Source organism: Streptomyces venezuelae, from assembly GCF_008642375.1.
In the GTDB taxonomy this organism is placed as follows: Bacteria; Actinomycetota; Actinomycetes; order Streptomycetales; family Streptomycetaceae; genus Streptomyces; species Streptomyces venezuelae_G.
This window is the reverse complement of record NZ_CP029194.1, coordinates 2,386,761-2,848,133: the sequence shown is the minus strand read 5'-3', so window position 1 is coordinate 2,848,133 and position 461,373 is coordinate 2,386,761. Positions and strand designations below refer to the sequence as shown.

The window sequence follows — 461,373 nt, the reverse complement described above, 5'->3', positions numbered from 1 at the left end:
GGCGTCTCCGTCGCCGCCCCCGACGGCGGCCGCGCGATCGACTGGGTCGGCAGGCTCGACGGCTACGCGCAGTCCGTCGACCAGCGCGTGAAGATGGCCGGCTGGATGGAGACCTTCGCCCAGCGCGGCGGCCAGCTCGTCATCCACGGCGCGGCCGTGAGCGACCTCGACTACTTCTCCCGCAACTACGACCTGGTGCTCGTCGCGGCGGGCAAGGGCGAGCTGGTCTCCATGTTCGGCCGGGACGCGTCCCGCTCGCCGTACGCGGAGCCGCAGCGGGCGCTCGCCGTGGCGTACGTCCACGGCCTCGGCCCGCGCCCCGAGCACCCGGACTTCGACGCGGTCCGCTGCAACCTGGTCCCGGGCGTCGGCGAGCTCTTCGTCATGCCGACCCTGACGACCGGCGGCCGCGCCGACATCCTCTTCTGGGAAGGCGTCCCCGGCGGCCCGGTCGACGTCTTCCAGGGCATCAAGGACCCCTCCGAGCACCTCGCGCTGACGCTGGAGCTGATGGAGAAGTTCACGCCGTGGGAGTACGCGCGTGCCACCAGGGTCGAGCTGACCGACGCGGGCGGCACCCTCGCCGGCCGGTACGCGCCGACCGTCCGCCACCCCATCGGCAGGCTGCCCGGCGGCGGACTCGTCCTCGGTGTCGCCGACGTCGTCGTCGCCAACGACCCGATCACGGGCCAGGGTTCGAACTCGGCGTCCAAGTGCGCCGCCGCGTACCTCGCGGCCATCGTCGAGCACGGCGACAAGCCCTTCGACGAGGCCTGGATGCAGGCCACCTTCGACCGCTACTGGGAGACCGCACAGCACGTCACGAAGTGGACGAACGCGATGCTGGGCGTCCCGCCGGAGCACGTCCTGAACCTGATCGGCGCGGCAGGCGAACTCCAGCCGGTCGCCGACCGCTTCGCGAACGGCTTCAACGACCCGGCCGACTTCGAGAACTTCTTCTTCGACCCGGAGAAGACGTCCGCGTACCTGGCCTCGGTCTCCGGAAGCTGACAGGCCGCTGACCTGCGTTGGAGCGGTTGCCGTTGGTGGTTGTCGGTGACCATCGGCACCCCTCCGACGGCCCACAGACGGCCCGGCTTCGGCCGCCGGCCGCGCGTCAGGACGAAGAGCAAGAAGGACCGCCCTGCCGGGCGGACGACTTTCCAGCCGCCCACGGTCCGGGGCGGCGCGGGTGCGTTGGCGGCGGGGTGGTCTCTTCTCGCCCGGACGGCGGCATGCCGCCGAACAGCAAGAGGAGCACGCGGGGCCGGGTGCTCCTCTTGCTTTCAGGCTCCGAGCGGGCCCACGGCAGTCGAGCGCGCTCCGGCTGTGTGGGGCCGCACCACGGCTTTTCAAAGGGGCGGGGACGGCCGCGAGTACCTCCGGTCCGCCCGCTCTTGAAAAGCCTCTCTTCCTTCTCTTACTAGAGAGTTGAGAGAGAACAGCGTCCGCAGCGTCCGCGAGCCCTCCTGCGCACCCTCTGACCTGCGCCTTCAGCGCGGACGCTAAACATTTTGTTTAGCGTCCGCTAGCGTCCGCAGCGTCCGCAAGTCCCGCCCCCTCTCTAAGAGTGTTGTTGCAGGTCAGAGCGCTCTTAGTAGGGGAGGGGCTTGTGGACGCTATGGACGCTGAACCCTCGACGGCCGGGCGCCTGGGATGAAGAAGCCACTCCCCGCGCGGCCCGGGTCGTCTCTTCATCAGGACGCCGTACCGCGTCAGGCGTTCCGTGTTGCTCGCCGCTTCGCTTGCCGCTTGTCGCTTGTCTTGTCGCTTGTCGCCCCGCAGGTCAGAGGGCCGCTTCAGTCAGTCAGGCCGGTGTAGGTCACCCTGTGGGCAGACGACACGACAAGCGACAAGGCGAGGAGCGCGTATCGGTCCGACCCAGAGGGCGGTCACCGCAGCGCGAGTGAAGCGAGCTGCCAAAGGTCGTGTGCCCACGGGGCACTCCTTCTATCGCCCTCACGAAGAGCCGAGCACCCCGCTCTGACGCCTTCCCTGACGCCTGACACCGTCAGAGCCCCTGACACCCAAACCCTTAGGCGAACGGGGGTGTCACGCGCCCTGACACCCCGGCCTGACGTCGCCTGACACCCGCGCCTGGCACCCCGCCCACGTGCTCGTGACACTGCTAGACCTAGCACCCGTCACTGCTAGACCTAGCAGGGCCGCTAGCGGCATTCCGCACCCCTGACCTGCGCTCTAGCGTCTAGCGCCGGACGCACGAGAGCCCCGGTTCACGGGGGAATCCGGGGCTCAACGGCTGGCCGAGCGCGCTAGAACTTCTCCTACTGAGGCAGGAATCCAGGCTTCTCGCGCCCGAGTGCCTGAAGGTGTGCCAGATAGTCCTGTGCAGCCGGTTCACTGCTGTATCGCCGCTTCATCTCGGCGGCAAGTTCGCGGCTCGTCATGATGAGCGAGGGGACCGACTGCCTGTCGCCCTGGAGCGCTCGCTCGCCCATGATGAGCGCCTGCTCTAGGTCTCCCTCACGGGCTGCCGTCACGCCGAGCGTCACCCGCGCCTCGGCGTTGCGCATCGGCGAGCGCTCGGTTCCGTCGAAGTCTGTCCCCGCACGCAGGACTTCCTCGGCGAGATTCCGCGCCAGCTTGTCCTCGCGCACCAGGCGATAGCAGTCCATCGAGTAGAAGTCGAACTTCGCCGGGTCGACCACGAAGTGGTTATCCAGGTTCTCCGGGTGCGGCATGCCTTCGAGCAGGCGCCGTCCCCGGTCAAGGGCAACCTCCACCTGCCGGCGGTCACCGAGCCGCGCCCATGCCTTCGCTTCCTGCCCCGCGAGCTGTACGGCAACGCCATGGTTGGCGGCAATCTCCGTCCCGGCCTGAGCCGCAGCGATGACTCCCCGGTAGTCGCCAGTTGTGAGCGCGAACCAGGCCCGCATCTCGTGTGCCCACCCCGCGACTTCGGGGACATCGGCTTCTGTGGCGATCGAGAGGGCGGCCCGGCGTGTCGACTCGGCCGCATGGCGGTCGCCGGAGTCGTACTCCACGCAGCCCACAAGGAGGGCCAGCCAGCCGGAGAGGGCCAGCACTTCGCGGTGCTGAGCGAGCGTGAGGCTCTTTGAGTGCAGCTCCACGACCCTGCGGAGCCACTGCCGCCCTTCGATCAGGAGCTGGCCGCTCGGCATGAACGGGTACTCGGAGCACAGGCGATCCGTCGTGATCCGCAGGGCGTCGAGGGTCGCGTTGTCGACGTCGGATCGATTGAGTCGGCTGACGATCTCTAGCGTCTCCATGCCGCTCGCCGCCAGGATCTCCTTGTCTCCGTCCCGCCGCGACGGTGCCGGGAACAGCGCGTTCGTCACGGTGCCGAAGACGGCCGCGATGATGGGGCGGTAGAAGTCGTTCGGGAGAGCGCCGGACTCCCAGCGCTTCCACTGCCGGATCATGCTGTCGTCGGACGGAAGCTCCGTAGGTGCGTGGGCTCGGAGAGCCCGAACCGCATCCCGTTGTGACCAGTCGCGCGCCGCTCGTTCCGCAGCGATGCGCCGTGCCCATGCAGGCCTGTCGTCGCCCATGTGCCCTCTCTTCCGAGTGCTTACTGCGAGTCTGGTCGATCGCCCGGGGGGACACGCAAGGGACAGACCGGGGACACCGGTGCCGTCCCCTCGCCTGCCGCGATGCCCCCCACGTGTCACTTACTGCACACGCTCCGTTTCCCGCATGGTGGGCACAGATCAAGCACGGCCCGAATCGGAGCGCCCTTCCAGCGCTGCGACCCGTTCAGTCAACGCCTGAATCTGGGAGCGGATTTCCTTGAGCTCGTCGTCCTTATCGACCGCCTCGCCACCACTCACGAAGTTGCCCATGTTCCCCGCTGAGACGATCGCCCCCTCGGTGCGCAGGATCGCTAGTCCGTTCTGGATGGTCTGGCCGGCGAACCCGAACCGGTCGACCAACTCCCTCTGCGTGGGCAGCCGTTCACCCGGCTTCATCTTCTTGACTTCCTCGCGGAGTGCATCGGCCACCTGAGCGGCCTTCGACTTCGGAACCCCAGTGACGGTCATGCTCTGAGGGTACCCACTAGAGCGAACTAGTGCACGCTATCGCACAAGGCTTGACGACTAGTCTGCACTAGTGCACGCTAGTTAATAGATGGAGTCCGGCAAGGCAGGGCTCGATCAGTAGGAAACCCCTGGTCAACGGCCAGGGGTTAGCAGGGAGCGGCGCTCGCGGCCAAGCAAAGTCACCGCTCCCCGACCCACGAAGGGGTACCTCCATGATGCCTGGAATCGAGACGAGTGCGGTATTACGGCAGGGCAACGGTCCGTGTGGGCGCCGGCTGAAGCAGGGGGAGGACATCCCGCTGACGGCGGCGCAGTCCGCGCGGTTGGCGGAGCTGTACGAGGCGCACTCCGGGAGTGTGCTGCGGTTCGCTCTGTCCCGGCTGCGGTCGGACGGGCGGGTTGTGGGTCGGCTCGCGAGTGGTGACCGGTCGATGGCGGAGGACATCGCCCAGAACGTCTGGCTCAGCATGGCCCGGTCCGGGGCGAGCGGGTATCTCGACTCGGAGAGCGACGACATCGACGCGGCCCGTGGCCTGCTGTTCTACCGGGTGAAGAACGAGGTCGCCGCCTACCTCAACGTTTCCCGGAACACCGAACGGGTCGTCGACTGGTCCGACCAGGCCACCTGCAACGTCTACTGCCAACTGGCAGTGGAGCAGTGTGCGCTGGTGGAGCTGCCCGGCTACCTGGCTGACATGGTGGCGGGGCTGCCCGAGGCGGAGCGTGCGGCGCTGCTGCTGAAGCTGGACGGACTGCACCCGTCACTGATGGCGGAGCACCTGGAGTGCAGCGACGCGACCGCCGCCCGCCTGGTCGACGCCGCCGTGCTGCTGCTCAAGCTCGACAACCCCAACCTGTGCGGCCCGGCCGCCCTGGAAGGGGACTTGGCGCAGTGGGAGCGCGAGGCCCTGGCCGAACTGGGCGACGTCAAGCGCGAGGCGCTGCTGCGGCTCGACCCGGAGTCGCGGCGGATCCTGCTGCTCAAGGCGCAGGGCTTGACCGTTCACGAGATCGCCAAGCGTCTGGGCGTGACATGGGACAAGGCGGCGGGAGCGGCGCGGTGCGTGAGCGTGCTGCGGCCCTCCAGCGGCAAGAAGCCGACCGCCCCTCGCAAGACCGGGGTGCGCCGCAAGGCGTCGAAGGCGTCGCGGTTGGCCGAGACGCTGCGACACGAGGTCGCCCGGATGCAGCCCGGGGAACGTCTGCCCCGGAGGATCGAGCTGAAGGCTCGCTATGAGGTCTCCACGTCGACCGTGGACGACGCTTGGGCCATCCTGCGGCGCGAGGGGCTGATCGAGTCCAACGGCGTCCAGGGCTACCGCGTCACGATGGACGTTTCCCGCCTGGCGGTGGCCGCGTGAGCCTGCACGCTCGCCCGCACCTCAGCGCCGCCCGTCGCCGGAGCCGCAAGGCGCAGCTTGCGGCCCGCGACGGCTGGCGGTGCGCTTACTGCCGGCACCGCTTCCGCGACCTGCGGGAGGCGACGATGGACCACGTCGTGCCGATCTCGCTCTACCGGACCTGGTCCGCGAACGCGCTCGTCCTCGCCTGCCAGCCCTGCAACCAGGCCAAGGCCGATCGACTGTTCCTCTCGATCGCCCTGCTGCTGGTCTGGTCGACCGACCCCACGTTCACGGACATTCGGTCTACCCCTGGCCTGCCCGTCCCCGTGTTCACGGACGGCGACCGATCGACCCGGCCCGAGTCGATCGAACTGGGCCCGGAGCAGGTCGACTGGCTCATGCTCGCCCGGATCGTTCAGGCCCGTTCGAAGGACACGCATTTGGGATCCGACCAGGGCGAACGCGGCCGACTGGTCGAGCGTCACGTGCGGGTCGGTCGACTCGACCACCGCCGCCGATCGACCCGGATGAACACCTGTGAGCAGTCGACCGATCGAGGGGTGAGCGCGTGAACAGCACTGCCACGCCGGTGAACGGCCAGACCCGACCGATCGACCCCGACCAGTCGACCGACACGGCGCCCGTGAACACCGGACGGCCCGCCGTGAACACCCGACGCCCGGCCGTGAACAAGCCCCCGGCCGACGACGGCGGTAAGAAGCCGTCGGCCGCCGTGCGGCTGGTCGCGTTGGCGCGGGAGCGGTACCGATTCGTCATGTCGACCGACGGTCGGCCGTACGCGGTCGCGATCGACGGCCCGAACATCGCCCTCCCTCTCCGTGGCCGGTCGGGCGTGCGGCAGCGACTGGCCCGCCTGTACGCGGAGACGTTCGAGGGCGACGTGGCGTCGCAGTCGGCGCTGGCGGACGCGATGACGGTGCTGGAGGGGATCGCGGAGTCGGACGATCCGGTGCCGGTGCACCTTCGGGTCGGGCACGACGATGCCGGAATGATCGCGGTCGACCTCGGCACCGCCGACGGCCGCGCGGTCACTGTGACGGCCGGCGGCTGGCAGGTCGTGGAGCGCTCGCCGGTCCTCTTCCGTCGGTCTGGGGCCATGGCGACCATGCCCGCGCCGACGCTCGTCGGGGACGGGCTGACGATGCTTCACAGCCTGCTGAACATGGACCAGTCCTCGTTCCGGCGGCTCGTGGTGTGGCTGGTCGCCGCGTGGATGCCGACCATTCCCCACCCGGTGCTCACGTTCAAGGGCGAGCAGGGCACGGGGAAGTCGGCAGCCGCGCAGATGATGGTGAACCTGGTCGATCCCTCGCCCGCGGCTAAGCGCTCTCAGCCCAGGGACATCAAGGTGTGGGCCACGCAGGCGTTCAGCTCCTGGGCGCTGTGCCTGGACAACATCTCCGCCATCCCTCCGTGGCTGTCGGACACCCTGTGCAAGGCCGTCACCGGGGACGCGATCGTGGACCGGGCCCTCTACACCGACGACGACGTCGTAGTCCTCACCTTTCGCCGGGTGCTGGCCATGACGACGATCGACGCAGGAGCACTCGCCGGGGACCTGGCCGAGCGGCTGCTCATGCTCGACCTCCAGTTGATCGAGCCCGAGCAGCGCCGCACGGAGGAGGACCTGGCCACCGCGTTCGAGACGATCCGGCCGGCCGTCCTCGGCTCGCTCTTCGACCTCCTCGCGGCAGTGCTCGCCGTCCTGCCGCACGTGAAGCTGGATTCCCTGCCCCGCATGGCCGACTTCGCCCGCGTCCTCGCGGCCGTCGACCAGGTCATGGAGTGGAACACCCTGGACGACTACCTGGCCGCGTCCGCGAACATCGCCGGAGACGCCCTGGAAGGCGACCCGTTCGGCTCCACCCTCGCGGCCCTGATCGAACGCTGCGGGACCTGGTCCGGCACCGCCGCGCAGCTCCTGGAGCAGGTTCTGCCACCGGGCGGCATCCGGCCGCCCTCCTGGCCCAAGGACGCCACCCGGACCAGCGGGAAGGTCAAACGCCTCGCCCCGCTCCTACGGTCGATTGGCATCACGGTGGACGACACGCAACGTAGCCAGGACCGACACCGCAGCAGGCTCCTCGTCCTCACCCGGACCGACCTCACCGAGGAGGAAGAGTCCCCAGCGTCCGCACCCCCTCAGGGCGCCCTCTGGCCCGACACCGCCCCCATCGGACAGGGCCATAGGCCCCCTGAACTGCACTGACATCGCCGGACCGGGCCGCACACCAGCGGCCCGGACACGGCACGGAGCTGCGGACGCTACAGCCGTCCAGCGTCCACAGTGTCCGCACTAGCGTCCGTACCTCTCACCACCTCTGACCTGCGGGAACGAGAGGCTGCGGACGCTAGGGGGCTGCGGACGCTGCGATACACCCAATCTCTAGGACGGCCACCGGCACCACTCCCACCCCGCCGCACGACGGACACGAGGAGTCACCCAACCCCATGGCCAGCAAGCCGATCGAGACCCTGCGTGCCGGACTCCCGGACCGCTACCTCACCCCCGAGGACATCGCCGCGATGTTCTCCGTCCCCATCGACACCGTCTACCACTGGCGCAAGCAGCGCACCGGACCGCCCGGCTTCCGCGTCGGCCGCCACGTCCGCTACGACCCCGCCGCAGTCCGCACCTGGGTCCAGAACCAGGAAGCCACCGACACCGCCGCCTGAGACCGCCGGCCGAGCGGGAGGTAGAGCCCCCTCCCGCTACCCGTCACGGCGTCACACCCCCGTCACACCCCACCGTCACACCCCTACCGGGGCCGCTCAGGTAGAGGGAGCCCTTTACCCCGGTAGAGGGGGCGGTAAGGGCCGCCGACCTGGGAGGTAAGGCCGGTAAAGGGGGTGTGACGCGGCCCGTCACACCCCGGCGTCACGGCCGTCACGGCACCCGGTCGGCCACCCGGTACCCACCCGGTCGACGTCCTGAATGCCCCGGTTTGCCGCCCGGTCGCACGAGATCCCGAACCGGTCGCTCGACCACCCGAGCAAGATCTACGACCACCCGTCAAACCGGGGCCAACCGGACGCCGACCGGGGCTCGACCACCCGGGGAGGCACCGGGGAGGCGGGGAGAACTCCCCAACCCGCTCCCCGGGTCAACTCCCCCGCACCGGCCAGCGAAAACACCCCGTCGGGGAGGCGGGGAGGCACGTGCCAAGCCACCCCGAAACCCCGTCCACAGCCGCTTTCCGAGACCCCCTCACTGCCTCCCCCGAGCAAGGGAGGCGCCAGGGAGGCAGGGAGAACTCCCTGACCGCCTCCCTACTCCCCCTCCCTGCCAGTGACCTGCACAAACCCCCATCCAGGGAGGCAGGGAGGCGCCCCTTCCAAGCCGCTCGAAACCCCTCCACAGCCGTCTCCACGGCACCCCCATGCCTCCCTCCCTGACGAGGACGGCAGACCGCCAACCGAGAGGACGCAGCCCACATGGCTGGCCACATCCAGGACCGCTGGTACAAGACCGGGACCGCCACCGACGGGAAGGTCAGCCAGGTCAAGACTGACCGCTTCGGACTCGGGCTCCGCTACCGGGCCCGCTACGTCGGCCCCGACGGCACCGAGAAGTCCAAGAGCTTCCCCGACAAGCAGAAGCGCCTCGCGGCACAGTGGCTCGCCAACATCGAGGCGGACATGACGCGGGGCCAGTACGTCGACCCGAGGTCGGCCAAGACGACTTTCCAGCAGTTCACCGAGAAGTGGCTCAAGTCCCACAGCGTGGACCCGAGGACGCTCGAATCCATGACGTCGCAGCTCAAACTCCACGCGTTCCCTCACATCGGCTCGCGGCCCCTTGGGTCGTTCCAGCCGAGCCACATCCGGGAGTGGGTTGCAGTGCTCGAATCGACCGTGGCGGGGTCGTATGGGCGGGCCATCTACGCGAACGTGCGTGCCGCGTTCAGCGCGGCCGTGGACGACGGCCACCTGAGCCGGAATCCCTTCTCCGCAGGCTCCGTCCGGCCGCCGGCGCTCGACGCCAAGCGCGTCGTTCCCTGGACGGCTGAGAGGGTCTTCGTCGTGAGGCAGGCCATGCCCGAGCGGTACCGCGCCATGGTCGACCTGGGGGCCGGGTGCGGCATGCGTCAGGGTGAGATCCTGGGCGTGCCGGTGGACGCGATCGACTTCGATGCTGAGACGCTCCACGTCGGGCAGCAGCTCAAGCTCAGCCGGAGCAAGCCGGTGTTCGCCCTCCCCAAGGGCGGGAAGGTCCGTGACGTGCCGCTGCCCGGCCCCGTCGCCGATGTCCTGCGGGCGCACATGAAGCGGCACCCGCCGGTGGAGATCGCCCTTCCTTGGAGGACGGCCGACGGGCCGAAGGTGACCAAGCGCCTCATCTTCCTTGCTCCGGGCGGCAACCACGTCTGGCGCACGTCGCTGAACGAGGAGGCGTGGAAGCCCGCTCTCGTCGTGGCCGGCGTCATCGCCCCGCCGGAGACCAAGGAGGACCGGCATGCCGCCGCCCGCGAGCACGGGATGCACGCGCTGAGGCACTTCTACGCTTCCGCCCTCCTGGACGCGGGAGAGAGCATCAAGGCCGTCAGTGAGTACCTTGGGCACAGCAATGCGGCCCTGACGCTCCGGATCTACGCCCACCTCATGCCGAGCAGCCAAGAGCGCACCCGAAGCGCCATCGCGAGCGTCTACGAAGCGGCCCGGTTCGAGGCCTGACGGCCCACAGACGGCCCACGGCCCCGCTCAGGCACTCCAGTTGAGGGAAACCTGCTGGTAGAGCCGGTGCGGGGCCGTTCGGTGTTTTCTCCGACCCGGAGAAGACGTCCGCGTACCTGGCCGAGGTCGCCGGCGCCTGACGGCGAAATCCGGCCGTCGAAAACCGGTCGATCCATCGCGCCGGGGTGTTCGACAATGGGGCATGCCCGTCTCGAACACCCTGGCCCGCGTGGACGCGGACCTGGCCGCCGGCCGCGTGCCGATCGCGCGCCAGCGCCTGCGTGGCCTCGTCTCGTCCTTCCCGTACGACCTGACCCTCCGCCGCCGCCTCGCCGAGGTGTACCGCCTCTACGGCGACGCCGCCGAGGCGGGGCGCTGGATGTACCTCGAAGAGGACCGGGACGCGGACGAGACGGCGGCCTTCGAGGAGCGGTACGGGTCTCACGGGTGGCGCATGAAAGCCCTCGCGTGGCGCGGGCCGGAGGCGCTGGCCGGCACGGCGGTCGCCGAGGAGCGGCTCGTCGCGGTGCGGACCGCCCGCGCCGAGGAGCTCGGACGGCCGGTCGACTGGGACGACCCGGCCTCCTACGACGAGGACGCGGACGAGGAGTACGAGGCTCCGGACGGGGGCGGCCGGTTCGCCGCCGTCATCGTGGCGATCGGTGCCTTCCTCGGCGTCTCCGTGATGGTCGGGATCTGGATCCGCGGGGTCATCGCCCTGTTCGAATGAGGGCCGGGCGGATGGTGGTCACGGGCGCGGGCGCGGCCTCGGGAACCCGGTTCGCCTCCGCCCCGCGGACCGCGAGCGGGGTCAGGAGCCCGGCGACCGCGAAGAGGGCTCCGGCGACGAACCAGCCGGGGCGCCCCCAGGTGATGCAGAGGGCGATCAGGAGCCCGGGGCCGATGGCCTCCGAGAAGCCCGCGCCGAGGCCGAAGACGCCCAGGTACTGGCCGGTGGCGTGGCGCGGGGCGAGGGCGAAGGACACCTCGAAGCCGCCCGCCGAGTGCCAGAGTTCGCCGATCGTGTGGACCACCACGGCGGTCAGGAGCAGCGCGACGGCGGCCCACGCCGGGACGCCCGCGGAGAGCGAGACCAGGCCGCAGGAGGCGAGGAAGGCCGCTCCGGCGCGCCGGTAGGCGCGGCCGCCGGCCCGGGGCGAGTCGATGCCCCTGCTCGCCCGGACCTGGAGTCCGACGACGATGACGGTGTTGGCGAGCATCGCGCCCGAGACCAGCCAGTGCGGGGCGGCCGTGGATCCGACGAGCCACAGCGGAACGGCCACGGTGAGCACCTTGAACTGGATGGCCATGACGCCGTCGAGCGCGGTGAGCACGAGATACGGCCGGTCCCGCAGGGCGATCCAGCGGGGCCCTCCGGCGGCTGGCGGGGGCGCGACGGGCGGCAGGAGGACGAGGACGGCGGCGGCCGCGAACGCGAGGGCGTTGCCGACGGCCAGGATCCGGTACGCGTCCAGGGTGCCGACACGGACGGCCCAGCCCGCGAGCAGCGCCCCGAGGGAGATGCCGACATTGGTCACGGCCCGCAGACAGGAACGGAACTCCTGCGGCCGCTCTCCTCCGTAGTGCCGGATCAGCGGCGCGCGGGCGGCGAGCCCGGCGGCCTTGGCCCCGGTGGCCGTCGAGACGGCGACGACGAAGGGCCAGAAACCGTCCGCGAGGACGAAGCCCGCCGTGGCGGCCGCCTGGACGACCAGGGTCGCGGCGTGGACGCCGCGTGCTCCGTACCGGTCCGCGAGATGGCCGACGGCGATGCCCAAGGCCAGCGAGAGGAGCCCGGCGATGCCGAGCCCGAGCCCGACGGTGGCGGCCGGGAGGTGCACGGCCTGGGTGAAGTACAGGACGCCGGCGGTCAGGAAGAGGCCGCTGCCGACCGTGTAGACGAAGTTCGAGGCGGCGAGCGTGCGCTGTGGACCGGTGTCCGGCAGCAGCTTGGGCATGGCGGGGCGCCCAGTCCGGGGCAGGCAACTGTAAGGATCCCTATAGCTTGGTGATTATTACGTGTGAGGGCAAGGGGCCTGCAGAGAGGGGGAGTTCAGGAGGAGCGGTCGTACCCCTCGTCACCGCCGTCCGTGGCCCCCGCCGGAAGCTCCGGCGGCGCGTACGTCTCCAGGGCCTCCCCGCCCGGATCGGGCCGGACCGCCCCGAGGAGCGGGTTCGCCGCGACGGGGGAGACCTTGACCTTCCCGCCGGGCCGCGGCGCCTGCACCACCAGGCCTTCGCCGAGATAGAGCGCCACATGGGTGGCGCCGGGGAAGTAGACCACCAGGTCGCCCGGCCGGAGCTCGGACAGCGGTACCCGGGGCAGCGTCGCCCACTGCTCCTGGCTGGTCCGAGGAAGCTCGCGCCCCGCCGCCGCCCACGCCTGCTGGGTCAGCCCCGAGCAGTCGTACGACTCCGGGCCCTCGGCCCCCCACGCGTACGGCTTGCCGATCTGGCCGATCGCGAAGCGCAGGGCGGCCGCGCCCGCCCGGGACGGGGTGCGGGGGCCGTCCAGGACGCCGGAGTCGAGGAGTTCACGCTGGGCACCCGCGGTCTGGACGCGCTCCAGCTCGGTGAGCCGGGCGAGCTGATCGGGGGAGAGCGACGCGAGCAGCTTCTCGACCTCGCGCAGCTTCGCCGTCACGTCGTCGCGCCGGACGCGCTGCGCGGCGGCGAGGGACTGCTGCCGGTCGAGGGCCTTGCGCGACGCGCTCGCCAGCGCGTCGGCGCGGCGCTCGGCTCCTTCCAGCCGCGAGACGGTGCCGGCCCGCTCGCGGGCCGCGCGGGCGAGCAGACGCCCCTGGTCCAGGGCCGACTGGGGATCCTCGGCGAAGAGTGCCCGGAGGTAGGAGGGGAACGAGGAGGACACGGCCCTGCCCTGGTACTGCTCCCTGGCGAGCCGCCCGGCCAAGGCCCGCCCCCGGGCGAGCTCGGTCCGGGCGGTGGTGAGCCGGGCCGTGACCTTCTTGGTGTCGGCGGCCTGGAGCTTGAGGGCCTCGTCGGCGGCGTTGTACCGCTCGGTGGCCTCCTCGGCGCGCTGGTAGAGCGTCCGCAGACGGGTGAGGAGCGCGGTGACGGAGTCGCCGCCGGGTGGGGGGAGAGCGGCGGCGTCGTCGTCGAGGGGGTCGGCGGGATCGGCGGGGTCGACAGGACCGGCGGGGTCGACGGGATCGCCTTGCGTCTCGAATGGCTCCGGAGTCACCCCGGCAGTGGGGCGTACGGGATCCACTGCGGCGGCAAGGTCGGCAGCGTCGGCCGGGCCGGTCGCGTCCGCCGGGTCGGCCGGATCCACGGAATCGGCTCCGGCCTCCGGGTCCACCGGGCCGACCGGTTCCGCCGCCGGGTCCGCCCAGGCGATCGGGGCCTCCGCCGAGGGATCCGCGGGTGGCGGCGGGTCCGTCGGCCCCGCTCCCGCCGCCGGGACCACCCCTGCGAGGGCCGTCGCCGCGGCCAGTGCCCCCGCGCAGACCGTACGCAGCAGCCTTCGCGACACGTCATCACCTCCACGGGGATGATGACGCGTCACTTCATCCGATTACCGTACGAATGGGAAGTCGTTCGGCGTGCTCACTCGTTCGGCGCAGTACCTGTCTGCTCTGTACCTGTCGGCTCTGTGCCTGTCGGCCCGGCGCCTGTGGGCCGCGCCCCGCCGCCCGGCTTGGACCACGGCCACTTCAGCTCGCGCCGCTCGCGGCCCTCGGGGACGTACTCGTAGACCCAGCCGCGCTGGATGCCGAGCCGTTTCGTGTGACCGGCGGCCTCGCGTCGGTACGCGTGCAGCATCGGCGGGCGTCCGTCATGGGCCGGGACCGGCACCTCGTACCACTTCGGCGGGTGCCCGGTCGGACCGAGCAGGATCGGCAGGACCCGGCCGTCGAGGGGGCCTCCGCGGAAGGGCGTGTTCTCGCTTCTCACCCCTCCAGTCTCTCCCGCCGCCCCGGTTCACAGCAGGTGGGCCGCCTCGCCCACGACGGGGGCCACCTTGCGGGCGAGCGCCGCGACCGGCCCCTCGGGTGTCTCCTGTGCGAGGAGCCGCCCGACGACCGCCGCCGTCTCCTCGTCGCTCGCGGTGGTCGCGGCGAGGAGGGCGACGAGATGGTCGACCAGCCACTCCCGGAGTTCACGCGCCGGGGGCTGCTTCTCCTCGTCGAGCCAGATGAGGGAGGCGGCCTCCACGGCCGCGATCCACGTCCGCACCAGCATGGAGAGCCGGCGGCCCGGCCGCTCGGCCCCGAGGTGGACGAGGATCTGCTCGGCGGCGGCCCGCCGGACCTCGTCCACGATCGCGCTGGTCCGGGAGGTCTCGGCGACGCTGCCGCCCCGCAGCAGGGCGCTGAACCCGGCGTCGTGCTCGTCGACGAAGGTCAGGTACCGGTCGAGGACCCGGCCGAGCCGCTCCGTCGGCGCCCCGACGGGCGGCTCGCTGAAGCAGCGGTTCAGGGCGTCGGCCGAGGAGCGCAGGGCGGCCTCGTACAGCTGCTGCTTGCCGCCGGGGAAGTAGCGGTAGACGAGGGGCCGCGAGACGCCGGCCGCCTCGGCGACGTCGTCGAGCGAGACGTCCTCGGGCGTCCGGTGGGCGAAGAGCCCCAGGGCGGCGTCGAGCAGCTGCCCGCGCCGCTCCTCGACACTGAGCCTGCGGTACGCGGGGGTGGCGGCGCCTGTCATGCCCGCAGCGTATCCGCGGAACGGGCCGGTCAGGCGGCCGGTCCGGAACCGGCAGCGTCCGGAGCCGGCGGCCGCCCGAACCGGCGGTGGCCGGAGCCGGCGGCCGCCCGAACCGGCGGCGGACAGGAGGGCGCCCCCGCCCCGTCAGGCGAGGAGCCCCGAGGACCGCCACAGGCGGCGCCCCGCCCCCCGCAGCACCCCGATGTCGTCGAGGAAGTCCGTCAGCCGCTTCGCCCCGGACTGCATGACCTCCCTCCGGTGCCCGCTCGCCCTCACCTGCGCCACGGCCTCGCGCCGGTCCAGACCCACGGCCTCGTACACCGCGGGGTTGACGAAGCAGGTGGAGAAGACGCGGGCCGCCTCCCCGCAGCTCAGCCGGGTGAACTCCTGCTCCCAGCGAGGCGCGGTCACCATCTGGCGGCGCAGCTCCTCGCGGGCGTACCGGACGTGCCGGGCCTCCTCCACCACATGGATCCGGGTCACCCCGCGGACGAGGGTCTGCACCCGCTCGTCCGGGAAGGTCAGCCGCTGCATCCAGTCGAGGATCTCCTCGCCGAGGAGGGTCGAGGCGAACGAGCCGGGCGTCGTGGAGACGGTCTTCAGGAGGCGCGCGAGGTTGTGGTAGAGCCTCGGCACCGGGTACGCGGGGGTGCCGCCCTGCTGGATCAGCCGGGCGAACATCATCGAATGCCGGCACTCGTCGGCGATCTCGGTGAGCGCGTAGCGGACGTGATGGCTGGTCAGGGACTTGTCGTAGATGTGCCGGACGAGCAGCTGCATCAGGATGATCTCGAACCAGATGCCGAGCGAGGCGAGCGAGGCCGCCTCGTGGCGGGAGAGCGCGATCCGCTGCTCCTCGGACATCCGGCGCCACAGCGGGGTGTCGTAGAGGGAGACGAGCTCGGGCGGCCAGAACCACTTGCCGTCCTCGAAGGGCGCGTCCCAGTCGAGTTCGGTGTCCGGGTCGTACGCGTGCTTGCGGGAGGACTCCAGGAGCCGCTCGGCGACCTGCTCACGGTCGCGCAGCGGCCCCAGGGCGTCCCGGAGGAGGCTGAAGTCGGGCCCTGGGGACTCGCGGAAGGGGGTCATGCGGACGCACCTCGCTGTGTTCGCCGTGGCGTTACGTTACCGGGGGTCACCAGCTATCAGACTGCTCGTCAGCAGGCCCGTCAATCCCTCGCGCGCGACTTGTTGACGATCCGTCTACCACCGTGTGAGCCTGACCGGAGAACGCGTACGAAGGGCTCGCACGAGGAACCGCACGGAGGACTCGTGCGAAGGACCTGCACGAAGGACTCGCACCACGGGAACGGCCATCCGACCCCCAAGGAGGCGTCAGTGTCGACGCGCGACCTCTACACCACGGCCCCGTCCACCCCGACCTGGCAGGTGCCCGCGGCCGGCGCCGCCCGGTTCTCCTGGGAGTACGAGGACGGCCGCGAGCGCCTCCTCGCCCTCTACCAGAAGGGCAAGGACAAGCAGTGGGACGGCGCCACCCGCATCGACTGGGACCTCGACGTCGACCCGTACGACCCGCTCGGCACCCCCGACGAGGTCCTCAACCTCTACGGCACCCGCCACTGGGCGAAGATGACCGAGAAGGACAAGGGCGACCTGCGCCGGCACTACTCCTCCTGGCAGTTCAGCCAGTTCCTCCACGGCGAGCAGGGCGCCATGATCTGCGCCGCCCGGATCGTCGAGTCCGTCCCCGACCTGGACGCCAAGTTCTACTCGGCCACCCAGACCATGGACGAGGCCCGGCACGCCGAGATCTACGGCCGCTTCCTCCACGAGAAGATCGGGATGCTCTACCCGATCAACGACAACCTCAAGGGCCTTCTCGACGACACCCTGCGCGACTCCCGCTGGGACATGCCCTACCTCGGCATGCAGGTCCTCATCGAGGGCCTCGCCCTCGCCGCCTTCGGCATGATCCGCGACACCACCGACAAGCCGCTCCCCAAGCAGATCCTCGCGTACGTGATGCAGGACGAGGCCCGGCACGTGGCCTTCGGCCGGATGGCCCTGCGCGACTACTACCGGCAGCTGTCGGACACGGAGCTCCGGGAGCGCGAGGAGTTCGTGATCGAGGGCTGTTACCTGATGCGCGACCGGCTGCGCGGCGTCGAGGTCCTGGAGAACTTCGGCATCCCGAAGCGGGAGGCGGAGGAGCTCAGCGAGCAGAGCGAGTTCCTGCACCTCTTCCGCAAGCTGCTCTTCAGCAGGATCGTCCCCTGCGTGAAGGACATCGGCCTCTGGGGCGAGCGGCTCCAGAAGGCCTACCTCGACATGGGCGTCTTCGACCTCGGCGACTCCAACCTGGATCTGCTGATGACCCAGGACGAGGAGATCGCGGAGCGGCTCGACGCGGAGCGCTTCGCGGCGGAGGAGCGGGCGCGGGTGACGGAGGTGGCGGACGCGATCGCGGAGGGGGCGGCGGGGGAGTAGCAAAGGGCCGGCCCCCCGCACCCCCAGGGGCCGCACCCCCACAGGCCGCACATCCGGAGCCCCTACCCCTACCCCCGCGCCTCCGCCTCCAGCCGCAGCGCCTCCTCCATCACCCTCCGGGCGATCGGCGCCGCGCTGCCGCCCCCGCTGATGTCCGTACGGGACGCCTCGGCGTCCTCGACGACGACCGCCACCGCGACCGCCGGCTGGGCCGTGCCCTCCGCCTGCGCCCAGGCGATGAACCAGGCGTACGGGGTGCCCGTGTTGCCGAAGCCGTGCTGCGCGGTGCCGGTCTTGCCGCCCACCCGGGCCCCCGGGATCGCCGCGTTCGTCCCCGTGCCCTCCTCGACCGCCTTCACCATCAGCCGCTGGAGCTGGACCGCCGTCGAGGGGGTCATCGCCTGCCGGTAGGTGCGCCGGCCCGTGCGGTCCACCGTCGTTCCGCCGGAGGTCGTGGTGCGGTCGACGAGGTACGGCCGGGCGATCTCCCCGTGGTTGGCCACGGCCGACGCGACCATCGCCATCTGGAGCGGGGTCGCCGTCGTGTCGAACTGCCCGATCGACGACTGCGCCAGCTGGTCCGGGCTCATCGCCCGGTCGAAGTTGGACTTCGCGACCCAGGACGGCACCCGCAGCCCCGTGTCGTTGAAGCCGAACCGCTCCACCGCGTCGACCATCCCCGCCAGGCCGACCTCCACCCCGAGCCCGGCCATCACCGTGTTGCACGACCACTGGATCGCGTACGCGAGGGAGGCGTCCCCGCAGCCCTTCGCCTCGTTCGGCAGCACCTGCCGGGTGCCCGGGAGGACGAAGGGGTCCGGGGTGTCGGTCGGCGCGTCCACGTCCCGCACCACCCCCGCGTCCAGGGCCGCCGCGGCCGTCACGATCTTGAAGGTGGAGCCCGGCGGGTACGTCGAGCGCAGCGCCCGGTTCAGCATCGGCTGGTTCGGCGAGGAGTTGAGCCGCTTCCAGGAGTCCTTGACCTTCCTGCCCGTCCCGGAGAGGACCCCGGGGTCGTACGAGGGCGAGCTGACCAGCGCCAGGATCCGGCCGCTGGACGGCTCGATCGCGACGACGGCGCCCCGCTTCCCGTCGAGCCCCCGGTAGGCCGCCTCCTGCATCGGGGCGCGGACCGTCGTCAGGACGTCGCCGCCGGGCTGCCGGCCCCGGGTGAGGTCGTTCCAGAGGGGGAGGGGCGCGAGCATCGGGTCGGTCCCGCCGAGGACGGAGTCCTCGGCGTGCTCGACGAGCGTCGTGCCGTACGTCTGGGAGGCGTAGCCGGTCACCGGCGCGTACAACGGACCCTGCCGGTAGGTCCGTTCCCAGCGGAGCTGCTGTCCGCTGTCCCGGGAACCGGTCACCGGCTTCCCGTCGACGACGATCTCGCCGCGCGGCTCCGCGTACCGGTCGATGGCGATGCGCCGGTTGGCCGGGTTGTCGTCGAGCTCCTCGGCCTCGAAGACCATCACGCGGGCCGCGTTGACGAGGAGGGCGGCGAGGAGGACGAGGCAGAGAGCGGCGGCCCGCCGGATGTACCGGATCACGATGCGCCCTCCCGGAAGGGCGTGTCCTCCCTGACCGGGGCGAGGGTCCCGGTGTCGGCGGAGTCCGGCTGCGGCGCGCGGGCCGAGTCGCTGACCCGGATGAGGAGCGCCACGATCACCCAGTTGGTGACTACCGAGGAACCTCCCTGGGCCAGGAACGGCATCGCCATGCCGGTCAGCGGGATGAGCCCCATCACCCCGCCCGCGATCACGAAGACCTGGAGCGCCACGATCGAGGCGAGCCCGATCGCGAGCAGCCGCCCGAAGGGGTCGCGCAGCGAGAGGCCGGCACGGTAGCCGCGGGCGACGAGGAGCGCGTACAGCAGGAAGAGGGCGGTGAGGCCGACGAGCCCGAGCTCCTCGCCCGCCGTCGCCAGGATGAAGTCCGACTTCACGGCGAAGCCGATGAGGACGGAATGGCCGAGACCGAGCCCCGTGCCGAGCATCCCGCCGGCGGCGAAGGCGAACAGCGACTGCGCGAGCTGCCCCGGTCCCTCGCCCGCCCGGATCGAGGCGAAGGGGTCGAGCCAGTCCTCCACCCTGCTGTGCACGTGCGGTTCGAGCGAGCCGACGAGGAAGGCCCCGGCGGAGGCCAGGACGAGCCCGACCGCGATCCAGCCGGTCCGGCCGGTCGCCACGTACAGCATGATCACGAAGAGCCCGAAGAAGAGCAGCGAGGTGCCGAGGTCGCGCTCCAGGACGAGGACGCCGACGCTCAGCAGCCAGATCGCCACGATCGGCCCGAGCACCCGGCCCGTGGGGAACTGGAACTTCCAGATCCGGCGGCCGGTGTACGCGAGGGCGTTGCGGTTGGCGGCGAGGTACGCGGCGAAGAAGACGGCGAGCAGGATCTTCGCGAACTCGCCGGGCTGGAAGGAGAGCCCGCCGATCCTGATCCAGATCTTGGCTCCGTTCACGGCGGGGAAGAAGATCGGCAGGATCATCAGGGCGAGCGCGGCGGCCACGGAGACGTACGCGTACCCCTGGAGCGTGCGGTGGTCGCGCAGCAGCAGGACGACCACGATGAAGAGCGCGACCCCGAGCGTCGACCAGACGAGCTGCGTCGCCGCGGCCTGGTCGTTCGGCGTCTCCAGGTCGAGGCGGTAGATCAGCACCAGGCCGAGGCCGTTGAGCAGGACCGCGATCGGCAGCAGCAGCGGATCGGCGTACGGGGCGCGGAAGCGGACCGCGAGATGGGCGACGAGCGCGAGCAGCCCGAGCCCGGCGCCGTAGCGGGCGGCGTCCGGCGGTACGGCGCCGCTGCGGGCGAGGCCGACGGCGGCGTAGCCGGAGACGGAGATGAGGACGGCGCAGACGAGGAGGGAGAGTTCCACGCCGCGGCGCTTCGGGATGCGTACCCCGGGCGGGGGAGCGTCCGTGCGCGGAGTGGTCATGGTCCGCAACGTAGCAAGCGGTATGCCCTATGTCCCTTTTGTGTGACGGTGTGCCGTGTGGTGCTGTTCAGTCCTCAGGTACGGGGTCGGGGTCGGGGTCGGCGAGGCGCACGTACTCCGGCAGCCGCAGCCGGGCGACGGCACCGCCACTCACGTCGTTCGCGAAGACGAGCTCCGCGCCGATCACCTCCGCCTGCCCCACGGCGATCGTCAGCCCGAGCCCGTGTCCCTTGCCCCCGCTCTCGGTACGGAACCGCTGCGGCCCCGACGCCAGCAGGTAGGCGGGATAGCCGGGGCCGTGGTCCCGCACGGTCACCGTCGGCCCGTCGACCGTCACCACCACCGGAGGGGCCCCGTGCTTGTGCGCGTTGGCGATCAGATTGCCGAGGACCCGCTCAAGGCGTCGCCGGTCCGTCTCCACCGTGACATCCCGGACGAGCCGCACCTCCGTCGGCGTGCCCGAGGCGCGGACCACCCGCGCGGCGAGCGGGCCGAGCTCGTGCACCGCGAGGTCCACGGCCTCGTTGCCGGCGTCGAGCCGCGAGATCTCCAGGAGGTCCTCGGTGAGGTCGCGCATGGCCTTCACCCGGTCCTGGACGAGCTCCGACGGCCGCCCGTCCGGCAGCAGTTCGGCGGCGGCCGAGAGCCCGGTCAGCGGGGTCCGCAGCTCGTGCGCCACATCGGCGGTGAACCGCTGCTCGCTCTGCAGCTTCCGCTGGAGCGAGGAGGCCATCGTGTCGAGCGCCCCGGAGACCGTCGCCACCTCGTCCTGGGGCCGCGAAGGGTCCTCGGTGCGGGGGTCGTTGACGCGCGCGTCCAGGTCCCCTGCGCTGATCCGGCGGGCCACCTGGGCGGTGAGGTGCAGCCGGCGCGTGACCCGGGTGACGGCGAAGGCGCCGACGAGCAGCGTCGCGCCGATCGCCAGGACGGAGGAGCCGAGGATCGACCGGTCGAGCGCGTCGATCGTCTCGGCGCTCTGCGTGTAGTCGACGCGGACGGCGAGTGCGCGGCCGTCCGCGGGGCCCGCCGCCCACATCGTCGGCCGGCCCTCGTGGTCCGCGACCATCGTGCCGTGCTCGCCCCGCGCGGCGAGCGCCCGCAGCGAGGCCGGGAGCCCCTCCGGGTCGATGCCGGAGAACCGGGGGAGCGGCTCGCCCGCCTCGTAGAGGCGGCTGACCTCGGTGAGCCGGGTGAGGGCCTTCTCGCGGGCGTCGTGCACGGTCTGGCCGGTCACCGAGACGTGGACGAGGACGCCGAGGAGCGCGGCGAGGGCGCAGCACATCACCGCGATGAAGACGGCGGCCTTCCAGGTGAGGGTCGCGGTCCAGGCGGGCAGCCGGAGCCGGGGCGCTTTCACGGTCCGGGCTCCAGGGAGAGGGGGGCGGGGCTGGGTACGGGTACGGGGCCCGGCGGCACGGCGCCGGACGTGGACGCGGGCGTGGGCGTCGGGCTCACGAGGCGGGGTGCGGGCGGCACGGGAGACGCCGCCCCGGTGCCGGGCGGCTTCACCCGGATGATCTCGTCCCGGGTGGGCAGCATGCTGTGCTGCTGCTCGTCCCAGGACCAGGCGGTGCGGTACTCGTACCCGGGAATGCCGGCCGAGCTCACCCGCATGATCAGGTCGCGGCCGGCCAGCTCCACACTGATGACCTGGTCGACGGTGGACATGATCCGGGTGAGGCCGCCGTTCTCGGCGAGGTAGACGCGCACCCCGACCTGCTGGTCGGGCATCCGGATCCCGACGATCAGCTCGTCCCGGCCGTTGCCGGTGAGGTCGTGGTAGTACGGCCGCAGGACGGGGCATCCGGCGGGCTTCGTGCCGCAGGCCTCGATCGCCCGGGCGGTCTGCTCGTACAGGCCGTCGGCACCGGAGTACGTGTCGGGGTGCGCGCGCACCTCGGCGAGGACGACGGCGGCGGGGGCGACGGTGTGGACGTCGTTGTCCGGCACCTTCACGCCCGGGACCCGCTGGGTGTCCGACTCGCCGTAGTCGATCGGCGGATCGGTGGCGGGCGGCAGGTCGGGCCAGAGCCGTACGGGTCCGACGGCGGTGGGCGTGGGCCCTGCGCTCTTGAGCCCGCCCTCGCCGCTGCCGCAGCCGGTGAGCAGGAGGGCGCACAGCAGGCCGAGGGCGGCGACGAGCTGCACGCGGTGCGGTCTCACACGGCTCCTCGGGGCGGACGGCGGTACGGCGGGGCTGACCGGTCTGACGGGGCTGACCGGTCTGACACGTCTGACACGTCTGACGGGTCTGACGGGTCTCCCCACAGACCTTATTCAACGGGACGCCCGTTTTGTTCACCCGCTGAGTCGCCTCAGCCCGCCCTGGTCCGCAGCACCCCGGGAAGTCCTGGGAAGTCCCGGGAATCATGGGAATCATGGGGAGCGCTGGGGAGCCCTGGAAAGTCACTGGCCGTTCCAGAAGTCTTGGACGCTCCGGAGGCCCCGGCCGTTCCGGCCGTTCCGACTGTTCCGGAAAGTCCGGAAGACGTTCTAGAACACGCCCCGCTCCATCCGCGCCAGGGCCGCCCTGCACAAGGTCAGGAGCTTCTCGTCCTGGTGGATGTCATGGCTCCCGGAGCCGCCCTCGCGGGCATTGTGGCGGCGCCTGCGGGTGAGCTCGGTGAGGATCGTGAGCTGGGCCTCCGACGCCGCCGGGCCCATCTCCGCCAGGCACTCCGCGATGTCCACGCGCGCGTGCCGGTTCTCCTCCCAGGCCGCGAGCAGCACCGGGAGCGCCTGGTCGGCGCGGCCGGAGACCCGCCACAGGGCCGAGGCGCTGCGGACCCGTACCCACAGGTCCCGCGAGGCGAGACCGGGCCGGAGGGCAGCCGCCGAACCCGCCGCGGCAGGCCCGATCGCCCCCAGGGCCAGCGCCGCGCAACACCACTCCGGGGCCGAGGAGCCCGGCCGCAGCCACCGCTCCAGGGCCGGCAGGACGTCCCCCCGGTCGCCCTCGGCGGCCCACAGCGCCCGCGCCGCGGCCGAGGACACCGCTGCCGAGTCGGCGGTCAGCAGCCCGCGCATGTCCGGTACGGCCTTCCGGGCGGCCGGGCCGAAGGCCGCCAGGGTCCGCAGGGCCGCCTCCCGCACCCAGTCGCGCCGGTGCTCCGGCGCACCGCGCAGCACCCGCAGCACCTCGGGGACGGCCTGCCCGCCGCGTACGGCCGCGAGGGCGTACAGCAGGGGCGCCGCACGGTCGAAGAGCCCCTCGTCGAGCTCGACCTCGGCGAGCCGGCGCCGCAGCAGCGGGGCGAGGCCCGCCGCGGCCGGCCCGAGGCCGTCCACGGCGTACAGCAGCTCGCGCCGCACGTCGGGCTCTTCCAGGGCGCGCGCGAGCAGCGGAACCGCGCGGGTGTCCCCGGCACGGGCCAGCGCGAGGAGCGCCCCGTCCCGCCCGGAGTGCCCGACGAGCCCGCAGGAGCCGTCCCGCGAGAAGCCCGGCAGCCCGGGGTCGCCCGCCAGCCGGGCTGCGAGCGAGTCGGCGGCGGGCCCGCCCAGCTCGAAGAGCCGCTCCAGGAACGAGGTGGCGGCCTCCCGGAGGCGCGGCTCCGGATCGTGGAGCTGCGCGCCGACGAGCCGGACGATCTCCTCGTACCGCCCGCGCCACACCCGGATCAGACCGCCGCACAGCCAGATCGCGTCGGACCGCTGCCACCGGTCGGGGCTGCGCAGCTGGGCGAGGATCAGTGCGATCCGGTCGTCGACGCGGTCGTCGAGGGCGGCGTGCAGGGTCCGGAGCAGCTCCTCGGTCCAGGGGGCGGGCCGTCCGGCCACGTGCTCCTCCAGGATCTCGCGGACCTGCCCGGCGAGCGTGGGCACACCGGGCCACCCGCCGTCGGCCCCGGCGCAGCCACCGCCCGCGACTCCGCTCCCGTCCCCGACCTCGTCCCGACCGACGGCCCCACTCCCGCTTCCGCTCCCACTTCCGCCTCCGTTCCCGCTCCCGTTCCCATCCCTGAGCGCGACGGTCCGGATCTCCTCCAGGAGCTCCGTCACCCACCGCACGATGTCGTCCGGGATCTCGCTCGGCGCGCAGCGCGCGAGCTGGGCGAGGGACGCGAGCCGGAGCCCGGGGTCCTGCGCGGCGCGGGCGAGCCAGTCGAGCCACTCGACGGTCTCGGCGCGCAGCGAGGCGTGCCGCAGGGCGATCCGCCCGACGGAGGACACGAGGGCGAGCCGCACCTCGGTGTCCCGCTCGACGGTGAGCCGCTCGCGCAGCAGGGTCAGGACGTGCGCGGGCTCGGGGTGCAGCGAGGCGAGCGCGCAGGGCGCGGCGAGCCGCACCTCGGGGTCGGGGTCCCCGACGAGCCCGAGGAACACGTCGGCCCCGGCGGCGATGGCGGCCGCGGCCATCGCGTAGTTGGCGGCAGGTATGAACTCCTCGTCGTCCGGGTCGAATTCGTCCAGTTCCTCGTCGTCGTCCAGCTCGATCCCGCCGATGCTGGTGAGCAGCTCGACGATGCCGCCCCGGTCCTGGACGGCGGGGTCGGCGACGAGCTCGATGAGGAAGGGGATGCAGGCGAGCGTGGAGTCGTAGACGTCACCCTGGTGGTGCACGGCGCCGTACATGCCGTCGAGGGCGGTCTCGCGCTCGGAGGGATCGGCGGAGGCGAGTCCGCGCAGCAGTGCCGGCACGTCGTCCGCGGGGCCGTAGGCGTGCCCCAGCGAGGCCCAGTCGACCTCCTCGATCCCCGTCAGCATTGCCAGGCCACCTTCCCCCGTGAGCGCTGTACCAGTGAGCAAGTGTGCACCACAAGAAGGGGAAGAATGCCGTGCCGACGCCACCAGCCGCGCGCGGAGGCCTGGTTGCGGCCTCTTTCCGCCATGTACGGGGCGGAGCAGGGTGGTTGCTCTCGGTGGCGACCCGGATGCCCCTCGCTTCCCACCCGTCACCCCTCCGACCGGACGCGGACGAAGGCCACGTTCTCGTGCCGTCCCGCGAGCCGGCGGAGCTCGACGGGAAGGGGCGGGTCCACCCACCGCACCGGCCCGTGCTCCGGGTCCTCGGCGAGGGCGCCGGCGCGGTCGGCGACCAGCGCGCCGACCTGTCGGGACTGGGCGGGGGTCAGCCGGGGCGAGGTCGTCACGGTACGGCCGTCGGGGAGCCGTACGAGCAGGTCACGGGGCCGCTCGGGCGGGCCGGTCACACCGAGGAGCACACCGTCGCTCGTGTCGGCGTGCCGGATCTTGCGCCAGGCCCAGGTGCCGCCGGCCCGGTAGGCCGAGCCGAGCGACTTCGCCACGATGCCCTCGACGCCGGCGGCCCGCAGGTCGCGGAACCAGCCCCGGGCGGTCTCCTCGTCCAGGGTGGCGAGGACGCGCTGAAGTGGAGGTTCCGCCTCCTGCAGGGCTGCTCCGAGCAGCTCCCACCGGTCGCGGAGGGGCAGCGCGCGCACGTCCCGCCCCGGCACGGCGAGGAGGTCGAAGGCGATGTACGAGACGGGCACCCCGGCCCGTACCCGGTCGCCGTGCGAGCGGAGCAGGTCGGTGAAGCTGAGCCGCCCGTCCCGGTAGGCGCACAGCTCGCCGTCGAGCACGATCCCGGGCGGCAGCTGATCGCGCAGGTGAGCGGCGATCTCGGGGAACTCGGGAGCGAGGTCGCGGCGCGAGCGGGACTGGAGGACGACCTTCCCTTCGGCGAGGACGAAGGCGAGGGCGCGGAAGCCGTCCAGCTTGAGGGAGTACTGGAGCTCCCGCGGCGGCTCCGCCTGCCCGGGGATCTCGTCGGCGGCCCGGGGGCGCATGACGTCGACGGGCGGCAGCAGCACCACCTCCGTCGCCCCCGCACCCCCGTTCACGGCAGGCCTCCGGCGCGCTCGGGCGCGAAAAGAGGCGCGAGGAGCTCTCCGTACCGCTCCAGACGTGGCGTGATGTCGTCCATGAGGAAGACGAGCTTCTCCGGGTCGGACGCGGGGGCGGCGCAGTCCGCGACCTCCTCCCAGGTGACGGGCGCCGAGACGGCGGGCAGGGCCCGGGCCCGCAGGGTGTAGGGGGTGGCGGTGGTCTTGGCGGCGGCGTTCTGGCTGTGGTCGACGAAGACCTTGCCGGGGCGCAGGGCGCGGGCCATCCGGTGCACGACGAGCCGGGGCAGCTCCGCCTCGGCCTCGACGGCGAGCTGTCTCGCGTACGCGGAGACCTGCCCGGAGGGTGTCGGGACGACCGGGACCAGCAGGTGGAGCCCCTTGGAGCCGGAGGTCTTGGCGAAGGCCTCCAGACCGTCGGCGGCGAGCCGCTCGCGCAGGTGCAGGGCGACCCGGCAGCAGTCGACGACCGTGGCGGGCGGCCCGGGGTCGAGGTCGAACACGAGCCGGTCGGCGACGGCGGGGGAGGAGGTCCGCCACTGGGGAGTGTGGAACTCGACCACGAGGTTCGCGGCCCACATCAGGGAGGCCAGGTCCTGGACCACGACCTGCCGCGCCCGCGGGTCCTCGGAGCGGGGGACGGGGGCGGTGCTCACCCAGGAGGGTGTGCCGGGCGGGGGATTCTTGGTGAAGAAGAGCTGCCCGTCCGGCCCGTCGGGATAGCGCAGAAAAGACACGGGCCGATCGCGCAGATGCGGCAGGATCGCGGCCCCGACGGTGGCGTAGTAGTGCAGCACCTCGCCCTTGGTCGTCCCGGTGAGCGGGTGGAGCACCTTGTCCAGGTTGCTGAGCGCCAGGCGCCGCCCCTCCACCTCTGTGATGGGCGTCATACGATGAGAATCCCACGTTTCCCTGACATTCCTCCGCGAAAGAGGAGAACCGTGCGATCCATCTGGAACGGCGCCATTTCCTTCGGGCTGGTCAGCATCCCGATCAAGCTGGTGAACGCCACCGAGAGCCGGTCCGTCTCGTTCCGGCAGATCCACACCGAGGACGGCGGCCGGGTCCGCTACAAGAAGGTGTGCGAGCTCGACGGCGAGGAGGTCGCCGCGGCGGACATCGGCAAGGCGTACGAGGAGGCCGACGGGACCATGATCCCGATCACCGACGAGGACCTGGCCGCGCTGCCGCTCCCGACGGCGAAGACGATCGAGATCGTGGCCTTCGTGCCGGCGGGGGAGATCGACCCGCTCCAGATGGAGGCGGCGTACTACCTCTCGGCGAACGGCGTAGCCGCCGCGAAGCCCTACACCCTGCTCCGTGAAGCCCTCAAGCGCAGCGACAAGGTGGCGGTGGCGAAGTTCGCGCTGCGGGGCCGGGAGCGGCTCGGGATGCTCCGGGTCGTGGACGAGGTGATCGCGATGCACGGCCTGCTCTGGCCGGACGAGATCAGGGCACCGGAGGGTGTGGCCCCGGAGACGCCGGTGACGGTACGGGAGGCGGAACTGGACCTGGCGGACGCCCTGATGGCAACCCTCGGCGAGGTCGACCTGAGCACCCTCCACGACGACTACCGCACGGCGGTGGAGGAGATGATCGCGGCCAAGGCCGAGGGCGGCGAGGCGGTGGCACCCCCGGCCCCGGGCGAGGAGGGCGGAGGCGGCCAGGTCATCGACCTGATGGCGGCCCTGGAGAACAGCGTGCGGGCGGCGAGGGAGGCGCGGGGGGAGGACGCGGAGGTGACGGAGCTGAAGCCGAGGGCGAAGAAGGCGACGGCGAAGAAGGCAACGGCGAAGAAGGCGGCCGCGAAAAAGACGACGGCGACAAAGAAGACGACACAGGCCAAGAAGACGACACGCAAACGCCCGGCCTGAATAGCCACCCCACTCCCAGCCCACACCACCCCACCCCACCCCCCACCACCCCCACCCTCCACGCCAAGAAGCCCCCGGACGACAAACCGGGGGCTTCTTGGCGTGCGAAGCACCGATACGCCCTGCGGACCAACTCCCCGCACACCGGACAGGAGTGACCGACCTTCGGACAACAAATGGTCAAATCCTTGTCGTAGACCTGCCAAAGATCCTTCTTCGCTGGCACGCTCACAGCCGCGCCACCCCCCCACGACCCCCACGTGCTTCAGCGAAGGAGCCCGCGTGACCCGCCAGCAGTCCTCGCACCGCCGCACAGCCCTTTCGACCGCCCTCATCGCCTCGGCGGCCATGATCGCCGTCGGAGTCCAGACCGGATCCGCCAACGCGGACGCCCAGCGGGAGGCGGGCGCCACCGCGCTCGTCCTCACCGGCCCGCAGCGCGCGGCTGCCGTCCAGGAGGCGCAGGCGGGAGCCGCCGCGACCGCCAAGGCGATCGGCCTCTCCGGCCAGGAGAAGCTGCTCGTCAGGGACGTCGTCAAGGACGCCGACGGCACCGTGCACACGCGCTACGAGCGCACCTACGAAGGCCTGCCGGTCCTCGGCGGCGACCTGGTCGTGCACCAGAAGAAGAACGGCACCCGCGCGACGACGAAGGCGACCGGCGCCCGGATATCGGTCCCGACGACGGAGGCCGAGGCCCCGGCGGCGAAGGCGAGGAGCACGGCCCGCAAGGTGATCTGGGCGGCGACGGGCAAGCCGACGCTGGCCTGGGAGACGGTGGTGACCGGCGTGCAGAGCGACGGCACGCCGAGCGAGCGCCACGTGATCACCGACGCGAGCACGGGCAAGGAGCTCTACGCGTACGAGGCGATCGAGACCGGCACGGGCAACACCCAGTACAGCGGTCAGGTCACGCTCGGCACGGCGCCCTCGTACACGCTCACGGACGCGGCGCGGGGCGGCCACAAGACGTACGACCTGAACGGCGGCACGAACGGCACCGGCTCGCTCTTCACCAACAGCACGGACACCTGGGGCAACGGCCTGGCGACGAACCGCGAGACCGCCGCCGCGGACGCCCACTACGGCGCCGCCGTCACCTGGGACTTCTACAAGAACGAACTCGGCCGCAACGGCATCCGCGGCGACGGCGTCGCGGCCTACTCGCGCGTCCACTACGGCAACGCGTACGTCAACGCCTTCTGGTCGGACTCCTGCTTCTGCATGACGTACGGCGACGGCGCGGGCAACGCGAAGCCGCTCACGTCCCTCGACGTCGCGGGCCACGAGATGACCCACGGCCTGACGGCCGCGACCGCGGGCCTGCGCTACAGCAAGGAGTCGGGCGGCCTCAACGAAGCCACCTCGGACATCCTGGGCACGTCGGTCGAGTTCCACGCGGCGAACGCCGCCGACGCGGGCGACTACCTCATCGGCGAGAAGATCGACATCCGCGGCAACGGCACCCCGCTCCGCTACATGGACACGCCCAGCAAGGACGGCAACTCCGCCGACTACTGGTCCACCAGGGTCGCCCGCCTCGACGTCCACTACTCCTCGGGCCCGGCGAACCACTTCTTCTACCTCCTCGCCGAAGGCAGCGGCACGAAGACGATCAACGGCGTGGTCCACTCCTCCGCGACCTACGACGGCTCCACCCTCACCGGCATCGGCCGCCAGAAGGCCTACAAGATCTGGTACAAGGCCCTCTCCACCTACATGACCTCCTCCACGAACTACGCCGGCGCCCGCACGGCCACCCTCTCCGCGGCCACCGACCTCTACGGCGCGAACAGCCCGGAGTACACGGCGGTGGCCAACGCCTGGACGGCGATCAACGTGAAGTAACCCCGCACGCCCACCAGCAGAAGACCCCGCCCCGGGCCACCACCACGGGCGGGGTCTTCCGCTGCGTCCATGCCCTCTTGCATGCCTCACCCCGCACCCGCACCGTGGTGGGGTGCAGCTCGGCGTTCCGGCAGCGCAGGGGGAGGGCAACGCATGGTGACTTCCGTGACGTCTTGGGCCAGGGAAACGTTCGGACCCGTCGCGGGCCGACTGGCCGAGACGATCCCGGCTTGCCTCGTGGAAGCGCACTCAAGGGCGCGTCAGGCCCATGAACAGGTGGGTACGCAAACGAGGGAGGCTTACGGCCACGGGCTCCACGCGGCACAGTACGAGACCCTCGCCGCCGGACTGGCACCGCTTCCCGGGGCAACACCTCGACGGCTGCAGGGCCGGACGGTGATGGTCGTCGGCAGACACGTCGTCTTCCCGCTCCTCTACGCGAAGAGGGATGTTCCCGTCACTGCCGCGCGACTGCGCACCGCCTATGGCCTCCGGGCCGACCTGATCCGCCGTCACGGCCCGGAACCGATGCAACTGGAACTCGACCTGGACCTCGACCTGCACGAAGCCGACCAGCCGGACCCGCATCCGGACGTGGCCCTCCTCCCACCGGAACTCCGCCTCGTCATCGTGGCCTACGCCTGCTCGATGGAGCAGGGAGTGATACGGGTCGAGTGGGGCTCGGCGGAGTTGCACCCCGAAGACCGCTCCCTGCTCTGGCACCACCACGAGCCCCTCCTCCCACAGGCCGCCCCTCGCACGACCTGACCGGCTTGCCGAGCCGAGCCGAGCCAAGCGAAGCTGCGTCACAGCCCGGCCGGCACGGAGCTTGCGGTAAGCGGCTGTTCACCCCACAGACACTGCCGACAGACGCAAGAAGACCCCGTCCTCAGCGTTTCCACTGTGAACGGGGTCTTCGGGCACTTCCTGCGAAGTGCCCCCGGCAGGATTCGAACCTGCGCACACGGCTCCGGAGGCCGTTGCTCTATCCCCTGAGCTACGGGGGCGTCCGCCGCGTTCGGCGGCGACGGGTAGAACCCTACCAGCTCGTGGGGCGTGCCTGTGAACAGGTATTTCCGTGGTGTCACCAGGGGCTGGTTCCCCCGCACGGGTCGGAAGTGGGCAAAACCCGGACGCAGCTCAACGGGGCGTCCTACTCTCATTCGTGTGTCAGGCATGTCCGGTCGGGTGCTCGTTGTCGACGACAACAAGGTGATCCGGCAGTTGATCAGGGTCAATCTCGAACTCGAGGGGTTCGAGGTCGTGACCGCGGCCGATGGTGCCGAGTGTCTGGATGTCGTTCATCAGGTCTGTCCTGATGTCGTCACCCTCGACGTCGTCATGCCCCGCTTGGACGGGATCAAGACGGCCGAGCGGCTGCGGGCCGACCCGCGGACCAGACATCTGCCGGTGGCGATCATCAGTGCCTGCGGTGAGCACGAGGCGGCCGGCGGGGTCGGTTCCGGTGTCGACGCGTTTCTCGCCAAGCCCTTCGAGCCCTCCGAGCTCGTCCGTGTCGTGCGTCAGTTGATGCACCACGAGCGCCGTGCGCGTCGGAAGGCCGCCGGGCAGGAGGGGGGAGAGGAGCCGCCCGCAGCCGACGGGCGGCAGGACAGTCGGCAGGACAGTCGGGAAGAAGCCCGGCGGGACGACCGAGATCGGGACCGGGATCGGGACCGGGATCGGGACCGGGATCGGGATGTCGCTCGGGAGGAGTTCCGACAGGACACCCCGAAGGACACCTCGCAGGACACGCCCCGCGACGCCTCGCGGGAGATCCGGGACCAGTCCCGGCGTGCCGGGAGTGCGCCCGGCGCTCATTGAGGGCCTCGCGGATCGGGGCCGGGTGCCCGCATGGCGAAACCGGTTCGCGTTCTGACCCCCCTCCTCCCCTAGGCTTGTCCCGTGACCCCCGCGGACCTCTCCCTCACCGTGCTGCACGCCGTGCGCCGTGCGGTCGACGACGGTGCGCTGCGGGTCGAGGTGCCCCCGCGGATCAAGGTCGAGCGGGCCCGGCCCGGCGGTTCCGGGGAGTACGCCAGTAACGTCGCCCTCACCCTCGCCAGGTCCGCCGGCCGCAGCGCCCGCGAGGTCGCCGGGATCATCGAGGAGCGGCTCCGCGACGCACCCGGGCTCCGCGGTGTCGAGATCACCGGACCCGGGTTCCTGAACTTCACCCTTCGCGGCGACGCGGGGAGCGAGGTCGTGCGTGCGATCCGCGCCGCAGGGTCGTCGTACGGGCACGGCACCGCACTCGCCGGCACCACCGTCCGCTTCGCCGAGGTGACAGAGTCGCGGGCCGCGCTCGTGACCGAGGTCGTCGAGCGGCTGCTCCGTTCGCAGGGCGCCGACGTCAGTACACGCGCAGCCGGTGGCGGTGAGCGGGTGTACGTGCATCCTGGCGCTTACGAGGCCGAGAGGTTCGGGAGCGACGCCGCCCGGTGGGCCCTCCTGCGTGCCGCGCCGCACGACCGGCCCCTCGACGGCGGGCCCCTCCTCGCCCAGCACGAGCGCAACTCCCTCTTCCGGGTGCGGTACGCGTACTCCCGGGTCCGGCGGCTGCTCGTCAACGGTGACCAGCTCGGCACGGCCCCCGCGTACGAGACATCCGTCCACGCACCCGCACTCCTCGGCGCCCTCGGCGACCACCCCGCCGTCCTCCTCGCCGCCGCCCGCCACCGCGCCCCCGACCGGCTCGCCCGGCACCTGGAGGCCCTCGCCGACGCGCTGCTCGCGTTCCAGCACACCGTCCTTCCGCTCGGCGACGAGAAACCCTCGGCCGCCCATCGCTCCCGGCTGGCGCTCGCCGAAGCCGCCGGGACGGTGCTCGCCGGTGGCCTCTCCGTGCTCGGCATCAGCGCACCCGACCGGATCTGAAAGAGCAGAAGACCAGACATGAGCCGTTCCGCCCACCCCGCAGGCCCCCGCCACGCAGACGTCCTCACCGAGGGCCACTACACCGCGCCGCCCGCCGACCTCAACGTCCTCGACCCCAAGGTGTGGGCCCGGACCGTCACGAGGGACGAGCGGGGGGTCGTCACCGTCGGGGGGCTGGGCGTCGACGCGCTCGCCGAGGAGTTCGGCACCCCCGCCTACTTCCTCGACGAGACCGACTTCCGCGCCCGCTGCCGCGCCTGGGCCGAGGCCTTCGGCAAGGACGCCGACGTCTTCTACGCCGGCAAGGCCTTCCTCTCCCGGGCCATCGTGCGGTGGCTCAAGGAGGAGGGGCTGAACCTGGACGTGTGTTCCGGGGGAGAGCTCACCACCGCGCTGTCGGCCGGGATGCCCGCCGAGCGGATCGCCTTCCACGGGAACAACAAGAGCGAGGAGGAGATCCGGACGGCCGTCGAGGCCGGTGTCGGGCGCATCGTGCTCGACTCCTTCCAGGAGATCGTCCGCGTCGCCCACATCGCCCAGTCGCTCGGGAAGCGCCAGCGCGTGCAGATCCGGGTGACCGTCGGCGTCGAGGCCCACACGCACGAGTTCATCGCCACCGCGCACGAGGACCAGAAGTTCGGCATCGCGCTCGCCGGCGGGCAGGCCGCCGAGGCCGTGCGCAGGGCGCTGAAGCTGGACGGCCTCGAGCTCATCGGCATCCACTCGCACATCGGCTCGCAGATCTTCGACATGGCCGGCTTCGAGGTCTCCGCCCGCCGCGTCGTGCAGCTGCTCGCCGAGGTGCGGGACGAGCACGGCGTCGAGCTGCCCGAGATCGACCTCGGCGGCGGCCTCGGCATCGCGTACACCTCCGAGGACGACCCGCGCGAGCCGCACGAGATCGCCAAGGCGCTCAGCGAGATCGTCACGCGGGAGTGCGAGTCCGCGGGGCTGCGGACGCCGCGGATCTCCGTCGAGCCGGGGCGGGCCATCGTGGGCCCCACCGCCTTCACGCTCTACCGGGTCGGCACCGTCAAGCCCCTCGAAGGGCTGCGCACGTACGTGAGCGTCGACGGCGGCATGTCGGACAACATCCGCACCGCCCTGTACGACGCCGAGTACAGCGTCAGCCTCGTCTCGCGGACCAGCGAGGCCGAGCCGATGCTCTCCCGGGTCGTCGGCAAGCACTGCGAGAGCGGTGACATCGTCGTACGGGACGCCTTCCTCCCCGCCGACCTGGCCCCCGGCGACCTCATCGCGGTGCCCGCGACCGGCGCGTACTGCCGCTCGATGGCCAGCAACTACAACCACGCACTCCGGCCGCCCGTCGTCGCCGTCCGCGACGGCGAGGCCCGGGTGATCGTCCGGCGCGAGACGGAGGAAGATCTTCTGCGCCTCGACGTCGGCTGATGAAATAGTTCGAGTAATTGCCGAGTGATGAAATAGATGTCTCAGGATCCGGACAGGGGCCGGAAACCCCCGTCCGGTGAGTGAGACTGGTTCCACCGTAGAAAACCGTAGAGATACGACGACGAAGTAGTACGAGAAACGAGGTCGGATGATGCGTACGCGTCCGCTGAAGGTGGCGCTGCTGGGCTGTGGAGTGGTCGGCTCAGAGGTGGCGCGCATCATGACGACGCACGCCGACGACCTCGCCGCGCGCATCGGCGCCCCGGTCGAGCTCGCCGGCGTGGCCGTCCGCCGCCCGGACAAGGTCCGCGGGGGCATCCCGGCCGAGCTCATCACCACCGACGCGACCGCCCTCGTCAAACGGGGCGACATCGACGTCGTCGTCGAGGTCATCGGCGGGATCGAGCCGGCCCGCTCCCTCATCACCACCGCCTTCGAGCACGGGGCGTCCGTGGTCTCCGCGAACAAGGCGCTCCTCGCCCAGGACGGCGCGACGCTCTACGCCGCCGCCGAGCATCACGGCCAGGACCTGTACTACGAAGCCGCCGTCGCGGGGGCCATCCCCCTCATCCGGCCGCTGCGCGAGTCGCTCGCCGGCGACAAGATCAACCGCGTGATGGGCATCGTCAACGGCACGACGAACTTCATCCTGGACAAGATGGACAATTCCGGCGCCGGATACTCGGAGGCGCTGGACGAGGCCACCGCCCTCGGTTACGCCGAGGCCGACCCGACCGCCGACGTCGAGGGCTTCGACGCCGCCGCCAAGGCCGCCATCCTCGCCGGGATCGCCTTCCACACCCGCGTGCGTCTCGACGACGTCTACCGCGAGGGCATGACCGAGGTCACCGCCGCCGACTTCGCCTCGGCGAAGCAGATGGGCTGCACCATCAAGCTGCTCGCGATCTGCGAGCGGGCCGCCGACGGCGAGTCCGTCACCGCGCGCGTGCACCCGGCGATGATCCCGCTGAGCCACCCGCTGGCCTCCGTCCGCGAGGCGTACAACGCCGTCTTCGTCGAGGCCGACGCCGCCGGGCAGCTCATGTTCTACGGCCCCGGCGCCGGCGGCGCCCCGACCGCCTCGGCCGTGCTCGGCGACCTCGTCGCCGTGTGCCGCAACAAGCTCAACGAGGCCACCGGCCCCGGCGAGTCCGCGTACACCCAGCTGCCCGTGAGCCCCATGGGCGACGTGGTGACGCGGTACCACATCAGCCTCGACGTGGCCGACAAGCCGGGCGTCCTCGCCCAGGTCGCGACGGTCTTCGCCGAGCACGGCGTATCCATCGATACGGTGCGCCAGCAGGGCAAGGACGGCGAGGCCTCTCTCGTCGTCGTCACCCACCGCGCGCCCGACGCCGCCCTCTCCGGGACCGTCGAGGCGCTGCGCAAGCTCGACACCGTGCGCGGTGTCGCCAGCATCATGCGTGTTGAAGGGGAGTAAAGGACCCATGACCAGCAAGGGCACCCATCAGTGGCGCGGCATCATCGAGGAGTACCGGGACCGCCTTCCGGTCACGGACACGACGCCGGTCGTCACGCTCCGTGAGGGCGGCACGCCGCTCGTCCCCGCTCAGGTCCTGTCCGAGCGCACGGGCTGCGAGGTGCACCTCAAGGTCGAGGGCGCCAACCCCACCGGCTCCTTCAAGGACCGGGGCATGACCATGGCCATCTCCAAGGCCAAGGAGGAGGGTGCGAAGGCCGTCATCTGCGCGTCCACCGGCAACACCTCGGCGTCCGCCGCGGCCTACGCGGTGCGCGCCGGGATGGTCTCCGCCGTCCTCGTGCCCCAGGGCAAGATCGCGCTCGGCAAGATGGGCCAGGCCCTCGTGCACGGCGCGAAGATCCTCCAGGTCGACGGCAACTTCGACGACTGCCTGACCCTGGCCCGCAGCCTCTCCGAGAACTACCCGGTGGCGCTGGTCAATTCGGTCAATCCGGTCCGTATCGAGGGCCAGAAGACCGCCGCGTTCGAGATCGTGGACATGCTGGGCGACGCCCCCGACATCCACGTCCTGCCCGTGGGCAACGCCGGCAACATCACGGCGTACTGGAAGGGGTACACCGAGTACGCCGCCGACGCCATGTCCACGCACCGGCCGCGCATGTGGGGCTTCCAGGCCTCCGGTTCCGCGCCGCTCGTGCGCGGTGAGGTCGTCAAGGACCCGTCGACGATCGCCACCGCGATCCGCATCGGCAACCCGGCCTCGTGGGACTACGCGATCGCCGCGCGCGACGAGTCGGGCGGCTTCATCGACGAGGTGACGGACCGTGAGATCCTGCGCGCCTACCGTCTGTTGGCCGCGCAGGAGGGCGTCTTCGTCGAGCCCGCCTCGGCCGCCTCGGTCGCCGGTCTGCTGAAGGCCGCCGAGCAGGGCAAGGTCGACCCGGGGCAGCGGATCGTCTGCACGGTCACGGGCAACGGCCTGAAGGACCCCGACTGGGCCGTGGCCGGCGCGCCGCAGCCGGTGACCGTTCCGGTCGACGCCGCAGCCGCCGCCGAGCGTCTCGGTCTGGCCTGATCCCACCGCTTCACCCCGCCCTCGCGCGGGGTGAAGCACTGATCGAAACCCGATCAGGAACGTACATAGGCGCACAGGTTGGCTCGCGACACGCATCGTGCGCCTCCTGTGCGCCCTATGTCGCCACAGAACCTTCCTTCGATAGGCTGTATCGAACCCGCCCCGACGCATATGCGCGGTGTTGTTGCCGTTGTCGCCTCCAAGGCCGAAACGGACCCCGGGTCCCCGAGCACCTGTCGTGAGCATCCGCTGTCCGAAACACCTGCAGTAACCCCAGCAGTCCGCAACACCCGCTGTCCGAAACACCTGCAGTCCGCAACACCCGCTGTCTGAAACACCGTTGTCGCAATCAAGGAGAGTCATCGAGCGATGGCCGGTCCAGCGTTCCGCGCCGCCGCCGTACGGGTGCGCGTCCCCGCCACCAGCGCCAATCTCGGCCCGGGCTTCGATGCCTTCGGCCTGTCGCTGGGCCTCTACGACGACGTCGTCGTCCGTGTCGCCGACGCCGGGCTGCACGTCGACATCGCCGGAGAAGGCGCGGAGACCCTCCCGCGCGACGAGAGCCACCTGCTCGTACGTTCCCTGCGTACGGCCTTCGACCTGCTCGGCGGGCAGCCGCGCGGCCTCGAGGTCGTCTGCGCCAACCGCATCCCGCACGGCCGCGGCCTCGGCTCCTCCTCCGCCGCCATCTGCGCCGGCATCGTCGCCGCCCGCGCCGTCACCATAGGGGGGGACGCCAAGCTCGACGAGGCGGCCCTGCTCGAACTGGCCACCGAGATCGAGGGCCACCCCGACAACGTCGCCGCCTGTCTGCTCGGCGGCTTCACGCTCGCCTGGACCGAGGCCGGCGCCGCGCGGGCGATCAGGATGGATCCCTCGGATTCCATCGTTCCGGTGGTTTTCGTTCCCGGAAAGCCCGTACTGACCGAGACCGCCCGCGGACTTCTGCCGCGCACCGTCCCGCATGTGGACGCCGCGGCCAACGCCGGGCGCGCGGCTCTCCTCGTCGAGGCCCTGACCCGTCGCCCCGAGCTGCTGCTCGCGGCCACCGAGGACCGGCTGCACCAGGAGTACCGGGCCCCCGCGATGCCGGAGAGCATCGCCCTTGTGAACCGACTGCGCGCGGACGGCGTCCCCGCGGTCATCTCCGGTGCGGGCCCCACGGTGCTCGCGCTGGCCGAACACGGGACGGCCGACAAGGTCGCCCTGCTGGCGGGCGAGGGCTGGGCCGCGAACCGGCTCGACCTCGACGCGTCCGGAGCGAGCGTGCTGCCGCTGGCGCCCTAGGCGCCGCGGCGGGGGCGCCGGGCAGCGTCCCCCGCGATGCTCCGGGCAACGCAGTGCTCCGGTGACGCGGTGCTGCGGATGACAGCCGGACAAGAGATTGCCGGTGAGGGAGAGGGGGAATGTTTGTTGGAGCCGGTAGTGTTAACCTCAAGTCTGCACCCGACCTCTTTGTGGAGCGGTGCGGAGTGTCCCCATCAGGGACCACCATTCTTCCGGGAGCCTCCTCAACTGCCTGAGCAGCCTGCCTGAGCAGTTTTGAGCACGCTCCGGAACCGGCGCGACACCCCTCGCTTTTTCCGGTGAGGGCCGAGCAGGGGGCCTCGGGCCGGACCCACAGCACGTTTCTCTCCGCCGTACCCGGCGGGACCACCGCCCCGGACACGGTCCACAAGCCAGGACCCTGTCCGGACAGCACAACCGGTCGCCGAGCCAGATGGCCGACGTCCGCTCCAGGGAAGGACCCTTCGTGAGCGACACCACCGATCTGATGGGCGTGACTGCCGACAGCAGTGTCGACGCCGCCGCGCCCGCCGCAGGTGCTGCCACCGGCGGCACCGCACGGCGCCGCCGCTCCGGCACCGGCCTCGAGGGCATGGTCCTGGCCGAGCTGCAGCAGGTCGCGTCCGGCCTCGGCATCAGGGGCACCGCGCGCATGCGCAAGAGCCAGCTGATCGAGGTCATCAAGGAGGCGCAGGCCGGCGGGGGATCCGCCGCGCCCGCCAAGGCCGCGAAGCCCGCGGCCGGCACAGAGGCCGTCGAGACCAAGCCGAAGCGCCGCGCCACCTCCAAGACCCGTACGGGCGAGACCGCGGCCGAGGCCGCCGCGCCCCAGGCGGAGAAGGCCGAGAAGGCCGTCGCCCAGCAGCAGATCGACATCCCGGGCCAGCCGGCCTCCGAGGACCAGCCGGCCGGTGAGCGCCGTCGTCGTCGGGCCACCGCCCCCGCCGGTTCGCCGGAGGGCGAGGCCAAGGCCGAGGCCACCCAGGTCGTCAAGGCCGAGGCGCGCACCGAGGCCCGCACCGACGTCAAGGCCGACACGCAGGCCGAGGCCGCAGTCGACGGCGCCGAGGGCCGTGGCCGCCGTGACCGCGGCGAGCGCGGGGAGCGCGGCGAACGCCGTGACCGCCGTGACCGTCAGCGCGAGCGCGGCAAGGGTGACGAGCAGCAGGGCGGTGGCCAGGGCGGCCAGCGCCAGCGTCAGGGCGGCCAGGGCCAGGGCCAGCAGGGCCAGGGCCAGGGCCAGAGCCAGGGTCAGCAGGGTGGCCAGCAGGCCGGCCCGCAGGACGACTACGACGACGAGGCGGGCGGCCGTCGCGGCCGTCGCGGTCGCTACCGCGACCGTCGTGGCCGTCGTGGCCGTGACGACTTCCAGGCCGGCGAGCCGCAGGTCTCCGACGACGACGTCCTGATCCCCGTCGCGGGCATCCTCGACATCCTCGACAACTACGCGTTCATCCGGACCTCCGGCTACCTGCCCGGCCCGAACGACGTGTACGTCTCCCTCGCCCAGGTCCGCAAGAACGGCCTGCGCAAGGGTGACCACGTCACCGGTGCCGTGCGTCAGCCGAAGGACGGCGAGCGCCGCGAGAAGTTCAACGCGCTGGTCCGCCTGGACTCCGCGAACGGCATGGCGGCCGACTCCGGCCGCGGCCGCCCGGAGTTCAACAAGCTGACCCCGCTCTACCCGCAGGACCGGCTCCGCCTGGAGACCGACCCGGGCGTGCTGACCACGCGGATCATCGACCTCGTGTCGCCGATCGGCAAGGGCCAGCGCGGTCTGATCGTGGCCCCGCCGAAGACCGGCAAGACCATGATCATGCAGGCCATCGCCAACGCGATCACGCACAACAACCCCGAGTGCCACCTGATGGTCGTCCTGGTCGACGAGCGTCCGGAAGAGGTCACCGACATGCAGCGGTCGGTCAAGGGCGAGGTCATCTCCTCGACCTTCGACCGTCCGGCCGAGGACCACACCACGGTCGCCGAGCTGGCCATCGAGCGCGCCAAGCGCCTCGTGGAGCTGGGTCACGACGTGGTCGTCCTGCTCGACTCGATCACCCGCCTGGGCCGCGCGTACAACCTCGCGGCGCCGGCCTCCGGCCGCATCCTTTCCGGTGGTGTCGACTCGACCGCGCTCTACCCGCCGAAGCGCTTCTTCGGTGCGGCCCGGAACATCGAGGACGGCGGCTCGCTGACCATCCTCGCCACCGCCCTGGTGGACACCGGTTCGCGCATGGACGAGGTGATCTTCGAGGAGTTCAAGGGCACCGGCAACATGGAGCTCAAGCTCGACCGGAAGCTCGCCGACAAGCGCATCTTCCCGGCCGTCGACGTCGATGCCTCGGGTACGCGCAAGGAAGAGATCCTGCTCGGCGCCGACGAGCTCGCCGTCACCTGGAAGCTGCGCCGTGTGCTGCACGCGCTCGACCAGCAGCAGGCGATCGAGCTGCTTCTCGACAAGATGAAGCAGACGAAGTCGAACGGCGAGTTCCTGCTCCAGATCCAGAAGACGACGCCTGGCGGCAAGAACGACGACTGACGCGTGACCTGCATCACGTGACGGTCACGCGACCGGAACGAGGCCTCGGTCTCGTAACCCTGTCGTGACCTGCTTGAACACCGCGCCCACCGTGCCCCGCACGGTGGGCGCGGTGCGTTGCTCATCGAAACCTCACAGGTCCGTATGCAACCCTTTTGGGTGCTTCGCCGTCACACATGGTGAACCGAGGGCCCGAGGGGAGACGATGACCGAGAAGAACAGCGGCCGAATAGGCGGCGCGGGCAGCGGCCGCCGCCGCAAGCCGCCCGCCAAGAGCCGGCGCCGCCTGACGATCCTCCTGTCGGGGGCCGCCGCGGTCCTCGTCCTGGGCGGGGCCGGTCTGGGGTACGTGTACGTCAAGCTCGACGGCAACATCAAGGGCGTCGACATCAACGCCCAGCTCGGCACCGAGCGCCCCGACGACATCGACAACGGCTCCATGGACATCCTCGTCCTCGGCTCCGACTCCCGCGCCGGCGACAACGCCGCCTACGGCGAGGACGAGGGCGGCGCCCGCTCCGACACCGCGATGGTCGTCCACGTCTACGAGGGCCACAAGAAGGCCAGCGTCGTCTCCATCCCCCGCGACACCCTCGTCGACCGGCCGCGGTGCGCCGACGGCAAGGGCACGCCCGTCCCCGGCGAGCAGCGCGCGATGTTCAACACCGCGTACGAGGTCGGCGGCCCGGCCTGCGCCGTCAAGACCGTCGAGGCGATGTCCGGCATCCGCATGGACCACTACATCGAGGTCGACTTCACGGGCTTCAAGAAGCTCATCGACGAACTCGGCGGCGTGGAGATCACCACCACCCAGCCGATCAAGGACTCCAAGAGCCACCTCGACCTCGGCCCGGGCACCCACACTCTCGACGGCGAGCAGTCCCTCGGCCTCGTCCGCACCCGCAAGAGCGTCGGCGACGGCAGCGACCTCGGCCGCATCCAGCTCCAGCAGGCCTTCATGAAGGCCTTCATCGACCAGGTCAAGGACGTCGGCGTCTTCACCAGCCCGGCCAAGCTCCTCGACCTCGCCGACGCAGCGACCAAGGCCATCACCCCGGACTCCGAGCTCGACTCGGTCCAGGAGTTGATGGGCTTCGCCAAGGGCCTCTCCGGCATCGGCCCCGAGAACGTCCACATGATCACGCTGCCGGTCGAGTACGACCCCGTCGACCCCAACCGCGTCATCCCGCTGGAGGCCCAGTCCCGGCAGGTCTGGACGGCCCTGAAGACCGACCGGCCGATCCCCGCGTCGGCGACGAAGGACGCCGCCACGGGCAAGGCCGACGGCGTCGTGAAGTAACCCCCCGGACAGCCGAGGAATACTTTCGGCCGGACCCCGGTTTGGGGAGATGCGGCCGGTCCTGGCAGACTGGTACGTCGGCCCCGGTTCACGCTGTCCGCAACACCGCGGCGGCGACCCGGAGCCCTCCCGAAACTAGGAGACACCTTGAAGCGCGAGATTCACCCCGAGTACGTCGAGACCCAGGTCAGCTGCACCTGCGGCGCGTCGTTCACCACTCGTAGCACGCTGACCGAGGGCACCATCCGTGCCGAGGTCTGCTCCGAGTGCCACCCGTTCTACACGGGCAAGCAGAAGATCCTCGACACCGGCGGCCGCGTGGCCCGCTTCGAGGCCCGCTTCGGCAAGGCCGGCTCCGCCAAGTAGCGAGCCCCTGCGCCGGTCCACGGTCGCCCCGCGCGGGTGGCCGGGACCGGCGCTTTGCCGTCCCCGTAGCAACTGACGAAAAACCCAGGAGCCCCCGATGTTCGAGGCGGTCGAGGAACTGGTCGGCGAGCACGCCGACCTGGAGACGAAGCTCGCAGACCCTTCGGTCCACGCCGACCAGGCGAACGCGCGCAAGCTGAACAAGCGCTACGCCGAGCTGACCCCGATCGTCGCCACCTACCGGGCCTGGAAGCAGACCGGTGACGACATCGAGACCGCCCGCGAGCTGGCACACGACGACCCGGAATTCGCCGCCGAGGTCAAGCAGCTGGAGAAGGACCGGGAGGGGCTCACCGAGAAGCTCCGCCTGCTCCTCGTCCCGCGCGACCCGAGCGACGACAAGGACGTCATCCTGGAGATCAAGGCGGGCGCGGGCGGCGACGAGTCCGCCCTCTTCGCCGGCGACCTGCTCCGCATGTACCTCCGGTACGCCGAGCGCGTCGGCTGGAAGACCGAGATCATCGACGCCACCGAGTCCGAGCTGGGCGGCTACAAGGACGTCCAGGTCGCCGTGAAGACCAAGGGCGGCAACGGCGCCACCGAGCCCGGCCAGGGCGTCTGGGCCCGCCTCAAGTACGAGGGCGGCGTCCACCGCGTGCAGCGCGTGCCCGCCACCGAGTCGCAGGGCCGCATCCACACCTCCGCCGCCGGCGTGCTCGTCACGCCCGAGGCCGAGGAGGTCGAGGTCGAGATCGTCGCCAACGACCTGCGCATCGACGTCTACCGCTCGTCGGGCCCCGGCGGCCAGTCGGTCAACACCACCGACTCCGCCGTCCGCATCACCCACCTGCCGACCGGCATCGTCGCCTCCTGCCAGAACGAGAAGAGCCAGCTCCAGAACAAGGAGCAGGCCATGCGCATCCTGCGCTCCCGGCTGCTCGCCGCCGCGCAGGAGGAGGCCGAGTCCAAGGCCGCCGACGCCCGCCGCAGCCAGGTGCGCACCGTCGACCGCTCCGAGAAGATCCGGACGTACAACTTCCCGGAGAACCGCATCTCGGACCACCGCGTCGGCTTCAAGGCGTACAACCTCGACCAGGTGCTCGACGGCGACCTGGACGCGATGATCCAGGCGTGCGTCGACGCCGACTCGGCCGCCAAGCTCGCCGCGGCCTGAGTGGCGTAAGTTCCGTAAGCCCCACCCCGCACCACGGAGGACCAGCGTGAACCTGCTGCTTGCCGAGGTGGCCCAGGCCACCCAGCGGCTGGCCGACGCCGGCGTTCCCTCACCGCGTTTCGACGCGGAGGAGCTCGCCGCGTTCGTGCACGGCGTCAAGCGGGGGGAGCTGCACAACGTCAAGGACGCGGACTTCGACGCCCGCTACTGGGAGACGATCGCCCGCCGCGAGGCCCGGGAACCGCTCCAGCACATCACCGGCCGGGCGTTCTTCCGCTACCTGGAGCTCCAGGTGGGGCCCGGCGTCTTCGTGCCCCGCCCCGAGACCGAGTCGGTCGTCGGCTGGGCCATAGACGCCGTGCGCGCGATGGACGTCGTCGAACCGCTCATCGTCGACCTCTGCACCGGCTCCGGGGCCATCGCCCTCGCCATGGCGCAGGAGGTCCCGCGCTCGCGCGTGCACGCGGTGGAGCTCTCCGACGACGCCCTCGTCTGGACCCGGAAGAACGCCGAGGGCTCCCGCGTCACCGTCCACCAGGGCGACGCGCTGACCGCCCTCCCGGAGCTGGACGGCCAGGTCGACCTGGTCATCTCCAACCCGCCGTACATCCCGCTCACCGAGTGGGAGTACGTCGCACCCGAGGCCCGCGACCACGACCCGGAGATGGCCCTCTTCTCCGGCGAGGACGGCCTCGACACCATCCGCGGCATCGAGCGCACCGCCCACCGGCTGCTGCGCCCCGGTGGCCTCGTCGTCATCGAGCACGCGGACACCCAGGGCGGACAGGTTCCGTGGATCTTCAACGAAGAGGCCGGCTGGGCCGACGCCGCCGACCACCCGGACCTGAACAACCGGCCGCGCTTCGCGACCGCCCGCAAGGCAATGCCATGACCAAGCACCATGCGAACGAGGAGGCCGGGAACTGATGGCACGGCGATACGACTGCAACGAGGCCACCGATCGTGTGACCGGTCTGCGTGAGGCCGCGTCCGCCGTCCGCCGGGGCGAGCTGGTCGTGCTGCCCACCGACACCGTGTACGGGATCGGGGCGGACGCCTTCAGCAGCGAGGCCGTCGCGGACCTGCTGGCCGCCAAGGGCCGGGGCCGCAACATGCCCACGCCCGTGCTCATCGGCTCCCCGAACACCCTCCACGGCCTGGTCACGGACTTCTCCGAGCACGCCTGGGAGCTCGTCGACGCCTTCTGGCCCGGTGCGCTGACCCTCGTCGCCAAGCACCAGCCCTCCCTCCAGTGGGACCTCGGCGACACCCGGGGCACCGTCGCCATCCGGATGCCGCTGCACCCGGTCGCGATCGAGCTGCTCACCGAGGTCGGCCCGATGGCCGTCTCCTCGGCCAACCTCACCGGCCACCCGTCGCCCGAGGACTGCGACGCGGCCCAGCAGATGCTCGGCGACTCCGTCTCCGTCTACCTCGACGGCGGCCCGACCCCCGGCATCGTCCCGTCCTCCATCGTCGACGTCACGGGCAAGGTGCCGGTGCTGCTGCGCGAGGGCGCGCTGTCCCCGGAGGAGCTCCGGAAGGTCGTACCCGACCTCGAGGTGGCACATTGACCGCCCCTGAGGGGCGTGGCATAGCGGGGTTCGACGACAGCAGCACCTTCCGCATCCTCCACGTCAGCACCGGCAACGTCTGCCGCTCGCCGATCACCGAGCGGCTGACCCGCCATGCCCTGTGCGACCGCCTCGGCGATCCGCTCGGCGGCGGCCTGATCGTGGAGAGCGCCGGCACCTGGGGCCACGAGGGCGCCCCCATGGAGGCCAACGCCGAACTGGTCCTCGCGGACTTCGGCGCGGACTACAGCGGTTTCGTGGGCCGCGAGCTCCTCGACGAGCACGTCATCCGCGCGGACCTCGTCCTCACGGCGACCCGCGACCACCGGGCGCAGGTCATCTCGATGGGCCACTCGGCGGGCCTGCGCACCTTCACCCTGAAGGAGTTCACCCGCCTGGTCCGCGCGATCGACCCCGCGACGCTCCCGGACCCGCGCGACGAAGGCATGGTCGAACGCGCCCGAGCCCTGGTCCGCGCTGCCGCGGCTCTACGCGGGTGGCTCCTCGCCCCCTCGGTGGACGCGGACGAGGTCAACGACCCGTACGGCGCCCCGATCACCTTCTTCCGCTCGATCGGCGACGAGATCAACCAGGCGCTGGATCCGGTGGTGACGGCCCTGACGGGCGTTGCGGCGCGCGACTGACGCCCGTACGGCAGGCGCGTCGGGAGCTCGGCGCGCGCCGTTCGGGGTGCGTGCCTACATTGGTGGCATGCCGGTCACCGCGCCCCCCGATGAGGATCTCGACGTCCTGCGCCGGCAGGACCCGGAGATCGCCGACGTGCTGCTCGGCGAGGTGCGGCGGCAGAGCGACAGTCTGCAGCTGATCGCGGCAGAGAACTTCGCCTCGCCCGCCGTCCTCGCCGCCCTCGGTTCCCCGCTCGCCAACAAGTACGCCGAGGGCTACCCCGGCGCCCGGCACCACGGCGGCTGCGAGTACGCCGACGCCGCCGAGCGGATCGCCGTGGAGCGGGCCACCGCGCTCTTCGGAGCCGACCACGCGAACGTCCAGGCGCACTCCGGCTCCTCGGCCGTCCTGGCGGCGTACGCGGCGCTTCTCAGGCCCGGTGACACGGTCCTGGCCATGGGCCTGGAGCACGGCGGGCACCTCACGCACGGATCGCCCGCCAACTTCTCCGGCCGCTGGTTCGACTTCGTCCCGTACGGGGTCGACGCCGAGACTGGTCTCGTCGACTACGAGCAGGTCGCCGCCCTCGCCCGGCACCACCGCCCCAAGGCGATCGTCTGCGGCTCCATCTCCTACCCCCGCCACCTCGACTACCGGATCTTCCGCGAGATCGCCGACGAGGTCGGCGCGTACCTGATCGCCGACGCGGCCCACCCCATCGGCCTCGTCGCCGGGGGAGCGGCCCCCAGCCCCGTCCCGTACGCCGATGTCGTCTGTGCCACCACCCACAAGGTCCTGCGCGGACCGCGCGGTGGCATGATCCTTTGCGGTGCCGACCTCGCGGGCCGGATCGACCGGGCGGTGTTCCCGTTCACCCAGGGCGGCGCCCAGATGCACACGATCGCGGCCAAGGCGGTGGCCTTCGGCGAGGCGTCCACTCCGGCGTTCGCCACGTACGCCCATCAGGTGGTGGAACACGCACGGGTGCTCGCCGCCGCGCTCGCCGCCGAGGGCTTCGCGCTCACGACCGGCGGCACCGACACCCACCTCATCACCGCGGACCCCGCGCCCCTCGGCGTCGACGGCCGCACGGCCCGGGCCCGGCTGGCCGCCGCCGGCGTGGTGCTCGACATCTGCGCCCTCCCGTACGGGGAGGGGCGCGGCATCCGGCTCGGCACGGCCGCCGTCACGACCCAGGGCATGGGCTCCCCGGAGATGGCGAGAATTGCCGCACTGTTCACCGCGGCGCTACGTGATGATCCCGCCGAGACCGCCCGCGTCAGGGCGGAAGTACGTGCTCTGACCGGCCGATTTCCCCCGTATGGACGCTGAGGAAGACCCGAGCGCAACCGTTCGGGTGGCCCGCGTGTCTCCAAGCACATGGACGGCACGGCTAGGGTGTGGGGCTGAGATGGCCAGCGATTCCTGTGGGGCAGCCCGTGCGTGATTACCTGCTGACGCTCTGTGTCACGGCCGCGGTGACCTATCTGCTCACCGGTCCGGTGCGGAAGTTCGCCATCGCGACCGGGGCGATGCCGGAGATCCGCGCCCGCGACGTACACCGAGAACCGACTCCGCGGCTCGGTGGCATCGCCATGTTCTTCGGGCTGTGCACAGGTCTGCTCGTCGCCGACCACCTGCAGAACCTGAGCAGTGTCTTCGAGCTGTCCAACGAGCCGCGCGCGCTGCTCTCCGGCGCCGCGCTGATCTGGCTGATCGGCGTCCTCGACGACAAGTTCGAGCTGGACGCGCTCATCAAGCTGGGCGCGCAGATGATCTCGGCGGGCGTGATGGTCGCGCAGGGTCTGACGATCCTGTGGCTGCCGATCCCCGGCGTCGGCGTGGTCTCCCTGACCCCGGGCCAGGGCACGCTCCTGACGGTCGCCCTGGTCGTCGTCACCATCAACGCCGTCAACTTCGTCGACGGTCTCGACGGCCTCGCCGCCGGCATGGTCTGCATCGCCGCCGCGGCCTTCTTCCTGTACGCCTACCGGCTCTGGTACGGCTACACGATCGAGGCCGCCGCCCCCGCGACGCTCTTCACCGCCATCCTCATGGGCATGTGCCTGGGCTTCCTGCCGCACAACATGCACCCGGCGCGGATCTTCATGGGCGACTCGGGCTCGATGCTGATCGGTCTGATCCTGGCCGCCTCGGCCATCTCGATCACCGGCCAGGTCGACCCGGACGCGCTGAAGATCTTCGAGGGCTCGACCCGCGAGGCCACCCACGCCGCCCTGCCCGTCTTCATCCCGCTGGTGCTGCCGCTCACGATCATCGCGATCCCGATGGCGGACCTGGTCCTCGCGATCGTGCGCCGTACGTGGAAGGGCCAGTCGCCCTTCGCGGCCGACCGCGGCCACCTGCACCACCGGCTCCTGGAGATCGGGCACTCGCACAGCCGCGCGGTGCTGATCATGTACTTCTGGTCGGCGCTGATCGCCTTCGGGACACTCGCGTACTCGGTCCACTCGGCGTCGATGTGGATCGTCCTCGGCATCACCGTGCTCAGCGCCATCGGTCTCGTCCTGCTCCTGCTGCCGCGCTTCACGCCGCGTGCGCCCCGCTGGGCGCAGGCCGTCGTCCCGCCGCGCTACCGCCGCCGCAAGCCGGCCCCCGTGGCCGAGGGTGTGGGCGCCGACCTGACAGAAGAGCGGGTTCCGGTGCCCGCGGGGCTCCACGGAGCCACCGCCATCGGCAACAGGGAGCGTTTCACCGATCGACGGAAGGCCGGAACGCCGAGTTGACGAAAGCCGCTTCGGTGGCCATTAGCAGACAACTCGCCCTCGTGTCATGCACACACGCGCGGACTAACTCTCATGTGTGACAGTTGGCACACCGTACGGGTAAAGAACTACTCAAATAGTTTGTGATACCGTTCACGAGACCCGGCGACAGTGCCGAAAGACCGTAGTGCGACGGTCTGTTGGCCCCGAGACCCACCTCGGACCGGGCTTACGCTCGTCCTTGACGACACCATCGCCCCCTTCAGCAAGCGGAGACACCGCCATGCCGTCCAACGACGCACGCATCCTTCTGCACACCGTCATCCCCACCGCTGCCGTCGGCGCGATCGCCACGGTCATCAGCGCTGTGGTCGCCGGTGGCAAGGGCGCGCTCGGCGCCGTCGTCGGCACCCTGGTCGTGCTCCTCTTCATGGGGATCGGGCAGGTCGTTCTGCAGCGGACGGCGAAGTCGTTCCCGCATCTGTTCCAGGCCATGGGGCTCATGCTCTACACGGCCCAGTTGCTGCTGCTCTTCATCTTCCTGGCTTTGCTCAAGGACACCGCGCTGTTCAACTTCAAAGCCTTCGCTTTCACGCTGCTCGCGGCGACCGTGGTGTGGGTTGCCGCACAGGCCCGTGCGTACATGAAGGCCAAGATCAACTACATCGACCCCGGAAACACGGGGTCGAAGTCGTGAAGGGTAGGGCCGGGATAAAGCCGCGTTCGGCTTCCTGCTATCGTCCGGTGCCAACTGCGGCACTGCGGGCGCGGGCATCCGAGACGCCTGTCCCAGCGCGAGGCTCGATGCCGAACCGCCGCCCCCTTATCCGTAAGACCAGTCCAGTGCCGACCCGCGGCTGCGTGCCGCGCCGACACAACGAGGTTGCCGTACCTATGCGCCACGCTGAAGGAGCCCGCGGTGAGTGCTGACCAGACGCTTGCCTTCGACCCGGATTGCCACATCTTCAGTGGATGTGGCTTCCCGGCGCCGGGCCTGCACACGTTCATGTACGAGCCCATCGCCACGGTGGGGGGCATCGAGTTCACCAAGCCGATGCTGCTCGCCATTCTCGGCTCCATCGTGGTCGTCGGGTTCTTCTGGGCCGCCTTCGCCAAGCCCAAGCTGATCCCCGGCAAGATGCAGATGGTCGGCGAGGCCGGTTACGACTTCGTGCGCCGCGGCATCGTCTACGAGATCATCGGCAAGAAGGACGGCGAGAAGTACGTCCCCTTCATGGTGTCGCTGTTCTTCTTCGTCTGGATCATGAACCTCTGGTCGATCATTCCGCTCGCCCAGTTCCCGGTCACCTCGCTGATCGCCTTCCCGGCCGGTCTCGCGCTGATCGTCTACGTCATGTGGATCTCGCTGACGTTCAAGAAGCACGGCTTCGTCGGCGGCTGGAAGAACATCGTCGGCTACGACAAGTCGCTCGGCGCGATCCTTCCGATGGTCGTCGTCCTCGAGTTCTTCTCGAACCTGCTGATCCGTCCCTTCACGCACGCGGTGCGACTGTTCGCGAACATGTTCGCCGGTCACCTGCTGATCGTGATGTTCTCGCTGGCCACCTGGTACCTCATGAACGGCCTGGGCTTCGTCTACGCCGGCGCCTCGTTCGTGATGGTCCTCGTGATGACCGCCTTCGAGCTCTTCATCCAGGCCGTCCAGGCGTACGTCTTCGTCCTCCTGGCCTGCAGCTACATCCAGGGCGCGCTCTCCGAGCACCACTGAGCCGATCCGTCCCGGATCGTAGCTTCACCCCCAATCCAACAGTCGTCCGGTGGCCAACCCCCACCGGGTCATTGAAAGAGAAGGAAGTAACGGCATGTCCGCTGCTCTCGAACTGGTCAACCTCGCCGCCCCCGGCGACTCCGCCAAGACCACCCTCGTCGGCAACGTCGCGTCCATCGGCTACGGCCTCGCCGCGATCGGCCCCGGCGTCGGCGTCGGCATCATCTTCGGTAACGGTACGCAGGCTCTCGCCCGCCAGCCCGAGGCTGCCGGCCTGATCCGCACCAACCAGATCATGGGCTTCGCCTTCTGTGAGGCGCTCGCCCTCATCGGCATCGTCATGGGCTTCGTCTACCAGTAAGCCGGACCGACAGCCCGATTCTTTTACGGAAGGCACTGATGTGAACGCGCTGCTTCTTGCGCAGGCGGAGGAGCCCCAGCCTCCTCTGATCCCGCATCTTGACGAGCTCGTCATCGGCCTGATCGCCTTCGTCATCGTCTTCGGCTTCCTCGCCAAGAAGCTCCTCCCGAACATCAACAAGGTTCTGGACGAGCGTCGCGAGGCCATCGAGGGCGGCATCGAGAAGGCCGAGTCGGCCCAGATCGAGGCTCAGAGTGTGCTGGAGCAGTACAAGGCCCAGCTCGCCGAGGCCCGCCACGAGGCCGCGCGTCTTCGCCAGGAGGCGACGGAGCAGGGCACCGCGATCATCCAGGAGATGAAGGCGGAAGGCCAGCGCCAGCGCGAGGAGATCATCGCGGCCGGCCACTCGCAGATCGAGGCCGACCGCAAGGCCGCGTCCGCGTCGCTGCGTCAGGACGTGGGCAAGCTCGCCACCGACCTGGCCGGCAAGCTGGTCGGCGAGTCCCTCGAGGACGTCGCCCGCCAGAGCCGGACGATCGACCGCTTCCTCGACGAGCTCGAGGAGAAGGCGGAGGCCGTCCGATGAACGGAGCGAGCCGCGAGGCACTGTCCGCCGCCCGTGAGTCCCTCGACGCGCTGACCGACAACACGTCGGTCGACGCGAAGAAGCTCTCGGACGAGCTGGCCGCCGTCACCGCGCTCCTCGACCGCGAGGTGTCGCTGCGCCGTGTCCTGACCGACCCCGCGCAGTCGGGCGAGGCCAAGGCCGAGCTCGCGCAGCGACTCCTGAGCGGTCAGGTGGGCGGCGAGACCGTCGACCTGGTCTCGGGCATGGTGCGCAACCGCTGGTCGTCTTCGCGCGACCTGGTCGACGCGGCCGAGGAGCTGGCGAACACCGCCGACCTCACCGCGGCGCAGAAGGCGGGCGCGCTCGACAGCGTCGAGGACGAGCTGTTCCGGTTCGGCCGGATCGTGTCCTCCAGCCACGAGCTCCGCTCGGCGCTGACGGACAAGGCCGCCACGGCCACCGCCAAGGGCGAGCTGCTCCGCAGCCTGCTCGGCGGCAAGGCCAACGCGACCACCGAGCGTCTGGTCGTCCGTCTGGTGACCCAGCCCCGGGGACGTAGCCTGGAAGCGGGACTCGAGTCCCTCTCCAAGCTCGCCGCGGCGCGCCGGAACCGGATGGTCGCCGTCGTCACCTCGGCGGTGCCGCTGTCCGACCAGCAGAAGCAGCGACTCGGTGCCGTACTGGCCAAGCTGTACGGCCGGGAGATGCACCTGAACCTGGACGTGGACCCGACGGTCCTCGGCGGGATCACCGTGCAGGTCGGCGACGAGGTCATCAACGGGACCATCGCGGAGCGCCTCGGCGAGGCGACCCGGCGACTGGCCGGCTGACGGCTGCAGCCACCACAGCAAAAAAGCATCACAGCATCACCAGCGGCCCGGTTGGGCCGTGCAGAGATTGCAGAAGATTCCTGGGGGTCGGCCCCCAGACCCCTTAAGAAACTTCGGGCCCAACAAGGAGAGCAGGGAACCCAGATGGCGGAGCTCACGATCCGGCCGGAGGAGATCCGGGACGCACTGGAGAACTTTGTCCAGTCGTACCAGCCGGACGCGGCCTCGCGCGAGGAGGTCGGCACGGTCAGCCTGGCCGGCGACGGCATCGCGAAGGTCGAGGGTCTTCCCTCGGCCATGGCGAACGAGCTGCTGAAGTTCGAGGACGGCACCCTCGGCCTCGCGCTGAACCTCGAAGAGCGCGAGATCGGTGCGATCGTCCTCGGCGAGTTCAGCGGCATCGAGGAGGGACAGTCGGTGCAGCGCACCGGCGAGGTCCTCTCCGTCGGTGTCGGTGAGGGCTACCTCGGCCGCGTTGTCGACCCGCTCGGCAACCCGATCGACGGTCTCGGCGAGATCGCGACCGAGGGCCGCCGCGCCCTCGAGCTGCAGGCCCCGGGCGTTATGGCCCGTAAGTCGGTGCACGAGCCGATGGAGACCGGCTACAAGGCCGTCGACGCCATGACGCCGGTCGGCCGTGGTCAGCGTCAGCTGATCATCGGTGACCGTCAGACCGGCAAGACCGCGCTGTGTGTCGACACGATCATCAACCAGCGCGACAACTGGCGCTCGGGCGACGTGAACAAGCAGGTTCGCTGCATCTACGTCGCCGTCGGCCAGAAGGGCTCGACCATCGCGTCCGTTCGCGGCGCCCTGGAAGAGGCCGGCGCGCTCGAGTACACGACGATCGTCGCCGCCCCGGCGTCCGACCCGGCCGGCTTCAAGTACCTGGCGCCGTACACCGGCTCCGCCATCGGTCAGCACTGGATGTACCAGGGCAAGCACGTCCTGATCGTCTTCGATGACCTGTCGAAGCAGGCCGACGCCTACCGCGCCGTGTCGCTGCTGCTGCGCCGCCCGCCGGGCCGTGAGGCCTACCCGGGTGACGTCTTCTACCTGCACTCGCGTCTGCTCGAGCGCTGCGCGAAGCTCTCGGACGAGCTCGGTGCCGGTTCGATGACGGGTCTCCCGATCGTCGAGACCAAGGCGAACGACGTGTCGGCGTTCATCCCGACCAACGTCATCTCCATCACCGACGGCCAGTGCTTCCTGGAGTCCGACCTGTTCAACGCCGGCCAGCGTCCGGCCCTGAACGTCGGTATCTCGGTCTCGCGTGTCGGTGGCTCCGCCCAGCACAAGGCGATGAAGCAGATCTCCGGCCGCCTCCGCGTGGACCTGGCCCAGTTCCGTGAGCTGGAGGCGTTCGCCGCCTTCGGTTCGGACCTGGACGCCGCCTCGAAGGCGCAGCTGGAGCGTGGACAGCGCATGGTCGAGCTGCTCAAGCAGGCTCAGTACCAGCCGATGCCCACCGAGAACCAGGTCGTCTCCGTCTGGGCCGGCACCACCGGCAAGATGGACGACGTCCCGGTCGTCGACATCCGTCGCTTCGAGGCCGAGCTCCTGGCGTACCTCCGCCAGAACCACTCGGGCCTCATGACCTCCATCCGTGAGGGCGGCAAGATGTCGGACGACACGCTGCAGTCCGTCGCCGACGCCATTGCGGAGTTCAAGAAGCAGTTCGAGACCTCTGACGGCAAGCTGCTGGGCGAGGACGCTCCGGCCGCCGTCAACGTCTCGAAGTGACGACGGAAGGGACCTGACTCATGGGAGCGCAGCTCCGGGTCTACAAGCGTCGCATCAAATCCGTCACCGCGACGAAGAAGATCACCAAGGCGATGGAGATGATCGCCGCCTCGCGTGTCGTCAAGGCGCAGCGCAAGGTGCAGGCGTCGACTCCGTACGCGACCGAGCTGACGCGCGCGGTCACGGCGGTGGCCACGGGTGCGAACGACAAGCACCCGCTGACCACCGAGGCGGAGAACCCCGTCCGCGCCGCGGTTCTGCTCCTCTCGAGCGACCGCGGTCTGGCCGGCGCGTTCAACTCCAACGCCATCAAGGCGGCGGAGAAGCTGACGGCGAAGCTGGAGAGCGAGGGCCGCGAGGTCACGATCTACGTCGTCGGCCGTCGTGGTATCGCGCACTACAACTTCCGTGAGCGGAAGCTGGCCGGCTCGTGGACCGGGTTCACGGACCAGCCGTCGTACGGCGACGCCAAGACGATCGCGGCACCGCTGATCGAGGCGATCGAGAAGGACACGGCCGAGGGTGGTGTGGACGAGCTCCACATCGTCTACACCGAGTTCGTCTCGATGATGACCCAGACGGCGGTCGAGGCCCGGCTGCTGCCCCTCAGCCTCGACGAGGTGGCGAAGGAGGCCGGCGACTCGGACACGCTCCGGCCGCTGTACGACTTCGAGCCGTCGGCGGAGGACGTCCTCGACGCCCTGCTGCCCCGGTACGTCGAGAGCCGTATCTACAACGCGCTGCTCCAGTCGGCTGCCTCCAAGCACGCCGCCACGCGCCGCGCGATGAAGTCGGCGACCGACAACGCGGGAGACTTGATCAACAACCTCTCCCGACTTGCCAACGCGGCCCGCCAGGCCGAAATCACCCAGGAAATCAGCGAGATCGTCGGTGGCACCGCAGCCCTGGCCGACGCGACCGCGGGGAGTGACAAGTAATGACGACCACTGTTGAGACGGCCGCCGCCACGGGCCGCGTCGCCCGGGTCATCGGCCCGGTCGTCGACGTGGAGTTCCCCGTCGACGCGATGCCGGAGATCTACAACGCGCTGAACGTCCAGGTTCCGGACCCGGCTGTCGAGGGTGCGACCAAGACGCTGACCCTCGAGGTCGCCCAGCACCTCGGTGACGGCGTCGTCCGCACCATCTCGATGCAGCCCACCGACGGTCTGGTCCGCCAGGCCCCGGTGACCGACACGGGCGCGGGCATCACCGTCCCGGTCGGTGACGTCACCAAGGGCCGTGTGTTCAACACGCTCGGTGAGGTGCTGAACGCCGACGCCTCCACCGTGGCCGACGCGCCGCGCTGGACGATCCACCGCAAGGCCCCGGCCTTCGACCAGCTCGAGTCCAAGACCGAGATGTTCGAGACCGGCCTGAAGGTCGTCGACCTTCTCACCCCGTACGTCAAGGGTGGAAAGATCGGTCTGTTCGGTGGTGCCGGTGTCGGCAAGACCGTTCTGATCCAGGAAATGATCGTCCGTGTGGCCAAGCTGCACGACGGTGTTTCGGTCTTCGCGGGCGTCGGCGAGCGCACCCGTGAGGGCAACGACCTCATGGTCGAGATGGAAGAAGCCGGCGTTCTGGACAAGACCGCGCTTGTCTTCGGCCAGATGGACGAGCCGCCGGGCACGCGTCTGCGCGTGGCCCTCGCCGGTCTGACCATGGCGGAGTACTTCCGCGATGTGCAGAAGCAGGATGTTCTCTTCTTCATCGACAACATCTTCCGCTTCACCCAGGCCGGTTCCGAGGTCTCCACGCTGCTCGGCCGTATGCCCTCCGCGGTGGGTTACCAGCCGAACCTGGCCGACGAGATGGGTCTCCTCCAGGAGCGCATCACGTCGACCCGTGGTCACTCGATCACCTCGATGCAGGCGATCTACGTCCCCGCGGACGACCTGACCGACCCGGCTCCGGCCACCACCTTCGCCCACCTCGACGCGACGACGGTTCTCTCCCGTCCGATCTCCGAGAAGGGCATCTACCCGGCCGTGGACCCGCTGGACTCCACGTCCCGGATCCTGGACCCGCGTTACATCGCGCAGGACCACTACGACGCCGCCACGCGCGTCAAGGGAATCCTGCAGAAGTACAAGGACCTCCAGGACATCATCGCGATTCTCGGTATCGACGAGCTGAGCGAGGAGGACAAGCTCGTTGTCCACCGCGCCCGCCGTGTCGAGCGCTTCCTGTCCCAGAACACCCACGCGGCGAAGCAGTTCACCGGTGTGGACGGTTCGGACGTTCCGCTCGACGAGTCGATCGCCGCGTTCAACGCGATCTGCGACGGTGAGTACGACCACTTCCCCGAGCAGGCCTTCTTCATGTGTGGTGGCATCGAGGACCTCAAGAAGAACGCCAAGGAGCTTGGCGTCTCCTGAGCCCCGTGCTCCCGAGGGGGGCGGGATCCTGTCCCGCCCCCCTCACCACGCCCATTAGAATTGACCCCAACACCCGGCACGACCGCCGGGTGGTGACCCGAGGAGCCACCCTTGGCTGCTGAGCTGCACGTCGAGCTGGTCGCCGCGGACCGGAGTGTCTGGTCCGGCGAGGCCACCCTGGTCATCGCGCGTACCACCTCCGGCGACATCGGCGTCATGCCCGGCCACCAGCCGCTGCTCGGTGTGCTGGAGTCGGGCCCGGTGACCATCCGTACGAGCGAGGGCGCGACTGTCGTCGCCGCCGTCCACGGCGGATTCATCTCCTTCGCCGACGACAAGCTGTCTCTGCTCGCGGAGATCTGCGAGCTGGCGGACGAGATCGACGCCCAGCGCGCCGAGCGCGCGCTGGAGCGTGCGAAGTCGGACTCCGACGCCGCCGCCGAGCGGCGCGCCGATGTCCGACTGCGCGCGGTAGCGGTCCGCTGACGGTCCGCGCCGAGTAGAAGTGCCCTCAGCCGCGGCACGGCTGGAATTGTCCAGACCGTGCCGCGGCTGAGGCGATGCAGATGCAGGTGTATTTCGGTTCGGTCGGCCCCGCCGGCTACGGGACGCAGCGAGGAGGTCGGTGAAGATGTTCCTCGCTCTGCTCGTGTGCGGCCTGGTCGTCGCACTGGTGGTGATCGGGCTCTTCGTCTTCGGCTTGCGCAGGAGGCTGATCCAGCGTGCCGGCGGCACCTTCGACTGCTCCCTGCACTGGAACGTCCCGGACGAGCCGGATCCGAGCGGCAAGGGCTGGGTGTACGGCGTCGCCCGCTACAGCGGTGACGAGATCGCCTGGTTCCGTGTCTTCTCGTACGCTCCCCGCCCGCGCCGGATCCTGGAGCGTTCGTCCATCGTGGCCCTGGAGCGGCGGATGCCCGAGGGCGAGGAGGAGCTCGCGCTCCTTTCCGACATGGTCATCCAGCCCTGTATGTACGAGGGCGTCCGCCTGGAGCTCGCGATGAGCGAGGACGCCCGCACCGGTTTCATGGCCTGGCTGGAGGCGGCGCCTCCCGGCCAGAGGGTGAACGTGGCGTAAGACGTGAAGAAGCGGGGGTCGGCGTGCTGCGCCGGCCCCCGCTTCGTCGTCCCCGGTCGTCGTGGTCAGTTCAGACCGGTGTTGATGGCGCCGACGAGCTCGCCGTTGGTCGTGTCACCGCTGAACTCCCAGAAGAACGCTCCGCCGAGGCCCTGGTTCTTGGCCCAGCTCATCTTCGAGTTCACGGTGGCGGGGGTGTCGTAGCTCCACCAGTTGGTGCCGCAGTGGGCGTACGCCGTGCCCGCGACGGTGCCGTTGGCCGGGCAGGAGGCCTTGAGGACCTTGTAGTCCTCGATGCCCTGCTCGTACGTGCCCTGCGCGGGGCCGGTCGCCGTGCCGCCGGGGGCGGACTGGGTGACGCCGGTCCAGCCGCGGCCGTAGAAGCCGATGCCGAGGAGGAGCTTGTTGGCGGGGATGCCCTTCGCCTTGAACTTGGCGATCGCCTCGGCGGAGTTGAAGCCCGCCTGCGGGATGCCGGCGTAGGAGGTGAGCGGGGAGTGCGGGGCCGTCGGGCCCTTCGCCGCCCAGGCGCCGAAGAAGTCGTACGTCATGACGTTGAACCAGTTCATGTACTGCGCGGCGCCCGCGTAGTCGGCGGCGTCGATCTTGCCGCCGGCGGAGGCGTCGGCCGTGACGGCCGCGGTGACCAGGTTGTTGGCACCGAACTTGGCGCGCATGGCCTGCATCATGTTCTTGAAGGAGGCCGCACCGCTGGTGTCGCAGGAGAGGCCGCAGGCGTTCGGGTACTCCCAGTCCAGGTCGATGCCGTCGAAGACGTCGGCCCAGCGCGGGTCCTCGACCAGGTCGTAGCAGGACTGGGCGAAGGCGGCCGGGTTCTGGACGGCCTGGCCGAAGCCGCCGGACCAGGTCCAGCCGCCGAAGGACCAGAGGATCTTGATGTTCGGGTAGGCCTTCTTCAGCTTGCGCAGCTGGTTGAAGTTGCCGCGCAGCGGCTGGTCCCAGGTGTCGGCGACGCCGTCCACGGACTGGTCGGCGGTGTAGGCCTTGTCGTAGTCGGCGTAGGCGTCACCGATGGTGCACTTGCCGCCCGTGACGTTGCCGAACGCGTAGTTGATGTGGGTGATCTTGGACGCGGAGCCCGAGGTCACGATGTTCTTCACGTGGTAATTGCGGCCGTAGACGCCCCAGTTCGTGAAGTAGCCCATCTTCACCACGTTCGGGGGCGGGGTGCCGTCCCCGCCGGTGGTGCGGACGGGGACCGGGCCGGCGGCCGGGCCGGTCTGGTCGATGGTGTCGCGGGCGACGACCGTGTAGCTGTAGTCGGTGCCGGCGGTCAGGCCCTGGTCGGTGTGGGTGAGGCCGGTGACCGTGGCGACCTTCGTGCCGTCGCGCAGGACGTCGTAGTTCTTGATGCCCTTGTCGTCGTTCGCGGCGGTCCAGGTCAGCTTCACCGAGGTGTCGGTGATGTTGGAGGCGACCGGGGTGCCGGGGGCGGAGGGGGCGTTGTCGCCCGGCTGGGAGGTGCCGTCGCAGGCGGCGCCGTTGATCTTGCAGCCGGTGGGAGCGCCGGGGCCGGATCCGTTGTAGCCGAAGGAGACGGAGGCGCCGGGTGCGAGGGTCCCGTTCCAGCCGACGTTCTTGGCGGTCCAGTGGGTGCCGGAGCTGGTGACGGTGGCGTCCCAGGCGGAGGTGACGGCGGTGCCGGCGGGGTAGTCCCACTCGACGGTCCAGGAGGTGATGGTGGTGGTGCCGGTGTTCTTGACGGTCCAGTTGGCGCCGAAGCCGGTGCCCCAGTCGGACGTCTTGGTGTAGGTCGCCGTGGCCGAGGTGGCCGCTTCGGCGGGGCTCGCGAGGCCGACCATGGCGGCCAGCGGCAGGATCAGGGCGGTCAGGCCGGCGGCGGCCCGATGTCTGAACCCTGTTCTGCGCGTCGGTGCTTGAGTGCTCAACGGTGCTCCTCAAGTTGCGGACGGACAAGGTGGGGGTGGTCCGTGAAGATGCGCGCGCCCCGCGAGCGTAGGAAGGTCTGGACCAATCGTCAAGAGGTCCAGACCAACGTCGCCGAGTTCGTCTAGACGCCCAACTCCTGTGCCAGGACCGCCGCTTGGACCCTGCTGCGCAGCGCCAGCTTGCTCAGCACCTTGCTGACGTGCGTCTTCACCGTCGCCTCCGCCATGTCGAGGCGTACCGCGATCTCGGCGTTCGACAGCCCGCCGCCCAGCGCCGACAGCACCTCCCGCTCCCGGGGCGTCAGGGCGTCGAGCACCGCCGGGTCCGCCTTGGCCGACGGCCGCGCCGGGCGGCCCGTCGTGGCGAACTCGGCGATCAGCCGCCGGGTCACCGCCGGGGCGATGAGTCCCTCGCCGCGCGCCACCGTCCGCACCGCCTCGATCAGCTCCCGCGCCTCCGCGCTCTTCAGCAGGAAGCCCGAGGCGCCCGCGCGCAGCGCGCCGAACACGTACTCGTCGAGATCGAAGGTGGTCAGGACGAGGACGTCCGCGAGCCCCTCCGAGACGACGATCCCGGTCGCCGTCACCCCGTCCATCCGCGGCATCTGCACATCCATCAGGACCAGGTCCGGGCGCAGCTCGCGGGCCAGCTCCACCGCCCGCTCCCCGTCCGCGGCCTCCCCGATCACCTCGATGTCCGGGGCGCTGCCCAGGATCAGGACGAGTCCCGCCCGTACCGCGCTCTGGTCCTCGGCGACCAGCACCCGCACCGTCATGTCCGCTCCCCGCCCGTCCGTACCGTCATGTCCGCTCCTCGTCGCTCGCGCCCACGGGCAGTTCCGCCCGGACCCGCCAGGTCTTCCGTCCGCCGTCGTCCGATACCGGGCCCGCCTCGATGACGCCGTCGAGCAGGGCCACCCGCTCCCGCATCCCCACCAGGCCCGCCCCCGAACCGGGCGCGGTCGGTCCGGAGCGCTCGCCGTACGGGCTCGTCACCTCGATCCACAGCGCGCCCGGATCCTGGCCCAGGGTCACCCGCACCTTTCCGGGCGCCGCGTGCTTGAGCGCGTTCGTCAGGGACTCCTGCACGATCCGGTACGCGGCCAGCTCCACCGGCGCAGGGAGGGCCGTCGGGCTCTGCCGCGTGTCGTCGAGGACGAGGGCGAGGCCGCTCGGCTCGGCGTTGGCCGCGGACTGGGCCACCAGCGCGTCCAGACCGGCGAGCGTGGGCGCGGCGGCGGGCTCCGTGTCCCCGCCGCTGTCCCGCAGCAGGCCGATGAGCCGCCGCATCTCGGCCAGACCCGCGACGCTGTTCTCCCGGATCACGGTCAGCGCCTGCCGGGTCGTGGCCGGCTCGTCGAGCGAGAGCGCGGCCGTGGAGTGGATCGCGATGGCGGAGAGGTGGTTCGCCACCATGTCGTGCAGCTCGCGTGCCATCCGGGACCGCTCGGCCACCACGGCCTGCGTCCGGTCCATCTCGGCGAGCAGCGCGGTCTGCTCGGCGCGCAGCCGGGCCGCCTCCGCGGCCTCCCGGTGGTTGCGCACGATGGAGCCCGTCACCGCGGGCATGAAGGAGATCATGCCCGTGATGACCCCGATGAGCAGGGCGACCGCGTTCTGCCACCAGACGAGGAAGCCGACCGTCACGGCGACCGTGATCAGCCCGGTGCTGTACGGGACGCGGCGGGCGACGGCGGGCGAGCCGTACACGACGGCCGCGTAGACGATGTCCGTGAACATCAGGACCGTCACCAGGTTCCCGTTGGTGAACTGGTCCGCGACCAGCGCGAGGGTCCCGACGATCAGTGCCGTCTGCGGCAGGGTCCGCCGCAGCGCCTCCATCGAGGCCATCACCGTGAGCGGCACCAGTGCCGCCCACCGCTGGTCGAGGATGCGGTCGCCCGTCGTGTACAGCCCGAAGGACCAGAGGAGCACGCCGCAGGCGAACCCCGAGAGGGCGATGAACAGGTCGAGGCGGTGCGGGCGGGGGAGTGTCACGTACTCATCCAACACGCCCCTGCCGGCCCCGGCCTCCTCGTCCGGGCCGATCCGTCCCTCCGTCGAAGGATGTAGGCGTACTTCGTCACCGACGACGACGAACGCGGCCGGATCCCACGGGACGCTGAAGGGGAACGGAAAGGGGAACCGTCGTGATCGTCACGCTGATCGTCGTCTGCGAGGTCGGGTTCTGGGTCCTGCTCGCCGCCGGACTCGGTGCCCGCTATGTGCTGCGGATGCCCAGACTGGGCATGGCCCTGCTGCTGTGCGAGCCGCTCCTGGAGATCCTGCTTCTCGTCGTCACCGCGATGGACCTCAAGAACGGCGCGGAACCGGCCTGGCGGCACAGCCTCGCCGCCCTCTACATCGGCTACACCGTGGGCCACGGCCACCGCACGGTGAAGTGGCTCGACGGCCACGCCGCCCACCGGTTCGGCGGCGGCCCGCCCCCCGTGAAGGCGCCGAAGTACGGCATGGCGCGCGCCCACCACGAGGGGCGGATCTGGCTCGGCTCGGTGGTGATGGCCTCCGTGGCGACCGGCCTCCTGCTCGCCGCGATCTGGTACGTCGGCGGCGACGGCGACACCTCGAAGCTGGAGGCCTCGGTCGGCGGCATCTGGCGGCTGGTCGGCATCCACGGCCTGATCGCGCTCACCTACGCGATCTGGCCGAGGAAGGCACCGGAGGGCGAGGCTCCCGCCGAGGGCGGCGAACCGGCCCGCAAGGACGGATCGGCGGCCCGCAAGGACGGACCGGCGGGCCGGAAGGACGGATCAGCGGTCGCCGCCCGGGACCCAGAGCACGTCCCCGACCTCCTTGTTCGCCGTCCGGGCCAGGATGAAGAGCAGATCCGATAGCCGGTTGAGGTACGTGGCGGTCAGGGCGTTCATCGTCTCGCCGTGCACCTCCAGGGCCGCCCACGTGGAGCGCTCCGCCCGACGGACCACCGTGCACGCCTGGTGCAGCAGAGCCGCACCGGGCGTGCCGCCCGGCAGGATGAAGGAGCGCAGCTTCTCCAGTTCCTCCAGAAAGCGGTCGCAGTCGGCCTCCAGCTTGTCGACGTACGCCTGCTCGACGCGCAGCGGCGGGTACTTCGGGTCCTCGACCACGGGCGTGCAGAGGTCGGCGCCCACGTCGAACAGGTCGTTCTGGATGCGGACGAGGACCTTCACGACCTCCTCGTCCAGCTGCCCGAGCGCGATGGCCGTGCCGATGGCGGCGTTGGCCTCGTTGGCGTCGGCGTAGGCCGAGATCCGCAGATCCGTCTTGGCGGTCCGGCTCATGTCACCGAGGGCCGTGGTGCCCTGGTCGCCGGTACGGGTGTAGATGCGCGTCAGATTGACCATGGGCCCAGCCTAGTTAGGCACCGGCGCTTCGGAACGTCCGTGTGCCGACCGTCACGGCGAGCGCCGTCAGTCCGAGGGCGACGAGCACCCCGTACAGCATGGCCGGTGTCGTGTAGTGGCCGATGTACGCCTCCCGGACCGCGTCCACCAGATAGCGGAACGGCGTGAGGCGCGAGAGCACGTCCAGCCAGCCGGGGGCGAGGGCCATCGGCAGCATCAGGCCCGACAGCAGCATCGCCGGCATCGCGAGCGTGTTGATCGCGGGGCCGAACTCCTGCGGGCTCGGCAGCTTCAGCGCCAGCGCGTACGAGAGCGAGGCGAGCGCCGCCGAGAGCAGGGCGACGAAGCCGAAGCCGGCCAGGATCCCGGCGAGCGGGGCCCGCAGTCCCATCGGGACGGCCACGACGACGAGCAGCACCGCCTGGAAGACGAAGAGCGCGGCGTCGCGCAGGACCCGTCCGAGCAGCAGGGCCAGCCGGCTCACGGGCGTGACCCGCATCCGGTCGAACACGCCCCAGCTCTTCTCCATGATGATCGAGAATCCGGCGAACGAGGCTCCGAAGAGGCCGAGTTGGAGCAGCAGGCCGGGAACGAGGATCTGCCAGGAGTCGCCCTCCCGGCCCAGCGGGAGACCGGTCAGCAGGGGGCCGAAGAAGAAGAGGTAGAGCAGCGGCATCAGGGCGCCGAAGAAGATCTGGAACGGGGAGCGCAGGGTCTGGCGGGCGTAACGCCCGAAGAGCAGCGCGGTGTCGTGGAGAAGCATCAGGGGTCCTAGACGGCTACGGGGGTGGTGTCGACGGGGGCGGGGCCGCGCCCGGTGATGGCGAGGAAGGCGTCCTGGAGGGTGGCGGCGCCGTGGGCGGCCTTGAGGGCGGCGGGGCTTCCCTCGGCGACGACCGTGCCCTTGTCCACGATCACGATGCGGTCGGCGAGGGCGTCGGCCTCGTCCAGGTAGTGGGTGGTGAGGACGACGGTCGTGCCGTGCTCGTCGCGCAGCCGCCGCACCAGGGCCCACAGGTCCGTGCGGCTGGCGGGGTCGAGGCCGGTCGTCGGTTCGTCGAGGAAGAGGATCTCCGGCCGGTGGGTGAGACCCATCGCGAGGTCGAGGCGGCGGCGCTGGCCGCCGGAGAGCGCCGGGGTCGGCCGATCGAGGAGTTCGGTGAGGTCGAGGTCGACCGCGAGCTCCTCGGCGCGCGCGGACGCGCGGGTCCGGTCGAGGCCGTAGAGCCTGCCCTGGAGGACGAGCTCGGAGCGGGCCGTCTCCTGGGGGTCGAGGCCGCCGGACTGAGCGACGTACCCGATGCGGCGGCGTACGGCCGCGGGGTCCTTGACGAGGTCGTGGCCGGCGACGGTGGCGACGCCGGCGGTGGGCGGGAGCAGGGTCGTGAGCATGCGCAGGGTGGTCGTCTTGCCGGCGCCGTTGGGTCCGAGGAGTCCGAGGATCTCGCCTGGCCTGACGGTCAGGTCGATCCCGCGGACGGCCTCCACGGGCCCGTGCTTGCCGGTGAAGGTCCGGGCGAGCCCGGCCGTGCTGATGATGGGCATGACGACCACAAAAACAGAGTCACTGAAATTTTGCAATGCCACCAAGTTTTCGCATGGTCCAAAATTTCAGGGAGCCTAGGATGTGGGCATGGCCGAGGGACTCAGGGAACGCAAGAAGCGCGAGACGAAGCAGCGGATCTCGGACATCGCGACCGGGCTCTTCCTGGAGCACGGCTTCGTGACCGTGACCGTCGCCGACGTCGCCGAGGCGGCGGACGTCTCCGTCAACACCGTCTACAACTACTTCCCGGCCAAGGAGGACCTCTTCCTCGACCGGATGGACGGCGTCACCCAGCGCCTCGCCCGGATGATCCGCGGCCGCGACCGGGGCGAGTCCGCCGCCGCGGCGGTCCTGCGCGCGCTGCGCCAGGACATCGGCGCCGTCTCGCCCGCGTACGGACTCATGGACGGCTTCGACGCCTTCATGAACGTCATCGAGCACGCCCCCACCCTCAAGGCCCGGCTCTTCCACGTGCAGCAGCAGGTCCACGACGCCGTCGTCGCCACCCTGCGCGAGGAGACCGGGGCCGCGGACGACGACCCGCTGCCGCTGCTCGTCGGCGGCCAGCTCGCCTGGATCGAGAGCACGGTCGTCGCCTACATCACCCGCGAGATGACCGCGGGGCGCAAGGCGACGACCGTCTCCCGTGAGGCCCTCGTCCTCCTCGACGAGATCGAGGAACTGCTCGGCGAGAAGGTCCTGACGTACGCGGTGCGCGAGGGCTGAGCGAGACGTCCAGGGGCCCGGCCCGCCGGAACGGGCCCCTGGGAGCCGCCTTTCCGGTCAGGCCGGACTCACGGCGGTCAGGCGACCCGGACCGCCCGGCTCGACACGCCGGCCGCCAGCGCGTGGGCCGCGCGGACGACGTCCTCCTCGGTGGTGAAGCGGCCGAGGGCCACCCGGATGCTGCCCCGGATCCGCTCCGGCGACAGACCGGTCGCCGTGAGGACGTGCGAGGGCTCCTGCGCCGCACTGTTGCAGGCCGAGCCCGTCGACACGGCGATGTCCGTGACCTCCAGGAGCAGTTGCTGGGCGTCCGCGCCCTCGAAGGACAGGTTCACCGCGTGCGGCAGGAACCCCGGGCCCGTGCCGCTGTTCAGCTCGTACGGGACCAGCTCGGCGAGCGTGGACAGGAACCGCTCCCGCAGGCCGGCCAGCCGGGCGGACTCCTCCTCGCGGCACGCCGTGAGCACACCGACGGCCGCGCCGAGACCGATGACGGCGGTCGTGTTGACGGTGCCCGCGCGCAGCCCGCGCTCCTGGCCGCCCCCGTGCAGGAGAGGCGCCAACGGGGCGCGGTCCGACAGGTCGTTGGAGACGTACAGCGCGCCCACGCCCTTAGGCCCGTAGATCTTGTGCCCCGAGAAGGTGAGGAGGTCGACCCCGAGCGCCCGGACGTCGACGGGCAGCGAGCCCACGCCCTGCGTCGCGTCGCAGTGCAGGGGCACACCGGCGGCCCGCGTGACCGCGCCGATCTCCGCCACCGGCTGGACGGTGGAGATCTCGTTGTTCGCCAGCATCACGGAGACCAGCGCGGTGTCCGGCCGGAGCGCCGCCGCCACCTGGCGCGCGGAGACCCGGCCCTCGGCGTCGACGGGCAGCACGGTCACCTCGTGCCCCGCGGTTCTCAGGGAACGGCAGCTGTCGAGGACGGACTTGTGCTCCACCGCCGTGGTCACCACATGGCGCCGCCCGCCGGGCGTGACGACCCCCTTGATCGCGAGGTTGTTGCCCTCCGTCGCGCCCGACGTGAAGCAGATCTCGCTGCGGGCGGCCCCGATGAGCCGGGCGACGGCCCCGCGCACCCGCTCGATCTCGCGGAAGGCGCGGATCCCGGCGGCGTGCGGGCTGGCCGGATTGGCGTAGCAGTGGGTGGCGGCGAAGGTCATCGCCTCGACGACCGCCGGGTCGGGCGGAGTCGTGGCCTGGTGGTCGAGATAGATCGTGGCCATGCCAGTACTCCCTGTCAGAAGTCGTACGCGGTGTAGGGCAGGGCGATCGGATCGGCGCAGGCCGCGTCGGCGAAGACGAGCACGATCTCCTCGTCGGGGCCCGCCTGCGTACGGAGGTAGATCTCGGCGCCCTTCGTCACCTTGTCCCGGTCGGCGAGCGAGTTGATGTCGATCACATGGCGGTGGGCGCAGTCGGGGAAGGCGGCCCGCAGACGGGCGAAGTAGCGAGCGAAGTACTCGGCGACGATCAGCGGACAGCGCGGGACGACGTGGTCGTCCTTGACGACCCCGGCGAGCACCTTCTCGTACTGGCGGGAACGGAAGAGGATCTCGTCCCCGTCGCGGACGAACAGCGGGTGCTCCGCCGGTTCGCGCAGCCTGCGCTTCATGGCGCGTGCGGCGCGATTGCGCAGGGTGCGCTCGCGGGTGACGGTGAGGGAGGTCCCCGCGGCGGTGGCCATGGCGGTGAGCGGGGTGACGTCGGTCGTGGCGGGTCCGGCGGCCGGCAGCGTACAGACGTCGTCGGAACAGGACATGCCGAGGTCGTTGACGATCACGTCGTACAGGACCTTGTTGCCCCGGTGCAGACGGCGGGCGGCGGCTCCGGTCTCCAGCGCCAGGGTCAGGGAGCTCAGCGAGAACTCCCCGATGCCGGCGGTCGATTCGAAGTAGCCGCCCGCGACGAGTAACGCCGAGCGGGTCGAGGTACTGACGGTTTCCAGGAGGGGCGCGACCCGTGGCGGGACGGCGGGCTTCCGTGAGGTGGTGAGGGTGGTCATCTGTGCATTCCGTTCTTCCGTGAACGTGAAGGGGTTCGATCGGTTGGTGCGGGGGTGTCCTCGGGTGAGGTCGCCGCGGGTGCGGTCGACCGGCGGGCCGTGCCGAAGGCGGCGGCCACCACGCAGAGCACGGCGGCCCATTGGGCGGGGGAGAGCCGCTCGCCGAGGAGGGCGAGGCCCACGAGGGCCGCGATGACCGGCTCCACCGTGGCCAGCACGGCGAAGACCCGGGGCGGCATCCGCTGCAGCGCGGCGAACTCCAGCGAGAAGGGGACGACGGTCGTCAGGACCGCCACCGCCAGCGCGGCCCCGAGCACCTCCGGTTCGAGCAGGACGCCCGGTGAGGGCAGCCCGAGCACGGGGGCGGTGGGCAGCGCGAGGACGGCGGCCACGGTCATGCCGAGCGCCAGACCGGAGCCGCCGGGCACGGCGCGGCCCACCCGGGCGCCGAGCAGGATGTAGCCGGTCAGCGCCGCGCCGGTGAGCAGGCTCGCGGCGAGGCCGACCGGATCGTCCATGCCCCGCGTCCCGCCGAGGACGAGCAGCCCGACGGCCGCGACGACCACCCAGAACCGGTCGCGCGCGCGCCGCGCGGTGAGTGCGGCGAGCAGCAACGGCCCGCTGAACTCGAGCGTCACGACCACGCCGAGCGGCAGCCGGGAGGTCGCCTCGTAGAAGGCGAACTGCATCACGGTGAAGACGGTGCCGTAGGGGAGCAGCAGCCGCCAGTGGGCCTTGAGCAGCCGCGGTGCGGGCCGGGACAGCAGGCAGAGCAGGGCGGCCGCGATGAGCAGGCGCAACAAGGTCGCGCCGGCCGGGCCGATTGCCTCGAAAAGGCGTTTCGCGAAGGCGGACCCGAACTGCAGACTGACCATGCCGGTCAGGAGCAGCAGGGGTGCGGGGACGGTTCCGGGAGCGTACGGACGGATGACGGCACCTCCTCTCCAGGCCTCGGCTCCGGGCCTCGGCTCCGGGCCTCGGTTCCGGGCCTCGGTTCCGGGCCTCGGTTCCGGGTCTTTGATCGCCGGGGACGTCGAAGACGTTATACCCCCGGGGGGTATTGCGCGACCGGATTGGCGCGGGGAAGAGGTGTCGCGAGTGTGACGTCCGTCAAAGAGGGCGTGACGCGCGTTACTTAGCGGTCACATGGCGCCCCGGGCCCGCTAATCTCCGCCGGAGAGTCAGAAGTGAACAGGCGTTAAGGGGTGGAACATCGTGGCCAGGAAGCTCGCCGTCATCGGGGCCGGACTCATGGGATCCGGCATCGCGCAGGTCTCGGCACAGGCGGGCTGGGACGTCGTCCTGCGTGACGTCACCGACGCCGCGCTCACCCGCGGCACCGACGGCATCAAGGCGTCGTACGACCGCTTCGTCGCCAAGGGCAGGCTGGACGCGGCCGACGCCGAGGCCGCCCTCGGCCGGATCACCGCCACCACCGAGCTCGAGGCCGTCGCCGACGCCGACATCGTCGTCGAGGCCGTCTTCGAGAACCTCGACGTGAAGCACGAGATCTTCCGCTCGCTCGACAAGGTCGTCAAGGACGGCGCGGTCCTCGCCTCCAACACCTCCGCGATCCCGATCACCAAGATCGCCGCGGTGACCGAGCGCCCCGAGTCCGTCGTCGGCGTCCACTTCTTCTCGCCGGTCCCGATGATGCAGCTCGTCGAGCTCGTCCGCGGTTACAAGACCAGCGACGAGACCCTCGCCGCCGCACGGGAGTTCGCCGAGTCCGTCGGCAAGACCTGCATCGTCGTCAACCGCGACGTGGCCGGCTTCGTCACCACGCGCCTCATCTCGGCCCTCGTCGTCGAGGCCGCCAAGCTCCACGAGTCCGGCGTCGCCACCGCCGAGGACATCGACATCGCCTGCAAGCTCGGCTTCGGCCACGCCATGGGCCCGCTCGCCACCGCCGACCTCACCGGCATCGACATCCTGGTGAACGCGGCCAACAACATCTACACGGAGTCGCAGGACGAGAAGTTCGCGGTGCCCGAAGCGATGCGCCGGATGGTGGACGCGGGTGACATCGGCCGCAAGAGCGGGCAGGGCTTCTACAAGTACTGAGCCGTACCCGCCACCCCGCCTCACCCCGTGGGGTGAATTTCGGTATCGGTTCGCTGACAAGGCGCAACGTATCTGCCAGTGCGGCAGTCAGTTGTTGCGAAGACGGAGCACTCTCGGGGAGCGCATATGCACATCAGGGGCGACCATGTCGAGCTGGTCGTCGGGGGCCGCCTCGACGTCCGGAGCGCGGCGGACGCCCGTACGGTCCTGCACTCGGCCGTCGACGACGGAGTCGGCGATCTCGTACTCGACCTGACCGGCCTCGACTCCTGGGACGCCACCGGACTCGGCGTGATCATGGGCGCTCACCGGAGGGCCGGCCGCTGCGGCCGGCGCCTCGTCCTGCGCGGGGTACCGCCCCAGATGCAGCGACTGCTCGTGGCCACCCGGCTCCACCGCATCCTCGCCATCGAGGGCGGCCTCGCCGCGGAGTCGCTGCCCCGGGTGTGACACCCGGGTGCGATCCCCCGGGCGGGCCGCTGTGCGTGCTCCCCGGGGGCGTCACCGTCTGTGAAGCAGCTGTGTGATCCAGGCGTCACGCTCAATCCTCACAAGACCGTGACGTCTTGGTCTCCGTGGCACCCCGCCTGTTCCCGAGCGCCTGACCACGGTCTAGGGTTCGGTCGCCTGCACATTGACGGACCCATCCGGCGGGCACCGGACACCGCTTCTTGGGGGCTTGCACCATGGACCCGATCAACCCTGGGTCGGAGCAGTACGGGCACGACACCGAGGGTGACGAGGCCCGCCAGGGCAGGGGTGTGCCCGCACCCGCACCCGCGGCCCCCGCGCGCGCCCGCGTCGTCAAGCTGGTCTCCGGCGACCTGCTCCTCACCGTCAACCCCGTCGACGGCAGCGAGATAGAACCCTGCCCGCCGGGACAGGAGCCCGCGGCCCCCCGCCGCCGCACCGCCGAGGAGCGCGCCGAGGCCGCCCGCGCCGTCGCCCCGCCCGTGCCGCCCGGGCCCGCCGCACCCGCGCTGCCCCTCCTCGAACGCCAGGAGCAGCGCGATCGGCTCGCCGAGGTCCTCGGCCGCGGCCGCTCCGCCCGCCTGACCGGACCCGCCGGATCCGGCCGGACCACTCTTCTCGACGCGGTCGCCGTCGACTGCGCGGAGCTCGCCCCCGACGGCGTCGTCCGCCTCTCCGGCCACCACCGCACCCCCACCGAACTCCTCCACGAACTCTTCACCGCCGTCCGGTACGCCCCGAACCACCGGCCCGACCGGACCGAGCTCCTCGACCGGCTCCGTGACATCGGCGCCGTCGTCGTCGTCGACGACCTGGAATTCGGCGGCGCCGCCCTCGACGAGCTCCTCGCCGCCGCCCCCGAGTGCGCCTTCCTCCTCGCCGCCGCCCCCGACGCGCCCGCCCCCACGGCCGGCGCCCACGTCGAGGAGGTCGCCCTGGAGGGCCTCGGCCGCGGCGCGTCCCTCAAGCTCCTGGAGAGCGCCGTCGGCCGCACCCTCACCGACGAGGAGGCCAACTGGGCCGGCGACCTGTGGTTCGAGTCCGAAGGGCTGCCCCTCCGCTTCGTCCAGGCCGGGGCGCTGCTGCGGCAGCGCGACCGGCTGCGCGTCACCCCGGCCGAGTTCGACGCCTTCGGCGCCCTCGAAGAGGCCTTCGGCCCGACGGACCCCGCGGCTGCCGCCGCCGCCGCGGCCGCCGCCTTCGACGGCGTCGAGGACGCCGACGTCGAACTCCGCGAGATACCCCTGCCCACCCTCGGCGAGGGCGCCGCCCCCGCCGCCCTCCTCGCCTCACGGCTCAGCCGCTCCGCCCAGGCCGCCCTGCGCTTCACCGTGGCCCTCGGCGGAGAGGTCCCGCACCAGGCCCACCTGCCGGCCCTGGTCGGCGACACCCACGCCGACGCCGCCCTCGGCGAGCTCGTGGCCTGCGGGCTGCTCTCCCCGGTCGGCACCCGCTACCGGCTCGCCGCCGGAGTCCTGACCCAGCTCCTCGCCCACGGCTACGAGCACGACGCCGCCGACCGCGTCCACACCGCCGCCCAGCACTACGCCTGGTGGGCCGGACACCCCTCCGTCACGCCCGAGCGCGCCGCCGCCGAATCCGACGCCCTCCTCGCCGCCCTGGCCGCGCTCGTCCCCGGCACCGAGACCGGCACCGACGGAGAGCGCCGGGCCACCGCCGTCCTCCTCGCCCGCGCCGCCGCGCCCGCCTTCGCCGCCGGTCTGCACTGGGGCGCCTGGGAGCGGGCCCTGCGCGCCGGACAGGAGGCCGCCAGGCTCGCCGGAGACGTCGCCGAGGAGGCGTACTTCCACCACGAGCTGGGCGTCCTCGCGATCTGCGCCGGAAACCTGGAGCGGGCCCGCGCCGAGCTCGAGGCCTCCATCGGGATGCGCGGGGTGCTCGCCGACAAGCGCGGCACCGTCGCCGGCCGCAGGGCGCTCGCGCTCGTCGCCGACCTCTCCGGAGAGCACCCCACCCCGGTCGCGGCCCGCGCCGAGGAGCCCGTCTCGCCGCCCCGCGGCACCCCGGCCCTGCGGCGTACGCCCGCCCGGCCCGCGCTCGCGGCCCCGGAGCCGCCCACGGCCCCGCTGCCCGGCGGCCCCGTGCGGAGCCCTGCGGGCCCCGCGGTCCCTCCGGTTCCCGCGTTCCCGGACTTCGCCGACGAGGGCCCGACGCTCATCACGCGCCCCGGCACCGGCACCGGCCCCGGCGGCCGCCGCCCGGGCTTCGCGGGAGGCATCCTCACCGGCGCCCGCCGCAACCTCGCCGCCGTCGGCGCGGGCGCGCTCCTCGTGGCGGTCCTCGGCACCGTCGTCACCCTCGGCGCGACCTCCGGTGACGGCGAGGACCCCGCCACGAACCGCGTCACCTCCGACAGCACGGCGACCGACGGCACCCTCGACGACGGCATCGACGGCGACGAGCCGCCCGCCGAGGGCGAGGAGGGGGAGGGCGGCGAGCCGGGCGACCCCGGCACGACGGGCGACCCCACGCACTCCGGCTCCCCGAGCCCCTCCGGCTCCGACGGCACCTCCCCGTCGAACGCGCCGACGAGCCCCGGCGACACCGGCTCGCCCGGTTCCTCCTCGGCCCCGCCGTCCTCGTCCTCCTCGTCGTCCGCCACCCCGCCGTCGCCCACGGGCAGCCCGACGGGCACCACCCCGCCGTCCACGACCCGGCCGCCGTCGAGCCCCTCGGCCACCACCGGCGGACCGCGTCCGACGACGTCGAGCCCGACGACCACTCCGCCGACGACCACGACTCCGCCGACCACGGCCCCGCCGACGACCACGCCCCCGCCGACGACGGCCCCGCCGACGACCACCGCTCCGCCGGCCGAGGAGAACTCGCCGAGCAACTCCGCGTCGGCGACCCTCGGCGGCGGTCCCTCCGCCTCGGACAGCCCCGCCACCTCGGAGACGGCGATCGTCTGACCCTGCTCACGGCAGACGGGGACGGCCCCGGGCGCGCTCACCGCACCCGGGGCCGTCCCCGTACTCGTACCGCTTCGTCCTCTCCGTCAGAAGAGGCGGAGCTTGTCGTCCTCGATGCCGCGCAGGGCGTCGTAGTCGAGGACCACGCAGCCGATCCCGCGGTCCGTCGCGAGCACCTTCGCCTGCGGCTTGATCTCCTGCGCCGCGAAGACGCCCTTCACGGGGGCCAGGTGCGGATCGCGGTTGAGCAGCTCCAGGTAGCGGGTTAGCTGCTCGACGCCGTCGATCTCGCCGCGCCGCTTGATCTCCACCGCGACCGTCCCGCCGTCCGCGTCGCGGCACAGGATGTCCACCGGGCCGATCGCCGTCGGGTACTCGCGGCGGATCAGCGTGTATCCCTCGCCGAGCGTCTCGATGCGGTCGGCGAGCAGCTCCTGGAGATGGGCCTCCACGCCGTCCTTGATCAGACCGGGGTCCACACCGAGCTCGTGCGAGGAATCGTGGAGGATCTCCTCCATCGTGATGATCAGTTTCTCGCCCGCTTTGTTGATCACGGTCCAGATGCCCGCCTCACCGTCGGCGCCCTCCTTCAGGGTGCACGGCGGCGACATCCAGTTGAGCGGTTTGTACGCCCGGTCGTCCGCGTGGATCGAGACGCTCCCATCGGCCTTGATCAGGATCAGACGGGGCGCGGAGGGCAGGTGGGCCGTGAGCCGACCCGCGTAGTCCACGGAGCAACGGGCAATGACGAGACGCATGGTCCGCAACGCTACAAGACGGGCGCTCTTCCGCGCGATTCGGGCATCATCCTTAGCCGAACACCCGTCGGTTATCAGCCTGTTGTGTTCCCAATCTTCTGGTGCGACCAGGTCTGCGCGCTTACCGTGGAAGCTGGAGGTCGTCGTCCGTGCACGCTGCGTGGCGCACGGCCCGGCCTTCGTCCCTGCCCGCAAGACCCCGTCCGCGGGGTCGCGAGAGGAGAACCCATGTCGCTCGACGTCTCACCGGCACTGTTGGAACAGGCCGAGCGAGGCGAGGTCGACGAAGCCGACTTCGTCGACTGCGTCCGGACCTCCCTGCCCTACGCATGGGAGATGATCAGTTCCCTGGTGGCCCAGCTGAAGGTCGACGGCGGAGAGTTCGCCGACAACCAGACGCCGCCGCCGAACGAGCAGGCACGCGGTCAGCTGCTGCGCGCGCTCGCGAGCGATGCCATTCGTGGCGCCCTGCAGCGGCATTTCGGGGTGCGTCTCGCCTTCCAGAACTGCCACCGCGTGGCCGTGTTCCCGCTGGACCCGGCGGTGGACGAGCGGCTCGCCCGTTTCACGTCCGTACGGGGGCAGCTGCTCAATCAGTCGCCGGAACTGCGCGACTGCTGAGACATGGTGCTGCCGCTCCGCATCGCGGGAGACGTGGTCGACGCGTGCCGACACGCGTCGACCACGAAGAGATGCCGGAGCGGCGGCACACTCTCTCCGCCGGGCCTCAGCCCAGCTGGGGGAGCACCTCGGAGCCGAGCCGACGGACGTTCTCCTCGGTCGCCGCGAGATCGCCCGAGCCCTCTGCGAGCAGAGCGAACCGCGTGATGCCCGTACGCTCCGCCGTCGCCGCGAGCCGGTCCGCCGCCCGCCGCGGCGTGCCCACCGGGTGCAGCCCGCACAGCAGCTCCGTGTACGCCACGGGGTCCCGCATCGCCCGGTGCCGGCCGTCGACCGTCACATGCGCGTCGAGCCCCTGCTTCAGCCATCCCGGCATCGCCTTCACCAGCGACTCGGCCGCGTCCGCCCCCCGGTCCGCGAGCTGCACGACCCCCGCCGAGACGTGCCCGGCGCCGATCCGCGCGATCTCGTCCGGGTCTCGCCCGGCCTCCCGGGCACAGCGCGCCCAGGCCGCGACCATCTCGGCCTTGTCCTCGTCGCCGCAGTGCATCCCGAGCAGCATCGGAAGCCCGCGCTCCGCGGCGAGCCGCACGCTCTTCGGCGAGGTGCAGGCCACCACGACCTCGGGCCCCGACTCACCCCCGATCAGCTCGTCGGCACGGGGCACCACCGCCACCTCGCGGAAAGCGAATCGTTCCCCCTCGGCGCCGACCCGGGACTCGCGCAGCCATCGCAGCAGCAGATCGAGCGATTCGGGGAAGCCCTCCTCGTACGCCGCCAGACCCGCGCCGAACACCTCCAGGTCGACCCACGGCCCGCCCCGGCCCACCCCGAGGGTGAACCTGCCGCCCGAGGTCAGGTGCAGCAGCGCCGCCTGCTCTCCCAGGGCGACCGGGTGGACCGTCGGCAGCACACTCACCGCCGTGCCCACCCGCAGCCGCCGCGTGCGCCCGAGGAGCAGCGCGGCGAGCGTCACGGCCGAGGGGCAGACCCCGTACGGCACGAAGTGGTGCTCGGCGAGCCAGACGGAGTCGAGCCCCGCCTCCTCGGCCACCTCGGCGGTCCGCACCGCCCGGTGCAGAGCCTCCCCTTGTCCCTGGCCCGGGAACTGTGCGGCCAGAACAAACGTACCCACGCGCATCGCCTTCTGCCTCCTTGCGGCCGACGCGTATCTCCCCTCGCACTGGCAACAACGTCTGACACGTGCCAAAGGCAACGGCCGTTCATGAAGTTCTTGCGATTTTCGGCTAAGCCGTCACGGGCGGGGCCCGGGGCACCGCGTCGCGGCCCGTAGGCTGGACAGAACGGTCCGTGTTCCCAGACCCCGTGAGGTGTGCAAGTGTCCCCGCGCCACAACCGCTCCCGAGGCGGCGAGAAGCCCGAGCAGCAGCAGGGCGAACCCGGCGACCGGTACGGCGGCGCGCAGCGCAGCGAGACGTGGCAGGGCGAGGAGTGGTACGTCCGCCTCGTCGCCGGAGCAAGCTCGCCGGGCAAGCGCTACCGCTGCCCCGGCTGCGACCAGGAGATCCCCTCCGGCGCCCCGCACGTCGTCGCCTGGCCCGAGTACGGGGGCGTGGACGACCGGCGCCACTGGCACAAGGCCTGCTGGAACGCGAAGGACCGCCGCACCAGCAGGGTGCAGCGGTCCCGTAACGCGCCGAGGTACTGAGGCAGGCCCTTCGGGGCCCTTTGCCCTCCCGGTCCCTTTACACGTCCCGGCTGTTCAGCAGGGCGTAGGCGCCGGCCAGGGCCGCGGCCGTGACACCCGCCATGATCAGCAGGGGCTCCCAGCCCGACGGGCCGCTGTCGCCGAACGGCGGGCGCTCGGTGTACAGCGCGATCATCTGCGAGGGGATCGCGTAGGTGAAGAGCGCCTCCTGCACGGACCGGAGCGCCTCCGAGAACATGAACAGCGCCGCCACCAGCGGGAGCAACAGCAGACCGATCATGACGGTGATCGCGCCGGCCGAGTGCCGGATGAGCGTCCCGAGCGCCAGCGACAGCAGACCGAGCATGGCCAGGTACGCGCCCGCCCCGACCGTCGCCCGCAGCCACTCGGCGCCCGTCGGCTCCGACGCGGTGTCGACCATGGCGACCTGCGCCACCGCCACCAGCGCCGCGAAGACGGTGGTGACCGTGAAGACCAGCAGGAAGAAGACGATCGCCTTCGCCGTCAGCACCCGCGCGCGGCTCGGGCAGGCGGTCAGGGTCGTACGGATCATGCCCGTGCCGTACTCGGACGCGATCGTCAGGACCCCGAGCGTGATCACGCAGATCGACGCCGGAAGCATGCCGAAGAAGCCGAAGCCGAGCGCGGACTCGTCGCCCATCGGTGCCTCGGAGGCCGAGGCGATGGCCGCCACACCCAGGCCGATGCCCAGCATCAGCAGGATCATGACGCCGAGCGTCCACATCGTCGACCGCACCGAGCGGATCTTCGTCCACTCGGAGGCGAGGGCGTCACCGAGGTGCGCCCGGCGGACCGGGATGGGGGAGACGTAGGCGTGCGGCGCCGGTGCGTGCTGGTGGGTGGGGGCGGTCATCGGGCGTCCTTGGTGGTGTCGCTCGGCTGCGGGGTGGCGTGCGGGCTCTGCGCGGGCGGCTGGGGAGCCCCGGCGTACGGGCTCTGCGCGGGCGCCTGCGGAGCCCCGGCGTACGGGTTCTGTCCGGGCGGCGGCGGGGCGTACCAGCCCTGCTGCGACACCTCGGGCGCCACCGGCTGCTGCTGCGGCATCCCGTACCCCGGCTGGCCGGGCTGGAGCGGCGCCTGGAGGTGGGCGAGCCGGTCGTCGGTGGAGCGGTAGTCCACGGCGGCCTGCGTCATCCGCATGTACGCCTCCTCCAGGGAGGCCTGGTGCGGGGAGAGCTCCCAGAGGCGTACGCCCGCGTCGAACGCGAGGTCGCTGATCCTCGGCAGGGGCAGGCCCGTCACGCGCAGCGCGCCGTCCGGCTCCGGCATCACCTGGCCACCGGCCTCCGTGAGCGTCGTCGTCAGCTTCTCGCGCTGCGCCGGCTCGGTCTGCGGCGTTCGCACCCGGGCGAAGTCGGCGGAGTTCGCCGAGATGAAGTCGGTGACGCTCATGTCCGCGAGCAGCTGCCCCCGGCCGATCACGATCAGGTGGTCCGCCGTCAGCGCCATCTCGCTCATGAGGTGGCTGGAGACGAAGACGGTCCGGCCCTCGGAGGCCAGCTTCTTCATCAGGTTCCTGACCCAGAGGATGCCCTCCGGGTCCAGGCCGTTGACCGGCTCGTCGAAGAGCAGCACCTGCGGGTCGCCGAGGAGCGCCGCCGCGATGCCGAGCCGCTGGCCCATGCCGAGCGAGAAGCCCTTGGAGCGGCGCTTGGCCACGTCCTGGAGGCCGACCACGCCGAGGACCTCGTCGACCCGCTGCGCCGGGATGCCGGCCAGCTGGGCGAGCGACAGCAGGTGGCTGCGCGCGCTCCGGCCGCCGTGCACGGCCTTCGCGTCGAGCAGCGCGCCGACCTGCCGGGGCGCGTTCGGCAGCTGCCGGAAGGGGTGGCCGCCGATGGTCACGTGCCCGGAGGTGGGCCGGTCGAGCCCGAGGATCATGCGCATCGTCGTCGACTTGCCCGACCCGTTGGGCCCCAGGAAGCCGGTGACGACACCGGGCCTCACCTGGAAGGAAAGGTTGTACACGGCCGTCTTGGCGCCGTAGCGCTTCGTCAGGCCGACTGCCTCGATCATTCTCCAGCCCCATCGACAGGTCGGTCGCATCCATGTCGGGGCGTGGCGGCCGTCGGCCGGAGCCCCCCGTATGAATGAGGAGCTTATCCAGCCGTTGACGGTTCCCGCGAAGTGGAAGAGATGCGGAAGGGAACGTGGGGGAGATTTCCAGGTCGTCCCCTACGGGTCGGGCCCCAGGGCCAGGCCCCGGGGCCCGACCCGGAGTCCGGCCCCGGGGTCAGGCGTCGCGCTTCTTCAGCACCAGGTACCCGCCCAGGAGCGCGGCCCCCACCCAGAGCAGCATGATCCCGAGCCCGCCCCAGGGCCCGTACGGGGCCTTCTCCGTGTCCAGGGCGTCCGGGACGACCTGCATGATCTTCGAGCCGGCCTGGTCGGGGAAGTACTTGGCGACCTCCTTGACCTTCGGCACGGCCGCCAGGATCTGCGAGACCAGGAAGAAGAACGGCATCAGGATGCCGAGCGACAGCATCGAGGAGCGCAGCATCGCCGCCACGCCCATCGAGAAGATCGCGATCAGCCCCATGTAGATCCCGCCGCCGAACACCGCCCGCAGCACGTTCTCGTCGCCGATCGACGCCCGGTGCTCGCCGAGCAGCGCCTGCCCCAGGAAGAAGGAGAGGAAGCTCGTCACGACGCCGACGAGCAGCGCGAGACCGCCGGCCACCGCGATCTTCGAGAAGAGGAAGGTCGCGCGCTGCGGCACGGCGGCGAGCGAGGTGCGGATCATGCCGGAGGAGTACTCGGTGCCGACCACCAGGACGCCGAAGACGACCATCGCCAGCTGCCCCAGGGTCATCCCGAAGAAGCTGACCAGGGTCGGGTCGAAGGTGAGCTTCTCGGCCGTGCTGAGGTCGTCGAAGGTGGAGTTGAACACGGCGGACAGCGCCGCGCCGACCCCCACGGTGACGATCAGGGCGCTCGCCAGCGTCCAGACGGTCGACGACACCGTCCGGATCTTCGTCCACTCGGACTGGAGGACCGCGGATACCGCTGCCATCGTGTCAGTCTCCCTCGGAGGTCGAGCCCCAGCGGGGGCCGGGCGCCGACACGGCGCCGTGTACGTCGGTGCCGTGCGCGTGGTACTCCACCGCACCGGCCGTCATCTGCATGAACGCTTCTTCCAGCGAGGCGCGCTGGGAGCTCAGTTCGTGCAGGACGAGCTGGTTCGCGCCCGCCAACTCGCCCAGCTTCTCGGTGGTCGCCCCGTCCACCTCAAGGGTGCCGTTGCCCGCCTCGACCGCGATAAATCCGTTGGCGTGGAGAACGTCCCGCAGGCGTTCCTGCTCCGGCGAACGCAGCCGCACATAACTTCGTGAATTCTGGTGGATGAAATCCGCCATCGACGTGTCGGCCAGCAGCTTTCCCTGCCCGATGACGATCAGATGATCGGCCGTCAGCGCCATTTCACTCATCAGATGGCTGGAGACGAAGATCGTCCGGCCCTCACCGGCCAGCGCCTTCATCAGATTGCGGATCCAGTGAATTCCCTCGGGGTCCAGACCATTGACGGGTTCGTCGAACATCAGGATCTCGGGATCGCCGAGCAGTGCCGAGGCGATACCGAGCCGCTGCCCCATGCCCAGGGAGAAACCCTTCGACTTCTTCCGCGCGACCGGCGTCAGACCCACGAGGTCGAGCACCTCGCCCACCCGGCTCTCCGGGATCCGGTTCGACTGCGCGAGACACAGCAGGTTGTTGTACGCGGAACGCCCGCCGTGCATCGCCTTGGCGTCGAGCAGCGCGCCGATGTACTTCAGCGGCTCCTGGAGCTCCCGGTAGTGCTTGCCGTCGATCCGGACCGTACCGCTGGTCGGGTTGTCCAGGTCGAGCATCATCCGCATCGTCGTCGACTTGCCCGCCCCGTTCGGCCCGAGGAAGCCGGTGACGACGCCCGGCCGGACCTGGAAGGAGAGATGGTCGACCGCTGTCTTCGTCCCGTAGCGCTTGGTCAGGCCCTCAAGCTCGATCATGCGTACCAACCTAAGGGCGCGAAAAACCCCCCGCCACCGGAATGACGGAGGGTTTTGCGCGGTGTTGCTCAGGCGTTACCGCGACTGCTGGGCCGGGACGCCGGCGGCGCGCTCGTCGTCGATCGGGGAGCCGGCCGCCGCGACCGCGGCACCCGTCAGGGTCGCCAGCATCTCGCGGACGTTGGTCAGCTGGGCGTTGATCGAGTCGCGGCGGTTCGTCAGCGCAGCGAGCTCGCGCTCCGACTCGCTGCGGATCCGGTCGGCCTTCGCGTTCGCGTCGGCCACGATGTCCTCGGCCTGGCGCTGCGCGGTCTCCACCGTCTGACGGGCCCGGCGCTCCGCGTCCGTGCGCAGCTTCTCGGCCTCCAGGCGGAGCTGCTCGGCGCGGTGCTCGATCTCGGCGAGACGCTTCTCGGCCTTCGCCTGACGCGAGGCCAGGTCCCGCTCCGACTGCTCGCGGCGCTTCGCCAGGTTGGTCTCGAAGTCCGCGGCGGCCTGGGCGGCCTTGGCGCGGGTCTCCTCGAAGAGGGCGTCCGCCTCCTCGCGCTTCGACTGCGCGTCCTTCTGCGCCTCGGCACGCAGCGAGTTGGCCTCGCCCTGCGCCTTCTCGACGATCCGGACGCCCTCGTCCTCGGCCTTCGACTTCCGCTCGGCCGCGAAGGACTCCGCGTCGTTGCGCACCTGCTGGGCGGCCGACTCGGCCAGCTCGCGGTGCTGCTCGGCGGCGCGACGGGCCTCCTCGCGCAGGTCCTTCGCCTCCTCCTCGGCGAGCCGGAGGATCTTCTCGACACGGGCGCCGAGGCCGGCGTACGACGGCTCGGCGTCGGTGACCTGCGCCTGTGCGTTCTGCGTTTCGAGGTGGAGTTCCTCGATGCGCTTCTCCAGGGAAGTGATCCGGGAGAGAGCACTGTCACGGTCGGCGACGAGCTTGGTAATGCGGTCGTCCACCTGACCGCGGTCGTAACCACGCCGCACGAGCTCGAAGCCGAAGGGGGAGGAAGTGTCGCTCATGGGGTTCCTGTCGAATGAGACCGGTGAGGTGTTAGAGGGAATCCTAGGGGCCGAAGCGGCGTGTCATCGAGCGTATGCCCGTTTGATCTGGAGAATGTCCAGCCTTTCGAGTGGCTAGCCGTCCTGGGACTTGCCACCCGAACGGGTGATCCCCGACGACGCACCGGCCTTGACCCCGTCCTTTGAGCCCGACGGAGTCTCGAAAGACTCCAACGCCTCCAGCACGTCCTGGACACGGGAGATCTCGGCATTGATGTCCTCGCGCCTGCGCACGAGCACGCCCAGCTCCCGCTTCCCCTCCTCGACCGTCTTGTCGGCCTCCGCCTGCGCCTCGGCGCGGATCCGCTCCGCCTCCGCCTTGATGCCCTCGGCCTCCGCGACGAGCGACGCCTTCTTCTGCTCGGCCTCCTTGAGGAGCGCCTCCGCCTTCCGGACGGCCGCGATGCGGACCTTGCTCGCCTCGGAACTCGCCTCGGAGACCAGCTCCTTCGCCTTCTCCTCCGCCTCGGTGCGCTGCTCCGTGGCCGCCTTGACCAGTTTGTCGACGCGCTCGCCGGCCGTCTTCATCTGCTCGGCGGTCTCGCGTCGCGCCCGGTCGTGCAGTTCCTCGATCTCGCCCTCGACGCGGCTCCGCAGCTCCTCGGACCGGTCCCTTATGGCCGTCGCGTCGCTGCGCGCCCCGACCAGCAGCTCGTCCGCGTCCGTACGGGCCTTCTCCACCAGCGAGTTGCCCTCGACGGTCGCCTCCGCGACGATCCGCTCGGCCTCCTTGCGGGCCGCGCCGACCATGGTGTCCGCCTGCGTCTCGGCCTCGGTGGTGGCGCGCAGCGCCTCCTCCTGGGCCTTGGCGATGAGCTGGTCCGCCTGCTCGGCCGCGTCCGAACGCTTCCGCGCGCCCGCGTCCCGGGCCTCGTCGAGCGTCCGGTCCGCCTCCTCGCGGGCCTCCGAGCGCATCTGCTCGGCCGCCGCCGCGGCGTCCGCCTTCAGCTGCTCCGACTCCGCGCGGATCCGCTCGGCGTCCTGCTGGGCGGCCTCGACCGCCGCGGTCGCCTCCGCCTCCGCCTCGGCCTTGTGGCGCTCGGCCTCCGCGACGGTCCGGGCCGCCTGCTCGGTGGCCTCCGCCGCGATCCGCTCGGCCTCGGCCCGGGCGTCGGCCGTGACCGCGTCGGACAGCTCGCCCGCCTCGCGGGTGAGCCGCTCGGCCTCGGCGGTCGCCTCGGCGATGAGCGCGTCGGCCTGCTCGGCGGCGTCGCTGCGGCGCTTGTCGGCGGCCTTGCGGGCCTCGTCGAGGACCTGCTCGCCGTCCGCGAGGGCGGCCGTCCGCAGCGCCTGGGCGTGCGCCTCCCCGTCGATCTTGACCTGCTCGGCCTCGGCACGGAGCCGCAGCGCGTCCTGCTCGGTCGTCTCCATGAGCTCGACCGCCTCGGCGGTGAGCCGCTCGGCCTCGGCGGTCGCCTCGGCCATGAGCGCGTCGGCCTGCTCGGCGGCGTCGCTGCGGCGCTTGTCGGCGGCCTTACGGGCCTCGTCGAGGACCTGCTCGGCCTCGGCACCGATCCGCTCCGCCTCCGCACGCGCCTCGCCGACCACCGTCTCGGCGCGCTCGGCGGCCTCCGAACGGATCCGGTTCGCGTCGTCCCGGGCGTCCGCCCGCGTACGGGCCGCGTCCTGCTCCGCCGAGGCGAGCGAGTCCGTCACCTCGGTGCGTACCCGCTGCGCGTACTCCGCGGTGTCCGCCCGCAGCTTCTCCGACTCGGCGATCGCGTCCCCGACGGTCCGCTCGGCCAGCGCCTTCGCGGCCTCCGACTCCTCCTGGGCGCGCGCCCGGGTGCGGGAGGCGTCCTCGGACGCCCGCTCCCGCTCCTCGTAGGCGTCGGCCCGGACCCGGTCCGCCTCCTCCTGCGCCTCGGTGCGGGTCCGCTCGGCCGCGTGCTCGGCGGCGCTGCGCAGCCCGGCGATCTCCTCCTCGGCCTGCTCGCGCAGACCGGCCACCGAGTCCCGTACCTCCTGGGCGGCTCGCGAGGCGGCGGTGACCATCTCGGTCGCCCGCGCGTCCGCCTCCTCGACCAGGCGCTGCGCCTCGGTCTGGGCGTCCTCGACGCGCTTGCGGGCGGCGGCGAGAAGCTCCTCGGACTGCTCGCGGGCGTGCTCGCGCTCGCGGCCGGCCTCGGAGCGGGCCGAGTCCAGCGTCTCCTCGGCCTCCCGGCGGCGCCGGTTGGCCTCCTCCTGCGCGGCGGCCAGGGCCTCGGCGGCCTCGGCGGCCACCCGCTCGGCGGCGGCCGCGGCCTCGGCCCGCACCCGGTCGGCGGTCTCCTGCGCCTCGGACCTCAGGCGCTCGGCCTCGTCCGAGGCCTCCGTGCGGAGCCGTACGGCCGCGGTCTCGGCCTCGCTCCGTGTCGTGGAGGCGTCCGAAGCGGCCTCGGCGCGCAGCCGCTCGGCCTCCTGCTCGGCCTGCTCCTGGAGCGTACGGACGCGCTCGGCGGCCTCCGTGCGCAGCCGCTCCGTCTCCTCGGCGGTCTCGCGCCGGATGCGCTCGCTCTCGGCGCGGGCGTCGGTCAGCTCCTGTCCGGCCGCCGCCACCTTCGTCTCGGCGTCGGTGTGCAGCCGGGCCAGCTCGTCGGCGGCCTCGGCGCGGCGGGCCTCGGCGGCCCGCTCGGCGTCCGCGCGCAGCCCGGCGGCGGTCTCCTCGGCGGCGTCCTTGACGGACTCCGCCTGCTCCTCGGCCTCGGCGCGCAGCCGCTCGGCCTCGGCGCGGGTGCGCTCCAGGGTCTCCTCGGCCTGCGCGCGGAGCGTCTGGGCGCGCTCGACGGCCTCCGACTTGACCCGCTCGCTCTCGGCACCGGCCTTGGTGCGGAGCTCCTCGGCGTCCGTACGGGCCTTGGTCAGCAGCTCCTCGGCGGTGCCGGCCGCCTCCTCGATCTGCTGGAGGGCCTCGCGGCGGGCCTCGCCGCGGATCCGCTCGCCCTCCGCGATGGCCTCGGCGCGCAGCTGCTCGGCCTCGCCGCGCAGCCGGCGGGCCTCCTCCTGGAGCTCGACCGTCTTGGCGCGGTACTCCTTGGTGTCGTCCTTCGCCGAGCCGAGCAGTTCGTCGGCCTGCTCCTCGGCCCTGGTCCGCAGCCGGTCCATCTCGGTCTCGGCCTCGCGGCGGATCCGCTCGGCCTCCTCGGAGGCCTTGCGGGTGGTCTCGCGGGCGTCCTCGGACGCCTTGGTGAGGATCTCCTCGGCGCTGCGGGCGGCCTTGGCGAGCGCGGCGGCGGAGTCCTCGGCCACGGCCGTACGGGCCTTCTCCGAGGCCTCCGAGACCAGCTTCTCGGCCTGGGCGGTCGCCTCGCGGAGCTTCTCCTCGGCCTCGGACCTGAGGGCCTCGGCCTCCTTGGTGGCCTCGCCGACGAGCCGGGCGATCTCCGTCTTGGCGGTGCGGGTGCGCTGCTCGTTGACCGATTCCGCGGAGGCGAGCTGCTTGGCGGCGGCCTCCTTGGCCTCCGTGAGGGCCTTCTCGGCCTCGGAGCCGGCCAGCCGGAGCTTCTCCTCGGCCTCCTGCAGGCGCTGCTCGGCGGCGCGGGAGAGTTCGGTGGCCTGGCGGCGGGCCTGGTCCGTCTCGGCGGTGGTCGTCGAGCGGAGCTGCTCGGCGTGGGCCGTGGCCTCCTGGGCCTGGCTGGAGGCGGCGCCCAGGAGCCGCTCGGCGTCCTTGCGGGCGCGCAGCAGGATCGCCTCGGCCTCGGCGCGGGCGGACTCGGCCTCGGCGCCGACGCGACGGCTGGTCTCCTCGGCGAGCCGGGTGGCCTCGGCGCGGGCGGTGGCGAGCGACTGCTCGGCCTCCGCGCGGGACTCCTCCATCAGGCGGCGGGCCTGGGACTCCGTACGGGCGCGCAGCTGCTCGGCCCAGGCGACGTTCTCGTTGACGTGCGCCTCGACGGTCTGGCGGCGCTCGTTGAGCTCCTGGTCCAGCTGCTGACGGCGCTGGACCGCCTCGTTGTGCAGCTCGGCCTGGAGCCGGGACTGGTGCTCGGCGTGCTCCTGGAGGATGCGCTGTGTCTGGGCGCGGGCCTCGCGCAGCTCGCGCTCGGCGTCCTGGCGGAGCTGCTCGGCCTGCGCCTGCGCGTTGCGCAGCAGCTGCTCGGCCTGGTAGCCGATGTCCGCGCTGTCGTACGCGGGCCTGGACGCGATCGTGCGGCGCGCCTCATGGAGCTTGGCACGCAAGACCTCGACCTGGTAACCGAGATCCTCGGCGTGCTGGACGGCCTTCTCACGCTCGGTCTTCAGCCGGTCCATCTCGGCTTCGAACCGGGCGAGATGGTCGTCTTCAGCTCGGTGGCTCTCCTGGCGTTCGTAGCCCCGCACTGCGCGGTCCATCCTTCCCCGAGCTCTCCGAGCAGGGGAGACCCCAACCCTGTCCGCAACTCCAACGAGCACCGTCCTCACCGACGAGGACGGACCCCCGGGGAATCGTGGCAGATCGGACGACCCCGACATCCCGACTTCGGTGCCACGTGGAGCAGCCCCGACCGGCCCCGGCCCGGAGTCGCCCACTCTACCGGGCCAGGAATCCGGAGGTCAGTGCTCCGCTGAGGAGTGGTCAGCGGACGGCTTCGCCGAGGTGACCAGTTCCGTGAGGACGCCGTGGCAGTCCTTGGGGTGGAGGAAGGTGATGCGGGAGCCCATCGAACCGATGCGCGGCTCGTCGTAGAGGACGCGGACGCCCTTGGAGCGGATGTCCGCGGCGTCGCCGTCGACGTCCGCGGTGCCGAAGGCGATGTGGTGGACGCCCTCGCCGTTCTTGGCGAGCCACTTGCCCACCGCCGAGTCCTCGCGGGTCGGCTCCAGGAGCTGGAGGTAGGAGGCCCCGCCGTCGTCGGTCTCGTTGATCTTGAGCATGGCCTCGCGGACACCCTGCTCTTCGTTGACCTCGGTGTGGAACACCTCGAATCCGTACGTCGCACGGTAGAACTCGACAGTCTTGTCGAGGTCGAAACAGGCGATCCCGATGTGGTCGATACGCGTCAGCATGCCCCCTAGTCCAGCGCCAGAAGGGCGGTTACGCAACGTGCGCGCGATCACACCGGCTGCCCGGTGACCGTATGCGCCGCCCCTCAGTACATTGGCGGTAAACCCTCGTTCACTCCTCATCCCTAGGGGCCGTGCCTCATGTCTGGAACGACCGGTACCACCTCAGTGATCGTCGCGGGCGCCCGCACGCCCATGGGTCGCCTCCTCGGCTCGCTCAAGTCCTTCTCGGGCGCGGACCTCGGCGGGTTCGCGATCAAGGCCGCCCTCGACCGTGCGGGCATCGGCGGCGACCAGGTGCAGTACGTGATCATGGGCCAGGTGCTCCAGGCGGGCGCCGGCCAGATCCCCGCCCGCCAGGCCGCCGTCAAGGCCGGCATCCCGATGAACGTCCCGGCCCTCACCATCAACAAGGTGTGTCTGTCCGGTCTCGACGCCATCGCGCTCGCCGACCAGCTGATCCGCGCGGGTGAGTTCGACGTGGTCGTCGCCGGCGGCCAGGAGTCGATGACCAACGCCCCGCACCTGCTCCCGAAGTCCCGCGAGGGCTACAAGTACGGCGCGATCGAGATGCTCGACGCCATGGCGTACGACGGCCTCACCGACGCCTTCGAGAACATCGCCATGGGCGAGTCCACCGAGAAGCACAACACGCGCCTGGGCATCCCGCGCGACGTGCAGGACGAGATCGCCGCCCTCTCGCACCAGCGCGCCGCCGCCGCCCAGAAGAACGGCATCTTCGAGGCCGAGATCACCCCGGTCGAGATCCCGCAGCGCAAGGGCGACCCGGTGATCTTCGCCAAGGACGAGGGCATCCGCGCCGAGACCACCGCCGAGTCCCTCGGCAAGCTCCGTCCGGCCTTCGCCAAGGACGGCACCATCACCGCCGGCACCTCCTCGCAGATCTCCGACGGCGCCGCCGCCGTCGTCGTGATGAGCAAGGCCAAGGCCGAGGAGCTGGGCCTGGAGTGGATCGCCGAGATCGGCGCCCACGGCAACGTCGCGGGCCCGGACAACTCGCTCCAGTCGCAGCCCTCCAACGCCATCCTGCACGCGCTCAAGAAGGACGGCCTGGCCGTCGAGGACCTCGACCTGATCGAGATCAACGAGGCGTTCGCCGCCGTCGCGCACCAGTCAATGAAGGACCTCGGCGTCACCCCCGAGAAGGTGAACGTCAACGGTGGCGCCATTGCCCTGGGTCACCCGATCGGCATGTCCGGCGCCCGTGTGGTGCTGCACCTCGCCCTGGAGCTCAAGCGGCGCGGCGGCGGCATCGGCGCGGCGGCCCTGTGCGGCGGTGGCGGCCAGGGTGACGCGCTGATCGTCCGTGTCCCCGGAAACGGCAAGTAGTTCCGTACTGAAGGAGCAGCGCAGATGGTGGACGTCCCCGAACTCGTCGCCCAGGCACGTGAGGGCAGGCCGCGGGCAGTGGCCCGGCTGATCTCGCTCGTGGAGGGGGCGTCCCCGCAGCTGCGCGAGGTGATGGCGGCGCTCGCGCCGCTCACCGGCGGTGCGTACGTGGTGGGCCTGACCGGCTCGCCCGGCGTCGGCAAGTCGACGTCGACCTCCGCGCTCGTCTCCGCCTACCGGCGGGCGGGCAAGCGGGTCGGCGTCCTGGCCGTCGACCCGTCCTCCCCGTTCAGCGGGGGAGCGCTGCTCGGCGACCGGGTCCGGATGTCGGAGCACGCCTCCGACCCGGGCGTCTACATCCGCTCCATGGCCACCCGCGGGCACCTGGGCGGCCTCGCCTGGTCCGCCCCGCAGGCCATCCGCGTCCTGGACGCGGCCGGCTGCGAGGTGATCCTCGTGGAGACGGTCGGCGTCGGCCAGTCCGAGGTGGAGATCGCCTCGCAGGCCGACACCTCGGTCGTCCTCCTCGCGCCGGGCATGGGCGACGGGATCCAGGCCGCGAAGGCGGGCATCCTGGAGATCGGCGACCTGTACGTGGTGAACAAGGCCGACCGGGACGGCGCGGACGCCACCGCCCGCGAGCTCAACCACATGCTGGGCCTGGGCGAGGCGCGGACCGCCGGCGACTGGCGGCCGCCGATCGTCAAGACGGTCGCGGCGCGCGGCGAGGGCATCGACGAGGTCGTGGAAGCCCTGGAGAAGCACCGCGCGTGGATGGAGGAGCACGGGGTGCTCGCGGACCGCCGCCGGTCCCGTGCCGCGCGCGAGGTGGAGACCATCGCGGTCACCGCCCTGCGCGAGCGCATCGGCGACCTGCACGGCGACCGGCGCCTCGACGCGCTGGCCGAGCGGATCGTCGCGGGCGAGCTCGACCCGTACGCGGCCTCCGACGAGCTGGTCGCGAGCCTGACGGGCAACTGACCCCGTACGGCCCCGGTCCGTACGGGAAAACGGGAAGGGCCTCTCCGGTCGTCCGGAGAGGCCCTTCCCGTTCTTTGTCAGGTCACGGCTTGCCGCGCCGTCCGCGGAGCTGCTCCGCGATCGGCTTCAGGGACTCGTGGAGGTCTCCGAGGGCCTCGGGGCCGATCTGGTCGATGAAGTGCCTGCGCACCGATTCGACGTGGTGCGGGGCGACCTTGCGCATGGTCTCCATGCCCTCGTCCGTGAGGACGGCGTACAGCCCGCGCCGGTCCGACTCGCAGTTCTCGCGCCGGACGAGGCCGGCGTTCTCCATCCGGGTGATCTGGTGGGAGAGCCGGCTCTTCGACTGGAGGGTGGCCATGGCGAGGTCGCTCATGCGCAGCCGCCGCTCCGCCGACTCCGAGAGGTTCACCAGGATCTCGTAGTCGTTCATCGTCAGTCCGAAGGGCTGGAGGTCCTTCTCCAGCTGGTGCGTCAGCATCCTCTGGACGTCCAGGAAGGTGCGCCAGGCGCACTGCTCGCCGTCGCTGAGCCAGGGGGTGGCGGTCTCGGTCTCCATGTATGGATTCTACCTAAGAAGTTGAATACTTGACGAAGTCTGGGAGCGTGCGTTCGAAGACGTCACACTCCGCAGACTACCGCTCACAGACCGAAGCGCCGCTGGAGGTCACCGAGCTGGCCGGGAAGGCGCGGTACCGAGCCCGGCACGCTCTGGCCGGAACCGTGCCCACCGTGGCCGCCCGGGACACCCGCCTGCGCGGGCGGCCCGCCGATCGCCCGGTCCGGCATGAGCAGCTCCGTCGACTGGAGCAGCACCGTGCCCGCGCCCACGAACTCGAACTGGTGCTCCTCGCCCGAGGTGCCGCCGATGCCCGTCAGGGCCCGTACGCCGCCCATGACGCCCGTCATGTAGCCGTGGTCGTAATGATGACAGGGGGAGGGGCAGTCGGCCCAGCCGACCAGGGCCTGCGGGTCCACCCGCATCGGCGGCTCCATGAAGACCACCGGACCGTTCGACGCGGCCACGAACTTGCCCGTGCCGATCAGCGTCACGAAACCCGGCACGATCGACTGCTTCAGCGCGAGCGTCGGCTCGTAGGCGAGCAGGTTGCCCGAGCGGATCGTCAGGTTGCCCTGATCCAGGTCGAAGGAGTTCACGTCGAAGGCCCGGTCCGCGAGCAGCATCTTGCCGCTGCCCTCCGCGACCACCCAGTCGCTCGCGTGCAGCGGCGAGTGGAAGGACGTGCGGACCAGCCGGTCGAGCCGCCCGTGCCCGATGCCGTTGAACTCGATCCGCCCGTAGTAGGCGATCATCTTGCCCTTCTGCAGAAACCACTGGGAGCCCTTGAGCTCCACGCAGAAGGTGTACGGGTTGACGTTGTCGTCCGACGGAAGCGTCGTCGGGTCGTGGATCACCGGGGTGCTCACAGCTTCTCCTCCGAGGCCTGGACGTACACCGCGCCGCTGCCGCTCAGCTCCAGCTGGAACGCCTCGCCCGAGCCGCGCCCCACCATGTCGCGCCAGCCCAGCGCGGTGGAGAGCTTGTTCCGTACGTCGCCGTGGTGGGCCACGTACGCCTGCGGGTCGACATGGACCGGGCGGCCCGGGGCGATGGGCAGCTCGACGACCCCGCCGTGCGCCATGACGGCCACCGAGCCGTGCCCCTTGAGGGTGGTGGTGAAGAGGCCCTGGCCGGTCACCTGGCCGCGGACCATGCCCATGACCCCGCCCTGCGAGCCCATGAACATCGTGCCCTGCTCCAGGCTGCCGTCGAAGGCGAGGAGCCGGTCGGCCTCCACGTACAGAGTGTCGCCGGTCAGTCCGATCACCTGGATGTGGTGGCCGCCGTGCCCGAACATCACCGTGCCGTTGCCCTCGACCGTCATCAGCGGCGTCGCCTCGCCGGCCACCCTGCGGCCGATCATCGACATCACGCCGCCCTGGCCGCCGGCCATGTTCGGCGTGAAAGTGACGTCGCCGCGGTACGCGAGCATCGCGCCGCGCTGGCTGAACATGCGCTGCCCGGGGACGACGGTCGCCTCGACCATCTTCGAGTTGATCTCGCGGAACGGCATCAGACGTCGCCCCCGATCGTGTTCCGCTCGCTCGGCTGGACGTACACGAGGCCGTCCCCCTCGAAGCGGATCTGGAAGGCCTCGCCGCCGCCCTCGCCCATGAGGGTGCGGAAGGTCACACCCGACTGGAAGTGCTGCTGGAGGTTGCCCTGGTGGGCGATGTACGCGCCGGGGTCGACCTGGAGCGGGTACTGCGGGGTCACGCGCAGCACGACCGCCGGGCCGTCGGACATGATCGCCGCCTGGCCGGTGCCCTCGACGGTCGTCGTGAAGAGGCCGTTGCCGGTGGCGCCGCCGCGCATGCCCGTGAAGGTGGTGCCGGTGCGCAGCCCCGCGTCGGTGCAGAGCAGATTGCTCGCCTCGACCCAGAGCTTCTCGCCGTGCAGGGACACGAGGTTGATCTCGGAGGCCCGGTCGGCGAACCAGCAGGTCCCCTGGCCGCGTACCTCCATCACCTCCATCTGCTCACCGGTGAGCCGGCGGGTCACCATGCCACGCAGACCCTCACCACCACCGCTCATCTTCTTGAACGCCATCTGGCCGTCGTAGGCGACCATCGAGCCGTTCTTCGCCTTGACGGCGTCGCCCGTCATGGAGACGGCGAGCACCTTGCTGCCTTGGAGTCGGAACGTTGCCACCCAAGGAAGGTACTGGGGACCCGGATAAAGAGACAGCAAAGTCGGCGTGCACAATGGACGGGCCCTTGTGCATCCGTTCACAAGATCGAACGAAGGTGACCCCCTCCGTGGACATCAAGACCGCTTCCTCCCTCCACCGGCTCCGGCTCGTCTCCGCGCCGGAGGCCGTCTCGTTCCTGCTTCTGCTCGTCTGCTCGGTGCTCAAGCGGACGACGGACTTCAACGCGGTGCCGGTCATGGGCGCGATCCACGGCGTGCTCTTCATCCTGTACGTCCTCTTCTGGCTGGACGCCTGGAACCGCACCAAGTGGAGCTTCGGCACCGCCGCGCTGTACTTCGCTCTCTCGGTGCTGCCTTTCGGCGGCTTCTACGCCGAGCGGAAGCTGAAGAGCGAGGCCGCCGAGGCGGTCAGCGCCTCCCGCGCCCGCGCCGAGGCGGCCGAGGGTGCGGTGAAGGCGTGATCCTCGCGTTCTCGGTGACGCCGCTGGGCGTGGGGGAGGAGGTCGGCGAGTACGTCGCCGACGCCGTCCGGGTCGTGCGCGAGTCCGGGCTCCCGAACCGTACCGACGCCATGTTCACGAGCATCGAAGGCGAGTGGGACGAGGTGATGGACGTCGTGAAGCGCGCCGTCGCCGCCGTCGAGGCCCGCGCGCCGCGCGTCTCCGTCGTCATGAAGGCCGACATCCGGCCCGGCGTGACGGACGGCCTGACCTCCAAGGTCGAGACGGTGGAGCGCCACCTCGGCGCCTGACACCGCACGGCGCAGCCGCCGGGACCCCCGGCCCTGATCCAGGGGCCGGGGGTCTCTTTCCGTCCGCTGGTTGAGCGAGTGCTCAAAGTCGGCTACCTTCACTCGCGGGCAGTTTTGAGCAGTCGCTCAAGATACCGGACGACCTGGGGGAACGCCGATGGGCCTCTACATCGAGACGCGGGTGCGCGCGGACCTGGAGACGCTCTGGGAGCGCACGCAGGAACCCGACCGCCACCAGCGGTGGGACCTGCGGTTCACCGAGATCGCCTACCTCCCGCGCGCCGAGGGCGAGCCCCAGCACTTCCGCTACGCGACCCGCGTCCTGCCCTTCCTGGTCGTCGCCGGCACCGGTGTCTCCGCGGGGGAGCGCCACCGGGCCGGCGGCGACCGGGTCTCCGCCCTCCGCTTCGCCTCGCCCCACCCGCTCTCGCTCCTCGCCGAGGGCAGCGGCTACTGGCGCTACGTCCCCACGCCCGACGGCGTCCGCTTCCTCACCGGCTACGACTACCGGCCCCGCTGGGGCCGCCTCGGCCGCGCCGCCGACCGGCTCGTCCTCCGGCCCCTCATGGGCTGGGCCACGGCCTGGTCCTTCGACCGGCTGCGGCTCTGGTGCGAGCGGGGGATCACCCCGGAGCGCTCACGGAACCGCTGGCTGCTCGAACTCGCCGCCCGGGTGCTGGCCGTGGCCGTGCCGTTCGCCGCCACCTCGCTGCCGCTGGGGTCCGTGTCGCTCGCCGCCGTGCCGCTCACCGTCCTCGGGCTCGCCGCCGCCGTCCTCGTACCCCCCTCGTCGCGTACCCCCGCGGCCCGCCGCTGTCTGCGCACCGCGCCCGCCCGCAGCCGGGAGCCCCGGCTCCTCGCCACCCTGGAGCAGCCGTGACCGCGAGTCCCGCCTCGATCTTCCGCACCGCCATGGGGGACGCCGAATTCGAGCGGCTCCACCCCGAGCTCCGGCGCCGCTTCTCGGTCGGGCTCGCGAGCGGGGAGCTGTGCGTCGGACGGGGCGTCATGGACCGCGTCTGGCACGGCCGGGCCTTCGTGAAGCCGTTCCTCGCGGCCGGCGGGCTGCGGAACATCCTGCTGCCCCGCACCGGCCGGAACGTCCCCTTCATCATCGAGAACGTGCCGTACACCGACTCGTACGGCCGCGAGACCGTCACCTTCGTCCGCACCTTCGACCTGCCCGGCGGCCCCCGGCGCTTCGACGCCACCATGGTCCACAGCCCCGAGCGCGACTGCGTCCTCGACTACCTCGGCACCCACCAGCACCTCGCCAGCGACCTCCACCTCGCCGCCGAACCCGACGGCTCGCTCCTCATCACCTCCGGTGAACACCGCTTCCGCGAAGGCCCGTTGGACGTGCGCGTCCCCGAACTGGTCGGCGGCCGGGCCGAGGTCCGCGAGTCCTTCGACGAGCGCACCGGCCGCTTCCGCATCGCCGTCCGGGTGGTGAACCGGTACGTCGGGCCGCTCTTCGGCTACGAGGGCTCCTTCACCGCCGAGTACGCCGACGTACGCTCCCGGGGGGTGCGCGCGGGGCTGCGCCCGGTGCGCGAGGAGGTACGGGCATGAGCGGGAAGACCGCCGGAAGCGTGAAGGCGCAGGACGCCCGGAGCCAGGAGACCCGGGACAAGCTCCTCGAAGGCGCCCTGCGCACCCTCGTCGAGCAGGGCATCGCCAAGGCCTCCGCGCGGGCGATCGCGACCACCGCCGGCGTCAACCAGGCCCTGGTCTTCTACCACTTCGGCTCCGTCGACGAGCTGCTCGCCGCCGCCTGCCGGCACGGAGCCGAGCAGCGGGTCGCCCGCCACCGCGAGCGGCTCCGCTCCGTCGGCAGCCTCTCCGAGCTGCTCGCCTTCGGACGCGAGATGCACGCCGAGGAGCGGGACGCCGGGCACGTCGCCGTCCTCGGCCAGCTGCTCGCCGGGGCCCAGACCCACCCCCGGCTCGCCCCGGCCACCGCCGCCGGGCTCGACCTGTGGATCGCCGAGATCGAGCAGGTCCTCGTCCGGGTCCTCGCCGGGACCCCGCTCGCGGAGTTCACCGACCCCGCCGGGCTCGCCCGCGCGGTCGCCGCCTCCTTCGTCGGCCTCGAACTGTACGAGGGCGTCGACCCGGCCGGCGCGGAGGCGGCGCTCACCGCGCTGGAGCAGCTCGGCGCCCTGATGGCCGCGGTCGAGGAGCTCAATCCGGTCGCGCGGAAGGCCGTTGCGTACACCCTGCGGCGGCAGGGCGGTCGCGGCCGGTAAAGACGCCCACTCGGACTACTCCAGTCGACACGCCGAACGATGTCCCCTTTTGTTGGGGTATCGACCCGTTCGACGACAGCTGGAGGCACCGTGCGGCCGGGAGGCTACGACTACGACACCTACAGCCGACTCGCAGGTCCCCTCACGGACCCGGACCCGGCGGCCTACACGGTGCAGTACCGAAGTCTGCTCTCCAAGGAGCCGCACCGAATACGAGCCGTCCTGCTCATGTGCCTCGCGCCGCTCCTGTCGGCGCTGCTCCTCGCCTATCTCGTCTGGCCGAGCCACTGGACCGTCCGCGAGGGCGGCGACCGCTGGCTCGTCCACCTCGACACCGTGATGCTCGTGTCGATCGGCCTCATCTGCTTCTTCATGCTGGTGAACGTCACGTCGATCGCCCACGCCACGATGGTCGCCCGCGACCCGATACCCGTCCACGCCGAGCCCGGCACCCGCGTCGCCTTCCTCACCACGTACGTCCCGGGCAAGGAGCCGCTCTCCATGGTCCGCGGCACCCTCGAAGGCGCCGTCCGGCTGCGGCACGACGGACCGATGGACGTCTGGCTCCTCGACGAGGGCGACTCCCCCGAGGCCAAGGCGCTCTGCGCCGAGCTCGGCGTACGCCACTTCACCCGCGCCGGCGTCCCCGAGTGGAACCGTAGGAAGGGCGTCCACAAAGCGAAGACCAAGCACGGCAACTACAACGCCTGGCTCGCCATGCACGGGGACGACTACGACTTCTTCGCCTCCGTCGACACCGACCACGTCCCGCTCCCCAACTTCCTGGAGCGGATGCTCGGCTACTTCCGCGACCCCGACATCGCCTTCGTCGTCGGACCGCAGGTGTACGGCAACTACACCAACATCGTCACCAAGGCCGCCGAGTCGCAGCAGTTCCTCTTCCACGCCCTCATCCAGCGGGCCGGGAACCGCTACCGCGCGCCCATGTTCGTCGGCACGAACAACATCGTCCGGATCTCCGCCCTCAAGCAGATCGGCGGCCTGTACGACTCCATCACCGAGGACATGGCCACCGGCTTCGAACTGCACCGCAGGAAGAACCCGCGCACCGGCCACTTCTGGCGCTCCGTCTACACCCCCGACGTGCTCGCGGTCGGCGAGGGCCCGGCCTCCTGGACCGACTTCTTCACCCAGCAGCTGCGCTGGTCCCGGGGCACGTACGAGACGATCATCAAGCAGTTCTGGAAGGCACCCTTCCGCACCCCGCCGGGCCGCTTCCTCAACTACACCCTGATGCTCGTCTACTACCCGATGACGGCCGTCAACTGGTTCGTGGGCATCCTCAGCTGCGTCCTCTACCTCTGGCTCGGCGCCTCCGGCACCCAGGTCTCCACCTCGGTGTGGCTGATGATCTACAGCGACGCCGTCGCCCTCCAGATCGGGCTCTACCTCTGGAACCGGCGCCACAACGTCTCGCCCCACGAACCCGAGGGCTCCGGCGGCCTCGCCGGCATGGCGATGTCCGCGCTCTCCGCGCCCATCTACCTCAAGTCCCTCGGCTCGGCGGTCCTGCGCACCCGCGGCCGCTTCGTCGTCACCCCCAAGGGCGGCGAGGCCAGCCCCGACCGCCTGCTCACCTTCCGCATCCACCTCTACTGGGCGGCGATCCTCATCGCCTCGCTCGTGGCCTCCGTCCACTTCGACCACACCCACGCGGCCATGCGCACCTGGGCGTCCCTCGCCCTCGTCGTCGCCCTGGCCCCGGTCACCCTCTGGGCGTTCACGAACATGCGGGACCGGCGCGCCCGGACCGTCAGGGAGCGCGCCCGCGCCCGGGCCCGCGCGCGTGGTCTCGCCGACGCCCGCGAGGGGGTCGAGGTCATCACGGCGGCCACGCCGCACCCGACCGCCCCCGTCACGCCCGCCCCGACGACGACCGGAGGGAACTGAGCCATGGCCTACCGGCCGTCGAAGAAGTTCAAGAAGACCCTGCTCGGCAGCGGGGCCGTCGTGGTCCTCGCCGCGCTCAACGCCCCCGCCGCCGTCTCCTTCGCCGAGGAGAAGTACCACGCGTACAAGATCGCCCAGCCCGGCTACAAGAAGCAGTTCGGCTCCTGGGCGGAGGTCGACGTCCCCGCCGAGTACCGCATCAACGCCATCCACGCGGCCCTCCTCCGCACGGGGAAGGTGCTGCTGATCGCCGGCTCGGGCAACGACCAGAAGAACTTCGACGCCGGGACCTTCGAGACCATCCTCTGGGACCCCGCGAAGAACACCTTCAAGAAGATCCCCACCCCCGTGGACTTCTTCTGCTCCGGCCACACCCAGCTCCCCGACGGGCGCCTGCTCGTCGCCGGCGGCACCGCTCGGTACGAGGTCCTCGAGGGCGGCGTCGAGAAGGCCGGCGGCGGCATGCGGGTCAAGAACGAGAGCCCCGACAAGGCGGTCACCCTCAAGAAGGGCACCGTCTTCCGCTCCCCGTCCGGGGTCGAGTACGTCTCCAAGTTCGACGTCACCGTCCCCAAGGCCAAGCGCGAGTTCGAGATCTCGTACTTCAAGAGCGGCCAGATGAAGCCCTGGAAGACCAAGGTCACCGCCGCCGAGGCGCGGGTCTTCGTCGAGGCCAGGAAGGCGGGCCCGCAGGCCCTCACCACCGAGGCCGCGCAGTACGAGGTCGTCGGCCTCAAGGGCGAGGAGGCCGACAACGTCTACGGGCTCGCGCAGAAGCTCACCACCGAGAAGCAGGACTTCCAGGGCATCAAGGGCGCCTACGAGTTCGACCCCCGGGCCGAGAGGTACATCCCCGTGGCCCCCATGAAGGACGCCCGTTGGTACCCCACCCTCGTCACCCTCCAGGACGGCAAGGTCCTCGCCGTCTCCGGGCTCAACGACGTCGGCGACGTCGTCCCCGGCGACAACGAGATCTACGACCCCCGGACCAAGAAGTGGACCAAGGGCCCCTTCCGCTACTTCCCCACCTACCCCTCCCTCTTCCTCACCAAGGGCGGCAAGCTCCTCTACACCGGCTCCAACGCCGGCTACGGCCCCGCCGAGAAGGGTCGCGAACCCGGTCTGTGGGACCTGAAGAAGAACTCCTTCACGAAGCTCGGCGGGCTCACCGACCCCGACCAGCTGGAGACCTCCGCCTCCCTGATGCTGCCGCCCGCCCAGAACCAGAAGGTCATGGTCCTCGGCGGCGGCGGGGTCGGCGAGTCCCCGAAGTCCACTGCCCGCACCTCGATCGTCGACCTGTCCGCGGACAGCCCCGTCTTCACCGACGGACCCGCCCTCCCGCAGGGCACCCGCTACCTCAGCAGCGTGCTGCTCCCCGACGACACCGTCTTCACCAGCGGCGGGTCCGAGCAGTACCGGGGCCGCAGCGGCAGCGACATCCTCAAGGCCCAGTTCTACGACCCGAAGAGCAACGCCTTCACCGAGGCCGCGGAACCCACCGTCGGCCGCAACTACCACTCCGAGGCGCTGCTGCTCCCCGACGGCCGGGTCGCCACCTTCGGCTCCGACCCGCTCTTCGACGACAAGGACAACACCAAGCTCGGTACGTTCGAGCAGCGCATCGAGGTCTTCACCCCGCCCTACCTCCACCAGGCGGGCACCGACCGGCCCGCACTGGGGGAAGGCCCGCAGGAGCTCGACCAGAACGGCCGCGCCACCTTCAGGACCGACGACGCCGGACGGATCGTCAAGGCCCGGCTGATGCGGCCCAGCGCCGTCACCCACACGACAGACGTCGAACAGCGCTCGGTGGAGCTCGGCCTGACGAAGGGGCAGGACGGGAAGTCGGTCACCGTCGACGTACCGCAGGACCGCACGCTCGTGCCGCCCGGCTGGTACATGCTCTTCGTGACGGACGCGAACGGCATCCCGAGCGAGGCGAAGTGGATCCAGGTGGAGTGAGAGCGCTCAGGCCTTCGCCCTGCGGGCCAGGCCCAGGGCGTACTCCGGCCACCACGTCCCGGCGGCCGGGCCGCCCCGGCACTGACCGTCCGAGTCGCCGGGGCGCTTGATCCACAGATACGCGTCGACCAGCTCGTCCCCGGTCCGGTCCGTCGGCGGTACGCCGAGGGCCCGGCCCGGCGGATTGCACCAGGCCTCCGCCCGGTCACCCGGGAGGGGGCCGTCGCCGTTTCGGCTGGTGTCCACCGTGAAGTGGATGCCGCCGAGCAGCCCCGACAAGGTCGAGCCGAAGCCCTTCACCGTGTCGTTCGTCTGGAAGTTGGAGACGTTCAGCGAGAAGCCGTCCGCGCGGGCGACACCCGCCCGGCGCAGCGGCTCCACCAGCTTGCCCGGGTCGTCGATCCACGCCGGATTGCCCGCGTCCAGATAGACCCGGGTGCGCGGCTGCCGCTTGAGCCGCTCGATCGCTCCGGCGAGCAGCTCGTAGCGCTCGTCGTGGTACTGCGCGGGGGTGCAGCCGTCCACGATGTGCGGCACCGCGTCCGGCTCCAGGACGACGATGGCGGGGGAGTCGCCGATCGCCGAGGCGAAGGAGTCGACCCAGCTCCGGTAGGCCTGGGCGTCGTGCGAGCCGCCCGCCGAGTACATCCCGCAGTCGCGGTGGGGGATGTTGTACGCGACGAAGACAGGGGTCCGGCCCTCGGCCGCCGCGCCCCGCACCGCACGCGTGACCTCGGGGACGGGGTCGTCCCCGGCCGGCCAGTCCGCGACCGGCCGCTCCGCGATCCGCTTCAGGATCGCCGCGTCCTCGGTCCTGCCCTCCGCCTCGTACTTCCTGACCTGCTTCGCCGCGTCGCTCTCCGGGTCGACCCAGAAGGGCGAGCCGGCCGAGGGGGCCGGCGTCTCGCCGCGCGCGGACGGCGGGCCGACCGGGGTCTTCGGGGGCTCGTCCACGGAGCATCCGGTCAGGAGCAGCGCGGAGACGAGGGTCAGTGCGGCGGCGGTGACGGTGCGGCGGGACATCCGGCCCCCAAGGTCGGGTACGTCGGTGCGGCGGGGCGTACGGGTGCGGGGTTCAGGACATGCGTTCAGGACATGCGTTCAGGACATGGGTGCAGGGCCTGGGTCAGGGCCTGAGCGCAGGGCGTGGGTGCAGATTCAGGACAATCGGCGTCATCGTGACATGTCGGTCAGTCGGTTCCGGGCTGCGACACCGCGATCCCCAGCGGCGTCCGCTCGTACAGCACCTGGTGGCCGTACCGCCGGGAGGCCAGCAGCCCCGCGTCCCGCAGCACCGACAGATGCGAGGAGACGGAGGAGGGCGCGAGGCCCAGCCGGTGCGCGAGCGCCGTCGTCCCCGTCGGCTCGTCCAGGGCGCACAGGACGTCCGCCCGCGCGCGGCCGAGCAGCCGGGCGAGCGCCTCGGGCGTACGGTCCCGGGGCTCGGCCCACAGCCCGCCGATCCCGCGCGCCGGGTAGACCACCGTCGGCTGCCACGGCGGATCGAAGCCGCTCACGACGTCGGGCCAGGTGAAGACCGAGGGCATGAGGACGAGCCCCTGCCCGTCCAGCGGGCGGTCGTGCTCCCCGGCGTAGGCGACCTGGAGGGTGGCGGTCTCGGCGGCCCAGGCGAAGGCCGGGTGCAGCTCGCTCAGGAGCCGTTCGAGCCCGCCCTCGGCCAGCCGGCGCGAGTGGTACGCCACGTCCGCCTCCAGGAGCGCCCGCAGCCGGGGCCACTCGGGGGCGACGAGCGCCTCCCAGGCGGCCTCCAGGAGAACGCTCAGGCGCCGCAGCCCGTCGGCCGGATCGGCAAGGAGACGCCGACCCTCCTCGGTGCCGGCCGCCCCCGGCGTCTCGGCGAGCGCCCGCTCGAAGTCGTCGAGCGCGAGGGCCGGGTCGGTCTCCCGTACGGCGGCGATCTCCTCCTCGAAGGTGGCGGCGGGCCCGAGCGGCGGCGGGTAGAGGAAGTCGGGGCTGTGCCCGCGGAGCGGCATGAGGAGCTGGAGCGGACCGAGGTCGAGCCCCCGCGCGGCGCCCGCGATCCGCCGCAGCCACGGCAGGTGGTAGTTCTGCTTCCCGGGCCGGGCGAGGACCCGGACGGCGGAGTGCGTCTCCCAGAGCGGCGAGACCGCGAACCGGATCCGCAGCGGGTCGGCCTCGCCGAAGCGCAGGTGGTACGGCACGGGGCCCTCCCCGGGGAAGCGGAAGCGACGGAACATTCGTGTGGGGCCGAAAGTCTAGGGCTGGGCCCCCTCGCGGCGGCACGCTGCCGCCATGCCGAAGCACGACTCCCCGCACCCACCCCTGCCCACCGCGCCGACGCCTCCCGCCGACCCCGCTCCCGTTCCGGTTCCCGGCCCGACCCTGACCTCCGCCGGGGCCGGCCGCCCCGGCTACCGGGCCGTGTTCCGGGTGCGGGAGTTCCGGTTCGTCTTCGTGGCGCACCTCTTCTCGCTCCTCGGGGTCGTCGTCAGCGAGCTCGCGCTCACCGTGCTCGTCTACGACCTCACCAGCTCCCCGCTCCTCTCCTCCCTCACCTTCGCCCTCGGCTTCCTCCCCTACCTCCTCGGCGGCACCCTGCTCGCCGGGCTCACCGACCGGCTCCCGCCCCGCCGGATCCTCGTCGTCTGCGACCTGGTCTGCGCCGCCTGCGTCGCCGCGATGGTCGTCCCCGCGACCCCCGTCGCCGTCCTGCTGGCCCTGCGCTGCGCCATCGCCGTCGTCTCGCCGGTCTTCAACGGCACCCGCATGGCGACCCTCGCCGACGTCCTCGGCGAGGGCGAGCTCTTCGTCCTCGGCCGTTCCCTCCTGCGGATCGTCTCGCAGAGCGCCCTCCTGGCCGGCTTCGCCGTCGGCGGCGTCCTCCTCACCGTCGTCCCACCGCGCGGCGCCCTCGCCGTCACCGCCGGCACCTTCATCGCCTCGGCGCTGCTGCTGCGCCTCGGCACCGCCCGCCGGCCCGCCCGCGCCGCCGGGAAGGCCGCCGCGAGCGGGCTCTCCGGGACCTGGGCCGTGCTGCGGAACCGGCGGGTGCGCGCCCTGATGCTGATGTTCTGGGTGCCGCCGCTCTTCGCCGTCGTACCGGAGGCGCTCGCCGCGCCCTACGCCGACGAGGCAGGTGTCTCGACCGCCGCCCTCGGCCTCCTGATGTGCGCGCTGCCCGTCGGCACCATCGCGGGCGAGCTCTTCGCCGGGTCCTTCATCGGAGCGGCGACCCGGTCCCGGATCGTGCTCCCGCTCGCGGTGACCGGCGTCCTCCCCTATCTCCTCTACGCCGCCGAGCCCGGCGTCGCCCTCGCGGTCGTCGCGCTCCTCCTGGCGGGCACCACCGGCGCGTACACCCTCGGTCTCGACGCCTGGTTCGTCGCCGCCGTCCCGGAGGAGCAGCGGGGGAGGGCCATGACCCTGATGACGGCGGGCATGATGACCGTCCAGGGCGTCGGCATGGCGGGCGCCGGGATCGCGGCCGAGTTCGCGCCCGTGCACACGGTCGTCGCGGGCACGGGCGTCGTCGGGACGCTCTGTCTGCTCGCCGCCGCGGCGGAGCTGAAGGCCTCCGGGAGGACCAACGGGGAAACCTCGGGCGGGACCTCGGGCGGGACCTCGGGCGGGACCTCGGGCGGGACCTCGGGCGGGACCGAGAAATGAGACGGGGCTGACCGTCAAGTTCCCCATGGGTAAGGTCGACGCGTGCCGAAGCCGCTCAGTCTCCCCTTCGATCCCATCGCCCGTGCCGACGAACTGTGGCAGAAGCGCTGGGGCCCGGTCCCGTCGATGGCCGCGATCACCTCGATCATGCGCGCCCACCAGATCCTCCTCGCGGAGGTCGACGCCGTCGTCAAGCCGTACGGGCTGACCTTCGCGCGCTACGAGGCCCTGGTGCTGCTCACCTTCTCCAAGGCCGGCGAGCTGCCGATGTCCAAGATCGGCGAGCGGCTGATGGTGCACCCCACCTCGGTGACGAACACGGTCGACCGGCTCGTGAAGTCGGGTCTGGTCGCCAAGCGCCCGAACCCCAACGACGGCCGCGGCACCCTCGCGACCATCACCGAGAAGGGGCGCGAGGTGGTCGAGGCAGCGACCCGCGACCTGATGGAGATGGATTTCGGCCTCTCCACGTACGACGCCGAGGAGTGCGGCGAGATCTTCGCGATGCTGCGCCCGCTGCGGGTCAGCGCGCACGATTTCGACGAGAGCTGACCCGCGCGAAGATCGCCCGGAACGTGCCGTTACGCTCGACGGCATGAAATCCAGCGTGCTGACCCGCTACCGCGTCATGTCCTACGTGACCGCCGTCATGCTGCTCGTGCTCTGCACCTGCATGATCTTCAAGTACGGGTTCGACAAGGGCGAGGACGTGACCTTCATGGTCTCCCAGGCCCACGGCATCCTCTACATCATCTACCTCGTCTTCGCCTTCGATCTGGGCTCGAAGGCGAAGTGGCCCTTCGGCAAGCTCCTGTGGGTGCTGCTCTCCGGGACGATTCCCTTCGCCGCGTTCTTCGTGGAGCGCAAGGTCGTCCGCGAGACGTTGCCGCTGGTCAGCGGCGTGCAGCCGGAGCCGGTCAAGGCCTGACCCCCACCTCCGCACGTATGTGCGGAGGTTTGCCATCGACATTTACTAGGACGTCCTAGTAAATTCGAGTCATGGACGCTGACGCCATCGAGGAAGGCCGCCGTCGCTGGCAGGCCCGTTACGACAAGGCCCGCAAGCGGGACGCCGACTTCACCACGCTCTCCGGCGACGCCGTGGAGCCCGTCTACGGGCCCCGGCCGGGCGACGCCTACGAGGGGTTCGAGCGCATCGGCTGGCCCGGTGAGTACCCCTTCACCCGGGGACTCCACGCGACCGGCTACCGGGGCCGGACCTGGACCATCCGCCAGTTCGCGGGCTTCGGCAACGCCGAGCAGACCAACGAGCGGTACAAGATGATCCTGGAGGCCGGCGGCGGCGGCCTCTCCGTCGCCTTCGACATGCCGACCCTCATGGGCCGCGACTCCGACGACCCGAAGGCGCTCGGCGAGGTCGGCCACTGCGGCGTCGCCATCGACTCCGCCGCCGACATGGAGGTCCTCTTCAAGGACATCCCGCTCGGCGACGTCACCACCTCGATGACGATCTCCGGGCCGGCCGTGCCCGCCTTCTGCATGTACCTGGTCGCCGCCGAGCGTCAGGGCGTCGACCCGGCCGTGCTCAACGGCACGCTCCAGACCGACATCTTCAAGGAGTACATCGCGCAGAAGGAGTGGCTCTTCGAGCCCGAGCCCCATCTGCGTCTCATCGGCGACCTGATGGAGCACTGCGCGCAGGGCATCCCCGCGTACAAGCCGCTCTCCGTCTCCGGCTACCACATCCGCGAGGCCGGGGCGACGGCCGCGCAGGAGCTCGCGTACACCCTCGCCGACGGCTTCGGCTACGTGGAGCTGGGACTCAGCCGCGGCCTCGACGTCGACGTCTTCGCCCCCGGCCTGTCCTTCTTCTTCGACGCGCACCTCGACTTCTTCGAGGAGATCGCCAAGTTCCGCGCGGCCCGCCGGATCTGGGCGCGCTGGATGAAGGAGGTGTACGGCGCCAAGACCGACAAGGCCCAGTGGCTCCGCTTCCACACCCAGACCGCCGGGGTCTCCCTCACCGCCCAGCAGCCGTACAACAACGTCGTCCGCACGGCGGTCGAGGCCCTCTCCGCCGTCCTCGGCGGCACCAACTCCCTCCACACCAACGCCCTCGACGAGACCCTCGCGCTGCCCAGCGCACAGGCCGCCGAGATCGCGCTGCGCACGCAGCAGGTGCTGATGGAGGAGACGGGCGTGGCCAACGTGGCCGACCCGCTGGGCGGCTCCTGGTACGTCGAGCAGCTCACCGACCGCATCGAGGCCGACGCCGAGAAGATCTTCGACCAGATCAAGGAGCGCGGCCGCCGCGCCCACCCGGACGGGCAGCACCCGATCGGGCCGATCACCTCGGGCATCCTGCGGGGCATCGAGGACGGCTGGTTCACCGGCGAGATCGCCGAGTCCGCCTTCCAGTACCAGCAGTCCCTGGAGAAGGGCGACAAGCGGGTCGTCGGCGTCAACTGCCACCACGGCTCCGTCACCGGCGACCTGGAGATCCTGCGGGTCAGTCACGAGGTCGAGTGGGAGCAGGTCCGCGTCCTCGGCGAGCGCAAGGCGCGCCGCGACGACGCCAAGGTCCGCGCCTCGATCGACGCGATGCTGGTGGCGGCCCGGGACGGGTCGAACATGATCGCCCCGATGCTGGAGGCCGTACGCGCCGAGGCCACGCTCGGCGAGATCTGCAACGCCCTGCGCGACGAGTGGGGCGTCTACACGGAGCCGCCGGGCTTCTAGGGCGCGGGACAAGCGGCAGGGGCGGTACGGGAGTTCCCGTACCGCCCCTGCTGTCTTGCTGTCTTGCTGTCGTGCCGTCGTGCCGAGGTGACGGACTTCGGGCCCGCCCGGACTCACTCGCCGAGCGCCGCCACCGCGCCCAGGCCGCCCACCAGGAGGGCGGAGAGGCGGGTCACCCACTCACCGTCGACCGGTTCGGCGCTCACCAGGGCGCGGTGGACGACCGCCCCCGCGATGACGTCGAAGATCAGGTCGTCCGTGGCGTCCACGGCGACCGGATCGCGGTCCGAGGGGAGCTCGCCGCGCTGCTGCGCGCGCCGGCGGCCGTCCAGGACGAGACGCTTCTGGCGGTCGACTATCGAGGCGCGGATGCGCTCGCGCAGCGGGGCGTCGCGGGTCGACTCGGCCACCACCGCCATCAGGGCCGTCTTGGTCTCCGGGCGTTCGAGGAGCGCCGCGAACTGGAGGACGACATGCTCGATGTCGGCCTGGAGGGAACCAAGGTCGGGCAGTTCGAGTTCATCGAAGAGGACGGCAACGGCGTCCACCACGAGCTCGTTCTTGTTGGCCCAGCGGCGGTAGAGCGTCGTCTTCGCAACCCCGGCGCGGCCGGCGACGTCCCCCATCGTGAGCTTGGACCAGCCGAGATCGACCAGGGCGGCGCGGGTCGCCTCCAGGATGGCGGTGTCGGCCTCGGTGGAGCGGGGGCGTCCGGTACGGCTGTTGCGGGGGGTACTGCTGCACATGGACGACGACCATACCCGTCGGTAGGTACGGCGCCAGGGGTGCGTGATGTGAGGCAGTTCACCGATCGGATCGCTCCCGCGCCCTCCCCGCCGATCCCCCCGGAGAGTTACGCTACGACCTGTAGCGAAAGGCTTTGAGCGGCCCGAGCGACAACCAAGTGCCGGGTGGGGACCCGGCGCGCACCGGGTGGGGATCCGGTGCGGAACGAAGACGAAGAACCGTGTTGCCCGGGACGTCTCGCACACCGGCGGGAGGCGTACGGGCGGCACGGTTCCGCCATGACTTACCGGTTACGCGCGCGGAAGGGGGAGGATGTACGCATGCAGCCCCGAAACATGTCCATGAGCGGCGTCGTCGACCTTGCCGCGGTGAAGGCGGCCGGAGAGGCCAAGGCCAAGGCGGAGCAGGTCCGGGCCGAGGCCGCCCGGACGGGTGGCCCCGCCGCGGTGCCCCCGTCAGCCCTGGTGATCGACGTCGACGAGGCCGGCTTTGAGCGCGATGTCATCCAGCGCTCCGCCGAGGTCCCGGTCGTCCTCGACTTCTGGGCCGAGTGGTGCGAGCCCTGCAAGCAGCTCGGCCCCCTCCTGGAGCGCCTGGCCGTCGAGTACCACGGCCGCTTCCTGCTCGCGAAGATCGACGTCGATGCCAACCAGATGCTGATGCAGCAGTTCGGCATCCAGGGAATTCCGGCCGTTTTCGCGGTGGTCGCCGGCCAGGCGCTGCCGCTCTTCCAGGGTGCGGTGCCCGAGGCGCAGATCCGCGAGACCCTCGACCAGCTGATCATGGTCGGCGAGGAGCGTTTCGGCCTCACGGGCATCGCCGTGGACGCCGGCGCGGACGCCGAAGGACCGGCCGCCGCCGCACGCCCCGTCGGCCCGTACGACGCCCTCCTCGAAGCGGCCATGTCCGCGCTCGACGCAGGTGACCTGGCGGGTGCGGTCCAGGCGTACAAGAACGTGCTCGCCGACGACCCTGCGCATCCGGAGGCCAAGCTGGGCCTCGCCCAGGCCGAGCTCCTCGCCCGGGTCCAGGACCTCGACCCCGCCGTCGTACGCAAGAACGCGGCGGACGACCAGTCGGACGTCGCCGCGCAGATCGCCGCCGCCGACCTCGACCTGGTGGGCGGTCATGTGGAGGACGCCTTCGGGCGCCTCGTGGAGACCGTGCGCCGCACGGCCGGCGAGGACAGGGACGCGGCGCGGCTGCGGCTTCTGGAGCTCTTCGAGGTGATCGGCGCCGACGACCCGCGAGTGACGTCGGCCCGCCAGGCTCTCGCCCGGGTCCTTTTCTAGAACGCTCCCGAGTTCCCCGCAGTGCGCCGAATCCGCCGACGATTTGGCGACACGGCGACAAACGGCGGCCGCGCTTTACCAAAACTTGGTAATCGCGGCCGCTGTTACTTGCAGTAAGTCGAACCGAGGATTCTGTCCGCCTTCATCCGGCTATCTGATGATATTCGTCGGCACTCGACCGCACCCTGCGTGCCCGCTCGGCCCCGCCCCGCCATGCCCCGGTTATCCACCCGTTACTAGCCGGTAACGAACCCCCTTGTGCGAGCGCCCGGAATGGACAACGATCGGCGACGCTCGGTCCGAACCGCACACCCCGGCAACCACCCGGGTAAGAGGGGAGGGTCCCCACCGGGCGGGCCGGTGCCCCAAGCGCCGGCCGTGGACAGGGGGGTTCCCGCTCTCACCGAACGGGGCCTGTCCAATCCGGTCACGCGCAAAGCGTGGCTCATGGTTGTCGCTCGGGGGTGATCGCCGGTGATTCGGACGCGCAGCGCGCCGCCTGATGCCTCGGTGCTTCCCTTCCCGAGGACGTAGCTCTTCTCCCATCCCGGGACGGGCCCCGGCCCTTCCCGGAGATGTACGTCCGAGAAGGAGGAATTCTCATGAAGTCCCAGGTTCGTGGCGGAACCAGATGGAAGCGGTTCGCCGTCGTCATGGTCCCGAGCGTGGCCGCGACGGCCGCGATCGGCGTCGGCCTGGCCCAGGGCGCGCTGGCCGCGTCCTTCTCGATCTCCGGCCAGGAATTCAAGGTTAAGGCGAAGAGCCTCGTCGGCGAGGACTTCGTCCAGTACGGCAGCGTCAACGGCGCCAAGGACCTGGACGGCAACAACTTCGCCGCTCCGGTCGCCGTCTCGGGCTTCTCGAAGGCCTGGATCACCGACATGTGCCAGTCGGTCGTGACGCCGAAGGTGCCGTTCATCGGTGACGTCACGCTCCGGCTCACGGCCGGTGACGGCAAGGACAAGGTCTACGCCGAGGACATCTACCTCGATGTCTCCAAGCTCAAGACCAACGCCGAGTTCAAGCAGATCGACATCGGTGTCGCGGCCGGCGCGCTCAACACGGGGCCTGACGGCAAGCCGATCGAGGGCAAGCCGGGCATCCAGCCCAACACCAAGGCGAACCCGTACGGCTTCGGCCAGCGCGCCAAGGAGGCCGTGCTGAACGACGTCGAGCAGAAGGCGTGGGCGACCACCGCCGCCACCTTCAAGCTCCCGAACCTGAACCTGTCGCTGCACAGGGGCACGTCGCAGGAGTGCTTCAAGGACTGACCCGGTCCGGAGGGTGTGGGCCGTCCCGTACGGCCCCACCCGTTCCGGCCCGTCAGCACCACCTTCTTCACCTTTCTCAGCAACACCGCTTCCAGGGAGCTGTTTCCATGAGCGCCGAGATCCCCGCCTCCCGCGAAGTCCCCAAGGAGAACCGGTTCAAGGTCTGGCGGCAGACCCGGCCCTTCTGGGCGGGACTGTTCACCATCATCGGCGGCGTACCGATCGCCTATCTCCCGTACGGGGACTTTCGGCTCGGCAACGCCACGCTCGCCATGCAGACGACCGCCGGAGCCGGCGCGCTGATCATCGGCGTCCTGCTCATCACCCTCGGCCTCACGATGTGGTTCCAGCCGATCGTGCGGGTCTTCGCGGGCGTCGCGTCGATCATCCTGGCGCTGGTCTCCATCCCGGTGTCGAACTTCGGCGGTCTGGTCATCGGGTTCCTGTTCTCCCTGATCGGAGGTGGCATGTCCGCCGCCTGGGCGCCGGCGCCCCCGGTCGAGGAGACCGACGACGACGCACAGCACGACGGTCAGCTTGAGGCCTCCGAGGAGGCCGGCGCCGAGCTCGAGACCGAGGTCGTGGTGGCGGCCGGCGTCCCGGAGCAGCGCGAGACGTACGAGTCGGCGGCCGAAACGACGACCGACGCCAATGGCGGGAGGAACAGTGCGGGGTGACGAGACTCAGTCGGCGCTCGCGAAGGAGGGCCCGCGGCACGCGGCCCCGCGCAAGTCGCTGCTGAACAGGATCCAGGGCCCCGCGGGCAAGGCGATGGCGCTGGCCGCCATGCCGACCGCGGTGTTCGTGGGCATGGGCCTCACGCCCAAGCTCGCCCTTGCCGACGAGAAGGACATCCCCTTCGCGCCGGGCCCCTGCGTGACCCGCTCGGACGAGCCCACTCCGGAAGCCACGGAGACGGCGACGGCGAAGCCCACGGAGAGCGCGAAGCCGACGGCCACCCCCTCGGCGACCGCTTCCGCGACCGCGACCCCGAGCGCCACGGCCACGACCGGCCCGACGGCCACGGCCTCGGCGACCGCTTCGGCGACGGGGACCACTGCCCCGACCGCCACCGCGACCCCGGCGCCGACCGCGACGGAGACCGCTCAGGCGGCCGCGCAGCAGGCGCAGGAGCCCGCGCCGACCGCGACCCCCTCGGCGGCGAAGTCGACGAACCCGCTCGACCCGCTGGGCTGGGGCGACGCGCTCAAGGACCTCCTCGACGGCCCCGAGCCGAAGCCGACGGCCACGACGGCGGCACCGACCACGGCACCCACCACGGCCGCCCCGGTCCAGAAGACCGTGACGGACGACGAGCCGACCGCACCGGCTTCGCCGACCGCGACCGCTTCGGCCACGACCCCGGCCACCGCGCCCGCCAAGCCGAAGACGACCGAGGCCCCGGCCACCGACCCGGCCGCCGAGGCGACCAGGAAGGCGATCGAGAAGGCGGCCGACAAGGCCGGCGTCACCGTCAAGGAGCTCCCGGAGAGCTCCAAGGGTCTCGACCCCAAGAAGGACGAGTCCATACCCGACGGGGCCAAGCCCCGCTTCCCGTGCCCCGAGCTCGACGCCGAGGCACTCGCGGCGGCCGAACTGGAGCCGGGCATCCCGCTGCTCCCGGACGAGCCGTGGCGGCTGGAGAGCACGCTCCTCACCCTCAAGGGCCTGAAGTACCACGGCATCGTCGAGGTGAAGACGGGCAGTGGCAAGATCAAGAAGGTCCTGAAGTTCACCGCGACGGGCATCGACATCAAGGACCTCCACCAGCTGACGGTCCACTCGCCCGGTTTCACGGGCCACGTCCGCTCCGACAGGGGCTCGACGTCGACCATCACCGACGGCACGGTGACGATGTACACGGAGGAGCTGAAGGGCAACCTCTTCGGCCTCATCCCGATCACCTTCGGCCCGGAGTCCCCGCCCCCGCTGGACGTCCCCTTCGCCTTCTTCACCAACGTGAAGCTCAAGCAGGCGGGCCAGTTCGGCGGCACCCTCAAGGTCCCGGGCCTCCGCAACACGGTCGAGCCCGGCTGACAGCCGGCACAGACCTGTGGGCCGCACCCCTTCTCCAAGGGGTGCGGCCCACAGGCGTTACGCGTCAGGCGGGGCGTCAGGCGTGGTCGCCGCCGCCCAGGTGGTGGACGCGGACCATGTTCGTGGTGCCGGGGACGCCGGGGGGCGAGCCGGCCGTGATGACCATGGTGTCGCCCGCGTTGTAGCGCTGGAGCTTCAGGAGCTCGGCGTCCACGAGGTCGACCATCGCGTCCGTGGTCTCCACGAACGGGACGAGGAAGGACTCCACGCCCCAGCTCAGGGTGAGCTGGTTGCGGGTGTTCTCGTCCGTCGTGAAGGCGAGGATCGGCTGCTGCACCCGGTAGCGGGAGAGGCGGCGGGCCGTGTCGCCGGACTGGGTGAAGGCGATCAGGGCCTTGCCGCCGAGGAAGTCGGCGATCTCGCAGGCCGCGCGGGCGACGGAGCCGCCCTGCGTACGCGGCTTCTTGCCCGGGACCAGGGGCTGGAGGCCCTTGGAGAGCAGCTCCTCCTCGGCCGCGGCGACGATCTTCGACATCGTCTTCACGGTCTCGATCGGGTACGCGCCGACCGAGGACTCGGCCGACAGCATGACCGCGTCCGCGCCGTCCAGGATCGCGTTGGCGACGTCGCTCGCCTCGGCGCGGGTCGGCCGCGAGTTGGTGATCATCGACTCCATCATCTGGGTCGCGACGATGACCGGCTTGGCGTTGCGGCGACACATCTCGACGAGGCGCTTCTGCACCATCGGGACCCGCTCGAGCGGGTACTCGACGGCGAGGTCGCCACGGGCCACCATGACCGCGTCGAAGGCCGCGACGACGGCCTCCATGTTCTCGACGGCCTGCGGCTTCTCGACCTTGGCGATGACGGGGACGCGGCGGCCCTCCTCGTCCATCACCTTGTGGACGTCCTTGACGTCGTTGGCGTCGCGGACGAAGGAGAGGGCGACCATGTCGCAGCCCATGCGGAGCGCGAAGCGGAGGTCGTCGACGTCCTTCTCCGACAGGGCCGGGACGTTGACGGCCGCGCCGGGCAGGTTGATGCCCTTGTGGTCGGAGATGACCCCGCCCTCGACGACGATCGTCTTGACCCGGGGACCGTCGACCTCGACGACCCGCAGCTCGACGTTGCCGTCGTTGATGAGGACCTGGTCGCCCTTGGAGACGTCGCCGGGCAGACCCTTGTAGGTGGTGCCGCAGATGGACTTGTCGCCGGGGACGTCGTCGGTGGTGATGGTGAACTCGTCACCGCGCACCAGCTCGACCGGGCCCTCGGCGAAGGTCTCGAGGCGGATCTTGGGACCCTGGAGGTCGGCGAGGACGCCGACGGCGTGCCCGGTGTCCGCGGAGACCTGCCGGATGCGGTCGTACCGCTCCTGGTGCTCTGCCTGGGATCCGTGGCTGAAGTTGAATCGGGCCACGTTCATGCCGGCCTCGATGAGAGCCTTCAGCTGCTCATACGAGTCGACGGCGGGGCCCAGCGTGCAGACGATTTTGGAACGGCGCATGAGGCGGATCCTATCGGTTTGTTTCACTGCGGAATATTCCGACTGGCGGAAAGTACAAATGGGCGCGGGCCCGCTCAAGCGTTCACTCGTTCGAGCTCACCGAGCTCTGAACGAGCGCGAAACTCTGCCGCGCGATCTCCAGCTCCTCGTCCGTCGGCACCACGGCGACCGCCACCCGCGCGTAGTCCGGGGAGATGATCCGCGCCTCGTCGGAACGTACGGCGTTGAGGTCCGCGTCCACGGCGAGACCCAGCTCCTCCAGGCCCGCGACGGCAGCCTCCCGCACCGGGGCCGCGTTCTCGCCGACCCCCGCCGTGAACACGACCGCGTCCACCCGGCCGAGCACCGCGTAGTAGGCGCCGATGTACTTCTTCAGCCGGTGGATGTAGATGTCGAAGGCCAGAGCCGCCGCCGGATCGCCCTCGTCCACCCGGCGGCGGATCTCCCGCATGTCGTTGTCGCCGCAGAGCCCGACCAGCCCGGACCTCTTGTTGAGCAGTTCGTCGATCTCGTCGGCCGACATGCCCGCCACCCGCTTCAGGTGGAAGGTGACCGCCGGGTCGATGTCGCCCGAGCGGGTGCCCATGACCAGCCCCTCCAGCGGCGTCAGGCCCATCGAGGTGTCCACGCACCGGCCGCCCGCCACCGCCGAGGCGGAGGCGCCGTTGCCCAGGTGCAGCACGATCACGTTCACCTCCTCGGGCGTCCTGCCGAGCAGCTTCGCCGTCTCCCGCGACACGTACGCGTGCGAGGTGCCGTGGAAGCCGTACCGCCGGATCCGGTGCTCGTCCGCCGTCGCCACGTCGATCGCGTACCGCGCCGCCGCCTCCGGCATCGTCGTGTGGAAGGCCGTGTCGAAGACCGCCACCTGCGGCAGGTCGGGGCGCAGGGACATCGCCGTACGGATGCCGGTGAGGTTCGCCGGGTTGTGCAGCGGGGCCACCGGCACCAGGCGCTCGATCTCCGCGAGCACCTCGTCGTCGACGACCGTCGGGGCGGTGAAGCGCAGCCCGCCGTGCACCACCCGGTGGCCGATCGCGGCCAGTTCGGGGGAGTCCAGGCCGAGGCCGTCCGCCGCCAGCTCCTCGGCGACCGCCTTCAGCGCCGAGGCGTGGTCGGGGATCGGACCGTTCTGCTCGCGCTTCTCCCCGCCGCCGCCCTGGAGCGGGGTGTGGACCAGACGGGACGTCTCCTCGCCGATCCGCTCCACCAGGCCGACCGCGAGCCGGCTGCCGTCCGCCATGTCGAGCAGCTGGTACTTGACCGACGACGAGCCGGAGTTGAGGACGAGGACACGGGTGGGGGTGCCGGTCATGCGGGGAGCTCCTGACCCTGGGAGGGAACCTGCGACGGAGGGGAGGGCAGCTGGGACTGGATCGCCGTGATGGCGACCGTGTTGACGATGTCGCTGACGAGCGCGCCGCGCGAGAGGTCGTTCACGGGCTTGCGCAGACCCTGGAGCACCGGGCCGACGGCCACGGCGCCGGCCGAACGCTGCACGGCCTTGTAGGTGTTGTTGCCGGTGTTGAGGTCCGGGAAGATCAGCACGGTCGCCTGGCCCGCCACCTCCGAGTCCGGCAGCTTCGTGGCGGCGACGGAGGGCTCCACCGCCGCGTCGTACTGGATCGGACCCTCGATCCGCAGCTCCGGGTGCGCCTCGCGGACCAGCTTCGTCGCCTCGCGCACCTTGTCGACGTCGGCGCCGGAGCCCGAGGTGCCGGTGGAGTACGAGAGCATCGCGATCCGCGGATCGACACCGAAGCGGGCCGCGGTGGCCGCCGACTGGGCGGCGATGTCCGCGAGCTGCTCGGCGTTCGGGTCGGGGTTGACCGCGCAGTCGCCGTACACGAGCACCTTGTCGGCGAGGCACATGAAGAAGACCGACGAGACGATCGAGGCCTCGGGCTTTGTCTTGATGATCTCGAAGGCCGGGCGGATCGTCGCGGCCGTCGAGTGCACCGCACCGGAGACCATGCCGTCGGCGAGACCCTCCTGCACCATCAGGGTGCCGAAGTAGTTGACGTCCGAGACGACGTCGTACGCGAGCTCGACGGTGACGCCCTTGTGGGCCCGGAGCGCCGCGTACTTCTCCGCGAACGAGTCGCGCAGCTCCGAGGTCTGCGGGTCGATCAGCTGCGTCTCGCGCAGGTCCACGCTCAGGTCGGCGGCCTTCTTGCGGATGGTCTCCACGTCGCCGAGGAGCGTCAGGTCGCACACGTCACGACGGATCAGGACGTCGGCGGCGCGCAGCACCCGCTCCTCGGTGCCCTCGGGGAGCACCACGCGGCGCCGGTCGGCTCGGGCCTGTTCGAGCAGTTCGTGCTCGAACATCATCGGCGTGACGCGTCCGCTGCGGGCGACCGAGATCCGCTTGAGAAGGTCGGCGGTGTCCACGTGCCGCTCGAAGAGGCCTAGTGCCGTCTCGGCCTTGCGCGGGGTGGCGGCGTTCATCTTGCCTTCGAGAGAGAAGAGTTCGGCCGCGGTCGGGAAGCTGTTGCCGGGAACCGAGATGACCGGGGTGCCGGGGGCGAGCCGGGCCGCCAGGGTCAGGATCTCCGGGCTGGGCCGCTCGTTGAGCGTGAGCAGCACGCCCGCGATCGGCGGGGTGCCGGCCGAGTGCGCGGCGAGCGCGCCGACGACCAGGTCGGCCCGGTCCCCGGGGGTGACGACGAGACAGCCGGGCGTCAGCGCGTTCAGGAAGTTCGGCAGCATCGCGCCGCCGAAGACGAAGTCCAGGGCGTCGCGCGCGAGACCCGCGTCGTCGCCGAGGACGACGGAGGCGCCGAGCGCGTGGGTGATCTGGGCGACGGTGGGCGCGGCGAGCGCCGGCTCGTCGGGCAGCACGTAGCAGGGCACGGGGACGCGGGTCGCGAGCCGCTCCAGCGCCGAGAGGTCCTCGGCGGCCACCCGGTTGACGACCATCGCGAGCACGTCGCAGCCCAGCCCGTCGTACGCCCGGAAGGCGTTGCGCGCCTCGGCCCGTACCGACTCGGCCGTCTGACCCTTGCCGCCGACCACCGGTATGACGGAGGCGCCGAACTCGTTGGCCAGCCGGGCGTTGAGCGCGAGCTCGTCGGGGAGCTGCGTGGCGGCGAAGTCGGTGCCGAGGACCAGGACGACCTCGTACTCGCGGGCCACGGCGTGGAAGCGGTCGACCAGCTGGGAGACCAGCTCGTCGGTGCCCCGCTCGGCCTGGATGCCCGAGGCCTCGTGATAGTCCATGCCGTAGACCGTCGAGGGGTCCTGCGAGAGCCGGTAGCGGGCCCGCAGCAGGTCGAAGAGGCGGTCGGGGCCGTCGTGCACCAGCGGACGGAACACCCCCACCCGGTCCACCTGACGGGTGAGGAGCTCCATGACTCCCAGCTCGACGACCTGGCGGCCGTCACCGCGGTCGATCCCGGTCACGTACACGCTGCGCGTCACGCCGTGGTCTCCTGTCCAGTCCTGCGGAAAGGGGCTCACCCGGGGAGCGGACGGGCGATGCCGCAGGGCACCGGTGGGCCCGTGCAGCTGCGCCGACCTTCGCGTCGGCGTCAATCCGCTGTCCTCGGGAAGCCCCTAAAGGGCGGCATTACCCCCTTGACAATACCCCCGCCACTGGTTAGGTCGCCCGCCGGACGAAGGGCCTGGAACCCCGGGACGAAAGCCCTCCGCGAGGGCTCCGGCAGGGACGCGCGGAGCGGCGACGAGCGATCCCGTCAGGCCGGGCGTGTGAGAATTGCCGTGGCTCATCTGGACCGCGACCGAGCAGGAGACACAGCACGATGCGCATCGGAGTTCTCACCGCAGGCGGCGACTGCCCCGGCCTGAACGCAGTGATCCGGTCGGTCGTGCACCGGGCGCTGACCGGCCACGACGACGAAGTCATCGGCTTCGAGGACGGGTTCAAGGGCCTCCTCGACGGCCACTACCGCCCCCTCGACCTCAACGCCGTGAGCGGCATCCTCGCCCGCGGCGGCACGATCCTCGGCTCCGCGCGTCTCGAGCGCAACCGGCTCCGCGAGGCCGCCGAGTCCGCCCCCGACCTCGCCAGGCAGTACGGCATCGACGTCCTCATCCCGATCGGCGGCGAGGGCACCCTGACCGCAGCCCGGATGCTCTCCGACGCGGGCATGCCCGTCGTCGGCGTCCCGAAGACGATCGACAACGACATCTCCTCCACGGACCGCACCTTCGGCTTCGACACCGCCGTCGGCGTCGCCACCGAGGCCATGGACCGGCTGAAGACCACCGCCGAGTCCCACCAGCGCGTGATGGTCGTCGAGGTGATGGGCCGCCACGCCGGCTGGATCGCGCTGGAGTCCGGCATGGCCGGCGGTGCGCACGGCATCTGCCTCCCGGAGCGCCCCTTCGAGGTCGACGACCTCGTCAAGATGGTCGAGGAGCGCTTCGCGCGCGGCAAGAAGTTCGCCGTCATCTGCGTCGCCGAGGGCGCGCACCCGGCCGAGGGTTCGATGGACTACGAGAAGGGCGAGATCGACCAGTTCGGTCACGAGCGCTTCCAGGGCATCGGCAACCAGCTCGCCGTCGAGCTGGAGCGGCGCCTCGGCAAGGAGGCCCGTCCGGTCATCCTCGGCCACGTCCAGCGCGGCGGCACGCCGACCGCGTACGACCGGGTGCTCGCCACCCGCTTCGGCTGGCACGCGGTGGAGGCGGCGCACCGCGGCGAGTTCGGCCGGATGACGGCGCTGCGCGGCACGAACGTCGAGATGGTGCCGCTGGCCGAGGCCGTGACCCAGCTGAAGACCGTTCCCGAGGACCGCATCCGCGAGGCCGAATCCGTCTTCTGACCGGTACGCCGGTACGCCGGTACGCCGACGCGCCGGCACGCCCGTCGAACGTCCTTCCGGCCGGGGCCTGCGTCCCGACCTGTCCCGGAACCGCTCCGGGACCCGGACCCAGCCGAGTGGCCCCGACCCTCCCCCCGTGGAGGGTCGGGGCCACTCGTCCGTGACCGGCGTCACCACCGGAATTGCCGGGTTCCACTCTTTCGCCGGAGCACGAGATCAACAAGGCTTGAGGCTTGTCCCGGACATGTCCCAACCCTGTCCGGCGGAAGGGGGAGAGGCGGATGATGCCGGCGGAACGGGCACCCGACCCGCGGGAGGTACGGAACGCCACGGAGTTCGTCGCGTGCCTCCAGGCGCTCAAGGACTGGTCCGGCCTGACCTACCGCGAGCTCACGGCCCGGGCCGAGGCGAACGGCGAGATCCTGCCCCGGTCCACCGTCGCCAACATGCTGGCCCGCGCCACCGTCCCCCGAGAGGAGCTCCTCGTCTCCTTCGTCCGCGCCTGCGGGGTGGGACCGGGCGGCCTTGAGGAGTGGCAGGCGGTACGGAAGGAGCTCGCGGTACGGGGGGTGTACGAGCGCACTGAGCCCGTGGAGAGCGCCGAGCCCGTGGAGAGCGCCGCGCCGGTGGGGAGCGCCGAGCCCGGGGAAGCCCTCGCCCCCTCGGACGTCGTCTGGCCCGGGGACCCGGCGGCGGCGGAGTCACCGGACGGCGCCCCCCGGCCCGGACCCCGGTCCCGGATACGGCGCGCCCTCGTCGCGACGGTCGCCCTGGCGGGGCTCGTGCTCGCCGGCGTCAGCGTCGTCGCCGTCGTGCGGGACGGGCACGGCGCGCACCCGCCCCGTACCCTCACCGCGCCCGCCGCCGGGGACGTACGCATCCGGGTGATCGGCCGGGACATGTGCCTCGGCGAGCGGCGGGGCTCCCGCAGCGGGCAGATCCACCAGGTGCCGTGCGCCGACGCGAAGGTGCCGCTCTACTCGCTGAAGGAGCTGGGCGGCGGCCGGTGGAGGATCGTTTCGGACCACCCGGACTACGGTCCCGGCTGCTCCGGCATACCCTCCGGCGGCCGGATACCCGACGCCGCGTACGAGGACTCCGAGTGCGGCGACCCGAGCCGGGTGGAGCAGTTCACCCTGGAGCCGTACGGCACTCCCGTCGAGGGCTATCGGATCGCTCCGGCGGACTCCGCGACGCCCGGCAGCTGCGTCACCGTCGTCGGCGACCGCTCGGCGGCCTGGGCGCGACTGGCCCAGGCCCCCTGCGCGCCGGACGCGGCGGGCCAGCTCTTCAGCTTCGACCGCAGGAACTAGGCGACCGGGACCTCCCTCGCGGCGGGCTCCACCAGCCGGTCCCTGAGCGCCGTCACCACCGCCGGGTCGAGCCCGACGTGGCCGGTGACGTACCCGTACACCGAGCCGTACCGCTCGCGCAGGTCCGCGAGGAACAGCCGGAGGATCTCGGCCGGCGCCCGGCCGTACCCCGGCCAGCGGAGCTCGCGGCCCGGGTGCGACGCCCGCCAGTCGGCGATCAGCCGCTCCGTGGCCAGCTCCGTGAGCGCGAAGTCCGCGAGGATCTCCTCGTCGGGGACGTCCAGGAGCGCGAGGACGAGGGCGGCGACGAGCCCCGTCCGGTCCTTGCCGGAGGCGCAGTGGAAGACGAGCGGGCCGTCGGCCGCGGCGATGACCTCGAGGGTGGTGCGGATCTCCTCCGTGCCGTCCTCGGCGACCTCGGCGAACCGGTCGGCCAGGTAGCGCCAGGGGTCGAGGTCCGGGTCGATCTCCGCCTGGTCGTACGGCCGGTGCTCGATGGACAGGTTGTGCCAGGCGACGTCCTCGGTCTCCGGCAGCCGGCCCTTGGCGTCGATCTCCCACGGGTAGCGCAGGTCGATCACGGAGGCCACACCCAGCGCGCGGAAGCGGGCGAGGTCGTCGGGTCCGGCTCCCGCGAGCTTGGCCAGGGAGTCGGAGCGGTAGAGGGTCTCCCACCGCACGGTCCCGCCGTCGGCGGTCCGATAGCCGCCCAGGTCACGGAAGTTGTGGAGTCGTTCGAAGGGTACGTGTCGTCTCACGGTGGCCAATCTACGGCCCGACGCCACCGGCCGGCCGCTACTGGCCCACGGCCGCCCAGAAGTGCCCGGTGATCTCGTCCAGGTACACGCGCCCCTCGTCGCCCGTCGCCCCCGAGGCACCCCAGCTGCTGGTCGCCGCCATCCGCGCGTGGTACTCCGCGTGCAGGCGCTGGAGCGCCGACTCCACGGTCTTCTTGGGCAGCGGCACCATCTTCACGGCCGGTTTCACATAGGCCTGCCAGCGCGTGGTGGCGGCGTCGCGCAGCAGCTCGGCGAGGCTGTCGTCACCGCCGGTCGCCGTGATCAGCGCGCGCGGGCCGAGGCCGAGGACCTCCGCGAGGGTGGCCGTCTGGCGTTCGGTGCCGCGCCAGCGGCCCTCGTCCTCCATCCGCTGGTACGCGTGGGCCGCCACGCCGACCCGCCGGGCCAGCTCCTCCGCCGAGAGCGCGCGGGCCAGGCGGTGCTCGCGCAGGGTCGTGGCGGCGGCGATGAGCTCGGCCGGGGCGCACCACAGGACGCCCGCGAGGGCGGTGAGCTCCTGCTCGCTCGGACGGAGGCGGCCGCGTTCCCAGGCGACGACGGTCTCGGGGTCGACGAACATGCCGTACTGGGCACGGAGGCCGTACGCGACGTGTCCCGGGGCCATGCCGAGGCCTTCGCGCAGACGGCGGGCAGCCAGGCCGTTGAAAGGGGGAGAGGGTTGGTGCACCCGCGTCACGGTAGGTGCGGAGGGTGACGGCTGGCTACGGTTCGTTCGCCCAACGTGAAACGTCGTAGGAACGTGGGAACCGATCAGTAACCGCGGGCCCGGCCGTCGAGCCAGCGGTACTGGAGCTCGGGCCGCCCGATCTGCCCGTACTGAGGGGCGCGCACGGCCCGGCCCTCGGTCACGAGGTGCTCCAGATAGCGGCGGGCGGTGATCCGGGAGATCCCGACCGCCGTGCCCGCCTCGGCGGCGGTGACCCCGGCCGGGGTGTCCCGGAGGGTGCGGGTGACCGCCTCCAGGGTCGGGGCGCTGAGCCCCTTCGGCAGCGTGGCGGGCTGCGGGGCCCGGAGCGTGGCGAGCGCCCGGTCCACCTCGTCCTGCCCGGAGGCCTCCCCGGCGGACGCCCGGAACTCCGCGTACCGGGTGAGCCGGTCCCGGAGGGTGGCGAAGGCGAAGGGCTTCAGGACGTACTGCACGACACCGAGGGACACGCCCTCCCGGACGACCGCCAGATCGCGGGCGGAGGTCACGGCGATCACGTCGGCGGAGTGCCCGGCGGCGCGGAGCGCGCGCAGCAGGTGGAGGCCGTGGCCGTCGGGCAGGTAGAGGTCGAGCAGGATGAGGTCGACCGGCGTCCGGTCGAGGATCCGCACGGCGGCGGCCCGGGAGTGGGCGACGCCGACGACGGTGAAGCCCTCGACCCGCCCGGCGTAGAGCGCGTGGGCGTCGGCGGCGACGGGGTCGTCCTCGACGACGAGGACACGGAGGGGACGCGTACTCACGGGGTCACCTCCACCCGGGCCGCGGCGGCGGTCATGGCGGCCTTGCCCGCACCGCCCTCCCTCGGCAGTGGCAGTCGTACGGTGAACTCCGCGCCGCCCTCCGTCGCGTCCGTCAGCTCCAGGGTGCCCGAGGCGCGCGAGACCGCCTGGCCCACCAGCGCGAGGCCGAGACCGCGGCCCGGGCCGCGGGTCGTCCAGCCCCGGCTCAGGACCGCGTCCCGGTCGGCCGGACGGACACCGGGGCCGTTGTCCCCGACCCGCAGCAGCAGCTCGCCGTCGCCCGCGCGGGCAGCGACCGTGACCCGCACGCGCGCGTGCGGGGTCCCGCCCACCGCCTCCACGGCGTTGTCGATGAGGTTGCCCAGGATCGTGACCAGGTCGCGGGAGGGCACGGCCGCCGGCACCCGGCCGTCGTCGATCCGGCTGTCCTCGGTCAGCACCAGCTCCACGCCCCGCTCGTTGGCCTGCGCCGCCTTGCCGAGCAGCAGCGCCGCGAGCACCGGCTCACCGACCGCGTCGACGACCCGGTCGGTGAGCGCCTGCGCGAGCTCCAGCTCCGCCGTGGCGAACTCCACCGCCTCCGCCACCCGGCCCAGCTCGATGAGCGAGACGACGGTGTGCAGCCGGTTCGCCGCCTCGTGCGCCTGGGAGCGGAGCGCCTGCGTGAACCCCCGCTCGGAGTCCAACTCCCCGGACAGCGCCTGGAGTTCCGTGCGATCGCGGAGCGTGACGACCGTGCCGCGCCGCTCCCCGCCCACCACCGGACGGGTGCTGACCACGAGCACCCGGTCGGCCGTCAGATGGGTCTCGTCGACCCGTGGCTCGGAGGAGAGCAGCGCGCCCGTCAGCGGCGCGGGCAGGCCGAGTTCGGCGGCCGGGCGGCCGATGACGCCCTCGTCCAGACCGAGCAACTCCCGTGCCCCGTCGTTGATGAGGGCGATCCGCCGCCGCCCGTCGAGCATCACGAGACCTTCCCGCACGGCGTGCAGCGCGGCCTCGTGGTAGTCGTGCATCCGGCTCAGCTCGGCCGCGTTCATGCCGTGCGTGTGGCGGCGCAGCCGGGCGTTGACGACGTACGTCCCCGCGCCGCCCAGCGCGAGCGCCGCGCCCGCCATGCCGAAGAGGGCGGTGACCTGCTCCCGTACCTGCTCGCTGATCCGCTCGATCGTGATGCCCGCGCTGACGAGCGCGACGACCCGGCCGTCCTCGTCGTGGACGGGGGCCACCGTCCGCACGGACGGGCCGAGCACCCCCAGGTGCGTCTCGGAGAAGGTCCGTCCCCGCACCGCCTCCTCGATGTGACCGAGGTACGTACGCCCGATCTGGTCCGGCTCCGGATGCGTCCAGCGCGTCCCGTCCGGCGCCATGATCACCACGAAGGCGACGTCCGCGTGCCGGCGCAGCGACTCCGTGTACGGCTGGAGCACCGCCGACGGGTCGGCCGAGCGGGCCGCGGCCACCACGGAGGGGGAGTGGGCGACGGCCGCGGCGGTCGCGGTGGACTGGCGCCGCGCCGTCTCCTCGGCCTGGGCCAGGTCCGTGACGTACGCGAAGACCGCGCAGCCCGCCACGACGAGGGCCACGAGCACGACCTGCATCGCGAAGAGCTGGCCGGCCAGGCTGCGGGGGCGGGGACGGGGGAGGCGCATGCGGGTAAGTGTGCACGGCGGAATTTGCGCCGGGTCATTGCGTTCCCGAATCGTTCTCTTCCCGGGGGCGCTCCAGGCAGCGCTCCCGGCGGCGCTCCCGACCGCCTCCCCGGGCGGACGTGATGTTCCGGTCGTGAACGAAACGAACGTAACCGTGACCCCGGTCACAGGCTGATGGATAGTCGCGGAGTCCACCGGGACGTGGACACCCATCAGCGCGAGGAGGACCCCGTGGCCGCACGACGGGACCGTACCCACTATCTGTATCTGGCCGTCATCGGCGCCGTCCTGCTCGGCATCGCCGTCGGCTTCCTGGCGCCGGGCGTCGCCGTCGAGCTGAAGCCGCTGGGCACCGGCTTCGTCAATCTGATCAAGATGATGATCTCGCCGATCATCTTCTGCACGATCGTCCTCGGCGTCGGATCGGTCCGGAAGGCCGCGAAGGTCGGCGCGGTGGGCGGCCTCGCCCTCGGCTACTTCCTCGTGATGTCGACCGTCGCACTCGCGATCGGTCTGCTCGTCGGCAACCTCCTGGAGCCCGGCTCGGGCCTCCACCTCACCAAGGAGATCGCCGAGGCCGGCGCGAAGCAGGCCGAGGGCGGCGGCGAGTCCACACCGGACTTCCTGCTCGGGATCATCCCGACCACCTTCGTCTCCGCCTTCACCGAGGGCGAGGTCCTGCAGACGCTCCTCGTCGCGCTGCTCGCGGGCTTCGCGCTCCAGGCGATGGGCGCCGCCGGCGAGCCGGTGCTGCGCGGGATCGGCCACATCCAGCGGCTCGTCTTCCGCATCCTCGGCATGATCATGTGGGTCGCCCCGGTCGGCGCGTTCGGTGCGATCGCCGCCGTCGTCGGCGCGACCGGCGCCGCCGCGCTCAAGTCGCTCGCCGTCATCATGATCGGCTTCTACCTGACCTGCGGGCTCTTCGTCTTCGTCGTGCTGGGCGCGATCCTGCGTCTGGTCGCCGGGATCAACATCTGGACCCTGCTGAGGTACCTGGGCCGCGAGTTCCTGCTGATCCTCTCCACCTCCTCCTCGGAGTCCGCGCTGCCGCGGCTCATCGCGAAGATGGAGCACCTGGGCGTCAGCAAGCCGGTCGTCGGCATCACCGTCCCGACCGGCTACTCCTTCAACCTCGACGGCACCGCGATCTACCTCACGATGGCCTCGCTCTTCGTCGCCGAGGCGATGGGCGACCCGCTCTCGGTCGCCGAGCAGATCTCGCTCCTCGTCTTCATGATCATCGCCTCGAAGGGCGCGGCGGGCGTCACCGGCGCGGGCCTCGCGACCCTCGCGGGCGGCCTCCAGTCCCACCGGCCCGAACTGGTCGACGGGGTGGGCCTGATCGTCGGCATCGACCGCTTCATGAGCGAGGCCCGCGCCCTCACCAACTTCGCGGGCAACGCCGTCGCCACGGTCCTCGTCGGCACCTGGACCAAGGAGATCGACAAAGCGAGGGTCGCGGAGGTCCTCGCCGGGCACATCCCCTTCGACGAGAAGACCCTCGTCGACGACCACGCCCCCGCGCCGGTCCCGGACCAGCGGGTCGAGGACGGCGAGGAGAAGGCCCGAGCGGGCGTCTGACCCGGACGCCCCCATGTACCCCGACGGGGGGTCGCGTCCTTCCGGATCCCGGGCCTTGAGCCGGATCCGGGCCCCGGGAGGACGCGGCCGTACGGAGCGTGCGGCCGTACGGAGCGTGCGGCTGTACGGAACACACGGCCGGTGGGGCCGGCGCTCAGGCGCCGCCGGGACGGCCGTCCAGCAGCGCCAGCTCCTCCGCCCCCAGGTCGAGACCGGCCGCCGCGGCCGAGTCCCGTACCGTCTCCGGCCGGCTCGCGCCCGGGATCGGCAGCACCGTCTCCGACCGGGCGAGCAGCCAGGCCAGAGCCACCCGCTGCGGACTGACCCCCCGCTCCCGCGCCACCCGGTGGAAGCCCCCGAACTCCGGGTCCGCCTCCTGGGCGGACGCCCCGTCGAGCGAGCTGCGCGAGATCCCGCCCAGCGGACTCCACGGCATGAAGGCGAGACCGAGCTCCGCGCAGAGCCGCAGCTCCGCCTCGCTCTCCCGGACCGCCGGCGAGTAGCGGTTCTGCACGGAGACCAGCCGGTCGCCCAGGATCTCGCGGGCCAGCAGGATCCGCTCCGAGTCCACATTGGAGATCCCGGCCAGCCTGACCGTGCCGGCGTCGAGCAACTCCCGTACCGCGCCCAGTGATTCGGCGTAGGGGACGGCCGGGTCCGGCTTGTGCAGCTGGTACAGGCCGATCGGCGTACCGCCGAGCCGCCGGGCCGAGGCCTCCGCCGCCCGCCGCAGATGCGCGGGCCGCCCGTCCACGGTCCAGCCGCCGTCCGCCGTCCGGCCCCGCCCGCCCTTCGTCGCCACGAGGACGTCGTCCGTGCGGCCCCCGTACGAGGCCAGGGCCCGCGACACGAGCAGCTCGCCCTCGCCGGGCGCGCCGTCCGGCGGGTGGTAGGAGTCGGCGGTGTCGAGGAGGGTCACGCCCGCGTCCAGGGCCGCGTGCACGGTCGCCACCGCCCGGGCCTCGTCCGGCCGGCCCTCGATGGAGAGCGGCATCGTGCCGAGGCCGACCGCCCCGACCCGTACGTCCCCCAGCGTCCTGAGCCGCATCAGTTCACCGCCCCGCGGTCCGTCGCCTCGAAGCGCATCGCCCCGACCGTCTCGGACACCGCGCGCGGAAGCCACTCGGCGCTGTGCCGGAAGGAATAGCCGAGCGCCGTGGCACGGGAGTTGTCCATCCCGTACGAGCGCGCGAAGGAGAAGGGCGAGACCCGGCCGACCTCCACCTCGTGGAAGACCGTCCGGCCGCCCGTCAGCTTCTCGATCTCCGCGCAGATGTCGGCGGTGGAGAGCAGGCCGTGGGAATGGGCGTTCACCGGCCCGGTGAATTCCGCCTCGACCGCCCAGGCGAGAAACGCGGCGATCTCCTCCACGTACACATAGGTCGCCGGATGGTTGACCGCCGGCACGGCGATCGGCTCGCCCGCCCGGATCCGGCGCGCGTAGTGGTCGATCCGGCCCGTGAAGTCGTCCTCGCCGCCCAGCACATGGGTGACCCGCACCGAGGTCCAGGCGAAGGGCGAGCCGGCCGCCGCGAACACCGCCTCGGCCTGCCGCTTCCCCTCCCCGTAGTGCTCCTCGCGGAACTCCGGGTCCTCCCAGGCCAGACCCGTGTCCACGGTGACCGAAGCCAGGTCGAGGGCGGACTCGGCGACCGGCACGGCCGTGTCCTCGTACCCGTACACCTCCACCGTCGACGTCATCACATAGCGCCGGGCACGCGTCCCGAACACCCGCCGGGCGATCTCCGCCTGGCGCGGGGTGTAGCAGACCTGGTCCACGACGACGTCGAAGGAACGGCCCGCCAGAACCGATTCCAGCGCGGCCTCGTCGTCCCGGTCGGCCACGAGGTGTTCGATTCCCCCGGGGGCACCGGAAGAACCCCGATTGAGCACCGCGACCCGGTGCCCGAATTTCCGCAACAGCGCGATGAGCCGCTTTCCGAAATAGCGGTTCCCGCCGATGACCAGAATGTCCAACGCTCTCAACTCCCTTGATCCGCAGGACAAGTGTTACGTTGTGCGCTCGCTGCCTGAAGGGGGAATCATGGGAGTCCTGGCCGCCGCACCGAAGGAACCACGGTCCGCGCGCCCGGCCGCCGACAATTTCACGGCGGCCGCTTTCGACACCGTCGACCGGCAGATCCTGGACCTCCTGCAGACCGACGGCCGGATCAAGCTCAGCGAGCTCGGCCGCCGCGTCCGGCTCAGCCCCGCGGCCGTCACCGAGCGGGTCCGCCGGCTGGAGGCGAGCGGGGCGGTCACGGGCTACGGCGCCCATGTCTCCCCGGCCCGGCTCGGCTACGGCATCCAGGCCTTCATCCGCGTGAACCCGCACGGCGGCTACACCCTGAAGCACCCGCGCACCCTGGAGCTCACCGCGCGCCCCGAGGTCCTGGAGGTCCACCACGTGGTGGGCGAGGACTGCTGGATCCTCAAGGTCGCCGTCACCGACACCGTCCACCTCGAAGAGGTCCTGGAGCAGACCTCGGCGCTCGGCCGGACCACGACCTCGGTCGTGCTGTCGTCGCCGGTGGAGCGGAAGCCCCTGCTTCCCCGCTGAGGCCCCTCTCCTTCCCTCTTGCCTTGACGTCGGCGTCAAGGCTTACGTTCGAGGACATGCGCATCGGAGAACTGGCCGAACGGGCGGGAACCACCACGCGGACTCTGCGGTACTACGAGTCCCGCGGCCTCCTGACCGCACGGCGCACGGAGCAGGGGTACCGCACGTACGACGAGGACGACCTGCGGCTCCTCCAGCAGATCAGGACCCTTCAGGACTTCGGGTTCGAGCTGGAGGAGACGCGGCCGTTCGTCGACTGCCTGCGCGCGGGGCACCCGGCGGGTGACGCCTGCCCCGCCTCGATCGCCGTCTACCGGCGGAAGGTCGCCGAACTGGACGGCCTGATCGAGCGGCTCCAGGCGGTACGCGCCCAGGTGGGCGCCCAGTTGCTGCGCGCCGAGGCGGAACTGCCGCACGGCCCGGAGCCCCGGTGCGAACTGGACACGGTGACGGACACGGAGGGGTGACGGGGATGACGACGTACGACGAGGGCGTGGGCGAGGTCACGGACGCGGACTTCGGCGCGGAGGTGCTGGGGGCCGGACTGCCGGTCCTGGTGAAGTTCACCGCGGAGTGGTGCGGGCCGTGCCGGCAGCTGAAGCCGGTGCTCGCCGCGATCGCCGCCGAGGAGGCGGAGCGGCTGCGGATCGTCGAGATCGACGTCGACCGCAATCCGGAGACCACGGTGAAGTACGGGGTGCTCGGGACCCCGACCCTCATGGTCTTCCGCGCGGGCGAGCCGGTGAAGTCCCTGGTCGGGGCCCGCCCGAAGCGCCGCCTCCTGGCGGAGCTGGAGGACGTGATCTGAAGCCTGTCTTTCGGATCATGCCGGGCTCGCGCGGCCTGTCGCCGGCCGTCAGCGCAGGGCGATCCGCACCCGTCGCGTGACCAGGTTGACCGCGGTGACCTCGAAGGTCAGCTCGTCGCCCTCCCGGGGCGTCCGGGCGTCGAGGTCGTCGCGGTGGACGACCGCCTCCACCCCGTCGGCGACCAGCACGAGCGCGCCGAAGGGGACGAGCCGGGTGACCCGGCCGGTCCGGACGCCGCCGAAGCCGGAGCGGGCGAAGGCAGCCATCGGGTCGGGCTCCAGGGCCTTGAGGGAGAGGAAGACGCGGTCCCGGCTCTCGTCGACGCCCAGCACCTGGAAGACGAGCTCCTGCCCTTCGGCGATCACGTCGCCCGGGAGGTCGAACGGCCGCCAGGAGACCTCAGGTATGTTCATCATCCCCTCGACCCCGCCCAGGTCCACGAAGGTCACGTGGAAGTCCGCGATCTTCGAGACGACGCCCACACGCAGGTCTCCCGGCTCCAGACCGCGCAGGAACGCCTCCCGCTCCTCGCCCCGCAGCGTCAGCACCTCGCGGGCGGCCTCGGCGGCCGCTTCGCCGAGCAGGGGGCTCCAGCGGGTGAAGAGGCGCGACAGCGCGCCGCCGTACCGCGTCCGGAGCTCTTCGTTCTCCTGGAGCACGTCCAGTTCGTTGGCCGCCGTGAGTTCCGCGAGATCGGCGCGCCGCCGTCCCGTCGGGACGAAGACCGCTCCCGTGAAACGGTCCCGGAACGGGCCGTCGGATTCCGGCAGGCCCGGGTAGGAGAATTCCCTGTCGCAGCTCGCGTAGAAGTACACGAGCTCCTCGGCCTCCGGGCCGATCGCCGCGGCGAGTTCGTCGCGCCGGGACAGGGGGAGCAGACTTTTCGCGAAACCGTCCGTACCGTAGAAGGCGTGGCAGAGGCCCGCGAGTCGCAGTTCTTCCCGGGCGCCCCACGCCGCCAGGCGGGATGCGACCCGCTCCAGGTGGGCGAGAAGGGTGCCGCCGGGGTGGGGGAGGATGTCCGCGCCGCAGGCGCGCAGCAGGGACCGTGCCGCGTCGAAGGCATTCATGGGGCACAAAAATACCCCGGCTCGGAATTGACAGCCGGGGGAATGCGAGGCGTATATTGATGAGTTCCTGTGCCTGCACGCCAAAAGGGCATCGAAAGGCTCAGGAGAAGTTCACTAAACGCACTGTATCGCGCCGGGAGTCGAATTGTCAACCGAGGAATTTCGGAACGAGCAGCAATTCATCACCGATCTCTATGCTCGACTCGACGAACTCAGGGACGAGGCCGAGGCCGCCGTCGGGAAGGCCCTGCGCACCCCCGGGGTCGGCAGCAACCAGGGCCGGCTCGAACGGGACGTGATCGTCGCCGAGCAGTCCGGGCTGCTCGCCGCCTTCGACGCGGGCGAGAGCGGACTCTGCTTCGGCCGGCTCGTCTTCCGCGACGGCCGCGACCACCACATCGGCCGGATCGGCATCCGCAAGGACGACCCGCACCGCACACCCCTCGTCGTCGACTGGCGCGCCGAGATCGCCAGGCCCTTCTACCTCGCCACCGGCTACGAGCCCATGGGCCTCTCCCGCCGCCGGCACATCAGCACCCGGGGCCGCGAGGTCACCGCCCTCCACGACGAGGTCCTCGACCTCGCCGACGCCACCCGCACCGGACACGAGAGCCACGACGCCGACGAGGTGCTGCTCGCCGCGCTCGACGCCGCCCGCACCGGCCGCATGCACGACATCGTGCAGACCATCCAGGCCGAGCAGGACGCCATCATCCGCTCCCCGCACCAGGGCGTCCTCGTCGTCGAGGGCGGCCCCGGCACCGGCAAGACCGCCGTCGCGCTGCACCGGGCCGCGTACCTCCTCTACGCCCACCGCGAGCAGCTCGCCAAGCGGGCCGTCCACATCGTCGGCCCCAACCCCGCCTTCCTCGGCTACATCGGGAACGTCCTGCCCTCCCTCGGCGAGACCGGAGTCCTGCTCGCCACCCCCGCCGAGCTCTTCCCCGGCGTCCGCGCCACCGGCACCGACACCCCCCGCGCCGCCGCCGTCAAGGGCTCCGCCGCCATGGCCGGAGCGCTCGCCGCCGCCGTACGCGACCGCCAGCAGGTCCCCGAGCGCGGCGCGCCCCTCCTCGTCCCGCACGAGGACGGCGACCTGGTCATCGACTGGGACATGGCCCTGGAGGCCCGCCACAAGGCCCGCGAGACCGTCCTCCCGCACAACCTCGCCCGCCCCTACTTCGTCTTCCGGATCCTGGACGCCCTCGCGGAGCAGCTCGCCGACCGCATCGGCGCCGACCCGTACGGCGGCCCCAACTTCCTCGGCCCCGACGACCGGGCGCTCCTCGCCAAGGGCATCGCCGGCAACCCCGACGTGCACGCCGCCGTCGACACCCTCTGGCCGGAGCTCACGCCCCAGGAGTTCCTGGCCGGCTACCTCGCCGAGCCCACCCACCTCGACGAGGCCGACGCCGCGGCGATCCGGCGCGCCACCGGCGAGTGGACCCCGGCCGACGTGCCGCTCCTCGACGAGGCGGCCGAGCTGCTCGGCGAGGACGACTCGGCCGCCCGCGCGGCCCAGGAGGCCGAGCGGCAGCGCCGGATCCAGTACGCGCAGGGCGTCCTCGACGTCAGTTACGCCTCGCGGACCTACGAGTTCGAGGACAAGGAGGAGCTCGACGAGGACGCCTCCGAGGTCCTCTCCGCCCACGACATCATCGACGCCGAGCGGTTCGCCGACCGGCACGAGGAGGCCGACCACCGGACCGCCGCCGAGCGCGCCGCCGCGGACCGCACCTGGGCCTTCGGCCACATCATCGTCGACGAGGCCCAGGAGCTCTCCGCGATGGCCTGGCGGCTCCTCATGCGTCGCAGCCCGACCCGCTCCATGACGCTGGTCGGCGACCCCGCCCAGACCGGCGACCCGGCCGGCGTCGGCACCTGGGAAGGGATCCTCGACCCGTACGTGCAGGACCGCTGGGAGCACGTACGCCTCGGGGTCAACTACCGCACGCCCGCCGAGATCATGGAGGTCGCCGCCGAGGTGCGGCGGACCGCCGACCCGGCCTTCGAGCCGCCCCGGTCCGTCCGCTCCACCGGCGTCGCGCCCTGGGACCGCACGGTCGACGACCCGGTGAAGGAGGCCGCCGACGCCGTCGCCGCCGAGCTCCGCACCGAGGGCCGGCTCGCGGTGATCGCCCCGCCGGAGCTGCTCCCCGGCCTGGTCGCCGCCCTGCCGGACGCCGCCCACGGAGCCGCCCCCGACCTCACCCGGCCGGTGGTCCTGCTGGACCCCCGGCAGGCGAAGGGCCTGGAGTTCGACACGGTCCTCGTCGTCGACCCGGACGGCATCGTGGCCGGCGCCCCGCACGGGGTCAACGACCTGTACGTGGCGCTGACCCGGGCGACTCAGCGGCTGGGCGTCATCAGGCCGGCCTGAGCCAGACCGTCGCCAGCGGCGGCAGCGTCATCCGCAGGCTCGCCGCACGGCCGTGCCACGGCACCGACTCGGTCTTCACCGGGTCGGTGCCCACCACGTGCCCGCCGCCGTACCGGGCGTCGTCCGTGTTGAGCACCTCCGACCAGGCGGCGAAGGTGTCCGGCACGCCCAGCCGGTAGTCGTGCCGCACGACCGGCGAGAAGTTGGAGACCGCGAGCAGCGGGGAGCCGAAGCCGTCGAAGCGCAGGAACGCGAAGACGTTGTCCTCGGCGGCGTCCCCGACCACCCACTGGAAGCCGTCCGGGGCGGTGTCCCGCTCCCAGAGCGAGGGACTCGCGGAGTACACCGTGTTCAGGTCCCGCACCAGGTCCCGTACGCCCCGGTGGTCGGGCTCCGCGCCGTACGCCGGGTCGAGCAGCCACCAGTCGGGCCCGTGCTCCGCCGACCACTCCCCGCCCTGCGCGAACTCCTGCCCCATGAAGAGCAGTTGCTTGCCGGGGTGTGCCCACATGAAGCCCAGGTAGGCCCGGTGGTTCGCCCGCTGCTGCCACCAGTCGCCCGGCATCTTCGACACCAGCGACCGCTTGCCGTGCACGACCTCGTCGTGGGAGATCGGCAGGATGTAGTTCTCGCTGTACGCGTAGACCATCGAGAAGGTCATCTCGTGGTGGTGGTACTTGCGGTGCACCGGCTCCTTCGCCACGTAGCCGAGCGAGTCGTGCATCCAGCCCATGTTCCACTTCATGCCGAAGCCGAGGCCGCCGAAGCCGCCGGGGCCCACCTGGTCCGTCGCCCGCGTCACCCCGTCCCAGGCCGTGGACTCCTCGGCGAAGGTGACGATCCCCGGGCAGCGGCGGTAGACCGTGGCGTTCATCTCCTGGAGGAAGGCCACCGCGTCCAGGTTCTCCCGGCCGCCGAACTCGTTCGGCAGCCACTCGCCGTGCTCGCGCGAGTAGTCCAGGTAGAGCATCGAGGCCACCGCGTCCACCCGCAACCCGTCGAGGTGGAACTCCTGGCACCAGTAGACGGCGTTGGCGACGAGGAAGTTCCGCACCTCCTTGCGCCCGTAGTCGAACTCCAGGGTCCCCCAGTCGGGATGGTGCGAACGGCGCGGGTCCTCGTGCTCGTACAGCGGGCGGCCGTCGAACTCGGCGAGCGCCCAGTCGTCCTTCGGGAAGTGCGCCGGGACCCAGTCCATCAGGACCCCGATCCCGGCCCGGTGCAGGGCGTCCACCAGGTACTTGAAGTCGTCGGGGGTGCCCATCCGGGCCGTCGGCGCGTAGAAGCCGGTGACCTGGTAGCCCCAGGAGCCGCTGAACGGATGCTCGGCGACGGCCATGAACTCCACGTGCGTGAAGCCGAGGTCGCGCACGTAGTCCGGCAGCTGCTCCGCGAGCTGCCGGTACGTCAGGCCAGGCCGCCAGGACGGCAGATGGAGCTCGTAGACGGAGAGCGGCGCCTCGTGGTGCGGGCGGGAGCCGCGCCGCGCCAGCCACTCGGCGTCGTCCCACTCGTGGTGCGAGGCGGTGACGACCGACGCGGTGTTCGGCGGGCACTCGGTGCGGCGGGCCATCGGGTCCGCGCGCACGGTGTGCGACCCGTCCGGCCGGGCGATGTCGAACTTGTAGACCGCCCCCTCACCGATGCCCGGCACGAACAGCTCCCACACGCCCGTCGAACCCAGCGAGCGCATCGGCAGCGCCGTGCCGTCCCAGTGGGTGAAGTCGCCGGTGACGCGGACGCCCCGGGCGTTCGGCGCCCAGACCGCGAACCGGGTGCCGGAGACGCCCTCGTGGGTCAGGACGTGGGCGCCGAGCGCCGTCCACAGCTCCTCGTGCCGCCCCTCGCCGATGAGATGCAGGTCCAGCTCGCCGAGGGAGGGCAGGAAGCGGTACGGGTCGACGACGGCGAGCTCCTCGCCGCCGTCCTCGTACCGCACGCGCAGCTCGTACGCGGGCACCTTCCGCAGCAGCGGCAGCAGGCCCGAGAAGAGGCCGTCGCCCTCGTCGTGGAGGGTGACGCGACGGCCCTTCGCCAGGACCGTCACCTCCTTGGCCCACGGGCGGAGCACACGCACGACGACGCCGCCCTTGACCGGATGCGCGCCCAGCACGCTGTGCGGGTCGTGGTGCTCGCCCGCGAGCAGCCGGGCCCGGTCACCCGGACCGATGGGTGGCGCCTTCCGTACGGCGGTCCGGTCCGGTGCGGGCGTCTTCCGGGCGCGGGACGTCTTGCCTGCGGATCGGGCGGTCACGGGGGTGCCTCCTGGAGGGCGGGAACGAGGGGTACGGGTGTACGGGTCTACGGTGTAGGAAACGGCGTCCCGCGCGCGCGGGACACTCGGCCGAACGGGGCGCGTGCGGGTCGCCGCAGGCGGGAGCGGCGCGAGCGCCCCCGGCGACTGGGCCGAACGGGTCCGGCGCCCCGCCCGTCGGGGCGGGGCGGCCGGCCGTGTGGGCGGGTCGGATCACCGGGGTGCGGCGAGACGTTCGATCGCGGACATGGGCACCGGGAGCCAGTCCGGACGGTGCCGGGCCTCGTACACGACCTCGTAGACCGCCTTGTCGGTCTCGTAGGCGCGCAGGAGCGCCGGGTCGGCGCGCGGGTCGACGCCCGCCGCCTCGGCGTAGCCCGTGCAGTACGCGGCCCGGCAGCGCGCCGCCCAGTCCGCGTTCCACGGCCGGTGGGTGCGGGCCGCGTAGTCGAAGGAGCGGAGCATGCCCGCGACGTCCCGGACCGTGGGCTGCGGACTCCGCCGCTCGTCCAGCGGCTTCGCCGGCTCGCCCTCGAAGTCGATGACGGCCCAGCCGCCGTCCGATCCCCGCAGGGTCTGCCCCAGGTGCAGGTCGCCGTGGATGCGCTGGAGCGCCCCCGCGCCGGGCGCCTCGCCCGCCGCCGCGAAGACGGCCCGCAGCCCCGGCACGTACGGCAGGAGCGCCGGCACCGCCTGCGCCGCGGCGTGCAGCCGCCGGTCCATCGCCGCGGCGAGGTGCTCGGTCTCGGACCGCGGCAGCCGCAGGGTCGGCAGTGCGCCGGCGAGCGCGAGGTGCACCTCGGCCGTGGCCCGGCCGAGCGCCCGCGCCTCGGTGGTGAACTCCCGGCCGTCGGCGAGCGCGTCGAGCGCGAGCCGCCAGCCGTCCCGGGAGTCCCGGAGGTACGGCTGGAGGACGCCGAGGGTCGCGGCCCCCGACTCGAACCAGGCGACGGGGGCCGGTACGCGCGCGCATCCGGCCCGGCTCAGGGCGAGAGGCAGTTCGAGGTCCGGGTTGGCCCCTGGGCTGACCCTCCGGAAGATCTTCAGGATGAAGGAATCCCCGTACACCAGGGACGAGTTGGACTGCTCCGCGTCGAGCATGCGAGGGGCGAGCGCGGGCGGGAGCGCGGTGGTGGCGTGGAAGCGCAGGGGGCCGGTCCGGCCCGGGGAGCGCAGCCGCTCGTAGAGGAGTCCCGCGAGCCGCGGGTCGCGCAGCCCCTCGTAGACCGCGCGTCCGGCGAGCGGGCCCTGCCGGATCCGCCCGATCAGGGCGGGGGCGAGGCGGGGCGGCAGCTGGGTCCGTACGCCCAGGAGCAGTTGGTAGCAGTCGGCGGGCGTGCCGGCCGGGCGGCCGGGCTGGTCGACCCGTACGAGCAGATGGAGGAGACCGGGTCCCGCGCCGTCCAGGGGGAGCAGCTCGGTGGCCGCGTCCAGCGTGAATCCGATGACCCGGCGGCCCTTGCCCGCGAACCAGCGCTGCCGAGGCAGCCATTCGTGGAGCAGGGGAGCGAGGGACGGAAGGAGGGCGTCCGGGGCCCGGGTGGTGGATGCGGTCTCCGGCATGGCATCGCGTCCTTTCCCCGGGGCGCGCAGTTGGCTGTTGTATGCGTTCAAATGCGCAGAGTGTCCCGGATGGCGGCTTGGACTGTCCGGAAGTGCGGGACGTGTCGGAAGGGGAAGATCCGTATGGGCCCGGCAAGAAGGCCCGTATGGACCTGAATCGTGACGTGGAACGTGTGTGGGACACAGTGCCCAGAGGGGGACGGGGGAAACCGTCCCACCCCGGACGAAATCCGAACTGACCGGCGGTCAGCCCTTCTTGAGACGGAACCAGTAGAAGCCGTGTCCCGCAAGGGTCAGGAGGTAGGGCAGCTCGCCGATGGCCGGGAACGTCACCCCGCCGATCAGCTCCACCGGCTGGCTGCCGGCGAAGCGCCGCAGGTCGAGCTCGGTCGGCTGCGCGAACCGCGAGAAGTTGTTCACGCAGAGGACGAGGTCGGCATCCATTCCCTCTTCGGGGGTGGTCTCGCGGAGGAAGGCGAGCACCGCCGGGTTGGACGCGGGGAGTTCGGTGTACGTCCCCGTGCCGAACGCCCGGTTCTGCTTACGGATCTCGATCATCCGCTTCGTCCAGTGCAGCAGCGAGGACGGCGAGGCCATGCCCGCCTCGACATTGGTCACCTGGTAGCCGTGGACCGGGTCCATGATGGCCGGCAGGTAGAGCCGCCCCGGGTCGCAGGAGGAGAAGCCGGCGTTCCGGTCGGGCGTCCACTGCATCGGGGTGCGGACCCCGTCCCGGTCGCCCAGCCAGATGTTGTCGCCCATGCCGATCTCGTCGCCGTAGTACAGCACCGGCGAGCCCGGCAGCGAGAAGAGCAGCGCGGTGAACAGCTCCATCTGCTTGCGGTCGTTGTCCAGGAGCGGGGCGAGACGGCGCCGGATGCCGATGTTGGCCCGCATCCGCGGGTCCTTGGCGTACTCGGCGTACATGTAGTCGCGCTCTTCGTCCGTGACCATCTCGAGCGTGAGCTCGTCGTGGTTGCGCAGGAAGATGCCCCACTGGCAGCCGGAGGGGATCTCCGGGGTCTTCGCCAGGATCTCCGAGACCGGGTACCGAGACTCGCGCCGCACGGCCATGAAGATCCGTGGCATGACCGGGAAATGGAAGGCCATGTGGCACTCGTCGCCGCCCGAGCGGAAGTCCCCGAAGTAGTCGACGACGTCCTCCGGCCACTGGTTCGCCTCGGCGAGCAGCACCGTGTCCGGGTAGTGGTCGTCGATCTCCTTGCGGACCCGCTTGAGGAAGCCGTGGGTGGCCGGGAGGTTCTCGCAGTTGGTGCCCTCCTGCTGGTACAGGTACGGCACCGCGTCGAGCCGGAAGCCGTCGATCCCCAGGTCCAGCCAGAACTTCAGCGCGGACAGGATCTCCTCCTGCACCGCCGGGTTCTCGTAGTTGAGGTCCGGCTGGTGCGAGAAGAACCGGTGCCAGTAGTACTGCTTGCGCACCGGGTCGAAGGTCCAGTTGGAGGTCTCCGTGTCGACGAAGATGATCCGGGCGTCCGCGTACTGCTTGTCGTCGTCCGCCCAGACGTAGTAGTCGCCGTACGGCCCCTCCGGGTCGCGCCGGGACTCCTGGAACCACTCGTGCTGGTCGCTCGTGTGGTTCATGACGAAGTCGATGACCACCCGCATCCCGCGCTGGTGGGCCGCGTCGACGAACTCCACGAAGTCGGCCAGGTCCCCGAACTCGGGCAGCACGGAGGTGTAGTCCGCGACGTCGTAACCTCCGTCCCGCAGAGGGGACTTGAAGAACGGCGGCAGCCAGAGGCAGTCCACGCCCAGCCACTGGAGGTAGTCCAGCTTGGCCGTGATGCCCTTCAGGTCGCCGACGCCGTCGCCGTTGCTGTCCTGGAAGGAGCGGACCAGGACCTCGTAGAAGACGGCCCGCTTGAACCAGTCGGGATCGCGGTCCTTGACGGGGGTGTCCTCGAAGGTGTCGGGGACGGGCTCGTTGACAGTCATGATGTGGGTGACCCTCCGGTCTGCGGGGACGGTCGCAGGACGAGGACGTGCGCGGGTGTGACACCCGGTTCCAGGCGCACGTAACTGGCCCTGCCCCAGTGATAGGTCTCGCCGGTGAGCTCGTCGCGCACCGGCACGGTCTCGTGCCAGTCGAGGCCGAGTTCCGGCATGTTCAACGAGAGTGAAGCCTCCTGGGTGTGGTGCGGGTCGAGGTTGACGACCACCAGAACGATGTTCGAACCCGAGCGCTTCGAGTACGCGATCACCTGCGCGTTGTCGGTCTCGTGGAAGGTGATGTTCCGCAGCCTGCGGAGGGCCGGGTGGCGGCGCCTGATCCGGTTCAGGGCGGTGATGAGCGGCGTGATCGTCGCCCCCGCCCGCTCCGCCGACTCCCAGTCGCGGGGCCTGAGTTCGTACTTCTCCGAGTCCAGGTACTCCTCACTCCCGGCCCGCAGCGGGGTGCCCTCGCACAGCTCGTACCCGGCGTACATGCCCCAGGAGGGCGAGAGGGTCGCCGCGAGCACCGCCCGCGCCTCGAACGCGGGCCGGCCGCCCTCCTGGAGGTAGGCGTGCAGGATGTCGGGGGTGTTCACGAAGAAGTTCGGACGCATCTGCGCCGCCGTCTCGCCGGACAGCTCGGTGACGTACTCCGTCAGCTCCTCCTTGGTGTTGCGCCAGGTGAAGTACGTGTACGACTGCTGGAAACCGATCGCCCCGAGCGTCCGCATCATCGCCGGCCGCGTGAACGCCTCCGCCAGGAAGATCACGTCCGGATCGGCCCGGTTGATCTCGCCGATCACCCGCTCCCAGAACACCACCGGCTTGGTGTGCGGGTTGTCCACGCGGAAGATCCGCACCCCGTGGTCCATCCAGAACCGCAGCACCCGCACGGTCTCCGCGACGATCCCGTCCATGTTGTCGGCGGCACCGTCGAAATCGATCGGATAGATGTCCTGGTACTTCTTCGGCGGGTTCTCCGCGTACGCGATCGAACCGTCCGGCCGGTGGCGGAACCACTCCGGGTGCTTCTCCACCCACGGATGGTCCGGCGAACACTGGAGCGCGAAGTCCAGCGCGATCTCCAGACGCAGCTCCCGGGCCCGCGCCACGAAGGCGTCGAAGTCCTCGAAGGTGCCGAGGTCCGGGTGGAGCGCGTCGTGCCCGCCCTCCGGGGAGCCGATCGCCCACGGCACGCCCACGTCGTTCGGGGACGCCGAGAGGGAGTTGTTCGGGCCCTTGCGGTGGGTCTCGCCGATCGGGTGGACCGGCGGCAGGTACACCACGTCGAAGCCCATCGCCGCGACCGCCGGCAGCCGTTCGGACGCGGTGCGGAAGTTCCCCGGCACCGTACGGCCCTTGACCTTCCGCGCGCCCTCCGAGCGCGGGAAGAACTCGTACCAGGAGCCGAACAGCGCCCGCTCCCGCTCCACCTGCAGCGGCAACGCGGGGGAGGAGGAAAGGAGTTCGCGCAGCGGGTGGCGGTCGAGCGACTCGACGACGCGCGGCGCGAGCGCCGCCGCGAGCCGGACCGCCGCCGGGCGGGAGACATCGCGCAGCGCGTCCGCGGCGGCCAGCACGGCCTCCCGGCCGCCGCCCTTCTTCGGGACGCCCTTCGCGGCCCGCTCGTGCAGCTCGGCGCCCTCTGCGAGGACGAGTTCGGAGTCGATCCCGGCCGGGATCTTGATCTTCGCGGTGTGCCGCCAGGTGGCCACCGGATCGCTCCACGCCTCGACGGTGTACGTCCACGAGCCCTCGGCGTCCGGGGTGACCTCGGCGCCCCACCGGTCGGTACCGGGGGCCAGTTCGCGCATCGGGGTCCACGGGCCGGGGCGGCCGGACGGGCCGCGCAATACGACATTGGCGGCGACCGCGTCGTGCCCCTCGCGGAAGACGGTCGCCGTCACCTCGAAGGTCTCTCCTGCCACCGCTTTCGCGGGGCGCCGGCCACAGTCGACCAGCGGGCGTACGTCCAGTACGGGAATGCGTCCCATGAGCGGATTCACAGCATCACCTGACGGGTTACGGGGGTGCGGGTGGTGGTGCGCTCTTTCTAGCTCCGTCGGCGGCCGGCGGGTTGCGGGCATGACGGCTCCTGTCCGCGTTCACTCGAATGGCGGGTCCACAGGGAGTACGGGTTTCAGGGGGTCCGGGGGTCTGGGTACCGGAGGAGCCTTCCCACAGTTCTCGGGTGGGCAATCCGGCGCTTTGTTAACTACTAGGACGTAGCCGTACCGGCAAGCGAACGGACGACCGAAAAAGCCCCGCCTCGGCGGAGGCGGGGCTCTTCACGAGCGGGCCGGAGACACGGACCGGCGGTGGGACGGCGGGCGGGACGACGGGTGGGTCAGCGGCGCGGGGAGGCGTCCGGTTCCTCCGCGTCCGTCGACCAGACCTGCCACGGCTGGCGGGCCACCCACTCCTCCACCGGGGCCTGTTCGAGCGCCAGCGCCTCCGCCGACACCCCGTCGTCGTCCGCCATGAGCAGCGGATCCGCGCCGCTCGCCATGTAGTGGTAGATCCCCGCCACCCCGGCCGCCGCCGCCGGACCGAGGAGCCCGGCGAGCCCGTGCTCGAAGTCGACCGGATCCAGCTCCTGATAGCGCACGGCCCGGCCGAGGCCCCGGCCGAAGGCCGCCGCGAGCTCCCCGCCCGTCAGCGCCGCCGCACCGCCGATGTCGAACGTCCGCCCCTCCAGGCCCTCCCGGGTCAGCGCCGCCAGCGCCGCCTCCGCCAGACCCCGGTGCGAGAGCCACGCCGTCCGCGCCGACTCCGGCAGCGGATAGGCGAGCACGCCCTCGTCGACGAGCGCGGGACCGTTCCACGGCGAGAAGAGGTTGTCGAGGTAGACCGGCGGCCTGACCACCACGAGCGGCACCCCGCTGTCCCGCAGCACCCGCTCCGCGAGGCGCCGCGTCTCGAACGCCGGGAACCCCGTCGGGGCGTGCGGGACACGGGTGTTGGTGTTCAGGACCAGCCGGACCGTGCCCGCGCGCAGGGCCGCGTCCGCGATGTTCCGCGCGTACGCCTCCACCCGCTCCGGGTCGTACACCAGCGGCATCGTGACGAACGCGTGCGTCGTCCCCTCGAAGAGCCGCCGCACGTCGCCCGGCCGCCCCAGGTCGCCGGCGAGGAAGAAGGCCCCCGGCAGCGGCGGCCGGTCGGCCTCCGGGCGCCGCGTCAGGGCGCGGACCCGGTGGTGCCGCTCGGCCAGCAGACGGGCCACCGCACCGCCCTGGAATCCGGTCGCGCCCACGACCGCCACCCGCATCGGAATCTCACTGGACATGTCTTTCTGAGGCCCTTCGATAGGCTGTCGCTGCTGTCGTGCCGGCTGCCTTCCAGGCTCGTCGCGGCGGCTTCGGCTGTTCAATTAACAAACCGGGGCGGAAGTTGAAGGATCGTCCATGGATACCGTGGGAACCGACCGTCACGACCGGCGCGAGCACGATGCTCAGCCCGGTGCCGAGCACGAGGACCTGCTGACCGAGCTCCTGAAACCCCTCCGGCTCACCGGCGTCTTCGACAGTCGCTGGCACGTCCGGGCCCCCTGGGCCATCGAAGGCGACGCCGAACGCAGCTGCGCCGTCCTCCACTACGTCGTCGAGGGCGACTGCTGGATCACCACCGACGGAGAGGCCTCCGTCGAGCTGCACGCCGGCGACCTCGTCGTCTTCCCCACCGGCACCGCGCACCGCCTCGCCGACCGCCCCGAGCGCCAGGGCGTCCCCCTCAAGGCCGTCCTGCCCGAACGGCAGCCCGGCACCTCCGGCGAGATCGTCATCGAGGGCACGGGCCCCGAGGCCCGGCTGCTCTGCGCCGGACTCCACTACGACGCCGGCGCCGCCACCGGCCTCTACACCTCCCTGCCCTGGGCCCTCGTCCTCGACCGCGCCCAGGTCGACCGCGAGCCGCTGCTCCGTGACACCCTCAGGCTGCTCGCCTCCCCCGACCGGCCCGTCGGACCCGGCGACCGGCTCATCACCCTGCGCGCCTTCGAGATGGCGCTCGTCCTCGCGCTCCGCCCGCTGCTGCGTGAACTCGCGGGCAGCCCGGCCTCGTTGCCCATGCTGCGGCACCCCGGCATCAGCCGGGCGGTGGTGATGATCACGACCCGCTTCGCCGAGCCATGGCGGATCGACTCCCTCGCCCGGGAGGTCGGCATGTCCCGCTCCGCCTTCACCGCCGCCTTCCGCGAGCTCGTCGGCGAGTCCCCGGCCCGCTACCTCGCCGCCCGCCGCATGCAGGAGGCCGTACGGCTCCTCACCGAGACGTCGCTCCCGCAGTCCGCCCTGCCCGCCCGTATCGGCTACCAGAGCGCCGTCGGCTTCCACCTCGCCTTCCGCAAGTGGTTCGGGGTGACGCCGGGCGAGTACCGCGCGGGGGGCGCAAGGGCCGCCTGAACCGGCCGGGCGCCGCCGCCGCGGGTCCCCGCGGGTGCCCCGCGGCGGGTGTCCAGGCGGCGCGCCGGGCCTGGACGGTTCTTAAGGACCCCTGGACGGACGTTCATTGCCCGGACGCTCCTCGCCGGACAGGCTCGGGACGGCAGAGCCGTGACACCCGAGGAGAGGCGAGCGACCGGTGACGAGGTCCGGGCAGGAGTATCTGGAGGCGCTGCGCGACGGGCGCGAGATCTGGCTCGACGGGGAGCGCGTCAAGGACGTCACCGCCCACCCCGCCTTCCGGGCCTCGGCGGCCTCCTTCGCCGGCCTGTACGACCTCGCCGACGACCCCGCGCACCACCCCGTCCTGGTCCAGGGCGGGGTGCGGCGCGCCTACGCGGTGCCCCGCTCCTACGAGGACCTGGTGGCCCGGCGCCGGGCCTTCCGGACGACGGCCGAGGCGAGTTACGGCTTCCTCGGCCGCACCCCCGACTACATGGCCGCCGGCGCGGCCGGCTTCGCCGCCGCGCCCGCCGTCTTCACCGGCGACGCCTTCGACGGTGCCGAGCACGCCCTCGGCTTCCACCGCCGGCTCGCCGAAGGCGACCTGCACGCCGCCTTCACCCTCACCAACCCGGCCTCGGGCCCCGGCGAGGACGACCTCACGCTCCGGATCGTCGCAGAGCGCGACGGCGGGATCGTGGTCCGCGGCGCCAAGACCATCGGCACCGGGGCCGTCTTCGCCGACGAGCTCCTCGTCGGCACCATCGAACCGCTGGCCGACGACGACCTCGACCACGCCGTGACGTTCTCCTTACGCCTCGACACCCCCGGTCTCAAGCTGATCTCCCGCACCTCGTACGAGGGGCGGTCCCGGTCCGTCTTCGACCACCCGCTCTCCTCCCGGTACGACGAGAACGACGCGATGCTCGTCTGCGAGGACGTGTTCGTGCCCTGGGAACGGGTCCTCACCTACCGGGACCCCGCCACCACCGGCGCGATCTGGTGGCGCACCCCCGCCTACCTCAACTTCGTCCACCAGTCCGCCACCCGCTTCTGGACGAAGCTGGAGTTCCTCACCGGCCTCGCGATCCTCGTCGCCCGCTCGCACGGCACCGACAAGCTGCCGCCCGTCACCCAGGCCCTCGGCCGGCTCCTCGGCATGGTCGCCCAGGCCAAGGCCTTCGTCCTCGGCTCCGAGGCCTCGTACGAGGAGGTCGACGGGGGCCGCGGCGGTGTCCGGCCGGGCCAGGAGATCTCCTTCGCCCAGCGGATCATGGCCGGCGAGCTCTACCCGCGGGCCGTCCAGGACATCAAGCTCCTCGCGGGCGGCGCCCTCGTCCAGCTCCCCGCGAGCGGCCGGGACCTCCTCCACCCCGAACTCGGCCCGCTCGTCCGGCAGTACTTCCGCACCCCGGGCCACCCCGCCGAGGACCGCCTCAAACTCCTCAAGCTCGCCTGGGACGCGCTCGGTTCCGAGTTCGCCGGCCGCCACGAGCAGTACGAGCGCTTCTACCACGGAGCCCCCCACGTCTACCTGACCATGCAGACCTGGGCCGGGTCCGCCGACACGTGCGAGCGGCTCGCCCGGACCTGTCTCGACGGCTACGGCCTGGGGACGACCCGGTGACGACACCCCGACCGGGGCCGCGGCGCGGGGCGCTCGCGCTGCTCGCCTCCACACAGCTGCTCCTGATCACGGACACCGCGATCGTCAACGTCGCCCTGCCCTCCGTCGGCGCGGACCTCGGGTCCGGCTCGGCCGGCCTCTCCTGGGTCGCCAACGCCTACCTGATCACCTTCGGCGGGCTGCTCCTCCTCGGCGGACGCGTCGCCGACCTCCTCGGCCACCGCCGGGTCTTCCTCGCCGGCCTCGCCCTCCTCGCCGCGGCCTCCGCCGCCGGCGCCCTCGCCCCCGGCGCGCCCGCGCTCGTCGCCGCCCGCGCCGCGCAGGGCGTCGGCGCGGCCCTCGCCGCGGCCGCCGCCTTCGCCCTGCTGCTCCTGCTCTTCCCCGACGGTCCCGCCCGGCACAAGGCGCTCGGCGTCTTCGCCGCGATGGGCGGTCTCGGCGGCGTCCTCGGCACGGTCCTCGGCGGCGCCCTCACCGGCCTCCTCGGCTGGCGCTCCACGTTCTGGCTGAACGTCCTCCTCGCGGCCGTCCTCGCCGCCCTCGCGCTCCGGCTCCTCGACCACCGGGCGGGCCGGCTCCGGACCGGCGGCGGCTTCGACCTCGCCGGGGCGCTCACCGCGACCGGCGGACTCGGACTGACCGCCTACGCGCTCGTCGGCGGGACCGAGGCCGGCTGGACCTCCGCCCGCACCCTCGGCGCCGGGGGAGCGGGCCTCGCGCTGCTGCTCGCCTTCGCCGCCGTCGAGACGCGCGCCGCCGCGCCGCTCGTCCCGCCCCCGGTCCTCCGCCGCCCGGTGCTCCGCCTCTCCAACGCCCTGGCCGCACTAGCCCAGATCACCCTCTTCCCGATGTTCTTCCTGGTCAGCCTCTACCTCCAGAGCGTCATCGGGTACGCGCCCCTCGGCGGCGGCCTCGGCCTGCTGCCGCTCTCGCTCGTCGTCGTCGCGGTCGCCCCGCAGGCCGGCCGGATCATCTTCCTGATCGGCCTGCACCGGGCCATGACCCTCGGCTTCGTCCTGCTCTGCGCCGGGACCCTCTGGCTGGCCCTCGCGCTCACCCCCGACGGCACCTTCGCGAGCACGGTCCTCGCGCCCAGCCTGCTCATCGGCGCCGCCCTGCCGCTCGTCATGGTCACCACCAACGTGGCCGCGACGGCCGAGGCGGCACCCGAGGAGACCGGACTCGCCTCCGGACTCGTCAACACCAGTCAGCAGTTCGGCTCCGTCCTCGGCCTCGCCGTCCTGGTGGCCGTCGCCACCTCCCGTACCGAAGCCGCTTCCGGGCCCGGTGCCGGGGCCGTGGCCGCCGCCCGCGCCGCCGCCGAGACCGCGGGCTTCCGTGCCGCGCTGCTCACCGGCGCGGCCTTCGCCGCCCTGGCCGCCCTGCTCTCCGTACGCCTCCACGTCCCCGAGCCGGCCCCTGTCCCCGACGACCCCGGGGTGTTGGACCTCCGGTGACCGGAACCACTCCTTGACCGATGCCCACGACCACCCGGCGAGTGACCCGAAGGGGCGCGCGGCCGTCGACAGCCGCTGAAGCGCCCCGGAGGTGAACGAGCCCCAGAAGAAGAGGAGCGCCCATTGTTCGGCGATCCACGTCATCGCACCGAGGACATACGTGCCGCCGACCCGCTGGGCGCCGACGCCCTGCTCGCCGCGGTGCCCGCGATGAACGCCCGGCGCGACACCGCCGCCCTCACCGTCGCCCTGCGCGCCCTCGTCCCCGATCAGGAACTGGCCGCGCAGTGGAGCGTGGCGGGCGCGCTGGCCGCGATGCGGGACCTCGGCATCCTGCTCGGCTCGCTGAAACGCCACGGCGTGCAGCCCCTCGCCGCCGTCCCCGAGGCACTGCCGGTCCTCGAACTCCTCGGCCGCCGGACGGACATGGTGCCCCGGGACACCGTCCACCACTACACGACCTGGAACCCGCCCGGGCGGCGGCGCCGCTCGTACACCGGCCATCCGACCGAGGCCCTGCTCCAGGAGGCGGTCCGCATGGTCTTCCCCGGCCTCGTCGCCGCGATCGAGGACTGCTCCCGCGTCGCCCGCCTCGAACCGTACGACCCCGGATTCGCCTCCGCCCTGGACCGGGTCGCCCGCCACGTGCAGGCGATGGTCGACTCGATCGACCTCACGGCCGCGCAGGTCCCGCCCGAGTACTTCGCGGTGACCCTGCGGCCGTACTTCGAGGAGGTCGAGGTGGCGGGCCGCGACTACCTGGGTCCGGCCGCCGCGCAGGTCCCCCTCTGGCTCGTCGACCTGACGCTGTGGCAGTGCGACCGCTCGGACGCCGCCTACGACGCCTTCCTGGCCGAGTCCCTGCCGTACGCGCTGCCGGGCTGGCGGGAGTTCCACGCCCGGCACCGGGGCGGAGTGTCGGCGGTGAGCAAGCTGTCCGCGGCGGTCAGCTGGGAGCCCATGGACCGGCTGCCGCCCGAGCTCGTCGACTCGGCGGCCGCGCTCGGCAGGGTGCTGCGGATCCTCAAGACCTTCCGGGCCCGGCACCTCGGCGTCGCCCGCAAGGCGTACAGCGACGACCTGCGCCTGTACGAGGAGGGCAGCGGCGGCGCCCCCGTCGCGCTGCTCCGCTCGATCCTGGACCTGACCAGGGAGAACGAGACCATGGTGCGCCGCACGGCCGTGCGGCACCGTCCCGCCGGGGCCCCTGTCGGGCCCGCTGCCGCGTAACGGCGCGAAGGAGCAGTCGATGTCCCCGCACACTTCCTCCCCTGCCCACTCCCCGGCCCGCTCCCCCTACGGACGGAGCCCGCACGTCGTGATCGCCGGCGGCGGCATCGCCGGGCTCACCACCGCCCTGTCCCTGCACGCCGCCGGATTCGAGCGCGTCACGGTCGTCGAGGCGGCCGCCGCGATCCGCCCGGTCGGTGCGGGGCTCAACCTGATGCCGAACGCCGTCCGCGAACTGGACGCCCTCGGCCTGCTCGACGCGCTCGAGGCAGGCGCCCTGCGCACCCGCGAGCTGCGCTACTACCACCGCTCGGGCGGCCTGATATCCCGCGAGCCGCGCGGTCTCGGCGCGGGCTACCGCTGGCCGCAGCTCTCGGTGCACCGCGCCCACCTCCAGCAGGTCCTCGCGGGCGCGGTCCGGGCCAGGCTCGGCGCGGCGGCGCTCGTGACGGGGGTCCGGGTGAGCGGCGTGGAACCGCTGCCGGACGGCCGGCCGCGGCTGCGCCTTGAGCACCGCTCGGGCGCCGTCCGGGGCCGGGCCTCGCTCGAACCGGACGTGCTGGTCGGCGCGGACGGCATCCGCTCCGCCGTCCGGGCGGCGCTGCACCCGGGCGAGAGCGGGCCCCCGTGGAACGGGATGCTGGTGTGGCGGGGGGTGTCCCGGATGCCGGCGCGGGCCGTCGGCTCGTTCATGCTCATCGCGGGCGACGACCGGCAGAAGGCCGTGGTCTACCCGATGAGCCGCCCGACGGGACCGGGCCGGGAGGTCCTGGTGAACTGGGCACTGGCCCGCCCCGCGGACTCCGGATGCGCCGCGGCGGAGGAACGGCTCCGCGGCGACTGGGACCGTTCCGTACCCGTGGAGACCTTCCTTCCCTTCTACGAGGGCTGGGAGTTCGACGGCGTCCGCGTCCCCGACATCCTGCGGGCCGCCGACTCCGCGCACGAGTACCCGATGGTCGACCGCGAACCCCTCGACCGCTGGACCCACGGCCGGACCACCCTCCTCGGCGACGCCGCCCACGCCATGTACCCGACCGGCTCCAACGGCGCCACCCAGTCGATCGTCGACGCCCGGGCCCTCGCCCACGCCCTGGCCCGGCACGACGACCCGGCCGAGGGCCTCGCCGCCTACGAGGCCGAACGCCGCCCCGCCATGACCGCCCTCCAGCGCGCCAACCGGCGGCTCGGCCCCGAGGTCGTCATCAACCTCGCCCACGAGCGCGCCCCGCACGGCTTCACCGACATCCACGACGTCGTCCCGGCCGCGGAACTCGCCGCCGTCGCCGGGCGGTACGCCACCGCGGGGGCCTTCGACGCGGAGACCGTCAACCAGGGCTCCCCGTACGAGGTGCCGCTGCCCGCCATCGGCTGAAAGACGCCCTGCCGACACGCCACGTGCGCCGACGCGCCGTGGCCCGGCCGGGCGACATGTCCTAACGTCGGAGCGGAACGACGGACGCACAGCGTGGTGCGTCCACTCCGCTCCGTACTCGCCTGCGAAGGTGGAACACGTGAAGGCAATCCGTCGATTCACCGTGCGTCCCGTCCTCCCCGACACCCTTCGACCCCTCGCCGACCTCGCGCACAACCTGCGCTGGTCCTGGCACGAACCCACCCGCGCGCTCTTCGACTCCCTCGCCCCGGAGAGCCGGACCGGCGCCGACCCCGTCCGGGTCCTCGGCGCCCTCGAGGGCCCCCGGCTCGCCGAGCTCGCCGCCGACCGGGACTTCCTGGCCCGGCTGACCGCCGCCGCCGAGGACCTCGACACCTATCTGTGCGCCCCCCGCTGGTACCAGGGCCGGCCGGGCCGGCCGCCCGTGGCCGTCGCGTACTTCTCGCCGGAGTTCGGCGTCGCCGCGGCCCTGCCCCAGTACTCCGGCGGCCTCGGCATCCTCGCCGGGGACCACCTCAAGTCCGCCAGCGACCTCGGCGTCCCCCTCGTCGGCGTCGGCCTGCTCTACCGCCACGGCTACTTCCGTCAGTCCCTCGGCCGCGACGGCTGGCAGCAGGAGCAGTACCCCGTCCTCGACCCCGGCGAGCTGCCGGTCACCCTGCTTCGCGAGGCCGACGGCACCCCTGCCCGGGTCACCCTCGCCCTGCCCGGCGGGCGCAGCCTGCACGCCCACATCTGGATCGCCCAGGTCGGCCGCGTCCCGCTGCTCATGCTCGACTCCGACGTCGAGGAGAACGCCCCCGGCGAACGGAGCGTCACCGACCGGCTGTACGGCGGCGGCAGCGAGCACCGGCTCCTCCAGGAGATGCTCCTCGGCATCGGCGGAGTCCGCGCCGTCCGCACGTACACCCGGCTCACCGGCACCCCCGACCCCGAGGTCTTCCACACCAACGAGGGCCACGCCGGGCTCCTCGGCCTCGAACGCATCCGCGAACTCCAGGGAGAGGGACTCGACTTCGACAGCGCCCTGGAGACCGTCAGGGCCGGGACCGTCTTCACCACCCACACCCCCGTCCCGGCCGGCATCGACCGCTTCGACCGCGGCCTGGTCGCCCGCCACCTCGGCGAGGACGGCGCCCTCCCCGGCGTGGACACCGGACGCGTCCTCGCGCTCGGCGACGAGACCCCGCTCGGCGGCGAACCCGGCGTCTTCAACATGGCCGCCATGGGGCTGCGACTCGCCCAGCGCGCCAACGGCGTCTCCACCCTCCACGGCGCCGTCAGCCGCGCCATGTTCGCCGGGCTCTGGCCGGGCTTCGACGCCGAGGAGGTGCCCATCACCTCCATCACCAACGGCGTCCACGCCCCCACCTGGGTCGCCCCCGAGGTCGGCCGGCTCGGCCCCGACGCCACCGACGGCGAGCTGTGGGAACTGCGCCGCACCCTGCGCGAACGGCTCGTGACCGACGTACGGGAACGGCTCCGGGCGTCCTGGCGCCAGCGCGGGGCGGCCGCCGCCGAACTCGGCTGGACCGACTCCGTCCTCGACCCCGACGTCCTCACCATCGGCTTCGCCCGCCGCGTCCCCTCGTACAAGCGGCTCACGCTCATGCTCCGGGACAAGGACCGGCTGCGCGCCCTGCTGCTCCACCCCGAGCGGCCCGTACAGCTCGTCGTCGCCGGCAAGGCCCACCCGGCCGACGACGGCGGGAAGCGGCTCGTGCAGGAGCTGGTCCGCTTCGCCGACGACCCCCGGATCCGGCACCGGATCGTCTTCCTCCCCGACTACGGCATGGAGATGGCCCGCGGCCTCTACCCCGGCTGCGACGTCTGGCTCAACAACCCGCTGCGCCCCCTGGAGGCCTGCGGCACCAGCGGCATGAAGGCCGCCCTCAACGGCTGCCTCAACCTCTCCGTCCTCGACGGCTGGTGGGACGAGTGGTTCGAGCCCGACTTCGGCTGGGCCATCCCCACCGCCGACGGGGCCGCAGCCGCCGACGAGGACCGCCGGGACGACCTGGAGGCCGCCGCCCTCTACGAGCTGATCGAGCGTCGGGTCGCCCCCCGCTTCTACGACCGGGGCCCCGACGGCGTCCCGGCCGGCTGGACGGCGATGGTCCGGCGCACCCTCGCCGACCTCGGCCCGAAGGTCCTCGCCGACCGGATGGTCCGCGAGTACGTCGAGCGGTTGTACGTCCCCGCCGCCGACGCCCGCCGGGCGCTCACCCCGGACCGGGCGCGGGAGCTCGCGGCCTGGAAGGCACGGGTCAGGGAGGCCTGGCCCAAGGTGACCGTCGACCACGTCGAGGTCGGCGACGGGCTCGCGGACGACCTGGAGGACGCGGAGCTCGGCTCGACCCCGGTCGTCCGGGTCAAGGTCTTCCTCGACGGGCTGCGGACCGACGACGTCGAGGTGCAGGCCGTCACCGGCCGGGTCGACGCCGACGACACCCTCGCCGACACCCGTACGGTCCCGCTGAAGCCGGCGGGCCGCCCGGACCTGGAGGGCCGGCAGCCGTACGCGGGCACCCTGGAACTCGACCGCACCGGCTCCTTCGGCTGCACGGTCCGCGTCCTGCCCGCCCACCCGCTCCTCGCCCACCAGGCCGAACCGGGGCTCGTGGCGCTGCCGGAGGAGACGGCGGGGGAGGGCGCGGGCTGCCTGCTGCGGTAGGCGGGCTGCACGGGGCGGCCTCAGCGCACCTCGGCCTTGTCGGCGAGGTGCCCTGCGGTGAAGCAGAGCCGGTACACCGGGACCGCGGCGAGCAGCGTGGAGCGGTAGTACCGGCACTCGTCCATGCCGGGCGGCTCGGCCGGGACGCCCTTCGGCGGGCCGTCCAGCGGATGGTCGGGCAGGTCCTCGGCCTCCGTGATCGCGGTGAGCGTCTGGCCGATCCGCATCCGCTCGTAGTCGTCCGGCTCCAGGTACGACTGGTGCTGGGTCCACAGCGCGACCCCGGCCATGAGCAGGCCGAGCGCGGCGAGCAGCGCGAGCGGGATCCAGATGGCCTGGGCGAGGCCCTTGCGGACCTCGCGGCGGACCCGGTCCAGCTCCCGGGCCGAGGTGGGCGCGGCCGGCGCGGGCGTGGCGGCCGGGCCGCCGGGGGGCGTCCGGCGCGGCAGGGCCGCGCGGACCGCGAAGCCCCCCTCGGGCGTGGGGCCGTGGGTCAGGACCCCGCCCGCGAGCCGGACGCGCTCGTCGAGGCCGACGAGTCCGGTGCCGCCCGAGGCGAGCGGCGACCCCGCCGTGCCGGGACCGCTCACGACGTCCACGGCGACGCGCTCCGGGGCGGCGTCGACGCGGACGTCCACGCTGCCTCCCGGCGCGTGCTTGGCCGCGTTGGTGAGCGCCTCCCGGACGACGCGGTGCAGCGCCCAGCCGGCCATCCCGTCCGGCTCGTGACCCTCCCCGGTCACCGTCAGGGTGACCGCGAGGCCCGAGGCGCGGGCACGGGAGACGAGCTCCTCGACGGGTTCGCCGCCCGGGGCCGTGGGCGCCGGGTCCTCGTCGGGCTGGCGCAGGACGCCGATGACGTCCCGGAGGCGGGCGGTCGCGTCGGCCGCTGCGCGGCGCAGTTCGCCGGCCGCGTGCTGCTGGTCGGGACCGAGCGCCGGATCGACCTCCAGGGCGCCCGCCCGGACGGCGATCAGGGCCAGGTCGTGGCCGAGGGAGTCGTGCATGTCCCCCGCGATCCGGGAGCGTTCCCGCAGCCGCTCCCGGTCGGCGACGGCCGCCTGCTCCGCCTCCATCCGGACGGCGAGCTCCCAGCCGCTGTGCACGAGGCGGTCGTACTGGCGGACGTAACGGCCGATCAGCCACGGCGCGACGATCGCCAGGGCCAGCGCGAGCAGCAGCGTGAACCACTGGCCGAGCGAGGTGGCGGTGATCCGGGTCAGGAGCAGCCCCACCGCCGCCACCGCGCCGAACAGCCACAGCGCGCCCCGGGTGTGCTCCTGGCGGCGCCCCGCGAGATAGCCGAAGGCGACGAGGCCCAGGCTGTACGAGGGCGTGAACAGCTCCAGGGTGGCGGGCAGGCTCAGCGCGACCGTCACCGCGATCGGCACCAGCGGCCACCTCCGGCTGACCGCGACGCAGCCGCCGAGCACCACGACGCCGACGGCGACCTGCGACCAGCTCCCGCCGTCGTTGGGGTCCGACCTCAGCAGCACCGGGACGCACAGCAGCAGCCACAGCCCCAGGTCGAAGAGGCGCTCACGCATCCGGGTCCCCGGTGACGCCGCCCGGCACCATGCCCGCCTCGTACGCGAGGACCGCGAGCTGGACGCGGTTGCGCAGCCCCAGGCGTCCGAGGACCGCGCTCACATGCGCTTTGACGGTGCCCTCGACGACGTACATGCGGTCCGCGATCTCCTGGTTGGAGAGCCCGGCGCCGAGGAGGCCGACGACCTCCCGCTCGCGGCCCGTGAGCGGTTCCAGGCGGGCCCGGGCCTCGGCGGCCCGGCCGAGGCGCTCGCCGCCGAGGGTGTCGATGACCCGGCGGGCGACGGCGGGGGAGAGGGCGGCGCCGCCGGCCGCCACGGCCCGGACGCCGGCGATGAGTTCGCGCGGGTCCCCGGACTTGAGCAGGAAGCCGCTGACGCCGAGGGCGAGCGCCCGGGCGATGTAGGCGTCCTCGGAGAAGGTGGTGAGCATGACGGCGGCCGTGTCGGGGAGGGTCCCGCGCAGCTCGGCGGCGGCGCCGAGACCGTCGAGCCGCGGCATCCGGATGTCGAGCAGGGCGACGTCGGGCCGGTGGAGCCGGGCGAGTTCGACGGCCTCGTGGCCGTCGCCGGCCTCGGCGACCACCTCGATCCCGGGGTCGGTGGTGAGGATGGCCCGGACCCCGGCCCTGATCATCGTCTCGTCGTCCGCCAGCAGCACCCTGATCATGTGCTCCAGGGTATGCAGACAGGGGTGCGCAGACGCGCGGAAGCCCGGAGGGAACGTTCCCTCCGGGCTTCCGTGGGTGGTGCGCCGGCCTTACGGGAAGGTCAGCTTGAAGTTGTTGATGTAACCGGTGTCGATCGAGGCCTTGTCCTGGACGCGGAGCTTCCAGGCGCCGTTGGCGACCTCCGAGGAGGCGTTCACGGTGTAGGTCTGGACGATGTTGTCGGCGCTGCCGCCGGACCGGTTGCTCAGGCTGTAGGCCGAGCCGTCGGGGGCGACGAGGTCGACCACGAGGTCACCGCGGTAGGTGTGGACGATGTCCACGTCCACCTTGAGGGTGGAGGGGGCGTTGCCGGTGATGCCGGTGACGTTGACCGTCGAGGTGACCGCGGCGCCGTTGTCCGGGATGGACACGTCGGCCGCGTTCTCGAAGACCTTGCCGGGCTGCGGCTCGCCGCCACCCGGGCGGGTACCGACGTTGACGCCGGCCCAGGCGTGCTGGACGGCGAGGACCTCGGGGCTGTTGGCGCCGTACAGCTCCGTGGCCACCGCGACGGTGCCCGTGCGGGCGCCGGCGTAGTTGGTGGAGGAGTTGAACTTGGTGGTGAGCGCCTTGAACCAGATCAGCGAGGCCTTGTCCCGGCCGATGCCGGTGACGGGCAGGCCGTCGGAGGTCGGCGAGTCGTAGTTCACGCCGTTGACGGTCTTGGCGCCGCTGCCCTCGGAGAGCAGGTAGTACCAGTGGTTCGCCGGACCCGAGGAGTAGTGGACGTCGACGCTGCCGATGCCCGAGTACCAGTAGTCCTTGGACGAGCCGTCCTTGCTCGGCTTGTCCATGTAGCGCAGCGGCGTGCCGTTGCCCCGGATGTCGATCTTCTCGCCGACGAGGTAGTCACCCTTGTCCTGGGCGTTGTTGCCGTAGAACTCGACGGCCGCGGCGAAGATGTCCGAGGTGGCCTCGTTGAGGCCGCCGGACTCGCCGCTGTAGACCAGGCCGGCGGTGACGGACGTGAGGCCGTGCGTCATCTCGTGCGCGGCCACGTCGATGGAGGTGAGCGGCTTGGCGTTGGCCGCGCCGTCGCCGTACGTCATGCAGAAGCAGGAGTCCTGCCAGAAGGCGTTGACGTAGGCGTTGCCGTAGTGGACCCGGGAGTACGCGCCGACGCCGTCACCGCGGATGCCGGAGCGGCCGTGCACGTTCTTGTAGTAGTCCCAGGTGAGCGCGGCGCCGTAGTGCGCGTCGGCGCCCGCGGTCTCCAGGTTCTGCGGAGTGCCGTCGCCCCAGACGTCGTCGGAGCCGGAGAAGAGCGTCCCGGTGCCGGACGTACCCCGGTTGAGGTTGTACGTCTTGTGGTTGCCGCGGGTCGTGTCGGTCAGCGTGTACGAGGGCGCCGTGCCGAGCGTGACCTGGCCGCTGTACTGGGTGTTGCCCGTGCCGGTGTGCACGGCCTGCCACTCGTACAGCTTCGCGCCGGACTTGGCGTCCGTCACGACGTGCAGCTCGTTCGGGGTGCCGTCGTGCTGGAGGCCGCCGACGACGGTCTCGTACGCGAGGACGGGGGCGCCCTTGGCCATCCAGACGACCTTGCGCGGGGCGCGCTCGGCGTCCGTCTCCTTCGAGCCGTCCGCCGCGGCGAGGCCGACGGCCTGCTTCTCGGCGGCGGCCGGGGCGACGGTGGCCGTGAGGTCGACGTTCTTCAGCTCCGCGCGGGAGGACTTGGTGACCGAGGCGGTCGTGCCGCCCTTGGTCTCGGCGACGATCAGGTCACCGCCGAGGACCGGCAGGCCGGCGTAGGTGCGCTCGTAGCGCGTGTGGGTCGTGCCGTCGCGGTCCTGCACGACGTCACGGACGACCAGCTTCTCCTGGGCGCCGAGGCCGAGCGCCTTGGCCGTGGCGGCCTTGTCGGCGTCGGCGGCCTTGATGAGCGCGGCGCGCTCGGCGGGGGTGAGGTCGGCCGGGAGCTTGCCGGGGTTCGCCGCGGTGCCCTGCAGGGCCTTGGGAGCGATGGACGCCCCGTTGACCGCGGCATCGGCCGCGGTGGCGGAGCCGGTCTGGACGCTCACGGCGAGCATGGCGGCGGCAGCGATCAGAGCGCCGGTCGCGGTGGCGCGACGGCTGGGCGTGGATCTCACGCAGACTCCTTTTGCGAGGGGGGTACCGGCGGACTGGGTGAGGTCCGTCCGGGCGGAGCAAGGAGAGCTGTGGAGCACGTTCGGAGCTGTGCAGCACGTTCGGGTGAAGCGGCGAACAGTGATGCGAAGAACCGGGGAGAGAGTGACAGGACTGACGGGTACCTGTCATGAGTGCGTCGACAAGTTGGCCGGAACTCGTCCGCTGCCCGTACGTCCGTGTTCGTTAACCGGACGTTTCGTCGATCATGGACGCGATGCCGTCCAGCGTTCGCTGAAGCCCGAATTCGAAGAGCGCGTCGAGGTCGAGACCGAACCCTCCGTCGCTGGTGACCGAGTTCAGCTCGGGGTAGGAACCGCCCGCCTGGATCGCGTCGAAGCGTGGCTCATTCTGTTCCATCCACTCGCCGTCGGAGATCCCCGTGTCCTGGCGCGCCTGCTCCTCCAGATCGTCCGCCATCGACAGCCCCTGCACATAGGCGAAGATCAGCAGATGCGCGTGGAGCTTCTCCGTGTGCGTCAGCGGAGTGCCCCGCAGCGACCGCAACACCCACTCCGTGTACGCCATCGCGTTCGGCGTCGCGACCGGCCGCGTGAACGAGGCCATCGCGTGCGCCATCCACCGGTGCCGCGCGTACACCCCGCGCAGCCACCGCGCCCCCCGCTCCAGACCCACCCGCCACTCCGGCGGCACCGGCCCCAGAGGCACCTCGCCGCACGCCGCGTCCGCCATCAGCCGCACCAGCTCCGCCTTGCCCGGCACGTGGCGGTAGAGCGCCATCGTCGAGACGCCCATGACCGTCGCCACCCGCCGCATCGTCAGCGCGTTCAGCCCCTCGGCGTCGGCCAGTTCGAGCGCCGCCGCCACCAGTCGCTCCCGCGAGAGCGGCTCCGGCTCCGGGCCCGCGCCTGATCCCGAGCCTGATCCCGCGCCCGGTCCCGTCCGTGCGACGACGACCGTGCCCACCCCAGGCTCCGGCCGGACCAGGCCCTCCTGGCGCAGCACCGCGAGCGCCTTCGTCGCGGTCGCCATCGCCACGCCCCACTCGCGCGTGATGGCCCGCGTGGACGGCACCCGGTCGCCCGGGGACAGCTCGCCGGCCCGGACGCGGCGGCGGAGCTCGGCGGCGATGGCGAGGTAGGGCGGCTCGGTCGTCACGGGCGGAGTGTACTAGTGCGACCAGGACGATGTACGCACTGCTGAGCTGTGGGTTTGTGACGTCGCTTCAGCGCGCACTAGGGCGGTGGTGGCGGTGTACGCCGACTGCTGCTTCCTTGCCCGTATGACACTCACCGCACACCCCGGACACCCGGCACCGCCCGTCCGCGCCGGGCGGCGCGAATGGGCCGCGCTCGGCGTCCTCATGCTGCCGCTGCTCCTCGTCTCCATGGACGTCTCCGTCCTCTACTTCGCCATCCCGTCCGTCAGCGCCGACCTGGCCCCCGGAGCCACCGAACAGCTCTGGATCCTCGACACCTACGGCTTCGTCCTCGCCGGTCTCCTCGTCACCATGGGCGCCCTCGGCGACCGCGTCGGACGCCGCCGGCTCCTCCTCGGCGGCGCCGCCCTCTTCGGCGCCGCCTCGGTGGCCGCCGCCTACGCCCACACTCCCGGCGCCCTGATCGCCGCCCGCGGCCTCCTCGGTGTCGCCGGGGCCTGCCTCATGCCCGCGACCCTCGCCCTCATCCGCAACCTCTTCCAGGAGCCCGCCCAGCGCGCCAAGGCCGTCACCGCGTGGACCTCCGTCATGGCGAGCGGCATCTCCCTCGGGCCCGTCGTCAGCGGCGCGCTCGTCGAGCACTTCTGGTGGGGGTCCGTCTTCCTGATCAACCTCCCCGCGATGGCGCTCCTCCTCGTCCTCGGGCCCCTGCTGCTGCCCGAGTCCAAGGGGGCGGCCGCCGGTCGTGGGCCGTTCGACCTGGTGAGTGCGGGGCTTTCCCTGGCCGCCCTGCTGCCGCTCGTCCACGGCATCAAGGAGCTCGCCAAGGACGGGTGGGCGCCCGTGCCCGCTCTGGCCGTGAGCGGTGGGCTGTTGCTCTGCCTGGTGTTCGTCCGGCGTCAGGCCCGGCTCACCCACCCCATGGTCGACCTCGCGCTGATCCGCACCCGGGCCTACGGCGGCTCCGTCCTCGTCAACCTGCTCGCCATGGTCGCGACCGTCGGCTTCGCCGTCTTCCTCACCCAGTACCTGCAGTCCGTCCTCGGCCAGAGCCCCTTCGAAGCGGCCCTGTGGAGCCTCGTCCCCGCCCTCGGAGTCCTCACCGCCGCCCCGGTGGCCGCGGTGCTCGCCCGGCGGGTCGACCGGGCGTACGTCATGGGCGGCGGCTTCCTCGTCTCCGCCGGAGGCTTCGCCTGGCTCGCCGCGATCGACCGCACCACGCCCTTCTGGGCGGTCCTCGTGGCCAGTGCCGTCTACGCCGCCGGGCTCGTCTCCGCCATGACCCTCGCCAACGAACTCGCCCTCGGCGCCGCCCCGCCAGAGCGTGCGGGGTCGGCCGCCGCCGTCCTCGAATCGGGGCAGGAGCTGGGCGGGGCGCTCGGCATGGCGATCCTCGGGTCGATCGGGGCGGCCGTCTACACCGCGGCCATGCCCCTGTCGGCTCCGGCCGCCGCCCGGGAGACGTTGGGGGGTGCGCTGGAGGGACCCGCGGATGTTCTTGACGCCGCCCGTGCTGCCTTCGTCGAGGCCATGGGGGGTGCCGCCTTGGGGGCTGCCGTGTTGATGGCTCTTGCTGCCGTGGTGTCCGTGGTGTTGCTGCGGGGGCGCTCCTGAGGGGTGGTGCGTGGGGGACGCTCCGGGGGTCGCGTTCGGGACTGCATGATTTGCGGCGCCCTCGGGTGCCGGATGGCTTGAAGCTCCGCTGCGCCACACATCACGCTTCACGTCCCGAACACGACCCCCTCCGCGTCCCCCGATCCCGTCGGTGGAGCGGTGGCCGTCAGTGGGTTCGTTCTCATCCCACCAGGCTGTCCCGCCATGCCTTGTGCAGGCCCGCGTAGTGGCCTTCACCCGACACGAGGGTCCCGGGCGTGCCGTCCTCGACGATCCTGCCCGACTCCATGACGAGGACCCGGTCCGCCACCTCCACCGTCGACAGGCGGTGGGCGATGACCACCGCCGTGCGGCCCGCCAGGACCGTGTCCATCGCCCGCTGCACCGCCCGCTCGCCCGGCACGTCCAGCGAGCTCGTCGCCTCGTCCAGGATGAGGACCGCCGGGTCCGCGAGAAGTGCCCTCGCGAACGCCACCAGCTGGCGCTGGCCGGCCGAGATCCGGCCGCCGCGCTTGCGTACGTCCGTGTCGTAGCCGTCCGGGAGGGTGGTGATGAAGTCGTGTGCGCCGATGGCCTTGGCCGCTTCCTCGATCTCCTCGCGGGTCGCGTCCGGGCGGCCGATCGCGATGTTCTCCGCCACCGTTCCGGAGAAGAGGAACGCCTCCTGGGTCACCATGACGACCCCGCGGCGGAGGGCGGGTGTGGTCAGGTCCCTGAGGTCGACGCCGTCGAGGAGGACCCGGCCGTCCGTCGGGTCGTAGAAGCGGGCCAGGAGCTTGGCGAGTGTCGACTTGCCGGCGCCCGTCGCGCCCACCACCGCCACCGTCTGGCCCGCCGGGATCCTCAGGTCGAACGCGGGCAGGACCTCGCCGCCCGTCCGGTAGGCGAAGCGGACCTTCTCGAAGACCACCTCGCGGCCGGGGTTGCCCTCGCGGTCCGGCAGTTCCTTCGGGGCGGTCGTCTCCGGGACTCCCGGCTCCTGCGCCAGGAGGCCCGCGATCTTGGTGAGGCTGGCCGCCGCCGACTCGTACGAGTTGAGGAACATGCCCAGGCGGTCGATCGGGTCGTACAGGCGCCGCATGTACAGCACCGTCGCCGCCAGGACACCCAGCTCCAGGGTGCCGCCCGCGACCCGGTACGCGCCCCACAGGACCATCCCGGCCACCGCCGTGTTCGCCACGAGCCGCGAACCGACCACGTAGCGGGCCATCTCCAGGAGCGCGTCGCCGTTGCTGCGCTCGTGGCGGTGGTTCAGCACCGCGAACTCGGCGTCGTTCTGCTGCTCGCGGCGGAAGGCTCTGACCGGGCGGATTCCGTTCATCGTCTCCGCGAACTTCACGATCACGCCCGCGATCGCCGTGGACCGCTCCGCGTAGACCGCGCCCGCGCGGCGGCGGTAGAGCCGTACCAGGAGGTACAGCGGGACGAAGGACGCCACGGCCACCGCTCCGATGCCCAGGTCCAGCCAGAGGAGGATCACGGCGATGGAGACGAAGGACAGGACCACCCCGATCAGTTCCTGGAGCCCCTCCGAGAGCAGCTCGCGCAGCGACTCGACGTCCGTCGTGGAGCGGGAGATCAGCCGGCCCGAGGTGTAGCGCTCGTGGAAGTCCACGCTCAGGACCTGGGCGTGGCGGAAGATCCGGCCCCGGAGGTCCAGGAGGACGTCCTGGTTGACGCGGGCCGCCACGCGTACGAAGGCGTACTGCAGGAGTCCCGAGAGCGCGGCGCACAGGAGGTAGCCGAGCGCGACCGCCACCACCGGGCCGTGGTCGCCCGCGCGGAAGGCCGGGACGCCCCGGTCGATGGCGTACGCGACGAGCAGCGGGCCCGCCTGGACCGCCGCCTCCTTGAGGAGGAGGACGAGCGCGGCGGCCGTGACCCGCAGCTTGTGGGTGGCGAGGAGGGAACGCAGCAGCCCGCCCGTCGCGCCCTGGGGCGCCGGCAGGTCGTCGCGGTCGAAGGGGTCCGTGGGCGGTGTCTCGGGGAGCGACGCCGGGGGTTTGTTCTTCGTCGCGACGGTCGTGTCCGTCATCGGTTCTCGTTCCCCTCGTCCTCGCCCGACATCAGCCAGGCGTACTCCTCGCTGCTCCGCAGCAGTTCCTGATGGGTGCCCACGGCCGTGATGCGGCCCTGGGAGAGCAGCGCCACCCGGTCGGCCAGCATCACCGTCGACGGGCGGTGTGCCACGACCAGTGCCGTCGTCTCGCGGAGCACCTCCCGCAGAGCTGCCTCCACCCGTGCCTCCGTGTGCACGTCGAGCGCCGACAGCGGGTCGTCGAGGACCAGGAAGCGGGGCTTGCCGACCACCGCGCGCGCCAGCGCCAGGCGTTGGCGCTGACCGCCGGAGAGGCTCAGACCCTGTTCGCCCACCTGCGTCGCCGCACCCTCCGGCAGCCGGTCCACGAAGCCGTCCGCCTGGGCCACGCCGAGGGCGCGCCGCAGCTCCGGCTCGCCGGCCCCGGCCCCGGCGCCCATCAGGACGTTCTCCCCGACGCTCGCCGAGAACAGCGTCGGCTCCTCGAAGGCCACCGACACCAGGGTCCGCAGCCGCTCCTGCTCCATCAGGGCGATGTCCTCGCCGTCCAGCAGGATCCGCCCGCCGGTCGCCTCGTGCAGGCGCGGCACGAGCGCGGTGAGCGTCGTCTTGCCGGAACCGGTGCCGCCGACCAGTGCCAGGGTCTCGCCGGGGCGGATGTGCAGGTCGATGCCGTCCAGGACGGGCGGAGTCCCTTCCGGGGCGTCCGGGTAGCGGAAGGACACCCCCTCGAACCGGACCCCGTCAGGGCCGTCCGCCGCCGAGGGGGCGGAGGTGTCCGGCTCCTCGGTCGCGTCCATCACCTCGAAGTACCGTTCCGTCGCGGTCGCCGCCTCCTGGCTCATCGCGAGCAGGAAGCCGATCGACTCGACGGGCCAGCGCAGCGCGAGCGCCGTCGACAGGAACGCGACGAGCGTGCCCGCCGACAGGTCCCCGTCCGCGACCTGCACGGTGCCGAGGACCAGCGCCGCCCCGATGGCCAGCTCGGGTACGACGGTGATGACCGCCCAGATCATGGCGAGCAGCCGGGCCTTGACCAGTTCCGTGCCGCGGAGCTGTCCGGCGAGGTCGCGGAAGGCCCTCGCCTGGCTGCGGTGCCGGCCGAAGCCCTTGACGATCCGGATGCCGAGGACGCTCTCCTCGACGACCGTCGTCAGATCGCCGACCTGGTCCTGGGCCCGCCGCGCCACGGCCCCGTACCGGCCCTCGAAGAGCGAGCAGACGATCACCAGCGGTACCACGGGCGTCAGCAGCACCAGGCCGAGCGACCAGTCCTGGGCGAGCAGCAGGACGTAACCGGCGAGGATCGTCACGCCGTTGACCAGCAGGAAGGTCAGCGGGAAGGCCAGGAACATCCGGACCAGCATGAGGTCGGTCGTGCCGCGCGAGAGCAGCTGCCCCGAGGCCCACCGGTCGTGGAAGGCGATCGGCAGCCGCTGGAGCCTGCGGTACAGATCGGACCGCATCCGCGCCTCGACCCCGGAGAGCGGCCGCGCCACCAGCCAGCGCCGGTAACCGAAGAGGACGGCCTCGGCCATGCCGAGGAGGAGCAGGTAGAGCGCCCCCAGCCAGACGCCGCCCGGATCGCGGTCGGTGATGGGTCCGTCGACCATCCACTTCAGGACGAGCGGGATGACGAGCGACAGACAGGAGGCGACGATCGCGACGACCGCCGCGGTGAACAGCCGCACCCGGACGGGCCGGACGTACGGCCACAGCCGGAGCAGTACGCGTATCGCCGAGCGGCCGGGGGCGGTCTCTGGGGGCATGGGTTTCTCGGGCATCAGGTCCGACCATACGGTTCACCACTGACACGTCTCATCCGGTTTTCGGCCGTCCCCCCACGCCCCGGAAGTCGTACCGCCATCAGCCGATCGGTTGATGCCGCTTCGAGCGCGATGGCCGATACCGGCGATCCGCCCGGATCGACAGCCTTGGGGCATGACAGCGATCGAGGTGCGCGGACTGCACAAGACGTACGGCGACCGGAAGGTCGTCTCAGGGGTCTCCTTCGACGTCGGCGAGGGCGAGATCTTCGGGATCCTCGGGCCCAACGGCGCCGGCAAGACCACCACCGTGGAGTGCGTCGGAGGACTGCGGACCCCCGACGAGGGGCAGGTGCGCGTCTGCGGGTACGACCCCGTCACACAGCGCGCCGAGCTCACCAAGGTCCTCGGCGTACAGCTCCAGGAGAGCGAACTGCAGGCGAAGCTGACCGTCCGCGAGGCGCTCGACCTGTACGCCTCCTTCTACGAGCGGCCCGCCGACCGGCACGAGCTCGCGGAGCGGCTCGGACTGCTGCCGCATCTGAGAACCCGGTTCGGGAAGCTGTCCGGTGGCCAGAAGCAGCGGGTCTTCATCGCCCTCGCGCTCCTCGGCGACCCCCGGGTCGTGGTCCTCGACGAGCTCACCACCGGCCTCGACCCGCGGGCCCGCCGCGAGGCCTGGGAGCTCGTCGAATCGGTCAGGGACAGCGGGGTGACCGTCGTGCTCGTCACCCATTTCATGGAGGAGGCACAGCGCCTCTGCGACCGGATCGCCGTCCTCGACCGGGGACGGATCGCCGCGCTCGACACCCCGGAAGGGCTGATCGGGCGGTCCGCCGCCGCCAAGGAGATCTCCTTCGCCGCCGACACCCCGCTCGACCCGGCGGAGCTGCGGGCGCTGCCCGGGGCCGCCGGCGTCACGACGAAGGACCACCGGACGGTCGTCAGCGGCACGGAGGAGACCGTCGCCGCCTTCGTCTCCCTCCTCGCCCGCCGGGGCGTCACCGCCGGGCAGCTCCGGGTCACCGACGCCACCCTCGACGACGCCTATCTCGACCTGACGGGAGCCGAACTCCGATGAGTACCACCAGCCCTGCCGCGGCCGTCCTGCGGACCGAGGTCCGCCTCTTCACCCGCGAACCCGCCGCCTTGTTCTGGGTGATGGCCTCACCGACCGTGCTCATCGTGATCCTCGGTCTGATCCCTTCCTTCCGGGAGGTCGAGGAGGACCTCGGCGGTCGCCGCGTCATCGACCTCTACGTCCCCGTCTCCGTCCTCTTCGCCCTCATCATGGCCGCGGTCCAGTCCATGCCCGCGGTCCTCTCCGGCTACCGCGAACGCGGCATCCTGCGCCGCATGTCCACCACCCCGGTCCGGCCCGCGACGCTGCTCGCCGCCCAGATCGCGCTGTACGCGGCGGCCACCCTGGTCTCCGCGGCGCTGGCGATCACGGTGGGGCGGTTCGCCTTCGGTGTCGCCCTGCCGGGGAACATCGCGGGATACGCCCTCGCCCTGCTCCTGACCGTGGCGTGCGGTCTGGCCCTCGGCGCCACCGTGTGCGCGGTCTCCCGGACCCAGGGCATCGCCTACGCCGTCGGTTCGGCCGTCGCCTTCCCCGCGATGTTCACGGCCGGCGTCTGGGTGCCGGTCCAGGCCATGCCGGATACGCTGCAACGGATCGTCGGACTCAGCCCGTTCGGCGCTGCCTCGCAGGCCCTCGACGCGGCTGTCTCGGGCGGCTGGCCCGGCTGGACGGAGCTCGGCGTGCTGGCGCTGTGGACGGCCGTGCTGACGGGCGCCTCGGTGCGCTGGTTCCGCTGGGAATGAGAGGGGGCGGCGGGGTGCCCACCACCGTCGAGGAGCGCTGGCGCCAGTTCTTCCGCTGGGGGCCGTACGGCCTGCTCGGCGTCGCCTCGGCGATCGCCGCGGCCTCGGCGAACGTGTTCATGGACCGTACGGAGCAGGTGGCGGCCGGTGTCCTGACGGCGGCGGTGCTCCTCCTCCACGTGGTGTGGGACCAGCGCTGCCGGCGGGTGGTCGCGGCCGACGGGTGGGGGCCCGAGCAGCCCGACGGCGGACCCGTTCTCGTGCCGGGCGCGCCGGGGCCCGCCTCCGTCGGCCACTTCGTCCTCCGTACCGCCCTCGCCTTCGCGTTGACCTGGCTCAACCCGTTCTTCGCGATCTACGCGTGCGTCGGCTACTTCGACGCCGTCCACCTGCTGCCCCGCCGTCTCGCCCAGGCCGGACTCCTCGTCACCGCCGTCACCATGGCCGGCTCGCAGTCCGGCGGCCTGCCGCCCGCCTCGCTCACGCAGTGGCTCGCCTTCGGCGGCCTGTTCGCCCTGAACGCCTGCCTCGCCATGGGCTTCTCGCACCTCGCCACGAAGGACGCGGAGAAGGCCGCCGAGCGCGCCGCCACCATCGCCGAACTCGGCCGCGCCAACAGCCGCCTCGAACAGGCCCTCGCGGAGAACGCCACCCTCCAGGCCCAGCTCCTCCTCCAGGCCCGCGAGGCCGGGATCGCCGACGAGCGGCGGCGGCTCGCCGCGGAGATCCACGACACCATCGCGCAGGGCCTCACCGGAGTCATCACCCAGCTCCAGGCCGCGAACGCCACCCGCGACCGGGAGCGCGCCGAGGCGCATCTCCGGCGGGCCGCCGACCTCGCCCGGCAGAGCCTGGGCGAGGCCCGCCGCTCCGTGCGGAACCTGAGCCCGGCCGCCCTGGAACACGACGCCCTCCCGGAGGCGCTGCGCAAGACGGTCGCCGAGTGGGCCGAACGCACCGGTATCGAGACCCGGTTCACCGTGACCGGGGCCGAGGAACCGCTCCACGACGAGGTCGCCGCCACGCTGCTGCGGATCGCCCAGGAGGCCCTGTCCAACGCGGCCCGCCACTCCGGGGCCGGCCGGGCCGGCGTCACCCTCTCCTACATGGGCGACGAGATCACCCTGGACGTACGGGACGACGGCCGGGGCTTTGACCCGCTCGCCCGGCCCGAACGCGGGGGCGACGGCGGAGGGTTCGGCCTCGACGGCATGCGCGCCCGCGCCGAACGCCTCGCCGGCTCCGTCGCCGTGGAGACCGCTCCGGGCGAGGGCACGGCGATCTCCGCTCGCGTACCGTTGGGCGCGCCATGACTGACATCACGCTCCTGATCGTCGACGACCATCCCGTCGTACGGGACGGCCTGCGCGGCATGTTCGCCGCCGAGGGCTCCGGCTTCCGCGTCCTCGGCGAGGCCCCCGACGGCGTGCGAGGAGTCGAGCTCGCCCGGGAGCTCGACCCCGACGTCGTCCTCATGGACCTGCGCATGCCCGGGGGCGACGGCGTCGACGCCATCGCCGAGCTCACCCGCCTCGGCGCCCGCTCCCGGGTCCTCGTCCTCACCACGTACGACACGGACACCGACACCCTCCCGGCGATCGAGGCGGGCGCCACCGGCTATCTCCTCAAGGACGCCCCGCGCGAGGAGCTGTTCGCGGCCGTCCGGTCCGCCGCCGAGGGCCGCACCGTCCTCTCCCCGGCCGTCGCCACCCGCCTCGTCACCGCCGTCCGCAGCCCCGCATCCGTCGCCGACACCACCCTCTCCGCCCGGGAGAGCGAGATCCTCGGCCTCGTCGCTAAGGGCACCGCCAACCGCGCGATCGCCGCCGAGCTCTTCATCAGCGAGGCCACCGTCAAGACCCATCTGACCCACATCTACGGCAAGCTGGGGGTCAAGGACCGGGCGGCCGCCGTCGCCGCGGGCTACGACCGGGGCATCCTGGGCCGCAGCTGACCACCCCCGTCCCCCCTCATGCCTTCACCCGCAGCAGCACCGTCGAGCGCGCGCCCACGGTGATCGTCCCGCCGCCCCGGTGCACCGTGCCCGGCGCCCGCGACTGGTCCTCCCGGGTGGTGTCGACGAGGAGTTCGTACGACTCCGCCCAGGGCGGGCCCGGCAGCCGGAACTCCAGCGGCGTGTGGCCGGCGTGCAGGACGGCGAGGAAGCTGTCGTCGGTGATCTGCTCCCCTCGCTCGTCCCGGCCGGGGATGTCCCGGCCCGACAGGTAGAGGCCGAGCGTCGCCGTCGGCGCGTACCAGTCCCGCTCCGTCATCTCACCGCCGTCCGCGCCGAACCAGGCCAGGTCCCGCAGCCCGTCCGCGCCCTGCGCCCGCCCCGAGAAGAAGGCCCGGCGGCGCAGCACCGGGTGGCGGTGGCGCAGGGCGAGCAGCCGGCGGGTCAGGGCGAGGAGCTGGGCCCGCCCCGGGTCCTCCGGCAGCGACCAGTCGAGCCAGCCGATCTCGTTGTCCTGGCAGTACGCGTTGTTGTTGCCGCCCTGGGTGCGGCCCATCTCGTCGCCGGCGACGAGCATCGGCACCCCGGTCGACAGAAGGAGGGTGGTGAGGAGGTTGCGGAGCTGGCGGCGGCGCAGCGCCTGGATGGCCGGGTCGTCCGTCTCGCCCTCGGTCCCGCAGTTCCAGGATCGGTTGTCGTGGGTGCCGTCCCGGTTCCCCTCGCCGTTGGCCTCGTTGTGCTTCCGCTCGTAGGTGACGAGGTCCCGGAGGGTGAAGCCGTCGTGCGCGGTGACGAAGTTGACCGAGGCGTACGGCCGTCGCCCGCCCCAGGCGTACAGGTCGCTGGAGCCGGAGAGCCGGTAGCCGAGGTCCCGCACGTCGGGCAGCGCGCCCCGCCAGAAGTCCCGTACGGCGTCCCTGTAGCGGTCGTTCCACTCCGTCCACAGGGGCGGGAAGGCACCCACCTGGTAGCCGCCGTTGCCCACGTCCCAGGGCTCGGCGATGAGCTTGACCCGGCGGAGCACCGGGTCCTGGGCGATGACCGCGAGGAAGGGGGAGAGCATGTCGACGTCGTGCATCGAGCGGGCCAGGGCCGCCGCCAGGTCGAAGCGGAAGCCGTCGACACCCATCTCCGTGACCCAGTAGCGGAGGCTGTCGGTGATGAGGCGCAGCACCTGCGGCTGCACCACGTGCAGCGTGTTGCCGCAGCCCGTGTAGTCGGCGTACCGGCGGGCGTCGGACTGGAGGCGGTAGTAGCCGCGGTTGTCGATGCCCTTGAGGGAGAGGGTGGGACCGAGCTCGCCCGCCTCCGCCGTGTGGTTGTAGACGACGTCGAGGATGACCTCGATCCCGGCCGCGTGCAGCGCCCGCACCATCCGCTTGAACTCGCCGACCTGCTGCCCGGTCGTCCCGGAGGAGGAGTAGGCGGCGTGCGGGGCGAAGTAGCCGAGGGAGTTGTACCCCCAGTAGTTGCTCAGCCCGCGCCGCAGCAGATGGTCCTCGTGCGCGAACTGGTGGACGGGCAGCAGCTCGACCGCCGTCACCCCGAGCCGTACGAGGTGCTCGATCGCCGCGGGGTGCGCGAGCCCCGCGTACGTGCCGCGGAGCCGCTCGGGGATGCCGGGGTGCTGTTGCGTGAAGCCCTTCACGTGCAGCTCGTAGATGACCGAGTCCTGCCAGGGCGTCTTCGGTCTGCGGTCGTCCGACCAGTCGTCGTCGTCCTGGACGACGACTCCCTTGGGGACGTACGGGGCGGAGTCCCGGTCGTCGCGGACGGTGTCGGCGACATGCTGCTGCGGCCAGTCCCGCACGTGCCCGTACACCTCGGGCGGCAGCGAGAAGTCCCCCTCGACCGCACGCGCGTACGGGTCGAGGAGCAGCTTCGCCGGGTTCCAGCGGGCACCCGTCCACGGGTCCCAGCGGCCGTGCACCCGGTAGCCGTACCGTTGCCCGGCACCGATACCGGGCACGAAGCCGTGCCAGATCTCGTGGGTCAGCTCGGTCAGCGGCAGCCGCCGCTCCGTGCCGTCCGCGTCGAAGAGGCACAGCTCCACGGCCTCCGCGCCCCCCGCCCACAGGGCGAAGTTGGTGCCCGTCACCCCGCCAGGACCGACCCGGCACCGGGCGCCGAGCGGCGTCGGCGCCCCCGGCCACACCGGCGGTCGGGCCCGCTCCAGGGCATGTTCCTGTACCGCCTCCTGCTCGGCTGCGCTCGACACCGTCCCGGCCTCCCGCGGCTCGTGGGGCTCGTGGGGCCCGCACCCGGGGGAGCGGCGGCGTCCCGGCCGCCGCTCCCGCGCGTCGTTCTTTCCCGTCGTCCTCCCTGTTCTGCCCGCACGGCCGTGCTCCCAACATGGCCCGCACGCACGTTTCCCCTGGAGGGGGGCTGTCGTTGGGCCGAGCGTGAATCGTGTATGGAAGCGGGCGAGGTACGCCCTCGCGGTGGCGGGACTGATGGCGGGCCTCGTGGGCTGCACAGGAACGGGCGGCGAGGGGGGCGTCGACATCTCCCTGCCGGGCAAGGCGCGGGCCCCCGGGGACGTCATCCGGGTGAGTCCGGAGGACGGCAGCCGGGGGGTGTCGGCCGAGGGCCCCGTCGAGGTACGGGTGGACAGCGGGCGGCTCGAACGGGTGACGGTCGTCCAGGTCGAGGACGCCCAGCGGACCCGGGTGCCCGGCGAGATCTCGGCGGACGGGCTGAGCTGGCGGCCCCGGGCCGACGCCCGGCTCGCGCTGGCCGCCAAGTACAGCGTGGACGCCGTCGCGCTCGACGCCCACGGCCGCCGCTCGGCCCGGCACACCACCTTCACGACCGTGGTGCCGGAGAGCCGGTTCATCGGCTACTTCAAGCCGGAGAACCGTTCCACTGTCGGCACCGGCATGATCGTCTCCTTCTCCTTCAACCGGCCCATCGAGAACCGCGACGACGTCGAGCGCGCCGTGCGCATCACCTCGGACCCGCCGGTCGAGGTCGTCGGCCACTGGTTCGGCAAGGAGCGGCTCGACTTCCGCCCCGCCGCGTACTGGCAGCCGGGCACGAAGGTCACCGTCGACCTCGCGCTCCGCGACGTCGAGGGGGCGCCCGGCGTGTACGGCATCCAGCGCAAGAAGGTCGGCTTCACGGTCGGCCGCTCCCAGGTCTCCGTCGTCGACGCCGCCGCGCACACGATGGAGGTCCGCAGGGACGGGAAGGTCCTGGCCACGGTACCGATCACCGCGGGCGCGCCGAAGACCACCACGTACAACGGCAAAATGGTCGTCACGGAGCTGTACGACGTGACGCGGATGGACGGGCGGACGGTCGGCTTCGGAGGCGAGTACGACATCAAGGACGTCCCGCACGCGATGCGGCTCACCGAGTCGGGGACCTTCCTGCACGGCAACTACTGGGCCTCGCCCTCCACGTTCGGCTCGGCCAACGTCAGCCACGGCTGTGTGGGGCTCCGGGACGAGAAGGGCGGCAGCGCGGACTCCCCGGCGGGCTGGTTCTTCGACCGGACGCTCATCGGCGACGTGGTGGAGGTGGTCAACTCGCGTGACCGGAAGGTCGCTCCCGACAACGGGCTCGGCGGCTGGAACATGGACTGGGTCCACTGGAAGGCCGGTTCGGCGCTGAGGTGAGGGGTCCCCGTCGTCCCTCTTGCGCCCCTTTCGCCACCAGGTCATCACCTTCTCGCCCTAGCACGCCGATCGGGACGGAACGGTGACATTCGCGAGGATCTTTCGTGTCCTGCGGTGTGATTATCTAGCGCCGTGTGCGCGAGCGGATGCGCACGGGGGTGGGGCCGTGGCAGTGCCAGGCCGTGCGAGGGGAGACGACCACAGTGAACGGGCAGCCGATATCGGGGGCATCGGTAGGAGCTACGGGCCGGCGCGGCCGACGACGCGGGGGCGTCCGTCTGCAGGCGCTGGCCGCGGGGGCTCTGCTCCTCGTCCTCACCGCCTGCGGCGGCGGCGAGACCGGCGGCGCCAAGGGGGGCCAGGACCCGGCATCGCAAGGGAGCGGCAAGCCGGAGAACGCCGCCTCCCAGGCGGTCGTGACGATCCTTCCGAAGGACGGTGCCGACTCGGTCGCCACCAGCGGGGCCCTCAAGGTCACCGCCGCGCAGGGCAAGCTGGCCACGGTCACGGTCGCCGACTCCAAGGGCATCGCGGTCGAGGGCAAGATCGCGGCGGACGGTGCCAGCTGGGCGCCCACCGCCCACCTGTCCGCGGGGACCCAGTACAAGGTCCACGCGGTCGCGAAGGACGCCGAGGGCCGCGAGTCGGCGAAGGACACCACCTTCACCACCCTGGTCCCGAAGAACACCTTCATCGGCCACTACACGCCGGAGGACGGTTCGACCGTCGGCGTCGGCATGCCGGTCTCCATCAACTTCACCCGGGGCATCACCGACCCGGACGCCGTCGAGAAGGCCATCAAGGTGACGGCCGAGCCGGCCGTGGAGATCGAGGGGCACTGGTTCGGCAACGACCGCCTCGACTTCCGCCCGGAGGAGTACTGGGCCGCGGGCACCAAGGTCACGGTCGACCTCAACCTGGACGGCGTCGAGGGCCGCCCGGGCGTCTACGGCAAGCAGAAGAAGACGATCAGCTTCACCATCGGCCGCCGTCAGGTCTCCACCGTCGACGCCAGCGCCAAGACGATGAAGATCGAGCGGGACGGCTCGATCATCAAGACGCTGCCGATCACCGCGGGCGCCCCGTCGACGACCACGTACAACGGCCAGATGGTCATCAGCGAGAAGTACAAGGTGACCCGCATGAACGGGGCCACGGTCGGCTTCGGCGGCGAGTACGACATCAAGGACGTCCCGCACGCGATGCGGCTCTCCACCTCGGGCACCTTCGTGCACGGCAACTACTGGGCCCCGAAGAGCACCTTCGGCTCCTCCAACGTCAGCCACGGCTGCGTCGGCCTGTCGGACACGCGCGGCGCGGGCGACAGCTCGACCCCGGCCGCCTGGTTCTACGACCGCTCGATCATCGGTGACGTGATCGTCGTCAAGAACTCCAAGGACAAGCAGATCCAGCCGGAGAACGGCCTCAACGGCTGGAACATGCCGTGGTCGGAGTGGACCAAGTAAGTCGTCGAGCAAGTCGTTCGTGAGGGACCCGGTGCTGTGAGCAACAGCACCGGGTCTCTTCACGTTAACGCCGACTAACCTTCCCTCCATGACTGTGAACCTCGAAGTCGCCGACGGCGTCGGCACGATCCGCCTCGACCGCCCCCCGATGAACGCGCTCGACATCGCCACCCAGGACCGGCTGCGCGAGCTGGCCCAGGAGGCGACCGACCGCGACGACGTGCGGGCCGTGATCCTCTACGGCGGCGAGAAGGTGTTCGCGGCCGGCGCGGACATCAAGGAGATGCAGGTCATGGACCACGTGGCCATGGTCAAGCGCTCGCGCGCCCTCCAGGACTCCTTCACGGCGATCGCCCGCATCCCGAAGCCCGTCGTCGCCGCCGTCACCGGCTACGCCCTCGGGGGCGGCTGCGAGCTCGCGCTCTGCGCCGACTACCGGATCGCCGCCGACAACGCGAAGCTGGGTCAGCCGGAGATCCTGCTCGGCCTCATCCCCGGTGCGGGCGGCACCCAGCGGCTCTCCCGGCTGGTCGGCCCCTCCCGCGCCAAGGACCTCATCTTCACCGGCCGCATGGTGAAGGCGGACGAGGCCCTCACGCTCGGCCTGGTCGACCGGGTCGTCCCGGCCGCCGAGGTGTACGAGCAGGCGCACGCCTGGGCCGCGAAGCTGGCACAGGGTCCGGCCGTCGCCCTGCGGGCCGCGAAGGAGGCCGTCGACCAGGGTCTGGAGACCGACATCGACACCGGTCTCGCGATCGAACGCACCTGGTTCGCCGGGCTGTTCGCGACCGCGGACCGGGAGGCCGGGATGCGCAGCTTCGTCGAGGAGGGCCCGGGCAAGGCGAAGTTCGCCTGAGGCGCGCTCGAGGACGGGACCGCGGGGGCCGATTCCGCCGGAACGGCCCCCGCGGGCGGCTCCGTGCGGCCATGATGGGGGCATGGCGGGCCTGGAGGGTAGGGAACAACCGTGGCAGCGCGGCAGCGCCGCCGCCCCACGGTGGTCACCGACCGTGGATGAGGAACAGGTCCCCGACGTACTGGAGTTGTACGGCAATCCGGCGGAGGAGGACGTGCGGCTGCCGTCCCGCCCCGAGTCGGCCTGGGTGGCCCGCCGGCTCACCCAGGGCGTGGTCCAGCGCCAGTGGGGGCTCGGCCCGCAGATCGCCGAGCACGCGGTGCTGCTGGTCTCGGAGCTCGTCGGCAACGCCGTCCGGCACACCGGAGCCCGGTCCTTCGCGCTGCGGCTGCACCGGCGGCGCGGCTCGATCCGGATCGAGGTCCGTGACCCCTCGCGCGGGCTGCCCTGTCTGATGCCCGTGGGCGAGCTCGACATCAGCGGCCGGGGGCTCATGCTCGTCGACAAGCTCTCCGACCGCTGGGGTGTGGACCTCGGGCCGCGCGGCAAGACGACCTGGTTCGAGATGAGGGTCGCCGACCGCACCTGAGGACGGCCCAGGACGCACGAAAGCCCCCGTCCGCCGTAGTGGGGCGCCTGGGGGCTCTCGTCTGCTGCGCCGTGGACGGGGGGGTGTATCCACGGCGCCTATGTCGACCTGTGCCCGGGTCAATGGGGGTCGTGTCTCCGACTATGACAGACGGGCGGCCTCGTCGCCAAAAGTCCCTACCGGGATGAATTCGGTCAAATAGGGATTGATCGTCTATGAATCATTGGTGACCTGCGGCACTCGCCTTGCAAACATTGAATGGCTATGCGGTTCATCGATTGTTTCCCCGGCTCGTCCGCATGCTGGACGCCCCGGTGTGGCCCGCAAACGTCCTGAATCGGCCTAATCATCACGATTCGGTCGAGATCCTTCTTTACTGGTCGCGTGAAGCCGACCGACCGCCGCGGTGCCCTCCGGGTGGGCGCGGCCGCCGCCCTCGCGGGAGCCCTCGCCACCGGCTGCGGTACGGAGCCCCGCCCCGCCCCGCCTCCCGCCGCCCCGGAGCCGCGCCGGGCACGGCGCCCGCCGCCGCCCCGGCCGCCGCCCCCGCCCCGCGCCGCTTCCCCGGCCGGCCCGCCGAGATCGGCCACGGGCCCCGCGACCGGCCCCGCGTCGCCCTCACCTTCCACGGCCAGGGCGACCCCGCCCTCGCCCGCACCCTCCTCGGCCAGGCGGAGAAGGCCGGCGCCCGCGTCACGGTCCTCGCCGTCGGCACCTGGCTCGACGAACACCCCGGCATGGCCCGCCGCATCCTCGACGGCGGCCACGACCTCGGCAACCACACCCAGCACCACACCGACATCAACACCATGACCGAGGCGGAGGCCCACGCGGAGATCGAGGCCTGCGCCACCCGCCTGCGCCGCCTCACCGGCTCCGTCGGCACCTGGTTCCGGCCCTCCAGGACCCAGCACGCCTCCCGGGCCGTCCTGCGCGCCGCCCACCGCGCCGGATACCCGCACACCCTCTCGTACGACGTCGACTCCCTCGACTTCACCTCACCCGGCGCCGCCGCGATCGTCCGCAACGTCACCGGCCCCCTCCGGCCCGGATCGGTCGTCAGCCTGCACTTCGGCTACCCGGAGACCGCCGCCGCGCTGCCCCTCCTCCTCGCCGACCTCGACCGCCGCGGACTGCGCGCGGTCACCACCACGGAGCTGCTGACCTGATGGCACACCTCACCGCGCGCAGCGGGGCCCTCCTCGCCACGGCCCTGCTCGTCACTCTCGCGGGCTGCGGCGGCGCGAACCAGGCCGGGGACGGCGCCACCGGGGTCAAGAAGGCCGCCGCCCCCGCCGTACCGAAGCCCGCCGCGGCCCCCGCCGGGCTCCCCGGCATGCCGCCGCTCCTCGACCCCAACGACGTCTACGCCGCGGACCGGCCGAACAAGCTCTCCCCGGTCGTCAGGAACTTCCCCTCCCGGGTCTACGTCCCCAACACCAACTCCAACACCGTCTCCGTCATCGACCCGACGACCTACCAGGTCGTCGAGACGATCCCCGTCGGCATCCAGCCCCAGCACGTCGTGCCCTCCTGGGACATGAAGACCCTCTGGGTCAACAACAACCGGGGCCACACCCTCACCCCCATCGACCCCGCCACCGGCGTCGCGGGCAAGCCGGTCGAGGTCCACGACCCGTACAACCTCTACTTCACGCCCAACGGCAAGTACGCGATCGTCATGGCCTCCCTCGACCGCGAACTCGTCTTCCGCGACCCGCACACCATGGAGCGGAGGAAGACCGTCCCGGTGAGCTGCTACGGCGTCAACCACGCCGACTTCTCCGCCGACGGACGCTACTTCGTCGTCTCCTGTGAGTTCTCCGGCGAGCTGCTCAAGGTCGACACGGAGAAGATGGAGGTGATCGGCCAGCAGAAGCTGCCCTTCGAGGGCGCCATGCCCCAGGACGTCAAGATCTCCCCGGACGGCAAGACGTTCTACGTCGCCGACATGATGGCCCACGGCATGTGGGTGCTCGACGGCGAGAAGTTCACCACCCCCACCCTGCTGCCCACCGGCAAGGGCTGCCACGGCCTCTACATCAGCCGGGACTCCCGCGAGATGTACGTCCCCAACCGCGGCGAGGGCTCGGTCTCCGTCTTCGACTTCGGGAAGAACAAGCTCACCAAGAAGTGGTGGCTCCCGGACGGCGGCTCACCCGACATGGGCGGCGTCTCCGCCGACGGCAAGGTCCTGTGGCTGTCCGGGCGATACGACTCCGAGGTGTACGCCATCGACACGACCAGCGGCGAGCAGCTCGCCCGCATCCCCGTCGGCGGCGGCCCCCACGGCCTCGCCGTCTACCCGCAGCCCGGCCGCTACTCCCTCGGCCACACCGGCATCTTCCGGTAGGGGCGTCCGGGTCGCCCGACGTGGCCGCCGGCTCCACCCGTGCCCACTCCGGATCGACGTCCGTGAACACCACCGAATGGGCGGTGAAGGCGAGCACGCCCGCGTCCTGCCGGTTCGGCTGCGGCACGACCGTCGTGGAACCGTCCGGGGGAGGGAACTCCCCGAGGCGCGGGCCCGCTAATCTGACCACCGTCAGTGAAGCACCAAGAAGGGGCGGAAGCAGTGGCGGACATCGACGCGGCACGCACGGCATTCAACAAGTTCGACGCCGACGGGGACGGTTTCATCACCGCCGCGGAGTACAAGAGCCTCATGGCGCAGCACGGCGACTTCAACGTCACCGAGTCGGTCGCCGAGGTCCTCATCAAGCAGCGCGACGACAACGGTGACGGCGTGCTGTCCTGGGACGAGTTCTGGGCGCACTACAGCAAGGCCTGATCCGCCCGCCCGGACGGGCGGCGCCAGCTTGAGTTGCCGCCCGTCCGGGGCTCGGTGACGATCGTCCGGTGACGCTTCCCGGACCCTTCGGTACCCCGAGCCGTCTGACCGCGGCGGTCCTCGCCGCGGTCGCCGCCCTCGCCGTCATAGGCCTCGCCCTGCTGGGCGCCGGCCTCGCCCAGACGGGCACCGGCGAGCTCCGGATACCCGCCGCCGGCACCACCGCGCTCCTGCGCTTCCTCGTCCTCACGGGCCTCGCCGTCCACGTCGGCGAACTCGCCGGACGCCGTCTCGCCGGGGAAGGACCCCGGCCCCGCGCCCTGTCCGTGCCCGCCGCCCTGCTCGCCTCGGCCGCCTCCGCCGGACTCCTGCTGCTCCTCGCCGCCGTCAGCGGGCTGAGCCTGCCCGTCGTGTACGGGCTGCGCGAGGGCCGCCTCCTGCTCGTCACGGCCAACGCCTTCGCCCTCGCCGCACTGTGCGCCGCCTCCCGGCGCCCCGTCCTCGCCGTGGTGCCTTTGGCCGTCGCGGTCGTCGCCGAGGCGCTGCGCGCCCACACGGAGACGTACACCCCGGCCGTGGGCATCGGGCTCACCGTCGTCCACCTCACGGGAGCCTCGCTCTGGCTCGGCACGCTCCTGTACGTGCTGCGCACCATGAAACTGCGGCGCGGCGGCCGAGACGTGCTCCTCCGCTACGCCCGGATGGCCGCCGTCGTCTACGCGGCCCTGGCGGTCACCGGCACGGCCTCCACCCTGCGCAGACTGCCGCTGGACGCCGTCCTGACCACGGCCTACGGCCGGATCCTGCTGGTCAAGCTGCTGATCTTCGGCGGGGTGAGCCTGCTGGCCCTGGCGGCCAGGAGCCGCATGCTGTCGGGCGGCGCCGCCGAGGCCCCGGCCCGGATCGAGGCGGCCGCGCTGATGGTGGTCATGGTCGTCTCGGCACTCCTCACGGTGGTCCCCGACCCGCACTGGATCGCGCCCTAGGGGGTGCCTTGCCCCCTAGGGGGTGTCCGGAAAGTCCCGCCTGGCCCGCGACACCCCCTAGCCCCGCAGGGCCACGTGGAACGACGAGCCCCACAGCACGGCGGCCGCGCCCAGACCCACCACCGCACGGGTCGTCTCCGCCGAGGCCCCGGTCGCGAGGACGGCGAGACCGGCCAGGGCGAGCGCCGTCAGGAGGATGGCGGTCCACCGGTACTGCGGCTGGTCGAAGAGGCGCGCCAGCGGGAAGAAGTGCAGACCGACGACCAGGCAGATCCCGACCGGGATGAACTCCGGGTGGCCCGACGCGTTCGACGCGGCGATCACCGCGAAGATCGCCAGCAGCTCGGCACCGTTGACCAGGCCGACCCCGCGGTTCCACTTCTCCGGCAGCCGCACCAGGCGGGTGACGGGGCCTTGGGTGCCCCGGAAGGCGACCACGACGGCGCCGGCCGTCACGGCCGCCGCGACGACACCGAGCGCGATCGACACCGGGGCCGCCGCCACCCCCGAACCGCCCGCGAGGGCCCAGACGAGGCCGAAGCCGGCGAGGACGATCGCACCGCGGCGGCGCAGACCGCGTGTGAGGGCGAGGCACTCCGCGTCGGTCGTCTCTGTCGGTGTGGTCATGACGCGGACACTACAGGCGGCTCCGGGGCGGCGAACCGCTTTTCGACCGACAGGGACCGGCCGCCAGGGACCTTGAGGGACAGGCGCTACCGGGCGGTGACGGGGGCCTCGATCCGGCCGGTGAAAACGCCCCGGGTGTCCGCCCCGAGCTCCTGCGCGTAGCGGAGCTGCCGGCCCTCGTGCGGGACGGCGAAGCCGAAGGAGGAACGGTAGGACCTCATCCGGTGCGTCTTCGCGTCCAGGACGAGGCTCTCCTCCAGCCCGGTCAGGACGATCTTCTTCTCGCCCGCCGTGACCCCGGCCTTCCGCAGCTTCCTCAGAGTCGGCAGGAACTCCCGGGCGGCCCGCGCGACCGCCGGCCGTTCCTCGCGCTCGGCCAGGGTCGCGGAGGGCACCCGCAGCCGGAGCCGGATCTCGCCGCCGGACCTGACGACCTCGATCCGCTCGCCCCGTTCGGCGTAGTCGGCGAAGGAGGCCAGGGCGTCCAGCGGGTCCTCCACCTTGGCGGCGATCTCCGGGTCGGTCAGGGGTCCCTTGGTCCAGGGAGCGCCGGGTGCGCCTTCCCGCACGTACCCGGTGCCGCCCGCGGAGACGACCTCTTCGGCCTTGCTTCCGTTCTTGCCGGTGACCGTGCCGGTCTGGTGCAGGGCCTCCGGGCCGGCCGTCCGGTCCACCCTGGCGGAGTACGAGGCCCTGCTGCCCTGCCCCTCCGGGGCGCCGGACTGCGTCAGCGACTCCTTGCCCGTCACCGTGAAGGTCCAGCCGGCCTCGGCGCCCATGGCCGCCTCCGCCCGCGCCAGCAGCTCCGTCGCGCCCGCCGGAGCGCGGGAGGCGGACGGGGGAGCCGTCACGGACCGGGGAGCCGTCACGGACGGGGGAGCCGTCGTGGTCCCGGCCGCCGGGCCCGAGGTCTGTGGCGCCCCGCAGCCGCTCGCGGCGGCGATCCCGGCCAGGCCGGCCGCCACCCACAGGAGTTTCCGCATCGCTTCTCCGCCTCGTCCGGTGCTCGTGATCATCAGCGGTCGCGGATTGTAGGCCGCGCGCCGCCCGCGATCACCTCACCGGACAAAGCGGGACGAGTCAGGGGCAGGCCTCAGCACTCGATGATGTTCACCGCGAGACCGCCACGCGCGGTCTCCTTGTACTTGACGCTCATGTCCGCGCCCGTCTCCTTCATGGTCTTGATGACCTTGTCGAGGGAGACCAGGTGGCTGCCGTCGCCGCGCATGGCCATCTTCGCGGCCGTGACCGCCTTGACCGCCGCCATGCCGTTCCGCTCGATGCACGGGATCTGCACGAGGCCGCCGACCGGGTCGCAGGTCAGGCCCAGGTTGTGCTCCATGCCGATCTCGGCGGCGTTCTCCACCTGCTCCGGGGTGCCGCCGAGGACCTCGGCGAGCGCGCCCGCCGCCATCGAGCAGGCCGAGCCGACCTCGCCCTGGCAGCCGACCTCGGCGCCCGAGATGGAGGCGTTCTCCTTGAAGAGCATGCCGACCGCGCCGGCCGCGAGCATGAAGCGGACGATGCCGTCCTCGTCGGCGCCGGGCACGAAGTTCGTGTAGTAGTGCAGGACCGCCGGGATGATGCCGGCCGCGCCGTTCGTCGGGGCGGTGACCACCCGGCCGCCCGCCGCGTTCTCCTCGTTCACGGCCATCGCGTAGAGGGTGATCCACTCCATCGCCAGCGCCGCCGGGTCGCCCTCGGAGCGCAGCTTGCGGGCCGTGTTCGCGGCGCGCCGGCGCACCTTCAGACCGCCCGGCAGGATGCCCTCGCGGGACATGCCGCGCGAGACGCAGGCCTGCATGACCCGCCAGATCTCCAGGAGGCCGGCGCGGATCTCGTCCTCGGTGCGCCAGGCCTTCTCGTTCTCCAGCATCATCGAGGAGATCGAGAGGCCGGTCTCCTTGGCGAGGCGCAGCAGCTCGTCGCCGGTGCGGAAGGGGTACTTCAGGACGGTGTCGTCCGGGACGATCGGGTTCTCGCCGGCGACCGCGTCCTCGTCGACGACGAAGCCGCCGCCGACCGAGTAGTACGTCTTCTCCAGGACGAGCGCGCCCTCGGCGTCGTACGCGAAGATCGTCATCCCGTTGGCGTGGTACGGGAGCGCCTTGCGGCGGTGCAGGATCAGGTCGGCGTCGAAGTCGAAGGGGATCTCGTGCGCGCCGAGGAGGTTGATCCGGCCGCTCGACTTGATGCGCTCGACCTCGTCGTCCGCGGTCTCGACGTCCACCGTGCGCGGCGAGCTGCCCTCCAGGCCGAGGAGCACCGCCTTGGGGGTGCCGTGGCCGTGGCCGGTCGCGCCCAGGGAGCCGTACAGCTCCGCCCGTATGGCCGCGGTGTGGGCGAGCAGGCCCTCGTTCTTCAGGCGGCGGGCGAACATCCGGGCCGCGCGCATCGGGCCCACCGTGTGGGAGCTGGACGGGCCGATGCCGATCGAGAACAGGTCGAAGACCGAGATGGCCACGGGGGACTCCTTGTGGGGGCTAGACGCCGTTGTCTGCCGGGGTGGTGCAGAAACGTTGATCATGGGGCGGGGCACCGCGCTCACTGTCCAGTGTGCGCGGTGCCCCAGAGGTTTCGTACGAACGGCCGCGGACGGGCCGCAGAACAAAAGGGTACGAAATTACTTCAGGCCGGGGTACAGCGGGTGCTTGTCGGCCAGCGCGGTGACCCGGGCCTTGAGGGCCTCGGCCTTGTCGCCGTCGAAGCCCGGCTTCAGGGTCTCCGCGATGATGTCGGCGACCTCGGTGAAGTCCTCGGTGCCGAAGCCGCGGGTCGCGAGCGCCGGCGTGCCGATGCGCAGACCCGAGGTGACCATCGGCGGACGCGGGTCGTTCGGAACGGCGTTCCGGTTGACCGTGATGCCGACCTCGTGGAGACGGTCCTCGGCCTGCTGGCCGTCGAGCTCCGAGTTGCGCAGGTCGACGAGGACCAGGTGCACGTCCGTGCCGCCGGACAGGACCGAGACACCGTGCGCGGTGACGTCGTCCTGGACCAGGCGCTCGGCGAGGATGCGGGCGCCGTCCAGGGTGCGCTGCTGGCGCTCCTTGAAGTCCTCCGAGGCCGCGACCTTGAAGGAGACGGCCTTGGCCGCGATCACGTGCTCCAGCGGGCCGCCCTGGAAACCGGGGAAGACCGAGGAGTTCAGCTTCTTCGCGAACTCCTTCTTCGCGAGGATGATGCCGCCGCGGGGGCCGCCGAGCGTCTTGTGCGTGGTGGAGGTCACCACGTCCGCGTACTCGACCGGGTTCGGGTGCAGACCGGCCGCGACCAGACCCGCGAAGTGGGCCATGTCGACCCACAGGTACGCCTCGACCTCGTCGGCGATCCGGCGGAACTCCGCGAAGTCCAGCTGGCGCGGGTAGGCGGACCAGCCCGCGATGATGACCTTCGGGCGGTGCTCCTTGGCGAGGCGCTCGACCTCGGCCATGTCCACCAGACCGGCCTCGTCCACGTGGTACGCGACCACGTTGAACTGCTTGCCGGAGAAGTTCAGGCGCATGCCGTGGGTGAGGTGGCCGCCGTGCGCCAGGTCCAGACCCAGGATCGTGTCGCCCGGCTGGGCGATCGCGAAGAGGGCGGCCTGGTTCGCGGAGGCGCCGGAGTGCGGCTGGACGTTGGCGTACTCGGCGCCGAACAGGTCCTTGACCCGGTCGATCGCGATCTGCTCGGCCACGTCGACGTGCTCGCAGCCGCCGTAGTAGCGGCGGCCCGGGTAGCCCTCGGCGTACTTGTTGGTGAGGACGGAGCCCTGGGCCTCCATGACCGCGACCGGAGCGAAGTTCTCCGAGGCGATCATCTCGAGGGTGGACTGCTGACGAAGGAGCTCGGCGTCGACGGCGGCGGCGACGTCGGGGTCCAGCTCGTGGAGGGGAGTGTTCAGAAGCGACATGAATCGATCCCTAGGGGTCTCGGGCCCGGTCTCAGCCGGCGGAGAACGCGGTGTACTCGTCGGCGGAGAGCAGCTCGTCCGGCTCGCCCGCGACACGTACCTTGAACAGCCAGCCACCCTCGAACGGAGCCGTGTTCACCAGCGACGGGTCGTCCACCACGTCCTGGTTGGCGGCGACGACCTCACCCGTGACGGGGGAGTACAGGTCGCTCACGGACTTCGTCGACTCCAGCTCGCCACAGGTCTCGCCCGCGGTGACGGTCGAGCCGACCTCGGGGAGCTGGGCGTAGACGACGTCACCGAGCGCGTTGGCCGCGAACTCCGTGATGCCGACCGTCGCGACGCCGTCCTCGGCGGCCGACAGCCACTCGTGCTCCTTGGTGTAGCGCAGCTGCTGGGGGTTGCTCATGACCTGATTCTCCTGGATCGGGGGGGTACTGATGAACGCGGGTCTCGCGGGGTGAGACCCGGGGTGAGACGACTGCGTCACTTCTGGCGCTTGTAGAACGGCAGCGCCACGACCTCGTAGGGCTCGTGGGTGCCGCGGATGTCCACACCTACACCCTCGGTGCCCGGCGCGGCGTGCGCCGCGTCCACGTACGCGATCGCGATCGGCTTACCGAGCGTCGGGGACGGGGCGCCCGAGGTCACCTCGCCGATCACGACACCGTCCTTGACGACGGAGAAACCGGCGCGCGGGACCCGGCGGCCCTCGGCGACCAGGCCGACGAGCTTGCGCGGCGGGGCGGTCTCGGCTCGCTCGGCGGCCTTCTCGAGCGCCTCGCGGCCGACGAAGCGGCCGTCGTTGGTCGTCTTCTCGAACTTGACGACCCGGCCGAGACCGGCGTCGAAGGGGGTGAGGGCGGTCGTCAGCTCGTGGCCGTACAGCGGCATGCCCGCCTCCAGGCGGAGCGTGTCGCGGCAGGACAGGCCGCAGGGGATCAGACCGACCGGGGCGCCCGCCTCGGTCAGCGCCTTCCAGACGCCCTCGGCGTGCTCGGGCTTCAGGAAGAGCTCGAAGCCGTCCTCGCCGGTGTAGCCGGTACGGGCGATGAGGGCCGGGACGCCCGCGACGGTGCCGGGGAGGCCGGCGTAGTACTTCAGGCCGTCCAGGTCGGCGTCGGTGAGCTGCTTCAGGATGCCGGGGGACTCCGGGCCCTGTACCGCGATCAGGGCGTACGCGTCACGGTCGTCGCGGACCTCGGCGTCGAAGCCCTCGGAGCGGGCCACGAGCGCGTCCAGGACGATCTGCGCGTTGGAGGCGTTGGCGACGACCATGTACTCCGTCTCGCCGAGGCGGTAGACGATCAGGTCGTCGAGGATGCCGCCGTCCTCCTGGCAGATCATCGTGTAGCGGGCGCGGCCCACGCCCACCGTGGAGATGTTGCCGACGAGGGCGTGGTCGAGGAGCTCCACGGCCTGCGGACCGGTGACGGTGATCTCGCCCATGTGGGAGAGGTCGAAGAGGCCCGCCTTGGTCCGGACGGCGACGTGCTCGTCCCGCTCGCTGGCGTAGCGCAGCGGCATGTCCCAGCCCGCGAAGTCGGTCATGGTCGCGCCCAGCGAACGATGCAGCGCATCGAGGGCGGTCAGACGGGGGGCAGTGCTCATGGGGTGGCTCCCGGATCCCAAGGGCGGTTCGGTGACGAAACACATGACGGGCGAGGACGTCCTCCCCATCTGTCATGGAACCTGAGAGGTTCACCGAGAGCATCTCGTCGACGAGAGATCGGCTTGCACCTTGGGTGGGGACACGGAAGGGTGTCCCGCTTTTCAGATCTGCCTCATCCACGCGGTACGGGGCCTGAGAGATTCAAGGGAGGGTCTTGCTCCTTCGGCGTCCGGACGCCTGGGGCGGTCCGGAACTCTCCCGCGCGGATTCGAGCGGCCGGTATGAGGTTGTGTGGCGACTGTGCGCGCCTGGCGCGCACATCATTGCACGCGTCCTCCGCGTGGCACATCACTTGTATCTCATTACCGCTTCTTTACACTTTGTGGGCAAGGGTCTCCTGAGGCCCGGCAGGGGGAGCAGCGATGAGGATCCAGCACACCGGCGCATACGCGACGAGTACCGGCATACCGCCCCAGCGCGCCCGGGCCCGCACCAGGGCGGGGAGCGGGACGCGCCGCCGCCGTGGCCGGATCCTGCGGGACCTGCGCGAGCGCGGCGGCCGGGGGCCCCGGGGCCTCACCTTCGCGGTCGGCGACCTCGTCGTCGTCTCCGGGCTGCCCGGCAGCGGCAAGTCCACCCTCATGAAGCGCGCCGCCGACGGCCGGGGCATCGACTCCCAGGACGCCCGCGAGCGCTGGGAGGCCCGCATGCCGCGCCTCCTGCCGTACGCGGTCTACCGCCCCCTGGTCCGGATCGCGCACTACGCCGGGCTGCGCCGCGCCCTGCGCTCCGGCGCGAGCGTGATCGTGCACGACTGCGGCACCCAGTCCTGGGTGCGCGGATGGCTCGCCCGCGAGGCGCGGCGCCGCGGCGCGGCCCTGCACCTGATCCTGCTCGACGTCACCCCGGACACCGCACGGGACGGCCAGCGCGCCCGGGGCCGCGGAGTCTCCGCGTACGCCTTCGCCCGGCACCGGCGGGCCGTCGGCCGGATGCTGAAGGCCGCCGAGTCGGGCAGCCTGCCGCACGGCTGCGCCTCGGCGACCCTCCTCGACCGGGACTCCGCGGACGCCCTGCGGAAGATTGGCTTCCGCAACGCGGCCGCCTGAGGACCGCCATCGGTGCGGTCCGAGGGGCGTCCCCGGGCGCCGTGTGTGGGCCGTCCCTCACTCGTACCCCCTGCTTTTGGCCACGGCGGTGTCAGGGCGGCGTTAGGGTGCTGCGGGGCGGCGCGGGAGGGCGCGCAACCCGCGAGACATGGGGAAGAGGGACCGTGGACGTGACGTGGCCGGGCAACGAGCTCGAAGAGGTGCTGGCCGCCTCGCTCGGCAACCCCGCGGCAGGGGGCCGACTGGTCGAGGTGCTGGGCCGCAGCCCGGTCTGGGTGCCCCTGCCCAACGGCGGCAGCACCGAGAGCTCCGACCTGGACCTCGCCACCATGGAGATCGACGGCGCGGCCTTCGTCCCCGTCTTCAGCTCCGAGCAGCAGTTCCTCGCCTGTGTCGGCACCCACATGTCCTACACCGTCGCCCCCGCCCGCGACTTCGCCCGCGGCCTGCCCCCGCAGCTCGGCATCGCCGTGAACCCCGGCGGCACCGTCGGCGTCCCGCTGCCCCCGCCCGCCGTCGCGGAACTCTGCCGCGTCGGCCGCACCCCGCTCGACGGCCCCGCCAGCGGCGGCCGCGTCCGGCTCTTCGAGCCCGACTGGCAGGACGACCCCGTCGACTTCCTCGCCGCCGCCTCCACCGAGTTCGAGGCCACCGGAGTCGTCGCCACCGCCCGCCGCGCCCTCGCGAGCGTCGAGGGCACCGAACCCGCCCTCTTCATCGGCGTCCAGCTCGTCGCCTGGGACGGCGTCGACCGCAACGCACCCCTGGACGCCCTCGGCCGCGCCCTCGGCCGTGTCGAGGCCGCCTGGCCGGTCAACCTCATCCTGCTCGACATGGCGCAGGATCCGGTCGGCGACTGGATGCTGGAGCGGGTACGCCCCTTCTACCAGCGCGCCGCCGGGTGAGCGGCACCCTGTTTAAGCTGAACTGAACTGGACCGAGCGCGGCCGAACCGAATCAGCGGCCGGCCGGACGTGGTGAACGGAAGAGGGGCGGGACCCAGGGTGAGCGCGTCGAGCACCGCTGCGACCGGAGGGGTCGAGCACATGCTGCGCCAGGTGGCACCCGGACGCTACGACGCGTACGAGAGGCTGCTGCACGCCCTGGCCGACGGCGAGGTCTGGATGCTGCTCTGGCAGGGCTCGCCCGGCTCTCCCGACGCCCAGTACGGGAACATGGAGGTCGACGGCTTCGGCTACGCGCCCTGCGTCACCTCCGCCCAGGAGCTCGCCGCCTCCGGCTGGAACCGCGCCCACGAGCTCGTCACCGGCCGCGAGATGGCCCGCGCCCTCTACCCCGACCGCTGGGGCATCTGGCTCAATCCGCACGCTCCCGGCGGCGGCGTCGGCATCCCCTGGGCCGACCTGCGCCGCATCGCCACCGGGCTCGACCGGATGCCCGCCGGGCCGCTGCGCGTCAGCGAGCCCGCGCTGGAGATCCCGCAGTTCTACGCCCTGCTCACGCAGAACGCGCACCGCACCCCGGCCGTCCGCTCGCTGCGCCGCGGCTGGGTGCAGCCCGCGCTCGGCTCCCCGTACCTCGCCGTCGGACTCGACCTGTACGACACCTCCGCGGCCGCCGTCGACTCCGTCCGCGCGATGATGCGCCAGTCGATCTCCGCCGTCCCCGACGGGCTGCCCGTCTCGACGGTCGCGCTCTCCGACGCGTACGACCCGGTGGCCCTCTGGCTGAGCGCCCACGCGCGCCCCTTCTACGACCGCGAGGCGCACGCGGGCCGCGGATCCGCCCCCGCGCCGGGCTACGGCTACCCGCCTCCGGCCCCGTCCGGATACTGAGACGCCACCCTTCTCGCCTCACACCTCGACGGCCTCCGGAGTCCTCTCCGGAGGCCGTTGTTCGCCCCAATACCGCACCTCGAACGCCTAGTTGTGCGACATGTCCGATTGGGGGGAAGAGCGCCCGAGATGGTCCGCTCAGGTGATCACGACGTCCGGATAACGGAAGTCGCAGCACCGCATCACGTTTGAGCAAACATTCCCCGTCAGGGCTGGCGGGTGATCGCAAACGCATTGAAGACTCCCCGGAACACAGGGCGTTCGGCTCCTTTCGAGCCGGTGCCCAGCAGGTTGTTCCACCGAGCCGCTACCCGCGGCGGGCAAGGGCCGGCTACCGGCGGCCGAGAGGGGTCCTCACCACGATGACGGCACCACTGCACGAGACGAGTGCGGGCGAGTCGACCGCCACCGTCGTCGGCGCGCCCGACGCTCCCGGCACACCGGACAACTCCGGCACCTCCGCCAAGGCCATCCAGGGCCGCTCGCCCTGGCAGATCGCCTGGACCCGCCTCAAGCGCGACAAACTCGCCCTCGCGGGCGCCTTCGTCGTCGTCTTCCTCATCCTGGTCGCGATCTTCGCCCCGGCCATCGTCGGTCTCCTCGGCCACCCGCCGAACGAGTTCCACGAGGACCAGATCGACCCGCTCTTCGGTACGCCGATCGGGTCGTGGGGCGGCATCAGCTCCGAATACCTGCTGGGCGTCGAGCCGGTCAACGGCCGCGACGTCTTCAGCCGGATCGTCTACGGCGCCCGGATCTCGCTGCTCGTCGCCTTCCTCGCGGCGGTCTTCGCGGTCGTCCTCGGCACCGTCCTCGGCATCATCGCGGGCTACTTCGGCGGCTGGATCGACGCCGCCCTCAGCCGCGTCATGGACGTCATGCTCGCCTTCCCGCAGCTGCTCTTCACGATCGCCCTGGTCTCGGTGCTGCCCAACGAGCTCCTCGGCCTCGACGGTTCGGGCGTGCGCATCGCCGCCCTGGTGCTCGTGATCGGCTTCTTCGGCTGGCCGTACGTCGGCCGCATCGTCCGCGGCCAGACCCTCTCGCTGCGCAACCGCGAGTACATCGAGGCCGCCCAGAGCCTGGGTGCCGGCCGTCTCTACATCCTGCGTCGCGAGCTGCTGCCCAACCTGATCGCCCCGATCATGGTCTACGCGACGCTCATGATCCCCACCAACATCCTCACCGAAGCGGCGCTCAGCTTCCTCGGTGCGGGTGTGAAGCCGCCCACGGCTTCCTGGGGCCAGATGCTGTCGACGGCCATCACCACCTACGAGGCGGACCCCGTGTTCATGGTGATCCCCGGCCTCGCGATCTTCATCACCGTCCTGGCGTTCAACCTCTTCGGCGACGGCGTGCGTGACGCGCTCGACCCGAAGGGCTCCCGCTGACCGCTCACCGACGACACCCAAGACCCGCCCCTGCCGCTGGCGACAGGAGGCTCATCCCCCAACGGCGGACCGACATGACGGCCGTCACTACTCCGGAGGTTGCGAGACCCATGACTCTGATGAGCTCTCAGAGGCGCAGAATCGCCGCGGGCGCACTGCTGGCGGCGGCCACGATGGTCGTCACCACGGCGTGCGGCGGTGACGGTGGCAGCAAGACGGGCGACAAGGGCCCGAAGGGCACGGCCGGCTTCAACGCCGCCGTCAACAAGGTCGCGAACCCCTCGGACAAGAAGGGCGGCGAGCTGAAGTTCATCGGCTCGCAGGAGGCCGACTCGTGGGACCCGCAGCGCGGTTACTACGGCTTCGTGTGGGACTTCGCCCGCTACTACACCCGCCAGCTGGTCACCTTCAAGGCCGAGCCGGGCGCCGCCTCCACCGAGCTCGTCCCGGACCTCGCGACCGACGCCGGCAAGGTCTCGGCCGACGGCCTCACCTACACCTTCACGCTGAAGGACGGGGTGACCTGGGAGGACGGCAAGCCGATCACCTCCAAGGACATCAAGTACGGCATCGAGCGCATCTGGGCCCAGGACGTCATCTCCGGCGGCCCGATCTACCTCCAGCAGGTCCTCGACCCCAAGAACGAGTACAAGGGCCCGTACAAGGACACCACCCCGGACAAGCTCGGCCTGAAGGCGATCGAGACCCCGGACGACAAGACCATCATCTTCAAGCTGCCGGTCGCCAACGGTGACTTCCTGCAGATGCTGGCCATGCCCGCCGCGTCCCCGGTCCGCCAGGACAAGGACACCAAGGCGAAGTACCAGCTGAAGCCCTTCTCCTCCGGTCCGTACAAGTGGGAGTCGTACACCCCGAACAAGTCCATCAAGCTTGTCCGCAACGACAAGTGGGACGCCAAGACGGACACCGTCCGCAAGGCCCTGCCGGACAAGATCAGCGTCACGTTCACCACGAACGCCGACGACATGGACAACCGCCTCGTCGAGGGCGAGTACGACCTCGACATCAACGCGACGGGCGTCGGCGCCGCCGCGCGCCAGAAGGTGCTCCAGCAGCACAAGGGCAACGTCGACAACCCGCAGACGGGCTTCATCCGCTACGCGGTCTTCCCGCAGACGGTGATCCCCAACGTCGAGTGCCGCAAGGCCATCATCTACGCGGCCGACTCCAAGTCGCTGCAGACCGCCCGTGGTGGCCCGCAGGGCGGTGGCGACATCGCCACCAACATGCTGCCGCCGGCGCTCAAGGGCGCCGACGCGAAGGCCGACCCGTACGGCAAGCTCAGCGGCGCGCCGGACCTCGCCAAGGCGAAGGACGCCCTGAAGAAGTGCGGCAAGCCGAACGGCTTCAAGACCACGATCGCGGTCCGCAACAACAAGAAGGTCGAGATCGCGACCGCCGAGTCCCTCCAGCAGTCGCTGCTGAAGGTCGGCATCGACGCCCAGATCGACCTGTTCGACGGCGCCCAGACGTCCGGCATCATCGGTTCGCCGAAGGTCGTCAAGGACAAGGGCTACGGCATCATCATCATGGGCTGGGGCGCCGACTTCCCGACCGGCCAGGGCTTCCTCCAGCCGCTGGTCGACGGCCGCTTCATCCTCAAGAGCGGTAACAACAACTTCTCCGAGCTGAACGACAAGGCCATCAACGGCCTCTTCGACCAGGCGCTGAAGGAGACCGACCCCGACAAGGCCGGCGAGCTCTACAAGCAGATCAACACGAAGGTCTCGGAGGCCGCGGTCTACCTGCCCTTCACCCACGAGAAGAACATCATCTGGCGCAGCTCCCGGCTGACCAACGTCTACACGGCGGACGCCTACAACGGCCGCTACGACTACGCGTCGCTCGGCGTCGTCAAGTAATCCGACCCGCTCCACCGGCGCACCACCCGCCGCCAGGTCCGAAGGGCAGGTGATGGCCGAAGGCGGCGGCCGGGGGACCCGATCGGGTCCCCCGGCCGCCGACCGGCCGACCGCATGCTTGCATACATAGTCCGACGACTCTTCGCAGTCGTCGTGATGCTGCTCGTCGTCACGCTCGTGACGCTCAGCATCTTCTTCCTCATCCCCAAGATGACCGGCAGCGACCCTGCCGCGATGTTCGTCGGCAAGCAGGCGGATCCGGCTTCCATTGAGGGCATCCGTCAGAAGCTGGGCCTGGACGAGCCGATCCTGGTTCAGTTCTGGCACTTCGTCTCCGGCATCTTCGTCGGCCGGGACTACACGGGCGGTGGCGACACCATCCACTGCGCGATGCCCTGTCTCGGCTACTCGTTCCGCACCGAGCAAGAGGTGTGGACGATGGTGGTCGACGCCTTCCCCGTCACCCTCTCCATGGTCATCGGCGCCGCGGTGCTGTGGCTTGTCCTGGGTGTCTCCACCGGTGTGATCTCCGCGCTCAAGCGCGGCACGATCATCGACCGGGCGGCGATGATCACCGCGCTCGCGGGCGTCTCGCTCCCCATCTTCTTCACCGCCATGCTGGCGATGCTCGTCTTCCGCACCCAGCTCCAGTGGGTCGACGCCTCGTACACGCCGATCACGGAGTCCTTCACCGGCTGGTTCGGCGGCCTGCTGCTGCCCTGGGTGACCCTCGCCTTCCTGTACGCGGCGATGTACGCGCGGCTCACCCGCGCCACCATGCTGGAGGTCCTCGGCGAGGACTACATCCGTACCGCACGGGCCAAGGGTCTGCCGGAGCCCGTCGTGCTCGGCAAGCACGCGATGCGCTCCACCATGACCCCCATCCTGACCATCTTCGGCATGGACCTCGGCGCCCTCGTCGGCGGCGCGATCCTGACCGAGACCGCGTTCAGCCTCCACGGCCTCGGCGGCCTGGCCATCAAGGGCGTGAGCGAGCGTGACCTGCCGCTGATCCTGGCCGTCACCCTCATCACCGCCGCCTGTGTGGTCGTCGCCAACCTCGTCGTGGACCTCCTGTACGCGGTGATCGACCCCCGAGTGAGGCTCGCATGACCGACAAGCTGACGAAGACGGGCGCGGCGCCCGGAGAGCCGGTCGTGTCCTCGGGCGCCCCGTCCGACGCCTTCCTCGACGTACGCGACCTGAAGATCCACTTCCCGACCGACGACGGTCTGGTCAAGTCGGTCGACGGCCTCAGCTTCCAGCTGGAGAAGGGCAAGACCCTCGGCATCGTGGGCGAGTCCGGCTCCGGCAAGTCGGTGACCTCGCTCGGCATCATGGGTCTGCACACCGTCGGCCAGTACGGCCGCCAGAAGGCGCGGATCTCCGGCGAGATCTGGCTGAACGGCCGCGAGCTGCTCTCCGCCGACCCCGACGAGGTCCGCCGGATGCGCGGCCGCGAGATGGCGATGATCTTCCAGGATCCGCTGTCCGCGATGCACCCGTACTACACGGTCGGCCACCAGATCGTGGAGGCGTACCGGGTCCACCACCCCGTCGACAAGAAGACCGCGAAGCGGCGGGCCGTCGAACTCCTCGACCGGGTCGGCATCCCCGAGCCGGCCAAGCGGTTCGACAACTACCCGCACGAGTTCTCCGGCGGCATGCGCCAGCGCGCGATGATCGCCATGGCGCTCGTCAACAACCCCGAACTGCTCATCGCGGACGAGCCGACCACCGCGCTCGACGTGACGGTGCAGGCGCAGATCCTCGACCTGATGCGGGACCTCCAGAAGGAGTTCGGCTCGGCGGTCGTCATCATCACCCACGACCTCGGCGTCGTCGCCGAGCTCGCCGACGACATCCTCGTGATGTACGGCGGGCGCTGCGTCGAGCGCGGGCCGGCCGAGCAGGTCTTCTACGAGCCGCAGCACCCCTACACCTGGGGTCTGCTCGGCTCGATGCCGAGGATCGACCGCGAGCAGACCGAGCGGCTCATCCCGGTCAAGGGCAACCCGCCCAGCCTGATCAACATCCCGAGCGGCTGCGCCTTCAACCCCCGCTGCCCGTACGCGGACGTCCCCAAGGGCGGCATCACGCGCACCCAGCGGCCCGAGCTGGCCCTCGCCGGCGACCGCCACTTCTCGGCCTGTCACATGCCGCAGGAGGAGCGCACCCGGATCTGGACCGAAGAGATTGCGCCGAAACTGTGAGCGAGACCATGGAACCCCTCCTCAAGGTCACCGGCCTGAAGAAGCACTTCCCCATCAAGAAGGGGCTTCTCCAGCGTCAGGCCGGTGCGGTCAAGGCGGTCGACGGGATCGACTTCGAGGTCCTGCCCGGTGAGACGCTCGGCGTCGTCGGCGAGTCCGGCTGCGGCAAGTCCACGATGGGCCGGCTCATCACGCGGCTGCTCGAACCGACCGGCGGCACGGTCGAGTTCCAGGGCAAGGACATCTCCCACCTGGGAGTCGGCGGGATGCGCCCGTTCCGCCGCGACATCCAGATGATCTTCCAGGACCCGTACGGCTCGCTGAACCCGCGCCACACGGTCGGCACGATCGTCTCCGCCCCGTTCAAGCTCCAGGGCGTCGAGCCCGAGGGCGGCGTGCGCAAGGAGGTCCAGCGCCTCCTGGGTCTGGTGGGCCTCAACCCCGAGCACTACAACCGCTACCCGCACGAGTTCTCGGGTGGTCAGCGCCAGCGCATCGGCATCGCCCGCGCCCTGGCCCTGAAGCCGAAGCTGGTCGTGGCGGACGAGCCGGTGTCGGCTCTGGACGTCTCCATCCAGGCCCAGGTGGTCAACCTGCTGGACGACCTCCAGCAGGAGCTCGGCCTCACGTACGTGATCATCGCGCACGACCTCTCGGTCATCCGGCACGTCTCGGACCGCATCGCGGTGATGTACCTCGGCAAGATCGTCGAGCTCGCGGACCGCAAGTCCCTGTACGAGAACCCGATGCACCCGTACACCCGGGCCCTGATGTCCGCGGTCCCGATCCCGGACCCGCGCCGCCGGGGCGCCAAGAGCGAGCGCATCCTGCTCACCGGCGACGTCCCGTCCCCGATCGCCCCGCCGCCGGGCTGCCGCTTCAACACCCGCTGCTGGAAGGCGACGGAGGTCTGCAGGACCCAGGAGCCCCCGCTCGTGGAACTCCGCCCGGGCCAGCGAGTGGCCTGCCACCACCCGGAGAACGCGGACTCGCTGACGATCCCGGTGGCCCGGGAGTCGGTCGAGATCGCGAAGCCGAAGCCGAAGGCTGCGGCCGAGTCCGAGTCCGAGTCCGAGTCCGAGTCCGAGGTCGAGGTCGAGTCCGAGGCCGAGACGGCCGAGCCGTCGACCGAGGGCGACGAGTCGCCGAAGGCGTGACACCAGGAGGCCCCTGCCGCACACCCGCGGCAGGGGCCTCCGGCGTGCCGCCCGCCGGCCCGGCTCGCGCACGCCTTGCCCACCGCCGTGCGGCCGTGCCGCCCGGCGCGGCCCGCCCATGCGACGGCAACCGGCACAATTGGGCGGTGCTCCACGATCTGTTCAGCCCCGATGTCCAGCACGCCCTGGACCTCGTCGGCATCTTCGTCTTCGCCATCTCCGGCGCCCTCCTCGCCGTCCGCAAGAACTTCGACGTCTTCGGCATCGCCGTCCTCGCCGAGGTCACCGCCCTCGGCGGCGGTCTCCTCCGCGACCTGATCATCGGCGCCGTACCCCCCGCCGCCTTCACCGACCTCGGCTACTTCGTCATGCCGCTGGTCGCGACCGTCCTCGTCTTCTTCCTCCACCCGGAGGTCGAGCGGACCCAGACCGCCGTCAACGTCTTCGACGCCGCGGGCCTCGGCCTCTTCTGCGTGACCGGCACGACGAAGGCGTACGACTACGGCCTCGGCCTCACCTCCTCCGCCGCGCTCGGGCTCGCGACAGCCGTCGGCGGCGGCGTCCTGCGCGACGTGCTCGCCAACGAGGTGCCGTCCCTGCTCCGCTGGGACCGCGACCTGTACGCCGTCCCCGCGATCGTCGGAGCCACGATGGTCGTCCTCTGCATCCGCTTCGACATGCTCAACGCCTTCACCAGCAGCGCCGCCGTCCTCACGGCCTTCGTCCTCCGGCTCCTCGCGATGCGCTACCACTGGCGCGCGCCCCGCGCCTGGAACCGCCGCTCGTCCGCGCGCGAGGAGCCCGAAAAAGCTACCGCTCAGTAATGAGCTGCGGTACCGTCGGAAGCATGAGCACGAGCACCGAGACGACCGCCGCCGCGACGACCGCCGTCGCCGCCGCGAGCGAGTTCGACCGCGACACCGCCGTCACCCTCCGGACTCCCGGTGTCTACGACGCCGACCTCTCCGCCGGCTGGACGATCATCCAGGCCGTCAACGGCGGCTACCTCCTCGCCCTGCTCGGCCGCGCCCTCGGTGACCACCTCCCGCACTCCGACCCGTTCACGATCTCGGCGCACTACCTCACGCCGTCCGTGCCAGGCCCCGCGGTGATCCGGACGGAGACCGTCCGTACCGGCCGGACCCTCTCCACCGGGCAGGCCTCGCTCTTCCAGTACGCCGAGGACGGCACCGAGGTCGAGCGCATCCGCGTCCTCGCCTCGTACGGAGACCTCGACGCCCTCCCCGACGACGTCCGCACCACCGCGACGCCGCCCGCGATGGCCGCGATCGAGAACTGCTTCAGCGCCGCCGACAACCCGGCCCCGAGGATCCCCGGCTCCTCCGCCATCGCCGACCGCCTGGACCTCCGCCTCGACCCGGCCTGCGTGGGCTGGGCCGTCGGCGCCCCGTCCGGCAAGGGCGAGATGCGGGCCTGGTTCGGCCTCGCCGACGGCCGCGCGCCGGACGCGCTCTCCCTGCTGCTCACGGTCGACGCGCTGCCGCCGACCTCCTTCGAGCTCGGCCTCAAGGGCTGGACCCCGACCGTGGAGCTCACCACCCACATCCGCTGCCGCCCGGCCCCCGGCCCCCTGCGCGTCTCGATCACCACCCGCAACCTCGCCGGGGGCTTCCTGGAGGAGGACGCCGAGGTCTGGGACAGCGCCGACCGGCTGGTGGCCCAGTCCCGCCAACTGGCCCGCGCCCCCCGCGGCTGACCACCGGCCCGCACCCCGCGCGACCGAGGGTTCTTGCCGTTCAGGCCGGATCCGAGGACGGAAGTCCCCGGCCCCCGGCCTGAACGAGGGCGTAAACCGGCCAGGCGCCGGGGCCGCCGCGGTGGACTCGTAGAATCGACCCACCATGGCTTACCTCGACCACGCCGCGACCACGCCGATGCTGCCCGAGGCGATCGAGGCGATGACCGCCCACCTCGCCGTCACGGGCAATGCCTCCTCCCTCCACGCCCCCGGACGGCGCGCCCGGCGGACCGTCGAGGAGGGGCGCGAGACGCTCGCCGCCGCGCTCGGCGCGCGGCCCAGCGAGGTCGTCCTCACCTCCGGCGGCACCGAGGCCGACAACCTCGCCGTGAAGGGCCTCTACTGGTCCCGCCGCGACGCCGACCCGCGCCGCACCCGCGTCCTCGCCAGCCCGGTCGAGCACCACGCCGTGCTCGACGCCGTCGACTGGCTCGCCACGCACGAGGGCGCCGACGTCGAGTACCTCCCCGTCGACCGCTACGGCCGCGTCCACCCCGAGGCCCTGCGCGAGGCCATCGCCCGCGACCCCGGGTCCGTCGCCCTCGCCACCGTCATGTGGGCGAACAACGAGATCGGCACGGTCATGCCGGTCCGCGGACTCGCCGACGCCGCCGCCGAGTTCGGCGTCCCCCTGCACGCCGACGCCGTCCAGGCCGTCGGCCAGGTCCCCGTCGACTTCGCCGCCTCCGGTCTCGCCGCGATGACCGTCTCCAGCCACAAGATCGGCGGCCCGTACGGGATCGGCGCCCTGCTCCTCGGCCGCGAGTACACGCCCGTACCCGTCCTGCACGGCGGCGGCCAGGAGCGGCACGTCCGCTCCGGCACCCTCGACGTGCCCGCCGTCGCCTCCTTCGCCGTCGCCGCCCGGCTCGCCACCGAGCGCCGCGAGGAGTTCGCCCGCGAGGTCGGCGCCCTGCGCGACGAGCTCGTCACCGCCGTCCGCACGGTCGTCCCCGACGCGATCCTCGGCGGCGACCCCGACGAGCGGCTCCCCGCCAACGCCCACTTCACCTTCCCGGGCTGCGAGGGCGACTCCCTTCTCCTGCTGCTCGACGCCGCCGGCATCGCCTGCTCCACCGGCTCCGCCTGCACCGCCGGCATCGCCCAGCCCAGCCACGTCCTGCTCGCCACCGGCACCGACCCGGACCTCGCCCGGGGCACCCTGCGCTTCTCCCTGGGCCACACCTCCACCGAGGAGGACGTGACGGCGGTCGCCGAGGCCATCGGCCCGGCCGTGGAGCGGGCGAGGACCGCGGGCCTCAGCTAGGGCCTGTCCGACGGATCACGGCCGGGGCCGACCGTCACACCGGCTTCTTCGGCGCCTCGCGCACGAGGCGCAGATAGCGGTCCCAGTCCCAGTGCGGACCGGGGTCGGTGTGGTCGGTGCCCTCGACCTCCACGTGCCCGATGATGTGCTCCCGGTCCACCGGTATCCCGTACCGCGCGCAGATGTCGGCCGTCAGCCGCGCCGACCCCGCGTACATCGCCGCCGTGAAGTCCTGCGGCCGGTCGACGAAGCCCTCGTGCTCGATGCCGATGCTCCGCTCGTTCATGTCGCGGTTCCCCGCGTGGAACCCGACGTCGAGCTCGCGGATCATCTGCGCCACATGGCCGTCCTTGCGGACCACGTAGTGCGCGGCCGCCCCGTGCCCCGGGTTCTTGAAGACCTTCAGCGCGGTCGCGTAGCTGCCCTGCACGACATGGATCACGACCCGGTCTATGCCGTAGTCGTCCGGCCGGTCGGCCCGCCGCCAGTTCGCCCGCGCCGCCGACGTCCACTCGGCGCCCTTGTGGTCGAGCTCGCCCTCGACCCGCTTCTTCTCCATCCCCGGCAGCCGCCACCACGCGCGCGCCAACTCGTCCCTGGCCAGCGCCGCCGTGCCCAGCACGGCGACCCCGCCGCCGAGCAGCACGGCCCGCCGCCCCACCCGCCTGTCCGAACCGCTTCCCCTGCTCCCCATGCACCAGAGAACGCTTACTCCCGCGACCTTGGTTCCCGGGCCCCGTACCCTGGTAGGGCTATGACTGAGACTTCGCCCCCGCGCCCCCGCACCCAGCCCCTCCGGGTACTTGCCGCAATGTCCGGCGGTGTGGACTCCGCCGTCGCCGCCGCCCGGGCCGCCGAGGCGGGCCACGACGTCACCGGCGTGCACCTCGCGCTCTCCGCGAACCCGCAGTCGTTCCGTACCGGAGCGCGCGGCTGCTGCACGATCGAGGACTCGCGCGACGCGCGCCGGGCCGCCGACGTCATCGGCATCCCGTTCTACGTGTGGGACCTGGCCGAGCGGTTCCGCGAGGACGTCGTCGACGACTTCGTCGCCGAGTACGAGGCGGGCCGCACGCCCAACCCCTGCCTCCGCTGCAACGAGAAGATCAAGTTCGCGGCGCTGCTCGACAAGGCCCTCGCCCTCGGCTTCGACGCCGTCTGCACCGGCCACTACGCGACGGTCGTCCTGAACGAGGACGGCACGCGTGAGCTCCACCGGGCCTCCGACATGGCGAAGGACCAGTCGTACGTCCTCGGGGTGCTCGACGAGAAGCAGCTCGCGCACGCCATGTTCCCGCTCGGCGACACCCTCACCACCAAGGACGAGATCCGGGCGGAGGCCGAGCGGCGCGGGCTCGCGGTCGCGAAGAAGCCCGACAGCCACGACATCTGCTTCATCGCCGACGGCGACACCCAGGGCTTCCTCGCCTCCCGCCTGGGCAAGGCGGAGGGCGACATCGTCGACGAGGCCGGCACCAAGGTAGGCACCCACGAGGGTGCCTACGGCTTCACGATCGGCCAGCGCAAGGGCCTGCGGATCGGCCACCCGGCCGCCGACGGCAAGCCCCGCTACGTCCTCGACATCTCGCCCGTGAACAACACGGTGACGGTCGGCCCCGTCGAGGCCCTGGACGTCACCGCCCTCACCGCGATCAAGCCCCGCTGGTGCGGCACGGCCCCCGAGGGCCCCGGCCGCTACACGGCCCAGCTGCGTGCCCACGGCGGCGAGACCGAGGTGACGGCCGCCCTGGCCGACGGCGAGCTCACCGTCACCTTCGCCGAGCCGGTCCGCGGCGTCGCCCCCGGCCAGGCGATCGTGCTCTACGACGGGACGCGCGTCGTCGGCTCGGCCACGATCGCCACCACCACCCGCCGCACGACCGAGCCCACGCCCGCGTAGCGGGTCAGCCGGGCGGAGGCCCTACGCGGCCTCGCTCGTCTCCCGCTCCTCCGCCAGGAACTCCTCAAGGACCGGCGCCAGGACGTGCGGGGCCACCTCGTGCGTCTGGCCCGTCAGGGTCCGGTGGCGGGCGCGGGGGAGCGCCGCCGTCAGCGCACGGGCCGCCCGGCGCGCCCACACCGGACTCGCGCCCCCGTCGACGACCAGCACGCGCGCGTGGACCCCGGCGAGCCGCCGCTCCGGCACCGTCCCGTCGCCGAGGACGGCGTGGTCGTACGCGAGGGTCGACGCCAACGCGTCCCCGCCCGGCCACGCCTCCGCCGGTACGCCCGAATCCGCGAGGAACAGGTCGAGGGCCGCGCCCCGCTGCCCCCGCCCGAGCAGCTCCGCGGCCCGGCCGTGCCGCGCGGCGGCCTCCGCCGAGTACGGCGGCTCGTACACCGACACCGGCCCGGCCGAGAGCCCGGCGGCCACCGCGGCGAGCGCCAGGGCGCCCCCCGTGCCCACCCCGTGCAGGGCCGCGCCGCTGCCGGCCTCCCCGGCCACCGCGGCCAGGTCCTCGATCTCCCGCTCCACCGCGTACGGCCCCGTGTCGCCGCTCCCGCCGCGCCCCCGCCGGTCGTACGCCACGACCGAGAAGCGACGGGCGAGGAGCTCGGCGAGGGGCCGCTCGCTCGCGGCCGTGCCCAGGGCCCCGCTCACCAGGACCAGCGGCGGCCCCGCCCCGTCCCCGTACCGCTCGTACGCGATCGTCGTCCCGTCCCGCGACACGACCCGTCCCCCGACCCTGCCCAGCGTGGTCTTCACCTCGTCCATGGCAGTGCAGACCGGGCCCGCCCCCGGAACTCATCGTCGCGCGGAGGGAATTCCCGAAGAATCTTCGAAGCCGCTGGTCACCCCCTACGGTGGAGCGCATGAACATCTGCGTCTTCCTCTCCGCCGCCGACCTCGACGACCGCTACACCGTCCCCGCCCGCGACTTCGCCGAGCGCCTCGGCAAGGCCGGTCACACCCTCGTCTGGGGCGGCTCCGACGCGGGACTCATGGGGGTCGTCGCGGACGGCGTCCGGGGGGCGGGCGGCCGGCTCGTCGGCGTCTCCGTCGACTTCCTCCAGCACAAGGCCCACCCGAGCACGGACGAGATGGTCGTCGCCCGCGACCTGGCCGAGCGCAAGGCGCTCCTCCTGGCGAAGTCCGACGCGATCGTGGTCATGGCCGGCGGCATCGGGACCCTCGACGAGGCCACCGAGATCCTGGAGCTGAAGAAGCACGGCAAGCACACCAAGCCGGTGGTCCTGCTCAACACGGCGGGCTTCTACGACGGCCTGAAGATCCAGCTCCGCCGCATGGACGACGAGGGCTTCCTGCCGCTCCCGCTCACCGACCTCGTCTTCTTCGCGGAGGACGGCCCGACGGCCCTCGCGTACCTGGAGGAGAGCCTGGGGGCGGGCAGCGGCGCTCGCTGATGGGAGCATGGCTCCCATGGCTACACATGTGATCACCGGAGCCGGCTCCGGCATCGGCGCGGCCGTCGCGCGCCGCCTCCACGCGCGCGGGGACGAGCTCGTGCTGCACGCGCGCGACGCGGGCCGCGCCAAGGAGCTCGCCGCGCAGTTCCCGGGCGCCCGGACGCTCGTCGGGGACCTGGCCGACCCGGACCGGCTGTCCTGGGCCTTCTCGCACCAGACCATGCCCGAGCGGGTGGACAGCCTGCTGCACATCGCGGGCGTCGTCGACCTCGGTCCGGTCGGGGACCTCACCCCGAAGACCTGGCACCACCAGCTCAACGTCAACCTCGTCGCCCCGGCCGAGCTGACCCGGCACCTCCTGCCCCAGCTGCGGGTCTCCCAGGGCCACGTCGTCTTCGTGAACTCGGGCGCCGGGCTCGCCGCCCACGCCGAGTGGAGCGCGTACGCCGCCTCCAAGCACGGGCTCAAGGCCCTCGCGGACTCCCTGCGCCACGAGGAGCACGCCAACGGCGTGCGGGTCACCTCCGTCTACCCGGGCCGCACCGCGAGCCCCATGCAGGCGAAGGTGCACCAGCAGGAGGGCAAGGAGTACGACGCGTCGAAGTGGATCGACCCGGAGTCGGTCGCGACGGCGATCATCACCGCGATCGACCTGCCGCGCGACGCCGAGATCAACGACCTGACCGTCCGTCCGGGGCGATAGGCGTGAGCGACGAAGCAGACAAGGGCGGTACGAGGCCCTTCGGCCCCGCCACCGGTGTCGGGTCCATGCCCGGCGGCGACGCCCGCGAGGCCGCGAAGACGGTCGCCGGCTCCTTCGAGGACTTCCCCTTCCTGGCGGAGCTGCCGGCGCGGGGGCCCGGCGCCGACATGATCGGCCGGACCATCGGGATGCTCGTCGACCTGTACGCGCACGTCGAGCCGAGCGGCTGGCGGATCAGCGACCGGCCCGGCCGGGACACCAAGCGGGCCCGCTCCTGGCTCGGCGAGGACCTGGACGCCCTGGAGGAGTTCACCCAGGGGTACGAGGGCCCGCTCAAGGTCCAGGCCGTCGGCCCGTGGACGCTCGCCGCGGCCCTGGAGCTGCGCGGCGGCGAGGCGGCCCTCGGTGACGCGGGCGCCTGCCGCGACCTGGTCGGCTCCCTCGCGGAGGGGCTCCGCGCCCACCTCGCGGAGCTGGCCAGGCGCGTCCCCGGGGCCCGGATCGTCCTCCAGCTCGACGAGCCCTCGCTCACGGCGGTGCTGCGCGGACACGTCCGTACCGCCAGCGGCTACCGCACCTACCGGGCCGTCGACCGGCAGGTCGTGGAGAGCGCCCTGCGGGACGTGATCGCGGCCCACGACGGGCCGGTGGTCGTCCACTCCTGCGCCCCCGACGTCCCCTTCGCGCTGCTGCGCCGGGCCGGCGTCACCGGGGTCTCGTTCGACTTCGGACTCCTCACCGAACGTGACGAGGAGTCGATCGGCGAGGCCGTGGAGGCCGGCACGAAGCTCTTCACCGGTGTGGTGCCGTCCACCGACGGCCCGTTGTCGGACCCGGGCGGTAGCGTCATGGGTGTCAGGACGCTGTGGCGCAGGCTGGGGCTGAATCCGGGGACTCTCGCGGAGTCCGTGGTCGTCACCCCCACGTGCGGGCTCGCGGGCGCTTCGCCCGCCTATGCCCGCGCGGCCCTCGCCCACTGCGCCCGGGCGGCGAGATCGCTCGCGGACAACCCAGAGTGACCGGGTTTCGAGGCACGGGAGGACGGACGAAGGTGGCAGTCGAACAGGGGGCCCTGCCCGCCGAGGCACGGGAGAAGCACGCCGACCTTGCGGAGCGGGTCGAGGAGCACCGCTTCCGGTACTACGTGAAGGACCAGCCGGTCATCAGCGACGGCGAGTTCGACAAGCTCCTGCGCTCGCTGGAGGCGCTGGAGGAGGAGTACCCGGAGCTCCGGACGCCCGACTCGCCGACCCAGAAGGTCGCCGGGCAGTACGAGACGGACTTCACCTCCGTCGAGCACCGGGAGCGCATGCTCTCCCTCGACAACGCCTTCGACGACGAGGAGCTCGCCACCTGGGCCGAGCGGGTCGCGCGGGACGTCGGCACCCCCGACTTCCACTACCTGTGCGAGCTCAAGGTCGACGGCCTCGCCGTGAACCTCACGTACGAGCACGGGCGGCTGACCCGCGCCGCGACCCGCGGCGACGGCCGCACCGGCGAGGACATCACGCCCAACGTCCGGACGATCGCCGACATCCCCGACCGGCTGCGCGGCGACCGCGTCCCGGACCTCGTCGAGATCCGCGGCGAGGTCTACTTCCCGATGGAGGGCTTCGAGGCGCTCAACGCCCGCCTGGTGGAGGCGGGGGACAAGCCCTTCGCCAACCCGCGCAACGCGGCCGCCGGTTCGCTGCGCCAGAAGGACCCCAAGGTCACCGCCTCCCGCCCGCTCCACATGGTGGTGCACGGCATCGGCGCCCGCGGGGGCTTCGACATCTCCCGGCTGTCGCAGACGTACGAGCTGCTGCACGAGTGGGGCCTGCCGACCGCCCGGCACAACCGCGTGGTCGACTCGCTGGACGGGGTGCGGGAGTTCATCGCGTACTTCGGCGAGAACCGCCACTCCGTCGAGCACGAGATCGACGGGGTCGTCGTCAAGCTCGACGAGATCCCGCTCCAGGGCCGGCTCGGCTCCACGGCGCGCGCGCCCCGCTGGGCCATCGCCTGGAAGTACGCGCCGGAGGAGGTCAACACCAAGCTGGTCGACATCAAGGTCGGCGTCGGCCGCACCGGGCGCGTCACGCCGTACGCGCAGGTGGAGCCGGTGACCGTGGCCGGCTCCGAGGTCGAGTTCGCCACCCTCCACAACCAGGAGGTGGTGAAGGCCAAGGGCGTGCTGATCGGCGACACGGTCGTGCTGCGCAAGGCCGGTGACGTGATCCCCGAGATCCTCGGGCCCGTCGCCGACCTGCGGGACGGCAGCGAGCGGGAGTTCGTGATGCCCGCCGAGTGCCCGGAGTGCGGGACGCCGCTGAAGCCGATGAAGGAGGGCGACATCGACCTCCGCTGCCCGAACGCGCAGACGTGCCCGGCCCAGCTGCGCGAGCGGCTCTTCTTCCTCGCCGGGCGCCAGTGCCTGGACATCGAGAACTTCGGCGCGGTCGCCGCGGCGGCCCTGACCCGCCCCCTGGAGCCGGCCGAGCCGCCGCTCGTGGACGAGGGCGACCTCTTCGACCTCACCATCGAGCAGCTGCTGCCGATCAAGGCGTACGTCCTGGACCCGGACAGCGGGCTGCCCAAGCGGGACCCGAAGACGGGCGAGGAGAAGATCGTCACGGTCTTCGCCAACCAGAAGGGCGAGCCGAAGAAGAACGCCCTGTCGATGCTGGAGAACATCGCGGCGGCCAAGGCGCGGCCGCTCGCCCGTTTCATCAACGGCCTGTCGATCCGGCACGTGGGGCCCGTCGCGGCCGAGGCGCTGGCCCGTGAGTTCCGCTCCCTGGAGCGGATCGAGCAGGCGAGCGAGGAGGAACTGGCAGCCGTCGACGGCGTCGGCGGGATCATCGCGACCGCCGTGAAGCAGTGGTTCGCCGAGGAGTGGCACCGCGAGATCGTGCGGAAGTGGCGCGCCGCCGGGGTGTCGCTGGAGGACGAGGGCGCCGGGGAGGAAGTGGGGCCGCGTCCGCTGGAAGGTCTCACGGTCGTCGTGACCGGCACCCTGGAGAAGTTCACCAGGGATGGCGCAAAAGAGTCCCTCCAGAGCCTCGGAGCGAAGGTCACCGGTTCCGTTTCAAAGAAGACCGCCTTTGTGGTCGTCGGCGAAAACCCTGGTTCGAAGTACGACAAGGCGATGCAGCTGAAGGTTCCGGTTCTGGACGAGGAAGGCTTCTCGGTCCTGCTCGAACAAGGTCCCGAAGCCGCTCGCGAGGCCGCGGTACCGGTCGCCGAGTAGCCTCCGCCGGCCCCGCGAAAGGTCACCCGTTCGGCGCATACCAGATCGTTACGGGTGGCCGGGTCGCATTCGGGCAAGAGAGGGAGAGCGCTGCCCGTCGGAGCCCTCGGCGGCCTACTGTGGTGACCGTGCGTCCTGTCCCGCACGTCCGCGCGAGGGCTGCCGGTCGTGCGCGCCAGGACGAACGGCCCAGTGGCATGAGGAACGGCCGCCCGGTGGCGGCCGCATGGCGGACGGCCCGACGCCGGACGGCCGCGCGAGCGCGGCCCATCACACACCGACGGCACCGCTGCTTGTGAGAGGGACGGGAATGGAACCGACCGAGAGCGTCGCCCCGGCCCCACGGCCGTTCGGCCGTGTGGTCCCCACGGGCCTCACCTCCCGGCTGCCCGCAGCCGTGGTGGGCCTCGCCGCCGTCGTGCTCGTCGCCGGCCTCCAGCGGGCCCTGAGCACCGGACACGGACTCTTCCCCGGCGGCGCCGCGGGCTGGTCCCTCGCCGTCCTCACCGGCCTCATCGTCGGTCACCTGGTCGCGCTCGGGCGCGACCGCTGGTGGGGCGGCACGGGCTCCGGCGCCGCCCTCACCCTCGCCGTGCTCCTGCTGTACGGCTGGGTGCCCGCCGGACTCGTCTCGCTGACCGTCGTCGCCCTCGTCGGCGCCGCCCGCCGGCACCGCTGGCGACAGGGCCTGCTGCACGGCGCCGCCGACGTCCTCGGGGTCGGCGCCGCCGCCCTCGTCCTCGCCGTCTTCGGAGACGTACCGACCGTCGAGGAGCCCTGGCAGCCCCTCGACTGGACCATCGGGGACCTCCCGGAAGTCGTCCTCGCCGCGGCGGCCTACCTCGTGGTGACCCGGATCCTGCTGTGGTACACGCTCGCGCCCCAGGGCCGCGGACTGCCCACCATCGCCCGCACCGCCCTCCTCCGGCAGGGGCTCGTCGCCGTCGCCCTGCTCGGCATCGCCCCGCTCATCTGCGTCGTCGCCGCCACCCGGCCCGTCCTCCTGCCCCTCTTCGCGTTCCCCCTCATCGCCCTCGACTCCACCCTCTGGATCGCCCGGGCCCGCGCCGAGGAACAGCTGCGCGACCCCCTGACCGGACTCCCCAACCGCCAGTGGCTCCTGGAGCGGGCCTGGACCGCCCTGGAGGAGGCCGAGGGCGAAGGCGCCCGCGCCGCCCTCGTCCTGATCGACCTCGACCGCTTCCGGTCGGTCAACGACACCCTCGGACACCTCGCCGGCGACCGGCTGCTCCTCCAGATCGCGGAACGGCTCCGCCTCGCCCTGCCCCACGGCGCCGAGGCCGCCCGGCTCGGCGGCGACGAGTTCGCCGTCCTGCTGCCCACGGCCGACTCCACCACCAGCGCCCAGCGCGTCGCCCGCCACCTCGTCGCCGAACTCTCCTCCCCGCTCGACCTCGACGGACTCACCCTCGTCCTGGAGGCCAGCGCGGGCGTCGCCGTCTTCCCCGACCACGCCCTCGACGCCGAGGGCCTGCTGCGCCGCGCCGACGTCGCCATGTACCAGGCCAAGCGGGACCGCACGGGCGTCGAGGTCTACGAGTCCAAGCGCGACTCCAACACCCCCGACCGGCTCGGCCTCCTCGGCGACCTGCGCCGCGCCCTCGACGCGGGCGAGGTCGAACTCCACTACCAGCCCAAGGTCCGCTTCGACGGCCAGGTCGCGGGCCTGGAGGCGCTCGTCCGCTGGGTCCACCCGGAGCGCGGGAAGGTTCCGCCGGACGAGTTCATCGCCATCGCCGAGTCCTCCGGCCTGATGCCCCACCTCACCGAGTACGTCCTGGAGACCGCCCTCGCCCAGGTCGCCCGCTGGCGCAGCCAGGGCCTCAACGTCCCGGTCGCCGTCAACGTCTCGCCGCGCGACGTCCACACCCCCGGCTTCGCGGGTGCCGTCGCCGCCCGCCTCGCCCGCCACGGCGTCCCGGCCGGCGCCCTCCAGCTGGAGATAACCGAGCACGTGCTCCTGGAGGACCCCCAGCGGGCCGCCGACACGCTCAACGGCCTCACCGGCCACGGCGTCAAGATGTCCCTCGACGACTTCGGCACGGGCTACTCCTCCCTCGTCCACCTGCGCCGGCTGCCCGTCAGCGAACTGAAGATCGACCGTTCCTTCGTCGCCCGGCTCGCCGTCGACACCGAGGACGCCGAGATCGTCCGCTGCACCCTCGACCTCGCCCACTCCCTCGGCCTCCTCGTCGTCGCCGAGGGCGTGGAGGACGACGAGACCTGGGAGCGCCTCCGCGACCTGGGCTGCGACGCGGTCCAGGGCTGGCTGGTCGCCGCCGCGATGCCGCCCGCCGAGGCGACCGCCTGGCTCCTGGCCCGCGGCGAGCACGGCTGGCGCCGCCCCGCCGACATCGCCGCCGAGGTCGCCCTCGACCAGCCCTCCGGCCAGGTCGTCCCGTAGGACGTGTCACGCCCCGGGCCGACCGTTTCACGGGGAGCGGCACCGGCCCCATAGGATGGACCAAACCATCAAGCTCACCCCGTGAGGAACCGCATGCCTGGCATCACGCGCGAGGAGGTCGCCCACCTCGCCCGGCTGGCGCGTCTGGAGCTGAAGGGCGAAGAACTCGATCACTTCGCCGGCCAGCTCGACGACATCATCGGCGCGGTCGCCCGCGTCTCCGAGGTCGCCGACCAAGACGTTCCGCCGACCTCCCACCCGCTGCCGCTGACCAATGTCATGCGCGCGGACGAGGTCCGTCCGTCGCTCACCCCTGAGCAGGCGCTCTCCGGCGCCCCGGCCCAGGAGCAGCAGCGTTTCAAGGTGCCGCAGATCCTGGGGGAGGACTAAGAAGTCATGACGGACAACATCATCATCAAGCTCACGGCCGCCGAGATCGCCGGGAAGATCGCCGCCGGCGAGCTCACCGCCGTCGAGGTGACCGAGGCCCACCTCGCCCGTATCGAGGCCGTCGACGAGAAGGTCCACGCCTTCCTGCACGTCGACCGCGAGGGCGCTCTCGCGCAGGCGCGCGCCGTCGACGAGAAGCGCGCCCGCGGCGAGAAGCTCGGCCCGCTGGCCGGCGTCCCGCTCGCGCTCAAGGACATCTTCACCACCGTCGGCATGCCGACGACCGTGGGCTCGAAGATCCTCGAGGGCTGGATCCCGCCGTACGACGCGACCCTGGTCAAGAACCTCAAGGCCGCCGACGTCGTCATCCTCGGCAAGACCAACATGGACGAGTTCGCGATGGGCTCCTCCACGGAGAACTCCGCCTACGGTCCGACCGGCAACCCCTGGGACCTGACCCGGATCCCCGGCGGCTCCGGCGGTGGCTCGTCCGCCGCCCTCGCCGCGTACGAGGCCCCTCTCGCCATCGGCACGGACACCGGCGGTTCCATCCGCCAGCCCGCCGCCGTCACCGGCACCGTCGGCGTCAAGCCGACCTACGGCGGCGTCTCCCGCTTCGGCATGGTGGCCTTCTCCTCCTCCCTCGACCAGGGCGGCCCCTGCGCCCGTACGGTCCTGGACGCGGCCCTCCTGCACGAGGCGATCGCCGGGCACGACCCGCTCGACTCGACCTCCATCGACGCCCCGGTCCCGCCGGTCGTCGAGGCCGCCCGGAACGGCTCGGTCGCCGGCATGCGCGTCGGCGTCGTCAAGCAGTTCCGCGGCGAGGGCTACCAGGCCGGTGTCGTGCAGCGCTTCGACGAGTCCGTCGAGCTGCTCAAGTCGCTGGGCGCCGAGATCGTCGAGCTGGACTGCCCGACCTTCGACCTCGCCCTGTCGGCGTACTACCTGATCGCGCCGTCCGAGTGCTCCTCGAACCTGGCCCGCTTCGACGCCATGCGCTACGGCCTGCGGGTCGGCGACGACGGCACGCGGTCCGCCGAGGACGTCACCGCCCTCACCCGTGAGGCCGGCTTCGGCGACGAGGTCAAGCGCCGCATCATCCTCGGTACGTACGCGCTGAGCTCCGGCTACTACGACGCGTACTACGGCTCGGCCCAGAAGGTCCGGACCCTCATCACCCGCGAGTTCGAGAAGGCCTTCGAGGAGGTGGACGTGATCGTCTCCCCGACGACCCCCACCACCGCCTTCCCGATCGGCGAGCGCGCCGACGACCCGATGGCGATGTACCTCGCGGACCTGTGCACCATCCCGACCAACCTGGCCGGCAACGCCGCGATGTCGCTGCCCTGCGGCCTCGCGCCCGAGGACGGTCTGCCGGTCGGCCTGCAGATCATCGCTCCCGCCATGAAGGACGACCGGCTGTACAAGGTCGGCGCCGCCGTCGAGGCCGCCTTCGTGGAAAAGTGGGGGCACCCGCTGCTTGAGGAGGCTCCGTCGCTGTGAGTGCCATGGCAAAGAAGGCCAAGAACTTCAAGAAGTCGAAGACCGGCATCTACGTCTCGCTGGCGACCACCGCGTTCGGCGCCGTCAGCGTCGCGAAGCAGGCCAAGCTGGCCCGCAACGACAACGACATGCTGCGGCTGATCGACTCCGCCGTGTCCGCCGCCGCCATCGTTACCGGCCTGGCGATCCTCTACCGGGAGCTCAAGCGCCTGGGCGACGACGACGTCCTGCTGGGCTGAGAGGGAAAGTCTCACCGTGACTGTCACTGAACTGCTGTCGTACGACGCGGCCCTCGCGGCGTTCGACCCCGTCATGGGCCTGGAGGTCCATGTCGAGCTCGGCACCAAGACGAAGATGTTCTGCGGCTGCTCGACCGAGCTGGGCGCCGAGCCGAACTCGCAGACCTGCCCGACCTGCCTCGGCCTGCCCGGCTCGCTGCCGGTGGTCAACGCGATCGGCGTCGAGTCCGCGATCAAGATCGGCCTCGCGCTGAACTGCGAGATCGCCGAGTGGTGCCGCTTCGCCCGGAAGAACTACTTCTATCCGGACATGCCGAAGAACTTCCAGACCTCCCAGTACGACGAGCCGATCGCCTTCAACGGCTACCTGGACGTCCAGCTGGAGGACGGCGAGATCTTCCGCGTGGAGATCGAGCGCGCCCACATGGAGGAGGACACCGGCAAGTCCACCCACATCGGTGGCGCGACCGGCCGCATCCACGGCGCCTCGCACTCGCTGCTCGACTACAACCGCGCCGGCATCCCGCTCATCGAGATCGTCACCAAGCCGATCGAGGGCGCCGGCGAGCGGGCCCCCGAGGTCGCCAAGGCGTACGTCGCCGAGCTGCGCGAGCTGATCCGCGCCCTGGGCGTCTCCGAGGCGCGCATGGACAAGGGCCAGATGCGCTGCGACGTGAACCTGTCGCTGCGCCCGAACGGCACCAAGACCTTCGGCACCCGCTCGGAGACGAAGAACGTCAACTCGCTCCGTTCGGTCGAGCGTGCGGCGCGCTTCGAGATCCAGCGCCACGCGGCCGTGCTCACCTCCGGTGGCACGATCGTGCAGGAGACCCGTCACTTCCACGAGGACGACGGCTCCACCACCTCCGGCCGTATCAAGGACAACGCCGAGGACTACCGGTACTTCCCGGAGCCCGACCTCGTCCCCGTCGCCCCGGCCCGCGCGTGGGTCGAGGAGCTGCGTGCCGGTCTGCCCGAGCTGCCGCGGGTGCGCCGCAACCGCCTGCGCGAGGAGTGGGGCGTGTCCGAGCTGGACATGCAGTCCATCCTGAACGCGGGCGCGGTCGACTCGATCGTCGCCACGATCGAGGCGGGCGCGGACTCGGCCTCGGCCCGCAAGTGGTGGATGGGCGAGCTCGCCCGTAACGCCAACGAGCAGGGTGTCTCGCTGGAGGAGCTGGCGATCACCCCGTCGGACGTGGCCCGGGTCTCCGCCCTGGTCTCCGCCGGTGATCTGAACGACAAGCTGGCCCGTCAGGTCATCGAGGGCGTCCTCGCCGGCGAGGGCACCCCGGACGAGGTCGTCGAGAAGCGCGGTCTGAAGGTCGTCTCCGACGACGGCGCGCTCGGCACGGCGGTCGACGAGGCCATCGCGGGCAACGCGGGCATCGCCGACAAGATCCGCGGCGGCAAGGTCGCCGCGGTCGGCGCCCTGGTCGGCGCGGTCATGAAGGCCACCCGCGGCCAGGCGGACGCGGCGAAGGTCAAGGACCTGATCCTGGAGAAGCTGGGCGTCAGCGAGGGCTGATCCCCGCCCCTTCCGTACGACGGCGGTGCCCCGGGTTCCGAGAGGACCCGGGGCACCGTCCTGCTCACTTCCAGAAGTGGTCGAGCCAGCCGCCGCAGCCGAACTGGATGACGGCGGCCCCGTCGTTCTTGCTGCCGTTCAGGACGGCGAGGCACTTGCCGCTGTTCCAGTTCACGAACTGGTTGGCCTGCTTGGCGCTGTCGTAGCGCAGGGTCCAGTACTGGTCCACGTACAGGCCGCAGGGGTACTGGGTGGCGCGGGCGTAGTCGGCGGTACTGGCGGCGTCGACCGACAAGCACATGCCGCTGTTCATGTTCCGGACGGAGTACCAGCGCCGACCGTCGCCGGTGGTGACCTCGTGGCGGATGTCCCAGTAGTGGTCGGCCCAACTGTCGCAGCCCCACTGGATCAGCCCCTCGGCGGGCTGGTGGCTGCCACCGGGGACGGCCAGGCAGCGGCCGGAGTTGGCGTTCTTGAGCCAGCCGAAGGCGTTGACGCCGAGGGGTGCGACGGACGCGGGGTCGCCCCCGGCACGCGGAACGGACTTGCCGACGGCGCCGGGCCTGACGTCGACGGGGACCGGGGCCTTCGGCTCGGCGGCGGAGCCTGTCGCACCGGAGCCCAGGAGCAGGGCCGCCGCGGCGGCGAGCGCGAGGGCGGGGCGGGCGAGCGATCGAGCGATCAGTCGGGTGTTCACGAGTCCTCCAGGTGAGGTTCGACGACCCGGAAAGGCTGGCAGTCCCCCGAGAAGGAAGCCAACGCTCCATCAGATATGGCTCGTTCCCGAAGCCGCCCCGGCTCTCCGACCTCGGGCGCCGGGGCGGGAGCCGTCCGTGCTCGCCCTCGCCGGGCGGCCGGAAAGCACTTGGACTCCCGTTCCGTTCCCTTGGACGTTCATCGCCGCGCCCTCGCCGGGTCTTCTCTGTGTCATCCCGGCTCACTACCGTCCCCGTCGTACCACCAATGGCTCGAAGGCGAACCATTGGCCGTCGACTGGAGGTCGGTCTTGTCATCCGAGAAGTCTCCCGAGCTGTCCCGCAGAAGGCTCCTCGCGCTGGGCGGCGGCGCCTTCGGTGTCGCCGCGGCCGGCTCGTTGCTGCCGCCGTCCCTGCAGGCGGCGATGGCCGCGGAGCCCCCGGCCGGCGGCATGGAGGCGGTGCGGCACGTGGTGATCCTCATGCAGGAGAACCGTTCCTTCGACCATTACTTCGGCACCCTCCGCGGTGTCCGGGGATTCGGCGACCGCAACGCCATCGAGCTGCCTTCCGGAAAGCCGGTGTTCGAGCAGCCCGCCGCGCTCGGCAGGACCGTGCTGCCGTTCCCGATCCGCGGCGCCGCCGAGACGCAGCAGAAGGACCTCCAGTACATCGGCGACCTCGACCACTCCTGGAGCGGCGGCGGCAAGGCCTGGCGCGGCGGCTGGATGGACGGCTGGGTCTCGGCCAAGACGGCCGCCACCATGGCGTACTACGACCGGCGCGACATCCCCCTGCACTACGAGCTCGCCGACACCTTCACCATCTGCGACGCCTACCACTCGTCCGTCCACACCTCGACGAGCCCGAACCGCAACCACCTCTGGTCCGGCTGGACCGGCTTCGAGGCCGACGGCACCCGCGCCGTCACCAACGCCGCGTACGCCGAGGGCACCCACCCCGGCTACGGCTGGCCCACCTACGCCGAGCGGCTCGAAGCCGCCGGGCGGAGCTGGAAGACGTACACGGAGTGGGAGAACTTCACCGACAACAACATCGAGTTCTTCACCACCTTCAAGAAGATCGCCCGGAAGGCGCTCGCGCCCACTGGCGGGCACACCTTCATGGAGTCCTTCTACGCCGCGGTCCGCGACACCGGGGACCCCTCCGAGCGGACCCGCCTCCTCGGGCTCCTGGAGGAGGGCGTCGCGACGCTCACCGAGGGCGAGCGCTCCCTCTTCGAGCGCGGACTGCGCCGGGTCGAGAGCGGCACCCTCGCCGACGCCTTCCGCGCCGACATCGCCGCCGGCACGCTCCCCGAGGTCTCCTACCTCGTGCCCTCCGCGATCGACTCGGAGCACCCCGGTTCCTCCTCGCCGATCGCCTCCGCGAGCCTCGTCTACAAGGTGCTCGACGCCCTCGGCTCGCACCCGGACGTCTGGCGCCACACCGTCGTCCTGATCAACTACGACGAGAACGACGGCTTCTTCGACCACGTGCCGCCTCCGGTCCCGCCCGCCGAGAACACGGACGAGCGCTGGAAGGGGCAGCCCACCGGACTCGGCATCCGCGTCCCGCTGCTCGTCGTCTCCCCCTGGTCCGTCGGCGGCTACGTCTGCTCCGAGACCTTCGACCACACCTCCGTGATCCGCTTCCTGGAGAAGCTGACCGGCATCGCCGAGCCCAACATCACGCCCTGGCGCCGGGCCGTCACCGGCGACCTCACCTCCGCCTTCGACTTCAAGCGCGGCCGCCGGCAGCCGCCCGTGGAGCAGCCCGGCCCGATCCCGCCCTTCACCGGCCGCTGGCGGCCGCAGCCCCCGGCAGTCCAGCAGATGCCGGTCCAGGAGCCCGGCACCCGCCCGGCCCGGCCCCTGCCGTACCAGCCGGACGCCTCCGCGACCGTCGCGCCCGGTGCCGTGACCGTGGCCCTGCGCAACACCGGCAGGGCGAGCGCGCACTTCGCCCTCTACCCGTACGCGGGCGAGTTCGCCGTCCCGCAGCACCGGGACGTCAGGGGGACGGGGGAGTGGACCGTCCCCGTTACGGGTGATCATTACCGCTTCACGATCACCGGCCCGAACGGCTTCCGCCGGGAGTTCGAGGGCCCCGCGGCCGGCGGCGCCGAGCTCGCCACCCGCCTCGACCACCACGACCGTGACCTGCACCTCACCGTGCGGAACACGGGCACGGCCCCGCTCGCCTTCACCGTCCGGCCGCTCGGATACGTCGACGAGCGCGACCTCGCCGACTGGACCCGCACGGTCAGGGTGAAGCCCGGGAAGACCCGTACGGTCGTGCACTCGGCCGCCGACGCGCACGGCTGGTACGACGTCGAGGTCACCGCGCCCGGTGGCTTCCGCCGCCGCCTCATGGGTCACATCGAGAACGGGCGCCCCAGCGTCTCCGGATGACCGCAGCGTCTCCGGTCGGTTCCCCTCCGTGCGCGGGGGTCAGGACCTCGGTCCCGAACCCCCACGCACGGCTGTGAGCATCGACACGAAAGGGGCAAACGATCACGTTTGGCTGCAAGAGTGGGCGCAATTAGGTCATGCGTTCTTCTCGGGCCGCTCCCGTGCAAGATCCACGAACCACCCAGGGAGCACGTCACTTGGCAGCCATCGCCCGATGGTGCATCCGGCACCGTCTCGTCGTCGTCCTCCTCTGGCTTCTCGCGCTCGGCGGGGTCGGCACCGGCGCGGTTCTCGCCGGCAGCGCGTACTCCAACGACTACGAGGTCCCCGGCACCGAGTCGGGCCGGGCCACCGCCCTCCTCGACCGCGGCTTCCAGGGCCTCGGCGGCGACAGCGGCACCATCGTCTGGCACACCGAGCAGGGCAGCGTCCGCGCCGACGCCGTCGAGCAGCGGACGACCGCGATGCTCGACAAGGCCGCCGAGCTCCCCGGGGTCGCCGCCGTCACCTCCCCGTACGGGGACGCGGCCGGCCAGATCAGCGAGGACGGGCACACCGCCTACGCCACCGTCACCTTCGACGCGCAGGCCGACGACATCCCCGAGGCCCAGGCCCAGGCCCTCGTCGACACCGCGAAGGCCGTCGCCTCCGACGACCTCCAGGTCGAGCTCGGCGGCACCGCCGTCGCCCTCACCGAGGCCCCCGGCGGCCACATCGCCGAGGTCGTCGGCGTCGCCGTCGCGGCCGTCGTCCTCTTCCTCGCCTTCGGCTCGCTCGCCGCCTCCGTGCTCCCCATCGCGACCGCGCTGGTCAGCGTCGGCATCGCGTACTCCGGGATCGTCCTCCTCGGCCACCTGATGACCGTCGCCGACTTCGCACCCATGCTGGGCATGCTCGTCGGCCTCGGGGTCGGCATCGACTACGCGCTCTTCATCGTCACCCGGCACCGGAAGGGCCTGAAACGCGGGCTCCCCGTGCCCGAGGCCGCCGAGATCGCCGTCGCCACCACCGGCCGCGCCGTCGTCTTCGCCGGAGCCACCGTCTGCATCGCGCTGCTCGGCATGCTGATCCTGCGGCTCAGCTTCCTCAACGGCGTCGCCATCGCCGCCTCCCTCACCGTCGTCCTCACGGTCGCCGCCTCCGTCACCCTGCTGCCCGCGCTGCTCTCGCTCATCGGCATGCGCGCCCTCTCCCGGCGCGAACGGCGGGCCCTCGCCGAGCACGGGCCGCAGCTCGAGCTCCCCACCGGCTTCGCCGCCCGCTGGTCCGCCTTCGTCGAGCGCCACCCCAAGCTCCTCGGGGCCGTCGCCGCCGTCGTCATGGGCGTCCTCGCGCTGCCCACGCTCTCGCTCCACCTCGGCACCTCCGACCAGGGCAACGGCCCGGCCACCGCGACCACCCGGCAGGCGTACGACCTGATCGCCGAGGGCTTCGGGCCCGGCGTCAACGGCCCCCTCACCCTCGTCGCCGGGCTCGACGGCGCCGACGACCGGGTCGCCCTCGACCAGCTGCCGGCCGCCCTGTCCGCCACCAAGGGCGTCGCGTCCGTCTCCCCGGTCACGTACAACAGCTCCGGCGACACCGCCGTCCTCACCGTCGTCCCCGACTCCTCGCCCCAGTCCAAGGCGACCAGCGAGCTCGTCGACCGGCTCCGCACGGACGTCCTCCCGAAGGCCGAGGCCGGCACCTCCCTGGACGTGCACGTCGGCGGCGTCACCGCCTCCTACGACGACTTCGCCGAGATCATCGTCGGCAAGCTGCCGCTCTTCATCGGCGTCGTCATCGCCCTCGGCTGCCTGCTGCTCCTGCTTGCCTTCCGCTCGATCGGCATCCCGCTCAAGGCCGCCGCCATGAACGTCGCCGCCGTCGCCGCGGCCTTCGGCATCGTCGTGGCGATCTTCCAGTGGGGCTGGGGGAGCGAGCTCCTCGGCCTCGGCAGCGCGGGACCGATCGAACCCTTCCTTCCCGTGATCATGGTCTCCGTCCTCTTCGGGCTCTCCATGGACTACCAGGTCTTCCTGGTCAGCCGGATGTACGAGGAGTGGCTGGAGACCGGTGACAACCGGCGGGCGGTCCGGGTCGGCCTCGCCGAGACCAGCCGGGTGATCAACTCCGCGGCCGTCATCATGATCGCGGTCTTCCTCGCCTTCGTCCTCTCCGGCGACCGGGTCATCGCGATGTTCGGCATCGCGCTCGCCTCGGCCGTCGCCCTCGACGCCTTCGTCCTGCGCACCCTCCTCGTCCCCGCCCTCATGCACATGCTCGGCGGCGCGAACTGGTGGCTGCCGAAGCGGCTCGACCGGATCCTGCCCAGGATCAGCATCGAGCCGCCCGAGAGCCGCGCCGCCGCGGACGCCCGTGCGAAGATCCCAGGGCAACGTGTGACGGCGGTCGAGAAGGAGAACGACGATGTTCGCGATATCGCTGGGTGACGACGGCGCCGAACTGCGGCCCCTGGAGCCCTGGCAGGCGGAGGAGTTCCTCGCCCACATGGACCGGGGCCGGGAGTTCGTCGGAGAGCACATCGCGCTCCCGGACTTCGTCGCGGACCTCGACTCCGCCCGCTCCTTCCTCCGCTCGTACGCCGAGAAGGCCGCGAACGACGCCGGACGCATCTACGGCATCTGGACCGAGGGCACGCTCGTCGGCGGGGTCCTCTTCCGGACCATGGACGTGACGCACGGGATCGCCGAGGCCGGCTGCTGGCTGGAGCCCTCCGCCGCCGGGAAGGGCCTGATCACCCGGGCCTGCCGGGTCATCATCGACTGGGCGGTCGAGGAGCGCGGCATCCACCGCGTGGAGTGGCACGCCTCCTCGAAGAACGGGCCGAGCGTCGCCGTCGCCCGCCGCCTCGGCATGACCAAGGAGGGTGTGCTGCGCGAGAACTACCCGCACCGCGGCACCCGAGCCGACACCGAGGTCTGGGCCGTCCTCGCCCCCGAGTGGCGCGCGGCGAAGGAGCGGCCGGCGTCTTAAGGCGGTTCTCATGTGGGCCGCCTAGCGTGCGCCGCATGGACATCACGAAGACCGACGAGAAGACCGCCGAGACGGCGACCGAGCCGAAGACCGAGGCCTCCTCGGAGGTCGAGACGGCCACCGAGGCCGGCCAGGAGCCGGCCGCGCCGGCCGAGCCGGACGCCCGCGCCGCCTCGGCCGAGCCGGCCGACGACGCCTCGGCCGACGACGCGCCTGATGACGAGCTGGATGACGACGAGCTGGACGAGCTTCTGGCCGAGTCGCCCGCCGGCACCGGCGTCGGCGCCGGCGGCGCGGCCGTCGTCTCCGCCGCCCTCGGCGCCGTCGCGCTCACCGGCACCTGGACGGGCAAGGTCGTCTCCGAGCGCGAGACGCTCATCGGGCAGATCAGCAGCCAGAACGGCCCCCCGGCCCAGCAGATCTCCGAGATCTACGGCGACGCCTGGCACAGCACCGCCCTGGTCAACGGCCTCTTCTCGCTGCTCGCGCTCGTCACCGCCGTCCTCGTCCTGGTCCTCGCCCGCCCCGAGCGCCCCGTCTGGGTCCGGGCGGTCGCCCTCGGCGGCGCCGTCCTGGGCGGCCTCGGACTGCTCCTGTCGGCCGGTACCTACTTCGACCTCTTCCTGAGCCTGCCCACCACCGGGTCCTGAGCGGGGTACCCGTACCGCCTAAGGACCCCCTGAGGCACGTCTAAGGCCCCCCGCAGCCCGAACATGCGGCACTCGCCCGATGTGACGGGACCCCCTGGGAAACGAGAGTAGAGGCATCGCAAGGAGCGATACCGAAACCCGAAACCACCAGGGAGCACCCGATGTTCGCGTACGAACTCCACCGCATCAACCACGCCCAGCTCGTCCGTGAGGCCGCCGCCCAGCGCCTCGGCCACCAGGCCGCCGGGGCCCCCCGGGGCCTGCGTCTCTTCGGGCGCCGGCATGGCGGCCACGGCACGGAGGGGCGGGTGACCGGCGGCGACCGGGGCCGCTTCGTCCGGGCCGCGTGACCCCCGTATGAGCGACCGTACGGATGGCTGTGCGATGCTCGGCGCCGTGGAGACCAGGTCAGTCAGCCCCGTCTTCGTCGGCCGCGCCGGCGAACTCACCGCCCTCACCGAGGCGCTCTCCCGCGCGACCGCGGGAGAGCCCCAGGCGCTGCTCGTCGGCGGTGAGGCGGGCGTCGGCAAGACCCGGCTCATCGAGGAGTTCCTCGACACGGCCTGCGACCGGGGCGCCGTCGTCGCCCTCGGCGGCTGCGTGGAACTCGGCGCCGACGGCCTGCCCTTCGCGCCCTTCGCCACCGCCCTGCGCTCGCTCCACCGTCAGCTGCCCGACGAACTGACCGCCGCCGCCGACGGCCAGGAGGGCGAACTCGCCCGGCTCCTCCCCGAACTGGGCGACCCCGGCAGCCACGAGCCCTCCGACGAGGACGCCACCGCCCGCCTCTTCGAACTCACCGTGCGGCTCCTGGAGCGGCTCGCCGCCGACCGCACCGTCGTGCTCGTCCTCGAAGACCTGCACTGGGCCGACACCTCCACCCGGCACCTGCTCACCTACCTCCTCCGCACCCTTCGCCGCGGCCGGATCGTGGTCGTCGCCAGCTACCGCGCCGACGACATCCACCGCCGCCACCCGCTGCGCCCCCTCCTCGCCGAGCTCGACCGGCTCCGCACCATCCGCCGCATCGAGCTCTCCCGCTTCACCCGCACCGAGGTGCACCGCCAGCTCACCGGCATCCTCGCCGCCGAACCCGCCCCCGGGCTCGTCGAGGAGGTCTTCGAACGCTCCGACGGCAACGCCTTCTTCGTCGAGGAGCTCGTCGTCTCCCACGAGGCCGGCTGCGCCCTCGGCCAGCTCAGCGACTCCCTGCGCGACCTCCTGCTCGTCCGGGTCGAGGCGCTCACCGAGGACGCCCAGCGGGTCGCCAGGATCGTCGCCGAGGGCGGCTCCACCGTCGAGTACGGACTGCTCGCCGCCGTCGCACGGCTCACCGAGGACGAACTCATCGAGGCGCTCCGGGCCTGCGTCGGCGCCAACATCCTGCTCGCCGTCCCCGACGGCGACGGCTACCGCTTCCGCCACTCCCTCGTCCGCGAGGCCGTGAGCGACGACCTGCTCCCCGGCGAACGCTCCCGCCTCAACCGGCGCTACGCCGAGGCCCTGGAGGCGGACCCCTCGCTCGTCCGGCCCGACGAGCGGGCCACCCGCCTCGCCACCTACTGGTACCACGCGCACGACCCGGCCCAGGCCCTCCCGGCCGTCCTCCGCGCCTCCGTCGCCACCCGAAAGCGCCACGCGTACGCCGAGCAGCTCCGGCTCCTGGAGCGGGCCATGGAGCTCTGGGACGAGGCCCCCGCCGAGATCCGCCGCGGGCTGCGGCCCATGGACTACGCCGAGGCCTACCCGCCCTGCGGCTGCGACCCCGAGACGACCCCGCTCGGCTACCTCGACCTCCTCGCCGAGGCGGCCGTCGCCGCCCGTCTCTGCGGCGAACACGAACGCGCAGTGAAGATCGGCCGGATGGCGCTCCGCCTCCTCGACGGCGAGGACGTGCACGACCCCCTGCGCGCCGCCTGGTTCTGGAGCGAGAAGGCCCGCCTCCAGTCCAACCTCGGCCGCGGCGACGGCTCGGAGGAGATCGCCCGCGCCCAGGAACTCGTCAAGGGCCTCCCGCCGTCCGCCGTCCACGCCGCCGTCCTCGTCGGCGCCGCCGGCTGGGGCATGCTCCGCAACCCCGGTCCCGATGCCCTCGCCGCCGCCGAACGCGCCGTCGAGTACGCCCGGCACGTCAAGGCCGAGTCGATCGAACTCAACGCCCGCCTCACCCTCGGCACCATCATGACCGCCGCCGGGGACGTCGAGGCCGGTCTCGCCGAGATGCACGAGGTCCGGGAACGGACCACGGCCCTCGGCCAGTTCAGCGAGGCCTCGCGCGCCCACATCAACATCTCCTCTTCCCTCGAAGCCCTCGGCCGCTCCCGCGAGGCCGTCGAGATCGCCGACGCCGGCATCCACCTCACCCGCTCCTACGGACTCGTCGGCAGCGTCGGCTGGATCGAGGCCAACCGCGCCGAGTCCCTCTTCTCTCTCGGCCGCTGGGACGAGGCGCAGCAGGCCGCCGAGCGGCTCCAGCACTCGGTGACCAGCATCAAGCCCCGCGGCTCGGCCTCCCTCCGGCTCGCCCAGCTCGCCGTCGCGCGAGGCGACCTCGAAGCGGCCGGCCGCCACCTCGCCGACGCCCGCGCCGTCTACGGCACCCGCGACCCGATCCCGCAGTACACGCTGCCCATGGCCCAGGTCGCGATCGCCGTGGCCGCCGCCGAGGGCCGCGTCCAGGACGTCCGGGCGCAGCTCGCGACCGCCGCCGAGGGCGGCTTCCCGCCCGGCACCCACCGCTACGGCTGGCCGCTCGTCCTCACCGCCGCCGCCGCGGAGGCCGACAGTCGGGGACTGCCCGCCGCCGCCGAGGGCCGCGCCGAGGCCCTCGCCCTGATCCGCCGCTGCGTCCGCGACCTCGCCGCTCCGGCCCCTGTCTGGGCCGCGCACTCCCTCCAGGTCTCCCAGGAGCTGGCCCGGGCCGAGGGCAGCGATTCCGCCACCCGCTGGGCCGAGGTCGTCGCCGCCTACGAGCCGCTGGACCGCCCCGCCCATCTCGCCCGCGCCCGCCACCGCCACGCCGACGCCCTGCTCGTCGAGGGCGGCCGCAGGGAGGAGGCCACGGCCCTGCTCCGCGAGGCCCACACCACCGCACTCCGTCTCGGGGACCGCCCGCTCCGCGAGGACGTGGAACTCCTCGCCGCCCGCGCCCGCCTCTCCCTGGCGCCCGAGAAGCAGCTCCCGGCGCCCGCGGAGCCCGGCGACGACGGCTTCGGCCTGACCCCGCGCGAGCAGGACGTCCTGCGCCTGGTCGCGGCAGGCCGCACCAACCGGCAGATCGCCGAGGAGCTCTTCATCTCACCGAAGACGGCGAGCGTCCACGTCTCCAACATCCTCGCCAAGCTCGGCGTCGCCGGCCGGGGCGAGGCCGCCGCCCTCGCCCACCGTCTCCACCTCCTCGACACGGCCCTCTGACCCCGGCCGGGGGATCCGTATCGTCACGCGGCCCGAGGTGAGGTCTATCGGGCCGCGCCCCGGGGCCATGTTCTTGGGGTCTTCCGGGTCCTCCCGGGTGAGGGCCTGCCGGCGCATCTCGTCCTCGGCGTGCCGGCGTCCCGGCGCGAAGAGCTCCGCGATCGGATCGAACACGGTCACCGCCTCCCTCACCTCACCTCCAGCCGGAGGATCCTGTCGTCGCCGGGCTCGGGCGTGCCCCGGGTGTCCGTCTCGCTGCTCACCAGCCAGAGCCGGCCGCCGCCCCCGGCGAGAACCGTGCGCAGGCGTCCGTACTCACCTGACAGGAACGCCTCGGGCTCCCCTGACCGTTCCGCGCCGGAGAGCGGAATCCGCCACAGTCGCTCGCCCCTGAGCCCGGCCATCCAGATCGCGCCCCGCGCATAGGCGATGCCGCTCGGGGAGGCCTCCGAGGTCGGCCACTGGGCCACCGGATCCACGAACCCCTCCCGGCCCGCCTGCCCCTCGGCCTCGGGCCAGCCGTAGTTCTTCCCCGGCTCGATCAGATTCAGCTCGTCCCAGGTGTTCTGCCCGAACTCGGCCGCCCACAGCCGCCCGTCCGCGTCCCAGGCGATTCCCTGCACATTCCGGTGCCCGTAGGTGTAGACGACCGAGCCGGGGAAGGGGTTGCCCGGTGCCGGTCTGCCCTCCGGCGTCATCCGCAGGATCTTCCCGCCGAGCGAGGCCCGGTCCTGGGCCAGACCGGTCACGCCCGTCTCGCCCGTGCCCGCGTAGAGCATCCCGTCCGGCCCGAAGGCGATCCGTCCGCCGTTGTGCACGGACGCCTTCGGGATGCCGGTCAGCACCGGCTCCGGCGCCCCGAGCCGGTCGCCGTCCCCGCCTCCGTACCGCATGCGCACGATGCGGTTGTCCGAGGCGGCCGTCAGGTACGCGTAGACCCAGCCGTCGTGGACGGCGAGTCCCATGAGCCCGCCCTCACCGCCCGGCACCACCCCCGGCACCTCGCCGAGCGAGGTCTTCGCGCCGCTTCTCCCGTCGACCCGGGTGATCGTCCGCTCGTCCCGCGAGGAGACCAGCAGGTCGCCGCCCGGCAGCTCGGCCAGGCCCCAGGGCGACTCCAGGCCCTCGGTGAGCGTGCCCGCCACCGACACGCGCCCACCCGGGGACGTGGCCCCGGAAGCCGGTGCCGAGGCGGAGGCCGACCCCGAGGCCGACGCCGACGCGGGCGGAGCCGTACCCGGACGCTCCCCGGAACCACCCGAGGAATCGCCCGAGGAGCAGCCCGCGACGAGCATCAGCGCGGCGGCGCCCCACAGGGCCTTCAGCACAACAGGACGGCTCATGGTCAACGGTCCCCTTCGACGAGTCGAGCGGCATCCCTTCACTCTTCATACACCGCTCGACCCGATCGGGTTCCCGCCCGCGGACGCCGATTCCCGCGTGGCGCTCAGTCCCACGACCCCCGGGGCGCCGGCAGCGCCGCGATCTCCGCGAGATCCCCCGCCGTCAGCCGCAGCCCGGCCGCCCGAGCGTTCTCCACGACCCACCGCTCCCGCTTCGCTCCCGGCACCGGTACGACGTGCCGCCCGCGGCCGAGCACCCACGCCAGCGCGACCTGCGCCGGGGTGACATCGGCCCCGTGCCGCGCGGCGACCCGCCGCAGGCCCGCCACGAGCGACTGGTTCGCCGCCATCATCTCGGCCGTGAAGCGCGGGTGCCGGGCGCGCGGATCGTCCGACTCGAAGCCGCCGCCCGGGGTCAGCGTCCCCGTGAGGAAACCGTTCCCCAGCGGCATCGCCGCCAGGAAGCCCACCCCGCGGGCCGCGCACCACGGCAGCAGGCGGACGAGCGCCTCGGGCGACCACACCGACAGCTCGGCCTCGACCGCCGCCACGGGGAAGACCTGTTGGATCCGCTCCAGTTGACGGATCGTTCCCTCATAGCCGTCGCGGGCGGTCCCGGTCGCACCCCTGCGGGCCGACCGGGCGCCGACCGCGCACAGCCCGAGCGCCCGCACCTTGCCCGCCGACACCAGCTCGGCCATCGCGCCCCAGGTCTCCTCGACCGGCACCTCGGGGTCGGCGCGGTGCAGCTGGTAGAGGTCGATCACATCGGTCTGGAGCCGCCGCAGCGAGGCGTCGCAGGCCCGACGCACGTACCCCGGCCTGCCGTTGGCGACCACGTGGCGGCGCTCGCCGCCGTCGCCGACGAGCAGTCCGCACTTCGTCGAGACGAAGGCCTCCGCCCGTCTCTCCTTCAACACCCGCCCCAACAAAAGCTCGTTGGTGAACGGCCCGTACATGTCGGCGGTGTCGAGGAGGCTCATGCCGGCGTCAAGTGCCGCGTGCACGGTCCGCAGTGAGCGGTCCCCCCGTTGCTGCGAACGGCTGTACGCCCAGTTCATCGGCATGCACCCCAGGCCGATCGCACCCACGTCGAGCGCCGTCGCCCCGATAGTCCTGCGCTCCACCTGCCGGTACCCCTCCCTGTGCCGTCCCCCAAAGTAACCAATGGAGCGCGGGATTCTTCGCATAGCCTCCCGGTCATGAGATTCGAAGACAGCGCCGCCGACGTGTGGCTTCCGGTTCCCGCGGACGAGATCGAAGGACTCCCCGCACCGGGCGACTCCGGCCTGAACTACCGCTTCTGGGACGGCGGACCGGACTTCCCGGCCGATCCCGCTCGCTGCGCCTTCTACGTCGTCCCGTACATGAAGGGGTCGGAGATCGCCGTACGGCCGCTGGCGGCGATGACCTCCCTCCGGGCCGTGCAGACGCTCTCCGCGGGCATCGACCACGTCACGCCCGGCATTCCCGCCCTGCGTCCCGGGGTCGCCCTCTGCAACGCCAAGGGCGTGCACGAGGCCAGCACCGCCGAGCTCACGCTCGCGCTGATCCTGGCCTCGCTGCGCGGCATCCCCGGCTTCGTGCGCGGCCAGGACGCCGAGGAGTGGCGGGCCGGCTTCTATCCCGCGCTCGCCGACAAGTCCGTGCTGATCGTGGGGTACGGGTCGATCGGCGCCGCCATCGAGGACCGGCTCGCGCCGTTCGAGTGCGCGCGGGTGGCGCGCGTCGCGCGCTCCGCGCGCGCAACGGAGCGCGGTCCGGTCCACGCTCTCGCGGAGTTGCCCGCCCTGCTGCCGGAGGCCGACGTGGTCGTCCTGTCGACTCCGCTCACGCCCGCGACCCACCACCTCGCCGACGCCGGCTTCCTGGCCAGGATGAAGGACGGGGCGCTGCTCGTGAACGTCGCCCGCGGGCCCGTCGTGGACACGGCCGCGCTGCTCAAGGAGGTCGAGAGCGGGCGGATCACGGCGGCGCTCGACGTCACCGACCCGGAACCGCTGCCGGCCGGGCATCCTTTGTGGCACGCTCCCGGTGTCCTGATCAGTCCCCATGTGGGCGGTTCCACTTCGGCGTTCATGCCACGCGCGAAGCGGCTGATCGCGGGACAGCTGCGGCGGTTCGCGGCGGGGGAGGGGCTGGCCAACGTCCTCCTCACGACCGGTTGAGCCGCGGGGAAAGCGGCCGGCCGGGGCGGGTGGCGTGCGCCCCCGACGCGCGCCGCTCACAAGCCCCCAGGTAGTCACGGAGAGTACTGCGACCCTGTCCCTGAGTGACGGTCCTGGTGTATCGTCCCGAAGCGGGGGGACTGCGTCGATGACGGGCTGACGCTGGGGAGCGAAGTGACGGGTCATCAGATTTCGAGGGGGGCGACGGGTGAAGCACGGCCGGAGGACCGACGATCCGACGCGGCGGCGACGCCGCCGGCAAGCCTCCCGCGCCTCGCTTCCGGCCTCGCGCGTTCGGTGCCGGACCAGGCCAAGCCGTTCCGTGCGCCACGCGCCGCCGGACCGCACGACTGTGACGGGCACGCCCCCGGGGGTGCCGAGGAGCCGCCCGCGCGCCCGCACGAGCCGTCCGGGTGCGGTGGCGCGGCGCCGGAGGGGCCGGTGAGCGCGCCCGGGGCCGTCATCGCGCGCAGCCCCGTCGGCGGCGACCCCGGGCATCCCGGCCGGGATCGTTCCGGAATCGGCTCGATCGTCGCTCAAGTCGCCCTGGGACTCATCTGCGCCGGCTACACGACCGGCGCCTCGCTCGGCTGGGGATCGCCGGAACTGGCCCTCTTCATGGGTGACTTCGGACTCAGCGCCGCCGCGCTCACCGCCGCGGTCTCCTGCTTCCTCTACGCCCGCGCCCACCGCGGCAGCGACCGCCCCGCGTGGCTGCTCTTCGCCTTCTCCTCCCTCATGGCCGCCTCGGGGAACGCGGTGTGGGGGTGGTACGAGGTCGTTCTGCGGACGCAGGTGCCCGACTCATCCATCGCGGATCTCTTCTTCTTGCTCTTCGCGCCGCCCGCCGTCGTCGGGCTCCTCGTCCTGGCCAAGAAGCCCGTCACCCGGGCCGGCTGGGTCTGTCTCGGACTCGACGCCTGGCTCATCGGCGGCTCCCTGCTCACCCTCTCCTGGAGCCTCGCCCTCGCCCGTACCGCGCACTTCGAGGGCGAGTCCGTCGCCCAGGCCGCCCTGTCGCTGGCGTACCCGCTGCTCGACATCGTCCTGGTCAGCATGGTCCTGGCGCTGCATTTCCGGCGCTCCCAGGCGAACCGCTCGGCGACCAACACCGCGATCGCCGCGCTCGCCCTGACCGTCCTCTGCGACGCCCTGTTCACCTCGCCGCTGCTCCGCGAGAACTACGCCTCCGGCCAGCTCCTCGACGCCGGCTGGTTCGCCGGCTCCCTGCTCCTGGCGTACGCGCCCTGGGGCGTGCGGCGGCTGCCCGACAGCAGCGCCGCCGGCCGCGGGCCCTGGCTGCACAGCCGCCCGGTCGCGGGCTCGCTCGCCGCCCTCACCCCGTACCTCGCCGCCGCCGTCTGCACCCTCGGCATCCTGTACAACGTCGTCGAGGGCCGCAGGGTCGACCGGGTCGTCGTCCTCACCGGCTGCGCCGTCGTGCTCGCGCTCGTCGTCCGGCAGGGCATCATGCTCCTCGACAACATCGCGCTCACCCACGAACTGGCCCAGAAGGAGAACCACTTCCGGTCCCTCGTGCAGGGCTCGAGCGACGTCATCATGATCGCCGCGCCGACCGGGATCCTCCGCTACGTCAGCCCCGCCGCCGCCGGCGTGTACGGACGCGAGGCCGACGAACTCATCGGCTCCGAGCTCGCCTCCCTCATCCATCCCGAGGACCTCGGCGCCGTCGTCCACGAGGTGCGCCGCTTCCTCGCGGCCTCGCCCGCCGACGAGCCCACCACCCGCATCGAGTGCCGCTTCCGCTCGGGCCGCGGAGACTGGCTCAACGTCGAGTCGACCGTCAACCGCCACCAGGGCGGCCTCATCTTCAACAGCCGGGACGTGACCGAACGGGTCCGCCTCCAGGCCCAGCTCCAGCACAACGCGGAGCACGACCCGCTCACCGACCTGCCCAACCGGGCGCTCTTCACCCGGCGGGTCCGGCAGGCGCTCAGCGGCCGCAGGTCCTCCGACCCCGGCACCGCCGTGCTCTTCATCGACCTCGACGGCTTCAAGGGGGTCAACGACCGCCTCGGCCATCAGGCCGGCGACGACCTTCTCGTCCAGGCCGCCCGCCGCCTCCAGGAGTCCGTGCGGGCCGGGGACACCGCCGCCCGGCTCGGCGGCGACGAGTTCGCCGCCCTGATCCTCGGCGACGGCGGCCGCGAGCAGGACGCCCGGGAGACCCAGGTCCAGGAGATCGCCGACCGGCTCCGGCTCACGCTCTCCCGGCCGTACCGGGTCGACGGCGGCAACGAGGTGCGGGTCGCCGCGTCCATCGGTGTCGCCTTCGCCGAGCCCGGCATGGAGGCGGGCGACCTCCTGCGCAACGCCGACCTCGCGATGTACCGGGCCAAGGCCGCCGGCAAGGACCGCGTCGAGCTGTACGCGCCCCAGATGCAGGCCGAGGTCGTACGGCGGACCGAGCTGGCCGCCCGGCTGCGCACCGCTCTCCACGACGGCGAGTTCGCCCTGCTCCACCAGCCGGTCGTCGACCTCGCCACCGGCCGGATCTCCGCCGTCAGCGCCCAGGCGCGCTGGCGCTCGACCCAAGGCATCCTCTTCACCCCCGCCGAGTACCTCCGCGTCACCGACGACGGCGAGCGCACCGCCGAGCTCGGCCGCTGGCTCCTCGAAGAGGCGGTGGAGCAGGCCGCCGAGCGCGCCGGAATCGGTCACCGCACACCCGTGTCCATCCGGCTCTCGGCCTGCCGTCTTCTGGACCGCTCGCTCCCGCTCGGCTCCGTCGAGTCGCTGCTCACGCGGCACGGGCTGCCGTCCGGCTCGCTGATCATCGAGCTCGCGGACAGCGACACGCGGACCTCGCTCGACGAGCTGGAGCAGCGCCTCGTGACCCTGCGCCGCCTCGGGGTGCGGATCGCGCTCGACGGATTCGGCAGCGGACATGTGGCGATCGACGCCCTTCGGCGGCTTCCCGTCGACATACTGAAGCTGGACCGAGGGCTCGTCGAGGGCGTGGTCGAGTCCGCCCGGCTCCGCAAGATCACCCGAGGGGTGCTCCGCATCGCCGGCGAGCTCGGCCTGCAGACCGTCGCCGAGGGCGTCGACGTACCGGAGCAGGTGCTCGCGCTGCGTGCCATGGGCTGCAGTCACGCCCAGGGCATGGCCTTCTCGGGCCCGCTCGACGAGTACCGCCTGCGCAGGGCCCTCGTACGGGACGAGTACCCGCTCCCCGGAGCGGTCCCCGTGAGGGCCGGAAACCGTCCCCCGTTCCGCTCAAATACTGAGACGCCCGTCCCACCCACTTGACACCGGTGAGGTGGGAGAGGGAGGGTCAGTGCCATGCGCACCCGAATTCTCGTACTTGGAAAGCGCGTCGGCTGAAGCAGGGCCACCGTAGGCCCGGCTGAGAAAGCATCCGACGCGCTCCCCTCGCTTGCCTCACGGCACGAGGGGTTTTTTGTTGCACTGGATCACCCCCAAGTCGACGTAAACCCTCTCAAAACACCTCGCAAAAACCCTCTGCTTCGAGAAGAGATGCTGATGACCGACCAGGCCACCGGGCACCATCCGCAGCCGCGGCCCCGTAGCGGCGCGCAGCCGACCGTCGAGCACGTCACGGGCGCGCAGTCCCTCATCCGTTCTCTCGAGGAAGTCGGCGCCGACACCGTCTTCGGCATTCCGGGCGGCGCGATCCTCCCGGCCTACGACCCGATGATGGACTCGCAGAAGGTGCGCCACATCCTGGTCCGTCACGAGCAGGGCGCGGGCCACGCCGCGACCGGCTACGCACAGGCCACGGGCAGGGTCGGCGTCTGTATGGCGACCTCCGGTCCCGGTGCGACGAACCTCGTCACCCCGATCGCCGACGCGCACATGGACTCCGTCCCGCTCGTCGCGATCACCGGCCAGGTCGCCTCGAAGGCGATCGGCACGGACGCCTTCCAGGAGGCGGACATCTGCGGCATCACGATGCCGATCACCAAGCACAACTTCCTGGTCACCAAGGCCGAGGACATCCCGCGGACGATCGCCGAGGCCTTCCACATCGCCTCCACCGGCCGCCCCGGCCCGGTCCTGGTCGACATCTCCAAGGACGCCCTCCAGGCGAAGACCACTTTCAGCTGGCCGCCGCAGACCGACCTGCCCGGCTACCGCCCGGTGACCAAGCCGCACGCCAAGCAGATCCGCGAGGCCGCGAAGCTGATCTCCGCCGCCAAGCGGCCCGTCCTGTACGTCGGCGGCGGTGTCATCAAGGCCGGCGCCACCGGCGAGCTGAAGATCCTCGCCGAGCTCACCGGCGCCCCGGTCACCACCACCCTGATGGCCCTCGGTGCCTTCCCCGACAGCCACCCGCTGCACGTCGGCATGCCCGGCATGCACGGCGCGGTCACCGCGGTCACCGCGCTCCAGAAGGCCGACCTGATCGTCGCCCTGGGCGCCCGCTTCGACGACCGCGTCACCGGCAAGCTCGACAGCTTCGCCCCGTACGCCAAGATCGTCCACGCGGACATCGACCCGGCCGAGATCGGCAAGAACCGCGCGGCCGACGTCCCGATCGTCGGTGACGCCCGCGAGGTCATCGCCGACCTGGTCCAGGCCGTCCAGGCCGAGCACAGCGAGGGCAACAAGGGCGACTACACCGCCTGGTGGAGCGACCTGAACCGCTGGCGCGAGACCTACCCGCTCGGCTACGACCTGCCGGAGGGCGGCAGCCTCTCGCCGCAGCAGGTCATCCAGCGCATCGGCCAGCTCGCCCCCGAGGGCACGATCTTCGCCGCGGGCGTCGGCCAGCACCAGATGTGGGCCGCCCACTTCATCGACTACGAGCAGCCGGCCACCTGGCTGAACTCCGGCGGCCTCGGGACGATGGGCTACGCGGTCCCCGCCGCGATGGGCGCCAAGGCCGGCATGCCGGACCGCACGGTCTGGGCGGTCGACGGCGACGGCTGCTTCCAGATGACCAATCAGGAACTCACCACCTGCGCGCTGAACAACATCCCGATCAAGGTCGCCATCATCAACAACGGCGCCCTCGGCATGGTCCGCCAGTGGCAGACGCTGTTCTACAACCAGCGCTACTCCAACACGGTCCTGCACTCCGGCCCGGACGACGTCAACCCGGATGCCAAGGGCACCCGCGTCCCCGACTTCGTCAAGCTCTCCGAGGCCATGGGCTGTGTCGCCCTGCGCTGTGAGGACCCGGCCGACCTGGACAAGGTCATCGCCGAGGCGAACGCCATCAACGACCGCCCGGTCGTCATCGACTTCATCGTCCACGAGGACGCCCAGGTCTGGCCCATGGTCGCCGCGGGCACCTCGAACGACGAGGTCATGGCCGCGCGGGGCGTGCGTCCCGACTTCGGCGACGGCGAAGACGACTGACAGCGAAGAGCGAAAAGGAAGAGACCCAGACATGTCCACCAAGCACACGCTCTCCGTCCTCGTCGAGAACACGCCCGGCATCCTCGCCCGGATCGCCGCGCTCTTCTCCCGCCGTGGCTTCAACATCGACTCGCTCGCCGTCGGTGTCACCGAGCACCCCGACATCTCCCGCATCACCATCGTGGTCAATGTCGAGGACCTGCCCCTGGAGCAGGTGACCAAGCAGCTCAACAAGCTGGTCAACGTCCTGAAGATCGTCGAACTCGAGCCCAGCGCTGCGATCCAGCGCGAGCTCGTCCTGGTGAAGGTCCGCGCCGACAACGAGACCCGCTCCCAGATCGTCGAGATCGTGCAGCTGTTCCGCGCCAAGACCGTGGACGTCTCGCCCGAGGCCGTCACCATCGAGGCCACCGGTTCGAGTGACAAGCTCGACGCGATGCTCAAGATGCTGGAGCAGTTCGGCGTCAAGGAGCTCGTCCAGTCCGGCACGATCGCCATAGGGCGTGGTTCCCGGTCCATCACGGACCGGTCCCTGCGGGCCCTCGACCGCAGCGCCTGAGAGTCATCGGAGGTCAACCGCAGGTCCATCCGGCGGTCCGACTGACGAGACCCCAAAGCTTCCCTCAAGCGCTCCCCCGTACGGTGGGACGCAACATCAGCACCTCAAGGAGAATCCCAGTGGCCGAGCTCTTCTACGACGACGATGCCGACCTGTCCATCATCCAGGGCCGCAAGGTCGCGGTGATCGGCTACGGCAGCCAGGGCCACGCCCACGCGCTGTCCCTCCGTGACTCCGGTGTCGACGTCCGCGTCGGCCTCCAGGAGGGCTCCAAGTCCAAGGCCAAGGCCGAGGAGCAGGGCCTGCGCGTCGTCTCCGTCGCCGAGGCGGCGGCCGAGGCCGACCTCATCATGATCCTGACCCCGGACCCGATCCAGGCCAAGGTCTACGAGGAGTCCATCAAGGACAACCTGAAGGAGGGCGACGCCCTCTTCTTCGGTCACGGCCTGAACGTCCGTTACGGCTTCATCGAGGTCCCCGCGGGCATCGACGTCGCCCTGGTCGCCCCGAAGGGCCCGGGTCACCTGGTCCGCCGTCAGTACGAGGAGGGCCGCGGCGTTCCGTGCATCGCCGCCGTCGAGCAGGACGCGACCGGCAACGCCTTCGCGCTGGCGCTCTCGTACGCCAAGGGCATCGGCGGCACCCGCGCCGGCGTCATCAAGACCACCTTCAAGGAGGAGACGGAGACCGACCTGTTCGGTGAGCAGGCCGTCCTCTGCGGTGGCACCGCGGCGCTGGTCAAGGCGGGCTTCGAGACCCTGACCGAGGCCGGCTACCAGCCGGAGATCGCGTACTTCGAGTGCCTCCACGAGCTGAAGCTCATCGTCGACCTCATGTACGAGGGCGGCCTGGAGAAGATGCGCTGGTCGGTCTCCGAGACCGCCGAGTGGGGCGACTACGTCACCGGCCCGCGGATCATCACCGACGCCACCAAGGCCGAGATGAAGAAGGTCCTCGCGGAGATCCAGGACGGCACCTTCGCCAAGGAGTGGATGGCCGAGTACCACGGCGGTCTGAAGAAGTACAACGAGTACAAGACCCAGGACGAGAACCACCTCCTGGAGACCACCGGCAAGGAGCTGCGGAAGCTCATGAGCTGGGTGAACGACGAGGAGGCGTAAGCCTTCGGGGCGGGGGCCGGACGGTGTGTCCGGCCCCTTCCCGCATCGTTGGACACCTCGTCCAACCACGGACGGGTGATCCTTCCAACGAGGCGTATGAGGTGCGCCGACGCACCACTACACTTCTCAACAACATACGCGTCAGGCCCACAGCGTCGTGCGCTTTCACGCGGCAAGCCCCCTCCACCGCCTGCGGCCGTCGGGACGGCCGTCCGCACTGGATCTGTGAGGACTCACGTGAGCTCGAAACCTGTCGTACTCATCGCTGAAGAGCTGTCGCCCGCCACCGTCGACGCGTTGGGCCCGGACTTCGAGATCCGGCACTGCAACGGCGCGGACCGCGCCGAGCTGATCCCCGCCATCGCCGACGTGGACGCGATCCTGGTCCGCTCCGCGACCAAGGTCGACGCCGAGGCCCTCGCCGCCGCGAACAAGCTCCGGGTCGTCGCCCGTGCCGGCGTCGGTCTGGACAACGTCGACGTCTCCGCCGCCACCAAGGCCGGCGTGATGGTCGTGAACGCCCCGACCTCGAACATCGTCACCGCCGCCGAGCTCGCGTGCGGTCTGCTGGTCGCCACCGCGCGCAACATCCCGCAGGCCAACACCGCGCTGAAGAACGGCGAGTGGAAGCGCAACAAGTACACCGGCGTCGAGCTGAGCGAGAAGACCCTCGGTGTCGTCGGCCTCGGCCGCATCGGCGTCCTGGTCGCCCAGCGCATGTCCGCCTTCGGCATGAAGATCGTCGCGTACGACCCCTACGTGCAGCCGGCCCGCGCCGCCCAGATGGGGGTGAAGCTGCTGGCCCTGGACGAGCTCCTGGAGGTCGCCGACTTCATCACCGTCCACCTGCCCAAGACCCCCGAGACCATCGGTCTCATCGGTGACGAGGCGCTGCACAAGGTCAAGCCCGCGGTCCGGATCGTGAACGCCGCGCGCGGCGGGATCGTGGACGAGGCGGCGCTCTACACCGCCCTCAAGGAGGGCCGGGTCGCCGGTGCGGGCCTCGATGTGTACGCGAAGGAGCCCTGCACGGACTCCCCGCTCTTCGAGCTCGACCAGGTCGTGTGCACCCCGCACCTCGGCGCCTCCACGGACGAGGCCCAGGAGAAGGCCGGTATCGCCGTCGCCAGGTCGGTGCGCCTCGCGCTCGCGGGCGAGCTGGTCCCGGACGCGGTCAACGTCCAGGGCGGCGTCATCGCCGAGGACGTGAAGCCGGGTCTGCCGCTCGCCGAGAAGCTCGGCCGGATCTTCACCGCCCTCGCGGGCGAGGTCGCGGCCCGGCTCGACGTCGAGGTCTACGGCGAGATCACCCAGCACGACGTCAAGGTGCTCGAACTCTCGGCGCTCAAGGGCGTGTTCGAGGACGTGGTCGACGAGACCGTGTCGTACGTCAACGCCCCGCTGTTCGCGCAGGAGCGCGGTGTCGAGGTCCGTCTGACGACGAGCTCCGAGTCGCCCGACCACCGCAACGTCGTGACCGTGCGCGGCACCCTCGCCAGCGGCGAGGAGGTCGCGGTCTCCGGCACGCTGGCCGGCCCCAAGCACCTCCAGAAGCTCGTCGCGGTCGGCGACTACGACGTGGACCTGGCGCTCGCCGACCACATGGTCGTGCTGCGCTACGAGGACCGCCCGGGCGTCGTCGGCACGGTCGGCCGGATCCTCGGCGAGGCCGGTCTGAACATCGCGGGCATGCAGGTCTCCCGCGCGGAGGAGGGCGGCGAGGCGCTCGTCGTGCTCACCGTGGACGACACGCTGCCGGCGGCCGTCCTGGCGGAGATCGCCGAGGAGATCGGTGCCGCTTCGGCCCGCTCGGTCAACCTGATCTGACCCTGCTCGCAGGGACTGTGCCCGGTCGCTAGACATTCGTCTTACACGATTGTCTAGCGGCCGGGTACAGTGCTGTCATGGGACACAAGGAAGACCTGCTCGCGGGCGCCAAGCGCTGCCTCCTGGAGAAGGGGTACGGGCGCACCACGGCCCGCGACATCGTCGCCGCCTCGGGCACCAACCTCGCCTCCATCGGCTACCACTACGGCTCCAAGGACGCCCTGCTCCAGCAGGCCTTCCTCTCGCTCACCGAGGAGTGGGGCGAGCAGGTCGGCCCCGCGGGCGGCGGCGAGGAGAAGCGGGAGCTGCCGGCCGACCCGTACGCCCGCTTCCACGCCGTGTGGGAGCAGGTCATCGGGGCGGCCGAGGCCAGCCGGCCCGTCTGGAAGCTCCAGACCGAGATCGTCACCCGGCTCGACGACGACGAGAAGCTGCGCGACGCGATCAAGGAGCCGCAGCGGGAGGGGCGCCTCGGCATGGCCGAGGGCTTCCTCGGCATCGACCCGGAGGCGGACCCGGAGAAGGCCCGGGTGGCGGGCCTGCTCTGCCAGGCCCTCGCGACCGGCGTGATGATCCAGTGGATGGTCGACCCGGAGACCGCGCCGAGCGCTGAGGACCTCACCGCCGGGCTCAGGGTCCTGATGGGGGAGGACAGCTGAGGACCACCTTCGCGCGGGCGTGCTCCTCCTCGACGTACCGGAGGGCCCGCGCCGCCTCGGCCAGTGGATAGGTGCGCTCGACCACCGGGGTGACGGCGCCGCTCTCGGCGAGCTCCCGCAGTGCCGCCAGGTTCTCCCGGCGGGGCTTGGCCGTCAGGACGTGGAGCCGGCGGCCGGGGAGCAGGGAGAGCAGCTGGCCCTTGAGGATGAGCCCCATCGGCCCGAAGACGCTGCCGCCCTCGAAGACGCCTCCGCCGGACAGGACGAGCACGCCGGTGGGGGAGAGGACCCGCCGGAGCCCGGCCAGTGACCGGTTGCCGACCAGGTCGAACACCAGGTCGTAGCGGTCCTGGCCCGTGGTGAAGTCCTCCCGGGTGTAGTCGATCACCCGGTCCGCGCCGAGTCCCAGGACCAGCGGCGCGTTCCGGGCGCTGCACACCCCCGTCACCTCGGCGCCGAACGCCTTCGCGAGCTGTACGGCGAAGGTGCCGACTCCTCCCGAGGCCCCGTTGACCAGCACCTTCATGCCGGGGCGTGTCTTCCCCAGGTCGCGCAGCCCCATCAGGGCGGTGTTGCCCGCCAGCGGGATCGCGGCCGCCTGCTCGAAGGTGAGGCCGGCGGGCTTGCGCTCCGTCGCCGCTTCCGGGGCGCACACGTACTCGGCGAAGGACCCGGGGGCCTCGCCGTAGACCTCGTCGCCGGGGCGCAGAGCGGTCACCCCGGCACCCACCGCTTCGACCCGGCCCGCGAAGTCCCGGCCCCGGATCCGCTCCTTCGGTCTTCGGAGCCCGAGCGCGAGCCGGGCCAGGTACGGATCGCCGCGCATCAGGTGCCAGTCCGCCGCGTTGACGGCGGCGGCGTGGACGCGGACGAGCACCTCCCGCTCGCCCGGTACCGGCCTCTCGACCTCCGCGAACTCCAGTACGTCCGTCGATCCGTACCGGTCCTGCACCCAGGCCTTCATGACGCCCCCTCACTCTCTCCCGCTCGCACAAGGACGACGGTAGGGCGCCCGGGGGCGGCGGGATATCAGGGGCGACCCCGACATCACCCTGAGGGGCCGTCAGCCCGGAGGCTTACAGCTTGGCGGACTTCAGCGACATGTGGAGCAGGAGGCGGTCCTCGCCGTCGTCCAGGTCCAGGCCCGTGAGCTGTTCGACCCGGGACAGCCGGTAGTAGAGGGTCTGCCGGTGGATGCCGAGGGCGGCCGCCGTGCGGCCCGCCTGGCCCGCGTTGTCGAGGAACACCTCGGCCGTGCGGGCCAGTTCGCTGTGGGCGGGGGCGAGCAGCGGCGCGACGACGGGGTCGATCTCGGGGTGGTAGAGCGCCGCGAGCAGGCGGTACGGGCCGATCCCGGCCCATTCCGCGACAGGCCCGAGCTTCGGCTGCGCCGTCGCGGCGCGGGCCGCCGTGCTGGCTTCGCGCCAGGCGGCCGGGAGCTCCCCGAGGCCCCGGCGGGGGCTCGCGATGCCGGCCGGCACGGCGCCGCGCAGCCGCTCCGCGGCCGTGTGGGCGGGGGCGAGGTCCTCCGCCGTGCGCAGCCGTACGAGCACGGCGAGGGACTCGGCCTCCGGGAGGGTGGCGACCGCCGCCGCGCCGGGGAGCGCCCGGATCGCGGGGGCCTCGCCCTGCCAGGGGGTCACGCAGACGACGGTGTGCAGCCCGTCCGCGCTGGGGCCCAGGGCCGCTCGGAGCGCCGCGACGGCCATGTCGCTCTGCCAGCCGCGCCCGGCGGTCAGGACCGCGGCGAACTCGCGGGAGAGGTCGGCGTCGGCGCGCTCCTCGTCGGCGAGGAGCCCGCCGATCCGGGTGGCGACCTCCATCGCGGCCGTGAGCTGGGCGGGCGTGGGTCCGGGCTCGGCGTCAAGCAGCCAGACGTACCCCAGGACGACGCCCCGATGGCGTACGGGAAGGCAGATCCGGTCCCGGAACACACCGGCGTCCGGAGCGGCCGGGATGCGGACCGGGCCCGTCGCGCGGGTGATGCCGAAGCCCTCGAACCAGGCGCGGACCGCCGGGGTCGACTTCCTGGTCAGGATCGACCGCGTCCGGACGGGGTCCATCGCGGTGTCGTCGTCGCTGTCGTGCGCCCCGAAGGCGATCAGCCCGAAGTCGCGGTTCTCCAGTGTCGCCGGGGCGCCGAGCAGCGCGGAGATCTCGTCGACCAGTTCTTGGTAATCGCCCTTCACAGCGCCATTCTCGCACCCCTTCAGACATGTGTATGAGATGCCGCGCACGGATGCGTGACAGCTGTCGATGGCAGAGGATCGGAGCGATCCATAGGTTTCACGGTGGTTCTCCGTGCTGTTCCTGATTTCTTACGAAAGATCGGGTAGAGCACCCTTCGTCACCCTGTCCTTCTGGAGGTGCCCCGTGCTGGGTCCCGTGATCCTTGCTGCGTCGCGCAGCGACAAGATGCGCCGTCTCGTGTCGGCCGCCCCCGGGACCAAGCAGGTCGTCGCCCGCTTCATCGCCGGCGAGACGGTCGGCGACGTCGTCCCGATCGTCCAGGAGCTGACCGACCGCGGCCTGGAGGTCACCCTCGACGTCGTCGGCGAGGACATCACCACCGTCGAGCAGTCGTACGCCGCCCGGGACGCCTACCTGGAGCTCATCGGCCGCCTCAAGGAGCTGGGCCTCGGCGCCCGCGCCGAGATGTCCGTGAAGCTGTCGATGTTCGGCCAGTCGCTGGAGAACGGCCATGAGCTGGCCCTCGCGAATGTCCGCCCGGTCGTCGAGGCCGCCGCCGAGATCGGCACCACGGTCACCCTGGACGCCGAGGACCACACCACCCTCGACTCGATGTTCGCCATCCACGAGGAGCTGCGGAAGGACTTCCCGCAGACCGGCTGCGTCATCCAGGCCTACCTCTTCCGTACCGAGGACGACGCCCGCCGCCTCGCCGAGAACGGCTCCCGCGTCCGGATCGTGAAGGGCGCCTACAAGGAGCCCGCCTCCGTCGCCATCCAGGACAAGCCCGAGATCGACAAGGCGTACGTCCGGATCATGAAGATCCTGATGGACGGCGAGGGCTACCCGATGATCGGCTCCCACGACCCGCGCCTGATCTCCATCGGCCAGGAGCTGGCCCGCCGCGCCGGCCGCAAGCTGGACGAGTACGAGTTCCAGATGCTGTACGGCATCCGCAGCGAGGAGCAGAACCGCCTCGCCGCCGAGGGTCACCGCATGCGTGTCTACACCGCGTACGGCACCGACTGGTACGGCTACTTCATGCGCCGTCTCGCGGAGAAGCCGGCCAACCTGCTCTTCTTCGTCCGCTCCATCCTCACCAAGGGCTGAGCCCCCCACCTCTCACAAGGAGTACTGCGACTCATGGACGCTGTCACCCAGGTCCCCGCTCCGGTCAACGAGCCGGTGCACAGCTACGCCCCCGGCTCGCCCGAGCGCGCCCGTCTCGAGGTCAAGCTCAAGGAGCTGGCCGAGAACCCGCGCGAGCTGCCGATGACCATCGGCGGCGTGAAGCGCCTCGGCGGCGGCGAGGAGTTCAAGGTCGTCCAGCCGCACAACCACAAGGCCGTCATCGGCACCTTCCGCGGCGCCACCACCCAGGACGCCCAGGACGCCGTCGACGCCGCCCTCGCCGCGGCTCCGGCCTGGCGCGCGATGGCCTTCGACGACCGCGCCGCGATCATCCTGCGCGCCGCCGAGCTGCTCGCAGGCCCGTGGCGCGAGACGCTGGCCGCGTCCACGATGCTCGGCCAGTCGAAGACCGCCCAGCAGGCCGAGATCGACACCCCGTGCGAGCTCGTCGACTTCTGGCGCTTCAACGTGGCGTACGCCCGCCAGATCCTGGCCGAGCAGCCGCCGGCCAACTCCCCGGGTGTGTGGAACCGTCTGGACCACCGCCCGCTGGAGGGCTTCGTCTACGCGATCACGCCGTTCAACTTCACGGCCATCGCGGGCAACCTGCCCACCGCCCCCGCCCTCATGGGCAACGTGGTGGTCTGGAAGCCGTCCCCGACGCAGACCCACTCCGCCGTGCTCCTCATGGAGCTCCTGGAGGAGGCCGGCCTGCCGAAGGGCGTCATCAACCTGGTGACCGGCGACGGCATCGCCGTCTCCGAGGTGGCCCTGAACCACCCCGACCTGGCCGGCATCCACTTCACCGGCTCGACCAAGACCTTCCAGCACCTGTGGAAGACGGTCGGTACGAACATCGAGAAGTACCGCTCGTACCCGCGGATCGTCGGCGAGACCGGCGGCAAGGACTTCGTCGTCGCCCACCCGAGCGCCGACCGCGCCATCCTGAAGACCGCGCTGACCCGTGGCTCCTTCGAGTTCCAGGGCCAGAAGTGCTCCGCGTCCTCGCGCGCCTACGTCCCGGCCTCCATCTGGAACGACGGCTTCAAGGAGGAGTTCGCGGCCGAGGTCGACGGCATCACCATGGGTGACGTCACCGACCTGTCGAACTTCATCGGCGCCGTCATCGACGAGCGCTCGTTCGCCAAGAACAAGGCCGCGATCGACCGTGCCGCGGCCGACCCGACCTGCACGATCATCGCCGGTGGCACCTACGACGACTCGGTGGGCTACTTCGTCCGCCCGACCGTCATCGCCTGCACCGACCCGGAGAACGAGGTCTTCAAGGCCGAGTACTTCGGCCCGATCCTCGCGATCCACGTCTACGAGGACGAGAAGTACGACGAGATGCTGACCCAGATGGAGTCGGTCTCGGACTACGCCCTCACCGGCTCGGTCATCTCCGGCGACCGCGCGGCCGCCGCGTACACGATGGAGAAGCTCCGCTTCGCGGCGGGCAACTTCTACATCAACGACAAGTCGACCGGCGCCGTCGTCGGCCAGCAGCCCTTCGGCGGCGGCCGTGCCTCGGGTACGAACGACAAGGCCGGCGCCCCGCAGAACCTGATGCGCTGGACGCTGACCCGCGCCATCAAGGAGACGCTGGTCCCGCCGACCGAGTACGGCTACCCCCACATGGGCTGACGCCCCCCGCCTCGTAGAGGCCCCTGATCACCGCCCCCCTCCTCGGTCCCCCAACTGAGGACGGGGGCGGTTCTCATTCCCCGACCCGCCGCTTCAGGAAGTCGCCGATCAGCGCGGCGATCCGCGGTGCGTGGGTCTCCAGGGCGAAGTGGCCCGTGGGGAGCAGGTGGATCTCGGCGTCCGGGAGGTCGCGGCGGAAGGCCTCGGCGCCCGCCGGGACGAAGACCTGGTCGCCCTCGCCCCAGACGGCGAGAAGCGGGACCCGGGAGGTGCGGAAGTACTCCTGGAAGGCCGGGTAGAGGGCGAAGTTGGAGCCGTAGTCGGCGATGAGGCCGAGCTGGATCTCGTCCTGGCCCTCGCGGGCCATCAGGGCGGCGTCGTGGTGCCAGGCGTCCGGGTCGAGGAGGTCGAGGTACTCGGTGGGGACGCCCGTCTCGTACTGCCAGCGGATGCCGTCGAGGGAGCGGATGCCGCGGACCGGCTCCTCGGTCCCGGGCGTGCGGTTCTCGATCAGGGCGAGGACCGGGGCCCAGGCCTCGGCGCCGAGGCCCTCCTCGTAGGCGTTGCCGTTCTGGCTGATGATCGCGGTGATCCGCTCGGGGTGGGCGAGGGCGAGGCGCAGGCCGATGGGGGCGCCGTAGTCCTGGATGTAGAGCGCGAACCGCTCCAGGCCGAGGGTGTCGGTGAACTCGGCGGTGAGCGCCGCCAGTTCGGCGAAGGTGTAGTCGAACTCGGCGGCGGAGGGGGCGGCGCTGCGGCCGAAGCCCAGGTGGTCGGGGGCGATGAGCCGGTAGTCGCCGGCGAGCAGCGGGATCAGGTCGCGGAACATGCGGGAGCTGGTGGGGAAGCCGTGCAGCAGGAGCAGGGCTGGGGCGTCGGCCGGGCCGGCCTCGCGGTACGCGATCTCGTGGCCGCGGACGGTGGCGGTGCGGTGGTGGATCGGCAGCACGGACATCGTTCTAACCCCTTAAGTGCGTCTCACTGGTTGCGGCTTGATGGATCGACCCAATCAGGCCCTGGCTAACCTGTCAATGGCATTTAAGGGGTTAGGCGAGATGGTGGGAGGGTGAGCGCATGACCTTGAGGATCGCGCCTACCCATGAGCTCGGGGCCGACCGGCTCCGTTCCGTCCGCGAGATGCTGGACTCGGCCTTCGACGGCGACTTCGACGACGAGGACTGGGACCACGCGCTCGGCGGTGTCCACGCCTGGATCGAGGACGGGCGCGGCATCGCCGCGCACGGCGCCGTCGTCCTGCGGCGGGTGCTCCACCAGGGGCGTTCGTACCGGATCGGGTACGTCGAGGGGGTCGCCGTCCGGGGCGACCTCAGGCGGCGGGGGCTCGGCGGGGCGGTCATGGACGGACTCGAGCGGGTCATCGACGGCGCGTACGCCTTCGGGGCGCTCAGCGCCTCGGACGAGGGCGCCGCGCTCTACCGGGCGCGCGGCTGGCGGCTCTGGGAGGGACGGATCGAGGTCCTCGCTCCCGAGGGGATCGTCCGGCTCGCGGAGGAGGAGGGGTCGACTTTCCTGCGCCCCGCCGCAGGGCGCCCGCTGCCCGACCGCGCCGCCCCGCTCGTCTTCGACTGGCGGGACGGCGACGTGCTGTGACGTGGGGTGAGGGAGGGTCAGGCCTTGGGGCGGTGCTGCTCCTCGCGTCCCTTGGTCGTCTCCAGATGGGACGTGACCAGGGACGAGAACATGGAGACGAGGGCGATCGTGATCGCGAGCCCGCCCATGCCGAGCACCCCGATGAAGCAGGCCGCCGCCGCGGCGCTGACCACCACGAGCCACACCGCGAGCGCCAGCTTGCCGCGGCGGCTCAGGAACAGCGTCCGGAGAGGGGTGGCAGGCGGGGCCTCCAGGGCGCCCTCCGGGCCCGCCGTCGCCGCGCGGGGCCGCTTGAAGTAGCCGTACACCAGCCACTCGCCGCACAGCTCCCAGCCCTCGGGCTCCAGCTCGGCCAGGACCTTCGTCCGGCGCCGGCCGGTGACGACCTCGCGGCGGTACTCCCACCGCAGCGCCGCGGTCGTGGAGCGGCGGCAGACGAACCGGCCGATCGAGTCCAGGGACTCCACCTCCCAGCCCTCGTCGCCGTGGACGGCGAGCATGCGGACGTCGTTGAAGATGTCGGCCGTCCAGGTCCAGCTCTCCGCCCGCTCGTCCGGCTCGGCGGGCCGCGGGGCGAGCCCGCCGAGCTGCGCCGCGAAGGCGGCGGCCGGGCCGAACTCCTCCTCCGGGTGCGCACCCGTCTCGGCGAGGTGGCCCCGGAGGTCCTCGACCGTGGCGGTGATCTGCTCCTCCGGCACGCCCGCGGCGCGCAGGGCCTCGGCCAGCTCGGTGAAGTACGGCTCGGAGTCCGTGGTCGTGCTCATGTCGTCTTTCCCCCTGGGTGCAGCGTGGTCTCGACGGCGCGGTGGAAGCGCAGCCAGTCGCGGCTCTCGGTGGCGAGGTGCTCGCGCCCCCGCTCGGTGAGCCGGTAGTAGCGGCGGCCGGGACCGCGCTCGGCGGCGCGGAACTCGGCCTCCACCAGACCGGCTTCCTCCAGGCGGTTCAGCACGGGATAGAGCGTCCCGCCCTTGATCTCGCCGAGGCCCGCCTCGGCGAGCGCCTTGGCGATCTCGTACCCGTAGCTCTCCCCGTCGGTCAGGCGGGAGAGGACGAGCAGGTCGAGGACTCCCTTGAGCCAGCTGGATCTGCGGTCTGCGGCCATGGCTGTATTGGAGCACCAGCTAGGTAGGAATGCAAACTAGATAGGAGTGCCGGGCTCGCCCGGCCTCACGCGGCGACCAGCATCTTTCCGAGGTTCTCGCCGCGCAGCATCCCCAGGAACGCCCCGACGATGTTCCCGAAGCCCTCCACCACCGTCACGTCCAGGGGCAGCGCACCGCTGCGCAGGTGCGGGACGGCGAGCTCGTACAGCTCCTCCAGGGCGTCCGTGTGGTTGCCGACGAGGAAGCCTTCGAGCCGGATGCTCTTGCCGACCACGTCGAAGAGGTTGCGCGGGGCCGGCGGGGGAGCGGAGAGCGAGTGGTACTGGCCCACCGCGCCCACCCAGGCGATCCGGCCGAACGGGCGCAGCGCGGCGATCGAGGCCTCCAGGTGCTCGCCGCCCACCCCGTCCAGGACCGCGTCGAGCCCCGTCGGGGCCGCCTTCGCGAGCAGTTCGCCGACCGGCCCGTCGTGGTAGTCGAAGGCCGCGTCGAACCCGACCCGCTCCGTCAGGTACGCCGCCTTCCGCGCCGAACCCGCGCTGCCCACGAGCCGCCCCGCGCCCAGCAGCCGGGCGAGCCGGCCCGCCGCCGTGCCCACCCCGCCGGCCGCCGCGGAGACGAAGAGGTCCTCGCCCGGCTGGAGCCGCGCGATCCGGGTCAGGCCCACGTAGGCCGACAGGCCCGTACCGCCGAGCAGGCTCAGGTGGGCGGCGAGCGGGACGCCGGGGCCGAGGTCCGGGACCGGGCGCGCCTCGTCCCTCGTGACCAGGGCGTGGGTGCGCCAGCCCCTGCGGTGCAGGACGAGGTCGCCGGGGCGCAGGGCCGGGTCGCGGGAGTCGAGCACGCGGCCCAGCGTGCGGCCCTCCATGGGGGAGTTCAGGGTCCAGATCTCGTCCGTGTCCATCGCCTCGCGGTGGTACGGGTCGACGGACCACAGGACGTTCTCGACGAGGGCGGTGCCCGGCTCGGGGGCCGGGACGGGGGACTCGACGAAGGCGAAGTGGGCGGGCGTGGGGAAGCCGGCGGGGCGGGCGGTCTGCTGGACGGTGATCATGGTGTCGTTCGTCATGGGCCCGACCGTAGGAGGCGATCCGCTGCCCGGGCAGGGGGTAGCGTCGATGGCTGCGGCCCATCCATGAATGCCGCTCATACGACGAGGTGGGAGCCGTGATGACCGAGGACCTGGCCCCGCGCGAACTGCGCGTCCTGGTGGCCGTCGACCGCGAGCGGGGCTTCTCCGCCGCCGCCGTCGCCCTCGGCATGACCCAGTCGGCCGTCTCGCACTCGGTGCGGGGCAGCGAACGCAAGCTGGGCGCCGTCCTCTTCGAGCGGGGCCGGAGCGGCGCCACTCCGACGGCGGCGGGCGAGCGGGCCCTCGCGCACGCCCGGCGGGTGCTCCGGCTCCTGGACGTCATGGCGGCCGAGGTGCGCGGCGCGGGAAGCGGCACCGGACCCGCCGCCCTCGCCGGGCCGCTGCGGATCGCGGCCTTCCGCAGCGCGGCGCTTCATCTGCTGCCGCGTGTCCTCGGGCGGCTGACGGAGCGACACCCGGAGCTCGTGCCCGAGGTGCGGATCGTACGGGAGGTCGGGCGCGGCACGGCCGGTGAAGTCCTCGACGGGCGGGCGGACCTGGGGATCGCGACCATCGGGACCACCTCGCCCGTGCCGCCCGAGCTGGTCGGGGGCGTCCTGCTCGAGGAGGGGTACGCGCTGGTGCACCCGGCGGGGCATCCGGCGCCGCGCTCGCTGCCGCTGGTCGACTGGACCGAGAACTGCACCTCGTACACCAGGGAATGGTGGGCCGGGCAGGAGTGGCTGCCGCCCGCGACGGTGCAGGCGGAGGACGACGGAGCGGTGCTCGCGATGGTGAGCACCGGTTACGGGATGGCCGTGATGCCGGAGCTCTCCCTGGCCGGAGCACCGCCCTCCGTCGAGATCACCGATCTCGGCCCGGAGCGCCCGACGCGTTCGGTGGGCTATGTCACCACTCCCGAGCTGGCGGCCTCGCTCGCCGTGCGCGCCCTCATCCGGGAGCTGCGGGCTGTCGCGGGGTGACCCTCGGGAGGCCCTCGGGGGACTCTCGGTCCCACGCCGTCTCAGATAGTAGGAAGTCCGAGTAATTGTGGAGACAGATGCGGCGCCCTGCCCTAGCTTTGTAGAAGCCGAACGTCTCGCTACATCAGCGAATGGCGGTCGAGAGCGCGACGCCCCTGTGCAGGCAACCCCTGCGGCGGCGCTCCCCGCCCCTGCCGGCGCCTTCGATCACCACTGATCTCCGCACTTTCGGATCATCACTGATCTCAAGGAGTCGATCCCTCATGGCAACTCAGACCGCCCGCCGCGTCCGCCACTCCGCCGCCCGTTCCAACGACGAGGCCCGCCGGAACGCGGCCGCCGCCCTCCAGCGCGCCCTCGACCGCCGTGACAACGGCGGCTCCACCGGTCACTGATCCGCAGCTGCGCCGGGGCCTCCGCACGGGACCCGGCGCGGCTCCGGTCGCCCGTTCGGGCTGTCCGTTCGTCCACATGATGGACGGAACGTGTCAGACGATGGGACGAAGAGTAGGGTGCCGACATGTCTCACAGCATCAATCTCGCAGTCATTCCCGGCGACGGCATCGGCCAGGAGGTCGTGGCCGAGGGCCTCAAGGTCCTCTCGGCCGTCCTTCCCCAGGACGTGAAGCTGGAGACCGAGGAGTACGACTTCGGCGCCAAGCGCTACCACGCCACCGGTGAGACCCTCACCGACGCCGATCTCGCCTCCCTCAAGAAGCACGACGCCATCCTGCTCGGCGCCATCGGCGACCCGTCGGTGCCGTCCGGAGTCCTGGAGCGCGGCTTCCTGCTGAAGCTCCGCTTCGCCTTCGACCACCACGTCAACCTGCGCCCCTCGAAGCTGCTCCCCGGCGTCGCCACCCCGCTCGCCGGCCAGCCCGAGATCGACTTCGTCGTGGTCCGCGAGGGCACCGAGGGTCCGTACACCGGCAACGGCGGCACCATCCGCAAGGGCACCCCGCACGAGGTCGCCACCGAGGTCTCGGTCAACACCGCCTTCGGTGTCGAGCGGGTCGTCCGGGACGCCTTCGCCCGCGCCCAGGCCCGTCCGCGCAAGAAGCTGACGCTGGTCCACAAGAACAACGTGCTGACGTTCGCCGGCCACCTCTGGACGGACATCTTCACCAAGGTCGCCGCGGAGTTCCCCGAGGTCACCACGGACTACCTGCACGTCGACGCCGCGACGATCTTCCTCGTCACCGACCCGGCCCGCTTCGACGTCATCGTCACCGACAACCTCTTCGGCGACATCATCACCGACCTCGCCGCGGCCGTCTCCGGCGGCATCGGCGTCGCCGCGTCGGGCAACATCAACCCGAGCGGCGAGTTCCCGTCCATGTTCGAGCCGGTACACGGCTCCGCGCCGGACATCGCGGGCCAGGGCAAGGCCGACCCCACGGCCACCGTCCTCTCCGTCGCCCTCCTGCTGCGCCACCTCGGCTACGAGACCGAGGCCGTCCGGGTCGAGGAGGCCGTCTCGGCCGACCTCACCGAGCGGGGCAGCGCCGTCCGTACGACGGCCGAGGTCGGCGACGCGCTCGCCGCGCGAGTAGCGAGCTGACCCGCGCAGCCGACTGACATCTGACAGCAGCCGCCGGGTCGCACCTGCACCCGGCGGCTGTACCTGTGCGGCCGCAGGGTGCCACCATCGAACCCTGGACCGCGTTCACCCGTTTCCCGCACCGGTCCCCGCGAGCGATAATCGGACGTGGGGCCGTGGCATACGGGCATGCTCGGACGTCCACGCAGTCATGGGCCTCGGTCGCTGACCGAGGCGTGTGCGCGGTCCTACACACACAACCGGTGAAGGACACGCACTCATGATGACGCCCACGATCGAGCTCAAGCCCTCCTCCAGCCCGCTGTCCGACGCGGAGCGCGAGGCGATCCTGGCCAACCCGGGATTCGGCCGCCACTTCACCGACCACATGGTCACCATCAAGTGGACCGAGGGCCGCGGCTGGCACGACGGCCAGCTCGTGCCGTACGGCCCGCTGCACCTGGATCCGGCCACCAACGTCCTGCACTACGCGCAGGAGATCTTCGAGGGTCTGAAGGCCTACCGCCGCCCCGACGGCTCGGTCGCCAGCTTCCGCCCGGACGCCAACGCCCGCCGCTTCCAGGCCTCGGCCCGCCGGCTGGCCATGCCGGAGCTGCCCGTCGAGACCTTCGTCGAGGCCTGTGACCTGCTCGTCAAGCAGGACAAGGCGTGGGTTCCGGCGCACGGCGGCGAGGCCTCGCTCTACCTGCGTCCGTTCATGATCGCGACCGAGGTCGGCCTGGGCGTCCGCCCGGCCAACGAGTACCTCTTCGTCGTCATCGCCTCCCCGGCCGGCCCGTACTTCCCCGGTGGCGTGAAGCCCGTCTCGATCTGGCTCTCCGAGAACCGCGTCCGCGCCGTCCCCGGCGGCGTCGGCGACGCCAAGACCGGCGGCAACTACGCGGCCTCCCTGCTCGCGCAGGCCGAGGCGGCGGCGAAGGGCTGCGACCAGGTCGCCTACCTCGACGCCGTGGAGCACAAGTGGGTCGAGGAACTCGGCGGCATGAACCTGTACTTCGTGTACGGCGACAAGCTGGTCACCCCGACCCTCACCGGTTCGCTGCTCGCCGGCATCACCCGTGACTCGCTGCTCAAGCTGGCGGCGGACCTCGGCCTGAAGCCGGAGGAGGGCCGCGTCTCCATCGACCAGTGGCAGGCCGACACCGCCAACGGCACCCTGACCGAGGTCTTCGCCTGCGGCACCGCCGCCGTCATCACCCCGGTCGGCACGGTCAAGTCCGAGCGGGGCGAGTGGCAGCAGTCGGGCGGCGAGCCCGGCGAGGTCACGATGAAGCTGCGCGACGCGCTGCTCGCCGTCCAGACCGGCCGGGCCGCGGACGCCCACGGCTGGATGCACGAGCTGGGCTAGTCGCCGCTCGCCGGAGCGGCAGCCGCTACTCCGTGGCAGCCAGGGCTTCCGGGGCCGTGACGGTCCCGGGAGCCCTGTTCGGCGTCAGTACGGCGTACAGCGCGCCGCCCGCCACCCCCGACAGCACGAAGCTGCAGTCGATCCCGCCCGTCAGGGCGAGCAGCGGCCCCTCGTAGAGCGGCGTCGACACCCCGGCCAGCCCGACCGCCGCGCCGATCGCCCAGGAGGCGGTGGCGCGCGGGTGCCAGCCCGCCGAGAACCAGTAGATCCCGCCGCGCGAGCGGTTGTTGTAGACCTGGAGCGCCTCCGGGTCGTACGTCCCGCCGCACCGCACGTGCCCGATCAGGGTGATCACGGCCCACGGGGTGCCGATCGCGGTGAGCAGCAGGACGAACGAGGTCATCGCCGTCTGGGCGTCCGAGGCGAAGTGGCCCAGGAAGACGAAGGCCGTCGCCACCGCCGCGACCACGAGCGTGGCGCGCGCCCGGGTGGCGCGGGGCAGGATCGCGTCGAGGTCGAGCCCCATCGAGTACAGCATCAGCCCGGCGTTGCCGACGGAACCGGCCGTCGCCGCGAGGAGCAGCGGCACCAGGTACCAGGCGGGCGAGGCGGCGACGAGCGGCCCCGCGTAGTCGAGGGCCCCGCGGGACGCGAGAGCGGTGACCGTGCCGAAGAGCTGGGGGATCAGGAGGCCGACGAGGAGGCCGAGGCAGGTGGCGTACCAGACCTTCTTCGCGCTGTGCCGCGCGGGCGAGACGTACCGGGTGTAGTCGCCGAGCAGGGTGATGAAGGCGACCGGCCCGCTGAGTCCGGCGGCGACGGCGGAGAGCAGCCACGTCGGCCAGAACGAGCCGAGCAGGTACGGGGTCTCCGGTACGGCGGCCGTGGTGAAGTCCCCGGCGTACGCGACGAGACCGACCGCGAGGAGCACGGTCATGCCGACCGCGAGCGTCTTGCTCAGCTTGAGCAGCAGCCGGTAGCCGTAGACCGCGGCGACGGCCGTGGCGGCGGCGAGCAGGGCGTAGACGACGGCGTGCGAGGCGCTGCCGGTCGGCAGGCCGACCAGCCGGGCCAGCGTCCCCACCATGACGTCCCCGCCGATCCACAGCGTCAGCGCGGTGTAGCCGAGCGACAGCAGCAGCCCGACCACGGAGCCGACGAGCCGGCCCCGGACGCCGAAGAAGGCGCCGGAGGAGGTGGAGAGGTTGGTGGCGGTGCGGAGGGAGACGAGCGCGAGCGGGGCGGTGACGGCGATGCCGACGACGGTCCCGGTGACGACCGAGGTGACCGAGGCCCAGAGGTCGAGGCCGAAGGAGACCGGGAGCCAGCCGAAGACGATCACCCCCAGACAGAGGTTGGAGCCGAGCAGGATCGCCACGAGATCGCGGGGGCCGCTGGTGCGTTCGGCCTCGGGGACGGTGTCGACTCCGCGCTGTTCTATCGGCATGAGGACTCCTGGGGAGGGGAGCGGGGCGAGAGCGGTTCGCGCTTCCAGACATTTAGAGTGACGCTCAATGTGACCTATGCCCGTCGGCCACGTCAATGCTTGGCAGCGGGCTTCTCAACATTTAGAGTGACGCTCAAACAGGAGGTGTTTCGGACGTGCGACTGACCCCCACGGAACGCGACCGGTTGCTGCTCTTCGGCGCCGCCGAGCTCGCCAGGGCCCGCCGGGCCCGGGGCCTGCGGCTCAATGTCCCCGAGGCGACCGCACTCATCGCGGACACCGTCTGCGAGGCGGCCCGCGACGGCAAGCGACTCGCCGAGGCGATCGCCGAGGCCCGCTCGGTCCTCGGCCCCGACGACGTCCTCCCGGGCGTCGCGGACGTGGTCACCGAGGTCCATGTCGAGGCCGTCTTCGACGACGGCTCCCGCCTCGCGGTCGTCTCCGACCCGATCGGCTGGGGGTCCCCCCGCGAGGCAGGGGGAGGACGGCTGGGTGAGGCGGCGCCGGGCGCGCTGCTGCCCGGCCCCGAGCACCCGGAGCCCGCGCCCGCGCTCACCCTTCCCGTACGGAACACGGCGACCGTGCCCGTGAGCGTCACCTCCCACTTCCACTTCTTCGAGGCGAACCCGCGCCTCGACTTCGACCGGGCCGCCGCCTACGGCATGCGGCTCGCCATCCCGGCCGGCGCCTCCTTCCGCTTCGACCCGGGCGGCGCGGCCGAGGTCGGCCTCGTGCCGATCGGCGGCGCGCGCGTCGCCATCGGTTTCGCGGGTCTGGTCGACGGGCCGCTGGACGCGCCCGGCGCGAAGGAAGAAGCCCTGCGCAGGGCGCGGGCATGCGGCTACCTGGGCGTTCTGCCCGGCGAGGAGGACGACTGATGGACCCGTACGAGTACGCCTCCGTGCACGGCCCCCGCGCCGGGGACCGCGTCGTCCTCGGCGACTCCGGGCTCGTCGTCCGCGTCGAGTCCGACTCCCAGAAGCACGGCGACGAGTTCCTCGCCGGCTTCGGCAAGACCGCCCGCGACGGCCTCCACCTCAAGGCGGCCGCCGTCCGCGAGACCTGTGACGTCGTCATCAGCAACGTCCTGGTCATCGACGCCGTGCTCGGCATCCGCAAGGTGTCGATCGGCATCCGCGAGGGCCGGATCCACGCCATCGGACGGGCCGGGAACCCCGACACGCTCGACGGCGTCGACGTCGTCGTCGGCACCGGCACCTCGATCGTCTCCGGCGAGGGCCTCATCGCCACCGCCGGAGCCGTCGACACCCACGTCCACCTGCTCTCGCCGCGGATCATGGAGGCCTCGCTCGCGAGCGGCGTCACCACGGTCATCGGCCAGGAGTTCGGCCCGGTCTGGGGCGTCGGCGTCAACTCGCCCTGGGCGCTGCGCCACGCCTTCAACTCCTTCGACGCCTGGCCCGTCAACATCGGCTTCCTCGCCCGGGGCTCGTCCTCCGACCCGGCGCCGCTGGTGGAGGCCCTCGCGGAGGGCGGCGCGTCCGGCTTCAAGGTCCACGAGGACATGGGTGCCCACACCCGGGCCCTGGACACGGCCCTGCGGGTGGCGGAGGAGCACGACGTCCAGGTCGCCCTGCACAGTGACGGCCTGAACGAGTGCCTCTCCGTCGAGGACACCCTGAGCGTCCTGGAAGGCCGGACGATCCACGCCTTCCACATCGAGGGCTGCGGCGGCGGACACGTCCCCAACGTCCTGAAGATGGCGGGCGTGCCGAACGTCATCGGCTCCTCCACCAACCCCACCCTGCCCTTCGGCCGCGACGCGGTAGCCGAGCACTACGGGATGATCGTCTCCGTCCACGACCTGAAGACCGACCTCCCGGGCGACGCCGCGATGGCGCGCGACCGGATCCGGGCCGGGACGATGGGTGCGGAGGACGTCCTGCACGACCTCGGCGCGATCGGGATCACCTCCTCCGACGCGCAGGGGATGGGAAGGGCCGGCGAGACCGTACGCCGGACCTTCGCCATGGCCGGGAAGATGAAGGCCGAGCTGGGGCCCCTGGAGGGCGACGGCGCGCACGACGACAACGCGCGCGTGCTGCGCTACCTGGCCAAGCTCACCATCAACCCGGCGATCGCCCACGGCCTCGCACACGAGATCGGCTCGATCGAGGTCGGCAAGCTCGCCGACATCGTGCTGTGGCGGCCGGAGTTCTTCGGAGCCAAGCCGCAGCTGGTGCTCAAGTCCGGCTTCCCCGCGTGGGGGGTCGTGGGCGATCCGAACGCCGCCACCGACACCTGTGAACCACTCGTCCTGGGGCCGCTGTTCGGCGGGCACGGCGCCACGGCCGCCGACCTCTCCGTCGCGTTCGTGGCGCAGGCCGCCGTCGACCTCGGCTCCGACGCGATGCCGACCCGCCGCCGCCGCGTCCCCGTGCGCGGCACGCGCGGCATCGGCCCCGCCGACCTGCTCCTCAACTCCCGGGTCGGGGACGTACAGGTCGACGACCGTACGGGCCTCGTCTCGCTCGACGGCTCCCCGATCCGCTCCGAGGCGGCCGAGTCCGTCTCCCTCAACCGCCTCTACTTCCTCTAGGACCCGAACCATGACGTACCGCATGCCCGCCGAGTGGATGCCGCACGAGCGCACCTGGATGGCCTGGCCCAGCCCCAACCCGACCTTCACCAACGACGAGGAGCTCGCCGAGGCGCGCGCCGCCTGGGCGTCCGTGGCCCGGGCCGTACGCCGCCACGAGCCGGTGACGATGGTCGTCGCCCCCGGCGACACGGACTCCGCCCGCGCCCTCCTCGGCGAGGACGTCGAGCTGGTCGAGCGCGACCTCGACGACGCCTGGATGCGGGACATCGGCCCGACCTTCGTCACGAACGGCGCCGAACTGGCCGCCGTGGACTGGGTGTTCAACGGCTGGGGCGGCCAGGACTGGGCCCGCTGGGAGCACGACTCGAAGATCGCCCGCCATGTCGCGGACCTCGCCGGGGTCCCCGTGCACTCCTCCCTCCTCGTCAACGAGGGCGGCGCGATCCACGTCGACGGCGAGGGCACGGTCCTGCTGACCGACACCGTCCAGCTCGGCTCGGGCCGCAACCCGGAGTGGACCCGCGCGCAGGTCGAGGCCGAGATCCACGCCAGGCTCGGCACCACCAAGGCGATCTGGCTCCCGCACGGCCTCGCCGGCGACTACGGCCTCTACGGCACCCAGGGCCACGTCGACATCGTCGCCGCCTTCGCCCGCCCCGGCACGGTCCTGGTCCACAGCCAGCAGGACCCGGCCCACCCGGACTACGAGCGCTCGCGGATGTACGTGAGCATCCTCCGCGGCCAGACGGACGCGCAGGGCCGCCCCCTGGAGGTCGTCGAGATCCCGGCCCCCACCGTCCTCAAGGACGAGGAGGGCGACTGGGTCGACTACTCCTACATCAACCACTACCTGTGCAACGACGGCGTGATCCTGTGCGCCTTCGACGACCCGCACGACGAGCTCGCCGCCGAGATCTTCCGCCGCCTCTTCCCGGAGCGCACGGTCACCCTCGTCGACGCGCGCACGATCTTCGCGGGCGGCGGCGGCATCCACTGCATCACCCAGCAGCAGCCGCGCGTGTAGGCCGCAGCGCGGCGACCAGAGCCAGGACGCTCAGGGTGAACATCACGATGCCCAGCGGGACGTGGAGCGCCGACATGTGCGCGACGCCGAGCACCACCTGCACCGTGGCGAGCGCGAGGAAGCCGGAGGCGTACAGGATCGGGCGGGGGGAGCCTCCGCCCGGTCGCCACGCCAGGACCGCGGCGAGCACGTACACCATCGAGGCGCCGTACAGCACCTTCGATCCGATGTCGTGCATCTGGTAACCGAGGGACGAGGACAGCAGGGCTCCGGCGGTGACGGCCTGGAAGAAGAGGGCCAGGGTCTGCAAGGCGATCGCGACCTGCGCGAACGTGAACCTGCCCGGTGCCGGAGTCGTCTGTACGGCCATGATGTGGTCCTCTCTTCTGCCTCGCGGCGGTGGATCGGTACTCTCTCGACTGTCCGACGACACAGCCCCGCGAAATGTGAGGCGAGCCGTCGGTCTCACGGGGGAACAGGGAGCGGTCGGCACCATGAGCACACAGTCCGAGTCGGGGCCGGACCGGAGCGCCGTCGTCGGCGAGCGGCGCCATCTCACCAACGTCGCCTACCGGTTGCTCGGTTCACTCGCCGAGGCCGAGGACGCCGTGCAGGAGACGTACGCCCGCTGGTACGCGATGTCCCCGCGGCAGCAGCAGGCCATCGCCTCGCCCGGTGCCTGGCTGACGACGGTCGTCGGCCGGGTCTGCCTCGACGTGCTCGGCTCGGCGCGGGCGCGGCGCGAGCGGTACGTCGGTGCGTGGATACCCGAGCCGCTTCCCGACCGCGCGGAGTGGGGCGGCGCGGACGACCCCGCCGACCGGGTCACCCTGGACGAGTCGGTCGGCATGGCCTTCCTCGTCGTCCTGGAGTCGATGACCCCCGCCGAGCGCGTGGCCTTCGTCCTCCACGACGTCTTCCGGTACTCCTTCGCGGAGATCGCCGAGACCCTCGACCGGACACCCGCGGCCTGCCGGCAGCTCGCGTCCTCGGGCCGCCGGCGCATGCGGGCCGCGCAGGCCCCCGCGGCCCCGTCGGCGGGGCAGGCCGGTCTGGTGCGGCACTTCAAGGAGGCGTGGGAGGCCCGGGACATCGAGGCCCTCGTCGGCCTCCTCGACCCCGACGCCGCGATGGTCGCCGACGGCGGCGGCCTGGTCGGCACCGTCCTCGACCCGGTCGAGGGCGGCGAGCACATCGCCGCGTACCTGATCCACATCGCCGACAAGGCCCCGGGGCTGCGGCTCCTGGAGCGGACGGTCAACGGCCGGCCCGGGCTCGTCGCCCAGCACACCGGGGTCACCGTGACCGTCGCCGCGTTCGATCTCGAAGGGGGCCGGGTCACCCGCATCTGGGCCGTCCGCAACCCGGAGAAACTCCGCGCGTGGACCGGGAACGGACCCGCTCGGGCCATCCTGTAGAACATACGGGTGAGTCAGAGCAGCGACCCGACCCCACCCCACCCCCGCCGCCGCAACCAGGCCGCCCCGCCCCGCGAGGACGTGCTGGCCGCGGCCATGGACACCATCGCCGAGCGCGGGCTCGACGGGCTCACCATGGCAGGGCTCGGGCGGCAGGTCGGGATGAGCAGCGGGCACCTGCTCTACTACTTCCGGACCAAGGACGAGCTGCTGCTCCAGACCCTGGAGTGGAGCGAGGGGCGGCTCGGCGCCGCGCGGAGCGCGCTGCTGGCCCGGCCGGGGACGGCGCGCGAGCGGCTCGACGGGTACGTCGACGTGTACGTGCCCACCGGCCCGCGCGACCCGCACTGGACGCTGTGGCTGGAGGTCTGGAACCGCTCGCAGAACGCCGACGACGACGCCCGCGTCCGGCAGGCCGCCATCGAGGGCGCCTGGCACCGGGACCTGGTCGCGATCCTCGCCGAAGGGGTCTCGCGGGGGGAGTTCCGGGCGGTCGACCCGGACCGGTTCGCCACCCGTACGAGGGCTTTGCTCGACGGCTTCAGTGTGCATGTGGCGGTCGGGATCCCGGGCACGGGACGGGAGCAAGTCCTCGACCACGTACGGGAGTTCATCGAGCAGGACCTGCTTCCGCGACCGTAACGCACGTAAGTACACAGGATCGTTGTGCGCTACAGCCTTGTTGCCCGTGCGTGACCTCCGGCACGGTTCCGGTCCATGGGACGAGAGCACTGGAAGAAGATCTGGGTCGGTTCCGCCGGCAACATGGTCGAGTGGTTCGACTGGTTCGTGTACGCGAGCTTCGCCACCTACTTCGCGGGATCCTTCTTCCCGGAGGGGAACGACACCGCCAAACTCATGAACACCGCCGGCATCTTCGCCGTCGGCTTCTTCATGCGGCCCGTCGGCGGCTGGCTCCTCGGCCGGGTCGCCGACCGCAAGGGCCGCAAGACGGCGCTCACCCTCACCGTCACCCTGATGTCCGCCTCGGCGCTCCTGATCGCCGTGGCCCCCACCTACGCCGTCGCCGGCTACGGCGGCGCCGCCGTCCTCCTGATCGCCCGCCTGCTCCAGGGCCTCTCGGTCGGCGGTGAATACGCGGCCAGCGCCACCTACCTCACGGAGGCCTCGGCGCCGGAGCACCGCGGCTTCGCGTCCAGCTTCCAGTACGTGTCGATGACCGCGGGGCAGGTCCTCGGCCTCGGCCTGCTGATCGTCCTCCAGCGCACGATGTCCGACGCGGCCCTGCACGGCTGGGGCTGGCGCATCCCCTTCGTCATCGGCGCCCTCGGTGCGGCCGTCGTCTTCTACCTGCGCCGAACGATGCTGGAGACGGAGGTGTACGAGGAGAGCGCGGGCGACGGGGTCGCGAGCGGCGAGCAGGGCACGCTCAAGGCGCTCTGGGCGCACCGCCGCGAGGCCTTCCTCGTGGTCGCCCTCACGATGGGCGGGACCGTGGCCTACTACACGTACACCACCTACCTCACCAAGTACCTCTCCAACTCCGCCGGACTGCCCAAGCAGACCGCGACCCTGGTCTCCTTCTGCGCCCTCATCGTCTTCGCCTGCCTGCAGCCGCTGGCCGGCCGGCTCTCCGACCGGATCGGCCGCCGCCCGCTCCTCATCACCTTCGCGGTCGGATCCACCGTCCTCAGCGTGCCGATCCTCGCCATGCTGAAGCACGCGGGCTCCTTCTGGCCGGCCCTCGGCCTCTCCCTGCTCGCGCTGCTCGTCGTCACCGGCTACACCTCCATCAACGCCTGCGTGAAGGCCGAGCTCTTCCCGACCGGCATCCGCGCCCTCGGCGTCGCCCTCCCGTACGCCGTCGCCAACGCCCTCTTCGGCGGCACCGCCGAGTACGTGGCGCTCTGGTTCAAGAACGCCGGCATCGAGTCCGGCTTCTCCTGGTACGTGGCGGGCTGCGCGGCCGTCTCCCTGGTCGTCTACCTCGTGATGCGGGAGACCCGGGACATCGACCTCGGCCGGGTCGGCGCCACGGGCCCCGGCGGCCCCGGCACCCTGCCCGGACAGAAGCGGGATCAACTGCCCGTATCGTGAGACCGTCGTCCCGGCGGCCCCCCACCTGTGTCAGACTTCCGGCGTGCTTGCTACCACGATGATTATCGGCAGCAGCGCGCCGGTCCGCAGTGGCCACTGAACCGCGGCACAACCCCCGCGGCAGTGGACACCGTGCCTCAGACCCGCGCGCAGACCTCTCGCACCCGCGAGGGGTTTTTTCGTTTTCCGGCCCCACCCATGCCGGAGGCGGACAGCGCGTGAGAATGGGGGCAAGTGGATCCAGACCTTCCGGAGCCACATCCGACAGGAGCCATCACAGTCATGACCACGGAGAACGGCGAGAGCCCGCGCCTCGACGACCGCCATGTCGACGACAGCTTCCACGTCTTCGACACGACGCTGCGCGACGGGGCGCAGCGTGAGGGCATCAACCTCACGGTCGCCGACAAGCTGACCATCGCGCGCCACCTCGACGACTTCGGCGTGGGCTTCATCGAGGGCGGCTGGCCCGGCGCCAACCCGCGCGACACGGAGTTCTTCGCCCGCGCCCGCCAGGAGATCACGTTCAAGAACGCGCGGCTCGTGGCCTTCGGCGCGACCCGCAGGGCCGGCGGCAACGCAGCCGAGGACCCGCAGGTCAAGGCGCTGCTCGACTCCGGCGCCCCGGTGATCTGCCTCGTCGCCAAGTCGCACGACCGGCACGTCGAGCTCGCGCTGCGCACGACGCTGGAGGAGAACCTGGAGATGGTCCGCGACACCGTCGCCCACCTGACCTCCCAGGGCCGCCGGGTCTTCGTCGACATGGAGCACTTCTTCGACGGCTACAAGGCCAACCCCGACTACGCCAAGGCCGTCGTCCGCTCCGCGCACGAGGCGGGCGCCGACGTCGTCATCCTCTGCGACACGAACGGCGGCATGCTCCCCGCCCAGATCCAGGCCGTCGTCTCCACCGTCATCGCCGACACCGGCGCCCGCCTGGGCATCCACGCCCAGGACGACACCGGCTGCGCCGTCGCCAACACCCTGGCCGCCGTCGACGCGGGCGCCACCCACGTGCAGTGCACCGCCAACGGCTACGGCGAGCGGGTCGGCAACGCCAACCTCTTCCCCGTCGTCGCGGCCCTGGAGCTCAAGTACGGCAAGAAGGTCCTCCCCGACGGCGCGCTCGCCGAGATGACCCGGATCTCGCACGCCATCGCCGAGGTCGTCAACCTCACGCCCTCCACGCACCAGCCGTACGTCGGCGTCTCCGCCTTCGCGCACAAGGCCGGTCTCCACGCCTCCGCGATCAAGATCGACCCCGACCTCTACCAGCACATCGACCCCGAGCTCGTCGGCAACACCATGCGGATGCTCGTCTCCGACATGGCCGGCCGCGCCTCGATCGAACTCAAGGGCAAGGAGCTCGGCGTCGACCTCGGCGACGACCGCGCCCTCGTCGCCCGCGTCGTCGAGCGGGTCAAGGAGCGCGAGCTCCAGGGATACACGTACGAGGCCGCCGACGCCTCCTTCGAACTGCTGCTCCGCGAGGAGGCCGAGGGCCGGGCCCGCCGCTACTTCCGTACGGAGTCCTGGCGGGCGATCGTCGAGGACCGCCCCGACGGCACCCACGCCAACGAGGCCACCGTGAAGCTCTGGGCCAAGGGCGAGCGGATCGTCGCCACCGCCGAGGGCAACGGCCCGGTCAACGCCCTCGACCTGGCGATGCGGGTGGCCCTGGAGCGGATCTACCCGCAGCTCGCCAAGTTCGAGCTGGTCGATTACAAGGTCCGCATCCTGGAGGGCCGCCACGGCACCGAGTCCACGACCCGCGTCCTGATCACCACCAGCGACGGCCACGGCGAGTGGGCCACGGTCGGCGTCGGCGAGAACGTGATCGCGGCCTCCTGGCAGGCCCTGGAGGACGCCTTCACGTACGGGCTGCTGCGGGCCGGGGTCGACCCCGCCGAGTAGTTCCCCGTGTTCCGTTTCGCCTGGTTCGGGTAGCTTCCAGGTATTTCGGGTAGCTTCGATACATGAGGACCAGGCCGCTCACCGCACTGTCGGCCCTCGCCGGGCTGATACTCCTGCTGCTCCTGGCCCTGGCCCCCTCCGTGGGCGCCAGGGCCGCGGGGATTTCCGACGCGGCCGCCGCCCTGAAACAGGGCCCGGTGTACGTCGACCCGGGCGCCGCCGACCAGCTCTCGCAGGCCGAGGCGGACGCCCTCGCCCAGAAGATCAAGGACGCGGACAAGCCGCTCTTCATGGCCGTCCTGCCGGCGAGCGCCGAATACCCGCCGCAGGGCCTCATCGACAACCTGCGCGCCCAGACCGGGGCGGCCGGTCTCTACGCGGTGCGCCTCGGCGAGCGGTTCGACGCGGGAGTCGACCCCTCCGTGATGTCCCCGGCCGCCGTACAGAACCTCGTCACCTCCGTACATCAGCCCGGCGTCGACGCGGCCACCGAGCTGAACAACTTCGCCGACCAGGCCCTCCCCGCCCTCCGCGGCTCCGCCCCCGCCTCCTGGGGCACCGCCGCCTCCGACTCCGGGGTCCCCGTCGCCGGACTCGTCACCCTCGGCGCGGTCGTCGCCGTGAGCGGCGGAGCCGCGTACGCCGTCGTCCGCCGCAAGCGGCTCCGCAAGGAGGCCGAGGAGCGGGAGGCCCTCGACAAGCTGCGGGTCGTCGTCGACGAGGACATCACCGCCTTCGGCGAGGAGCTCGAACGCCTCGACTTCCACCCCGCCGAGCCCGGCGCCGACGACGCCAGACGCGGCGACTACGAAAGCGCCCTCGACTCGTACGACAAGGCCAAGTCCCTCATGGCCTCCGCGGCCCATCCCCACGACGTCCGCGGGGTCACCCAGGCCCTGGACGACGGCCGCTTCTCCCTCGCCCTCCTCGCCGCCCGCCGCGAGTCCCGCCCGCTGCCCGAGCGGCGTGCCCCCTGCTTCTTCGACCCGCGCCACGGCACCTCCACCGAGGACCGCACCTGGAGGCCGGCCGGCAGCGCCGCCCGCGAGGTCCCGGTCTGCGCGGCCGATGCCGCCCGCCTCGACGACGGCCACGACCCGCTCGCCCGCACCGTCGAGACGGACTCGGGCCGCCGCCCCTACTGGGAGGCGGGCCCCGCCTACGGCCCCTGGGCCGGCGGCTACTTCGGCGGCGGCCTCCTCCCCGGCCTCCTCGTGGGAACGATGCTCGGCTCCGCACTGGCCACTCCCGCGTACGCCACCGAGTACGGCGGCGGTGACTTCGGGGGCGGCGACTTCTCCGGAGGCGACTTCAGCGGCGGCGACTTCGGATCGGGCGGCGGCTTCGGCGGCGGCGACTTCGGCGGGGGCGGCGGATTCGACGGCGGTGGCGGATTCTGACCGCGGTGTGACGCCGCGACCTGCCGAGCGGGGTGATCAGACCAGCGGCTTCACCGACATCAGCAGGTGTCGGTGGGCCGGCTCCTCGGCATCGGTGAGCAGGGCCCGCTGGCCCGGGCCGAGGAGGTGGAAGCGGACCTCGGCGGCGTCGAGGGAGGTCAGCGCGTCCAGGAGGTAGGCGGGGTTGAAAGCGACCGTCATGGAGTCCGCCCCGGTGAGGCTGCCCGGCAGGTGCTGGGAGGCCACGTCGTCCTCGTACCCCGCCTGGAGGTGGACCCCCGAGCCGGTGAAGGTCAGTTGGACCGGGCTGTCGCCCTCGGCGACCACCGCCACCCGCTTGACGGCCTCGGTCAGCGTCGACCGCTCGGTGACCGCCAGGGCGTGGTCGCCGAGGGCGAAGAGCTTGTCGTGGCGGGGGAGCCGGCCGTCCAGCAGCCGGGTGGTGGTGCGCATGCCGCCGCTCTCGAAGCCGATCGACCCGGAGTCGAGCGCGAGACGGGCCGGCCCGCCGCCCGCGAGGGAGCGGGCGATCTCGGTCAGCCGACGGGCGGGGACGACCACGTCGGCGGGCTCGCCGGGCTCCGCGCCCGGGGTGGCCGTTCCCAGGCCGAAGTCCGGGTACCACTCCAGCGTGCGGACCGCGTACCGGTAGCGGTCGGTGGCCGCCACCGTCATCGTCGAACCGTCCAGGGCGAGCCGTATCCCGGTCAGGACCGGCAGCGAGTCGTCCCGGCCCGCCGCAACGGCCACCTGACCGACCGCCGCGGCGAAGGCGTCCCCGTCCACCCGGCCGCGGACCTCGGGCAGCGCGGGCGCGGCGGGGTAGTCGTCGAGCGGCAGCAGGGAGAGGCCGAAGCGGGCGCCGCCCGAGGTCACCGCGAGGCGGCCGCCCTCCACCGCGAGCTCCACGGGCCCGTGCGGCAGCACCTTGCAGATGTCGAGGAGCCGGCGGCCGAGGACCAGCGCCCGGCCCTCGGCGCCCGTGTCGGCCTCGACCTCGACGCGCGCGGAGGCCTCGTGGTCGAGCCCGGACACCCTCAGCCGCCCCTCCGCCGCCTCCAGGAGCAGGCCGCCGAGGACGGGCATCGGGGAACGGGCCGGCAGGACGCGCGCGGCCCAGGCCACGGCATCGGTCAACACACCGCCGTCGATACGGATTTCCATGCCACCGACGCTAGGTGCCGCCACTGACAATGGCGTTGACCAGCAGTTTCAGACGTCTCTCGGTGTTCTCGGCGGCGAACTCGAGCGCGGCGTCCACGATCAGGCGGTGGTGCTCGGCTCGTTCGCGCTCTCGGCGCTGCCGGTGCTCGGACACACGAGAACGCTAGCGCCGCTAGACAAGGAGGCGGAGACGGGTCTAGCGTTGCTGTCAATCCTAGCGGCGCTAGACGCTAGATCGATGTTCTGGGGGAACCATGAACCTGCACCGCGTCGCGAACGTCCTCTCCGTCCTCCTCGGCCTCGCCTGCCTCTGGTTCGGCATCAACTTCCTGTTCCTCCCGGAAGCCGCGGCCGCCGGCTTCGGCATCCCGTCCTGGCCCGAGGGCGACGCCGCCGGGTACTTCACGGTCAAGGCGGGCCGCGACTTCGCCAACGGCGCGATCGTGCTCACCCTGCTGGCCCTCGGCAAGCGCCGCCCGCTGGCCTGGGTGATGCTGCTCCTCGCGATCGTCCCCTTCATGGACGCCTTCGCCGTCCTCGGTCACCGCGGCCCGTACGCCGCCGCGCTCGGCATCCACGCGGCCACCGGCGTCGTGGTCCTCCTCGCCGCGGGCCTGCTCTTCGCGACGTCCCGGGACGCGGTCGAGGCGAACTCGGCCGTGCGGGAAGGGAATTCCGCCCTCCGGCGTTCCACCGTCTGACCGCGACGACAGCACACAGGGGGAAGAGCACGATGAGCGACGTCCGCATCCTCGGCACCGTGGAACCCGGATTCGAGTCCGTACGAGAGGCCTTCGCGGAGGTCGCCGCGCACGAGGCGCGGGACGGCGGTGCGCAGCTCGCCGTCCACCACCGCGGCCGGCTCGTCGTCGACCTCTGGGGCGGTGACGGCGTCGACGGGGACTCCCTGCTCGGGCTCTACTCCTCCTCCAAGGGCGTCATGGCCCTGATCGCCGCCCTGCTCGTCCAGGAGGGCGTCCTCGACCTGGACCGCGAGGTCTCCTCCTGGTGGCCCGAGTTCGCCGCCGAGGGCAAGGAGCGGATCACGCTCCGCCAGCTGCTCGCCCACCGCTCCGGCGTGATCGGCGCGGACGGCGGCCTCTCGGCCGGGGAACTCGCCGACGACCGCCTGATCGCCGCCCGCCTCGCGGGCCAGCGCCCCTACTGGGAGCCGGACACCGGGCACGGCTACCACGCCCTGGTCATCGGCGCCCTGGTCGGCGAGGTGGTCCTGCGGGCCACCGGCCGGTCGGTCCAGGAGCTGTACGAGGAGCGGGTCCGCGCCCCGTACGGCATCGACTACCACCTCGGCCTGCCCGAGGCGCTGGAGCCGCGCTTCCGTACGGCCCTGCCGATGCTGCCCACCCCCGCCGAGCAGGCGTTCCTCGCGGCGAATCCGATCGCCCCGGACAGCCTCCTGGCCATCGCGTTCAACTTCCACGCCGACCCGCCCTTCGACATGGTCGGCTACGCCAACTCCCGGGAGGTGCGGGAGCGGGCGCCGCTCTCCGGCGGCGGGGTCGGCACCGCGCGCGGCCTCTCCCGGATGTACGCGGCGATCGCCGGCGAGCTCGACGGCCGGCCCCCGCTCCTCGCGCCCGACACCCTGGCCGAGGTCGCCCGCATCCACTCGGCGGGCAAGGACCTGGTGACCGGGCAGGAGAACGCCTTCGGGCTCGGTTTCGTCCCGCTGGCCACCCGCTACCCCTCCCTGAGTCCGGCCGCCGTCGGCCACAGCGGCGCCCCCGGCTCCCAGGCCTTCGCCGACCCGGCTACCGGCCTCGCCTACAGCTACGCCCGCCGCCGCTTCGGCTTCATGGCGGGCCCGGGCGCCGCCGAGAACGACCGGCTGGTCCCGGCGGTCGTCGAGGCGGCGGCGAAGGCCGCCTGACCCGGGCCGCTCGTCCCCGCCCCGGAGAAGGCGTCCGGCCCTGCCGCGGAACGCCGAGCGCCCGCCTTCCGCTGCTGCGGAGGGCGGGCGCGCTCATGTGTCCGGAAGGTCGTCCGGGTCGTCCGCGGGCGTCCCGGGTCGCTCGGGGGCGTCCAGGGGCGTCCGGGGTCAGGCGGCGTTCTTGATCGCGGAGATGTCGAAGTTCAGCTTGACCTTGTCGCTGACCATCACGCCGCCGGTCTCCAGGGCCGCGTTCCAGGTGAGGCCCCACTCGGAGCGCAGGATCTCGGCCGAGCCCTCGAAGCCGACGCGCTCGTTGCCGTAGACGTCGGTGGCCGTGCCGTTGAACTCCAGGTCGATGGAGAGCGGCTTGGTGACGTCCTTGATCGTGAGGTCGCCGGTGATCCGGTACTTGTCGCCGCCCAGCTGCGCGGCCTCCGTGGAGCGGAAGGTCATCAGCGGGAACTGCTCGGCGTCGAAGAAGTCGCCGCTGCGCAGGTGGCCGTCACGGTCGCCGATGCCGGTGTCGATGGAGGCGATCTTGACGTCGATGGAGGCGGTGGAGGCGCCCGGGTTTGCACCGTCGAGCTTCAGTGCGCCCTCGTGCTCGGCGAAGGTGCCGCGGACGTTGGTGACCATGGCGTGACGGACGGTGAATCCGATGCTGCTGTGCGCCGGGTCGATGTTGTAGTCGCCGGTCAGGGCGGCCAGGGCCGGGTCCACGGGGAGGGTGGCGGTGGCGACGGCGGACTCGTTGTTCTTGCGGTTGAAGAGACCCATGACGTACAGCTCCTTGATCGGTGTTTGTTGAACCTTCAACGAGAATGACTGTAGACCTATTCCGTTCAAGTTTCAACATCTCTGGAAGAAGTTCACCCGCACGGCCCCGGAAGACGCCCGAGGCCCTCTATCGGACGCGCGTAGAACTGCGGCACCATCTCCCTGCGCGACGAGCACCACCTGCACAGCCGTCCCCACCCGTCACGGTCACCAGCAGGAGGAACCCCCGTGAAGCTCCGCTCCGTCCTCACCGCACTCGCCCTCGTCCTCGGCGCCCTCTTCGCCCCCGGCTTCGGCGCCCTCTCCACCGCCACCGACGCCCACGCGGTCACCAAGATCAGCCACGCCACCGCGACCTCGATGTTCCGCTCCTCCGGCATCACCTGGTCGTCCTCGGGCAACTGCTCCAACCGCAACGTCCCGACGTGCACGTCCTTCGAGCAGCTCAACCTCGCCACCGCCCAGGGCGCCCAGACCCTCAGGAGCGCCAGCGGCTGCGCCCTCAACATCACCGGCGGCACCGAGACCGGGCACGCGGGCGGCACGTACTCCCACTGGAACGGCTACAAGCTCGACTTCAGCAAGTACACGTGCGTCGGCAACTACATCAAGAACACCTTCACCTACATCGGCGTACGCGGTGACGGCGCTCCGCAGTGGAGGTCCGGCGCGGGCAACGTCTACGCCGACGAGGGCAACCACTGGGACGTGACCTTCTACAACTGCGGCGGCTGCTGACCGTTCCCCGCCCCCCCCCAGCAACCGGAAGCACCCTCAAGGAGCCCCCTCCGGCCGTCACTTGGACTAACCGGAGGGGGTTCTTGGACTGGAGGGGCCCGCGCGGCGCGATCTCGTTGACGGTGCCGCCGGGGCGCGGCTGACTGGTCCGCATGTCCCTCCCCCCTTCGCGAAGAATCCGTGCGGCCTGCGCGCTCGCGGTGGCCTCGGCCACCGTGCTCGCCCTGTCCGGGCCCGCCCTCGCCGACGCCGCCGTCACCGCCGCCACGGACCGGGCGGCCGGCCCGGTCCCGGCCACCACCCCCGTCACCGGCCCCGTCATCGCCTCCGCCCGGCTCTCCGTCGCCGTCGCCGAGGACTTCCCCCGCGTCCTCTCGTACACGGACCGCGCGACCGGTGCCCGCCTCCTCGGCAGTACGGCCCCGGTCACGCAGGTGGTCCTCAACGGCACGCCCCACGCCGTCCAGGCCAAGGGCGCGCCCGTCCTGACCGCCTCCGCGGCCGCGTACACCCTCGTCTTCCCCGGCCTGCCCGGCGTCGAGATCGACGCGAGCCTGCGCGTCGAGGGCCGGACCACCACCTTCCGGGTCACCGCCGTCCGCGACACCGACGCCTTCCGCGTCGGCACGCTCGACATCCCCGGCCACGACCTCGTCTCCGTGGGCTCGGCGGACGACGGCGCCGCCACCGCCTTCACCCGCCTCGACCCCGACTCCACCCGCACCGCCGACGTCTTCGCCCGGGTCACCGACGCCACCGCCGCCGAGGCGAACCCGGTCGGCGCGAGCTACGCGATCGTCAGCACCGGGCAGCTGGCCGCCGCCGTCGAGTCCAACTCCAGCTACGACAAGCCCGCAGGCGCCTCCGCCCGCGACGGCGCCCGCTTCTGGCACCAGGCCCGCAAGAGCGGTACGGAGACCCGCGTCGGCGTCTGGTCCGGCCAGTGGACCTACCGGGGCGCGGGCGCCCCGCAGCCCGAGAGCGGCGACGGCCTGCCCTGGGCCAAGGTCGTCGTCACCCCCGACGCCAACGCCGACGGCGCCACCGACTGGCAGGACGGCGCTCTCGCCTTCCGTACGATCGGGATCAAGGCGCCCGGCAGCGAGCAGACCCCCGACCGGGTCGTCGCGCACATCCCCTTCAACTTCGCGTCCCAGGCCACCCACCCCTTCCTGCGCACCCTCGACGACGTCAAGCGGATCTCGCTCGCCACCGACGGGCTCGGCCAGTTCGCGCTGCTCAAGGGGTACGGCTCCGAGGGCCACGACTCCGCCCACCCGGACTACGGCGGCAACTACAACAAGCGCGCCGGCGGCCTCGCCGACCTCAACACCCTCCTCGAGGAAGGCCGGAAGTGGGGCGCGGGCTTCGGCGTCCACGTCAACGCCACCGAGTCGTACCCGGAGGCGAAGAACTTCAGCGAGACCCTCGTCGACAAGACCAAGCCCGGCTGGAACTGGCTCAACCAGAGCTACTACATCGACCAGCGCAGGGACATCAACAGCGGTGACCTCGCCCGCCGCTTCAAGCAGCTGCGCGACGAGACCGACCCCAACCTCTCCACCCTCTACATCGACGTCTACTACACGCACGGCTGGATCGCCGACAAGACGATGCAGGCCGTCCAGGCGCAGGGCTGGAACGTCGCCACCGAGTGGTCCGAGAAGTTCGAGCGGGCCTCCCTCTGGTCCCACTGGGCCAACGACCTCGACTACGGCGGCGCCACCAACAAGGGCCTCAACTCGCAGATCGTGCGCTTCATCCGCAACGGCGAGAAGGACGTCTGGAACAACCACCCGGTCCTCGGCCAGACCGCCCTCGTCGACTTCGAGGGCTGGACCGGCGAGACCGACTGGAACGACTTCACCGCCAACATCTGGCAGCGCAACCTCCCGGCCAAGTACCTCCAGCAGCAGAAGATCACCCGCTGGAACGGCAACGACCTCACCTTCACCGGCGGCGTCCGCGGCACCGTCGAGAACGGCAGCCGCACCTTCCACGAGAACGGCCGCAAGGTCCTCGACGGCGAGAACTACCTGCTCCCCTGGAGCAACGGCAAGAAGCTCTACCACTACAACAAGTCCGGCGGCACGACGAGTTGGGACGTCCCCGCCGGCCCCCGCTCGTACGCCGTGTACAAGCTCACCGACAACGGCCGGGTGAAGACCGGCACCGTGCGGCCCGTCGGCGGGAGGATCACCCTCGACGCCGTCGCCGGGCAGCCCTACGTCCTCTACCCCGACCGCGCCCCCGCGCAGCGCCCCGCGCAGTGGGGCCAGGGCACCCCGGTGAAGGACCCCGGCTTCAACGACGCCGGGCTCGGCGCCTGGGCCACGTCGGGCACCGTCACCCGGGACACCGACACCCAGGGCCGCAACAGCGCCAGGCTCGGCGGCGCGGCCACGGCCTCCGTGAGCCAGCGGATCACCGGCCTCACCCCCGGCGCGCGGTACACCGCCTCCGCCCTCGTCGAGGTCGAGCGCGGCAGGACCCGCCCCACCACTCTCTCCGTCGCCGGGCGGACCGTCACCGTCGAGCGCTCCGCCCTCGACGACCGGGTCGCCGCCTCCGACTGGAACGGCACCCGCTTCCAGCGCGCCAAGGTCACCTTCACCGCCCCCGCCGACGGGTCCGCCCCGCTGCGGATCGAGGCCGCGGGCGGCAGCGCGGCGACCGTCCGGATCGACGACGTACGGATCGTGGCCAACGCGCCGGCGACGAAGGCCGGAGCCGCCGCGTACGAGGACTTCGAGGCCGTCGACCAGGGCTGGGGCCCCTTCCTCAAGGGCGACTCCGGCGGGACGACCGACCCGCGCACCCACATCGCCCAGCTGCACGCCCCGTACACCCAGGCCGGCTGGAACGGAAAGCCGATCGACGACGTCATCGGCGGCGCCGAGTCCCTCAAGTCGCACGACGAGAACAGCGGCCTCGTCTACCGGACCGCGCCCTGGACCGTCCCGATGAAGGACGGGCACAGCTACCGCGTGGAGTACGACTACCAGTCCAGCCACGCCGGCGCGTACGAGTGGGTCACCGGCTACGACCGGACGAGCGGCGACGGGCCGGCCGTCGAGACCCGCCGCACCCCGATCGGGCAGCAGCGGACCACCGGGCACTTCGCCGAGACCGTCACGGCCGGCTGCGGCGACACCTGGACCGGGCTCCGCAAGCGCGGCGACGCCCCCGACGGCGCCGACTTCGTCCTCGACTCCTTCACCGTCACCGACCTCGGCCCGGCCGCCGAGCGGGCCGCCTGCGGCACCCTCGCCGTCGACGCCCCGGAGACCCTGGAGCCCGGCCGCGCCAACGAGGTCAGGGCGACCTTCGGCAACGACGAGGCCGCCGCGGTCACCGGCGCCCGCGCCACGCTCACCCTCCCCGAGGGCTGGACCGCCGAACCGGCCGCGCCCGTCGCCCTCGACCCCGTCGCGGCGGGCGGCACGACCACCGTCACCTGGCGGGTCACCCCGCCCGTGGACGCCGCCTACCGGCCGTACACCCTCGGCGCCGAGGTCACGTACGACCTCGGGGGAGGCGCCCGCAAGCTCACCGCCGCCACCACCGTCCGCACCCTGCCCCCGCCGCCCACCGCCGACAGCTGGGCGAGCGACCTCGACTGGACCTCCGCCACCAACGGCTGGGGCCCCGTCGAGCGCGACCTCTCCAACGGCGAGACCGGCACCGGGGACGGCTCCCCGCTGCGGATCGGGGGAGTGACGTACGCCAAGGGGCTCGGCAGCCACGCCCCCGCAAAGGTCCGCTACTACCTGGGCGGCCGCTGCACCTCCCTCACCGCCGAGGTCGGGGTCGACGACGTCCAGACCAGCCGGGGCACCGTCCAGTTCAGCGTCCTCGCGGACGGTACGGAGAAGGTGAAGTCCCCGGTCCTCAAGGCCACCGACACCGCCTGGTCGCTGACCGCCGACGTCACCGGCGCCTCCTACGTCGAGCTCGTGGCAGGCGATGGCGGCGACGGGAACGGCAACGACCACGCGGACTGGGGGAACGCCCGCTTCCACTGCGCCCCCTGACTGGACTGGAGAAGGCAGTAAGCGCTTTCGCCGCACCTTGGCGCAAGCCCTGCCGTGCTCATTGATTGCGTCGGAAAACCGGTGTTACACCAGGCGCCGAACGGTCTCCACCACTTCCCCCGGGAGGCTCCCGTGCCCGTCCCCGCCTGGTCCCGCCGTACGTTCCTGATCACCGCTTCCGCCGCCGCGGCGGCCCTCGGACTCCCCCTCCCCGCAGCCGCGGCGGAGCCGGAGTTCGAGGCCCTCCGCCTCCGGTGGCTCGACCTCCAGCTCGGCTCCGGCTTCGACGCCGGGGCCGAGCCCTACGCCTCCCGCCTCGCCGAGACGGGCACACTCGCCCGGGCCTTCCGCGCCACCATGGCCCCGGCTCCCGCCTCGCTCTGGCCCGGGGTCCCCTTCGACCCGCCGGCCGGCATCACCCAGAGCTACAGCCGCCTGTGGACCATGACCCAGGCGTACGCACAGCCCGGCACCGGCCTGACCGGCGACGCCGGCCTGCTCACCGACGTCCTGCGCGGCCTCGACCACCTCTCCGCCACGGTCTACCGCGCGGGCGCCCCCCGCCACGGCAACTGGTGGGAGTGGCAGATCGGCAGCCCCCGCCTCCTCATGGACGTCGTCGCCGCGCTGCACCCGCACCTCGGCGCCGAACGCATCGCCGCCGCCTGCGCCGCCGTCGACCACTTCGTCCCCGACTCGGTGCTCACGAACTACACCGGCACCTCCACCGGCGCCAACCGCGTCGACCTCTGCCGCTCGGTCGCCCTGCGCGGGGTCCTCGGCGCGAACCCCGCCAAGATCGCCCTCGCCCGGGACGCCCTCTCGCCCGTCTTCCCGTACGTGACCAAGGGCGACGGCCTCTACGCCGACGGCTCCTTCGTCCAGCACACCTGGGTCGCCTACTCCGGCACCTACGGACAGGTCATGCTCGACGGCCTCGGCCGCCTCTTCTCGCTCCTGGCCGGGTCCACCTGGGCCGTCACCGACCCGAACCGGCAGATCGTCCTCGACAGCGTCGAGAAGGCCTACGCGCCCCTGATCTACGACGGCCTGATGATGGACAGCGTCAACGGCCGCGCGATCAGCCGCGGCCTCCTGAAGAACGACGACCGGCAGATCATGCGCTCCGACCACTTCCACGGCCAGGGCGTGATCGCGGCGATGACCCTCCTCGCCGGCGGAGCCTCGCCCGCCGAGCGCGACCGCTGGCACGCGCGCGTGAAGGGGTGGATCCAGCGGGACGCCGTCTCCCCGATCCTCGCCGCCCGCCAGTTCGGCGTCGCCGACCTCGCCCGGCTGCACGCCGTGGCCGCCGCCCCCGTCCCCGCCGCGCCCGAACCCACCGGCCACCGGCTCTTCACCGCCATGGACCGGGCCGTCCACCGCCGCCCCGGCTGGGCCGCGAACATCGCCATGGCCTCGGACCGGATCTCGTACTACGAGTGCGGCAACGGCGAGAACCCGCGCGGCTGGCACACCGGCGCCGGCATGCTCTCCTGGTGGACCCCGGACCTCGGCGACCAGTACACCGACTGGTTCTGGCCCACCGTCGACCCGTACCGCCTCCCCGGCACCACCGTCTCCACCAAGCGCCTCGCCGACCGGGCGGGTGGCGAGTGGGGCGCGCCCAAGCCGTCCGTGCGCTGGGTCGGCGGGGCCACCGACGGCGAGTACGCGGCCGTCGGCCAGCACCTCAAGGGCCTCGGCTCCACTCTGGAGGCCCGCAAGTCCTGGTTCTGCGCGGCGGACGCCGTCATCTGCCTCGGCGCCGGGATCACCGCGACCGACGGCGTGCCCGTCGAGACGGTCGTCGACAACCGCCTGCTCGGCGAGGCCGGGACGGGGGCCTTCGCCACCGGCGCCGGCTGGGCGCACCTGGAGGGCCACGGCGGCTGGGTCCTCCCCGACGGCACCGGGAACCTCCGCACCGTCCAGGAGGACCGCACCGGGGCCTGGAGCGACATCAACACCACCAGCTCCACCGAGCGCCGCACCCGCCGCTACCGGACGCTCTGGCTGGACCACGGGACGGACCCGGTCGCGGCCTCGTACGCGTACCTCCTGATGCCCGGGGCCTCCCGGTACCGGGTCGCCGCCCGCGCCGCCGACCGGGACTGGCTGCGCGTTCTCGACAACACCGCCGAGCGGCAGGCGGTCGCCGTCCCGTCCCTCGGACTGACCGCGGCGAACTTCTGGCAGGCCGGTACGGTGGGGCCCCTCACCGTCACCGCCCCCGCGAGCGTCCTGGCCCGCAGGCGCCGCTCGGTCCTCGACCTGAGGATGGCCGAACCGCCCCGCACGGGCCTGCCGCTGGAGCTGGTCTGGGACCGCCCGGTCCGCCGGGTGCTGGCCCACGACCCCTCGGTGGAGGTGCTCGGCACGGGCGGATCGCTCCGCCTGCGGATCACCCCCGGTGCGGCCGGAGCCACGCACCGTTGCGAGGTCCTCCTCTAGCGCTATGTGGGAACCCCACAAACACGGGGGGTGCCTGGCTGTTGACTCGGGCTGGATGGGCGGCGCTTCTGTCCAGCCCCACCAGGAATCGACACGGGAGACTGTACGGAGTCGACGGCGGAGTTTTCTTGTTCGACTTCGTAGGGTCGGTACATGACCGTTGTGGACCAGATCCCGAGCGAGCCCGCTGATGCCCGTGGCCGAGTGGCCGAGCTGCACGTCCTGCGCGAGCAGGCGCTCCGCGGCCCGAGTGACCGCGCCACCGAGGCGCAGCACGCGAAGGGCAAGCTGACCGCTCGCGAGCGCATCGAGCTGCTGCTCGACGCGGGTTCCTTCAGCGAGGTCGAGCAGCTGCGCCGCCACCGGGCGACCGGCTTCGGCCTGGAGGCCAAGAAGCCCTACACCGACGGTGTGATCACCGGCTGGGGCACGGTCGAGGGCCGCACGGTCTTCGTCTACGCGCACGACTTCCGGATCTTCGGCGGCGCGCTGGGCGAGGCCCACGCGACGAAGATCCACAAGATCATGGACATGGCCATCGCGGCCGGTGCCCCGCTGGTCTCCCTGAACGACGGCGCCGGCGCCCGTATCCAGGAGGGCGTCTCGGCGCTCGCCGGCTACGGCGGCATCTTCCAGCGCAACACCAGGGCCTCGGGTGTCATCCCGCAGATCTCGGTGATGCTCGGCCCGTGCGCCGGCGGCGCGGCCTACAGCCCCGCCCTGACCGACTTCGTCTTCATGGTCCGCGAGACCTCGCAGATGTTCATCACCGGCCCGGACGTCGTCAAGGCGGTCACCGGCGAGGAGATCAGCCAGAACGGCCTCGGCGGCGCCGACGTGCACGCCGAGACCTCCGGCGTCGCGCACTTCGCGTACGACGACGAGGAGACCTGCATCGCGGAGGTCCGCTACCTCCTGTCGATGCTCCCGCAGAACAACCGCGAGAACCCGCCGACCGTCACCTCCGAGGACCCGGCGGACCGACGCTCCGACGTCCTGCTCGACCTGGTGCCCGCCGACGGCAACCGCCCGTACGACATGCACAAGGTCATCGAGGAGCTCGTCGACGAGGGCGACTACCTGGAGATCCACGAGCGCTGGGCGCGCAACATCATCTGCGCGCTGGCCCGGCTCGACGGCCAGGTCGTCGGCATCGTCGCCAACCAGCCCCAGTCGCTGGCCGGTGTCCTGGACATCGAGGCCTCCGAGAAGGCCGCCCGCTTCGTGCAGATGTGCGACGCCTTCAACATCCCGATCATCACCCTTCTGGACGTACCCGGCTTCCTGCCGGGCGTCGACCAGGAGCACGGTGGAATCATCCGGCACGGCGCCAAGCTGCTCTACGCGTACTGCAACGCGACCGTGCCCCGGATCAGCCTGATCCTGCGCAAGGCCTACGGCGGCGCCTACATCGTCATGGACTCCCAGTCCATCGGCGCCGACCTGACGTACGCCTGGCCCACCAACGAAATCGCGGTCATGGGCGCCGAGGGCGCCGCCAACGTGATCTTCCGCAAGCAGATCGCCGAGGCCGAGGACCCCGAGGCCATGCGCACCCGCATGGTCAAGGAGTACAAGGCCGAGCTGATGCACCCGTACTACGCGGCGGAGCGCGGCCTGGTCGACGACGTCATCGACCCCGCCGACACCCGCCAGGTGCTCATCCGGTCCCTCGCGATGCTCCGCACCAAGCACGCCGACCTGCCGTCCCGCAAGCACGGCAACCCGCCTCAGTAAGAGGAGCCACACGTGACCACCCCTGCCAACCTCCTCCGCGTCGAGAAGGGGCACGCCGACCCCGAGGAGCTCGCCGCCATCACGGCGGTCCTGCTCGCCCGGGCCTCCGCCCAGCCCACCGAGGCGCACGACGGCCGCTCCACGGCCGGCTGGCGCCGTCTGGAGCGCCAGTCGGGCTTCCGCCCCTCCCACTCCTGGCAGGGCTGACACCCGCCGCACCGAAGGCCCCCGCTCCCACCCGGAGCGGGGGCCTTCGGCCTGCCCGCCCTCCGCGGGGCGTCTTCCCGCGGAGGACACGGCAAAGGCCCCGCGCACCGACCGGTGCGCGGGGCCTTGACGAGAATCCGTACGGACGTCCGTCGGGACTACCGCAGGCGGGCCATGAGGGCGTGCTCGACGAGGGTGATGAGCGCGCTCTTGGCGTCCGCGCGGTGGCGGGCGTCGGTCGTGATGATGGGGGTGTCCGGGCCGATCTGGAGCGCCTCGCGGACTTCCTCGGGCTGGTACGGCTGGTGTCCGTCGAAGCCGTTGAGGGCGATGACGAAGGGGAGGCCGCTGTTCTCGAAGTAGTCGACCGCGGGGAAGCAGTCGGCGAGACGACGGGTGTCGACGAGGACGACGGCGCCGATGGCGCCGCGGACCAGGTCGTCCCACATGAACCAGAAACGGTCCTGGCCCGGCGTACCGAAGAGGTACAGGATCAGGTCCTGGTCCAGGGTGATGCGGCCGAAGTCCATGGCGACAGTCGTCGTCGTCTTGTCGCCGGTGTGCGTGAGGTCGTCGATGCCCGCGGACGCAGACGTCATGACGGCCTCGGTACGCAGCGGGTTGATCTCCGAGACGGCGCCGACGAACGTGGTCTTGCCCACGCCGAAGCCGCCCGCCACCACGATCTTCGCGCTGGTGGTTGAGCGGGCTGCACCGCCGCTAGAGCTTGCGAAGTCCACTGAGCACCCTTTCGAGCAGTGTCACGGCTGGCTGGCCGCCGGCGGCCTCGTCGCCGCCTGGCTGGTGAATGGCGACAAGTCCGGCCTCCGCCAGGTCGGCGACGAGGATCCGGGCAACGCCGAGAGGAATGGAGAGAAGGGCCGAGATCTCGGCGACCGACTTGATCTCGATGCACAGCCGGCAGATCCGCTGGTGCTCGGGCAACTGCCCGTGCAGCCTGGCCGGATCGGCCGTGGTGCTGACCAGTGCCTCGATGGCGAGCTGGTAGCGCGGCCGGGTCCGGCCGCCGGTCATCGCGTACGGACGCACGAGCGGGTTGTGCCCACCCGAACCGCCCGAGGAGGACGCGGCACGCGGGGCGCTCGGCGAGCCCGCCGGCGTGTGCTGCTGGGCCTGAGGCTGCCGATAGGGCTGCGAAGCGCCCTGTCTGCTCGGGGTGGAGGGAAAGTTGAACCGGTTCTGCGCGGTGTCGCCCAGCGGCGCCTGGTGCGCGTCATATCCGTTGTAGTGGCTTGCGCCCGGGGGTGTTCCCACGTCTCCTCCTCCGACTGCCTCGCGGTCCATGTCCCTTGGAACCGCGCCACCGCACCTTACGGTGCGGTGACGTGAAACGCACTGTCTGTCTGTTAGTTGAGAAGACTTCCCTGAAGCTCCGCCCGGAGGTCGGGAGTGAGAACCGTGCCCGCTCGGTCCACGAGCAGGGCCATCTCGTAGCCCACGAGGCCGATGTCGGCCTCCGGGTGGGCGAGCACGGCCAGCGAGGAGCCGTCCGAGATCGACATGATGAAGAGGAAGCCGCGCTCCATCTCCACCACGGTCTGGTTGACCGCACCGCCCTCGAAGATGCGGGACGCGCCCGCGGTCAGCGAGGTCAGTCCGGAGGCGACGGCCGCCAGCTGGTCGGCGCGGTCCCGGGGGAAGCCCTCGGACATCGCCAGCAGGAGTCCGTCGGCGGAGACCACCACGGTGTGGGACACCCCGGGGGTGTTGTCCACGAAGTTGGTGATCAACCAGTTCAGATTCTGCGCCGCCTGGCTCATGCTCACACTAACGCTCCTGGTTGTAGGTACTGCCCGGGCCGAGGCCCGATCCGTTCGTGTCCGTTCCCGCGCTGCGTCCCTGCTGGACGCCGCGGCGCAGGTTGCTCAACCTGCCCCGCACGTCCTCGGGTGCGCGGGAGACCTGGGGGCCGCCCTGCGGCGTCTGCTCCGCCGTGCCCTCGACCAGGTTGGCCTTCGGGACCCGTCGGGGCAGACCGGACGAGGTGACCCCGCCCGCCTTGGGGTCCTTCAGCTTCCCGGCCCGCTGCCAGCGCTCGTCGTTCGCCGAGCGCCATGCTTCGGAGCCTTCGGCTTCGCCCTGCTGCTCCACCGACCCCGCCGGCTGCTCGGCCTGCGCCGGCTGGGGAGCCTGCGCGGGCTGTTGCGTCTGCGCGGGCGGTGCCTGTCGCGGCGCCTGCTGCGTCTGCGGGGCGACGCTGCCGCGACGCGGCAGACCTGCGTCGGTCAGTGCGTGGCCGGCGTCCGGGGCGGGGTTCGGAGTGGGACCCGGACGGTCGAAGCCTACGCGGTCGCGGGCCTGTTCGGGAGCGGCCGGAGCAGATTCCGGTTCGGCTCCGTACTGCTGGCCGTAGCCGCCCTGGTAGGCGCTCTGGTCCTGCCACTCACCCTGCTGGGCCTGGGCATCGAACGCATTGCCGTACTGCTGGTGTTCGACTGCCGGGGTCTCGTACGAAGCTTCCGCATAGCCGGCCTGGGGGTACGGCTCGTAGCCTTGCTGCGGGTACTCGCCGGCGTACTCCTGACCCTGGCCGTACTGCTCCTGCGGCTGCTGCGCGTACTCCTGGTGCTGCGCGTACGCCTGCTGCTCCTGAGGCTGCTGCGCGTACTCGCCGCCGTACTCCTGGCCGCCGTACGCCTCGGTCTGCGCGTACTCCTGACCCTGGCCGTACTCCTGAGCCTGGTCGTACTCCTGACCCTGCCCGTACTCCTGCGCCGCGGGCTCCGCCTCGTCCCGGAAGAGCGGGCGGTCGCCGCCCTGCGCCCGGTCGCTGAGTGTCGCACGCCGGTCCTCGCGCATCAGGGAGCGGTTGACCGGGTCGAGCGACTGCTCGCCCTCGCCCTGCTCCTCGTAGCGCGAGTCGTCGAAGCCGAGGTCGGCCGCGGTCAGCATCGCCTGCGGGGCCGGGGCCTCGAAGGCGCTCTGCTGCTGTTGCTGCGGGATGATCTGCGAGACGGTGAAGTCGTCCTGGACCGGCTGCTCGCCGCCACCGCCGTGCGTGATCGCGTCCGGCAGCATGACGAGCGAGGTCGTCCCGGCCTGCTCGCCCGAGGGGCGCAGCTGGACCCGGATGCCGTGGCGGTCGGCGAGCCGGCCGACCACGAAGAGGCCCATGCGCTGCGAGACGGCGGCGTCCACGGTCGGCGGGTTCGCCAGCTTGTGGTTGATGTCCGCGAAGTCCTCGGCGGTGAGGCCGATGCCCTTGTCGTGGATCTCGACCATCACACGGCCGTCGGGGAGACGGGTCGCGGTGACGCGCACCTTGGTCTGCGGGGAGGAGAACGTCGTGGCGTTCTCCAGGAGCTCGGCGAGCAGGTGGACGAGGTCGGTCACGGCCTGGCCGTGGATCTCGGCCTCCGGCACGCCGGCCAGCTCGATGCGCTCGTACTGCTCCACCTCGGAGGAGGCGGCGCGCATGACGTCGACCAGCGGGACCGGCTGGTCCCAGCGGCGGCCCGGCTCCTCGCCGGCGAGGACGAGGAGGTTCTCGCCGTTGCGGCGCATACGGGTCGCCAGGTGGTCCAGCTTGAAGAGGTTCTCCAGCTGGTCCGGGTCGGCCTCGTTGTTCTCCAGGTCGGTGATGAGGGTCAGCTGGCCCTCGATCAGCGACTGGTTGCGGCGCGAGAGGTTGGTGAAGATCGCGTTGACGTTGCCCCGGAGCATGGCCTGCTCGGCGGCGAGCCGGACGGCCTCGCGGTGGACCTGGTCGAAGGCGCGGGCGACCTCGCCGATCTCGTCCTGCGAGTCGATCGGGATCGGCTGTACGCGGGTGTCGACCCGGCCGGGCTCGGTACGGGACAGCTGGTCGACGAGCATCGGCAGGCGCTGCTCGGCGATGCCGAAGGCGGCGGTGCGCAGCTCGCGCATCGAGCGGCTCATCTGGCGCGCCATCATCCCGGCCAGGATGAAGGCGGTGAGCAGGGCGACGACGACGATGGCGCCGATGACCCAGGCGTCCGTCTTGGCCTCGTCGGAGATCCTGACGGCCTCCGTCACGGCCTTGTCGACGAGGGACTTCTCGACTTCGGAGTAGCCCTCGAACTTGGCGGTGGCGACGGCCATCCAGGTCTCGGCCGTGATGCCCTTCGACTTCAGGGCCGCCAGCGCCTCGGGGGTCTTGGCGGTGCCGATCGCCGAGGCGACGCCGGAGTAGACGGAGCCGTCCTTGCCCTTGGGCAGCTCGACGTCGGCGGCCTGCATCTGCTTCGCGCCCTCGGCGGCCTTGCCGGCCATGACCTTCTTGAGGAGGTCGACGTCCTCGGGCAGGGCGCCGGAGCCGTACTCGCCGAGGGCGATCTGCTCCAGGTAGTTGTACGAGTTGAACGCCACGGACTGCTGGGCGAAGACCTCTTCGGTGCGGCTGGGCCGGACCAGGAGCTGCGTGCCGATCGAGCGCTGGAGCGACTCGGCGCCCTTGGCGAGCTGGACGGCGTAGACGCTGCGGCCGTAGGTCGTGACGTTGCCGGTGCCGAGGCCGAGCTCGTTGGAGAACTCGGTGAGGTAGTGCTGGACGCCGGTGTACCCGAGCTGGGTGTTCACGGGGTCGAGGGAGCGGCTGTAGGCGGCCTTGCGGAGCGCTTCGAGCTTCGGCTCCTCGTCCTTGAAGAGCCGGAGACGGCGCTCCAGGCCCTGGCCCGAGGGAAGGTTCTTGGCGGCCTCGTCGAACTTGAGACGGGCGGCGTCGGTCGCGGCGTACGCCTGCTCGACCGCGTCGGCCTTGCGGTCCTCGGGGGTCTTCGCGGCCAGCAGGGGAGCGGCGGTGAGGTCGCGCTCGTTGAGGAGCGCGGTGCTGTACTCCGAGGCGGCCCGCACGATGAGGGCCGTCTTCTCGGCGTCCTGCGCCTCCTGCCAGGTGTCGATCGCACCCTTGACCTGGAAGCCGCCCATGACGAGGCCGACGAGCACGGGTATGAGGAGGATCGCGTTCAGTCGGGTGGGTACCCGCCAGTTGCGCGGCGACAGCTTGCTGGAGCTGCCCGGGGCGGCCGCCGGGGGCGGTGTCACGGGCACGTCCGCGGGCGACACCGCTGTGCGCGACGGCGGGGTGAAGTTGCCCCGTGTCTCCTGCTCCGCGGAGCTTTCCTTGCTGCGCCTCACTCGACCAACAACCTCTCGGCGTCGGCACCTACGTTGTGCCGGTGTTTCGTTCAGGGCCGTACTACTCGGGAGTTCATGAATTGCAGCACGTGAAGGGGGTCCGTTCCAAACAGTGGGAAGCGACCGCTTTCCGTGCTCCAGGCCTGACATAAAACGGGCATAAAGAGCGAGCCCCGCCAAATGGCGGGGCTCATGTGAGCGCAGTGACACCGATCGGATGCGTCGGGTGTCCGAGGCGCCCCAATTCTCTGTCGAAACGTTATGAACGCGGGGGCGGTCGTGTCGAAGGACACAGATCACCCCACACGGCAGGCATATGACAAAAGCATGGGCCCGAACGCGGTCGGACGAGCCCTCCGGCCCTGCGGCCCGTTACTTCAGGCGGGCCATGAGGGCGTGCTCGACCAAGGTGATGAGCGCGCTCTTGGCGTCCGCGCGGTGGCGGGCGTCGGTCGTGATGATGGGGGTGTCCGGGCCGATCTGGAGCGCCTCGCGGACTTCCTCGGGCTGGTACGGCTGGTGTCCGTCGAAGCCGTTGAGGGCGATGACGAAGGGGAGGCCGCTGTTCTCGAAGTAGTCCACCGCGGGGAAACAGTCGGCGAGACGGCGCGTGTCGACGAGGACGACGGCGCCGATGGCGCCGCGGACCAGGTCGTCCCACATGAACCAGAAACGGTCCTGGCCCGGCGTACCGAAGAGGTACAGGATCAGGTCCTGGTCCAGCGTGATGCGGCCGAAGTCCATCGCCACCGTCGTGGTGGTCTTGCCCCCGGTGTGGGTCAGGTCGTCGATCCCCGCCGAGGCGGAGGTCATGACGGCCTCGGTACGCAGCGGGTTGATCTCCGAGACGGCGCCGACGAACGTGGTCTTGCCCACGCCGAAGCCGCCAGCCACGACGATCTTCGCGCTGGTGGTTGAGCGGGCTGCACCGCCGCTAGAGCTTGCGAAGTCCACTGAGCACCCTTTCGAGCAGTGTCACGTCCGGCGTGCCGCCGGTTTCTCCGTTGCCCGGCTGGTGGATCGCCACCATGCCGGCCTCTGCCAGGTCGGCGACGAGGATCCGGGCGACGCCGAGCGGCATCGACAGCAGCGCCGACACCTCGGCCACCGACTTGACCTCACGGCACAGGTGGCAGATGCGCTGGTGCTCCGGCAGCAGGGTGGCGAGGTGCGCCGGGTCGGCCGTGGTGCTGACCAGCGCCTCGATGGCGAGCTGGTAGCGCGGCCGGGTCCGGCCGCCGGTCATCGCGTAAGGACGCACCAGCGGCTGGTCGCCCTCATGCCCGTACTCGTCGACTGAGGCGCCGTACGGATCGTGAGAGGCGGGGGGCGGGGTCATGAATCCTCCGGGCGTGACAGCGAGACTTCCGCCGTCGGATGGGGCCGGTGGGGGGCCGGGTGGGGCGGCCGGACGATGAACATGTTCAGGGCGGTACGGAGGGGCGTACCGCCCTGTCGTGATGACGGTCCGCTAGTGGAGCAGACTGCCCTGGAGCTCCGCGCGGAGATCCGGGGTGAGCACGCTGCCGGCCCGGTCGACCAGCAGCGCCATCTCGTAGCCCACGAGGCCGATGTCGCACTCGGGGTGCGCGAGCACGGCCAGTGAGGATCCGTCGGAGACCTGCATGAGGAAGAGGAAGCCGCGCTCCATCTCCACCACGGTCTGTGCGACAGGACCGCCCTCGAAGATCCGGGACGCCCCCGCGGTCAGCGAGGTCAGTCCGGATGCGACCGCCGCCAGCTGGTCGGCACGGTCGCGGGGGAATCCTTCGGACATGGCCAGCAGGAGTCCGTCGGCGGAGACCACCACTGTGTGGGACACCCCGGGGGTGTTGTCCACGAAGTTGGTGATCAACCAGTTCAGATTCTGCGCCGCCTGGCTCATCGCGTTCAACTAACGCTCCTGCTGATGGTTCGGACCGAGGTGGTGGTTACCCGTGGTCGAGTTTCCGGCCTGTCGGCCCTGCTGGATGCCGCGGCGGAGGTTGGTGAGCCGGCCGCGGACGTCGTCGGGTGCACGCGAGACCTGGGGGCCGGCGGTGTGCGCCTGCTCCTGTGCGGTCCCGGGTACGAGGTTGGCCTTCGGCACGCGCCGGGGGAGGCCGGAGGTGGTGACGCCGCCGGCCGCGGGCTTGCGCACCCGCTCGGCCTGACGCACCAACTCGTCGTTGGGGGAGGTCCGCCAGGCGGCTCCGCCGTTCTGCCGGCCGTCACCGGCACCGGCCGGGCCTCCGGCCGGATGCTGCGCCACCGGAGCGGCCGGGGCCTGCGCCTGCGGGGCGGCGGGGGTCTGACCCTGCTGCCCGGCCTGCTGCTGGGCCTGCTCCTGGTGGAACCAGTTGGTCTCCAGCGTGTCGTACAGCGGGGTACGACCGTCACCCGAGCCGGGGGCCGGGGGCAGCGCCTCCGGACGGCGGGGCTGCTGGAGCTGCGGCTGACGCGGCTGCTCGGCCTGCTCGTTCGCCGGGCGCGGGGCACCGAGCTCCGAGCCGCCGGTCCGCTGCCGCGGGGCCGGAGCCTGCTGCGGGGCCTGCTGCGCCTGCGGTACGTAGGGCTGCCGGCCGAACTGCTGCTGCTGGCCGCCCTGGTAGCCCTGCTGCTGTGCCTGCGGGGCCTGCTGGGGCGTCTGTCCCCCTGGACCCTGCGGCCCGGCAGGTGCCCCCAGCTGAGCACCGAAGTCGGGGCGCGGGAACTGACCGGTCGAACCGGGACCCTGCTGCGCACCGAAGTCAGGCCGCGGGAACTGGCCCGTGGAGCCGGGACCCTGGGCCGCGCCGAAGTCCGGGCGCGGGAACTGCGCCGTCGACGCCGGGTCCTGCACACCGCCCGGGTACGCCTGGATCTGCGGGGCCTGGGGCGCCTGCGGCTGCTGGCCCTGCGGCGCCTGCTGCGGCGCGCCGAAGTCGGGACGCGGGAACTGGCCCGTGGAGCCGGGGCCCTGGGGGGCCGCCGGAGCCGCGTACCGGCCCGTCGTCTCCGGGTCCTCGTGACCGCGGGGAGCGTCCAGCGGGGTCATCTCCTGCTGCGGGCGCCGGACCGGCTGCTGCGCCGGGTCGTTGCCCCAGCTCGCGGCCTGCGGACGCTGCGGCTGGGCGTTGCCGCCCGGCAGTTCGGCGCGCGGGGCGCCGTAACCGGCGGCCTGCTCGCCCTGCGGGGCCTGCCGTTGGGCACCGGGGCCGGAATGCCGGCCCGCCTGGTTGCCCTGCGCGCCCTGGTTGCCCTGGTTGCCCCACACGTCCGTGCGGGACGGGATGGCGCTCGCGGCGCCGCCGATGAGACCGCCCGCGCCGGGGGCCGGACGCAGCGGGTCCTGCTGCGGGCCCTTGGACGCCTGGGGCAGCTGCCCGCTCTGGTCCAGCTGCGCCTGCTGGGGCTGCTGGGTACGGGACGGCTGGGGGCCACCCGTGAGCGGGGCGCCCTCACGGCCGGGCAGCGCGGCGCGCGGAGCGCTCGTACCGACCTGGCCGCGTCCGGCACCGGCGGCTGCGCCGAGCCGGCCGGCCGCGGAAGGGGCACCGCCCGGACCGCCGGGACGTCCGCCGCCGGGGCCGCCGGCCGCGGGACCGCCGGGGAGCCGTCCGCCGGGAGCCTGGGCACCCTGGGGCATCGCGCCCTGGCCGCCGGCGCCCGGGTTGGGCATGGGCTTCCTGCCGCCCTGGGCGACGTCGACCGGCAGCATGACGAGCGCGGTGGTGCCGCCCGAGTCGGAGGGACGCAGCTGGATGCGGATGCCGTGTCGCAGGGACAGGCGGCCGACCACGAAGAGACCCATGCGACGGGAGACCGAGACGTCCACGGTGGGCGGCGAGGCGAGCCGCTCGTTGATCGCGGCGAGGTCCTCGGGGGAGAGGCCGATGCCGGTGTCGTGGATCTCGACGAGCACACGGCCGTCGGGCAGCGCGTGACCGGTCACCCGGACCTTGGTCTGGGGGGACGAGAACGAGGTGGCGTTCTCGAGCAGCTCGGCGAGGAGGTGCACGAGGTCGTTGACGACCCGGCCGGCGACCTCGGTCGCCGGGACCGCGGCCAGCTCGATGCGCTCGTACTGCTCCACCTCGGAGGCGGCGGCACGGAGCACGTCGACCAGCGGGACGGGGCGGGTCCAGCGACGGCCCGGCTCCTCACCGGCGAGGACGAGGAGGTTCTCGCCGTTCCGGCGCATACGGGTCGCGAGGTGGTCCAGCTTGAACAGCGAGGACAGCTGGTCCGGGTCGGCCTCGCGGGACTCCAGCTCGGAGATGAGCGAGAGCTGACGCTGGATGAGGCCCTGGGAACGGCGCGAGAGGTTGGTGAACATCGCGTTGACGTTGCCCCGGAGGAGGGCCTGCTCGGCGGCGAGACGCACGGCCTCGCGGTGCACGTCGTCGAAGGCCGCGGCCACCTGGCCGATCTCGTCCCGGGAGTGCACACCGACGGACTCGACGGAGGTGTCGACGTCCTGCGGGTCCGACTCGGAGAGCTGCTTGACGAGCTCGGGCAGTCGGTCCTGGGCGACCTTGGTCGCGGTGTCCTGGAGCCGGCGCAGCGAGCGGATCATGGACCGGGCCACGACGAAGGCGCCGATGAGCGAGACGCCGAGGACGAGGAGGATCAGGGCACCGTTGATGATGGCCTCGCGCTGGGCTTCCTGCCGCAGCTCGCGCGCCATGGTCTCCATCTCGCCGAGCAGGATGCTCTCGGTCCGGTTCATGGCGGTGATCTTGGTGCCGTACTCGTCGGTGAAGTTCAGGTGACCGCGCTTGGTGCCACCGGGCATCGCCGCGTCCGACTTCAGCACGCGCTCGGCGTACTTCTCGGCGGCGGTGATCGACGGGTCGCCGTTGTTGAGGGCGGCGGTGAGCTCCTCGGCGTCCCCGCCGGTCGTCTCGTAGATCGCCCGGAAGGACTTGAGCTCGACGCCCTCGGAGTTGAAGGCGGCCTCGCCGTAGAGCCGGTCACCCTGCTGGATCCTGCCGGGGCTCTGGTCGTTCGGGGGGAGCGCTCCGGCGATGATCGCCTGCTGGATGGAGGCGTACTCCTTGGCGGACGAGAAGGCGGCGAGCGCCCGGGTCCGCTTGATCATCTCGGGGTTGCTGGTCGCCTGGGCCATGTCCTGGGACAGGCTGAGCAGCGAACGGATGAGACGGCTGTACGCCTCGACCGTCACCGAGTGGGAGACGCCCTTCGTGTAGGCGTTGCCGCGGATCAGGTGGAGACCGGTGACCTGGGAGGCGATCTGGCTGACGTTCTGGCGGATGCTCCGCAGCGCGTCGTCGTCCTCGGTGCTCGGGATCTCGTCGGTGGCGGCGAGGAAGGCCTTGTACTCGCGGTCGGTCTTCTTGCGCGGGTTCGCGACCTGGTAGTCGGTGACGGGCCTGCCGTTGGCCAGCGGGCCGGCGGAGAGGTCACGCTCGGCCTGGAGGGCCACGGCGAGGTCGGTCGCCTCACGGGTCAGCTTGGTCAGCAGCTGCATGTGGTCGAGCTGCTCGATGTCCGCGAGCGACTCGCTGATGCGGATACCGCCCAGCGAGGTGGCCGCGACCACGGGCAGGGTCAGCAGAGCGACCAGACGCGTGGAGATGCGCCAGTTGCGCAGGGCTATTCGGGGGCCGACCGAGTTCTCGGGCTGGGGCTTGTCGGGAGCCTCGGCGGCCTCGGCGGATGCGGTCCCGGCGCTCGCGCGCCTGCCGTCACCGCCGTCGCCGGAAGGTCCCTGACCCTGGTTGGGGGTGTGCGAGGCCGAGGGACCGCGGTCGGTCCCGGCACGCGGTTCCTGCTCCGCCGGAGCTTCGGCTCGGCCCTGACGGGCCTGGGGAGACCCCGAGCCATCCCTCTTGAAACGTCCCTGCACTAGCGTCGCAACCTCTGGACCAGGCGTCCTTCCGGGTGAACGGAGAGGACGGTGTCGGCGTCGTATGGGACGCGTGGTGCGTCCCATGGTGGTCGTCGGTGACCGGCGCAGTTCCCCCTTCCCCGCCACTCGGAACCGGCGCTGCGTTGCGCCCCCTGCGCGCCGGCTTGAAACCCGCGACGGTGCGTGGAATTCCAGCACAGTGCCGGACCTCCAACAAGGGCCGCGTGTCGGACCCGGAGCGGGATGACAACCCGTACTCGACGTGTCACCCCATGTAGAAGATGATCACGGAGGAACCGGACTTTTTCGCCCCAATGGCACCGCGTGCCCGTGTGTCCCAGTCGCGATGATCAGGAGCGGAATAGAGCATTCAGTGCCGGAATGCCCGTTTCCGTGACGGCTCGCGACAGCCCGTAATGTCGGGAATGTGGAGTGATTGGTGAGCAAACTCACACGATGATCGATGTCTTAGCCATGCATTCGAAGGGAATCGCATGTTTAGCCTGACGCTTTACACGATGCTCGCGCCCGCACGGGCGCCCCTCCCGGGACAGGGTCTGAAGAACGCCATGAACCCCACGAAGACCGCGCAGCTGCTCACCACGGCCAACCCGCGCCGCTCCACCCTCGCGCACCTCGAGGACGCCGCACAGCTCGGCCGGGGCGCCCTGCCGGAGTACGCCGCCGAACTCCCCGGGCAGACGGCCAACCCCCGCCGCACCGTCCTCATGACGGCCCCCGCCCCCTTCGAGCCGGCCCCGTACGTGTCCGCCTCCCGCTGACACCGCCGATACCGCCGGTCGGCCGCCCCCTCGCCGCGTTAGCCTGGAGCGTCAGACTCCAGCCAGTACCAAGTGAGGGGCGACAGCACTCGTGCGCATCGCCAGATTCTCCATCGACGGCAATGTGGCCTTCGGCGCCGTCGAGGGCGAGGGAACCGTCGAGTCCGGCGGCCTCGTCCTCGACATCATCAAGGGCATCCCGTACACCGACTTCGAGCTGAGCGGCACCAAGGTCCCGCTCAGCAAGGTACGGCTCCTGCCGCCCGTGCTCCCCAACAAGGTCGTGGCCATCGGCCGCAACTACGCGGAGCACGCCGCCGAACTCGGCAACGAGGTCCCCGACGTGCCCGTCGCCTTCTTCAAGCCCACCACCTCGGTGATCGGCTCCGGCGACGCCATCGAGTACCCCTCCTTCTCCAACGAGCTGCACCACGAGGCCGAGCTGGCCGTGGTCATCGGCCGGATGTGCCGCGAGGTGCCCCGCGAGCGCGTGAAGGACGTCGTCTTCGGCTACACCTGCGCCAACGACGTCACCGCCCGCGACGCCCAGCAGCGCGAGAAGCAGTGGGCCCGCGCCAAGGGCTTCGACACCTCCTGCCCCCTGGGGCCCTGGGTGGAGACCGACCTCGACCCGAGCGACCTGGCCATCCAGGCCACGGTCAACGGCGAACAGCGCCAGCTGGGTCGGACGAGCGACATGATCCGCTCCATCGAGGACCTGGTCGTCCACATCACCGAGGCCATGACGCTGCTCCCCGGCGACGTCATCCTCACCGGCACCCCCGCCGGGGTCGGCCCCCTCAACGTCGGCGACGAGGTCGCCGTCACCATCGAAGGCATCGGCACTCTCACCAATAAGGTGATCAAGCGTGGCTAACGCGAACATCCGCGTCCGTTTCTGTCCCTCGCCGACCGGCAACCCCCACGTGGGCCTGGTCCGCACCGCTCTCTTCAACTGGGCCTTCGCCCGGCACAACGAGGGCACGTTCGTCTTCCGCATCGAGGACACCGACGCCGCGCGCGACTCGGAGGAGTCGTACCAGCAGCTGCTCGACTCGATGCGCTGGCTCGGCTTCACCTGGGACGAGGGCCCCGAGATCGGCGGCCCGCACGCGCCGTACCGCCAGTCGGAGCGGATGGACATCTACAAGGACGTCGCCGACAAGCTGCTCGCCGGCGGCTACGCGTACCCCTGCTACTGCACCACCGAGGAGCTCGACGAGCGCCGCGAGGCCGCCCGCGCCGCCGGCCGCGCCTCCGGCTACGACGGCCACTGCCGCGACCTCACCGACGAGCAGAAGCAGGCGTACGAGGCCGAGGGCCGCAGCCACATCGTCCGCTTCCGGATGCCGGACGAGGCGACCACCTTCACCGACCTGGTCCGCGGCGAGATCACCGTCCAGCCGGAGAACGTCACCGACTACGGCATCGTGCGCGCCAACGGCGCCCCGCTGTACACCCTGGTGAACCCGGTCGACGACGCCCTGATGGAGATCACCCACGTCCTGCGCGGCGAGGACCTGCTCTCCTCCACCCCGCGCCAGATCGCGCTGTACAAGGCGCTGATCGAGCTGGGCGTCGCCAAGGAGATCCCGCAGTTCGGCCACCTGCCGTACGTCATGGGCGAGGGCAACAAGAAGCTCTCCAAGCGCGACCCGCAGGCCTCCCTCAACCTCTACAGGGAGCGCGGCTTCCTCCCCGAGGGCCTCCTGAACTACCTGTCGCTCCTCGGCTGGTCGTTCTCCGCCGACCAGGACGTCTTCTCGATCGAGGACATGGTCGCGAAGTTCGACATCGCCGACGTGAACGCCAACCCGGCGCGCTTCGACCTCAAGAAGGCCGAGTCGATCAACGGCGACCACATCCGCATGCTGGACGTGAAGGCCTTCGCCGAGGCCTGCGAGCCCTGGCTCAAGGCCCCGCACGCCAACTGGGCCGCCGAGGACTTCGACCGCGCCGCCTGGGAGGCCATCGCGCCGCACGCCCAGACGCGCATCACCGTCCTCTCGGACATCACGGCCAACGTCGACTTCCTCTTCCTCCCGGAGCCGGTCTTCGACCAGCCCTCGTGGGACAAGGCGATGAAGGGCGAGCCGGCCGCGCTGCTCACCACGGCCCGCGAGAAGCTCGTGGACGCCGACTGGAGCGACCCGGAGTCCCTCAAGAACGCGGTCCTGACCGCCGGCGAGGCCCACGGCCTCAAGCTCGGCAAGGCCCAGGCCCCCGTCCGCGTCGCCGTCACCGGCCGCACGGTCGGCCTGCCCCTCTTCGAGTCCCTGGAGATCCTGGGCAAGGAGAAGTCCCTGGCCCGCATCGACGCGGCCCTGGCGAAGCTCGCCGGCTGAGCCCCGCTCTTCCCTCCCCGGGGGCGGCGACCGGACCTCCGGTCGCCGCCCCCGGGGCGTTTCCGGCGCCGGGGAATCACCCGCGCGTGACCGGGGCGCGGCGGTACGGTCGTGGCATGAGCATCCGCGCCGTCCTGTGGGACGTGGACGACACGATCTTCGACTACGCGACAGCCGACCGCGCCGGCATGAGCGCGCATCTGACGGCCGAGGGCCTGCTCGACGGATTCGACTCCGTCGACCAGGCCCTCGCGCGGTGGCAGGAGCTCACGGAACTGCACTGGCGCCGCTTCGAGATCGAGGGCGGCGACTTCCAGGACCAGCGGCGGGCCCGCGTCCGGGAATTCCTCGGGGTGCCGGAGCTCACGGCCGCCGGGGCCGACGACTGGTTCGACCGGTACGTCGTCCACTACCAGGCGGCCTGGGAGCTCTTCCCCGACGCCCTGCCCGTCCTCGACCTGCTCGCGGCCGACTACCGGCAGGCGGTGCTGTCGAACTCCAGCATCCACGCCCAGGAACCCAAGCTCCGCGCCCTGGGCGTGCGCGACCGCTTCGAGGCCGTCCTGTGCGCCGCCGAGCTCGGTGTCGCCAAGCCCGCTCCGGAGGCCTTCCACGCGGCCTGTACGGCCCTCGGCCTGGCCCCGGAGGAGATCGCGTACGTGGGGGACCAGCCCGACACCGACGCGCGGGGCGCGGTCGAGGCGGGGCTCCTGGGGGTCTGGCTGGATCGCGCGGACACGGGCGGCCGACCCGAGCTGGCGCGGATCACGGACCTCCGCCAGCTCCCCGCCCTGCTCCGGGGGGATACCCGTTTTGGAGCACCGTCCACCTTCAGGTAATGTTCTTTCTGCGCCGAGGGGAACAAGCCGAAAGGCAAGAACCCGGAAAGCGCAAGCCGAGCAGGATCCTCCCTGGTGGGGGACGTTGCCACGGTGGCCTATGGTGTAATTGGCAGCACGACGGTTTCTGGTTCCGTTAGTCTTGGTTCGAGTCCAGGTAGGCCAGCTCGCAGAGCTTTATCTGCAACCTGTGGATGGCATCCACAAAGCCCCCGTTGTGTAGCGGCCTAGCACGCCGCCCTCTCAAGGCGGTAGCGCCGGTTCGAATCCGGTCGGGGGTACAGATCCATCCTGCGGAACACCTGGGTAGCTCCCGGTGAATCCGCGGTGACATCACCCGGCTCATGCCGGGTGGGATCGCTAGGGCCCCCGTTGTGTAGCGGCCTAGCACGCCGCCCTCTCAAGGCGGTAGCGCCGGTTCGAATCCGGTCGGGGGTACGGTGCAACCACCATGGCCTATGGTGTAATTGGCAGCACGACGGTTTCTGGTTCCGTTAGTCTTGGTTCGAGTCCAGGTAGGCCAGCTCGCAGAGCTCATCTGCAACCGCGGATCTCATCCGCAAGGCCCCCGTTGTGTAGCGGCCTAGCACGCCGCCCTCTCAAGGCGGTAGCGCCGGTTCGAATCCGGTCGGGGGTACAAACGAGGAAGCCCTTCCCTTCGGGGGAGGGCTTCTTCGCTGTTCCGTGCCGTCCGTAAGCGGACACAACTCCGGCCCACCGCTGCGGCGTTGAAGCGGTGGGCCGGGGACGGACAGAGGGACGGGGAGATCAGCCGTTGCGGCGGAGCGCCTCGGAGAGACGGGCGGCGGCGTCGATGACCGCCTGGGCGTGCATACGGCCCGGGTGGCGCGTCAGGCGCTCGATCGGACCCGAGACCGACACGGCGGCCACGACGCGGTTCGAGGGGCCGCGTACGGGCGCGGAGACGGACGCGACGCCCGGCTCCCGCTCACCGATCGACTGGGCCCACCCGCGGCGCCGTACGCCCGACAGGGCCGTCGCCGTGAAGCGGGCGCCCTGGAGGCCGCGGTGCAGCCGCTCGGGCTCCTCCCAGGCCATCAGGATCTGCGCCGAGGAGCCGGCCTTCATGGTCAGCGTCGAGCCGACCGGGACGGTGTCCCGCAGGCCCGAGAGCCGCTCGGCCGCCGCCACGCAGATGCGCATGTCGCCCTGCCGCCGGTAGAGCTGGGCGCTCTCGCCGGTGACATCGCGCAGATGCGTCAGCACGGGGCCGGCGGTCGCGAGCAGGCGGTCCTCGCCGGCCGCGGCCGCGAGCTCCGAGAGGCGCGGTCCGAGGATGAACCGGCCCTGCATGTCACGCGCCACCATCCGGTGGTGTTCCAGTGCCACGGCCAGTCGGTGTGCCGTGGGTCGTGCGAGTCCCGTCGCCGCGACCAGTCCTGCGAGGGTGGCCGGACCGGACTCCAGAGCGCTCAGGACAAGGGCTGCCTTGTCGAGAACGCCTACGCCGCTAGAGTTGTCCATGCAACGATATTCGCGTCTCACTCTGTGAAACGCAAGTTCAATTTTCCGAGGACCTTGGCACTCTGGTGATGCGGCCGCACAACGGCCCGCGAAACGGGTCTCTAGTTGTGTCGGCGAAGACGTCGGCCGGAGGGAAAGCGATGGGTAGGACACTCGCGGAGAAGGTCTGGGACGACCACGTCGTCCGGCGCGCCGAGGGCGAGCCCGACCTCCTCTTCATCGATCTGCACCTGCTGCACGAGGTGACCAGCCCCCAGGCCTTCGACGGCCTGCGCCAGAACGGCCGGCAGGTGCGGCGCCTCGACCTCACCATCGCCACCGAGGACCACAACACCCCGACCCTCGACATCGACAAGCCCATCGCGGACCCCGTCTCCCGCGCCCAGCTGGAGACGCTGCGGAAGAACTGCGCCGAGTTCGGCGTCCGGCTGCACCCGCTGGGCGACGTCGAGCAGGGCGTCGTCCACGTCGTGGGACCGCAGCTGGGCCTGACCCAGCCGGGCACGACCGTGGTCTGCGGCGACTCGCACACCTCCACGCACGGCGCTTTCGGCGCGCTGGCGTTCGGTATCGGCACCAGCCAGGTCGAGCACGTGCTCGCCACCCAGACGCTGCCGCTGGCCCGCCCGAAGACCATGGCCATCACGGTCGACGGCGAGCTGCCCGAGGACGTCACCGCCAAGGACCTGATCCTCGCGATCATCGCGAAGATCGGCACCGGCGGCGGCCAGGGCTACATCCTGGAGTACCGCGGCTCCGCCATCGAGAAGCTCTCGATGGAGGCCCGGATGACCATCTGCAACATGTCGATCGAGGCCGGCGCCCGGGCGGGCATGATCGCCCCCGACGAGACCACCTTCGCCTACCTGGAGGGCCGCGCCCACGCCCCCGAGGGCGAGGACTGGGACGCCGCCGTCGCGTACTGGAAGACCCTGAAGTCCGACGAGGACGCCGTCTTCGACGCCGAGGTCGTCATCGACGCCGCCTCCCTGGCGCCGTTCGTCACCTGGGGCACCAACCCCGGCCAGGGCGCGCCGCTTTCGTCGAACGTCCCCGACCCGGCTTCGTACGAAGACGCTTCGGAGCGCCTCGCCGCCGAAAAGGCCCTGGAGTACATGGGGTTGACCGCCGGACAGCCGCTGCGCGACATCAAGGTCGACACCGTCTTCGTAGGCTCCTGCACCAACGGCCGCATCGAGGACCTGCGCAACGCCGCGGACCTCCTCAAGGGCCGCCAGGTCGCCGACGGCGTCCGCATGCTGGTCGTCCCCGGCTCCGTCCGGGTCGCCCTGCAGGCCGTGGAGGAAGGCCTGGACAAGGTCTTCAAGGAGGCCGGCGCCGAATGGCGGCACGCGGGCTGCTCGATGTGTCTGGGCATGAACCCCGACCAACTGGCGCCCGGTGAGCGCTCCGCGTCCACCTCCAACCGCAACTTCGAGGGCCGGCAGGGCAAGGGCGGTCGCACCCACCTGGTCTCCCCCCAGGTCGCCGCCGCCACCGCCGTCCTGGGCCACCTGGCCTCCCCGGCCGATCTGTCCGACGTCGCCACCACCGCGGGGGTCTGAGGAACCATGGAAGCTTTCACCACGCACACCGGCCGGGCCGTCCCGCTGCGCCGCAGCAACGTCGACACCGACCAGATCATCCCGGCGCACTGGCTGAAGAAGGTCACCCGCGACGGCTTCGAGGACGGGCTCTTCGAGGCCTGGCGCAAGGACCCGGAGTTCGTCCTCAACCGCCCGGAGCGGCAGGGCGCCTCGGTCCTGGTCGCCGGCCCCGACTTCGGCACCGGCTCCTCCCGCGAGCACGCCGTCTGGGCGCTCCAGAACTACGGCTTCCAGACGGTCATCTCCGCCCGCTTCGCCGACATCTTCCGCGGCAACTCGCTGAAGAACGGCCTGCTCACCGTCGTCCTGCCGCAGGAGACGGTGGACGCGCTGTGGGAGCTGACCGAGGCCGACCCGACCGCCGAGGTCACGGTCGACCTGGAGCAGCGCAAGGTCCTGGCCGCCGGGATCGAGGCGGACTTCGAGCTCGACGAGAACGCCCGCTGGCGTCTGCTGAACGGACTCGACGACATCAGCCTCACCCTTCAGAACGAAGCCGACATCGCGGCCTACGAGGCGGCACGACCGTCCTTCAAGCCCCGTACAATTACGGTCTGAGCAGCGCTTTTCCAAGACTGCGCCCCCCACCGACAGGTGGGGGGCGCAGTCGCTTGTTGGGACCCTGTCGGGCGACAACTCGCCCTAGATGGCACAATCGGTGCATGGAACGCGACAGCCAACTCGAGCTCTACGAGTCGGTCGCCGCCCGATTGAAGGAAGCGCACACAAGAGTGCGCTCACTGCAAGTCCCGGAGGGCGTAAGGATGGCGCTGTCCCGGAAGCTGCTGGTCGTGACGGCCGCGGCGAAGCACGATCTCAAGGACGCGGCTACGCGTCTGGACCGGTTGATGAAGGACCTCGACGAGGGCCGATTCCCAGAGGACGACTGACACCAGGAACTCCGCAGCGGGTCTTTTGCGTTGCGGCACTAGGGTGATTAGCCCGTTTCGTGTTTGATTTGCGGTATATACATGCCTAACGTGCGAAAAAGCTTGAACACTTTCGTTCTGGCAATGTCTCCGAAGGGGAAGACGTGAACAAGGCGCAGCTCGTAGAAGCGATTGCCGACAAGATGGGCGGTCGCCAGCAGGCCGCCGAAGCCGTCGACCACGTGCTCGACGCCATCGTGCGTGCCGTGGTCGCGGGCGACCGGGTCTCGGTCACGGGCTTCGGCTCGTTCGAGAAGGTCGACCGTCCGGCCCGCTACGCCCGTAACCCGCAGACGGGCGAGCGCGTCCGGGTCAAGAAGACCTCGGTTCCGCGCTTCCGTGCAGGTCAGGGCTTCAAGGACCTGGTCAGCGGCTCGAAGAAGCTCCCCAAGGGTGGCGAGGTCTCGGTCAAGAAGGCCCCCAAGGGCAGCCTCACCGGTGGTGCCTCCGCGACCGTGAAGAAGGCCGCGGCCAAGAAGGCCACCACCGCCAAGAAGGCCGCCGCGAAGAAGGCGACCCCGGCGAAGAAGGCCACGACGGCCGCCGCGAAGAAGGCGACCCCGGCCAAGAAGACCACCACCGCGGCGGCGAAGAAGACCACCGCCGCGAAGAAGGCCTCGACGGCGGCCAAGAAGACCACGACCGCCGCCGCGAAGAAGACCACCACGGCCGCGGCGAAGAAGGCCGTCAAGGCCACGGCCAAGAAGACCGCGCCGGCCGCGAAGAAGGCCACGGCGACGAAGGCGCCCGCGAAGAAGACCACGGCGCGCAAGACGACCGCCAAGAAGGCCGCCGCCAAGAAGTAGGACGAGCGGTACCACCCGCCGGGCCGGGCTCCCCACCAAGGAGAGCCCGGCCCGCGGCGCGTTCACGGATGCCCCGAAGATCTCCGGAAGCGCGGAAGCCCCGAAGCCCGGGAGGCTCAGAAGGTCTGGAGCGTCACCAGGGTGATCCGCAGGCCGGCCCCGGACGTCCCGGGCTCCGCCTCGATCCGCACCCGCTGCCCCGGCCGGAGCAGCCGCAGCCCGCCCGCGTCGAAGGCCTCCGCCCCGAACTCCACCGGGGTGCCGTCGTCGAGCAGCACACTTCCGCTGCGGGTCTCGGAGTCGTACGTGAACGCGGTCGCCTGCATGGACCGCAGCCTATCCGGCCGCCGGCAGCCACCGGGCGGCCGTCCGCGGGCCGAGCCCCAGCGCCCGGGCCTCCGCCAGATCCTCGCCGGTGTCCACGTCCCGGCGTACGGAATCCACCCCGGTCAGCCTGATTTCCACCGCGCCCGACGACAAATGGCGCCGTCTCGACGCGCCTCCGAATGCCGGTTCCAATTTCACACCCGGACCCGCCGAGAGGAATGTCGTACCTATTTCGGCGGCATCCGCGAGAAATGCCCTCGGAAATGTCCGAGCGGTGTCCAGGACACGGGCCAGCTCGGCGGCCCGCAGAGCAGGCAGATCGGCGTTGAGCGCGGCCACGCGCGCGTGCGGCCGCCGCTCCCGTATCGCACGGACCCCGTGCTCCAGAGCCGCGTTGAGCCCGGCCGCCGGGAGGTCCGGCACGATCCGCGCCCCCAGGGCCGCGAGGGCCGCCCCGGCCGTCGGATCGTCCGTGACGACCACCACATCCCGTACGCGCGCGCAGTTCAGCACCGCCCCCACGGTGTCCTCGGCGAACGCCAGGGCGAGCCGGGGGCGCAGCAGGGCGCCCGTCGCCGCGGCCAGTCTGCTCTTCGCCAGGGCAAGGGGTTTCAGCGGTAACACGAGGTGCCAGCCGTCGTTCGCGTCACTGTTCATCGTGGCCCATTCTGTCCCGCCCGATCGGTCCGCCGGAGGCCCCGGGGCGTACCGTGTCCTCGACAGAGCAGGAGCATGGGGCGACACTTGACCCCCTGCCAGCCAGTCCCGGAGAAAGGTGTCCGAGTGCCCCGCCGCAGAATCGGCTTCTGGTACCGCCTCGCGGCGGTCATCGCCAAACCCCCCCTGGTGGTTCTGTTCAAGCGGGACTGGCGCGGTATGGAGCACATTCCGGCCGACGGCGGATTCATCACCGTGGTCAACCACAACTCCTACCTGGACCCGCTGTCCTACGCGCACTACCAGTACAACACCGGCCGCGTTCCGCGCCTTCTGGCCAAGGCGGGCCTCTTCAAGAGCCCCTTCGTCGGCATGATGCTGCGCAACACCGGACAGATTCCCGTCTACCGCGAGACCACCAACGCGCTGGACGCCTTCCGGGCCGCCGTCGACGCCATCGAGCGCGGCGAGTGCGTCGCCTTCTACCCCGAGGGCACCCTGACCAGGGACCCCGACATGTGGCCCATGGCCGGCAAGACCGGCGCCGCCCGTGTCGCGCTCCTCACCAAGGTCCCCGTCATTCCGGTGGCCCAGTGGGGGGCCAACCTCGCGATGCCGCCGTACGCCCGGGAGAAGAAGCTCAGCCTGTTCCCCCGCAAGACGCTGACCGTCCAGGCCGGTCCGCCGGTCGACCTCTCCCGCTTCGACGGCCTGGAGCCGACACCCGAGGTGCTCCGCGAGGCCACCGAGGTCATCATGGCCGCCATCACCGCCCTGCTGGAGGAGATCCGCGGCGAGAAGGCGCCCGCCGAACCGTACGACCACCGCAAGGCCCGCCTCGAACAGCGGCGCAAGGCCGCCGAGGGAGGCACCAAGTGACCAAGGCAGCAGTCTTCGGCAACGGATCCTGGGGCACCGCCTTCGCCATGGTGCTCGCCGACGCGGGCTGCGAGGTGAGCCTCTGGGGCCGCCGCGCGGAGCTCGCGAAGGAGATCAACGCCACTCGGGTCAACCCCGACTACCTCCCGGGCATCGAGCTCCCGCGGTCGATCACGGCCACCGCCGACCCGGCGGAGGCAGCCCACGACGCCGACTTCACGGTCCTCGTCGTCCCCTCGCAGACCCTGCGCGGCAACCTCGCCGCCTGGAAGCCGCTGCTCGCCCCCGACACCGTCCTCGTCTCCCTCATGAAGGGCGTCGAACTCGGCACGGCCGAGCGGATGAGCGAGGTCGTCATGGAGGTCGCGGACGTGCCCGCCGAGCGCGTGGCCGTCCTCACCGGGCCCAACCTGGCCCTGGAGATCGCCTCCCGGCAGCCCGCCGCAGCCGTCGTCGCCTGCGTCGACGAATCGGTCGCTCAGCGGTTCCAGTCGGCCTGCATGACCCCGTACTTCCGCCCGTACACGAACACCGACGTCGTCGGCTGCGAGCTCGGCGGCGCGGTCAAGAACGTCATCGGGCTCGCCGTCGGCATCGCCAACGGCATGGGTCTCGGCGACAACTCGAAGGCGACGCTCATCACCCGCGGCCTCGCCGAGACCACCCGCCTGGGCCTCGCCATGGGCGCCGACCCGCTCACCTTCTCCGGCCTCGCGGGCCTCGGCGACCTGGTGGCCACCTGCTCCTCGCCGCTCTCCCGGAACAACACCTTCGGCACCAACCTGGGCCGCGGGATGACCCTCCAGGAGACCATCGCGGCCACCAAGCAGACCGCCGAGGGCGTCAAGTCCTGCGAGTCCGTGCTCGATCTGGCCCGCCGCCACGGCGTCGACATGCCGATCACCGAGACCGTCGTCTCGATCGTCCACGAGGGCAAGCCGCCGGTCGTCGCCCTCAAGGAGCTCATGTCCCGCAGCGCGAAGTCCGAGCGCCGCTGACGTACGCGGGAAGGCGCGGCGGCGACACCGCTGCGCCGTACGAGCGCGGCGGCAGCGGGGCGCTCAGGAGTTCGGGAGCCGCAAGGTACGCTCATCGCGATATGAGCGAGAACACCCAGAGCCCCCGCAAGCCGCGCGTGGCCGTCGTCTTCGGCGGTCGCAGCTCCGAGCACGCCATCTCCGTCGTCACGGCGGGCGCCGTCCTGCGCGCCATCGACCGGGACAAGTACGACGTGCTGCCCATCGGCATCACGACGGACGGGCGCTGGGCGCTCACCGCCGACGCCCCCGAGCGCATGGCCATCGCCGACCGCGCCCTGCCGAACGTCGCCGACCTGGCCGAGTCCGAGGAGGGCGGTGTCGTCCTCTCCGTCGACCCCGCCAACCGCGAGGTCGTCCTCAGCGAGCCCGGCTCCGTCCCGCGCGCCCTCGGAGAGGTCGACGTGGTCTTCCCGATGCTGCACGGCCCGTACGGCGAGGACGGCACCCTCCAGGGCCTCCTGGAGCTCTCCGGCGTCCCCTACGTCGGCGCGGGCGTCCTCGCCTCCGCCGTCGGCCAGGACAAGGAGTACATGAAGCGGGTCTTCGTCTCCTTCGGACTGCCGGTCGGCCCGTACGAGGTCATCCGGCCGCGCGAGTGGGAGCAGAACCCGGCCGCCGCCCGCAAGAAGATCGTCGAGTTCGCCGCCGAGCACGGCTGGCCGCTCTTCGTGAAGCCGGCCCGCGGCGGTTCGTCCATGGGCATCACCAAGGTCGACGACCTCTCGGGCCTGGACGAGGCCATCGAGGAGGCCCGACGCCACGACCCCAAGATCCTCGTCGAGTCGCTCCTGCGCGGCCGCGAGATCGAGTGCGGCGTCCTGGAGTTCGAGGACGGTCCGCGCGCCAGTGTGCCGGCGGAGATCCCGCCGGTCACCGACCACGACTTCTACGACTTCGAGGCCAAGTACATCGACTCGGCCTCCGGCATCGTGCCCGCGCCGATCGGCGAGGAGGCCACCGCCGAGATCCAGCGCCTGGCCGTCGCCGCCTACGAGGCGATCTCCTGCGAGGGGCTGGTCCGCGCCGACTTCTTCCTCACGGAGAACGGCGACTTCGTCATCAACGAGGTCAACACGATGCCCGGCTTCACCCCCATCTCCATGTACCCGCGTATGTGGCAGGAGAGCGGCGTGAGCTACCCCGAGCTCGTCGACCGGCTGATCCAGGCCGCGCTGAACCGCTCGACGGGCCTGCGCTAGCCCTCTCGGACAGCGGCCGGGAACGCGCGATCCGGGGTGCTCCTAGAAGCACTCCGGATCGATCCCGCAGGGGATGGTCCTCGCCACGGAGGCGGCGAGATCCGCGAGCGGTGTGGCGTCGTGCCGGTACCGCTCGTCCATCGTCACCTCGACGTAGGTCTTCCGGTACACCGACGTGAAACGGGTCCCGCCGTCCTCCGGACGCTCCAGCATCCAGTTCACGCCGTTCGCCTCGACGGCCTGAGAGTTCGGATCGCTCATCTTTTCGGGCCGGGGGACCCCGCAGCGCAGTACGATCGCACCGTCACCCCAGCCGGCGGTCAGCTCGGAGCCCGGCTCAGGATCGCTCCGCTCCAGCTCCGCCACGGTGTCGGGCAGCTCCTTCTCCAGCGCCTGGCAGAGGGCCGCCTCCGCCGCCGGGGGGCGGGGAACCGCCACGGACGCCCCGGCGTCCGTCCAGGAGCAACCGGTGGCGGCCAGCAGCAGGACGGCCGCCGTGACGGCGGCGGGCAGGCCGAAGGGCCGGTGGGATGACATCACCGGCCAAGCGTAGACGGGGGCTACAGATGAACGACCGGGCAGGTGAGGGTACGCGTGATGCCGTCCACTTGCTGGACCTTGGCGACCACCATGCGGCCCAGCTCGTCCACGGTGTCCGCCTGCGCGCGCACGATCACGTCGTAGGGACCGGTCACGTCTTCGGCCTGAAGCACCCCCGGGATCTTGGAGATGGTGTCGGCGACGGTCGACGCCTTGCCCACCTCGGTCTGGATGAGGATGTACGCCTGTACCACGGAACCTCCAGGGCGACCACGAGGATCTTGTGGGAGAAAGGGACGCCACGGTACCGCGTCGCCGCGGGCCACGGGGAGACCCGCGCGTCCCGGGGCACTCGCGTTGTGGCGTACGCACGACAGAAGTTGACGGTCTACTTGACGGTACCCAGCACGGTGACGGCCCGCGACCCGCGGCGCGCCCAGGCGCGCCCCCGCCCGCCGGCCGGCACGAAGACACGAGGTGAGACGCGGTGAAGGGCACAGTCGGAGAGCTGGGCGAGTTCGGGCTCATCAGAGAGCTCACGTCCCGGCTCACCTCCACCCCGGCGGTACGGATCGGGCCCGGCGACGACGCCGCGGTCGTCTCCGCACCCGACCGGCGCGTGGTGGCCAGCACGGACATCCTCCTCGAAGGACGTCACTTCCGCCGCGACTGGTCGACGGCGTACGACGTCGGCCGCAAGGCCGCCGCGCAGAACCTCGCGGACATCGCCGCCATGGGCGCGGTCCCCACCGCGCTCCTCCTCGGCCTCGTCGTCCCCGCCGAACTCCCCGCCACCTGGCCCGTCGAACTCATGGACGGACTGCGCGACGAATGTCAGGTCGCGGGTGCGGCCGTCGTCGGCGGCGACGTCGTCCGGGGCGACACCATCACCATCGCCATCACCGCCCTCGGCGACCTCCGCAACCACGACCCGGTGACCCGGGGCGGGGCCCAGCCCGGCGACGTCGTCGCGTACACCGGCTGGCTCGGCTGGTCCGCCGCCGGATACGCCGTCCTCTCCCGCGGCTTCCGCTCGCCCCGCGCCTTCGTCGAGGCCCACCGCAGGCCCGAGCCGCCGTACCACGCCGGCCCCGCCGCAGCGGGACTCGGCGCCACCGCCATGTGCGACGTCAGCGACGGCCTGATCGCCGACCTCGGCCACATCGCCGAGGCCAGCAAGGTCCGCATCGACCTGCGCTCCGGGCTCATCGACATCCCCACCCAGATGAACGACATCGGCCAGGCCGTCGGCGTCGACCCCATGCAGTGGGTGCTGACCGGGGGAGAGGACCACGCCATCGTGGCCACCTTCCCGCCGGACGTGAAGCTCCCCGCCCGCTGGAAGGTCATCGGCGAGGTCCTCCACCCCTCGGCGCTGCCCCAGGTCACCGTGGACGGCGCCCCGTGGCACAGCGCGGGCGGCTGGGACCACTTCGGAGAGACGGAGTGACCGCTCGGCCCCCGGCGCCCGCCGCGGTGCCCCCGCTCGTGCTCACCGTCGCCGGATCCGACTCCGGCGGCGGCGCCGGCATCCAGGCCGACCTGAAGACGATGCTCGCGCTGGGCGTCCACGGCATGAGCGTGCTCACCGCCGTCACCGCCCAGAACTCGCGGGGCGTCCAGGGAGCCTGGGAGCTGCCCGAGGAGGCCGTACGGGCCCAGTACCGGGCCGTCGTCGACGACATCGGCGTCCAGGCCGTGAAGACGGGCATGCTGGCCTCCGCCGCGCTCGTCGAGACGGTGGCGGAGCTGCTCGCCGGGACGCCCGCCCCGGTGGTCGTGGACCCCGTCGGTGTCTCCAAGCACGGGGACTCGCTGCTCGCCGCCTCGGCCCTCGAATCCGTCCGGACGAAGCTGCTGCCGGTCGCGACCGTCGCCACACCCAACCTGGACGAGGTGGCGCAGCTCACAGGCGTCCACGTCGTGTACGAGAGCGACATGCGGGTCGCCGCCGAGGCGATCCTGTCGTACGGGGCGCGCTGGGCCCTCATCAAGGGCGGGCACCTGCCCACCGGCCAGGAGGCCGTGGACCTGCTGACGGACGGTGCCGAGGAGCACTGGCTGCGCGCGCCCCGGCACGACAACCGCCACACGCACGGCACGGGCTGCACGCTGGCCTCGGCCGTGGCCTCGGGGCTCGCCAAGGGCCTGGCGGTGCCGGAGGCGGTACGGCAGGCCAAGGAGTACGTCACGGGGGCCATCGCCGCCGGATTCGCGCTGGGCTCGGGCATCGGCCCGGTCGACCACGGCTGGCGGTTCAGGTCCTAGTCCCCGCCGGCCCCCGGAAGGACTCCGGGCTTCCGGAAAAAGATTCCGGGTACGGCAAGAGGCCGGTTCACCTAGGTGAACCGGCCTCTCAAGGCAACCGCAGGGGCTGCGCTACGACGGAACGTCGCAATTAGCGCGAGACCTTGCCGGCCTTGATGCACGAGGTGCAGACGTTGAGCCGCTTCGGCGTCCGACCGACCACGGCACGCACGCGCTGGATGTTCGGGTTCCAGCGACGGGACGTACGGCGGTGCGAGTGCGAAATGTTGTTGCCGAAGCCCGGCCCCTTGCCGCAGACGTCGCAGTTGGCAGCCACGGGTCACTCCAAAGACTTCAGAATTACAGTGAAATCCGGCGCACCGGAATCAGGAGTCTGAAGTGGCTTGCCGGGGGATGGCCCGGTGTGAACCGGGCAACCGAAGCAGCATACAACGCCTGCTTCGGTGGAACGAAACTACCATGGTCTCCGCGGACCTCGCCCCCGGCCCAGGTCACGAGCAGGACACCCCGGGTCTACCCTGCGGTGAGCTCACCGCCGAAGGAGGCCCCCTGTTGTCGCGAGCCCTTCAGCCTTTCGAGGAGCTCGTCGAGCTCGACGCCGAAGCACTCCGGACCTGGTCGGCGCGGGCGCTGGACGCCCTCGGGCGGGAGCGCGAGGAGATCGACGCGATCAACGTCTACCCGGTCGCTGACGGGGACACCGGCACCAACCTGTACCTGACGGCGGAAGCCGCCCACCAGGCCGTGGAAGACGTCTTCGCCGCCGCCGAACCCGACGCCGCCGAGACCGTACGGGCCATGGCCCACGGGGCCCTGCTCGGTGCCCGGGGCAACTCCGGCACCATCCTCGCCCAGCTGCTGCGCGGCATGGCGGCCGTCCTCGCCGAGGGACGTGACGGTGATCACCTCGCCCGCGCCCTCGCGGCGGCCGCCGACGCGGCCCGCCGGGCCGTCGCCCGCCCCGTCGAGGGCACGATCCTCACGGTGGCCTCCGCCGCCGCGCGGGCCTGCGCCGGAGGCGGCGGACTCGCGGAGGTGGCGGGATGCGCCTACGAGGGGGCCAGGACCGCCCTGGCGACCACCCGGGGCCAGCTGGACGTCCTCACCCGCGCCGGGGTCGTGGACGCCGGGGGACAGGGCCTGGTGACCGTCCTCGGAGCGCTCGTGGAGACCGTGACCGGCCAGGCGCCCGACCGACCGGAGGCGGAGCCGCACGGCCTGCTCGTGCCGCTCGGTGCCGCCGCGCCCGAGCGCTGCGGCACCGAGGACGGCCCCGCGTACGAGGTGATCTACCTCCTGGAGGCCGGGGACGCGGCCGTGGACCTGCTGCGGTCCCGCCTCGACGCTCTGGGGGACTCCCTGGTCGTCGTCGGCGGCGACGGACTGTGGAACGTCCACGTGCACGTCGACGACGCCGGAGCCGCGGTCGAGGCCGGCGTCGAGGCGGGGCGCCCCCACCGGATCCGGATCACCCACTTCGCGAGCGCCGCGGCCGAGGCGGACACGGACGCCCACGGGGCGCGGGCCCAGCGCGCGGTCGTCGCCGTCGTCCCCGGCGAGGGCCTGGCCGGACTGTGCGCCGAGGCGGGCGCCACCACCGTCCAGACCCGCCCCGGCGAACAGCCCGCGGGCGACGAACTCGTCGACGCGATCCGCCGGGCGCACGCCCGCGAGGTCGTCCTCCTGCCCAACGACACCGAGCTCCGCCAGACGGCCGCCGCCGCGGCCGAACGGGCCCGGGCGGAGGGCATCCGCGTCGCCCTCATCCCGACCCGGGCCGCCGTCCAGGGCATCGCCGCCCTCGCCGTCCACGAACCGGACCGCCGCTTCGACGAGGACGTCGTCGCCATGACGGCCGCCGCCGGCGCCACCCGCTACGCCGAACTCGCCGTCGCCGAACGCCAGTCCTTCACCTCGGCAGGCGTCTGCCAGGCCGGCGACGTCCTCGGCCTGATCGAGGGCGACGTCGCCGTCATCGGCCAGGACCTCACCGAGACCGCCCGCACCGTCCTCGACCGGATGCTCTCGGCGGGCGGCGAACTCGTCACCCTGATCGTCGCCGACGGCACCCCGCCCGACCTGGCCGCCGCCCTCGAAAGCCACGTCCGCCGCGGCTACCTGGCCGTCGACACGACCACGTACCACGCGGGCGAAGGAGCGCCTCCGCTGCTCATCGGAGTGGAATGACCCGAGGGGAACCACCCGGTTGTCGGTCCCGTGGTGTGCAATGGAACGCGTGCCCGCGCTCGACGAACCACTCAAGAAGTCCCTCGGCCCCGCCACCGCCAAGGTCATGGCCGAGGCGCTGGACCTGCACACGGTCGGTGACCTGCTCCACCACTACCCCCGCCGGTACGCCGAGCGGGGGGAGCTGACCACGCTCTCCGATCTGCCGCTCGACGAGCACGTCACGGTCGTCGCGCAGGTCGCCGACGCCCGTGTGCTCACCTTCAACGGCTCCAAGGGGCGCGGCCAGCGCCTCGAGGTGACCATCACGGACGGCAGCGGCCGGCTCCAACTGGTCTTCTTCGGCAAGGGCGTGCACAAGCCGCACAAGGACCTGCTGCCCGGCACCCGCGCGATGTTCTCCGGCAAGGTCTCGCTCTTCAACCGCCGCCTCCAGCTCGCCCATCCCGCGTACGAACTCCTCCGCGGCGACGGCGACGAGGCCGCCGACAGCGTCGGCACCTGGGCCGGGGCCCTCATCCCGATCTACCCGGCCACCACCAAGCTGGAGTCCTGGAAGATCGCCAAGGCCGTCGACGCCGTCCTGCCGCACGCCGAGGACGCCGTCGACCCCCTGCCACCCGCCCTGCGCGAGGGCCGCGGCCTCGCCGAGCTGCCCGAGGCCCTGCGGAAGATCCACCGCCCCCGTACCAAGGCGGACATCGCCGACGCCCGCGACCGGCTCAAGTGGGACGAGGCCTTCGTCCTCCAGGTCGCCCTCGCGCGCCGGCGGCACGCCGACACCCAACTCCCCGCCGTCGCCCGTCGGCCCGTCCCCGAGGGCATCCTCGACGCCTTCGACGCCAAGCTCCCCTTCACCCTCACCGACGGCCAGCAGAAGGTCTCCAAGGAGATCTTCGACGACCTCGCCACCGAACACCCCATGCACCGGCTCCTCCAGGGCGAGGTCGGATCGGGCAAGACGATGGTGGCTCTGCGCGCGATGCTCGCCGTCGTCGACTCCGGGGGACAGGCCGCGATGCTCGCCCCCACCGAGGTCCTCGCCCAGCAGCACCACCGCTCGGTGACCGAGATGATGGGCGAGCTCGCCGAGGGCGGCATGCTCGGCGGCGCCGAGCGGGCCACCAAGGTCGTCCTGCTCACCGGCTCCATGGGCACCGCCGCCCGCCGGCAGGCCCTCCTCGACCTGGTCACCGGCGAGGCCGGCGTCGTCATCGGCACCCACGCGCTGATCGAGGACAAGGTCCAGTTCCACGACCTGGGACTGGTCGTCGTCGACGAGCAGCACCGCTTCGGCGTCGAGCAGCGCGACGCCCTCCGCGGCAAGGGCAAGCAGCCGCCCCACCTCCTCGTGATGACCGCCACACCCATCCCGCGCACGGTCGCCATGACCGTCTTCGGCGACCTGGAGACCTCCGTCCTCGACCAGCTGCCCGCCGGCCGCTCCCCGATCGCCACCCACGTCGTCCCCGCCGCCGACAAACCGCACTTCCTCGCGCGTGCCTGGGAGCGGGTCCGCGAGGAGGTGGAGAACGGCCACCAGGCGTACGTCGTCTGCCCCCGGATCGGCGACGAGGAGGACCAGAAGAAGAAGTCCAGGGCGTCCGCCGAGGACGAGGCCGAGAAGCGCCCGCCGCTCGCCGTCCTCGAGGTCGCCGAGAAGCTCCGTACCGGCCCCCTCGCGGGCCTGCGGATCGCCGTCCTGCACGGCCGCATGCACCCCGACGACAAGGACGACGTCATGCGGCGCTTCGCCGCCGGCGACCTCGACGTCCTCGTCGCCACCACCGTCATCGAGGTCGGCGTCAACGTTCCCAACGCCACCGCCATGGTGATCATGGACGGCGACCGCTTCGGCGTCTCCCAGCTCCACCAGCTCCGCGGCCGGGTCGGCCGCGGAGCCGCCCCCGGCCTCTGCCTCCTGGTCACCGAGATGCCCGAGGCCAGCCCCGCCCGGCAGCGCCTCGGCGCCGTCGCCGCCACCCTCGACGGCTTCGAGCTCTCCCGCATCGACCTCGAACAGCGCCGCGAGGGCGACGTCCTCGGCCAGGCCCAGTCCGGGGTCCGCTCCTCCCTGAAGGTGCTCACCGTCATCGACGACGAGGAGGTCATCGCCGCCGCCCGCGAGGAGGCCACCGCCCTCGTCCTCGCCGACCCGGACCTCACCGCCCACCCCGGACTGCGCACCGCCCTCGAAGCCCTGCTCGACAAGGACCGGGAGGAGTACCTGGAGAAGGGCTGACCCCGGCGGACCCCGGCGCGGGCGCAACCGCCATAAGCTGTTGCGTACGCAATGGCTCATGGAGAACGAGGAAACCGATGACCCGCGTGATCGCCGGCACCGCCGGCGGACGCCGAATCGCCGTACCCCCCGGCAACGGCACCCGACCCACCTCCGACCGGGCGCGCGAAGGCCTCTTCTCCACCTGGGAGGCGTTCCTCGGCACCCTCGAAGGGACCCGGGTCGCCGACCTGTACGCGGGCTCCGGCGCCGTCGGCCTCGAAGCGCTCTCCCGGGGCGCGGTCCATGCGCTCCTCGTCGAGGCCGATCCGCGCGCCGCGAAGACGATCCGCGACAACATCCGGACACTCGCGCTGCCCGGCGCCGAGCTCCGGACCGGCAAGGCGGAGCAGATCGTGACGGGGGCGGCCCCGGCCGACCCGTACGACCTGGTCTTCCTCGACCCCCCGTACGCCGTCGCGGACGACGATCTTCGCGAGATCCTCCTCACACTCCGCTCGGAAGGCTGGCTCACGGACGACGCTCTCGTCACCGTGGAGCGCAGCACCCGAGGCGGGGAGTTCGACTGGCCGGCCGGATTCGAGCCACTGCGGGCCCGTCGTTACGGCGAGGGAACGTTTTGGTACGGTCGCGCCGCCTCTACGTGCGAAGACGCACGATGACCGGACCGGAGAGCGAGGGACTCAAGTTGCGCCGCGCCGTCTGTCCGGGGTCATTCGACCCCATCACCAACGGACATCTCGACATCATCGCCCGCGCCTCCAAGCTGTACGACGTCGTACATGTCGCGGTGATGATCAACCAGTCCAAGAAGGGACTGTTCACGGTCGAGGAGCGGATCGAGCTGATCCGCGAGGTCACCTCCGACTTCGGCAACGTCGAGGTGGAGTCGTTCCACGGACTGCTCGTCGACTTCTGCAAGCAGCGGGACATCCCCGCCATCGTCAAGGGCCTGCGCGCCGTCAGCGACTTCGACTACGAGCTGCAGATGGCCCAGATGAACATCGGCCTCACGGGAGTGGAGACCCTCTTCGTCCCCACCAACCCCACGTACAGCTTCCTCTCCTCCTCGCTGGTCAAGGAGGTGGCGGCCTGGGGCGGCGACGTCTCGCACCTGGTTCCGCCGCAGGTCCTCGGCAGGCTGAGCGAGCGCCTCGCGCAGAAGTGACACGCGGCCACCGCCGCTGACGCTCCGTCATCTGGTGTCGGACGGGAGCCGACTGCCCTTACAGTCGTCCCGTCCGTCTCCATCCAGCTGTAGAGAGTGGCGAGCACCCGGTGGACGTGCAGAAGAAGCTCGACGAGATCGTCGCGACCGTGCAGGGCGCCCGCTCCATGCCCATGTCGGCATCCTGTGTGGTCAACCGCGCCGAGCTGCTCGCCCTGCTCGAAGAGGTACGGGACGCCCTGCCCGGCTCCCTCGCCCAGGCCCAGGAGCTGATCGGCGGCCGCGAGCAGATGGTCGAGCAGGCCCGCCAGGAGGCGGAGCGGATCATCGAGGCGGCCCACGCCGAGCGCGGCTCGATCGTCTCCGACACCCAGGTCGCCAGGGAGTCGCAGGGCGAGGCCGACCGGATCCTCGCCGAGGCCCGCCGCGAGGCCGAGGAGGTCCGCGCCGAGGCCGACGACTACGTCGACTCCAAGCTCGCCAACTTCGAGGTCGTGCTCAACAAGACCATCGGCTCCGTCGACCGTGGCCGCGAGAAGCTCCTCGGCCGGGGCCCGGGCCTCGACCAGGACGGTTACGCGGACGAGGACGCCCCCGAGTACAGCGCGGACCCGCAGACGCTGATCAGCCGGGCCGACGAGTACGTGGACGCCAAGCTCGGCGCCTTCGAGGCGGTGCTCAGCAAGACCCTGGAGGCCGTCGGGCGCGGCCGGCAGAAGCTGCACGGCCGGATCGCCACCGACGACCTCGGCGAGCACATGGCCGCGCAGGACGGCCTCGGCGGCACGGTGCACACGAGCGACGCCGACTACCTGGCCGGGCTCGCGGAGCTCGCCGACCCCCAGCCGGTCCCGGTCGCCGCACAGGCCCCCGCGCACATCCCGACCCAGCAGCCCGACCCGTACGGCTACCCGCAGCAGCCGCAGCAGGACCCCGCCTACGGCTACCAGCAGCAGGACCCCGCCTACGGCTACCAGCAGCCCGACCCGTACTCCGTTGCAGGCACCGGCTCCACCGGAGCGGCCTACGCCGCGCACTATGACGGCCAGTACGGCTACGAGCAGCAGCAGCAGCACGAGTACCAGCCCCAGGCCCCGCAGCAGCAGCCGGCCGCCGCGCTCGACGAGACCAGTTTCTTCGACACGAGCATGATCGACCTGGAGCAGCTGCGCCGGTACGAACAGGGGCAGTAGAGGGCGCGGGGCCCGGATTGGGCCCTGAGCGAAGCGTCCAGTATCCTGGCTCTTCGGTCGCGCCTGTTCCGCGATCCTTGCTGCCCACTTCTGGCGGCCCCCTCACGATTCGAAAGCAGGAAGAGCCCTGAGCACGCGCCTCGACCACCGCAACCCCCTCGTGTTCGACACGCACGAGCTGGGGCGGCGTCCTGGTGCCCTCCAGCGGCTCTCGCGCTCCGTAGAGGCCCCCGCGGCCCTCGGTGTCGAAGGGGTCATCGGGGTGCCCGAGGGCGCTCCGGTGGAAATCGATCTCCGTCTCGAATCGGTCATGGAAGGGGTGCTTGTCACAGGCACCGCCCGTGCATCGGCCGAGGGGGAGTGCGTAAGGTGTCTGGAGCCCGTCGAGCTCGAGCTCGACGTGGACTTCCAGGAGATGTTCTCGTACCCCGACTCCGACGACCGGGGCCGCTCCAAGGCGGCCGCGGACGACGAAGCCGAGGAAGGCGAGGACATGATCCCCCTCGAGGACGGCATGTTCGACCTCGAGCCTCTGCTGCGTGATGCGGTGGTGCTCGCACTGCCGATGCAGCCGGTGTGCCGGGACGACTGTGCGGGTCTGTGCTCCGAGTGTGGAGCCAACCTGAACGAGGACCCGGACCACCACCATGATGCCGTCGACGCCCGTTGGGCGGCATTGCAGGGACTCGCCGGTTCGCTGGGAACCGATGAGAAGGACAACATGAGCGGCAAAGCCTCTGACGGGGACGTCCGAAGCGCCGCCGAGAAGCAGGAGAAGTAGCCGTGGCTGTTCCGAAGCGGAAGATGTCGCGCAGCAACACGCGCCACCGCCGGTCGCAGTGGAAGGCTGCGGTCCCCACCCTGGTTTCGTGTGAGCGTTGCCAGGAGCCGAAGCTGCAGCACATCGCGTGCCCGAGCTGCGGCACCTACAACAAGCGCCAGGTCCTCTCGGTCTGATTGGGCTGGTGAGAGGCGCAATGTCTGAGTCCCGCAAGACGGACGACAAGACGGACCATGCCTCGTCCCACACGCTTCTGGAAGGGCGGCTCGGCTATCGGCTCGAGTCCGCCCTTCTGGTGCGTGCACTGACCCACCGTTCGTTCGCGTACGAGAACGGCGGCCTGCCCACCAACGAGCGTCTCGAGTTCCTCGGGGACTCCGTGCTCGGCCTGGTGGTCACGGACACGCTGTATCGCACCCACCCCGACCTGCCCGAAGGCCAGCTGGCCAAGCTGCGGGCCGCGGTGGTCAACTCACGCGCACTTGCGGAGGTCGGTCGCGGCCTCGAACTCGGCTCCTTCATCCGGCTCGGCCGGGGCGAAGAGGGCACGGGCGGCCGGGACAAGGCGTCCATCCTCGCCGACACCCTTGAAGCGGTGATCGGCGCGGTCTATCTCGACCAGGGCCTCGACGCGGCGTCCGAGCTGGTTCACCGGCTCTTCGACCCGCTGATCGAGAAGTCCTCAAGCCTCGGTGCCGGCCTGGACTGGAAGACCAGTCTCCAGGAGCTCACCGCGGCCGAGGGCCTGGGTGTGCCGGAATACCTCGTCACCGAAGAGGGCCCGGACCACGAGAAGGTCTTCACTGCTGCCGCCCGCGTCGGTGGTGTCTCGTACGGCACCGGCACCGGCCGCAGCAAGAAGGAAGCGGAACAGCAGGCGGCGGAGTCCGCGTGGCGTGCGATTCGCGCGGCCGCGGACGAGCGAGTGGCGGCGGCCAAGGCCGCTGCCGAAGCCGGTACGGGAGAGGTCGCCGACCCCTCTCCGACCACGGACGGGGCGACGGCCTGAGGGCCTTCACCCACCGCTTCCCGAGAACCCCGCCCCAGGGCGGGGTTCTCGTTTTTCCTCGGCGTGTACGCCGGTAGGGTTGAGGCGCTGTCGATCGACGTCGTCCGGAGGAGTCCCGTGCCCGAGCTGCCCGAGGTCGAGGTCGTACGGCGCGGACTGGAGCGCTGGGTCGCCGGGCGGACCGTGACCGAGGTCGAGGTGCTGCACCCGAGGGCCGTACGGCGCCATCCGGCCGGCGGCGCGGACTTCGCGTCCCGGCTGAAGGGGCAGCGGTTCGAGGTGGCGCGGCGCCGCGGCAAGTACCTCTGGCTGCCGCTGGCCGACACCGGTACCTCCGTCCTCGGGCACCTGGGCATGAGCGGCCAGCTGCTCGTCCAGCCGGAGGGTGCCGCGGACGAGAAGCACCTCCGCATCCGGATCCGCTTCGACGACGCCGCCGGCACCGAGCTCCGCTTCGTCGACCAGCGCACCTTCGGTGGGCTCTCGCTCCACGACCAGACCCCCGACGGACTGCCGGACGTCATCGCGCACATCGCCCGGGATCCGCTGGACCCCGAGTTCGACGAGGCCGCGTTCCACCGCGCGCTGCGGCTGCGGCGTACGACCGTCAAGCGGGCCCTGCTCGACCAGTCGCTGATCAGCGGCGTCGGCAACATCTACGCGGACGAGGCGCTCTGGCGGTCCAGGCTGCACTACGACCGGCCCACCGGCACGCTCACCCGCCCGCGCTCGGCGGAACTCCTCGGGCACGCCCGGGACGTCATGAACGAAGCCCTCGCGGTCGGCGGCACCAGCTTCGACAGCCTGTACGTGAACGTCAACGGCGAGTCCGGCTACTTCGACCGCTCGCTCGACGCCTACGGGCGCGAGGGCGAGCCGTGCCACCGCTGCGGCACGCCGATGCGCAGGCGCCCCTGGATGAACCGCTCCAGCTACTTCTGCCCGCGCTGCCAGCGGCCGCCGCGCCCGAGCGCGTGACGATCCCGCCCGCGTGACGACGAGGGCGGTCAGCTCGTGACCGGGGCCGTGCGCTCCGCGTCGTAATTCTCGCGTGCCGCCTCGACCTGCGGCATGCGCCCCTCCACCAGCTCGATCAGGCCGATGAGCCGCTCCGCGATCTCACGGCCGAGCGGCGTGAGGCGGTAGTCGACCCGCGGTGGGTTCGTGGGCTGTGCGTCCCGGTGGACGAGACCGTCGCGCTCCAGCGCGTGGAGCGTCTGCGACAGCATCTTCTCGCTCACGCCGTCGACCCGGCGCCGCAGCTCGTTGAAGCGGAACGTCCCGTCGTACAGGGCGCCCAGGGTCAGGCTGCCCCAGCGGCCCGTCACGTGCTCCAGCGTGCCGCGCGAGGGACAGGCCCGCGCGAAGACGTCGTAGGCGAGATCGTCAGTCATGCCCTCTACCGTACTCGCGCACAGCGCTTACCGACAGTGGTGCGCTTTCTGATTGCTTGCGCTTTCCAAAAGTTAGTGCTCTACTTCTGGTCATACCCCCGCAGACCTTTCGAGGAGCTTCTTGTGACCACCCCCGTCGTCTCCATCGCCTACCACTCCGGCTACGGCCACACCGCGGTCCTGGCCGAAGCCGTCCGCGCCGGTGCCGTCGACGCGGGTGCCACCGTCCACCTGATCAACGTCGACGGGATCACCGACGCCGAGTGGGAGCTGCTCGACTCCTCCGACGCGATCGTCTTCGGCTCCCCGACCTACATGGGCACCGCCTCGGGCGCCTTCCACCAGTTCGCCGAGGCCACCTCGAAGCGCTGGTTCGCCGACGCCTGGCTGGACAAGCTCGCCGCCGGATTCACCAACTCCGGCTCCAAGAGCGGTGACAAGCTGCACACCCTGCAGTTCTTCCAGACCCTCGCCGGCCAGCACGGCATGACCTGGGTCAACCTCGGTCTGAAGCCCGGCTGGAACAGCAGCGAGGCCTCCGAGAACGACCTCAACCGCCTCGGCTTCTTCTCCGGCGCCGGCGCCCAGACCCACACCGACCTCGGCCCCGACGGCGTCCACAAGGCGGATGTCGCCACCGCCGAGCACCTCGGCCACCGCGTCGCCGTGACCGCGCGCACCTTCGCGGCCGGCAAGGTCGCCGCCTGACCGCAGGCCCCGCCCGGTCCCGCGCCTGATCCCGCGCCTGATCCCGTGCAACGAAAAGGGCCCCGTCACCGCAGTGGTGACGGGGCCCTTTCCGTGTGCGGGAACGGCCTCAGCGGCCGAAGTCCTGGGTCCACCAGGGGCCGCCGTCGGCGAAGTGCACGCCGACGCCCAGCGTCGTGTAGTCGCAGTTCAGGATGTTGGCGCGGTGGCCGTCGCTGTTCATCCAGGAGTCCATCACGGCCGCCGCGTCCGCCTGGCCGCGCGCGATGTTCTCGCCGGCCAGGCCCGTGACGCCCGCCTGCTCGGCGCGCGCCCACGGGGTGTCCCCGTCCGGGTCCGTGTGGTCGAAGAAGCCGCGCTCCGCCATGTCCGTGCTGAACGCCCCGGCCAGCGCCGCGAGCTGCGCGTCCGCGCGGACCGGGGTGCAGCCCACCTTGGCGCGCTCGACGTTGACCAGCCGGAGCACCTCCGCCTCGGCCGCCGTTCCCCGGTTGGCCGTGGAGGGGGCGGCCGGGGTCTCGGCCGGCGCCTCGGTGGTCGGGTCCGGGGTCGGGGTCGGGGTCGGTGTCGGCGTCGGCGTCGGCCGCGGCGCGGCCGGCTTCGTCGTGGGCGCGACCGGGACCTTCGGGGTCACGGGCTCGGCCTTGGCCGTCGCCTTCGACGGGGTCGGCTTCGGAGTCGGCTTCGCGGAGGTGGAGGGGGCGGTGGAGGGCGAGGCGGACTTGCTCGCGCTCGCGCTCGGGCGCGCGCTCGGGCTCTTGCCCGAACCGGAGCCCGCCGTGCCGGCCGTGCCCGTGCCGCCCGACCCGCCGCCGGTCGGGGTCTGGGTCGCCCCGCCCTGTGTCGTCAGCTCCGGGGCCTGCCGGGACTGGACCTGGCGCTCGTCCGAGCCGGCGTTCCCGACGGTGAAGGTGTCCCCGCCGGGGAGCAGACCCGAGGCGACGGCCACGGCTCCCACCGCGACCGCCGCGGAGGCGCCCAGGAGTCCGGTGCGCACGGAGGTGCTCCGCCGCTTGCGGCGGTCACCCCGGTGTCGGTGGTCCGAACCGGCCGCGTAGTCTTCTGCGGCGGGTGCGGAGCCGGAGCGACGGTGGCGTCCCATGTGCTGCCTGCCTTCCTCTGCGGAGCTCCGCCGTTCCCTGCGGATCCTTGCTGGTGTGTGCCGGTCTTTGCTGTTCTTTGCTGATCTTTGCTGTCAGCGCGATGTGGACCGAAAGTCGAATGGCGCGCGCCCGAACGGGTGAGCCGCATTCCGTCGGGACTGTACGCGATGAGAAGCCGGGGCGACGTGCTCATCGGGGGATCCGCCGGTTAGCGTGCAGCCATGAGTGACGACGTACGGATGACCGCCTGGGTGCGCGGCCGGGTACAGGGAGTGGGCTTCCGCTGGTTCACCAGGGCAAACGCACTGGAGATCGGCGGCCTCGTGGGCTTCGCCCTGAACCTCGACGACGGCCGGGTCCAGGTGGTGGCCGAGGGGCCGAGTGAGAATTGCCACCGTCTTCTCGACTGGCTCCGCACGGGCGACACACCCGGCCGCGTGGACGGCGTCACGGAGATATGGGGCACCCCGCGCGGAGGCTACGAGACCTTCGCGATCCGCTGACGTTCGTGGCGGTGGCCCCTCCCCGGTGACCGGGAGGGGTGCCGGCGGAACGCGCCGTGACGAGGGCGGGACGGGAGAACTGCCTGGTGGTTGCCAAGAAGTGCGCGCCGTGGAAGGCTGCCCGTTAAGGATGATCGCCACGCCCCGAGGCACCGGGTCGAGAGGCACCGCTGCTTGTCGCGCGGCCGCCGACTCCCCGGGCGCCCCTTCGAACGGGGCGTGATCGTGTTGACCGTCAAACTTTTTGGTGAGACGCTGGAATCCCCGCGCACCTTAGCTGTTTGGCAGTAAGAACCGGCACGATGCACTGCCGAGCACCGCGGGTGCGAATCCCTCACGACCCACACCGCAATCGGTCGGTCACTCAGTGTGGAGGACCATCCATCATGGCAAAGGCGCTTCTCGGTTACGTCGGCGGCTCCGACCCGCGACTCCTCGCCGAGATGCGACGGCTTCAGCAGCGTGTCCAGGACCTGGAATCCGAGCTGGTACGGATCCAGTCCGAGAACGACACGCTCGCGGCTGCCGCCGCTCAGCACCAGGGAGAGTCGCTGCTCGACAGCATCGATCTCGACGTACCCCAGGCGGAGCCTGCGCTCACCTGACAACCAGCCCCCAGGGGCCAGGTGGGAAACACTCCGTCCGGCATCGCCGACCGGGAAGCCGCGTCGGCGTAGCAGGACAAGGCACAGCTGGATATGCAAGGGGCGCTTCGGCGTCCCTTCTTTCTTTCACCCGCCGTTTCCCCCACGGCCCACCCCAGGCTCACCCCTCCTCACCCGGTGATCTGCCCTGCACCTTCGCGAGTGAAACGCGCGGGCCCCGGTAGAGTCCCCGGGGTGCACCTCAAGGCCCTGACCCTCCGCGGATTCAAGTCGTTCGCCTCGGCCACGACCCTGCGGTTCGAACCCGGCATCACCTGCGTCGTGGGCCCCAACGGATCGGGTAAGTCCAACGTCGTGGACGCCCTGTCCTGGGTCATGGGAGAGCAGGGCGCCAAGTCGCTGCGCGGCGGCAAGATGGAGGACGTCATCTTCGCCGGCACGACCGGGCGCCCCCCGCTCGGCCGCGCCGAGGTCTCGCTGACCATCGACAACTCCGACGGCGCGCTGCCCATCGACTACGCCGAGGTCACCATCACCCGGATCATGTTCCGGGGTGGCAGCAGCGAGTACCAGATCAACGGCGACACCTGCCGGCTGCTCGACATCCAGGACCTGCTCTCCGACTCCGGCATCGGACGCGAGATGCACGTCATCGTCGGACAGGGCCAGCTCGACTCCGTCCTGCACGCCGACCCGATGGGCCGCCGCGCCTTCATCGAGGAGGCCTCCGGCGTCCTCAAGCACCGCAAGCGCAAGGAGAAGGCGCTGCGGAAGCTGGACGCGATGCAGGCCAACCTCGCGCGCGTGCAGGACCTCGCCGACGAGCTGCGCCGCCAGCTCAAGCCCCTCGGCCGGCAGGCCGCCGTCGCCCGCCGCGCCGTCGTCATCCAGGCCGACCTCCGCGACGCCCGCCTCCGGCTCCTCGCCGACGACCTGGACCGGCTGCAGCGGGCCCTCACCGCCGAAGTCGCCGACGAGGCGGCGCTCCTCGCCCGCAAGGAGGCCACCGCGGCGGAGCTGCGCGAGGCGCTCGCCCGCGAGGCGGCACTCGAAGCGGAGGTCCAGGCCCTCGCGCCCCGCCTCGAACGCGCCCAGCAGAGCTGGTACGCCCTCTCCCAGCTCGCCGAACGTGTCCGAGGCACGATCTCGCTCGCCGACGCGCGCGTGAAGAGCGCCGACGACGCCCCCGCCGAGGAGCGGCGCGGCCGTGATCCCGAGGACCTGGAGCGGGAGGCCGCCCGCGTCCGTGAGCAGGAGGCCGAACTCGAAGCCGCCCTGGAGGCGGCCGAGCGCGCCCTGGAGGACACCGTCGCCCACCGCGCCGAGCTCGAACGCGCGCTGACCGCGGAGGAGCGCCGTCTCAAGGACGCGGCCCGGGCCATCGCCGACCGGCGCGAGGGCCTCGCCCGCCTCCACGGCCAGGTGAACGCGGCCCGCTCGCGCGCCGCCGCCGCCCAGGCGGAGATCGACCGGCTGACCGCCGCCCGGGACGAGGCGGCGGACCGGGCGGTCGCCGCCCAGGAGGAGTACGAGCAGCTCACGGCGGAGGTCGAGGGCCTCGACGCCGCGGACGGCGAGCACGGCGAGCGGTACGAGGCGGCCCGCCGCGAACTCGCCGAGGCGGACGGCGCGCTGAGCGCCGCCCGCGACGCGCTCGGGACCGCCGAACGGAGCCGGGCCGCGACCCGCGCCCGGCACGACACCCTCGCCCTCGGCCTGCGCCGCAAGGACGGCACGGGCGCCCTGCTCTCCGCAGGCGTCACCGGACTCCTCGGCCCGGCCGCCCAACTCCTCACCGTCACCCCGGGATACGAGATCCCCGTGGCCGCCGCCCTCGGCGCCGCCGCCGACGCGGTCGCCGCCACCGGACCGGCCGCCGCGGCCGAGGCCCTGCGCCTCCTCCGCAAGCAGGACGCGGGCCGCGCCTCCCTTCTCCTGGCCGACGCCCCGGAGCCGCCCCCCGGCCCCGGCGCCGACCTCGGTGCCGAAGGCTGCCCGAGCGCCGCCGACCTGGTCCGCGGCCCCGCCGAACTCCTCCCCGCCGTACGCCGGCTGCTGGCGGGAGTGGTCGTCGTCGACGGCCTCGACGAGGCCGAGCGGCTGGTCCGGTCCCGCCCAGGGCTCACTGCGGTCACCGCCGAAGGAGACCTGCTCGGCGGGCACTTCGCGCACGGTGGGTCCGCCGGCGCGCCCAGCCTGCTCGAAGTCCAGGCCTCGGTGGCCGAAGCCGCCGCCGAGCTGGACGAACTGACCGTACGGTGCGAGGACTTGACCACCGCGCAGCGCGAGGCCGACGAGCGTCGCCGGCGCGCGGGAGCGCTCGTCGAGGAGCTGGACGCGAGCCGCCGGGCCGCCGAGCGGGAGAAGTCGGCCGTCGCCGCGGAGCTGGGGCGGCTCGCCGGGCAGGCCAGGGGAGCGGCGGGGGAGGCCGAGCGGACCGCCGCGGCCGTCGCCCGCGCCCAGGAGGCCCTGGAGAAGGCCGTCGCCGACGCGGAGGAGCTGGCCGAACGGCTCCTCGTCGCGCAGGAGGCCACCGCCTTCGGGGACGGTGAAGACGAGCCCGACACCTCCGTCCGCGACCGGCTCTCGATCGACGGCTCCAACGCGCGCCAGACCGAGATGGAGGCGCGGCTCCAGGTCCGTACGCACGAGGAGCGGGTCAAGGGCCTGGCCGGGCGCGCCGACTCCCTCGACCGGGCCGCCCGCGCCGAACGCGAGGCACGCGCGCGTGCCGAACAGCGCCGGACCCGGCTCCGGCACGAACGGCGGGTCGCGGGCGCGGTCGCCGCCGGGTCCCGCGGCCTCCTGGCCCACGTGGAGGTCTCGCTCGTCCGCGCCGAGCGGGAGCGAGTGGCGGCCCAGGAGGCGAGGGCCGATCGTGAACAGGGGCTCACGGTGGCCCGGGCGGGCGCCCGGGACCTCAAGGCCGAGCTGGACAAGCTGACCGACTCGGTCCACCGCGGCGAGGTGCTCGGCGCGGAGAAGCGGATGCGGATCGAGCAGCTGGAGGCGAAGGCCCTGGAGGAGTTCGGGGTGGAGGCGGCCGCGCTGGTCGCCGAGTACGGCCCCGACCAGCCCGTACCCCCGTCGCCGTCCGTCGACGGCGAAGAGCAGGAAGGGGCGGAGACCGCCCGGCCGTTCGTCCGTTCGGAGCAGGAGAAGCGGCTCAAGGCCGCCGAACGGGCGTACCACCAGCTCGGGAAGGTCAACCCGCTGGCCCTGGAGGAGTTCGCGGCGCTGGAGGAGCGGCACCGCTTCCTCTCCGAGCAGCTGGAGGACCTGAAGAAGACCAGGACGGACCTCCTTCAGGTCGTGAAAGAGGTCGACGTACGGGTCGAGCAGGTCTTCACGGAGGCGTACCGGGACACGGCCCGGGAGTTCGAGGGCGTCTTCTCGCGGCTCTTCCCCGGCGGCGAGGGCCGGCTGATCCTCACCGACCCGGACAACATGCTCACCACCGGCGTCGACGTGGAGGCCCGCCCGCCGGGCAAGAAGGTCAAGCGGCTCTCGCTGCTCTCCGGCGGCGAGCGGTCGCTCACCGCCGTGGCGCTGCTGGTCTCGATCTTCAAGGCCAGGCCCAGCCCGTTCTACGTCATGGACGAGGTCGAGGCGGCGCTCGACGACACCAACCTCCAGCGGCTCATCCGGATCATGGAGGAGCTCCAGGAGTCCTCGCAGCTGATCGTGATCACGCACCAGAAGCGGACGATGGAGGTCGCGGACGCGCTGTACGGCGTGTCCATGCAGGGCGACGGTGTCTCGAAGGTGATCAGTCAGCGACTGCGCTGAGCTTCATCTCTTCAAGTCTTGAACCTTCGGCACACCCTTACGTTCTTAAAGTCATACGACATCGACTATTGACTTCGAAACTTGAAGGCATAGTCTCTGCAACGTTGCTTTTACCTTCACGTGGTGAGCGGCGTGAAGTTGTGCGCCACTGGAAGGGCTTGCCCCCCACCCAGGAGTCCATGTGACCAGTACCGCGCAGGCGCCCACGCCGCCGCCGTCCGAAGGCCGAGCGGCCCATCCTGACCACCTCGGCCACGTCATCTTCATCACGGCCTCCGCCGCGATGGGCGGATTCCTCTTCGGCTACGACAGTTCCGTCATCAACGGCGCCGTCGAGGCGATCCGGGACCGCTACGACATCGGCTCCGGCACCCTCGCCCAGGTCATCGCCATCGCGCTGATCGGCTGCGCCATCGGCGCCGCGACCGCGGGCCGGATCGCCGACCGCATCGGCCGCATCCGCTGCATGCAGATCTCCGCGGTCCTCTTCGCCGTCAGCGCCGTGGGCTCCGCGCTCCCCTTCGCCCTCTGGGACCTGGCCCTCTGGCGCGTCATCGGCGGCTTCGCCATCGGCATGGCCTCGGTCATCGGCCCCGCGTACATCGCCGAGGTCGCCCCCGCCGCCTACCGCGGCCGCCTCGGCTCCTTCCAGCAGGCCGCGATCGTCATCGGCATCGCCATCTCCCAGCTGGTCAACTACGGCATCCTCCAGCTCGCCGACGGGGACCAGCGCGGCGAGATCGGCGGCCTCGAGGCCTGGCAGTGGATGCTCGGCGTGATGGTCGTCCCCGCGCTCCTCTACGGCATGCTGTCCTTCGCCATCCCCGAGTCCCCGCGCTACCTGATCTCCGTCGGGAAGACCGACCGGGCCAAGGAGGTCCTCGCCGAGGTCGAGGGCCACGGCATCGACCTCGACGCGCGCGTCGCCGAGATCGACCGGGCCATGCGCAGCGAGCACAAGTCCACCTTCAAGGACCTGCTCGTCGCCGGCAGCAAGTCCAAGCTGCTGCCCATCGTCTGGGTCGGCATCGGACTCTCCGTCTTCCAGCAGCTCGTCGGCATCAACGTCGCCTTCTACTACTCCGCGACGCTCTGGCAGTCCGTCGGCATCGACCCGTCCAGCTCGTTCTTCTACTCGTTCACCACGTCGATCATCAACATCATCGGCACCGTGATCGCGATGGTCCTGGTCGACCGCGTCGGCCGGAAGCCGCTCGCCCTCGTCGGCTCCGTCGGCATGGCGATCGCCCTCGCCTTCGAGGCCTGGGCCTTCTCCGCCGACCTCGTCGACGGCAAGCTCCCCGAGACCCAGGGCGTCGTGGCGCTCGTCGCCGCCCACGTCTTCGTCCTCTTCTTCGCCCTCTCCTGGGGCGTCGTGGTCTGGGTCTTCCTCGGCGAGATGTTCCCCAACCGGATCCGCGCCGCCGCCCTCGGCGTCGCCGCCTCCGCGCAGTGGATCGCCAACTGGGCCATCACCGCGAGCTTCCCGTCCCTCGCGGACTGGAACCTCTCCGCCACCTACGTCATCTACACGGTCTTCGCCGTGCTCTCGATCCCCTTCGTGCTCAGGTACGTCAAGGAGACCAAGGGCAAGGCGTTGGAGGAGATGGGCTAAACCCCGCTGCCCCGCTCCTCACCCACGGAACTGCCCCGGCCCGAGGCCCTGTGCCTTGAGCCGGGGCAGTACGCCGTCGCAGAAGAGCCGCAGGCTCCGCCACCCCTCCTCGACCGGCATCCCGCCGCACAGCGGATGCAGCACCAGGCTCTCCAGTCCGAGCGCCACGCACTCGTCCGGCGTCACCACCCGGTACACCCCCTCCGCGCGCAGCTCCTCCACCGTCGTCGCCGTCGAACGCACCGCCGAGCGGATGTCCTTCGACTGCCAGGAGGCGTACGTCCGCGCCTCGTGCAGGAAGTGCTCCCCGTGCTCCGCCCAGGTCCGGTCCGGGTCCTCCGACAGGTGCAGCAGCGGAGTCTCCTCGGCCGGCATCATCGTCCAGCCCTCCGTGCCGTACTCGGCACACCGCTCCTGGTAGTACGTCTCCAGCTCCGGCAGGTGCGCGCTCGGGAAGAAGGGCAGTCCGAGCCGGGCCGCCCGCCGCGCCGCCGCCCGCGACGAGCCCCCGACCAGGAGCATCGGATGCGGCTGGGTGAGCGGCCGCGGGGTGACCCGTACCGTACGGCCCTGATACGTGAACGGCTCCCCGGTCCAGGCGGTGAGCAGGGTCTCCAGGAGCAGGTCCTGGAGCTTCCCGCGCCGGCCCCAGTCGACCCCGCGCTCCTCGTACTCCTCCGGCCGGTAGCCGATCCCCGCCACCGTGACCAGGCGCCCCCCGCTCAGCAGGTCGAGGACCGCGATGTCCTCCGCGAGCCGCAGCGGGTCGTGCAGCGGCCCGATGATCGCCGAGACGGTCACCGCGATCCGCCGCGTCGCGCCGAAGACCGCGCCCGCGAAGGCGAAGGGGGAGGGCAGCCAGTTGTTCGCGACGCCGTGGTGCTCCTCGGTCTGGACGGTGTCGACCCCGTGCGCGTCGGCGTGGGCGGCCATCTCGACGGCCGCCCGGTAACGGGCCGCGAGGGAGACGGGGGTCGCCCGCGGGTCGACGAGGTTGAACCGTACGACTGTGAAGGGCATGGGAAGTCCCCCTCCGCTCGTGGGATCCGGCGAAGGGGGACGTTATCTGACGTAGCGTCAGATGGAAACGGTCTCGCGCACCTCGACGGGCGCCACCGGAGCCTTCTCGGGCGTCCGCGGCAGCACGGCGTAGAGCACGCCCGCCACCACGATCGTCGCCGCCCAGCCCAGGCCGTTCTCACCGATCCACGAGGAGGCGAGCGGGCCCGAGAACCATTCGACCTTCGTGAACAGCAGGCCCACGAGCAGCGCCACGGCCCACGCCGTCATCGCCTGCCAGGCGAAACCGCCCCGGTACCAGTAGGCGCTGGTCCTTGTGGTGTCCATCAGCGCCACCGCGTCGTACGTCCTGCGGCGCAGCATGTCCACGCCGAAGACGCCGATCCACGCCGAGAACGCCACCGCGAGCAGGGTGAGGAAGGAGATGAACGAACCGATGAAGCTGGTCGCCACCACCATCAGCAGGAAGCCGAAGACCAGGCTGATCAGGGCGTTCACGCTGACGGCCGCCGCCCGCGACACCTTGATGCCCAGGGTCTGCGCGGTGAAGCCGGCCGAGTACATCGACATCGAGTTGATCAGCAGCATCCCGAGCAGCGCGATCACCAGGTACGGCACGGAGATCCACATCGGGAGCAGCTCGCCGATGAAGGAGACCGGGTCCTGCGCCGAGGCCAGGTCCGGCGTCGACACGGCCATGACCGCGCCCATCAGCACCATCGGCAGGACCACGATCCCGGCGCCGCCGACCGTCGAGCCGACCATCGCCTTCGAGGAGGCCGTACGGGGCAGGTAGCGGGTGAAGTCCGGCCCCGACGGGACCCAGCTGATGCCGCCGGCCGCGATGGTGCCGATGCCCGCGACCATCATCGCGGTCGAACCGGCGGGCTTGTCGAAGACCGCGGACCAGTCGGTGTTCGCCACCAGGTAGACCAGGACGAGGACCGAGAAGGCGCCGAAGAGGTAGGTGGACCACTTGCTGCACACCCGCAGCGCGTTGATCCCGAGCCCCGAGACCAGGAAGGTGCAGGTGACGAAGAGCAGCAGCGTCACCACGATGAGGAGCGTGTTCGACTTCACGCCGAAGAGCAGGTCGAGCACGGTCAGCACCGCGTAGGCGCCGGTCACCGCGTTGATGGTCTCCCAGCCCCAGCGGGCGACCCAGATCAGCGCACCGGGAAAAAGGTTTCCGCGCTGACCGAACACGGCCCGCGACAGCGCCATGCCCGGCGCGCCGCCGCGCTTCCCCGCGATCGAGATCAGGCCGACGATCCCGTACGAGAGCACGGGCGCGGCGATCGCCACGGTCAGGACCTGCCAGAAGTTCAGGCCGTTGAAGACGATCAGGCCGGCGCCCATCGTGAGCAGAAGCACACTGATGTTGGCCGCGACCCACGTCGGGAAGAGCTCGCGGACCCGACCGGTCCGCTCGGCGTCGGGGACGGGTTCGAGACCGCGTGTCTCCATCGCGCCGTCGTGCGTCGCGCCTGCGGCTTCGGAGGCGTCGTGGGGCATGGGGGTACTCCGTCGAAGAGGTGGGGGAGCCATCCAGGGTACGTGCTCCGCCTTTGTGCCCCTCGTGTCCGATACTGGTCGGGTTATGGAACTCATCCTTGCTGTAGTCATCGCTCTGGTCGTCGTGGTCGCCGTGACGAGCGGGCTCGTGATCAGCGGCCGCAAGAAGAAGCAGCTGCCGCCCGCCGAGCCGCCGTCCACCACGCCGACCATCACCGCTCCGCCCGCCGAACCGCACGTCGGCGAGGAGGCGGAGACGCCGCGGGAGGAACCACGCCGCACGGTCGAGGAGGTCGAGCTCCCGACGGTCGAGGAGGCCGTCGAGACGCCGGCCGCCGTCGAGGACCCCGTCGTCGCCGCGCCCGAGGCCCCCGAGATCGAGGTCCCGGAGCCGACCGCCGGCCGTCTCGTACGGCTCCGTGCCCGGCTCGCCCGCTCCCAGAACTCGCTCGGCAAGGGGCTCCTGACGCTCCTGTCCCGCGAGCACCTCGACGAGGACACCTGGGAGGAGATCGAGGAGACCCTCCTCACGGCGGACGTCGGCGTCGCCCCCACGCAGGAGCTCGTCGAGCGGCTGCGCGAGCGGGTCAAGGTGCTCGGCACCCGCACCCCCGACGAGCTGCGCGGCCTGCTCCGCGAGGAGCTCGTCGCCCTCCTCGGCCCGGACCTCGACCGCACGGTGCACACCGAGAGCCCCGCCGACGTGCCGGGCGTGGTCATGGTCGTCGGCGTCAACGGCACCGGCAAGACCACCACCACCGGCAAGCTGGCCCGCGTCCTGGTCGCCGACGGCAAGTCCGTCGTCCTCGGCGCGGCCGACACCTTCCGGGCCGCCGCCGCCGACCAGCTCCAGACCTGGGGCGAGCGCGTCGGCGCCCGCACCGTGCGCGGACCCGAGGGCGGCGACCCGGCGTCGATCGCCTTCGACGCGGTCAAGGAGGGCATCGCCGAGGGCGCCGACGTCGTCCTCATCGACACCGCCGGCCGCCTCCACACCAAGACCGGCCTCATGGACGAGCTCGGCAAGGTCAAGCGCGTCGTCGAGAAGCACGGCCCGCTCGACGAGATCCTCCTCGTCCTCGACGCCACCACCGGACAGAACGGCCTCATCCAGGCCCGCGTCTTCGCCGAGGTCGTCGACATCACCGGCATCGTCCTGACCAAGCTCGACGGCACCGCCAAGGGCGGCATCGTCGTCGCCGTCCAGCGCGAGCTGGGCGTCCCGGTCAAGCTGGTCGGCCTGGGCGAGGGCCCGGACGACCTGGCGCCGTTCGAGCCGGGCGCCTTCGTCGACGCCCTGATCGGCGACTGACCCGCGGTCCACGTACGCGTGAGGGCCCCCGCCGAACTCCGGCGGGGGCCCTCACGCATGCCGGAGGCTCAGAAGTGCGTCCGGTGACAGATGTACGCCAGCGTACCGAGCAGCAGCCGCGCCTCCGGCGGCGCGCCCGCCGTGTCCAGCGTCGGCGGTCGCAGCCAGCGCACCGGACCGAGCCCCCCGAGGTCCGACGGGGGAGCGGTGACGTGGGCGCCGGGCCCCAGGCAGTGCAGGTCCAGATCGGCGTCGTCCCAGCCCATCCGGTACAGCAGCCGCGGCAGCTCGGCCGCCGCGCCCGGCGCCACGAAGAACCGCGCCCGGCCGGTCGGGGTCGCGCACACCGGGCCGAGCGGGAGCCCCATGCGCTCCAGCCGGACCAGCGCCCGGCGGCCCGCCGGCTCCGCGACCTCGATCACGTCGAAGGCCCGGCCCACCGGAAGCATCAGCGCCGCGCCCGGGTACTCCGCCCAGGCCTTCGTCGCGTCGTCGAGACCGGCGCCCGCCGGCACCGGTTCGGCGAAGGAGAGGGGGTGCGCGCCCGGAGCCGTGCACGCCGGATCCCCGCAGGAGCACCGGCCGGACGCGGCCCGCGCTCCGGGGACCACGTCCCAGCCCCACAGTCCTGTGTACTCGGCCACCGCTGTGCACTCCGTGGTGCGTACGCGGCGGCGCGAGCCGGACCGCATCTCACGAATGCCGCCGATCGTGAAGCCCATGCCCCCTCCAACGGGTCGAACGCGCCGGTGGTTACGACCCGGAGCGCCGTCGTCACCTTTGGTCACGGTCCGTCGCCGTATGTGGCGTGCGGTCGTGGGCGGGGTGGTGCGGGCCGTCGCGCGCGCCTCTCCGCGCATCCGTCCGCCGTACTCCGGTTCGTCGCATGTCAAGTGAATCGCGTCCGGCGCGTGGCGAGTTCATTCGAAGGGGTGGCGAATGGTGGCGTTTCTTGAATCGCCCTCACCGGAGGGGTGATCGTAGGATTACTTTCGGTACTCGAACCCCGGGGCCGCTCGCGCGCACGGGTATGCCGGAGGCAACCCGGTTTCCAGTTCGAAGGAGTGAGAACCCCGGACGGACGGCCCTGCGAGGCGGCATTCTGATAGGGGTTCGCATGACAAGCAATCAGGTGGATGGGGGCGTTCCAGTGGGCGGCAACGGCGCAGACGGTACGACTGCCGGCAAGCGCCCGAACGAGCAGCTGGGCTCGTGGTTCGTGCGCAGCGGCTGGTCCAAGGGCGAACTGGCACGGCAGGTGAACCGCAGGGCGCGCCAGATGGGCGCGCACCACATCTCCACGGACACCTCGCGGGTCCGCCGCTGGCTCGACGGCGAGCAGCCCCGCGAACCCATCCCGCGGATCCTCTCCGAGCTGTTCTCCGAGCGCTTCGGCTCCGTCGTCGCCGTCGAGGACCTCGGCCTGCGCACCGCCCACCAGTCCCCGTCCGTCTCCGGCGTGGACCTGCCCTGGGCCGGGCCCCAGACCGTCGCCCTGCTCAGCGAGTTCTCGCGCAGCGACCTGATGCTCGCCCGGCGCGGCTTCCTCGGCTCCTCGCTCTCGCTCGCCGCCGGACCCGCCCTCATCGAGCCGATGCAGCGCTGGCTCGTCCCCACGCCGGTCACCGACATCGAGCGCCCCGAGTCCCCGGCCGACAGCCGTCGCTCCAACCGGCTCTCCGACATCGAGCTCGACCTCCTCGAATCCACCACCGCCATGTTCCGCAAGTGGGACGCCCAGTGCGGCGGCGGACTGCGCCGCAAGGCCGTCGTCGGACAGCTCCACGAGGTCACCGACCTCCTCCAGGAGCCCCAGCCCGCCGCCACCGCCAAGCGCCTCTTCACCTGCGCCGCCGAACTCGCCGAACTGGCCGGCTGGATGAGCTACGACGTGGGCCTCCAGCCCACCGCCCAGAAGTACTTCGTGCTCGCGCTGCACGCCGCCAAGGAGGCCGGGGACAAGCCCCTCGGCTCGTACATCCTGTCCTCCATGAGCCGCCAGATGATCCACCTCGGCCGGCCCGACGACGCCCTCGAACTCATCCACCTCGCCCAGTACGGCAGCCGAGACTGCGCCACCCCCCGCACCCAGGCCATGCTGTATGCGATGGAGGCCCGCGCCTACGCCAACATGGGCCAGCCCTCCAAGTGCAAGCGGGCCGTCCGGATGGCCGAGGACACCTTCTCCGACGTCGGCCTCGACGGCGAGCCCGAGCCCGACTGGATCGGCTTCTTCTCCGAGGCCGAACTCAACGGCGAGAACTCCCACTCCTACCGCGACCTCGCCTATGTCGCCGGCCGCTCCCCGACCTACGCCTCCCTCGCCGAACCCGTGATGGAGCGGGCCGTCGAGCTCTTCGAGAAGGACCCCGACCACCAGCGGTCGTACGCGCTCAACCTCATCGGGATGGCCACCGTCCACCTCCTCAAGCGCGAGCCCGAGCAGTCCGTCGTCCTCGCCGAGAAGGCCCTCGGCGTCGCCCGGAGCATCCGCTCCGAGCGCGTCAACACCCGGCTCCGCAAGACCGTCGACCACGCCGCCCGCAACTACAGCGACGTCGCCGAGGTCGTCCAGCTCACCGACCGGCTCACCCAGCTCCTGCCGGAGGCCGCCGAAGCGGTCTGACCCCGCCCAGGACGCTCTCCCAGGACTCCCCTGACCCCGGCCGCGCCGGACGTCCCGTACTGCCCGACTCGGCTCCCCCGCCGCAAGGTCACACGGACGCCCGACGCGGCCGGCTTCGTGCGCCCGCGAGGAGATCCCGGGCGGATCCCGGGCGGATCCCAGGCGGATCCCGGGTGGCTCCAGGGCCGATCCGGTGGCGGACCCCGGGTGGGTGCGCCCGTGATCCGGCCGTTCACGGCCGCGTAACACGCCACACCCCTTCGTCACCGTCGCGAAACATCGTGCGGCATCGACCGAAACCGCGCTGCGCGAATCTCTGGCCCATAACCGGCCACGCCCCTCGCGGCCGGCCGCTCTCTCCGGCCCCGCCCCGCACAGGCCGCACCGACGACGAGGAGACGCCGATGGCACCAGCCATCACGACCCTGGCAGCAGACGCCCCCGAGCTGTCCGCCGCCAACACCGGGTTCATGCTCATCTGCTCCGCCCTGGTCATGCTGATGACCCCGGCTCTCGCCTTCTTCTACGGAGGCATGGTCCGCGTCAAGTCCACCCTCAACATGCTGATGATGAGCTTCATCAGCCTCGGGATCGTCACGATCCTCTGGGTGCTCTACGGCTTCAGCCTCGCCTTCGGCACCGACTCCGGATCGATCATCGGCTGGTCCTCCGAGTACGTCGGCCTCAGCGGCATCGGCGTCAACGAGCTGTGGGACGGCTACACCATCCCGGTGTACGTCTTCGCGGTCTTCCAGCTGATGTTCGCCATCCTGACGCCCGCCCTGATCAGCGGCGCCCTCGCCGACCGCGTGAAGTTCACTGCCTGGGCCCTCTTCATCGCCCTCTGGGTCACCGCCGTCTACTTCCCCGTCGCCCACTGGGTCTGGGGCTCCGGCGGCTGGCTCTTCGAGATGGGCGTCATCGACTTCGCCGGCGGCACCGCCGTCCACATCAACGCCGGTGCCGCGGCCCTCGGCGTGATCCTCGTCATCGGCAAGCGCGTCGGCTTCAAGAAGGACCCGATGCGCCCGCACAGCCTCCCGCTGGTCATGCTGGGCGCCGGTCTCCTCTGGTTCGGCTGGTTCGGCTTCAACGCCGGCTCGTGGCTCGGCAACGACGACGGCGTCGGCGCCGTGATGTTCGTCAACACCCAGGTCGCCACCGCCGCCGCGATGCTCGCCTGGCTCGCGTACGAGAAGATCCGCCACGGCTCCTTCACCACCCTCGGCGCCGCCTCCGGCGCGGTCGCCGGCCTCGTCGCCATCACCCCGGCCGGCGGCGCCGTCAGCCCGCTCGGTGCGATCGCCGTCGGCGCCATCGCCGGTCTCCTCTGCGCCATGGCCGTCGGCCTCAAGTACAAGTTCGGCTACGACGACTCCCTCGACGTCATCGGCGTCCACCTCGTCGGCGGTGTCATCGGCTCCCTCCTCGTCGGCTTCTTCGCCACCGGCGGCGTCCAGTCCGAGGCCAAGGGCCTCTTCTACGGCGGCGGCCTCGACCAGCTCGGCAAGCAGGCCGTCGGAGTCTTCGCCGTCCTCGCCTACTCTCTGATCGCCTCCGCGATCCTCGCCCTGATCATCGACAAGACGATGGGGATGCGGGTCAGCGAGGACGACGAGGTCTCCGGCATCGACCAGGTCGAGCACGCCGAGACCGCGTACGACTTCAGCGGAGCCGGCGGCGGTGCGTCCTCGCGCTCCACCGCCGCCCCCGCCCCGGCCGTCACGGAGAACAAGAAGGTGGACGCATGAAGCTCATCACCGCGGTCGTCAAGCCGCACCGGCTCGACGAGATCAAGGAGGCCCTCCAGGCCTTCGGCGTCCACGGCCTCACGGTCACCGAGGCCAGCGGATACGGACGCCAGCGCGGCCACACCGAGGTCTACCGGGGTGCCGAGTACACCGTCGACCTCGTCCCCAAGATCCGCATCGAGGTCCTCGTCGAGGACGAGGACGCCGAACAGCTCATCGACGTCGTCGTGAAGGCCGCCCGAACCGGCAAGATCGGAGACGGCAAGGTGTGGAGCGTGCCGGTCGAGACCGCCGTACGGGTCCGCACCGGCGAGCGCGGTCCGGACGCACTGTAAGCAACGAAGGAGCCGCCGGGTGACGAGCCTCGAAGCGCGTACGCAGAACGAAGATTCGGGACCCGGCGGTTACGCGGCGGCCCGGCTGCTCCTCCTCCACGAGAAGGAGCGGTCCGGGCCGCCGCGCCGTGCCGCCCTCGCCCAGATCACCGACGACTGGCTGGCCGGCCTCTTCGCCGCCGCCGCACCGCCCCGCGGGACCGCCCTCGTCGCCGTCGGCGGCTACGGGCGCGCCGAGCTCTCCCCGCGCAGCGACCTCGACCTCCTCCTGCTCCACGACGGCAGCGCCGACAAGGCCGCCGTCGCCGCCCTCGCCGACCGGATCTGGTACCCCGTCTGGGACCTGGGGCTCGCCCTCGACCACTCCGTCCGCACGCCCGCCGAGGCCCGCACCACCGCCGGCGAGGACCTGAAGGTCCAGCTCGGCCTCCTCGACGCCCGGCACGTCGCCGGAGACGCCGCCCTCGTCGCCGCCCTGCGCACCACGGTCCTCGCCGACTGGCGCAACCAGGCACCCCGGCGCCTGCCCGAGCTCGACGAACTCTGCCGTGAGCGCGCCGACCGCATGGGGGAGCTGCAGTTCCTGCTCGAACCCGACCTCAAGGAGGCGAGGGGCGGACTGCGCGACGCCCAGGTGCTCCGCGCGGTCGCCGCCTCCTGGCTCGCCGACGCCCCCCGCGAGGGCCTGGACGCCGCCCGCCGCCGTCTCCTCGACGCCCGCGACGCCCTGCACCTCGCGACCGGCCGGGCCACCGACCGGCTCGCCCTCCAGGAACAGGACGCCGTCGCCCAGGAACTGGGCCTCCTCGACGCCGACACCCTGCTCCGCGAGGTGTACGAGGCCGCGCGGATCATCTCGTACGCCACCGACGTCACCTGGCGCGAGGTCAACCGCGTCCTCAAGGCCCGCTCGGCCCGGCCCCGGCTGCGCGCCCTCCTCGGCGGCAGGGCGGGCGGCGGACGGACGGGTGGCGGCCGGGCCGGTGGCGTGAAACCGCCCGTCGAGCGCACCCCCCTCACCGAAGGCGTCGTCGAGATGGACGGCGAGGTCGTCCTCGCCCTCACCGCCAAACCCGACCGCGACCCCGTCCTCCCCCTGCGGGCCGCCGCGGCCGCCGCCCAGTCCGGCCTGCCGATCTCCCTCCACGCCGTACGCCGCCTGGCGGCCGCCGCCAAACCCCTGCCCGTCCCCTGGCCCGCCGAGGCCCGCGAGGAGCTCGTCACCCTCCTCGGCGCGGGGGAGTCGACCGTGCCCGTCTGGGAGGCCCTGGAGGCCGAAGGGATCATCACCCGTCTGCTCCCGGACTGGGAGCGCGTGCGGTGCCGTCCCCAGCGCAACCCCGTCCACACCTGGACCGTCGACCGCCACCTCGTCGAGACCGCCGTACGCGCCGCCTCCCTGACCCGCCGCGTCGGCCGCCCCGACCTCCTCCTCGTCGCCGCCCTCCTCCACGACATCGGCAAGGGCTGGCCCGGCGACCACTCCGTCGCCGGCGAGACCATCGCCCGCGACCTCGCCGCCCGCATCGGCTTCGACCGCACCGACACCGGCACCATCGCCACCGCTGTCCGCCACCACCTGCTCCTCGTCGAGACCGCCACCCGGCGCGACCTCGACGACCCCGCCACCGTGCAGGCCGTCGCCGACGCCGTCGGCACCCTCGGCACGCTGGAACTGCTCCATGCCCTCACCGAGGCCGACGCCCTCGCCACCGGCCCCGCCGCCTGGTCCTCCTGGCGGGCCTCCCTCGTCGCCGACCTGGTCAAACGGGTCGCCGGCGTCCTCGCGGGGGAGCCCCTCCCCGACCCCGAGGCGGCCGCCCCCAGCGCCGAACAGGAACGCCTCGCGATCGAGGCCCTGCGCACCGGCGAACCCGTCCTCACCCTGCGCACCGAACCGGTCGCCGCGGAACCGGAGGAACCCGAGCCCGTCGGCGTCGAACTCCTCATCGCCCTCCCCGACCGGCCCGGCGTCCTCCCCGCCGTCGCCGGCGTCCTCGCCCTCCACCGGCTCACCGTCCGCGCCGCCGAGCTCCGCGCCGTCGACCTTCCCACCGGGATCGGCTCGGGATCCGGCGCCGGAGGTGTGCTCGTACTGAACTGGCGCGTCGCCGCCGAGTACGGCTCCCTGCCCGAGGCCGCCCGCCTCCGCGCCGACCTCGCCCGTGCCCTCGAAGGCTCCCTCGACATCCCCGCCCGCCTCGCCGAGCGCGAGGCCGCCTACCCGCGCCGGCGGGGCCTCACCGCCCCACCGCCCCGCGTGACCGTCGCCGCAGCCGACTCCCGCCTCGCCACCGTCATCGAGGTCCGCGCCCAGGACGCCCCCGGCCTGCTGCACCGCATCGGCCGCGCGCTGGAGGGCGCGGCGGTACGGGTCCGCAGCGCCCACGTCTCCACGCTCGGGGCCAACGCCGTCGACACCCTCTACGTGACCCGTCCGGACGGGTCGCTGCTCCCGGACGAGGAGGCCGTCGACCTCGCCCGCACCCTGGAGGAGGCACTGCGCTGACGCCGGGACCGACCCGTTCCCGCCCACCGGATCCGGTGGGCGGGGGCACATCCTCCGAGCGGCCCGATACCCTGGAGGGCAATCCGACCGCCCCCGACACCTGAGGATCCGCGACCGCCGTGTTCGATACCCTCTCCGACCGCCTTGCAGCGACCTTCAAGAACCTCCGCGGCAAGGGCCGTCTGTCCGAGGCGGACATCGACGCCACCGCGCGCGAGATCCGTATCGCGCTGCTCGAAGCGGATGTCGCCCTGCCGGTCGTCCGGTCCTTCATCAAGCAGGTCAAGGAGCGCGCCCTCGGGCTCGAGGTCTCGCAGGCCCTGAACCCGGCCCAGCAGGTCATCAAGATCGTCAACGAGGAGCTCATCGCCATCCTCGGCGGCGAGACCCGGCGCCTGCGGTTCGCGAAGACCGCGCCGACCGTGATCATGCTCGCCGGCCTCCAGGGTGCCGGTAAGACCACCCTCGCCGGAAAGCTGGGCGTCTGGCTCAAGAGCCAGGGCCACTCCCCGCTGCTCGTCGCCTGCGACCTCCAGCGCCCCAATGCCGTCAACCAGCTCTCGGTCGTCGCCGACCGCGCGGGCGTGGCCTTCTACGGCCCGCAGCCGGGCAACGGCGTCGGCGACCCGGTCCAGGTCGCGAAGGACTCGATCGAGTACGCCCGGACCAAGATGTTCGACGTCGTCATCGTCGACACCGCCGGCCGCCTCGGCATCGACCAGGAACTGATGCAGCAGGCCGCGGACATCCGCGACGCCGTCAGCCCCGACGAGGTCCTCTTCGTCGTCGACGCCATGATCGGTCAGGACGCGGTCAACACCGCGGAGGCCTTCCGCGACGGCGTCGGCTTCGACGGCGTCGTGCTCTCCAAGCTCGACGGCGACGCCCGCGGTGGTGCCGCGCTCTCCATCGCGCACGTCACCGGCAAGCAGATCATGTTCGCCTCCAACGGCGAGAAGCTCGACGACTTCGACGCGTTCCACCCGGACCGCATGGCGTCGCGCATCCTCGGCATGGGCGACATGCTCTCCCTCATCGAGAAGGCCCAGCAGACCTTCGACGAGGAAGAGGCCGCCAAGATGGCCTCGAAGCTCGCGTCGAAGAAGGGCCAGGACTTCACGCTCGACGACTTCCTGGCGCAGATGGAGCAGGTCCGCAAGATGGGCTCCATCTCCAAGCTGCTCGGCATGCTGCCCGGCATGGGCCAGATGAAGGAGCAGATCGCCAACATCGACGAGCGGGACGTCGACCGCACGGCCGCCATCATCAAGTCGATGACCCCGGGCGAGCGCCAGGACCCGACCATCATCAACGGCTCCCGCCGCGCCCGTATCGCCAAGGGCTCGGGCGTCGAGGTCAGCGCCGTGAAGGGCCTGGTCGAGCGGTTCTTCGAGGCCCGCAAGATGATGTCCCGCATGGCCCAGGGCGGCGGCATGCCGGGGATGCCCGGCATGCCCGGCATGGGTGGCGGCCCCGGCCGCCAGAAGAAGCAGGTCAAGCAGGCCAAGGGCAAGCGCAAGAGCGGCAACCCGATGAAGCGGAAGGCCGAGGAGCAGGCCGCGGCCGACCGCCGCGAGCAGGCGCAGCAGGGCGGCGCCTTCGGCCTTCCGGCCGCGGGCCAGAGCCCGAAGGACTTCGAGCTCCCGGACGAGTTCAAGAAGTTCATGGGCTGACGAAGCCATACGAGGGGCCCGGGGCGGTGCGAAACCGCCCCGGGCCCTTTTTCATTCCTCCGGCCCCGCCCGCAATGCCGGGTCTGCCCTGCTCTTCGATACTGGGGCCACTGCCGCCGCGCCCCGAGGAGAGTCACGTGGCCAACCCCGTACCCCCGCGCGACCGGACCGATCAGCCCTGGCGCTCGGAAGGGGCCCCGCCGCCTCCCTCGCCGAAGCGGAAGATGCCGGGCGGCTGGGGCGGCCTGATCCTCACCGCACTGGTCGTGTACCTGATCGCCAACATCGTGCTGTCGTTCTTCAACGACGGCGACGGGCCGACGATCTCGTACACGGAGTTCGACAAGCAGGTCGCCGCCGGCAACGTCACCAAGATCTACTCCAAGGGCGACGCGATCCAGGGGCAGCTGAAGAACGAGCAGCCCGTCCCCGACGGCGACGGCGACTACACCAAGTTCACCACCCAGCGGCCCGCCTTCGCCGACGACGACCTGTGGGCACAGCTCACCAAGCAGAACGTCACCGTCACCGCCGAGCCGGTCGTCCAGGAGCGCAGCTTCCTCGCCAACCTCCTCATCTCGCTCGCGCCGATGCTGCTGCTCGTCGTGCTGTGGATCTTCATCGCCCGCCGGATGAGCTCCGGGATGGGTGGCGCCGGCGGCATGCTGGGCCGCAAGGCCCCGCCCAAACCCGTCGAGCTGGAGGCCGGTGCCAAGCGCACCACCTTCGCCGACGTCGCCGGCATCGACGAGGTCGAGGGCGAGCTCAACGACGTCGTCGACTTCCTCAAGAATCCGCAGGCCTACCGCGAGATGGGCGCCAAGATGCCCCGCGGCGTGCTCCTCGCCGGCCCTCCCGGCACCGGCAAGACCCTCCTCGCCCGCGCCGTCGCCGGCGAGGCCGGGGTGCCCTTCTTCTCCGCCTCCGCCTCCGAGTTCATCGAGATGATCGTCGGCGTCGGCGCCTCCCGGGTACGGGAACTCTTCGCCGAGGCCCGCAAGGTCGCCCCGGCGATCATCTTCATCGACGAGATCGACACCATCGGGCGCGCCCGGGGCGGCGGCTCCGGCATGGGCGGCCACGACGAGCGCGAGCAGACCCTCAACCAGATCCTCACCGAGATGGACGGCTTCACCGGCTCCGAGGGCGTCATCGTCCTGGCCGCCACCAACCGCGCCGACGTCCTCGACCCCGCCCTCACCCGGCCCGGCCGCTTCGACCGGATCGTCCACGTCAACCCGCCCGACCGGGGCGGACGCGAGGCCATCCTGAGGATCCACACCCGGGAGATCCCGCTCGCCAAGGACGTCGACCTGGAGCACGTGGCCCGGACGACCCCCGGCATGACCGGCGCCGAACTGGCCAACCTCGCCAACGAGGCCGCCCTCCTCGCGGTCAAGCGCGACCAGAAGACCGTCACCCAGTCCGACCTCTCCGACGCCCTGGAGAAGGTCCAGCTCGGCGCCGAACGCCCCCTGGTGATGCCCGAGGAGGAGCGGCGCCGCACCGCGTACCACGAGAGCGGGCACGCCCTGCTCGGCATGCTCCAGCCCGGCGCCGACCCGGTCCGCAAGATCACCATCGTGCCGCGCGGCCGGGCCCTCGGCGTCACCCTCTCGACGCCCGACGCCGACAAGTACGCCTACACCGAGGAGTACCTGCGCGGCCGGATCATCGGCGCGCTGGGCGGGATGGCGGCGGAGCGCGTCGTCTTCGACACGATCACGACGGGCGCCGAGAGCGACCTGGAGCAGGTCACCAACATCGCCCGGGGCATGGTGGGCCGTTGGGGCATGAGCGAACGGGTCGGCAGGCTGACCGCCATCCCCGGCGACGCCCAGCAGGCCTACGGCCTCTCGGCGGCGCCGGCCACCCTCGACGCGGTCGAGCACGAGATGCGGCGGATCGTCGACGAGTGCTACGAGAGCGCCGTACGGCAGCTCCACGACCACCGCCCCCAGCTCGACGCCCTGGCCGCCGCCCTCCTCGCGAACGAGACCCTGGAGGAGGAAGCTGCCTACCGCGCGGCCGGCATCACCCGCCCCGGCCGGGAGGGGGACTGACCCGCGTGCGGGGCGCCTACGGCACCCGCGCGAGCACGTACCGGAAGACGTTCGGCATCCACACCGTCCCGTCCGCCCGGACGTAGGGGGCGAGTGCCTCCTCGATCTCCTTCTCCACCTGCGAGAGCTCGGTCGCCCGCACGGCCTCGTCGAACGCGCCCGTCGACAGCAGGCCGCGCACGGCGCTCGCCCCGTCCGCGTACCCGAAGGGGCACGCCACCCGCCCCGAACCGGCCGGCCGGAGCCCCGCCCCGGCCACCAGACCGTCCAGGTCGGCCCGTACCGACGGCGCCCGGTCCGCGAGCCGGTCCGCGACCCGGAGCACCGGATCCGTGGCGCACCGCTCCGGCGGCCCCCAGCCCGCGAGGACGACCACCGCGTCCGATTGCGCCGTACGGGTGAGCGCCGCGAGCTCGGGGAGCAGTCCGTCCGTCGCGTGGAAGGCCGTGATCACGTCGTACGGGAGGTCGCCCGCCGGTACGTCCGCCGCGTCCTCCGCGACCGGTACGTCCTCCGGGAGACGCTCCCTGGCCAGCTCCACGCGCGCGTGGTCCCGGTCCACGCCGGCCACCCGCGCGCCCCGCGCCGCCGCCATCAGCAGGGCCAGGCCGGTGCCCGAGCCGAGGCCGAGCAGCCGGGACCGCGCACCCACACCGACGCGGTCGTACACCGCTTCGTAGAGCGGGACGAGCATGCGTTCCTGGATCTCGGCCCAGTCACGCGCGGGGTGGTGCGGGACGAGCGTAGGTGTCATGGAAAGAGCCCCAATCCGTGCCTGGACGACAGCCCCCCGTAGTCAGGGAACTGCGCAACCCCGGCCGCGTCCAGTGCTCGCGCCGCACGGATTCACCCGGGGGAGGGTCGGTGCGCGCCCGCGCGCGCCGACCCGGTAATGTCCCTGCAACGATTCCCGCGCCCGTCCCGGGACGTCCCGGGAGCCCCTCAGGGGGGCGTGCGCACCACGGCTACGCGCCGGGGCGTATGCGTCACTACGCACCGGCTTGACGCCTCCTGCGCGACTTCTCCGCAGATCGGCGCACTGGCCCTCGTCAGGACGCATCAATGGCAACTGACGGGTAAGTGCAAAATATTTGGGATGCCCCGGAATGGAACCCGGGGGCACATCGGCTCGTTGTACACGACGTGAGCACGACACCACCTGTTCTCGCCGCAGAGCTGGCACAGGCGTGGGCCGACATTCAGCGGCACCACCCCGAGCTGCCCGATCTTGCCGCGCCCGAGTCCCTGATCGGAGAGTCCTCGTCCGCCTGCGGCGCCGAGCTCTCCTTCGAGCGACTGCTCCACGAGGCAGTCCACGGCATCGCCGCCGCCCGAGGGGTCCGTGACACCTCCCGCGCCGGCCGCTACCACAACCGCAGATTCCTCGCGATCGCCGAGGAGATGGGGCTCGACCACCCCGAGGAGCCGCACGCGAGCAGCGGTTTCTCCCTGGTCACGCTCAACCCGGAGGCGCGGCGGCGGTACCGCCCCACCATCGAGCGCCTTCAGCGGGCCCTCAAGGCCCACACCGTCGCGACCGCGGCCGACACGAAGCGCTCCTTCCGGGGACCGGCCGCCCGGCACGGCTCCTCCGGCGGCGGCGTCCGCGTCAAGGCCGTCTGCGACTGCGGACGCAACGTCCGCGTGGTGCCGTCCGTGCTGGCCCAGGCCCCGATCGTCTGCGGCGGCTGCGGCAAACCCTTCCGCATTCCCGAGACGGTGGGCGCCGCCAGCTGACCCGGCGGCGTGTGGCACAATGGACAGCTGTACTCGACAGTCGCATAGGACCCCTCTCTCCTCCGGCTGACGCGTCCATCGGGCATCCGAGTACCGCAACCCCACGTGGCATCTCAAAGTGCCCAACCACGTCAAGACCAGGAGACACCACTCCAGTGGCAGTCAAGATCAAGCTCAAGCGCCTCGGTAAGATCCGCCAGCCGCACTACCGCATCGTCGTCGCCGACTCGCGCACCCGCCGCGACGGTCGCGCGATCGAGGAGATCGGCCTCTACCACCCGACGTACAACCCGTCGCGTATCGAGGTCGACTCCGAGCGTGCGCAGTACTGGCTGTCCGTCGGCGCCCAGCCGACCGAGCCCGTCCTCGCCATCCTGAAGCTCACGGGCGACTGGCAGAAGCACAAGGGCCTCCCGGCCCCCGAGAAGGCGCTGCTCGTCCCCGCCACCAAGGAGGCGAAGCGCGCGTCGTTCGACGAGTTCGCGAAGACCCTCGAGGGCGGCGACGACAAGGGTGAGGCCATCACCCCCAAGGCCAAGAAGGCCGACAAGAAGGCTGACGAGGCCGAGGCCGCGTCGACCGAGTCGACCGAGGCCTGAGCATGCTCGAGGAGGCTCTCGAGCACCTCGTGAAGGGCATCGTCGACAACCCCGACGATGTGCAGGTCGCCTCGCGCAACCTGCGCCGTGGCCGCGTGCTGGAGGTCCGGGTGCACCCCGACGACCTCGGCAAGGTGATCGGCCGCAACGGCCGCACCGCGCGTGCGCTGCGTACCGTCGTGGGCGCCATCGGCGGCCGTGGGATCCGGGTCGACCTCGTCGACGTGGACCAGGTCCGCTGAACAAGTCGGCCGCATCGGTTGAATGATGTGCCGGCACGGGCCGGGGAGGGCTTCAGAGCCCACCCCGGCCCGTTGTCGTTTTCGTCGTACGAGCTGTGTGACAGGAGAGTGTGGAGCAGTGCAGTTGGTAGTCGCGCGGATCGGCCGCGCCCACGGCATCAAGGGCGAGGTCACCGTCGAGGTGCGGACCGACGAGCCCGAGCTCAGGCTCGGCCCCGGCGCCGTCCTGCTCACCGACCCGGCCTCCGCCGGGCCGCTGACCATCGAGTCCGGCAAGGTCCACAGCGGCAAGCTGCTGCTGCGCTTCGAGGGCGTCCGCGACCGCAACGCCGCCGAGGCCCTGCGCAACACCCTCCTCATCGCCGAGATCGACCCCGAGGAACTGCCGGAGGAGGAGGACGAGTACTACGACCACCAGCTCATGGACCTCGACGTCGTCCTCGCCGACGGCACCGAGATCGGCCGGATCACCGAGATCTCCCACCTGCCGTCCCAGGACCTCTTCATCGTCGAGCGGCCCGACGGCACCGAGCTGATGATCCCCTTCGTCTCGGAGATCGTCACCGAGATCGACCTGGAGGAGCAGCGGGCCGTCATCGACCCGCCGCCCGGCCTCATCGACGACCGCGCCGAGATCGTCTCCTCCCGGGACGAGGGCGAGGAGCAGGCATGAGGCTCGACGTCGTCACGATCTTCCCCGAGTACCTCGAACCCCTGAACGTCTCCCTCGTGGGCAAGGCGCGCGCCCGGGGTCAGCTCGACGTCCACGTCCACCACCTGCGCGACTGGACCTACGACCGGCACAACACGGTCGACGACACCCCGTACGGCGGCGGCCCCGGCATGGTCATGAAGACCGAGCCCTGGGGGGACGCGCTCGACGAGACGCTCGCCGACGGCTACGAGGCCGGTGCCCACGGCCCGGTCCTCGTCGTCCCGACCCCCAGCGGCCGCCCCTTCACCCAGGAACTGGCCGTCGAGCTCTCCGAGCGGCCCTGGCTGATCTTCACGCCGGCGCGGTACGAGGGCATCGACCGCCGCGTCATGGACGAGTACGCCACCCGGATGCCGGTCTACGAGGTCTCCATCGGCGACTACGTCCTCGCCGGCGGAGAGGCCGCCGTCCTCGTCGTCACCGAGGCCGTCGCCCGCCTCCTGCCCGGTGTCCTCGGCAACGCCGAGTCCCACCGCGACGACTCCTTCGCCCCCGGCGCCATGGCCAACCTCCTGGAGGGGCCCGTCTACACGAAGCCCCCCGAGTGGCGCGGCCGGGGCATCCCCGACGTCCTGCTCAGCGGGCACCACGGGAAGATCGCGCGCTGGCGGCGCGACGAGGCCTTCCGGCGTACGGTCGCCAACCGGCCCGACCTCATCGAGCGCTGCGATCCGGCCGCCTTCGACAAGAAGGACCGCGAGGTGCTCTCCATGATGGGATGGGCGCCCGAGCCCGGTGGCCGATTTTGGCGCAGGCTCCCGGACGTGGAAGAATAGGCCGCTGTCGTCCGTCCGGCGCGCGCCCCTGCCACAGGGGGACCGACGCCCGCCTGGGACGCACGGCATCCCGATCATCCGAACGTACCGCTGATGACCTGTGGCATCAGCGAGGAAAGAGACCTCCATGGCCTCCCTGCTCGACCAGGTCAACGCGGGTTCCATCCGCTCCGACCTCCCCGCCTTCCGCCCCGGCGACACCGTGAACGTCCACGTGCGCGTCATCGAAGGCAACCGCTCCCGTATCCAGCAGTTCAAGGGCGTCGTCATCCGCCGCCAGGGCTCGGGCGTCAGCGAGACCTTCACGGTCCGCAAGGTCTCGTTCTCCGTCGGCGTCGAGCGCACCTTCCCGGTGAACAGCCCGATCTTCGAGAAGATCGAGCTCGTCACCCGCGGTGACGTCCGTCGCGCCAAGCTCTACTACCTGCGTGAGCTGCGCGGCAAGGCTGCCAAGATCAAGGAGAAGCGCGACCGCTGAGCCCCGGCTCTTCGCTCACGCGACGCTTGAGGTCCTCGCACAGACGGGCCGGATAGGCTCTGTCCCCGATGGACACCGAAGCACAGCACACGGAGCGCGACCCCTCCACCGACACGGAGGACGGGTCGCGCTCCGTGCGCGTTTCCTGGCGCCGCACGGGCCTCGCCGGCGCGGCCTGTGTGGCCTTTCTGCTGCTCCTGAGCCACTTCGTGATCCAGCCGTTCCTGATCCCCAGCAGCTCGATGGAGCCGACGCTCCAGGTCGGCGACCGGATCCTCGTGAACAAGCTGGCGTACCGTTTCGGCAGTGAGCCGCGCCGGGGCGACGTCGTCGTCTTCGACGGCACCGGCTCCTTCGTACGCGAGGACGTCGGCGGCAATCCGCTCACCGGGCTCCTGCACGACGCCGCGGCCGCCCTCGGGTTCGCCGAACCCGACGAGACCGACTTCGTGAAGCGGGTCGTCGGCGTCGGCGGCGACCGGGTGGTCTGCTGCGACAAGGACGGACGGCTCACCGTCAACGGCGTCCCCGTCGAGGAGCGGCACGTCATGCTCGGCGACCGGCCGTCCGGCGTCCCCTTCGACATCGTCGTCCCCCAGGGCAGGCTCTGGATGATGGGCGACCACCGGAGCCAGTCCAGCGACTCCCGCGACCACCTCGGCAGCCCCGGCGGCGGCATGGTCCCCGTCGACAAGGTCGTCGGACGCGCCGACTGGATCGCCTGGCCCTTCGGCCGCTGGTCCACCGTGCCCGCGACGGGCGCCTTCGACGCCGTACCGGCCCCGCCGCCCGGCGGGCACGCCACGGGCCCCCGTGGGTAGCCGCGGACGCCCGCCCGGCGGGCCCGCCCAGGGCCCCGGCACCGCGCCGCTGCCGGGCCGGGCCGAGCGGCGCAGGCTCGCCCGCAAGGTCAAGCGCCGCAGGCAGCGCTCCGCGCTCCGCGAGATCCCCATCCTCGTCACCGTCGCCGTGCTCATCGCGCTCGTCCTCAAGACCTTCCTGGTCCAGGCCTTCGTCATCCCCTCCGGGTCCATGGAACAGACGATCCGCATCGACGACCGGGTCCTCGTCGACAAACTCACCCCCTGGTTCGGCTCCCGGCCCCAGCGCGGCGACGTCGTCGTCTTCAAGGACCCCGGCAACTGGCTCCAGCAGGAGACCGTGCCGGCCGCCGAGGACCCGGTCGGCGTCAAGCAGGTCAAGCAGGCCCTGACCTTCATCGGACTGCTGCCCTCCGCCGACGACCGCGACCTCATCAAGCGGGTGATCGGCGTCGGCGGGGACACCGTCCGCTGCTGCGGCAAGGACGGGCGCCTCACCGTCAACGGCGTACCCCTGGACGAGCCGTACCTGCACCCCGGGAACAAGCCGTCCACGATCCCCTTCGAGGTGAAGGTCCCGGAGGGCCGGATCTTCGTGCTCGGCGACCACCGCTCCAACTCGGCCGACTCCCGCTTCCACCTCGACGAGAAGGACCACGGCACCGTCTCCGAGGAGCAGGTCGTGGGGCGCGCCGTCGTGATCGCCTGGCCCGTCGGGAACTGGCGGCGCCTGGAGGAACGGCAGACCTTCACCGCCGTACCGGACGGGCGTGCGAGTTCCGGGCCCGCGCTCGGTCTGTCGCATAGTGTTGCCCCGCGCGATCTGAACGGATTGCCCGGGCTCCCGACCCCTGCGGAACTTCTGCTCGTTATGGGAGTGATGGGCCTGTCCCTGTTCCGGGGCAGGCGATCGCACGGAGTGAGGAGTTGATGTGGGGGATTTGGCCGTCGGCGCACGATCCGGACACGATGAGCCCGAGAAGAAGGCCGGTGTGGCCATCGGCGACGATGTGACGGGTGACGATGTGACGGATGACGAGCGGGCGCACGACGACGGCGGCGACGGGGACGGCGAGGCGGCGGGCAGGTCGGGCGCGAGCCCGAAGAAGCCGCGTTCCTTCTGGAAGGAGCTGCCCCTCCTCATCGGCATCGCCCTGGTGCTCGCGCTCCTGATCAAGACCTTCCTGGTGCAGGCGTTCTCGATTCCCTCGGAATCGATGATGAACACCCTCCAGCGCGGTGACCGGGTCCTCGTCGACAAGCTCACCCCGTGGTTCGGCTCCGAGCCGGAGCGCGGCGAGGTCGTCGTCTTCCACGACCCGGGCGGCTGGCTGGAAGGCCAGAAGACGCCCGACCCGAACGTCGTCCAGAAGTTCCTCAGCTTCATCGGCCTCATGCCGTCCGCCGAGGAGAAGGACCTCATCAAGCGAGTCATCGCGGTCGGCGGCGACACGGTCTCCTGCAAGGAGGGCGGCAAGGTCGTCCTCAACGGCGTGCCCCTGGACGAGAGCGCGTACCTCTACCCCGGTTCCATGCCCTGCCAGGACTCCTTCGGCCCGATCAAGGTCCCCGAGGGCCGCATCTGGGTCATGGGCGACAACCGGCAGAACTCGCTGGACTCCCGCTTCCACCAGCAGCTCCCCGGCGGCGGCACCGTCGCCAACGACCTGGTCGTGGGCCGCGCCGTCGTGATCGCCTGGCCCGTCACCCGCTGGGCCACCCTCCCGGTGCCCGACATCTTCGACCAGCCGGCGCTCAACCAGGCCGTGGCCGCCGCACCGCTGGGCGCGGCGGGTCTGGCCGGTGCTCTTCCGCTGGTCCTGTGGCGTCGGAAGAAGCGCACGGCAGGGCATACCGCCGAGTAGTGACCCGCGGGTAGATTGCCGTCCCGGACCGTCGACAGACCTCTGGGGTGCGCATGAGCGGAAACAGAAGTGCAGCGGGCGGCCACGGCCGCCTCGGCAGCGTGCTGTCGGGGCTGGCCGTGGCCGTCGGCTGTGTGCTCTTCCTCGGGGGCTTCGTCTGGGGAGCGCTGGTCTACCAGCCGTACACCGTTCCCTCCGACTCCATGACCCCCACCATCGCCGTCGGCTCCCGGGTCCTCGCCGAGCGCATCGACGGCGACGAGGTGCGGCGCGGTGACGTCGTCGTCTTCACGGACGCCCAGTGGGGCTCCTCCCCGATGATCAAGCGGGTCGTCGCGGTCGGCGGCGACACCGTCGCCTGCTGCGACAAGGACGGCAGGATCACCGTCGACGGGACGGCGGTCGACGAGCCCTACCTGCGACCCGGACCCGGCGGTGACGTCGTCGCCTCCGGCCAGGACTTCTCCGTGACCGTGCCCGAGGGGAGCCTCTTCCTGCTCGGCGACGACCGCCACACCTCTCTCGACTCCCGTTCGCACATGGAGGAGGCCGGAAAGGGCTCCGTACCCCGCTCCGCGGTCATCGGCAGGGTCGACGCCGTCGCCTGGCCCGCCGAGGGCCTCCTGGAGCCCGCGAAGGGCTTCGCCGCCCTGCCGGGCGGGACCTCAGGACCGGGGCCCTTCACGGCTCTCCTCACGGCGATCGCGGCCGGGACCGCACTGATCCTCGCGGGGGCCGCCTACGGGCCCGTGGCACGCCTCCTGACGCGGCGTCCGGGCGGGACGGGGTCCGGGAAGCGGTCCGGGCCGGGGGCTGCCGCCGGGGCCCCCGCAGGGGAGAAGGTGGGGACATGACGGATCACGCTTCCGCCGCGGCAGCGGAGCCCGCCGTGCGCCAGGTGGCCAGGGTCGTCCTCCTCGACCCCGACGACCGCATCCTGCTCATGCACGGGTACGAACCGGACGACCCCGCCGACACCTGGTGGTTCACCCCCGGCGGCGGCCTGGAGGGCGACGAGACCCGGGCGGAGGCCGCGCTGCGCGAACTCGCCGAGGAGACCGGCATCACCGACGCCGAGCTCGGGCCGGTCCTGTGGCAGCGGTACTGCTCCTTCCCCTTCGACGGGCGCCGCTGGGACCAGGACGAGTGGTACTACCTGGCCCGCATCCGCCGGACCGGGACCGATCCCCGCCCCCAGGCCCTCACGGAGCTGGAGACCCGCAGCCTCGCGGGCCTCAGATGGTGGACCTCCGCCGAACTGTCGGCGGCCCGTGAGACGGTGTACCCGACCAGACTCGCCGAGCTGCTGCGCACGCTGCTCGACGAGGGACCTCCGAGTGCACCGGTGGTTCTCGCCCCGGAAATCGTTTAGGGGCGCGGCCGACTGGCGCACAATGGGTGGACGCACGGCTGAAGGGGAACATGCCATGAGCGCCGAGGACCTCGAGAAGTACGAGACCGAGATGGAGCTGAAGCTCTACCGGGAGTACCGCGACGTCGTCGGGCTGTTCAAATACGTGATCGAAACCGAGCGGCGCTTCTACCTCACCAATGACTACGAGATGCAGGTGCACTCGGTCCAGGGCGAGGTCTTCTTCGAGGTCAGCATGGCCGATGCCTGGGTCTGGGACATGTACAGGCCGGCCAGGTTCGTCAAGCAGGTCCGCGTGCTGACCTTCAAGGACGTGAACATCGAGGAGCTCAACAAGAGCGACCTCGAACTTCCCGGCAGCTGACTCACCCCCAGGGGTGAGCGAGTTCTCCACAGCACCCCGGCCCTCCACAGGCCCGCACGCGGTCCGGTGCACTCCGTCACAGTCGGTGACGGAGGTGGTACCGCATGAACAGGACCCAAGCCCTCGGACGGTACGGGGAAGAGCTGGCGACCCGTCGGCTCACCGCGACCGGCATGCACATCCTCGCCCGCAACTGGCGCTGCGGCCGGGCGGGCGAGATCGACATCGTCGCCCGTGACGGCGACACCCTCGTCATCTGCGAGGTCAAGACCCGACGCCACGGCGCCTACGAACACCCGATGGCCGCCGTCACCCCGACCAAGGCCGAGCGGCTCCGCCGTCTCGCCGCCTGCTGGCTCGACCGTACCGGCACTCCCGCTCCCACGGGCGGGGTCCGCATCGACCTCGTCGGCATCGTCCTGCCCCGCAAGGGCGCCCCCGTCCTCACCCACGCCCAGGGGGTGGCCTGATGGGATTCGCCCGCACCTGCTCCGTCGCCCTCGTCGGCGTCGAAGGCGTCGTCGTCGAGGTCCAGGCCGACCTCGAACCGGGCGTCGCCGCCTTCACCCTCGTGGGACTCCCCGACAAGAGCCTCAGCGAGAGCCGCGACCGGGTCCGGGCCGCCGTGGTCAACTCCGGCGCCGAATGGCCCCAGAAGAAGCTCACCGTCGGACTCAGCCCCGCGTCCGTCCCCAAGAGCGGCAGCGGCTTCGACCTGGCCGTCGCGGCCGCCGTCCTGGGCGCCGCCGAGCGGATCGACCCCCGCACCATCGCCGACCTCGTCCTCATCGGCGAACTCGGACTCGACGGCCGCGTCCGGCCCGTCCGAGGCGTCCTGCCCGCCGTCCTCGCCGCCGCCGAGGCCGGATACCACCAGGTCGTCGTCCCCGAACAGACCGCCGGTGAGGCCGCGCTCGTCCCCGGCGTCTCCGTCCTCGGCGTCCGCACCCTCCGCCAGCTGATCGCCGTCCTCACCGACGAACCCGTCCCCGACGAGGAACCCACCGAGGAGGGACGGCCCGACGCCATGCTCGCCGGACTCCTCGTCCCCGGCGCCGGCATCGGCACCGGACTCGCCGCCGATCCCGCCGAAGGACCCGACCTCGCCGACGTCGCCGGCCAGCACCGGGCCCGCCACGCCCTGGAGATCGCCGCCGCCGGCAGCCACCACCTGATGCTCTCCGGCCCTCCGGGCGCCGGGAAGACCATGCTCGCCGAGCGCCTCCCCGGCATCCTCCCGCCCCTCACCCGGCAGGAGTCCCTCGAAGTCACCGCCGTCCACTCGGTCGCCGGCATCCTCCCGCCGGGCGAACCCCTCGTCCGCCGCGCCCCCTACTGCGCGCCGCACCACTCCGCCACCATGCAGTCCCTCGTCGGCGGCGGCAACGGCCTCCCGAGGCCCGGCGCCGTCTCCCTGGCACACCGCGGCATTCCCTTTCTCGACGAAGCCCCCGAGTTCTCCGGCAAGGTCCTCGACGCACTCCGTCAGCCCCTCGAATCCGGACACGTCGTCATCGCCCGCGCCGCGGGCGTGGTCCGCCTCCCCGCCCGCTTCCTCCTCGTCCTCGCCGCCAACCCCTGCCCCTGTGGACGGCACACCCTCCAGGGCGACGGCTGCGAATGCCCCTCCTCCGTCATCCGCCGCTACCAGGCCCGCCTCTCCGGCCCCCTCCTCGACCGCGTCGACCTCCGCGTCGAGGCCGAACCCGTCACCCGCGCCGACCTTCTCGGACAGGGCGGCCGGGGCGAGGCCACCGCCACCGTCGCCGCCCGCGTGCACGAGGCCAGAGCCCGTGCCACCGACCGCCTCGCCGACACCCCCTGGAGCGTCAACAGCGAGATCCCCGGACACGAACTCCGTACGCGCTACCTCGCCGCACCCGGCGCCCTCGCCGCCGCCGAACGAGACATCGAACGCGGACTCCTCACCGCCCGCGGCCTCGACCGCGTCCTCCGCGTCGCCTGGACCGTCGCCGACCTCGCCGGGCACGACCGGCCCGGCAGCGGGGACATCGCCCTCGCGCTCGAAATGCGCACCGGCATCGCCCGCGGCGTGCCCGTGGGAGCGGGGGAGCGCGCATGACCGCCACGGACGAGCGAATCGCCCGCGCGACCCTCACGCGAACCGTCGAACCCGGCGACGAGCACGCCGGACGCTGGCTCCGGCACCACGGAGCGGCCGGCTTCCTCGACCGGCTCCTCCACCCGGGCGACGACCCCTTCCCCGGCACCGGGGCGAAACGCGTCGACAGCTGGCGACGACGCGCCACCGCCGCCGAACCCGCCCGTGACCTCGACACCGTCCACCGGCTCGGCGGGCGCTTCCTCATCCCCGGCGACACCGAATGGCCCCGTCAACTCGACGACCTCGGTCACTCCCGCCCGTTCGGCCTCTGGCTCCGGGGCCCCGCCGACCTGCGGACCTGGGCCCTGCGCTCCGTCGCCCTCGTCGGAGCCCGCGCCTGCACCCCGTACGGCGCCCACATCGCGGCCGAGCTCGCCACCGGCCTCGCCCGACAGGGCTGGGTCGTCGTCTCCGGCGCCGCCTACGGCATCGACGGCGCGGCCCACCGCGGCGCCCTCGCCGCCGGCGGAGCCACCGTCGCCGTCCTCGCCTGCGGCGTCGACACCCCGTACCCCCGAGGCCACGGCGGGCTCATCGGCCGCATCGCGGAACAAGGACTCGTCGTCGGGGAACTGCCACCCGAAAGCCACCCCACACCCAGCCGCTTCATCCTCCGCAACCGCGTGATCGCCGCCCTCACCCGCGGCACCGTCGTCGTCGAGGCCCAGCACCGCAGCGGCTCGCTCGTCACGGCCCGCGCCGCCGCCCGCCTCGGCCGCCACACCATGGGTGTCCCCGGCCCCGTCACCAGCGCGCTGTCCGCCGGCGTCCACGAGCTGCTCCGGAGCGACGCCACCCTCGTCACCGACGCACAGGAGATCGTCGAACTCGTCGGCGACATGGGCGAACTCGCCCCCGCCCGACGCGGCCCCGTCCTGCCCCGCGACCTGCTCGCGCCCGCCACCGCGCACATCCTCGAAGCCGTCCCCGCCCGCGGCCCCACACCCACGACCGTCATCGCCCGACGAGCCGGAAACACCCCCGACGACACCCTCGCGAAGCTGTACGAACTGCACTCCCTCGGCTTCGTCGAACGGTACGGGGAGGGCTGGCAGTTGACGAACACGGCCACAGACCGGTCGAACGCGCGGCGAGGCGATACTTGACCTGGCGCATTCGGGTGACAGGGTGAAGCCGATGAGCAACCGAGTTCTCTCGGCCGAATCCGAGGGGCCTGCACGCGCCACGGCCCGGGTTCGAAGATGTGGCCGACGGCGTCCACCCGGACCGGCGCGATCCACCGATGTTCGCGCACCGCGACAGCGCACTCACGCTACGCTCACCAGGATTCCCCTCAGGACACCCCACAGGACACCCCCACCGACACACCCGACAGCAGAACGGCTCAAGGCAACGCATGCCCCAGCACACCTCCGGGTCTGACCGCGCTGCGGTGCCCCCAGCAGCCCGGGGCGCCGTGCGACCACCCGCACCGACCTCGCTCGACGAGCTGTGGCGCTCGTACAAGGACACCGGCGACGAGCGGCTGCGGGAGCAGCTGATCCTGCACTACTCGCCGCTCGTCAAGTACGTCGCCGGACGCGTCAGCGTGGGGCTGCCGTCCAACGTGGAACAGGCCGACTTCGTCTCCTCCGGGGTCTTCGGCCTCATCGACGCCATCGAGAAGTTCGACGTCGAGCGCGCCATCAAGTTCGAGACGTACGCGATCACCCGCATCCGCGGCGCGATGATCGACGAACTCCGTGCCCTCGACTGGATCCCGCGCTCCGTCCGCCAGAAGGCGCGCAACGTCGAACGCGCCTACGCGACCCTCGAAGCCCAGCTCCGGCGCACGCCCTCCGAGAGCGAGGTCGCCGCGGAGATGGACGTCACACTGGAGGAACTGCACGCGGTTTTCAGCCAGTTGTCCCTGGCGAACGTGGTCGCCCTGGAGGAGCTGCTGCACGTCGGTGGTGAGGGCGGCGACCGCCTCTCCCTGATGGACACCCTGGAGGACACGGCGGCGGACAACCCCGTCGAGGTCGCGGAGGACCGCGAGCTGCGCCGGCTGCTCGCCCGGGCGATCAACACGCTCCCCGAGCGGGAGAAGACCGTCGTCACGCTCTACTACTACGAGGGCCTCACGCTGGCCGAGATCGGCCACGTCCTCGGCGTCACCGAGAGCCGCGTCAGCCAGATCCACACCAAGTCGGTCCTCCAGCTCCGCGCCAAGCTGGCCGACGTCGGACGCTGAGCCGCCCGGAGCCGGTCGTACAGTGGAGCCGTGCCCAGGATTCGAGCGGCCTCCGTGGCCGAGCACCGGACGATGCAGCGAGGCGCCCTGCTGGACGCCGCGCGTTCCCTGCTGTCCGAGGGCGGTACGGAGGCGTTGACCTTCCCCGCACTCGCCGAGCGCACGGGCCTGGCCCGGTCCTCGGTCTACGAGTACTTCCGCTCGCGCGCGGCCGTCGTCGAAGAGCTGTGCGCCGTGGACTTCCCCGTCTGGGCCGCCGAGGTCGAGACCGCCATGGCCGGCGCCGAGACGCCCGAGGGCAAGGTCGAGGCGTACGTCCGCACCCAGCTGGCCCTGGTCGGGGACCGGCGGCACCGGGCCGTCGTCGCGATCTCGGCGAGCGAGCTGGACGACGGGGCCCGCGAGAAGATCCGCGCGGCCCACGGCGGCCTCGTCGCCATGATCGTCGAAGCCCTCGCCGCCCTCGGTCAGCCCGAGCCCCGCCTGGGCGCCATGCTCCTCCAGGGCGTCGTCGACGCGGCCGTCCGCCGCATCGAGCTCGGCGCGGCGGAGGACCCGACGCAGATCGCCGAGGCGGCGGTCGCGATGGCCCTCCACGGCGTCAACGGCTCCCCGGCCTGATCGACAGGACACCCCCCGGCCCCCCGTCGACCGGCAGGAGCCGTGACGGGGCCCTCCTGATCAGGAGCAGCGGGTTCAGATAGGTCTTGCCGCGGAGCAGGCCCCAGTGGAGACAGGTCTCCGGGCAGTGCGTCCCCGGTGCGACCCGGGCGACGGGAGCGCCGGCGGCGACCCGGGTGCCCGCCTTCACCAGCGGGGTCACCGGGGAGAAGGTCGTACGCAGCGGGGGAGCGCCCGTGCCCGGGAAGGTGAGGGTGAGCACCCCCCGGCCGCCGACCGGGCCCGCGAAGGAGACCGTGCCCGCCGCCGGCGCGCGCACCTCGACGCCGGGCGGCGCCGCCAGGTCGACGCCGCGGTGGCCGGGGCCGTACGGGCCCGCCGGGGGCTGCCAGCCGCGAAGGATCTCCGGCGGGGGCGGACCCACCGGCCACAGCAGGCCGAGGGTCAGGAGCAAGGTCATGAGACGCATGGGGGAAGACTCCCCGGGGTGACCGGTCCACGGGGGTCGGGGACGGTTTCTGTGGACTACCCGCCGGTTGTGGACAGTGCCGTCACCCGCCGCTCCCGGGGTCCCGTACACTTCCTATGGCGACTCGGGTCACCGGGTCGACTTCGCACGCCCCGCCATAACCCTCACCGGCTGTGGCAGCGCCTTTCGGTCCCTTGTGGGCATGGCGCGTCGGGGCGTCAGGAAAACAACCGAGAAACCCAAGGAGATACGGCCATGGCCGTCGTCACGATGCGGGAGCTGCTGGAGAGCGGCGTCCACTTCGGTCACCAGACCCGTCGTTGGAACCCGAAGATGCGTCGCTTCATCTTCACGGAGCGCAACGGCATCTACATCATCGACCTGCTCCAGTCGCTGTCGTACATCGACCGCGCCTACGAGTTCGTCAAGGAGACCGTCGCGCACGGCGGCTCCATCATGTTCGTCGGTACGAAGAAGCAGGCCCAGGAGGCCATCGCCGAGCAGGCGACGCGTGTCGGCATGCCGTACGTCAACCAGCGTTGGCTCGGTGGCATGCTCACCAACTTCTCCACCGTCTACAAGCGTCTGCAGCGCCTCAAGGAGCTCGAGCAGATCGACTTCGAGGACGTCGCCGCCTCGGGTCTCACCAAGAAGGAGCTCCTGGTCCTCTCGCGCGAGAAGGCCAAGCTGGAGAAGACCCTCGGTGGTATCCGCGAGATGTCCAAGGTGCCCAGCGCCGTCTGGATCGTGGACACCAAGAAGGAGCACATCGCCGTCGGCGAGGCTCGCAAGCTCAAGATCCCGGTCGTCGCGATCCTCGACACCAACTGCGACCCCGACGAGGTCGACTACAAGATCCCGGGCAACGACGACGCGATCCGCTCCGTCACCCTGCTCACCCGCGTGATCGCCGACGCCGTCGCCGAGGGCCTCATCGCCCGTTCCGGTGCCGCGACCGGTGACTCGAAGCCGGGCGAGAAGGCCGCCGGCGAGCCCCTCGCCGAGTGGGAGCGCGACCTGCTCGAGGGCGAGAAGAAGGCCGACGACGCCGAGGTCCAGACCTCCGCCGAGACCGAGAAGGTCGCCGACGCCGAGGCCGCCGACGCCCCGGCCGAGGCTGCTGCCGAGGCCGAGGCTCCGGCCGCGGACGCCGAGCAGGCCTGACCCTTCAGGACCTTCGGGTGACGACGGCGGGGGCTCACGAAGCCCCCGCCGTCCACCCGTGGACCCGCCCGATCTTTCAGACTTCGAGAGAGAAACAGACTCATGGCGAACTACACCGCCGCTGACGTCAAGAAGCTCCGCGAGCTCACCGGCGCCGGCATGATGGACTGCAAGAAGGCCCTGGACGAGGCCGACGGCAACGTCGACAAGGCCGTCGAGGCGCTGCGCATCAAGGGCCAGAAGGGTGTCGCCAAGCGCGAGGGCCGCTCTGCCGAGAACGGCGCCGTGGTCTCCCTCATCGCCGACGACAACACCTCCGGTGTCCTCGTCGAGCTGAAGTGCGAGACGGACTTCGTCGCCAAGGGTGACAAGTTCCAGGCCGTCGCCAACCAGCTGGCCGCGCACGTCGCCGCCACCGCCCCGGCCGACATCGAGGCGCTGCTCGCCTCCGAGATCGAGGCCGGCAAGACCGTGCAGGCGTTCGTCGACGAGGCCAACGCCAACCTCGGCGAGAAGATCGTCCTGGACCGCTTCGCGCAGTACGCCGACGGCTTCGTCTTCGCGTACATGCACCGCACGATGCCGGACCTCCCGCCGCAGATCGGTGTCCTCGTCGAGTTCGACAAGGCCGACGCCGCCGTCGCCAAGGGTGTCGCCCAGCACATCGCCGCCTTCGCGCCGAAGTACCTCACCCGTGAGGACGTTCCGGCCGAGGTCGTCGAGACCGAGCGTCGCGTCGCCGAGGAGACCACCCGCGCCGAGGGCAAGCCCGAGGCCGCGCTCCCGAAGATCGTCGAGGGTCGCGTCAACGGCTTCTTCAAGGACGCCACGCTGCTCGGCCAGCCGTACGCCCTGGACAACAAGAAGTCCGTCCAGCAGGTCCTGGACGAGGCCGGTGTCACCCTGAAGCGCTTCACGCGCATCAAGGTCGGCATCTGAGTCCGTCCGCGAACGCGACGGACACCGGACCCCGGTAGGGTCTGAGGCAGTCGTCCGCCACCGCGCAGGACGACCGCAGATCTGACGAGGAGGCCATTGCCGTACGGGATACCGCGAGGACCCAAGGCAATGGCCTCCTTCGTATGTGCACGAGGAGATCTCCATGAACCAGGGCGCCGTACAGGGCGACGACAACAACGGCAAAAAGGCCGGCCGCTACATGCTGAAGCTGTCCGGAGAAGCCTTCTCCGGCGGTACCGGCCTGGGCGTCGACCCCAACGTCGTGCACGCCATCGCGCGTGAGATCGCGGCGGTCGTCCGCGACGGCGCGGAGATCGCGGTGGTGATCGGCGGCGGCAACTTCTTCCGTGGCGCCGAGCTCCAGCAGCGCGGCATGGACCGGGCCCGCTCCGACTACATGGGCATGCTCGGCACCGTGATGAACTGCCTCGCCCTCCAGGACTTCCTGGAGAAGGAGGGCATCGACTCGCGCGTCCAGACCGCCATCACCATGGGCCAGGTCGCCGAGCCGTACATCCCGCTGCGCGCCGTGCGCCACCTGGAGAAGGGCCGTGTGGTCATCTTCGGTGCGGGCATGGGCATGCCGTACTTCTCCACCGACACCACCGCGGCCCAGCGAGCCCTGGAGATCGACGCCGAGGCCCTGCTCATGGGCAAGAACGGTGTGGACGGCGTCTACGACTCCGACCCGAAGGCCAACCCCGGCGCGGTGAAGTTCGATGCGCTGGAGTACGGCGAGGTGCTCTCCCGCGACCTCAAGGTCGCCGACGCCACCGCCATCACCCTGTGCAGGGACAACAAGCTCCCGATCCTCGTCTTCGAACTGCTCACCGAGGGCAATATCGCTCGCGCGGTGAAGGGTGAGAAGATCGGCACGCTCGTGAGCGACCAGGGCACCCGGGCCTGACAGCCGAACCGGGAACCGCCCCGCAAGGGGATGGACAGAGCCCTGCCGGTCGTACCCACCGTGCAGGACACAAAGCGACGACACGCAGGAGCATGTGGTGATCGAAGAAATCCTCCTCGAGGCCGAGGAGAAGATGGAGAAGGCCGTCGTGGTGGCCAAGGAGGACTTCGCCGCGATCCGCACCGGCCGTGCGCACCCGGCGATGTTCAACAAGATCGTGGCGGACTACTACGGCGCCCTCACCCCCATCAACCAGCTCGCGTCGTTCTCCGTGCCGGAGCCGCGCATGGCGGTGGTGACCCCGTTCGACAAGACCGCGCTGCGCAACATCGAGCAGGCCATCCGCGACTCGGACCTGGGTGTGAACCCCAGCAACGACGGCAGCATCATCCGGGTGAACTTCCCCGAGCTGACGGAGGAGCGCCGCCGCGAGTACATCAAGGTCGCCCGCGGCAAGGCCGAGGACTCGAAGGTCTCCATCCGCGCCGTGCGCCGCAAGGCCAAGGACGCCCTCGACAAGCTGGTCAAGGACAAGGAGTCCGGCGAGGACGACGTGCGTCGCGCCGAGAAGGAGCTCGACGACTCCACCGCGAAGTACGTCGCGCAGGTGGACGAGCTGCTCAAGCACAAGGAAGCCGAGCTGCTCGAGGTCTGATGAACGACTCTTCCTGGGGGGCCCCGGGCGGCACCGGCCGTCGGGGACCCGACCAGGGACCTGCCCCGGCGGGTCCCGCATACGATCGGCATCAGGCGGCGCAGACTCGGCCCATGCCCATCGTGCCCGACGTTCCCGCCGGCGGATTCCAGGACGGTCACGGCCGGGGGGCCGCTCACCAGAGCGGTCCCCTGTTCCGTGACGAGACGCCGCACGAGCACCCGCAGGAGCCCATGTCCAGCCCCACCCCGCCTCCGCCGCCCGCGCCGACGGCGCCACGGCAGAAGAAGAGCGCGGGGCGGGACCTGGGCGCGGCCATAGGGGTCGGAGTCGGCCTCGGCGCCGTCATCATCGCCTCGCTGTTCATCTGGAAGCCGGCGTTCGTCGGAGTGATCGCGGTCGCCGTGGTCGTCGGTCTGTGGGAGCTCACCTCCCGCCTCCAGGAGCGCAAGGCCATCAAGGCTCCGCTGGTGCCGCTCGCGGTCGGCGGTGCGGCGATGGTCGTCGCCGGCTACGTCAGGGGCCCCGAGGGCGCCTGGGTGGCGATGGCGCTCACGGCGCTCGCGGTACTCGTCTGGCGGATGACGGAGCCCCCCGAGGGCTACCTGAAGGACGTCACGGCGGGTGTCTTCGCCGCGTTCTACGTGCCTTTCCTGGCGACGTTCGTGGCGATGCTGCTCACCGCGGACGACGGCCCGCAGCGGGTGCTGACCTTCCTGATCCTGACGGTGGTCAGCGACACCGGGGCGTACGCGGTCGGCTGGCGCTTCGGCAAGCACAAACTGGCTCCGAGGATCAGCCCCGGCAAGACCCGCGAGGGCCTCGTCGGTGCCCTGGCCTTCGCGATGGCGGCGGGCGCGCTGTGCATGGAGTTCATGATCGACGACGGGACCTGGTGGCAGGGCCTGCTCCTCGGTCTCGCGGTGGCGGCGAGCGCGACGCTCGGCGACCTCGGCGAGTCGATGATCAAGCGCGATCTCGGCATCAAGGACATGGGCACGCTGCTCCCGGGCCACGGCGGGATCATGGACCGGCTGGACTCGTTGCTGCCGACGGCGCCGGTGGTGTGGCTGCTGCTGGCGTTGTTCGTCGGTACGAGCTGACCGGCCGGTCGGTTTTCGTCCGTCGGAACGGGTTGACGGACAGCGGGTACTCTGGAAGGGCTCGTGGCGCGTGCGCCGCGGGCCCTTCCGTCGTCCTCGCCGCCGCGAGGGCGCTCCAGTGAGGTCTCCTGGCTTCGGCATCGTCATGCCGCGCTTCCCGCCGACGCGGGGCTGTCCGGACCTCGTGCCGTCTGAGGAGACACCCGATCGTGGCCCGTCCCGTGCCCGGAGAACTGACTTTCATCGCCCCCAAGGGAGCCAAGAAGCCGCCGCGCCACCTGGCAGACCTGTCGCCCGCCGAGCGCAAGGAAGCCGTCGCCGCGATCGGCGAGAAGCCGTTCCGCGCCAAGCAGCTGTCCCAGCACTACTTCGCGCGGTACGCGCACGACCCGGCGCAGTGGACCGACATCCCGGCGGCCTCGCGGGAGAAGCTGGCCGGCGAGCTGCTCCCCGACCTGATGTCCGTCGTCCGGCACATCTCGTGCGACGACGACACCACCCGTAAGACCCTGTGGCGGCTGCACGACGGCACGCTCGTCGAGTCGGTGCTCATGCGCTACCCGGACCGGGTGACCATGTGCATCTCCTCGCAGGCCGGCTGCGGGATGAACTGCCCGTTCTGCGCGACCGGGCAGGCCGGGCTCGACCGGAACCTGTCGACCGCCGAGATCGTGCACCAGATCGTGGACGGCATGCGCTCCCTGCGGGACGGGGAGGTGCCCGGGGGACCGGCGCGTCTCTCGAACATCGTCTTCATGGGCATGGGCGAGCCGCTCGCCAACTACAAGCGGGTCGTCGGCGCGATCCGCCGCCTCACCGATCCCGAGCCCGACGGTCTGGGGCTCTCGCAGCGCGGGATCACCGTCTCCACGGTCGGTCTCGTGCCGGCCATGCAGCGCTTCGCCGACGAGGGCTTCAAGTGCCGCCTCGCGGTCTCGCTGCACGCCCCCGACGACGAGCTGCGCGACACCCTCGTGCCGGTGAACACCCGCTGGAAGGTGCGCGAGGTCCTCGACGCCGCCTGGGAGTACGCGGAGAAGTCGGGCCGCCGGGTCTCCATCGAGTACGCGCTCATCCGCGACATCAACGACCAGGCGTGGCGAGGCGACCTCCTCGGCCGGCTGCTCAAGAACAAGCGGGTGCACGTCAACCTGATCCCGCTGAACCCGACCCCCGGTTCGAAGTGGACGGCGTCCCGTCCGGAGGACGAGAAGGCCTTCGTCGAGGCCATCGCCCGCCACGGCGTTCCGGTGACCGTCCGGGACACCCGGGGCCAGGAGATCGACGGTGCCTGTGGACAGCTGGCGGCCTCCGAGCGCTGACCTTGTACTCTGAGGTCGAACACATCTCCATATTCCGACAGGGGAGCGCCACAGCGCTGAGAGTGCGGTCACCGTAGGACCGCAGACCCTCTGAACCTTGCCCAGGTCATTCTGGGTAGGAAGTTCGGTCGTTAACTCAAGCTGTTGCGCCCTGCCCGCGTCCGGTCTCCGCCGGACGCGGGCAGGGCCGCGTCTCTTCCTGGTCACACCCAGGAGGAATCTCAGTGAGCACCACCATCTCGTCGAGCACGAAGAGAATGGCCGCCGCCGCGCTCGTCGCGGCGCTCGGCGTCACCACCCTCGCCGCGTGCGGCACGGAGGACGTTCGCGACGCCGCGGGCAAGACCGGCGCCCCCGCGCCGAAGACCGTGACCCTCGTGAGTCACGACTCCTTCAACGCCTCCAAGGAGGTGCTCGCGGACTTCACGAAGGAGACCGGCTTCAAGGTCAAGGTCCTGAAGGCCGGCGACGCGGGCGAGGCCGTCAACAAGGAGATCCTGACCAAGGGCTCCCCGCAGGGCGACGTCTTCTTCGGCGTCGACAACACCCTGCTCTCCCGCGCCCTCGACAACGGGATCTTCGTCCCGTACGAGGCGAAGGGCGTCGACCGGGTCCCGGCCACGTACCGCCTCGACAAGGAGAACCGGGTCACGCCGATCGACACCGGTGACATCTGCGTCAACTACGACAAGAAGTACTTCGCGGACAAGAAGCTTGCGCCGCCGGTGACCTTCGACGACCTGGCGGAGCCCGCGTACAAGGACCTGCTCGTGGTCGAGAACCCCGAGCGGTCGTCCCCGGGGCTCGGCTTCCTGCTCGGCACGGCCGCGAAGTACGGCGACGAGGGCTGGCAGGACTACTGGACGAAGCTCAAGGCCAACGGCGTGAAGACCGTCGACAGCTGGGAGCTCGCCTACAACCAGGAGTTCTCCGGCTCGGCCGGCGGCAAGCAGGCCAAGGGCGACCGGCCGCTCGTCGTCTCCTACGCCTCCAGCCCGCCGGTCGAGGTGCTGTACGGCGAGCCGCAGCCGAAGGTGGCTCCCACCGGGGTCTCCACCGGCACCTGCTTCCGGCAGATCGAGTTCGCGGGCCTGCTGAACGGGGCGAAGAACCCCGAGGGCGGGAAGGCGCTGATCGACTTCCTGATCTCGAAGAAGTTCCAGGAGGACATGCCGCTCCAGATGTTCGTCAACCCGGTGGCGAAGGACGCGGCGCTGCCGGAGCTCTTCACCAAGCACGGTGTGGTCGTCGAGAAGCCGGAGACCATGGCGCCCGAGAAGATCGCCGAGAAGCGTGACCCGTGGATCCAGCAGTGGTCGTCGCTCGTCCTGAAGTAGGGCGCGGCCGTCGCGACCTCAAGGGGAGCGCGGCGCGGCTCGGGCTGATGGCCCTGCCCGTCGCGTTCTTCGGGGTCTTCTTCGCCTGGCCCGTCGCGTCCATCGTGGAGCGTGGCCTCCGGCCCGACGGCGCCTGGGAGTTCGGCCGGATCGGCGAGACGCTGACCCGGCCGGACATCCTCGACGTGCTCGGCTTCACGGTGTGGCAGGCGCTCGCCTCCACCGGACTCACCCTGCTCCTGGCGCTGCCCGGCGCGTACGTCTTCGCGCGCTTCGACTTCCCCGGGAAGAACGTGCTGCGGGCCGTCGTCACCGTCCCCTTCGTGCTGCCGACCGTCCTCGTCGGCACGGCCTTCCTGGCGCTCGTCGGCCGGGGCGGGCTGACCGACGAGCTGTGGGGGCTGCGGCTCGACACCAGCGTGTGGGCGATCCTCCTCGCGCATGTCTTCTTCAACTACGCGGTCGTCGTACGGACCGTCGGCGGCCTCTGGTCGCAGCTCGACCCGCGCCAGGAGGAGGCCGCGCGGGTCCTCGGCGCCTCGCGCTGGACGGCCTGGCGGACGGTCACCCTGCCCGCGCTCGTGCCCGCCGTGTCCGCGGCCGCGCTGATGGTCTTCCTCTTCACCTTCACCTCCTTCGGCGTCGTACAGATCCTCGGCGGGGACGCGTACTCCACCCTGGAGGCCGAGATCTACCGGCAGACCGCCCGGCTCCTCGACCTGCGGACTGCGGCTGTCCTCACCCTCGTCCAGTTCGCGGCGGTCGGGGCGATCCTCGCCGTGCACGCCCGGACGGTGCGGCGGCGGGAGACCGCGCTGCGGCTCGTACCGCCGGAGCGGACCGCGCGCCGGCCGCGCGGGATCGGGCAGTGGGCGCTGCTCACGGGCGTCCTCGTCTCGGTGGCGCTGCTGATCCTGCTGCCGCTCGGTGTGCTCGTGGAGCGCTCCTTCGCCGGGCCCCAGGGCTACGGCCTCGGCTACTACCGGGCGCTCGGCTCGCTCGACGAGTCCGGCACCTTCCTGGTGCCGCCGCTGGAGGCGATCGGGAACTCGCTGCGGTACGCGGTGGCCGCCACCGGCATCGCGGTGCTGATCGGCGGACTCGCGGCGGCGGCGCTCACCCGGCGCGCCGGAAGGGTCGTACGGGGTTTCGACGCGCTGCTCATGCTGCCGCTCGGGGTGTCGGCGGTCACCGTCGGCTTCGGGTTCCTCATCACGCTCGACGAGCCGCCCTTCGACCTGCGGGCCAGCTGGATCCTCGTACCGCTCGCGCAGGCCCTGGTCGGCGTCCCCTTCGTCGTACGGACGATGCTGCCGGTGCTGCGGGCCGTGGACGAGCGGCTGCGGGAGGCCGCGGCCGTGCTCGGTGCCTCGCCGTGGCGGGCCTGGCGGGAGGTGGACCTGCCGCTGGTGCGGCGGGCGCTCCTCATCGCCGCCGGGTTCGCCTTCGCCGTCTCGCTCGGCGAGTTCGGCGCGACCGTCTTCATCGCGCGGCCCGACAGTCCGACGCTGCCGGTGGCGGTGGCCCGGCTGCTCGGGCGGCCGGGGGAGCTCAACTACGGCCAGGCGATGGCCCTCTCGACGATTCTGATGGTGGTGTGCGCGGTGTCCCTGCTCCTGCTGGAACGGCTGCGCACCGAGCGGACCTCCGGGGAGTTCTGATGCTTTCGATCGAGGACGCGACCGTACGGTTCGGGGAGCGGGCCGCGCTCGACGCCGTGGACCTGGAGGTCGCCGAGCACGAGATCGTGTGTGTGCTCGGCCCCAGCGGCAGCGGCAAGTCCACGCTCCTCCGGGTCGTCGCGGGGCTCCAGGCGCTGGACGGCGGCCGGGTGCTGCTGGCCGGCGCCGACCAGGCGGGCGTGCCGGTGCACCGGCGGGGCGTCGGCCTGATGTTCCAGGACCACCAGCTGTTCCCGCAGCGGGACGTCGGCGGGAACATCGCCTTCGGGCCGCGGATGCGCGGGGCCGGGAAGGCCGAGCAGGCGGAGCGGGTACGGGAACTGCTCGAACTCGTCGGGCTGCCCGGGGCCGAGCGGCGCTCCGTCGCGGCGCTCTCCGGCGGCGAGCAGCAGCGGGTGGCGCTGGCGCGGGCGCTGGCGCCGCGGCCCCGGCTCCTCATGCTGGACGAGCCGCTCGGGCAGCTCGACCGGGGGCTGCGGGAGCGACTCGTCGTGGAGCTGCGGGAGCTGTTCGGGCGGCTCGGGACGACGGTCCTCGCCGTCACCCACGACCAGGGCGAGGCCTTCGCGCTCGCCGACCGGGTCGTGGTGATGCGGGACGGGCGGATCGCCCAGTCGGGTGTACCCGTCGAGGTGTGGTCACGGCCGGCCTCGGAGTTCGTGGCCCGCTTCCTCGGCTTCGACAACGTGGTGGCGGCGCGGGTGAGCGGGACGGTCGCGGAGACCGTGTGGGGCCGGATCCCGGTGCCCGAGGGCTCGCCGCAGGGTGAGCGGCGGCTGCTCGTCCGGCCGGGCGGGGTGCGGCTCCTCCCGGGGGAGTCGGATGCGTGGACCGTCGAGTCCCGGACCTTCCGGGGCGACCGCGTCGTCGTACGACTCCGGCCTGTGGACGGGCCGCCGCTGGAGGCGGAGTTCCCGCTGAGCGGGGCGCCGGCGGAGGGGGCCGGGGTGGACGTGGGGTTCGCGATGGAGGACGTCGTGGTGCTGGGCGACTGACCCGGACGGGGACGGGGCTCAGCAGGCGGCGCACGTTCTGCGGGTCGCGCGCTGATAGGAGCGGGTGGCGCGGGCCAGGGCGAGGCCGTAGCAGGAGAAGCCGCCGTAGGCGACGGCGACCACCCACGGGGCGTGGTCGTCGAGGCCGGAGCCGGTCAGTCCCGTCCAGGCCAGCACGCCCACCGCGGCGAGGAGCGCGCCGAACGGTGCGAGCGCGCCGGCCCCCGCCCAGCCGAGCGCGAGCAGCGGCGGGCGGGGCAGGCGCCGGCCCCAGGGACGGGTCAGCGCGAGGGCGAGGGCCATGCCGACGACGGCCAGGACCGCGGTGAAGTCGACCCCGTGGTCGTACAGCCAGATGCCCAGGTCGCTGGTGTACTCCGGGTCGACGCCCGGGCGGCCGATGCCGGTGTACCCGACGGTGAGGCCCAGCGCCCAGGCCGTCTTCAACGCGGTGTACGGGACGAGGGCGGCGACGGCGACGAGCCCGGCCCGCGTGGAGTCCGCCGCCACGGCGGTGCGGCGCGGGTCGCCGGTGCGGCCGTGTCCGCCGCAGTGCGGGCAGGTGCCGAGGGCCCGGCGCCGGTGCGCGAGGGCCGCACACCCCCACAGCACGGCGCCGAGGACGGCGAGGAACTGGTTGGTGAGAGCCGCCCAGTCGACCGGCGACTGGTTGCGGGACAGGAAGGACAAGAGGTGGAGGGGGCTGAGCAGGGCGGCGAAACCCGAGGTCAGACAGAGCGCGACGACCGCCCAGGCGGCTCTGGACGGCCACCGGGCCATCGGGCGGCGCAACAGGGCGTACCCGAGGACGGCGGAAGCCCCGTACAGCACCGCCGCGGCCGTCTCGGCGCCCGTGCCGGTTCCCTTGCCCAGGACCGCGTACCCGAACGCGGGCCCGGTGAGGGCGGCGAGGGTCGCGCCCGCCGCGTACAGCAGCGACCAGGCGAACGCGGCGGCGACCGCCCAGGACGGCCAGTCGGCCAGGAGTCTCTTCGGCGTCATGTTCCGAGCCTCCCGGCGGGAGGGCCCTGGGGGCGTCAGCACGTGGTCGGGTCCCGCTCCGCCGTGCGGGGGAGCGGGACTACGCCTTCGCCAGCCGCTCCAGCGCCTCCGGGGCCTCGTCGACCGAGTCGACCAGGGCGACGCGCGACGCCATCGGGCGGTCGGCGGCCAGGGCCTCCAGGAGGGGCCAGGCCGGGAGGCGCGCGGTCCAGTGGGCGCGGTCGACCAGGACCATCGGCGTGGGGGCGCCCAGCGAGCCGTAGTAGTTCGGGGTGGCGTTCGCGAAGATCTCCTGGACCGTGCCGGCCGCGCCCGGCAGGAAGACGATGCCCGCCGTGGAGCGGGCGAGCAGGCCGTCCTCGCGGAGCGCGTTCGCGAAGTACTTGGCGAGGTGCCCGGCGAAGGCGTTCGGCGGCTCGTGGCCGTAGAACCAGGTGGGGATGCCCAGCGAGTCGCCGCCGTGCGGCCACCGGGCGCGTACGGCGAAGGCGGCGCGGGCCCACTCCGTCACGGAGGGGGTGAAGGAGGGGGCCGCCGACAGGACGGCGAGGGCCTTCGGGAGGGTCTCGTCGGGGAACGGGGCCAGATAGGCGCCGAGGTTCGCCGCCTCCATGGCGCCCGGCCCGCCGCCGGTCGCCACCGTGAGGCCGGAGCGGGCCAGCGATCTGCCGAGCCGGGCGGCGCCCGCGTACGCCTCCGTGCCCCGGACCGTCGCGTGCCCGCCCATCACGCCGACGACCCGCTTCCCTTCGAGGAGTTCGGCGAGGGCGTCGGAGACCGCGTCGTCGTGGAGGGAGCGGAGCATCGACGAGAAGATGTCGCCGTCGGCCCTGGTCCGGCCGAACCACGCGTACGCGAGGGCGTCGGGCGTCGATCCGTACCCCGTCTCGCCGATGCCGGCGTAGAGCTCGTCCGGGGTGTAGAGCCGCGAGCGGTTCGGGTCGAACGGCAGGTCGGGGACGGGCGGGAAGACGAGCGCCCCGTCGGCGCCCACCTTGGCGGCGGCCTCCGGCTCCATGGCGCAGCCGAGGAAGACGGCGGCCGCGGCGGAGGCGGAGAGCAGGGCGAACGTCCGGTCCGTCAGGTCGACGGACTGCACCCGGAGCCCGGCGAGGCCGCCGGGCCCGGCGAGGGCCGCGTCGAACTCGCCGAGCGTGTGGATCTCGCGCCCGTGCCCGCGCGGACCGGGCGGCCGGTGTGCGGGAGGAGGCATCGCCATGGGCCCACGATAGGGGCCCGTCCCCCGGACGGCCCGTCAGCCGGCCAGTGGTCAGCCGGTCAGGGGTCGGTCAGCCGGTCAGCCGGTCAGGCGTCAGCCCGTCAGGGGGAGGGCCGCCAGCTTCGCCACGATCCAGGTGAGCGGCAGGAAGACGGCGACGAGCGCGCCCGCCCGCATGAGGGCCGCCGTCCGCAGGACCGTGGGCGGGGCGCCGAGGCGCAGGAGCGCCTCGGTGGTGTGGGCGCGGCACTGCTTGGACTCCAGCGCCGCCGTGAGGAGCGTCGCCGTCGTGCAGGCCATGACCAGGGCCGCGCCGAGGCCGGTGAGCGGCCCGAAGGCGGTGGGGCCCGAGTCCGAGGCGTACAGCGCGGCCGCCGCGAGCGTCCCGGAGAGGACGGCGGAGACCACCCCGAGCGGGCGGCCGATACGGCGGGACTCGTCCATCAGGACGCGGCCCGCGAGCAGCCGGGTGGCGCCCGGCCGGACGGCCTGGAGGAGTCGGCCGCAGCCGTACGTGAGTCCGGGGCCCGCGAGGGCGAGACCGAAGGCGGTGAGCACCCAGCCGGCGAGGACGCCCGCGGGGTTGCCGTCGAAGCGGCCGGGCAGCGGGAGGCCGTCCCCCGGACCGCTGCGGCCCGCGTACGTCTCGATGGCCAGGCCGACCGCGACCAGGGCGACGCCCCAGGGCAGACCGGACGGCACCGGCTTCTCGACGCCCTCCGGCTCGGCGGGAGCGGAGCGCGGGCGCAGTGCGAGGCCCGCCGCGGTGGCGGCGACGACCGGCAGGATCGCCAGAAGGGTGAGGGCGGCGGCGAGCGGCAGCGGCTGGTCGGCGGCGAGCAGCTCGGCCGCCGCCCCGTCGAAGGGAAGGCCCGTGATGTCGCCGCGCAGGTGCAGGTAGAAGAGGAGCGCGACCATCGAGCCGAGCGTGCAGGCGACGGCCGTCGACGCCGCCGCGACGGCGGTGAGCCGGACCGGGCCGAGGCCGATCGCCGAGAGTCCGGGGCGCGGCCGGGTGCTGGGGTCGGTGCGGGCCACGGCCACGGCGAACTGGACCGTGGCGGCGAGCGGCAGGGCGCACCACAGCAGGCGCAGGACCGAGGCCGAGGACTGGGCGGGGTGCCCGACGGCGTATCCGAGGGTGCAGAGCAGCAGGAAGCCCACTCCCGCGGCCGCGGCGGCGACGAGGAGCCGCCGCGTCAGGACGAGGGGGTGGGTCCCGCGGGCTAGACGGAGAGCGAGCACGCGGTGACGCCCTCCGCCCCTGACGCCGGGGGGACGGCGCCGACCCGGCGTCCGTCGAGGAGCGCGACCGTACGGTCGGCGAGCGCCGCCACCTCACCGTCGAGGGTGGCGAGGAGCACCGTGATGCCGTGCGAGCGGGCCGCGGCGGTCAGGGTGCGCAGGACCTGCGCCCCGTCGGCCCGGTGCAGCGCGGCGGTGGGTTCGTCGGCGAAGAGCACCGACGGGGTGGTGACGAGGGCGCGGGCGATCGCGATCCGCTGGCGCTGGGAGTGGGTGAGCACGTGGGGGCGCTTGCGGGCGCAGACGCCGATGTCGAGGCGCTCCAGCCATTCGACGGCCGCGGTCTTCGCCGCCCGGTGGGAGGCGCCGCGGAGCAGAAGGGGGAGGGCGACGTTCTCCCAGCCGGTGAGTTCGGGGACGAGGCCGGGCTCCGGGGCGATCCAGCCGAAGCGGTCGCGGCGGAGCCGTTCGCGCTGGGCCTGGCCGAGGGTGTGGACGGGGCTGCTGTTGAACCAGACCTCGCCCTGCTGGGCGACGAGCTGCCCGGACAGGCAGCGCATGAGGGTGGTCTTGCCGCTGCCGCGCGGGCCGACGAGGGCGAGGATCTCGCCCTCGCGGACGCCGAGGGAGACGCCGCTGAGGGCGTCCGAACCGCCCAGGGCGCAGTGCAGGGAACGCGCCCAGAGCACGTCGTTGTCCGGTGGGGCCATCGCGTACACCTCGATGTCGGATCTGATGTGTATTCCCCCGTGTTCCCCCGTACGGGGGAACGAGGAGACGGGCCTGTGGGTCACTCGGCACCGTAAGGATTCAGATCCGCTTGTACGGACAGCACGCGGCCCGGGCCGCCGCCATCCACTCGGATGGCGGCATGCCCGGGCCGATGTCACGCCGTGAGGGCGGCGTGATGCCTGGGGGACCGGCGAGAGCCGGGTCCGCGGCTGCTACAGCTTGGTCCACGCCTCCGTCAGCACCGACCGCAGGATGCCCTCGATCTCGTCGAAGGTGCCCTGGTCGGCGATGAGCGGCGGGGCCAGCTGGATGACCGGGTCGCCACGGTCGTCGGCCCGGCAGTACAGGCCGTTCTCGAAGAGCGCCTTGGAGAGGAAGCCGTACAGGACGCGCTCGGTCTCCTCGTCCGTGAAGGACTCCTTGGTGACCTTGTCCTTGACGAGCTCGATGCCGTAGAAGAAGCCGTTGCCGCGGACGTCGCCGACGATCGGCAGGTCGTGCAGCTTCTTCAGGGTGTCGAAGAAGTTGCCCTCCTGGTCCAGCACGTGCTGGTTCAGGCCTTCCTTGTCGAAGATGTCGAGGTTGGCGATCGCGACCGCCGACGACACCGGGTGGCCACCGAAGGTGTAGCCGTGGAGGAAGGTGTTGTCGCCCTTGTAGAACGGCTCCGCGATGCGGTCCGAGACGATGCAGGCGCCGATCGGGGAGTAGCCCGAGGTCATGCCCTTGGCGCAGGTGATCATGTCCGGCACGTAGCCGAACTTGTCACAGGCGAACATCGTGCCGAGGCGGCCGAAGGCGCAGATCGTCTCGTCGGAGACGAGGAGCACGTCGTACTGGTCGCAGATCTCGCGGACGCGCTGGAAGTAGCCGGGCGGCGGCGGGAAGCAGCCGCCGGCGTTCTGCACCGGCTCCAGGAAGACGGCCGCGACGGTCTCGGGGCCCTCGAAGAGGATCTGCTGCTCGATCTGGTCGGCGGCCCAGCGGCCGAAGGCCTCCGGGTCGTCGCCGTGGATCGGGGCGCGGTAGATGTTGGTGTTCGGCACCTTGTGCGCGCCGGGGACCAGCGGCTCGAAGGGGGCCTTCAGGGCGGGGAGACCCGTGATGGACAGGGCGCCCTGCGGGGTGCCGTGGTAGGCGACCGCACGCGAGATGACCTTGTACTTGGTGTGCTTGCCCTGCAGCTTGAAGTACTGCTTGGCGAGCTTCCAGGCGGTCTCGACGGCCTCGCCGCCACCGGTGGTGAAGAAGACCTTGTTCAGGTCGCCCGGGGCGTAGTGGGCCAGGCGCTCGGCGAGCTCGACGGCCTTGGGGTGCGCGTACGACCACACGGGGAAGAACGCGAGCTCCTGGGCCTGCTTGTACGCGACCTCGGCCAGTTCGTGGCGGCCGTGTCCGGCGTTGACGACGAACAGACCCGCGAGACCGTCGAGGTAGCGCTTGCCCTTGTCGTCGAAGATGTAGGTGCCCTCACCACGCACGATGGTGGGAACGGGCGAGTTCTCGTACGACGACATGCGGGTGAAGTGCATCCACAGGTGGTCGTACGCGGTCTTGGACAGGTCCTGGGTCACGATTATCGAGTTCCCCACATATAGGTCTGCTTCTTGAGCTTGAGGTAGACGAAGCTCTCGGTGGAGCGCACGCCGGGGAGGGTGCGGATCCGCTTGTTGATCACGTCCAGCAGGTGGTCGTCGTCCTCGCAGACGACCTCCACCATCAGGTCGAAGGAGCCCGCGGTCATCACCACGTACTCGCATTCGGCCATGGCCGTCAGGGCCTCCGCAACCGGATCGAGGTCACCCTCGACGTTGATACCGACCATCGCCTGGCGCCGGAATCCCACGGTGAGCGGGTCGGTGACGGCGACGATCTGCATGACGCCCTGGTCGAGCAGCTTCTGCACGCGTTGGCGTACCGCGGCTTCGGAGAGGCCCACGGCCTTGCCTATCGCCGCATAGGGACGGCGACCGTCCTGCTGGAGCTGTTCGATGATTGCCAGGGAGACGGCATCGATCGTCGGGGACGAACCGGTTCCGGTTCTGGAGTCTGTGCTTCGACTGGCCACGGCTTCACTGTGCACCGAGATGGGCAGTCATGCAAGCCCGGAGTGATGAAATTCGTTGCGAGCGGCTCCGAATCTCACTGAATCCGAAGTTGCGGGGGGTCGGGGCTATGGAAAGCGTCTGTCGAGCGACTAGGCTGAGGTGTCTCGCCCATCGGGACGCCGCACAAGGACGTGCGAAGGACAGAACGTGACAGGAGGGGTGGCAAGTGACCACCGAGCTGCGCCGGCTGCGTAACTACATCAACGGGGAGTTCCGCGACGCGGCCGACGGCCGCACCATCGAGGTGGTCAACCCGGCCACCGGCGAGGTGTACGCGACCTCCCCGCTCTCGGGCCAGGCCGACGTCGACGCCGCCATGGAGGCCGCCGCGGCGGCCTTCCCCGCCTGGCGCGACAGCACCCCGTCCGAGCGCCAGAAGGTACTCCTCAAGATCGCCGACGCCTTCGAGGAGCGCGCCGAGGACCTCATCGCCGCCGAGGTGCTGAACACCGGCAAGCCGACCGCCCTCGTCGGGAGCGAGGAGGTACCGCCGATGGTGGACCAGATCCGCTTCTTCGCCGGCGCCGCCCGCCTGCTGGAGGGCCGCTCGGCCGGTGAGTACATGGAGGGCATGACCTCCATCGTCCGCCGCGAGCCCGTGGGCGTCTGTGCCCAGGTCGCGCCGTGGAACTACCCGATGATGATGGCCGTGTGGAAGTTCGCCCCGGCCCTCGCCGCGGGCAACACGGTCGTCCTCAAGCCCTCGGACACGACCCCCGCGTCGACCGTCCTGATGGCCGAGATCATCGGGCAGATCGTCCCCAAGGGCGTCTTCAACGTCATCTGCGGTGACCGCGAGACGGGCAAGGCCATGGTCGAGCACCCGATCCCGGCGATGGCCTCCATCACCGGCTCGGTCCGCGCCGGCATGCAGGTCGCCGAGTCGGCGGCCAAGGACGTCAAGCGCGTCCACCTGGAGCTGGGCGGCAAGGCCCCGGTCGTCGTCTTCGAGGACACCGACATCGAGGCGGCCGTCGGCGACATCTCCGTCGCGGGCTTCTTCAACGCCGGCCAGGACTGCACGGCCGCCACCCGCGTCCTGGTCCACGAGTCCATCCACGACGAGTTCGTCGCCGCCCTCGCCAAGGCCGCCGCCGAGACGAAGACCGGCCAGCCGGACGACGAGGACGTGCTCTACGGCCCGCTCAACAACGCCAACCAGCTGAAGCAGGTCTCCGGCTTCATCGAGCGCCTCCCGGCCCACGCCAAGGTCGAGGCCGGCGGTCACCGCGTCGGCGACAAGGGCTACTTCTACGCCCCGACCGTCGTCTCCGGCCTCAAGCAGGACGACGAGATCGTCCAGAACGAGGTCTTCGGCCCGGTCATCACCGTCCAGTCCTTCACGGACGAGGCCCAGGCCCTGGAGTTCGCGAACGACGTCGAGTACGCGCTCGCCTCCTCCGTCTGGACCAAGGACCACGCGCGCGCGATGCGCATGTCCAAGTCCCTCGACTTCGGCTGCGTGTGGATCAACACCCACATCCCGCTCGTCGCCGAGATGCCCCACGGCGGCTACAAGAAGTCCGGCTACGGCAAGGACCTCTCCGCCTACGGCTTCGAGGACTACACGCGCATCAAGCACGTGATGACCTCCCTGGGCTGACCCCCTCGGTTCCTCGCGTCAACGCGGCCCCGGCATCCTGGTCGACAGGGTGTCGGGGCCGCGTGCCGTCGCTCGACGGAGCGTCCATTGCCGCAGGTGGCCGCGGGTCGGGATGCTGTCCGGGTGAGAGCGATAGCCAGGAACACCCTGTCCCGACGGTCCCTCCTGCGCGGCATCGGCGGTGTCGGAGCGGTCGCGGCGCTCGCCGGGTGTGGCGTCCCCGCCGCCTTCGTCGACGAGCGGGACCGGGCCGGCCGCGACCTGTCCGCGCGCGACCGGACGCTCGACTTCGCCAACTGGCCGCTCTACATCGACACCGATGACGACGACACGTCCAAGCGCCCGACGCTGAACGCCTTCCGCGCGCGCACCGGGATCTCCGTCCGCTACACGGAGGAGATCAACGACAACGACGAGTTCTTCGGCAAGATCGGCCCGTCCCTGATGAACCACCAGGAGACCGGCCGCGACCTGATCGTCGTCAGCGACTGGATGGCCGCCCGCTTCGTCCGCCTCGGCTGGGTCCAGGAGATGGACCGCGCCGCCCAGCCCCACGTCACGAAGCACCTCAACCCGCAGCTGCTCACCCCCGCCTTCGACGCGGGCCGGCTGCACAGCGTGCCCTGGCAGTCCGGGATCACCGGCATCGCGTACAACCGCAGGAAGCTCGGCCGCGAACTCCGTTCCACCAAGGAGCTGTGGGCCGACGACCTGCGCGGCAAGGTCACACTGCTGTCCGGGCTCGACGAGTCCATGTCCCTGCTCCTCCAGGGCAACGGCGTCGACGTGACCCGGTGGACGCGCGACGACTTCCACGCCCTGTGCGAGCAGGTCGAGGGCCTCGTGCGGAAGAAGCACATCCGCCGCTTCACCGGCAACGACTACATCAAGGACCTGTCCACCGGGGACGTGCTCGCCTGTCAGGCCTACTCCGGCGACGTCATCCAGCTCCAGGCCGACAACCCGGACATCGAGTTCGTCGTCCCCGAGGAGGGCGGCGAGCTCTGGGCCGAGTCCCTCCTGATCCCCAACAAGGCCCGGCACAAGGCCAACGCCGAGAAGCTGGTCGACTACTACTACGAGCCCGAGGTCGCCGCCGAACTGGCCGCCTGGGTCAACTACGTCTGCCCGGTGCCGGCCGCGCAGGACGTCCTCGCGGACTCCGGCGACGAGGAGCTGGTCGCCCTCGCCGAGGACCCGCTGATCTTCCCGGACGCCGAGATGCGGAGCCGGCTCGCCATAGCCCGCGACATCCGCGCCGACGAGCGCCAGGAGTTCGCGAAGAGGTGGAACGCGATCGTCGGGCTGTGAGGAGGACCGACCCCCGTTTTTGAACGCGTTCATGTCGGGCGTAGGCTGCCGTCATGAGCGACACGAACGGGCCGAGAGCCCTTCTCACGCGCATCCGCGTCTGGCTGGTCGTCTTCGTCGTCTGTCTGGTGCTGAGCGGGGTCACGGCCTTCCCGCTCGTCACCGAACTCCGGCTCCTGGACTCCTCGCTGGACGGCTGGGCGGCGCCGGTGGCCGATCTCTTCCCGGGACTCGCCGAGTGGATCGAGCGAGTGCGGGGCGGTCTCGACACCGCCGACGCACAGGCGCCGTACCTGCTCTACGGCACCGACTGGCTGGCCTTCGCACACCTCGTCATCGCGGTCGCCTTCTACGGCGTGTACCGCGACCCCGTCCGCAACATCTGGGTCGTCGAGTTCGGGATGATCGCCTGCGTCGGCATCATCCCGCTCGCCCTGATCTGCGGGCCGATCCGGGGCATCCCCTTCTGGTGGTCGGTCATCGACATGTCGTTCGGCGTCATCGGCATCCTGCCGCTGCTCCACGTGCGTCGGATGATCAAGCGCCTGGAGGCCGTGACGACGGCCCCCGCCAGGACCGTCGTGCCGAGTGCGCCGTGATCAGTCCGGGAGGCCGTACGCGGCCATCATGACCTTCAGCGCCGTCCTGTTCATGTCCTGACCCTTGGCGTCGGTGGAGTTGACGCTGTAGACGAGGGTGCGCTCGCCGTTCCGGGTCGAGGCGATCGCCGCGTTGTAGCCCCAGCGGCCGCCCGTCTTGCCCCACACCTCACGCCCGCCGAGCCGCTTCATCGCCAGGCCGGAGGAGAAGGCGGCCGGGGCGCCCGACTTCACGTCCGGGACCTCGGGCAGCGTGAACATCTCCTCCAGGAGCGGTCCGCGCACCACCCGGCCCGCGAACAGGGCCCGGGTGAAACGCTCCAGGTCGGCGGTGGTCGACACGAGGTCGCCGGCCGCCCAGCCGTCCGTCGTCCCCCACACGGTGACGTCCCGCAGCCCGGTCGTCCCGTCGTCGAGCCGCATCGTCTGGTAGCCGTGGTTGTGGGGACCGGCGATCCTCGGGTCCGTGCCGGGGAAGTAGGTGTCACGGAGACGGAGCGGGCGCAGGATCCGCCGCTCCACCTGCCGCTCGTAGGTGTCGCCCGTGACCCGCTCCACGATCAGGCCGGCGATCGTGTACCCGATGTTGAGGTAGTGCTGCTTCTCGCCCGGCCGGAACTCGCGCGGCTTCGCCGTCGCCGAGCGGACCATCTCCTCCGGGGTGTGGATCCGGAAGCGGTTCTCGTACCACTCCTCGACGGTCTCCCCCTGGAAGTCCGGGGCCGGGATGCCGTGCGTGTGGTTCAGGAGCTGACGCACGGTCACCGTCGCGTACCGGCCGGGGATCAGCTTCGGGAGGTACGAGCGGGCCGACCGGTCCAGGTCGATCCGGCCCTCGGCGGCGAGCTGGAGGACGGTCGCCGCCGTGAAGACCTTCGTCACCGAACCGGCCCGGAAGCGGGCCGCCGGGTCCGCCGGGGAGCCGCTCTCCAGGTCGTGGACGCCCGAACTCCCCTGCCAGGAACCCTCCGTGCCGCCGACCCGGACCAGCGCGGCCGTCGCGTCGGCGCGGGGGAGACCGGCGATCGCGGCCGGCATCGCCGCCTCCAGGGACGGGGACGGGGCCGAGGCGGTGGCCGTGGGCGGGGTCGTGGCCGCGGCCGGGACGATCGCCGGCCCCGCCGCCACCCCCAGGACCAGGGCGGCGGCGAGCAGCGTGCGGGTGGTGTTTCTCATGGTCAACTCCCGTGGTGTGAGCCGTTGTTCTTGATGGCTCCATCCTGCTGACCAGGGAGGATCCGCGGATCGCCCGTACCGGCGGTCTCGTGGGGGAAGGTTTCTCGCCGACGCGGGGGAGTGCCGGGCTACCGGCCTCCCCCGGGCGGGGGAGTGCCCGCCGCGACCAGGCCCGTCTCGTACGCGCAGATCACCGCCTGGATCCGGTCGCGCAGCCCCAGCTTGGCCAGCACGTTCCCCACATGGGTCTTCACCGTGTGGTCGCTCACCACCAGCTCCGCCGCGATCTCCGCGTTCGACAGCCCGCGCGCGAGCAGCAGCAGCGTCTCCCGCTCGCGGCCGGTCAGCACGTCGAGCCGGGGGTCCGGGGCCGTCCTGCGGGGGCCGCCCGCCGTGTACTGCTCCACGAGGCGCCGGGCCACGGACGGGGCGAGCAGCGACTCGCCCGCCGCCACGACCCGGACCGCGTGCACCAGGTCGTCCCTGCGCACGTCCTTGAGGAGGAAGCCGCTCGCCCCCGCGTGCAGCGCCTCGTACACGTACGCGTCGGTGTCGAAGGTCGTCAGGATCACCGTCCGGCAGCGGGACTCCGCACCGATCGTCCGGCAGGCCTCGATGCCGTCCGTCCTGGGCATCCGGATGTCGAGCAGCGCCACGTCCGGCGCGAGCCGGCGCACCGCCTCGACGGCCTCCGTCCCGTCCCCGGCCTCCGCGACCACCTCGATGTCCGGCTGCGCGTCCAGGATCATCGCGAAACCGCTGCGGACCAGCTCCTGGTCGTCGGCGACCACCACACGGATCGTCATCTCCCCGCCTCCGCCGTGGAGGGTACGGACCCGGCGGGTACGGACCCGGCGGGTACGGGCAGCCGGACCCGGACCTCGAAGCCCCGGCCGCCGGGCCCCGGGCCCATCGCCGCCGTGCCGCCGTGCGCGGCCGCCCGCTCCCGGATGCCGACGAGGCCGTGGCCGGTCGGTCCTGCCTGCGGGCCGCGCCCGTCGTCCGTGACCGTCACGCGCAACACCCCTTCCTCATGCGTCAGCCGGACGTCGACCGTGCGGGCGCGCGCGTGCTTGACCACATTGGTCAGGGCCTCCTGGACGATCCGGTAGGCGCTCGCGCCGGTCGCCGCGGGAAGGGCCCGCACCCCGCCCTCGGTGGTGTAGGTGACGGTCGGACCGCCGCTGATCCGGACCCGCTCGACCAGCTCGGGAATGCCCGCGAGGCCGGGCTGCGGCTCGCGCGGGGCTGCCCCGCTCTCCGAGCCCTCGCGCAGCACCCCCAGCATCTGCCGCAGTTGGGCCATCGCGTCGCGGCCCGTCGCCGAGATCGCGTCGAAGGCCGCCTCGGCGCGCTCCGGGGCCGTCCGCACCGCCACCGGTCCCGCCTCCGCCTGCACGACCATCAGACTGACCGCGTGCGACAGGATGTCGTGCATCTCCCGGGCGATCCGGGACCGTTCGCGGGACGCGGCCCGCTCGGCCTCGATCCGGTGCTCCCGCTGCCGGGCGTCCTGGAGCCTGCCGAAGACGTACGCGGCGCCGAACACGAAGAGGGAGAAGGTCAGTTCCCGCGCCGAGCGGGTGTTGAGCCCGACCGAGGCGGGCACCGCGACCACGAGCAGGGCCGCCGTCGCCAGCCGCTTCCACGGCGGCGACAGCACGGCGATCGTGTAGACGCTGACGAGCCCGGTGTACGGCAGCGGCTGCCCCGGCCCCTCCATCGCGAGCTTGTAGAGCGTGCTCGCCGCCAGGATCGCGAGCAGGACGGCGAGCGGTGCGCGCCGCCGCCAGACCAGCGGCAGCACGGTGAGCGACGTCAGGCCGTACGCGGGCCAGGTCGCCGGCTCCAGCTCGGGCCCGCGCGGCACCACGAACGGCATCGTCATCGCCGCCTGCACGAGCAGCGCGATGCCGATGTCCACCGCCCACGGATTCGCCGCGCCCCAGCTCCGCGTCCGCTCCCAGCGGCTCCGCACGGCTCTGGGTATGTCGCCGCGCGTGGCGCCCGGATCGTCCCCCCGTACGTCCATTACGGCTTGCGGCCCACCGCGCCGAACTGCGCGACCACGGCAGCCTGTTCGGAGCGCCAGCGCGCGCAGGACACGACGCCCGGATCCAGCACGTCGAGCCCGTCGAGGAAGGAGGTGAAATCGGCCCGGCTGCGGGCGGTGATCGGCGGGGTCGCGTTCTCGTTCCAGAACGCCATCGCGGCCTTGTTGCCCTCGCCGCCGAGCTCCGGCTCCAGCGTCGGATGGGTCAGGACCAGGTAGCTGCCCGAGGGGAGGGCGTCCATCAGGGTCTTCACGATCGCCCGGGCCTCGCCGGTGTCCAGGACGAAGTTGAGGATGCCCAGCATCAGCACCGCGACCGGACGGGAGAAGTCGAGCGTCGTGCCGGCGGCCGCCAGGATCGTCTCCGGATCCCGCGCGTCCGCGTCCACGTACTCGGTGACCCCCTCCGGCGCGCTCGTCAGGAGCGCGCGGGCGTGGGTGAGGACGATCGGGTCGTTGTCGACGTAGACGATCCGGGAATCGGCGGACACCCGCTGCGCCACCTCGTGGGTGTTGTCGGCGGTCGGCAGGCCCGTACCGATGTCCAGGAACTGGCGCACGCCCGCGTCGGCGGCCAGATGGGTCACCGCCCGGCCGAGGAACGCCCGGTCGGCGCGGGCCACTTCGCCGATGCTCGGGTAGAAGGCGGTGACCTGGTCGCCGACGGCGCGGTCCACCGGGTAGTTGTCCTTGCCGCCCAGCCAGTAGTTCCACACCCGGGCGTTGTGGGCGATGTCGGTGCGGATCCGGTCGTTCATGCGCGAGCCTTTCGCAGGGCGGCGGCCAGTGCGTCGACCCGGTTCGTGGTGACCGCGTCGACCCCGTTGAAGATCAGCTTACGCATGGTCCGGGTGGTGTCCGCGGTCCAGGCCGAAACGAGCAGTCCGTCCCGGTGCACCCGCTCGGTGAGCTCCCGACTCACCAGTCCGAAGCGGTAGTTGAGCCATCTCGGCCGCACCGCGTCGAGCAGCACCGGCCGGGGCGGGGCGAGCGTGGTCCACGTCAGGGCGATCTCGGCGGCCGGGTCGGCGGCCCGCACCTGGAGCATGGCGACGGCCCCGGCGCAGTAGTACACGCGCTCCCCGGCGCCGCACTCCCGGACCGTGCCGACGATCCTGCGGACCGAGTCCTCGTTCCCGCCGGGCAGGTCCAGCATCAGCCGGTGCTCCCCCGCGGTGAGGAGTGCCTCGCGCAGGGTCGGCACACCGTCGTACGTCAGCTCGCGCAGCTGCTCGTACGAGAGGCCGGACAGGGGACGGTCGTGGCCCCAGAGCCGCTTGAGCGTGTCGTCGTGGAGGAGGACGGGCACGCCGTCCTTCGTGAGCCGGACGTCGACCTCGACCGCGTCCGCCCCCCGCTCGATCGCCGAGGAGATCGAGGGGAGCGTGTTCTCTCGGACGCGGTACGGGTCGCCGCGGTGACCAACGGCAGTGACAGGGCGCATGGCCCCATTCTCGCCGTCGTCAGCGAGCGAGCCAGCCGTCCGTGTACGTGTCGATCTCGGCGGCGATCCTGGCCTTGCCGGCCGCGTCGAGGAAGGAGGCCTCCACCGCGTTCTTCGCGAGGGCGGCGACCCCGCGTTCGTCGAGGCCGAGGAGCCGGGCGGCGACCGCGTACTCGTTGTTGAGGTCCGTGCCGAACATCGGCGGGTCGTCGCTGTTGACCGTGACGAGGACGCCGGCGTCCACCATCTGCCGGATCGGATGCTCGTCGAGCGTGGCGACGGCCCGCGTGGCGATGTTGGAGGTCGGGCAGACCTCCAGGGCGATGCGGTGCTCGGCCAGGTGGGCGAGGAGCGCCGGGTCCTGGACCGAGCTGGTGCCGTGGCCGATGCGCTCGGCGCCCAGGTCGTTGATCGCGTCCCAGACCGTCTCCGGGCCGGTCGTCTCGCCCGCGTGCGGGACGGAGTGCAGACCGGCGGCGCGCGCCAGGTCGAAGTACGGCTTGAACTGCGGGCGCGGGACCCCGATCTCGGGGCCGCCGAGGCCGAAGGAGACCAGACCCTCGGGGCGGATCCCGTCGGTCGTGGCGAGCCGTGCGGTCTCCTCGGCGGAGACGAGGCCGGCCTCGCCGGGGATGTCGAAGCACCAGCGCAGGATCGTGCCGAACTCGGCCTCGGCCGCCTTGCGGGCGTCCTCGATCGCGGCCATGAAGGCGCGCTCGTCGATCCCGCGGCGGGTGGAGGAGTACGGGGTGATGGTGAGCTCGGCGTAGCGGATGTTCTGCCGGGCCATGTCCCGGGCGACCTCGAAGGTCAGCAGCCGGACGTCCTCGGGGGTGCGGACGAGGTCGACGACGGACAGGTAGACGTCGATGAAGTGCGCGAAGTCCGTGAACGTGAAGTAGTCGGCGAGGGCTTCGGGGTCCGTGGGGACCTTGGAGTCCGGGTGGCGGGCGGCGAGCTCGGCGACGATCCGGGGCGAGGCGGATCCGACGTGGTGGACGTGCAGCTCGGCCTTGGGGAGTCCGGCGATGAAGGGATGGAGGTCGGTCATCGGATCATCGTAGGCCGGGCGGTTCCCTCCCAGGGGTGAGGTCGTAGCATGGCGTGACCACAATGGGGGAGGCCCATGTCTGACAATCGAGAACAGCCGCGGGGCGGGTACGACCCGGCGGACCCGTGGGCTCCGCCGAACCGCGACGGCGTGGAGCTGAGCAAGCCCGTGTCGCCGTCGACCCCGCCGGTGCACGACCAGATGACGGTCACGTCCATGCCGGCGGTGAACGACGTCCCGCCGCCACCGGTCGCCCCCGGCGGCCCCGCGGCCACGCCCGGCTACGGCTACCCGGCGGCCACCCCGCCTGCCGGCGCCTACGGGTACCCGTCCGCCGCGAGCACGCCGGCCGCCGCGCCGGTCCCGCCGGCCGGGGCGGGGTACTCCGCGTACCCCTCCTACGGCGCGGGCTACGGCAGCCAGCCGCCCGGCTGGCAGCAGCCGGCCAACGGCATGGGCATCGCCTCGATGGTGCTCGGCATCATCGCGGTCGCCGGCTTCTGCATGTACGGCCTCGGCGTCGTCCTCGGCATCCTGGCGCTGATCTTCGGCATCATCGGCATGAAGAAGGCCGGCCGGGGCGAGGCGACCAACCGGGGCATGGCGCTCGCGGGCGTCATCCTCGGCTCCATCGGCATCGTGGTGAGCGGCGTCTTCCTGGGCTTCGTCATCTGGGCGATCGCCGAGGGCGGCTCGGCCTCCTCGGACGGGGACCCGTACAACAGCCTGGTGGTCGAGAGCACCCGCTAGCCGCACCGGCACGTGACGGGGCCCCGCACCTCACGAGGTGCGGGGCCCCACGTGCTCTCAGCCGCTCCGCAGCCGGTCCCGGGCCTCCATCAGGGCGAAGCCCAGGAGGTTCAGGCCGCGCCAGCGGGCCGGGTCGTGAGCGCCGGGGGCGTCGGCCGCCAGGCCGATGCCCCAGACCCGGTCCACCGGGCTCGCCTCCACGAGAACGCGGGTGCCCGTGCCGAGGAGGTACGCCCGCAGGGCCTCGTCCGAGGAGAACTTGTGGACGCTGCCCTCGACGACGATGCCGAGGCGCTCCCGCGCCCACACCGTCTCGTCGAAGCCCCGCACCAGCCGGCCGGCCTTCTTCGCCTCCGCCGGGGTGCCGGCGGCCAGCGCCGCGCGCTCGGCCCCGGCGTCGCCGAAGAGGCGCGCCTTGGACGCCATCATCCAGTGCTCGGCGGTCGCGTACCGCACGCCGTCGACCACGAAGGGTGCGGGCCACCACTGGCTCAGGCAACTCGCCGAGAGCCGCCCGTCGGGGTGCGGGCGGTGGCCCCAGAAATGCAGCCATTTGACGCGCTCACCGTCGTTGACCTGCTGCGTCAGCTCCTCGATCTTGTTCATGCACGCGAGTCTGGCATCCGCCACGGACACTCCGTACGGAGATTTTCCGGCCACCTCGACACATGGTCGACCGATTCCGTTGCGTAACCAAAAGGCAACAACGGAATCACTTGTTGGGGTGGCAACCGCATGTCAGGATCGGCACTCAATTCGAGCTGGGACAACGGAGAGCGTCATGGGCAACCGCTTCCAGGTGACGGACCGCTTCGCGGACGGCGCACAGTACATCGGCGGACGGCTCCGGGCCGGAACCTCCGACCGAGAACACACGATCATCAACCCCGCGACCGGCGAGGACGTCTACACCTACCGCCTCGCCTCCGTCGCCGACGTCGACGAGGCCGTCGCCGCCGCCAAGGCCGCCTTCCCCGGCTGGTCGGGCGCCACCCCGGGCGAGCGCTCCGACGCCCTCCACCGCTTCGCCGGGGTCCTCGCCGACTGGGCCGAGGACATCGCACGGGTCGAGTCGCTCCAGGCGGGCAAGCCGCTCCGGCTCACCACCGAGTTCGACGTACCGGGCACCATCGACAACACCGCCTTCTTCGCCGGCGCCGCCCGCCACCTCCAGGGCCAGGCGGCCGCCGAGTACAGCGGTGACCACACCTCGTACATCCGCCGCGAGGCGATCGGCGTCATCGGCTCCATCGCCCCCTGGAACTACCCGCTCCAGATGGCTGCCTGGAAGATCCTCCCGGCGATCGCCGCCGGCAACACGATCGTCCTGAAGCCCGCCGAGATCACCCCGCTGACCTCGCTGATGTTCGCGCAGGCCGCGACCGAGGCCGGCATCCCCGACGGCGTCATCAACATCGTCAGCGGCTCCGGGCGGGTCGTCGGCGAGCACCTCGTCGGCCACCCCGACGTCGTCATGACCTCCTTCACCGGCTCCACCCCGGTCGGCAAGCGCGTCGCCGAGGTCGCCACCGCGACCGTGAAGCGGCTCCACCTCGAACTCGGCGGCAAGGCCCCCTTCGTCGTCTTCGACGACGCCGACCTGGAGGCCGCCGCCAACGGCGCCGTCGCCGCCTCCCTCATCAACACCGGCCAGGACTGCACCGCCGCCACGCGCGCCTACGTCCAGCGCCCCCTCTTCGACGCCTTCGTCGCCCGCGTCGCCGAACTGATGGAGTCCGTCCGCGTCGGCGACCCCTTCGAGGCCACCACCGACCTCGGCCCGCTGGTCAGCCACGCCCAGCGCGACAGCGTCGCCGGCTTCGTCGAGCGCGCCCGCGGCTACGCCACCGTCGTCGCCGGCGGCGAAGCACCGGGGGGTGACCTCAAGGACGGCGCGTACTATCGTCCGACTCTGATCATCGGCGCCGCGCAGGACAGCGAGGTCGTGCAGTCGGAGATCTTCGGACCGGTCCTGGTGGCCCTGCCCTTCGACAGCGACGACGAGGGCATCCGGCTCGCCAACGACACCCCGTACGGCCTCGCCGCCTCCGCCTGGAGCCGTGACGTCTACCGGGCGAACCGCGCCACGCGGGAGCTCCGGGCGGGCTGCGTCTGGGTCAACGACCACATCCCGATCATCAGCGAGATGCCGCACGGCGGCACCAAGGCATCGGGATACGGAAAGGACATGTCGGTGTACTCCTTCGAGGAGTACACGCAGGTCAAGCACGTGATGTTCGACAACACGGCGGTCGCCGCGAAGGACTGGCACCGCACGATCTTCGGGGACCGATAGCAGATCCGCCGCCCGACCAGCGGCCCACCCCTCCCGAAAGGGCACAGCGCATGGAGCAGTACGAGCCCGAAAGCCTGTCCGCCGCGCAGCTGGCGGCTATGCGGCGCAGCATGACGAGCGGCCGCGGCGCACTCAGCCGCCGTTCGATGCTGCGCGCGGGCGGCGTAGGCGCGCTCACGGTCGGCGGTCTCGCCGGCCTGAGCGCCTGTGGCATCCCGCCGGCCAAGCGGGAGGGACAAGGTCCCGCCTCCACCGACGTCTCGGCCAAGGAGAAGAGCCTCGCCTTCTCCAACTGGACCGAGTACATGGACATCAGCGAGGACGAGAAGTCGCGTCCCACGCTCGAGGCGTTCACGAAACGCACCGGGATCAAGGTCAAGTACACCGAGGACATCAACGACAACGTCGAGTTCTTCGGCAAGATCAAGCCGCAGCTCGCGGCCGGCCAGGACACCGGCCGCGACCTGATCTGCGTCACCGACTGGCTCGCCGCCCGGATGATCCGGCTGGGCTGGGCGCAGAAGCTCGACCCCTCGAACCTGCCCAACGCCTACGCGAACCTCTCCGCCCAGTTCCGGCGCCCCGACTGGGACCCGGGCCGCGCCTATTCGTACCCGTGGACGGGCATCTCCACCGTCATCGCGTACAACTCCAAGGCGACCGGCGGCAAGAAGGTCGACTCGGTCACCCAGCTCCTCGACGACCCCTCCCTCAAGGGCCGGGTCGGCTTCCTCACCGAGATGCGCGACACCGTCGGCATGACCCTCCTCGACATGGGCAAGGACCCGGGGAAGTTCACCGACGCCGAGTACGACGAGGCGATAGGCCGGCTCCAGAAGGGCGTCGACAAGAAGCAGATACGTCGCTTCACGGGCAACGACTACACCTCCGACCTGGACAAGGGCGACCTGGCGGCCTGCCTCGCCTGGGCCGGTGACGTCATCCAGCTCCAGGCGGACAACCCGGACATCAAGTTCGCCATCCCGTCCGCCGGATACATCACCTCCAGCGACAACCTGCTCGTCCCCGCCCAGGCCAGGCACAAGACCAACGCCGAGAAGCTCATCGACTACTACTACGAGCTTCCCGTCGCCGCACAGCTCGCCGCGTACATCAACTACGTCTGCCCCGTCGACGGAGTGAAGGACGAGCTCGCCAAGATCGACCCCGAGCTCGCGAGCAACACGCTGATCCTCCCGGACAAGGCCATGGCCAAGAAGTCGCGCGCCTTCCGCTCGCTCACCAGCGCGGAGGAGACGGCGTACGAGGAGAAGTTCGCCAAGCTCATCGGCGCCTGAGCCCGACGTCGTCCACCTCTCTCACTCCCTGGGACAGCAACCCATGACTGACAAGACTGCTCACACCGGAAAGAACACTGGCGGCGGCGACGTCCGTCTCACCGGGATCAGCAAGGCGTACGGCTCCTTCACCGCCGTCCACCCGCTCGACCTCACCGTCCCGCAGGGCTCCTTCTTCGCCCTGCTCGGCGCGTCCGGCTGCGGAAAGACCACCACGCTGCGCATGATCGCCGGCCTGGAGGACCCCAGCACCGGCACCATCTTCCTCGGCGACAAGGACGTCACGGACCTCCCGCCCTACAAGCGGCCGGTCAACACCGTCTTCCAGTCCTACGCGCTCTTCCCGCACATGGACATCTCCGAGAACATCGCCTTCGGTCTGCGCCGGCGCGGCATCAAGTCCGTGAAGAAGCAGGTCGACGACATGCTGGAGCTCGTCCAGCTCGGCGACAAGGCCCGCCACAAGCCGCACCAGCTCTCCGGCGGCCAGCAGCAGCGCGTCGCCGTGGCCCGCGCGCTCATCAACCACCCGCAGGTCCTGCTCCTCGACGAGCCGCTCGGCGCGCTCGACCTCAAGCTGCGCCGCCAGATGCAGCTGGAGCTCAAGCGGATCCAGACCGAGGTCGGCATCACCTTCGTCCACGTCACCCACGACCAGGAGGAGGCCATGACCATGGCCGACCAGGTCGCGGTGATGAACGGCGGCCGAGTCGAACAGCTCGGCGCCCCCGCCGACCTGTACGAGAACCCGCAGACCACCTTCGTCGCCAACTTCCTCGGTACCTCGAACCTCATCGAGGCCGAGGTCGTCGAGACCGGTTCCGACGTCGTGGTCACGGCCGGCGGCGGCAAGCTCCGGGTGCCCGGCGACCGCTGTACCTCCGCCGTCCGCCAGGGCGGCAAGGTGCTCGTCGGCGTCCGTCCCGAGAAGATCTCGCTCGCGCACGCCGACGACGCGGGCTCGATAGCCGACGGCCGCAACCGCGTCACCGGCCGGATCGCCGACTCCTCCTTCATCGGCGTCTCCACGCAGTACGTGGTGAACAGCCCGGCGGGCGCGGAGCTCCAGGTCTACGAGCAGAACATCGAGCGGGACACGCGCCTCGTGCCCGGCGCCGAGGTCGTCCTGCACTGGAACCCGGCGCACACCTTCGGGCTCGACGCCGCCCAGGACATCGACGCGGGTGTGGAGACGGTGGAGGACGCCGGATGAGCACTCCCACTCTCACGAAGGAGGCGCCGCAGCCGGTCGCGGAACCGGTGCTGCGCAAGCCCTCCGCCCGCAAGCGGCTCGTCCCGTACTGGCTGCTGCTGCCCGGCATCATCTGGCTGCTCGTCTTCTTCGCGCTGCCGCTGGTCTACCAGGCGTCGACCTCGGTCCAGACCGGCTCCCTCGAGCAGGGCTTCCAGGTCACCTGGCACTTCCAGACGTACTGGGACGCCTTCACCGAGTACTGGCCGCAGTTCGTCCGCTCCCTGCTGTACGCCGGGACCGCGACCCTGCTCTGCCTGCTGCTCGGCTACCCGCTGGCGTACCTGATCGCCTTCAAGGCCGGCCGCTGGCGCAACCTGCTCCTGGTCCTCGTCATCGCCCCGTTCTTCACCAGCTTCCTCATCCGGACGCTCGCGTGGAAGACGATCCTGGCGGACGACAGCCTGGTCGTCGACGTGCTGAACGCGCTGCACGTCCTCGACGTGACCAGCTGGCTCGGCTGGACCGAGGGCGAGCGCGTGCTCGCCACGCCGATGGCGGTGGTCTGCGGTCTCACGTACAACTTCCTGCCGTTCATGATCCTGCCCCTCTACACCTCCCTGGAGCGGATCGACGGCCGGCTGCACGAGGCCGCGCAGGACCTCTACGCCACCCCGGCGACGACCTTCCGCAAGGTGACCTTCCCGCTGTCGATGCCCGGCGTCGTCTCCGGCACCCTGCTCACCTTCATCCCGGCGAGCGGTGACTACGTCAACGCCGAACTGCTCGGCTCGACCGACACCAAGATGGTCGGCAACGTCATCCAGTCGCAGTTCCTGCGGGTCCTCGACTACCCGACGGCCGCCGCGCTCTCCTTCATCCTCATGGCGATCGTGCTGGTCATGGTCACCGTCTACATCCGCCGAGCGGGCACGGAGGACCTGGTCTGATGCGTTGGCTCCGGAAGAACCTCGTCGTCATCGCGGGCCTGCTCACGCTCGCGTACATGATCCTGCCGAACATCGTCGTGATGGTGTTCTCGTTCAACAAGCCGAACGGCCGCTTCAACTACTCCTGGCAGCGCTTCTCGCTGGACGCCTGGAAGGACCCCTGCGGCGTCGCCGACATGTGCGAGTCGCTCTCCCTCTCGCTCCAGCTGGCCGCCTGGTCCACCGTCGGCGCCCTCGTCCTCGGCACGATGATCGCCTTCGCGCTCGTCCGCTACCGCTTCCGGGCGCGCGGCGCGATCAACTCGCTCATCTTCCTGCCGATGGCGATGCCCGAGGTCGTCATGGCCGCCTCGCTGCTCACGCTCTTCCTCAACATGGGGATCGAGCTGGGCTTCTGGACGGTCCTGATCGCCCACATCATGTTCTGCCTGTCGTTCGTCGTCACGGCGGTCAAGGCCCGGGTCATGTCCATGGACCCGCGCCTGGAGGAAGCCGCGCGCGACCTCTACGCGGGCCCCGTGCAGACCTTCCTGCGCGTGACCCTGCCGATCGCCGCGCCCGGCATCGCCGCCGGCGCGCTGCTCGCCTTCGCGCTGTCGTTCGACGACTTCATCATCACCAACTTCAACGCGGGCTCCACCGTCACCTTCCCCATGTTCGTCTGGGGCTCGGCGCAGCGTGGAACCCCCGTTCAGATCAACGTCATCGGCACCGCGATGTTCGTCCTCGCGGTACTGATGGTGGTGGCCGGGCAAATCATCACGAACCGGCGCAAGAAAACAGCAACAGCCTGAGCGAAACGCAGCTCAGGCACCGAAGGAGTTGGAAACCATGGCCCCAGCTGCCATGCGTCTCGCTGCACAATCTCTCTCCGACGCCCAGCCCGTCCCCTTCTGGCTGGAAGACCCCGGCAAGCCCGGAGCCCTGCCCGCCCTCACCGGCACCGAGAAGTGCGATCTCCTCGTCGTCGGCGGCGGCTACAGCGGACTGTGGACCGCGCTCCTCGCCAAGGAGCGCGAACCCTCCAGGGATGTCGTACTGATCGAAGGCCGCGAGGTGGGCTGGGCCGCCTCGGGCCGCAACGGAGGCTTCTGCGCCGCCTCCCTCACCCACGGCTTCGGCAACGGCCTCGCCCGCTGGCCGGGCGAGCTGCCCAGGCTGGAGGAGCTCGGCGAGCGCAACCTCGACGGCATCGAGGCGGCGGTCGCCCGCTACTCCCTGGACTGCGACTTCGAGCGCACCGGCGAGATCGACGTCGCCACCGAGCCCTACCAGGTCGACGAACTCCACGAGATGTACGAGGAGATCGACCGGCTCGGCCTCGCGGACGGCCTCGAACTCCTCGACCGGGACGCCGTCCGGGCCGAGGTCGACTCGCCGACCTTCCTCGGCGGCCTCTGGGACCGCCGCGGCGTCGCCATGCTCAACCCGGCCAAGCTGGCCTGGGGCCTGAAGCGGGCCTGCCTCGACCTGGGCGTCCGGATCTTCGAGAACACCCCCGGCCTGGAGCTGGTCTCCGTCGGCGCGGGCATGGGCGTGCGCACACCGTACGGCCGGGTCCTCGCCCGCCGGGTCGCGCTCGGCACGAACGTCTTCCCGTCGCTGGTCAAGCGGCTCCGGCACTACACCGTCCCCGTGTACGACTACGCCCTCATGACCGAGCCGCTCAGCCCCGAGCAGCTCGCCTCCGTCGGCTGGAAGAACCGGCAGGGCCTCGGCGACTCGGCCAACCAGTTCCACTACTTCCGGATCACGGCCGACAACCGCATCCTGTGGGGCGGCTACGACGCGATCTACCCCTTCGGGGGGAAGCTCGACGCCGAGATGGACCACCGCCCGGAGACCTACCTCAAGCTGGCCGAGCACTTCTTCCGCTGCTTCCCGCAGCTGGAAGGCCTGCGCTTCAGCCACGCCTGGGGCGGTGCGATCGACACCTGCTCGCGCTTCTCGGCCTTCTTCGGTACGGCGTACAAGGGCAAGGTCGCGTACGCGGCCGGGTTCACCGGCCTCGGTGTCGGCGCGACCCGCTTCGGCGGGGACGTCATGCTCGACCTGCTCGCGGGCGAGCGCACCGAGCGCACCGAGCTGGACATGGTCCGCTCGAAGCCGCTGCCCTTCCCGCCGGAGCCGGTCGCCTGGGCCGGCATCGGCATCACCAAGTGGGCGATGGCCCGCGCCGACGAGAACGGCGGCCGGCGCAACCTGTGGCTGAAGACGATGGACCGGCTGGGACTGGGCTTCGACAGCTAGGGGGTGTCCGGAAAGTAGCGCCGTCTGCCCGCAGGGCAGGGCCCGCGGCGTCTGGTGCGTGCGATGGCAAGGCGCCGGGATGCCCTCGTAGCTCGCTCCGTGGGCATTTCGGCAACGCGGCGAGCGTGCGTGCGTGCCAGGCGTCGAGGGCCAGGCGGGACTTTCCGGACACCCCCAGGGCCTGCCCCTGCCTCTGTCCGGCGGGGTCACGGCGTGCGCCGTGGCCCCGCCGCGCCGTTCGTACCCGCCTGCGCCAGCTCGCCCTCGCCCTCCGTGTCGACGTGCGGCAGGATCCTGTCCAGCCAGCGCGGGGTCCACCAGGCCCACTTCCCGAGCAGGGTCATCACGGCGGGCACGAGCAGCAGCCGCGCGACCGTCGCGTCGATGAGCACGCTCGCCGCCAGACCGAGCCCCATCATCTTGACCACGATGCTGTCGTTGAGGACGAAGGCCGCGAAGACGCTGACCATGATGAGGGCCGCGCAGGTGATGACCCGGGCGGTGATCTCCAGGGCGTGGGCCACGCTCGCCTTCGCGTCGCCGGAGCGCAGCCACGCCTCGTGGACCCGGGACAGCAGGAAGATCTCGTAGTCCATGCTGAGGCCGAAGACGATGGCGAACATCATCATCGGCACGTAGCTCTCGATGGGCACGTCTCCGTTGACCCCGAGCGCCGGGCCGCCCCAGCCCCACTGGAAGACGGCGACGACGACCCCGTACGAGGCGGCGATGGACAGCAGGTTGAGCAACGCCGCCTTGAGCGCCACGAGCGGGCCGCGGAAGACGACCAGGATGACGAGGAACGCGAGTGCGACGACCACCGCGATGATCAGCAGCAGCCGCCCGGAGACGATCTCGAGGAAGTCGACCTGCGCGGCGGTGGTGCCCGTGACGTAGGTGGCCGCGGTGGTGCCGTCGACCGCCTGCGGGAGGACGTCGTCGGCCAGGTGCTCGGTCAGGGACGTCGTGTCCTGGTCCTGCGGGGCGGCGACCGAGTAGGCCGTGGCGATCAGGACGTCGCCGTCCGAGGTCGGCGTCAGCGGGGTGATCAGGGCGGCGTCGGGGACGCCGGTGAGCGCCTTCTGGGCCTGGCTCGCCAGGGCGGAGCGGTCGGCCGCGGGGACCGATGTCTGGTCGATCACCAGCGTCAGCGGCCCGTTGGAACCGGGGCCGAAGGCCGAGGACATCAGGTCGAAGGCGCGCCGGTCGGTGAAGGACTCCGGGTCGGCGCCGTCGCCGATGTGCCCGAGCTGGATGGAGAACAGCGGGATGGAGAGGACGGCGAGGACGGCGACGCCCGCGGTCAGGAACCACCAGGGACGTCGCTCCACGCGGAGCGCGTAACGGTGCCAGGTGCCGTGCACCTCGCCGGGCCCGGCCTCGCCGGACGCGTCGGTGGTCGTCGGCTCGGTCTCGGCGACGGGGGTGCCGATCCGCACCCGGTCGATGTGGCGGCCGATCAGCCCGAGCATCGCCGGAACGAGCGTGAGCGCTCCGGCGACGGCCGTGACCACGGTGGACGTCGCGGCGAGACCGAGCAGTCCGATGAAGCTCAGCCCGGAGACCCACAGCCCGGAGAGGGCGATGACGACCGTGCAGCCCGAGACGAGGACGGCCCGACCGCTGGTCGCGGTGGCGAGGCCGGCCGCCGCGACCGGATCCTGACCGTTCATCAGCAGCTGCCGGTGCCGGGTGATCAGGAAGAGCGCGTAGTCGATGCCGACGCCGATGCCGATCATCGTGGCCAGGGTCGGTGAGACGGTCGCGAAGGTCCACACGGCGGCGAGGAGGCCGAGGACCGCGAGGCCGCAGACGGCCGCCACCAGGGCGGTGACCAGGGGCAGCACGGCGGCGATCAGGCTGCCGAAGCCGATGATCAGGACGATGATCGCGACCCCGAAGCCGATCGCCTCGCTGGTCCGGTCGTCCGCCTCGGGCCGGGCCAGCTCACCCAGCGAACCGCCGTACTCGACCTGGACCCCGGCGGCGCGCAGCGGCTCCACCGCGCTGTCCACGCCGGTCAGGTAGTCGTCGCCGAGGGTGCCGGGCTGCACGTCGAAGCGGACGGTGATGTAGGCGGTCTTCCCGTCGGTGGACAGCGGGCCGACGTTCGGGGTGCCCGGGGGAGGGGAGGGCGGCGTGGTGCCGGGCGCCGGCAGCGGGTCCGTGGCGTTCAGGACGTGCGGAAGCTTCTTCAGCGAGGCGACCGCGGAGGAGATCTGGTCGCTGACGTCCGTGAGCGGCTTGGCGCCGTCGTACAGCACCACCTGGGCGCTGTAGCCGCCGGCGGCGGGCTCGTGCGCGCGCAGCACGTCGAGTCCGTCCTGGGACTGGGTGCCGGGCAGCGCGTAGTTGTCCGAGTACTCGCCGCCGTACGCGTGGTTCAGCGCGACCAGGGCGCCCAGGGCCAGCACCCAGGCGACCAGGACGACGACGAAGTGCCGGGCCGACCACTCGCCCGTCCGCCGCAGCAGCCCCTTGCCGGAGCGCCGGCCGCCCGGCGCGGTACCACCCGGTGCGGCACCACCCGATGACTGCGGAAACGGCATGGGTTCTCCCGTGGCAAGGGCGGTGCGACTGGGCAGGACGGAGGCCCATCCGAACACGGAGGGGCGGGCGACCGGGGGAGCCGGCCCACCCGGCCCGCCGCCGTCCACCCGATCGGACGCCCGCGGCGCGTCACGTGATCCGGATCACTTTCAACTGGTGGCCCGAAGTCGCGTAAGAGAAGGCGCCGACCCCGCTCTCTCCGGGTGGACACCGTGTCCACGCGGAAGGAGACCGTTGCGATGACTGGTACGGGGGCCACTGGCGCCAGGAGTGCGGTGGAGTGGCTGGCATCGGTGGCGCCGGATCCCGACGCCTGCCGGTGGGAGTGGGAGCGCAACCCCCACGGGGTCGCGCTGCTGCCCGCCGGCCGGCGCTGGGACGTCCTGATCCTGCCGGGGGAGCTCGGCCATCCCGCCCTCGACGTGCTGAGCCGCCTGGTGGACCGGCCGGGGCCGGTCCTCGCCGACTTCGGCGACGCCCGGATCGGCTTCTTCGTCCCACCGGGCACCGCCGCTCGCTGGCTCGGCACCGGGGTGCGCAGCGCGGGCGCCGGCACCTGGATCGTCGTCCCGTACCCGGGGCGGGCGACCGGTGGCGTCCGCTGGCTCGTGGCACCGGACGGGGTGGGCACCCTCAACGACACCTCGCTCCTGGAGCTGGCGATGCACGAGGCGGCGGGCCGACTGGCCAGGGGGGAAGGGGGATCGCCGGGGGTCTGACCGAGCCGGGACCGGGATCTGGCACGAGCCGGGACCGGCGTCGGCGCGATTCGGGGCCGTCGCCGGCGCGAGTCGGGACCGGCGGCTGTGTGGGGCGGGGCCGGCGGCTGCGCGGGTCGGGACCGGCGTCGGCGCGAGTCACGTACGAGACAGAGGTCTTGACCACTTGATTGGTCTGGACCATGCTGTGGCGCGCTCGCTCCACCTCGGATTCCCCCACCCCCGGAGGCAGTTGTGGACCGCACCAGACCCCTCACCCTGCTGTTGGCGGGCGTCCTCGCCGCCGGCGGGCTCCTGGCACTCACGCCCGCGGCGGCCGTGGCCGCCGACGCCGAACTCGCCCGCAACGGCGGCTTCGAGGCCGGCCTCGACGGCTGGACCTGCACGGCGGGCAGCGGCGCCGCCGTCTCGTCGCCCGTCCACGGCGGGACGAAGGCGCTCCAGGCCACCCCGGCCGGCAGCGACAACGCCAAGTGCTCCCAGACCGTCACCGTCAAGCCCAACTCCTCGTACGAGCTGAGCGGCTGGGTCCGAGGCAGCTACGTCTACCTCGGCGCCGCCGGCACCGGCACCACCGACGTCTCCACCTGGACCGCCTCCGCCCCCGACTGGCAGCGGCTCTCGACGAGGTTCACGACGGGCGCCTCCACCACCTCGGTGACGATCTACACCCACGGCTGGTACGGCACCCCCGCCTACCAGGCCGACGACCTCTCCCTCTTCGGACCCGGCGGCGACCCGGTCCAGCTCCCGGCCACGCCCGCCGGTCTCGCGGCCGGCTCCCCGACCTCCACCTCCGTGCCGCTGACCTGGTCCGCGGTCTCCGGTGCCACCTCGTACCACGTCTACCGGGGTACGACGAAGGTCCAGACGGTCACCGGCACCTCGGCCACCGTCACCGGGCTCACCCCCTCCACCGCGTACACCTTCCAGGTCAGCGCGGTGAACAGCGCGGGCGAGTCCGCGAAGTCGACGGCCGTGAGTGCGACGACGACCAGCGGCGGGGGCGGCAACCCCGGCCTGCCCGCGCACGCGCTCGTCGGCTATCTCCACGCCAGTTTCGCCAACGGCTCGGGCTACACCCGCATGGCCGACGTCCCCGACTCCTGGGACGTCATCAACCTCGCCTTCGGCGAACCGACCTCCGTGACCTCCGGCGACATCCGCTTCAGCCTCTGCCCCGCCACCGAATGCCCGAACGTCGAGTCCGTCACGGACTTCAAGGCGGCGATCAAGGCCAAGCAGGCCGCGGGCAAGAAGGTCCTCATCTCCATCGGCGGCCAGAACGGCCAGGTCCAGCTGTCCACCACGGCCGCCCGCGACACCTTCGTCTCCTCCGTCTCGAAGATCATCGACGAGTACGGCCTCGACGGCCTCGACATCGACTTCGAGGGCCACTCCCTCTCGCTCCAGACCGGCGACACCGACTTCCGCAACCCGACGAGCCCGGTCATCGTCAACCTGATCCAGGCGGTCAAGACGCTCAAGGCCAAGTACGGCGCCGGCTTCGTCCTGACGATGGCCCCGGAGACCTTCTTCGTCCAGCTCGGCTACCAGTACTACGGCTCCGGCCCCTGGGGCGGCCAGGACCCGCGCGCCGGCGCCTACCTGCCGGTCATCCACGCCCTGCGCGACGACCTCACCCTGCTGCACGTCCAGGACTACAACTCGGGCTCCATCATGGGCCTCGACAACCAGTACCACTCGATGGGCGGCGCCGACTTCCACATCGCCATGACCGACATGCTGCTCACCGGCTTCCCGGTCGCGGGCAACAGCGAGCGCTTCTTCCCGGCCCTCCGCCCCGAGCAGGTCGCCATCGGCCTCCCGGCCTCCACCCAGGCGGGCAACGGCCACACCAGCCCGGCCGAGGTGAACAAGGCCCTGGACTGCCTGACGAAGAAGACCGACTGCGGCTCCTACCAGACCCACGGCACCTGGCCCGCGCTGCGCGGCCTGATGACCTGGTCGATCAACTGGGACCGCTACAACCAGTGGCAGTTCTCGAAGAACTTCGATTCGTACACGTGGAGCTGACCGCCAGGATCAGTACCCCCAGGCACAGGCTTGCCAGCACGTCCAGGGGCCAGTGATAGCCGCGCAGGATCAGTCCGGTCCCCGTCACCGCCGTCAGGACGGCGGCGACGGGGATCAGTCGCTTCGAGACGAGGAAGGCGGCGCCGAAGTACGCGACCATCGCGGTGGCCGTGTGGCCCGAGGGGTAGTAGCCGGCGGCCCAGGGCTCCAGAGGGCCGGGGCGGGCCGTCCACTCCTTCAAAGGGATCACCAGGAGCGGTACGAGGACCATCGCGAGCCCCGCGTACAGCGCGGCGATCCGTCGGCCGCGCCCTACCGCGTACGCCATCGCACAGCCGAGGACGGGCAGGGCGACCGTCATGTTGCCGAGGTCGGAGGCGAGTTCGCTCAGCGAGCGGGGGACGATGTCCACGAGTGCGCGGGACACCCGCTCGTCGAGCCTGGCCAGGGGGCCGTGGACGAGCACCTGCCAGGTCACGACGGCGAGGGCGACGAGCGCCGAGAAGAGAGCCGGCCGCCCTGGAACAGGGGGGGTGGTTCCAGGGCGGCCGAGGGGATCGGGCTGCCGCGCGCCCCGGGGGGTGTGGGGCGGGCGGCCATCCGATCGGTGAGGAGTCCCGGAGCACGAAGCTCCAGCGGTGTGCGCCAAGGCACGGTGTGGGCGGGGCTGGGGAGGCTCCGCCCGGGGTGTTTCTCTCATCTGCAGAAACCGTACGTCAGAGAAGAGGGGGCCGACAGCAGGAACGGCATCCCGCCATCGGCCCCCCACAGAGTCTTCACACGATGTGTGAGAAGCAGGCCCTGATCCGGGCTCAGATCTGGGCGAGCGCGCTCTCGATGATGTCGAGGCCCTCGTTCAGGAGGTCCTCGCCGATGACCAGCGGCGGCAGGAAACGCAGGACGTTGCCGTAGGTGCCACAGGTCAGGACCAGCACGCCCTCGGCGTGGCAGGCCTTCGCCAGCGCGCCCGCGGCCTCCGCGAACGGCTCCTTGGTCGCCGGGTCCTTCACGAGCTCGATGGCGATCATGGCGCCGCGGCCGCGGATGTCACCGATGATCGGGAACTTCTCCTGCATGGCGGTGAGGCGGCCCTTCATGACCTCCTCGATGCGCTTCGCCTTGCCGTTGAGGTCGAGCTCCTTCATCGTCTCGATGGAGCCGAGCGCACCGGCGCAGGCGACCGGGTTGCCACCGTAGGTGCCGCCCAGACCGCCGCCGTGGACGGAGTCCATGATCTCGGCGCGGCCGGTGACGGCGGCGAGCGGCAGACCGCCCGCGATGCCCTTGGCGGTGGTGATGAGGTCCGGGACGATGCCCTCGTCCTCACACGCGAACCACTGGCCCGTACGGCAGAAGCCGGCCTGGATCTCGTCGGCGACGAAGACGATGCCGTTGTCGTTGGCGAACTTCACGATCGCCGGCAGGAAGCCCTTGGCCGGCTCGATGAAGCCGCCCTCGCCGAGGACCGGCTCGATGACGATCGCGGCGACGTTCTCGGCGCCGATCTGCTTGGTGATGTTGTCGATCGCCTGGGCGGCGGCCTCGGGGCCGCAGTTCTCGGCACCGGTGGGCCAGCGGTAGCCGTAGGCGACCGGCACGCGGTAGAGCTCGGGGGCGAACGGACCGAAGCCCTGCTTGTACGGCATGTTCTTCGCCGTCATGCCCATGGTGAGGTTCGTACGGCCGTGGTAGCCGTGGTCGAAGACGACGACGGCCTGGCGCTTGGTGTACGAACGGGCGATCTTCACCGCGTTCTCGACGGCCTCGGCGCCCGAGTTGAAGAGCGCGGACTTCTTGGCGTGGTCGCCCGGGGTCAGCTCGGCGAGCGCCTCGCAGACCTCCACGTAACCCTCGTACGGCGTCACCATGAAGCAGGTGTGCGTGAAGTCCTGGAGCTGCGCGGAGGCGCGGCGCACGACGGCCTCGGCGGAGGCGCCGACGGAGGTCACGGCGATGCCGGAGCCGAAGTCGATCAGGCGGTTGCCGTCGACGTCCTCGATGATGCCGCCGCCGGCCCGCTTGGTGAAGACGGGCAGCGTCGAGCCGACGCCACCGGCGACCGTGTCGAGCCGACGGGCCTGAAGCTCCAGCGACTTCGGACCGGGGATGGCGGTGACGACGCGCCGCTCCTGCGGGACAGCGTTCATGCGGGGCTCCTGGGGGTGTTCTGGACGCACTTGCGGGTTTCCTCCGCAGGCTAGGCGCGGGGGAGGGGGTGAGGCATGCGCCGATCGGGAGTGGTCGCGGGTGTGTCGTTGTCCGGGATGGACATGGCGACTCCCCTTCCACCCTCAAGGGTGCGGGCTGACGCCGCCCGGCGGCGATCGGCCGTACGGGTGGGCGAAACCCCTCCGGGGCGCTTCGGGCCCACTAGATTGACGAGGGCACAGAGGCGGCGACCTGGCTGGTCAGGGGGCAGGGGTACATGGAGACCGACGGCACGTACGAGTCACGAGACACCAGAGAGGGCGCGGTACCACGCCCGGCGGGGCCGCCCCCGTCCTCCACACCTGCCGCGGCCCCGGCGCACCCGCGGGTCCCCCCGACACCCCCGGCCTACGAGGTCCGGCCCGCCACCCCCAGCAGCGTCCCGCCCCCGCCTCCGCCGAGCATCCCGCCTTCGCCGAACGTCCCGCCCCCGCCGTCCCGGGCTCCCGAGGCGCCCGGCTCCTCGCCTGTCGTCGCCTGGCTGGACGCCCCGCGTCCCAAGGCCGGCCTCGGCATCTGGCGGCTCCGGCACGTTCCGCCGCCCGAGGTGCCCACGCGGCTCGCGCCGGTCACCTTCGTCGGGATGCTGATCCCCGCGGCCGTCGGCCTGGTCATCTGGTCGGCCTGGCGGAGCAACACCCTCCCGTACGCGGACCTCCTCCTGCGGACCCTCACCCCGAACGACTGGTGGTACCCCCTCACCACCTCGCCGAAGGACTGGGAAGGCGTCGCCGCGCACAGTGTCTTCGACGGCGCTCTCTTCCTCGCTCTCGTGTGCGGCGTCGGCGCCCTCGGCTCCTGGGGCAAGGTCACCCGTCACTACCTGGACCGGTGCCGTCCGCCCGTGCGCGCGGCGGTCGCCGCGGCGGGGGCCCTGCTCGTCCTGGCGTTCGTGTTCTCCGAGACCCTCGGCCTCGGATGGCCCCCGTTGCCCGTCGTCGACCCGGTGGCCTGCCTCGCCGCGCTTCTGACGGGCAGCTGGGACGTCCCCAGTTCGCCGCTCTTCGTCTACCCCATGCGCGCGCTCATCACGGCGGCGGTCGTCTGGCCGTTCGCCAGGGTCGGCGAGTGGCCGAGCCTCTTCGGGCAGTGGCGCGCCCGGTCCGCCTCCGGTGGCGTTCCGGTCCCCACCGCCCCGGTCGGACCGGTCACCCCCCGCTCCCAGTGGCCCGAGCTCAGGGGCGCCGGCGAGCACGCCGCCGCCGACCTGCTCACCGGAGAACTGGCCGCAGGCCGCATGAACGACGTCGACTGTGCGCGCGTGCGCCGCGGCTGGCGGAAGAGCGACCAGGACGTCGAACGCCGCACCGCCCTCGTCGACGGGCTCCTCCGCAAGGGCGCCGCGGCGGGCGCACACCCCTCGGGCGACCGCGACCTGCCGAGCCGTGCGGCCACCCACGACCTGCTCCTGGGCCAGGTCCGCCTCGGGCGCTGGGCGGCCGCCGAGCGGACCCCGCACGCCTACCGCGGTGCCGGCCTCGCGCTCGACCCCGGCCTCCTCGGCACCTCCCTCCTCGCCGTCGGCCCCTCCGGAGCGGGCAAGACACGCTCGCTCGTCGCGCCCGTCGTCGAGTCGCTCACCCTCCAGGCGCTCACCGGGGCCGTCGCCGTCGTCGCCGTCGGCACGGCCGGGGCACCGCTCGGCCCCGACGAGGCGTACGACGTCGTGATCCGCCTCGGAGACCCCTCTTCCCGGTACGACCTCGACCTGTACGCGGGCGCCACCGACCCGGACGAGGCCGCCGGCTTCCTCGCCGAAGGACTCGTCGGCGACATGGAGGGCGTGGAGACCCGACGCGCGGCCACGGTCCTCGCCCAGCTCATCGGCCCGTACAGAGCCGCGTACGGGAGCTTCCCGACTGTCCCGGTCCTGCGGGAGCTGCTCGAAGCCCGTCCCGAGGTCCTGGAGGCGCTGCTCGACCTGCTGCCGGCCGACGGAGCGCACGCGATGCGCCGTGAACTGGAGTCCCGGATCCGACAGGTCGGCACCGCGACCGACGTGGGCCCCGTGCTCGCCGACCGCCTCACCGCGCTCGACCGCCCCGCCTTCGCCGAGTTCTTCGGCGGCGGCCGCGACGTGCGGCCCTTCTCCCTCCGGGCCGTCGCCCAGCACCCGATGCGGGTCCGGGTCAGCCTTCCGGACGGCGGCCACGAGGAGGCCGGGCGCCTGCTCAACCGGCTGCTGCTCGCCCAGTTCCAGCAGGTGACCCGGGACCGCGCCGGGAGCGGGCACTTCGCCTGCCTGGTGCTCGACGACGCGGCCGGCGCACTCACGGCGGGGACCGTACGGGCCTTCCAGCGGCTGCGCCCGCAGAACGCGGGCGTCGTGCTGGCCCTTCGTACCCTCGCGGAGGTCCCCGAAGCACTGCACGGTCCACTCCTCGCGGGCGTCGGCTGCCGGATGGCCTTCGCCGGGCTTCCCACCTGGGACGGCCGGGCCTTCGCCGAGGCGTGGGGCACCGAACGGGTGGAGACGACCGAGGTGGCCCACCACACCGTCTTCGCCGACCAGCCGATGACCCGGGCCTTCCACGCCCTGCGCAAGCTGGTGACCGGCAAGGCCGTGACGACCGAGGCCGTCACCGTCCGCGAAGTGGAGCGCCAGCGGTGGTCCGCGTCCGATCTCGCGCATGCCGTGCCGCCCGGCCACGCCGTCCTCTCCCTCACCCATGTGCGCGGCGAGCACACCCCTCCGCTCCTCGTCGAGCTCCGCGGCTGAGCGGAGGACTTTCGGCCCTGGCACAATCGGGGGCGCCGCTCGGCTGAGCGGCGCCCCCTCGCCCAAAGGTCCGACGGTCCCCAATGCCGCCCACCCTCGCCTCGCTCGTGCAGCACTCCTCCCTCAAGCTGATCGTCCGCGCGGGTGAGGACCGCCTCGACACCCCCGTCCGCTGGGCCCACGTCAGCGAGCTGGCCGACCCCGTCCCCTACATGGAGGGCGGCGAGCTCCTCCTCACCACCGCGCTCACGCTGGACGCCGAGGACCTGGAGGCGATGCGGCGGTACGTGCGGCGGCTGCTCGGGGCGGGGGTCGTCGGGCTCGGCTTCGCCGTCGGCGTGAACTACGAGGAGATCCCGCCGGCCCTGCTCGAAGCGGCCCGCGAGGAGCACCTGCCGCTCCTCGAGGTGCCGCGCAGGACCCCGTTCCTCGCGATCAGCAAGGCGGTCTCGGCGGCCATCTCCGCCGACCAGTACCGCGCCGTCACCGCCGGCTTCGAGGCCCAGCGCGAGCTGACCCGCGCCGCGCTCGCCGAGGGCCCCGAGGCCGTCGTCACCCGGCTGGCCGCGCACGTCGACGGCTGGGCCGCGCTGTACGACACCTCCGGCACGGTCGTCGCCGTCTCGCCCGAGTGGGCCGCCCGCCGGGCCGCCCGGCTCACCCCCGACGTGGAGCGGCTCCGCGACCGCCCGGCGCCCGCGAGCGCCGTCGTCGGCGGTACGGACGACCGCGTCGAGCTCCAGTCGCTCGGCACCGGCCGGCGCGTGCGGGGCGCACTCGCGGTCGGCACGGGCGCGCCCCTCGGGACGGCCGAGCGGTACGCCGTCCACTCGGCCATCGCCCTGCTCACCCTCACCACGGAGCGGTCCCGCTCGCTCCAGGCGGCCGAGCAGCGGCTCGGCGCCGCCGTCCTGAAGCTGATGCTCGCCGGCCAGCCGGACCACGCGCGCGCGGTGGCCGGCGAGGTGTACGGCGGGCTGCTCGACGCCCCCTTCCGGCTGCTCGTCGCCGAGCCCGCCGGGGGCGAGCCGACGGGCGAGGCCCCGCTGCCCGCCCTCGCCGAGACCCTGGAGACGGCCGCCGCCCGGGCGGGCGAGGCGGTGCTGACGGTCCCGGAGAGCGAGGGGCGGCTCGTCGTCCTCGCCGGGGACGGGGGCGCCGTCGTCACGGCCTGCCACGGGTACGCGGAGCGCGAGGCGGAGGAGACCGGGATCGTCGTCGGCCTCTCGGCCCCGGCCGGCCCGGTCGCCGCGGCGACCGCGTACAAGCAGGCCGAGCAGGCCCTCGCGGTGGCCCGGCGGCGTGGCCGCACGCTCGTCGAGCACGAGGAGCTGGCCGCCGGTTCGGTCCTGCCGCTCCTCGCCGACGACGCCGTCCGCGCCTTCGCCGACGGCATGCTCCGCGCGCTGCGGGAGCACGACGCGACCGGGCGCGGTGACCTCGTGGCCTCGCTGCGCGCCTGGCTCTCCCGGCACGGCCAGTGGGACGCGGCCGCCGCCGACCTGGGCGTCCACCGGCACACCCTGCGCTACCGGATGCGGCGCGTGGAGGAGATCCTGGGCCGCTCGCTGGACGACGCGGACGTACGCATGGAGCTGTGGCTGGCGCTGAAGGCGACGGGCGAGGACACGCCCTGAGAGGGGTGCCCCGCGGTCACGTCCCTACTCGCCGCCGCCGGTGACGGTGCCGCCGTCGCCCTGCTGCGTACGGCTCCGCTTCCGGTTGTCGCGCACCAGCTCGCCCCCGAGCAAGGTCACCTTCGCCACCGCGCGGACCCAGGGCGGGCCGCCGCGCGACGCCCACACGACGCAGACGCACCCTCCGACGGCGAGCACCAGGACGCCGATCAGAACCGCCAGAACCATGTTCTTCCCCTATTTCCCCGCGAGTTGTCGTGGTCGGGGCCATCCTTTCACCCCGCCTGCCGAGTGACTCTTGGCCAGGTTCGCCCACCCGAATTCCGGTTTCCCTGCCCGAATCCGGGCAGTTTTCTTGGTCAACCACCCGTGAACTGCCTACTCTCCTGCTCATGACAAGCCCCGCCGTCGATCCGGCCCCCGAGACGCAGCAGGCCACCACCACGCAGGCCACCACCACGCAGGCCGGCACCCGCACCGCCGCGCCCGCCGCCCGCCGGATCACCGGCGCCGTATGGGCCGCGCTCGGCATCGTGTACGTCGTGTGGGGCTCCACCTACCTCGGCATCCGGATCGTCGTCGAGACGATGCCGCCGTTCCTCTCCGCCGGCGTCCGCTTCGTCACCGCCGGACTGCTCCTCGCCGGGATCATCGCCTGGCGCCAGGGCCCCGCCGCCCTCAAGGTCACCCGCCGGCAGCTCGGCTCCGCCGTCCTCATCGGCCTGCTCCTGATACTCGGCGGCAACGGCCTCGTCGTCCTCGCCGAGACCTCCATCCCCTCGGGCCTGACCGCCCTGCTCATCTCCGTCGTCCCGGCCTGGGTCGTGCTCCTGAAGGCCGCCACCGGTCAACGGCCGACGGCCGGCGGCCTCGCCGGAGTCGCCCTCGGCCTCGTGGGACTCGCCGTGCTCACACTGCCCGGGCTCAGCGGCGAGGTGAAGGTCGGCGGGGTCGTCCTCGTCGTCGTGGCGACGCTCCTGTGGTCCGTGGGCTCCTTCTCGTCCGCCCGTCTCCCCATGCCCGCCAACCCCTTCACGGCCAGTGCGTACGAGATGATCGCGGGCGGCCTCGGCGGCCTCGCCGTCGCCTTCGTCCGGGGCGAGCAGCACGGCCTCGACGTGACCGCGGTCTCGGGCCGCTCGTGGGCCGCGCTCGCGTACCTGATCGTCTTCGGTTCTTTGATCGCCTTCACCGCGTACGCGTGGCTCCTCCAGGCCGCACCGCTCTCGCTGGTCGCCACGTACGCGTACGTGAACCCGGTCGTCGCCGTCGCCCTCGGCGCCCTCGTCCTCGGCGAGGCCCTGTCCTGGCCCATCGTCCTCGGCGGCGCGGTCGTCGTCGGCGGTGTCTGTCTCATCGTCTCGACCGAGCGGCGAACCTGACGGGGGCCTGCCACAGGCGACCGGGCCGGTTCGGCCAAAGCGGACAGAGGTTCACCCTCACCACTCCACACCGGACAAACGCCCCTCCGTCCTCCCGGCCCTACCGTGTCAGGAGAGCGATCGCTCGCACCCCCGATACGGAAAGGGCCGGGACGCAATGACGACCACCCACGCCTTCTGGCTCGCCGGCCGCGAGGCCACCGGCGAGGCCACCTTCGACGTCACGAACTCCTTCGACGGACGTCTGGTCGGCAAGGTCAGCGTGCCCACCGAGGCCCAGGTCGAGGAGGCCGTCGCCGCCGCGCACGCCGTCGTCGACGAGTTCGCCGCGACCCCGGCGCACGTCCGTGCCGCCGCCCTCGACCACGTGTCGAAGCGGCTCGCCGAGCGCACCGAGGAGATCGCCCTCCTGATCTCCGCCGAGAACGGCAAGCCCATCAAGTGGGCCCGCGGCGAGGTCGGCCGTGCCGTCTCCGTCTTCCGTTTCGCCGCCGAGGAGGCCCGCCGCTGGAACGCCGGCGAGGCCCAGCGCCTGGACACCGAGGCCGGCGGCGCGGGCCGCCTCGCGCTCACCCGCCGTATCCCCAAGGGCGTCGTCCTCGGCATCGCGCCGTTCAACTTCCCGCTGAACCTCAGCGCCCACAAGGTCGCCCCGGCCATCGCCGTCGGCGCCCCCATCATCCTCAAGCCGGCCCCCTCGACGCCGATCTCCTCCCTGATCCTGGGCGAGATCCTGGCCGAGACCGAGCTGCCGGCCGGCTCCTGGTCGATCCTGACCGTGCCGAACGACCGCATGCCCGCCCTGGTCAAGGACGAGCGCCTCCCGGTCATCTCCTTCACCGGCTCGGACAAGGTCGGCTACGCCATCCAGGAGTCGGTGCCGCACAAGCACTGCACCCTGGAGCTCGGCGGCAACGCCGCGGCCGTCGTCCTCCCCGACTGGTCCTCCGAGGCCGACCTGGACTGGGCGGCGAGCCGCATCGCCACCTTCTCCAACTACCAGGGCGGCCAGTCCTGCATCTCCGTGCAGCGAGTGATTGCCGACGCCTCGGTCTACGACCGCCTGGTGCCGAAGATCGTCGCCGCCGTCGAGGCCCAGGTCACCGGTGACCCGTCCGACGCCGCCACCGACGTCGGCCCGCTGGTCGACGAGGCCGCCGCCCAGCGCGTCGAGTCCTGGGTCGACGAGGCCGTCGCCGCCGGCGCCAAGCTCCTCACCGGCGGCAAGCGCGAGGGTGCCACCTACGCCCCGACCGTCCTCGCCGAGCTCCCCGCCGACGTCACCCTGGCCCGCGCCGAGGTCTTCGGCCCGGTCCTCACGATCGCCAAGGTCGACGGCGAGGCCGAGGCCTTCGCCGCGGTCAACGACTCCGACTTCGGCCTCCAGGCGGGCGTCTTCACGCGCGACCTGCAGACCGCCTTCCGCGCCCACCGCGCGCTGGAGGTCGGCGGCGTGATCGTCGGCGACGTCCCCTCCTACCGCGCCGACCAGATGCCGTACGGCGGCGCCAAGCGTTCCGGCGTCGGCCGCGAGGGCGTCAAGTTCGCGATGGACGACTACACGTACGAGCGCGTCCTGGTCCTGACGGGCCTCGCCCTCTAAGGCGTACGTCTCACCGAACCAGACGGTCCGAGCCCACTGTGCGGGGGCTCGGACCGTCTTTCGTCATGCGCTTTCGTCGGGCGGCCCGCGTCACGCCACGGGCGCGTCGACGAGCCGCACGACCTCGGCGGGCTTCGCGCGGAAGGCCTTGTTCGCCGCGTCCGCCGCCGTCATGTGCGGGGCGACGTCGTGCGCGGCGAGGGCCCCGGCCGAGGCCCAGCGCTCGATCAGGACGAAGCGGTCGGGGTCGTCGGCCACCCGGTGGAGGTCGTACCGGAGGCACCCGTCCTCGGCCCGTACGAGGGGCGCGAGGGCCTTGAAGGCGGCGACCTGCTCCGCGCCCCGGCCGGGCAGGGTGGTGATGTGGATGATGAGCTTGATCGGCTGCGACATGGCGCGGACCCTACGCCGTACCTTCACCGGCGGCCCGGGCGTCTCACCTGGAGGACGCCGCGCGAACGCTCCCCCCCCCGTCTTTCCGAACCCGCGGAAATCGGGTACGACGGACAGGGAAGCCCCGAGCAGGAGGTGTCCATGTCCGCACCCGCCCAGCAGCCGCCCAAGGTCACCGAGCGCGAGGCCCGGCAGACCGCCGAGGCCGCGCGCGAGCAGGACTGGCACAAGCCGAGCTTCGCCAAGGAGCTCTTCCTCGGCCGCTTCCGGCTCGACCTCGTCCACCCCCACCCGCTCCCCGCCGACGAGGACGTACGGCGCGGGGAGGCCTTCCTCGCGACCCTCAGGACCTTCTGCGAGACCCGGATCGACAGCGCCCGCATCGAGCGCGAGGCCCGCATCCCCGACGAGACGATCACCGGCCTCAAGGAGATCGGCGCGCTCGGGATGAAGATCGACCCGAAGTACGGCGGGCTCGGTCTCACCCAGCTGTACTACAACCGCGCCCTCGCCCTCGTCGGCTCCGCGAGCCCCGCCGTCGGCGCCCTGCTCTCCGCGCATCAGTCGATCGGCGTACCGCAGCCGCTGAAACTCTTCGGCACCCAGGAGCAGAAGGACGCCTTCCTGCCCCGCCTCGCCCGGACGGACCTCTCCGCCTTCCTCCTCACCGAGCCCGACGTCGGCTCCGACCCGGCCCGCCTCGCCACCACCGCCGTGCCCGACGGCGACCACTACGTCCTCGACGGCGTGAAGCTCTGGACCACGAACGGCGTCGTCGCCGACCTCCTCGTCGTCATGGCCCGGGTGCCCGCCTCCGAGGGCCACCGCGGCGGCATCACCGCCTTCGTGGTCGAGGCGGACTCGCCCGGCATCACCGTCGAGCACCGCAACGCCTTCATGGGGCTGCGCGGCCTGGAGAACGGCGTCACCCGCTTCCACGGCGTCCGCGTCCCCGCCGCACACCGCATCGGCCCCGAGGGCAGCGGCCTCAAGATCGCCCTCACCACCCTCAACACCGGCCGGCTCTCCCTCCCCGCGTCCTGCGCGGGCGCCGGCAAGTGGTGCCTGAAGATCGCCCGCGAATGGTCGGGCGTCCGCGAGCAGTGGGGCAGGCCCGTCGGCCGCCACGAGGCCGTCGGCACCAAGATCTCCTTCATCGCGGCCACCACCTTCGCGCTGGAGGCCGTCGTCGACCTCGCCTCGCAGATGGCCGACGAGGACCGCAACGACATCCGGATCGAGGCCGCCCTCGCCAAGCTGTACGGCTCCGAGATGGCCTGGCTGATCGCCGACGAACTGGTCCAGATCCGCGGCGGCCGCGGCTACGAGACCGCAGCTTCCCTCGCCGCCCGCGGCGAGCGCGCGGTCCCCGCCGAGCAGGTCCTGCGCGACCTGCGGATCAACCGGATCTTCGAGGGCTCGACCGAGATCATGCACCTCCTGATCGCCCGCGAGGCCGTCGACGCCCACCTCTCCGTCGCCGGCGACCTCATCGACCCCGACACCTCCCTCGCCGACAAGGCGAAGGCCGGGGTGCGGGCCGGCGGCTTCTACGCCCGCTGGCTGCCCGGACTCGTCGCCGGGCCGGGACAGCTGCCCGGGGCGTACGGGGAGTTCGGCGGCCTCGCCGGCCACCTCCGGTACGTCGAGCGGACCTCCCGCAAGCTCGCCCGCTCGACCTTCTACGCGATGTCCCGCTGGCAGGGGCGCATGGAGCTCAAGCAGGCCTTCCTGGGGCGGATCGTCGACATCGGCGCGGAGCTCTTCGCGATGAGCGCCGCCTGCGTACGGGCCGAACTCCTCCGCACCACCACGGACCACGGCCGCGAGGCCCACCAGCTGGCGGACGCCTTCTGCCGGCAGGCCCGCCTCAGGACCGAGGAGCTCTTCGGCCGCCTCTGGTCCAACACGGACGACCTCGACCGCAAGGTCGTCGACGGCGTCCTCTCCGGAGCCTACGCCTGGCTGGAGGCCGGCATCGTCGACCCGAGCGGCGAGGGCCCCTGGATCGCGGACGCCACCCCCGGCCCCTCCACCGAGCCCGACCTCCACCGCCGCCTCCCCTGACCCCGGCCGTTGCGGGCACACGCGTCCACGTGGCGGACCGTGGCACGACCGCGCCGCAGGTCACGGCAGGATGGTCGCCGTGACCGTCATCGACATCCCCGGCTCCAAGTCCGTCACGGCCCGCGCGCTCTTCCTCGCCGCCGCCGCCGAGGGCATCACGACCCTCCTCAGGCCGCTCGTCTCCGACGACACCGAGGGCTTCGCCGAAGGCCTCACCGCCCTCGGCTACGCCGTGCGCCGCGAGCCCGGTGCCTGGCACATCGAGGGCCGCCCCGACGGCCCCGGCGCGGACACCGCCGAGGTCTACTGCCGCGACGGCGCCACCACCGCCCGCTTCCTGCCCACCCTCGTCGCCGCGGGCCGCGGCACGTACCGCTTCGACGCCTCCGCCCAGATGCGCCGCCGCCCGCTCGGCCCCCTCAGCACCGCGCTGCGCGACCTCGGCGTCGACCTCCGGCACGGCGAGAAGGAGGGGCACCACCCCCTCGCCGTCCACGCCTCCGGCGTGAAGGGCGGCGCGCTCACCCTCGACGCCGGGCAGTCCTCCCAGTACCTGACGGCCCTGCTCATGCTGGGCCCGCTCACCGCCGAGGGCCTCGACATCACGGTCACCGATCTGGTCTCGGAGCCGTACGTCGAGATCACCCTCGCGATGATGCGCGCCTTCGGCGCCGACGTGCGCCAGGAGGGCCGTACGTACCGGGTCGCCCCCACCGGCTACCGCGCGAGGACGTACGGCATCGAGCCCGACGCCTCCACCGCGAGCTACTTCTTCGCCGCGGCCGCCCTCGAACCGGGCCGCTCCGTCACCGTCCCCGGCCTCGGCACCGGCGCCCTCCAGGGCGACCTCGCCTTCGTCGACGTCCTGCGCCGCATGGGTGCCGAGGTCGAGATCACCGACACCGGCACCACCGTCCGCTCCACCGGCACCCTGCGCGGACTCACCGTCAACATGCGGGACATCTCCGACACCATGCCCACCCTCGCCGCCCTCGCCCCCTTCGCCGACGGCCCGGTCCGCATCGAGGACGTCGCCAACACCCGGGTCAAGGAGTGCGACCGCCTCGACGCCTGCGCCGAGAACCTGCGCCGCCTCGGCATCACCGTCCGCACCGGCCCCGACTGGATCGAGATCCACCCCGGCACCCCGGCCGGACCCGTCGAGATCGCCACCCACGGCGACCACCGGATCGTCATGTCCTTCGCCGTCACCGCCCTGCGGACCCCCGGGATCACCTTCGACGACCCGGGCTGTGTGAAGAAGACCTTTCCCGACTTCCACCGGGTCTTCGACACGTTTGTCCACACCCCGTGAAGTCCGCACAGCGTTTGGCGCAAGAATGGGGGGCATGAGCGACCGCCCCTCTCCTCTCGCCGATCCCCATATCGCCTTCGACGTCTCCGAAGGACGCCGGGACATCGTCGTCCTCGGCTCGACCGGGTCCATCGGCACCCAGGCCATCGACCTGGTGCTGCGCAATCCCGACCGCTTCCGGGTCACCGCCCTGGCCGCCTCCGGCGGCCGGGTCGGACTGCTCGCGGAGCAGGCGCACCGGCTGAAGGTCGCCGCGGTCGCGGTCGCCCGCGAGGAGGTGCTGCCCGAGCTGCGCGAGGCGCTGAAGGCGCTGTACGGCTCCGAGCCGCTCCCCGAGCTCCTGGCGGGCCCGGACGCGGCCACCCAGCTGGCCGCCTCCCCGTGCCACACCGTGCTCAACGGCATCACCGGCTCCATCGGCCTCGCGCCCACGCTCGCCGCCCTCGAAGCGGGCCGCACCCTCGCCCTCGCCAACAAGGAGTCGCTGATCGTCGGCGGCCCGCTGGTCAAGGCGCTCGCCAAGCCGGGGCAGATCATCCCGGTCGACTCCGAGCACGCGGCCCTCTTCCAGGCGCTGGCCGCCGGCACCCGGGCCGACGTCCGCAAGCTGGTCGTCACCGCCTCCGGCGGCCCCTTCCGCGGCCGTACGCGCGAGCAGCTCGCCCATGTCACCCGCGAGGACGCGCTGGCCCACCCGACCTGGGCCATGGGCCCGGTGATCACGGTCAACAGCGCCACCCTGGTGAACAAGGGCCTGGAGGTCATCGAGGCCCACCTGCTGTACGACATCCCCTTCGACCGCATCGAGGTCGTCGTGCACCCCCAGTCGTACGTGCACTCGATGGTCGAGTTCACCGACGGCTCCACGCTCGCCCAGGCGACTCCGCCCGACATGGGCGGCCCCATCGCCATCGGTATCGGGTGGCCGGAGCGGGTCCCGGACGCGGCCCCCTCCTTCGACTGGACCAAGGCCTCCACCTGGGAGTTCTTCCCGCTCGACACGGAGGCCTTCCCGTCGGTCGGCCTCGCCCGGCACGTCGGCGAACTGGGCGGCACGGCCCCCGCGGTCTTCAACGCGGCGAACGAGGAGTGCGTCGAGGCGTTTCTCGCCGGACGCCTGCCGTTCAACGGAATCATGGATACGGTCACAGCGGTCGTCGCGGAGCACGGCGTTCCCGGTACGGGAACCTCCCTCACCGTCCCGGACGTCCTCGAAGCGGAGACCTGGGCCCGGGCCCGGGCCCGTGAGCTGGCGGCGAAGGCAACGGCGGAGGCGCGCGCATGACCGAAGTGCTCCTGTACATCCTCGGCATCGTGCTGTTCGCGCTGGGACTGCTCGTCTCCATCGCGTGGCACGAGCTGGGCCACCTCTCCACGGCCAAGCTCTTCGGCATCCGTGTGCCGCAGTACATGGTCGGCTTCGGCCCCACGATCTGGTCGAAGAAGCGGGGCGAGACCGAGTACGGCATCAAGGCGATCCCGGCCGGCGGCTACATCCGCATGATCGGCATGTTCCCGCCCGGCGAGGACGGCAAGATCGAGGCCCGCTCCACCTCGCCCTGGCGCTCCATGATCGAGGACGCCCGCGAGGCCTCGTACGAGGAGCTGAAGCCCGGCGACGAGACCCGGCTCTTCTACACGCGCAAGCCGTGGAAGCGCGTGATCGTGATGTTCGCCGGCCCCTTCATGAACCTGGTCCTGGCGGCGGCGCTCTTCTTCGGCTCGATGATGACGCTGGGCATCGAGGGCCAGACGACCAAGGTCGCCGGCGTCCAGAAGTGCGTCATCGAGCAGAGCGAGAACCGCGAGAAGTGCGAGCCGGGTGACCCCGTCTCTCCGGCTCACATGGCGGGTCTCAAAGAGGGCGACAAGATCGTCGCCTTCAACGGCGCGCCGGTGGGGGACTGGGACGCGCTCTCGGACCGCATCCGCGACACCATCGGCACGGCGACGATCACCGTCGAGCGGGGCGGCCAGCGCGTCGACCTGCACCCGACGCTCGTCTCCAACAAGGTGCCGATGAAGGACGAGGACGGCCAGGTCGTCCAGCCGGTCCGGTACATCGACGCCGGCTACCTCGGCTTCGCCTCGAAGACCGAGGTCGGCGCCCTCAGCTTCGGCGAGACCACCGAACGGATGTCCGACCTGCTGGAGAACGGCGTCGAGTCGGTCGTCGCCCTCCCCGGCAAGATCCCCGGACTCTGGGACGCCACCTTCGGCGACGGGGAGCGCGCTGCGGACTCCCCGGTCGGTGTCGTCGGCGCCGCCCGGCTCACCGGCGAGCTCATGAACGTCGACGCTCCGCCGGAGCGGATCATCGTCTGGTTCATGAACCTCCTGGTGTTCTTCAACGTCTCGTTGTTCCTGTTCAACATGCTCCCGCTGCTGCCGCTCGACGGCGGTCACATCGCGGGCGCCCTGTGGGAGTCCGTACGCCGCCACACGGCCCGGATCTTCAAGCGCCCCGACCCGGGCCCGTTCGACGTGGCCAAGCTGATGCCCGCCGCGTACGTGGTGGCCGGTGTCTTCGTCTGCTTCACGCTGCTCGTCCTCGCCGCCGACATCGTCAACCCGGTGCGGCTGACCTAGTTCCGGACACAGCTCCCGGGGGCCCCGACCCGCTGGTGTCGGGGCCCCCGCCCCCGGGGCGGTAACCTCGGAGACCTGAGCCCGCCGACGCACAACCTTGAGGTTGCACAAAAGATGACCGCGATTTCTCTCGGTATCCCGACCGTCCCGACCCGGCTCGCCGAGCGGCGCAAGAGCCGCCAGATCCAGGTCGGCAGCGTGGCCGTCGGCGGTGACGCCCCCGTCTCCGTGCAGTCGATGACGACGACCCGCACCTCCGACATCGGCGCCACGCTCCAGCAGATCGCCGAGCTGACCGCCTCCGGCTGCCAGATCGTGCGCGTGGCCTGTCCCACCCAGGACGACGCCGACGCCCTCGCGGTCATCGCGCGGAAGTCGCAGATCCCGGTCATCGCCGACATCCACTTCCAGCCGAAGTACGTCTTCGCCGCCATCGACGCGGGCTGCGCGGCCGTCCGGGTCAACCCCGGCAACATCAAGCAGTTCGACGACAAGGTCAAGGAGATCGCCAAGGCGGCCTCCGACGCCGGTACCCCGATCCGCATCGGCGTCAACGCCGGTTCGCTCGACGCGCGGCTCCTGAAGAAGTACGGCAAGGCCACCCCCGAGGCGCTCGTCGAGTCCGCCCTCTGGGAGGCCGGCCTCTTCGAGGAGCACGGCTTCCGCGACATCAAGATCTCGGTCAAGCACAACGACCCGGTCGTGATGGTCGAGGCCTACCGCCAGCTGGCCGCCCAGTGCGACTACCCGCTGCACCTCGGCGTCACCGAGGCCGGTCCGGCCTTCCAGGGCACCATCAAGTCGGCCGTCGCCTTCGGCGCGCTGCTCGCCCAGGGCATCGGCGACACCATCCGCGTCTCGCTCTCCGCTCCGCCGGCCGAGGAGATCAAGGTCGGCATCCAGATCCTGGAGTCGCTGAACCTGCGCCAGCGCCGCCTGGAGATCGTCTCCTGCCCGTCCTGCGGCCGCGCCCAGGTCGACGTCTACAAGCTCGCCGAGGAGGTCACCGCCGGCCTCGACGGCATGACCGTCCCGCTGCGCGTCGCCGTCATGGGCTGCGTCGTCAACGGCCCGGGCGAGGCCCGCGAGGCCGACCTCGGCGTCGCCTCCGGCAACGGCAAGGGCCAGATCTTCGTGAAGGGCGAGGTCATCAAGACCGTCCCCGAGTCGAAGATCGTCGAGACCCTCATCGAGGAGGCGCTCAAGATCGCCGAGCAGATGGAGAAGGACGGCGTCGCCAGCGGCGAGCCGTCGGTCGCCATCGGCGTCTGACACCACGGCCCGACGTCACCCTCGGTGCCTGCCGCCACGGGTAGGGCATCACCGTCGGCGCCTGCCGCCACGGATCCGACGTCACCTCCGGCGTCCGTCGTCCCCGTCGCCGCGGGTGTCCGGAATTCCTCCCCCACGAACCCCTCCGCCCCACCGGGCCGAGGGGTTTCGTGCGCTGTGACGGGCCCCGTCACAGCACACGGGGGTAAAGTGCGGAGACCAGCAGATCCGTACCGTGAGGCCCCCTCGTGCTGACAGAGACCACCACCCGGGTCCTCGAACCCGCCGACCTCGGCGCCGCCCTGGCCGTCCTGGAGAGCTCCCCCGTCGAGAACGCCTTCGTGACCGCACGCGTCCAGGTCGCGGGGCTCGACCCCTGGCGGCTCGGCGGCGAGATGTGGGGCTGGTACACCGAGGGCCGACTGCGCTCGCTCTGCTACTCCGGCGCCAACCTCGTCCCCATCTGCGCCACGCCCGAGGCCGTCCGCGCCTTCGCCGACCGGGCCCGCAGGATCGGCCGCCGCTGCTCCTCGATCGTCGGCCCCGCCGAGTCCACCGGCGAGCTGTGGCGGCTCCTGGAGCCCAGCTGGGGCCCGGCCAGGGACGTCCGCGCCCGCCAGCCGCTGATGATCGCCGAGCAGCCCTCCACCACCGTCGCGCCCGATCCGCTGGTCCGCCGCGTCCGCAAGGACGAGATGGAAGCGATCATGCCCGCCTGCGTGGCCATGTTCACCGAGGAGGTCGGCATCTCCCCGCTGGCCAACGACGGCGGACTGCTCTACCAGGCCCGGGTCGCCGAGCTCGTCGGCGCGGGCCGCTCCTTCGCCCGGATCGAGGACGGCAAGGTCGTCTTCAAGGCGGAGATCGGCGCCGCCACCCGACAGGCCTGCCAGATCCAGGGCGTCTGGGTCGCCCCCGAGCACCGCGGCAAGGGCCTGTCGGAGACCGGCATGGCCGCCGTCCTCCAGTACGCCCTCGCCGACGTCGCCCCCGTGGTCAGCCTGTACGTCAACGACTACAACACCCCGGCCAGGGCCTCGTACCGCCGCGTCGGCTTCCGTGAGACCGGCGCCTTCATGAGCGTGCTGTTCTGAGGCCCCGGCCGCTTGTAGGGTGCGCCGCATGGATGACGCAGAGGTCATGATCGGACCGGTCAATCTCGCCGCCAAGGTGGACGAGGCCCTCGCCGTGCAGGCGGTCGCCTTCGGCCTGGACCAGGACGAGGTCGCCGTACGCCGCCACATCGTGCTGCGCCACCTCATGAGCCCCGGCGCCCGCTCCTACGGCGCCACCACGCCCTCGGGGCGGCTCGTCGGCTTCGTGTACGGCATGCCCAACGACCGTACGCACTGGTGGTCCACCGTCGTGGAGCCGTACCTGCGCGCCACGGGCACCGCCGACTGGCTCGACGGCTCGTTCGTCATCACCGAACTCCATGTCCACCCCGCCTACCAGGGGCGCGGCGTGGGCCGCGGACTGATCACCACGATCACCGACGAGGCCGACGAGCAGCGCTCGATCCTCTCCGCCATCGACACCGACTCCCCGGCCCGCGGCCTCTACCGCGCCCTCGGGTACGAGGACCTCGCCCGCCAGGTGCACTTCCCGAGCGCGGCCCGCCCGTACGCCGTCATGGGCGCCCCGCTGCCCCTCCCGCGACGGAACTGATTTCCCCGGTCCGGGGCCGCCCGGCTAACCTCGGGGCCATCACCCTCCCCCGAGCTCTCGGCTGCGCTCGAGCAGGGGGGACCCCCATCCGGCAGGAGTACGAGAACCATGGCCAACGCACCGGTCCAGCGCATGTCGAAGTTGATGGCGAAGACGCTGCGCGACGACCCGGCGGACGCCGAGGTCCTCAGCCACAAGCTCCTCGTGCGCGCCGGCTACGTCCGCCGCACCGCCGCCGGCATCTGGAGCTGGCTGCCCCTCGGCCTGAAGGTCCTCGCCAACGTCGAGCGCGTGGTCCGCGAGGAGATGGACGCGATCGGCGCGCAGGAGGTCCTGCTGCCCGCGCTGCTGCCCCGCGAGCCCTACGAGGCGACCGGCCGCTGGGAGGAGTACGGCGCCGAGCTCTTCCGCCTCCAGGACCGCAAGGGTGCCGACTACCTCCTCGGCCCCACGCACGAGGAGATCTTCACCCTCCTGGTGAAGGACCAGTGCTCGTCCTACAAGGACCTGCCGGTGATCCTCTACCAGATCCAGAACAAGTTCCGCGACGAGGCCCGCCCCCGGGCCGGCATCCTGCGCGGCCGCGAGTTCCTCATGAAGGACTCCTACTCCTTCGACACCGAGGACGAGGGCCTCGCCCAGTCCTACGCCCTGCACCGCCAGGCCTACCAGCGCATCTTCGAGCGCCTCGGTCTCGACTACCGCATCTGCGCCGCCACGGCGGGCGCGATGGGCGGCTCGAAGTCCGAGGAGTTCCTCGCCCCGGCCGAGGCCGGCGAGGACACCTTCGCCGACTGCCCGAACTGCGACTTCGCGGCCAACACCGAAGCCGTCTACCAGGCGGTGAAGCCGGTCGACGCCGCCGCGGTCCCCGCCGCGGAGGAGATCCCGACCCCCGACACCCCCACCATCGAGACGCTCGCCGCCTCGCTGGGCGTCCCGGCCTCCGCCACGCTCAAGAACCTCCTGGTGAAGGTCGACGGCGAGATCGTCGCCGTCGGCGTCCCCGGCGACCGCGAGGTCGACATGGACAAGGTCGAGGCACACTTCGGTCCGACCGCCACGGTCGAGCTGGTGACGGAGGAGGACTTCGCGCAGCGCGCCGACCTCGTCCGCGGCTACGTCGGTCCGCAGGGCCTGGAGAAGGTCACGTACATCGCCGACCCGCGCGTCGCGCCGGGCACGGCGTGGATCACGGGCGCCAACAAGGACGGGATGCACGCGAAGAACGTCGTCGCGGGCCGTGACTTCGAGGTCGAGGAGTACGTCGACGTCGTCGTCGTCCAGGAGGGCGACGCGTGCCCCAAGTGCGGCACCGGCCTGAAGCTGGACCGCGCCATCGAGATCGGCCACATCTTCCAGCTGGGCCGCAAGTACGCCGACGCCCTCAAGCTCGACGTCCTCGGCCAGAACGGCAAGCCGGTCCGCGTGACCATGGGCTCGTACGGCATCGGCGTCACCCGCGCCGTGGCCGCGCTCGCCGAGCAGACCGCCGACGAGAAGGGCCTGTGCTGGGCCGCCGAGGTCGCCCCGGCCGACGTCCACGTCGTCGCCGCCGGCAAGGCCCTCCAGACCGAGCTGGCCCTGGAGGTCTCCGACAAGCTGGCCGCCGCCGGCCTGCGCGTCCTGACCGACGACCGCGCGGGCGTCTCCCCGGGCGTCAAGTTCACCGACGCGGAGCTCATCGGCGTCCCGAAGATCCTGGTCGCGGGCCGCCGCTCCGGCGAGGGCGTCGTGGAGCTGAAGGACCGCCGCACGGGCGAGCGCGAGGAGCTCACGGTCGACGAGGCGATCGCCCGCCTCACCGCCTGACCGCGGGGCACATGACACGACGGAGGGGCGGGGCCTCGGGCCCCGCCCCTCCCTCGTGCGCTGCTCGTGGACGCGTACCGCCTGCCCGTGACGGGCTCAGGTCACGTCCTCGTGCGGTACCGGATCCACCGACGCGCCCGTCAGGTCCTCGACCGCGTCCATCGCGGCCGCCCGACCCCTGAGATACGCCTCGCTCAGCGGTGGCGGTGGCGGTGGCGGTGGTGGCGACAGCGCCTCCGCGTGCTCGCCCGCTTCCCCGGCCGCCGGTGTCGCGCGCTCCAGGAACCTCAGGAGCTCCACCGGGATCGGCAGGACCAGCGTCGAGTTCTTCTCCGCCGACACCGCCATCACCGTCTGCAACAGCCTCAGCTGCAGCGCCGCCGGCTGCTCCGACATCACCGCGGCCGCCTCCGCCAGCTTCTTCGACGCCTGGAGCTCCGCGTCCGCGTTGATCACCCGCGCCCGCCGCTCCCGGTCCGCCTCCGCCTGCCGGGCCATCGAGCGCTTCATCGTCTCCGGCAGGGACACGTCCTTGATCTCGACCCGGTCGATGGCGACGCCCCAGCCCATCGCCGGGCTGTCGAGCATCAGCTCGAGGCCCTGGTTGAGCTTCTCCCGGTTGGACAGCAGATCGTCCAGGTCGCTCTTGCCGATGATCGACCGCAGCGAGGTCTGCGCCATCTGCGAGACGGCGAACTTGTAGTCCTCCACCCGCACCAGCGCGTCCGCCGCGTCGACCACCTTGAAGTACACGACCGCGTCCACCCGCACCGTGACGTTGTCCCGGGTGATGCCCTCCTGCGCGGGCACCGGCATCGTGACGATCTGCATGTTGACCTTGTGGAGGCGGTCGACGACCGGCACGATCATCGTGAATCCGGGCGGGCGGATCTCCTGGCGCAGCCGGCCGAAGCGGAAGACGACCCCGCGCTCGTACTGCTTCACGACCCGCGCCGCCGCGCCCGCGTACACCGCGACCGCCGCGGCCGCGCCGGCGGCCGCCATCAGCAGCTCTTCGATCATCACGGCCCCCTGGAGCCGAGCCGACAGTACGCCGAGAACCGGCGAACGTTACAAGAAGGGTATTCCCCTACAGCCAGCTCGCGAACTCCATGAGCAGCTCGGCGTCCTGCCGCCGCCCCGCCGTGAACGCCCGCGTCCCCGACTCGACCGCGCGGAACAGCGTCCAGCCGCGCAGCCGCTCCCGGTCCATGTCCAGCGAGTCCGCCAGCTTGTTCACCCGCCGCCGGGCCGTCGAGGCGCCCGCCGACGCGCCCACCAGGTCCTCGACCCGGTCGCGGACGAGCCGGGCCAGGTCGTAGGCGCGCTCGCCGACGAGCGGCTCGGGTCCGACGGCGAGCCAGGGGGCGCGGTCGCCGCCCAGCACCTTGCCCTGGCGGAAACAGCCGTGCAGCAGCAGCGACTCGTCCGGGGCGGCCACCAGCTCCTCACGGGCGGCGAGCGCCGCCGCCGTCAGCTCACCGGCCGCCGGGTCCGCGCGGTACGGCTCCATCGCCGCGGCCTGCCGCTCCGTCCGCTCGGCCACCGACTCGAAGCCGTGTCCGGCCGGCGGCTCCACCCACAGCTTCCGTACGGTCCCGGCGGCCTCCAGGAGCGCCTTGGCCTCCGGCAGGGAGCGCAGCGACACCTCGGGGTGCAGCCGTTCGAGGACGAGCCCGCCGTCCGGGGTCTCGTCGAGCAGCCGGACGGCGCCCCAGCCGTTCCAGTGCGCGAGCGCGTCCCGCTCCAGCTCGGGCCGGGCGAAGGGCGGTGCGATCTTCAGCGCGGCGGGGGAGTCGTCGGGGCGCCGGACGAGGAGGACCAGACTGCTCCGCCCGCCCGGGGCCATCACCCGCTCGGCGTCGAGGGACGCGTGGTCGAGCACGGTCCGCGCGTGTTCCGGCAGCGGCCCGAGCCACTCGGTCGCCGCGGTGTCCCCGTACGTCTCACCGAGCGCTCGTACGAGTCGCTGCGGCGGTTCGAAAGCCATGCGTGCGTTGTCCTTCTGACGTTCGGTCTGACGGTCCGTCCGACGATCGGCCGGCCCGGTCGGGGCCGGACTCACATCCGCTCGGCGAGCCCAGGAAAGGTTACGTCGCGGCCGCGCCAGCGGACGGCACGGACCGCCGCCTCCCGCAGCGCGGCGGCCGCCTCGCTCCGCAGCGGGCCCCGGCCGGCCCGGACGAGGTCGGAGTACACCCCGGCCACCCGGTCCTCCAGGACGGCCGCGAGCCGTACGGCGCCGGCCGTGTCGGCGACCGGGAACGGCAGCTCGTACGCGGCCGCCGCGGCAACCGGCGTGCCGCCGAGGTCGCGCACGGTGCGGCGCAGCGCCTCCCGGCGGGCCCGGTGGGCCTCGAAGGCGGTGGTGGCCTCGGCCTTGCGCGCCGTACCGATCCGGCCGCCGACGACCCCGTATCCGTACACCGCCGCGTGTTCGGCGGCCAGGGCCGCCTGGGCGGCGTCGAGGGCGCTCATGCCGGTGCTCCTTCGGTCAGCAGGTAGGCGTGCGCGGCGCCCGCGGCCGCCACGGAAGCGAGCAGTCGCGCGTACTCGGGCGGGGCCGCGACCAGGGCGTTCGTGTGCCTGTCGGAGGCCTCGCGCTCGGCCGCCGCGAGTTCCTTGAGGGCCGCGCGGGGATCGGCGGGCACCGGTACCGGCGGCGGCTTCGGGCCGGAGGAGGCGGCGGCGGAGGCCGACGGGGAGACCGTCGCGGAGGCCGAGGGGGACGCGGCCGCCGGGGTCACCGGGGTCACCGTCGTCCCGCCCTCGCCCAGGGCCTTCGCGTGCGCCGCCACCGAGCGCCGCAGCGGCGTCAGCCGGGGCGCGAGCGCGGGATGCGCGGCGAGCACCGCGTCGTAACGTTCCAGCAGGCCCCGCGCGGCGGTCACCGAGCGGAGCCGCAGCGCCGCCTCGGCGCGCGCCACCCGTTCGGCCTCCAGTCGGGCGGCGCTCGGCTTCCTCGTACCGCCGTCGCCGCCGGCGTCGGAGGTGCAGCCCACGAGGGCCGCCGCGCCCGCCGCCGCGCCCGCCCTGAGGAGTGCGCGCCTGCCCGTCGTCGTCACGCTCTCTCCCTCGTCCGTCGTGCGTCGTCGAAGATCGTCGAGATCACCGCAGGCGAGCGTACCCGCGGGCCCCGGAGCGGTGGACGGCAACACCCTCCGGGACCGGATACCCTTTGGTCTGACACGCGACGAAACCCACAACAGCACACGCGGCCGAGGAGTCACCCGGATGAGCACCACCCAGAGCGACAGGCTGCGCGGACTCATTGAGCCGCTCGTCCACGCGAAGGACCTGGATCTGGAAGAGATCGAGGTGTCCCGGGCCGGCCGTCGCGGACTGCTGCGCGTGGTCGTCGATTCGGAAGAGGGCGTCGAGCTGGACGTCTGCGCCGAGCTGAGCCGTGAGATCTCCGAGAAGCTCGACGAGACCGATGTGATGGGCGAGGGCGAGTACGTCCTCGAAGTCAGCTCTCCCGGCGCCGACCGCCCCCTGACCGAGCACCGCCACTACGTGCGGGCCACCGGCCGGCTGGCCAAGCTCCAGCTCGCCGCGGGCGAGGAGTTCGTCGCCCGGATCCTCGCCGTGGACGAGGACGGCCTCGACCTCGAAGTGCCGGGCGTGAAGGGGCGCAAGCCCACCGCCCGCCGGGTCGAGTTCGCCGACATCGCCAAGGCGCGTGTCGAGATCGAGTTCAACCGCAAGGACAAGAAGGAAGAGGAGGCGTAGCCGTGGACATCGACGTGAAGCTGCTCAAGGGCTTGGCGAATGAGAAGGAGATCTCCTTCGACCTGCTGGTCGAGGCGATCGAGTCGGCCCTCCTCATCGCCTACCACCGCACCCCCGACGCCCGCCGCCACGCGCGCGTGGAGCTGAACCGGCAGACCGGTCACGTGACGGTGTGGGCGAAGGAAGACCCCTCCGAGCTGGAGGAGGGCCAGGAGCCCAAGGACTTCGACGACACCCCGTCGGACTTCGGCCGGATCGCGGCGAGCACCGCCCGCCAGGTGATCCAGCAGCGACTGCGGGACGCCGAGAACGACGTGACGTTCGGCGAGTACGCGCGCCGCGAGGGCGACGTCGTCGCCGGTGTGGTGCAGCAGGGCAAGGACCCGAAGAACGTCCTGGTCCGGCTGGACGACAAGCTGGAGGCCATCCTCCCGGTGCAGGAGCAGGTGCCGGGCGAGGACTACTCGCACGGTCTGCGGCTGCGCACGTACGTCGTCCGGGTGGCCCGCGGTGTCCGCGGTCCGTCCGTCACCCTCTCGCGCACGCACCCCAATCTGGTGAAGAAGCTCTTCGCCCTGGAGGTGCCGGAGATCGCCGACGGTTCCGTCGAGATCTCGGCCATCGCCCGTGAGGCGGGTCACCGCACCAAGATCGCCGTGCGGGCCACCCGTTCGGGTCTGAACGCCAAGGGTGCCTGCATCGGCCCGATGGGCAGCCGCGTCCGCAACGTGATGGCGGAGCTGCTCGGCGAGAAGATCGACATCGTCGACTGGTCGGACGACCCGGCCGAGATGGTGGCGAACGCGCTCTCCCCGGCGCGGGTCTCCAAGGTCGAGGTCGTCGACCTGGCCGCCCGGTCCGCCCGGGTGACGGTGCCCGACTACCAGCTGTCGCTGGCGATCGGCAAGGAGGGGCAGAACGCCCGCCTGGCCGCGCGCCTCACCGGCTGGCGGATCGACATCCGTCCGGACACCGAGCCGGCCGGTCCGGAGGACTGAGACCGTTTTTGGCCATCAGTTGTTCGATTCTTGCCCCGAACGGGTGAGGTCGGTACGGGGAGGTAGACTTAATCGTGTCTGGCCGGACGCAAGCCCGCGTATGCCCTGAACGAACCTGTGTGGGATGTCGGGAGCGAGCGGCCAAGAGCGATCTGCTGCGGATCGTGGTGAATAAGGACGAGTGTGTTCCGGATCATCGCGGTACGCTGCCCGGCCGGGGTGCGTACCTGCACCCCGCCGTGGTCTGTCTCGACCTGGCGGTCCGCCGCCGAGCGTTCCCCAGGGCCTTCAAGGTCCAGGGCCCGCTCGACACAGCGGAACTCCGTCACCACGTCGAGCCATCGGCACCGCAGTGAAGAAGTACGGCACGGATCACCGTGCGGTCAGGTACCTCGCGAGTTGGAAGTAGGTCGAGATTGCGATGAGCACTCGATGAGTACGCGATGAGTACGCCCATGAAGTAGCGACGGTCCGGCGGTAACCGGACCTAAAAGGAGCGAAGTGGCTAAGGTCCGGGTATACGAACTCGCCAAGGAGTTCGGCGTAGAGAGCAAGGTCGTCATGGCCAAGCTCCAAGAACTCGGTGAATTCGTCCGTTCGGCGTCCTCGACGATCGAGGCGCCGGTCGTGCGCAAGTTGACTGACGCTTTGCAGGGTCCCGGTGGCAACGCCGGCAAGACCGCTGCCAAGCCCGGCGCGCCCCGCAAGGCAGCGCCTTCCCCCGCCGCGCCGAAGCCGGCGCCGGCATCCCCCGCCGCGCCGTCCCCGGCGCAGGCTGTACGTCCCTCCGCCCCGAAGCCTGGAGCGCCCGCCCCGGCGGCGCCCAAGCCCGTGGTCGCGGAGAAGCCCGCCGCGGCGCCCACCTCGGGCTCGCGTCCCACCCCGGGTCCGAAGCCCCCGGCCGCGCCGAAGCCGGCGCCGGCCTCCCCGGCTCCGACGACCCCGGAGTTCACCGCGCCTCCGGCGGCTCCGGCCGCCCAGCGTCCCGCCGGCGCGACCCCGGGCCCCCGCCCGGCCGCCCGCCCCGCCCAGCAGGCCCCGCGCCCGCAGGGTCAGGGTCAGGGTGCCCCGCGTCCGCAGGGCCAGGGCGCCCCGCGTCCGGGCGGTGCCCGTCCGGCCGGTCCGCGTCCGGGCAACAACCCCTTCACCTCGGGTGGCTCCACCGGAATGGCGCGCCCGCAGGCGCCCCGTCCCGGCGGCGGCGCCCCGCGTCCGCAGGGCGGCCCCGGCGCCGTTCCGGGCGCTCCGCGTCCGCAGGGTGGCCCCGGTGGCGCCCCGCGTCCGCAGGGCCAGGGCGGCGCGCGTCCCACCCCCGGTGGCATGCCGCGTCCGCAGGCTCCCCGTCCGGGCGGCGCGCCCGGCGGTAACCGTCCGAACCCGGGCATGATGCCGCAGCGTCCCGCTGCCGGCCCGCGCCCCGGTCCTGGCGGCCGTGGTCCCGGTGGCCCCGGCGGCCGTCCGGGTGGTCCCGGCGGTGGCGGCGGCGGTCGTCCCGGCTTCGCCGGTCGTCCGGCCGGTCCCGGCGGTGGCGGCGGCGGCTTCGCCGGCCGTCCCGGTGGTCCCGGTGGTGGCGGCGGCGGTCGTCCGGGTGGTCCCGGCGGCGGTGGCGGCGGCTTCGGCGGTCGTCCCGGTGGCTTCGGTGGCCGTCCCGGCGGTCCGGGTGGACGTGGTGGCACGCAGGGCGCCTTCGGTCGCCCCGGCGGTCCCGCGCGTCGTGGTCGCAAGTCGAAGCGGCAGAGGCGCCAGGAGTACGAGGCCATGCAGGCCCCGTCCGTGGGCGGCGTGATGCTGCCTCGCGGCAACGGCGACACCATTCGCCTGTCGCGCGGTGCCTCCCTCACCGACTTCGCCGAGAAGATCGGCGCCAACCCGGCGTCGCTCGTCGCGGTGATGATGAACCTCGGCGAGATGGTCACGGCCACGCAGTCCGTCTCCGACGACACGCTGCAGATGCTCGGCGACGAGATGAACTACGTCGTCCAGATCGTCAGCCCGGAGGAGGAGGACCGCGAGCTCCTCGAGTCCTTCGACATCGAGTTCGGCGAGGACGAGGGCGGCGAAGAGGCTCTGGTCTCCCGTCCGCCGGTCGTCACCGTCATGGGTCACGTCGACCACGGTAAGACCCGACTGCTCGACGCGATCCGCAAGACGAACGTCGTCGCGGGCGAGGCCGGTGGCATCACCCAGCACATCGGTGCCTACCAGGTGGGTACCGAGGTCAACGGCGAAGAGCGTCGCATCACCTTCATCGACACCCCGGGTCACGAGGCGTTCACCGCCATGCGTGCCCGTGGTGCGAAGTCGACCGACATCGCGATCCTCGTGGTCGCGGCCAACGACGGCGTCATGCCGCAGACGATCGAGGCGCTCAACCACGCCAAGGCCGCCGGCGTCCCGATCGTCGTCGCGGTCAACAAGATCGACGTCGAGGGTGCGGACCCGACCAAGGTCCGCGGTCAGCTGACCGAGTTCGGTCTGGTGGCCGAGGAGTACGGCGGCGACACGATGTTCGTCGACATCTCCGCCAAGCAGGGTCTGCACATCGACTCCCTGCTGGAGGCCGTCGTCCTCACCGCCGACGCCTCGCTCGACCTGCGGGCCAACCCGAACCAGGACGCGCAGGGTATTGCGATCGAGTCCCACCTCGACCGTGGTCGTGGTGCCGTCTCGACCGTCCTGGTCCAGCGCGGAACGCTGCGCATCGGCGACACCGTGGTGGTCGGCGACGCGTACGGCCGCGTCCGGGCGATGCTCGACGACAAGGGCAACAACGTCGAGGAGGCGACCCCGTCGACTCCCGTCCTGGTGCTCGGTCTCACCAACGTGCCGGGTGCCGGCGACAACCTCCTGGTCGTCGACGAGGACCGTACGGCGCGTCAGATCGCCGAGAAGCGCGCTGCGCGTGAGCGCAACGCCGCCTTCGCCAAGCGCGTCCGCCGGGTGTCCCTCGAGGACCTCGACAAGGTGCTCAAAGCCGGTCTCGTCCAGGAACTCAACCTCATCATCAAGGGCGACGCGTCCGGTGCGGTCGAGGCCCTCGAGGCTTCGCTGCTCCAGCTCGACGTCGGCGAAGAGGTCGACATCCGCGTCCTGCACCGCGGTGTGGGTGCGGTCACGGAGTCGGACATCGACCTGGCCATGGGCTCCGACGCCATCGTCATCGGCTACAACGTCCGTGCGGCCGGCCGTGCCGCGCAGATGGCGGAGCGCGAGGGCGTCGACGTCCGGTACTACTCGGTGATCTACCAGGCCATCGAGGAGATCGAGGCGGCCCTGAAGGGTCTCCTCAAGCCGGAGTACGAAGAGGTCGAGCTCGGTACGGCGGAGATCCGCGAGGTCTTCCGCTCGTCCAAGCTGGGCAACATCGCCGGTGTTCTCATCCGCTCCGGCGAGGTCAAGCGCAACACCAAGGCGCGCCTCGTCCGCGACGGCAAGGTCATCGCCGAGGACCTCACGATCCACGGTCTGCGCCGCTTCAAGGACGACGTCACCGAGATCCGCGAAGGCTTCGAGGGTGGTATCAACCTCGGAAACTTCAACGACATCAAGATCGACGACGTCATCGCGACGTACGAGATGCGCGAGAAGCCCCGCGCCTGATCGCGTCCGATCACAGCAGTGAGCCGGGGCCGGTCGGTGGGAGTTATTCCGTCGATCGGCCCCGGCCGTTGCGTGTACGGTTCTGGTGTCCCTGCCGAGCGACGGCCCGGCAGGCCACCGAACCCGAACCGGCGGGACATCCGGCACCGCATGTACGTGGGGACTCTGTCCTTCGATCTGCTCCTCGGCGACGTCCACTCGCTGAAGGAGAAACGCTCCGTGGTCCGCCCGATCGTCGCCGAGCTCCAGCGCAAGTTCTCTGTGAGCGCGGCCGAGGTGGGCGACCAGGACCTCCACCGCAGAGCCCGGCTGGGCGTCGCGCTGGTGTCCGGGGACCCGGGGTTCGTATCGGACGTGCTCGACCGCTGTGAGCGGCTCGTCGCCGCGCGTCCCGAGGTGGAGCTGCTCTCGGTGCGCCGAAGGCTCCACACTGATGAAGACTGAATTGAGCAAGGCAAAGAAGGAGAAGGACCAGTGGCCGACAACGCGCGGGCGAAGAAGCTGGCAGACCTCATCCGGGAGGTGGTCGCCGAGAAGCTGCAGCGCGGCGTCAAGGACCCTCGCCTGGGTACGCACGTGACCATCACGGACACCCGCGTCACCGGTGACCTGCGGGAGGCCACGGTCTTCTACACGGTCTACGGCGACGACGAGGACCGGGCGAGCGCCGCAGCCGGTCTGGAGAGCGCCAAGGGCGTCCTCCGTTCGGCCGTGGGCCGCGCGGCAGGGACCAAGTTCACCCCGACCCTGACGTTCATCGCCGACGCCCTCCCGGAGAACGCGCGGACGATCGAGGACCTCCTCGACAAGGCGCGGGCCTCGGACGCCCAGGTGCGGGAGGCGTCCTCGGGCGCCACCTTCGCGGGCGACGCCGACCCCTACAAGAAGCCGGGCGAGGACGAAGCCGCCGAATGAGCAACGCAGCAAAGACGCCCGACGGACTTGTCATCGTCGACAAGCCGTCGGGCTTCACTTCGCATGACGTCGTGGCCAAGATGCGCGGGATCGCCAAGACCCGTCGGGTCGGCCACGCGGGCACGCTCGACCCCATGGCCACGGGCGTCCTCGTCCTCGGCGTGGAGCGGGCGACCAAGCTTCTCGGTCACCTCGCGCTGACCGAGAAGGAGTACCTGGGCACCATCCGCCTGGGCCAGACCACGATCACCGACGACGCCGAGGGCGAGATCACGGCGTCGGTCGACGCTTCGAAGGTCACCCGGGAGCAGATCGACGCGGGCGTGGCCGAGCTGACCGGTGCCATCATGCAGGTGCCGTCGAAGGTCTCCGCGATCAAGATCGACGGCAAGCGGTCGTACGCGCGCGTGCGCGGCGGCGAGGAGTTCGAGATCCCGGCCCGCCCGGTGACCGTCTCCTCCTTCCAGGTGTACGACGTCCGCGAGGCCACGGCCGAGGACGGCACCCCCGTCGTCGACCTGGTCGTCTCGGTCGTCTGCTCCTCCGGTACGTACATCCGGGCGCTCGCCCGGGACCTCGGAGCGGGGCTCGGTGTGGGCGGCCATCTGACCGCGCTGCGCCGCACCCGGGTCGGCCCGTACAAGCTCGACGCGGCCCGGACGCTCGACCAGCTCCAGGAGGAGCTCACGGTCATGCCGGTCGCCGACGCGGCCGCGGCGGCGTTCCCGCGCTGGGACGTCGACGAGAAGCGGGCCAAGCTGCTCCTGAACGGTGTCCGGCTGGAGATGCCGGAGTACCCGGCGGGTCCCGTCGCGGTCTTCGGACCCGAGGGGACGCTGCTCGCGCTCGTCGAGGCCCAGCGGGGGAAGGCCAAGAGCCTCGCCGTCTTCGGCTGACGCCGGGACCGGCGCTGCGGCCGGGGTCCTTGGGGACCGGATCGTCGCTTGTAGGGCGGACACGCACGCGTGTCCGCCCTACACGTGTCTTCCGCGAGATTTCACCCCATCGGGGAGGCGCTCGGAGTGAACCGGGGGAGCGCCGGGGGGCGCGTTTCCCGACGGGGTTCTCCCGGTGATCACTGTCGACCTACCGTCGACACCATGGGACGCGGGGACCTGGCGACGCTGGTGGAAATCTGTGATCCGGCAGGCCGGCCGCGCGGTACCGGATTCCTCGCCGATCATCACGGCACGGTCGTGACCAGCCACGAAGCGGTCGAGGGGCTCGCCCGCGTCGTCCTGCACGCCCCGGGCGACCTGACCTGGCTCGCCGAGGCCGAGGCCGTCACCGCCCTGCCGGAGCGCGGCCTCGCGCTCGTACGGACCGAGGGGCTCGGTGTCCGCCCCGTCGCGCTCGCGACCCGCCCCGAGATCGAACCCGGCACGTACGTCCGGATCGCCGCCCACGGCTGGCGCGAGGCCCGGGTCCTCGGACCCGCCGCCGTCACGTACGCCGCCGCCGACCGCTTCCACGTCCTCGCCGACGCCCTCGAACTCGCCATCGGCACCGAGGGCGCAGAGGCGCTCCGCCGCGGCGGCCGGGCCGCGGGCGGCCCCGTCCTCGACGCCGCCACCGGCACCGTCGTCGCCGTCCTCGGCACCGCCCTGCACGGCGAGCGCCCCGCCGCCGGATACGCGGTGCCGCTCCGGCCCGACGGCCCGCTCGCCGCCCTCCTGCGGCGCAACGCGGCCACCGTCCCCGCCTACGGGCCGGACCTCAACCTCGCCGGGATCCTGGAGCTCACCGCCACCTCCACCGGCCCCGCGAGGGAACCCGACCCCTGGCCCGAGCCCGTCGAACGTCCCGAGTGCGCACGGGAGTTCGCGCGCTTCACGGCCGGGGAGGCGCTCGTCCTCGCGGTCGTCGGGGCCCCCGGCACCGGCCGCACCACCGCCCTCGCCGCGCTCTGCGCCCGCCGCGCCCAGGGCGTCGCACCCGCCCCCACGGTCCGGCTGCGCGGCGCCGACCTGCGCGCCGAGGACTCGTCGCTCGCCGACGCCGTCGGCCGCGCCCTGCGCCAGGCGGGCCGGATCGTCGCCGCCTCCGGGGCGCTCGGCGACACCGCGACGGCCACCCCGGAGCGGGCCGCCGCCCTCGCCAGGGACGCCGGCCGCCCCCTCCTCGTCGTCCTCGACGGCCCCGAGGAGATGCCGCCGCTCCTCGCCCACCGCCTCGCCGAATGGACGGCGGCCACCGAGCAGTGGCTGCGCGCCCACGGGGCCCGCCTGGTCACCGCCTGCCGCCCCGAGCACTGGGACCTGGCCGGCGCGCTCTACGGCCCGGAGGCCCTGCACCGGCCGGTGCAGGGACACGAGGACGGCCTGCCCGCCGCCCTCGTGCTCGGCCCGTACACCGAGGCGGAGGCGCGGGCCGTCAGGGAGGGGTACGGGATCGGGGAGACCGACCTCGCCGAGGCGGACGCCCGCCACCCGCTCGCCCTGCGGCTGCTCGCCGAGGTCCGGGCGGCGCTCCCCGGCGACGTCCCCGGGCGGCCCGGCCGGGAGGAGATCTTCACGGCCCACGTGGACCTGATGTGCCTGCGCGTCGCCGTCCGGGTCGCCGCGGGCTCCCGGCCCCTGGTCCGGGGGACCGCCGTGCGACTGCTCGCCGCCCGGGTCGCCGGACAGGTCCACGAGGCCGCCCGCCGCTGCCTGGGCCCCGGCCACGGGGTCCTCGACCGGGCCTCCTTCGAGGAGCTCTTCCCCTGGCGGGAGGGCTGGGCCTCGGCTGTCCTCACCGAAGGCCTCCTCGTCCCCGCGGGCTCCGGCTACCGCTTCGCCCACGAGGAACTCGCCGACTGGCTCCAGGCCGCCCACCTCGACCTGGACACGGCCCTCCACGCCCTGATCCACAGCCGCGGCGACCAGCCGCCGGCACCGGCCGGGGGCGAGGCCGCAGGCCCGGGCGGGCTCGGGGGCCCGGACACGACCACGGGCGGTACGGCTCCGGGGGGACAGCAGGGCGCGGCTCAGGGGCGCGGTGCGGCCGAGGGGCCCGGGGCGCCCCGGGGACGTGGTTCCGCGCCGGGAAGCGGCCGAGGAGCCGGAAGCGGTTCCGTCGCGGGGCGCGGACTCGACCCCGGGCGCGGTGCGGCCCAGGCCTCCGGTCCGGACCCGAGCTCCGGCTTCGCGCCTGGTTCCGGATCCCTCGCGGGGGCCGGCCCTGACCTCGGGCGTGGTTCCGCGCCGGGCTCCGGTTCTGTTCCGGGGCGTGGCTCCGACTCCTGGTTCGGCGCGGCTCCCGCCCCCGGAGCCGGAGCCGTTCCCGGGGCCGGGGCCGCCCCCGGAGCCGCTCCCGGGGCCGGAGCCGTGTCCTGGTCCGGTGGTGAAGCGGCGCGTCGTTTTGATTCCCCCGCCGGGGCCGCCTCCCCGGCGGGGGTCCGGGACGGGGTGCCGGTACCTCTGGCGGGTCAGCACGGGGCCGTACCCGCCACGCGTCCGTCCGACGGGGACCCCGTCCCTCCCGCGCCGGGCGGGCGGCACCGGGCCCGCCCGGAGCGCGTCGGTGCGCACCCCGTGGACGTCCCCCGGCAGCGGACCCCCGCGCCGGCCGGGACCGCCGCCGATCACCTGCCCGTGCCCCGTCACCGCATCGGGCCCGTCCTCCAGGCGCTGCTTCGGCTCCACCGCGAGCAGGGGCCCGGCGCGCTCGCGCCGCGCCTCGCCGCGCTCGTGGAGTCCCTCGACCGGTTCGCGGACGGGGGAGCGAGGGGCGGGCCCGAGATCCCCAGTCCGTACGCCGACGCGGTCTGGTGGGCGGTCCGGCTCCTCGGGGAGAGCGTGCGCCGGGTGGGTGACCCCCGGCCGTACCTGCCCGTCCTCCGGCTCCTCGCCGACCGCATCGGCGGCCGTCCCGCGCCCCACCCCGTCTTCGCCGCCTTCGGCGCCGCCTTCTGGCAGGGGCTCCCGCTCTGCGAGGACGAGCGGATCGATCTGCTGCGGCGGCTCGTGCCCGCCGACCCGCCGCCGACCGGGACGCCGGGCGGCGACCGGTGTCTCGACACCGTCGCCGGGCTGCTCGTCGCCGACCCCCGGGGCGTCCAGCCGCTGCTGTGCCGCTGGTTCGGCGACGAACGCCCGCTGCCCGCCGCCCCGCACGCCACCGTCGCCACCGCCGCCCAGGCCCTCCTGCACACCCACCGGGGGCTCGCCGTCGACGACCTCTGCGAGGCGCTGGTCTCCACCGCCCATCCGCTCGCCGACGGACTGCTCGCCGCCCTCGCCGAGGACGAGCCCTCCGCGCTCTGCCGGGCCGTCGACCGCTGGGCCCACGACGACGGCCGCCCCGAGCGCCGGGTCGCCGCCGCCGCGTACGGCCAGCTGGTCGCCGGCCGCCTCACGGCCCCCGCCGACCGCGAGCTCCTCCGCTACGCCGCCCTCGCCCTGCTGGCCCGCCCCGCCGACCAGACCCTCCACGGCCCCGCCCTCGGCCTGCTCGTCCGCGACCCGCACACGCGGGCCCGCCATCTGCCCCGCGCCATCGCCGAGCCCCGGGTGCCCGCCACCGCCCTCGCCGAGGCCCTCGCGACCCACCCGGGACCGGTCCTCACCGCCTTCAGGTCCCGGCTGCACGGCACGGGGGAGGAGGCCGCCGCCGCCCTGCGCGCCCTCGCGGAGATCGACACGCCCGCCCTCACCCGGCGCGTCGCCGCCCTCGTCCGCGACTACGTCGCCCGCCTCCCCGAGGGCGCCGCGCACGTCGCCCGCTACGTGGACCGGCGGTTCGAGGACGGCCCCGCCGCCCGCGCCGTCCTCTTCCCGCTGGTCTCGGGACTGATCCGGGGCCGCCCAGCCGTGGTCCGCCGCGCCCTCGCCCCGGTGCTCGCCGCCCCCGGCACGGGCGCCTCCCGGCATCTGCGGGCCGAGCTGCTCGACGTACTCCTGGAGCACGAGCGGTACGAGGCCGAGGCCGGCGAGCTCTCCGTCCTGGACGCCCTCCTGACGGCCGCCGCCGAGGGCGCCGGGGAGCGCAGCGTGCCCCGCACACGGGAGCTCGTCCACCGGGTCGCCGCCCTCTACACCCGCACCCCCGAAGGCGCGGGACGGCTCGACCGGGCCCTGGCCGGGCTCGTCGGCCGACTCCCCGGCTTCGCCGCGCTCCTCGTCGCCTGGACCGTCGCCGTACCGGGGGAGTGGGCCCCGCTGCTCGGTCCCGAGACCCTCCGTGCGCTGCGGGGCCCCGGCACTTCCATGCCGATGCGTACCGACGGGCGTGGGCATGGCAGTCTTAGACCTGCGTAATCGGCGAACAGGGCGAACAGGCGGACGAGGAGCGGTCACAGTGCAGCGCTGGCGTGGCTTGGCGGACATCCCCCAGGACTGGGGGCGCAGCGTCGTCACCATCGGCTCCTACGACGGGGTGCACCGCGGGCACCAGCTGATCATCGGACGCGCCGTCGAGCGCGCCCGGGAGCTCGGCGTCCCGTCGGTCGTGGTCACCTTCGACCCGCACCCCTCCGAGGTCGTGCGGCCCGGCAGCCACCCTCCGCTGCTCGCCCCGCACCACCGGCGCGCCGAGCTGATCGCGGGCCTCGGTGTGGACGCGGTGCTCGTGCTGCCGTTCACCGCCGAGTTCTCCCAGCTCTCCCCGGCGGACTTCATCGTCAAGGTGCTCGTCGACAAGCTGCACGCCAGGGCGGTCATCGAGGGCCCCAACTTCCGCTTCGGGCACCGGGCCGCCGGGAACGTCGCGTTCCTCACCGAGCTCGGCGAGACCTACGACTACGAGGTCGAGGTCATCGACCTGTTCGTCAGCGGCTCGGCCGGCGGCGGCCAGCCCTTCTCCTCCACCCTCACCCGCCGGCTCGTCGCCGAGGGCGACATGGCCGGAGCGGCCGAGATCCTCGGCCGCCCGCACCGCGTCGAGGGCATCGTGGTCCGCGGCGCGCAGCGCGGCCGCGAGCTGGGCTTCCCGACGGCCAACGTCGAGACTCTGCCGCACACGGCGATCCCGGCGGACGGCGTCTACGCCGGCTGGCTCACCGCCGACGGCGAGCGCATGCCGGCGGCGATCTCCGTCGGCACGAACCCGCAGTTCGACGGCACGGAGCGGACGGTCGAGGCGTACGCGATCGACCGCGAGGGGCTCGACCTGTACGGGCTCCACGTGGCCGTGGACTTCCTGGAGTACGTGCGCGGCATGCTCAAGTTCGACACCCTCGACGACCTCCTCCTGGCGATGGCGGCGGACGTGAAGCGGTCCCGCGAGCTGACGGAGACGTACGACCGGGAGCACCCCGCCGCGTAGCAGCCCGTTTGGTGGCGCCCCGGCGCCGCCTCACCAGGTGACGAGGAGCTCCCTCGGGCCGCGGATCAGTCCCTTCGACTGCCACACCACGTCCTCGGGGCGGCCCGCGAGCCGCAGCTCCGGATAGCGGCGCAGCAGCGTCGACAGCATCACCTCGGACTCCATGCGGGTGAGCATCGCGCCCATGCAGTGGTGGGGTCCGTGTCCGAAGGAGACGTGGCCGATGCCCTCGCGGTCGAAGTCGAGGGTGTGCGGGTCGTCGAAGGCCTCCGGGTCCCGGTTGGCGGCGAGATAGGAGGCGTAGACCGCCTCACCCGCCCGGATCAGCACCCCGCCGACCTCGACGTCCTCCGTGGCGATCCGCGGCAGCCCCACGCCGTTCCGGTGCGGGATCCAGCGCAGCAGCTCGTCCACGGCCTGCGGGAGCAGGTCGGGCTCGGCGCGCAGCCGGGCCGTCAGCTCCGGCCGGGTGAGCAGCGTGTAGACCATGTTGGCGCTGTTGTTCCGTACCGCGTGGGCGCCGCTGATCAGGATCGCCATGGCCAGCGAGACGGCCTCGTCGGTGGTGACGTGGCCCTCCGCGAGGGACTCCGCGAGCACCCCCGCCAGGTCGTCCTGGGGCTCGGCGCGCCGCCGGTCGAGCAGCCGGCTGATGTAGCCGTGGATCTGGGCCTTGGCCGCCCGGCTGCTCTCCGGGCCGGGCCCGGAGGACAGGATGAGGTCGGGCCAGGAGGCCAGCTCCGCCCGGTCCTCGTCCGGGATGCCGAGGAGGTCGCACACCACCTCCATCGGCAGCGGGCCGTGCAGGTGCTTCATCAGGTCGGCCGGACGGCCCGCCTCCTCCATCGCGTCCAGGAGCCGGTCGGTGCTCGCCTGGGCGAGCGGCCGCAGCCGCTTGGTGCTCTGCCCGGTGAAGGCCTTGGTCACGGCCTTGCGGAGCTGCGTGTGGTACGGCGGATCGGCGTAGTTCAGGGCCGCCTTCGAGGCCACCATGTGGCCCGTCATCTTGGTGACCTGGTGGTCGAGCAGGGCCGTCCGGCTGAACCGGGGGTCGGAGGTCACCGCGCGGACGTCCTCGTACCGCGTCACGAGCCAGGCCTCGTTCTCCGCGGCGAACGGCAGCCGGATGCGGGCCACGGGCTCCTTGTCGAGGAGTTCGACGAGCAGCGGGTCGAAGTCGAGGCCGGGAAGGTCGTCGACGGCCCAGGTGCGGGCGGGCCGCGGCGCGGCCGTGGGGTCTGAGGTCATGAGGTGCGTGTTCCCGGCGGCGGAGGGCCGCGACACGCCGGGCGCCGACAGCCGCCTGAACGGAGCACGCCCGTACGCCGCGCGGGTCACTCTCCGTGAGCATTCCGTGGCGCTCGCGGTTGCGGGGTCGCGATCACCGGGTGAGTGTGGGCGGCAGTTCACGCGAACGAGACGAAGGAGCGAGTGTCGTGGTGACCTTGTGCAAGCCCGCGGTGTCCGTGCCCGAGCACGTGATCACGATGGAGGAGACGCTCGACCTCGCCCGGACGCACCATGCCGGTCATCCCCAACTGCCCCTGGCACTGCGGCTGATCGGCAACACCGGGGTGACGCAGCGGCACATCGTGCAGCCCATCGAGGAGACCCTGAAACACCCGGGGTTCGAGGAACGCAACATCCGGTACGAGGCCGAGGCGAAGGCCCGGGTGCCGGCGGTCGTCGAAGAGGCCCTGAGAAACGCCGCCTTGCGCCCGGCGGAGATCGACATGATCGTCTACGTGTCGTGCACGGGCTTCATGATGCCCTCGCTGACCGCCTGGCTGATCAACACCATGGGCTTCCCCAGCCACACCCGGCAGGTGCCCATCGCCCAGCTCGGCTGCGCGGCCGGCGGAGCGGCGATCAACCGGGCGCACGACTTCTGCACGGCCTACCCCGAGGCCAACGTCCTCATCGTGGCCTGCGAGTTCTGCTCGCTCTGCTACCAGCCCACCGACCTCGGCGTCGGATCGCTGCTCTCCAACGGCCTGTTCGGCGACGCCGTCGCCGCCGCCGTGGTCCGCGGTCAGGGCGGCACCGGCATCTCCCTGGAGCGCAACAACTCCTACCTCGTGCCCGACACCGAGGACTGGATCGCCTACAGCGTCCGCGCCACCGGCTTCCACTTCCTGCTCGACAAGCGGGTGCCCACCACCATGGAGCCGCTGGCCCCGGCGCTCCGCGAGACCGCGGGCGCGCACGGCTGGGACGCCGGGGACCTCGACTTCTACATCATCCACGCGGGCGGGCCGCGCATCCTCGACGACCTCAGCCGCTTCCTCGAAGTGCCGCCGGAGGCCTTCCGGTTCAGCCGCGCGACCCTCACGGAGTACGGGAACATCGCGAGCGCCGTCGTCCTGGACGCGGTCCGCCGGCTCTTCGAGGAGGGCGGCCAGCCGGAGGGCGCGCGCGGCATCCTCGCCGGCTTCGGGCCGGGCATCACCGCCGAGATGTGCCTCGGCCGGTGGACGAAGTCCTCCCCCGTCGTCGACCCGGGCCTCGGCACCCGCCGCATCGTGGGCTACTCGCCTTCGCTCCGGCCCGCCCGCACCCCCTCGGCATGACCCCAGTCAGCGTCCCCCGTTCGTAGCAGAGGAGAGCCGTATGTCCCCCACGCCACCTTCCCGGCACCGGAACCGCCGCAAGCGCCTGCGCGGTCCGGCCGCGATCACCGCGCTGCTCGCCGGAGCGACCGCCGCCTCGCTCGCCGGCGCACCCGCCCAGGCGTCCGCCCCGCAGGCCGTCCGGGTGCCGATGCACCAGTGCTGGGTGAACGAGGTCGCCGCTCCGCCCGGCGACATCGTCAGCGGCACCAGCGGCGACGACCACATCTTCTGCGACAGCGACCTGGAGAACGTCACCGTATGGGGCGGCGCCGGGAACGACATGATCGAAGTGCGCGGTCTCGTCATCGACTCGGCCATCATGGGCGGCGAGGGTGACGACGTCATCCGCGCCAAGCACCTGGTGCCGCAGAACGCCTCCAGCATGGTCCGCGGCAACCGCGGCAACGACGTCATCAAGGTCGCCACCGTCTCCGGCGACGGAGCGGCCCACGGCGCCGTCGTCCACGGCGACGACGGCGACGACAAGATCACCACCGGATCGGTCACCGGCGCGCCCGGCAAGTTCAACCGCGGCGGCGGGATCGTCACCGGGAACGACGGAGCCGACACCATCAAGGTCGGCACGATCGACTTCTCCGGCCGCGTCCTCGGCGGCAGCGAGGCCGACGTCATCGAGGCGGAGGCCCTCGGCCCCGAGTCCGGCGGACTCATCCAGGCCGGGCCCGGCGACGACACGATCAGCGGACCCGGCGGCGTGGTGCTCATCGTCGGCGAGCACTGGGGGACGGTGGACGCCGGCGTCGGCAAGGACACCTGCACGGTGAAGTCGGTCTCCACCCGGACCTCGATCAGCTCCTGCGAGACCCTGCCGAAGGCGGCCCCCGCCGACGGAACGGAGAAGCCCGCGGGCAAGCCCGAGGCCCCGGCCGGCAAGCCGGCCACGCCGACGGGGGCACAGGACCAGCAGGCACAGCCGGCCGAGCAGGCCCAGCAGGCACAGCCGGCCGCGCCGGACGCCCCGGCCAAGCCCGCCACGCCGTGAGGTGAGTCAGGCCGGCCCGGGGCCGCTCCCGGCCCCGGGCGCTCGGGAGCCGCGAGCCGCGCCCCGGCCCCGCCCGTACCCCAGGCCCGAGCCCGTCGCCCCCCGAGGCGGCGGGCTCAGCCCGTCGTCTCCGCCGCCACCCAGTGGCATGCCACCGCACGCGCTCCGCCGCCGTCCAGGACGGGCAGGCTCTCGCCCCGGCAGAGGTCCGCGACCGCGGCCGCCTCGCCCGAGGCGAGGACCTGGCAGCGGGCGTGGAAGCGGCAGCCGGACGGGATGCGGGACGGGTCCGGCGGCTCGCCGGTCAGCACGACCGGAGCGCCCTCCGATTCGGGCAGCACCGACAACAGTGCCCGCGTGTAAGGATGCTGGGGGGCCGTCAGTACGGACTCCACGGGGCCCGTCTCCACCACCCGGCCCAGATACATCACCGCCACCCGGTCCGCGATGTTCCACGCGAGCCCCAGGTCGTGCGTCACCACCAGCGCCGAGAGCCCCAGTTCGTCCCGCAGGCGCAGCAGCAGCGCCAGGATCTCGCCCCGTACGGACGCGTCGAGCGAGGCCACCGGCTCGTCGGCGACGATCAGTTCCGGTTCCAGGACGAGCGCGCCCGCGATGACCACGCGCTGCCGCTGACCGCCGGACAGCTCGTGCGGATAGCGCAGGAAGAAGCGCTCAGGCGGCCGGAGCCCGGCCCGCGAGAGCGCTCCGGCGACCGCCTCCCGCTCGTCCCCCGCGTACCCGTGGATCCGCAGCCCCTCCGCCACCGCGTCGTACACCGTGTGCCGGGGGTTCAGCGAACCGCTGGGGTCCTGGAGGACCAGCTGCGCCCGCTTCCGGTAGCTCTTGAGGGCCCCGGAGGAGTACGCGAGCGGCTTCCCGTCGAAGGAGACCGTGCCCGAGGTGGGCCGCACCAGGCCCAGGAGCGAGCGGGCCAGCGTCGTCTTGCCGCACCCCGACTCGCCGACGAGCGCGACGATCTCGCCGGCGCCGATGTCGAGGTCCACGCCGTCCACCGCGCGCGCGGGCGGCGCGCCCCGCCGCCCGGGGAAGGTGACGTGCAGCCCGCGAGCCGAGAGCAGCGACCTCGTGGACGTCTTCGTGGTCACGGCCGTGTCCGTACTCATGACGTGCTCCCCACATGGACGCACGCGGCCCGGTGGTCCGCGCCCGCCTCCCGTAGCTCCTGGTCGAGTTCCGTACAGGCGTCCACGGCCACCGCGCAGCGCGGATGGAAGGCGCAGCCGCCCGGCAGGTCCGCCGGGTCGGGCGGGTCGCCCGGCAGACCGCGCGGCGCCCGCCGGGACGCGAGGTCCCCGATCCGGGGGAACGCCGAGGACAGTGCCCGCCCGTACGGGTGCTGTGCGGCTTCGTACACGGCCCGCGCCGGGCCCTCCTCGACGACCCGCCCCGCGTACATCACGGCCAGCCGGTCGCAGGTGTCGGCGAGGACGGCCAGGTCGTGGCTGATCATCAGGAGGCTGATGGACTCCTCGGCGACGAGCCGCTCGATCAGCCGCAGGATCTGCGCCTGGATCATCACGTCGAGCGCGGTCGTCGGCTCGTCGGCGACGATCAGCCGCGGGTCGCAGGCGAGCGCCATCGCGATCATCACGCGCTGCCGCTGGCCGCCGGACAGCTCGTGCGGGTAGGCGGACGCGCGGGCGGCGGGCAGTCCGACGTGTTCGAGCAGCTCGCCGACGCGTCGCCGGGCCGCCGCCGGGGTGGACCTGCCGTGCACGAGCAGCGGCTCGGCGATCTGGTCCCCGATCCGGTGCACCGCGTTGAGCGAGTGCATCGCGCCCTGGAAGACGATCGACGCGCCCGCCCAGCGCACGGCCCGCAGCCGCCCCCACGACATGGAGAGGACGTCCTCCCCGTCGAGCAGGACCTCGCCCTCGATCCGCGCCGAGGCCGGGAGGAGCCGGAGCAGTGCGAGTGCGAGCGTCGACTTGCCGCAGCCCGACTCGCCCGCCACGCCCAGCTTGCTCCCCGCCTCCAGGGTCAGGTCGACCCCGCGCACGGCGGGCACGGCGGCGGCCCCGGAGCCGTACGTCACCCGCAGGTCCTTGATTTCGAGCAGGCTTCGAGCGCTCAACGACCCACCCCCAGCTTCGGGTTAAGAACGGCCTCGACGGCCCGGCCGCAGAGGGTGAACGCGAGCGCGACCAGCGCGATCGCGAGGCCGGGCGGGGCCAGGTACCACCAGTGTCCTGAGGAGACCGCGCCCGCCTCCCGGGCGTCCTGGAGCATCCCGCCCCAGGAGACCACCGTCGGGTCGCCGAGCCCGAGGAAGGCGAGGGTCGCCTCGGTGAGGATGGCCGTCGAGATGCAGAGGGTGGTCTGGGCGAGAACCAGCGGCATCACGTTCGGCAGGACGTGCTTGCTCATGACGTGCCCGTGGCCGCCGCCGAGCGCGGTCGCGCGCTCGATGTACGGGCGGGACTCGACCGCGATCGTCTGCGCCCGCACGAGGCGGGCCGTCGTCGGCCAGGAGGTCACGCCGATCGCCAGGACCACCGTCCACATCGACCGGGACATGACGGTCGCGAGCACGATGGCGAGGACCAGCGTCGGCATCACCAGGAACCAGTCCGTGATCCGCATGACGACGGTGGAGAACCAGCCGCCGTAGTGTCCGGCGATGATCCCCACCACGGTGCCGATGGCCACCGAGAGGCCCGCCGCGAGCAGCCCCACGAGCAGCGAGATCCGGGCTCCCCAGATCAGCAGCCCGAGCAGTGAGCGGCCGAACTGGTCGGTGCCGAGCGGGAATTCGGCGCTGGGTGACTCCAGTGCCGTGCCGGGCGCCTGCGTCACCGACTGGACGTCCGCGCCGACGGTCAGCGGGGCGGTGACGGCGAGCAGCGCGATGAGCGCGAGCGCGGCGAGGCCGTAGAGCCCGGCGCGGTGGGTGCGGTACTGCTTCCAGAAGCGGGCCACCGAGGCCCGGCGGCGCTGCCACACCAGCGAGGTCGTGGTGGCGGGCGTCTTCGCGGTCGTCATCGGCCCACCCGGGGGTCGAGCATCGGATAGAGCAGGTCGGCGATCAGGTTCATCAGGATCATCGCCCCGGCGAAGACGACGAACAGGCCCTGGACGAGCGGCAGGTCGGGCACGCTGAGTGCCTGGTAGAAGAGGCCGCCGAGTCCCGGCCAGGAGAAGACCGTCTCCACCAGGATCGAACCGGCCGCCACATGGCCCAGGTTGATGAAGATCATGGTGACCGTCGGGAGCAGCGCGTTCGGCACGGCGTGCCGGCGCCGTACGACGTCGTCGCGCAGCCCCTTCGCCCGCGCCGTCGTCAGATAGTCGCCGCCCATCTCGTCGAGGAGCGAGGAACGCATCACGAGCAGGGTCTGCGCGTAGCCGACGGCCACGAGCGTCACGACGGGCAGGACCAGGTGATGGGCGACGTCGAGGACGTAGCCGAAGCCGGTCTCGCCCGTGCCCGACTCCATGCCGCCGGTCGGGAAGAGTCCCGGGATCGGGCCCATGCCGACCGAGAACACGATGATGAGCAGCAGCCCGAGCCAGAACGACGGCACCGACCACAGGGTCAGCGCGATCCCGGTGTTCAGCTTGTCGCCGAGACCGCCGTGGCGCCAGGCCGAGCGGGTGCCGAGCCAGAGCCCGAGCGCCGAGTAGATCACCACGGCGACCCCGGTGAGCAGCAGCGTCGCGGGGAGCTTCTCCGCGATCAGCTCCCCGACGGGGGCGCGGAACTGGAACGAGGTGCCGAGATCGCCGCTGAGCGCCTTGGCGCAGTAGTCGGTGAACTGCTGCCAGAGCGGCAGGTCGAGCCCGAACTGGCGTCGGAGCGTGGCCAGTTGCTCGGCCGTGGTGGGCACGCCGTGGGTCATCGCCTTCACCGGGTCACCGGGGATGATCCGGAAGAGGAAGAAGCTGGTGACCAGGACGGCGAGGAGCGAGACAAGTGCGCCGCCCAGCTTCCCCGCCGCGTGGCGGAGATAGCCGAGGGAGGAACCGGTGCGGGAGGCGCCGTCCGTGGCGCGGGCCTGTTCGGCCCGCGCCACGTCGGCGGGAGTGCTTGCCGTCGTCACGGACTACTCGCGGTCGTCGGCGCCGGCGCGGCGGCGCCGGGCGGCCCAGACACCCACTCCGACCAGGACGACCGCGGCGGCGCCGACGCCGAGGATCACCCCGGTGGCCGAACTGTCGTCCGAGTCGTCGGACGAGGCGGCGGAGGCGGTGGGCACGGCGGACCACCAGCTCCAGTAGCCGTCCTGCCCCCACAGGTTGCCGGCGGCCTCCGGCATCGTCGTGATGGACTTGATCTGGTCCGTGCGGTACGCCTCCAGGGCGTTCGGGTAGGCCATGATGTTCATGTACCCCGTGTCGTACAGCCGGGACTGCATCCTCTTGACCAGATCCGCCCGCTTGGCGGCGTCGTACTCCACCGCCTGCTGCGCGTAGAGCGCGTCGAACTCCTTGTCGCAGATGAAGTTGTCGGTGGCGCCGCTGTCCTTCGGCGTCGCCGGGAGCGTGCCGCAGGTGTGGATCGACAGGACGTAGTCCGGGTCGGGGTTGACCGACCAGCCGTCGAAGGCCAGGTCGTAGTCGCCCTTGACCCACGGGTCGGAGACGCTGTCCAGGCACTCGACCTTCAGCCCGATGCCGAGCTTGCCCCACCACTCCTGGAGGTACTTGCCGATCGCCTTGTCGTTCGGGTCGGTGGCGTGACAGAGGATGCGGAAGTCCAGCGCCTTGCCGTCCTTGCCGACCCGCTTGCCCTCGGCGTTCTTCCGGTACCCGGCGGCGTCGAGGACCTTCGCCGCCGCGGCCGGGTCGTAGGCCCGCTTCTGCGCGGCCTCCGGCTTCCAGAAGTACGAGCCGAAGCGCGGCGGGATGTACCCCTCGCCCTCGACGGCGTGGCCCTGGAAGACCTTGTCGACGATGGTCGTCCGGTCGACCGCGAGGAAGAGCGCCTTGCGCACGGCCGGGTCGAGCAGCGCCTTGTGGCCGTTGCCGAAGGTCCTGCCGTCCTGGGAGCGGGCCCCCGGGTTGGTGGCGATGGCGAAGAAGCGCCGGCCGGGAGCGTCGTTCACCTTGATGTTCTTCTGCGACTTCAGCGCCGCCGCCTGGGCCGGCGTCAGATTCGGCACGAAGGACACCTCGCCCTTCTGGAGCGCGGCGACGGCGGCGTCACCGTCCTTGTAGTACTTGAACACCAGCTCGTCGAACTTGGGTGCGCCCCGCCAGAACGTCTTGTTCGGCTTCAGCTTGATGTACTGGTCGACCTTGAAGTCGGTGATGACGAAGGGGCCGTTGCCGACGATCGGGAACTGCTGGTCGTTGTTGAACTTCGAGAAGTCGCCGACCTTCTCCCAGACGTGCTTCGGGACGATGGGCACGTCGAGCGCCGTCATCGTCGCCTGCGGCTTCTTGAGCTCGATGACGAGCGTCCGCGGGTCGGTGGCGGTGACCTTCTTGAAGTTGGCCGTGAAGCTGCCGTTCGCGGTGGCGGCGTTCGGGTCGGTCATCATCTTGTTGAAGGTCCAGGCCGCGTCCTCGGCGGTGGCCGGCTTCCCGTCGGACCACTTCGAGTCCTCGCGGATCGTGTACGTCCACGTCAGCTTGTCCGCCGAGGGCGTCCACGCGGTCGCCAGGCCGGGGATCGTCCGGGCGTCCTTGGCGTCGTAGTTGGTGAGGTACTCGTAGGCCAGACGGTGGATGCTGGTCGAGGTGAGCTTCTGGGCGAGGAACGGGCTCAGCGAGTCGATGCTCTGCGAGACGGCCACCGTGAGGGTGGCGCCGCCGCTCTTCGCGTCGGCGGTGGCCTGCGCGACGGGGGCGGCGGAAGCGGCCGGTGAGGCCTGCGCGGCCTGGGGGACGGCCGAGAGCGCGGTGGCGGCGACCCCCGTGGCGAGAAGCAGCCGGAGGAGTCTTCGGGGGGCGGCCGGACGGGAAGGGACCTTCGTGACCATGACCATAGGACGTGACCTCGTGTCGTGGATCTTGGGGGCGCCAACTGGTGAAGCGAAGGTCTATCAGCGGCGGCCGACCGCGTCAACGATGCGTCAAACCCCTTGTGGGCTGCGGGAATGCCAAGAGGCTCCGCATCGGACGACCGATACGGAGCCTCATTGGTCTAAGCCTGTGACGCCTTACTGCTGAGGGGCTGGCGGAGCCTGCGGCGGCCCCTGGGGGTCGGCCTGCGGGGGCAGCGGCTGCCCGGCCTGGGGCTGCGCCGGATCCTGCGGAGGCTGCTGCTGCCAGGCCTGCGGCACACCTGGCTGTCCGGGCTGGCCCGGCTGTCCGGGCTGCTGCGGATACGGCTGCGGGGCCTGGGCGGGGTACGGCTGCCCGGGAGCGGGCTGCCCCGGCGCGTACTGCCCCGGCAGCGGCTGACCCGGCTGGGGGTACGGCTGCCCGGGCTGCTGGCCCTGCTGCGGGTACGGCTGTCCGGGCTGCGGAGCCTGGGGCGCGTACGGCTGCCCCGGCGCGGGCTGCCCGGGGGCGTACTGCCCCGGCATGGCATGCCCCGGCATGGCCTGCCCCGGCATCGGCTGCCCGGGAGCGTACTGCCCCGGCACCGGCTGCGCGGGCGGGAACTGGCCGGGCGGGAACTGGCCGGGCGGGAACTGCCCCGGCGGGACCTGACCGGGCATCGGCTGTCCCGCCCCGTACTGCTCAGGCGCGTACTGCCCCGGCGCGTACTGCTCGGGCATCGGCTGGCCCGGCATCGGCGGGGCCATGTGCGGTGGCAGCCCGCCCTGGCCGTCACCGGTCCACAGCCCCTGCGCCTGCTGAGCGCGGGAGAAGTCCTCGGCCACCATCGCCGACAGGTGGAAGTACGCCTCGCGCGTCTTCGGCCGCATCATGTCGAGGTCCACCTCGGCGCCGGCCGACAGGTGCTCGTCGAAGGGCACGACCACGACACCGCGGCAGCGGGTCTGGAAGTGCTGCACGATGTCCTCGACCTTGATCATCTTTCCGGTCTCGCGGACCCCCGAGATGACCGTGATCGAGCGCTGCACGAGGTCCGCGTAGCCGTGCGCGGAGAGCCAGTCCAGCGTCGTCGACGCGCTGGAGGCGCCGTCGACGGACGGCGTGGAGATGATGATCAGCTGATCGGCGAGGTCGAGCACCCCCCGCATGGCGCTGTACAGCAGACCCGTACCCGAGTCCGTGAGGATGATCGGGTACTGCTTGCCGAGGACGTCGATCGCGCGCCGGTAGTCCTCGTCGTTGAAGGTCGTCGAGACGGCCGGGTCCACGTCGTTGGCGAGGATCTCCAGACCGGAGGGCGCCTGCGAGGTGAAGCGGCGGATGTCCATGTACGAGTTCAGGTACGGGATCGCCTGCACCAGGTCGCGGATGGTCGCCCCGGTCTCGCGCCGCACGCGGCGGCCGAGGGTACCGGCGTCCGGGTTGGCGTCGATCGCCAGGATCTTGTCCTGCCGCTCGGTCGCCAGGGTCGCGCCGAGCGCGGTCGTCGTCGTGGTCTTGCCGACACCGCCCTTGAGCGAGATGACCGCGATCCGGTAGCAGGAGAGGACGGGCGTCCGGATCAGCTCCAGCTTGCGCTGCCGCTCCGCCTCCTCCTTCTTGCCGCCGAGCTTGAAGCGGGCCGCGCTGCCGGGGTTGCGGCTCGACTTCGCCTTCTGCTTGTTGTTGCGCAGGAGCCGGTCGGAGGACAGTTCCACCGCCGCGTTGTAGCCGAGCGGGGCGCCCGGCACGGACCGCTCGCGCTGATCGTGCGTCACGGGCGAGGGCCAGGCGGCCCCGGTCCGCGGGTCGACGGGCGGCTGGTTCTCCTGCGGCGGTACGGCGCCGGGGTGCGGGTAGCCGTACCCGTCGGCGGCCTGCGGCTGGGGCTGCGCCTGCGGCGGCACACCGGCGGCACCGGTGTGCTGCGGGTAGCCGTAACCGCCCTGGGGCGGCTGCGGGGGAGTGCCCGGGTGCGGGAAGCCGTAGCCGCCCTGCGGGGCCTGCGGGGGTACGGCGCCGGGCTGCGGGTATCCGTACGCGCCCGGGGCCTGCGGCGCGACGGGAGCCTGCGGCGGTACGGGAGCGGGGGCGGGGACGCCGGGGGTGCCGGGCGCTGCCGGGGCGGGCAGGCCCGCCGTGGGCGGCAACGGCGCGGCCTGGGGCACCGGCTGGGCACCCGGAACCGGCTGCGCGGGCCACTGCTGGGCGGGCGCGGGCGCGGCGGGCTGGAACGACGGCGGCAACGGCGGCAGACCGGCTCCGCCCTGCGGTGCGGCGGGCGGGTAGGCACCGGGTGCGGGGTCGGCCTGGGGCGCGGCACCCGGGAACGGCCCCGGAGCCGCCGCGGCGAAGTCGGGCTGCGCGGCACCGGGGAAGGCTCCCGGAGCGGCGTCGGCGGGAGTTCCGGTGCCCGGGAAGGCTCCCGGAGCCCCGGTGTCGCCGGCCTCGGAGTCCCCGGCAGGTGCGGTGACGACGACGTCGTGCTCCGTACCGCTGTCCGGGTCGGCAGAGGCGTCGACCTCGGCGCCGGACTCGCTGCCGCCCTCGGCGTCCGCCACGGGAACCGACGGGGTGTCCGCCGTCCCCTCGTCACCGTCACCGTCACTGTCGGCGTCGGGCGCGGCCGTCACCGCGTCGTCCGAGCCCGTCGCGTCCGCGTCGGCGGCGGCAACCGTCGTACCGGCGGAGGCATCGCCCTCGACGGCTCCCGGCGTCTCGGCACCGTCCGTCTCCGGGGCTTCCCCGTCGGCGGCCTCGCCCCGCGCGGCCTTCGCCGCGGCGGAGCGCTCGGCCATCTCGCGCTTGAGCGCGCCGGGGGAGAAGCGCATGGTCGCGCCGCTCTCCACGTCGCTTCCGCCGAACGGCGCACCGGCGACGGGTGCCGCTGCGGGAGCCGGCATCTCGGGCGTGGCCGAGGGCGCCGGAATCGGCAGAGGCGCGGGCGCGGGCACGGGCGAGGGAAGCGGCGCGGGCGGCGTCACGGCGGCGGGCATCTCCGGCGCGCCCATCCCGGACACCACCGGAGCCACCGGAGCCACCGGGGCAACAGGAGCAACCGGCACCCCAGGGGCCATCGGGGCAACAGGATTCACCGGAGCAACAGGATTCACCGGAGGCACCGGCGCCGCCGGCGGCTGCGCCCCCCAGCCGGGCTCGAAGCCGCTTCCCGCCGGGAGCCCTGGCACCGCGACCGGCGCCCCGCTCGGCGGCGGGGGAGTGGCACCGCCCGCCGCCGCACCGCCCGACGCGTTCTGCGTGTACCAGGCGGGCGGGGTGTAGTCGATGGTGAACTCACCCGTCATCTCGGCGGGATCCGCGTCGGACTGATCGTCGGCGGGCGGATTCCAACCCCCGTGGATCTCGTCGCGATCGCCGTTCACTTTGCCTCCTGGTGTGGTCGAGCACCCTTGTGCCGTTGTGGGCGGGGCTCATCCAGCCTAATCGGCGCGGCATCCCGCGGGCAGGCCCGGCAGCCGCTCCGCGACCGCCGTACCGACCGGGTCAAGCCCCCAAGTGACCCGGTCGCGCCGCAGAGTGAGAACCTTGACCGTTCAAAACGTTGCAAAAGCGGACGTACTTGAACGAGTTCGTGCCGCTCAGTCCATTCTGCGCGCGCCGCCCAACAATCCGGTCTCGGCGTCCGTCGCCTGCGTCATCACGAACTGGCGGTCGCCCGGGGTGCACCAGAGGGTCACTCCGTCCGCGAGCGTCGACAGCGCCTCGTACTCGTGGCGCGGAAGGCCCATGATGCGGCCGATCTGCGCGGCCTCGTCCGGAGAGACCCGCTGCACGCCGACCAGTGAGGACTTCTCCAGGAGGCGGGGCGCGACCGGGCTCAGATACGGCAGCAGCGTCACGACCGACTGCCAGGGCGCCGACACGACACGGCCGCGGGGCGGCCGCATGCCGCAGTCGCGCACCACGACCACCGGACTGCCCGCCGAGGCGCCCTGCGGCGGCACCCGGCCCACGTCGTGCAGCGAGACGCACGGCTGCCCGCCGCCCGCCGCCTGCGCGAGCGGGGTCCACGCCTGCGCGCGGCCGGTCTCGACGGCCACCCGCGCGCCCGTGGCGGCCGCGCGCAGCGCGAGCACCTGGGCGGTCCACAGTCCGCCGATGAGCGTGACGTCGTACGGGACGGGCCGGTTGATGCCGAGCACGGCCGGCCGGCTCTCGGCGTCCACGCCGATCACCACACCGTCGTCGCCGACGGGCAGGGCCAGCGCGTCGAGCTGGTCGAGGGGTACGGAGTGCCGGTCGCGGCGCGGCCCGACGAGCCCGAAGCCGAAGCGGGGCTTCGTGTCCCGCCCCGTACGCCCGGCGGCGCGGGAGGAGCGGGAGCCACGGCGAGAGGGCGAGGCGCCGGAAGGCGCACCGGGACCCGACGACGTACCGAAGGAGTGGGACATCAGCGCGCACCCCCCAGCGGCAGCGAGGCGAGCATGCCCGGCCCCTGTTCCCGGTCGAGCCGCACCAGGCCCGTCCGCACACCGCGCGCCGCGCGCTCCAGCTCGTGCCGCGCGGCGACCAGTTCCTCGTCGCTGCGCCCGGTGATCCGTACGTGTCCGGTCACCGTCACCTCCTGCCGGTCCCCGCCGCTCAGCGTCAGGCTGAACGTCGTCGCGAGCGCGGGCAGCGAGGTCAGCAGGGCCACGAGCTGCGGCATCGAGGCGCCCGCGCTGCCGCCGGGACCGCCCAACTGGGGCCAGCGCCCCACCCAGTACGTCGTGTGGCGCCGGTCGTCGACCCGCCAGGTCCGCGCGGTCTCCTGCGTCCGCCGGGCCTGCGCCTGCCCCCGGCCCGCCTGCGTGATCGCCATCGGGCTCGCGCAGGTCGAGGTCGCGAGCGCCGAGGTCAGCTCCTGCTCGGTCAGCACGCTCGCCCGGAAACCGGCGCCCGCGAGGCGGCTCGCCAGCTGGTCGGCCGCCCGGACCACGCACTTCTGCGCACCCGTCATGCCGCCACCGCGCGCGGCGACCGCCTCCGGGCACAGCTCGGGATCCAGCTTGAGCGCGATCCAGGTGATCCGGACCGCGGGCGAACCCGTCTGCGCCTGGAGCGGCCCGTAGTTGCGCGCGGCCATCGACTGCGCCGGCAGATGCGGCGCGGGAGCGGGCTGCGTGTGCTGCACGATCTGCGCCGACTCCAGCCGGATGCCGTCCACGCTCAGGACGTCCCGCACGAGCCCGACCGGCAGCGGCCGCGCCCCGCGGTCCGGCCGCAGCGCCGTGTTGTCCGACTCGACCCGCAGCACGGCGGTGAGGAAGGTGCCGTCACCGATCATCCCGACGGGCCGGCGGTCACGATCGCTGTACGCGTACGTCCGCAGCGCCGGGTCGCACTCCACGACCGGCGCGAGCCCCGGCTCCGTACCCTCCGGCACGGTGAAGGAGGCCGCCCGGCGCGAACGGGCGCGCAGCGCGAGGAAGGTGCCGAGCCACTCGGGCAGGGAGCGCCGGTGCCGGCGCACGAGCGCCAGCAGGACGAGCACGACGGCGACCACGCCGGCGGGCACCAGCATCAGCTGGTCCACGACCCAGGCGACGGCGAGCAACGCCGCCGCCACCTCTATCAGTACGAGCTGTTGCAATCGGAACGAACCGAAGTGTCCGGGACGTGCCTGGAGCCTCGGTGAGACCGAGGAAACGGATCCCGTGGAAGGGGGTGAGGAAGCGGTGGCCGCGCCGGGCCGCGTCCGCGTGGCGGAAGCCATGATGGAGAATCCCCTCAATTCGTCCCGATCGCCCTGGCCCGCCAGGGCTTTGGCGGCCGGATCACCCTACCCGCCCCACGAACCCCACGGGACAGCAGGCATAGTAGGGGGCCGGTCCGACAGCCGGGGCCCGGGTGTCACCTCCCCCGGACCCCGCGCGAAGACTGCGCCTGACGAGAATGGGGACTCATGGCATCGCGCCGGGACGAGCTGAACGCGTACACCTTTGCGAAGAAGCGCACGGTGGCGGCATTCCTCCAACCCTCGCCCTCCGGCACGGAGGAGGGGGCGCCGAGGCCGCTGCGCGCGATCGTCCCCGGCCTCATCGTCGCCGCGCTGGTCGTCGCGGGATTCGGCGCCTGGGGCATGTTCAGTCCACGGGCGCCCAAGGGCTGGGACGTCCCCGGCACCCGGGTGATCGTGGGCAAGCAGTCGACGACCCGTTACGTCGTCCTGGAGACCGGCACGGGCAAGGACGCGAAGACGCTGCTCCACCCCGTCCTCAACCTCGCCTCCGCCCGTCTCCTGCTCAACCCCGACCAGTTCCAGGTCGTCCAGGTCGACGACAAGAAGCTCGACCAGGACAAGCAGCGCGGCCCGATCCTCGGCATCCCGTACGCCCCCGACCGATTGCCGACCGCGGACGACGCGGGCGCCAAGAAGCGCTGGGCCGTCTGTGAGCAGCCCGGCGGCGGCAAGGGCGCCAGCGTCCAGAAGGCGACCTTCCTCTTCGCCCAGCGCGACCTCCCGCGCACCGAGGACGCGAACAAGCTCGACGACGGGGAGATCCTGTACGTCAAGGGCCAGAAGGACTCCGCCCAGTTCATCGTCGACCACACCGGAACCAAGTACCCGGTGAAGGCCGACCGGCCCGGACTGCTCTCCGCCCTCGTCGGCCTCAGCAAGGGCCTCGTCAAGGAGCCGCAGCCCGTCACCGACGACTGGCTCGCCACCCTGAAGACCGGCGACACCGTCGACTTCCCGCGCCTCGAGGGCGAGGTCGGCACCCCCACCGAGATCCCCGGCAGCACGCTCGACGGGACCGAGAACCGGATCGGCCTGGTGCTCCTCGCCCAGACCGGCTCCGGGCCCCAGCACTACGTCGTGCTGCCCGGCCGGGTCCAGCCGGTCTCCGCGTTCACCGCCTGGCTGCTCATCCACTCCCCGGAGACCGGCTCGCTCGACATGGACGGCGCGCCGACCACCGTCGACGCCTCCTCCTTCGTCCCGAACCCGAAGGTCTTCAACGGGGACGCACGCTGGCCGCAGCAGAGGTCCCACCCGGTCAACTCCACGACCGGCGACGCCGCCCGCGACACCGTCTGCAGCGTCCTCACCGACGTCGACGAGAAGGGCGAGACCACCCTCGCCACCTGGGCCGGCCCCAAGTACCCCGCCGAGATCACGGCCGGCGGCACCAGCACGTACGTCACGCCGGGCAGCGGACTGCTCTACACCCAGATCCAGGGCCAGGGGCAGCAGAAGACGCCCGACGGCTCCCTCTTCCTCGTCACCGACACCGGACTGCGCTATGCCGTCCAGGCCAACGGCGACAGCGACGCCGCCCGCTCCGAGATCGGCACCGGGGACCAGGAGAAGCAGACCGACGGACGCCCGGAACCCTCCGAGGCCCAGAAGCGTCTCGGCTACGACAAGGTCGTGCCGGTGCCCGTCCCGATCGAATGGTCGGAGTTCCTCTCCAAGGGCCCGCGACTCGACACCAACAGCGCGCGTCAGCCGCAGGGTTCCTAGGGGGTGGCACCGGTGACGACGACGTACCGCACGGCGGCCGCCCTGCTGACCGCCGCCACCCTGACGGGCCTGCTCGCGGCACCCGCTGCGGCGTCTGCGGCCCCGGGGCCGAACTCCCCGCGCCCCGACGCCTGGGCGCTCGACGGCAGCGGCGAGTGCACCTTCCCCATGAAGAAGCAGATCGAGGGCACCCCCTGGCCGCTCCAGCGCGTCCTCCTCGACGAGCTCTGGCAGCACACCAAGGGCAAGGGCGTCAGGGTCGCCGTCATCGACACCGGGGTCGACGACGTCAACCCGCAGCTCCGCGAGGCCGTCGACGCCAAGGCGGGCAAGGACTTCCTCAAGCCCGACAAGAACAACCCCGGCTTCGGCGACGAGAAGCGCGGCAAGACCGACGGCACCGTCGACGAGGTCGGCCACGGCACCAAGGTCGCCGGCATCATCGCGGCCCGCCCCGGCAAGGGCACCGGCTTCGTCGGCCTCGCACCCGAGGCGACGATCATCCCGATCCGCCAGAACGACGAGAAGAACAGCGGCGACTCCGACACGATGGCCAAGGCGATCGACTGGGCCGTCGCCAAGGGCGCGCACGTCATCAACATCTCGCAGGACACCACCAAGACCCTCAAGGCGGACTCGCCCATGGCCGTCTCGATCGCCAAGGCGATCGAGAAGAAGATCGTGGTCGTCGCCTCCGCCGGCAACGACGGCATGGACGGCAAGCTCAAGAACACCTACCCGGCGGCCTTCCCCGGGGTGCTCGCCGTCGCCTCCTCCGACCGGAACAACGAACGGGCCGCCTTCTCCCAGCCCGGCACCTTCGTGGGCGTGGCGGCTCCCGGCGTCGACATGGTCTCCACCGTCCCCGGCGGCGGCCAGTGCGTCGACAACGGTACGAGCTTCTCCGCCCCGTACGTCGCCGGCGTCGCCGCCCTGCTGCGGGCCAGGTACCCCGAATGGTCCGCCGCCCAGATCGTCACCCGTATCGAGCAGACCGCCACCCGTTCCATCAACGGTCGTGACAGCTACGTCGGTTGGGGGGTGGTCGACCCGGTCAAGGCGCTCGCCGACGTACCGCCGGGCACGCCGCCCTCCACGCCCACGGCCGACCCGGTGCCGCCCAAACCGCCGGCGCCCGAACCGGCCCGTCTGGCGCTGTCGGAGACTCCCCAGGAGCGCTCCGAACGGCTCGCCACCTATGCGTTGGGGATCGGCGGTGTGCTGGTGGCCGTGGTCGCCGGAACGGCCGTCGTGATCCGCGACAGCCGCCGCAGGAGAGGGGCTCGGTGAACAGCGTCACGACCAAGTATCCGGTCCCCGCTTTGCAGTTGGAACTGCCGCCGTCAATGGCTAAAGTGACCGTCGGGGGCACGGCAGTGCGAACCCAGCACGGGGGCGGCATCAGAAGATTCCCGTCCGCATCACGAGCGGAAGGCCCGACGGCCCGGCCGTCGACGCCACCGAAGGAAGAAGGGGCAAGATGTCGAAAGACCTGAACGTAACCAGTGCCGAACAGGTTCGGCTCGCAGGCCGGATCCAGGACTTCTCCGACGAGCTCCAGTCCCGCATCACCAACCTCAACGGCGTGGTCGACCGCGTCCAGGCGGGCTGGCAGGGCGCTGCGAGCAAGGAGTACGACCGGGTTCAGAACGACCTGAACCAGCGGCTGCGCAGCATGCGCCAGGAGCTCTCCAAGCTCGAAGAGATGATGCGCATGAGCGCCGACGGGTTCTCGCGTGAGGAGGAGGACCGTCTGCGGTCCTTCCGCACGATGGACGCAAGCGGTGGCGCCGGCGGCGGCGGCAACCAGAGCGCCATCCTCGGCGTCTGAGCCATCCCGCTCGACCAGTCCTCCGCGCCACTCTCACTCCAGGAGTCAACACCATGACCACTGCGGTCAATTACGACACCGTGACGCAGGCGGCGGCCGACACCCGCCTGACCTCCACGACCCTCACCCAGAAGCTGGACGACCTCATGGCCGAGGTCAACCGCGTCGCCAACAACTGGGAGGGTGAGGCGAAGATCGCGTACCGCGAGACGCAGGACCGCCTGACCCGCGACATGGCCGGCATGAACCAGGACCTGGCGCGCATCGCCCAGCTCCTCGACGAGTCGGTCGCCGGCTACCAGGACACCGACAAGGGCAACGCCGCCCGGTTCCGCATGTGACATCCGGCGTACGCACGTGAGGGGGTGGCCCGTTCCGACGGGCCACCCCCTCACGCGTACCGCCCGCTACCGCAGGTCGAACTCGCCGTCCCGCGCGCCGAGGACGAACGCGTCCCACTCGGCCTTCGTGTAGCGCAGCACCGTCTCCTTGTCGAGCGACGAACGCATCGCCACCGCCCCCTCGGGCAGCCGCGCGATCTCCACCCGCTCCTCGTCGGGGCTGGTCCCCGGAGCGCCCTCCCACTCGACACCCGAGATGTCGAGCGCGTACAACTCGTCCTTCTGCCGCTGCTTCTCGGCGGCGAGGGACTCGTCGGTCGTGGTGGCGTGTGCGTCGGTCATCGGCGCTTTCCCTTCGCGGTGGTACGACGGTCCCTTCCACAGTAGTGGGACCGCCGTACCCGAGCGGCGGGAAATCACTCAGTGCTGCTCCGGCAGCCAGCCCAGCTGCACCAGCGGCGTCCCCCGCTTGCGCGAGACGAACGTGCCCCGGCCCGGCGGCATCGGCCGCGCCCGGACGTTGCTGAGGATGTCGCCCTCCTGCGGATCGCCGGAGAGGATCACGCCCTGTGCGCCCAGCTCCCGGACGCGCTGCATGAACGGCTCGTACATCGCCCGCGAGGCGCCCGCCTGGCTGCGCGCCACGATGAACCGGATGCCGACGTCCCGCGCGAACGGCAGGTTCTCGACGAGAACCGCCAGCGGATTGCCCGAGTTGGTGGCCACCAGCTCGAAGTCGTCGATCAGCACGAACAGCTGCGGACCCGTCCACCAGCTCCGGTCACGCAGCTGCTGCGGCGTGATGTCCGGCTTGGGCGCCCGCTTCGTCATCACCGTGTTGATGGCGTCCATGTGCATCTGCATGGCCGAGGCCATCGGCGCGTACTCCAGGAGATGCGAGGGCGCGACCGCCTCCAGCATCGTCCGCCGGTAGTCGCCCACCACGATCCGCGCCTGCTCCGGCGTGTACCGCTCGCACAGCTGCTTGGCGATCAGCCGCAGCAGCCCCGTCTTGCCGGACTCGCTCTCACCGAAGATCAGGAAGAACGGATCCGACTCGAAGTCGACGAACACCGGCTCCAGGTTCGTCTCGTCGATACCGATCGCGATGCCGTGCTGCGGGTACTCGAAGCCCTTCGGCAGCTGCTCCGCCGGCAGCCTGCGCGGCAGGAGCCGTACGGCCGGGGCCGGAGCCCCGGTCCAGCTCGCCCGCACGGCCTGGACGAAGGCCGACGTGCCCTCCGCCAGGTCGGCCGCCGAGCTCGATCCGTCGATCCGCGGCAGCGCGCCCATGAAGTGCAGCTTCTCCGCCACCTGGCCGCGCCCGGGCACCCCGGGCGGCACGTTCGCCGCGACCTTGCGGTCGAACTCGGAGTCCATGACGTCGCCGAGCCGCAGTTCGAGCCGGCCCAGCATCTGGTCCTTGAGCGCCGCCCGTACCTCCATGTACCGGGCGGCGGTGATCACCACGTGGATGCCGTAGCCCAGACCGCGCGCCGCGATGTCGGAGACGAAGGGCTCCAGCGTGTCGTAGTCGTTGCGGAAGCTGCCCCAGCCGTCCACGACCAGGAAGACGTCGCCCCAGGCCTCACCCGGGAGTTCGCCCGCGGCACGCTTGCGCCGGTAGGTCGCGATCGAGTCGATGGAGTGCGAACGGAAGAACTCCTCCCGCCGGTTGAGCACCCCCAGCACCTCCGCGACCGTCCGCCGCACCCGCTCCGGGTCCAGTCGTGAGGCCACCCCGCCGACATGCGGCAGATCGGCCAGCGACACCAGGCCGCCACCACCGAAGTCCAGGCAGTAGAACTGCACTTCGGCCGGCGTGTGGGTCAGCGCGAACGACGAGACGAGCGTCCGCATCAGCGTCGACTTGCCGGACTGCGGACCGCCGACCACCATCATGTGACCGGCCGCGCCGGAGAAGTCCCGGTACAGCACCTCACGCCGCTGCTCGAACGGCTTGTCGATGAGCCCGAGCGGCACCGTGAGCCCGCCCTGCCGGGTGTACTCCGTCGCCGTGAGCCCCCGGTCCGCCGTCTGCGCGAGTCCCGGCAGCAGCTGGTCCAGCGAGGGCGCCTGGTCGAGCGGCGGCAGCCACACCTGGTGCGCGGGCACGCCCTGGCCCTCCAGACGGCGCACGATCACGTCGAGGACCGTGTCCGCGAGCGCGTCGTCCTCCTCGGAGCGCCGCTCGGCGAGATACGCGGGGTCGGGCGCCGCGTACACCACGGGCACCGGAGCCGCCGTGAACAGCGCGGGGCGCCGCTCCACCGGCAGGTGCCCGATCTCCAGGCGCGGCCCGCCCGACCGGTGCGTCCCCGAGACGTACGCCGCCTTGAAGCGGGTCATCTCGTCCGTACCGAACTTCAGATAGCCCGAACCGGGCACCGAGGGCAGGTGGTAGGCGTCCGGCACACCGATCGCCGTCCGTGACTCCGCGGCCGAGAAGGTCCGCAGACCGATCCGGTACGAGAGATACGTGTCGAGGCCGCGCAGCTTGCCCTCCTCCAGGCGCTGCGAGGCGAGGAGCAGATGCACACCCAGCGAACGGCCGATGCGGCCGATCTGGATGAACATGTCGATGAAGTCGGGCTTGGCCGTGAGGAGTTCGGAGAACTCGTCGATCACCAGGACGAGGGAGGCGAGCGGCTCCAGCGGAGCACCCGCGGCCCGCGCCTTCTCGTAGTCGTGGATGTTGGCGTAGTTGCCGGCCGAGCGCAGCAGCTCCTGCCGCCGCTGCAGCTCGCCGCGGATCGCGTCGCCCATGCGGTCGACCAGCGTCAGGTCGTCCGACAGGTTCGTGATGACCGCCGCCACGTGCGGCATCTGCGACATGCCCGCGAAGGTGGCACCGCCCTTGAAGTCCGCGAGGACGAAGTTCAGCGTCTCCGAGGAGTGCGTCACCGCGAGACCCAGCACCAGCGTCCGCAGCAGCTCCGACTTGCCGGAACCCGTCGCACCCACGCACAGACCGTGCGGGCCCATGCCCTCCTGCGCGGCCTCCTTCAGGTCCAGCATGACCGGCTGGCCGTCCTCGCCGACACCGATCGGCACGCGCAGCCGCTCGGCCACCGTCCGCGGCCGCCACGTCCGCGCCACGTCCACCGACTCGGCGTCCCCGAGGTTCAGCAGATCCGTGAAGTCCAGGTTGGCGAGCAGCGGCTCGTCGTCGTCCCCGCCGCCCATCCGCAGCGGCGCCAGCTGCCGGGCCAGCGCCTCGGCGGCCGGCAGCGAGATGCCGTCCGGCAGCCCCTCGTACGCGAAGCCGCCGCCGAACTCCAGGCTCAGCCGCCCCGGCCGTACCACCACCGACAGACCACCGCGCGGCTCGTCGAGCTCGCCCGAGACGACCTCCACGATCGTCACGCCCTGGAGACCCTCGGCCGCCGCGAGCAGCGAGTCCGGCGGGACCATGCCGCCGTCGAGGACCACGACCACGTGCGGCTGGTCGAGGACCGGCTGGCTCTCCCGGGAGAACCGCGTCCGACCGTCGAGCTTCGAGCGGATCAGGTTCTCCAGCTCGCCGAGGTCGTCACCGAACAGCCGCTTCGTACCGGCCCCGTCGACCTGCCCGGGCACCTGCGTGTGCGGCAGCCACTTCGTCCAGTCCCACCGCTCCTGCGAGGCCCGCGCCGCGACGACCGCGAGCATCAGGTCGTCGGGGGAGTGGAGCGTCACCAGCTGCGCCACGAGGGCGCGCGCCGCCGCCTGCGCCGACTCGGGCTCGCCCGACACCGTCACGTGGTAGAAGGCCCGCATCGAGACCGCCATCGGCAGCCCGTCCAACGTGCCGTGCACCGCGAGGAACTGCTGCATCGCACCCGCGCACAGCGGCTCCAGCTCGTCCACCGGAGCCGTGTCCGGCGCCACGAGCGCCGTCGCCAACTGCTGCGCCCCGAGCCCGATCCGCGCCTGCCCGAAGTCGTGGTCGCCGACCCTGCGCTCCCACACCCGCGAGCCCTCGGCCACGACCGACCACAACTGCTCGGGGGAGGGGTGCAGATACAGCTGCGCGTCCCGCTGCTTGCGCGCCGTGCGCCGGACCGTACGCCGTGTCTGGGCGAGGTATTTGAGGTAGTCGCGGCGGACATCGGCCATTTGCCCCTGCGTACCGCGACGGAATCTGACGAACTGGGCGACGGCCATCGCGACCGTCGACGCGAGCATCAGCACACCCATGATCCGCATGATCGGCGACGGCGTCATGAAGAAGAAAACCACCGAGGAACCCATGCCGAGCATCGGCAGGAGCTGCATCAGCGCCGACTCCTGCTGCCCCCGCGGAAGTTCCGGCGGAGACTCCAGGACCAGTTCCTCACCGGGCACTTCCGGCGGAAGCGCCCTCGGCGGGCGTTTGACGACGATCTGGCTCACCGGCGCATCAATCCCTCGTAGGAGGCGGGCTCGTGGCGGGAGCTTCCGCGCCGACACCCCCGACGGCGGCCGGGCGCGCGGACTTCCCCCATGGGACGGCGATCCTACTTGCAGCCCCCACCGGCCGTCCCCGGTAGGGTGGCGCGCGCATCGTGCGCAACCGCGAATCAGGGGGTCCACACACGTGAGTACGACCGCAGCGACCGGCTTCTGCCGCGTCACCGTCGTGGCGCCGGACAGCCGCATCGACGTCGCGCTCCCGGAGGACATCGCCGTCGCCGACGTCTATCCGGAGATCCTGCGGCTCACCGGGCAGACGCAAACGGCGGGCACCCCGACCGGCTATCACCTGGTCCGCCGCGACGGTTCCGTCCTCGACGGCGCCCGCACGCTCGCCGGCCAGCAGGTCCTCGACGGCGAGGTGCTCTCCCTGCGCCCCTTCGCGCAGTCCCTGCCGCCCGCCGTCTACGACGACGTCTCCGACGCCGTCGCCTCCGCCGTCACCCGCGACCGCCACCTGTGGGGCGACGAGCTGCTGCGCGGCGCCGGACTCGTCGGCGGCGTCCTGCTCCTCGTGCTCATGGGCTTCGTGCTCTGGTTCGCGGACCCGGTCCGCCACGACATGCACAGCCTCCCCGGGATCATCGCCGGCGCCGCCGGCCTGCTCCTCACCGCCTTCGCGGGCGTCCGCGCCCGGGTCTACGGAGACCGGGCGACCGCCGTCGCCCTGGGCCTCGGCGCCCTGCCGCTGCTGCTCATCGCGGGCTCCGGCATCGTCGGCCCCGACGCGGGCGCGGGCCCCGGCCGCCTCCAGTTCCTGCTGGGCTGCGTCACCGTCCTCGTCGCCTCGGTGGCCCTCGTGGCGCTCACCCCCAGCGGAGACGCCCCGTTCGTCGCCGCGACCTTCCTCGCGACCGTCGGCACCCTCGCCACCTTCGTGATGATCCTCACCGAGAGCACCGCGACCGAGACCGCGGCGGTCTGCGCCCCCGTGGCCATCGGCATGGTCGCCTTCCTGCCGGGCCTCTCGGCCCGCTTCGCCCGGCTCCCGATCGGCTACGCCGCACCGCGCAGCGCCGCCGACGACGAGTTCCTCGGCGAGCAGCACCAGACCGGCGACGACGACCGGGCCGTCGACGGCGAGCGCATCGCCCTCCAGGCCCGCCGCGGCCACGAGATGCTCCTCGGCCTGGTCGGCGGCTGCGCCGCCGTCGTCGTCGGCTCCGCCGCCGTCCTCGGCTTCGCCGGAAACCTCTGGGGCCAGCTCCTCGCCCTCGCCTCCGGCCTGGCGATGCTGCTCCGCGCCCGCCTCTTCCGCTACACCTCGCAGGTCGCCTGCGTCCTGGTCGCCGGCATCGCCGCCATCGCGCTGCTCATCCTCGGCCTCTCCCTCAACCCGCCGGTCGACCTGGTCAAGGACCTCCTCATGTACGGGGACCGCGGCGGCCTCGACATCCGTACGATCTGGCTCACCGCCTCCGTCGCCGCCGGCGCCGCGCTGATCACCGCCATCGGCCTGATCATCCCGAAGAAGGGCCTCTCGCCCTTCTGGGGCCGCCTCCTCGACCTCGCCGAGGGCTTCGTCCTCCTCTCCCTGGTCCCCCTCTGCCTCGCCGTCCTCGACATCTTCATGTCGGTCCGCTCCCTCACCAGCAAATAGCGGCGGGAACCACCGGCGAGCAGCGGAGCGGGCCCGGCACCGGGCCCGCTCCGGCGAACTGGTACGCTGTGTGACGGCCGTTTGTGTACGCGCTCCCGGAAAGCCACCCGACATGCTCGGGAAGCCTCTGGAAGCTGCGCCCATCGGACCTTCGCCCGCCGAGTCACGGAAGCTTCCCCTGAGACCTAGACCAGGGGCACTCGCGGGCGCACGAACACCTAAGAGGAGACCAGCGTGGCTCTCGACGCCGCTGTCAAGAAGCAGATCATGTCCGAGTTCGGCCAGAAGGAGGGCGACACCGGCTCTCCCGAGGTCCAGGTCGCCATGCTCTCCCGTCGCATCTCGGACCTGACCGAGCACCTCAAGCAGCACAAGCACGACCACCACTCCCGTCGTGGCCTGCTGATCCTGGTCGGCCAGCGCCGCCGCCTGCTGCAGTACCTGGCCAAGAAGGACATCCAGCGCTTCCGTGCCCTGGTCGACCGCCTCGGCATCCGCCGCGGTGCGGCCGGCGGCGCCAAGTAAGGACGCCGTGAAGGGAGCGGTTCCCACTTTCAGGGGGCCGCTCCCTTTGCTGTACGTGCACAAAGTGCACACAGGCACTTAGTCTGGTCGCACAACCCCATACGACGGACGAAGCGAGGAGCCGCCGGCTCGCCGCCGGTCCTCGGTAGTGGCCCCCGGAACATGCCGGGTGCTTCGATCGAAGACCGGCCCGCACCCAAGGCGCGTCTCTCCGCCCCCGTCGACACCGTCCCCGGCCACACGGGCCCCGGACGCAAAGACGAACACGTAGGAGAAACCACTAGTGGAGAACGAGACCCACTACGCCGAGGCCGTCATCGACAACGGCACCTTCGGTACCCGCACCATCCGCTTCGAGACGGGCCGTCTCGCCAAGCAGGCCGCCGGCTCCGCCGTCGCCTACCTGGACGACGACACGATGGTCCTCTCCGCGACCACCGCCTCGAAGAAGCCCAAGGACCAGCTCGACTTCTTCCCCCTGACGGTCGACGTCGAGGAGCGGATGTACGCGGCCGGCAAGATCCCCGGCTCCTTCTTCCGCCGGGAGGGCCGCCCCTCCGAGGACGCGATCCTCACCTGCCGCCTGATCGACCGCCCGCTGCGCCCCTCCTTCCAGAAGGGCCTGCGCAACGAGATCCAGATCGTCGAGACGATCATGGCGCTCAACCCCGACCACCTGTACGACGTGGTCGCGATCAACGCCGCCTCCTGCTCCACGCAGCTGGCCGGCCTGCCCTTCTCCGGCCCGATCGGCGGCACCCGTGTCGCGCTGATCAACGGCCAGTGGGTCGCGTTCCCGACGCACACCGAGCTCGAGGACGCCGTCTTCGACATGGTCGTCGCCGGTCGCGTCCTGGAGGACGGCGACGTCGCGATCATGATGGTCGAGGCCGAGGCCACCGAGCGCACGATCGAGCTCGTCAAGGGCGGCGCCGAGGCGCCGACCGAGGAGGTCGTCGCCGCCGGTCTCGAGGCCGCGAAGCCCTTCATCAAGGTCCTCTGCAAGGCCCAGTCGGACCTCGCCGCCAAGGCCGCCAAGCCCACCGGCGAGTTCCCGGTCTACCTCGACTACCAGGACGACGTCCTGGAGGCGCTCTCCGCCGCCGTCAAGGGTGAGCTCGCCCAGGCGCTCACCATCGCCGGCAAGCAGGAGCGCGAGACCGAGCTCGACCGCATCAAGGAGCTCGCCGCCGACAAGCTCCTCCCGGCCTTCGAGGGCCGCGAGAAGGAGATCGCCGGTGCGTACCGCGCGCTGACCAAGAAGCTGGTCCGCGAGCGCATCATCAAGGACAAGGTCCGCATCGACGGCCGCGGGCTCACGGACATCCGTACCCTCGCCGCCGAGGTCGAGGCCATCCCGCGCGTGCACGGTTCCGCGCTGTTCGAGCGTGGCGAGACCCAGATCCTGGGCGTCACCACCCTCAACATGCTCCGCATGGAGCAGCAGCTGGACACCCTCTCCCCGGTGACCCGCAAGCGCTACATGCACAACTACAACTTCCCGCCGTACTCCGTCGGCGAGACCGGCCGCGTGGGCTCGCCCAAGCGCCGCGAGATCGGCCACGGCGCGCTCGCCGAGCGCGCCATCGTGCCGGTCCTCCCGACCCGCGAGGAGTTCCCCTACGCGATCCGTCAGGTGTCCGAGGCCCTCGGCTCCAACGGCTCGACGTCCATGGGCTCGGTCTGCGCCTCCACCATGTCCCTGCTGAACGCCGGTGTGCCCCTCAAGGCCCCCGTCGCCGGTATCGCCATGGGTCTGATCTCCGAGGAGATCGACGGCAAGACGCACTACGTCGCCCTCACGGACATCCTCGGCGCCGAGGACGCGTTCGGCGACATGGACTTCAAGGTCGCCGGCACGAAGACCTTCGTCACCGCGCTCCAGCTCGACACCAAGCTCGACGGCATCCCCGCCTCGGTCCTGGCCGCAGCGCTGAAGCAGGCCCGTGACGCGCGTCTGCACATCCTCGACGTGATGAACGAGGCGATCGACGTTCCGGACGAGATGTCCCCGAACGCGCCGCGCATCATCACCGTCAAGATCCCGGTGGACAAGATCGGTGAGGTCATCGGCCCCAAGGGCAAGATGATCAACCAGATCCAGGAGGACACCGGCGCCGACATCACGATCGAGGACGACGGCACCATCTACATCGGTGCCGCCCAGGGCTCGCAGGCCGAGGCCGCCCGCGCCACGATCAACGGCATCGCCAACCCGACCATGCCGGAGGTCGGCGAGCGCTACCTGGGTACGGTCGTCAAGACCACCACCTTCGGTGCCTTCGTCTCCCTGCTCCCGGGCAAGGACGGCCTCCTGCACATCTCGCAGATCCGCAAGCTCGCCGGTGGCAAGCGCGTGGAGAACGTCGAGGACGTGCTGGCGATCGGCTCCAAGGTCCAGGTCGAGATCGCCGAGATCGACCAGCGCGGCAAGCTCTCCCTGATCCCCGTGATCGCGGACGAGGACGGCGCCGACGCGAAGGACGACACCGACCAGTGACGTCCCGTAGTTCCGTGACGACGGCCCGCCCCTCTTCGGAGGGGCGGGCCGTCGCCCGTACCCAAACGCTTCTCCCGGGCAAGGACGGCATCGGCACGGTCCGCCGCACGACCCTCCCCGGCGGCCTCCGGATCGTCACCGAGACCCTGCCCTCCGTGCGCTCCGCCACCTTCGGCATCTGGGCCCACGTCGGTTCGCGGGACGAGACGCCGAGCCTCAACGGCGCCACCCACTACCTGGAGCACCTCCTCTTCAAGGGCACCCACAAGCGGTCCGCCCTCGACATCTCCGCCGCGATCGACGCGGTCGGCGGCGAGATGAACGCCTTCACGGCGAAGGAGTACACCTGCTACTACGCCCGGGTCCTCGACACCGACCTGCCGCTGGCGATCGACGTCGTCTGCGACATGCTCACCGGTGCGCTGGTCCTCGAAGAGGACGTGGACGCCGAGCGGGGAGTCATCCTCGAAGAGATCGCGATGACCGAGGACGACCCCGGCGACGTCGTGCACGACCTGTTCGCGCAGACGATGTTCGGCGACACCCCGCTGGGCCGCCCGGTCCTCGGCACCGTCGACACGGTCAACGCCCTCACCCGCGGCCAGATCGCCCGCTTCTACAAGAAGCACTACGACCCCACCCACCTGGTCGTCGCCGCCGCGGGCAACGTCGACCACGCCACGGTGGTACGCCAGGTCCGCCGCGCCTTCGAGAAGGCCGGCGCCCTGACCCGTACCGACGCCGTCCCCGTCGCCCCCCGCGACGGCCGCCGCGTCATCCGCACGGCGGGCCGCGTCGAGCATCTGAACCGCAGGACCGAGCAGGCGCACGTGGTCCTCGGCATGCCGGGCCTGGCCCGCACCGACGAGCGCCGCTGGGCCCTCGGCGTGCTGAACACCGCCCTCGGCGGCGGCATGTCCTCCCGCCTCTTCCAGGAGGTCCGCGAGAAGCGCGGCCTGGCCTACAGCGTGTACTCGTACACCTCGGGCTTCGCCGACTGCGGCCTCTTCGGGGTGTACGCGGGCTGCCGCCCCAACCAGGTCCACGACGTGCTGAGGATCTGCCGGGACGAGCTCGACAAGGTCGCGAACGAGGGCCTCACCGACGAGGAGATCGTCCGCGCCGTCGGGCAGCTCTCCGGCTCGACCGTCCTCGGCCTGGAGGACACCGGTGCCCTCATGAACCGCATCGGCAAGAGCGAGCTCTGCTGGGGCACCCAGATGTCGGTCGACGACATGCTCACCCGGATCGCCGCGGTCACCCCGGACGACGTCCGGGCCGTCGCCCGCGATGTACTGGACCAGCGGCCCTCCCTGTCGGTGATAGGACCGCTGAAGGACAAGCAGGCGGACCGTCTCCACCAAGCGGTCTCCTGACCCCGAGCCCCTTTAAGGAAAAAGAGCAATGAGCAAGCTGCGCGTGGCGGTCCTCGGAGCCCAGGGCCGTATCGGCTCTGAGGCGGTCAGGGCCGTCGAGGCCGCCGAGGACATGGAACTGGTCGCGGCCCTCGGCCGCGGCGACAAGCTGGAGACGCTCACGGAGACGGGCGCCCAGGTCGTCGTCGAGCTGACCACCCCCGGCTCGGTGATGGACAACCTCGACTTCTGCGTGCGCCACGGCATCCACGCGGTCGTCGGCACCACCGGCTGGACCGAGGAGCGCCTCGCGCAGCTGCGGACCTGGCTCGCGGCCTCCCCGGAGACCGGTGTCCTCATCGCGCCGAACTTCTCCATCGGCGCGGTCCTCACCATGAAGTTCGCCCAGATCGCGGCCCCGTACTTCGAGTCGGTCGAGGTCGTCGAGCTGCACCACCCGCACAAGGTGGACGCCCCCTCCGGCACCGCCACCCGTACGGCTCAGCTCATCGCCGCGGCCCGCGCCGAGGCCGGCCTCGGCGCCCAGCCGGACTCCACCGCGACGGGCCTCGAAGGGGCCCGGGGTGCCGACGTCGACGGCGTCCGCGTCCACTCCGTACGCCTGTCGGGCCTCCTCGCCCACCAGGAGGTCCTGCTCGGCGGCGAGGGCGAGACCCTCACAGTCCGCCACGACTCCCTGCACCACTCCAGCTTCATGCCGGGCATCCTCCTGGGCGCCCGCCGCGTGACCACCGCTCCGGGCCTCACCTTCGGCCTGGAGCACTTCCTGGACCTGGGCTGACGGGCATGGGCGGAAAGATCACGTACGTCTTCCTCGCCAGTGTCCTCGTCCTCGTCTTCGGCGTGGTGGCGATGGAGGGCGTACTGCTCCTCCTGACGGGCGAGCCCGCGGCCATGGGCATGGGCGCGGTGGCGTTCCTGCTGCCGGCCGTGGGCGGCTGGTTCCTCTGGAAGAACACCAGCTTCGCGCGCCGGGCCAACCGCCTGGCCGCGGAGCTGGAGGCGGAGGGCGGCCTGCCCGTCGACGAGCTGAAGCGGACCGAAGGCGGCCGGATCGACCGGGACTCGGCCGACGAGGTCTTCGCCCGGCGCAAGGCCGAGGCGGAGGACTCCCCGGAGGACTGGCGCTGCTGGTTCCGGCTCGCGGTCGCTTACCACGACGCCCGGGACACCCCCAGGGCCCGCAAGGCGATGCTGCGGGCCATCGCGCTCCACGAGGGCCGTACGGTCAGCGCGTAGCCGCCGGGGCGACGCCGTACTCGGCGTTCCAGGCCTCGACCGTGTCGGCCGCGCGGTCGAAGGCCTCGACCCGGGAGAGGAAGTCGGCATTGTGGTCGGTGAGCAGCAGCAGCTGCTCACCACCCTGCCGGCCGAGCACCAGAGCCTGGCCCTGGACCGTGCGGGGGAGCCCCAGCCAGCGCACCGGCTGCTGCACGGTCCGCACGGAGGTCACCTTCGCCCACGGCACGGTGGAGGTCGTCAGGAAGGCCACGCGCCGTACCCCGGCGCGGCTCACCCACGTGCCCACGCGGAGCATCCGCAGGGCGGCGAGGATGACGAGCACGGCGATCCCGAGCGTGACACCGGCGGCGGCGAAGCCACCGGCGGCGACGATGATCACGGCGGCGAGCAGCACGAACGAGGCGAGCAGCAGCGCGAGCGCCGCCGCTCCGACCCGCCACGACCCCGGCCGGTACGGACGGCGCCACTGGTCGTGGTCGTCGAACGGCAGGGCGACGTGGTCGGTCGTGTCAAAAGCACGGTCGGCCGTCAAGAAGGGCAGGGGCACGACAGGTCCTCACTCACAAGCACGCTCGAAGGGGCGGTGCCCGGTGAGGCTACCTCAGCGGTTGTCGGAGGCTTCGGACTGCTGCTGATGAGTGGCGGCGTCCCCCGACTGGAGCGAGGGCATACCGAAGATCAGCGACCCGGCGAGCCCCGCGACGACGGTCAGCCCGATCAGCGTACGACCCACGATCTGCGAGGCGCTGAGGCGCTCCCGGGGTGGTGGAGTGACGTTACTGCGGAAGTGGTCGGCCTCCGCGACGAACGCGAACGGTACGGCCTCTCGCCGGCGGAACATCAGGGCCACTCTCCTCGGTAGTCGATGTGCTTCACAGGGACAGACGACAGAACCGAGGGTTTGGTGCCCTATTTCACCAAAGCGGCCGAATCTCATCCTCGGGTAGGACGTCGCAAGGACGACGTGGGGACGTCGTTAAAGTGGGCGCTGCAACACCCCGACTGGAAGGACCGCTGGTGACCGACACCCCCACCGAGAACGTGAAGATCGACTTCCGGAGCGACGTCACCGTTGATCTGGTCAAGAGCGCGGCGACCGACTCCGACGTCCTCTGGGCCGCACGTGTGTCCACGGCGGGGGAGCAGTCCCTCGAAGAGCTCCAGAAGGACCCGGAGCGCTCGAAGGGCCTGATCAACTACCTGATGCGGGACCGCCACGGCAGCCCGTTCGAGCACAACTCGATGACCTTCTTCATCAGCGCCCCGATCTTCGTGTTCCGCGAGTTCATGCGGCACCGCGTGGGCTGGTCGTACAACGAGGAATCGGGCCGCTACAGGGAGCTCCAGCCGGTCTTCTACGTCCCCGACACCTCGCGCAAGCTGGTCCAGGAGGGCCGCCCGGGCAAGTACGTCTTCGTCGAGGGCACCCAGGAACAGCACGACGTGGTCAGCCGCACGATGGAGGAGTCGTACCGGACGGCCTACGCGACCTACCAGGAGATGCTGGCCGCCGGCGTCGCCCGCGAGGTCGCCCGCTCGGTCCTCCCCGTCGGCCTCTTCTCCTCGATGTACGCCACGTGCAACGCGCGCTCGCTCATGCACTTCCTGGGCCTGCGCACCCAGCACGAGCTGGCCGCGGTCCCGTCCTTCCCACAGCGGGAGATCGAGATGGTCGGCGAGAAGATGGAGGAGCACTGGGCCCGGCTGATGCCGCTGACCCACGCCGCCTTCAACAAGAACGGCCGTGTGGCCCCGTAGAGCACACATGTCCGAGCCACTCGCGCGAAGTGTCCGTATTGCGACGTTTCGAGAAGTTCATCTAGGCTGATCAAACGGACCCGGCACTGCCTGAACCCCCGAGCAGGCAGTGCCGGGCTCCTCTTCTTCCTGTCCCCCTCGGGGACACCCGGCGCTGAGCAGCGAGTAGCGTGTTACCCATGGCTCCGATCTCCACTCCGCAGACCCCCTTCGGGCGGGTCCTCACCGCCATGGTCACGCCCTTCACGGCTGACGGCGCACTCGACCTCGACGGTGCCCAGCGACTGGCCACCCATCTGGTCGACGCAGGCAACGACGGCCTTGTCATCAACGGCACCACCGGCGAGTCCCCCACCACCAGCGACGCGGAGAAATCGGAGCTGGTACGAGCTGTGCTGGACGCGGTCGGAGACCGCGCCCACATCGTCGCCGGCATCGGCACCAACGACACCCACCACTCGCTGGAACTCGCCCGCACCGCCGAGCGCGACGGCGCCCACGGCCTGCTCGCCGTGACGCCGTACTACAACAAGCCCTCGCAGGAGGGTCTCTACCGGCACTTCTCGGCCATCGCCGACGCCACCGAGCTCCCGGTCATGCTGTACGACATCCCCGGCCGCAGCGGCGTCCCGATCGACACCGAGACGCTCGTCCGCCTCGCAGAGCACCCCCGGATCGTCGCCAACAAGGACGCCAAGGGCGACCTCGGCCGCGCCAGCTGGGCCATCGCCCGCTCCGGCCTCGCCTGGTACTCCGGCGACGACATGCTCAACCTGCCGCTGCTCTCGGTGGGCGCCTGCGGCTTCGTCTCGGTCGTCGGCCACATCGTCACCCCGGAACTCCGCGCCCTTCTCGAAGCCCACCTGGGCGGCGAGCCCCAGAAGGCCACCGAGATCCACCAGCGCCTCCTGCCGATCTACACCGGCATGTTCCGCACCCAGGGCGTCATGACCACCAAGGCCGCCCTCGCCCTCCAGGGCCTCCCGGCCGGCCCGCTGCGCCTCCCGCTCGTGGAGCTCTCCGCCCAGGAGAGCGAGCAGCTCAAGGTCGACCTGGCCGCCGGCGGGGTAGAACTCTGACAACGGACTTCACAACTGAACACTGACAACAGCAAGTGCACGAATGTCATGCGCGCCACGTGCCCGACCGGCACGTGGCGCGCGTGGTGAGGAGAGTCTTTTGAGTCATCCGCATCCTGAACTCGGCGCTCCGCCGAAGCTCCCGAAGGGCGCCCTGCGCGTCACCCCGCTCGGCGGGCTCGGCGAGATCGGCCGGAACATGACGGTCTTCGAGTTCGACGGCCGCCTGCTCATCGTCGACTGCGGCGTCCTCTTCCCCGAAGAGGAGCAGCCGGGCGTCGACCTGATCCTGCCCGACTTCAGCATCATCCGGGACCGTCTCGACGACGTCGAAGGCATCGTGCTCACGCACGGCCACGAGGACCACATCGGCGCCGTCCCCTACCTGCTCCGGCTCAAGCCGGACATCCCGCTCATCGGCTCCAAGCTGACGCTGGCGCTGATCGAGGCCAAGCTCCAGGAGCACCGCATCCGCCCCTACACCCTTGAGGTGAAGGAAGGCGACCGCGAGATCCTGGGCTCCTTCGACTGCGAGTTCATCGCGGTCAACCACTCCATCCCGGACGCCCTCGCGGTGGCCATCCGCACCCCCGCGGGCATGGCCGTCGCCACCGGCGACTTCAAGATGGACCAGCTCCCGCTGGACGGCCGCCTCACCGACCTGCACGCGTTCGCGCGTCTGAGCGAGGAAGGCATCGACCTCCTCCTCTCGGACTCCACGAACGCCGAGGTCCCAGGCTTCGTCCCGCCGGAGAAGGACATCTCGAACGTCCTGCGGAACGTCTTCGCGAACGCCCAGAAGCGCATCATCGTGGCCAGCTTCGCCAGCCACGTGCACCGCATCCAGCAGATCCTCGACGCCGCCCACGAGTACGGCCGCCGGGTCGCCTTCGTCGGCCGCTCGATGGTCCGCAACATGGGCATCGCCCGCGACCTGGGCTACCTCCGCGTCCCGGCCGGCCTCGTCGTCGACGTGAAGACCCTCGACGACCTCCCGGACGACGAGGTCGTGCTGGTCTGCACGGGCTCCCAGGGCGAGCCCATGGCGGCCCTGTCCCGCATGGCCAACCGCGACCACCAGATCCGGATCGTCCCCGGCGACACGGTCATCCTGGCCTCGTCCCTCATCCCGGGCAACGAGAACGCGGTCTACCGCGTGATCAACGGCCTGACCCGCTGGGGCGCCAACGTCGTCCACAAGGGCAACGCCAAGGTCCACGTCTCGGGCCACGCCTCGGCCGGCGAGCTGCTGTACTTCTACAACATCTGCCGCCCGAAGAACCTCATGCCGGTCCACGGCGAATGGCGCCACCTGCGCGCCAACGCCGAGCTCGGCGCGATGACGGGTATCCCCAAGGACCACATCGTCATCGCCGAGGACGGCGTCGTCGTCGACCTCATCGACGGCAAGGCCAAGATCGTCGGCAAGGTCCAGGCGGGGTACGTGTACGTCGACGGCCTCTCGGTCGGCGACGTCACCGAGGCTCACCTCAAGGACCGCCGGATCCTCGGCGACGAGGGCATCATCTCGGTCTTCGTGGTCGTGGACTCCTCGTCCGGCAAGATCGTGAGCGGCCCGAACATCCACGCCCGCGGTTCCGGCATCGAGGACTCCGCCTTCGACGCCGTGATCCCCAAGGTCGACCAGGCCCTGAACCGGTCGGCCCAGGACGGCGTCGTGGAGCCCCACCAGCTCCAGCAACTGATCCGCCGCACGGTCGGCAAGTGGGTCTCCGACACCTACCGCCGGCGCCCGATGATCCTCCCGGTCGTCGTCGAGGTCTGACTCTGACCTGCGCCACACCGGAGCGGGGCCCCTCGATTTGCATCGGGGCGCCCCGCTCCAGTACGTTTACGGCTCCGCCAGATCGGGAACCCCCGGTGCCTTCGTGCGCCTGAACGGTTCTCCGGGAGGCGGGAAATCCGACTCAGAACTTCTGATAAAGTCGGAACCGCCGAAAGGCCCCCGGAGTGAAAACAAAAGGGACCGGAAAGCACCGAGGAAATCGGATGGAAAACATCTGATAAGCTTCGGAACGAAGGAAAAGCCCGGAGGAAAGCCCGCGAGGGTGAGTACAAAGGAAGCGTCCGCACCTTGAGAACTCAACAGCGTGCCAAAAATCAACGCCAGATTAGTTGATACCCCGTCCATCTTCGGATGGCGAGGTTCCTTTGAAAGTCCTGCCGGCCTTTGTGGCGGGTAGGCAACATACACAGCGAGGACGCTGTGGACGGTCGGCCACATTCCGGCATGACCGTCCCGCTCAACGCGAGTGTCACCCGATTACGGGTAAACATTCACGGAGAGTTTGATCCTGGCTCAGGACGAACGCTGGCGGCGTGCTTAACACATGCAAGTCGAACGATGAAGCCCTTCGGGGTGGATTAGTGGCGAACGGGTGAGTAACACGTGGGCAATCTGCCCTTCACTCTGGGACAAGCCCTGGAAACGGGGTCTAATACCGGATAACACCGGCCTCCGCATGGAGGCTGGTTGAAAGCTCCGGCGGTGAAGGATGAGCCCGCGGCCTATCAGCTTGTTGGTGGGGTAATGGCCTACCAAGGCGACGACGGGTAGCCGGCCTGAGAGGGCGACCGGCCACACTGGGACTGAGACACGGCCCAGACTCCTACGGGAGGCAGCAGTGGGGAATATTGCACAATGGGCGAAAGCCTGATGCAGCGACGCCGCGTGAGGGATGACGGCCTTCGGGTTGTAAACCTCTTTCAGCAGGGAAGAAGCGAAAGTGACGGTACCTGCAGAAGAAGCGCCGGCTAACTACGTGCCAGCAGCCGCGGTAATACGTAGGGCGCAAGCGTTGTCCGGAATTATTGGGCGTAAAGAGCTCGTAGGCGGCTTGTCACGTCGGGTGTGAAAGCCCGGGGCTTAACCCCGGGTCTGCATCCGATACGGGCAGGCTAGAGTGTGGTAGGGGAGATCGGAATTCCTGGTGTAGCGGTGAAATGCGCAGATATCAGGAGGAACACCGGTGGCGAAGGCGGATCTCTGGGCCATTACTGACGCTGAGGAGCGAAAGCGTGGGGAGCGAACAGGATTAGATACCCTGGTAGTCCACGCCGTAAACGTTGGGAACTAGGTGTTGGCGACATTCCACGTCGTCGGTGCCGCAGCTAACGCATTAAGTTCCCCGCCTGGGGAGTACGGCCGCAAGGCTAAAACTCAAAGGAATTGACGGGGGCCCGCACAAGCAGCGGAGCATGTGGCTTAATTCGACGCAACGCGAAGAACCTTACCAAGGCTTGACATATACCGGAAAGCATTAGAGATAGTGCCCCCCTTGTGGTCGGTATACAGGTGGTGCATGGCTGTCGTCAGCTCGTGTCGTGAGATGTTGGGTTAAGTCCCGCAACGAGCGCAACCCTTGTCCTGTGTTGCCAGCATGCCCTTCGGGGTGATGGGGACTCACAGGAGACCGCCGGGGTCAACTCGGAGGAAGGTGGGGACGACGTCAAGTCATCATGCCCCTTATGTCTTGGGCTGCACACGTGCTACAATGGCCGGTACAAAGAGCTGCGATGCCGCGAGGCGGAGCGAATCTCAAAAAGCCGGTCTCAGTTCGGATTGGGGTCTGCAACTCGACCCCATGAAGTCGGAGTTGCTAGTAATCGCAGATCAGCATTGCTGCGGTGAATACGTTCCCGGGCCTTGTACACACCGCCCGTCACGTCACGAAAGTCGGTAACACCCGAAGCCGGTGGCCCAACCCCTTGTGGGAGGGAGCTGTCGAAGGTGGGACTGGCGATTGGGACGAAGTCGTAACAAGGTAGCCGTACCGGAAGGTGCGGCTGGATCACCTCCTTTCTAAGGAGCACAATACCGATTGCAGACAAACGTTCTGCACGGTCAGCTCATGGGTGGAACGTTGATTAGTTGGCACAGTCAGTGACACGAAAGACCGCTAGTACTGCTTCGGCGTGGAAAACGGGATTCGTGGAACGGACTGTGCTTGGCACGTTGTTGGGTGTCTGAGGGTACGGCCGTATGGTTCGTATCTTCGAGGATGCCGGCCCCAGTAAAGCTCTGTTTCGGCAGGGTGTGATGGGTGGCTGGTCGTTGTTTGAGAACTACACAGTGGACGCGAGCATCTGTGGCCAAGTTTTTAAGGGCGCACGGTGGATGCCTTGGCACCAGGAACCGATGAAGGACGTGGGAGGCCACGATAGTCCCCGGGGAGCCGTCAACCAGGCTTTGATCCGGGGGTTTCCGAATGGGGAAACCCGGCAGTCGTCATGGGCTGTCACCCATGCCTGAACACATAGGGCATGTGGAGGGAACGAGGGGAAGTGAAACATCTCAGTACCCTCAGGAAGAGAAAACAACCGTGATTCCGGGAGTAGTGGCGAGCGAAACCGGATGAGGCCAAACCGTATGCGTGTGATACCCGGCAGGGGTTGCGCATGCGGGGTTGTGGGATCTCTCTTCTGTCGTCTGCCGGCGACAGGACGAGTCAGAAACCGTATGGATAGGCGAAGGACATGCGAAAGGTCCGGCGTAGAGGGTAAGACCCCCGTAGCTGAAATTCATACGGCTCGTTTGAGAGACACCCAAGTAGCACGGGGCCCGAGAAATCCCGTGTGAATCTGGCGGGACCACCCGCTAAGCCTAAATATTCCCTGGTGACCGATAGCGGATAGTACCGTGAGGGAATGGTGAAAAGTACCGCGGGAGCGGAGTGAAATAGTACCTGAAACCGTGTGCCTACAAGCCGTGGGAGCGTCGGACGTAGCTTGCTATGTCTCGTGACTGCGTGCCTTTTGAAGAATGAGCCTGCGAGTTTGCGGTGTGTTGCGAGGTTAACCCGTGTGGGGAAGCCGTAGCGAAAGCGAGTCCGAATAGGGCGATTTAGTAGCGCGCTCAAGACCCGAAGCGGAGTGATCTAGCCATGGGCAGGTTGAAGCGGAGGTAAGACTTCGTGGAGGACCGAACCCACCAGGGTTGAAAACCTGGGGGATGACCTGTGGTTAGGGGTGAAAGGCCAATCAAACTCCGTGATAGCTGGTTCTCCCCGAAATGCATTTAGGTGCAGCGTCGTGTGTTTCTTGCCGGAGGTAGAGCACTGGATAGGCGATGGGCCCTACCGGGTTACTGACCTTAGCCAAACTCCGAATGCCGGTAAGTGAGAGCACGGCAGTGAGACTGTGGGGGATAAGCTCCATGGTCGAGAGGGAAACAGCCCAGAGCATCGACTAAGGCCCCTAAGCGTACGCTAAGTGGGAAAGGATGTGGAGTCGCAGAGACAACCAGGAGGTTGGCTTAGAAGCAGCCACCCTTGAAAGAGTGCGTAATAGCTCACTGGTCAAGTGATTCCGCGCCGACAATGTAGCGGGGCTCAAGCGTACCGCCGAAGTCGTGTCATTGCAGCAATAGGGCCAACGCCCGCTGTGATGGGTAGGGGAGCGTCGTGTGCCGGGTGAAGCAGCCGCGGAAGCGAGTTGTGGACGGTTCACGAGTGAGAATGCAGGCATGAGTAGCGATACACACGTGAGAAACGTGTGCGCCGATTGACTAAGGGTTCCTGGGTCAAGCTGATCTGCCCAGGGTAAGTCGGGACCTAAGGCGAGGCCGACAGGCGTAGTCGATGGACAACCGGTTGATATTCCGGTACCCGCTTTGAAACGCCCAATATCGAGCCCATTAATGCTAAGGCCGTGAAGCCGTTCCGGACCCTTCGGGGAAAGGAAAGTGGTGGAGCCGTCGACCCAAGGTGGTAGTAGGTAAGCGATGGGGTGACGCAGGAAGGTAGTCCAGCCCGGGCGGTGGTAGTCCCGGGGTAAGGGTGTAGGGCGTGTGATAGGCAAATCCGTCACGCATTAAGCCTGAGACCTGATGCCGAGCCGATTGTGGTGAAGTGGATGATCCTATGCTGTCGAGAAAAGCCTCTAGCGAGTTTCATGGCGGCCCGTACCCTAAACCGACTCAGGTAGTCAGGTAGAGAATACCGAGGCGTTCGGGTGAACTATGGTTAAGGAACTCGGCAAAATGCCCCCGTAACTTCGGGAGAAGGGGGGCCATCACCGGTGATAGGACTTGCTCCTTGAGCTGGGGGTGGCCGCAGAGACCAGCGAGAAGCGACTGTTTACTAAAAACACAGGTCCGTGCGAAGCCGTAAGGCGATGTATACGGACTGACGCCTGCCCGGTGCTGGAACGTTAAGGGGACCGGTTAGTCACATTTCGGTGTGGCGAAGCTGAGAACTTAAGCGCCAGTAAACGGCGGTGGTAACTATAACCATCCTAAGGTAGCGAAATTCCTTGTCGGGTAAGTTCCGACCTGCACGAATGGCGTAACGACTTCTCGACTGTCTCAACCATAGGCCCGGTGAAATTGCACTACGAGTAAAGATGCTCGTTTCGCGCAGCAGGACGAAAAGACCCCGGGACCTTTACTACAGTTTGATATTGGTGTTCGGTTCGGCTTGTGTAGGATAGGTGGGAGACTTTGAAGCCGTGACGCCAGTCATGGTGGAGTCGCCGTTGAAATACCACTCTGGTCGTGCTGGATGTCTAACCTCGGTCCGTGATCCGGATCAGGGACAGTGTCTGATGGGTAGTTTAACTGGGGCGGTTGCCTCCCAAAGGGTAACGGAGGCGCCCAAAGGTTCCCTCAGCCTGGTTGGCAATCAGGTGTTGAGTGTAAGTGCACAAGGGAGCTTGACTGTGAGACCGACGGGTCGAGCAGGGACGAAAGTCGGGACTAGTGATCCGGCGGTGGCTTGTGGAAGCGCCGTCGCTCAACGGATAAAAGGTACCCCGGGGATAACAGGCTGATCTTCCCCAAGAGTCCATATCGACGGGATGGTTTGGCACCTCGATGTCGGCTCGTCGCATCCTGGGGCTGGAGTCGGTCCCAAGGGTTGGGCTGTTCGCCCATTAAAGCGGTACGCGAGCTGGGTTTAGAACGTCGTGAGACAGTTCGGTCTCTATCCGCTGTGCGCGTAGGAATATTGAGAAGGGCTGTCCCTAGTACGAGAGGACCGGGACGGACGAACCTCTGGTGTGCCAGTTGTCCTGCCAAGGGCATGGCTGGTTGGCTACGTTCGGGAGGGATAACCGCTGAAAGCATCTAAGCGGGAAGCCTGCTTCAAGATGAGTATTCCCACCTCCTTGAGAGGGTAAGGCTCCCAGTAGACCACTGGGTTGATAGGCCGGATGTGGAAGCCCAGTAATGGGTGGAGCTGACCGGTACTAATAGGCCGAGGGCTTGTCCTCAGTTGCTCGCGTCCACTGTGTTAGTTCTGAAGTAACGAACACGCCCCCCTTCGGGTGGTGCGGCGGTTCATATCTTCATAGAGTTTCGGTGGTCATAGCGTTAGGGAAACGCCCGGTTACATTCCGAACCCGGAAGCTAAGCCTTTCAGCGCCGATGGTACTGCAGGGGGGACCCTGTGGGAGAGTAGGACGCCGCCGAACAACCCGCCCTTTTAGCTCAGTCGGTAGAGCGTCTCCATGGTAAGGAGAAGGTCAACGGTTCGATTCCGTTAAAGGGCTCCATCGAGAAGGCCCCCGCCAATGGCGGGGGCCTTTTTGCGTTGGTGGACTTCTGAGGAGCCGGAGGGCCGGAGCGATTGAAGACGGCCCCTTTTCAGGGGCCGCCTTCTTGTGTCAGCGGGGGTCCGGCTCTCGGAGGCGCATCGCCAGGATGGCCATGTCGTCGGAGGCCGGGGCGTGGGCGAAGCGTTCGACCGCGCGGAGGACGCGGGAGGCGACCGCGCCGGCCGTCAGGCCCGTACACGTCTTGAGGACTTCGGCGAGGCCGTCGTCGCCCAGCATGCGGGTGCCTTCGCGGCGCTCCGTCACCCCGTCCGTGACGCAGAGGAGGACATCGCCCGGGTCGAGCGTGATCGTCTGCTCGTAGAGTTCGAGGTCTTCCATCACTCCGAGGAGGGGCTGGGGTTCGGCCGCGGGGCTTACCGTGCCGTCCGGGCGGAGGCGCAGGGGCAAGGGGTGGCCGGCGCAGACGACCTTCAGGATCGCGGAGCCGTCCTCCTGCGGGCGCATCTCGCCGTAGAGCAGGGTGAGGAAGCGGCTCCGGGCGCCCTCGTCGAGGATCGCGGCGTTGAGCCGCTCCAGGACGGCGGGGCCGCCGAAGCCCTCGCGGGCCAGGAGGCGCAGGGCGTGGCGGGCCAGGCCGGTGACGGCCGCGGCTTCCGGGCCCGTGCCGCAGACGTCGCCGATGGCGAATCCGTACGCGCCGTCGCGGATCGGGAAGAGGTCGTAGAAGTCACCGCCGACCTCGTTGCCCTCGCCGGCCGCCCGGTAGATGACGTCGACCTCGACGCCGGGGATCACCGGGAGGCCGGGCGGGAGGAGGCTGCGCTGGAGGGACTGGCTGATCGCCACGCGCTCCGAGTACAGGCGGGCGTTGTCCAGGGCCAGGGCCGCTCGGCGCGAGAGGTCCTCGGCGAGCTCCAGGATCTCCTGGCGGAAGTGGTCCTCGGAGGGGCGGCCCAGGGTCAGCATGCCGATGACCCTGTTACGGGCGACCAGTGGCAGGACGACCGTCTCGCCGGCGACCGTGCTCGCGGTGGCCAGGGTGGTGTCGATGCCGGAGGAGAGCGGGCTCGTGGGGTGGTCGAGGGCGCGGACCGAGGCGGAGAGCGCCGCTCGGTGCGCCGCGTCGCCGGGGGCCGTCCAGACACGGGCGCCGGGTGTCGGCACCGGGTCGGGCGGCGCGATCGACGAGAGCAGGTCCTTGAGGCCGTCGATGCGGTCCTCGTCCTCGTGGAGCACGTACGAGAGGTACGGGTCCGAGGCCTGGTCGGCGATCGTGTAGACGGCGCACCAGGTGGCGAGGGTCGGGACCGTCATCTGGGCCATCAGGGCCAGGGTCTGGTCGCGGTCGAGGGTGCCGGCGAGGAGGTCGGAGGCCTCGACGAGGAAGCTGAGGGATCCGCGGCGGAGGCGTTCGAGCTCGCCGAGGCGGGCCGACTCGACCGCGAGGGCGATGCGGTCGGCGGCGAACTGGAGGCGGAGGGCCTCCTCGTTGGAATAGCGGTTCGGGGACTCCGCGGCCACGCCGAGGGAGCCGGTGAGCCGGCCCTCGACCTTGAGCGGGACGGTGACCACCGAGCGCATGCCCGTGGCTTCGAGCAGAGGGACGGCGCCGGGGACGGCGGCCAGGTCCTCGTGGACCGCGGGCATGCGGGCGGAGCCGTAGCGGCTGGCGCCGGTCTCGACCGGGACGCGGGCGAAGCGCTGGCGGGCGGCCGGGAGGCCGGTGGTCGCCCGTACCTCGAGCTCGGTCTCGTCGTCCGTGGCGAGGAGGAGGAAGGCGGCGTCGCCGTCGAGCATGTCGCGGGCGCGCTCGACCGTGCGCTGGAGGAGGCCGTCGAGGTCGTCGGGGGCGGGGGAGCCGATGAAGACCTCGAAGGGGTCCGCCGTGCGGCTCTCGGAGCCCGGTTCGGCGGCGGGGCGCTGCGGGGTCTGGAGGACGGCCCGCTCGTGTTCCCGTACGAGGAGGCAGACGGTGGAGGGTTCGCCCTGAGTGTCGCGGACCCGGAGGTGCGAGGCGTAGACGGGGACGACGCGGCCGTCGGCGCAGCGGATGCCGTAGCTGCCTTCCCAGCGGGAGAGGCGCAGGGCCTCGGCGAGGCCGGTGCCGATGCCGGGGGTGTGCGGCCAGGCGGCGAGGTCGCCGAGGGGCTTGCCGGTGACCTGGTCGGCCTCGTAACCGAAGAGCTCGGCGGCGTCCTCGTTCCAGGCGGTGACTGCTCCGCCGCGGTCGATCTGGGCGACGGCGACGCGGACGCGGGTCTCGGCGGCCGGGAGGAGGGCGTCGGGGAGGACGGGGCCGGCGGAGCGGGTGCCCACCGGGCGCTGGGGGAGGTCGAGGTGGAACCAGACGTGTTTGCGAGTCGGGGAGTAGTCGACGCCCCACCGGTGGGCGAGGGCCGCGCAGAGCAGCAGGCCCCGGCCGTTCTCGCGGTCGGGGTTGGCGAGGGCGCGGCCGCTCTGGACGGGGATCTCGCGCTCGGGGTACTGGTCGGCGACCTCGACGCGGATGCTGTCCTCGGAGCGAAGGCAGAGGACTTCGGCGGAGGTGCCGGCGTGGATGACGGCATTGGTGACGAGCTCGCTGGTCAGGACGACGGCGTCGTCGACCAGTTCGGAGTGTCCCCAGCCCTGGAGGGTGTCCCTGACGAACGCGCGGGCGGCCGCGACGGACCGCCCGACGGGCTCGAAACTGGCAGTCGCCCGCGCGGTGATCACAGCACTCCTCGTACGCGTTTCGACGCCCGGCTCTGCCATGCTCGGTCTGTCCCTCCCACTGCCCGGTGGTCGTGCGCGCACCACACCGCCCCCGCCGGGCGGACCGGGGCGGTTGGACAGCCGGATGCCAGGTTACTTACCTTCACTGTCCGCGCGGATGCCGGTCGTCGCAGTTTCCGTCCTCCGGAGGTGGGGACGCTGTGCGAAGCTGCCGAACTGTTATCGCCTGGTTCGGTTGCGGTGAAACACTGGGCAGGCTATCGGCGAGAGCCGGAAGCGTACGGTCGACCCCTTTCGGGAGGGACACGGTGGAGTCTGGCACGGCGGCGCGGCGTGGCGGCGGGAGCGGCACGCGCGCGAGGGGCGGGCGTCCTCGTGGGGGGACGGTCCAGGTGGACGAGGCGTCGTTGGAGCGGTTGCTGGCTGCGCTGGTGTCGATGCGGGACGGGAACTTCCGCAAGCGGCTCACGGTGTCCGGTGACGGGGTCATGGCGGAGATCTCCGCCGTGTTCAACGAGGTCGCGGACCGGCAGATGCACGTGACGGGGGAGTTGTCGCGGGTCCGGCGGGTCGTCGGGCGCGAGGGAAAGCTGTCCGAGCGTCTGGAGGCCGGGGCGACCGAGGGGGCGTGGGCCGCGGCGATCGAGGCCGCGAACGCGCTCGTCGACGATCTGGCCAGGCCCGTGTCCGAGGTGGGGCGGGTGCTTTCGGCGGTGGCCGAGGGTGACCTCGACCAGCGGATGGACCTGCGTTCGGAGGGTGCCGACGGAGGCGTACGGCCGCTGCGAGGGGAGTTCCTGAAGGTCGCGCGTACCGCCAACAACCTCGTCGACCAGCTGTCGGTCTTCGCGTCCGAGGTGACGAGGGTCGCCGTCGAGGTGGGTACGGACGGCAAGCTGGGCGGGCAGGCGCAGGTGCGTGGGGTGTCCGGTTCGTGGAAGGACCTCACGGACTCGGTCAACACCATGGCGAACCGGCTGACGGCCCAGGTGCGGGACATCGCGCTCGTGACGACGGCGGTCGCGGACGGTGATCTGTCGCAGAAGGTCACGGCGAACGTCGCCGGCGAGATGCTGGAGCTGAAGAACACCGTCAACCGGATGGTGGACCAGCTGTCGTCGTTCTCCTCCGAGGTCACGCGTGTGGCCCGTGAGGTGGGTACGGAGGGCGAGCTCGGCGGTCAGGCCGAGGTGGCCGGGGTCGCGGGTGTGTGGAAGGACCTCACCGATTCCGTCAACACGATGGCGGGAAATCTCACCAATCAGGTGAGAGGGATCGCCGAGGTGACGACGGCGGTCGCCAACGGCGACCTGTCGCAGAAGGTGCGGGTCTCCGCGCGCGGTGAGATCGCGCAGCTCGCGGACACGATCAACCAGATGACCGAGACGCTGCGGACGTTCGCCGACGAGGTGACCCGGGTGTCGGGCGAGGTCGGCGCGCAGGGTCTGCTGGGTGGTCAGGCGCAGGTGCCGGGCGCCGCGGGGACGTGGAAGGACCTGACCGACTCGGTCAACACCGTCTTCCGGAACATCACCACGCAGGTGCGGGACATCGCGCAGGTGACGACGGCGGTGGCCAACGGTGACCTGTCGCAGAAGGTCACGGTCGACGTGGCCGGCGAGATGCTGGAGCTGAAGAACACCGTCAACACCATGGTCGACCAGCTGTCGGCCTTCGGTTCCGAGGTGACCCGGGTCGCCCGGGAGGTCGGTGTCGAGGGTCTGCTGGGTGGTCAGGCCGAGGTGCCGGGCGCCGCGGGGACCTGGAAGGACCTCACGGACTCGGTGAACACGGCCTTCCGGAACCTGACGGGTCAGGTGCGGGACATCGCGCAGGTGACGACGGCGGTGGCCAACGGTGACCTGTCGCAGAAGGTCACGGTCGACGTGGCCGGCGAGATGCTGGAGCTGAAGAACACCGTCAACACCATGGTGTCGCAGCTCTCGTCCTTCGCGGACCAGGTGACGCGGATGGCGCGGGACGTGGGTACCGAGGGCCGGCTCGGCGGACAGGCGCGGGTGGACGGTGTCTCCGGCCGCTGGCGTGAGCTCACCGACTCCGTGAACTTCATGGCCGGCAACCTGACCTCGCAGGTGCGGCAGATCGCTCAGGTGACGACGGCGGTCGCCCGTGGTGACCTGTCGCAGAAGATCGACGTGGACGCCCGGGGCGAGATCCTGGAGCTGAAGAACACCATCAACACGATGGTCGACCAGCTCTCCGCCTTCGCGGACCAGGTGACCCGGGTCGCCCGCGAGGTGGGTACCGACGGCCGGCTCGGCGGGCAGGCGCAGGTGCCGGGTGTGGCCGGTGTGTGGCGTGATCTGACGGACTCGGTGAACGGCATGGCCGGGAACCTCACGACCCAGGTCCGTAACATCGCGCAGGTCGCCACGGCGGTCGCCCGCGGCGACCTGTCGCAGAAGATCGACGTGGACGCCCGGGGCGAGATCCTGGAGCTGAAGAACACCCTCAACACGATGGTGGACCAGCTCTCGAACTTCGCCGAGCAGGTGACACGCGTGGCCCGCGAGGTGGGCACCGAGGGCATCCTCGGTGGTCAGGCCGAGGTGCAGGGGGTCTCCGGCACCTGGAAGGACCTCACCCAGTCGGTGAACTTCATGGCGAACAACCTCACCATCCAGGTGCGGAACATCGCCGAGGTCACGACGGCGGTCGCCATGGGCGACCTCTCCAAGAAGATCACGGTCGACGCCCGGGGCGAGATCCTGGAGCTGGTCACGACCGTCAACACGATGGTCGACCAGCTGTCGAACTTCGCGGACGAGGTCACGCGCGTGGCCCGCGAGG

General features: G+C 71.6%; 390 protein-coding genes, 7 tRNA genes, 3 rRNA genes, 2 pseudogenes and 2 riboswitches (2 of these 404 running past the window's edge). Of the genes and pseudogenes, 260 read left to right on the top strand and 142 right to left on the bottom strand.

Annotated features, from left to right (window positions below):
• Window positions 1-1,011: the 3' portion of a styrene monooxygenase/indole monooxygenase family protein gene (locus DEJ46_RS12535; RefSeq protein WP_150266106.1), read on the top strand. It extends 225 nt beyond the left edge of the window; only the last 1,011 of its 1,236 coding nucleotides appear in the window; the start codon falls outside the window, past its left edge; its stop codon occupies window positions 1,009-1,011.
• 1,274 nt (window positions 1,012-2,285) lie between these two features.
• On the opposite strand, the gene DEJ46_RS12530 is transcribed toward DEJ46_RS12535, so the two are convergent.
• Entirely contained in the window at window positions 2,286-3,404 is a 1,119-nt protein-coding gene (locus DEJ46_RS12530) for an XRE family transcriptional regulator (protein ID WP_223834602.1), read from the bottom strand.
• Window positions 3,405-3,692: 288 nt separating this feature from the next.
• On the bottom strand, window positions 3,693-4,022 hold the full coding sequence (locus DEJ46_RS12525; RefSeq protein ID WP_150266102.1) for a GntR family transcriptional regulator: 330 nt from the start codon (window positions 4,020-4,022) through the stop codon (window positions 3,693-3,695).
• Between the two features lie 212 nt (window positions 4,023-4,234).
• Between DEJ46_RS12525 and DEJ46_RS12520 the strand changes: the two genes are divergently transcribed.
• From DEJ46_RS12520 to DEJ46_RS12495, 6 genes are all read left to right on the top strand, one after another.
• A complete protein-coding gene (locus DEJ46_RS12520) occupies window positions 4,235-5,383 on the top strand; it encodes a GntR family transcriptional regulator (RefSeq protein ID WP_150266100.1) in 1,149 nt (382 codons plus the stop codon).
• Window positions 5,380-5,937: an HNH endonuclease gene (locus tag DEJ46_RS12515; RefSeq protein WP_150266098.1), complete on the top strand. Its 558-nt coding sequence runs from the start codon at window positions 5,380-5,382 to the stop codon at window positions 5,935-5,937. The genes DEJ46_RS12520 and DEJ46_RS12515 overlap by 4 nt, the downstream gene beginning before the upstream one ends.
• Window positions 5,934-7,595 (top strand): ATP-binding protein, encoded by a 1,662-nt coding sequence (locus DEJ46_RS12510; RefSeq protein WP_150266096.1) that lies wholly within the window; start codon window positions 5,934-5,936, stop codon window positions 7,593-7,595. The genes DEJ46_RS12515 and DEJ46_RS12510 overlap by 4 nt, the downstream gene beginning before the upstream one ends.
• Window positions 7,596-7,837: 242 nt before the next feature.
• Complete coding sequence (locus DEJ46_RS12505; RefSeq protein WP_150266094.1) at window positions 7,838-8,062, top strand: helix-turn-helix transcriptional regulator; 225 nt, start codon at window positions 7,838-7,840, stop codon at window positions 8,060-8,062.
• Between the two features lie 759 nt (window positions 8,063-8,821).
• Window positions 8,822-10,060, top strand: coding sequence for a tyrosine-type recombinase/integrase (locus DEJ46_RS12500; protein WP_150266092.1), 1,239 nt, complete (start codon window positions 8,822-8,824; stop codon window positions 10,058-10,060).
• A gap of 202 nt (window positions 10,061-10,262) precedes the next feature.
• Complete coding sequence (locus DEJ46_RS12495) at window positions 10,263-10,790, top strand: DUF6584 family protein (protein WP_150266090.1); 528 nt, start codon at window positions 10,263-10,265, stop codon at window positions 10,788-10,790.
• Here DEJ46_RS12495 and DEJ46_RS12490 read toward each other — a convergent pair.
• The 5 genes from DEJ46_RS12490 to DEJ46_RS12470 all read right to left on the bottom strand — a co-directional run bounded on the left by DEJ46_RS12490 (window position 10,771) and on the right by DEJ46_RS12470 (window position 15,814).
• The gene (locus DEJ46_RS12490; protein WP_150266088.1) at window positions 10,771-12,018 is read right to left on the bottom strand and encodes an MFS transporter; all 1,248 of its coding nucleotides are present in this window, start codon (window positions 12,016-12,018) and stop codon (window positions 10,771-10,773) included. The two genes, DEJ46_RS12495 and DEJ46_RS12490, sit on opposite strands and share 20 nt — an antisense overlap.
• A gap of 95 nt (window positions 12,019-12,113) precedes the next feature.
• The gene (locus tag DEJ46_RS12485) at window positions 12,114-13,553 is read right to left on the bottom strand and encodes a C40 family peptidase (RefSeq protein ID WP_150266086.1); all 1,440 of its coding nucleotides are present in this window, start codon (window positions 13,551-13,553) and stop codon (window positions 12,114-12,116) included.
• Between the two features lie 74 nt (window positions 13,554-13,627).
• Complete coding sequence (locus DEJ46_RS12480; RefSeq protein WP_223834601.1) at window positions 13,628-13,975, bottom strand: hypothetical protein; 348 nt, start codon at window positions 13,973-13,975, stop codon at window positions 13,628-13,630.
• Window positions 13,976-14,002: 27 nt separating this feature from the next.
• Window positions 14,003-14,725 (bottom strand): TetR/AcrR family transcriptional regulator, encoded by a 723-nt coding sequence (locus DEJ46_RS12475; protein ID WP_150266084.1) that lies wholly within the window; start codon window positions 14,723-14,725, stop codon window positions 14,003-14,005.
• Window positions 14,726-14,869: 144 nt separating this feature from the next.
• Window positions 14,870-15,814 carry an AurF N-oxygenase family protein gene (locus DEJ46_RS12470; RefSeq protein ID WP_150266082.1) on the bottom strand — a complete coding sequence of 315 codons (945 nt, stop codon included), beginning with the start codon at window positions 15,812-15,814 and terminating at the stop codon, window positions 14,870-14,872.
• A gap of 249 nt (window positions 15,815-16,063) precedes the next feature.
• On the opposite strand from DEJ46_RS12470, the gene DEJ46_RS12465 reads away from it, so the two are divergent.
• Window positions 16,064-17,173, top strand: coding sequence for a ferritin-like domain-containing protein (locus tag DEJ46_RS12465; RefSeq protein ID WP_150266080.1), 1,110 nt, complete (start codon window positions 16,064-16,066; stop codon window positions 17,171-17,173).
• Between the two features lie 68 nt (window positions 17,174-17,241).
• On the opposite strand, the gene DEJ46_RS12460 is transcribed toward DEJ46_RS12465, so the two are convergent.
• From DEJ46_RS12460 to ligD, 7 genes are all read right to left on the bottom strand, one after another.
• Complete coding sequence (locus DEJ46_RS12460; RefSeq protein ID WP_150266078.1) at window positions 17,242-18,717, bottom strand: penicillin-binding transpeptidase domain-containing protein; 1,476 nt, start codon at window positions 18,715-18,717, stop codon at window positions 17,242-17,244.
• Window positions 18,714-20,111: an FtsW/RodA/SpoVE family cell cycle protein gene (locus DEJ46_RS12455; protein WP_150266076.1), complete on the bottom strand. Its 1,398-nt coding sequence runs from the start codon at window positions 20,109-20,111 to the stop codon at window positions 18,714-18,716. The genes DEJ46_RS12460 and DEJ46_RS12455 overlap by 4 nt, the downstream gene beginning before the upstream one ends.
• 67 nt (window positions 20,112-20,178) lie before the next feature.
• Window positions 20,179-21,468, bottom strand: a complete 1,290-nt coding sequence (locus DEJ46_RS12450) for a sensor histidine kinase (protein WP_150266074.1) — start codon at window positions 21,466-21,468, stop codon at window positions 20,179-20,181.
• Window positions 21,465-22,274, bottom strand: coding sequence for a hypothetical protein (locus DEJ46_RS12445; RefSeq protein ID WP_150266072.1), 810 nt, complete (start codon window positions 22,272-22,274; stop codon window positions 21,465-21,467). The genes DEJ46_RS12450 and DEJ46_RS12445 overlap by 4 nt, the downstream gene beginning before the upstream one ends.
• 330 nt (window positions 22,275-22,604) lie before the next feature.
• Entirely contained in the window at window positions 22,605-24,815 is a 2,211-nt protein-coding gene (locus DEJ46_RS12440; protein ID WP_150266070.1) for a PBS lyase, read from the bottom strand.
• Window positions 24,816-25,003: 188 nt separating this feature from the next.
• Entirely contained in the window at window positions 25,004-25,912 is a 909-nt protein-coding gene (locus DEJ46_RS12435) for a DNA ligase (protein ID WP_223834600.1), read from the bottom strand.
• The gene (gene ligD, locus DEJ46_RS12430; protein WP_150266068.1) at window positions 25,909-26,805 is read right to left on the bottom strand and encodes a non-homologous end-joining DNA ligase; all 897 of its coding nucleotides are present in this window, start codon (window positions 26,803-26,805) and stop codon (window positions 25,909-25,911) included. Before ligD ends, DEJ46_RS12435 begins: the two co-directional genes overlap by 4 nt.
• 51 nt (window positions 26,806-26,856) lie before the next feature.
• Here ligD and DEJ46_RS12425 point away from each other — a divergent pair, with 51 nt between their 5' ends.
• The 3 genes from DEJ46_RS12425 to DEJ46_RS40755 all read left to right on the top strand — a co-directional run bounded on the left by DEJ46_RS12425 (window position 26,857) and on the right by DEJ46_RS40755 (window position 30,405).
• Window positions 26,857-27,789 (top strand): Ku protein, encoded by a 933-nt coding sequence (locus DEJ46_RS12425; RefSeq protein WP_150266066.1) that lies wholly within the window; start codon window positions 26,857-26,859, stop codon window positions 27,787-27,789.
• A 348-nt stretch (window positions 27,790-28,137) separates the two neighbouring features.
• Window positions 28,138-29,637 carry a M4 family metallopeptidase gene (locus DEJ46_RS12420; protein WP_150274353.1) on the top strand — a complete coding sequence of 500 codons (1,500 nt, stop codon included), beginning with the start codon at window positions 28,138-28,140 and terminating at the stop codon, window positions 29,635-29,637.
• A gap of 399 nt (window positions 29,638-30,036) precedes the next feature.
• Window positions 30,037-30,405, top strand: coding sequence for a hypothetical protein (locus DEJ46_RS40755; protein ID WP_317852176.1), 369 nt, complete (start codon window positions 30,037-30,039; stop codon window positions 30,403-30,405).
• A gap of 167 nt (window positions 30,406-30,572) precedes the next feature.
• On the opposite strand, the gene DEJ46_RS12410 is transcribed toward DEJ46_RS40755, so the two are convergent.
• Window positions 30,573-30,644 (bottom strand) — tRNA-Arg (locus DEJ46_RS12410).
• A gap of 169 nt (window positions 30,645-30,813) precedes the next feature.
• On the opposite strand from DEJ46_RS12410, the gene DEJ46_RS40890 reads away from it, so the two are divergent.
• The 25 genes from DEJ46_RS40890 to DEJ46_RS12285 all read left to right on the top strand — a co-directional run bounded on the left by DEJ46_RS40890 (window position 30,814) and on the right by DEJ46_RS12285 (window position 56,725).
• Window positions 30,814-31,461 (top strand): response regulator, encoded by a 648-nt coding sequence (locus DEJ46_RS40890; protein ID WP_411757817.1) that lies wholly within the window; start codon window positions 30,814-30,816, stop codon window positions 31,459-31,461.
• An 81-nt stretch (window positions 31,462-31,542) separates the two neighbouring features.
• Entirely contained in the window at window positions 31,543-32,514 is a 972-nt protein-coding gene (gene nrtL, locus DEJ46_RS12400) for an ArgS-related anticodon-binding protein NrtL (RefSeq protein ID WP_150266060.1), read from the top strand.
• An 18-nt stretch (window positions 32,515-32,532) separates the two neighbouring features.
• Window positions 32,533-33,924 carry a diaminopimelate decarboxylase gene (gene lysA / locus DEJ46_RS12395; protein ID WP_150266058.1) on the top strand — a complete coding sequence of 464 codons (1,392 nt, stop codon included), beginning with the start codon at window positions 32,533-32,535 and terminating at the stop codon, window positions 33,922-33,924.
• Between the two features lie 148 nt (window positions 33,925-34,072).
• A complete protein-coding gene (locus DEJ46_RS12390) occupies window positions 34,073-35,365 on the top strand; it encodes a homoserine dehydrogenase (RefSeq protein ID WP_190622598.1) in 1,293 nt (430 codons plus the stop codon).
• A gap of 7 nt (window positions 35,366-35,372) precedes the next feature.
• On the top strand, window positions 35,373-36,443 hold the full coding sequence (gene thrC, locus DEJ46_RS12385) for a threonine synthase (protein ID WP_150266056.1): 1,071 nt from the start codon (window positions 35,373-35,375) through the stop codon (window positions 36,441-36,443).
• Window positions 36,444-36,812: 369 nt separating this feature from the next.
• Entirely contained in the window at window positions 36,813-37,730 is a 918-nt protein-coding gene (thrB, locus tag DEJ46_RS12380; protein WP_150266054.1) for a homoserine kinase, read from the top strand.
• A gap of 466 nt (window positions 37,731-38,196) precedes the next feature.
• A complete protein-coding gene (gene rho / locus DEJ46_RS12375; protein ID WP_411757746.1) occupies window positions 38,197-40,269 on the top strand; it encodes a transcription termination factor Rho in 2,073 nt (690 codons plus the stop codon).
• 205 nt (window positions 40,270-40,474) lie between these two features.
• On the top strand, window positions 40,475-41,569 hold the full coding sequence (locus DEJ46_RS12370) for an LCP family protein (RefSeq protein WP_150266050.1): 1,095 nt from the start codon (window positions 40,475-40,477) through the stop codon (window positions 41,567-41,569).
• A 147-nt stretch (window positions 41,570-41,716) separates the two neighbouring features.
• Complete coding sequence (gene rpmE / locus DEJ46_RS12365; protein WP_030321069.1) at window positions 41,717-41,935, top strand: 50S ribosomal protein L31; 219 nt, start codon at window positions 41,717-41,719, stop codon at window positions 41,933-41,935.
• A 97-nt stretch (window positions 41,936-42,032) separates the two neighbouring features.
• The gene (gene prfA / locus DEJ46_RS12360; protein ID WP_150266048.1) at window positions 42,033-43,109 is read left to right on the top strand and encodes a peptide chain release factor 1; all 1,077 of its coding nucleotides are present in this window, start codon (window positions 42,033-42,035) and stop codon (window positions 43,107-43,109) included.
• A gap of 46 nt (window positions 43,110-43,155) precedes the next feature.
• Window positions 43,156-44,001, top strand: a complete 846-nt coding sequence (prmC, locus tag DEJ46_RS12355; RefSeq protein ID WP_150266046.1) for a peptide chain release factor N(5)-glutamine methyltransferase — start codon at window positions 43,156-43,158, stop codon at window positions 43,999-44,001.
• A gap of 34 nt (window positions 44,002-44,035) precedes the next feature.
• Window positions 44,036-44,683 carry an L-threonylcarbamoyladenylate synthase gene (locus tag DEJ46_RS12350; RefSeq protein ID WP_024761921.1) on the top strand — a complete coding sequence of 216 codons (648 nt, stop codon included), beginning with the start codon at window positions 44,036-44,038 and terminating at the stop codon, window positions 44,681-44,683.
• Complete coding sequence (locus tag DEJ46_RS12345; protein WP_150266044.1) at window positions 44,680-45,327, top strand: protein-tyrosine-phosphatase; 648 nt, start codon at window positions 44,680-44,682, stop codon at window positions 45,325-45,327. The genes DEJ46_RS12350 and DEJ46_RS12345 overlap by 4 nt, the downstream gene beginning before the upstream one ends.
• Window positions 45,328-45,394: 67 nt before the next feature.
• The gene (gene glyA, locus DEJ46_RS12340; RefSeq protein WP_150266042.1) at window positions 45,395-46,642 is read left to right on the top strand and encodes a serine hydroxymethyltransferase; all 1,248 of its coding nucleotides are present in this window, start codon (window positions 45,395-45,397) and stop codon (window positions 46,640-46,642) included.
• Window positions 46,643-46,749: 107 nt separating this feature from the next.
• A complete protein-coding gene (locus DEJ46_RS12335; protein ID WP_150266040.1) occupies window positions 46,750-48,057 on the top strand; it encodes an MraY family glycosyltransferase in 1,308 nt (435 codons plus the stop codon).
• Between the two features lie 262 nt (window positions 48,058-48,319).
• Window positions 48,320-48,733: a hypothetical protein gene (locus DEJ46_RS12330; RefSeq protein WP_150266038.1), complete on the top strand. Its 414-nt coding sequence runs from the start codon at window positions 48,320-48,322 to the stop codon at window positions 48,731-48,733.
• Between the two features lie 222 nt (window positions 48,734-48,955).
• A complete protein-coding gene (gene atpB, locus DEJ46_RS12325) occupies window positions 48,956-49,765 on the top strand; it encodes a F0F1 ATP synthase subunit A (RefSeq protein WP_150266036.1) in 810 nt (269 codons plus the stop codon).
• 94 nt (window positions 49,766-49,859) lie between these two features.
• Complete coding sequence (gene atpE, locus DEJ46_RS12320; RefSeq protein WP_055599282.1) at window positions 49,860-50,126, top strand: ATP synthase F0 subunit C; 267 nt, start codon at window positions 49,860-49,862, stop codon at window positions 50,124-50,126.
• 40 nt (window positions 50,127-50,166) lie between these two features.
• Window positions 50,167-50,712, top strand: coding sequence for a F0F1 ATP synthase subunit B (locus tag DEJ46_RS12315; RefSeq protein WP_150266034.1), 546 nt, complete (start codon window positions 50,167-50,169; stop codon window positions 50,710-50,712).
• Window positions 50,709-51,524 (top strand): F0F1 ATP synthase subunit delta, encoded by an 816-nt coding sequence (locus DEJ46_RS12310; RefSeq protein WP_150266032.1) that lies wholly within the window; start codon window positions 50,709-50,711, stop codon window positions 51,522-51,524. Before DEJ46_RS12315 ends, DEJ46_RS12310 begins: the two co-directional genes overlap by 4 nt.
• A 144-nt stretch (window positions 51,525-51,668) precedes the next feature.
• Window positions 51,669-53,267 carry a F0F1 ATP synthase subunit alpha gene (atpA, locus tag DEJ46_RS12305; RefSeq protein WP_150266031.1) on the top strand — a complete coding sequence of 533 codons (1,599 nt, stop codon included), beginning with the start codon at window positions 51,669-51,671 and terminating at the stop codon, window positions 53,265-53,267.
• 20 nt (window positions 53,268-53,287) lie between these two features.
• A complete protein-coding gene (locus DEJ46_RS12300) occupies window positions 53,288-54,205 on the top strand; it encodes a F0F1 ATP synthase subunit gamma (protein WP_150266029.1) in 918 nt (305 codons plus the stop codon).
• Window positions 54,205-55,647: a F0F1 ATP synthase subunit beta gene (atpD, locus tag DEJ46_RS12295; protein ID WP_056644115.1), complete on the top strand. Its 1,443-nt coding sequence runs from the start codon at window positions 54,205-54,207 to the stop codon at window positions 55,645-55,647. The genes DEJ46_RS12300 and atpD overlap by 1 nt, the downstream gene beginning before the upstream one ends.
• 111 nt (window positions 55,648-55,758) lie before the next feature.
• Window positions 55,759-56,133, top strand: a complete 375-nt coding sequence (locus tag DEJ46_RS12290; protein ID WP_024761909.1) for a F0F1 ATP synthase subunit epsilon — start codon at window positions 55,759-55,761, stop codon at window positions 56,131-56,133.
• 145 nt (window positions 56,134-56,278) lie between these two features.
• A complete protein-coding gene (locus DEJ46_RS12285; protein WP_150266027.1) occupies window positions 56,279-56,725 on the top strand; it encodes a DUF2550 domain-containing protein in 447 nt (148 codons plus the stop codon).
• Between the two features lie 65 nt (window positions 56,726-56,790).
• Here DEJ46_RS12285 and DEJ46_RS12280 read toward each other — a convergent pair whose 3' ends face one another.
• The 3 genes from DEJ46_RS12280 to DEJ46_RS12270 all read right to left on the bottom strand — a co-directional run bounded on the left by DEJ46_RS12280 (window position 56,791) and on the right by DEJ46_RS12270 (window position 60,633).
• Window positions 56,791-58,635 carry a glycosyl hydrolase family 18 protein gene (locus tag DEJ46_RS12280; protein WP_411757745.1) on the bottom strand — a complete coding sequence of 615 codons (1,845 nt, stop codon included), beginning with the start codon at window positions 58,633-58,635 and terminating at the stop codon, window positions 56,791-56,793.
• A 122-nt stretch (window positions 58,636-58,757) separates the two neighbouring features.
• Entirely contained in the window at window positions 58,758-59,411 is a 654-nt protein-coding gene (locus DEJ46_RS12275) for a response regulator (RefSeq protein WP_150266025.1), read from the bottom strand.
• A gap of 25 nt (window positions 59,412-59,436) precedes the next feature.
• Window positions 59,437-60,633: a sensor histidine kinase gene (locus DEJ46_RS12270; protein ID WP_150266023.1), complete on the bottom strand. Its 1,197-nt coding sequence runs from the start codon at window positions 60,631-60,633 to the stop codon at window positions 59,437-59,439.
• Window positions 60,634-60,785: 152 nt separating this feature from the next.
• Here DEJ46_RS12270 and DEJ46_RS12265 point away from each other — a divergent pair, with 152 nt between their 5' ends.
• Window positions 60,786-61,490, top strand: coding sequence for a hypothetical protein (locus DEJ46_RS12265; protein WP_150266021.1), 705 nt, complete (start codon window positions 60,786-60,788; stop codon window positions 61,488-61,490).
• Here the strand turns inward: DEJ46_RS12265 and DEJ46_RS12260 are convergent.
• From DEJ46_RS12260 to DEJ46_RS12250, 3 genes are read right to left on the bottom strand one after another with little or no spacing between them, the layout of a single operon-like run.
• Window positions 61,407-61,979 (bottom strand): cob(I)yrinic acid a,c-diamide adenosyltransferase, encoded by a 573-nt coding sequence (locus tag DEJ46_RS12260; protein ID WP_150266019.1) that lies wholly within the window; start codon window positions 61,977-61,979, stop codon window positions 61,407-61,409. The two genes, DEJ46_RS12265 and DEJ46_RS12260, sit on opposite strands and share 84 nt — an antisense overlap.
• A 13-nt stretch (window positions 61,980-61,992) precedes the next feature.
• Window positions 61,993-62,742 carry an ABC transporter permease gene (locus DEJ46_RS12255; protein WP_150266017.1) on the bottom strand — a complete coding sequence of 250 codons (750 nt, stop codon included), beginning with the start codon at window positions 62,740-62,742 and terminating at the stop codon, window positions 61,993-61,995.
• Between the two features lie 8 nt (window positions 62,743-62,750).
• Entirely contained in the window at window positions 62,751-63,524 is a 774-nt protein-coding gene (locus DEJ46_RS12250; RefSeq protein WP_150266015.1) for an ABC transporter ATP-binding protein, read from the bottom strand.
• Between the two features lie 88 nt (window positions 63,525-63,612).
• On the opposite strand from DEJ46_RS12250, the gene DEJ46_RS12245 reads away from it, so the two are divergent.
• Complete coding sequence (locus DEJ46_RS12245; protein ID WP_150266012.1) at window positions 63,613-64,251, top strand: TetR/AcrR family transcriptional regulator; 639 nt, start codon at window positions 63,613-63,615, stop codon at window positions 64,249-64,251.
• A 77-nt stretch (window positions 64,252-64,328) separates the two neighbouring features.
• Here DEJ46_RS12245 and DEJ46_RS12240 read toward each other — a convergent pair whose 3' ends face one another.
• The 3 genes from DEJ46_RS12240 to DEJ46_RS12230 are packed head-to-tail and all read right to left on the bottom strand — an operon-like array spanning window position 64,329 to window position 67,131.
• The gene (locus DEJ46_RS12240; protein WP_150266010.1) at window positions 64,329-65,477 is read right to left on the bottom strand and encodes a cysteine desulfurase family protein; all 1,149 of its coding nucleotides are present in this window, start codon (window positions 65,475-65,477) and stop codon (window positions 64,329-64,331) included.
• A gap of 14 nt (window positions 65,478-65,491) precedes the next feature.
• Window positions 65,492-66,256: a hypothetical protein gene (locus tag DEJ46_RS12235; RefSeq protein ID WP_150266009.1), complete on the bottom strand. Its 765-nt coding sequence runs from the start codon at window positions 66,254-66,256 to the stop codon at window positions 65,492-65,494.
• Window positions 66,253-67,131: an EamA family transporter gene (locus DEJ46_RS12230; RefSeq protein ID WP_150266007.1), complete on the bottom strand. Its 879-nt coding sequence runs from the start codon at window positions 67,129-67,131 to the stop codon at window positions 66,253-66,255. Before DEJ46_RS12230 ends, DEJ46_RS12235 begins: the two co-directional genes overlap by 4 nt.
• Before the next feature lie 340 nt (window positions 67,132-67,471).
• On the opposite strand from DEJ46_RS12230, the gene DEJ46_RS12225 reads away from it, so the two are divergent.
• The 3 genes from DEJ46_RS12225 to DEJ46_RS12215 all read left to right on the top strand — a co-directional run bounded on the left by DEJ46_RS12225 (window position 67,472) and on the right by DEJ46_RS12215 (window position 71,724).
• Window positions 67,472-68,320: a 3-hydroxyacyl-CoA dehydrogenase family protein gene (locus DEJ46_RS12225; protein WP_150266005.1), complete on the top strand. Its 849-nt coding sequence runs from the start codon at window positions 67,472-67,474 to the stop codon at window positions 68,318-68,320.
• A gap of 126 nt (window positions 68,321-68,446) precedes the next feature.
• Window positions 68,447-68,770, top strand: a complete 324-nt coding sequence (locus DEJ46_RS12220) for an STAS domain-containing protein (RefSeq protein ID WP_024761898.1) — start codon at window positions 68,447-68,449, stop codon at window positions 68,768-68,770.
• A gap of 236 nt (window positions 68,771-69,006) precedes the next feature.
• A complete protein-coding gene (locus DEJ46_RS12215; protein WP_150266003.1) occupies window positions 69,007-71,724 on the top strand; it encodes an ATP-binding protein in 2,718 nt (905 codons plus the stop codon).
• A gap of 86 nt (window positions 71,725-71,810) precedes the next feature.
• Here the strand turns inward: DEJ46_RS12215 and nucS are convergent, their stop codons facing one another.
• Window positions 71,811-72,482 carry an endonuclease NucS gene (nucS, locus tag DEJ46_RS12210; protein WP_055641303.1) on the bottom strand — a complete coding sequence of 224 codons (672 nt, stop codon included), beginning with the start codon at window positions 72,480-72,482 and terminating at the stop codon, window positions 71,811-71,813.
• 228 nt (window positions 72,483-72,710) lie between these two features.
• On the opposite strand from nucS, the gene DEJ46_RS12205 reads away from it, so the two are divergent.
• Window positions 72,711-73,103, top strand: coding sequence for an SCO5389 family protein (locus DEJ46_RS12205; RefSeq protein WP_017236120.1), 393 nt, complete (start codon window positions 72,711-72,713; stop codon window positions 73,101-73,103).
• Between the two features lie 106 nt (window positions 73,104-73,209).
• Here DEJ46_RS12205 and DEJ46_RS12200 read toward each other — a convergent pair whose 3' ends face one another.
• Complete coding sequence (locus tag DEJ46_RS12200) at window positions 73,210-74,244, bottom strand: LLM class flavin-dependent oxidoreductase (protein WP_150266001.1); 1,035 nt, start codon at window positions 74,242-74,244, stop codon at window positions 73,210-73,212.
• A 198-nt stretch (window positions 74,245-74,442) separates the two neighbouring features.
• Between DEJ46_RS12200 and DEJ46_RS12195 the strand changes: the two genes are divergently transcribed.
• Window positions 74,443-74,772: an ATP/GTP-binding protein gene (locus DEJ46_RS12195; RefSeq protein WP_150265999.1), complete on the top strand. Its 330-nt coding sequence runs from the start codon at window positions 74,443-74,445 to the stop codon at window positions 74,770-74,772.
• Between the two features lie 37 nt (window positions 74,773-74,809).
• On the opposite strand, the gene DEJ46_RS12190 is transcribed toward DEJ46_RS12195, so the two are convergent.
• The 7 genes from DEJ46_RS12190 to mce form a co-directional block, all read right to left on the bottom strand.
• Window positions 74,810-75,646 carry an ABC transporter permease gene (locus tag DEJ46_RS12190; protein ID WP_150265997.1) on the bottom strand — a complete coding sequence of 279 codons (837 nt, stop codon included), beginning with the start codon at window positions 75,644-75,646 and terminating at the stop codon, window positions 74,810-74,812.
• Window positions 75,643-76,809: an ABC transporter ATP-binding protein gene (locus tag DEJ46_RS12185; protein ID WP_150265995.1), complete on the bottom strand. Its 1,167-nt coding sequence runs from the start codon at window positions 76,807-76,809 to the stop codon at window positions 75,643-75,645. The genes DEJ46_RS12190 and DEJ46_RS12185 overlap by 4 nt, the downstream gene beginning before the upstream one ends.
• A 217-nt stretch (window positions 76,810-77,026) precedes the next feature.
• Window positions 77,027-77,806 carry an ABC transporter permease gene (locus DEJ46_RS12180; protein WP_150265993.1) on the bottom strand — a complete coding sequence of 260 codons (780 nt, stop codon included), beginning with the start codon at window positions 77,804-77,806 and terminating at the stop codon, window positions 77,027-77,029.
• Window positions 77,807-77,810: 4 nt separating this feature from the next.
• Entirely contained in the window at window positions 77,811-78,779 is a 969-nt protein-coding gene (locus DEJ46_RS12175) for an ABC transporter ATP-binding protein (RefSeq protein ID WP_150265991.1), read from the bottom strand.
• 75 nt (window positions 78,780-78,854) lie between these two features.
• The gene (locus DEJ46_RS12170) at window positions 78,855-79,790 is read right to left on the bottom strand and encodes a hypothetical protein (RefSeq protein WP_056644144.1); all 936 of its coding nucleotides are present in this window, start codon (window positions 79,788-79,790) and stop codon (window positions 78,855-78,857) included.
• A 114-nt stretch (window positions 79,791-79,904) separates the two neighbouring features.
• Window positions 79,905-84,128: a polarized growth protein Scy gene (gene scy / locus DEJ46_RS12165; RefSeq protein WP_150274345.1), complete on the bottom strand. Its 4,224-nt coding sequence runs from the start codon at window positions 84,126-84,128 to the stop codon at window positions 79,905-79,907.
• A gap of 213 nt (window positions 84,129-84,341) precedes the next feature.
• Window positions 84,342-84,794: a methylmalonyl-CoA epimerase gene (gene mce / locus DEJ46_RS12160; protein ID WP_150265989.1), complete on the bottom strand. Its 453-nt coding sequence runs from the start codon at window positions 84,792-84,794 to the stop codon at window positions 84,342-84,344.
• A 138-nt stretch (window positions 84,795-84,932) separates the two neighbouring features.
• Here mce and DEJ46_RS12155 point away from each other — a divergent pair, with 138 nt between their 5' ends.
• Both DEJ46_RS12155 and meaB read left to right on the top strand, forming a co-directional pair.
• Window positions 84,933-86,141 (top strand): acetyl-CoA C-acetyltransferase, encoded by a 1,209-nt coding sequence (locus DEJ46_RS12155; RefSeq protein ID WP_150265987.1) that lies wholly within the window; start codon window positions 84,933-84,935, stop codon window positions 86,139-86,141.
• 24 nt (window positions 86,142-86,165) lie between these two features.
• Window positions 86,166-87,122: a methylmalonyl Co-A mutase-associated GTPase MeaB gene (gene meaB / locus DEJ46_RS12150; RefSeq protein ID WP_150265985.1), complete on the top strand. Its 957-nt coding sequence runs from the start codon at window positions 86,166-86,168 to the stop codon at window positions 87,120-87,122.
• 82 nt (window positions 87,123-87,204) lie between these two features.
• On the opposite strand, the gene DEJ46_RS12145 is transcribed toward meaB, so the two are convergent.
• The 4 genes from DEJ46_RS12145 to DEJ46_RS12130 all read right to left on the bottom strand — a co-directional run bounded on the left by DEJ46_RS12145 (window position 87,205) and on the right by DEJ46_RS12130 (window position 89,835).
• Entirely contained in the window at window positions 87,205-87,681 is a 477-nt protein-coding gene (locus tag DEJ46_RS12145) for a MarR family winged helix-turn-helix transcriptional regulator (protein WP_150265983.1), read from the bottom strand.
• Between the two features lie 83 nt (window positions 87,682-87,764).
• A complete protein-coding gene (locus DEJ46_RS12140; RefSeq protein ID WP_150265981.1) occupies window positions 87,765-88,550 on the bottom strand; it encodes an AIM24 family protein in 786 nt (261 codons plus the stop codon).
• Window positions 88,547-89,197, bottom strand: a complete 651-nt coding sequence (locus DEJ46_RS12135; RefSeq protein WP_150265979.1) for an AIM24 family protein — start codon at window positions 89,195-89,197, stop codon at window positions 88,547-88,549. The genes DEJ46_RS12140 and DEJ46_RS12135 overlap by 4 nt, the downstream gene beginning before the upstream one ends.
• Window positions 89,197-89,835: an AIM24 family protein gene (locus DEJ46_RS12130; RefSeq protein WP_150265977.1), complete on the bottom strand. Its 639-nt coding sequence runs from the start codon at window positions 89,833-89,835 to the stop codon at window positions 89,197-89,199. Before DEJ46_RS12130 ends, DEJ46_RS12135 begins: the two co-directional genes overlap by 1 nt.
• Window positions 89,836-89,942: 107 nt before the next feature.
• On the opposite strand from DEJ46_RS12130, the gene DEJ46_RS12125 reads away from it, so the two are divergent.
• From DEJ46_RS12125 to DEJ46_RS12095, 7 genes are all read left to right on the top strand, one after another.
• A complete protein-coding gene (locus DEJ46_RS12125; protein ID WP_150265975.1) occupies window positions 89,943-90,296 on the top strand; it encodes a DUF3817 domain-containing protein in 354 nt (117 codons plus the stop codon).
• Window positions 90,293-90,586: an MTH1187 family thiamine-binding protein gene (locus DEJ46_RS12120; RefSeq protein ID WP_055641285.1), complete on the top strand. Its 294-nt coding sequence runs from the start codon at window positions 90,293-90,295 to the stop codon at window positions 90,584-90,586. Before DEJ46_RS12125 ends, DEJ46_RS12120 begins: the two co-directional genes overlap by 4 nt.
• 157 nt (window positions 90,587-90,743) lie before the next feature.
• Window positions 90,744-91,466: a hypothetical protein gene (locus tag DEJ46_RS12115; protein ID WP_150265973.1), complete on the top strand. Its 723-nt coding sequence runs from the start codon at window positions 90,744-90,746 to the stop codon at window positions 91,464-91,466.
• A 32-nt stretch (window positions 91,467-91,498) separates the two neighbouring features.
• Window positions 91,499-92,158 carry a DUF4166 domain-containing protein gene (locus tag DEJ46_RS12110; RefSeq protein ID WP_150274343.1) on the top strand — a complete coding sequence of 220 codons (660 nt, stop codon included), beginning with the start codon at window positions 91,499-91,501 and terminating at the stop codon, window positions 92,156-92,158.
• Complete coding sequence (locus DEJ46_RS12105; RefSeq protein WP_150265971.1) at window positions 92,155-92,835, top strand: TetR/AcrR family transcriptional regulator; 681 nt, start codon at window positions 92,155-92,157, stop codon at window positions 92,833-92,835. Before DEJ46_RS12110 ends, DEJ46_RS12105 begins: the two co-directional genes overlap by 4 nt.
• Window positions 92,836-92,874: 39 nt before the next feature.
• Window positions 92,875-94,746: a glycosyltransferase family 2 protein gene (locus DEJ46_RS12100; protein ID WP_411757744.1), complete on the top strand. Its 1,872-nt coding sequence runs from the start codon at window positions 92,875-92,877 to the stop codon at window positions 94,744-94,746.
• Between the two features lie 3 nt (window positions 94,747-94,749).
• Entirely contained in the window at window positions 94,750-96,711 is a 1,962-nt protein-coding gene (locus DEJ46_RS12095; protein WP_150265967.1) for a kelch motif-containing protein, read from the top strand.
• 6 nt (window positions 96,712-96,717) lie between these two features.
• Here the strand turns inward: DEJ46_RS12095 and DEJ46_RS12090 are convergent, their stop codons facing one another.
• Together DEJ46_RS12090 and DEJ46_RS12085 are read right to left on the bottom strand one after the other, a co-directional pair.
• Window positions 96,718-97,734, bottom strand: a complete 1,017-nt coding sequence (locus DEJ46_RS12090; protein WP_150265965.1) for a glycoside hydrolase family 6 protein — start codon at window positions 97,732-97,734, stop codon at window positions 96,718-96,720.
• A gap of 167 nt (window positions 97,735-97,901) precedes the next feature.
• Window positions 97,902-98,894, bottom strand: a complete 993-nt coding sequence (locus DEJ46_RS12085; protein WP_150265963.1) for a DUF5937 family protein — start codon at window positions 98,892-98,894, stop codon at window positions 97,902-97,904.
• Window positions 98,895-98,985: 91 nt separating this feature from the next.
• Here DEJ46_RS12085 and DEJ46_RS12080 point away from each other — a divergent pair, with 91 nt between their 5' ends.
• From DEJ46_RS12080 to DEJ46_RS12065, 4 genes are all read left to right on the top strand, one after another.
• A complete protein-coding gene (locus DEJ46_RS12080; RefSeq protein ID WP_150265961.1) occupies window positions 98,986-100,359 on the top strand; it encodes an MFS transporter in 1,374 nt (457 codons plus the stop codon).
• 42 nt (window positions 100,360-100,401) lie between these two features.
• A complete protein-coding gene (locus DEJ46_RS12075) occupies window positions 100,402-100,911 on the top strand; it encodes a MarR family winged helix-turn-helix transcriptional regulator (RefSeq protein ID WP_150265959.1) in 510 nt (169 codons plus the stop codon).
• Window positions 100,912-100,954: 43 nt separating this feature from the next.
• Window positions 100,955-101,287 (top strand): DUF3817 domain-containing protein, encoded by a 333-nt coding sequence (locus DEJ46_RS12070; protein ID WP_055641276.1) that lies wholly within the window; start codon window positions 100,955-100,957, stop codon window positions 101,285-101,287.
• Window positions 101,288-101,358: 71 nt separating this feature from the next.
• Window positions 101,359-103,059: a methylmalonyl-CoA mutase gene (locus DEJ46_RS12065; RefSeq protein ID WP_150265957.1), complete on the top strand. Its 1,701-nt coding sequence runs from the start codon at window positions 101,359-101,361 to the stop codon at window positions 103,057-103,059.
• Window positions 103,060-103,172: 113 nt separating this feature from the next.
• Here the strand turns inward: DEJ46_RS12065 and DEJ46_RS12060 are convergent, their stop codons facing one another.
• Complete coding sequence (locus DEJ46_RS12060) at window positions 103,173-103,805, bottom strand: TetR/AcrR family transcriptional regulator (RefSeq protein WP_150265955.1); 633 nt, start codon at window positions 103,803-103,805, stop codon at window positions 103,173-103,175.
• 321 nt (window positions 103,806-104,126) lie between these two features.
• Between DEJ46_RS12060 and DEJ46_RS12055 the strand changes: the two genes are divergently transcribed.
• From DEJ46_RS12055 to DEJ46_RS12040, 4 genes are all read left to right on the top strand, one after another.
• Window positions 104,127-105,098, top strand: a complete 972-nt coding sequence (locus DEJ46_RS12055; RefSeq protein ID WP_150265953.1) for a tetratricopeptide repeat protein — start codon at window positions 104,127-104,129, stop codon at window positions 105,096-105,098.
• A gap of 602 nt (window positions 105,099-105,700) precedes the next feature.
• Window positions 105,701-106,369, top strand: a complete 669-nt coding sequence (locus DEJ46_RS12050) for a DUF6230 family protein (RefSeq protein ID WP_150265951.1) — start codon at window positions 105,701-105,703, stop codon at window positions 106,367-106,369.
• Window positions 106,370-106,476: 107 nt separating this feature from the next.
• Window positions 106,477-107,046 (top strand): DUF6114 domain-containing protein, encoded by a 570-nt coding sequence (locus tag DEJ46_RS12045; protein ID WP_150265949.1) that lies wholly within the window; start codon window positions 106,477-106,479, stop codon window positions 107,044-107,046.
• Complete coding sequence (locus tag DEJ46_RS12040; RefSeq protein WP_411757743.1) at window positions 107,036-108,406, top strand: hypothetical protein; 1,371 nt, start codon at window positions 107,036-107,038, stop codon at window positions 108,404-108,406. The genes DEJ46_RS12045 and DEJ46_RS12040 overlap by 11 nt, the downstream gene beginning before the upstream one ends.
• Before the next feature lie 76 nt (window positions 108,407-108,482).
• Here DEJ46_RS12040 and pyk read toward each other — a convergent pair whose 3' ends face one another.
• The 3 genes from pyk to pta form a co-directional block, all read right to left on the bottom strand.
• Window positions 108,483-109,913, bottom strand: a complete 1,431-nt coding sequence (gene pyk, locus DEJ46_RS12035; RefSeq protein ID WP_150265945.1) for a pyruvate kinase — start codon at window positions 109,911-109,913, stop codon at window positions 108,483-108,485.
• A gap of 82 nt (window positions 109,914-109,995) precedes the next feature.
• Complete coding sequence (locus tag DEJ46_RS12030; RefSeq protein ID WP_150265943.1) at window positions 109,996-111,228, bottom strand: acetate kinase; 1,233 nt, start codon at window positions 111,226-111,228, stop codon at window positions 109,996-109,998.
• A complete protein-coding gene (pta, locus tag DEJ46_RS12025) occupies window positions 111,225-113,336 on the bottom strand; it encodes a phosphate acetyltransferase (RefSeq protein WP_150265941.1) in 2,112 nt (703 codons plus the stop codon). The genes DEJ46_RS12030 and pta overlap by 4 nt, the downstream gene beginning before the upstream one ends.
• Window positions 113,337-113,677: 341 nt before the next feature.
• On the opposite strand from pta, the gene DEJ46_RS12020 reads away from it, so the two are divergent.
• Together DEJ46_RS12020 and DEJ46_RS12015 are read left to right on the top strand one after the other, a co-directional pair.
• Window positions 113,678-114,703, top strand: a complete 1,026-nt coding sequence (locus tag DEJ46_RS12020) for an ATP-dependent 6-phosphofructokinase (protein WP_150265939.1) — start codon at window positions 113,678-113,680, stop codon at window positions 114,701-114,703.
• Window positions 114,704-114,984: 281 nt separating this feature from the next.
• A complete protein-coding gene (locus tag DEJ46_RS12015; RefSeq protein WP_150265937.1) occupies window positions 114,985-116,016 on the top strand; it encodes a helix-turn-helix domain-containing protein in 1,032 nt (343 codons plus the stop codon).
• Here DEJ46_RS12015 and DEJ46_RS12010 read toward each other — a convergent pair.
• The 4 genes from DEJ46_RS12010 to DEJ46_RS11995 form a co-directional block, all read right to left on the bottom strand.
• The gene (locus DEJ46_RS12010) at window positions 116,013-116,774 is read right to left on the bottom strand and encodes a tyrosine-protein phosphatase (protein ID WP_150265935.1); all 762 of its coding nucleotides are present in this window, start codon (window positions 116,772-116,774) and stop codon (window positions 116,013-116,015) included. The two genes, DEJ46_RS12015 and DEJ46_RS12010, sit on opposite strands and share 4 nt — an antisense overlap.
• 37 nt (window positions 116,775-116,811) lie before the next feature.
• The gene (locus DEJ46_RS12005) at window positions 116,812-117,420 is read right to left on the bottom strand and encodes a helix-turn-helix domain-containing protein (RefSeq protein ID WP_223835460.1); all 609 of its coding nucleotides are present in this window, start codon (window positions 117,418-117,420) and stop codon (window positions 116,812-116,814) included.
• A 146-nt stretch (window positions 117,421-117,566) separates the two neighbouring features.
• Window positions 117,567-118,262: a response regulator gene (locus DEJ46_RS12000; RefSeq protein ID WP_150265931.1), complete on the bottom strand. Its 696-nt coding sequence runs from the start codon at window positions 118,260-118,262 to the stop codon at window positions 117,567-117,569.
• Entirely contained in the window at window positions 118,259-119,911 is a 1,653-nt protein-coding gene (locus DEJ46_RS11995) for a sensor histidine kinase (protein ID WP_150265929.1), read from the bottom strand. The genes DEJ46_RS12000 and DEJ46_RS11995 overlap by 4 nt, the downstream gene beginning before the upstream one ends.
• A gap of 174 nt (window positions 119,912-120,085) precedes the next feature.
• Here DEJ46_RS11995 and DEJ46_RS11990 point away from each other — a divergent pair, with 174 nt between their 5' ends.
• On the top strand, window positions 120,086-121,495 hold the full coding sequence (locus tag DEJ46_RS11990; protein WP_150265927.1) for a cation:dicarboxylate symporter family transporter: 1,410 nt from the start codon (window positions 120,086-120,088) through the stop codon (window positions 121,493-121,495).
• A 154-nt stretch (window positions 121,496-121,649) separates the two neighbouring features.
• On the opposite strand, the gene DEJ46_RS11985 is transcribed toward DEJ46_RS11990, so the two are convergent.
• Together DEJ46_RS11985 and DEJ46_RS11980 are read right to left on the bottom strand one after the other, a co-directional pair.
• On the bottom strand, window positions 121,650-122,543 hold the full coding sequence (locus tag DEJ46_RS11985; protein WP_150265925.1) for an aldo/keto reductase: 894 nt from the start codon (window positions 122,541-122,543) through the stop codon (window positions 121,650-121,652).
• Window positions 122,543-123,472, bottom strand: coding sequence for an NAD-dependent epimerase/dehydratase family protein (locus DEJ46_RS11980; protein ID WP_150265923.1), 930 nt, complete (start codon window positions 123,470-123,472; stop codon window positions 122,543-122,545). The genes DEJ46_RS11985 and DEJ46_RS11980 overlap by 1 nt, the downstream gene beginning before the upstream one ends.
• Before the next feature lie 67 nt (window positions 123,473-123,539).
• On the opposite strand from DEJ46_RS11980, the gene DEJ46_RS11975 reads away from it, so the two are divergent.
• From DEJ46_RS11975 to DEJ46_RS11965, 3 genes are read left to right on the top strand one after another with little or no spacing between them, the layout of a single operon-like run.
• On the top strand, window positions 123,540-124,055 hold the full coding sequence (locus DEJ46_RS11975; RefSeq protein WP_150265922.1) for an Lrp/AsnC family transcriptional regulator: 516 nt from the start codon (window positions 123,540-123,542) through the stop codon (window positions 124,053-124,055).
• A 56-nt stretch (window positions 124,056-124,111) separates the two neighbouring features.
• Window positions 124,112-124,522, top strand: a complete 411-nt coding sequence (locus tag DEJ46_RS11970; RefSeq protein ID WP_150265920.1) for a MerR family transcriptional regulator — start codon at window positions 124,112-124,114, stop codon at window positions 124,520-124,522.
• A gap of 5 nt (window positions 124,523-124,527) precedes the next feature.
• The gene (locus DEJ46_RS11965) at window positions 124,528-124,863 is read left to right on the top strand and encodes a thioredoxin family protein (RefSeq protein WP_150265918.1); all 336 of its coding nucleotides are present in this window, start codon (window positions 124,528-124,530) and stop codon (window positions 124,861-124,863) included.
• 48 nt (window positions 124,864-124,911) lie between these two features.
• Here the strand turns inward: DEJ46_RS11965 and DEJ46_RS40750 are convergent, their stop codons facing one another.
• Window positions 124,912-125,934, bottom strand: a complete 1,023-nt coding sequence (locus tag DEJ46_RS40750; RefSeq protein WP_190622593.1) for a DUF6817 domain-containing protein — start codon at window positions 125,932-125,934, stop codon at window positions 124,912-124,914.
• Window positions 125,935-126,079: 145 nt separating this feature from the next.
• On the opposite strand from DEJ46_RS40750, the gene DEJ46_RS11955 reads away from it, so the two are divergent.
• Window positions 126,080-128,314: a HelD family protein gene (locus DEJ46_RS11955; protein WP_150265916.1), complete on the top strand. Its 2,235-nt coding sequence runs from the start codon at window positions 126,080-126,082 to the stop codon at window positions 128,312-128,314.
• On the opposite strand, the gene glgB is transcribed toward DEJ46_RS11955, so the two are convergent.
• The 5 genes from glgB to DEJ46_RS11930 all read right to left on the bottom strand — a co-directional run bounded on the left by glgB (window position 128,301) and on the right by DEJ46_RS11930 (window position 137,376).
• Entirely contained in the window at window positions 128,301-130,568 is a 2,268-nt protein-coding gene (glgB, locus tag DEJ46_RS11950; protein WP_190622591.1) for a 1,4-alpha-glucan branching enzyme, read from the bottom strand. The two genes, DEJ46_RS11955 and glgB, sit on opposite strands and share 14 nt — an antisense overlap.
• 213 nt (window positions 130,569-130,781) lie before the next feature.
• The gene (locus tag DEJ46_RS11945) at window positions 130,782-132,131 is read right to left on the bottom strand and encodes a maltokinase N-terminal cap-like domain-containing protein (RefSeq protein WP_150265914.1); all 1,350 of its coding nucleotides are present in this window, start codon (window positions 132,129-132,131) and stop codon (window positions 130,782-130,784) included.
• A gap of 246 nt (window positions 132,132-132,377) precedes the next feature.
• A complete protein-coding gene (gene treS, locus DEJ46_RS11940) occupies window positions 132,378-134,090 on the bottom strand; it encodes a maltose alpha-D-glucosyltransferase (protein ID WP_150265912.1) in 1,713 nt (570 codons plus the stop codon).
• Window positions 134,087-136,081, bottom strand: a complete 1,995-nt coding sequence (locus tag DEJ46_RS11935) for an alpha-1,4-glucan--maltose-1-phosphate maltosyltransferase (protein WP_223834598.1) — start codon at window positions 136,079-136,081, stop codon at window positions 134,087-134,089. Before DEJ46_RS11935 ends, treS begins: the two co-directional genes overlap by 4 nt.
• Before the next feature lie 353 nt (window positions 136,082-136,434).
• The gene (locus tag DEJ46_RS11930) at window positions 136,435-137,376 is read right to left on the bottom strand and encodes an SDR family oxidoreductase (protein WP_150265908.1); all 942 of its coding nucleotides are present in this window, start codon (window positions 137,374-137,376) and stop codon (window positions 136,435-136,437) included.
• 118 nt (window positions 137,377-137,494) lie between these two features.
• On the opposite strand from DEJ46_RS11930, the gene DEJ46_RS11925 reads away from it, so the two are divergent.
• The 6 genes from DEJ46_RS11925 to glgP all read left to right on the top strand — a co-directional run bounded on the left by DEJ46_RS11925 (window position 137,495) and on the right by glgP (window position 146,856).
• Complete coding sequence (locus DEJ46_RS11925; RefSeq protein ID WP_150265906.1) at window positions 137,495-138,490, top strand: AraC family transcriptional regulator; 996 nt, start codon at window positions 137,495-137,497, stop codon at window positions 138,488-138,490.
• 178 nt (window positions 138,491-138,668) lie between these two features.
• Complete coding sequence (locus DEJ46_RS11920; protein ID WP_150265905.1) at window positions 138,669-140,099, top strand: 4-hydroxyphenylacetate 3-hydroxylase family protein; 1,431 nt, start codon at window positions 138,669-138,671, stop codon at window positions 140,097-140,099.
• Entirely contained in the window at window positions 140,096-141,556 is a 1,461-nt protein-coding gene (locus DEJ46_RS11915) for an MFS transporter (protein ID WP_150265903.1), read from the top strand. The genes DEJ46_RS11920 and DEJ46_RS11915 overlap by 4 nt, the downstream gene beginning before the upstream one ends.
• Window positions 141,557-141,679: 123 nt before the next feature.
• Window positions 141,680-142,786 (top strand): monodechloroaminopyrrolnitrin synthase PrnB family protein, encoded by a 1,107-nt coding sequence (locus DEJ46_RS11910; protein ID WP_150265901.1) that lies wholly within the window; start codon window positions 141,680-141,682, stop codon window positions 142,784-142,786.
• Between the two features lie 19 nt (window positions 142,787-142,805).
• Window positions 142,806-144,161: an FAD-dependent monooxygenase gene (locus DEJ46_RS11905; RefSeq protein ID WP_150265900.1), complete on the top strand. Its 1,356-nt coding sequence runs from the start codon at window positions 142,806-142,808 to the stop codon at window positions 144,159-144,161.
• A gap of 139 nt (window positions 144,162-144,300) precedes the next feature.
• Window positions 144,301-146,856 (top strand): alpha-glucan family phosphorylase, encoded by a 2,556-nt coding sequence (gene glgP / locus DEJ46_RS11900; RefSeq protein WP_150265899.1) that lies wholly within the window; start codon window positions 144,301-144,303, stop codon window positions 146,854-146,856.
• Window positions 146,857-146,876: 20 nt separating this feature from the next.
• Here glgP and DEJ46_RS11895 read toward each other — a convergent pair whose 3' ends face one another.
• The 4 genes from DEJ46_RS11895 to DEJ46_RS11880 all read right to left on the bottom strand — a co-directional run bounded on the left by DEJ46_RS11895 (window position 146,877) and on the right by DEJ46_RS11880 (window position 152,359).
• The gene (locus tag DEJ46_RS11895; protein WP_150265897.1) at window positions 146,877-148,403 is read right to left on the bottom strand and encodes a sensor histidine kinase; all 1,527 of its coding nucleotides are present in this window, start codon (window positions 148,401-148,403) and stop codon (window positions 146,877-146,879) included.
• A complete protein-coding gene (locus tag DEJ46_RS11890) occupies window positions 148,396-149,073 on the bottom strand; it encodes a response regulator (protein ID WP_150265895.1) in 678 nt (225 codons plus the stop codon). Before DEJ46_RS11890 ends, DEJ46_RS11895 begins: the two co-directional genes overlap by 8 nt.
• Before the next feature lie 90 nt (window positions 149,074-149,163).
• Window positions 149,164-151,203, bottom strand: coding sequence for a M4 family metallopeptidase (locus tag DEJ46_RS11885; protein ID WP_150265893.1), 2,040 nt, complete (start codon window positions 151,201-151,203; stop codon window positions 149,164-149,166).
• 223 nt (window positions 151,204-151,426) lie between these two features.
• A complete protein-coding gene (locus tag DEJ46_RS11880; protein ID WP_150265891.1) occupies window positions 151,427-152,359 on the bottom strand; it encodes a TetR/AcrR family transcriptional regulator C-terminal domain-containing protein in 933 nt (310 codons plus the stop codon).
• Window positions 152,360-152,483: 124 nt separating this feature from the next.
• On the opposite strand from DEJ46_RS11880, the gene DEJ46_RS11875 reads away from it, so the two are divergent.
• A complete protein-coding gene (locus DEJ46_RS11875; RefSeq protein ID WP_150265889.1) occupies window positions 152,484-153,974 on the top strand; it encodes an MFS transporter in 1,491 nt (496 codons plus the stop codon).
• A gap of 181 nt (window positions 153,975-154,155) precedes the next feature.
• Here the strand turns inward: DEJ46_RS11875 and DEJ46_RS11870 are convergent, their stop codons facing one another.
• Entirely contained in the window at window positions 154,156-156,009 is a 1,854-nt protein-coding gene (locus tag DEJ46_RS11870; RefSeq protein ID WP_150265887.1) for an ABC transporter ATP-binding protein, read from the bottom strand.
• Window positions 156,006-157,796 (bottom strand): ABC transporter ATP-binding protein, encoded by a 1,791-nt coding sequence (locus DEJ46_RS11865; protein WP_150265885.1) that lies wholly within the window; start codon window positions 157,794-157,796, stop codon window positions 156,006-156,008. The genes DEJ46_RS11870 and DEJ46_RS11865 overlap by 4 nt, the downstream gene beginning before the upstream one ends.
• 157 nt (window positions 157,797-157,953) lie before the next feature.
• On the opposite strand from DEJ46_RS11865, the gene DEJ46_RS11860 reads away from it, so the two are divergent.
• From DEJ46_RS11860 to DEJ46_RS11845, 4 genes are read left to right on the top strand one after another with little or no spacing between them, the layout of a single operon-like run.
• A complete protein-coding gene (locus DEJ46_RS11860) occupies window positions 157,954-158,859 on the top strand; it encodes an ABC transporter ATP-binding protein (RefSeq protein WP_150265883.1) in 906 nt (301 codons plus the stop codon).
• Window positions 158,856-159,605, top strand: a complete 750-nt coding sequence (locus tag DEJ46_RS11855; RefSeq protein WP_150265881.1) for an ABC transporter permease — start codon at window positions 158,856-158,858, stop codon at window positions 159,603-159,605. The genes DEJ46_RS11860 and DEJ46_RS11855 overlap by 4 nt, the downstream gene beginning before the upstream one ends.
• Entirely contained in the window at window positions 159,602-160,918 is a 1,317-nt protein-coding gene (locus tag DEJ46_RS11850; protein WP_150265879.1) for a sensor histidine kinase, read from the top strand. Before DEJ46_RS11855 ends, DEJ46_RS11850 begins: the two co-directional genes overlap by 4 nt.
• Window positions 160,915-161,559, top strand: coding sequence for a response regulator (locus DEJ46_RS11845; RefSeq protein WP_150265877.1), 645 nt, complete (start codon window positions 160,915-160,917; stop codon window positions 161,557-161,559). The genes DEJ46_RS11850 and DEJ46_RS11845 overlap by 4 nt, the downstream gene beginning before the upstream one ends.
• Before the next feature lie 16 nt (window positions 161,560-161,575).
• On the opposite strand, the gene glgX is transcribed toward DEJ46_RS11845, so the two are convergent.
• Window positions 161,576-163,777 carry a glycogen debranching protein GlgX gene (gene glgX, locus DEJ46_RS11840; RefSeq protein ID WP_150265875.1) on the bottom strand — a complete coding sequence of 734 codons (2,202 nt, stop codon included), beginning with the start codon at window positions 163,775-163,777 and terminating at the stop codon, window positions 161,576-161,578.
• A 235-nt stretch (window positions 163,778-164,012) separates the two neighbouring features.
• Here glgX and DEJ46_RS11835 point away from each other — a divergent pair, with 235 nt between their 5' ends.
• The 6 genes from DEJ46_RS11835 (at window position 164,013) to DEJ46_RS11810 (ending at window position 170,443) form a co-directional block, all read left to right on the top strand.
• Window positions 164,013-165,179 (top strand): Ig-like domain-containing protein, encoded by a 1,167-nt coding sequence (locus DEJ46_RS11835; protein WP_150274340.1) that lies wholly within the window; start codon window positions 164,013-164,015, stop codon window positions 165,177-165,179.
• A gap of 203 nt (window positions 165,180-165,382) precedes the next feature.
• Window positions 165,383-166,645, top strand: a complete 1,263-nt coding sequence (locus tag DEJ46_RS11830; protein WP_150265874.1) for an Ig-like domain-containing protein — start codon at window positions 165,383-165,385, stop codon at window positions 166,643-166,645.
• Window positions 166,646-166,733: 88 nt separating this feature from the next.
• Window positions 166,734-167,501 carry an enoyl-CoA hydratase/isomerase family protein gene (locus DEJ46_RS11825; RefSeq protein ID WP_150265873.1) on the top strand — a complete coding sequence of 256 codons (768 nt, stop codon included), beginning with the start codon at window positions 166,734-166,736 and terminating at the stop codon, window positions 167,499-167,501.
• Window positions 167,502-167,583: 82 nt separating this feature from the next.
• The gene (locus DEJ46_RS11820) at window positions 167,584-168,090 is read left to right on the top strand and encodes an ATP-binding protein (RefSeq protein WP_150265871.1); all 507 of its coding nucleotides are present in this window, start codon (window positions 167,584-167,586) and stop codon (window positions 168,088-168,090) included.
• Between the two features lie 299 nt (window positions 168,091-168,389).
• Window positions 168,390-169,259 (top strand): polysaccharide deacetylase family protein, encoded by an 870-nt coding sequence (locus DEJ46_RS11815; RefSeq protein WP_223834597.1) that lies wholly within the window; start codon window positions 168,390-168,392, stop codon window positions 169,257-169,259.
• Window positions 169,259-170,443 carry a YncE family protein gene (locus DEJ46_RS11810; protein WP_150265869.1) on the top strand — a complete coding sequence of 395 codons (1,185 nt, stop codon included), beginning with the start codon at window positions 169,259-169,261 and terminating at the stop codon, window positions 170,441-170,443. The genes DEJ46_RS11815 and DEJ46_RS11810 overlap by 1 nt, the downstream gene beginning before the upstream one ends.
• Here DEJ46_RS11810 and DEJ46_RS39830 read toward each other — a convergent pair.
• A pseudogene (locus tag DEJ46_RS39830) lies at window positions 170,439-170,639 on the bottom strand (GNAT family N-acetyltransferase); the annotation flags it as partial. The gene DEJ46_RS11810 and the pseudogene DEJ46_RS39830 overlap by 5 nt on opposite strands.
• A gap of 26 nt (window positions 170,640-170,665) precedes the next feature.
• Between DEJ46_RS39830 and DEJ46_RS11800 the strand changes: the two are divergent.
• Window positions 170,666-170,881, top strand: a complete 216-nt coding sequence (locus tag DEJ46_RS11800) for an EF-hand domain-containing protein (RefSeq protein ID WP_024756557.1) — start codon at window positions 170,666-170,668, stop codon at window positions 170,879-170,881.
• 68 nt (window positions 170,882-170,949) lie between these two features.
• Complete coding sequence (locus tag DEJ46_RS11795) at window positions 170,950-171,867, top strand: CopD family protein (protein WP_150265867.1); 918 nt, start codon at window positions 170,950-170,952, stop codon at window positions 171,865-171,867.
• Between the two features lie 57 nt (window positions 171,868-171,924).
• Here DEJ46_RS11795 and DEJ46_RS11790 read toward each other — a convergent pair whose 3' ends face one another.
• From DEJ46_RS11790 to gcvT, 6 genes are all read right to left on the bottom strand, one after another.
• Window positions 171,925-172,494: a DUF7010 family protein gene (locus tag DEJ46_RS11790; protein WP_150265865.1), complete on the bottom strand. Its 570-nt coding sequence runs from the start codon at window positions 172,492-172,494 to the stop codon at window positions 171,925-171,927.
• A gap of 86 nt (window positions 172,495-172,580) precedes the next feature.
• On the bottom strand, window positions 172,581-173,477 hold the full coding sequence (locus tag DEJ46_RS11785; protein WP_223834596.1) for a hypothetical protein: 897 nt from the start codon (window positions 173,475-173,477) through the stop codon (window positions 172,581-172,583).
• Between the two features lie 110 nt (window positions 173,478-173,587).
• Window positions 173,588-174,958: an L-serine ammonia-lyase gene (locus tag DEJ46_RS11780; protein WP_150265861.1), complete on the bottom strand. Its 1,371-nt coding sequence runs from the start codon at window positions 174,956-174,958 to the stop codon at window positions 173,588-173,590.
• Between the two features lie 159 nt (window positions 174,959-175,117).
• Window positions 175,118-176,386: a serine hydroxymethyltransferase gene (gene glyA / locus DEJ46_RS11775; protein ID WP_150265859.1), complete on the bottom strand. Its 1,269-nt coding sequence runs from the start codon at window positions 176,384-176,386 to the stop codon at window positions 175,118-175,120.
• Between the two features lie 31 nt (window positions 176,387-176,417).
• Complete coding sequence (gene gcvH, locus DEJ46_RS11770) at window positions 176,418-176,795, bottom strand: glycine cleavage system protein GcvH (protein ID WP_150265857.1); 378 nt, start codon at window positions 176,793-176,795, stop codon at window positions 176,418-176,420.
• Between the two features lie 77 nt (window positions 176,796-176,872).
• Entirely contained in the window at window positions 176,873-177,997 is a 1,125-nt protein-coding gene (gene gcvT, locus DEJ46_RS11765) for a glycine cleavage system aminomethyltransferase GcvT (protein WP_150265855.1), read from the bottom strand.
• Window positions 177,998-178,169: 172 nt separating this feature from the next.
• Window positions 178,170-178,269, bottom strand: a riboswitch (glycine riboswitch).
• A gap of 151 nt (window positions 178,270-178,420) precedes the next feature.
• Between gcvT and DEJ46_RS11760 the strand changes: the two genes are divergently transcribed.
• The 11 genes from DEJ46_RS11760 (at window position 178,421) to DEJ46_RS11710 (ending at window position 190,573) form a co-directional block, all read left to right on the top strand.
• Complete coding sequence (locus DEJ46_RS11760; RefSeq protein ID WP_150265853.1) at window positions 178,421-179,107, top strand: AAA family ATPase; 687 nt, start codon at window positions 178,421-178,423, stop codon at window positions 179,105-179,107.
• Window positions 179,108-179,271: 164 nt separating this feature from the next.
• The gene (locus DEJ46_RS11755; RefSeq protein WP_150265851.1) at window positions 179,272-180,012 is read left to right on the top strand and encodes an enhanced serine sensitivity protein SseB; all 741 of its coding nucleotides are present in this window, start codon (window positions 179,272-179,274) and stop codon (window positions 180,010-180,012) included.
• A gap of 99 nt (window positions 180,013-180,111) precedes the next feature.
• A complete protein-coding gene (locus DEJ46_RS11750; RefSeq protein WP_150265849.1) occupies window positions 180,112-180,903 on the top strand; it encodes an enhanced serine sensitivity protein SseB C-terminal domain-containing protein in 792 nt (263 codons plus the stop codon).
• Window positions 180,904-181,265: 362 nt separating this feature from the next.
• The gene (locus DEJ46_RS11745; protein WP_150265847.1) at window positions 181,266-182,294 is read left to right on the top strand and encodes an ABC transporter permease; all 1,029 of its coding nucleotides are present in this window, start codon (window positions 181,266-181,268) and stop codon (window positions 182,292-182,294) included.
• A 110-nt stretch (window positions 182,295-182,404) separates the two neighbouring features.
• Entirely contained in the window at window positions 182,405-184,177 is a 1,773-nt protein-coding gene (locus DEJ46_RS11740) for an ABC transporter substrate-binding protein (protein ID WP_190622589.1), read from the top strand.
• 114 nt (window positions 184,178-184,291) lie between these two features.
• A complete protein-coding gene (locus tag DEJ46_RS11735) occupies window positions 184,292-185,290 on the top strand; it encodes an ABC transporter permease (protein ID WP_150265845.1) in 999 nt (332 codons plus the stop codon).
• Window positions 185,287-186,390 (top strand): ABC transporter ATP-binding protein, encoded by a 1,104-nt coding sequence (locus DEJ46_RS11730; protein WP_150265843.1) that lies wholly within the window; start codon window positions 185,287-185,289, stop codon window positions 186,388-186,390. Before DEJ46_RS11735 ends, DEJ46_RS11730 begins: the two co-directional genes overlap by 4 nt.
• Before the next feature lie 8 nt (window positions 186,391-186,398).
• A complete protein-coding gene (locus tag DEJ46_RS11725; protein WP_223835458.1) occupies window positions 186,399-187,547 on the top strand; it encodes an ABC transporter ATP-binding protein in 1,149 nt (382 codons plus the stop codon).
• A 146-nt stretch (window positions 187,548-187,693) separates the two neighbouring features.
• Window positions 187,694-188,371: a trimeric intracellular cation channel family protein gene (locus tag DEJ46_RS11720; RefSeq protein WP_150265839.1), complete on the top strand. Its 678-nt coding sequence runs from the start codon at window positions 187,694-187,696 to the stop codon at window positions 188,369-188,371.
• Window positions 188,372-188,394: 23 nt separating this feature from the next.
• Window positions 188,395-189,264 (top strand): thioesterase family protein, encoded by an 870-nt coding sequence (locus tag DEJ46_RS11715; protein WP_150265838.1) that lies wholly within the window; start codon window positions 188,395-188,397, stop codon window positions 189,262-189,264.
• A 145-nt stretch (window positions 189,265-189,409) separates the two neighbouring features.
• Window positions 189,410-190,573, top strand: coding sequence for a cysteine desulfurase family protein (locus tag DEJ46_RS11710; protein WP_150265836.1), 1,164 nt, complete (start codon window positions 189,410-189,412; stop codon window positions 190,571-190,573).
• 34 nt (window positions 190,574-190,607) lie between these two features.
• Here DEJ46_RS11710 and DEJ46_RS11705 read toward each other — a convergent pair whose 3' ends face one another.
• A complete protein-coding gene (locus tag DEJ46_RS11705; protein WP_150265834.1) occupies window positions 190,608-191,267 on the bottom strand; it encodes an N-acetylmuramoyl-L-alanine amidase in 660 nt (219 codons plus the stop codon).
• Between the two features lie 60 nt (window positions 191,268-191,327).
• On the opposite strand from DEJ46_RS11705, the gene mnmA reads away from it, so the two are divergent.
• Window positions 191,328-192,473: a tRNA 2-thiouridine(34) synthase MnmA gene (gene mnmA / locus DEJ46_RS11700; RefSeq protein ID WP_150265832.1), complete on the top strand. Its 1,146-nt coding sequence runs from the start codon at window positions 191,328-191,330 to the stop codon at window positions 192,471-192,473.
• A 21-nt stretch (window positions 192,474-192,494) separates the two neighbouring features.
• Here the strand turns inward: mnmA and DEJ46_RS11695 are convergent, their stop codons facing one another.
• On the bottom strand, window positions 192,495-193,289 hold the full coding sequence (locus tag DEJ46_RS11695; RefSeq protein ID WP_150265830.1) for an alpha/beta fold hydrolase: 795 nt from the start codon (window positions 193,287-193,289) through the stop codon (window positions 192,495-192,497).
• A gap of 98 nt (window positions 193,290-193,387) precedes the next feature.
• On the opposite strand from DEJ46_RS11695, the gene DEJ46_RS11690 reads away from it, so the two are divergent.
• The 9 genes from DEJ46_RS11690 (at window position 193,388) to gatB (ending at window position 203,965) form a co-directional block, all read left to right on the top strand.
• Entirely contained in the window at window positions 193,388-193,939 is a 552-nt protein-coding gene (locus DEJ46_RS11690; RefSeq protein WP_150265828.1) for a TIGR00730 family Rossman fold protein, read from the top strand.
• Between the two features lie 7 nt (window positions 193,940-193,946).
• Complete coding sequence (locus tag DEJ46_RS11685) at window positions 193,947-194,645, top strand: SDR family oxidoreductase (protein WP_150265826.1); 699 nt, start codon at window positions 193,947-193,949, stop codon at window positions 194,643-194,645.
• A gap of 2 nt (window positions 194,646-194,647) precedes the next feature.
• Window positions 194,648-195,664: a methionine synthase gene (locus DEJ46_RS11680; RefSeq protein WP_150265824.1), complete on the top strand. Its 1,017-nt coding sequence runs from the start codon at window positions 194,648-194,650 to the stop codon at window positions 195,662-195,664.
• Window positions 195,665-195,696: 32 nt separating this feature from the next.
• Window positions 195,697-197,877 carry an NAD-dependent DNA ligase LigA gene (ligA, locus tag DEJ46_RS11675; RefSeq protein WP_150265822.1) on the top strand — a complete coding sequence of 727 codons (2,181 nt, stop codon included), beginning with the start codon at window positions 195,697-195,699 and terminating at the stop codon, window positions 197,875-197,877.
• Between the two features lie 310 nt (window positions 197,878-198,187).
• Window positions 198,188-200,302 (top strand): putative bifunctional diguanylate cyclase/phosphodiesterase, encoded by a 2,115-nt coding sequence (locus DEJ46_RS11670; protein ID WP_150265820.1) that lies wholly within the window; start codon window positions 198,188-198,190, stop codon window positions 200,300-200,302.
• A 93-nt stretch (window positions 200,303-200,395) separates the two neighbouring features.
• A complete protein-coding gene (gene gatC / locus DEJ46_RS11665; RefSeq protein ID WP_015036350.1) occupies window positions 200,396-200,692 on the top strand; it encodes an Asp-tRNA(Asn)/Glu-tRNA(Gln) amidotransferase subunit GatC in 297 nt (98 codons plus the stop codon).
• A gap of 6 nt (window positions 200,693-200,698) precedes the next feature.
• On the top strand, window positions 200,699-202,198 hold the full coding sequence (gatA, locus tag DEJ46_RS11660; RefSeq protein WP_150265818.1) for an Asp-tRNA(Asn)/Glu-tRNA(Gln) amidotransferase subunit GatA: 1,500 nt from the start codon (window positions 200,699-200,701) through the stop codon (window positions 202,196-202,198).
• A gap of 5 nt (window positions 202,199-202,203) precedes the next feature.
• The gene (locus DEJ46_RS11655) at window positions 202,204-202,437 is read left to right on the top strand and encodes a hypothetical protein (protein WP_150274336.1); all 234 of its coding nucleotides are present in this window, start codon (window positions 202,204-202,206) and stop codon (window positions 202,435-202,437) included.
• A gap of 16 nt (window positions 202,438-202,453) precedes the next feature.
• Window positions 202,454-203,965, top strand: coding sequence for an Asp-tRNA(Asn)/Glu-tRNA(Gln) amidotransferase subunit GatB (gene gatB, locus DEJ46_RS11650; RefSeq protein ID WP_150265816.1), 1,512 nt, complete (start codon window positions 202,454-202,456; stop codon window positions 203,963-203,965).
• A 64-nt stretch (window positions 203,966-204,029) separates the two neighbouring features.
• Here gatB and DEJ46_RS11645 read toward each other — a convergent pair whose 3' ends face one another.
• Window positions 204,030-204,662 carry an RICIN domain-containing protein gene (locus DEJ46_RS11645; protein ID WP_190622586.1) on the bottom strand — a complete coding sequence of 211 codons (633 nt, stop codon included), beginning with the start codon at window positions 204,660-204,662 and terminating at the stop codon, window positions 204,030-204,032.
• 309 nt (window positions 204,663-204,971) lie between these two features.
• On the opposite strand from DEJ46_RS11645, the gene DEJ46_RS11640 reads away from it, so the two are divergent.
• The 6 genes from DEJ46_RS11640 (at window position 204,972) to DEJ46_RS11615 (ending at window position 214,114) form a co-directional block, all read left to right on the top strand.
• Window positions 204,972-207,074: a phosphocholine-specific phospholipase C gene (locus tag DEJ46_RS11640; protein ID WP_150265812.1), complete on the top strand. Its 2,103-nt coding sequence runs from the start codon at window positions 204,972-204,974 to the stop codon at window positions 207,072-207,074.
• A 197-nt stretch (window positions 207,075-207,271) separates the two neighbouring features.
• Entirely contained in the window at window positions 207,272-209,506 is a 2,235-nt protein-coding gene (locus DEJ46_RS11635; protein WP_150265810.1) for an MMPL family transporter, read from the top strand.
• A complete protein-coding gene (locus DEJ46_RS11630) occupies window positions 209,484-210,050 on the top strand; it encodes a GNAT family N-acetyltransferase (RefSeq protein ID WP_150265808.1) in 567 nt (188 codons plus the stop codon). Before DEJ46_RS11635 ends, DEJ46_RS11630 begins: the two co-directional genes overlap by 23 nt.
• Before the next feature lie 35 nt (window positions 210,051-210,085).
• Window positions 210,086-210,700: a hypothetical protein gene (locus DEJ46_RS11625; protein ID WP_150265806.1), complete on the top strand. Its 615-nt coding sequence runs from the start codon at window positions 210,086-210,088 to the stop codon at window positions 210,698-210,700.
• Between the two features lie 161 nt (window positions 210,701-210,861).
• Window positions 210,862-211,050, top strand: a complete 189-nt coding sequence (locus DEJ46_RS11620) for a hypothetical protein (protein WP_150265804.1) — start codon at window positions 210,862-210,864, stop codon at window positions 211,048-211,050.
• A 7-nt stretch (window positions 211,051-211,057) separates the two neighbouring features.
• Window positions 211,058-214,114: a helix-turn-helix transcriptional regulator gene (locus DEJ46_RS11615; RefSeq protein ID WP_150265802.1), complete on the top strand. Its 3,057-nt coding sequence runs from the start codon at window positions 211,058-211,060 to the stop codon at window positions 214,112-214,114.
• A gap of 188 nt (window positions 214,115-214,302) precedes the next feature.
• Here DEJ46_RS11615 and DEJ46_RS11605 read toward each other — a convergent pair whose 3' ends face one another.
• Window positions 214,303-215,457 (bottom strand): PQQ-dependent sugar dehydrogenase, encoded by a 1,155-nt coding sequence (locus DEJ46_RS11605; RefSeq protein ID WP_150265798.1) that lies wholly within the window; start codon window positions 215,455-215,457, stop codon window positions 214,303-214,305.
• 104 nt (window positions 215,458-215,561) lie between these two features.
• Complete coding sequence (locus DEJ46_RS11600) at window positions 215,562-216,584, bottom strand: aldo/keto reductase (RefSeq protein WP_150265796.1); 1,023 nt, start codon at window positions 216,582-216,584, stop codon at window positions 215,562-215,564.
• Window positions 216,585-216,659: 75 nt separating this feature from the next.
• On the opposite strand from DEJ46_RS11600, the gene DEJ46_RS11595 reads away from it, so the two are divergent.
• The 7 genes from DEJ46_RS11595 to DEJ46_RS11565 all read left to right on the top strand — a co-directional run bounded on the left by DEJ46_RS11595 (window position 216,660) and on the right by DEJ46_RS11565 (window position 227,140).
• Window positions 216,660-217,625: a 2-hydroxyacid dehydrogenase gene (locus DEJ46_RS11595; RefSeq protein ID WP_190622584.1), complete on the top strand. Its 966-nt coding sequence runs from the start codon at window positions 216,660-216,662 to the stop codon at window positions 217,623-217,625.
• A 441-nt stretch (window positions 217,626-218,066) separates the two neighbouring features.
• Window positions 218,067-220,898, top strand: a complete 2,832-nt coding sequence (locus DEJ46_RS11590; protein WP_411757742.1) for a putative bifunctional diguanylate cyclase/phosphodiesterase — start codon at window positions 218,067-218,069, stop codon at window positions 220,896-220,898.
• A 228-nt stretch (window positions 220,899-221,126) separates the two neighbouring features.
• A complete protein-coding gene (locus DEJ46_RS11585) occupies window positions 221,127-222,974 on the top strand; it encodes an acetolactate synthase large subunit (protein WP_150265794.1) in 1,848 nt (615 codons plus the stop codon).
• Window positions 222,975-223,005: 31 nt separating this feature from the next.
• Entirely contained in the window at window positions 223,006-223,533 is a 528-nt protein-coding gene (gene ilvN, locus DEJ46_RS11580) for an acetolactate synthase small subunit (protein ID WP_024756291.1), read from the top strand.
• A 119-nt stretch (window positions 223,534-223,652) separates the two neighbouring features.
• Window positions 223,653-224,654 (top strand): ketol-acid reductoisomerase, encoded by a 1,002-nt coding sequence (ilvC, locus tag DEJ46_RS11575; RefSeq protein WP_150265792.1) that lies wholly within the window; start codon window positions 223,653-223,655, stop codon window positions 224,652-224,654.
• A 237-nt stretch (window positions 224,655-224,891) separates the two neighbouring features.
• Window positions 224,892-226,481: a phosphoglycerate dehydrogenase gene (gene serA, locus DEJ46_RS11570; protein ID WP_150265790.1), complete on the top strand. Its 1,590-nt coding sequence runs from the start codon at window positions 224,892-224,894 to the stop codon at window positions 226,479-226,481.
• A gap of 77 nt (window positions 226,482-226,558) precedes the next feature.
• Window positions 226,559-227,140: a TetR/AcrR family transcriptional regulator gene (locus tag DEJ46_RS11565; RefSeq protein ID WP_150265788.1), complete on the top strand. Its 582-nt coding sequence runs from the start codon at window positions 226,559-226,561 to the stop codon at window positions 227,138-227,140.
• Here the strand turns inward: DEJ46_RS11565 and DEJ46_RS11560 are convergent.
• Together DEJ46_RS11560 and DEJ46_RS11555 are read right to left on the bottom strand one after the other, a co-directional pair.
• Window positions 227,112-228,104 (bottom strand): NAD(P)-dependent alcohol dehydrogenase, encoded by a 993-nt coding sequence (locus DEJ46_RS11560; RefSeq protein WP_150265786.1) that lies wholly within the window; start codon window positions 228,102-228,104, stop codon window positions 227,112-227,114. The two genes, DEJ46_RS11565 and DEJ46_RS11560, sit on opposite strands and share 29 nt — an antisense overlap.
• 112 nt (window positions 228,105-228,216) lie before the next feature.
• A complete protein-coding gene (locus DEJ46_RS11555; RefSeq protein ID WP_150265784.1) occupies window positions 228,217-229,329 on the bottom strand; it encodes a PucR family transcriptional regulator in 1,113 nt (370 codons plus the stop codon).
• 184 nt (window positions 229,330-229,513) lie between these two features.
• On the opposite strand from DEJ46_RS11555, the gene DEJ46_RS11550 reads away from it, so the two are divergent.
• A complete protein-coding gene (locus DEJ46_RS11550) occupies window positions 229,514-230,440 on the top strand; it encodes a proline dehydrogenase family protein (protein WP_055641184.1) in 927 nt (308 codons plus the stop codon).
• Between the two features lie 33 nt (window positions 230,441-230,473).
• On the top strand, window positions 230,474-232,105 hold the full coding sequence (gene pruA, locus DEJ46_RS11545) for an L-glutamate gamma-semialdehyde dehydrogenase (RefSeq protein ID WP_056644359.1): 1,632 nt from the start codon (window positions 230,474-230,476) through the stop codon (window positions 232,103-232,105).
• Window positions 232,106-232,178: 73 nt separating this feature from the next.
• On the opposite strand, the gene DEJ46_RS11540 is transcribed toward pruA, so the two are convergent.
• A complete protein-coding gene (locus DEJ46_RS11540) occupies window positions 232,179-233,060 on the bottom strand; it encodes an alpha/beta fold hydrolase (protein ID WP_190622581.1) in 882 nt (293 codons plus the stop codon).
• Window positions 233,061-233,179: 119 nt separating this feature from the next.
• Here DEJ46_RS11540 and DEJ46_RS11535 point away from each other — a divergent pair, with 119 nt between their 5' ends.
• Window positions 233,180-233,716 carry a GNAT family N-acetyltransferase gene (locus DEJ46_RS11535; protein WP_150265782.1) on the top strand — a complete coding sequence of 179 codons (537 nt, stop codon included), beginning with the start codon at window positions 233,180-233,182 and terminating at the stop codon, window positions 233,714-233,716.
• 17 nt (window positions 233,717-233,733) lie between these two features.
• Here the strand turns inward: DEJ46_RS11535 and DEJ46_RS11530 are convergent, their stop codons facing one another.
• The 3 genes from DEJ46_RS11530 to DEJ46_RS11520 form a co-directional block, all read right to left on the bottom strand.
• Window positions 233,734-234,480 carry a hypothetical protein gene (locus DEJ46_RS11530; protein ID WP_150265781.1) on the bottom strand — a complete coding sequence of 249 codons (747 nt, stop codon included), beginning with the start codon at window positions 234,478-234,480 and terminating at the stop codon, window positions 233,734-233,736.
• The gene (locus DEJ46_RS11525) at window positions 234,477-234,818 is read right to left on the bottom strand and encodes a PadR family transcriptional regulator (RefSeq protein WP_150265779.1); all 342 of its coding nucleotides are present in this window, start codon (window positions 234,816-234,818) and stop codon (window positions 234,477-234,479) included. The genes DEJ46_RS11530 and DEJ46_RS11525 overlap by 4 nt, the downstream gene beginning before the upstream one ends.
• 65 nt (window positions 234,819-234,883) lie before the next feature.
• Entirely contained in the window at window positions 234,884-235,888 is a 1,005-nt protein-coding gene (locus DEJ46_RS11520; protein WP_150265777.1) for an MDR family NADP-dependent oxidoreductase, read from the bottom strand.
• A gap of 101 nt (window positions 235,889-235,989) precedes the next feature.
• Here DEJ46_RS11520 and DEJ46_RS11515 point away from each other — a divergent pair, with 101 nt between their 5' ends.
• The 4 genes from DEJ46_RS11515 to DEJ46_RS11505 all read left to right on the top strand — a co-directional run bounded on the left by DEJ46_RS11515 (window position 235,990) and on the right by DEJ46_RS11505 (window position 239,783).
• On the top strand, window positions 235,990-236,874 hold the full coding sequence (locus tag DEJ46_RS11515) for a LysR family transcriptional regulator (RefSeq protein WP_150265775.1): 885 nt from the start codon (window positions 235,990-235,992) through the stop codon (window positions 236,872-236,874).
• A 263-nt stretch (window positions 236,875-237,137) separates the two neighbouring features.
• A complete protein-coding gene (locus DEJ46_RS40490) occupies window positions 237,138-237,269 on the top strand; it encodes a hypothetical protein (protein ID WP_263411748.1) in 132 nt (43 codons plus the stop codon).
• A gap of 125 nt (window positions 237,270-237,394) precedes the next feature.
• Window positions 237,395-238,435, top strand: coding sequence for a 3-isopropylmalate dehydrogenase (locus DEJ46_RS11510; RefSeq protein WP_150265773.1), 1,041 nt, complete (start codon window positions 237,395-237,397; stop codon window positions 238,433-238,435).
• 259 nt (window positions 238,436-238,694) lie between these two features.
• A complete protein-coding gene (locus tag DEJ46_RS11505) occupies window positions 238,695-239,783 on the top strand; it encodes a branched-chain amino acid aminotransferase (RefSeq protein WP_150265771.1) in 1,089 nt (362 codons plus the stop codon).
• 25 nt (window positions 239,784-239,808) lie between these two features.
• Here DEJ46_RS11505 and DEJ46_RS11500 read toward each other — a convergent pair whose 3' ends face one another.
• The gene (locus tag DEJ46_RS11500) at window positions 239,809-241,230 is read right to left on the bottom strand and encodes a cytosine permease (protein ID WP_150265769.1); all 1,422 of its coding nucleotides are present in this window, start codon (window positions 241,228-241,230) and stop codon (window positions 239,809-239,811) included.
• 155 nt (window positions 241,231-241,385) lie between these two features.
• Here DEJ46_RS11500 and ureA point away from each other — a divergent pair, with 155 nt between their 5' ends.
• From ureA to DEJ46_RS11485, 3 genes are read left to right on the top strand one after another with little or no spacing between them, the layout of a single operon-like run.
• Window positions 241,386-242,108 carry an urease subunit gamma gene (gene ureA, locus DEJ46_RS11495; protein ID WP_150265767.1) on the top strand — a complete coding sequence of 241 codons (723 nt, stop codon included), beginning with the start codon at window positions 241,386-241,388 and terminating at the stop codon, window positions 242,106-242,108.
• Window positions 242,108-243,790 (top strand): urease subunit alpha, encoded by a 1,683-nt coding sequence (locus DEJ46_RS11490; protein ID WP_150265765.1) that lies wholly within the window; start codon window positions 242,108-242,110, stop codon window positions 243,788-243,790. Before ureA ends, DEJ46_RS11490 begins: the two co-directional genes overlap by 1 nt.
• A gap of 10 nt (window positions 243,791-243,800) precedes the next feature.
• Window positions 243,801-244,817, top strand: coding sequence for an agmatine/peptidylarginine deiminase (locus DEJ46_RS11485; protein WP_150265763.1), 1,017 nt, complete (start codon window positions 243,801-243,803; stop codon window positions 244,815-244,817).
• On the opposite strand, the gene DEJ46_RS11480 is transcribed toward DEJ46_RS11485, so the two are convergent.
• Window positions 244,792-245,187: a hypothetical protein gene (locus tag DEJ46_RS11480; protein WP_150265761.1), complete on the bottom strand. Its 396-nt coding sequence runs from the start codon at window positions 245,185-245,187 to the stop codon at window positions 244,792-244,794. The genes DEJ46_RS11485 and DEJ46_RS11480 overlap by 26 nt on opposite strands.
• A 124-nt stretch (window positions 245,188-245,311) precedes the next feature.
• On the opposite strand from DEJ46_RS11480, the gene sigJ reads away from it, so the two are divergent.
• The 5 genes from sigJ to DEJ46_RS39105 all read left to right on the top strand — a co-directional run bounded on the left by sigJ (window position 245,312) and on the right by DEJ46_RS39105 (window position 251,607).
• Window positions 245,312-246,235 carry an RNA polymerase sigma factor SigJ gene (sigJ, locus tag DEJ46_RS11475; RefSeq protein ID WP_150265759.1) on the top strand — a complete coding sequence of 308 codons (924 nt, stop codon included), beginning with the start codon at window positions 245,312-245,314 and terminating at the stop codon, window positions 246,233-246,235.
• Window positions 246,236-246,331: 96 nt separating this feature from the next.
• Window positions 246,332-246,877, top strand: a complete 546-nt coding sequence (locus DEJ46_RS11470) for a TetR/AcrR family transcriptional regulator (RefSeq protein ID WP_223835457.1) — start codon at window positions 246,332-246,334, stop codon at window positions 246,875-246,877.
• Between the two features lie 75 nt (window positions 246,878-246,952).
• Window positions 246,953-248,293, top strand: coding sequence for an MFS transporter (locus DEJ46_RS11465; protein ID WP_150265757.1), 1,341 nt, complete (start codon window positions 246,953-246,955; stop codon window positions 248,291-248,293).
• A gap of 282 nt (window positions 248,294-248,575) precedes the next feature.
• The gene (cimA, locus tag DEJ46_RS11460; RefSeq protein ID WP_150265755.1) at window positions 248,576-250,207 is read left to right on the top strand and encodes a citramalate synthase; all 1,632 of its coding nucleotides are present in this window, start codon (window positions 248,576-248,578) and stop codon (window positions 250,205-250,207) included.
• A 62-nt stretch (window positions 250,208-250,269) separates the two neighbouring features.
• Window positions 250,270-251,607 (top strand): hypothetical protein, encoded by a 1,338-nt coding sequence (locus DEJ46_RS39105; RefSeq protein ID WP_190622579.1) that lies wholly within the window; start codon window positions 250,270-250,272, stop codon window positions 251,605-251,607.
• Between the two features lie 36 nt (window positions 251,608-251,643).
• Here the strand turns inward: DEJ46_RS39105 and dnaN are convergent, their stop codons facing one another.
• Both dnaN and DEJ46_RS39100 read right to left on the bottom strand, forming a co-directional pair.
• Window positions 251,644-252,771, bottom strand: coding sequence for a DNA polymerase III subunit beta (gene dnaN / locus DEJ46_RS11450; RefSeq protein ID WP_150265753.1), 1,128 nt, complete (start codon window positions 252,769-252,771; stop codon window positions 251,644-251,646).
• 10 nt (window positions 252,772-252,781) lie between these two features.
• Complete coding sequence (locus DEJ46_RS39100) at window positions 252,782-252,925, bottom strand: hypothetical protein (RefSeq protein WP_190622577.1); 144 nt, start codon at window positions 252,923-252,925, stop codon at window positions 252,782-252,784.
• Window positions 252,926-253,025: 100 nt separating this feature from the next.
• Here DEJ46_RS39100 and DEJ46_RS11445 point away from each other — a divergent pair, with 100 nt between their 5' ends.
• Together DEJ46_RS11445 and DEJ46_RS11440 are read left to right on the top strand one after the other, a co-directional pair.
• Window positions 253,026-253,472, top strand: a complete 447-nt coding sequence (locus DEJ46_RS11445; protein ID WP_150265751.1) for a DUF4267 domain-containing protein — start codon at window positions 253,026-253,028, stop codon at window positions 253,470-253,472.
• Between the two features lie 32 nt (window positions 253,473-253,504).
• On the top strand, window positions 253,505-254,662 hold the full coding sequence (locus DEJ46_RS11440) for a serine hydrolase domain-containing protein (protein WP_150265749.1): 1,158 nt from the start codon (window positions 253,505-253,507) through the stop codon (window positions 254,660-254,662).
• Window positions 254,663-254,830: 168 nt separating this feature from the next.
• Here DEJ46_RS11440 and DEJ46_RS11435 read toward each other — a convergent pair whose 3' ends face one another.
• A complete protein-coding gene (locus tag DEJ46_RS11435) occupies window positions 254,831-255,442 on the bottom strand; it encodes a YceI family protein (RefSeq protein WP_150274328.1) in 612 nt (203 codons plus the stop codon).
• Between the two features lie 228 nt (window positions 255,443-255,670).
• On the opposite strand from DEJ46_RS11435, the gene DEJ46_RS11430 reads away from it, so the two are divergent.
• The 5 genes from DEJ46_RS11430 (at window position 255,671) to DEJ46_RS11410 (ending at window position 264,612) form a co-directional block, all read left to right on the top strand.
• Entirely contained in the window at window positions 255,671-256,180 is a 510-nt protein-coding gene (locus DEJ46_RS11430) for a hypothetical protein (protein WP_150265747.1), read from the top strand.
• 152 nt (window positions 256,181-256,332) lie between these two features.
• Complete coding sequence (locus DEJ46_RS11425; RefSeq protein WP_150265745.1) at window positions 256,333-260,214, top strand: endo-alpha-N-acetylgalactosaminidase family protein; 3,882 nt, start codon at window positions 256,333-256,335, stop codon at window positions 260,212-260,214.
• 132 nt (window positions 260,215-260,346) lie between these two features.
• On the top strand, window positions 260,347-262,668 hold the full coding sequence (locus tag DEJ46_RS11420) for a polysaccharide lyase 8 family protein (protein ID WP_150265743.1): 2,322 nt from the start codon (window positions 260,347-260,349) through the stop codon (window positions 262,666-262,668).
• A 153-nt stretch (window positions 262,669-262,821) separates the two neighbouring features.
• Entirely contained in the window at window positions 262,822-264,405 is a 1,584-nt protein-coding gene (locus DEJ46_RS11415) for an acyl-CoA carboxylase subunit beta (RefSeq protein WP_150265741.1), read from the top strand.
• 12 nt (window positions 264,406-264,417) lie between these two features.
• Window positions 264,418-264,612, top strand: a complete 195-nt coding sequence (locus DEJ46_RS11410; RefSeq protein ID WP_150265739.1) for an acyl-CoA carboxylase subunit epsilon — start codon at window positions 264,418-264,420, stop codon at window positions 264,610-264,612.
• Between the two features lie 158 nt (window positions 264,613-264,770).
• Here DEJ46_RS11410 and DEJ46_RS11405 read toward each other — a convergent pair whose 3' ends face one another.
• From DEJ46_RS11405 to DEJ46_RS11370, 8 genes are all read right to left on the bottom strand, one after another.
• A complete protein-coding gene (locus DEJ46_RS11405; RefSeq protein WP_017235983.1) occupies window positions 264,771-265,352 on the bottom strand; it encodes a GTP-binding protein in 582 nt (193 codons plus the stop codon).
• Window positions 265,333-265,887: a DUF742 domain-containing protein gene (locus tag DEJ46_RS11400; protein ID WP_150265737.1), complete on the bottom strand. Its 555-nt coding sequence runs from the start codon at window positions 265,885-265,887 to the stop codon at window positions 265,333-265,335. Before DEJ46_RS11400 ends, DEJ46_RS11405 begins: the two co-directional genes overlap by 20 nt.
• A 92-nt stretch (window positions 265,888-265,979) precedes the next feature.
• Window positions 265,980-266,393 carry a roadblock/LC7 domain-containing protein gene (locus DEJ46_RS11395; RefSeq protein WP_026057603.1) on the bottom strand — a complete coding sequence of 138 codons (414 nt, stop codon included), beginning with the start codon at window positions 266,391-266,393 and terminating at the stop codon, window positions 265,980-265,982.
• A gap of 7 nt (window positions 266,394-266,400) precedes the next feature.
• Window positions 266,401-269,730 carry a nitrate- and nitrite sensing domain-containing protein gene (locus DEJ46_RS11390; protein ID WP_150265735.1) on the bottom strand — a complete coding sequence of 1,110 codons (3,330 nt, stop codon included), beginning with the start codon at window positions 269,728-269,730 and terminating at the stop codon, window positions 266,401-266,403.
• Between the two features lie 372 nt (window positions 269,731-270,102).
• Window positions 270,103-270,684, bottom strand: coding sequence for a GTP-binding protein (locus DEJ46_RS11385; RefSeq protein ID WP_150265733.1), 582 nt, complete (start codon window positions 270,682-270,684; stop codon window positions 270,103-270,105).
• Entirely contained in the window at window positions 270,665-271,069 is a 405-nt protein-coding gene (locus DEJ46_RS11380) for a DUF742 domain-containing protein (protein WP_017235980.1), read from the bottom strand. The genes DEJ46_RS11385 and DEJ46_RS11380 overlap by 20 nt, the downstream gene beginning before the upstream one ends.
• 132 nt (window positions 271,070-271,201) lie before the next feature.
• Window positions 271,202-271,615, bottom strand: coding sequence for a roadblock/LC7 domain-containing protein (locus DEJ46_RS11375; protein ID WP_015036421.1), 414 nt, complete (start codon window positions 271,613-271,615; stop codon window positions 271,202-271,204).
• 9 nt (window positions 271,616-271,624) lie between these two features.
• Window positions 271,625-275,560 carry a nitrate- and nitrite sensing domain-containing protein gene (locus DEJ46_RS11370; protein ID WP_223834594.1) on the bottom strand — a complete coding sequence of 1,312 codons (3,936 nt, stop codon included), beginning with the start codon at window positions 275,558-275,560 and terminating at the stop codon, window positions 271,625-271,627.
• Window positions 275,561-276,132: 572 nt separating this feature from the next.
• Between DEJ46_RS11370 and DEJ46_RS11365 the strand changes: the two genes are divergently transcribed.
• The 9 genes from DEJ46_RS11365 (at window position 276,133) to DEJ46_RS11325 (ending at window position 280,166) form a co-directional block, all read left to right on the top strand.
• Window positions 276,133-276,345 carry a hypothetical protein gene (locus DEJ46_RS11365; protein WP_150274326.1) on the top strand — a complete coding sequence of 71 codons (213 nt, stop codon included), beginning with the start codon at window positions 276,133-276,135 and terminating at the stop codon, window positions 276,343-276,345.
• A 91-nt stretch (window positions 276,346-276,436) separates the two neighbouring features.
• Window positions 276,437-277,222 carry a fumarylacetoacetate hydrolase family protein gene (locus tag DEJ46_RS11360; RefSeq protein ID WP_017235976.1) on the top strand — a complete coding sequence of 262 codons (786 nt, stop codon included), beginning with the start codon at window positions 276,437-276,439 and terminating at the stop codon, window positions 277,220-277,222.
• Entirely contained in the window at window positions 277,215-278,690 is a 1,476-nt protein-coding gene (gltX, locus tag DEJ46_RS11355; protein WP_150265730.1) for a glutamate--tRNA ligase, read from the top strand. Before DEJ46_RS11360 ends, gltX begins: the two co-directional genes overlap by 8 nt.
• A gap of 116 nt (window positions 278,691-278,806) precedes the next feature.
• A complete protein-coding gene (locus tag DEJ46_RS11350; RefSeq protein ID WP_150265728.1) occupies window positions 278,807-279,529 on the top strand; it encodes an HAD family hydrolase in 723 nt (240 codons plus the stop codon).
• A 94-nt stretch (window positions 279,530-279,623) separates the two neighbouring features.
• Window positions 279,624-279,695 (top strand) — tRNA-Gln (locus tag DEJ46_RS11345).
• A gap of 42 nt (window positions 279,696-279,737) precedes the next feature.
• Window positions 279,738-279,810, top strand: a tRNA-Glu gene (locus DEJ46_RS11340).
• A gap of 84 nt (window positions 279,811-279,894) precedes the next feature.
• A tRNA-Glu gene (locus tag DEJ46_RS11335) sits at window positions 279,895-279,967 on the top strand.
• A 14-nt stretch (window positions 279,968-279,981) separates the two neighbouring features.
• Window positions 279,982-280,053 (top strand) — tRNA-Gln (locus tag DEJ46_RS11330).
• Between the two features lie 40 nt (window positions 280,054-280,093).
• A tRNA-Glu gene (locus DEJ46_RS11325) sits at window positions 280,094-280,166 on the top strand.
• 131 nt (window positions 280,167-280,297) lie between these two features.
• On the opposite strand, the gene ndgR is transcribed toward DEJ46_RS11325, so the two are convergent.
• Window positions 280,298-281,014, bottom strand: a complete 717-nt coding sequence (gene ndgR / locus DEJ46_RS11320; protein ID WP_017235973.1) for an IclR family transcriptional regulator NdgR — start codon at window positions 281,012-281,014, stop codon at window positions 280,298-280,300.
• 140 nt (window positions 281,015-281,154) lie between these two features.
• On the opposite strand from ndgR, the gene leuC reads away from it, so the two are divergent.
• From leuC to DEJ46_RS11300, 4 genes are all read left to right on the top strand, one after another.
• Window positions 281,155-282,579, top strand: a complete 1,425-nt coding sequence (gene leuC / locus DEJ46_RS11315) for a 3-isopropylmalate dehydratase large subunit (protein WP_150265726.1) — start codon at window positions 281,155-281,157, stop codon at window positions 282,577-282,579.
• Window positions 282,580-282,585: 6 nt separating this feature from the next.
• On the top strand, window positions 282,586-283,179 hold the full coding sequence (gene leuD, locus DEJ46_RS11310; protein WP_150265724.1) for a 3-isopropylmalate dehydratase small subunit: 594 nt from the start codon (window positions 282,586-282,588) through the stop codon (window positions 283,177-283,179).
• A 104-nt stretch (window positions 283,180-283,283) separates the two neighbouring features.
• Window positions 283,284-283,511 (top strand): hypothetical protein, encoded by a 228-nt coding sequence (locus tag DEJ46_RS11305; RefSeq protein WP_030325570.1) that lies wholly within the window; start codon window positions 283,284-283,286, stop codon window positions 283,509-283,511.
• Between the two features lie 143 nt (window positions 283,512-283,654).
• Window positions 283,655-284,356, top strand: a complete 702-nt coding sequence (locus tag DEJ46_RS11300; RefSeq protein ID WP_150265722.1) for an HU family DNA-binding protein — start codon at window positions 283,655-283,657, stop codon at window positions 284,354-284,356.
• A gap of 116 nt (window positions 284,357-284,472) precedes the next feature.
• On the opposite strand, the gene DEJ46_RS11295 is transcribed toward DEJ46_RS11300, so the two are convergent.
• On the bottom strand, window positions 284,473-284,682 hold the full coding sequence (locus DEJ46_RS11295) for a hypothetical protein (RefSeq protein ID WP_150265720.1): 210 nt from the start codon (window positions 284,680-284,682) through the stop codon (window positions 284,473-284,475).
• Window positions 284,683-284,692: 10 nt separating this feature from the next.
• Complete coding sequence (gene cofC, locus DEJ46_RS11290; protein WP_150265718.1) at window positions 284,693-285,340, bottom strand: 2-phospho-L-lactate guanylyltransferase; 648 nt, start codon at window positions 285,338-285,340, stop codon at window positions 284,693-284,695.
• Between the two features lie 126 nt (window positions 285,341-285,466).
• Between cofC and DEJ46_RS11285 the strand changes: the two genes are divergently transcribed.
• The 3 genes from DEJ46_RS11285 (at window position 285,467) to DEJ46_RS11275 (ending at window position 288,458) form a co-directional block, all read left to right on the top strand.
• Entirely contained in the window at window positions 285,467-286,219 is a 753-nt protein-coding gene (locus tag DEJ46_RS11285) for a lysophospholipid acyltransferase family protein (protein WP_150265716.1), read from the top strand.
• On the top strand, window positions 286,216-287,217 hold the full coding sequence (locus tag DEJ46_RS11280) for an NAD(P)H-dependent glycerol-3-phosphate dehydrogenase (RefSeq protein WP_150265714.1): 1,002 nt from the start codon (window positions 286,216-286,218) through the stop codon (window positions 287,215-287,217). Before DEJ46_RS11285 ends, DEJ46_RS11280 begins: the two co-directional genes overlap by 4 nt.
• Before the next feature lie 101 nt (window positions 287,218-287,318).
• The gene (locus tag DEJ46_RS11275; protein ID WP_150265712.1) at window positions 287,319-288,458 is read left to right on the top strand and encodes a D-alanine--D-alanine ligase family protein; all 1,140 of its coding nucleotides are present in this window, start codon (window positions 287,319-287,321) and stop codon (window positions 288,456-288,458) included.
• A gap of 42 nt (window positions 288,459-288,500) precedes the next feature.
• Here the strand turns inward: DEJ46_RS11275 and DEJ46_RS11270 are convergent, their stop codons facing one another.
• Together DEJ46_RS11270 and DEJ46_RS11265 are read right to left on the bottom strand one after the other, a co-directional pair.
• Window positions 288,501-288,995, bottom strand: a complete 495-nt coding sequence (locus tag DEJ46_RS11270) for a DUF3515 domain-containing protein (protein ID WP_150274324.1) — start codon at window positions 288,993-288,995, stop codon at window positions 288,501-288,503.
• Window positions 288,996-289,018: 23 nt separating this feature from the next.
• Entirely contained in the window at window positions 289,019-289,252 is a 234-nt protein-coding gene (locus DEJ46_RS11265; RefSeq protein ID WP_015036438.1) for an Lrp/AsnC family transcriptional regulator, read from the bottom strand.
• A gap of 233 nt (window positions 289,253-289,485) precedes the next feature.
• On the opposite strand from DEJ46_RS11265, the gene DEJ46_RS11260 reads away from it, so the two are divergent.
• Together DEJ46_RS11260 and thiD are read left to right on the top strand one after the other, a co-directional pair.
• Window positions 289,486-290,448, top strand: coding sequence for a thiamine-phosphate kinase (locus tag DEJ46_RS11260; protein WP_055641144.1), 963 nt, complete (start codon window positions 289,486-289,488; stop codon window positions 290,446-290,448).
• On the top strand, window positions 290,445-291,266 hold the full coding sequence (gene thiD / locus DEJ46_RS11255) for a bifunctional hydroxymethylpyrimidine kinase/phosphomethylpyrimidine kinase (RefSeq protein WP_411757741.1): 822 nt from the start codon (window positions 290,445-290,447) through the stop codon (window positions 291,264-291,266). The genes DEJ46_RS11260 and thiD overlap by 4 nt, the downstream gene beginning before the upstream one ends.
• 130 nt (window positions 291,267-291,396) lie before the next feature.
• On the opposite strand, the gene rpmB is transcribed toward thiD, so the two are convergent.
• Window positions 291,397-291,582, bottom strand: a complete 186-nt coding sequence (gene rpmB, locus DEJ46_RS11250; protein WP_003957616.1) for a 50S ribosomal protein L28 — start codon at window positions 291,580-291,582, stop codon at window positions 291,397-291,399.
• A gap of 236 nt (window positions 291,583-291,818) precedes the next feature.
• On the opposite strand from rpmB, the gene DEJ46_RS11245 reads away from it, so the two are divergent.
• From DEJ46_RS11245 to mutM, 9 genes are all read left to right on the top strand, one after another.
• Complete coding sequence (locus DEJ46_RS11245; RefSeq protein WP_223834593.1) at window positions 291,819-293,453, top strand: DAK2 domain-containing protein; 1,635 nt, start codon at window positions 291,819-291,821, stop codon at window positions 293,451-293,453.
• A 40-nt stretch (window positions 293,454-293,493) separates the two neighbouring features.
• Window positions 293,494-295,695 carry an ATP-dependent DNA helicase RecG gene (gene recG, locus DEJ46_RS11240; RefSeq protein ID WP_150265709.1) on the top strand — a complete coding sequence of 734 codons (2,202 nt, stop codon included), beginning with the start codon at window positions 293,494-293,496 and terminating at the stop codon, window positions 295,693-295,695.
• Window positions 295,696-295,772: 77 nt separating this feature from the next.
• Window positions 295,773-296,357: a 16S rRNA (guanine(966)-N(2))-methyltransferase RsmD gene (rsmD, locus tag DEJ46_RS11235; protein ID WP_150265707.1), complete on the top strand. Its 585-nt coding sequence runs from the start codon at window positions 295,773-295,775 to the stop codon at window positions 296,355-296,357.
• A gap of 26 nt (window positions 296,358-296,383) precedes the next feature.
• A complete protein-coding gene (gene coaD, locus DEJ46_RS11230; RefSeq protein ID WP_190623190.1) occupies window positions 296,384-296,863 on the top strand; it encodes a pantetheine-phosphate adenylyltransferase in 480 nt (159 codons plus the stop codon).
• A gap of 110 nt (window positions 296,864-296,973) precedes the next feature.
• Window positions 296,974-298,056, top strand: a complete 1,083-nt coding sequence (locus DEJ46_RS11225) for a cell division initiation protein (RefSeq protein ID WP_150265703.1) — start codon at window positions 296,974-296,976, stop codon at window positions 298,054-298,056.
• A 127-nt stretch (window positions 298,057-298,183) separates the two neighbouring features.
• A complete protein-coding gene (locus tag DEJ46_RS11220; protein ID WP_150265701.1) occupies window positions 298,184-298,837 on the top strand; it encodes a YceD family protein in 654 nt (217 codons plus the stop codon).
• A gap of 2 nt (window positions 298,838-298,839) precedes the next feature.
• A complete protein-coding gene (rpmF, locus tag DEJ46_RS11215) occupies window positions 298,840-299,013 on the top strand; it encodes a 50S ribosomal protein L32 (RefSeq protein WP_015036448.1) in 174 nt (57 codons plus the stop codon).
• Between the two features lie 20 nt (window positions 299,014-299,033).
• Entirely contained in the window at window positions 299,034-299,846 is an 813-nt protein-coding gene (gene rnc / locus DEJ46_RS11210) for a ribonuclease III (protein ID WP_150265700.1), read from the top strand.
• A 117-nt stretch (window positions 299,847-299,963) separates the two neighbouring features.
• Complete coding sequence (gene mutM / locus DEJ46_RS11205) at window positions 299,964-300,824, top strand: bifunctional DNA-formamidopyrimidine glycosylase/DNA-(apurinic or apyrimidinic site) lyase (protein WP_150265698.1); 861 nt, start codon at window positions 299,964-299,966, stop codon at window positions 300,822-300,824.
• A gap of 29 nt (window positions 300,825-300,853) precedes the next feature.
• Here mutM and DEJ46_RS11200 read toward each other — a convergent pair whose 3' ends face one another.
• Window positions 300,854-301,240 carry a winged helix-turn-helix transcriptional regulator gene (locus DEJ46_RS11200; RefSeq protein ID WP_150265696.1) on the bottom strand — a complete coding sequence of 129 codons (387 nt, stop codon included), beginning with the start codon at window positions 301,238-301,240 and terminating at the stop codon, window positions 300,854-300,856.
• 123 nt (window positions 301,241-301,363) lie between these two features.
• On the opposite strand from DEJ46_RS11200, the gene DEJ46_RS11195 reads away from it, so the two are divergent.
• Window positions 301,364-301,948 carry a flavodoxin family protein gene (locus DEJ46_RS11195; protein WP_150265694.1) on the top strand — a complete coding sequence of 195 codons (585 nt, stop codon included), beginning with the start codon at window positions 301,364-301,366 and terminating at the stop codon, window positions 301,946-301,948.
• Window positions 301,949-302,057: 109 nt separating this feature from the next.
• On the opposite strand, the gene DEJ46_RS11190 is transcribed toward DEJ46_RS11195, so the two are convergent.
• Complete coding sequence (locus DEJ46_RS11190) at window positions 302,058-303,050, bottom strand: CAP domain-containing protein (protein ID WP_150265692.1); 993 nt, start codon at window positions 303,048-303,050, stop codon at window positions 302,058-302,060.
• Window positions 303,051-303,272: 222 nt separating this feature from the next.
• Between DEJ46_RS11190 and DEJ46_RS11185 the strand changes: the two genes are divergently transcribed.
• The 4 genes from DEJ46_RS11185 to DEJ46_RS11170 all read left to right on the top strand — a co-directional run bounded on the left by DEJ46_RS11185 (window position 303,273) and on the right by DEJ46_RS11170 (window position 309,563).
• Window positions 303,273-303,554 carry an acylphosphatase gene (locus tag DEJ46_RS11185; RefSeq protein WP_150265690.1) on the top strand — a complete coding sequence of 94 codons (282 nt, stop codon included), beginning with the start codon at window positions 303,273-303,275 and terminating at the stop codon, window positions 303,552-303,554.
• Between the two features lie 386 nt (window positions 303,555-303,940).
• Window positions 303,941-304,159: a hypothetical protein gene (locus DEJ46_RS11180; protein WP_055641131.1), complete on the top strand. Its 219-nt coding sequence runs from the start codon at window positions 303,941-303,943 to the stop codon at window positions 304,157-304,159.
• 234 nt (window positions 304,160-304,393) lie between these two features.
• The gene (smc, locus tag DEJ46_RS11175) at window positions 304,394-307,948 is read left to right on the top strand and encodes a chromosome segregation protein SMC (protein WP_150265688.1); all 3,555 of its coding nucleotides are present in this window, start codon (window positions 304,394-304,396) and stop codon (window positions 307,946-307,948) included.
• Between the two features lie 181 nt (window positions 307,949-308,129).
• A complete protein-coding gene (locus tag DEJ46_RS11170) occupies window positions 308,130-309,563 on the top strand; it encodes a sugar porter family MFS transporter (protein ID WP_150265686.1) in 1,434 nt (477 codons plus the stop codon).
• Between the two features lie 18 nt (window positions 309,564-309,581).
• Here DEJ46_RS11170 and DEJ46_RS11165 read toward each other — a convergent pair whose 3' ends face one another.
• Together DEJ46_RS11165 and DEJ46_RS11160 are read right to left on the bottom strand one after the other, a co-directional pair.
• The gene (locus tag DEJ46_RS11165; RefSeq protein WP_150265684.1) at window positions 309,582-310,583 is read right to left on the bottom strand and encodes an LLM class flavin-dependent oxidoreductase; all 1,002 of its coding nucleotides are present in this window, start codon (window positions 310,581-310,583) and stop codon (window positions 309,582-309,584) included.
• Window positions 310,584-310,640: 57 nt separating this feature from the next.
• Entirely contained in the window at window positions 310,641-312,098 is a 1,458-nt protein-coding gene (locus DEJ46_RS11160; RefSeq protein ID WP_150265682.1) for a cytosine permease, read from the bottom strand.
• A gap of 85 nt (window positions 312,099-312,183) precedes the next feature.
• Here DEJ46_RS11160 and ftsY point away from each other — a divergent pair, with 85 nt between their 5' ends.
• Entirely contained in the window at window positions 312,184-313,410 is a 1,227-nt protein-coding gene (gene ftsY / locus DEJ46_RS11155) for a signal recognition particle-docking protein FtsY (RefSeq protein WP_150265680.1), read from the top strand.
• A gap of 68 nt (window positions 313,411-313,478) precedes the next feature.
• Here ftsY and DEJ46_RS11150 read toward each other — a convergent pair whose 3' ends face one another.
• Window positions 313,479-314,132: a bifunctional DNA primase/polymerase gene (locus DEJ46_RS11150; RefSeq protein WP_150265679.1), complete on the bottom strand. Its 654-nt coding sequence runs from the start codon at window positions 314,130-314,132 to the stop codon at window positions 313,479-313,481.
• Window positions 314,133-314,560: 428 nt separating this feature from the next.
• Here DEJ46_RS11150 and DEJ46_RS11145 point away from each other — a divergent pair, with 428 nt between their 5' ends.
• From DEJ46_RS11145 to ftsH, 6 genes are all read left to right on the top strand, one after another.
• The gene (locus tag DEJ46_RS11145) at window positions 314,561-316,036 is read left to right on the top strand and encodes a hypothetical protein (protein ID WP_150274320.1); all 1,476 of its coding nucleotides are present in this window, start codon (window positions 314,561-314,563) and stop codon (window positions 316,034-316,036) included.
• Window positions 316,037-316,440: 404 nt separating this feature from the next.
• Window positions 316,441-317,787 carry an ammonium transporter gene (locus DEJ46_RS11140; protein WP_150265677.1) on the top strand — a complete coding sequence of 449 codons (1,347 nt, stop codon included), beginning with the start codon at window positions 316,441-316,443 and terminating at the stop codon, window positions 317,785-317,787.
• A complete protein-coding gene (locus DEJ46_RS11135) occupies window positions 317,784-318,122 on the top strand; it encodes a P-II family nitrogen regulator (RefSeq protein ID WP_015036464.1) in 339 nt (112 codons plus the stop codon). The genes DEJ46_RS11140 and DEJ46_RS11135 overlap by 4 nt, the downstream gene beginning before the upstream one ends.
• A 19-nt stretch (window positions 318,123-318,141) precedes the next feature.
• Window positions 318,142-320,631 carry a [protein-PII] uridylyltransferase gene (locus tag DEJ46_RS11130; RefSeq protein ID WP_150265675.1) on the top strand — a complete coding sequence of 830 codons (2,490 nt, stop codon included), beginning with the start codon at window positions 318,142-318,144 and terminating at the stop codon, window positions 320,629-320,631.
• A gap of 119 nt (window positions 320,632-320,750) precedes the next feature.
• Window positions 320,751-322,304 carry a signal recognition particle protein gene (gene ffh / locus DEJ46_RS11125; protein WP_150265673.1) on the top strand — a complete coding sequence of 518 codons (1,554 nt, stop codon included), beginning with the start codon at window positions 320,751-320,753 and terminating at the stop codon, window positions 322,302-322,304.
• A 137-nt stretch (window positions 322,305-322,441) separates the two neighbouring features.
• Complete coding sequence (gene ftsH, locus DEJ46_RS11120) at window positions 322,442-324,367, top strand: ATP-dependent zinc metalloprotease FtsH (RefSeq protein ID WP_150265672.1); 1,926 nt, start codon at window positions 322,442-322,444, stop codon at window positions 324,365-324,367.
• Between the two features lie 16 nt (window positions 324,368-324,383).
• Here the strand turns inward: ftsH and DEJ46_RS11115 are convergent, their stop codons facing one another.
• Window positions 324,384-325,121, bottom strand: a complete 738-nt coding sequence (locus DEJ46_RS11115) for a methyltransferase domain-containing protein (protein ID WP_150265670.1) — start codon at window positions 325,119-325,121, stop codon at window positions 324,384-324,386.
• A gap of 389 nt (window positions 325,122-325,510) precedes the next feature.
• On the opposite strand from DEJ46_RS11115, the gene DEJ46_RS11110 reads away from it, so the two are divergent.
• From DEJ46_RS11110 to DEJ46_RS11030, 17 genes are all read left to right on the top strand, one after another.
• Window positions 325,511-326,104, top strand: a complete 594-nt coding sequence (locus DEJ46_RS11110; RefSeq protein ID WP_024755886.1) for a hypothetical protein — start codon at window positions 325,511-325,513, stop codon at window positions 326,102-326,104.
• 155 nt (window positions 326,105-326,259) lie between these two features.
• On the top strand, window positions 326,260-326,703 hold the full coding sequence (gene rpsP, locus DEJ46_RS11105; protein ID WP_015036470.1) for a 30S ribosomal protein S16: 444 nt from the start codon (window positions 326,260-326,262) through the stop codon (window positions 326,701-326,703).
• A 2-nt stretch (window positions 326,704-326,705) separates the two neighbouring features.
• On the top strand, window positions 326,706-326,945 hold the full coding sequence (locus tag DEJ46_RS11100) for an RNA-binding protein (protein ID WP_005311361.1): 240 nt from the start codon (window positions 326,706-326,708) through the stop codon (window positions 326,943-326,945).
• Between the two features lie 118 nt (window positions 326,946-327,063).
• Window positions 327,064-327,618 (top strand): ribosome maturation factor RimM, encoded by a 555-nt coding sequence (gene rimM / locus DEJ46_RS11095; RefSeq protein ID WP_150265668.1) that lies wholly within the window; start codon window positions 327,064-327,066, stop codon window positions 327,616-327,618.
• A complete protein-coding gene (gene trmD, locus DEJ46_RS11090) occupies window positions 327,615-328,436 on the top strand; it encodes a tRNA (guanosine(37)-N1)-methyltransferase TrmD (protein WP_057950514.1) in 822 nt (273 codons plus the stop codon). The genes rimM and trmD overlap by 4 nt, the downstream gene beginning before the upstream one ends.
• Before the next feature lie 127 nt (window positions 328,437-328,563).
• Window positions 328,564-328,914, top strand: coding sequence for a 50S ribosomal protein L19 (gene rplS, locus DEJ46_RS11085; protein WP_055641117.1), 351 nt, complete (start codon window positions 328,564-328,566; stop codon window positions 328,912-328,914).
• A 68-nt stretch (window positions 328,915-328,982) separates the two neighbouring features.
• Entirely contained in the window at window positions 328,983-329,735 is a 753-nt protein-coding gene (lepB, locus tag DEJ46_RS11080; protein ID WP_150265666.1) for a signal peptidase I, read from the top strand.
• A complete protein-coding gene (gene lepB / locus DEJ46_RS11075; RefSeq protein WP_150265664.1) occupies window positions 329,728-330,666 on the top strand; it encodes a signal peptidase I in 939 nt (312 codons plus the stop codon). Before lepB (DEJ46_RS11080) ends, lepB (DEJ46_RS11075) begins: the two co-directional genes overlap by 8 nt.
• Window positions 330,667-330,676: 10 nt before the next feature.
• Complete coding sequence (gene lepB / locus DEJ46_RS11070) at window positions 330,677-331,600, top strand: signal peptidase I (protein WP_150274318.1); 924 nt, start codon at window positions 330,677-330,679, stop codon at window positions 331,598-331,600.
• A 53-nt stretch (window positions 331,601-331,653) separates the two neighbouring features.
• Window positions 331,654-332,454, top strand: coding sequence for a signal peptidase I (lepB, locus tag DEJ46_RS11065; RefSeq protein ID WP_150265662.1), 801 nt, complete (start codon window positions 331,654-331,656; stop codon window positions 332,452-332,454).
• Window positions 332,451-332,972 carry an NUDIX hydrolase gene (locus DEJ46_RS11060; protein WP_150265660.1) on the top strand — a complete coding sequence of 174 codons (522 nt, stop codon included), beginning with the start codon at window positions 332,451-332,453 and terminating at the stop codon, window positions 332,970-332,972. The genes lepB (DEJ46_RS11065) and DEJ46_RS11060 overlap by 4 nt, the downstream gene beginning before the upstream one ends.
• A 55-nt stretch (window positions 332,973-333,027) precedes the next feature.
• Window positions 333,028-333,336, top strand: a complete 309-nt coding sequence (locus DEJ46_RS11055) for a DUF2469 domain-containing protein (RefSeq protein ID WP_005311352.1) — start codon at window positions 333,028-333,030, stop codon at window positions 333,334-333,336.
• Between the two features lie 104 nt (window positions 333,337-333,440).
• Entirely contained in the window at window positions 333,441-333,806 is a 366-nt protein-coding gene (locus DEJ46_RS11050) for a YraN family protein (protein ID WP_150265658.1), read from the top strand.
• Window positions 333,806-335,419: a YifB family Mg chelatase-like AAA ATPase gene (locus DEJ46_RS11045; RefSeq protein WP_150265657.1), complete on the top strand. Its 1,614-nt coding sequence runs from the start codon at window positions 333,806-333,808 to the stop codon at window positions 335,417-335,419. The genes DEJ46_RS11050 and DEJ46_RS11045 overlap by 1 nt, the downstream gene beginning before the upstream one ends.
• Window positions 335,416-336,567 carry a DNA-processing protein DprA gene (gene dprA / locus DEJ46_RS11040; RefSeq protein WP_150265655.1) on the top strand — a complete coding sequence of 384 codons (1,152 nt, stop codon included), beginning with the start codon at window positions 335,416-335,418 and terminating at the stop codon, window positions 336,565-336,567. The genes DEJ46_RS11045 and dprA overlap by 4 nt, the downstream gene beginning before the upstream one ends.
• Before the next feature lie 251 nt (window positions 336,568-336,818).
• Window positions 336,819-337,655: an RNA polymerase sigma factor WhiG gene (gene whiG / locus DEJ46_RS11035; RefSeq protein WP_150265653.1), complete on the top strand. Its 837-nt coding sequence runs from the start codon at window positions 336,819-336,821 to the stop codon at window positions 337,653-337,655.
• A gap of 72 nt (window positions 337,656-337,727) precedes the next feature.
• Window positions 337,728-338,276 carry a TetR/AcrR family transcriptional regulator gene (locus tag DEJ46_RS11030; RefSeq protein ID WP_150274316.1) on the top strand — a complete coding sequence of 183 codons (549 nt, stop codon included), beginning with the start codon at window positions 337,728-337,730 and terminating at the stop codon, window positions 338,274-338,276.
• Here the strand turns inward: DEJ46_RS11030 and DEJ46_RS11025 are convergent.
• Window positions 338,257-338,745: a murein hydrolase activator EnvC family protein gene (locus DEJ46_RS11025; protein ID WP_150265651.1), complete on the bottom strand. Its 489-nt coding sequence runs from the start codon at window positions 338,743-338,745 to the stop codon at window positions 338,257-338,259. The genes DEJ46_RS11030 and DEJ46_RS11025 overlap by 20 nt on opposite strands.
• Before the next feature lie 255 nt (window positions 338,746-339,000).
• Between DEJ46_RS11025 and rpsB the strand changes: the two genes are divergently transcribed.
• The 9 genes from rpsB to DEJ46_RS10980 all read left to right on the top strand — a co-directional run bounded on the left by rpsB (window position 339,001) and on the right by DEJ46_RS10980 (window position 348,870).
• Window positions 339,001-339,909 (top strand): 30S ribosomal protein S2, encoded by a 909-nt coding sequence (gene rpsB, locus DEJ46_RS11020; protein WP_150265649.1) that lies wholly within the window; start codon window positions 339,001-339,003, stop codon window positions 339,907-339,909.
• Between the two features lie 102 nt (window positions 339,910-340,011).
• Complete coding sequence (gene tsf / locus DEJ46_RS11015) at window positions 340,012-340,848, top strand: translation elongation factor Ts (RefSeq protein WP_150265647.1); 837 nt, start codon at window positions 340,012-340,014, stop codon at window positions 340,846-340,848.
• Window positions 340,849-341,011: 163 nt separating this feature from the next.
• Window positions 341,012-341,776 (top strand): UMP kinase, encoded by a 765-nt coding sequence (gene pyrH, locus DEJ46_RS11010; protein ID WP_055646001.1) that lies wholly within the window; start codon window positions 341,012-341,014, stop codon window positions 341,774-341,776.
• 97 nt (window positions 341,777-341,873) lie between these two features.
• Window positions 341,874-342,431 carry a ribosome recycling factor gene (gene frr / locus DEJ46_RS11005; protein WP_150265645.1) on the top strand — a complete coding sequence of 186 codons (558 nt, stop codon included), beginning with the start codon at window positions 341,874-341,876 and terminating at the stop codon, window positions 342,429-342,431.
• Window positions 342,431-343,534: a phosphatidate cytidylyltransferase gene (locus DEJ46_RS11000; protein ID WP_150265643.1), complete on the top strand. Its 1,104-nt coding sequence runs from the start codon at window positions 342,431-342,433 to the stop codon at window positions 343,532-343,534. Before frr ends, DEJ46_RS11000 begins: the two co-directional genes overlap by 1 nt.
• A 209-nt stretch (window positions 343,535-343,743) precedes the next feature.
• Complete coding sequence (rlmN, locus tag DEJ46_RS10995) at window positions 343,744-344,856, top strand: 23S rRNA (adenine(2503)-C(2))-methyltransferase RlmN (protein WP_190622574.1); 1,113 nt, start codon at window positions 343,744-343,746, stop codon at window positions 344,854-344,856.
• Between the two features lie 29 nt (window positions 344,857-344,885).
• A riboswitch (TPP riboswitch) is annotated at window positions 344,886-344,996 on the top strand.
• A gap of 117 nt (window positions 344,997-345,113) precedes the next feature.
• Window positions 345,114-346,193: a thiamine ABC transporter substrate binding subunit gene (locus DEJ46_RS10990; protein ID WP_150274313.1), complete on the top strand. Its 1,080-nt coding sequence runs from the start codon at window positions 345,114-345,116 to the stop codon at window positions 346,191-346,193.
• A 47-nt stretch (window positions 346,194-346,240) separates the two neighbouring features.
• The gene (locus DEJ46_RS10985; RefSeq protein ID WP_150274314.1) at window positions 346,241-347,854 is read left to right on the top strand and encodes an ABC transporter permease; all 1,614 of its coding nucleotides are present in this window, start codon (window positions 346,241-346,243) and stop codon (window positions 347,852-347,854) included.
• The gene (locus DEJ46_RS10980) at window positions 347,854-348,870 is read left to right on the top strand and encodes an ABC transporter ATP-binding protein (protein WP_150265640.1); all 1,017 of its coding nucleotides are present in this window, start codon (window positions 347,854-347,856) and stop codon (window positions 348,868-348,870) included. The genes DEJ46_RS10985 and DEJ46_RS10980 overlap by 1 nt, the downstream gene beginning before the upstream one ends.
• 18 nt (window positions 348,871-348,888) lie before the next feature.
• Here the strand turns inward: DEJ46_RS10980 and DEJ46_RS10975 are convergent, their stop codons facing one another.
• From DEJ46_RS10975 to DEJ46_RS10950, 6 genes are all read right to left on the bottom strand, one after another.
• A complete protein-coding gene (locus DEJ46_RS10975) occupies window positions 348,889-349,872 on the bottom strand; it encodes a hypothetical protein (protein WP_150265638.1) in 984 nt (327 codons plus the stop codon).
• A gap of 79 nt (window positions 349,873-349,951) precedes the next feature.
• On the bottom strand, window positions 349,952-351,091 hold the full coding sequence (locus DEJ46_RS10970; protein WP_150265636.1) for an LOG family protein: 1,140 nt from the start codon (window positions 351,089-351,091) through the stop codon (window positions 349,952-349,954).
• Window positions 351,092-351,184: 93 nt separating this feature from the next.
• On the bottom strand, window positions 351,185-352,336 hold the full coding sequence (locus DEJ46_RS10965; RefSeq protein ID WP_150265634.1) for a hypothetical protein: 1,152 nt from the start codon (window positions 352,334-352,336) through the stop codon (window positions 351,185-351,187).
• Window positions 352,318-353,046: an ABC transporter ATP-binding protein gene (locus DEJ46_RS10960; RefSeq protein ID WP_150265632.1), complete on the bottom strand. Its 729-nt coding sequence runs from the start codon at window positions 353,044-353,046 to the stop codon at window positions 352,318-352,320. Before DEJ46_RS10960 ends, DEJ46_RS10965 begins: the two co-directional genes overlap by 19 nt.
• Window positions 353,047-353,280: 234 nt before the next feature.
• On the bottom strand, window positions 353,281-354,660 hold the full coding sequence (locus DEJ46_RS10955; RefSeq protein ID WP_190622572.1) for an aspartate aminotransferase family protein: 1,380 nt from the start codon (window positions 354,658-354,660) through the stop codon (window positions 353,281-353,283).
• Complete coding sequence (locus DEJ46_RS10950) at window positions 354,645-355,151, bottom strand: Lrp/AsnC family transcriptional regulator (RefSeq protein ID WP_037641878.1); 507 nt, start codon at window positions 355,149-355,151, stop codon at window positions 354,645-354,647. The genes DEJ46_RS10955 and DEJ46_RS10950 overlap by 16 nt, the downstream gene beginning before the upstream one ends.
• Window positions 355,152-355,342: 191 nt before the next feature.
• Here DEJ46_RS10950 and DEJ46_RS10945 point away from each other — a divergent pair, with 191 nt between their 5' ends.
• From DEJ46_RS10945 to DEJ46_RS10935, 3 genes are all read left to right on the top strand, one after another.
• Window positions 355,343-356,779: a gamma-aminobutyraldehyde dehydrogenase gene (locus DEJ46_RS10945; RefSeq protein ID WP_150265628.1), complete on the top strand. Its 1,437-nt coding sequence runs from the start codon at window positions 355,343-355,345 to the stop codon at window positions 356,777-356,779.
• A 147-nt stretch (window positions 356,780-356,926) separates the two neighbouring features.
• Window positions 356,927-358,090 carry a PotD/PotF family extracellular solute-binding protein gene (locus tag DEJ46_RS10940; RefSeq protein ID WP_150274311.1) on the top strand — a complete coding sequence of 388 codons (1,164 nt, stop codon included), beginning with the start codon at window positions 356,927-356,929 and terminating at the stop codon, window positions 358,088-358,090.
• Between the two features lie 53 nt (window positions 358,091-358,143).
• Complete coding sequence (locus tag DEJ46_RS10935) at window positions 358,144-358,689, top strand: hypothetical protein (RefSeq protein WP_150265626.1); 546 nt, start codon at window positions 358,144-358,146, stop codon at window positions 358,687-358,689.
• On the opposite strand, the gene DEJ46_RS10930 is transcribed toward DEJ46_RS10935, so the two are convergent.
• From DEJ46_RS10930 to DEJ46_RS10905, 6 genes and pseudogenes are all read right to left on the bottom strand, one after another.
• A complete protein-coding gene (locus tag DEJ46_RS10930) occupies window positions 358,690-359,865 on the bottom strand; it encodes a serine hydrolase domain-containing protein (protein WP_150265624.1) in 1,176 nt (391 codons plus the stop codon).
• Window positions 359,866-359,996: 131 nt separating this feature from the next.
• Window positions 359,997-360,671 (bottom strand): annotated as a pseudogene (locus DEJ46_RS10925) (response regulator); the annotation flags it as partial.
• Window positions 360,668-361,897, bottom strand: a complete 1,230-nt coding sequence (locus DEJ46_RS10920) for a sensor histidine kinase (RefSeq protein ID WP_150265621.1) — start codon at window positions 361,895-361,897, stop codon at window positions 360,668-360,670. The pseudogene DEJ46_RS10925 and the gene DEJ46_RS10920, both read right to left, overlap by 4 nt.
• The gene (locus tag DEJ46_RS10915; RefSeq protein ID WP_150265619.1) at window positions 361,897-362,676 is read right to left on the bottom strand and encodes an SAM-dependent methyltransferase; all 780 of its coding nucleotides are present in this window, start codon (window positions 362,674-362,676) and stop codon (window positions 361,897-361,899) included. Before DEJ46_RS10915 ends, DEJ46_RS10920 begins: the two co-directional genes overlap by 1 nt.
• Window positions 362,673-363,362 (bottom strand): glycerophosphodiester phosphodiesterase, encoded by a 690-nt coding sequence (locus DEJ46_RS10910; RefSeq protein WP_150265618.1) that lies wholly within the window; start codon window positions 363,360-363,362, stop codon window positions 362,673-362,675. Before DEJ46_RS10910 ends, DEJ46_RS10915 begins: the two co-directional genes overlap by 4 nt.
• A gap of 19 nt (window positions 363,363-363,381) precedes the next feature.
• Window positions 363,382-364,413, bottom strand: a complete 1,032-nt coding sequence (locus tag DEJ46_RS10905; protein ID WP_150265616.1) for an adenosine deaminase — start codon at window positions 364,411-364,413, stop codon at window positions 363,382-363,384.
• Between the two features lie 75 nt (window positions 364,414-364,488).
• On the opposite strand from DEJ46_RS10905, the gene DEJ46_RS10900 reads away from it, so the two are divergent.
• Window positions 364,489-365,163, top strand: a complete 675-nt coding sequence (locus DEJ46_RS10900) for a DUF4190 domain-containing protein (RefSeq protein ID WP_150265614.1) — start codon at window positions 364,489-364,491, stop codon at window positions 365,161-365,163.
• Between the two features lie 57 nt (window positions 365,164-365,220).
• Here the strand turns inward: DEJ46_RS10900 and DEJ46_RS10895 are convergent, their stop codons facing one another.
• Window positions 365,221-365,769, bottom strand: coding sequence for an NADAR family protein (locus tag DEJ46_RS10895; protein WP_190622570.1), 549 nt, complete (start codon window positions 365,767-365,769; stop codon window positions 365,221-365,223).
• Between the two features lie 175 nt (window positions 365,770-365,944).
• Here DEJ46_RS10895 and DEJ46_RS10890 point away from each other — a divergent pair, with 175 nt between their 5' ends.
• Genes DEJ46_RS10890 through DEJ46_RS10865 form a run of 6 tightly spaced genes read left to right on the top strand, consistent with a single transcriptional unit; the run spans window position 365,945 to window position 373,149 of the window.
• A complete protein-coding gene (locus DEJ46_RS10890) occupies window positions 365,945-367,459 on the top strand; it encodes a gamma-aminobutyraldehyde dehydrogenase (protein ID WP_150265610.1) in 1,515 nt (504 codons plus the stop codon).
• Between the two features lie 50 nt (window positions 367,460-367,509).
• Complete coding sequence (locus tag DEJ46_RS10885; protein ID WP_150265607.1) at window positions 367,510-368,757, top strand: PotD/PotF family extracellular solute-binding protein; 1,248 nt, start codon at window positions 367,510-367,512, stop codon at window positions 368,755-368,757.
• Between the two features lie 43 nt (window positions 368,758-368,800).
• A complete protein-coding gene (locus tag DEJ46_RS10880; RefSeq protein ID WP_150265606.1) occupies window positions 368,801-369,970 on the top strand; it encodes an ABC transporter ATP-binding protein in 1,170 nt (389 codons plus the stop codon).
• Window positions 369,967-370,899 carry an ABC transporter permease gene (locus tag DEJ46_RS10875; RefSeq protein WP_150265604.1) on the top strand — a complete coding sequence of 311 codons (933 nt, stop codon included), beginning with the start codon at window positions 369,967-369,969 and terminating at the stop codon, window positions 370,897-370,899. The genes DEJ46_RS10880 and DEJ46_RS10875 overlap by 4 nt, the downstream gene beginning before the upstream one ends.
• Complete coding sequence (locus tag DEJ46_RS10870; RefSeq protein WP_150265602.1) at window positions 370,899-371,693, top strand: ABC transporter permease; 795 nt, start codon at window positions 370,899-370,901, stop codon at window positions 371,691-371,693. Before DEJ46_RS10875 ends, DEJ46_RS10870 begins: the two co-directional genes overlap by 1 nt.
• A 37-nt stretch (window positions 371,694-371,730) precedes the next feature.
• Window positions 371,731-373,149, top strand: coding sequence for an NAD(P)/FAD-dependent oxidoreductase (locus tag DEJ46_RS10865; protein ID WP_150265600.1), 1,419 nt, complete (start codon window positions 371,731-371,733; stop codon window positions 373,147-373,149).
• Between the two features lie 206 nt (window positions 373,150-373,355).
• Here DEJ46_RS10865 and DEJ46_RS10855 read toward each other — a convergent pair whose 3' ends face one another.
• Window positions 373,356-375,698, bottom strand: a complete 2,343-nt coding sequence (locus DEJ46_RS10855; protein WP_150265596.1) for an MMPL family transporter — start codon at window positions 375,696-375,698, stop codon at window positions 373,356-373,358.
• A 240-nt stretch (window positions 375,699-375,938) separates the two neighbouring features.
• On the opposite strand from DEJ46_RS10855, the gene DEJ46_RS10850 reads away from it, so the two are divergent.
• On the top strand, window positions 375,939-376,418 hold the full coding sequence (locus tag DEJ46_RS10850; RefSeq protein ID WP_150265594.1) for a hypothetical protein: 480 nt from the start codon (window positions 375,939-375,941) through the stop codon (window positions 376,416-376,418).
• A 234-nt stretch (window positions 376,419-376,652) separates the two neighbouring features.
• On the top strand, window positions 376,653-378,455 hold the full coding sequence (locus DEJ46_RS10845; protein WP_150265592.1) for a chitinase: 1,803 nt from the start codon (window positions 376,653-376,655) through the stop codon (window positions 378,453-378,455).
• Here the strand turns inward: DEJ46_RS10845 and DEJ46_RS10840 are convergent.
• Both DEJ46_RS10840 and gabT read right to left on the bottom strand, forming a co-directional pair.
• The gene (locus DEJ46_RS10840; RefSeq protein WP_190622568.1) at window positions 378,391-379,155 is read right to left on the bottom strand and encodes a phosphatase PAP2 family protein; all 765 of its coding nucleotides are present in this window, start codon (window positions 379,153-379,155) and stop codon (window positions 378,391-378,393) included. The genes DEJ46_RS10845 and DEJ46_RS10840 overlap by 65 nt on opposite strands.
• Before the next feature lie 112 nt (window positions 379,156-379,267).
• The gene (gabT, locus tag DEJ46_RS10835) at window positions 379,268-380,602 is read right to left on the bottom strand and encodes a 4-aminobutyrate--2-oxoglutarate transaminase (protein ID WP_150265588.1); all 1,335 of its coding nucleotides are present in this window, start codon (window positions 380,600-380,602) and stop codon (window positions 379,268-379,270) included.
• A 278-nt stretch (window positions 380,603-380,880) separates the two neighbouring features.
• Between gabT and DEJ46_RS10830 the strand changes: the two genes are divergently transcribed.
• Window positions 380,881-383,382: an ATP/GTP-binding protein gene (locus DEJ46_RS10830; RefSeq protein WP_150265586.1), complete on the top strand. Its 2,502-nt coding sequence runs from the start codon at window positions 380,881-380,883 to the stop codon at window positions 383,380-383,382.
• Window positions 383,383-383,465: 83 nt separating this feature from the next.
• Window positions 383,466-385,019, top strand: coding sequence for a PucR family transcriptional regulator (locus DEJ46_RS10825; RefSeq protein ID WP_150265585.1), 1,554 nt, complete (start codon window positions 383,466-383,468; stop codon window positions 385,017-385,019).
• A 24-nt stretch (window positions 385,020-385,043) separates the two neighbouring features.
• Here the strand turns inward: DEJ46_RS10825 and DEJ46_RS10820 are convergent, their stop codons facing one another.
• Window positions 385,044-385,247 (bottom strand): hypothetical protein, encoded by a 204-nt coding sequence (locus tag DEJ46_RS10820; protein WP_150265583.1) that lies wholly within the window; start codon window positions 385,245-385,247, stop codon window positions 385,044-385,046.
• A gap of 164 nt (window positions 385,248-385,411) precedes the next feature.
• Here DEJ46_RS10820 and DEJ46_RS10815 point away from each other — a divergent pair, with 164 nt between their 5' ends.
• Together DEJ46_RS10815 and DEJ46_RS10810 are read left to right on the top strand one after the other, a co-directional pair.
• Complete coding sequence (locus tag DEJ46_RS10815; protein WP_223834592.1) at window positions 385,412-386,401, top strand: EamA family transporter; 990 nt, start codon at window positions 385,412-385,414, stop codon at window positions 386,399-386,401.
• A 157-nt stretch (window positions 386,402-386,558) separates the two neighbouring features.
• Window positions 386,559-388,004 (top strand): aldehyde dehydrogenase family protein, encoded by a 1,446-nt coding sequence (locus DEJ46_RS10810; RefSeq protein WP_150265581.1) that lies wholly within the window; start codon window positions 386,559-386,561, stop codon window positions 388,002-388,004.
• A 90-nt stretch (window positions 388,005-388,094) separates the two neighbouring features.
• Here the strand turns inward: DEJ46_RS10810 and DEJ46_RS10805 are convergent, their stop codons facing one another.
• Window positions 388,095-388,397, bottom strand: coding sequence for a putative quinol monooxygenase (locus DEJ46_RS10805; protein ID WP_150265579.1), 303 nt, complete (start codon window positions 388,395-388,397; stop codon window positions 388,095-388,097).
• A gap of 141 nt (window positions 388,398-388,538) precedes the next feature.
• Here DEJ46_RS10805 and DEJ46_RS10800 point away from each other — a divergent pair, with 141 nt between their 5' ends.
• The 8 genes from DEJ46_RS10800 (at window position 388,539) to DEJ46_RS10765 (ending at window position 399,120) form a co-directional block, all read left to right on the top strand.
• Entirely contained in the window at window positions 388,539-390,464 is a 1,926-nt protein-coding gene (locus DEJ46_RS10800) for an acyl-CoA dehydrogenase family protein (RefSeq protein ID WP_150265577.1), read from the top strand.
• A gap of 79 nt (window positions 390,465-390,543) precedes the next feature.
• A complete protein-coding gene (gene aroA, locus DEJ46_RS10795; RefSeq protein ID WP_150265575.1) occupies window positions 390,544-391,779 on the top strand; it encodes a 3-phosphoshikimate 1-carboxyvinyltransferase in 1,236 nt (411 codons plus the stop codon).
• 34 nt (window positions 391,780-391,813) lie between these two features.
• The gene (gene dxr / locus DEJ46_RS10790; RefSeq protein ID WP_150265573.1) at window positions 391,814-393,064 is read left to right on the top strand and encodes a 1-deoxy-D-xylulose-5-phosphate reductoisomerase; all 1,251 of its coding nucleotides are present in this window, start codon (window positions 391,814-391,816) and stop codon (window positions 393,062-393,064) included.
• Window positions 393,061-394,368, top strand: a complete 1,308-nt coding sequence (locus tag DEJ46_RS10785; protein WP_150265571.1) for a M50 family metallopeptidase — start codon at window positions 393,061-393,063, stop codon at window positions 394,366-394,368. Before dxr ends, DEJ46_RS10785 begins: the two co-directional genes overlap by 4 nt.
• Before the next feature lie 114 nt (window positions 394,369-394,482).
• Window positions 394,483-395,640: a flavodoxin-dependent (E)-4-hydroxy-3-methylbut-2-enyl-diphosphate synthase gene (gene ispG / locus DEJ46_RS10780; RefSeq protein WP_150265569.1), complete on the top strand. Its 1,158-nt coding sequence runs from the start codon at window positions 394,483-394,485 to the stop codon at window positions 395,638-395,640.
• A 248-nt stretch (window positions 395,641-395,888) separates the two neighbouring features.
• A complete protein-coding gene (locus DEJ46_RS10775) occupies window positions 395,889-396,734 on the top strand; it encodes a GNAT family N-acetyltransferase (RefSeq protein ID WP_190622566.1) in 846 nt (281 codons plus the stop codon).
• Window positions 396,735-396,762: 28 nt separating this feature from the next.
• A complete protein-coding gene (locus DEJ46_RS10770) occupies window positions 396,763-397,308 on the top strand; it encodes a GNAT family N-acetyltransferase (protein WP_150265567.1) in 546 nt (181 codons plus the stop codon).
• 108 nt (window positions 397,309-397,416) lie between these two features.
• Window positions 397,417-399,120, top strand: coding sequence for a proline--tRNA ligase (locus DEJ46_RS10765; protein WP_150265565.1), 1,704 nt, complete (start codon window positions 397,417-397,419; stop codon window positions 399,118-399,120).
• A 96-nt stretch (window positions 399,121-399,216) separates the two neighbouring features.
• Here DEJ46_RS10765 and DEJ46_RS10760 read toward each other — a convergent pair whose 3' ends face one another.
• From DEJ46_RS10760 to DEJ46_RS10745, 4 genes are all read right to left on the bottom strand, one after another.
• Window positions 399,217-400,143 (bottom strand): slipin family protein, encoded by a 927-nt coding sequence (locus DEJ46_RS10760; RefSeq protein ID WP_150265563.1) that lies wholly within the window; start codon window positions 400,141-400,143, stop codon window positions 399,217-399,219.
• A 67-nt stretch (window positions 400,144-400,210) separates the two neighbouring features.
• Complete coding sequence (locus DEJ46_RS10755; protein ID WP_150265562.1) at window positions 400,211-401,110, bottom strand: aminoglycoside phosphotransferase family protein; 900 nt, start codon at window positions 401,108-401,110, stop codon at window positions 400,211-400,213.
• 71 nt (window positions 401,111-401,181) lie between these two features.
• Window positions 401,182-401,598 carry a ferritin-like domain-containing protein gene (locus DEJ46_RS10750; protein ID WP_150265560.1) on the bottom strand — a complete coding sequence of 139 codons (417 nt, stop codon included), beginning with the start codon at window positions 401,596-401,598 and terminating at the stop codon, window positions 401,182-401,184.
• Window positions 401,595-402,185 (bottom strand): hypothetical protein, encoded by a 591-nt coding sequence (locus DEJ46_RS10745; protein ID WP_150265558.1) that lies wholly within the window; start codon window positions 402,183-402,185, stop codon window positions 401,595-401,597. Before DEJ46_RS10745 ends, DEJ46_RS10750 begins: the two co-directional genes overlap by 4 nt.
• A 169-nt stretch (window positions 402,186-402,354) precedes the next feature.
• Here DEJ46_RS10745 and rimP point away from each other — a divergent pair, with 169 nt between their 5' ends.
• From rimP to DEJ46_RS10695, 9 genes are all read left to right on the top strand, one after another.
• The gene (gene rimP, locus DEJ46_RS10740) at window positions 402,355-402,852 is read left to right on the top strand and encodes a ribosome maturation factor RimP (protein WP_150265556.1); all 498 of its coding nucleotides are present in this window, start codon (window positions 402,355-402,357) and stop codon (window positions 402,850-402,852) included.
• A gap of 2 nt (window positions 402,853-402,854) precedes the next feature.
• Window positions 402,855-403,850, top strand: coding sequence for a transcription termination factor NusA (nusA, locus tag DEJ46_RS10735; RefSeq protein WP_150265554.1), 996 nt, complete (start codon window positions 402,855-402,857; stop codon window positions 403,848-403,850).
• A 74-nt stretch (window positions 403,851-403,924) separates the two neighbouring features.
• Complete coding sequence (locus DEJ46_RS10730) at window positions 403,925-404,206, top strand: YlxR family protein (RefSeq protein ID WP_150265552.1); 282 nt, start codon at window positions 403,925-403,927, stop codon at window positions 404,204-404,206.
• 145 nt (window positions 404,207-404,351) lie between these two features.
• Entirely contained in the window at window positions 404,352-407,450 is a 3,099-nt protein-coding gene (gene infB / locus DEJ46_RS10725; protein WP_150265550.1) for a translation initiation factor IF-2, read from the top strand.
• A 150-nt stretch (window positions 407,451-407,600) separates the two neighbouring features.
• Window positions 407,601-407,894: a DUF503 domain-containing protein gene (locus DEJ46_RS10720; protein ID WP_019889861.1), complete on the top strand. Its 294-nt coding sequence runs from the start codon at window positions 407,601-407,603 to the stop codon at window positions 407,892-407,894.
• A gap of 30 nt (window positions 407,895-407,924) precedes the next feature.
• A complete protein-coding gene (gene rbfA, locus DEJ46_RS10715) occupies window positions 407,925-408,365 on the top strand; it encodes a 30S ribosome-binding factor RbfA (RefSeq protein WP_150265548.1) in 441 nt (146 codons plus the stop codon).
• Window positions 408,362-409,261, top strand: coding sequence for a tRNA pseudouridine(55) synthase TruB (gene truB, locus DEJ46_RS10710; protein WP_150265546.1), 900 nt, complete (start codon window positions 408,362-408,364; stop codon window positions 409,259-409,261). Before rbfA ends, truB begins: the two co-directional genes overlap by 4 nt.
• Window positions 409,262-409,465: 204 nt before the next feature.
• On the top strand, window positions 409,466-413,605 hold the full coding sequence (locus tag DEJ46_RS39820) for a serine protease (protein ID WP_223834591.1): 4,140 nt from the start codon (window positions 409,466-409,468) through the stop codon (window positions 413,603-413,605).
• A gap of 40 nt (window positions 413,606-413,645) precedes the next feature.
• Complete coding sequence (locus DEJ46_RS10695) at window positions 413,646-414,611, top strand: bifunctional riboflavin kinase/FAD synthetase (protein WP_150265544.1); 966 nt, start codon at window positions 413,646-413,648, stop codon at window positions 414,609-414,611.
• Window positions 414,612-414,641: 30 nt separating this feature from the next.
• Here the strand turns inward: DEJ46_RS10695 and DEJ46_RS10690 are convergent, their stop codons facing one another.
• On the bottom strand, window positions 414,642-415,859 hold the full coding sequence (locus tag DEJ46_RS10690; RefSeq protein ID WP_150265542.1) for a cytochrome P450: 1,218 nt from the start codon (window positions 415,857-415,859) through the stop codon (window positions 414,642-414,644).
• Window positions 415,860-416,047: 188 nt separating this feature from the next.
• Here DEJ46_RS10690 and DEJ46_RS10685 point away from each other — a divergent pair, with 188 nt between their 5' ends.
• On the top strand, window positions 416,048-417,181 hold the full coding sequence (locus DEJ46_RS10685; protein WP_150265540.1) for a type III polyketide synthase: 1,134 nt from the start codon (window positions 416,048-416,050) through the stop codon (window positions 417,179-417,181).
• A gap of 40 nt (window positions 417,182-417,221) precedes the next feature.
• Window positions 417,222-418,226 (top strand): hypothetical protein, encoded by a 1,005-nt coding sequence (locus DEJ46_RS10680; protein WP_150265538.1) that lies wholly within the window; start codon window positions 417,222-417,224, stop codon window positions 418,224-418,226.
• Between the two features lie 116 nt (window positions 418,227-418,342).
• Here DEJ46_RS10680 and DEJ46_RS10675 read toward each other — a convergent pair whose 3' ends face one another.
• From DEJ46_RS10675 to eccE, 8 genes are all read right to left on the bottom strand, one after another.
• On the bottom strand, window positions 418,343-419,353 hold the full coding sequence (locus DEJ46_RS10675; protein ID WP_150265536.1) for an ABC transporter ATP-binding protein: 1,011 nt from the start codon (window positions 419,351-419,353) through the stop codon (window positions 418,343-418,345).
• Window positions 419,350-420,324, bottom strand: coding sequence for an ABC transporter ATP-binding protein (locus tag DEJ46_RS10670; RefSeq protein WP_150265534.1), 975 nt, complete (start codon window positions 420,322-420,324; stop codon window positions 419,350-419,352). Before DEJ46_RS10670 ends, DEJ46_RS10675 begins: the two co-directional genes overlap by 4 nt.
• Window positions 420,321-421,232 carry an ABC transporter permease gene (locus DEJ46_RS10665; protein ID WP_150265532.1) on the bottom strand — a complete coding sequence of 304 codons (912 nt, stop codon included), beginning with the start codon at window positions 421,230-421,232 and terminating at the stop codon, window positions 420,321-420,323. The genes DEJ46_RS10670 and DEJ46_RS10665 overlap by 4 nt, the downstream gene beginning before the upstream one ends.
• Window positions 421,229-422,290, bottom strand: coding sequence for an ABC transporter permease (locus DEJ46_RS10660; protein ID WP_150265530.1), 1,062 nt, complete (start codon window positions 422,288-422,290; stop codon window positions 421,229-421,231). The genes DEJ46_RS10665 and DEJ46_RS10660 overlap by 4 nt, the downstream gene beginning before the upstream one ends.
• A gap of 3 nt (window positions 422,291-422,293) precedes the next feature.
• Entirely contained in the window at window positions 422,294-424,174 is a 1,881-nt protein-coding gene (locus DEJ46_RS10655; protein ID WP_150265528.1) for an ABC transporter substrate-binding protein, read from the bottom strand.
• Window positions 424,175-424,354: 180 nt separating this feature from the next.
• Entirely contained in the window at window positions 424,355-427,561 is a 3,207-nt protein-coding gene (locus tag DEJ46_RS10650; protein ID WP_190622564.1) for an SCO5717 family growth-regulating ATPase, read from the bottom strand.
• Window positions 427,562-427,777: 216 nt separating this feature from the next.
• Window positions 427,778-428,590, bottom strand: coding sequence for a hypothetical protein (locus DEJ46_RS10645; RefSeq protein ID WP_150265526.1), 813 nt, complete (start codon window positions 428,588-428,590; stop codon window positions 427,778-427,780).
• Window positions 428,590-429,894 carry a type VII secretion protein EccE gene (eccE, locus tag DEJ46_RS10640; RefSeq protein ID WP_150265524.1) on the bottom strand — a complete coding sequence of 435 codons (1,305 nt, stop codon included), beginning with the start codon at window positions 429,892-429,894 and terminating at the stop codon, window positions 428,590-428,592. The genes DEJ46_RS10645 and eccE overlap by 1 nt, the downstream gene beginning before the upstream one ends.
• Before the next feature lie 189 nt (window positions 429,895-430,083).
• Here eccE and eccB point away from each other — a divergent pair, with 189 nt between their 5' ends.
• From eccB to DEJ46_RS10620, 4 genes are all read left to right on the top strand, one after another.
• A complete protein-coding gene (eccB, locus tag DEJ46_RS10635) occupies window positions 430,084-431,646 on the top strand; it encodes a type VII secretion protein EccB (RefSeq protein ID WP_150265521.1) in 1,563 nt (520 codons plus the stop codon).
• 12 nt (window positions 431,647-431,658) lie between these two features.
• Window positions 431,659-432,936 (top strand): type VII secretion-associated serine protease mycosin, encoded by a 1,278-nt coding sequence (gene mycP, locus DEJ46_RS10630; RefSeq protein WP_190622560.1) that lies wholly within the window; start codon window positions 431,659-431,661, stop codon window positions 432,934-432,936.
• A gap of 190 nt (window positions 432,937-433,126) precedes the next feature.
• Window positions 433,127-433,477, top strand: a complete 351-nt coding sequence (locus tag DEJ46_RS10625) for a WXG100 family type VII secretion target (RefSeq protein ID WP_055641042.1) — start codon at window positions 433,127-433,129, stop codon at window positions 433,475-433,477.
• A gap of 53 nt (window positions 433,478-433,530) precedes the next feature.
• Entirely contained in the window at window positions 433,531-433,818 is a 288-nt protein-coding gene (locus DEJ46_RS10620; protein ID WP_055641041.1) for a WXG100 family type VII secretion target, read from the top strand.
• Between the two features lie 66 nt (window positions 433,819-433,884).
• Here the strand turns inward: DEJ46_RS10620 and DEJ46_RS10615 are convergent, their stop codons facing one another.
• Window positions 433,885-434,160, bottom strand: a complete 276-nt coding sequence (locus tag DEJ46_RS10615; protein ID WP_150265520.1) for a DUF397 domain-containing protein — start codon at window positions 434,158-434,160, stop codon at window positions 433,885-433,887.
• A 78-nt stretch (window positions 434,161-434,238) separates the two neighbouring features.
• Window positions 434,239-438,192 (bottom strand): type VII secretion protein EccCa, encoded by a 3,954-nt coding sequence (gene eccCa / locus DEJ46_RS10610; protein ID WP_150265518.1) that lies wholly within the window; start codon window positions 438,190-438,192, stop codon window positions 434,239-434,241.
• Between the two features lie 184 nt (window positions 438,193-438,376).
• On the opposite strand from eccCa, the gene eccD reads away from it, so the two are divergent.
• From eccD to DEJ46_RS10580, 6 genes are all read left to right on the top strand, one after another.
• Entirely contained in the window at window positions 438,377-439,852 is a 1,476-nt protein-coding gene (gene eccD / locus DEJ46_RS10605; protein ID WP_150265516.1) for a type VII secretion integral membrane protein EccD, read from the top strand.
• A gap of 234 nt (window positions 439,853-440,086) precedes the next feature.
• Window positions 440,087-440,377: a 30S ribosomal protein S15 gene (rpsO, locus tag DEJ46_RS10600; RefSeq protein ID WP_150265515.1), complete on the top strand. Its 291-nt coding sequence runs from the start codon at window positions 440,087-440,089 to the stop codon at window positions 440,375-440,377.
• A 283-nt stretch (window positions 440,378-440,660) separates the two neighbouring features.
• Window positions 440,661-442,877 carry a polyribonucleotide nucleotidyltransferase gene (locus DEJ46_RS10595; RefSeq protein WP_150265513.1) on the top strand — a complete coding sequence of 739 codons (2,217 nt, stop codon included), beginning with the start codon at window positions 440,661-440,663 and terminating at the stop codon, window positions 442,875-442,877.
• Window positions 442,874-444,253 carry a M16 family metallopeptidase gene (locus DEJ46_RS10590; RefSeq protein WP_150265511.1) on the top strand — a complete coding sequence of 460 codons (1,380 nt, stop codon included), beginning with the start codon at window positions 442,874-442,876 and terminating at the stop codon, window positions 444,251-444,253. The genes DEJ46_RS10595 and DEJ46_RS10590 overlap by 4 nt, the downstream gene beginning before the upstream one ends.
• A 28-nt stretch (window positions 444,254-444,281) precedes the next feature.
• A complete protein-coding gene (dapB, locus tag DEJ46_RS10585) occupies window positions 444,282-445,034 on the top strand; it encodes a 4-hydroxy-tetrahydrodipicolinate reductase (RefSeq protein WP_150265509.1) in 753 nt (250 codons plus the stop codon).
• A 5-nt stretch (window positions 445,035-445,039) separates the two neighbouring features.
• The gene (locus tag DEJ46_RS10580; RefSeq protein ID WP_150265507.1) at window positions 445,040-445,492 is read left to right on the top strand and encodes a hypothetical protein; all 453 of its coding nucleotides are present in this window, start codon (window positions 445,040-445,042) and stop codon (window positions 445,490-445,492) included.
• On the opposite strand, the gene DEJ46_RS10575 is transcribed toward DEJ46_RS10580, so the two are convergent.
• Window positions 445,482-446,042, bottom strand: a complete 561-nt coding sequence (locus DEJ46_RS10575) for a hypothetical protein (protein ID WP_150265505.1) — start codon at window positions 446,040-446,042, stop codon at window positions 445,482-445,484. The genes DEJ46_RS10580 and DEJ46_RS10575 overlap by 11 nt on opposite strands.
• A gap of 54 nt (window positions 446,043-446,096) precedes the next feature.
• On the bottom strand, window positions 446,097-446,336 hold the full coding sequence (locus DEJ46_RS10570) for a hypothetical protein (protein WP_150265503.1): 240 nt from the start codon (window positions 446,334-446,336) through the stop codon (window positions 446,097-446,099).
• Between the two features lie 176 nt (window positions 446,337-446,512).
• Here DEJ46_RS10570 and thyX point away from each other — a divergent pair, with 176 nt between their 5' ends.
• The 7 genes from thyX (at window position 446,513) to DEJ46_RS10530 (ending at window position 455,844) form a co-directional block, all read left to right on the top strand.
• Complete coding sequence (thyX, locus tag DEJ46_RS10565; RefSeq protein ID WP_055641032.1) at window positions 446,513-447,253, top strand: FAD-dependent thymidylate synthase; 741 nt, start codon at window positions 446,513-446,515, stop codon at window positions 447,251-447,253.
• Window positions 447,254-447,432: 179 nt separating this feature from the next.
• Window positions 447,433-448,332 carry a 4-hydroxy-tetrahydrodipicolinate synthase gene (dapA, locus tag DEJ46_RS10560; RefSeq protein ID WP_150265501.1) on the top strand — a complete coding sequence of 300 codons (900 nt, stop codon included), beginning with the start codon at window positions 447,433-447,435 and terminating at the stop codon, window positions 448,330-448,332.
• Window positions 448,333-448,432: 100 nt separating this feature from the next.
• Complete coding sequence (locus tag DEJ46_RS10555) at window positions 448,433-450,118, top strand: ribonuclease J (protein WP_150265499.1); 1,686 nt, start codon at window positions 448,433-448,435, stop codon at window positions 450,116-450,118.
• A 511-nt stretch (window positions 450,119-450,629) separates the two neighbouring features.
• A 16S ribosomal RNA gene (locus tag DEJ46_RS10545) occupies window positions 450,630-452,155 on the top strand.
• Window positions 452,156-452,443: 288 nt separating this feature from the next.
• Window positions 452,444-455,562 (top strand): 23S ribosomal RNA (locus DEJ46_RS10540).
• A gap of 84 nt (window positions 455,563-455,646) precedes the next feature.
• A 5S ribosomal RNA gene (gene rrf, locus DEJ46_RS10535) occupies window positions 455,647-455,763 on the top strand.
• Together the 16S, 23S and 5S rRNA genes with 1 tRNA gene alongside form the textbook arrangement of a ribosomal RNA operon.
• 5 nt (window positions 455,764-455,768) lie before the next feature.
• A tRNA-Thr gene (locus tag DEJ46_RS10530) sits at window positions 455,769-455,844 on the top strand.
• Between the two features lie 111 nt (window positions 455,845-455,955).
• Here DEJ46_RS10530 and DEJ46_RS10525 read toward each other — a convergent pair.
• Complete coding sequence (locus DEJ46_RS10525) at window positions 455,956-458,601, bottom strand: SpoIIE family protein phosphatase (RefSeq protein ID WP_190622558.1); 2,646 nt, start codon at window positions 458,599-458,601, stop codon at window positions 455,956-455,958.
• Window positions 458,602-458,870: 269 nt separating this feature from the next.
• Here DEJ46_RS10525 and DEJ46_RS10520 point away from each other — a divergent pair, with 269 nt between their 5' ends.
• Window positions 458,871-461,373: the start of a HAMP domain-containing protein gene (locus DEJ46_RS10520; RefSeq protein ID WP_190622556.1), read on the top strand. The gene runs 2,984 nt beyond the window's last position; the window shows 2,503 of its 5,487 coding nt (coding positions 1-2,503); the start codon lies at window positions 458,871-458,873; its stop codon lies beyond the right edge, outside the window.

Bases quoted from the DNA above. Each gene is read 5' to 3' on its own strand.
- DEJ46_RS12090 (WP_150265965.1), bottom strand. From the start codon at position 97,734: ATGTCCCGCCGCACCGTCACCGCCGCCGCACTGACCCTCGTCTCCGCG.
- DEJ46_RS11965 (WP_150265918.1), top strand. From the start codon at position 124,528: ATGACGACGTACGACGAGGGCGTGGGCGAGGTCACGGACGCGGACTTC.
- eccB (WP_150265521.1), top strand. From the start codon at position 430,084: ATGGCATCGCGCCGGGACGAGCTGAACGCGTACACCTTTGCGAAGAAG.
- DEJ46_RS12200 (WP_150266001.1), bottom strand. From the start codon at position 74,244: ATGCGCGTGGGTACGTTTGTTCTGGCCGCACAGTTCCCGGGCCAGGGA.
- DEJ46_RS10850 (WP_150265594.1), top strand. From the start codon at position 375,939: ATGACTGGTACGGGGGCCACTGGCGCCAGGAGTGCGGTGGAGTGGCTG.
- DEJ46_RS11905 (WP_150265900.1), top strand. From the start codon at position 142,806: ATGTCCCCGCACACTTCCTCCCCTGCCCACTCCCCGGCCCGCTCCCCC.
- atpE (WP_055599282.1), top strand. From the start codon at position 49,860: ATGTCCGCTGCTCTCGAACTGGTCAACCTCGCCGCCCCCGGCGACTCC.
- DEJ46_RS11180 (WP_055641131.1), top strand. From the start codon at position 303,941: ATGGCAAAGGCGCTTCTCGGTTACGTCGGCGGCTCCGACCCGCGACTC.
- treS (WP_150265912.1), bottom strand. From the start codon at position 134,090: ATGACTGTCAACGAGCCCGTCCCCGACACCTTCGAGGACACCCCCGTC.
- DEJ46_RS11825 (WP_150265873.1), top strand. From the start codon at position 166,734: ATGACTGTGAACCTCGAAGTCGCCGACGGCGTCGGCACGATCCGCCTC.
- DEJ46_RS11275 (WP_150265712.1), top strand. From the start codon at position 287,319: ATGAGCGAGAACACCCAGAGCCCCCGCAAGCCGCGCGTGGCCGTCGTC.
- DEJ46_RS10830 (WP_150265586.1), top strand. From the start codon at position 380,881: ATGGAGACCGACGGCACGTACGAGTCACGAGACACCAGAGAGGGCGCG.
- ndgR (WP_017235973.1), bottom strand. From the start codon at position 281,014: ATGGACAACTCTAGCGGCGTAGGCGTTCTCGACAAGGCAGCCCTTGTC.
- DEJ46_RS10570 (WP_150265503.1), bottom strand. From the start codon at position 446,336: ATGTTCCGCCGGCGAGAGGCCGTACCGTTCGCGTTCGTCGCGGAGGCC.
- DEJ46_RS11150 (WP_150265679.1), bottom strand. From the start codon at position 314,132: ATGGGCTTCACGATCGGCGGCATTCGTGAGATGCGGTCCGGCTCGCGC.
- DEJ46_RS11500 (WP_150265769.1), bottom strand. From the start codon at position 241,230: ATGCCGATAGAACAGCGCGGAGTCGACACCGTCCCCGAGGCCGAACGC.
- DEJ46_RS11435 (WP_150274328.1), bottom strand. From the start codon at position 255,442: ATGGGTCTCTTCAACCGCAAGAACAACGAGTCCGCCGTCGCCACCGCC.
- DEJ46_RS10785 (WP_150265571.1), top strand. From the start codon at position 393,061: ATGACCGAAGTGCTCCTGTACATCCTCGGCATCGTGCTGTTCGCGCTG.
- DEJ46_RS10810 (WP_150265581.1), top strand. From the start codon at position 386,559: ATGACGACCACCCACGCCTTCTGGCTCGCCGGCCGCGAGGCCACCGGC.
- DEJ46_RS12505 (WP_150266094.1), top strand. From the start codon at position 7,838: ATGGCCAGCAAGCCGATCGAGACCCTGCGTGCCGGACTCCCGGACCGC.
- DEJ46_RS11865 (WP_150265885.1), bottom strand. From the start codon at position 157,796: ATGCCCGAGAAACCCATGCCCCCAGAGACCGCCCCCGGCCGCTCGGCG.
- DEJ46_RS12275 (WP_150266025.1), bottom strand. From the start codon at position 59,411: ATGACGGTGCGGGTGCTGGTCGCCGAGGACCAGAGCGCGGTACGGGCG.
- DEJ46_RS12070 (WP_055641276.1), top strand. From the start codon at position 100,955: ATGAAATCCAGCGTGCTGACCCGCTACCGCGTCATGTCCTACGTGACC.
- DEJ46_RS12475 (WP_150266084.1), bottom strand. From the start codon at position 14,725: ATGACAGGCGCCGCCACCCCCGCGTACCGCAGGCTCAGTGTCGAGGAG.
- DEJ46_RS11655 (WP_150274336.1), top strand. From the start codon at position 202,204: ATGGCAAAGAAGGCCAAGAACTTCAAGAAGTCGAAGACCGGCATCTAC.
- DEJ46_RS11060 (WP_150265660.1), top strand. From the start codon at position 332,451: ATGACGGATCACGCTTCCGCCGCGGCAGCGGAGCCCGCCGTGCGCCAG.
- DEJ46_RS11050 (WP_150265658.1), top strand. From the start codon at position 333,441: ATGAACAGGACCCAAGCCCTCGGACGGTACGGGGAAGAGCTGGCGACC.
- DEJ46_RS11895 (WP_150265897.1), bottom strand. From the start codon at position 148,403: ATGCGTGAGCGCCTCTTCGACCTGGGGCTGTGGCTGCTGCTGTGCGTC.
- DEJ46_RS12080 (WP_150265961.1), top strand. From the start codon at position 98,986: ATGCCGAAGCACGACTCCCCGCACCCACCCCTGCCCACCGCGCCGACG.
- whiG (WP_150265653.1), top strand. From the start codon at position 336,819: ATGCCCCAGCACACCTCCGGGTCTGACCGCGCTGCGGTGCCCCCAGCA.
- DEJ46_RS11705 (WP_150265834.1), bottom strand. From the start codon at position 191,267: ATGGGGAGCAGGGGAAGCGGTTCGGACAGGCGGGTGGGGCGGCGGGCC.
- DEJ46_RS12250 (WP_150266015.1), bottom strand. From the start codon at position 63,524: ATGCCCATCATCAGCACGGCCGGGCTCGCCCGGACCTTCACCGGCAAG.
- DEJ46_RS11350 (WP_150265728.1), top strand. From the start codon at position 278,807: ATGAGCATCCGCGCCGTCCTGTGGGACGTGGACGACACGATCTTCGAC.
- mnmA (WP_150265832.1), top strand. From the start codon at position 191,328: ATGACTGAGACTTCGCCCCCGCGCCCCCGCACCCAGCCCCTCCGGGTA.
- DEJ46_RS11925 (WP_150265906.1), top strand. From the start codon at position 137,495: ATGGATACCGTGGGAACCGACCGTCACGACCGGCGCGAGCACGATGCT.
- eccE (WP_150265524.1), bottom strand. From the start codon at position 429,894: ATGGCTTCCGCCACGCGGACGCGGCCCGGCGCGGCCACCGCTTCCTCA.
- DEJ46_RS11425 (WP_150265745.1), top strand. From the start codon at position 256,333: ATGTCCCTCCCCCCTTCGCGAAGAATCCGTGCGGCCTGCGCGCTCGCG.
- DEJ46_RS12230 (WP_150266007.1), bottom strand. From the start codon at position 67,131: ATGGTCAGTCTGCAGTTCGGGTCCGCCTTCGCGAAACGCCTTTTCGAG.
- DEJ46_RS10985 (WP_150274314.1), top strand. From the start codon at position 346,241: ATGGCCCTGCCCGTCGCGTTCTTCGGGGTCTTCTTCGCCTGGCCCGTC.
- glyA (WP_150266042.1), top strand. From the start codon at position 45,395: ATGCCGGTCACCGCGCCCCCCGATGAGGATCTCGACGTCCTGCGCCGG.
- DEJ46_RS10655 (WP_150265528.1), bottom strand. From the start codon at position 424,174: ATGGTCACGAAGGTCCCTTCCCGTCCGGCCGCCCCCCGAAGACTCCTC.
- DEJ46_RS12135 (WP_150265979.1), bottom strand. From the start codon at position 89,197: ATGCCGTTCCGCGAGATCAACTCGAAGATGGTCGAGGCGACCGTCGTC.
- DEJ46_RS10815 (WP_223834592.1), top strand. From the start codon at position 385,412: ATGACAAGCCCCGCCGTCGATCCGGCCCCCGAGACGCAGCAGGCCACC.
- DEJ46_RS12015 (WP_150265937.1), top strand. From the start codon at position 114,985: ATGATGCCGGCGGAACGGGCACCCGACCCGCGGGAGGTACGGAACGCC.
- DEJ46_RS11945 (WP_150265914.1), bottom strand. From the start codon at position 132,131: ATGCCGGAGACCGCATCCACCACCCGGGCCCCGGACGCCCTCCTTCCG.
- ispG (WP_150265569.1), top strand. From the start codon at position 394,483: ATGACCGCGATTTCTCTCGGTATCCCGACCGTCCCGACCCGGCTCGCC.
- DEJ46_RS11530 (WP_150265781.1), bottom strand. From the start codon at position 234,480: ATGAGCACGACCACGGACTCCGAGCCGTACTTCACCGAGCTGGCCGAG.
- thrB (WP_150266054.1), top strand. From the start codon at position 36,813: ATGGCCGGTCCAGCGTTCCGCGCCGCCGCCGTACGGGTGCGCGTCCCC.
- DEJ46_RS10805 (WP_150265579.1), bottom strand. From the start codon at position 388,397: ATGTCGCAGCCGATCAAGCTCATCATCCACATCACCACCCTGCCCGGC.
- DEJ46_RS10990 (WP_150274313.1), top strand. From the start codon at position 345,114: ATGGCCGCCGCCGCGCTCGTCGCGGCGCTCGGCGTCACCACCCTCGCC.
- DEJ46_RS11870 (WP_150265887.1), bottom strand. From the start codon at position 156,009: ATGACGGACACGACCGTCGCGACGAAGAACAAACCCCCGGCGTCGCTC.
- DEJ46_RS11690 (WP_150265828.1), top strand. From the start codon at position 193,388: ATGAACATCTGCGTCTTCCTCTCCGCCGCCGACCTCGACGACCGCTAC.
- cofC (WP_150265718.1), bottom strand. From the start codon at position 285,340: ATGAACAGTGACGCGAACGACGGCTGGCACCTCGTGTTACCGCTGAAA.
- DEJ46_RS12490 (WP_150266088.1), bottom strand. From the start codon at position 12,018: ATGCCCAAGCTGCTGCCGGACACCGGTCCACAGCGCACGCTCGCCGCC.
- thrC (WP_150266056.1), top strand. From the start codon at position 35,373: ATGACCAGCAAGGGCACCCATCAGTGGCGCGGCATCATCGAGGAGTAC.
- DEJ46_RS11990 (WP_150265927.1), top strand. From the start codon at position 120,086: ATGGATAGTCGCGGAGTCCACCGGGACGTGGACACCCATCAGCGCGAG.
- DEJ46_RS10855 (WP_150265596.1), bottom strand. From the start codon at position 375,698: ATGCCGTTTCCGCAGTCATCGGGTGGTGCCGCACCGGGTGGTACCGCG.
- DEJ46_RS10765 (WP_150265565.1), top strand. From the start codon at position 397,417: ATGGCCAACGCACCGGTCCAGCGCATGTCGAAGTTGATGGCGAAGACG.
- DEJ46_RS11365 (WP_150274326.1), top strand. From the start codon at position 276,133: ATGAACCCCACGAAGACCGCGCAGCTGCTCACCACGGCCAACCCGCGC.
- DEJ46_RS12255 (WP_150266017.1), bottom strand. From the start codon at position 62,742: ATGCTTCTCCACGACACCGCGCTGCTCTTCGGGCGTTACGCCCGCCAG.
- DEJ46_RS11465 (WP_150265757.1), top strand. From the start codon at position 246,953: ATGGGACGAGAGCACTGGAAGAAGATCTGGGTCGGTTCCGCCGGCAAC.
- DEJ46_RS10625 (WP_055641042.1), top strand. From the start codon at position 433,127: ATGTCGAAAGACCTGAACGTAACCAGTGCCGAACAGGTTCGGCTCGCA.
- DEJ46_RS10895 (WP_190622570.1), bottom strand. From the start codon at position 365,769: ATGAACAAGATCGAGGAGCTGACGCAGCAGGTCAACGACGGTGAGCGC.
- DEJ46_RS10820 (WP_150265583.1), bottom strand. From the start codon at position 385,247: ATGGTTCTGGCGGTTCTGATCGGCGTCCTGGTGCTCGCCGTCGGAGGG.
- DEJ46_RS10525 (WP_190622558.1), bottom strand. From the start codon at position 458,601: ATGGCAGAGCCGGGCGTCGAAACGCGTACGAGGAGTGCTGTGATCACC.
- DEJ46_RS12530 (WP_223834602.1), bottom strand. From the start codon at position 3,404: ATGATCCGGCAGTGGAAGCGCTGGGAGTCCGGCGCTCTCCCGAACGAC.
- DEJ46_RS11855 (WP_150265881.1), top strand. From the start codon at position 158,856: ATGAGTACCACCAGCCCTGCCGCGGCCGTCCTGCGGACCGAGGTCCGC.
- DEJ46_RS11375 (WP_015036421.1), bottom strand. From the start codon at position 271,615: ATGAGCCAGGCGGCGCAGAATCTGAACTGGTTGATCACCAACTTCGTG.
- rimP (WP_150265556.1), top strand. From the start codon at position 402,355: ATGAGCACCACCCAGAGCGACAGGCTGCGCGGACTCATTGAGCCGCTC.
- lysA (WP_150266058.1), top strand. From the start codon at position 32,533: ATGAGCCGTTCCGCCCACCCCGCAGGCCCCCGCCACGCAGACGTCCTC.
- DEJ46_RS10675 (WP_150265536.1), bottom strand. From the start codon at position 419,353: ATGAGTACGGACACGGCCGTGACCACGAAGACGTCCACGAGGTCGCTG.
- truB (WP_150265546.1), top strand. From the start codon at position 408,362: ATGAGCAACGCAGCAAAGACGCCCGACGGACTTGTCATCGTCGACAAG.
- DEJ46_RS11740 (WP_190622589.1), top strand. From the start codon at position 182,405: ATGACTCTGATGAGCTCTCAGAGGCGCAGAATCGCCGCGGGCGCACTG.
- ilvN (WP_024756291.1), top strand. From the start codon at position 223,006: ATGTCCACCAAGCACACGCTCTCCGTCCTCGTCGAGAACACGCCCGGC.
- DEJ46_RS11510 (WP_150265773.1), top strand. From the start codon at position 237,395: ATGTCTCACAGCATCAATCTCGCAGTCATTCCCGGCGACGGCATCGGC.
- DEJ46_RS12170 (WP_056644144.1), bottom strand. From the start codon at position 79,790: ATGAGCGACACTTCCTCCCCCTTCGGCTTCGAGCTCGTGCGGCGTGGT.
- DEJ46_RS10690 (WP_150265542.1), bottom strand. From the start codon at position 415,859: ATGACCTCAGACCCCACGGCCGCGCCGCGGCCCGCCCGCACCTGGGCC.
- DEJ46_RS11295 (WP_150265720.1), bottom strand. From the start codon at position 284,682: ATGCAGGCGACCGCGTTCACGTACGACTCCGAGACCCGCAGCGGAAGT.
- DEJ46_RS11995 (WP_150265929.1), bottom strand. From the start codon at position 119,911: ATGCGCCTCCCCCGTCCCCGCCCCCGCAGCCTGGCCGGCCAGCTCTTC.
- DEJ46_RS12105 (WP_150265971.1), top strand. From the start codon at position 92,155: ATGAGCGGGAAGACCGCCGGAAGCGTGAAGGCGCAGGACGCCCGGAGC.
- DEJ46_RS10890 (WP_150265610.1), top strand. From the start codon at position 365,945: ATGGGCAACCGCTTCCAGGTGACGGACCGCTTCGCGGACGGCGCACAG.
- nucS (WP_055641303.1), bottom strand. From the start codon at position 72,482: ATGCGTCTCGTCATTGCCCGTTGCTCCGTGGACTACGCGGGTCGGCTC.
- DEJ46_RS11670 (WP_150265820.1), top strand. From the start codon at position 198,188: ATGGAACCGACCGAGAGCGTCGCCCCGGCCCCACGGCCGTTCGGCCGT.
- DEJ46_RS11565 (WP_150265788.1), top strand. From the start codon at position 226,559: ATGGGACACAAGGAAGACCTGCTCGCGGGCGCCAAGCGCTGCCTCCTG.
- DEJ46_RS10980 (WP_150265640.1), top strand. From the start codon at position 347,854: ATGCTTTCGATCGAGGACGCGACCGTACGGTTCGGGGAGCGGGCCGCG.
- recG (WP_150265709.1), top strand. From the start codon at position 293,494: ATGGAACGCGTGCCCGCGCTCGACGAACCACTCAAGAAGTCCCTCGGC.
- DEJ46_RS12180 (WP_150265993.1), bottom strand. From the start codon at position 77,806: ATGGCAGCGGTATCCGCGGTCCTCCAGTCCGAGTGGACGAAGATCCGG.
- DEJ46_RS11605 (WP_150265798.1), bottom strand. From the start codon at position 215,457: ATGAGCCGTCCTGTTGTGCTGAAGGCCCTGTGGGGCGCCGCCGCGCTG.
- DEJ46_RS10885 (WP_150265607.1), top strand. From the start codon at position 367,510: ATGGAGCAGTACGAGCCCGAAAGCCTGTCCGCCGCGCAGCTGGCGGCT.
- DEJ46_RS10930 (WP_150265624.1), bottom strand. From the start codon at position 359,865: ATGAGAAACACCACCCGCACGCTGCTCGCCGCCGCCCTGGTCCTGGGG.
- pyk (WP_150265945.1), bottom strand. From the start codon at position 109,913: ATGCGCCGTTCCAAAATCGTCTGCACGCTGGGCCCCGCCGTCGACTCG.
- DEJ46_RS12115 (WP_150265973.1), top strand. From the start codon at position 90,744: ATGGGCCTCTACATCGAGACGCGGGTGCGCGCGGACCTGGAGACGCTC.
- dapB (WP_150265509.1), top strand. From the start codon at position 444,282: ATGAGCAAGCTGCGCGTGGCGGTCCTCGGAGCCCAGGGCCGTATCGGC.
- DEJ46_RS11970 (WP_150265920.1), top strand. From the start codon at position 124,112: ATGCGCATCGGAGAACTGGCCGAACGGGCGGGAACCACCACGCGGACT.
- sigJ (WP_150265759.1), top strand. From the start codon at position 245,312: ATGAGCACACAGTCCGAGTCGGGGCCGGACCGGAGCGCCGTCGTCGGC.
- DEJ46_RS12065 (WP_150265957.1), top strand. From the start codon at position 101,359: ATGGACGCTGACGCCATCGAGGAAGGCCGCCGTCGCTGGCAGGCCCGT.
- DEJ46_RS12205 (WP_017236120.1), top strand. From the start codon at position 72,711: ATGTCGCTCGACGTCTCACCGGCACTGTTGGAACAGGCCGAGCGAGGC.
- cimA (WP_150265755.1), top strand. From the start codon at position 248,576: ATGACCACGGAGAACGGCGAGAGCCCGCGCCTCGACGACCGCCATGTC.
- DEJ46_RS10720 (WP_019889861.1), top strand. From the start codon at position 407,601: ATGTACGTGGGGACTCTGTCCTTCGATCTGCTCCTCGGCGACGTCCAC.
- DEJ46_RS11520 (WP_150265777.1), bottom strand. From the start codon at position 235,888: ATGACGAACGACACCATGATCACCGTCCAGCAGACCGCCCGCCCCGCC.
- rplS (WP_055641117.1), top strand. From the start codon at position 328,564: ATGGCCTCCCTGCTCGACCAGGTCAACGCGGGTTCCATCCGCTCCGAC.
- rpsB (WP_150265649.1), top strand. From the start codon at position 339,001: ATGGCCGTCGTCACGATGCGGGAGCTGCTGGAGAGCGGCGTCCACTTC.
- DEJ46_RS11515 (WP_150265775.1), top strand. From the start codon at position 235,990: ATGACCGAGGACCTGGCCCCGCGCGAACTGCGCGTCCTGGTGGCCGTC.
- DEJ46_RS10865 (WP_150265600.1), top strand. From the start codon at position 371,731: ATGGCCCCAGCTGCCATGCGTCTCGCTGCACAATCTCTCTCCGACGCC.
- lepB (WP_150265666.1), top strand. From the start codon at position 328,983: ATGGACACCGAAGCACAGCACACGGAGCGCGACCCCTCCACCGACACG.
- DEJ46_RS12240 (WP_150266010.1), bottom strand. From the start codon at position 65,477: ATGGCCACGATCTATCTCGACCACCAGGCCACGACTCCGCCCGACCCG.
- DEJ46_RS12440 (WP_150266070.1), bottom strand. From the start codon at position 24,815: ATGCTGACGGGGATCGAGGAGGTCGACTGGGCCTCGCTGGGGCACGCC.
- DEJ46_RS11850 (WP_150265879.1), top strand. From the start codon at position 159,602: ATGAGAGGGGGCGGCGGGGTGCCCACCACCGTCGAGGAGCGCTGGCGC.
- DEJ46_RS10750 (WP_150265560.1), bottom strand. From the start codon at position 401,598: ATGAGCGCCCTCGACGCCGCCCAGGCGGCCCTGGCCGCCGAACACGCG.
- DEJ46_RS11535 (WP_150265782.1), top strand. From the start codon at position 233,180: ATGACCTTGAGGATCGCGCCTACCCATGAGCTCGGGGCCGACCGGCTC.
- DEJ46_RS11710 (WP_150265836.1), top strand. From the start codon at position 189,410: ATGGCTTACCTCGACCACGCCGCGACCACGCCGATGCTGCCCGAGGCG.
- DEJ46_RS11715 (WP_150265838.1), top strand. From the start codon at position 188,395: ATGAGCACGAGCACCGAGACGACCGCCGCCGCGACGACCGCCGTCGCC.
- DEJ46_RS12350 (WP_024761921.1), top strand. From the start codon at position 44,036: ATGGCACGGCGATACGACTGCAACGAGGCCACCGATCGTGTGACCGGT.
- leuD (WP_150265724.1), top strand. From the start codon at position 282,586: ATGGAAGCTTTCACCACGCACACCGGCCGGGCCGTCCCGCTGCGCCGC.
- rnc (WP_150265700.1), top strand. From the start codon at position 299,034: ATGTCTGAGTCCCGCAAGACGGACGACAAGACGGACCATGCCTCGTCC.
- DEJ46_RS12235 (WP_150266009.1), bottom strand. From the start codon at position 66,256: ATGACCACCCTCACCACCTCACGGAAGCCCGCCGTCCCGCCACGGGTC.
- DEJ46_RS11745 (WP_150265847.1), top strand. From the start codon at position 181,266: ATGACGGCACCACTGCACGAGACGAGTGCGGGCGAGTCGACCGCCACC.
- DEJ46_RS11055 (WP_005311352.1), top strand. From the start codon at position 333,028: ATGAGCGCCGAGGACCTCGAGAAGTACGAGACCGAGATGGAGCTGAAG.
- DEJ46_RS11860 (WP_150265883.1), top strand. From the start codon at position 157,954: ATGACAGCGATCGAGGTGCGCGGACTGCACAAGACGTACGGCGACCGG.
- DEJ46_RS10680 (WP_150265538.1), top strand. From the start codon at position 417,222: ATGTCCCCCACGCCACCTTCCCGGCACCGGAACCGCCGCAAGCGCCTG.
- DEJ46_RS11730 (WP_150265843.1), top strand. From the start codon at position 185,287: ATGACCGACAAGCTGACGAAGACGGGCGCGGCGCCCGGAGAGCCGGTC.
- mce (WP_150265989.1), bottom strand. From the start codon at position 84,794: ATGCTGACGCGTATCGACCACATCGGGATCGCCTGTTTCGACCTCGAC.
- DEJ46_RS10645 (WP_150265526.1), bottom strand. From the start codon at position 428,590: ATGTCCCACTCCTTCGGTACGTCGTCGGGTCCCGGTGCGCCTTCCGGC.
- DEJ46_RS11820 (WP_150265871.1), top strand. From the start codon at position 167,584: ATGGCGGGCCTGGAGGGTAGGGAACAACCGTGGCAGCGCGGCAGCGCC.
- DEJ46_RS10905 (WP_150265616.1), bottom strand. From the start codon at position 364,413: ATGACCGACCTCCATCCCTTCATCGCCGGACTCCCCAAGGCCGAGCTG.
- gatA (WP_150265818.1), top strand. From the start codon at position 200,699: ATGACGGACAACATCATCATCAAGCTCACGGCCGCCGAGATCGCCGGG.
- DEJ46_RS11620 (WP_150265804.1), top strand. From the start codon at position 210,862: ATGTTCGCGTACGAACTCCACCGCATCAACCACGCCCAGCTCGTCCGT.
- atpD (WP_056644115.1), top strand. From the start codon at position 54,205: ATGACGACCACTGTTGAGACGGCCGCCGCCACGGGCCGCGTCGCCCGG.
- DEJ46_RS10915 (WP_150265619.1), bottom strand. From the start codon at position 362,676: ATGAACGACCGGATCCGCACCGACATCGCCCACAACGCCCGGGTGTGG.
- DEJ46_RS11100 (WP_005311361.1), top strand. From the start codon at position 326,706: ATGCTCGAGGAGGCTCTCGAGCACCTCGTGAAGGGCATCGTCGACAAC.
- dapA (WP_150265501.1), top strand. From the start codon at position 447,433: ATGGCTCCGATCTCCACTCCGCAGACCCCCTTCGGGCGGGTCCTCACC.
- DEJ46_RS12420 (WP_150274353.1), top strand. From the start codon at position 28,138: ATGATCGCCGTCGGAGTCCAGACCGGATCCGCCAACGCGGACGCCCAG.
- DEJ46_RS11185 (WP_150265690.1), top strand. From the start codon at position 303,273: ATGAGTGACGACGTACGGATGACCGCCTGGGTGCGCGGCCGGGTACAG.
- DEJ46_RS12310 (WP_150266032.1), top strand. From the start codon at position 50,709: ATGAACGGAGCGAGCCGCGAGGCACTGTCCGCCGCCCGTGAGTCCCTC.
- DEJ46_RS40755 (WP_317852176.1), top strand. From the start codon at position 30,037: ATGGTCGTCGGCAGACACGTCGTCTTCCCGCTCCTCTACGCGAAGAGG.
- lepB (WP_150265662.1), top strand. From the start codon at position 331,654: ATGAGCGGAAACAGAAGTGCAGCGGGCGGCCACGGCCGCCTCGGCAGC.
- gcvT (WP_150265855.1), bottom strand. From the start codon at position 177,997: ATGAGCACTGCCCCCCGTCTGACCGCCCTCGATGCGCTGCATCGTTCG.
- DEJ46_RS12470 (WP_150266082.1), bottom strand. From the start codon at position 15,814: ATGACCCCCTTCCGCGAGTCCCCAGGGCCCGACTTCAGCCTCCTCCGG.
- DEJ46_RS10615 (WP_150265520.1), bottom strand. From the start codon at position 434,160: ATGACCGACGCACACGCCACCACGACCGACGAGTCCCTCGCCGCCGAG.
- DEJ46_RS10960 (WP_150265632.1), bottom strand. From the start codon at position 353,046: ATGGCCCCACCGGACAACGACGTGCTCTGGGCGCGTTCCCTGCACTGC.
- DEJ46_RS11440 (WP_150265749.1), top strand. From the start codon at position 253,505: ATGAGCGACGTCCGCATCCTCGGCACCGTGGAACCCGGATTCGAGTCC.
- DEJ46_RS11835 (WP_150274340.1), top strand. From the start codon at position 164,013: ATGGCGGGCCTCGTGGGCTGCACAGGAACGGGCGGCGAGGGGGGCGTC.
- DEJ46_RS10770 (WP_150265567.1), top strand. From the start codon at position 396,763: ATGGATGACGCAGAGGTCATGATCGGACCGGTCAATCTCGCCGCCAAG.
- DEJ46_RS10755 (WP_150265562.1), bottom strand. From the start codon at position 401,110: ATGGCTTTCGAACCGCCGCAGCGACTCGTACGAGCGCTCGGTGAGACG.
- DEJ46_RS12045 (WP_150265949.1), top strand. From the start codon at position 106,477: ATGAGCGCCGAGATCCCCGCCTCCCGCGAAGTCCCCAAGGAGAACCGG.
- DEJ46_RS10760 (WP_150265563.1), bottom strand. From the start codon at position 400,143: ATGATCGAAGAGCTGCTGATGGCGGCCGCCGGCGCGGCCGCGGCGGTC.
- DEJ46_RS10920 (WP_150265621.1), bottom strand. From the start codon at position 361,897: ATGGACGTACGGGGGGACGATCCGGGCGCCACGCGCGGCGACATACCC.
- DEJ46_RS11470 (WP_223835457.1), top strand. From the start codon at position 246,332: ATGGACACCATCGCCGAGCGCGGGCTCGACGGGCTCACCATGGCAGGG.
- DEJ46_RS11725 (WP_223835458.1), top strand. From the start codon at position 186,399: ATGGAACCCCTCCTCAAGGTCACCGGCCTGAAGAAGCACTTCCCCATC.
- dprA (WP_150265655.1), top strand. From the start codon at position 335,416: ATGACCGCCACGGACGAGCGAATCGCCCGCGCGACCCTCACGCGAACC.
- rsmD (WP_150265707.1), top strand. From the start codon at position 295,773: ATGACCCGCGTGATCGCCGGCACCGCCGGCGGACGCCGAATCGCCGTA.
- DEJ46_RS12330 (WP_150266038.1), top strand. From the start codon at position 48,320: ATGCCGTCCAACGACGCACGCATCCTTCTGCACACCGTCATCCCCACC.
- DEJ46_RS11030 (WP_150274316.1), top strand. From the start codon at position 337,728: ATGCAGCGAGGCGCCCTGCTGGACGCCGCGCGTTCCCTGCTGTCCGAG.
- DEJ46_RS12020 (WP_150265939.1), top strand. From the start codon at position 113,678: ATGCGCATCGGAGTTCTCACCGCAGGCGGCGACTGCCCCGGCCTGAAC.
- DEJ46_RS11525 (WP_150265779.1), bottom strand. From the start codon at position 234,818: ATGGCCGCAGACCGCAGATCCAGCTGGCTCAAGGGAGTCCTCGACCTG.
- DEJ46_RS12520 (WP_150266100.1), top strand. From the start codon at position 4,235: ATGATGCCTGGAATCGAGACGAGTGCGGTATTACGGCAGGGCAACGGT.
- DEJ46_RS11490 (WP_150265765.1), top strand. From the start codon at position 242,108: ATGGACCCGTACGAGTACGCCTCCGTGCACGGCCCCCGCGCCGGGGAC.
- gatC (WP_015036350.1), top strand. From the start codon at position 200,396: ATGCCTGGCATCACGCGCGAGGAGGTCGCCCACCTCGCCCGGCTGGCG.
- DEJ46_RS10840 (WP_190622568.1), bottom strand. From the start codon at position 379,155: ATGAGAGAAACACCCCGGGCGGAGCCTCCCCAGCCCCGCCCACACCGT.
- dnaN (WP_150265753.1), bottom strand. From the start codon at position 252,771: ATGGAAATCCGTATCGACGGCGGTGTGTTGACCGATGCCGTGGCCTGG.
- DEJ46_RS11630 (WP_150265808.1), top strand. From the start codon at position 209,484: ATGTTCGCGATATCGCTGGGTGACGACGGCGCCGAACTGCGGCCCCTG.
- DEJ46_RS12285 (WP_150266027.1), top strand. From the start codon at position 56,279: ATGTTCCTCGCTCTGCTCGTGTGCGGCCTGGTCGTCGCACTGGTGGTG.
- DEJ46_RS10580 (WP_150265507.1), top strand. From the start codon at position 445,040: ATGGGCGGAAAGATCACGTACGTCTTCCTCGCCAGTGTCCTCGTCCTC.
- DEJ46_RS11985 (WP_150265925.1), bottom strand. From the start codon at position 122,543: ATGCGGCTCAGGACGCTGGGGGACGTACGGGTCGGGGCGGTCGGCCTC.
- DEJ46_RS10875 (WP_150265604.1), top strand. From the start codon at position 369,967: ATGAGCACTCCCACTCTCACGAAGGAGGCGCCGCAGCCGGTCGCGGAA.
- DEJ46_RS10800 (WP_150265577.1), top strand. From the start codon at position 388,539: ATGTCCGCACCCGCCCAGCAGCCGCCCAAGGTCACCGAGCGCGAGGCC.
- DEJ46_RS11135 (WP_015036464.1), top strand. From the start codon at position 317,784: ATGAAGCTCATCACCGCGGTCGTCAAGCCGCACCGGCTCGACGAGATC.
- DEJ46_RS12175 (WP_150265991.1), bottom strand. From the start codon at position 78,779: ATGATCGAGCTTGAGGGCCTGACCAAGCGCTACGGGACGAAGACAGCG.
- DEJ46_RS10910 (WP_150265618.1), bottom strand. From the start codon at position 363,362: ATGCGCCCTGTCACTGCCGTTGGTCACCGCGGCGACCCGTACCGCGTC.
- DEJ46_RS12050 (WP_150265951.1), top strand. From the start codon at position 105,701: ATGAAGTCCCAGGTTCGTGGCGGAACCAGATGGAAGCGGTTCGCCGTC.
- DEJ46_RS12030 (WP_150265943.1), bottom strand. From the start codon at position 111,228: ATGACCGGCACCCCCACCCGTGTCCTCGTCCTCAACTCCGGCTCGTCG.
- DEJ46_RS11395 (WP_026057603.1), bottom strand. From the start codon at position 266,393: ATGAGCCAGGCGGCGCAGAATCTGAACTGGTTGATCACCAACTTCGTG.
- DEJ46_RS12060 (WP_150265955.1), bottom strand. From the start codon at position 103,805: ATGTGCAGCAGTACCCCCCGCAACAGCCGTACCGGACGCCCCCGCTCC.
- DEJ46_RS12100 (WP_411757744.1), top strand. From the start codon at position 92,875: ATGTCCCCTTTTGTTGGGGTATCGACCCGTTCGACGACAGCTGGAGGC.
- DEJ46_RS12185 (WP_150265995.1), bottom strand. From the start codon at position 76,809: ATGATCGAGGCAGTCGGCCTGACGAAGCGCTACGGCGCCAAGACGGCC.
- DEJ46_RS11790 (WP_150265865.1), bottom strand. From the start codon at position 172,494: ATGACCACACCGACAGAGACGACCGACGCGGAGTGCCTCGCCCTCACA.
- DEJ46_RS12110 (WP_150274343.1), top strand. From the start codon at position 91,499: ATGGGGGACGCCGAATTCGAGCGGCTCCACCCCGAGCTCCGGCGCCGC.
- DEJ46_RS10620 (WP_055641041.1), top strand. From the start codon at position 433,531: ATGACCACTGCGGTCAATTACGACACCGTGACGCAGGCGGCGGCCGAC.
- DEJ46_RS10880 (WP_150265606.1), top strand. From the start codon at position 368,801: ATGACTGACAAGACTGCTCACACCGGAAAGAACACTGGCGGCGGCGAC.
- DEJ46_RS11890 (WP_150265895.1), bottom strand. From the start codon at position 149,073: ATGATCAGGGTGCTGCTGGCGGACGACGAGACGATGATCAGGGCCGGG.
- DEJ46_RS11445 (WP_150265751.1), top strand. From the start codon at position 253,026: ATGAACCTGCACCGCGTCGCGAACGTCCTCTCCGTCCTCCTCGGCCTC.
- DEJ46_RS11845 (WP_150265877.1), top strand. From the start codon at position 160,915: ATGACTGACATCACGCTCCTGATCGTCGACGACCATCCCGTCGTACGG.
- DEJ46_RS11625 (WP_150265806.1), top strand. From the start codon at position 210,086: ATGGACATCACGAAGACCGACGAGAAGACCGCCGAGACGGCGACCGAG.
- DEJ46_RS12500 (WP_150266092.1), top strand. From the start codon at position 8,822: ATGGCTGGCCACATCCAGGACCGCTGGTACAAGACCGGGACCGCCACC.
- DEJ46_RS11810 (WP_150265869.1), top strand. From the start codon at position 169,259: ATGGCACACCTCACCGCGCGCAGCGGGGCCCTCCTCGCCACGGCCCTG.
- DEJ46_RS11025 (WP_150265651.1), bottom strand. From the start codon at position 338,745: ATGCGTCTCATGACCTTGCTCCTGACCCTCGGCCTGCTGTGGCCGGTG.
- DEJ46_RS12370 (WP_150266050.1), top strand. From the start codon at position 40,475: ATGACCGAGAAGAACAGCGGCCGAATAGGCGGCGCGGGCAGCGGCCGC.
- DEJ46_RS11000 (WP_150265643.1), top strand. From the start codon at position 342,431: ATGAACGACTCTTCCTGGGGGGCCCCGGGCGGCACCGGCCGTCGGGGA.
- DEJ46_RS10970 (WP_150265636.1), bottom strand. From the start codon at position 351,091: ATGGCGATGCCTCCTCCCGCACACCGGCCGCCCGGTCCGCGCGGGCAC.
- DEJ46_RS12145 (WP_150265983.1), bottom strand. From the start codon at position 87,681: ATGGAGACCGAGACCGCCACCCCCTGGCTCAGCGACGGCGAGCAGTGC.
- DEJ46_RS10900 (WP_150265614.1), top strand. From the start codon at position 364,489: ATGTCTGACAATCGAGAACAGCCGCGGGGCGGGTACGACCCGGCGGAC.
- DEJ46_RS11485 (WP_150265763.1), top strand. From the start codon at position 243,801: ATGACGTACCGCATGCCCGCCGAGTGGATGCCGCACGAGCGCACCTGG.
- DEJ46_RS11875 (WP_150265889.1), top strand. From the start codon at position 152,484: ATGACACTCACCGCACACCCCGGACACCCGGCACCGCCCGTCCGCGCC.
- DEJ46_RS11685 (WP_150265826.1), top strand. From the start codon at position 193,947: ATGGCTCCCATGGCTACACATGTGATCACCGGAGCCGGCTCCGGCATC.
- DEJ46_RS11760 (WP_150265853.1), top strand. From the start codon at position 178,421: ATGAGGATCCAGCACACCGGCGCATACGCGACGAGTACCGGCATACCG.
- DEJ46_RS40490 (WP_263411748.1), top strand. From the start codon at position 237,138: ATGGCAACTCAGACCGCCCGCCGCGTCCGCCACTCCGCCGCCCGTTCC.
- meaB (WP_150265985.1), top strand. From the start codon at position 86,166: ATGGTGGACGTCCCCGAACTCGTCGCCCAGGCACGTGAGGGCAGGCCG.
- DEJ46_RS11270 (WP_150274324.1), bottom strand. From the start codon at position 288,995: ATGTCATCCCACCGGCCCTTCGGCCTGCCCGCCGCCGTCACGGCGGCC.
- atpA (WP_150266031.1), top strand. From the start codon at position 51,669: ATGGCGGAGCTCACGATCCGGCCGGAGGAGATCCGGGACGCACTGGAG.
- pruA (WP_056644359.1), top strand. From the start codon at position 230,474: ATGGACGCTGTCACCCAGGTCCCCGCTCCGGTCAACGAGCCGGTGCAC.
- DEJ46_RS12215 (WP_150266003.1), top strand. From the start codon at position 69,007: ATGGACCCGATCAACCCTGGGTCGGAGCAGTACGGGCACGACACCGAG.
- DEJ46_RS11595 (WP_190622584.1), top strand. From the start codon at position 216,660: ATGAGATTCGAAGACAGCGCCGCCGACGTGTGGCTTCCGGTTCCCGCG.
- DEJ46_RS11540 (WP_190622581.1), bottom strand. From the start codon at position 233,060: ATGTCCGTGCTGCCGATCCACCACCGCACCGCCACCGTCCGCGGCCAC.
- DEJ46_RS12390 (WP_190622598.1), top strand. From the start codon at position 34,073: ATGATGCGTACGCGTCCGCTGAAGGTGGCGCTGCTGGGCTGTGGAGTG.
- DEJ46_RS10825 (WP_150265585.1), top strand. From the start codon at position 383,466: ATGCCGCCCACCCTCGCCTCGCTCGTGCAGCACTCCTCCCTCAAGCTG.
- glyA (WP_150265859.1), bottom strand. From the start codon at position 176,386: ATGTCGCTTCTGAACACTCCCCTCCACGAGCTGGACCCCGACGTCGCC.
- DEJ46_RS11045 (WP_150265657.1), top strand. From the start codon at position 333,806: ATGGGATTCGCCCGCACCTGCTCCGTCGCCCTCGTCGGCGTCGAAGGC.
- DEJ46_RS11380 (WP_017235980.1), bottom strand. From the start codon at position 271,069: ATGACCCCGCCCCCCGCCTCTCACGATCCGTACGGCGCCTCAGTCGAC.
- DEJ46_RS12095 (WP_150265967.1), top strand. From the start codon at position 94,750: ATGGCCTACCGGCCGTCGAAGAAGTTCAAGAAGACCCTGCTCGGCAGC.
- DEJ46_RS10935 (WP_150265626.1), top strand. From the start codon at position 358,144: ATGAGCGACACGAACGGGCCGAGAGCCCTTCTCACGCGCATCCGCGTC.
- DEJ46_RS40750 (WP_190622593.1), bottom strand. From the start codon at position 125,934: ATGAATGCCTTCGACGCGGCACGGTCCCTGCTGCGCGCCTGCGGCGCG.
- DEJ46_RS12455 (WP_150266076.1), bottom strand. From the start codon at position 20,111: ATGACCACTCCGCGCACGGACGCTCCCCCGCCCGGGGTACGCATCCCG.
- ligD (WP_150266068.1), bottom strand. From the start codon at position 26,805: ATGACGCCCATCACAGAGGTGGAGGGGCGGCGCCTGGCGCTCAGCAAC.
- gabT (WP_150265588.1), bottom strand. From the start codon at position 380,602: ATGAACGCTGTCCCGCAGGAGCGGCGCGTCGTCACCGCCATCCCCGGT.
- DEJ46_RS12245 (WP_150266012.1), top strand. From the start codon at position 63,613: ATGGCCGAGGGACTCAGGGAACGCAAGAAGCGCGAGACGAAGCAGCGG.
- DEJ46_RS10665 (WP_150265532.1), bottom strand. From the start codon at position 421,232: ATGACGACCGCGAAGACGCCCGCCACCACGACCTCGCTGGTGTGGCAG.
- ftsY (WP_150265680.1), top strand. From the start codon at position 312,184: ATGGAACTCATCCTTGCTGTAGTCATCGCTCTGGTCGTCGTGGTCGCC.
- DEJ46_RS12055 (WP_150265953.1), top strand. From the start codon at position 104,127: ATGCAGCCCCGAAACATGTCCATGAGCGGCGTCGTCGACCTTGCCGCG.
- DEJ46_RS12525 (WP_150266102.1), bottom strand. From the start codon at position 4,022: ATGACCGTCACTGGGGTTCCGAAGTCGAAGGCCGCTCAGGTGGCCGAT.
- DEJ46_RS12495 (WP_150266090.1), top strand. From the start codon at position 10,263: ATGCCCGTCTCGAACACCCTGGCCCGCGTGGACGCGGACCTGGCCGCC.
- DEJ46_RS12220 (WP_024761898.1), top strand. From the start codon at position 68,447: ATGCACATCAGGGGCGACCATGTCGAGCTGGTCGTCGGGGGCCGCCTC.
- DEJ46_RS11415 (WP_150265741.1), top strand. From the start codon at position 262,822: ATGACCGTTGTGGACCAGATCCCGAGCGAGCCCGCTGATGCCCGTGGC.
- DEJ46_RS11785 (WP_223834596.1), bottom strand. From the start codon at position 173,477: ATGCGGAAACTCCTGTGGGTGGCGGCCGGCCTGGCCGGGATCGCCGCC.
- DEJ46_RS12005 (WP_223835460.1), bottom strand. From the start codon at position 117,420: ATGGCCCCGGGACACGTCGCGTACGGCCTCCGTGCCCAGTACGGCATG.
- DEJ46_RS11140 (WP_150265677.1), top strand. From the start codon at position 316,441: ATGGCACCAGCCATCACGACCCTGGCAGCAGACGCCCCCGAGCTGTCC.
- DEJ46_RS11190 (WP_150265692.1), bottom strand. From the start codon at position 303,050: ATGGGACGCCACCGTCGCTCCGGCTCCGCACCCGCCGCAGAAGACTAC.
- DEJ46_RS10870 (WP_150265602.1), top strand. From the start codon at position 370,899: ATGCGTTGGCTCCGGAAGAACCTCGTCGTCATCGCGGGCCTGCTCACG.
- tsf (WP_150265647.1), top strand. From the start codon at position 340,012: ATGGCGAACTACACCGCCGCTGACGTCAAGAAGCTCCGCGAGCTCACC.
- DEJ46_RS11975 (WP_150265922.1), top strand. From the start codon at position 123,540: ATGGGAGTCCTGGCCGCCGCACCGAAGGAACCACGGTCCGCGCGCCCG.
- pyrH (WP_055646001.1), top strand. From the start codon at position 341,012: ATGAACCAGGGCGCCGTACAGGGCGACGACAACAACGGCAAAAAGGCC.
- leuC (WP_150265726.1), top strand. From the start codon at position 281,155: ATGGGTAGGACACTCGCGGAGAAGGTCTGGGACGACCACGTCGTCCGG.
- DEJ46_RS12190 (WP_150265997.1), bottom strand. From the start codon at position 75,646: ATGACCGCCCCCACCCACCAGCACGCACCGGCGCCGCACGCCTACGTC.
- DEJ46_RS11735 (WP_150265845.1), top strand. From the start codon at position 184,292: ATGCTTGCATACATAGTCCGACGACTCTTCGCAGTCGTCGTGATGCTG.
- DEJ46_RS11505 (WP_150265771.1), top strand. From the start codon at position 238,695: ATGATGACGCCCACGATCGAGCTCAAGCCCTCCTCCAGCCCGCTGTCC.
- DEJ46_RS11200 (WP_150265696.1), bottom strand. From the start codon at position 301,240: ATGACTGACGATCTCGCCTACGACGTCTTCGCGCGGGCCTGTCCCTCG.
- prfA (WP_150266048.1), top strand. From the start codon at position 42,033: ATGTTCGAGGCGGTCGAGGAACTGGTCGGCGAGCACGCCGACCTGGAG.
- DEJ46_RS11615 (WP_150265802.1), top strand. From the start codon at position 211,058: ATGAGCGACCGTACGGATGGCTGTGCGATGCTCGGCGCCGTGGAGACC.
- DEJ46_RS11480 (WP_150265761.1), bottom strand. From the start codon at position 245,187: ATGGCCGTACAGACGACTCCGGCACCGGGCAGGTTCACGTTCGCGCAG.
- trmD (WP_057950514.1), top strand. From the start codon at position 327,615: ATGAGGCTCGACGTCGTCACGATCTTCCCCGAGTACCTCGAACCCCTG.
- DEJ46_RS11165 (WP_150265684.1), bottom strand. From the start codon at position 310,583: ATGCCCTTCACAGTCGTACGGTTCAACCTCGTCGACCCGCGGGCGACC.
- DEJ46_RS11930 (WP_150265908.1), bottom strand. From the start codon at position 137,376: ATGTCCAGTGAGATTCCGATGCGGGTGGCGGTCGTGGGCGCGACCGGA.
- DEJ46_RS12155 (WP_150265987.1), top strand. From the start codon at position 84,933: ATGTCTGGAACGACCGGTACCACCTCAGTGATCGTCGCGGGCGCCCGC.
- DEJ46_RS11560 (WP_150265786.1), bottom strand. From the start codon at position 228,104: ATGAAGGCCTGGGTGCAGGACCGGTACGGATCGACGGACGTACTGGAG.
- DEJ46_RS11585 (WP_150265794.1), top strand. From the start codon at position 221,127: ATGCTGATGACCGACCAGGCCACCGGGCACCATCCGCAGCCGCGGCCC.
- DEJ46_RS11160 (WP_150265682.1), bottom strand. From the start codon at position 312,098: ATGCCCCACGACGCCTCCGAAGCCGCAGGCGCGACGCACGACGGCGCG.
- DEJ46_RS11695 (WP_150265830.1), bottom strand. From the start codon at position 193,289: ATGGACGAGGTGAAGACCACGCTGGGCAGGGTCGGGGGACGGGTCGTG.
- DEJ46_RS11815 (WP_223834597.1), top strand. From the start codon at position 168,390: ATGCTGGACGCCCCGGTGTGGCCCGCAAACGTCCTGAATCGGCCTAAT.
- DEJ46_RS11935 (WP_223834598.1), bottom strand. From the start codon at position 136,081: ATGGGACGCATTCCCGTACTGGACGTACGCCCGCTGGTCGACTGTGGC.
- DEJ46_RS39105 (WP_190622579.1), top strand. From the start codon at position 250,270: ATGAGGACCAGGCCGCTCACCGCACTGTCGGCCCTCGCCGGGCTGATA.
- DEJ46_RS40890 (WP_411757817.1), top strand. From the start codon at position 30,814: ATGTCCGGTCGGGTGCTCGTTGTCGACGACAACAAGGTGATCCGGCAG.
- dxr (WP_150265573.1), top strand. From the start codon at position 391,814: ATGAGCGACCGCCCCTCTCCTCTCGCCGATCCCCATATCGCCTTCGAC.
- DEJ46_RS11305 (WP_030325570.1), top strand. From the start codon at position 283,284: ATGGAACGCGACAGCCAACTCGAGCTCTACGAGTCGGTCGCCGCCCGA.
- gcvH (WP_150265857.1), bottom strand. From the start codon at position 176,795: ATGAGCAACCCCCAGCAGCTGCGCTACACCAAGGAGCACGAGTGGCTG.
- DEJ46_RS11115 (WP_150265670.1), bottom strand. From the start codon at position 325,121: ATGACACCTACGCTCGTCCCGCACCACCCCGCGCGTGACTGGGCCGAG.
- DEJ46_RS12260 (WP_150266019.1), bottom strand. From the start codon at position 61,979: ATGGTCAATCTGACGCGCATCTACACCCGTACCGGCGACCAGGGCACC.
- DEJ46_RS10975 (WP_150265638.1), bottom strand. From the start codon at position 349,872: ATGACGCCGAAGAGACTCCTGGCCGACTGGCCGTCCTGGGCGGTCGCC.
- DEJ46_RS39820 (WP_223834591.1), top strand. From the start codon at position 409,466: ATGGGACGCGGGGACCTGGCGACGCTGGTGGAAATCTGTGATCCGGCA.
- DEJ46_RS12300 (WP_150266029.1), top strand. From the start codon at position 53,288: ATGGGAGCGCAGCTCCGGGTCTACAAGCGTCGCATCAAATCCGTCACC.